Annotated in this window: 440 protein-coding genes, 13 tRNA genes, 6 rRNA genes, 1 other RNA gene, 33 pseudogenes and 1 riboswitch (2 of these 494 only partly in view); of the genes and pseudogenes, 383 read left to right on the forward strand and 110 right to left on the reverse strand. The window is 39.6% G+C overall.

Features of this window, described 5'->3' with window-relative positions; genetic code table 11:
- The 13 genes and pseudogenes from DYD17_RS00685 to cydC form a co-directional block, all read left to right on the forward strand.
- A tRNA-Tyr gene (locus DYD17_RS00685) sits at positions 1 to 13 on the forward strand (it extends 68 nt beyond the left edge of the window).
- A gap of 6 nt (positions 14 to 19) precedes the next feature.
- A tRNA-Trp gene (locus tag DYD17_RS00690) sits at positions 20 to 90 on the forward strand.
- Between the two features lie 10 nt (positions 91 to 100).
- A tRNA-His gene (locus DYD17_RS00695) sits at positions 101 to 173 on the forward strand.
- 8 nt (positions 174 to 181) lie between these two features.
- Positions 182 to 253: transfer RNA gene (locus DYD17_RS00700), tRNA-Gln, on the forward strand.
- A 19-nt stretch (positions 254 to 272) separates the two neighbouring features.
- Positions 273 to 356: transfer RNA gene (locus DYD17_RS00705), tRNA-Leu, on the forward strand.
- A gap of 232 nt (positions 357 to 588) precedes the next feature.
- Positions 589 to 1,173 carry an NUDIX hydrolase gene (locus DYD17_RS00710; RefSeq protein WP_115252499.1) on the forward strand — a complete coding sequence of 195 codons (585 nt, stop codon included), beginning with the start codon at positions 589 to 591 and terminating at the stop codon, positions 1,171 to 1,173.
- A gap of 85 nt (positions 1,174 to 1,258) precedes the next feature.
- A complete protein-coding gene (locus DYD17_RS00715; RefSeq protein ID WP_003049139.1) occupies positions 1,259 to 2,158 on the forward strand; it encodes a prenyltransferase in 900 nt (299 codons plus the stop codon).
- A gap of 14 nt (positions 2,159 to 2,172) precedes the next feature.
- Positions 2,173 to 3,381, forward strand: a pseudogene (locus DYD17_RS00720) (NAD(P)/FAD-dependent oxidoreductase).
- 114 nt (positions 3,382 to 3,495) lie between these two features.
- Positions 3,496 to 3,735: a cytochrome ubiquinol oxidase subunit I gene (locus DYD17_RS11015; protein ID WP_255312499.1), complete on the forward strand. Its 240-nt coding sequence runs from the start codon at positions 3,496 to 3,498 to the stop codon at positions 3,733 to 3,735.
- A gap of 59 nt (positions 3,736 to 3,794) precedes the next feature.
- Positions 3,795 to 4,922 (forward strand): annotated as a pseudogene (locus tag DYD17_RS00725) (cytochrome ubiquinol oxidase subunit I).
- Positions 4,923 to 5,753, forward strand: a pseudogene (cydB, locus tag DYD17_RS00730) (cytochrome d ubiquinol oxidase subunit II); the annotation flags it as partial.
- Positions 5,731 to 6,871: pseudogene (locus DYD17_RS00735) on the forward strand (ABC transporter ATP-binding protein/permease); the annotation flags it as partial. The pseudogenes cydB and DYD17_RS00735, both read left to right, overlap by 23 nt.
- A pseudogene (gene cydC, locus DYD17_RS00740) lies at positions 6,868 to 8,616 on the forward strand (thiol reductant ABC exporter subunit CydC). The pseudogenes DYD17_RS00735 and cydC, both read left to right, overlap by 4 nt.
- Positions 8,617 to 8,680: 64 nt before the next feature.
- Here the strand turns inward: cydC and DYD17_RS00745 are convergent.
- Positions 8,681 to 9,630, reverse strand: a pseudogene (locus tag DYD17_RS00745) (polyprenyl synthetase family protein).
- Positions 9,631 to 9,916: 286 nt separating this feature from the next.
- On the opposite strand from DYD17_RS00745, the gene ispE reads away from it, so the two are divergent.
- The 4 genes from ispE to DYD17_RS00765 all read left to right on the forward strand — a co-directional run bounded on the left by ispE (position 9,917) and on the right by DYD17_RS00765 (position 12,808).
- Positions 9,917 to 10,768 carry a 4-(cytidine 5'-diphospho)-2-C-methyl-D-erythritol kinase gene (gene ispE / locus DYD17_RS00750; protein ID WP_003049141.1) on the forward strand — a complete coding sequence of 284 codons (852 nt, stop codon included), beginning with the start codon at positions 9,917 to 9,919 and terminating at the stop codon, positions 10,766 to 10,768.
- Positions 10,769 to 10,836: 68 nt separating this feature from the next.
- Positions 10,837 to 11,280 (forward strand): zinc-dependent MarR family transcriptional regulator, encoded by a 444-nt coding sequence (locus tag DYD17_RS00755; RefSeq protein WP_003049143.1) that lies wholly within the window; start codon positions 10,837 to 10,839, stop codon positions 11,278 to 11,280.
- A gap of 3 nt (positions 11,281 to 11,283) precedes the next feature.
- A complete protein-coding gene (locus DYD17_RS00760; RefSeq protein WP_003049145.1) occupies positions 11,284 to 12,003 on the forward strand; it encodes a metal ABC transporter ATP-binding protein in 720 nt (239 codons plus the stop codon).
- Positions 11,996 to 12,808, forward strand: a complete 813-nt coding sequence (locus DYD17_RS00765) for a metal ABC transporter permease (protein ID WP_003049147.1) — start codon at positions 11,996 to 11,998, stop codon at positions 12,806 to 12,808. Before DYD17_RS00760 ends, DYD17_RS00765 begins: the two co-directional genes overlap by 8 nt.
- Before the next feature lie 48 nt (positions 12,809 to 12,856).
- Here the strand turns inward: DYD17_RS00765 and tyrS are convergent, their stop codons facing one another.
- Entirely contained in the window at positions 12,857 to 14,113 is a 1,257-nt protein-coding gene (gene tyrS / locus DYD17_RS00770) for a tyrosine--tRNA ligase (protein ID WP_115276306.1), read from the reverse strand.
- 106 nt (positions 14,114 to 14,219) lie between these two features.
- On the opposite strand from tyrS, the gene pbp1b reads away from it, so the two are divergent.
- From pbp1b to DYD17_RS11025, 16 genes are all read left to right on the forward strand, one after another.
- Positions 14,220 to 16,520: a penicillin-binding protein PBP1B gene (gene pbp1b / locus DYD17_RS00775; RefSeq protein WP_174221686.1), complete on the forward strand. Its 2,301-nt coding sequence runs from the start codon at positions 14,220 to 14,222 to the stop codon at positions 16,518 to 16,520.
- A gap of 263 nt (positions 16,521 to 16,783) precedes the next feature.
- On the forward strand, positions 16,784 to 20,350 hold the full coding sequence (gene rpoB, locus DYD17_RS00780) for a DNA-directed RNA polymerase subunit beta (RefSeq protein ID WP_115252502.1): 3,567 nt from the start codon (positions 16,784 to 16,786) through the stop codon (positions 20,348 to 20,350).
- Between the two features lie 95 nt (positions 20,351 to 20,445).
- Positions 20,446 to 24,087, forward strand: coding sequence for a DNA-directed RNA polymerase subunit beta' (rpoC, locus tag DYD17_RS00785; protein ID WP_115276307.1), 3,642 nt, complete (start codon positions 20,446 to 20,448; stop codon positions 24,085 to 24,087).
- A 203-nt stretch (positions 24,088 to 24,290) separates the two neighbouring features.
- Positions 24,291 to 24,656: a DUF1033 family protein gene (locus tag DYD17_RS00790; RefSeq protein WP_003049248.1), complete on the forward strand. Its 366-nt coding sequence runs from the start codon at positions 24,291 to 24,293 to the stop codon at positions 24,654 to 24,656.
- Between the two features lie 79 nt (positions 24,657 to 24,735).
- The gene (gene comGA, locus DYD17_RS00795) at positions 24,736 to 25,677 is read left to right on the forward strand and encodes a competence type IV pilus ATPase ComGA (protein WP_003049251.1); all 942 of its coding nucleotides are present in this window, start codon (positions 24,736 to 24,738) and stop codon (positions 25,675 to 25,677) included.
- Entirely contained in the window at positions 25,613 to 26,644 is a 1,032-nt protein-coding gene (gene comGB / locus DYD17_RS00800; RefSeq protein ID WP_003049254.1) for a competence type IV pilus assembly protein ComGB, read from the forward strand. The genes comGA and comGB overlap by 65 nt, the downstream gene beginning before the upstream one ends.
- Before the next feature lies 1 nt (position 26,645).
- Entirely contained in the window at positions 26,646 to 26,972 is a 327-nt protein-coding gene (gene comGC, locus DYD17_RS00805; protein WP_115246891.1) for a competence type IV pilus major pilin ComGC, read from the forward strand.
- Positions 26,947 to 27,375 carry a competence type IV pilus minor pilin ComGD gene (gene comGD / locus DYD17_RS00810; RefSeq protein ID WP_115252504.1) on the forward strand — a complete coding sequence of 143 codons (429 nt, stop codon included), beginning with the start codon at positions 26,947 to 26,949 and terminating at the stop codon, positions 27,373 to 27,375. The genes comGC and comGD overlap by 26 nt, the downstream gene beginning before the upstream one ends.
- Entirely contained in the window at positions 27,332 to 27,628 is a 297-nt protein-coding gene (gene comGE / locus DYD17_RS00815; RefSeq protein WP_003061797.1) for a competence type IV pilus minor pilin ComGE, read from the forward strand. Before comGD ends, comGE begins: the two co-directional genes overlap by 44 nt.
- A complete protein-coding gene (comGF, locus tag DYD17_RS00820) occupies positions 27,609 to 28,049 on the forward strand; it encodes a competence type IV pilus minor pilin ComGF (RefSeq protein WP_003049266.1) in 441 nt (146 codons plus the stop codon). The genes comGE and comGF overlap by 20 nt, the downstream gene beginning before the upstream one ends.
- A gap of 22 nt (positions 28,050 to 28,071) precedes the next feature.
- Positions 28,072 to 28,401, forward strand: coding sequence for a competence type IV pilus minor pilin ComGG (gene comGG, locus DYD17_RS00825; RefSeq protein ID WP_255312519.1), 330 nt, complete (start codon positions 28,072 to 28,074; stop codon positions 28,399 to 28,401).
- Positions 28,402 to 28,463: 62 nt separating this feature from the next.
- A complete protein-coding gene (locus DYD17_RS00830) occupies positions 28,464 to 29,417 on the forward strand; it encodes a class I SAM-dependent methyltransferase (protein WP_115246884.1) in 954 nt (317 codons plus the stop codon).
- A gap of 58 nt (positions 29,418 to 29,475) precedes the next feature.
- The gene (locus DYD17_RS00835) at positions 29,476 to 30,672 is read left to right on the forward strand and encodes an acetate kinase (protein ID WP_003049273.1); all 1,197 of its coding nucleotides are present in this window, start codon (positions 29,476 to 29,478) and stop codon (positions 30,670 to 30,672) included.
- A 309-nt stretch (positions 30,673 to 30,981) separates the two neighbouring features.
- Entirely contained in the window at positions 30,982 to 31,188 is a 207-nt protein-coding gene (locus DYD17_RS00840) for a helix-turn-helix transcriptional regulator (protein ID WP_003049274.1), read from the forward strand.
- Between the two features lie 155 nt (positions 31,189 to 31,343).
- Positions 31,344 to 31,949 carry a CPBP family intramembrane glutamic endopeptidase gene (locus DYD17_RS00845; RefSeq protein ID WP_236593264.1) on the forward strand — a complete coding sequence of 202 codons (606 nt, stop codon included), beginning with the start codon at positions 31,344 to 31,346 and terminating at the stop codon, positions 31,947 to 31,949.
- A 17-nt stretch (positions 31,950 to 31,966) separates the two neighbouring features.
- Entirely contained in the window at positions 31,967 to 32,404 is a 438-nt protein-coding gene (locus DYD17_RS11025) for a hypothetical protein (RefSeq protein WP_003049278.1), read from the forward strand.
- A 138-nt stretch (positions 32,405 to 32,542) separates the two neighbouring features.
- Here the strand turns inward: DYD17_RS11025 and proC are convergent, their stop codons facing one another.
- Together proC and pepA are read right to left on the reverse strand one after the other, a co-directional pair.
- Complete coding sequence (gene proC / locus DYD17_RS00855) at positions 32,543 to 33,319, reverse strand: pyrroline-5-carboxylate reductase (protein WP_003049280.1); 777 nt, start codon at positions 33,317 to 33,319, stop codon at positions 32,543 to 32,545.
- Positions 33,320 to 33,365: 46 nt separating this feature from the next.
- The gene (gene pepA / locus DYD17_RS00860; protein ID WP_003049281.1) at positions 33,366 to 34,433 is read right to left on the reverse strand and encodes a glutamyl aminopeptidase; all 1,068 of its coding nucleotides are present in this window, start codon (positions 34,431 to 34,433) and stop codon (positions 33,366 to 33,368) included.
- A 558-nt stretch (positions 34,434 to 34,991) separates the two neighbouring features.
- Between pepA and DYD17_RS00870 the strand changes: the two genes are divergently transcribed.
- Genes DYD17_RS00870 through ytpR form a run of 3 tightly spaced genes read left to right on the forward strand, consistent with a single transcriptional unit; the run spans position 34,992 to position 36,235 of the window.
- The gene (locus DYD17_RS00870; protein WP_277997749.1) at positions 34,992 to 35,276 is read left to right on the forward strand and encodes a DUF4651 domain-containing protein; all 285 of its coding nucleotides are present in this window, start codon (positions 34,992 to 34,994) and stop codon (positions 35,274 to 35,276) included.
- Positions 35,273 to 35,590 carry a thioredoxin family protein gene (locus DYD17_RS00875; protein ID WP_115252508.1) on the forward strand — a complete coding sequence of 106 codons (318 nt, stop codon included), beginning with the start codon at positions 35,273 to 35,275 and terminating at the stop codon, positions 35,588 to 35,590. The genes DYD17_RS00870 and DYD17_RS00875 overlap by 4 nt, the downstream gene beginning before the upstream one ends.
- A gap of 18 nt (positions 35,591 to 35,608) precedes the next feature.
- Entirely contained in the window at positions 35,609 to 36,235 is a 627-nt protein-coding gene (gene ytpR, locus DYD17_RS00880; RefSeq protein WP_115252509.1) for a YtpR family tRNA-binding protein, read from the forward strand.
- A gap of 139 nt (positions 36,236 to 36,374) precedes the next feature.
- Here the strand turns inward: ytpR and DYD17_RS00885 are convergent, their stop codons facing one another.
- Positions 36,375 to 37,103 carry a class I SAM-dependent methyltransferase gene (locus DYD17_RS00885; RefSeq protein ID WP_115252510.1) on the reverse strand — a complete coding sequence of 243 codons (729 nt, stop codon included), beginning with the start codon at positions 37,101 to 37,103 and terminating at the stop codon, positions 36,375 to 36,377.
- Positions 37,104 to 37,180: 77 nt separating this feature from the next.
- Here DYD17_RS00885 and DYD17_RS00890 point away from each other — a divergent pair, with 77 nt between their 5' ends.
- The 4 genes from DYD17_RS00890 (at position 37,181) to DYD17_RS00905 (ending at position 40,962) form a co-directional block, all read left to right on the forward strand.
- A complete protein-coding gene (locus DYD17_RS00890; protein ID WP_003060482.1) occupies positions 37,181 to 37,576 on the forward strand; it encodes a single-stranded DNA-binding protein in 396 nt (131 codons plus the stop codon).
- A gap of 509 nt (positions 37,577 to 38,085) precedes the next feature.
- A complete protein-coding gene (locus tag DYD17_RS00895) occupies positions 38,086 to 39,048 on the forward strand; it encodes an ABC transporter substrate-binding protein (RefSeq protein WP_115252511.1) in 963 nt (320 codons plus the stop codon).
- A 29-nt stretch (positions 39,049 to 39,077) separates the two neighbouring features.
- Complete coding sequence (locus DYD17_RS00900; RefSeq protein ID WP_115252512.1) at positions 39,078 to 40,037, forward strand: ABC transporter substrate-binding protein; 960 nt, start codon at positions 39,078 to 39,080, stop codon at positions 40,035 to 40,037.
- Positions 40,038 to 40,077: 40 nt separating this feature from the next.
- Positions 40,078 to 40,962, forward strand: coding sequence for an ABC transporter permease (locus tag DYD17_RS00905; RefSeq protein WP_003049302.1), 885 nt, complete (start codon positions 40,078 to 40,080; stop codon positions 40,960 to 40,962).
- Positions 40,963 to 41,054: 92 nt separating this feature from the next.
- On the opposite strand, the gene DYD17_RS00910 is transcribed toward DYD17_RS00905, so the two are convergent.
- Positions 41,055 to 42,284, reverse strand: a complete 1,230-nt coding sequence (locus tag DYD17_RS00910) for an IS110 family RNA-guided transposase (RefSeq protein ID WP_115252513.1) — start codon at positions 42,282 to 42,284, stop codon at positions 41,055 to 41,057.
- Positions 42,285 to 42,587: 303 nt separating this feature from the next.
- Here DYD17_RS00910 and DYD17_RS00915 point away from each other — a divergent pair, with 303 nt between their 5' ends.
- Entirely contained in the window at positions 42,588 to 43,391 is an 804-nt protein-coding gene (locus DYD17_RS00915; protein ID WP_003049305.1) for an ABC transporter ATP-binding protein, read from the forward strand.
- Between the two features lie 135 nt (positions 43,392 to 43,526).
- On the opposite strand, the gene DYD17_RS00920 is transcribed toward DYD17_RS00915, so the two are convergent.
- From DYD17_RS00920 to DYD17_RS00940, 5 genes are all read right to left on the reverse strand, one after another.
- On the reverse strand, positions 43,527 to 44,168 hold the full coding sequence (locus tag DYD17_RS00920) for a deoxynucleoside kinase (RefSeq protein ID WP_003049309.1): 642 nt from the start codon (positions 44,166 to 44,168) through the stop codon (positions 43,527 to 43,529).
- A 19-nt stretch (positions 44,169 to 44,187) separates the two neighbouring features.
- Positions 44,188 to 45,165 carry a tRNA dihydrouridine synthase DusB gene (gene dusB, locus DYD17_RS00925; protein ID WP_003049311.1) on the reverse strand — a complete coding sequence of 326 codons (978 nt, stop codon included), beginning with the start codon at positions 45,163 to 45,165 and terminating at the stop codon, positions 44,188 to 44,190.
- Entirely contained in the window at positions 45,152 to 46,024 is an 873-nt protein-coding gene (gene hslO, locus DYD17_RS00930; protein ID WP_115246856.1) for an Hsp33 family molecular chaperone HslO, read from the reverse strand. The genes dusB and hslO overlap by 14 nt, the downstream gene beginning before the upstream one ends.
- A gap of 692 nt (positions 46,025 to 46,716) precedes the next feature.
- Positions 46,717 to 47,412 (reverse strand): CPBP family intramembrane glutamic endopeptidase, encoded by a 696-nt coding sequence (locus DYD17_RS00935; RefSeq protein ID WP_003049317.1) that lies wholly within the window; start codon positions 47,410 to 47,412, stop codon positions 46,717 to 46,719.
- 431 nt (positions 47,413 to 47,843) lie between these two features.
- Entirely contained in the window at positions 47,844 to 49,364 is a 1,521-nt protein-coding gene (locus DYD17_RS00940; protein WP_160147942.1) for a helix-turn-helix domain-containing protein, read from the reverse strand.
- A gap of 434 nt (positions 49,365 to 49,798) precedes the next feature.
- Here DYD17_RS00940 and DYD17_RS11030 point away from each other — a divergent pair.
- Positions 49,799 to 50,758, forward strand: a pseudogene (locus tag DYD17_RS11030) (accessory Sec-dependent serine-rich glycoprotein adhesin); the annotation flags it as partial.
- Positions 50,759 to 51,084: 326 nt separating this feature from the next.
- Here DYD17_RS11030 and DYD17_RS11035 read toward each other — a convergent pair.
- Positions 51,085 to 53,208 (reverse strand): hypothetical protein, encoded by a 2,124-nt coding sequence (locus DYD17_RS11035; protein ID WP_236593263.1) that lies wholly within the window; start codon positions 53,206 to 53,208, stop codon positions 51,085 to 51,087.
- 22 nt (positions 53,209 to 53,230) lie between these two features.
- Between DYD17_RS11035 and DYD17_RS11040 the strand changes: the two genes are divergently transcribed.
- The 10 genes from DYD17_RS11040 to DYD17_RS10865 all read left to right on the forward strand — a co-directional run bounded on the left by DYD17_RS11040 (position 53,231) and on the right by DYD17_RS10865 (position 65,035).
- The gene (locus DYD17_RS11040) at positions 53,231 to 53,425 is read left to right on the forward strand and encodes an LPXTG cell wall anchor domain-containing protein (RefSeq protein WP_255312520.1); all 195 of its coding nucleotides are present in this window, start codon (positions 53,231 to 53,233) and stop codon (positions 53,423 to 53,425) included.
- Positions 53,426 to 53,663: 238 nt separating this feature from the next.
- Positions 53,664 to 54,902: an accessory Sec system protein translocase subunit SecY2 gene (secY2, locus tag DYD17_RS00950; protein WP_115252515.1), complete on the forward strand. Its 1,239-nt coding sequence runs from the start codon at positions 53,664 to 53,666 to the stop codon at positions 54,900 to 54,902.
- 9 nt (positions 54,903 to 54,911) lie between these two features.
- The gene (gene asp1, locus DYD17_RS00955; RefSeq protein ID WP_115252516.1) at positions 54,912 to 56,462 is read left to right on the forward strand and encodes an accessory Sec system protein Asp1; all 1,551 of its coding nucleotides are present in this window, start codon (positions 54,912 to 54,914) and stop codon (positions 56,460 to 56,462) included.
- 9 nt (positions 56,463 to 56,471) lie between these two features.
- The gene (gene asp2 / locus DYD17_RS00960; RefSeq protein WP_003049324.1) at positions 56,472 to 58,073 is read left to right on the forward strand and encodes an accessory Sec system protein Asp2; all 1,602 of its coding nucleotides are present in this window, start codon (positions 56,472 to 56,474) and stop codon (positions 58,071 to 58,073) included.
- The gene (gene asp3 / locus DYD17_RS00965) at positions 58,070 to 58,606 is read left to right on the forward strand and encodes an accessory Sec system protein Asp3 (protein WP_115252517.1); all 537 of its coding nucleotides are present in this window, start codon (positions 58,070 to 58,072) and stop codon (positions 58,604 to 58,606) included. Before asp2 ends, asp3 begins: the two co-directional genes overlap by 4 nt.
- Positions 58,607 to 58,616: 10 nt before the next feature.
- The gene (gene secA2, locus DYD17_RS00970) at positions 58,617 to 61,004 is read left to right on the forward strand and encodes an accessory Sec system translocase SecA2 (protein ID WP_115252518.1); all 2,388 of its coding nucleotides are present in this window, start codon (positions 58,617 to 58,619) and stop codon (positions 61,002 to 61,004) included.
- Between the two features lie 15 nt (positions 61,005 to 61,019).
- Positions 61,020 to 62,531, forward strand: coding sequence for an accessory Sec system glycosyltransferase GtfA (gtfA, locus tag DYD17_RS00975; protein WP_115252519.1), 1,512 nt, complete (start codon positions 61,020 to 61,022; stop codon positions 62,529 to 62,531).
- A complete protein-coding gene (gtfB, locus tag DYD17_RS00980; RefSeq protein WP_115252520.1) occupies positions 62,524 to 63,855 on the forward strand; it encodes an accessory Sec system glycosylation chaperone GtfB in 1,332 nt (443 codons plus the stop codon). The genes gtfA and gtfB overlap by 8 nt, the downstream gene beginning before the upstream one ends.
- A 6-nt stretch (positions 63,856 to 63,861) precedes the next feature.
- Positions 63,862 to 64,860, forward strand: coding sequence for a sugar transferase (locus DYD17_RS00985; protein ID WP_142758262.1), 999 nt, complete (start codon positions 63,862 to 63,864; stop codon positions 64,858 to 64,860).
- Positions 64,861 to 64,864: 4 nt separating this feature from the next.
- On the forward strand, positions 64,865 to 65,035 hold the full coding sequence (locus tag DYD17_RS10865; protein WP_160147943.1) for a hypothetical protein: 171 nt from the start codon (positions 64,865 to 64,867) through the stop codon (positions 65,033 to 65,035).
- Positions 65,036 to 65,931: 896 nt separating this feature from the next.
- Here DYD17_RS10865 and DYD17_RS00990 read toward each other — a convergent pair.
- Both DYD17_RS00990 and DYD17_RS00995 read right to left on the reverse strand, forming a co-directional pair.
- On the reverse strand, positions 65,932 to 67,194 hold the full coding sequence (locus DYD17_RS00990; RefSeq protein WP_115252522.1) for a toxic anion resistance protein: 1,263 nt from the start codon (positions 67,192 to 67,194) through the stop codon (positions 65,932 to 65,934).
- A 27-nt stretch (positions 67,195 to 67,221) separates the two neighbouring features.
- The gene (locus DYD17_RS00995) at positions 67,222 to 68,061 is read right to left on the reverse strand and encodes a hypothetical protein (RefSeq protein WP_115253233.1); all 840 of its coding nucleotides are present in this window, start codon (positions 68,059 to 68,061) and stop codon (positions 67,222 to 67,224) included.
- Positions 68,062 to 68,410: 349 nt separating this feature from the next.
- On the opposite strand from DYD17_RS00995, the gene DYD17_RS01005 reads away from it, so the two are divergent.
- Positions 68,411 to 69,703 carry an adenylosuccinate synthase gene (locus DYD17_RS01005; RefSeq protein WP_003049339.1) on the forward strand — a complete coding sequence of 431 codons (1,293 nt, stop codon included), beginning with the start codon at positions 68,411 to 68,413 and terminating at the stop codon, positions 69,701 to 69,703.
- A gap of 303 nt (positions 69,704 to 70,006) precedes the next feature.
- Positions 70,007 to 71,050: a BMP family lipoprotein gene (locus DYD17_RS01010; RefSeq protein WP_003049340.1), complete on the forward strand. Its 1,044-nt coding sequence runs from the start codon at positions 70,007 to 70,009 to the stop codon at positions 71,048 to 71,050.
- A 201-nt stretch (positions 71,051 to 71,251) separates the two neighbouring features.
- Here the strand turns inward: DYD17_RS01010 and DYD17_RS01015 are convergent, their stop codons facing one another.
- Positions 71,252 to 72,025: a glycyl-radical enzyme activating protein gene (locus DYD17_RS01015; protein ID WP_115252523.1), complete on the reverse strand. Its 774-nt coding sequence runs from the start codon at positions 72,023 to 72,025 to the stop codon at positions 71,252 to 71,254.
- A gap of 124 nt (positions 72,026 to 72,149) precedes the next feature.
- Here DYD17_RS01015 and DYD17_RS01020 point away from each other — a divergent pair, with 124 nt between their 5' ends.
- From DYD17_RS01020 to DYD17_RS01060, 9 genes are all read left to right on the forward strand, one after another.
- Positions 72,150 to 72,896, forward strand: coding sequence for a DeoR/GlpR family DNA-binding transcription regulator (locus DYD17_RS01020; protein WP_003049342.1), 747 nt, complete (start codon positions 72,150 to 72,152; stop codon positions 72,894 to 72,896).
- 15 nt (positions 72,897 to 72,911) lie between these two features.
- Entirely contained in the window at positions 72,912 to 73,892 is a 981-nt protein-coding gene (locus DYD17_RS01025) for a sugar-binding transcriptional regulator (RefSeq protein ID WP_115253235.1), read from the forward strand.
- Between the two features lie 278 nt (positions 73,893 to 74,170).
- Positions 74,171 to 74,491, forward strand: a complete 321-nt coding sequence (locus tag DYD17_RS01030) for a PTS lactose/cellobiose transporter subunit IIA (RefSeq protein ID WP_003049344.1) — start codon at positions 74,171 to 74,173, stop codon at positions 74,489 to 74,491.
- A 27-nt stretch (positions 74,492 to 74,518) separates the two neighbouring features.
- Positions 74,519 to 74,827 (forward strand): PTS sugar transporter subunit IIB, encoded by a 309-nt coding sequence (locus tag DYD17_RS01035; protein WP_115252524.1) that lies wholly within the window; start codon positions 74,519 to 74,521, stop codon positions 74,825 to 74,827.
- A gap of 9 nt (positions 74,828 to 74,836) precedes the next feature.
- Positions 74,837 to 76,141 (forward strand): PTS sugar transporter subunit IIC, encoded by a 1,305-nt coding sequence (locus DYD17_RS01040; RefSeq protein ID WP_115252525.1) that lies wholly within the window; start codon positions 74,837 to 74,839, stop codon positions 76,139 to 76,141.
- A gap of 275 nt (positions 76,142 to 76,416) precedes the next feature.
- Positions 76,417 to 78,834, forward strand: a complete 2,418-nt coding sequence (locus DYD17_RS01045; protein WP_003049349.1) for a glycyl radical protein — start codon at positions 76,417 to 76,419, stop codon at positions 78,832 to 78,834.
- 14 nt (positions 78,835 to 78,848) lie between these two features.
- Positions 78,849 to 79,517 carry a fructose-6-phosphate aldolase gene (locus tag DYD17_RS01050; protein WP_003049351.1) on the forward strand — a complete coding sequence of 223 codons (669 nt, stop codon included), beginning with the start codon at positions 78,849 to 78,851 and terminating at the stop codon, positions 79,515 to 79,517.
- A 41-nt stretch (positions 79,518 to 79,558) separates the two neighbouring features.
- Entirely contained in the window at positions 79,559 to 80,647 is a 1,089-nt protein-coding gene (locus DYD17_RS01055) for a glycerol dehydrogenase (RefSeq protein WP_115252526.1), read from the forward strand.
- Positions 80,648 to 80,846: 199 nt separating this feature from the next.
- Complete coding sequence (locus DYD17_RS01060; RefSeq protein ID WP_003049355.1) at positions 80,847 to 81,146, forward strand: hypothetical protein; 300 nt, start codon at positions 80,847 to 80,849, stop codon at positions 81,144 to 81,146.
- A 72-nt stretch (positions 81,147 to 81,218) separates the two neighbouring features.
- Here DYD17_RS01060 and DYD17_RS01065 read toward each other — a convergent pair whose 3' ends face one another.
- Positions 81,219 to 81,728, reverse strand: a complete 510-nt coding sequence (locus DYD17_RS01065; RefSeq protein WP_003049357.1) for a phosphatidylglycerophosphatase A family protein — start codon at positions 81,726 to 81,728, stop codon at positions 81,219 to 81,221.
- A gap of 365 nt (positions 81,729 to 82,093) precedes the next feature.
- Between DYD17_RS01065 and DYD17_RS01070 the strand changes: the two genes are divergently transcribed.
- The 4 genes and pseudogenes from DYD17_RS01070 to DYD17_RS01085 all read left to right on the forward strand — a co-directional run bounded on the left by DYD17_RS01070 (position 82,094) and on the right by DYD17_RS01085 (position 85,722).
- On the forward strand, positions 82,094 to 82,453 hold the full coding sequence (locus tag DYD17_RS01070) for a hypothetical protein (protein WP_226318830.1): 360 nt from the start codon (positions 82,094 to 82,096) through the stop codon (positions 82,451 to 82,453).
- Positions 82,454 to 82,559: 106 nt separating this feature from the next.
- On the forward strand, positions 82,560 to 83,585 hold the full coding sequence (locus DYD17_RS01075) for a S66 family peptidase (protein ID WP_115252527.1): 1,026 nt from the start codon (positions 82,560 to 82,562) through the stop codon (positions 83,583 to 83,585).
- Between the two features lie 464 nt (positions 83,586 to 84,049).
- Positions 84,050 to 84,371: pseudogene (locus DYD17_RS01080) on the forward strand (role in replication).
- Positions 84,372 to 84,906: 535 nt separating this feature from the next.
- Complete coding sequence (locus DYD17_RS01085; RefSeq protein WP_115252529.1) at positions 84,907 to 85,722, forward strand: DNA/RNA non-specific endonuclease; 816 nt, start codon at positions 84,907 to 84,909, stop codon at positions 85,720 to 85,722.
- 398 nt (positions 85,723 to 86,120) lie between these two features.
- Here DYD17_RS01085 and DYD17_RS01090 read toward each other — a convergent pair whose 3' ends face one another.
- Entirely contained in the window at positions 86,121 to 87,575 is a 1,455-nt protein-coding gene (locus DYD17_RS01090) for an FAD/NAD(P)-binding protein (protein ID WP_115252530.1), read from the reverse strand.
- A gap of 729 nt (positions 87,576 to 88,304) precedes the next feature.
- Positions 88,305 to 89,293, reverse strand: a pseudogene (locus tag DYD17_RS01100) (IS3 family transposase).
- A gap of 209 nt (positions 89,294 to 89,502) precedes the next feature.
- On the opposite strand from DYD17_RS01100, the gene DYD17_RS01105 reads away from it, so the two are divergent.
- Genes DYD17_RS01105 through DYD17_RS01130 form a run of 6 tightly spaced genes read left to right on the forward strand, consistent with a single transcriptional unit; the run spans position 89,503 to position 94,644 of the window.
- Positions 89,503 to 90,303, forward strand: coding sequence for an SDR family oxidoreductase (locus tag DYD17_RS01105; protein WP_115252531.1), 801 nt, complete (start codon positions 89,503 to 89,505; stop codon positions 90,301 to 90,303).
- A 22-nt stretch (positions 90,304 to 90,325) separates the two neighbouring features.
- A complete protein-coding gene (locus tag DYD17_RS01110) occupies positions 90,326 to 92,194 on the forward strand; it encodes a BglG family transcription antiterminator (RefSeq protein WP_115246801.1) in 1,869 nt (622 codons plus the stop codon).
- Complete coding sequence (locus DYD17_RS01115) at positions 92,194 to 92,670, forward strand: transcriptional regulator GutM (RefSeq protein ID WP_115246799.1); 477 nt, start codon at positions 92,194 to 92,196, stop codon at positions 92,668 to 92,670. Before DYD17_RS01110 ends, DYD17_RS01115 begins: the two co-directional genes overlap by 1 nt.
- 19 nt (positions 92,671 to 92,689) lie before the next feature.
- A complete protein-coding gene (gene srlA, locus DYD17_RS01120; RefSeq protein WP_115246798.1) occupies positions 92,690 to 93,238 on the forward strand; it encodes a PTS glucitol/sorbitol transporter subunit IIC in 549 nt (182 codons plus the stop codon).
- Positions 93,239 to 93,255: 17 nt separating this feature from the next.
- Positions 93,256 to 94,245, forward strand: a complete 990-nt coding sequence (gene srlE / locus DYD17_RS01125) for a PTS glucitol/sorbitol transporter subunit IIB (RefSeq protein ID WP_115246796.1) — start codon at positions 93,256 to 93,258, stop codon at positions 94,243 to 94,245.
- Between the two features lie 33 nt (positions 94,246 to 94,278).
- Entirely contained in the window at positions 94,279 to 94,644 is a 366-nt protein-coding gene (locus DYD17_RS01130) for a PTS glucitol/sorbitol transporter subunit IIA (protein ID WP_115246794.1), read from the forward strand.
- Positions 94,645 to 94,814: 170 nt separating this feature from the next.
- Here the strand turns inward: DYD17_RS01130 and DYD17_RS01135 are convergent.
- A pseudogene (locus DYD17_RS01135) lies at positions 94,815 to 95,576 on the reverse strand (IS256 family transposase); the annotation flags it as partial.
- A 324-nt stretch (positions 95,577 to 95,900) separates the two neighbouring features.
- Between DYD17_RS01135 and DYD17_RS01145 the strand changes: the two are divergent.
- Positions 95,901 to 97,007 (forward strand): annotated as a pseudogene (locus DYD17_RS01145) (IS3 family transposase).
- A 243-nt stretch (positions 97,008 to 97,250) separates the two neighbouring features.
- Here DYD17_RS01145 and DYD17_RS01155 read toward each other — a convergent pair.
- The 6 genes from DYD17_RS01155 to DYD17_RS01180 all read right to left on the reverse strand — a co-directional run bounded on the left by DYD17_RS01155 (position 97,251) and on the right by DYD17_RS01180 (position 103,426).
- Positions 97,251 to 97,323 (reverse strand) — tRNA-Lys (locus DYD17_RS01155).
- Positions 97,324 to 97,519: non-coding RNA, 6S RNA (ssrS, locus tag DYD17_RS01160), on the reverse strand.
- A 69-nt stretch (positions 97,520 to 97,588) separates the two neighbouring features.
- Positions 97,589 to 98,878, reverse strand: coding sequence for a replication-associated recombination protein A (locus tag DYD17_RS01165; protein WP_115252532.1), 1,290 nt, complete (start codon positions 98,876 to 98,878; stop codon positions 97,589 to 97,591).
- 32 nt (positions 98,879 to 98,910) lie between these two features.
- Complete coding sequence (locus tag DYD17_RS01170; RefSeq protein WP_003049418.1) at positions 98,911 to 99,477, reverse strand: aminodeoxychorismate/anthranilate synthase component II; 567 nt, start codon at positions 99,475 to 99,477, stop codon at positions 98,911 to 98,913.
- A gap of 32 nt (positions 99,478 to 99,509) precedes the next feature.
- The gene (pabB, locus tag DYD17_RS01175; RefSeq protein WP_037584900.1) at positions 99,510 to 101,267 is read right to left on the reverse strand and encodes an aminodeoxychorismate synthase component I; all 1,758 of its coding nucleotides are present in this window, start codon (positions 101,265 to 101,267) and stop codon (positions 99,510 to 99,512) included.
- Between the two features lie 146 nt (positions 101,268 to 101,413).
- Positions 101,414 to 103,426 carry an amidase family protein gene (locus DYD17_RS01180; RefSeq protein ID WP_115276309.1) on the reverse strand — a complete coding sequence of 671 codons (2,013 nt, stop codon included), beginning with the start codon at positions 103,424 to 103,426 and terminating at the stop codon, positions 101,414 to 101,416.
- A gap of 168 nt (positions 103,427 to 103,594) precedes the next feature.
- Between DYD17_RS01180 and DYD17_RS01185 the strand changes: the two genes are divergently transcribed.
- The 7 genes from DYD17_RS01185 (at position 103,595) to DYD17_RS01215 (ending at position 110,483) form a co-directional block, all read left to right on the forward strand.
- A complete protein-coding gene (locus DYD17_RS01185; protein ID WP_115252534.1) occupies positions 103,595 to 104,065 on the forward strand; it encodes a DUF3013 family protein in 471 nt (156 codons plus the stop codon).
- A gap of 1 nt (position 104,066) precedes the next feature.
- Positions 104,067 to 104,411: an ASCH domain-containing protein gene (locus DYD17_RS01190; protein WP_115252535.1), complete on the forward strand. Its 345-nt coding sequence runs from the start codon at positions 104,067 to 104,069 to the stop codon at positions 104,409 to 104,411.
- A gap of 11 nt (positions 104,412 to 104,422) precedes the next feature.
- Positions 104,423 to 104,863 (forward strand): NUDIX hydrolase, encoded by a 441-nt coding sequence (locus tag DYD17_RS01195; RefSeq protein ID WP_003049433.1) that lies wholly within the window; start codon positions 104,423 to 104,425, stop codon positions 104,861 to 104,863.
- 93 nt (positions 104,864 to 104,956) lie between these two features.
- Positions 104,957 to 105,910, forward strand: coding sequence for a 50S ribosomal protein L11 methyltransferase (gene prmA / locus DYD17_RS01200; protein WP_115276310.1), 954 nt, complete (start codon positions 104,957 to 104,959; stop codon positions 105,908 to 105,910).
- Positions 105,910 to 106,668, forward strand: coding sequence for a 16S rRNA (uracil(1498)-N(3))-methyltransferase (locus DYD17_RS01205; protein ID WP_115252536.1), 759 nt, complete (start codon positions 105,910 to 105,912; stop codon positions 106,666 to 106,668). The genes prmA and DYD17_RS01205 overlap by 1 nt, the downstream gene beginning before the upstream one ends.
- A gap of 719 nt (positions 106,669 to 107,387) precedes the next feature.
- Positions 107,388 to 109,571 (forward strand): PTS transporter subunit IIBC, encoded by a 2,184-nt coding sequence (locus DYD17_RS01210; protein ID WP_115276311.1) that lies wholly within the window; start codon positions 107,388 to 107,390, stop codon positions 109,569 to 109,571.
- A gap of 78 nt (positions 109,572 to 109,649) precedes the next feature.
- Positions 109,650 to 110,483 carry an endonuclease/exonuclease/phosphatase family protein gene (locus tag DYD17_RS01215; RefSeq protein ID WP_115252538.1) on the forward strand — a complete coding sequence of 278 codons (834 nt, stop codon included), beginning with the start codon at positions 109,650 to 109,652 and terminating at the stop codon, positions 110,481 to 110,483.
- A 164-nt stretch (positions 110,484 to 110,647) separates the two neighbouring features.
- Here DYD17_RS01215 and DYD17_RS10870 read toward each other — a convergent pair whose 3' ends face one another.
- Both DYD17_RS10870 and DYD17_RS01220 read right to left on the reverse strand, forming a co-directional pair.
- Entirely contained in the window at positions 110,648 to 110,791 is a 144-nt protein-coding gene (locus DYD17_RS10870) for a P-loop NTPase family protein (protein ID WP_160147944.1), read from the reverse strand.
- A 40-nt stretch (positions 110,792 to 110,831) separates the two neighbouring features.
- Entirely contained in the window at positions 110,832 to 111,869 is a 1,038-nt protein-coding gene (locus DYD17_RS01220) for a M42 family metallopeptidase (RefSeq protein ID WP_115252539.1), read from the reverse strand.
- 244 nt (positions 111,870 to 112,113) lie between these two features.
- Between DYD17_RS01220 and DYD17_RS01225 the strand changes: the two genes are divergently transcribed.
- Positions 112,114 to 112,833, forward strand: a complete 720-nt coding sequence (locus DYD17_RS01225) for a CPBP family glutamic-type intramembrane protease (protein ID WP_115252540.1) — start codon at positions 112,114 to 112,116, stop codon at positions 112,831 to 112,833.
- Between the two features lie 16 nt (positions 112,834 to 112,849).
- On the forward strand, positions 112,850 to 113,656 hold the full coding sequence (locus DYD17_RS01230) for a PrsW family glutamic-type intramembrane protease (RefSeq protein ID WP_115246764.1): 807 nt from the start codon (positions 112,850 to 112,852) through the stop codon (positions 113,654 to 113,656).
- A 369-nt stretch (positions 113,657 to 114,025) separates the two neighbouring features.
- Here the strand turns inward: DYD17_RS01230 and nrdI (DYD17_RS01235) are convergent, their stop codons facing one another.
- Positions 114,026 to 114,487: a class Ib ribonucleoside-diphosphate reductase assembly flavoprotein NrdI gene (gene nrdI / locus DYD17_RS01235; protein ID WP_003049453.1), complete on the reverse strand. Its 462-nt coding sequence runs from the start codon at positions 114,485 to 114,487 to the stop codon at positions 114,026 to 114,028.
- Between the two features lie 595 nt (positions 114,488 to 115,082).
- Between nrdI (DYD17_RS01235) and DYD17_RS01245 the strand changes: the two genes are divergently transcribed.
- The 3 genes and pseudogenes from DYD17_RS01245 (at position 115,083) to DYD17_RS01255 (ending at position 119,839) form a co-directional block, all read left to right on the forward strand.
- Positions 115,083 to 116,606 (forward strand): helix-turn-helix domain-containing protein, encoded by a 1,524-nt coding sequence (locus tag DYD17_RS01245; protein ID WP_115276313.1) that lies wholly within the window; start codon positions 115,083 to 115,085, stop codon positions 116,604 to 116,606.
- A gap of 189 nt (positions 116,607 to 116,795) precedes the next feature.
- Positions 116,796 to 118,097, forward strand: a pseudogene (locus DYD17_RS11320) (YSIRK-type signal peptide-containing protein); the annotation flags it as partial.
- A gap of 389 nt (positions 118,098 to 118,486) precedes the next feature.
- Positions 118,487 to 119,839 carry an LPXTG cell wall anchor domain-containing protein gene (locus DYD17_RS01255; protein ID WP_115252543.1) on the forward strand — a complete coding sequence of 451 codons (1,353 nt, stop codon included), beginning with the start codon at positions 118,487 to 118,489 and terminating at the stop codon, positions 119,837 to 119,839.
- 207 nt (positions 119,840 to 120,046) lie between these two features.
- Here DYD17_RS01255 and DYD17_RS01260 read toward each other — a convergent pair whose 3' ends face one another.
- Positions 120,047 to 122,425 (reverse strand): bifunctional 2',3'-cyclic-nucleotide 2'-phosphodiesterase/3'-nucleotidase, encoded by a 2,379-nt coding sequence (locus DYD17_RS01260; protein ID WP_115276315.1) that lies wholly within the window; start codon positions 122,423 to 122,425, stop codon positions 120,047 to 120,049.
- 252 nt (positions 122,426 to 122,677) lie between these two features.
- On the opposite strand from DYD17_RS01260, the gene DYD17_RS01265 reads away from it, so the two are divergent.
- The 6 genes and pseudogenes from DYD17_RS01265 (at position 122,678) to DYD17_RS01290 (ending at position 133,741) form a co-directional block, all read left to right on the forward strand.
- Entirely contained in the window at positions 122,678 to 124,897 is a 2,220-nt protein-coding gene (locus DYD17_RS01265) for a RelA/SpoT family protein (RefSeq protein ID WP_003049469.1), read from the forward strand.
- Positions 124,898 to 124,910: 13 nt separating this feature from the next.
- Positions 124,911 to 125,264: pseudogene (gene dtd, locus DYD17_RS01270) on the forward strand (D-aminoacyl-tRNA deacylase); the annotation flags it as partial.
- Positions 125,265 to 125,458: 194 nt separating this feature from the next.
- Positions 125,459 to 126,307, forward strand: a complete 849-nt coding sequence (locus DYD17_RS01275; protein WP_115276316.1) for a helix-turn-helix domain-containing protein — start codon at positions 125,459 to 125,461, stop codon at positions 126,305 to 126,307.
- A 297-nt stretch (positions 126,308 to 126,604) separates the two neighbouring features.
- Entirely contained in the window at positions 126,605 to 127,738 is a 1,134-nt protein-coding gene (locus DYD17_RS01280; protein ID WP_003049479.1) for an ABC transporter ATP-binding protein, read from the forward strand.
- An 87-nt stretch (positions 127,739 to 127,825) separates the two neighbouring features.
- A complete protein-coding gene (dexB, locus tag DYD17_RS01285; RefSeq protein ID WP_115253236.1) occupies positions 127,826 to 129,433 on the forward strand; it encodes a glucan 1,6-alpha-glucosidase DexB in 1,608 nt (535 codons plus the stop codon).
- Positions 129,434 to 130,117: 684 nt separating this feature from the next.
- Positions 130,118 to 133,741: a pullulanase gene (locus tag DYD17_RS01290; RefSeq protein WP_115252546.1), complete on the forward strand. Its 3,624-nt coding sequence runs from the start codon at positions 130,118 to 130,120 to the stop codon at positions 133,739 to 133,741.
- Between the two features lie 153 nt (positions 133,742 to 133,894).
- On the opposite strand, the gene DYD17_RS01295 is transcribed toward DYD17_RS01290, so the two are convergent.
- Complete coding sequence (locus tag DYD17_RS01295; RefSeq protein WP_003049487.1) at positions 133,895 to 134,185, reverse strand: hypothetical protein; 291 nt, start codon at positions 134,183 to 134,185, stop codon at positions 133,895 to 133,897.
- 155 nt (positions 134,186 to 134,340) lie between these two features.
- On the opposite strand from DYD17_RS01295, the gene traF reads away from it, so the two are divergent.
- The 10 genes from traF (at position 134,341) to DYD17_RS01345 (ending at position 146,701) form a co-directional block, all read left to right on the forward strand.
- Positions 134,341 to 134,691, forward strand: a complete 351-nt coding sequence (gene traF, locus DYD17_RS01300) for a conjugal transfer protein TraF (protein WP_003049490.1) — start codon at positions 134,341 to 134,343, stop codon at positions 134,689 to 134,691.
- A 106-nt stretch (positions 134,692 to 134,797) separates the two neighbouring features.
- A complete protein-coding gene (yajC, locus tag DYD17_RS01305) occupies positions 134,798 to 135,157 on the forward strand; it encodes a preprotein translocase subunit YajC (protein ID WP_003049492.1) in 360 nt (119 codons plus the stop codon).
- Positions 135,158 to 135,384: 227 nt separating this feature from the next.
- On the forward strand, positions 135,385 to 136,134 hold the full coding sequence (locus tag DYD17_RS01310; protein WP_003049494.1) for an isoprenyl transferase: 750 nt from the start codon (positions 135,385 to 135,387) through the stop codon (positions 136,132 to 136,134).
- A gap of 12 nt (positions 136,135 to 136,146) precedes the next feature.
- A complete protein-coding gene (locus tag DYD17_RS01315; protein WP_003049495.1) occupies positions 136,147 to 136,941 on the forward strand; it encodes a phosphatidate cytidylyltransferase in 795 nt (264 codons plus the stop codon).
- A 97-nt stretch (positions 136,942 to 137,038) separates the two neighbouring features.
- A complete protein-coding gene (gene rseP / locus DYD17_RS01320) occupies positions 137,039 to 138,298 on the forward strand; it encodes an RIP metalloprotease RseP (protein WP_115252547.1) in 1,260 nt (419 codons plus the stop codon).
- A 191-nt stretch (positions 138,299 to 138,489) separates the two neighbouring features.
- Entirely contained in the window at positions 138,490 to 140,346 is a 1,857-nt protein-coding gene (locus DYD17_RS01325; RefSeq protein WP_003049499.1) for a proline--tRNA ligase, read from the forward strand.
- Between the two features lie 52 nt (positions 140,347 to 140,398).
- Positions 140,399 to 140,956: a nucleotidyltransferase family protein gene (locus DYD17_RS01330; RefSeq protein ID WP_037584902.1), complete on the forward strand. Its 558-nt coding sequence runs from the start codon at positions 140,399 to 140,401 to the stop codon at positions 140,954 to 140,956.
- 116 nt (positions 140,957 to 141,072) lie between these two features.
- Positions 141,073 to 145,470 carry a PolC-type DNA polymerase III gene (locus DYD17_RS01335; RefSeq protein WP_115252548.1) on the forward strand — a complete coding sequence of 1,466 codons (4,398 nt, stop codon included), beginning with the start codon at positions 141,073 to 141,075 and terminating at the stop codon, positions 145,468 to 145,470.
- A 165-nt stretch (positions 145,471 to 145,635) separates the two neighbouring features.
- Positions 145,636 to 146,064: a MarR family winged helix-turn-helix transcriptional regulator gene (locus tag DYD17_RS01340; protein ID WP_003049505.1), complete on the forward strand. Its 429-nt coding sequence runs from the start codon at positions 145,636 to 145,638 to the stop codon at positions 146,062 to 146,064.
- Between the two features lie 85 nt (positions 146,065 to 146,149).
- Entirely contained in the window at positions 146,150 to 146,701 is a 552-nt protein-coding gene (locus DYD17_RS01345; protein ID WP_003049507.1) for an NADPH-dependent FMN reductase, read from the forward strand.
- A gap of 67 nt (positions 146,702 to 146,768) precedes the next feature.
- On the opposite strand, the gene def is transcribed toward DYD17_RS01345, so the two are convergent.
- Together def and DYD17_RS01355 are read right to left on the reverse strand one after the other, a co-directional pair.
- Positions 146,769 to 147,383, reverse strand: coding sequence for a peptide deformylase (def, locus tag DYD17_RS01350; RefSeq protein ID WP_003049509.1), 615 nt, complete (start codon positions 147,381 to 147,383; stop codon positions 146,769 to 146,771).
- Positions 147,384 to 147,682: 299 nt separating this feature from the next.
- On the reverse strand, positions 147,683 to 148,348 hold the full coding sequence (locus DYD17_RS01355) for a cyclic nucleotide-binding domain-containing protein (protein ID WP_115252550.1): 666 nt from the start codon (positions 148,346 to 148,348) through the stop codon (positions 147,683 to 147,685).
- Between the two features lie 90 nt (positions 148,349 to 148,438).
- Between DYD17_RS01355 and DYD17_RS01360 the strand changes: the two genes are divergently transcribed.
- From DYD17_RS01360 to DYD17_RS01435, 16 genes are all read left to right on the forward strand, one after another.
- On the forward strand, positions 148,439 to 149,620 hold the full coding sequence (locus DYD17_RS01360) for an MFS transporter (protein ID WP_174221704.1): 1,182 nt from the start codon (positions 148,439 to 148,441) through the stop codon (positions 149,618 to 149,620).
- Between the two features lie 147 nt (positions 149,621 to 149,767).
- Entirely contained in the window at positions 149,768 to 150,037 is a 270-nt protein-coding gene (gene rpsO, locus DYD17_RS01365) for a 30S ribosomal protein S15 (protein WP_003046456.1), read from the forward strand.
- A 351-nt stretch (positions 150,038 to 150,388) separates the two neighbouring features.
- Positions 150,389 to 152,449, forward strand: a complete 2,061-nt coding sequence (locus DYD17_RS01370; RefSeq protein ID WP_115276317.1) for a BglG family transcription antiterminator — start codon at positions 150,389 to 150,391, stop codon at positions 152,447 to 152,449.
- Positions 152,442 to 152,726 (forward strand): PTS sugar transporter subunit IIB, encoded by a 285-nt coding sequence (locus tag DYD17_RS01375; protein ID WP_002982644.1) that lies wholly within the window; start codon positions 152,442 to 152,444, stop codon positions 152,724 to 152,726. Before DYD17_RS01370 ends, DYD17_RS01375 begins: the two co-directional genes overlap by 8 nt.
- 26 nt (positions 152,727 to 152,752) lie before the next feature.
- On the forward strand, positions 152,753 to 154,132 hold the full coding sequence (locus tag DYD17_RS01380; RefSeq protein WP_115246743.1) for a PTS ascorbate transporter subunit IIC: 1,380 nt from the start codon (positions 152,753 to 152,755) through the stop codon (positions 154,130 to 154,132).
- 9 nt (positions 154,133 to 154,141) lie between these two features.
- Entirely contained in the window at positions 154,142 to 154,870 is a 729-nt protein-coding gene (locus DYD17_RS01385) for a transaldolase (protein WP_115252552.1), read from the forward strand.
- Between the two features lie 280 nt (positions 154,871 to 155,150).
- Positions 155,151 to 157,295, forward strand: coding sequence for a polyribonucleotide nucleotidyltransferase (gene pnp / locus DYD17_RS01390; protein ID WP_115276318.1), 2,145 nt, complete (start codon positions 155,151 to 155,153; stop codon positions 157,293 to 157,295).
- Positions 157,288 to 158,040: an SseB family protein gene (locus DYD17_RS01395; protein WP_115252554.1), complete on the forward strand. Its 753-nt coding sequence runs from the start codon at positions 157,288 to 157,290 to the stop codon at positions 158,038 to 158,040. The genes pnp and DYD17_RS01395 overlap by 8 nt, the downstream gene beginning before the upstream one ends.
- Positions 158,041 to 158,048: 8 nt before the next feature.
- On the forward strand, positions 158,049 to 158,633 hold the full coding sequence (gene cysE, locus DYD17_RS01400) for a serine O-acetyltransferase (RefSeq protein WP_115246739.1): 585 nt from the start codon (positions 158,049 to 158,051) through the stop codon (positions 158,631 to 158,633).
- Between the two features lie 249 nt (positions 158,634 to 158,882).
- A complete protein-coding gene (locus tag DYD17_RS01405) occupies positions 158,883 to 159,113 on the forward strand; it encodes a hypothetical protein (protein ID WP_115252555.1) in 231 nt (76 codons plus the stop codon).
- 27 nt (positions 159,114 to 159,140) lie between these two features.
- Positions 159,141 to 160,484: a cysteine--tRNA ligase gene (cysS, locus tag DYD17_RS01410; RefSeq protein ID WP_115252556.1), complete on the forward strand. Its 1,344-nt coding sequence runs from the start codon at positions 159,141 to 159,143 to the stop codon at positions 160,482 to 160,484.
- A complete protein-coding gene (locus tag DYD17_RS01415) occupies positions 160,477 to 160,878 on the forward strand; it encodes a Mini-ribonuclease 3 (RefSeq protein WP_115246736.1) in 402 nt (133 codons plus the stop codon). Before cysS ends, DYD17_RS01415 begins: the two co-directional genes overlap by 8 nt.
- A gap of 333 nt (positions 160,879 to 161,211) precedes the next feature.
- Positions 161,212 to 161,997: a hypothetical protein gene (locus DYD17_RS01420; protein WP_115252557.1), complete on the forward strand. Its 786-nt coding sequence runs from the start codon at positions 161,212 to 161,214 to the stop codon at positions 161,995 to 161,997.
- A gap of 47 nt (positions 161,998 to 162,044) precedes the next feature.
- Positions 162,045 to 162,791 carry a 23S rRNA (guanosine(2251)-2'-O)-methyltransferase RlmB gene (gene rlmB / locus DYD17_RS01425; RefSeq protein ID WP_115252558.1) on the forward strand — a complete coding sequence of 249 codons (747 nt, stop codon included), beginning with the start codon at positions 162,045 to 162,047 and terminating at the stop codon, positions 162,789 to 162,791.
- Between the two features lie 3 nt (positions 162,792 to 162,794).
- A complete protein-coding gene (locus DYD17_RS01430; protein ID WP_115252559.1) occupies positions 162,795 to 163,310 on the forward strand; it encodes an NYN domain-containing protein in 516 nt (171 codons plus the stop codon).
- A gap of 95 nt (positions 163,311 to 163,405) precedes the next feature.
- Positions 163,406 to 164,266 (forward strand): DegV family protein, encoded by an 861-nt coding sequence (locus DYD17_RS01435; RefSeq protein WP_115252560.1) that lies wholly within the window; start codon positions 163,406 to 163,408, stop codon positions 164,264 to 164,266.
- A gap of 58 nt (positions 164,267 to 164,324) precedes the next feature.
- Here DYD17_RS01435 and DYD17_RS01440 read toward each other — a convergent pair.
- A protein-coding gene (locus DYD17_RS01440) for an IS3 family transposase (RefSeq protein WP_115276319.1) occupies positions 164,325 to 165,673 on the reverse strand; the annotation gives its coding sequence in 2 pieces (ribosomal slippage) (positions 164,325 to 165,232 and positions 165,232 to 165,673; 1,350 coding nt in all).
- 164 nt (positions 165,674 to 165,837) lie between these two features.
- Between DYD17_RS01440 and DYD17_RS01445 the strand changes: the two genes are divergently transcribed.
- From DYD17_RS01445 to rpsI, 4 genes are all read left to right on the forward strand, one after another.
- Positions 165,838 to 166,536 carry a hypothetical protein gene (locus tag DYD17_RS01445; RefSeq protein ID WP_115252562.1) on the forward strand — a complete coding sequence of 233 codons (699 nt, stop codon included), beginning with the start codon at positions 165,838 to 165,840 and terminating at the stop codon, positions 166,534 to 166,536.
- Complete coding sequence (locus DYD17_RS01450; RefSeq protein WP_115252563.1) at positions 166,533 to 166,739, forward strand: helix-turn-helix transcriptional regulator; 207 nt, start codon at positions 166,533 to 166,535, stop codon at positions 166,737 to 166,739. The genes DYD17_RS01445 and DYD17_RS01450 overlap by 4 nt, the downstream gene beginning before the upstream one ends.
- Before the next feature lie 217 nt (positions 166,740 to 166,956).
- Positions 166,957 to 167,403: a 50S ribosomal protein L13 gene (gene rplM / locus DYD17_RS01455; RefSeq protein WP_002982710.1), complete on the forward strand. Its 447-nt coding sequence runs from the start codon at positions 166,957 to 166,959 to the stop codon at positions 167,401 to 167,403.
- A gap of 20 nt (positions 167,404 to 167,423) precedes the next feature.
- Positions 167,424 to 167,816: a 30S ribosomal protein S9 gene (rpsI, locus tag DYD17_RS01460; RefSeq protein ID WP_002982716.1), complete on the forward strand. Its 393-nt coding sequence runs from the start codon at positions 167,424 to 167,426 to the stop codon at positions 167,814 to 167,816.
- A 56-nt stretch (positions 167,817 to 167,872) separates the two neighbouring features.
- Here the strand turns inward: rpsI and DYD17_RS01465 are convergent, their stop codons facing one another.
- The 7 genes and pseudogenes from DYD17_RS01465 to DYD17_RS01495 all read right to left on the reverse strand — a co-directional run bounded on the left by DYD17_RS01465 (position 167,873) and on the right by DYD17_RS01495 (position 172,678).
- Complete coding sequence (locus tag DYD17_RS01465) at positions 167,873 to 168,919, reverse strand: site-specific integrase (RefSeq protein WP_115252564.1); 1,047 nt, start codon at positions 168,917 to 168,919, stop codon at positions 167,873 to 167,875.
- A gap of 90 nt (positions 168,920 to 169,009) precedes the next feature.
- Entirely contained in the window at positions 169,010 to 169,189 is a 180-nt protein-coding gene (locus DYD17_RS01470; protein WP_115252565.1) for a MerR family transcriptional regulator, read from the reverse strand.
- Positions 169,182 to 169,796, reverse strand: coding sequence for a replication protein (locus DYD17_RS01475; RefSeq protein ID WP_115252566.1), 615 nt, complete (start codon positions 169,794 to 169,796; stop codon positions 169,182 to 169,184). Before DYD17_RS01475 ends, DYD17_RS01470 begins: the two co-directional genes overlap by 8 nt.
- 209 nt (positions 169,797 to 170,005) lie before the next feature.
- Positions 170,006 to 170,611 carry a hypothetical protein gene (locus DYD17_RS01480; RefSeq protein ID WP_115252567.1) on the reverse strand — a complete coding sequence of 202 codons (606 nt, stop codon included), beginning with the start codon at positions 170,609 to 170,611 and terminating at the stop codon, positions 170,006 to 170,008.
- Positions 170,608 to 171,708, reverse strand: a complete 1,101-nt coding sequence (locus tag DYD17_RS01485; RefSeq protein ID WP_115252568.1) for a type IV secretion system DNA-binding domain-containing protein — start codon at positions 171,706 to 171,708, stop codon at positions 170,608 to 170,610. Before DYD17_RS01485 ends, DYD17_RS01480 begins: the two co-directional genes overlap by 4 nt.
- Positions 171,708 to 172,028, reverse strand: coding sequence for a hypothetical protein (locus DYD17_RS01490; RefSeq protein ID WP_115252569.1), 321 nt, complete (start codon positions 172,026 to 172,028; stop codon positions 171,708 to 171,710). The genes DYD17_RS01485 and DYD17_RS01490 overlap by 1 nt, the downstream gene beginning before the upstream one ends.
- Positions 172,029 to 172,229: 201 nt before the next feature.
- A pseudogene (locus tag DYD17_RS01495) lies at positions 172,230 to 172,678 on the reverse strand (RNA polymerase sigma factor).
- A gap of 300 nt (positions 172,679 to 172,978) precedes the next feature.
- On the opposite strand from DYD17_RS01495, the gene DYD17_RS11055 reads away from it, so the two are divergent.
- From DYD17_RS11055 to DYD17_RS01515, 4 genes are all read left to right on the forward strand, one after another.
- Positions 172,979 to 174,286 (forward strand): helix-turn-helix domain-containing protein, encoded by a 1,308-nt coding sequence (locus DYD17_RS11055; protein WP_236593260.1) that lies wholly within the window; start codon positions 172,979 to 172,981, stop codon positions 174,284 to 174,286.
- Between the two features lie 68 nt (positions 174,287 to 174,354).
- Positions 174,355 to 175,356 (forward strand): DNA cytosine methyltransferase, encoded by a 1,002-nt coding sequence (locus DYD17_RS01505; RefSeq protein WP_115252571.1) that lies wholly within the window; start codon positions 174,355 to 174,357, stop codon positions 175,354 to 175,356.
- The gene (locus DYD17_RS01510) at positions 175,357 to 176,166 is read left to right on the forward strand and encodes an Eco47II family restriction endonuclease (protein WP_115252572.1); all 810 of its coding nucleotides are present in this window, start codon (positions 175,357 to 175,359) and stop codon (positions 176,164 to 176,166) included.
- Between the two features lie 63 nt (positions 176,167 to 176,229).
- Complete coding sequence (locus DYD17_RS01515) at positions 176,230 to 177,012, forward strand: protein kinase domain-containing protein (protein WP_255312501.1); 783 nt, start codon at positions 176,230 to 176,232, stop codon at positions 177,010 to 177,012.
- A 266-nt stretch (positions 177,013 to 177,278) separates the two neighbouring features.
- Here the strand turns inward: DYD17_RS01515 and DYD17_RS01520 are convergent, their stop codons facing one another.
- The 14 genes and pseudogenes from DYD17_RS01520 to DYD17_RS01585 form a co-directional block, all read right to left on the reverse strand.
- Positions 177,279 to 177,626 (reverse strand): type II toxin-antitoxin system RelE/ParE family toxin, encoded by a 348-nt coding sequence (locus DYD17_RS01520; RefSeq protein ID WP_115252573.1) that lies wholly within the window; start codon positions 177,624 to 177,626, stop codon positions 177,279 to 177,281.
- A complete protein-coding gene (locus DYD17_RS01525; protein ID WP_003049231.1) occupies positions 177,616 to 177,903 on the reverse strand; it encodes a type II toxin-antitoxin system RelB/DinJ family antitoxin in 288 nt (95 codons plus the stop codon). Before DYD17_RS01525 ends, DYD17_RS01520 begins: the two co-directional genes overlap by 11 nt.
- Positions 177,904 to 177,971: 68 nt before the next feature.
- Complete coding sequence (locus DYD17_RS01530; protein ID WP_003049845.1) at positions 177,972 to 178,349, reverse strand: ArpU family phage packaging/lysis transcriptional regulator; 378 nt, start codon at positions 178,347 to 178,349, stop codon at positions 177,972 to 177,974.
- Positions 178,324 to 178,686, reverse strand: a complete 363-nt coding sequence (locus DYD17_RS01535; protein ID WP_115252574.1) for a DUF1492 domain-containing protein — start codon at positions 178,684 to 178,686, stop codon at positions 178,324 to 178,326. The genes DYD17_RS01530 and DYD17_RS01535 overlap by 26 nt, the downstream gene beginning before the upstream one ends.
- 388 nt (positions 178,687 to 179,074) lie before the next feature.
- Positions 179,075 to 179,563 (reverse strand): annotated as a pseudogene (locus DYD17_RS01540) (hypothetical protein).
- Between the two features lie 73 nt (positions 179,564 to 179,636).
- Positions 179,637 to 180,194 (reverse strand): hypothetical protein, encoded by a 558-nt coding sequence (locus DYD17_RS01545; protein ID WP_115252575.1) that lies wholly within the window; start codon positions 180,192 to 180,194, stop codon positions 179,637 to 179,639.
- A gap of 138 nt (positions 180,195 to 180,332) precedes the next feature.
- Complete coding sequence (locus DYD17_RS11060) at positions 180,333 to 180,794, reverse strand: DnaD domain protein (protein WP_243091825.1); 462 nt, start codon at positions 180,792 to 180,794, stop codon at positions 180,333 to 180,335.
- Positions 180,771 to 181,227: pseudogene (locus tag DYD17_RS01555) on the reverse strand (phage replisome organizer N-terminal domain-containing protein); the annotation flags it as partial. The pseudogene DYD17_RS01555 and the gene DYD17_RS11060, both read right to left, overlap by 24 nt.
- Positions 181,227 to 181,496, reverse strand: a complete 270-nt coding sequence (locus DYD17_RS01560) for a hypothetical protein (RefSeq protein ID WP_115252576.1) — start codon at positions 181,494 to 181,496, stop codon at positions 181,227 to 181,229. The pseudogene DYD17_RS01555 and the gene DYD17_RS01560, both read right to left, overlap by 1 nt.
- 2 nt (positions 181,497 to 181,498) lie before the next feature.
- A complete protein-coding gene (locus DYD17_RS01565; protein WP_115252577.1) occupies positions 181,499 to 181,828 on the reverse strand; it encodes a hypothetical protein in 330 nt (109 codons plus the stop codon).
- An 11-nt stretch (positions 181,829 to 181,839) separates the two neighbouring features.
- Entirely contained in the window at positions 181,840 to 182,034 is a 195-nt protein-coding gene (locus DYD17_RS01570; RefSeq protein ID WP_174221687.1) for a hypothetical protein, read from the reverse strand.
- Positions 182,024 to 182,311 (reverse strand): hypothetical protein, encoded by a 288-nt coding sequence (locus tag DYD17_RS01575; protein WP_115252578.1) that lies wholly within the window; start codon positions 182,309 to 182,311, stop codon positions 182,024 to 182,026. The genes DYD17_RS01570 and DYD17_RS01575 overlap by 11 nt, the downstream gene beginning before the upstream one ends.
- A 216-nt stretch (positions 182,312 to 182,527) precedes the next feature.
- A complete protein-coding gene (locus DYD17_RS01580; protein WP_115252579.1) occupies positions 182,528 to 183,160 on the reverse strand; it encodes a Rha family transcriptional regulator in 633 nt (210 codons plus the stop codon).
- Positions 183,161 to 183,171: 11 nt separating this feature from the next.
- Complete coding sequence (locus DYD17_RS01585) at positions 183,172 to 183,357, reverse strand: helix-turn-helix domain-containing protein (RefSeq protein ID WP_115252580.1); 186 nt, start codon at positions 183,355 to 183,357, stop codon at positions 183,172 to 183,174.
- A gap of 163 nt (positions 183,358 to 183,520) precedes the next feature.
- Here DYD17_RS01585 and DYD17_RS01590 point away from each other — a divergent pair, with 163 nt between their 5' ends.
- The 23 genes from DYD17_RS01590 to DYD17_RS01705 all read left to right on the forward strand — a co-directional run bounded on the left by DYD17_RS01590 (position 183,521) and on the right by DYD17_RS01705 (position 207,761).
- Positions 183,521 to 184,087, forward strand: coding sequence for a helix-turn-helix domain-containing protein (locus DYD17_RS01590; RefSeq protein WP_115252581.1), 567 nt, complete (start codon positions 183,521 to 183,523; stop codon positions 184,085 to 184,087).
- 390 nt (positions 184,088 to 184,477) lie between these two features.
- Positions 184,478 to 184,966, forward strand: coding sequence for a prolyl-tRNA synthetase associated domain-containing protein (locus DYD17_RS01595; RefSeq protein ID WP_115252582.1), 489 nt, complete (start codon positions 184,478 to 184,480; stop codon positions 184,964 to 184,966).
- Positions 184,967 to 185,389: 423 nt separating this feature from the next.
- Positions 185,390 to 186,535: a tyrosine-type recombinase/integrase gene (locus tag DYD17_RS01600; RefSeq protein WP_115253240.1), complete on the forward strand. Its 1,146-nt coding sequence runs from the start codon at positions 185,390 to 185,392 to the stop codon at positions 186,533 to 186,535.
- Positions 186,536 to 186,630: 95 nt separating this feature from the next.
- Positions 186,631 to 187,083: a protein kinase domain-containing protein gene (locus DYD17_RS01605; protein WP_236593258.1), complete on the forward strand. Its 453-nt coding sequence runs from the start codon at positions 186,631 to 186,633 to the stop codon at positions 187,081 to 187,083.
- Between the two features lie 665 nt (positions 187,084 to 187,748).
- Positions 187,749 to 190,721, forward strand: coding sequence for a type I restriction endonuclease subunit R (locus tag DYD17_RS01615; protein WP_174221705.1), 2,973 nt, complete (start codon positions 187,749 to 187,751; stop codon positions 190,719 to 190,721).
- 43 nt (positions 190,722 to 190,764) lie between these two features.
- Positions 190,765 to 191,373: a hypothetical protein gene (locus DYD17_RS01620; RefSeq protein WP_115252584.1), complete on the forward strand. Its 609-nt coding sequence runs from the start codon at positions 190,765 to 190,767 to the stop codon at positions 191,371 to 191,373.
- 108 nt (positions 191,374 to 191,481) lie between these two features.
- Positions 191,482 to 192,627 (forward strand): restriction endonuclease subunit S, encoded by a 1,146-nt coding sequence (locus DYD17_RS01625; protein WP_003049569.1) that lies wholly within the window; start codon positions 191,482 to 191,484, stop codon positions 192,625 to 192,627.
- Between the two features lie 20 nt (positions 192,628 to 192,647).
- Positions 192,648 to 194,243, forward strand: a complete 1,596-nt coding sequence (locus DYD17_RS01630; protein WP_115252585.1) for a type I restriction-modification system subunit M — start codon at positions 192,648 to 192,650, stop codon at positions 194,241 to 194,243.
- A 310-nt stretch (positions 194,244 to 194,553) separates the two neighbouring features.
- Complete coding sequence (locus tag DYD17_RS01635) at positions 194,554 to 196,503, forward strand: BglG family transcription antiterminator (RefSeq protein ID WP_003049572.1); 1,950 nt, start codon at positions 194,554 to 194,556, stop codon at positions 196,501 to 196,503.
- 1 nt (position 196,504) lies between these two features.
- Positions 196,505 to 196,963 (forward strand): PTS sugar transporter subunit IIA, encoded by a 459-nt coding sequence (locus DYD17_RS01640; protein WP_003049573.1) that lies wholly within the window; start codon positions 196,505 to 196,507, stop codon positions 196,961 to 196,963.
- Positions 196,964 to 196,972: 9 nt separating this feature from the next.
- Positions 196,973 to 198,313, forward strand: a complete 1,341-nt coding sequence (locus tag DYD17_RS01645; RefSeq protein WP_115252586.1) for a PTS galactitol transporter subunit IIC — start codon at positions 196,973 to 196,975, stop codon at positions 198,311 to 198,313.
- Entirely contained in the window at positions 198,310 to 198,594 is a 285-nt protein-coding gene (locus tag DYD17_RS01650) for a PTS sugar transporter subunit IIB (RefSeq protein ID WP_003049575.1), read from the forward strand. Before DYD17_RS01645 ends, DYD17_RS01650 begins: the two co-directional genes overlap by 4 nt.
- 1 nt (position 198,595) lies before the next feature.
- Positions 198,596 to 199,438, forward strand: a complete 843-nt coding sequence (locus DYD17_RS01655) for a class II fructose-bisphosphate aldolase (RefSeq protein ID WP_003049576.1) — start codon at positions 198,596 to 198,598, stop codon at positions 199,436 to 199,438.
- Positions 199,435 to 200,112, forward strand: a complete 678-nt coding sequence (locus tag DYD17_RS01660; RefSeq protein WP_115252587.1) for a triose-phosphate isomerase — start codon at positions 199,435 to 199,437, stop codon at positions 200,110 to 200,112. Before DYD17_RS01655 ends, DYD17_RS01660 begins: the two co-directional genes overlap by 4 nt.
- An 11-nt stretch (positions 200,113 to 200,123) precedes the next feature.
- Positions 200,124 to 200,645, forward strand: a complete 522-nt coding sequence (locus DYD17_RS01665) for a YjbQ family protein (protein WP_115252588.1) — start codon at positions 200,124 to 200,126, stop codon at positions 200,643 to 200,645.
- Positions 200,646 to 200,890: 245 nt separating this feature from the next.
- Complete coding sequence (locus DYD17_RS01670; protein ID WP_003049581.1) at positions 200,891 to 201,706, forward strand: Cof-type HAD-IIB family hydrolase; 816 nt, start codon at positions 200,891 to 200,893, stop codon at positions 201,704 to 201,706.
- A 299-nt stretch (positions 201,707 to 202,005) separates the two neighbouring features.
- Positions 202,006 to 203,554: ribosomal RNA gene (locus DYD17_RS01675) — 16S ribosomal RNA — on the forward strand.
- Between the two features lie 53 nt (positions 203,555 to 203,607).
- A tRNA-Ala gene (locus tag DYD17_RS01680) sits at positions 203,608 to 203,680 on the forward strand.
- A gap of 161 nt (positions 203,681 to 203,841) precedes the next feature.
- Positions 203,842 to 206,744 (forward strand): 23S ribosomal RNA (locus tag DYD17_RS01685).
- A 93-nt stretch (positions 206,745 to 206,837) separates the two neighbouring features.
- A 5S ribosomal RNA gene (gene rrf, locus DYD17_RS01690) occupies positions 206,838 to 206,953 on the forward strand.
- Together the 16S, 23S and 5S rRNA genes with 3 tRNA genes alongside form the textbook arrangement of a ribosomal RNA operon.
- A 5-nt stretch (positions 206,954 to 206,958) precedes the next feature.
- A tRNA-Asn gene (locus DYD17_RS01695) sits at positions 206,959 to 207,032 on the forward strand.
- A gap of 80 nt (positions 207,033 to 207,112) precedes the next feature.
- Positions 207,113 to 207,186: transfer RNA gene (locus tag DYD17_RS01700), tRNA-Arg, on the forward strand.
- Between the two features lie 92 nt (positions 207,187 to 207,278).
- Positions 207,279 to 207,761 (forward strand): sigma-70 family RNA polymerase sigma factor, encoded by a 483-nt coding sequence (locus DYD17_RS01705; RefSeq protein ID WP_003049584.1) that lies wholly within the window; start codon positions 207,279 to 207,281, stop codon positions 207,759 to 207,761.
- A gap of 222 nt (positions 207,762 to 207,983) precedes the next feature.
- Here the strand turns inward: DYD17_RS01705 and DYD17_RS01710 are convergent, their stop codons facing one another.
- Positions 207,984 to 209,333 (reverse strand): aspartate kinase, encoded by a 1,350-nt coding sequence (locus tag DYD17_RS01710; RefSeq protein ID WP_115252589.1) that lies wholly within the window; start codon positions 209,331 to 209,333, stop codon positions 207,984 to 207,986.
- A gap of 145 nt (positions 209,334 to 209,478) precedes the next feature.
- Here DYD17_RS01710 and truA point away from each other — a divergent pair, with 145 nt between their 5' ends.
- From truA to DYD17_RS01730, 4 genes are read left to right on the forward strand one after another with little or no spacing between them, the layout of a single operon-like run.
- Entirely contained in the window at positions 209,479 to 210,228 is a 750-nt protein-coding gene (gene truA, locus DYD17_RS01715) for a tRNA pseudouridine(38-40) synthase TruA (protein ID WP_115252590.1), read from the forward strand.
- Positions 210,218 to 210,985 carry a bifunctional hydroxymethylpyrimidine kinase/phosphomethylpyrimidine kinase gene (locus DYD17_RS01720; RefSeq protein ID WP_115252591.1) on the forward strand — a complete coding sequence of 256 codons (768 nt, stop codon included), beginning with the start codon at positions 210,218 to 210,220 and terminating at the stop codon, positions 210,983 to 210,985. Before truA ends, DYD17_RS01720 begins: the two co-directional genes overlap by 11 nt.
- The gene (locus DYD17_RS01725; RefSeq protein ID WP_003049598.1) at positions 210,972 to 211,445 is read left to right on the forward strand and encodes an ECF transporter S component; all 474 of its coding nucleotides are present in this window, start codon (positions 210,972 to 210,974) and stop codon (positions 211,443 to 211,445) included. The genes DYD17_RS01720 and DYD17_RS01725 overlap by 14 nt, the downstream gene beginning before the upstream one ends.
- Positions 211,446 to 211,455: 10 nt before the next feature.
- Positions 211,456 to 212,019, forward strand: coding sequence for a TIGR01440 family protein (locus DYD17_RS01730; protein WP_115246710.1), 564 nt, complete (start codon positions 211,456 to 211,458; stop codon positions 212,017 to 212,019).
- Between the two features lie 62 nt (positions 212,020 to 212,081).
- On the opposite strand, the gene DYD17_RS01735 is transcribed toward DYD17_RS01730, so the two are convergent.
- A complete protein-coding gene (locus DYD17_RS01735) occupies positions 212,082 to 212,927 on the reverse strand; it encodes a mechanosensitive ion channel family protein (protein ID WP_115246709.1) in 846 nt (281 codons plus the stop codon).
- A 391-nt stretch (positions 212,928 to 213,318) separates the two neighbouring features.
- Here DYD17_RS01735 and DYD17_RS01740 point away from each other — a divergent pair.
- From DYD17_RS01740 to DYD17_RS01795, 12 genes and pseudogenes are all read left to right on the forward strand, one after another.
- Positions 213,319 to 214,589 (forward strand): annotated as a pseudogene (locus DYD17_RS01740) (alpha-amylase family protein).
- Positions 214,590 to 214,891: 302 nt separating this feature from the next.
- On the forward strand, positions 214,892 to 216,265 hold the full coding sequence (locus DYD17_RS01745) for an alpha-amylase family glycosyl hydrolase (protein WP_115252592.1): 1,374 nt from the start codon (positions 214,892 to 214,894) through the stop codon (positions 216,263 to 216,265).
- 208 nt (positions 216,266 to 216,473) lie between these two features.
- The gene (tig, locus tag DYD17_RS01750) at positions 216,474 to 217,757 is read left to right on the forward strand and encodes a trigger factor (RefSeq protein ID WP_003049614.1); all 1,284 of its coding nucleotides are present in this window, start codon (positions 216,474 to 216,476) and stop codon (positions 217,755 to 217,757) included.
- A 213-nt stretch (positions 217,758 to 217,970) separates the two neighbouring features.
- Positions 217,971 to 218,549, forward strand: coding sequence for a DNA-directed RNA polymerase subunit delta (rpoE, locus tag DYD17_RS01755; RefSeq protein ID WP_115246706.1), 579 nt, complete (start codon positions 217,971 to 217,973; stop codon positions 218,547 to 218,549).
- Between the two features lie 282 nt (positions 218,550 to 218,831).
- The gene (locus DYD17_RS01760; RefSeq protein ID WP_003049621.1) at positions 218,832 to 220,436 is read left to right on the forward strand and encodes a CTP synthase; all 1,605 of its coding nucleotides are present in this window, start codon (positions 218,832 to 218,834) and stop codon (positions 220,434 to 220,436) included.
- A gap of 75 nt (positions 220,437 to 220,511) precedes the next feature.
- Positions 220,512 to 222,272 carry a sensor histidine kinase gene (locus DYD17_RS01765; RefSeq protein WP_115252593.1) on the forward strand — a complete coding sequence of 587 codons (1,761 nt, stop codon included), beginning with the start codon at positions 220,512 to 220,514 and terminating at the stop codon, positions 222,270 to 222,272.
- Positions 222,269 to 222,997, forward strand: coding sequence for a LytR/AlgR family response regulator transcription factor (locus DYD17_RS01770; RefSeq protein ID WP_003049627.1), 729 nt, complete (start codon positions 222,269 to 222,271; stop codon positions 222,995 to 222,997). The genes DYD17_RS01765 and DYD17_RS01770 overlap by 4 nt, the downstream gene beginning before the upstream one ends.
- Positions 222,998 to 223,128: 131 nt before the next feature.
- Positions 223,129 to 223,578, forward strand: coding sequence for an antiholin-like murein hydrolase modulator LrgA (gene lrgA, locus DYD17_RS01775; protein ID WP_003049630.1), 450 nt, complete (start codon positions 223,129 to 223,131; stop codon positions 223,576 to 223,578).
- A 17-nt stretch (positions 223,579 to 223,595) separates the two neighbouring features.
- Positions 223,596 to 224,304 (forward strand): annotated as a pseudogene (gene lrgB, locus DYD17_RS01780) (antiholin-like protein LrgB).
- 159 nt (positions 224,305 to 224,463) lie between these two features.
- Positions 224,464 to 225,390: an alpha/beta hydrolase gene (locus DYD17_RS01785; protein WP_115252594.1), complete on the forward strand. Its 927-nt coding sequence runs from the start codon at positions 224,464 to 224,466 to the stop codon at positions 225,388 to 225,390.
- 53 nt (positions 225,391 to 225,443) lie between these two features.
- A tRNA-Leu gene (locus DYD17_RS01790) sits at positions 225,444 to 225,529 on the forward strand.
- Positions 225,530 to 225,734: 205 nt separating this feature from the next.
- Positions 225,735 to 226,616 (forward strand): class II fructose-bisphosphate aldolase, encoded by an 882-nt coding sequence (locus DYD17_RS01795; RefSeq protein WP_003049640.1) that lies wholly within the window; start codon positions 225,735 to 225,737, stop codon positions 226,614 to 226,616.
- A 102-nt stretch (positions 226,617 to 226,718) separates the two neighbouring features.
- Here DYD17_RS01795 and DYD17_RS01800 read toward each other — a convergent pair.
- Positions 226,719 to 226,864, reverse strand: a pseudogene (locus tag DYD17_RS01800) (IS481 family transposase); the annotation flags it as partial.
- Positions 226,865 to 226,972: 108 nt separating this feature from the next.
- On the opposite strand from DYD17_RS01800, the pseudogene DYD17_RS01805 reads away from it, so the two are divergent.
- The 6 genes and pseudogenes from DYD17_RS01805 to DYD17_RS01835 form a co-directional block, all read left to right on the forward strand.
- Positions 226,973 to 227,530: pseudogene (locus DYD17_RS01805) on the forward strand (ISAs1-like element IS1548 family transposase); the annotation flags it as partial.
- 394 nt (positions 227,531 to 227,924) lie between these two features.
- Positions 227,925 to 228,113 (forward strand): 50S ribosomal protein L28, encoded by a 189-nt coding sequence (gene rpmB / locus DYD17_RS01815; protein WP_002982870.1) that lies wholly within the window; start codon positions 227,925 to 227,927, stop codon positions 228,111 to 228,113.
- A gap of 153 nt (positions 228,114 to 228,266) precedes the next feature.
- A complete protein-coding gene (locus DYD17_RS01820) occupies positions 228,267 to 228,632 on the forward strand; it encodes an Asp23/Gls24 family envelope stress response protein (protein ID WP_003049645.1) in 366 nt (121 codons plus the stop codon).
- Complete coding sequence (locus DYD17_RS01825) at positions 228,632 to 230,296, forward strand: DAK2 domain-containing protein (protein ID WP_003049647.1); 1,665 nt, start codon at positions 228,632 to 228,634, stop codon at positions 230,294 to 230,296. Before DYD17_RS01820 ends, DYD17_RS01825 begins: the two co-directional genes overlap by 1 nt.
- 236 nt (positions 230,297 to 230,532) lie before the next feature.
- Positions 230,533 to 231,423, forward strand: coding sequence for an SPFH domain-containing protein (locus tag DYD17_RS01830; RefSeq protein ID WP_115252595.1), 891 nt, complete (start codon positions 230,533 to 230,535; stop codon positions 231,421 to 231,423).
- A 640-nt stretch (positions 231,424 to 232,063) separates the two neighbouring features.
- Positions 232,064 to 232,924, forward strand: coding sequence for a CPBP family intramembrane glutamic endopeptidase (locus DYD17_RS01835; protein WP_115252596.1), 861 nt, complete (start codon positions 232,064 to 232,066; stop codon positions 232,922 to 232,924).
- Between the two features lie 483 nt (positions 232,925 to 233,407).
- Here DYD17_RS01835 and DYD17_RS01840 read toward each other — a convergent pair whose 3' ends face one another.
- Positions 233,408 to 233,524: a putative metal homeostasis protein gene (locus tag DYD17_RS01840; RefSeq protein ID WP_000818733.1), complete on the reverse strand. Its 117-nt coding sequence runs from the start codon at positions 233,522 to 233,524 to the stop codon at positions 233,408 to 233,410.
- A gap of 165 nt (positions 233,525 to 233,689) precedes the next feature.
- On the opposite strand from DYD17_RS01840, the pseudogene DYD17_RS01845 reads away from it, so the two are divergent.
- Positions 233,690 to 234,643: pseudogene (locus tag DYD17_RS01845) on the forward strand (IS30 family transposase).
- Positions 234,644 to 234,700: 57 nt separating this feature from the next.
- Here DYD17_RS01845 and DYD17_RS01850 read toward each other — a convergent pair.
- Both DYD17_RS01850 and DYD17_RS01855 read right to left on the reverse strand, forming a co-directional pair.
- A complete protein-coding gene (locus tag DYD17_RS01850; protein WP_115252597.1) occupies positions 234,701 to 235,441 on the reverse strand; it encodes an amino acid ABC transporter ATP-binding protein in 741 nt (246 codons plus the stop codon).
- Positions 235,434 to 237,002 carry an ABC transporter substrate-binding protein/permease gene (locus DYD17_RS01855; RefSeq protein WP_115252598.1) on the reverse strand — a complete coding sequence of 523 codons (1,569 nt, stop codon included), beginning with the start codon at positions 237,000 to 237,002 and terminating at the stop codon, positions 235,434 to 235,436. The genes DYD17_RS01850 and DYD17_RS01855 overlap by 8 nt, the downstream gene beginning before the upstream one ends.
- 198 nt (positions 237,003 to 237,200) lie before the next feature.
- Between DYD17_RS01855 and DYD17_RS01860 the strand changes: the two genes are divergently transcribed.
- The 9 genes from DYD17_RS01860 to sufB all read left to right on the forward strand — a co-directional run bounded on the left by DYD17_RS01860 (position 237,201) and on the right by sufB (position 247,508).
- Entirely contained in the window at positions 237,201 to 239,126 is a 1,926-nt protein-coding gene (locus tag DYD17_RS01860) for a DUF2207 domain-containing protein (protein ID WP_115252599.1), read from the forward strand.
- A 66-nt stretch (positions 239,127 to 239,192) separates the two neighbouring features.
- Complete coding sequence (locus DYD17_RS01865; RefSeq protein ID WP_003049661.1) at positions 239,193 to 240,032, forward strand: undecaprenyl-diphosphate phosphatase; 840 nt, start codon at positions 239,193 to 239,195, stop codon at positions 240,030 to 240,032.
- Between the two features lie 143 nt (positions 240,033 to 240,175).
- Positions 240,176 to 240,937, forward strand: coding sequence for an adaptor protein MecA (gene mecA, locus DYD17_RS01870; RefSeq protein ID WP_003049663.1), 762 nt, complete (start codon positions 240,176 to 240,178; stop codon positions 240,935 to 240,937).
- Positions 240,938 to 240,943: 6 nt separating this feature from the next.
- A complete protein-coding gene (locus tag DYD17_RS01875; RefSeq protein WP_115252600.1) occupies positions 240,944 to 242,113 on the forward strand; it encodes a glycosyltransferase family 4 protein in 1,170 nt (389 codons plus the stop codon).
- A gap of 112 nt (positions 242,114 to 242,225) precedes the next feature.
- A complete protein-coding gene (gene sufC / locus DYD17_RS01880; RefSeq protein WP_115252601.1) occupies positions 242,226 to 242,996 on the forward strand; it encodes a Fe-S cluster assembly ATPase SufC in 771 nt (256 codons plus the stop codon).
- 118 nt (positions 242,997 to 243,114) lie between these two features.
- The gene (gene sufD, locus DYD17_RS01885) at positions 243,115 to 244,377 is read left to right on the forward strand and encodes a Fe-S cluster assembly protein SufD (protein ID WP_115252602.1); all 1,263 of its coding nucleotides are present in this window, start codon (positions 243,115 to 243,117) and stop codon (positions 244,375 to 244,377) included.
- A 30-nt stretch (positions 244,378 to 244,407) separates the two neighbouring features.
- Complete coding sequence (locus DYD17_RS01890; RefSeq protein ID WP_003049671.1) at positions 244,408 to 245,634, forward strand: cysteine desulfurase; 1,227 nt, start codon at positions 244,408 to 244,410, stop codon at positions 245,632 to 245,634.
- Complete coding sequence (sufU, locus tag DYD17_RS01895; RefSeq protein WP_003049673.1) at positions 245,621 to 246,097, forward strand: Fe-S cluster assembly sulfur transfer protein SufU; 477 nt, start codon at positions 245,621 to 245,623, stop codon at positions 246,095 to 246,097. The genes DYD17_RS01890 and sufU overlap by 14 nt, the downstream gene beginning before the upstream one ends.
- The gene (gene sufB / locus DYD17_RS01900; protein WP_115252603.1) at positions 246,090 to 247,508 is read left to right on the forward strand and encodes a Fe-S cluster assembly protein SufB; all 1,419 of its coding nucleotides are present in this window, start codon (positions 246,090 to 246,092) and stop codon (positions 247,506 to 247,508) included. Before sufU ends, sufB begins: the two co-directional genes overlap by 8 nt.
- A 175-nt stretch (positions 247,509 to 247,683) precedes the next feature.
- Here the strand turns inward: sufB and DYD17_RS01905 are convergent, their stop codons facing one another.
- Positions 247,684 to 248,865: a D-alanyl-D-alanine carboxypeptidase family protein gene (locus tag DYD17_RS01905; RefSeq protein ID WP_115252604.1), complete on the reverse strand. Its 1,182-nt coding sequence runs from the start codon at positions 248,863 to 248,865 to the stop codon at positions 247,684 to 247,686.
- Between the two features lie 186 nt (positions 248,866 to 249,051).
- On the opposite strand from DYD17_RS01905, the pseudogene DYD17_RS01910 reads away from it, so the two are divergent.
- Positions 249,052 to 249,957: pseudogene (locus DYD17_RS01910) on the forward strand (DDE-type integrase/transposase/recombinase).
- Between the two features lie 145 nt (positions 249,958 to 250,102).
- On the opposite strand, the gene pbp3 reads toward DYD17_RS01910, so the two are convergent.
- Positions 250,103 to 251,341 (reverse strand): D-alanyl-D-alanine carboxypeptidase PBP3, encoded by a 1,239-nt coding sequence (gene pbp3, locus DYD17_RS01915; protein ID WP_115252605.1) that lies wholly within the window; start codon positions 251,339 to 251,341, stop codon positions 250,103 to 250,105.
- A gap of 328 nt (positions 251,342 to 251,669) precedes the next feature.
- Here pbp3 and DYD17_RS01920 point away from each other — a divergent pair, with 328 nt between their 5' ends.
- The 12 genes from DYD17_RS01920 to DYD17_RS01975 all read left to right on the forward strand — a co-directional run bounded on the left by DYD17_RS01920 (position 251,670) and on the right by DYD17_RS01975 (position 264,231).
- Positions 251,670 to 253,640 (forward strand): peptide ABC transporter substrate-binding protein, encoded by a 1,971-nt coding sequence (locus DYD17_RS01920; RefSeq protein ID WP_115246683.1) that lies wholly within the window; start codon positions 251,670 to 251,672, stop codon positions 253,638 to 253,640.
- A 65-nt stretch (positions 253,641 to 253,705) separates the two neighbouring features.
- Positions 253,706 to 255,208 carry an ABC transporter permease gene (locus tag DYD17_RS01925; protein WP_003049686.1) on the forward strand — a complete coding sequence of 501 codons (1,503 nt, stop codon included), beginning with the start codon at positions 253,706 to 253,708 and terminating at the stop codon, positions 255,206 to 255,208.
- On the forward strand, positions 255,208 to 256,134 hold the full coding sequence (oppC, locus tag DYD17_RS01930) for an oligopeptide ABC transporter permease OppC (protein ID WP_003049687.1): 927 nt from the start codon (positions 255,208 to 255,210) through the stop codon (positions 256,132 to 256,134). The genes DYD17_RS01925 and oppC overlap by 1 nt, the downstream gene beginning before the upstream one ends.
- An 8-nt stretch (positions 256,135 to 256,142) precedes the next feature.
- Positions 256,143 to 257,213, forward strand: a complete 1,071-nt coding sequence (locus tag DYD17_RS01935; RefSeq protein WP_003049688.1) for an ABC transporter ATP-binding protein — start codon at positions 256,143 to 256,145, stop codon at positions 257,211 to 257,213.
- Positions 257,206 to 258,129, forward strand: coding sequence for an ATP-binding cassette domain-containing protein (locus DYD17_RS01940; RefSeq protein ID WP_003049689.1), 924 nt, complete (start codon positions 257,206 to 257,208; stop codon positions 258,127 to 258,129). Before DYD17_RS01935 ends, DYD17_RS01940 begins: the two co-directional genes overlap by 8 nt.
- A gap of 346 nt (positions 258,130 to 258,475) precedes the next feature.
- A 16S ribosomal RNA gene (locus tag DYD17_RS01945) occupies positions 258,476 to 260,024 on the forward strand.
- 53 nt (positions 260,025 to 260,077) lie between these two features.
- Positions 260,078 to 260,150, forward strand: a tRNA-Ala gene (locus DYD17_RS01950).
- Positions 260,151 to 260,311: 161 nt separating this feature from the next.
- Positions 260,312 to 263,214: ribosomal RNA gene (locus tag DYD17_RS01955) — 23S ribosomal RNA — on the forward strand.
- 93 nt (positions 263,215 to 263,307) lie between these two features.
- Positions 263,308 to 263,423: ribosomal RNA gene (gene rrf, locus DYD17_RS01960) — 5S ribosomal RNA — on the forward strand.
- A gap of 5 nt (positions 263,424 to 263,428) precedes the next feature.
- Positions 263,429 to 263,502 (forward strand) — tRNA-Asn (locus DYD17_RS01965).
- Between the two features lie 80 nt (positions 263,503 to 263,582).
- Positions 263,583 to 263,656, forward strand: a tRNA-Arg gene (locus DYD17_RS01970).
- 92 nt (positions 263,657 to 263,748) lie between these two features.
- Positions 263,749 to 264,231, forward strand: a complete 483-nt coding sequence (locus DYD17_RS01975) for a sigma-70 family RNA polymerase sigma factor (protein WP_003049584.1) — start codon at positions 263,749 to 263,751, stop codon at positions 264,229 to 264,231.
- 145 nt (positions 264,232 to 264,376) lie between these two features.
- Here DYD17_RS01975 and DYD17_RS01980 read toward each other — a convergent pair.
- Positions 264,377 to 265,125: pseudogene (locus DYD17_RS01980) on the reverse strand (IS30 family transposase); the annotation flags it as partial.
- Positions 265,126 to 265,241: 116 nt separating this feature from the next.
- Here DYD17_RS01980 and DYD17_RS01985 point away from each other — a divergent pair.
- The 23 genes and pseudogenes from DYD17_RS01985 (at position 265,242) to DYD17_RS02090 (ending at position 283,400) form a co-directional block, all read left to right on the forward strand.
- Positions 265,242 to 265,769 carry a YqeG family HAD IIIA-type phosphatase gene (locus DYD17_RS01985; protein ID WP_003049691.1) on the forward strand — a complete coding sequence of 176 codons (528 nt, stop codon included), beginning with the start codon at positions 265,242 to 265,244 and terminating at the stop codon, positions 265,767 to 265,769.
- The gene (yqeH, locus tag DYD17_RS01990; RefSeq protein WP_003049692.1) at positions 265,769 to 266,887 is read left to right on the forward strand and encodes a ribosome biogenesis GTPase YqeH; all 1,119 of its coding nucleotides are present in this window, start codon (positions 265,769 to 265,771) and stop codon (positions 266,885 to 266,887) included. The genes DYD17_RS01985 and yqeH overlap by 1 nt, the downstream gene beginning before the upstream one ends.
- Positions 266,888 to 266,915: 28 nt before the next feature.
- Positions 266,916 to 267,224 carry a ribosome assembly RNA-binding protein YhbY gene (gene yhbY, locus DYD17_RS01995; RefSeq protein WP_002991094.1) on the forward strand — a complete coding sequence of 103 codons (309 nt, stop codon included), beginning with the start codon at positions 266,916 to 266,918 and terminating at the stop codon, positions 267,222 to 267,224.
- 68 nt (positions 267,225 to 267,292) lie between these two features.
- Entirely contained in the window at positions 267,293 to 267,925 is a 633-nt protein-coding gene (locus tag DYD17_RS02000) for a nicotinate-nucleotide adenylyltransferase (RefSeq protein WP_003049693.1), read from the forward strand.
- Entirely contained in the window at positions 267,922 to 268,515 is a 594-nt protein-coding gene (gene yqeK, locus DYD17_RS02005) for a bis(5'-nucleosyl)-tetraphosphatase (symmetrical) YqeK (protein WP_003049694.1), read from the forward strand. Before DYD17_RS02000 ends, yqeK begins: the two co-directional genes overlap by 4 nt.
- On the forward strand, positions 268,516 to 269,028 hold the full coding sequence (locus tag DYD17_RS02010) for a cysteine hydrolase family protein (RefSeq protein WP_003049697.1): 513 nt from the start codon (positions 268,516 to 268,518) through the stop codon (positions 269,026 to 269,028).
- A 1-nt stretch (position 269,029) separates the two neighbouring features.
- Positions 269,030 to 269,383: a ribosome silencing factor gene (gene rsfS, locus DYD17_RS02015; RefSeq protein WP_003049699.1), complete on the forward strand. Its 354-nt coding sequence runs from the start codon at positions 269,030 to 269,032 to the stop codon at positions 269,381 to 269,383.
- Between the two features lie 47 nt (positions 269,384 to 269,430).
- Positions 269,431 to 270,174: a class I SAM-dependent DNA methyltransferase gene (locus tag DYD17_RS02020; protein WP_003049701.1), complete on the forward strand. Its 744-nt coding sequence runs from the start codon at positions 269,431 to 269,433 to the stop codon at positions 270,172 to 270,174.
- Between the two features lie 74 nt (positions 270,175 to 270,248).
- Complete coding sequence (locus DYD17_RS02025) at positions 270,249 to 271,346, forward strand: nucleotidyltransferase (RefSeq protein ID WP_003049703.1); 1,098 nt, start codon at positions 270,249 to 270,251, stop codon at positions 271,344 to 271,346.
- Between the two features lie 102 nt (positions 271,347 to 271,448).
- Positions 271,449 to 272,162, forward strand: coding sequence for a MerR family transcriptional regulator (locus DYD17_RS02030; protein WP_115252608.1), 714 nt, complete (start codon positions 271,449 to 271,451; stop codon positions 272,160 to 272,162).
- A 612-nt stretch (positions 272,163 to 272,774) separates the two neighbouring features.
- Positions 272,775 to 273,017, forward strand: a pseudogene (locus tag DYD17_RS11070) (hypothetical protein); the annotation flags it as partial.
- A 29-nt stretch (positions 273,018 to 273,046) separates the two neighbouring features.
- The gene (locus tag DYD17_RS11075) at positions 273,047 to 273,415 is read left to right on the forward strand and encodes a pneumococcal-type histidine triad protein (RefSeq protein ID WP_236593297.1); all 369 of its coding nucleotides are present in this window, start codon (positions 273,047 to 273,049) and stop codon (positions 273,413 to 273,415) included.
- A 114-nt stretch (positions 273,416 to 273,529) separates the two neighbouring features.
- Complete coding sequence (locus tag DYD17_RS02045) at positions 273,530 to 273,898, forward strand: hypothetical protein (RefSeq protein WP_115252611.1); 369 nt, start codon at positions 273,530 to 273,532, stop codon at positions 273,896 to 273,898.
- 378 nt (positions 273,899 to 274,276) lie between these two features.
- Positions 274,277 to 274,822: a hypothetical protein gene (locus tag DYD17_RS02050; protein ID WP_236593257.1), complete on the forward strand. Its 546-nt coding sequence runs from the start codon at positions 274,277 to 274,279 to the stop codon at positions 274,820 to 274,822.
- Positions 274,823 to 274,864: 42 nt separating this feature from the next.
- Positions 274,865 to 275,089 carry a hypothetical protein gene (locus tag DYD17_RS11080; RefSeq protein ID WP_232009600.1) on the forward strand — a complete coding sequence of 75 codons (225 nt, stop codon included), beginning with the start codon at positions 274,865 to 274,867 and terminating at the stop codon, positions 275,087 to 275,089.
- Between the two features lie 289 nt (positions 275,090 to 275,378).
- Complete coding sequence (gene bioB, locus DYD17_RS02055; protein WP_236593292.1) at positions 275,379 to 276,236, forward strand: biotin synthase BioB; 858 nt, start codon at positions 275,379 to 275,381, stop codon at positions 276,234 to 276,236.
- Positions 276,237 to 276,404: 168 nt separating this feature from the next.
- On the forward strand, positions 276,405 to 277,121 hold the full coding sequence (locus DYD17_RS02060; protein WP_115252612.1) for a YebC/PmpR family DNA-binding transcriptional regulator: 717 nt from the start codon (positions 276,405 to 276,407) through the stop codon (positions 277,119 to 277,121).
- A gap of 207 nt (positions 277,122 to 277,328) precedes the next feature.
- Positions 277,329 to 278,171, forward strand: a complete 843-nt coding sequence (locus DYD17_RS02065; protein ID WP_003049715.1) for an amino acid ABC transporter substrate-binding protein — start codon at positions 277,329 to 277,331, stop codon at positions 278,169 to 278,171.
- A 154-nt stretch (positions 278,172 to 278,325) separates the two neighbouring features.
- On the forward strand, positions 278,326 to 279,180 hold the full coding sequence (locus tag DYD17_RS02070; RefSeq protein WP_115252613.1) for a MetQ/NlpA family ABC transporter substrate-binding protein: 855 nt from the start codon (positions 278,326 to 278,328) through the stop codon (positions 279,178 to 279,180).
- 176 nt (positions 279,181 to 279,356) lie between these two features.
- Positions 279,357 to 280,202, forward strand: coding sequence for a MetQ/NlpA family ABC transporter substrate-binding protein (locus DYD17_RS02075; RefSeq protein WP_115246669.1), 846 nt, complete (start codon positions 279,357 to 279,359; stop codon positions 280,200 to 280,202).
- A gap of 74 nt (positions 280,203 to 280,276) precedes the next feature.
- Positions 280,277 to 281,650, forward strand: coding sequence for a M20/M25/M40 family metallo-hydrolase (locus DYD17_RS02080; protein ID WP_115252614.1), 1,374 nt, complete (start codon positions 280,277 to 280,279; stop codon positions 281,648 to 281,650).
- Positions 281,643 to 282,707, forward strand: coding sequence for a methionine ABC transporter ATP-binding protein (locus tag DYD17_RS02085; RefSeq protein WP_003049724.1), 1,065 nt, complete (start codon positions 281,643 to 281,645; stop codon positions 282,705 to 282,707). Before DYD17_RS02080 ends, DYD17_RS02085 begins: the two co-directional genes overlap by 8 nt.
- Entirely contained in the window at positions 282,708 to 283,400 is a 693-nt protein-coding gene (locus DYD17_RS02090) for a methionine ABC transporter permease (protein WP_115252615.1), read from the forward strand.
- Positions 283,401 to 283,450: 50 nt separating this feature from the next.
- Here the strand turns inward: DYD17_RS02090 and brnQ (DYD17_RS02095) are convergent, their stop codons facing one another.
- Positions 283,451 to 284,830, reverse strand: a complete 1,380-nt coding sequence (gene brnQ, locus DYD17_RS02095; protein ID WP_115252616.1) for a branched-chain amino acid transport system II carrier protein — start codon at positions 284,828 to 284,830, stop codon at positions 283,451 to 283,453.
- Positions 284,831 to 285,068: 238 nt separating this feature from the next.
- Between brnQ (DYD17_RS02095) and sstT the strand changes: the two genes are divergently transcribed.
- The gene (gene sstT, locus DYD17_RS02100) at positions 285,069 to 286,283 is read left to right on the forward strand and encodes a serine/threonine transporter SstT (protein WP_003049728.1); all 1,215 of its coding nucleotides are present in this window, start codon (positions 285,069 to 285,071) and stop codon (positions 286,281 to 286,283) included.
- Positions 286,284 to 286,340: 57 nt separating this feature from the next.
- Here sstT and ktrA read toward each other — a convergent pair whose 3' ends face one another.
- From ktrA to rsmG, 3 genes are all read right to left on the reverse strand, one after another.
- Positions 286,341 to 287,015, reverse strand: coding sequence for a potassium uptake transporter gating subunit KtrA (gene ktrA / locus DYD17_RS02105; protein WP_002991064.1), 675 nt, complete (start codon positions 287,013 to 287,015; stop codon positions 286,341 to 286,343).
- Between the two features lie 9 nt (positions 287,016 to 287,024).
- Entirely contained in the window at positions 287,025 to 288,401 is a 1,377-nt protein-coding gene (ktrB, locus tag DYD17_RS02110; RefSeq protein WP_012766594.1) for a potassium uptake transporter channel subunit KtrB, read from the reverse strand.
- 83 nt (positions 288,402 to 288,484) lie between these two features.
- A complete protein-coding gene (gene rsmG, locus DYD17_RS02115) occupies positions 288,485 to 289,198 on the reverse strand; it encodes a 16S rRNA (guanine(527)-N(7))-methyltransferase RsmG (RefSeq protein ID WP_115246663.1) in 714 nt (237 codons plus the stop codon).
- A 152-nt stretch (positions 289,199 to 289,350) separates the two neighbouring features.
- Here rsmG and DYD17_RS02120 point away from each other — a divergent pair, with 152 nt between their 5' ends.
- The 16 genes and pseudogenes from DYD17_RS02120 (at position 289,351) to greA (ending at position 306,584) form a co-directional block, all read left to right on the forward strand.
- The gene (locus tag DYD17_RS02120) at positions 289,351 to 289,908 is read left to right on the forward strand and encodes a LemA family protein (protein ID WP_003049731.1); all 558 of its coding nucleotides are present in this window, start codon (positions 289,351 to 289,353) and stop codon (positions 289,906 to 289,908) included.
- A 44-nt stretch (positions 289,909 to 289,952) separates the two neighbouring features.
- Positions 289,953 to 290,846 (forward strand): zinc metalloprotease HtpX, encoded by an 894-nt coding sequence (htpX, locus tag DYD17_RS02125; protein ID WP_003049732.1) that lies wholly within the window; start codon positions 289,953 to 289,955, stop codon positions 290,844 to 290,846.
- 266 nt (positions 290,847 to 291,112) lie between these two features.
- Positions 291,113 to 291,646, forward strand: a complete 534-nt coding sequence (locus DYD17_RS02130; RefSeq protein ID WP_174221706.1) for a YceD family protein — start codon at positions 291,113 to 291,115, stop codon at positions 291,644 to 291,646.
- Between the two features lie 270 nt (positions 291,647 to 291,916).
- Positions 291,917 to 292,603 carry a two-component system response regulator CovR/CsrR gene (covR, locus tag DYD17_RS02135; protein WP_003049736.1) on the forward strand — a complete coding sequence of 229 codons (687 nt, stop codon included), beginning with the start codon at positions 291,917 to 291,919 and terminating at the stop codon, positions 292,601 to 292,603.
- 5 nt (positions 292,604 to 292,608) lie between these two features.
- Entirely contained in the window at positions 292,609 to 294,108 is a 1,500-nt protein-coding gene (locus DYD17_RS02140) for a HAMP domain-containing sensor histidine kinase (protein WP_115252617.1), read from the forward strand.
- A gap of 206 nt (positions 294,109 to 294,314) precedes the next feature.
- On the forward strand, positions 294,315 to 294,809 hold the full coding sequence (gene nrdR, locus DYD17_RS02145; protein ID WP_003049740.1) for a transcriptional regulator NrdR: 495 nt from the start codon (positions 294,315 to 294,317) through the stop codon (positions 294,807 to 294,809).
- A complete protein-coding gene (locus DYD17_RS02150; RefSeq protein ID WP_115252618.1) occupies positions 294,793 to 295,971 on the forward strand; it encodes a DnaD domain protein in 1,179 nt (392 codons plus the stop codon). The genes nrdR and DYD17_RS02150 overlap by 17 nt, the downstream gene beginning before the upstream one ends.
- Positions 295,972 to 296,874 carry a primosomal protein DnaI gene (gene dnaI / locus DYD17_RS02155; protein WP_115252619.1) on the forward strand — a complete coding sequence of 301 codons (903 nt, stop codon included), beginning with the start codon at positions 295,972 to 295,974 and terminating at the stop codon, positions 296,872 to 296,874.
- Positions 296,875 to 296,936: 62 nt separating this feature from the next.
- On the forward strand, positions 296,937 to 298,247 hold the full coding sequence (der, locus tag DYD17_RS02160; protein WP_115252620.1) for a ribosome biogenesis GTPase Der: 1,311 nt from the start codon (positions 296,937 to 296,939) through the stop codon (positions 298,245 to 298,247).
- 219 nt (positions 298,248 to 298,466) lie between these two features.
- Positions 298,467 to 301,559, forward strand: coding sequence for a DEAD/DEAH box helicase (locus DYD17_RS02165; RefSeq protein WP_115252621.1), 3,093 nt, complete (start codon positions 298,467 to 298,469; stop codon positions 301,557 to 301,559).
- A gap of 241 nt (positions 301,560 to 301,800) precedes the next feature.
- Positions 301,801 to 302,406, forward strand: coding sequence for a hypothetical protein (locus DYD17_RS02170; RefSeq protein ID WP_003049751.1), 606 nt, complete (start codon positions 301,801 to 301,803; stop codon positions 302,404 to 302,406).
- A 43-nt stretch (positions 302,407 to 302,449) separates the two neighbouring features.
- Positions 302,450 to 303,781, forward strand: coding sequence for a UDP-N-acetylmuramate--L-alanine ligase (murC, locus tag DYD17_RS02175; protein WP_115252622.1), 1,332 nt, complete (start codon positions 302,450 to 302,452; stop codon positions 303,779 to 303,781).
- Positions 303,782 to 303,827: 46 nt separating this feature from the next.
- A complete protein-coding gene (locus DYD17_RS02180) occupies positions 303,828 to 304,310 on the forward strand; it encodes a GNAT family N-acetyltransferase (RefSeq protein WP_003049755.1) in 483 nt (160 codons plus the stop codon).
- Positions 304,311 to 304,421: 111 nt separating this feature from the next.
- A pseudogene (locus DYD17_RS11370) lies at positions 304,422 to 304,623 on the forward strand (endolytic transglycosylase MltG); the annotation flags it as partial.
- A gap of 233 nt (positions 304,624 to 304,856) precedes the next feature.
- Positions 304,857 to 306,029 (forward strand): annotated as a pseudogene (gene mltG, locus DYD17_RS02185) (endolytic transglycosylase MltG); the annotation flags it as partial.
- Positions 306,030 to 306,101: 72 nt separating this feature from the next.
- Entirely contained in the window at positions 306,102 to 306,584 is a 483-nt protein-coding gene (gene greA / locus DYD17_RS02190) for a transcription elongation factor GreA (protein WP_003046783.1), read from the forward strand.
- Positions 306,585 to 306,753: 169 nt separating this feature from the next.
- On the opposite strand, the gene yidC is transcribed toward greA, so the two are convergent.
- Positions 306,754 to 307,677: a membrane protein insertase YidC gene (gene yidC / locus DYD17_RS02195; protein WP_115276320.1), complete on the reverse strand. Its 924-nt coding sequence runs from the start codon at positions 307,675 to 307,677 to the stop codon at positions 306,754 to 306,756.
- Positions 307,678 to 307,759: 82 nt separating this feature from the next.
- Positions 307,760 to 308,038, reverse strand: coding sequence for an acylphosphatase (locus DYD17_RS02200; RefSeq protein ID WP_003049761.1), 279 nt, complete (start codon positions 308,036 to 308,038; stop codon positions 307,760 to 307,762).
- A gap of 260 nt (positions 308,039 to 308,298) precedes the next feature.
- Between DYD17_RS02200 and DYD17_RS02205 the strand changes: the two genes are divergently transcribed.
- The 22 genes from DYD17_RS02205 to DYD17_RS02310 all read left to right on the forward strand — a co-directional run bounded on the left by DYD17_RS02205 (position 308,299) and on the right by DYD17_RS02310 (position 325,378).
- Positions 308,299 to 309,036 (forward strand): TrmH family RNA methyltransferase, encoded by a 738-nt coding sequence (locus tag DYD17_RS02205; protein WP_115252625.1) that lies wholly within the window; start codon positions 308,299 to 308,301, stop codon positions 309,034 to 309,036.
- Between the two features lie 38 nt (positions 309,037 to 309,074).
- Positions 309,075 to 309,575, forward strand: a complete 501-nt coding sequence (locus DYD17_RS02210; RefSeq protein WP_003049766.1) for an HD domain-containing protein — start codon at positions 309,075 to 309,077, stop codon at positions 309,573 to 309,575.
- A gap of 14 nt (positions 309,576 to 309,589) precedes the next feature.
- The gene (locus DYD17_RS02215) at positions 309,590 to 310,279 is read left to right on the forward strand and encodes a Bax inhibitor-1/YccA family protein (RefSeq protein WP_115276321.1); all 690 of its coding nucleotides are present in this window, start codon (positions 309,590 to 309,592) and stop codon (positions 310,277 to 310,279) included.
- Positions 310,280 to 310,792: 513 nt separating this feature from the next.
- Entirely contained in the window at positions 310,793 to 311,035 is a 243-nt protein-coding gene (locus DYD17_RS02220; protein WP_003049770.1) for a YneF family protein, read from the forward strand.
- Between the two features lie 180 nt (positions 311,036 to 311,215).
- Positions 311,216 to 312,010, forward strand: a complete 795-nt coding sequence (racE, locus tag DYD17_RS02225) for a glutamate racemase (protein WP_003049772.1) — start codon at positions 311,216 to 311,218, stop codon at positions 312,008 to 312,010.
- Entirely contained in the window at positions 312,007 to 312,993 is a 987-nt protein-coding gene (locus DYD17_RS02230) for a nucleoside-triphosphate diphosphatase (RefSeq protein ID WP_003049774.1), read from the forward strand. The genes racE and DYD17_RS02230 overlap by 4 nt, the downstream gene beginning before the upstream one ends.
- A complete protein-coding gene (locus tag DYD17_RS02235; RefSeq protein ID WP_003049775.1) occupies positions 312,972 to 313,493 on the forward strand; it encodes a metallophosphoesterase in 522 nt (173 codons plus the stop codon). The genes DYD17_RS02230 and DYD17_RS02235 overlap by 22 nt, the downstream gene beginning before the upstream one ends.
- Complete coding sequence (gene cbpB, locus DYD17_RS02240; protein ID WP_115276322.1) at positions 313,490 to 313,951, forward strand: cyclic-di-AMP-binding protein CbpB; 462 nt, start codon at positions 313,490 to 313,492, stop codon at positions 313,949 to 313,951. Before DYD17_RS02235 ends, cbpB begins: the two co-directional genes overlap by 4 nt.
- Positions 313,952 to 313,957: 6 nt before the next feature.
- A complete protein-coding gene (gene xerD, locus DYD17_RS02245) occupies positions 313,958 to 314,704 on the forward strand; it encodes a site-specific tyrosine recombinase XerD (RefSeq protein WP_003049777.1) in 747 nt (248 codons plus the stop codon).
- Positions 314,704 to 315,411 (forward strand): segregation/condensation protein A, encoded by a 708-nt coding sequence (locus tag DYD17_RS02250; RefSeq protein WP_003049778.1) that lies wholly within the window; start codon positions 314,704 to 314,706, stop codon positions 315,409 to 315,411. The genes xerD and DYD17_RS02250 overlap by 1 nt, the downstream gene beginning before the upstream one ends.
- Complete coding sequence (gene scpB, locus DYD17_RS02255; protein WP_115252626.1) at positions 315,408 to 315,971, forward strand: SMC-Scp complex subunit ScpB; 564 nt, start codon at positions 315,408 to 315,410, stop codon at positions 315,969 to 315,971. The genes DYD17_RS02250 and scpB overlap by 4 nt, the downstream gene beginning before the upstream one ends.
- A gap of 114 nt (positions 315,972 to 316,085) precedes the next feature.
- Positions 316,086 to 316,808, forward strand: a complete 723-nt coding sequence (locus DYD17_RS02260; RefSeq protein WP_115252627.1) for a pseudouridine synthase — start codon at positions 316,086 to 316,088, stop codon at positions 316,806 to 316,808.
- The gene (gene yidD / locus DYD17_RS02265) at positions 316,805 to 317,056 is read left to right on the forward strand and encodes a membrane protein insertion efficiency factor YidD (protein WP_080555671.1); all 252 of its coding nucleotides are present in this window, start codon (positions 316,805 to 316,807) and stop codon (positions 317,054 to 317,056) included. The genes DYD17_RS02260 and yidD overlap by 4 nt, the downstream gene beginning before the upstream one ends.
- Positions 317,057 to 317,248: 192 nt before the next feature.
- Entirely contained in the window at positions 317,249 to 317,794 is a 546-nt protein-coding gene (locus DYD17_RS02270; RefSeq protein ID WP_115252628.1) for a tRNA (cytidine(34)-2'-O)-methyltransferase, read from the forward strand.
- 351 nt (positions 317,795 to 318,145) lie between these two features.
- Positions 318,146 to 318,270: riboswitch (FMN riboswitch) on the forward strand.
- Between the two features lie 78 nt (positions 318,271 to 318,348).
- Positions 318,349 to 318,912, forward strand: coding sequence for an ECF transporter S component (locus DYD17_RS02275; RefSeq protein WP_115252629.1), 564 nt, complete (start codon positions 318,349 to 318,351; stop codon positions 318,910 to 318,912).
- Positions 318,913 to 318,916: 4 nt separating this feature from the next.
- Complete coding sequence (locus DYD17_RS02280; protein ID WP_115252630.1) at positions 318,917 to 319,567, forward strand: phosphatase PAP2 family protein; 651 nt, start codon at positions 318,917 to 318,919, stop codon at positions 319,565 to 319,567.
- Positions 319,568 to 319,743: 176 nt separating this feature from the next.
- Positions 319,744 to 320,685 carry a TIGR01212 family radical SAM protein gene (locus DYD17_RS02285; RefSeq protein ID WP_003049787.1) on the forward strand — a complete coding sequence of 314 codons (942 nt, stop codon included), beginning with the start codon at positions 319,744 to 319,746 and terminating at the stop codon, positions 320,683 to 320,685.
- A gap of 22 nt (positions 320,686 to 320,707) precedes the next feature.
- Entirely contained in the window at positions 320,708 to 321,262 is a 555-nt protein-coding gene (locus tag DYD17_RS02290; protein WP_115252631.1) for a tRNA (mnm(5)s(2)U34)-methyltransferase, read from the forward strand.
- A 119-nt stretch (positions 321,263 to 321,381) separates the two neighbouring features.
- Positions 321,382 to 322,716, forward strand: coding sequence for a hemolysin family protein (locus tag DYD17_RS02295; RefSeq protein ID WP_003049791.1), 1,335 nt, complete (start codon positions 321,382 to 321,384; stop codon positions 322,714 to 322,716).
- A gap of 77 nt (positions 322,717 to 322,793) precedes the next feature.
- The gene (pflA, locus tag DYD17_RS02300; protein ID WP_115276323.1) at positions 322,794 to 323,585 is read left to right on the forward strand and encodes a pyruvate formate-lyase-activating protein; all 792 of its coding nucleotides are present in this window, start codon (positions 322,794 to 322,796) and stop codon (positions 323,583 to 323,585) included.
- Positions 323,586 to 323,714: 129 nt separating this feature from the next.
- A complete protein-coding gene (locus DYD17_RS02305) occupies positions 323,715 to 324,650 on the forward strand; it encodes a manganese-dependent inorganic pyrophosphatase (RefSeq protein WP_115252632.1) in 936 nt (311 codons plus the stop codon).
- Between the two features lie 74 nt (positions 324,651 to 324,724).
- Positions 324,725 to 325,378, forward strand: coding sequence for a DUF1803 domain-containing protein (locus DYD17_RS02310; protein ID WP_115252633.1), 654 nt, complete (start codon positions 324,725 to 324,727; stop codon positions 325,376 to 325,378).
- Between the two features lie 44 nt (positions 325,379 to 325,422).
- Here DYD17_RS02310 and DYD17_RS02315 read toward each other — a convergent pair whose 3' ends face one another.
- From DYD17_RS02315 to DYD17_RS02335, 5 genes are all read right to left on the reverse strand, one after another.
- Positions 325,423 to 326,424 (reverse strand): FecCD family ABC transporter permease, encoded by a 1,002-nt coding sequence (locus DYD17_RS02315; RefSeq protein WP_115252634.1) that lies wholly within the window; start codon positions 326,422 to 326,424, stop codon positions 325,423 to 325,425.
- Entirely contained in the window at positions 326,421 to 327,464 is a 1,044-nt protein-coding gene (locus DYD17_RS02320) for an iron ABC transporter permease (protein ID WP_115252635.1), read from the reverse strand. The genes DYD17_RS02315 and DYD17_RS02320 overlap by 4 nt, the downstream gene beginning before the upstream one ends.
- Positions 327,457 to 328,395 (reverse strand): iron-hydroxamate ABC transporter substrate-binding protein, encoded by a 939-nt coding sequence (locus DYD17_RS02325; protein ID WP_003049797.1) that lies wholly within the window; start codon positions 328,393 to 328,395, stop codon positions 327,457 to 327,459. The genes DYD17_RS02320 and DYD17_RS02325 overlap by 8 nt, the downstream gene beginning before the upstream one ends.
- 24 nt (positions 328,396 to 328,419) lie before the next feature.
- A complete protein-coding gene (locus DYD17_RS02330; protein WP_003049798.1) occupies positions 328,420 to 329,202 on the reverse strand; it encodes an ABC transporter ATP-binding protein in 783 nt (260 codons plus the stop codon).
- 248 nt (positions 329,203 to 329,450) lie between these two features.
- On the reverse strand, positions 329,451 to 330,896 hold the full coding sequence (locus tag DYD17_RS02335; RefSeq protein WP_115252636.1) for a UDP-N-acetylmuramoyl-L-alanyl-D-glutamate--L-lysine ligase: 1,446 nt from the start codon (positions 330,894 to 330,896) through the stop codon (positions 329,451 to 329,453).
- Between the two features lie 87 nt (positions 330,897 to 330,983).
- Between DYD17_RS02335 and DYD17_RS02340 the strand changes: the two genes are divergently transcribed.
- From DYD17_RS02340 to DYD17_RS02430, 18 genes are all read left to right on the forward strand, one after another.
- A complete protein-coding gene (locus DYD17_RS02340) occupies positions 330,984 to 332,618 on the forward strand; it encodes a putative polysaccharide biosynthesis protein (RefSeq protein ID WP_003049800.1) in 1,635 nt (544 codons plus the stop codon).
- A 197-nt stretch (positions 332,619 to 332,815) separates the two neighbouring features.
- A complete protein-coding gene (upp, locus tag DYD17_RS02350) occupies positions 332,816 to 333,445 on the forward strand; it encodes a uracil phosphoribosyltransferase (RefSeq protein ID WP_003058279.1) in 630 nt (209 codons plus the stop codon).
- Between the two features lie 224 nt (positions 333,446 to 333,669).
- On the forward strand, positions 333,670 to 334,260 hold the full coding sequence (locus DYD17_RS02355; protein WP_002985850.1) for an ATP-dependent Clp protease proteolytic subunit: 591 nt from the start codon (positions 333,670 to 333,672) through the stop codon (positions 334,258 to 334,260).
- Between the two features lie 396 nt (positions 334,261 to 334,656).
- Positions 334,657 to 334,953 (forward strand): DUF4298 domain-containing protein, encoded by a 297-nt coding sequence (locus DYD17_RS02360; protein WP_003049802.1) that lies wholly within the window; start codon positions 334,657 to 334,659, stop codon positions 334,951 to 334,953.
- Positions 334,954 to 335,027: 74 nt separating this feature from the next.
- A complete protein-coding gene (locus DYD17_RS02365) occupies positions 335,028 to 335,498 on the forward strand; it encodes a YlbF family regulator (RefSeq protein ID WP_115276324.1) in 471 nt (156 codons plus the stop codon).
- Positions 335,474 to 335,764 (forward strand): YlbG family protein, encoded by a 291-nt coding sequence (locus tag DYD17_RS02370; RefSeq protein ID WP_003049804.1) that lies wholly within the window; start codon positions 335,474 to 335,476, stop codon positions 335,762 to 335,764. The genes DYD17_RS02365 and DYD17_RS02370 overlap by 25 nt, the downstream gene beginning before the upstream one ends.
- A gap of 248 nt (positions 335,765 to 336,012) precedes the next feature.
- Positions 336,013 to 337,185, forward strand: coding sequence for an ABC transporter substrate-binding protein (locus DYD17_RS02375; RefSeq protein ID WP_115252637.1), 1,173 nt, complete (start codon positions 336,013 to 336,015; stop codon positions 337,183 to 337,185).
- A 192-nt stretch (positions 337,186 to 337,377) separates the two neighbouring features.
- Positions 337,378 to 338,247, forward strand: a complete 870-nt coding sequence (locus tag DYD17_RS02380; RefSeq protein ID WP_115252638.1) for a branched-chain amino acid ABC transporter permease — start codon at positions 337,378 to 337,380, stop codon at positions 338,245 to 338,247.
- 3 nt (positions 338,248 to 338,250) lie between these two features.
- A complete protein-coding gene (locus tag DYD17_RS02385; protein WP_115252639.1) occupies positions 338,251 to 339,204 on the forward strand; it encodes a branched-chain amino acid ABC transporter permease in 954 nt (317 codons plus the stop codon).
- The gene (locus DYD17_RS02390; protein ID WP_115252640.1) at positions 339,205 to 339,969 is read left to right on the forward strand and encodes an ABC transporter ATP-binding protein; all 765 of its coding nucleotides are present in this window, start codon (positions 339,205 to 339,207) and stop codon (positions 339,967 to 339,969) included.
- Between the two features lie 5 nt (positions 339,970 to 339,974).
- Positions 339,975 to 340,679: an ABC transporter ATP-binding protein gene (locus DYD17_RS02395; protein ID WP_171841621.1), complete on the forward strand. Its 705-nt coding sequence runs from the start codon at positions 339,975 to 339,977 to the stop codon at positions 340,677 to 340,679.
- A 44-nt stretch (positions 340,680 to 340,723) separates the two neighbouring features.
- Positions 340,724 to 341,386 (forward strand): CBS domain-containing protein, encoded by a 663-nt coding sequence (locus tag DYD17_RS02400; RefSeq protein WP_115246625.1) that lies wholly within the window; start codon positions 340,724 to 340,726, stop codon positions 341,384 to 341,386.
- Positions 341,387 to 341,472: 86 nt separating this feature from the next.
- A complete protein-coding gene (gene tmk / locus DYD17_RS02405) occupies positions 341,473 to 342,108 on the forward strand; it encodes a dTMP kinase (RefSeq protein WP_003049811.1) in 636 nt (211 codons plus the stop codon).
- Between the two features lie 15 nt (positions 342,109 to 342,123).
- Positions 342,124 to 342,996: a DNA polymerase III subunit delta' gene (locus DYD17_RS02410; protein ID WP_115246624.1), complete on the forward strand. Its 873-nt coding sequence runs from the start codon at positions 342,124 to 342,126 to the stop codon at positions 342,994 to 342,996.
- Positions 342,993 to 343,793 carry a regulatory iron-sulfur-containing complex subunit RicT gene (gene ricT, locus DYD17_RS02415; protein ID WP_115252641.1) on the forward strand — a complete coding sequence of 267 codons (801 nt, stop codon included), beginning with the start codon at positions 342,993 to 342,995 and terminating at the stop codon, positions 343,791 to 343,793. The genes DYD17_RS02410 and ricT overlap by 4 nt, the downstream gene beginning before the upstream one ends.
- Positions 343,786 to 344,109 carry a DNA replication initiation control protein YabA gene (yabA, locus tag DYD17_RS02420; RefSeq protein ID WP_003058686.1) on the forward strand — a complete coding sequence of 108 codons (324 nt, stop codon included), beginning with the start codon at positions 343,786 to 343,788 and terminating at the stop codon, positions 344,107 to 344,109. The genes ricT and yabA overlap by 8 nt, the downstream gene beginning before the upstream one ends.
- Positions 344,110 to 344,113: 4 nt before the next feature.
- On the forward strand, positions 344,114 to 344,977 hold the full coding sequence (gene rsmI / locus DYD17_RS02425; RefSeq protein WP_115246622.1) for a 16S rRNA (cytidine(1402)-2'-O)-methyltransferase: 864 nt from the start codon (positions 344,114 to 344,116) through the stop codon (positions 344,975 to 344,977).
- A 26-nt stretch (positions 344,978 to 345,003) separates the two neighbouring features.
- Complete coding sequence (locus DYD17_RS02430; protein ID WP_115246621.1) at positions 345,004 to 345,396, forward strand: DUF5684 domain-containing protein; 393 nt, start codon at positions 345,004 to 345,006, stop codon at positions 345,394 to 345,396.
- Positions 345,397 to 345,442: 46 nt separating this feature from the next.
- Here DYD17_RS02430 and DYD17_RS02435 read toward each other — a convergent pair whose 3' ends face one another.
- Positions 345,443 to 346,072 (reverse strand): copper homeostasis protein CutC, encoded by a 630-nt coding sequence (locus DYD17_RS02435; RefSeq protein WP_115276325.1) that lies wholly within the window; start codon positions 346,070 to 346,072, stop codon positions 345,443 to 345,445.
- A gap of 116 nt (positions 346,073 to 346,188) precedes the next feature.
- Here DYD17_RS02435 and serC point away from each other — a divergent pair, with 116 nt between their 5' ends.
- From serC to DYD17_RS02455, 4 genes are all read left to right on the forward strand, one after another.
- On the forward strand, positions 346,189 to 347,280 hold the full coding sequence (gene serC, locus DYD17_RS02440) for a 3-phosphoserine/phosphohydroxythreonine transaminase (RefSeq protein WP_115246619.1): 1,092 nt from the start codon (positions 346,189 to 346,191) through the stop codon (positions 347,278 to 347,280).
- A 25-nt stretch (positions 347,281 to 347,305) separates the two neighbouring features.
- On the forward strand, positions 347,306 to 347,857 hold the full coding sequence (locus DYD17_RS02445) for a GNAT family N-acetyltransferase (protein ID WP_115246618.1): 552 nt from the start codon (positions 347,306 to 347,308) through the stop codon (positions 347,855 to 347,857).
- Positions 347,858 to 347,925: 68 nt separating this feature from the next.
- Positions 347,926 to 348,423, forward strand: a complete 498-nt coding sequence (locus DYD17_RS02450) for a methylated-DNA--[protein]-cysteine S-methyltransferase (RefSeq protein ID WP_003049820.1) — start codon at positions 347,926 to 347,928, stop codon at positions 348,421 to 348,423.
- On the forward strand, positions 348,420 to 348,776 hold the full coding sequence (locus DYD17_RS02455; protein ID WP_003049821.1) for an arsenate reductase family protein: 357 nt from the start codon (positions 348,420 to 348,422) through the stop codon (positions 348,774 to 348,776). Before DYD17_RS02450 ends, DYD17_RS02455 begins: the two co-directional genes overlap by 4 nt.
- Here the strand turns inward: DYD17_RS02455 and DYD17_RS02460 are convergent.
- The 3 genes from DYD17_RS02460 to DYD17_RS02470 form a co-directional block, all read right to left on the reverse strand.
- Positions 348,773 to 349,249, reverse strand: coding sequence for a VOC family protein (locus DYD17_RS02460; RefSeq protein ID WP_115246617.1), 477 nt, complete (start codon positions 349,247 to 349,249; stop codon positions 348,773 to 348,775). The two genes, DYD17_RS02455 and DYD17_RS02460, sit on opposite strands and share 4 nt — an antisense overlap.
- Position 349,250: 1 nt before the next feature.
- Positions 349,251 to 349,640, reverse strand: coding sequence for a glyoxalase/bleomycin resistance/extradiol dioxygenase family protein (locus DYD17_RS02465; protein WP_003049823.1), 390 nt, complete (start codon positions 349,638 to 349,640; stop codon positions 349,251 to 349,253).
- Positions 349,641 to 349,800: 160 nt separating this feature from the next.
- On the reverse strand, positions 349,801 to 350,628 hold the full coding sequence (locus DYD17_RS02470) for an exodeoxyribonuclease III (protein WP_003049824.1): 828 nt from the start codon (positions 350,626 to 350,628) through the stop codon (positions 349,801 to 349,803).
- Between the two features lie 289 nt (positions 350,629 to 350,917).
- Between DYD17_RS02470 and DYD17_RS02475 the strand changes: the two genes are divergently transcribed.
- From DYD17_RS02475 to brnQ (DYD17_RS02535), 12 genes and pseudogenes are all read left to right on the forward strand, one after another.
- The gene (locus DYD17_RS02475; RefSeq protein WP_115276326.1) at positions 350,918 to 351,550 is read left to right on the forward strand and encodes an SdpI family protein; all 633 of its coding nucleotides are present in this window, start codon (positions 350,918 to 350,920) and stop codon (positions 351,548 to 351,550) included.
- Positions 351,551 to 351,857: 307 nt separating this feature from the next.
- Positions 351,858 to 353,378 (forward strand): L-lactate permease, encoded by a 1,521-nt coding sequence (locus DYD17_RS02480; RefSeq protein WP_003049826.1) that lies wholly within the window; start codon positions 351,858 to 351,860, stop codon positions 353,376 to 353,378.
- 141 nt (positions 353,379 to 353,519) lie between these two features.
- A complete protein-coding gene (gene lctO, locus DYD17_RS02485) occupies positions 353,520 to 354,701 on the forward strand; it encodes an L-lactate oxidase (RefSeq protein WP_003049827.1) in 1,182 nt (393 codons plus the stop codon).
- Positions 354,702 to 354,976: 275 nt separating this feature from the next.
- A complete protein-coding gene (locus tag DYD17_RS02490; RefSeq protein WP_115252644.1) occupies positions 354,977 to 359,920 on the forward strand; it encodes a S8 family serine peptidase in 4,944 nt (1,647 codons plus the stop codon).
- A gap of 212 nt (positions 359,921 to 360,132) precedes the next feature.
- A complete protein-coding gene (locus tag DYD17_RS02495; RefSeq protein ID WP_115252645.1) occupies positions 360,133 to 361,803 on the forward strand; it encodes a hypothetical protein in 1,671 nt (556 codons plus the stop codon).
- A gap of 127 nt (positions 361,804 to 361,930) precedes the next feature.
- Positions 361,931 to 363,080: pseudogene (locus DYD17_RS02505) on the forward strand (IS3 family transposase).
- Positions 363,081 to 363,365: 285 nt separating this feature from the next.
- On the forward strand, positions 363,366 to 364,073 hold the full coding sequence (locus DYD17_RS02510) for a YoaK family protein (RefSeq protein ID WP_115252647.1): 708 nt from the start codon (positions 363,366 to 363,368) through the stop codon (positions 364,071 to 364,073).
- Positions 364,074 to 364,340: 267 nt separating this feature from the next.
- Entirely contained in the window at positions 364,341 to 366,338 is a 1,998-nt protein-coding gene (metG, locus tag DYD17_RS02515; RefSeq protein ID WP_174221688.1) for a methionine--tRNA ligase, read from the forward strand.
- 533 nt (positions 366,339 to 366,871) lie between these two features.
- Entirely contained in the window at positions 366,872 to 367,885 is a 1,014-nt protein-coding gene (gene nrdF, locus DYD17_RS02520) for a class 1b ribonucleoside-diphosphate reductase subunit beta (protein ID WP_115252649.1), read from the forward strand.
- 3 nt (positions 367,886 to 367,888) lie between these two features.
- Positions 367,889 to 368,362, forward strand: coding sequence for a class Ib ribonucleoside-diphosphate reductase assembly flavoprotein NrdI (gene nrdI, locus DYD17_RS02525; protein ID WP_115252650.1), 474 nt, complete (start codon positions 367,889 to 367,891; stop codon positions 368,360 to 368,362).
- Positions 368,346 to 370,532 (forward strand): class 1b ribonucleoside-diphosphate reductase subunit alpha, encoded by a 2,187-nt coding sequence (gene nrdE, locus DYD17_RS02530; protein WP_115252651.1) that lies wholly within the window; start codon positions 368,346 to 368,348, stop codon positions 370,530 to 370,532. Before nrdI (DYD17_RS02525) ends, nrdE begins: the two co-directional genes overlap by 17 nt.
- Before the next feature lie 299 nt (positions 370,533 to 370,831).
- Complete coding sequence (gene brnQ, locus DYD17_RS02535; protein ID WP_115276327.1) at positions 370,832 to 372,166, forward strand: branched-chain amino acid transport system II carrier protein; 1,335 nt, start codon at positions 370,832 to 370,834, stop codon at positions 372,164 to 372,166.
- Positions 372,167 to 372,648: 482 nt separating this feature from the next.
- Here brnQ (DYD17_RS02535) and DYD17_RS02540 read toward each other — a convergent pair.
- Together DYD17_RS02540 and DYD17_RS02545 are read right to left on the reverse strand one after the other, a co-directional pair.
- Positions 372,649 to 373,056, reverse strand: a pseudogene (locus DYD17_RS02540) (DDE-type integrase/transposase/recombinase); the annotation flags it as partial.
- 35 nt (positions 373,057 to 373,091) lie between these two features.
- Positions 373,092 to 374,242 (reverse strand): IS3 family transposase gene (locus DYD17_RS02545; RefSeq protein ID WP_115276329.1). Its coding sequence is split into 2 segments (ribosomal slippage): positions 373,092 to 373,990 and positions 373,990 to 374,242, totalling 1,152 coding nucleotides; the frame shifts between segments, so codons are not numbered across the junction.
- A 231-nt stretch (positions 374,243 to 374,473) separates the two neighbouring features.
- Here DYD17_RS02545 and DYD17_RS02555 point away from each other — a divergent pair.
- Positions 374,474 to 374,746: a hypothetical protein gene (locus DYD17_RS02555; protein ID WP_115252654.1), complete on the forward strand. Its 273-nt coding sequence runs from the start codon at positions 374,474 to 374,476 to the stop codon at positions 374,744 to 374,746.
- A 179-nt stretch (positions 374,747 to 374,925) separates the two neighbouring features.
- Here the strand turns inward: DYD17_RS02555 and DYD17_RS02560 are convergent.
- The 18 genes and pseudogenes from DYD17_RS02560 to DYD17_RS02640 form a co-directional block, all read right to left on the reverse strand.
- A pseudogene (locus DYD17_RS02560) lies at positions 374,926 to 375,432 on the reverse strand (transposase); the annotation flags it as partial.
- An 804-nt stretch (positions 375,433 to 376,236) separates the two neighbouring features.
- The gene (locus DYD17_RS02565) at positions 376,237 to 376,689 is read right to left on the reverse strand and encodes a type II toxin-antitoxin system HicB family antitoxin (RefSeq protein ID WP_115252655.1); all 453 of its coding nucleotides are present in this window, start codon (positions 376,687 to 376,689) and stop codon (positions 376,237 to 376,239) included.
- Positions 376,690 to 376,728: 39 nt separating this feature from the next.
- Positions 376,729 to 376,911: a type II toxin-antitoxin system HicA family toxin gene (locus tag DYD17_RS02570; protein ID WP_015647112.1), complete on the reverse strand. Its 183-nt coding sequence runs from the start codon at positions 376,909 to 376,911 to the stop codon at positions 376,729 to 376,731.
- A gap of 188 nt (positions 376,912 to 377,099) precedes the next feature.
- Complete coding sequence (locus DYD17_RS02575) at positions 377,100 to 377,483, reverse strand: DUF1492 domain-containing protein (protein WP_115252656.1); 384 nt, start codon at positions 377,481 to 377,483, stop codon at positions 377,100 to 377,102.
- A 126-nt stretch (positions 377,484 to 377,609) separates the two neighbouring features.
- A complete protein-coding gene (locus tag DYD17_RS02580; RefSeq protein ID WP_115252657.1) occupies positions 377,610 to 378,110 on the reverse strand; it encodes a hypothetical protein in 501 nt (166 codons plus the stop codon).
- 69 nt (positions 378,111 to 378,179) lie between these two features.
- Entirely contained in the window at positions 378,180 to 378,620 is a 441-nt protein-coding gene (locus tag DYD17_RS02585) for a hypothetical protein (protein ID WP_115252658.1), read from the reverse strand.
- Between the two features lie 328 nt (positions 378,621 to 378,948).
- Positions 378,949 to 380,466, reverse strand: a complete 1,518-nt coding sequence (locus DYD17_RS02590) for a DNA primase family protein (protein ID WP_174221689.1) — start codon at positions 380,464 to 380,466, stop codon at positions 378,949 to 378,951.
- Positions 380,463 to 380,708 (reverse strand): annotated as a pseudogene (locus DYD17_RS11375) (primase alpha helix C-terminal domain-containing protein); the annotation flags it as partial. The pseudogene DYD17_RS11375 and the gene DYD17_RS02590, both read right to left, overlap by 4 nt.
- 68 nt (positions 380,709 to 380,776) lie before the next feature.
- Positions 380,777 to 381,326, reverse strand: a pseudogene (locus DYD17_RS11380) (primase alpha helix C-terminal domain-containing protein); the annotation flags it as partial.
- Positions 381,323 to 381,595 (reverse strand): MerR family transcriptional regulator, encoded by a 273-nt coding sequence (locus DYD17_RS02600; RefSeq protein ID WP_017768772.1) that lies wholly within the window; start codon positions 381,593 to 381,595, stop codon positions 381,323 to 381,325. The pseudogene DYD17_RS11380 and the gene DYD17_RS02600, both read right to left, overlap by 4 nt.
- Positions 381,588 to 381,938, reverse strand: a complete 351-nt coding sequence (locus tag DYD17_RS02605) for a helix-turn-helix domain-containing protein (RefSeq protein WP_115252660.1) — start codon at positions 381,936 to 381,938, stop codon at positions 381,588 to 381,590. The genes DYD17_RS02600 and DYD17_RS02605 overlap by 8 nt, the downstream gene beginning before the upstream one ends.
- Entirely contained in the window at positions 381,935 to 382,213 is a 279-nt protein-coding gene (locus DYD17_RS02610) for a hypothetical protein (RefSeq protein ID WP_115252661.1), read from the reverse strand. Before DYD17_RS02610 ends, DYD17_RS02605 begins: the two co-directional genes overlap by 4 nt.
- A gap of 10 nt (positions 382,214 to 382,223) precedes the next feature.
- Complete coding sequence (locus DYD17_RS02615; RefSeq protein WP_115252662.1) at positions 382,224 to 382,427, reverse strand: hypothetical protein; 204 nt, start codon at positions 382,425 to 382,427, stop codon at positions 382,224 to 382,226.
- On the reverse strand, positions 382,420 to 382,623 hold the full coding sequence (locus DYD17_RS02620; RefSeq protein WP_018164433.1) for a hypothetical protein: 204 nt from the start codon (positions 382,621 to 382,623) through the stop codon (positions 382,420 to 382,422). The genes DYD17_RS02615 and DYD17_RS02620 overlap by 8 nt, the downstream gene beginning before the upstream one ends.
- Complete coding sequence (locus DYD17_RS02625) at positions 382,613 to 382,888, reverse strand: hypothetical protein (RefSeq protein WP_115252663.1); 276 nt, start codon at positions 382,886 to 382,888, stop codon at positions 382,613 to 382,615. Before DYD17_RS02625 ends, DYD17_RS02620 begins: the two co-directional genes overlap by 11 nt.
- A 521-nt stretch (positions 382,889 to 383,409) precedes the next feature.
- Entirely contained in the window at positions 383,410 to 384,015 is a 606-nt protein-coding gene (locus DYD17_RS02630; RefSeq protein ID WP_115252664.1) for a BRO-N domain-containing protein, read from the reverse strand.
- Positions 384,016 to 384,066: 51 nt separating this feature from the next.
- Positions 384,067 to 384,669 carry a BRO-N domain-containing protein gene (locus DYD17_RS02635; protein WP_115253242.1) on the reverse strand — a complete coding sequence of 201 codons (603 nt, stop codon included), beginning with the start codon at positions 384,667 to 384,669 and terminating at the stop codon, positions 384,067 to 384,069.
- A gap of 169 nt (positions 384,670 to 384,838) precedes the next feature.
- The gene (locus DYD17_RS02640; RefSeq protein ID WP_115252665.1) at positions 384,839 to 385,042 is read right to left on the reverse strand and encodes a helix-turn-helix transcriptional regulator; all 204 of its coding nucleotides are present in this window, start codon (positions 385,040 to 385,042) and stop codon (positions 384,839 to 384,841) included.
- A 224-nt stretch (positions 385,043 to 385,266) separates the two neighbouring features.
- Between DYD17_RS02640 and DYD17_RS11085 the strand changes: the two genes are divergently transcribed.
- The 13 genes from DYD17_RS11085 to DYD17_RS02705 all read left to right on the forward strand — a co-directional run bounded on the left by DYD17_RS11085 (position 385,267) and on the right by DYD17_RS02705 (position 394,731).
- Positions 385,267 to 385,809, forward strand: coding sequence for a helix-turn-helix domain-containing protein (locus tag DYD17_RS11085; protein WP_236593256.1), 543 nt, complete (start codon positions 385,267 to 385,269; stop codon positions 385,807 to 385,809).
- A 504-nt stretch (positions 385,810 to 386,313) separates the two neighbouring features.
- Entirely contained in the window at positions 386,314 to 387,459 is a 1,146-nt protein-coding gene (locus tag DYD17_RS02650) for a tyrosine-type recombinase/integrase (RefSeq protein ID WP_115252666.1), read from the forward strand.
- Between the two features lie 95 nt (positions 387,460 to 387,554).
- The gene (locus tag DYD17_RS02655; RefSeq protein ID WP_003049857.1) at positions 387,555 to 387,791 is read left to right on the forward strand and encodes a DUF2829 domain-containing protein; all 237 of its coding nucleotides are present in this window, start codon (positions 387,555 to 387,557) and stop codon (positions 387,789 to 387,791) included.
- The gene (locus tag DYD17_RS02660; RefSeq protein WP_003049858.1) at positions 387,784 to 388,482 is read left to right on the forward strand and encodes a 3-oxoacyl-ACP reductase; all 699 of its coding nucleotides are present in this window, start codon (positions 387,784 to 387,786) and stop codon (positions 388,480 to 388,482) included. The genes DYD17_RS02655 and DYD17_RS02660 overlap by 8 nt, the downstream gene beginning before the upstream one ends.
- Positions 388,479 to 388,721 carry a DUF3977 family protein gene (locus DYD17_RS02665; protein WP_003049859.1) on the forward strand — a complete coding sequence of 81 codons (243 nt, stop codon included), beginning with the start codon at positions 388,479 to 388,481 and terminating at the stop codon, positions 388,719 to 388,721. The genes DYD17_RS02660 and DYD17_RS02665 overlap by 4 nt, the downstream gene beginning before the upstream one ends.
- 17 nt (positions 388,722 to 388,738) lie before the next feature.
- Complete coding sequence (locus DYD17_RS02670; RefSeq protein WP_115276330.1) at positions 388,739 to 389,188, forward strand: ASCH domain-containing protein; 450 nt, start codon at positions 388,739 to 388,741, stop codon at positions 389,186 to 389,188.
- A gap of 1 nt (position 389,189) precedes the next feature.
- A complete protein-coding gene (locus DYD17_RS02675; protein WP_003049861.1) occupies positions 389,190 to 390,152 on the forward strand; it encodes a Gfo/Idh/MocA family protein in 963 nt (320 codons plus the stop codon).
- A gap of 158 nt (positions 390,153 to 390,310) precedes the next feature.
- Positions 390,311 to 391,693 (forward strand): bifunctional UDP-N-acetylglucosamine diphosphorylase/glucosamine-1-phosphate N-acetyltransferase GlmU, encoded by a 1,383-nt coding sequence (gene glmU, locus DYD17_RS02680; protein ID WP_003049862.1) that lies wholly within the window; start codon positions 390,311 to 390,313, stop codon positions 391,691 to 391,693.
- Positions 391,694 to 391,723: 30 nt separating this feature from the next.
- Positions 391,724 to 392,278 (forward strand): NUDIX hydrolase, encoded by a 555-nt coding sequence (locus DYD17_RS02685; protein ID WP_003049863.1) that lies wholly within the window; start codon positions 391,724 to 391,726, stop codon positions 392,276 to 392,278.
- Positions 392,279 to 392,530 (forward strand): cell wall synthase accessory phosphoprotein MacP, encoded by a 252-nt coding sequence (gene macP, locus DYD17_RS02690; protein ID WP_115246590.1) that lies wholly within the window; start codon positions 392,279 to 392,281, stop codon positions 392,528 to 392,530.
- Positions 392,531 to 392,547: 17 nt separating this feature from the next.
- Positions 392,548 to 393,243 carry a 5'-methylthioadenosine/adenosylhomocysteine nucleosidase gene (locus DYD17_RS02695; RefSeq protein WP_115252668.1) on the forward strand — a complete coding sequence of 232 codons (696 nt, stop codon included), beginning with the start codon at positions 392,548 to 392,550 and terminating at the stop codon, positions 393,241 to 393,243.
- A 92-nt stretch (positions 393,244 to 393,335) separates the two neighbouring features.
- Positions 393,336 to 393,878, forward strand: coding sequence for a helix-turn-helix domain-containing protein (locus tag DYD17_RS02700; RefSeq protein WP_226317386.1), 543 nt, complete (start codon positions 393,336 to 393,338; stop codon positions 393,876 to 393,878).
- A gap of 16 nt (positions 393,879 to 393,894) precedes the next feature.
- Positions 393,895 to 394,731: an IS3 family transposase gene (locus DYD17_RS02705; RefSeq protein WP_236593291.1), complete on the forward strand. Its 837-nt coding sequence runs from the start codon at positions 393,895 to 393,897 to the stop codon at positions 394,729 to 394,731.
- 76 nt (positions 394,732 to 394,807) lie between these two features.
- Here DYD17_RS02705 and DYD17_RS02710 read toward each other — a convergent pair whose 3' ends face one another.
- Positions 394,808 to 395,455, reverse strand: coding sequence for a metal-dependent transcriptional regulator (locus tag DYD17_RS02710; protein WP_115252670.1), 648 nt, complete (start codon positions 395,453 to 395,455; stop codon positions 394,808 to 394,810).
- Between the two features lie 145 nt (positions 395,456 to 395,600).
- Between DYD17_RS02710 and DYD17_RS02715 the strand changes: the two genes are divergently transcribed.
- From DYD17_RS02715 to DYD17_RS02725, 3 genes are all read left to right on the forward strand, one after another.
- Positions 395,601 to 396,533: a metal ABC transporter substrate-binding protein gene (locus DYD17_RS02715; protein ID WP_003049869.1), complete on the forward strand. Its 933-nt coding sequence runs from the start codon at positions 395,601 to 395,603 to the stop codon at positions 396,531 to 396,533.
- Positions 396,534 to 396,597: 64 nt separating this feature from the next.
- On the forward strand, positions 396,598 to 397,323 hold the full coding sequence (locus DYD17_RS02720) for a metal ABC transporter ATP-binding protein (protein ID WP_115252671.1): 726 nt from the start codon (positions 396,598 to 396,600) through the stop codon (positions 397,321 to 397,323).
- Positions 397,324 to 398,172: a metal ABC transporter permease gene (locus DYD17_RS02725; protein ID WP_003049871.1), complete on the forward strand. Its 849-nt coding sequence runs from the start codon at positions 397,324 to 397,326 to the stop codon at positions 398,170 to 398,172. It abuts the gene before it with no gap.
- Between the two features lie 130 nt (positions 398,173 to 398,302).
- Here the strand turns inward: DYD17_RS02725 and DYD17_RS02730 are convergent, their stop codons facing one another.
- The 4 genes from DYD17_RS02730 to DYD17_RS02745 all read right to left on the reverse strand — a co-directional run bounded on the left by DYD17_RS02730 (position 398,303) and on the right by DYD17_RS02745 (position 402,480).
- Positions 398,303 to 399,109, reverse strand: a complete 807-nt coding sequence (locus DYD17_RS02730; protein ID WP_003049872.1) for a peptidylprolyl isomerase — start codon at positions 399,107 to 399,109, stop codon at positions 398,303 to 398,305.
- Positions 399,110 to 399,460: 351 nt separating this feature from the next.
- Complete coding sequence (locus tag DYD17_RS02735; protein ID WP_115276331.1) at positions 399,461 to 400,627, reverse strand: tyrosine-type recombinase/integrase; 1,167 nt, start codon at positions 400,625 to 400,627, stop codon at positions 399,461 to 399,463.
- Between the two features lie 168 nt (positions 400,628 to 400,795).
- Positions 400,796 to 401,689 (reverse strand): P63C domain-containing protein, encoded by an 894-nt coding sequence (locus DYD17_RS02740; RefSeq protein WP_111715270.1) that lies wholly within the window; start codon positions 401,687 to 401,689, stop codon positions 400,796 to 400,798.
- Positions 401,690 to 401,724: 35 nt separating this feature from the next.
- Positions 401,725 to 402,480, reverse strand: coding sequence for an XRE family transcriptional regulator (locus tag DYD17_RS02745; protein ID WP_115276332.1), 756 nt, complete (start codon positions 402,478 to 402,480; stop codon positions 401,725 to 401,727).
- A gap of 362 nt (positions 402,481 to 402,842) precedes the next feature.
- Here DYD17_RS02745 and DYD17_RS10880 point away from each other — a divergent pair, with 362 nt between their 5' ends.
- The gene (locus DYD17_RS10880; RefSeq protein WP_023078399.1) at positions 402,843 to 402,980 is read left to right on the forward strand and encodes a hypothetical protein; all 138 of its coding nucleotides are present in this window, start codon (positions 402,843 to 402,845) and stop codon (positions 402,978 to 402,980) included.
- Here DYD17_RS10880 and DYD17_RS02750 read toward each other — a convergent pair.
- Positions 402,960 to 403,340 carry a DUF2513 domain-containing protein gene (locus DYD17_RS02750; protein ID WP_115276333.1) on the reverse strand — a complete coding sequence of 127 codons (381 nt, stop codon included), beginning with the start codon at positions 403,338 to 403,340 and terminating at the stop codon, positions 402,960 to 402,962. The genes DYD17_RS10880 and DYD17_RS02750 overlap by 21 nt on opposite strands.
- A 58-nt stretch (positions 403,341 to 403,398) precedes the next feature.
- Between DYD17_RS02750 and DYD17_RS02755 the strand changes: the two genes are divergently transcribed.
- Entirely contained in the window at positions 403,399 to 403,557 is a 159-nt protein-coding gene (locus tag DYD17_RS02755) for a hypothetical protein (RefSeq protein WP_075340262.1), read from the forward strand.
- A gap of 204 nt (positions 403,558 to 403,761) precedes the next feature.
- On the opposite strand, the gene DYD17_RS02765 is transcribed toward DYD17_RS02755, so the two are convergent.
- Positions 403,762 to 404,304, reverse strand: a complete 543-nt coding sequence (locus DYD17_RS02765; protein ID WP_094398259.1) for a hypothetical protein — start codon at positions 404,302 to 404,304, stop codon at positions 403,762 to 403,764.
- Between the two features lie 93 nt (positions 404,305 to 404,397).
- Between DYD17_RS02765 and DYD17_RS02770 the strand changes: the two genes are divergently transcribed.
- Genes DYD17_RS02770 through DYD17_RS02780 form a run of 3 tightly spaced genes read left to right on the forward strand, consistent with a single transcriptional unit; the run spans position 404,398 to position 405,577 of the window.
- Positions 404,398 to 404,619 carry a helix-turn-helix transcriptional regulator gene (locus tag DYD17_RS02770; protein WP_115276334.1) on the forward strand — a complete coding sequence of 74 codons (222 nt, stop codon included), beginning with the start codon at positions 404,398 to 404,400 and terminating at the stop codon, positions 404,617 to 404,619.
- A gap of 10 nt (positions 404,620 to 404,629) precedes the next feature.
- Complete coding sequence (locus DYD17_RS02775) at positions 404,630 to 405,358, forward strand: phage antirepressor KilAC domain-containing protein (protein ID WP_115276335.1); 729 nt, start codon at positions 404,630 to 404,632, stop codon at positions 405,356 to 405,358.
- Positions 405,359 to 405,370: 12 nt separating this feature from the next.
- Positions 405,371 to 405,577 carry a hypothetical protein gene (locus DYD17_RS02780; RefSeq protein ID WP_236593255.1) on the forward strand — a complete coding sequence of 69 codons (207 nt, stop codon included), beginning with the start codon at positions 405,371 to 405,373 and terminating at the stop codon, positions 405,575 to 405,577.
- Positions 405,578 to 405,586: 9 nt separating this feature from the next.
- On the opposite strand, the gene DYD17_RS10885 is transcribed toward DYD17_RS02780, so the two are convergent.
- Positions 405,587 to 405,745, reverse strand: coding sequence for a hypothetical protein (locus DYD17_RS10885; RefSeq protein WP_153276795.1), 159 nt, complete (start codon positions 405,743 to 405,745; stop codon positions 405,587 to 405,589).
- Between the two features lie 100 nt (positions 405,746 to 405,845).
- Here DYD17_RS10885 and DYD17_RS02785 point away from each other — a divergent pair, with 100 nt between their 5' ends.
- From DYD17_RS02785 to DYD17_RS03020, 51 genes are all read left to right on the forward strand, one after another.
- Complete coding sequence (locus DYD17_RS02785; protein ID WP_115252673.1) at positions 405,846 to 406,100, forward strand: helix-turn-helix transcriptional regulator; 255 nt, start codon at positions 405,846 to 405,848, stop codon at positions 406,098 to 406,100.
- Between the two features lie 30 nt (positions 406,101 to 406,130).
- Positions 406,131 to 406,316 (forward strand): hypothetical protein, encoded by a 186-nt coding sequence (locus tag DYD17_RS02790; protein WP_115252468.1) that lies wholly within the window; start codon positions 406,131 to 406,133, stop codon positions 406,314 to 406,316.
- Between the two features lie 93 nt (positions 406,317 to 406,409).
- Positions 406,410 to 406,679, forward strand: a complete 270-nt coding sequence (locus tag DYD17_RS11090) for a transcriptional regulator (RefSeq protein ID WP_331852325.1) — start codon at positions 406,410 to 406,412, stop codon at positions 406,677 to 406,679.
- 120 nt (positions 406,680 to 406,799) lie between these two features.
- Positions 406,800 to 407,204: a DnaD domain-containing protein gene (locus DYD17_RS02800; protein WP_255312521.1), complete on the forward strand. Its 405-nt coding sequence runs from the start codon at positions 406,800 to 406,802 to the stop codon at positions 407,202 to 407,204.
- The gene (locus DYD17_RS02805; RefSeq protein ID WP_115252675.1) at positions 407,185 to 407,418 is read left to right on the forward strand and encodes a hypothetical protein; all 234 of its coding nucleotides are present in this window, start codon (positions 407,185 to 407,187) and stop codon (positions 407,416 to 407,418) included. Before DYD17_RS02800 ends, DYD17_RS02805 begins: the two co-directional genes overlap by 20 nt.
- Entirely contained in the window at positions 407,415 to 407,555 is a 141-nt protein-coding gene (locus DYD17_RS02810; protein ID WP_000166038.1) for a hypothetical protein, read from the forward strand. Before DYD17_RS02805 ends, DYD17_RS02810 begins: the two co-directional genes overlap by 4 nt.
- A gap of 8 nt (positions 407,556 to 407,563) precedes the next feature.
- Positions 407,564 to 407,770 carry a hypothetical protein gene (locus DYD17_RS02815; protein ID WP_115252676.1) on the forward strand — a complete coding sequence of 69 codons (207 nt, stop codon included), beginning with the start codon at positions 407,564 to 407,566 and terminating at the stop codon, positions 407,768 to 407,770.
- 161 nt (positions 407,771 to 407,931) lie between these two features.
- A complete protein-coding gene (locus tag DYD17_RS02820; protein ID WP_115252677.1) occupies positions 407,932 to 408,261 on the forward strand; it encodes a hypothetical protein in 330 nt (109 codons plus the stop codon).
- 2 nt (positions 408,262 to 408,263) lie between these two features.
- Positions 408,264 to 409,244: a recombinase RecT gene (locus tag DYD17_RS02825; RefSeq protein WP_115252678.1), complete on the forward strand. Its 981-nt coding sequence runs from the start codon at positions 408,264 to 408,266 to the stop codon at positions 409,242 to 409,244.
- Positions 409,241 to 410,038, forward strand: coding sequence for a PD-(D/E)XK nuclease-like domain-containing protein (locus DYD17_RS02830; protein ID WP_115252679.1), 798 nt, complete (start codon positions 409,241 to 409,243; stop codon positions 410,036 to 410,038). Before DYD17_RS02825 ends, DYD17_RS02830 begins: the two co-directional genes overlap by 4 nt.
- A gap of 177 nt (positions 410,039 to 410,215) precedes the next feature.
- Positions 410,216 to 410,557, forward strand: a complete 342-nt coding sequence (locus DYD17_RS02835; protein WP_003051747.1) for a hypothetical protein — start codon at positions 410,216 to 410,218, stop codon at positions 410,555 to 410,557.
- Positions 410,554 to 411,066 (forward strand): RuvC family protein, encoded by a 513-nt coding sequence (locus tag DYD17_RS02840; RefSeq protein ID WP_003051745.1) that lies wholly within the window; start codon positions 410,554 to 410,556, stop codon positions 411,064 to 411,066. The genes DYD17_RS02835 and DYD17_RS02840 overlap by 4 nt, the downstream gene beginning before the upstream one ends.
- Positions 411,053 to 411,247, forward strand: coding sequence for a hypothetical protein (locus DYD17_RS02845; RefSeq protein ID WP_003051742.1), 195 nt, complete (start codon positions 411,053 to 411,055; stop codon positions 411,245 to 411,247). Before DYD17_RS02840 ends, DYD17_RS02845 begins: the two co-directional genes overlap by 14 nt.
- Positions 411,244 to 411,660: a YopX family protein gene (locus DYD17_RS02850; protein WP_003051739.1), complete on the forward strand. Its 417-nt coding sequence runs from the start codon at positions 411,244 to 411,246 to the stop codon at positions 411,658 to 411,660. The genes DYD17_RS02845 and DYD17_RS02850 overlap by 4 nt, the downstream gene beginning before the upstream one ends.
- Before the next feature lie 192 nt (positions 411,661 to 411,852).
- Complete coding sequence (locus tag DYD17_RS02855) at positions 411,853 to 412,029, forward strand: hypothetical protein (protein ID WP_003051736.1); 177 nt, start codon at positions 411,853 to 411,855, stop codon at positions 412,027 to 412,029.
- The gene (locus tag DYD17_RS02860; protein ID WP_115252681.1) at positions 412,026 to 412,295 is read left to right on the forward strand and encodes a hypothetical protein; all 270 of its coding nucleotides are present in this window, start codon (positions 412,026 to 412,028) and stop codon (positions 412,293 to 412,295) included. Before DYD17_RS02855 ends, DYD17_RS02860 begins: the two co-directional genes overlap by 4 nt.
- Before the next feature lie 92 nt (positions 412,296 to 412,387).
- Complete coding sequence (locus DYD17_RS02865) at positions 412,388 to 412,936, forward strand: DUF1642 domain-containing protein (protein ID WP_115252682.1); 549 nt, start codon at positions 412,388 to 412,390, stop codon at positions 412,934 to 412,936.
- The gene (locus DYD17_RS10925; protein ID WP_174221690.1) at positions 412,933 to 413,106 is read left to right on the forward strand and encodes a hypothetical protein; all 174 of its coding nucleotides are present in this window, start codon (positions 412,933 to 412,935) and stop codon (positions 413,104 to 413,106) included. The genes DYD17_RS02865 and DYD17_RS10925 overlap by 4 nt, the downstream gene beginning before the upstream one ends.
- 457 nt (positions 413,107 to 413,563) lie before the next feature.
- Positions 413,564 to 414,004 carry an ArpU family phage packaging/lysis transcriptional regulator gene (locus DYD17_RS02870; RefSeq protein ID WP_115252683.1) on the forward strand — a complete coding sequence of 147 codons (441 nt, stop codon included), beginning with the start codon at positions 413,564 to 413,566 and terminating at the stop codon, positions 414,002 to 414,004.
- Positions 414,005 to 414,585: 581 nt separating this feature from the next.
- Positions 414,586 to 414,966 carry a hypothetical protein gene (locus DYD17_RS02875; RefSeq protein WP_115252684.1) on the forward strand — a complete coding sequence of 127 codons (381 nt, stop codon included), beginning with the start codon at positions 414,586 to 414,588 and terminating at the stop codon, positions 414,964 to 414,966.
- Positions 414,956 to 416,230 carry a PBSX family phage terminase large subunit gene (locus DYD17_RS02880; protein WP_115252685.1) on the forward strand — a complete coding sequence of 425 codons (1,275 nt, stop codon included), beginning with the start codon at positions 414,956 to 414,958 and terminating at the stop codon, positions 416,228 to 416,230. Before DYD17_RS02875 ends, DYD17_RS02880 begins: the two co-directional genes overlap by 11 nt.
- Positions 416,230 to 417,555 carry a phage portal protein gene (locus tag DYD17_RS02885; RefSeq protein WP_115252686.1) on the forward strand — a complete coding sequence of 442 codons (1,326 nt, stop codon included), beginning with the start codon at positions 416,230 to 416,232 and terminating at the stop codon, positions 417,553 to 417,555. The genes DYD17_RS02880 and DYD17_RS02885 overlap by 1 nt, the downstream gene beginning before the upstream one ends.
- Positions 417,524 to 418,432, forward strand: coding sequence for a minor capsid protein (locus DYD17_RS02890; RefSeq protein WP_115252687.1), 909 nt, complete (start codon positions 417,524 to 417,526; stop codon positions 418,430 to 418,432). Before DYD17_RS02885 ends, DYD17_RS02890 begins: the two co-directional genes overlap by 32 nt.
- A 6-nt stretch (positions 418,433 to 418,438) precedes the next feature.
- Positions 418,439 to 418,639: a hypothetical protein gene (locus DYD17_RS02895; protein WP_048327819.1), complete on the forward strand. Its 201-nt coding sequence runs from the start codon at positions 418,439 to 418,441 to the stop codon at positions 418,637 to 418,639.
- Between the two features lie 108 nt (positions 418,640 to 418,747).
- On the forward strand, positions 418,748 to 419,317 hold the full coding sequence (locus DYD17_RS02900) for a DUF4355 domain-containing protein (protein WP_048327818.1): 570 nt from the start codon (positions 418,748 to 418,750) through the stop codon (positions 419,315 to 419,317).
- 18 nt (positions 419,318 to 419,335) lie between these two features.
- Positions 419,336 to 420,226 (forward strand): phage capsid protein, encoded by an 891-nt coding sequence (locus DYD17_RS02905; RefSeq protein ID WP_115252688.1) that lies wholly within the window; start codon positions 419,336 to 419,338, stop codon positions 420,224 to 420,226.
- An 11-nt stretch (positions 420,227 to 420,237) separates the two neighbouring features.
- Positions 420,238 to 420,531, forward strand: a complete 294-nt coding sequence (locus tag DYD17_RS02910) for a HeH/LEM domain-containing protein (RefSeq protein ID WP_115252689.1) — start codon at positions 420,238 to 420,240, stop codon at positions 420,529 to 420,531.
- Between the two features lie 13 nt (positions 420,532 to 420,544).
- Positions 420,545 to 420,889: a hypothetical protein gene (locus DYD17_RS02915; RefSeq protein ID WP_009880259.1), complete on the forward strand. Its 345-nt coding sequence runs from the start codon at positions 420,545 to 420,547 to the stop codon at positions 420,887 to 420,889.
- Positions 420,886 to 421,197 carry a hypothetical protein gene (locus DYD17_RS02920; RefSeq protein WP_115252690.1) on the forward strand — a complete coding sequence of 104 codons (312 nt, stop codon included), beginning with the start codon at positions 420,886 to 420,888 and terminating at the stop codon, positions 421,195 to 421,197. The genes DYD17_RS02915 and DYD17_RS02920 overlap by 4 nt, the downstream gene beginning before the upstream one ends.
- Positions 421,194 to 421,589, forward strand: coding sequence for an antigen C (locus DYD17_RS02925; RefSeq protein WP_048327815.1), 396 nt, complete (start codon positions 421,194 to 421,196; stop codon positions 421,587 to 421,589). The genes DYD17_RS02920 and DYD17_RS02925 overlap by 4 nt, the downstream gene beginning before the upstream one ends.
- 1 nt (position 421,590) lies before the next feature.
- A complete protein-coding gene (locus tag DYD17_RS02930) occupies positions 421,591 to 422,001 on the forward strand; it encodes a DUF5072 family protein (protein WP_115252691.1) in 411 nt (136 codons plus the stop codon).
- An 11-nt stretch (positions 422,002 to 422,012) separates the two neighbouring features.
- On the forward strand, positions 422,013 to 422,519 hold the full coding sequence (locus DYD17_RS02935; RefSeq protein ID WP_012767373.1) for a phage major tail protein, TP901-1 family: 507 nt from the start codon (positions 422,013 to 422,015) through the stop codon (positions 422,517 to 422,519).
- 11 nt (positions 422,520 to 422,530) lie between these two features.
- Positions 422,531 to 422,848, forward strand: a complete 318-nt coding sequence (locus DYD17_RS02940; RefSeq protein ID WP_012767372.1) for a hypothetical protein — start codon at positions 422,531 to 422,533, stop codon at positions 422,846 to 422,848.
- The gene (locus tag DYD17_RS02945; protein WP_115252692.1) at positions 422,821 to 423,279 is read left to right on the forward strand and encodes a hypothetical protein; all 459 of its coding nucleotides are present in this window, start codon (positions 422,821 to 422,823) and stop codon (positions 423,277 to 423,279) included. Before DYD17_RS02940 ends, DYD17_RS02945 begins: the two co-directional genes overlap by 28 nt.
- A complete protein-coding gene (locus DYD17_RS02950; RefSeq protein WP_115252478.1) occupies positions 423,272 to 425,470 on the forward strand; it encodes a phage tail protein in 2,199 nt (732 codons plus the stop codon). The genes DYD17_RS02945 and DYD17_RS02950 overlap by 8 nt, the downstream gene beginning before the upstream one ends.
- Positions 425,471 to 426,952 carry a distal tail protein Dit gene (locus DYD17_RS02955; protein ID WP_115252477.1) on the forward strand — a complete coding sequence of 494 codons (1,482 nt, stop codon included), beginning with the start codon at positions 425,471 to 425,473 and terminating at the stop codon, positions 426,950 to 426,952.
- Positions 426,953 to 430,402, forward strand: coding sequence for a glucosaminidase domain-containing protein (locus tag DYD17_RS02960; RefSeq protein ID WP_115252476.1), 3,450 nt, complete (start codon positions 426,953 to 426,955; stop codon positions 430,400 to 430,402). It abuts the gene before it with no gap.
- A 4-nt stretch (positions 430,403 to 430,406) separates the two neighbouring features.
- Positions 430,407 to 432,263: a DUF859 family phage minor structural protein gene (locus DYD17_RS02965; protein WP_115252475.1), complete on the forward strand. Its 1,857-nt coding sequence runs from the start codon at positions 430,407 to 430,409 to the stop codon at positions 432,261 to 432,263.
- A gap of 10 nt (positions 432,264 to 432,273) precedes the next feature.
- Positions 432,274 to 432,624 (forward strand): DUF1366 domain-containing protein, encoded by a 351-nt coding sequence (locus DYD17_RS02970; RefSeq protein WP_115252474.1) that lies wholly within the window; start codon positions 432,274 to 432,276, stop codon positions 432,622 to 432,624.
- A gap of 13 nt (positions 432,625 to 432,637) precedes the next feature.
- Positions 432,638 to 432,760, forward strand: coding sequence for a hypothetical protein (locus DYD17_RS11095; RefSeq protein ID WP_255312504.1), 123 nt, complete (start codon positions 432,638 to 432,640; stop codon positions 432,758 to 432,760).
- A gap of 12 nt (positions 432,761 to 432,772) precedes the next feature.
- Entirely contained in the window at positions 432,773 to 433,096 is a 324-nt protein-coding gene (locus DYD17_RS02975) for a hypothetical protein (protein WP_115252467.1), read from the forward strand.
- Entirely contained in the window at positions 433,096 to 433,428 is a 333-nt protein-coding gene (locus tag DYD17_RS02980) for a phage holin (protein ID WP_115252466.1), read from the forward strand. The genes DYD17_RS02975 and DYD17_RS02980 overlap by 1 nt, the downstream gene beginning before the upstream one ends.
- Position 433,429: 1 nt before the next feature.
- Positions 433,430 to 434,647 (forward strand): peptidoglycan amidohydrolase family protein, encoded by a 1,218-nt coding sequence (locus DYD17_RS02985; protein ID WP_115253245.1) that lies wholly within the window; start codon positions 433,430 to 433,432, stop codon positions 434,645 to 434,647.
- Positions 434,648 to 434,730: 83 nt separating this feature from the next.
- Positions 434,731 to 435,333: a hypothetical protein gene (locus DYD17_RS02990; RefSeq protein ID WP_115252473.1), complete on the forward strand. Its 603-nt coding sequence runs from the start codon at positions 434,731 to 434,733 to the stop codon at positions 435,331 to 435,333.
- 10 nt (positions 435,334 to 435,343) lie between these two features.
- The gene (locus tag DYD17_RS02995) at positions 435,344 to 436,117 is read left to right on the forward strand and encodes a hypothetical protein (protein WP_115252465.1); all 774 of its coding nucleotides are present in this window, start codon (positions 435,344 to 435,346) and stop codon (positions 436,115 to 436,117) included.
- A gap of 9 nt (positions 436,118 to 436,126) precedes the next feature.
- Positions 436,127 to 436,303 carry a hypothetical protein gene (locus DYD17_RS10890; protein ID WP_160147946.1) on the forward strand — a complete coding sequence of 59 codons (177 nt, stop codon included), beginning with the start codon at positions 436,127 to 436,129 and terminating at the stop codon, positions 436,301 to 436,303.
- 4 nt (positions 436,304 to 436,307) lie between these two features.
- Complete coding sequence (locus DYD17_RS03000; protein ID WP_115252464.1) at positions 436,308 to 437,234, forward strand: hypothetical protein; 927 nt, start codon at positions 436,308 to 436,310, stop codon at positions 437,232 to 437,234.
- Positions 437,235 to 437,368: 134 nt separating this feature from the next.
- Entirely contained in the window at positions 437,369 to 438,085 is a 717-nt protein-coding gene (spem, locus tag DYD17_RS03005; protein WP_115252463.1) for a streptococcal pyrogenic exotoxin SpeM, read from the forward strand.
- Between the two features lie 317 nt (positions 438,086 to 438,402).
- Complete coding sequence (gene spel / locus DYD17_RS03010; protein WP_115276481.1) at positions 438,403 to 439,152, forward strand: streptococcal pyrogenic exotoxin SpeL; 750 nt, start codon at positions 438,403 to 438,405, stop codon at positions 439,150 to 439,152.
- Between the two features lie 116 nt (positions 439,153 to 439,268).
- A complete protein-coding gene (locus tag DYD17_RS03015) occupies positions 439,269 to 439,451 on the forward strand; it encodes a competence regulator inhibitor paratox (protein ID WP_115252461.1) in 183 nt (60 codons plus the stop codon).
- A gap of 145 nt (positions 439,452 to 439,596) precedes the next feature.
- Entirely contained in the window at positions 439,597 to 441,945 is a 2,349-nt protein-coding gene (locus DYD17_RS03020; RefSeq protein ID WP_115276337.1) for a DNA translocase FtsK, read from the forward strand.
- A 68-nt stretch (positions 441,946 to 442,013) separates the two neighbouring features.
- On the opposite strand, the gene DYD17_RS03025 is transcribed toward DYD17_RS03020, so the two are convergent.
- On the reverse strand, positions 442,014 to 442,367 hold the full coding sequence (locus DYD17_RS03025) for a DUF3397 family protein (RefSeq protein ID WP_037584912.1): 354 nt from the start codon (positions 442,365 to 442,367) through the stop codon (positions 442,014 to 442,016).
- A gap of 242 nt (positions 442,368 to 442,609) precedes the next feature.
- Between DYD17_RS03025 and rplK the strand changes: the two genes are divergently transcribed.
- A complete protein-coding gene (rplK, locus tag DYD17_RS03030) occupies positions 442,610 to 443,035 on the forward strand; it encodes a 50S ribosomal protein L11 (protein WP_003049875.1) in 426 nt (141 codons plus the stop codon).
- Positions 443,036 to 443,140: 105 nt separating this feature from the next.
- Positions 443,141 to 443,830 (forward strand): 50S ribosomal protein L1, encoded by a 690-nt coding sequence (gene rplA, locus DYD17_RS03035; protein WP_003049876.1) that lies wholly within the window; start codon positions 443,141 to 443,143, stop codon positions 443,828 to 443,830.
- 274 nt (positions 443,831 to 444,104) lie between these two features.
- Here rplA and DYD17_RS03040 read toward each other — a convergent pair whose 3' ends face one another.
- Positions 444,105 to 444,725, reverse strand: a complete 621-nt coding sequence (locus DYD17_RS03040) for a collagen-like domain-containing protein (protein WP_201621273.1) — start codon at positions 444,723 to 444,725, stop codon at positions 444,105 to 444,107.
- Positions 444,726 to 445,006: 281 nt separating this feature from the next.
- On the opposite strand from DYD17_RS03040, the gene pyrH reads away from it, so the two are divergent.
- From pyrH to DYD17_RS10975, 13 genes are all read left to right on the forward strand, one after another.
- Complete coding sequence (gene pyrH / locus DYD17_RS03045) at positions 445,007 to 445,735, forward strand: UMP kinase (protein WP_003049878.1); 729 nt, start codon at positions 445,007 to 445,009, stop codon at positions 445,733 to 445,735.
- 28 nt (positions 445,736 to 445,763) lie between these two features.
- Complete coding sequence (frr, locus tag DYD17_RS03050) at positions 445,764 to 446,321, forward strand: ribosome recycling factor (RefSeq protein ID WP_111715585.1); 558 nt, start codon at positions 445,764 to 445,766, stop codon at positions 446,319 to 446,321.
- Between the two features lie 118 nt (positions 446,322 to 446,439).
- Entirely contained in the window at positions 446,440 to 447,297 is an 858-nt protein-coding gene (cvfB, locus tag DYD17_RS03055; protein WP_115252694.1) for an RNA-binding virulence regulatory protein CvfB, read from the forward strand.
- Positions 447,298 to 447,368: 71 nt separating this feature from the next.
- The gene (gene msrA, locus DYD17_RS03060) at positions 447,369 to 447,878 is read left to right on the forward strand and encodes a peptide-methionine (S)-S-oxide reductase MsrA (protein ID WP_115252695.1); all 510 of its coding nucleotides are present in this window, start codon (positions 447,369 to 447,371) and stop codon (positions 447,876 to 447,878) included.
- A complete protein-coding gene (locus DYD17_RS03065; protein ID WP_003049882.1) occupies positions 447,875 to 448,090 on the forward strand; it encodes a YozE family protein in 216 nt (71 codons plus the stop codon). Before msrA ends, DYD17_RS03065 begins: the two co-directional genes overlap by 4 nt.
- Positions 448,091 to 448,227: 137 nt before the next feature.
- Positions 448,228 to 449,403: a LysM peptidoglycan-binding domain-containing protein gene (locus tag DYD17_RS03070; protein ID WP_115246582.1), complete on the forward strand. Its 1,176-nt coding sequence runs from the start codon at positions 448,228 to 448,230 to the stop codon at positions 449,401 to 449,403.
- Positions 449,404 to 449,711: 308 nt separating this feature from the next.
- On the forward strand, positions 449,712 to 451,484 hold the full coding sequence (locus DYD17_RS03075) for an oleate hydratase (RefSeq protein WP_115252696.1): 1,773 nt from the start codon (positions 449,712 to 449,714) through the stop codon (positions 451,482 to 451,484).
- 160 nt (positions 451,485 to 451,644) lie between these two features.
- Entirely contained in the window at positions 451,645 to 452,706 is a 1,062-nt protein-coding gene (locus tag DYD17_RS03085) for a PhoH family protein (RefSeq protein ID WP_115252697.1), read from the forward strand.
- 46 nt (positions 452,707 to 452,752) lie between these two features.
- The gene (locus DYD17_RS03090; RefSeq protein WP_115252698.1) at positions 452,753 to 453,328 is read left to right on the forward strand and encodes a uracil-DNA glycosylase family protein; all 576 of its coding nucleotides are present in this window, start codon (positions 452,753 to 452,755) and stop codon (positions 453,326 to 453,328) included.
- Between the two features lie 158 nt (positions 453,329 to 453,486).
- Complete coding sequence (gene ybeY / locus DYD17_RS03095) at positions 453,487 to 453,984, forward strand: rRNA maturation RNase YbeY (RefSeq protein WP_115252699.1); 498 nt, start codon at positions 453,487 to 453,489, stop codon at positions 453,982 to 453,984.
- Positions 453,965 to 454,372 (forward strand): diacylglycerol kinase family protein, encoded by a 408-nt coding sequence (locus DYD17_RS03100; protein ID WP_003054389.1) that lies wholly within the window; start codon positions 453,965 to 453,967, stop codon positions 454,370 to 454,372. Before ybeY ends, DYD17_RS03100 begins: the two co-directional genes overlap by 20 nt.
- A gap of 120 nt (positions 454,373 to 454,492) precedes the next feature.
- On the forward strand, positions 454,493 to 455,389 hold the full coding sequence (gene era, locus DYD17_RS03105) for a GTPase Era (protein WP_003047080.1): 897 nt from the start codon (positions 454,493 to 454,495) through the stop codon (positions 455,387 to 455,389).
- Between the two features lie 243 nt (positions 455,390 to 455,632).
- Positions 455,633 to 455,929 (forward strand): NUDIX domain-containing protein, encoded by a 297-nt coding sequence (locus DYD17_RS10975; protein WP_309543644.1) that lies wholly within the window; start codon positions 455,633 to 455,635, stop codon positions 455,927 to 455,929.
- On the opposite strand, the pseudogene DYD17_RS03115 reads toward DYD17_RS10975, so the two are convergent.
- Positions 455,859 to 457,751 (reverse strand): annotated as a pseudogene (locus DYD17_RS03115) (peptide cleavage/export ABC transporter); the annotation flags it as partial. The gene DYD17_RS10975 and the pseudogene DYD17_RS03115 sit on opposite strands and share 71 nt — an antisense overlap.
- Before the next feature lie 301 nt (positions 457,752 to 458,052).
- Here DYD17_RS03115 and DYD17_RS03120 point away from each other — a divergent pair.
- The 4 genes from DYD17_RS03120 (at position 458,053) to DYD17_RS03135 (ending at position 459,492) form a co-directional block, all read left to right on the forward strand.
- Positions 458,053 to 458,280, forward strand: a complete 228-nt coding sequence (locus DYD17_RS03120) for a ComC/BlpC family peptide pheromone/bacteriocin (protein ID WP_115252700.1) — start codon at positions 458,053 to 458,055, stop codon at positions 458,278 to 458,280.
- A 48-nt stretch (positions 458,281 to 458,328) separates the two neighbouring features.
- Positions 458,329 to 458,646, forward strand: a complete 318-nt coding sequence (locus tag DYD17_RS03125; protein ID WP_115252701.1) for a role in replication — start codon at positions 458,329 to 458,331, stop codon at positions 458,644 to 458,646.
- 407 nt (positions 458,647 to 459,053) lie between these two features.
- Positions 459,054 to 459,293: a Blp family class II bacteriocin gene (locus DYD17_RS03130; RefSeq protein WP_081305787.1), complete on the forward strand. Its 240-nt coding sequence runs from the start codon at positions 459,054 to 459,056 to the stop codon at positions 459,291 to 459,293.
- 13 nt (positions 459,294 to 459,306) lie between these two features.
- Positions 459,307 to 459,492: a hypothetical protein gene (locus DYD17_RS03135; protein ID WP_003054392.1), complete on the forward strand. Its 186-nt coding sequence runs from the start codon at positions 459,307 to 459,309 to the stop codon at positions 459,490 to 459,492.
- Between the two features lie 271 nt (positions 459,493 to 459,763).
- Here the strand turns inward: DYD17_RS03135 and DYD17_RS03145 are convergent.
- Positions 459,764 to 460,869 (reverse strand): IS3 family transposase gene (locus tag DYD17_RS03145; RefSeq protein ID WP_115252702.1). Its coding sequence is split into 2 segments (ribosomal slippage): positions 459,764 to 460,593 and positions 460,593 to 460,869, totalling 1,107 coding nucleotides; the frame shifts between segments, so codons are not numbered across the junction.
- 71 nt (positions 460,870 to 460,940) lie between these two features.
- Here DYD17_RS03145 and DYD17_RS03150 point away from each other — a divergent pair.
- A pseudogene (locus tag DYD17_RS03150) lies at positions 460,941 to 461,373 on the forward strand (hypothetical protein); its annotated part runs 131 nt beyond the window's last position; the annotation flags it as partial.

The following is a 461,373-nucleotide window of genomic DNA, read 5'->3' on the forward strand; positions in this document are numbered from 1 at the left end:
CCCTCTCTTTCCATCCTAAACGGGCATAGTTTAAAGGTAGAACTAAGGTCTCCAAAACCTTCAGTGTGGGTTCGATTCCTACTGCCCGTGTTAGAATATGGCGGGTGTGGTGAAGTGGTTAACACATCAGATTGTGGCTCTGACATTCGTGGGTTCGATTCCCATCACTCGCCTATTTTATTGGGGTATAGCCAAGCGGTAAGGCAAGGGACTTTGACTCCCTCATGCGTTGGTTCGAATCCAGCTACCCCAGTTTAAATATTATATTTAAAGCCGGCGTGGCGGAATTGGCAGACGCGCTGGACTCAAAATCCAGTGTCCTCACGGACGTGCCGGTTCGACCCCGGCCGCCGGTATACTTGAAAAGACAAGGTTTAATGACCTTGTTTTTTGTTTTGTCTCAACTTCCACTTATATATTATGCCTTATCCTACTGATAGGGTCTGTTTAATGATTTAGCTTTGTGGTATGATAACTATGCATAAATATTTTTGGGGTTGCTACTGTTGTGTGTTGTTACTCTCTTTGGATTGGGAAACTAGTTGTTAATTTGTTTAGGGTATTTTGTGAGTTTTGTGGAGGCTTATGATGAGTGAATTGTGGGATATTTATACTGCTAATCGGGTGAAGACGGGCCGGGTGATGGAGCGTGGTTCTTTGTTTAAGCAAGGGGACTATCATTTGGTGGTGCATATTTGTTTGTTCAACGATAGGGGTGAGATGCTGATTCAGCAACGCCAAGCAGATAAAGCTGGATGGCCAGGACTTTGGGATGTAACTGTTGGTGGGAGTGCGCTTGCGGGTGAGACAGCACAACAGGCAGCTATGCGAGAGCTTGAGGAAGAATTGGGAATTTTTTTAGACTTGACTGGAGTCAGACCTCATTTCACTATTAATTTTGGCGAAGGATTTGATGATACGTTTTTAGTGACTGTTCCTTATCTTGGTGATTTGCAAAGTTTGGTTCTTCAGGAAGAAGAAGTTCAGGCAGTTCGTTGGGCTAATCGTCACGAAATTTTACGTATGATTGATGAAGGCTCATTTATCCCTTACCTGAAAAGCAAGATAGATTTGTGTTTTGATATGGTCGGTCAGTATGGCGCCCATCAGTCTCAAATGAAACGATTCTTTTCATCTTTAATTAAATATTTTATTATTTTTCTATTATTGTGAAATAATTTAATTCAATTTATTTGCAATTGCTTTCTTTTTCTCTATAATAGTAATGTTAGAGATTTGGTGTGACAAGGGGGTTCTCATGACGATTCCTGTTTTCTTGGAATTGGTTGAAATCAAAGCAAAAACGGCTAGTATTCTTCCCTTCCTTATTGGTATTTGTTTTAGTTACTACTATTATGGAAATATTCATCCTTGGTTGGTGTTCTTGTTTTTTATTTCCATGCTGTTATTCAACATGTTTGTGGATATTTGGGATAATTATAATGATTACTTGCATGCACATGATAGTCATTATCAACGGGACACTAATATTATTGGTAGGGAGAAGCTTTCTTTGACGGTTGTCAGGAGGCTGATGCTTGTTTTGTTTGTGGTTTCTGTTGTGATTGGTTTTGTACTAGCTTGGTTGGTGGGATGGCCTTTGCTACTGATGGGTGGTTTTTGTTATGCTGTAGGTATTTTGTATTCTGCAGGGCCAAGACCTCTGTATAGTTTACCTTTAGGTGAGGTTTTTTCAGGCTTTACTATGGGCTTCATGATTAGCTTAATCTGTGTTTATTTGAACACTTATCAACAATTTAGTTTGGATTGGCAGCGCTTAGCTAGTATTTTTTTGATTTCTCTTCCTAATACTTTATGGATTGCTAACTTGATGTTGGCTAATAACCTCTGTGATAAGGAAGAGGATGAACGTAATTATCGCTTTACTCTAGTCCACTACACGGGAACTAGAGGGGGCTTAATATTATTTTCTCTAAGCAATATTTTGGCTCTTTGTGCGATTGTGTTAGAATTTCTTTTTGGACTTGCTCCAGCTACTATTTTATTGACCTTGTTATTGATTCCTTTTATCTATAAACAGACCAAGCTATTGTGGTTGAAACAAATTAAAAAAGAGACATTTAGTTGTGCGATTCGTATTTTGGCTTTGGGTTCTACTTTACAAGCCTTTACTTACGTTATCGGTATTCTTTTATGAGGAGACATGTAACAATGCAAGAAGTCTTAGTTTTAGGCGCAGGCTATGCTGGCTTAAAAGCAGTACGACAATTACAAAAATAAAAAGATGATTTCCATATTACCTTGATTGATCGTAATAGTTATCATTATGAGGCGACAGAACTTTATGAGGTGGCGGCAGGATTCCATTCAAAGGAGAAAATTTCTTATCCGATTTTGGATGTTATTAATCCTGATAAGGTGACTTTTTTACAAGATGAAGTGATTCAAGTTAATCGTGAGGCTCAGACGGTAACTATGAAGGAAAATGGAACCTTAACTTATGACTATTTGATTGTGTCATTGGGCTTTACATCAGAAACGTTTGGTATTCCTGGGGCACAAGAAAATGCGCTTCAGATGGTTAATATTGAGACGGCTGAAGCTGTTCATGAGCATATTTTAAAAACGATGGCTAGTTACTGTGAGACTAAAGATGAGACATCTCTGCGTCTGTTGATTTGCGGAGCTGGGTTTACAGGAATTGAATTGGCGGGTGCCTTTGTGGATGAACGCCAACGCTATGCAAAACTTGCTGGTGTTGCTCCTGAGCAGATTGAGATTATTTGTGTGGAAGCAGCTAATCGTATTCTACCAATGTTTGATGACGCTCTTGCTCAGCATGGTGTTAATTTATTAAAGAAGCTCGGTGTGAAGTTGATGCTTGGCTGCACGATTAAAGAAATTCGACCCGGTCATGTCTTATATGCGGTTGATTCTGAAGATATGGCTTTACAGTCTCTTGCTGCTGGGACAATTGTTTGGACCACAGGTGTGAGTGGTAGTCCAGTAATGGGGTAGTCAGGGTTTAACCAGCGTCGCGGTCGTGTGGTTGTGGGAAATGATTTGCGTGATCCTGAACATGATAATGTTTATGTGATTGGAGATGTATCAGCCTTTATGGACACGTCTTGTAATCGTCCGTTCCCAACAACTGCACAAATTGCAACACGCATGGGAACACATGCAGCCAAAAATGTGCTTCACTAATTAAGAGGGGAAGCGACAGAAGACTTTAGCTATCAACCTTTGGGAACAGTGGCATCGGTAGGGAATACACGTGCCTTTGGTTTGGTCGGTAAATTGCCAGTTAAGTCTTATCTTGCTTCTGTTATCAAAAAGAGTATTATGAACAAATCCCTTTTAGATATTGGAGGCTTAAAGGAGCTATTGGCGAAGGGTCGTTTTGACTTGTACCATTAATAAGATAAGTTGCTCTGCAATTAGCGGTAATCGCAGTTGTTGGCGAGGTAGATAACAAATTGTTGTTGGGTTAAGGCATGTCGGTCTAAACCGATTTGAAACTGGAGGAAATTTATGACTATTGAGGCGTTGGCACGTTTTCAATTTGCAATGACAACTATTTTTCACTTTTTCTTTGTTCCTTTTTCTATTGGAATGTGTTTAATTGTTGCTATTTTAGAAACGTGTTATGTGGTCACTAAGAATGAAGACTACAAAAAGTTGACAAAATTTTGGGGTAACATGATGCTCTTGAGTTTTGCAGTTGGAGTTGTAACGGGGATTATTCAGGAATTTCAGTTTGGAATGAACTGATCAGACTACTCACGTTTTGTGGGGGATATTTTGGTGCTCCCCTTGCAGTCGAAGCATTATTGGCTTTCTTTATGGAATCAACCTTCTTAGGGTTATGGATGTTTACTTGGGATAATCAAAAAGTCAGTAAGAAAGTTCATTTGAGTTTTATCTGGTTGGTTATTTTTGGCTCTTTGATGTCTGCGATGTGGATTTTGATTGCCAATAGCTTTATGCAACATCCTGTTGGTTATACCATTGAAAATGGTCGTGCTCAAATGACAGACTTCTTTGCGTTGATTACCAATCCCCCAGTTTTTCTATGAGTACAGCCATGTGATTACTGGTGCTATTACCATGGGTGGTATCTTGGTTGCAGGGATGTCGGCTTTCAAATTATTGAAAAAGAGACGCTAAAAGAAACAACAGTTTCTCTTTACAAGAAATCTATTCGTATTGGGCTAGTTATTTCCCTTTTTGGCTCTTTGGCAGTTATGGGAGCAGGGGACTTGCAAATGAAAGCTTTATTCCATGAGCAACCCATGAAATTTGCTGCTATGGAAGGGGATTATGAAGATTCAGGTGATCCGGCTGCTTGGACAGTGGTTGCCTGGGCTAATGAAGCCGATAAAAAGCAAGTGTTTGGCATTAAAGTGCCTTACATGCTAAGTATTTTATCTTATGGCAAGCCATCAGGTGCAGTTCCTGGAATGAATACCGCTAATAAGGACTTGGTTAAGAAGTACGGGGAACGTAACTATTTCCCTATGGTTAATCTCCTGTTTTACAGCTTCCGATTGATGGCTGGTTTTGGGATGTTGATGCTTGGAGTATCTGTACTTGGTTTATTCTTGACACGAAAGAAAAAGCCAGTGCTTTATCAGCAGAAGTGGCTGTTACGCATTATGGCACTGACGACATTTGCGCCATTTATTGCTAATACACTTGGTTGGATTATTACTGAGCAAGGGCGTTATCCTTGGACTGTTTATGGCTTGTTTACGGTTAAAGATAGTGTGTCACCTAATGTTTCTGCGGCATCACTCTTAATATCAAATAGTGTTTATTTTGTATTATTTAGTGGACTTGGTGCGATGATGGTAAGTTTAGTGATTCGAGAATTGCATAAAGGTCCTGAACACGAAGAGGCGCACTTATCAGTAGCCAGTCAATCTTCTATTGATCCATTTGAGAAGGGGGCATATTAAATGATGGCGTTACAATTCTTTTGGTTCTTTCTTATCGGTCTCTTGTTTGCAGGATTTTTCTTCTTAGAAGGTTTTGATTTTGGCGTTGGGATGGCTGTGCAAACCTTAGCCCATAATGAGCATGAAAAAGATCAGATTGTCGAAACTATAGGCCCTGTATGGGATGGTAATGAGGTCTGGTTGTTAACGGCAGGTGGTGCTATGTTTGCCTCATTCCCTTATTGGTATGCCTCATTATTTAGTGGTTATTACCTGATTCTACTAACCATTTTGTGTGGTCTGATTATTCGCGGGGTTTCCTTTGAATTTAGACACAAGGTTCCAGCGGAGCAAAAAAACATTTGGAATTGAACCCTAACCATTGGTTCAGCCCTTGTTCCCTTCTTCTTTGGGGTTATGTTTATTAGTTTGATTCAGGGTGTACCTCTTGATGCTAAAGGAAATATGATGGCTCACTTTGGGGATTATATTAATTTCTTTTCACTTGTTGGTGGGGTGGCTGTGTTACTCTTATCTTACTTGCATGGTTTGAATTACATCAGCTTAAAAACGACTGATCCTGTTAGGGATTGGGCTCGTAATTATGCAGCCTTTTTATACTGGGTCTTGTACCTTGGCTTGCTTGTTTTTGCCATTCTTTTGTTCCTCAAAACAGATTTTTTTAGCCAACATGCTTTAGGAACACTAGTTTTATTGGTCGTGATTGTGGCTTTGTCCCTTTTTGCGCATGCTAGTGTCTTTAAGCAACATGAAATGTCTGCTTTTATAGCAAGTGGGCTGACCTTTGTTGCTTTGGTCGCGCTCTTATTCCAAGGACTTTTCCCAAGGGTTGCGAGGCATTGATACCTTGACATTTTTTGGTATTAGCAAGCGTTATGGCAAAAGCATTTATCGTAGCAGTGAAGCTTTTCGTAAGGCAACCATGAGTAGTTTAAGGATAGGGATTATATCTACTTTTGCCTTGGATTTTTTCTCAACCTTGTCGATTGCCGTTGTTGCTATTCTTTTGGGACTTCGTTTGATTAAAGGAGAAATCTTACTCTTTCCAGCCTTGACGGTGCTGATTTTGTCACCAGAATATTTTTTACCAGTGCGTGATTTTTCTAGTGATTACCATGCGACTTTGGATGGTAAAAATGCCTTTCAGGCTATTCAGAAGATTCTTAATCGTCCAAGTCATCGTAAGGCGCAACTAAAGCTTCCAAGATGGAGTACCGACAGTCAGTTGGTCTTAGATAATATTGCCATTCAGTATGGGGATAAAGATTTACTCGAAGGAACTCACTTTGCTGTCAGTGGTTTTCAAAAAGTTGGCATTATTGGGATGAGTGGTTCAGGGAAAACCAGTCTGATTAATCTCTTGAGTGGCTTTTTAGAAACGAGTGCTGGTCAAATTCGTTTGGGAGATCAAGTGCTTGATGAACTAAATCAGGAGGCTTGGCGTCAGCAGTTATTGTATATTCCTCAAAATCCATATGTTTTTGAAAGTAGTCTGAGAAACAACATAACCTTTTACACACCAGATGCCAGTGATCAGGAAGTTTGGGAAGCCATTCGTGTGGTTGGTTTGGAAGAATTGGTAACAGAATTGCCAGACGGTTTGGACACACGCATCGGAAATGGGGCAAGGCCCCTAAGTGGTGGTCAGGCACAACGGATTGCCCTAGCGCGCGCTTTTTTTAGATAAGAACCGTCGCGTTATGATTTTTGATGAACCAACTGCCCATCTTGATATTGAGACAGAACTAGAACTGAAAGAAAAAATGATTCCTTTAATGGAAAACCGTTTAGTCTTTTTTGCAACACATCGGTTGCACTGGCTTAATCAGATGGATGTGATTTTAGTGCTTGAAGACGGTCGCTTGGTTGAAATGGGAGATTATAGTAGCCTTATTGCTCAAAAAGGCAAGTTGTATCAGTCGACAGCAGCTATGGGAGGTGATGTGTGATGAAAATTCCTTTATGTGATTCCCTGAAGCATGATGACTGGGTAAAATCCTATTTGAAACAATACCGAATCCCACTGGTTTTAGCCCTGTTTTTAGGATTTTGTACCTTCTTTTCAGCTGCGGCTTTGATGTTTAACTCTGGCTTTTTAATTAGCAAATCGGCTTCTTTGCCGACTAATGTTTTGTTGGTTTACATTCCCATTGTTTTGACCCGTGCCTTTGGAATAGGACGTCCTGTCTTCAGGTATTTGGAACGTTTGACAAGCCATAACTGGGTGTTAAAAATGACCTCTAATCTTCGTTTAAAGCTTTATGAAGCTATTGAACAAGATGCTGTTTTTATGAAGCGTGATTATCGCTTGGGAGATGTGATGGGGTTACTGGCTGAAGATATTAATCATCTTCAGAACCTCTACTTACGAACAATTTTTCCAACCATTATTGCTTGGTTGCTCTATTTTTGCTATTATTATCGGACTTGGATTTTTCTCTCCTTTCTTTGCCATTATGATGGCGCTCTATTTTTTAATTATTTTAGTGCTATTTCCTTTGTGATCTGTGGTGGTTAATGGAGCTAGGCAAAAGCGGGAAAAGGCTTTGAAGAATGCACTGTATACAGACCTAACTGATAATGTGATGGGGATTTCTGATTGGATTTTTAGCCAACGGGGACAGGATTATGTGCAGTTGCATGAGGCTTCTCAAGCAGACTTACAAGCCGTGCAGCAACAAATGCGTCATTTTCATCATGTACGAAGTTTGTTATTTGAATTGGTATTTGGATTTCTAGTGGTCTTAACCATTATTTGGACCTCAATGACCTTTTCTGGGGATCATGGTGGTCAAGCCAATTGGATTGCGGCGTTTGTCTTATCTGTCTTTCCTTTGGTGGATGCCTTTGCTGGTTTATCGGTAGCAAGTCAAGAGACGAATGTCTACGCTGACTCAATTAGTCGTCTCAATGACCTACCTCACCCGAAAGAAAGCGAAACACAAGCTTTATCACCTCAGGTACCTCTTGATTTTCATATTGAGAATCTGACATTTCGTTATGGGCCAGAGGAGAAAAAAGTCTTGGATCAGTTTAGTCTGGACATTAAGACTGGTGAGAAATTAGCTATTCTAGGTCGTAGCGGCTCTGGGAAAAGCACTTTAGCGACTCTTTTACGTGGTGATTTACTTGCTGAAGAAGGCCAAATCTTGTTAGGAGGTGTTCCTGTGACCCAATTAGGTAATCAGGTTGCTGAATATATTGGTGTTATCCAACAGGCTCCTTATCTCTTCAACACAACACTGCTTAATAACTTGCGTTTGGGAAATGAAGATGCCAGCTTATCTCAGGTTTGGGAGGTTTTAGACCGTGTTGGCCTGCGTAAAATGGTAGAGCAGTTACCAGATGGCTTGAACACTATGGTTGATGAAGCAGGCTTGCGTTTTTCAGGCGGGGAAAGACATCGTTTAGCTTTGGCTCGTATTTTACTGCAAGAAAGCCCAATTGTTATATTGGATGAACCAACTGTTGGGCTAGATCCCATTACTGAAAAAACTTGTTAGTCACTTTTATGGAAGCTTTGGAAGGTAAGACCTTAATTTGGATTACCCATCATTTGAAAGGGATTGAACATGCTGATCGTGTGATTTTCTTAGAAGGTGGTAAACTTGAAATGGTAGGAACTCCAAAGCAACTCTATGCTACCAGTGACAGGTATCGTCACCTGAAAGCCATTGATGATGGCAAGTGGTAATACAATAACAAAGAAGCCTGAGACAGCGTGTTATGCTGTTTCAGGCTTCTTTGGGTTTTAAAACTTAGATATGACGTTTAAGCAGGTTATCTGTTAATTGCAGCAGTTGCTTTTGAGCTTTGATTTTTGGTAATTGTTTGATGTCAATGATAGCTTTTTCGGTAAAGCGTCTTGCGAGTTGCCGAGAAGCTTCAATACCACCAATGTCTATAACTTTTTGGGAGACTAATTGTCGCTCTGCTAGGGTGATTGCTCTGCCTTTATCAAGGAGAGGTTTGAAACTTGTTGGTTTTTTTGTAGGGCAAAAAGGAGAGGCAAACTATAAACACCTGTTGTTAGGTCTTCCAAGACAGGTTTGTTAAAGGTATTCTGATCTGCGGTATAGTCTAAAATATCGTCTAAAATCTGAAAGGCCATACCTATATTAAAGCCGATTCTACCAGCTAAAGCGACAATTTTGCCATCTGCTCCTCCAAAATACGCTCCTTCTTTACTTGCTAGTCTAAAAAGTTCTGCTGTTTTACCAGAAATAGAATAGAGATAGCTACGGATGGTTTGTTCTTGATTAAATTGTAGATGCATTTGGTTAAGCTCACCCATTAAAATTTTCTTCATGGTTTTGGCGTTTACCGTCATGTAAGGAGTATCTGCCATGCTTTCTAAAATTAACTCAAAAAAGACGGTGAAGAGTAAGTCCCCAGTATAAACAGCGACATCTTTCCCAAATTGACTTTGAATGGTTTCTTGCCCTCGTCTGAGAGGCGAATCATCGACAATGTCATCGTGGATGAGGGTTGCCATGTGTAGAATTTCAAGTGAAGTAGCAATTTTAAGCAGTTTGTCTTCATCCACAGATTCTTCTTGTCCAAATTCTGAGAAAAGATAGAAGAAAGCAGGACGGAGGTATTTTCCCCCTGCGGTGCTGAGGTCAACAATAGCAGTTTCGATAGCGGGGTTTCTAACTGCGACTCGTTTGTCAATTAAGGCACAGATTTTGTTAATTTTGGCCTGCATACGAGGGTTTTTGCTCTAAAACGAAGACATAGTGTGCTCCTTGGTTACTTTATTTCTTTATTTTACCGTATTTAAAGCACTATTACTAGGATTAGAATTAAGAAATCTTTTGCTTTTTAGAGGGGATTAAGAGAAGTCTATTTTTAGAAGCGATTTTACGAATGGATAGATAAGATCATTTCAAAATACGAGAAGGAGACTTGCTTTAGAAAGAATACATTTATTTGAATTTTTCTCGAGGTTTGTGTATATTTGTTAGTGTAACGACAATAGAGTAAGGAGTATTATGGTGACAATCATTGAGAGAGCTCCTGCAAAAATCAATTTAGGGCTGGATATTCAGGGAAAACGCTCAGATGGATATCATGATTTGTCCATGGTTATGGTTAGTATTGACTTATGCGACTATGTGACTGTTGATCATTTGGACGAGGACAGGATTGTTTTTTCATCCAATTGTCCTAAAATGCCTACTAATCACAACAATAATGTCTATAAGGCTGCTCAGTTAATGAAAGACCGCTTTCAGATTAAAACAGGAGTGTCACTTTTTTTAGAAAAACGCATTCCAGTTTGTGCTGGCATGGGTGGCGGATCGAGCGATGCAGCAGCAACCATCAGAGCATTGAATCAATTATGGCACTTAGATCTCAGTCAGAAAGATATGATTGAAATAGGAATGCAGATTGGTAGTGATGTTCCTTATTGTTTAGTTGCAGGATGTGCCCAAGTGACAGGTAAAGGAGAAGTGGTCAGCCAACTTGCTGGTCAGTTATCGTCTTGGGTGGTTTTGGTAAAACCAGAATTTGGCATTTCAACACGCACAGTATTTTCGGATATTAATTGTGACACCATTTCAAGAGTGTCTATTGCTAATTTGGTTGCTGCGATTGAAGCGGGTGACTATAATGGCATATTGGCTGAAATGGGCAATTCTTTAGAAGATATTTCCATTGCGAAGCATCCCTTTATTCAAAAAATAAAGGACAAAATGATACAATCTGGTGCTGACATTGCCTTGATGACAGGCAGTGGACCAACGGTTTTTGCCCTGTGTCAAACAGAAACGCAGGCTAACCGAGTGGTCAATAGTTTAAAAGGGTTTTGTAAGGAAGTTTATAAGGTGAGAACCCTGTAAATCCGTTCTGGGTTTGCTTCTTTAGGGGCTTCATGTTATAATTAACTGGTTAATGAAAGAGGGTAGTTATGGGGACTTTAGAAAAAAAACTGGATAGTTTAGTAAATGCGATTTTGATGAAGGCTGAAAATCAGCATGAATTATTGTTTGGGGCTTGTCAAAGCGATGTCAAGCTTACCAATACACAAGAACATATCCTAATGTTGTTATCGCAAGAACGTCTGACCAATACAGACTTGGCTAAAAAACTAAATATCAGTCAGGCAGCTGTTACCAAAGCTATTAAAAGTTTGGTGAAACAAGACATGTTAGCAGGGACTAAAGATACTGTCGATGCTAGGGTGACTTATTTTGAACTAACAGAATTAGCTAAACCGATTGCTAAAGAGCATACCCACCATCATGACGAAACCTTAAATGTTTACAGCCGCTTGTTGAAGAAATTCTCCGCAGAAGAACAAGAGGTGGTCGACAAGTTTTTAACAGTTTTCGCGGAGGAATTAGAAGGGTAGTCCATGAGATACATATCAGTGGAAAATCTCTCCTTTCAATATGAGAGTGAGCCTGTTTTAGAAGGCATCACTTACCATTTAGATAGTGGAGAATTTGTCACCATGACTGGCGAAAATGGTGCCGCAAAGTCAACCTTGATTAAGGCGACCTTAGGCATTCTCAAGCCAAAAGTTGGTCAAGTTACCATTGCCAAGAAAAATAAAGATGGTAAAAAATTAAGAATTGCTTATTTGCCACAACAAGTGGCTAGTTTTAATGCTGGTTTTCCCTCTACCGTTTATGAGTTTGTCAAGTCAGGTCGATACCCACGCAGTGGTTGGTTTAGACACTTAAACAAACATGATGAGGAACATGTTCAAGCAAGTCTTGAAGCTGTTGGCATGTGGGAAAGTCGCTATAAGAGAATTGGTAGTTTATCAGGTGGTCAAAAACAACGTGTGGTTATCGCTCGTATGTTTGCTTCTGACCCAGATATTTTTGTGCTAGATGAGCCAACGACAGGAATGGACAGTGGGACAACTGATACTTTCTATGAATTGATGCATCATAGTGCGCATAAACATGGCAAATCGGTATTGATGATTACTCATGATCCCGAAGAAGTAAACGCCTATGCTGATCGCAATATTCATTTGATTAGGAATCAAAAGCTTCCTTGGCGTTGTTTCAACATTCATGATGTTGAAGCGGACGATGATAAAGGAGGTCATGCGCATGCTTGATATTTTGTCTTATGACTTTATGCAACGGGCGGTAATGGCTGTTGTGGCAATCAGTATTTTTGCTCCAATTTTAGGGATTTTTCTCATTTTACGTCGTCAGAGTTTAATGAGTGATACTCTTAGTCACGTTTCTCTAGCTGGGGTAGCTTTTGGGGTGGTTCTTGGGATTTCACCAACTATCACCACTATTATCGTGGTAGTTTTGGCTGCGATTTTACTAGAATACCTGCGTGTTGTTTACAAGCACTATATGGAAATTTCGACGGCTATTTTGATGTCACTTGGTTTGGCCTTGTCCTTGATTATCATGAGTAAGTCTAACAGTTCTTCCAACATGAGTTTGGAACAGTATCTTTTTGGGTCTATTATCACAATTAGCATGGAGCAAGTCATTGCCTTATTTGCTATCGCGGTGATTATTTTGGTTTTGACCATTCTGTTCATTCGTCCAATGTATATTTTGACCTTTGATGAGGACACTGCTTTTGTAGATGGTCTACCTGTTCGCTTGATGTCTGTTCTGTTTAATATTGTGACAGGGGTAGCCATTGCCCTGACTATTCCGGCAGCAGGAGCACTCTTGGTTTCAACGATTATGGTTTTGCCAGCAAGTATTGCCATGAGATTGGGTAAAAATTTCAAATCTGTTATCTTTATTGGTATTGTTATCGGTTTTGTTGGTATGCTTTGTGGTATTTTCCTTTCTTACTATTGGGAAACGCCAGCCAGTGCAACTATTACGATGATTTTCATTAGTATCTTCCTTGTGGTGAACCTTTTGGCGTTGATTCGTAAAAAACTATAAAAAATAAGAGCTTAGAACGACTGTTCTGAGCTCTTTAGTTATTGCTGTTTAGTAAGTTAAGACAGCGTATTTTTTCTTACCACGGCGAACCACAGTTAGTTGGTTGTCGATTTTATCGGTGTCAGACAAGGTATAATCCAACTCTTGAACACGCTCGCCATTAATATAGATGGCACCATTTTGCACATCTTCACGCGCTTGGCGTTTTGATGGCGAAATACCTGCGGTGACAAGCATGTCAACAAGGTTAAGACTGTCTGCGGATTGAACGTGATAATTTGGTACGTTGCTCAATCCTTGTTTTAATTCATTTGCAGAAAGATTTTGGACGTTTCCAGCAAATAACTGCTCGGTAATGTTAAGGGCTTGTTTATAAGCTTCTTCGCCATGAACTAAGGTAACTACTTCACGGGCTAACGTTTTTTGAGCGAGACGTTCGTGACGGGCAGCGTTAAATTGATTTTCAATGTCTGCAATCTCATTTAAAGATAAGAAAGTGAAGATTTTCAAGAAACGCACCGCATCGTCATCCATGACATTTAACCAGAATTGGTACATCTCGTAAGGAGAAGTCTTATCGGCATCAAGCCAGACTGCATTGCCCTCTGATTTCCCGAATTTTTTCCCAGTTGAATCGGTGATGAGTGGTACAGTCATGACATGACAGGTTTTATCAGCTTTCCTGCGCAGCAATTCTGTTCCTGCGGTCATATTGCCCCATTGGTCTGAGCCGCCAATTTGTAAGGTGATGTTATGTTTATTATTGAGTTCGTAAAAGTCGTAACCTTGCATGATTTGGTAAGCAAACTCAGTGTAAGAAATGCCTGTTTCGATACGCTTTTTAACAGAGTCTTTGCTCATCATGTAGTTAACAGTGAAGTATTTACCAACATCGCGTAAGAAGTCGATGAAGCTAATCTGAGAGAACCAGTCGTAGTTATTCATGAGCTCTGCTTTATTATCTCCATTTTCGAAATCAAGGAAAGTAGACAACTGCCCTTTAATCTTGTCGCTCCATTCGAGGACAGTCTCTTTAGTTTGAAGGCTGCGCTCTGCATCTTTAAAGGAAGGGTCACCAATTAGCCCTGTTGCTCCACCAACCAATGCATAAGGTTTATGACCGGCTAATTGCAAGCGACGAGATGTTAAAATAGCAACCAAATGGCCAAGATGAAGGCTGTCGGCGGTTGGATCATAACCAGTGTAATAGGATACTTGCCCTTCTGTTAGTGCTTTAACAAGGGCTTCTTCATCGGTCGTTTGAAAGACCAAGCCACGTGCTTTGAGTTCTTCAAAAATATTCATAGGCTTTCTCCGTTTTCCGTTATAGTTTCGGAAATCATTATACCAAAAACTGTTGTGGCTATGCAACCTTTATCAAAGTTTGGTATAATAGAGGTTGAGGTATTTTATGGTGAAATGGAACACAAAACGAAAAAGAAAAGGTGAGCAAGGGTTAGGTCTCTTAGATTTGGGATCTGTTCTTTTGCGTACCTTGAAACTCATGTCTAACTTTTTTTACATTATCATCTTCCTTTTTGGAATGATGGGAGCTGGTATGGCTTTGGGCTATTTGGCTAGTCAAATTGACTCAGTCAAGATCCCAAGTAAAGCTAGTTTAGTCAAACAAGTTAAATCCTTAACCATGATTTCACAGATGAACTATTCTGATAATAGCGTGATTGCAACTCTAGATACAGATTTGCTCAGAACACCAGTAGGGAATGAGGCTATTTCAGATAATATTAAAAAGGCTATTGTCTCCACTGAGGATGAGAATTTCCAAGGACACCAAGGTGTTGTGCCAAAAGCTATTTTTCGAGCAACGTTAGCTTCAGTGCTAGGGTTTGGTGAATCAAGTGGTGGTTCAACCTTGACACAGCAGTTGGTCAAACAGCAGGTATTGGGTGATGATCCAACCTTTAAACGGAAATCTAAGGAAATTATCTATGCTCTTGCCTTGGAGCGTTATATGTCCAAGGATGATATTTTGTCTAACTATTTGAATGTTTCTCCTTTTGGGCGTAATAATAAGGGACAAAATATTGCTGGTGTGGAAGAAGCAGCGCGTGGCATTTTTGGAGTGTCAGCCAAGGACTTAACTGTTCCGCAGGCAGCTTTCCTAGCTGGACTTCCGCAGAGTCCTATTGTTTATTCCCCTTATATGTCAACGGGTCAAATGAAATCAGAAGAGGACATGTCTTATGGCATCAAGCGTCAGCAAAACGTGTTATACAATATGTATCGGACTGGTGTCCTAACGAAAAAGGAATACGACGATTACAAAGATTACCCAATTAGTAAGGACTTTATTCAGCCAGGAAGTGTTACTGTTACAAATCACGATTACCTCTATTACACGGTTTTGGCAGATGCTAAAAAGGCTATGTATAGCTATTTAATCAAACGAGACAAGGTCTCTAGTCGTGACTTGAAAAATGATGCAACCAAAGCAGCATATGAAGAAAGAGCATTGACAGAACTGCAACAAGGTGGCTACACGATTACCACAACGATTAACAAGCCGATTTACGACGCTATGCAGACAGCGGCAGCGCAATTTGGTGGCCTTTTAGATGATGGGACAGGCACTGTTCAAATGGGAAATGTCTTGACTGATAATGCAACCGGAGCTATCCTAGGTTTTGTTGGTGGTAGAGACTATGCCCTTAACCAAAACAATCATGCATTTGATACGGTTCGTTCTCCAGGATCTAGCATTAAACCAGTTATATCTTACGGCCCTGCTATCGACCAAGGGCTAATGGGAAGCGCTAGCGTTCTATCTAACTACCCAACGACCTATTCTAGTGGCCAAAAGATTATGCACGCTGATAGTGAGGGGACAGCCATGATGCCTCTTCAAGAAGCGATTAATACATCTTGGAATATTCCTGCCTTTTGGACACAGAAATTATTACGTGAAAAAGGTGTTGATGTTGAAGACTACATGACCAAGATGGGTTATAAGATTGCAGACTATTCTATTGAAAGTCTACCACTTGGTGGAGGAATCGAAGTGTCTGTTGCTCAACAAACCAATGCCTATCAAATGATTTCAAATAATGGAATGTATCAAAAGCAATACCTTGTGGACAAGATTACTGCCAGTGATGGAACAGTGGTTTACCAGCATGAAAGGAAGCCAGTTCGTGTCTTTTCTGCACCAACAGCCACTATTTTGCAAGATTTATTGCGAGGTCCAGTCTCTTCAGGAGCTACGACAACCTTCAAGAGTCGTTTGGGAGCAATCAATCCTAGTTTAGCTAATGCGGATTGGATTGGTAAGACAGGAACAACCGAGAATTACACTGATGTTTGGCTTGTTCTGGCGACGCCAAGGGCTACTTTAGGAGGTTGGGCAGGCCACGATGATAATACCTCACTGGCACCAATGACAGGTTATAACAATCACTCTAATTACCTTGCTCATTTAGCTAATGCTATTAATCAGGCTGATCCCAATGTTCTTGGTGGCGGGCAACGCTTTGCACTTGATCCAGGAGTTGTCAAAGCTTCAGTCTTGAAGTCAACGGGTCTGCAACCAGGAACGGTCACGGTCAATGGCCGAGCCTTCTCTGTCGGAGGAGAAATGACGACTAGCTTATGGGCTCAAAAGGGTCCGGGAGCGATGACTTACCGATTTGCCATCGGAGGAACAGATGCTGACTATCAAAAAGCTTGGGCAAGTTTTGGTGGTAAGAAAAATTAAGTTGCATTTTGTCGGAAAATAGTGTATAATATCTGTAACTATTTGTCGTCCAATCTAGCTGAAATATTGTCCAGCTAGGAAGAACAGCAGTTAAATCAAACTGATAAAGTCAGATTTAGCTGCTCTTTTTGTGCCTATTTTTAAGAAAAATAGGGTTTGTAACCCATATTTAAAGATTCTAAAAATTCACACTAGGGACAAATAATCATTTAGTTGCGATTTGCTGAAACAGCAAAGCTTAAAAAGAAGAAGGAGCTAAAAACTTGGCAGGACATGAAGTTCGATACGGAAAACACCGTACACGTCGTAGCTTTTCAAGAATCAAAGAAGTTCTTGATTTACCAAATTTAATTGAAATTCAAACTGACTCATTCCAAGATTTCCTTGATTCAGGCTTGAAAGAAGTATTTGAAGATGTACTTCCTATTTCAAACTTTACGGATACTATGGAACTTGAATTTGTTGGTTACGAATTCAAAGAACCAAAATACACCCTTGAAGAGGCTCGTATCCACGATGCAAGTTACTCTGCACCAATCTTTGTTACTTTCCGCTTGGTCAATAAAGAAACTGGTGAAATCAAGACACAAGAAGTTTTCTTCGGTGACTTCCCTATCATGACGGAAATGGGTACTTTTATCATCAATGGTGGTGAACGTATTATCGTTTCTCAGTTGGTTCGTTCTCCTGGTGTTTATTTCAACGATAAGGTTGATAAAAACGGTAAGGTTGGTTACGGATCAACAGTGATTCCTAACCGTGGTGCTTGGTTGGAGTTGGAAACTGACTCAAAAGACATTGCCTATACTCGTATTGACCGTACGCGTAAGATTCCATTCACAACCTTGGTTCGTGCACTTGGATTCTCAGGTGATGATGAAATTGTTGATATTTTTGGAGAAAGTGACCTCGTTCGCAATACCATTGAAAAAGATATCCACAAAAACCCAAGCGATTCTCGTACAGATGAAGCCCTTAAAGAAATTTATGAGCGTCTTCGTCCAGGTGAGCCAAAAACTGCAGATAGCTCTCGTAGCCTATTGATTGCACGTTTCTTTGATGCTCGCCGTTACGATTTGGCTGCGGTTGGTCGCTATAAAGTGAACAAAAAGCTTAACATCAAGACTCGTCTCTTGAACCAAATCATTGCTGAAAACCTTGTGGATGCTGAAACTGGTGAAATCTTGGTAGAAGCTGGAACTGAAATGACACGTAGCGTCATTGAATCTATCGAAGAACATCTTGATGGTGATTTGAACAAGTTTGTTTACACTCCAAATGATTATGCGGTGATTACAGAACCTGTTGTTCTTCAAAAATTCAAGGTTGTGTCACCAATTGACCCTGATCGCGTGGTAACTATTGTTGGTAATGCCAATCCAGATGACAAGGTACGTGCTTTGACACCTGCTGATATTTTGGCAGAAATGTCTTATTTCTTGAACCTTGCTGAAGGTCTTGGAAAAGTTGACGATATTGACCACTTGGGTAACCGTCGTATCCGTGCCGTTGGTGAGTTGCTTGCCAACCAATTCCGCATTGGTCTTGCTCGTATGGAGCGTAACGTGCGTGAGCGTATGTCTGTTCAAGACAACGATGTGTTAACACCACAACAAATCATCAATATCCGTCCTGTCACAGCAGCTGTTAAAGAATTCTTCGGTTCTTCTCAGTTATCACAATTCATGGACCAACACAACCCATTGTCAGAGTTGTCTCACAAACGTCGTTTATCTGCCTTAGGACCTGGTGGTTTGACACGTGACCGTGCTGGTTATGAGGTTCGTGACGTGCATTACACGCATTATGGCCGTATGTGTCCGATTGAAACGCCTGAAGGACCAAACATTGGTTTGATTAACAACTTGTCTTCATTTGGACATCTTAACAAATATGGTTTCATCCAAACACCTTACCGTAAGGTTGACCGTGCGACTGGTAGGGTAACTAACGAAATTGTTTGGTTGACTGCTGATGAAGAAGACGAGTACACAGTTGCACAGGCTAATTCTAAACTAAACGAAGATGGTACTTTTGCTGAAGAAATTGTTATGGGTCGTCACCAAGGTAATAACCAAGAATTTTCTGCAAGTGTTGTTGATTTCGTTGACGTTTCTCCAAAACAGGTAGTTGCTGTTGCGACGGCATGTATTCCTTTCTTGGAAAACGATGACTCCAACCGTGCCCTCATGGGTGCTAACATGCAACGTCAGGCTGTGCCATTGATTGATCCCAAAGCGCCATTTGTTGGTACTGGTATGGAATATCAAGCTGCCCATGACTCTGGAGCTGCGGTTATTGCTCAGCATAATGGTAAAGTTGTCTTTTCTGATGCTGAAAAAGTTGAAGTTCGTCGTGAAGATGGCTCACTTGATGTTTATCACATTACTAAATTCCGTCGTTCAAACTCAGGAACTGCCTATAACCAACGTACTCTTGTTAAAGTAGGAGATATTGTTGAAAAAGGTGACTTCATTGCTGATGGACCATCTATGGAAAATGGTGAAATGGCCCTTGGACAAAACCCAGTCGTTGCTTATATGACTTGGGAAGGTTACAACTTCGAGGATGCCGTTATCATGAGTGAGCGTCTTGTGAAAGAAGATGTCTACACATCTGTTCACTTGGAAGAATTTGAATCAGAGACACGTGACACAAAGCTTGGGCCTGAAGAAATCACCCGCGAAATTCCAAACGTTGGTGAAGAAGCGCTCAAAGACCTTGACGAAATGGGAATTATCCGTATCGGTGCTGAGGTTAAAGAAGGCGACATCTTAGTAGGTAAAGTCACACCTAAAGGTGAAAAAGACCTTTCTGCTGAAGAGCGTCTCTTGCATGCCATCTTTGGAGATAAATCACGTGAAGTTCGTGATACGTCCCTTCGTGTACCTCACGGTGGTGATGGTATCGTTCGTGATGTGAAAATCTTTACACGCGCTAACGGCGATGAATTGCAATCAGGTGTTAATATGCTTGTGCGTGTTTACATTGCTCAAAAACGTAAGATCAAAGTCGGAGATAAAATGGCTGGTCGTCACGGAAACAAGGGTGTCGTTTCACGTATTGTACCAGTTGAAGACATGCCATACCTTCCAGATGGAACACCAGTTGACATCATGTTGAACCCTCTTGGGGTGCCATCACGGATGAACATTGGTCAGGTTATGGAACTTCACCTTGGTATGGCTGCTCGTAATCTTGGTATTCACATTGCAACACCTGTCTTTGACGGGGCTTCATCAGAAGACCTTTGGGACACTGTTCGTGAAGCTGGTATGGATAGCGATGCTAAGACGGTCCTTTATGATGGACGTACTGGCGAACCATTTGACAACCGTGTATCCGTTGGTGTCATGTACATGATTAAACTCCACCACATGGTTGATGATAAACTCCATGCCCGCTCAGTAGGACCATACTCACTTGTTACCCAACAACCACTTGGAGGTAAAGCTCAATTTGGTGGACAACGTTTTGGTGAGATGGAGGTTTGGGCCCTTGAAGCTTATGGAGCATCAAATGTTCTTCAAGAAATCTTGACTTACAAGTCAGATGATGTGACTGGACGTTTGAAAGCTTATGAAGCCATTACTAAAGGTAAACCAATTCCAAAACCAGGTGTACCAGAATCCTTCCGCGTTCTTGTGAAAGAATTGCAATCTCTTGGTCTTGATATGCGTGTCCTTGATGAAGATGACAATGAAGTGGAACTTCGTGATCTTGATGAAGGTGAAGACGACGACGTGATGCACGTTGATGATCTTGAAAAAGCGCGTGAAAAACAAGTCCAAGAAACGCAAGAAGTTTCTGAAGCAATTGACGAAAAATAAGCAATCAACTCTTATAAACAATTATTTACTAGTTTAGGGCAGATGAGTCTTGCCCTTAGACTGGTAAAGTCATCAAAGGCAGAAAGGTAAAACTAGTGGTTGACGTAAATCGTTTTAAAAGTATGCAAATCACATTAGCTTCACCAAGTAAGGTCCGTTCATGGTCTTATGGTGAAGTTAAAAAACCTGAAACAATCAACTACCGTACACTGAAACCAGAACGTGAAGGACTCTTTGACGAAGTCATCTTTGGTCCAACAAAAGACTGGGAATGTGCGTGTGGGAAATACAAACGTATCCGTTATAAAGGAATCGTGTGTGACCGCTGTGGGGTTGAGGTAACTCGTGCCAAAGTACGTCGTGAACGTATGGGGCATATTGAACTAAAAGCTCCTGTATCACACATCTGGTACTTCAAAGGGATTCCATCACGTATGGGATTGACTCTTGACATGAGCCCTCGTGCCCTTGAAGAAGTTATTTATTTTGCGGCTTATGTGGTCATTGACCCAATGGATACTCCGCTTGAACCAAAATCATTATTAACAGAACGCGAATACCGTGAAAAACTTCAGGAGTATGGACACGGATCATTCATTGCTAAAATGGGTGCCGAAGCCATTCAAGATCTCTTGAAACGTGTTGATTTGGCAGCTGAAATCGCTGAATTAAAAGAAGAATTAAAATCTGCTTCTGGTCAAAAACGGATTAAGGCAGTTCGTCGTTTGGACGTGCTTGATGCCTTCCACAAATCTGGAAACAAACCAGAGTGGATGGTTCTGAACATCTTGCCAGTTATTCCGCCAGATCTTCGTCCGATGGTTCAATTGGATGGTGGCCGTTTTGCGGCATCAGATTTGAATGACTTGTACCGTCGTGTCATTAACCGTAACAACCGTTTGGCACGTTTGTTAGAACTTAATGCCCCAGGTATTATCGTTCAGAATGAAAAGCGGATGCTTCAAGAGGCGGTAGATGCGCTGATTGACAACGGTCGTCGTGGTCGTCCAATTACTGGACCAGGTAGTCGTCCATTGAAATCATTGAGCCACATGCTTAAAGGTAAACAAGGACGTTTCCGTCAAAACTTGCTTGGTAAACGTGTAGATTTCTCTGGACGTTCCGTTATCGCTGTTGGTCCAACTCTTAAAATGTACCAATGTGGTGTCCCACGTGAAATGGCTATCGAGCTCTTTAAACCATTTGTAATGCGCGAAATTGTTGCCAAAGAATATGCTGGTAACGTTAAAGCTGCTAAACGTATGGTTGAACGTGGCGACGAACGTATCTGGGATATCTTAGAAGAAGTTATCAAAGAACACCCAGTTCTTCTTAACCGCGCACCGACTCTTCACAGACTTGGTATTCAAGCTTTTGAACCCGTTCTTATTGACGGTAAGGCACTTCGTCTTCACCCACTTGTGTGTGAGGCCTATAATGCCGACTTCGATGGAGACCAAATGGCTATCCATGTGCCATTGTCTGAAGAAGCACAAGCTGAAGCTCGTCTCTTAATGCTTGCCGCAGAGCACATCTTGAACCCTAAAGACGGTAAACCTGTTGTTACCCCATCTCAGGATATGGTTTTGGGTAACTATTACCTTACGATGGAAGATGCTGGTCGCGAAGGCGAAGGCATGATTTTCAAGGATAAAGACGAAGCTGTGATGGCATATCGTAATGGTTATGCTCACTTGCATAGTCGGGTGGGTATCGCTGTTGACAGCATGCCCAACAAACCTTGGAAAGATAGCCAAAGACATAAAATCATGGTGACAACTGTTGGTAAGATTTTGTTTAACGACATCATGCCAGAGGACCTTCCTTACCTCCAAGAGCCAAACAATGCCAACTTGACAGAAGGAACACCTGATAAATACTTCCTTGAACCTGGTCAAGACATCCAAGAAGTCCTCGATTGCTTGGAAATCAATGTGCCCTTCAAGAAGAAAAACCTCGGTAACATCATTGCGGAAACCTTCAAACGTTTCCGTACAACAGAGACATCAGCCTTCCTTGACCGTTTGAAAGACCTTGGTTACTATCATTCAACCCTTGCTGGTTTGACAGTGGGTATCGCTGACATCCCAGTTATCGATAACAAAGCAGAAATCATTGATGCTGCTCACCATCGTGTTGAAGAAATCAACAAGGCTTTCCGTCGTGGTTTGATGACAGATGATGACCGTTATGTTGCCGTTACAACAACATGGCGTGAAGCTAAAGAAGCCCTTGAAAAACGTCTGATTGAAACACAAGATCCTAAGAACCCAATCGTTATGATGATGGACTCAGGAGCTCGTGGTAACATTTCTAACTTCTCACAGCTTGCGGGTATGCGTGGTTTGATGGCTGCTCCTAACGGACGCATCATGGAACTTCCTATCTTGTCAAACTTCCGTGAAGGTTTGAGCGTTTTGGAAATGTTCTTCTCAACCCACGGTGCACGTAAAGGGATGACCGATACGGCCCTTAAAACAGCCGACTCAGGTTACCTTACTCGTCGTTTGGTTTACGTTGCCCAAGATGTTATCATTCGTGAGGACGATTGTGGCACTGACCGTGGTCTTCTTATCCGTGCTATTACAGATGGTAAAGAGGTTACCGAAACCCTTGAAGAACGTCTTCAAGGTCGTTACACACGTAAATCAGTCAAACACCCTGAAACTGGTGAAGTCTTGATTGGTGCTGACCAATTAATCACTGAAGACATGGCACATAAGATTGTTGATGCGGGCGTTGAAGAAGTGACCATTCGTTCTGTCTTTACCTGTGCGACTCGTCATGGTGTCTGCCGTCACTGTTATGGTATCAACCTTGCAACTGGTGATGCTGTTGAAGTTGGTGAAGCAGTTGGTACTATCGCTGCCCAATCTATCGGTGAGCCTGGTACTCAGCTTACTATGCGTACCTTCCACACGGGTGGTGTAGCCTCAAATACCGATATCACACAGGGTCTTCCTCGTATTCAAGAAATCTTTGAAGCACGTAACCCTAAAGGGGAAGCGGTCATTACTGAAGTGAAAGGTAATGTCGTTGAGATTGAAGAAGATGCGTCAACTCGTACCAAGAAAGTCTACGTTCAAGGTAAAACTGGCATGGGCGAATACGTCGTACCATTTACAGCACGTATGAAAGTTGAAGTTGGCGACGAAGTTAATCGCGGAGCTGCTCTTACAGAAGGGTCAATCCAACCGAAACGCCTCCTTGAAGTGCGTGATACCTTGTCAGTTGAAACTTATCTTCTTGCAGAAGTACAAAAAGTTTACCGTAGCCAAGGGGTAGAAATCGGTGACAAACACGTTGAGGTAATGGTTCGCCAAATGCTTCGTAAAGTTCGTGTCATGGATCCAGGTGATACAGACCTCCTTCCAGGAACATTGATGGATATTTCTGATTTCACAGATGCTAATAAAGATATTGTTATCTCTGGTGGTATCCCTGCGACATCTCGTCCAGTCCTTATGGGAATTACGAAAGCTTCCCTTGAAACCAATTCCTTCTTATCAGCTGCATCCTTCCAAGAAACAACTCGTGTTCTTACAGATGCTGCCATCCGTGGTAAAAAAGATCATCTTCTTGGCCTTAAAGAAAATGTTATCATTGGTAAGATCATACCAGCTGGTACTGGTATGGCGCGCTACCGTAACATTGAACCACAAGCAATCAATGATGTTGAAGTTATTGACAAGCCAGAAGTTTCTGAAGAAACAGTTGCTGCAACTGAAACAGAATAATATTAAAAAGAGTCCTGAGGGGCTCTTTTTGTGATATTGAGAAGTAAGCGAGGAAGACTTGTAGTTATTGCGGTAACTATCACAATAACTGTCCTCTTAAGATATCATAGCCCGATGACAAAGTAATAGAAGTCCCCCAATGAGCAGATATTTTTCAAAAACCTTCTAATTTAGCTATAATAAGCATAAGAGGAATAGGTATTATGTATCAAGTGATAAAAATGTATGGTGATTGGGAACCCTGGTGGTTCATCGATGGGTGGCAAGATGATATTTTAGAAGAAAAGAAGTTTGATGAGTGGACAGAAGCTTTTTCCTATTTTGAGGAAGAATGGCAGAGCATGAGAAATCATTTTCCAAGTTACCACAGTCAAAAGAATCTCCTGGCTACGTTTTGGGAGAAAAAAGATACGAGATGGTGTGAGGATTGTGGTGAAGATTTACAGCAATATCATTCTATACTACTGTTGAAAAATAGGGATATTGTGCCCAATACACATTATATGCCTGATTTTGAACAGAGAAATGACTCACCTCAAAATGCATCATTCTGTAAGCTAAATTTATAAACGCGCTCAAAACAGAAGAAAATGTCATTAGTTTGGCATTTTCTTTTTTGTTTTACGAATAAATCAATGAGGGGGCATTATGGTACAAGCATTAGCAAAATCTATTTTGAAAGAAGCTGAGCAGGTTCAAGCTCAAGATATCTATATTTTGCCAAAGGAAGATCAGTATGAGTTATTGGTAAGGGTAGGAGACGAAAGGAGATTGGTGGATGTTTATCGGGGCGATCGGATGGCTCATCTTATTAGTCACTTTAAGTTCGTTGCAGGAATGACTGTCGGTGAGAAACGACGCTGTCAAGTCGGTTCTTGTGATTATGATATCGGTGAAGACACACTTTTGTCTCTACGCCTATCTAGTGTTGGAAATTACCGTGGACAAGAGAGTTTAGTGATTCGGTTACTGCATCATCGACAAAGAAGTTTACACTACTGGTTTGACGGACTGAAAACAGTCGCACGTCAGATTGGAGGCCGAGGGCTCTATCTTTTTGCAGGTCCAGTCGGATCAGGGAAAACAACTTTGATGCACCAATTGATTGCTGATTATTATCAGGGAGCACAGGTCATTAGCATAGAGGATCCGGTGGAAATCAAAAATCATCAAGCGCTCCAATTACAAGTTAATGATAGTATTGGCATGACTTACGACAACTTGATCAAACTATCTTTACGGCATCGCCCTGATATTTTAATCATTGGTGAAATTCGAGACAGCCAGACAGCTAGAGCGGTTATTAGAGCAAGTTTAACAGGTGCCTTAGTATTTTCAACAGTGCATGCCAAAAGCATTTCTGGTGTTTATGCCAGATTACTAGAACTAGGAGTGACAAGAGCAGAATTAGACAATTGTTTGGCTTTTGTTGCTTACCAACGATTGCTTAATGGAGGGGCATTAATTGACTCAACTCAAACAGAATTTGAACACTACTCACCAAACCAATGGAATCAACAAATTGATGACCTTCTTGCAGCGGGACATCTCAGTCCGAAGCAAGCAAGGATCGAAAAAATTATCCAGTAAGGAACGATACAAACTAATTCAGCTATTAGCTAACCTTTTGTTAACAGGATTTAACCTGACGGAGATAATAGCTTTCTTAACAAAAAGTCATCTGATTCCCGAGCCCTATGTTCTTCGTATGGAAGAAGCACTCTTAAAAGGTCGAGGGCTGGCAGATATGTTAGCTGGGATAGGTTTTTCGGATGCTATTTTAACTCAAATTAGTTTAGCAGATGGTCACGGGAACATTGAGACGACGCTTGTTAATATTCAGGGCTATCTCAACCAAATGGCTAAACTTAAACGAAAAACCATTGAAGTCGTCACCTATCCGATTATTCTTCTGGTATTTCTTTTTGTAATGATGTTAGGGTTAAGGCATTATGTTATGCCTCACTTAGAAGCTCAAAATCAGCTTACTATTTTTCTCACTCATTTTCCAGCTATTTTCTTTGGTATTATCCTTTTTATCGGTGTACTGTTAGGAGGAATTTGGCTGCATTGGCGATCGCAAAGTCACCTCAAGCTTTTTACTCACCTCAGTGCTTATCCTGTTTTAGGGAAACTCTTACAACAGTATCTGACGGCTTATTATGCTAGAGAATGGGGAACATTGATTGGACAGGGACTTGAATTACCAGTCATTCTGGATATTATGACCATGGAGAAATCTTTATTTATGCAAGAATTGGCTGAAGATATTCGAGTTAGTTTACTGGCAGGACAAGCTTTTCATGATAAGGTAGCTACCTATCCTTTCTTTAAAAAAGAGTTAAGTTTGATGATTACTTATGGAGAGATTAAATCCAAGTTAGGAAGTGAACTAGAGATTTATGCTCAAGAGAGTTGGGCTCAGTTTTTTAGCCAACTTCATCAAGCAACTCAGTTTATTCAACCGATTATCTTTTTAGTGATTGCTCTGACGATTGTCATGATTTATGCAGCAATTTTATTACCAATTTATCAAAATATGGGAGGCGTTTTATAAAATGAAAAACCAATGGAAACCATTACGGCAATACCAACTACAAGCTTTCACACTTCTAGAAATGTTGCTGGTGATTTTAGTCATCAGTGTCTTAATGCTCTTATTTGTACCTAATTTAAGCAAACAAAAAGATAGGGTTACCGAAACAGGAAATGCTGCTGTTGTCAAATTAGTGGAGAATCAAGCAGAGTTGTATGAATTATCGCAAGGATCAAAACCAAGTTTACAACAGTTGAAGAACGATGGCAGTATTACAGATAAACAGGTAAAAGCTTACACAGACTATTACGAAAAACATACCAATGAAAAGTCCAGTCTTAAACCTTAAAGCTTATACGCTGCTTGAAAGCTTATTAACGCTATCAGTAACAAGTTTTATTGTCTTGGGGTTATCTGTGCCTGTGACAAGTAGTTATCGAAGGGTTCAGGAACAGCTTTTTTTCACTCGTTTTGAGCACTTTTATCGTCACCAACAAAAGTTGGCTATTTTGGAACATGATCAACGAGTTTTGACAATTTCTTCGAAACAAATGCTAGCGGCAGAGGAGTGGTTAACAATACCTGAGTCGATAAGGGTTAAGAATAGTCAGCAATTGGTTATTGATCAAATGGGAGGAAATCATTCTTTAGCAAAGATAATATTCGAGACGACTGATCAACGGGTAACTTATCAATTTTATCTAGGGAGTGGAAATTATCAAAAAACAAGTCAAAGCTTACATCGCTCTTGAGAGTGTCATGGCAACAGGCCTCCTCGTGGCTATTGTCATACTGGTTCTAACAAGTTTGAAGCAAAGTCAGACAAGGTTGACATATTATCGCAGCCAACAAGAAAAGCTCAACCTAGCTCTGATGGCGGTACAAACTGGTCAAGCATCTCTCAATATGAATGATTGTCGTCTGACGGTTTCACGCACAGAAAAAACACTTATCGTTAGGGATCAGGAAGGAGAGGTTATTAGAATTGAAAAAAAGGACAGGTAGGGTCCAAGCATTTACTTTTTTAGAGGCTTTGATTGCCTTGCTGGTGATATCAGGTTCTCTTCTAGTGTATCAAGGGTTGACCAAAACACTCCTTAGCCACAGTCGCTACCTTACCAACCATGATCAAGACCATTGGCTTTTATTCTCCCAGCAGCTACGAGAAGAGTTAAGTGGAGTGCGATTTCACAAAGTAGAAAACAATAAATTATATATTGAAAAAGGCAAGAAAAAACTAGTTTTAGGACAATTTAAAAGCCATGACTTTCGAAAATCGGCAGGCAATGGACAAGGTTATCAACCCATGCTGTTTGGTCTGTCTCATAGTCATATACAAGCAGAACAGTCTCGTATTCGTATTACCCTTCACTGGAAAAGTGGACTAGAAAGGACCTTCTACTATGCGTTTCAAGACCAACCTTAAAGCAGGGATACTGTTGTATACCATGTTTATGGCTTGTGTTTTTATGTTGGTTTTGCAGGTCTATCTTTATCAAATCTCTTATTGTCATAAAGAATACCAAGCTCAGACAGCCTATGTGAGAGCAAGGTTAATGGCAGAAATGGTTTATCAGACGCAAAATCAAGACGTTGAGCGCGTTGTCTTTGAAGGAGGAGTGGTTACGTCACGTTTTAATAAGAATCAACACGTAATGACTGTCACTCTTGGTCGAAAAAAGCACTACCAATTTTACTACCCGAGAAATACTAAACAGCCATCCAAGGAGAATGCGAGTCGAGGCATCCTATTATCAGACGGGACTCTTTCTCCATAAACTTAGGGGATTTAAGATCAGGATTCCTTTTCATTTAAGGTGTAATCTGATATGATAGGTATATGAATTTTGAAAAAATTGAAGAAGCCTATCAGTTACTTTTAGAGAATAGTCAACTGATTGAAAACGATCTAAAAACACATATTTATGATGCCATCGTTGAGCAAAACTCTTTTTATTTAGGTGCTGAGGGAGCTAGTCCTCAAGTTGCCCAGAACATTAACAAACTGAAAGCCTTACACCTGACTAAAGAAGAATGGCGTAGAGCTTACCAGTTTATTTTTATTAAGGCAGCTCAGACTGAGCAGCTCCAAGCAAACCATCAGTTCACGCCAGATGCTATTGGTTTCATTCTGCTGTATCTTTTGGAACAATTGAGTGACAAAGATAGCCTAGAAGTCCTTGAAATTGGCAGTGGTACGGGAAATCTAGCACAAACTCTCCTCAATAATACGAGTAAGAAACTTGATTATGTAGGGATTGAACTTGATGACCTCTTAATTGATTTATCAGCAAGTATTGCTGAAGTAATGGACTCTTCAGCTCGTTTTATTCAAGAAGATGCGGTAAGACCGCAATTGTTAAAAGAAAGCGACGTTGTTATCAGTGACTTGCCAGTGGGTTATTATCCTAATGATGACATTGCTAAGCGCTATAAGGTAGCTAGTTCTGAGGAACACACCTATGCTCATCATTTACTCATGGAACAATCTTTAAAGTATTTGAAAAAAGATGGTTTTGCCATTTTCTTGGCACCTGTCAATTTGTTAACAAGCTCTCAGAGCCAATTGTTGAAAAATTGGTTAACTGGCTATGCCCAGGTAGTGGCCTTGATTACTCTACCAGATTCTATATTTGGTCATCCCTCAAATGCTAAGTCCATTATTGTCTTGCAAAAGCAGACAGACCATCCGACGGAAACCTTTGTTTATCCTATTCGAGACTTGAAACTTGCAGAGAATATTCATGACTTTATGCAAAATTTCAAAAAATGGAAACAGGATAATGTCAATTAACTGATTTTTTGTTATAATAAAATAGCATCACAGAAAACGATTTCAAGAGAGGTTAAAAATGTCAAAGACAATTGCAATTAATGCAGGTAGTTCTAGTTTAAAATGGCAACTTTATCAGATGCCAGAAGAAGAAGTGTTAGCACAAGGAATCATTGAGCGTATTGGTCTCAAAGACTCTATCTCAACTGTTAAGTACGATGGTAAAAAAGAAGAGCAAATTCTTGATATTCACGATCATACCGAAGCCGTTAAAATCTTGTTGAATGATTTGATTCATTTTGGTATTATCGCTGCTTATGATGAAATTACAGGTGTTGGTCACCGCATCGTCGCAGGTGGTGAATATTTTAAAGAATCAGTTGTTGTCGACGATACTGTTGTCGAACAAGTTGAAGAATTATCAGCCTTAGCTCCACTTCACAATCCTGGAGCGGCGGCAGGGATTCGTGCCTTCCGTGATATTTTGCCAGATATTACCAGTGTTTGTGTGTTTGACACATCATTCCACACCAGCATGGCAAAACATACTTACCTTTACCCAATCCCTCAAAAATATTATACGGATTATAAAGTTCGTAAATATGGAGCTCATGGGACAAGTCATAAATATGTGGCAGAAGAAGCTGCAAAAATGCTTGGTCGTCCATTAGAAGAATTAAAACTAATTACTGCTCATATTGGAAATGGTGTCTCAATTACAGCTAATTACCACGGTAAATCAGTTGATACCTCAATGGGATTCACTCCATTAGCTGGTCCTATGATGGGAACACGTTCTGGTGACATTGACCCAGCTATCATTCCTTATTTAATTGAGCAAGACCCAGAGTTAAAAGACGCTGCTGACGTTGTTAATATGTTAAACAAAAAATCAGGTCTTGGAGGAGTATCAGGTATTTCCAGCGATATGCGTGATATCGAGGCTGGCCTACAAGAAAACAATCCAGATGCTGTTTTAGCTTACAATATTTTCATTGATCGCATTAAAAAATTCATCGGTCAATACTTTGCTGTTTTGAATGGGGCAGATGCTTTGGTCTTTACAGCTGGTATGGGTGAGAATGCACCGTTGATGCGTCAAGATGTTATTGGTGGCTTAACGTGGTTCGGAATGGACATTGATCCTGAGAAAAATGTTTTCGGATACCGTGGTGACATTTCAACTCCTGAGTCAAAAGTGAAGGTGCTTGTTATCTCCACAGACGAAGAATTGTGTATTGCGCGTGACGTTGAACGTTTAAAAAATACAAAATAAAAGAGACTAAGTCTCAATAGATTAACCAAGTAAGGTAAAGTCATTGCTTTCCCTACTTGGTTTTTTGATAGTCTTCAAATGATTTCCCGTTGCTGTTATCATTACAGCCAAGTAGTGAGGAAAGATATCTAAGGTGGTACATTGAGAGGGAAATCTGATAAAAAGAACTACGGTTCCAGACAATTAGAAGTTGATTTTCAGTAACACTATTTTAAAATGACAAATAAGCGAGAAAAGTATTGACAAAAAATGTAAAGGAAACTATACTATAAATGTAAAGTTAACTTGACATAATTTTTGGAGGATGATATGGATAATCGTATTCAGGAACTCCGTAAAGCTAGACATATTAGCCAAGCAGAACTAGCGGATGCTATGAGTGTGACAAGGCAGACGATTATTTCTTTGGAAAAAGGTAGATATAATGCTTCTCTTGAGTTAGCTTATAAACTTGCTATTTTTTTTCAACTAAGCATAGAAGAAATTTTCTTGTTTGATCAAGAAGAGAGTGATTAGCGGTGGAGCGAAAAAACAAGGAGAGTTTTATTAGTTACTATATTTGGGGAATGTTTTCCAGTAGTCTAGCTATTTATTTTAGAAAATGCATAAGGAAATTAGGTTGACAACGGGATATGTTACTAAGTTAAAAACAATATTTGCTAGCTCTGATAGTGATAGTATTGGAACAGCTGCTAACCTTATGGATTAGGAAAGGACAGCCTTTTGGACAGGTTCTCATCATCACAGGTATTTTGTTACTAATCGCAACAGTTGTTTTTTATTTTGGGAAAAAGCTTGGTTTGTTAGGCAATAAAAGGGTTTCTGAGGATGAGTATCGTTGGCTATGGATTGGGTTAGGACTTGTTTCCTTATTTGCTGTTCAGATTATCGGTAAAATGATTTTAGTCATTGAGAAAGGCCAACAGGCTAATACAGTGAATCAATCGGCGATTCTTGGGGTGGGAATGCATCCGATTCTTCTGGTAACTTTGGTAGGACTTGTGGCTCCTATTGTTGAGGAAATTGTTTTTCGTGGTTTACTATATGATAAATCATTTGGACCTTCCTATATAGGTCTGATGTTTAGCAGTTTCATGTTTGGTCTTATTCATGTGCCCACTGATTTTGGAAGCTGGATTATTTATGTTGGTATGGGGCTTATTTTGGGGCTTGTGTATCGAAAAACACAAAAATTAGAACACGTCATGTTGATTCACTTTTTGAATAACGGCATAGCCCTGATATTGATTACTTTTGTGACAAAGATGATTTCTTAAAATAAGGAGATTGAGGTATGAAAAAGGAACCTTCACTTAAACAAAAATGCCAGTATTGGGAAAAGGTCTATACTCGAATTGGCCATGTATTGGTTGCTTTAGGCTTTTTATCCGCGACTTGGGGTCTTTGGTTAATGACACGTGGAAATATGAGACAGGGAACTCTGTTCTTCTTCTTTGCCCCTTTGTTTTTGATTGCTTCAACTTTTTTCTTTTATGTGTTTACAGAACCTACTGATTTAAAAAACTATTTGGTGGCTCTACATGATGAGCGTAACCGTGCCATTCGAAAACAGACACAGGTTTACTGCTTTTACGTAATCATTAATCTTTTTATTGCTTTATACTTTTTCTTCCCCCAATTAACTATTCGAGACCTTGTGTCGTATAAATTGCCTTTGATTTTGGCTTATCTTTATTTATTCCTTAGACATTGGGTTTCTAAAAAAATGTAACCCTATCTTGAACATTTTAAAGACGCGAAAACACCCCTGTTTGAGACTGCTTCAACTTCCTTGTTAGCTGTATTGTCTAACAAGAAGATGAGTTATCCTTGAACGGGGTATTTTGCTAAGTAGGGTGCTTGGTAGCACCTATTTTTGTAAATGTTTAGCCTTATCAATGGTTTTGTCAATGGCAGAGCTGACAGTGGCTGTGAGGCCGAGGCGTTCTAATTCCATCAGCCCAGCAATAGTCGTTCCTCCAGGACTGCAGATGGCGTCAATAAAGTCATTAGGACTTTGTTGACTGGCCAAAAGGTTATTGGCGCTCGCCAAAACAGTCTGGGTAATAATGTCAAGAGCTTTTGGTTTAGGAAGACCATTGTTAACCCCGGCTTTGGCCAAGGCCTCAATAAAGAGGTAAATGTAAGCTGGGCTTGATCCTGCTAGAGCAGTAAAGGTATCAAAGTCTTTTTCGTCAATGATAAAAGTGCTGCCAAAACTATCGGTTAGCTCCTGCACGCTTGCTTGTAATTCCTTGGAGACCAAAGCATTTCCAGTAAGGGCAGTGCTACTTTGGAGAATTTGAGCATTCATGTTTGGCATAATACGTAGTAAAGGGAGGTCTTCCCCTACTAAGGTTGCTAGGTCTTGGAGCGAAATACCAGCGGCCATAGAGATAATAGGCTGTCTAAAATGGAGTGGGTGGAGAACAGCGTTAAACAGCTGAGGTTTAATGCCTAAAATAACGAGATCTACTTGATCAATAAGCTCTTGATGAGATGAAGCGTAACTAAGTGATAACTGCTCTGCAATCTCTCTAGACCGTTCCAAGGAAGATCCAGAGATGATCAGTTCATGTGGTGTTTTTTTTAAGCCTGTAATCATAGCGCTAGCCATTTTGCCAACACCAATAATGCCAATTTTCATGTTGCAACTCCTTGTGAATAGTTGTGATACACCTGGTCTTCGACTGTTAATAACGTTTGATTAAGTCAACGGTTGAGCGATCAAGTTTTTTGACAATGGCTTGTAAGAAGGTTTGTGCTTCTACGAAATCATCCATAGCGTAGAGGGTTTGGTGAGAGTGAATGTAACGTGCACAGACCCCGATGGTAGTAGATGGAACGCCACTATTTTGAAGATGTGCTGCTCCTGCGTCGGTACCACCTTTACCACAATAGTATTGGAAACTTACGCCGGCTTCCTCAGCCGTTGTGAGTAAGAAGTCACGCATATCCTTGAGCATGACATGGCCTGGGTCGTAAAAGCGCAATAAGGTGCCCTCTCCGATTGTTCCAGGATTGCCATAAATATCGCCAGCAGGGGAGCAATCCACCGCAAAGAATAATTCAGGGTCGAACTTGGTGGTTGACACGTGGGCTCCGCGCAGGCCAACTTCTTCCTGAACATTTGCTCCTGCAATGAGGGTATTGTTAAGGTCTTGTCTTTTTAGAGCTTCAAGCATTTCTGTTACCATGAGGACGCCATAGCGATTATCCCAAGCTTTTGAAATGATGTTTTTTTGATTAGCTGTTAGGATAGTTTCAGATTGAGGGACGATGATATCTCCCGGTGTAATACCAAAGCTTTCAGCTTCTGCCTTATCTGTAAAACCACCATCAAACACAATATCTTCGATATTTGGTAGACTAGCAGAGCCATTTGCCCCACGTAAAAAATGAGGAGGTACTGATCCTGAGATCAGTGGGATAGCCTGTCCAGTACGGGTGTAGAGAGTAAACCGTTGTGAACTGACAACAAGTGGGTTCCAGCCACCGATACCAACCACGCGCAGTGTGCCGTCAGCTTTGATGTCACTCACCATAAACCCGACTTCATCCATATGAGCAGCCACTAAAATACGGGGTGCTTGGTCAGCTTTACTATCTCTAATACCAAAAATGCCCCCGAGGCCATCTGTTTCAACACGGTCAACCAGTGGGGTTATTTTTGTACGGAGATAATCGCGGACACTGTGCTCATAGCCGGCAATGCCATCTAATTCTGTCACTTCTTTGATTTTTGAAAATAAGTCTGTCATCTGTTACTCCATTAATAAGGGTTTAGACAAGTCTATGCTTGTCGTCTATCTTATATTCTACCACTTTTTAGGTAAGAATGGATGATCATTTCAAGGATGGAGACTGGAGAAAAAATAATCAGAAAGCTCACAGTAAGGGGAAATGATGTTAACACTAAGCAAAAATCCTAGAGATTAAAACTCTCTAGGATTTCTATGAAGGGGAGATACCTTTTTGCCATAAGCTGTTTTTTTAGGAAGCAAGGTAATTATCAAAATGATAAAGCAAAGGCTGGTCAGTAAGAATAGTAGGGCGCTTACGATGCGAAAAGACTCTCCACTGGCGAAAAGTAAGGATAATGGGGTCATAAAGTAACCTTCCATCTTCTATCAATTAATTTTTGCGGTATAGTTAATAAATAAATAAACTATACTTAATCATTATAAATTAAGTTTAATTGCTTTTGTATTCTTTGTCAAGTCTTAAAGAGATAAAAATATTATTTTTCCTTGTAGCTTAGCCTCTCTTTTTGAATTTGGGCTAGCCCATTTAAACTATTTTGTGATAAAATGAAAAGTATGAACAAAAAGCAAACAGGTATCATTTCAGGCCTCTTGGGGGCAGGGCTTGTCCTAGGTCTTGGATTAATGATAAATGACTATTATCAAGAAAAAGAACGTCAGCACATCACAAGGGACTTGCGTGCCTTTTTTTCAAACTTGGGACACATTGACGTTTTATATGTAACCCCTAAATTGCCTAGAGTAGCTCAGGTTTCAGGTGGCGTGGTCATGGCAGATGGTAGACACTACACGTACACTTATGATAGAGGACAGATTAGCGTTGAGGAGGAACGAATATGATTGTGCCAAGCACTTATGAGGAACTAGTAGGATTGATTGAAAATGAAGGTAAACTGGTTTTGTTTTTCACAGCTGATTGGTGTCCAGATTGCCAATTTATCTATCCTGTGATGCCAGATATTGAGGCAGAACATACCAATATGACCTTTGTGCGCGTTAACCGAGACCAGTTTATGGAAGTGGCACAAAAGTGGGATATTTTTGGTATTCCTAGTTTTGTCGTGATTGAAAAAGGTCAGGAAGTAGGGCGTCTGGTTAACAAAATGAGAAAAACCAAGGCTGAGATTACTCATTTTTTAGCGGCTTACGATTAATAGAAAAGGAAGAATGACATGATTTTTGCATACAATAAAGAGCAAGTTGGCGACGTGTTGATGGTAATCTCACAAGAGACAACAACTATGAAACGTCAAGTGGAACGTAGAGGGAAAGTGGCTCGTGTTTTTGCAGAGGAAAACGGCAAAACCCTTGCTTGGAATATCTTTGACGCGTCGAGTTTAGTTACCCTTACTGGTAATGGGCAAGTCTTTTTAACTGATGAAGATGTGGCTACTTTAAATGATGAATTGGCTAAAGAAGGATTTTCAGAAAGACTTGAACCGACTGCGGGACCTGTTTTTGTCGTTGGTCAAATCGTTGAGATGGTGGCTCATCCAGATAGCGACCATTTGAATATTTGCCAAGTGGCTATTGGTGAGAATCAAACGGTTCAAATCGTAGCGGGCGCACCAAATGCTGCACTTGGTTTAAAAACGATTGTTGCCCTACCAGGTGCTATGATGCCAAGTGGGAGTTTGATTTTCCCAGGGAAACTGCGCGGCGAAGAAAGTTATGGCATGATGTGCTCTCCTCGTGAGTTGGCCTTGCCAAATGCACCACAAAAACGTGGCATTATTGAACTTGATGAGTCAGCTGTAGTAGGGGAAGCTTTTGACCCAGCTAAACATTGGAAAGGTTAAATGAATCAGCTGAGCAATAATGACAGAAAGTCGTTGTCATCAATGATTAGTTTTAGAAGCACAAAAATAAGTCTAGGAAAACCAGCCTTATCATTAGTCTTTAATGATTAATGAGTAAGATTGGATTTTCTTAGACTTTTTAGTTAAAGCTAGTTTTGTTCTTTTTTAGGATTAAGTGTTGTAAAAAAGCAATGTCTTTATAGGGTTTTAGGTCACAAATAGCCAATTCCATCTCAAGCAAGTTTTCTCGCCATCCTTCAGTCGTTTTAAAAGCATTTGGTTGCAATTCGTAGACGGTTCTGATGCCGTAGTAATGCTGCAGGGGTAGTTGTGTTTTTGACAAGAGGTCTTCAATGCTAAAGGTTTGTCCATCAGAAAAAGATAGACTTTCAAAAGCATCTCCATTTAGCAACTGCATGGCTTTTTGGCAGTCATTTTCAAAGACAACAGAATGAAGAACCTTTCCAACGTGATTGTGCTTAATCAGGGACAATGTTCCACCTTGTTTTAAGATGCGTTCAAATTCCTTTAGGTAAACAGGATGGTCTTCGGGGCTAATATATTCTAGGACATTATGGCAAATAATCAGATCGAAGGTGTTATCAGCATAGTGGTGAAGACTTTCAAGAGAACCGTTTATTTTAGTAATAGTGTCCTGGGTATGTGCAAAAAGTAAATCAGAATTTGGTTCAATAGCGATGACCTGATTGTTGGCAGCTAGATGTTCGGCAGTCAGACAAAAACCTGCTCCAAAGTCCAATACGTGCTGATTCTGATGATGGCCTAGTTGCGCAAAAATAATATCGTACATTAACCGACTCCATGGTTGTTGTAACATGTCTTTATAAGCTTCAAGATTAGCAGTCATTAGCAGTTCTTTTCTTTAGTTTAAGATATTATTTATTTTACCATAGTTTTTACGAATAATAAGGTAAGGAGGTTGATATGTATAATAAAGTGATTATGATCGGTCGTTTGGTGGCTAAACCAGAATTGGTAAAAACAGCTACCGATAAGCATGTAGCACGTCTCTCTTTGGCTGTTAATCGAAGATTTAAAAATGCTTCAGGAGAGCGAGAAGCAGATTTTATTTCTGTTGTTGTTTGGGGAAAGTTAGCAGAAACCTTAGTTTCTTATGCTAGCAAAGGTAGTTTGATGTCTATTGACGGTGAACTTAGAACCCGCAAATATGATAAAGATGGGCAAGTGCATTATGTGACAGAAGTGCTATGCCAGTCTTTTCAGTTATTAGAAAGTCGTGCTCAGCGTGCGATGCGAGAAAATAATGTCGCCAATGACTTGGTAGATCTGGTTCTAGAAGAGGAGGAGTTGCCTTTTTAAGCAGGTGTAGTTAATCCTTTAGAGGTGTAATATTATTTGAAAAGGTCTCTTTTTTACGAGTTGAATGCTCTAAAAATATTTCTGAGTCAGCTCTTTTTATCAATTGTTAGAATATTACCAAGAAACCGAAAATTCCATAAATAACAAAAAATAAGTTAAAAAGTCTTGACAGTGTTTAAAAAAAGGGTTAGAATGTTAAACAATTAAGACGAAAGAAAACAGGAGGTGCTGATATGGTATCAAATAGCACAACTCATACGATGACTAAGCGTTATTACTATAGCTTCTTTAGATAGTGTTTGTAGACATGGGAAACATGGGTACAAACACGGTAAACGTTACGTTTGTATCTATGAGGCTATGGCTGTTTGAGTTGTTTGTCCGCATAGATGATATATCTAAGTGGACACCATACAGCGCGTATTTTGTTATACCATTGCACGTGTATAAGACCATTTAGGTAATTCTAAATGGTCTTATTTTTATGCAATAAAGAAAGAGGAAATAACATGGGATTTAAAAAAGCATCACTCATCGCCTTTATAAGCTTGGCAACTTTATCACTGGCTGCTTGTCGCAAGGAGGCAGGGCAGGCCCATCAATCAGCTAAGGTCGGCATTATTCAATATGCAGAACACTCTGCTTTAAATGCTGCGCGTGAAGGATTTATTGAAGCCTTGGCAGAAGGAGGTTTCAAGGAAGGCAAAACGCTGACAGTGACAACTCGAAATGCTCAAGGGGATCAAGCAAACCTCCAAACCATGGTAGAACAGTTAGCTGGTAAAAATGACTTGAATTTTGCCATTGCTACACCAGCTGCTCAGGCTTTGTTAAATAGCGATCAAGAGACGCCAGCTGTTTTCACGGCAGTAACGGATCCTGTTTCAGCAGGCCTAGTGGATTCTTTGGCTAAGCCAGGTGGGAATATGACAGGATCAATTGATGCCACAGATGTAGCTGGGCAAATTGATTTATTGACAAAGGCTTTGCCACAAGCTAAAACCGTTGGTATTTTTTACAATTCAAGCGAGGTGAATTCTGAAGTACAGGCCAAAGCAGCTAAGAAAGCTCTGGAGAAAAAGGGGCTCAAGGTTCTTGTTAAGACGGTTACCACAACTAATGATGTGCAACAAGTCATGACGAGCTTAGCTAATCAAGTAGATGCCGTTTACCTACCGACAGATAATACTGTAGCTTCTACAGCCAGCACTATCGGTGATATTCTGAAAGAAGCCAAGGTGCCTTCTATGGGAAGCGACGATTCTTACCTATCAGCTGTTCTGTTTACATCAGGAGTAGACTACAAAGCTATTGGGAAGCAAGCCGGCAAAGAAGCGGTAGCTATTCTAAAAGGGAAAAGTCCAGCAACTATTAAGGTAGCGAAACCTGAAAAGGCTAAAATTGCCGTTAATGACGACATGGCAAAAGCATTGGGGATGGATTCCCAAGCCATCAAAGCACTTGGGAAATAGAATCAGTTTTAAACAGATAGGAGAAGAGGATGAAAAAAGTTTATTATCTCGTCATCATGGCATTAGCGACGCTAACACTAGCTGCTTGCCGGTCTACTAAAGACCAAGTGGCTAACCAGAAGGATATTCACGTAGGTATTTTGCAGTATATGGAGCATGATTCCTTGTCTTCAGCCCGTAAGGGATTTGAGGCGGAGTTAGAGGCTGAGGGCTATAAAAAAGGTAAAAACCTGACGTTAGATTACCAAAATGCTCAAGGTGACCAGTCCAACCTACAGACTATTTCAGAACAATTGATTTCTAAAAATGATTTGATTTTGGCTATCGCAACCCCTGCTGCCCAGTCTTTGGCAACTGTATCAACAGAAACACCAGTTGTTTTTACGGCAGTAACAGATGCCCTATCAGCTGATTTAGTGGACAGTATTAAAAAACCTGGAGGCTTGATAACAGGAACAAGCGACCAGGCACCAATAGACAAGCAAATTGACTTGCTTGGTCAGGCCCTTCCCGAGGCTAAAAGAATTGGAATATTATACACTACTAGCGAACGTAACTCAGAAGTTCAGGTGAATGAAGCTGAAAAACTCATGACCAAGGCGGGCTATCAGGTTGTCAAAAAAGGCATTTCTAGTTCCAATGATGTGCAAGATGCGGCTAACAGCTTGATGAAAGATGTAGATGCTATTTTTGTTCCAACAGATAATACGGTTGCCTCAACCATGACCATGTTGGGAGAACTGTCTATTGCCAATCAAGTTCCCATTATCGGTGGGTCAACAGATATGGTAGATGCTGGAGGCTTGCTAACCTACGGTACTAACTACGAGAGTCTTGGAAAACAAGTTGGGAAAATGGCAGTCAAAATTTTAAAAGGGGAAAAGCCAGCTAATCTCGCCGTTGAACACCCTAAAACAGTTGAATTGCACATTAATCAAGAGATGGCTAAAGCCCTCAATATTGATGTGTCACAATTAACAGCAGATTAAGAAAGCTATTACCATTAGATAAATTTATAAAGGAGAAAACATGTCACTCGTTTTATCAAGCTTGTCTCAAGGTTTACTGTGGTCTATCATGGCTATTGGTGTTTACCTCACTTTCCGTATTTTGGATATTGCGGATTTGACGGCTGAGGGTTCTTATCCTCTGGGCGCAGCTATTTGTGCGACAGGTATCGTCTCAGGCTTAAACCCTCTGTTAGCAACCATGCTCGCTTTTGGAGGTGGCCTATTAGCAGGATTGGTGTCAGGACTTATTCATACCAAATTAAAAATTCCAGCTCTGTTAACAGGGATTGTCACTTTGACAGGACTTTATTCCATAAATCTCAAGGTTTTAGGCAAGGCCAATGTGGCCCTTCTTCGACAAAAAACCTTGGTAACGCAACTTTACGATATGGGATTTACTAAGATTGCGGCGGTGATGATTATTGGTGCTCTCTTTGCAGTAGTGGTGATTGCTCTCTTAACCCTTTTGATGAAAACCCAAATTGGTTTGGCGCTGCGCTCCACAGGGGATAATATTCCTATGAGTGAATCAAACGGCATTAAGACAGAACACATGAAAATGCTTGGCTACATGGTGTCCAATGGTTTAATTGCTTTGTGTGGTGCTCTTCTTTGTCAAAATAATGGCTACGCCGATTTAAATGCAGGGGTAGGAACGATTGTTATAGGTCTAGCTTCTATTATCATTGCCGAAGTCATGATTCGCAATTTGAGCATTGGTTGGCGCTTAGCTTCCATTGTCTTGGGATCAATCGTTTACCGTTTGATTATCTTGGCTATTCTAGCTATTCCAGGCATGGATGCCGATCTAGTAAAACTTTTCTCAGCTATTTTGCTAGCAACCGTGCTATTTGTCCCAGAATTGCAAAAGAAATTGAACATTCGTAAACCCAAATTAGGATAGGAGAAGTTTGAAAAAAATAAAAGCTAATTGATTTATTGTTTATCCTGATTTTGGGCGCACTAAAAAGAGGTGTTGAAACCTGATTTTTGAGATTAAGCGACATTGAATCCGTGCTGTTGTGCAAAACGAACAGCGTCTTGAACAGACATCGTTTTATCAGGATTTCGTATTTGGGTCAGTCCTTGTAAAACAGGATTGTAGTCTTCTTTTTTCCGTAGCACTTGGTACACAGAAACCAGTAATCTGCGACAGATAGCGATAATTGCTTTTCGGTGTCCACGGCGTTTCTTGAGTTTAAGATACTTGTTTCTCAATTCTGGATGCTTATCAGATTTGACAACAGCGTTTGCGACTTGAACAAGGAAAGGTTTCAGGTATTTTCCCCCTTTAGAAATGCGCGTAGAAAACTTTTTCCCAGCACTTTCATTGTTGGCAGGGACAAGTCCAGCCCAGGAACACAGTTTGGCAGCTGAATCAAAGACTGTCATATCGCAATCAATTTCTGAGATGATTCTGAGAGCAGATAAGTCTTCTTTGAAACCAGGTACGGTTTGAATTAGTTTTACTTGATGTTGATAGTCTTGTCCCAGTTCCCGAATCATCTGTTCCAAATCTTCTTTACAGATAGCTAAGGCATCATAATGAGCTTTGATAACTCTGATTTTCTCAGCTTGTTCAGGTGTTAAAGCACCTTCCATAGCGATTTCAAAGTCTTGGACTTTATTCTTCATTCTCTTGTGAACCAGTTGCTCAATACTGGGTTTATCTTGTGGATTGTCAAGGATGCTCTTAATAATAGCTTGAGCACTTTTTCCGAAAACATCGGAAACGACACTTGCAATTTGAAGATTAGACCAAGTGAGACAGTTCTGATACCGATTTTTCTCGCCAACCTGAAGTTGTGTTAGCTTCATGCGATATCTGAAAAGGTCACGGAGTTGTCTGATTTTGAGCTGGGGAATAAAGCTAGAAGCAACTAAATCATGCTTGAAAAGGTCGGCTATCCATTGCGCATCTTTCTTGTCGGTTTTCTTTCCTCGAATAGCTTTGACATATTTGGGATGAGCTAAGCAGACATTGGTCTGTTCTTCTAGGATATTGAAACCAGGAATCCAGTATTTACCAGTAGATTCCATACAGACATCGAAGCAGGAATAATATTCCAACCAATCACGTAGCTGAGTGAGTCCATTGGTAAAGGTGGAGAAGCGTTTACGATGGTACTCAGTAATTCCTTGATTATTGGTGATGGCAATAACTGCTACGACAAAAGTTTTATGCACATCAATTCCACAACAATTAGGATAAACGATTTTTAACATAGGAGGAAACTCCTTTCTCAAAAGTAGAGAAGCTCCTATCCCTTGACTGCTCTTCCCTTTCACAAACGAGTCGCTTATCCAAGTATAAGTTTACGTGCTCTTAGTCACAGTTAGTTGTGCTTGATAGGAAGAACCACACCTATAATTATTCGAGGTAGTAGCTGAACTACTCACTTACTCTCCTCCCCGTGATTTGTAGTAGTGATAGGGCATCTCACTGTTATTATAGACAAAAATAAAGAGCGTAACACCTTTTTATTCAGTGTTATGCCTTGAGTGAAACGAAAGGAATAAATTATAATTATGACGACGAGATTATCCATTCAAGCTATTCACAAAACCTTTGAAGCAGGAACCATTAATGAAAATCATGTTTTAAGAGGGTTATCTCTAGATGTGGCAGAAGGGGATTTTATTTCCATCATTGGAGGCAATGGGGCTGGTAAATCTACTCTCATGAATACTCTAGCTGGAACATTCCCTATTGACCAAGGCGATATTTTACTAGATGGTCAATCCATCAAGAAATTACCAGCCTCAAAACGTGCTAAGGATATTAGTCGAGTCTTTCAGGATCCTAAAATGGGAACAGCTTCACGTCTCACGATTGAAGAAAACATGGCTATTGCTCATCGTCGAGGCAAATCACGAGGGTTAAGTTGGGGAGTGAAAGACAAGGACCGTCAGTTATTTAAGGAAGCCTTGAAAGAATTAGGGTTACATTTAGAGAACCGTCTGAAAGTAGATACCCAATTCTTGTCAGGTGGTCAACGCCAAGCCTTGACTCTCTTGATGGCCTCATTGGAAAAGCCAAAAGTCTTACTCTTAGACGAACATACAGCTGCCCTTGACCCTAAAACTAGTGCGATGGTCATGGAATTGACTCAAAAAATCGTCGAGAACCATGGCCTAACGACCCTTATGATTACTCACAATATGGAAAATGCTATTGATTATGGCAATCGGCTGGTCATGCTCCATCAGGGGAAAATTGTAGTCGATGTGAAAGGGGACGAAAAGAAAAACTTAACAGTTGCCCAGTTGATGGAACTCTTCCATCAAAATAGTGGCCAAGTATTGACAGATGACGCCCTTGTTCTAGGTTAATCTGCTTTAGGAAAAGTTGGGAGTCTTGTCTAATAGCTAAAAACCCTCTGCTAACCTTAGAATTAGCAGAGGGTTTTAGTTATGTTTTGGTAGGATGGATGATTGTCTCTGGTCTCCACTCCTAGCAGAGGACGATTATAAGAGATCCAACTCTTTGAGTTTGTCATCAACCATTTGTAATACAGTTGCTAAGTCGTCTGGGTTCTTAACAAAATCAAGAGAGTTACCATCAATTTTCATCTTTGGAGATACCTTGTAGTCTTCATACCAAGTTGGGTATTCTTCGTGAACTTGGTGATAATATTGTTCGAGTTCAGGATTGTTCCTAACCTGCTCAAAACTTCGACCCCGATTTTCGATGCGTTCAAGCATTTTTTCAAAAGAGACATCGATGTAGATAAGGAGGTCAGGACGTTTCTTAGGCATGCCCTCTAGTTCTTCAAGCATGTTTTCAAGTAACTCTTGGTAGATTTCTAGTTCTGTCTTGGTAACATTGCCATTTTTATAGTTTAGTTTCAAGAAAAGTTCGTCTTCAAAAATAGAACGATCAAGAATATTATTATCAGATTGATAAGCCTCTTTAATTGATTTAAACCGTTTATTTAAAAAGAAAATTTGAAGCAAGAAGGCATATTTTTTAGGATTTTGGTAATAAAGATCAAGCACAGGATTGTTATCAACTGCTTCATAAAATACCTCAGTTCCCAAATGATTTCCTAGTGCAGCAGCAAGAGAACTCTTGCCTGCCCCAATTGTTCCTGCTAGTACAATCAACATGTGTCTCCTTCTAATATTTTTAGCGTACTTGTGCAAAAATCGCTTCAACCTCAGCTAAAGTCTCAGCGCGTGAAACAGCTCCCCGAACTTTGGCAGCACCAGCTGTTCCACGAAGATAGTGTGGTGCTAAACCACGAAATTCCCGAACAGCGATGGTTTCACCTTTTAGTTTAATTAGACGCCTAAGATGTTCTTCGGCGATGTCAAGTTTCTTGGTAAAGGGAAGATCTGGCAATTCTTGTCCGCACTCAAAGAAATGATTGATTTGAGTGAAAAGGTAAGGATTGTTCATGGCTGCGCGGCCAATCATCACAGCATCCACACCGATTTCTTCAATCATAAATTTGGCGTCTTGGACGGAACGGACATCCCCATTTCCAATAAATGGAATCTTAGTGATAGCCTTAGAAACTTGGGCCAATGTCTCATGGTCGCAGGTTCCTGTATACATTTGTTCACGGGTACGACCATGCATGGCAAGAGCAGATACGCCAGCAGACTCAGCGGCAAGGGCATTCTCAACGGCAAGCGAACTGTCAGCCCAGCCAGTACGCATCTTAACAGTCAGTGGAATATCTAAAACAGATGTGACTTCCTTGATGATGTGGTAAATCTTATCAGGGTCGCGGAGCCACTTAGCACCAGCCTCATTTTTGACGACCTTATTAACAGGGCAACCCATGTTAATATCAACAATGTCGGCCTTGGTGTTGGTTTGGATAAAGTCAGCTGCACGTTTCAGTCCTTCTGTGTCACCACCAAATAATTGAATGGACATAGGATGTTCATTCTCATCAATATGGAGCATATGAAGGGTTTTTTCATTGTTGTAAAGAAGTCCTTTTTCGGAAATCATTTCCATGACCACTAAGCCAGCACCAAATTCTTTAGCGATGGTACGGAAGGCAGAATTGGTCACACCAGCCATGGGAGCAAGTACGGTACGGTGAGGGATTTCCACATTACCGATTGTAAAGGAAGAATTAAGTTTTGTCATTGATGAGGGCCTCCAAATCATTTTCATTAAATTGGTACTTGGTGCCGCAGAATTGGCAGACAATTTCAGCACCCTTATCTTCGTCAATCATGGCCTGTAAGTCTGCTTTGGGTAAAGTCATTAAGGCTGCTTCAAAACGTTCTCTAGAACAGTCACATTGGAAGTTTAGCGGTTCTTCAGAAAGACGTTTGTAAGGTTCATCTCCATAGATGGCATCCAAAAGGGCATCCACATGATTTTCAGAAGCTAGTAGTTGAGAAATGGCAGGCATTTCTTGCAGGCGTTTTTCATAGCGAGCAATCTCTTCTTCGGAAGCCCCAGGTAACACTTGTAGCATGAATCCGCCAGCAACTTTGACCTTATCATTTTCATCGAGAAGCACATTAAGCCCAATAGCAGAGGGTGTTTGCTCTGATTCGGTTAAATAATAGGCAAAATCTTCGCCAATTTCCCCAGTAATAAGAGGCGTTGTAGAGGTGTAGGGATTACCTGTTCCATAGTCAATAATTGTTACAAAATGACCTTTGCCCATAAAAGGACCAACCAGCACTTCACCTGTTGCTGTTTTTTTTATGTCAACGCCAGTGTTTTGAATGTAACCCTTTACATGTCCCTTAGTATCTGCTACAGATATAACATGTCCAAAGGAAGAATCACCAATTACTTTAACCGTAATCTTGCTGTCGCCTTTTTGATTGGCTGCTAATATTTGATTGGCAATCAAGGTACGACCAAGAGCCACTGTTGACGACGATAGGGTATTATGTTTTTCCTGGGCCAATTTAACTGTTTCAGTGCTATCAAGAACATAAGCCCGAAAAGCACCTGATTGAGAAATTGATTTAATAATTTTATCCATAGCTTACATTATAGCATAAAGCTCTAGCTTCTTGAGTATGAATTAATTGAAAATTTGTTTGAGAACGATAATAGCGCTAGTTTTTGATAGATTAATAAGTCTCTCTCAAATGAGGTAAAAGCGGGCGTTGAAGCGTATTCTATGATATTAAGAGCATTAGACGTTAGAAAAAGTTTTACTCTTTTATTGTCACAGATGAGTTGGATAAGGATTAATGATTAACTTTAAAAACAATAGGTGTGTTTTTCCTCACCTATCAGAGCTATCAGCTATTGAGTTATATTTTGTAATGGATGAGTGTAAACATTGCTTATCCAAGAGAAAATGATTGGTTTTATTGTCTTGAAAATCAATCACAACTACTACAGGACATGTGTTGGCTAACCGTAAAGATTTTATGAGGGTTCCTCCTGACTTTAAAGATCATTATATTTATAAAATAGTGAAAAATTCTGCAAGGACAGTTATGTTCATGATGAAAATGAATAATAATCTTGATAAATTAGAAGTAGCTTCTTCTCAAAAAATGAGGAATTGACTTCAATTTTAGAGCAATTCCTCATGTTATGTTTCTATGAAATGGATTGAGACAACTTCGCAGTGGTCTCTAATATGGCTTCATGACTTTTATTTTCTACAAATGTTTATCTATACAATGATTGGTAGAAAAAGGTCTATATTGAAGCTTGTGATTATTCTGACTTATATCTTATTAAAAGGGTGATAGCAATTATCACTTCTAAAATAGTTAATAAGAGAAAACTATTTCCAATAAATGAAAACGATTGAGCTACATCAGTAAGAAGTATATAATCCCAAACAGCGTGATAAATGACTAATAACGTGATGCTTTTAGTATAGTTATAGACAGCTGCAAAGAAGATGCCTGCTAAAAAGGTACTAACTAGTTGCGCAATCATTGAAGAGATTGATAGGCCACCTAGGACATTAATACTGTGGAGTAAAGAAAAAATTAATGCTGATATTAGTATACCTTTAAATATGCCTTTTTCTTTTGCTATATTAGTGAAGACAATACCTCTAAAAACTAACTCTTCTGATATACCAACAAAAATACCATCTATTAAAGGTATCAAAAATACCATAGACAATTCAAATTTGTTAATGACTGTAAATATTCCAAGTAAAATGACTGGGATAAACATAGTCATAAACAAACGGTATCTGGGTTTATGATTGCCCAAGTTTTGCTTATACTTGAAATAAGTGAATATCGAAAATGGGACTAAAATAAAATATGTTGGTAAAAATGTATGAGAGAATCTAGGGTCACCGTAGCTGACTCCATAAATATGATAGGTGATATACATTGCTATCGCCATAATTAATATAAATGCAACAGGTATTTTGTATAGTTTCTTCATCATAAATTAACTCAGTATAGATTGAGTCTTGTTCACCACCTTTTTAAACATTTAAATATTGGTTTTCAGATATCTGAACCATTTCAATATTATTTTTTCATTTTATATTCATTTTGTCAAGATAATTCACAACATAATTAAGTTTTTTCTTAGAAAATTTTGGATTATAAATGGTGAGATAAGCTAAAACATGACAAAATAGCTATCGAGTCATATTAGTTAGGATGATTGATCCATCTAGTGAAGCATATTATTTTGATGACAAATAAAAAATTTTAACCCATAAGAAGTTTCAATGTCTCTAATGATTTCAGGTTTAAATGATCCAATATCCAATAATTGTAAGGGTCATATTAGTTTTGGTTTCAGTTCACTTTGTAGTTACTTTATTGAACTCATACTAGAGATATATCTTATCAGTGGAGAAGAGCTTTTTACTTTGCCGACGATGTCAATTGTTCAGCGATGATTTTCGCATATTTTTCCTCTTTAAGTAGCAAGATATGCTTCTGTAATTGGGTAGTAAAACGATTAACGTCAGCATAAGAGCAATCAAGGGTTAATGCATTGAAAGCTAGTTCTTTCTTGATAAACGGAAGAAGGCGTTGGTCACTAATAACGAGATCAGGATTCAGATTCTTCACTTTATAAATATCATCTGTTAAAAGATGAAAGGAGTGAAAAGCAACACTTTTAGTTGAAATTTGTGAGGAGATAATATTCTTGAGAAGATCAATATTGATATAATTAGTTGTAATAAGAACAATCGTAATAGGTGGTAAGGCATTTTTGAGCAACTGTTCTAAGTGATAACAGAGTAAAAAGAGATGCTGTTGATTAGATTCTTTAATCCCTATGCTAAGTAGCCATTGTGTAATCGTTTGATTGATGATTTGAAAAACTTCAATATTACCTGTGTAGTAATGAGAAGGAAAACGCACGTGTCCGGGTATGAGATGTTGTAAGTTAAGGATAAAGTATACAGAAAAATAAATTAAAATTCTAACTAACTCGGGGTGATTTTTGTCAAATAATGGTGAGAGCTTCTGAATAGATTGTAATAATTGTTGAAAGTTAGGATTGTTTTCAAAGATAGTACGTGTTTTTAAAGAGTGTTCAAGGGACCATTTTTTTGCGCCAAAGGAATTATTGGCAGTCAGGTAGATTAAAAAGAGATAATCTAAGTCATTTTGACCAAACGTCATTCCTGTGTGAGGCTGAATAATTTCCCGAATACTGGTAGCCAAATTATTGTAGATAAATATTTCTTTTAACTCGTTGAGAATTTGTGATTCGGGGATAAAAACGTCTTTGTCGTGACGTTTCCAGGACAGAGCTAAAAGAACATCATAAAAAATAAAGGTCTCAGATAATAAATGTGAGGCTCTAAGATTAGTCATACCATTAAAAAGAAAATGACGAATGATAAACTTATCTTTGTGACTTAATTGATAGACTTCAATACCAAATTTAGTCTGCAAAAAAGCGATCAGGTAACGAATACGGTACTCATCTCCGACAATACTATTTTTTTCGATGCTTAGTCCAATTTTTTCAATATAAGGTAATAAACTGTCTTTAAGACGGTAGGCAGAAGCAGTCGAGATAAATTGTGTTTTAGCAAATTGAGCCAGAGACATCCCATTCTGGATAGGATTCGTAACGAAAAATCGGAGTAATTGCAAAATTTTTGATTGATTATACAAAGGGTACAAAAAATCTTCAATCGGACATAGTGCCAAGACCTCAATCTGTATGCTGGTTTTGTTGAGATTAATCATCAGTTTATCTTCAAAGAGTTGATTCAGCTCTTTACAATACTGACGGACTTGTTGATCGGATAAACCAGTCGCGTCTCGAATATCCTGTATGGAAATGGATGGTGCATTAAAAAAAAGCGTTACTAATAATACTTTATCTCTGACGGTTTGTTCAATGTAATGATTCTCTAGCAAGACTCTCTCCCTCTCTTTTCTTACTAAGAAAAATACTATATTTATAAAGATTATAGTCGGCAAGCATTAAAAAATCAAAGAAATGGATTTGGAATCCTGTAATATTTAGAAACATTACTGACGTAGTAGAACTGTAAATTTCTCAAAACAACCTTTAAAAAACTTAAAAATTGAGAAAATAAATTATTTTCAATATGGAAATAGCTTTCTCTATGGGTTAGAATAGTCAAAATATATTCGTTCGACAAGGTAGCCAGTTTAAAGTTATATTATTAGGGCAAAATCCTTCGTTAGCTTTACTTCTCTATAGTGTCTTTGAAATGTTAGATAACTATGGAAAGCAGAGTTTTTTATTTTGCTTTGAAAATAACTAGCACCATGAGTAGACGGAAATATGATTATTGACTATTGGAATGTTTATGGAGAGAAACATGATGTTAAAGAAACACTATCATTTGGAAGAGTCTTCCCGAAAAACGCGCGTTAAGATGCATAAGTCGGGCAAGCAATGGGTACGTACTGTTATGTCCAGCATTGGACTATTGCGTCTTTTTAAAGGCATTTCGACGGAAGAAGTGAAGATTCAGGAGGGAAAAACTGAATTCCAAAACCATTCGCACGCTATTAACCTCTTAAAAGGGTTAGCTGCCACTGGGGCTATGCTTGGAGGCTCAGTGATTATGGCAGATCAGGTTATGGCTGAAGAAGTTACAACAGAGGGAGTCCAGCCTTTAGCAACTGCAAATACTGTTGTTATGACTGCTACTGAAGACAATCCAGTTACAGTGACAACTGTTGAAGCAAAAAGTCAAGAAAGCACCTCATTATCAGCTTCTGAGTCTACCTCAGTTAGTCAATCACAGTCTTTGTCCAGCAGTGAAAGTACTTCAGCATCGGAAGCTGCTCTATCCTCGGAAACTGAACTAACAAGAGCTATTCAACCAAGAGCAGTACGATCTGTGAGCGAAGAACCAGAGATGGAGCCCTTGCCGATGGAAGCTTTGGAGCTGCCAAAAGCTGAAGCGATGGTAGTTGGAAAAGATGTGACGAATGAGTTGCAGAATGTAACAATTTCTATTTTGCCAGAAAAAGAAAATCAAACACAGAGCGAACTATTAATTGATAAAGGAGAATCATTAAGGTTTACTTTAAATTTTAATATTAAAGACTTTAAAAAAGGTGATTTTTTTGAAATCGATTTGTCAAGTAATATTGATACTCAGGGAATAACTAAAGATAATTTTGAAGTTGATGAAATTGTAACTAATTATGGAACTATTGCTACAGGTCGTTATAATGCTGAAGAGCATAAGATTATTTATACATTTACTCAAAATCTTACCAATGTAAAAGCACATTTAGATTCTTCTATACATATTGATGATAGAGTTGTTAAAAATAGTAGCGACTTAGAAAGAGTTCTTATAAGAGTAGGTAAAACAGAACATGTGTATGAAACTAAAGTAACATATGCTAATCCTCTACGTCATTCTACTGTTGCGGGAATTCTAAATGAGAAATCAAGAGTAATATATGCGGGAGAAGATGGGACTACCTATGTTACGCAAATTAATCCTGATGGAGAAAACTTAGGAGGAGCGCTGTGGGATTTAACTACAGAAATACGAAATAATGATCAAAGTCAGGTAAATTTTAAAGACGCCGATATAAAGATATATAAAGCTCTATCTAATACTAGTCTTTCGCAAAGTGGAAACGATCAGTATGATGATCCCTCTAAATTTTTAGATGTTACACAGCAGTTTAATCTATTAGTAACACCAGAAAATATAAAAATTAATTGGGGATCGAGAATAGCTAACGATAAATATGTTATCAAGATAAAGTCAATTAACAAAAGTATAAATCTGGGAACGGTACTTGCGTATGGGAACAATGGTATAAAATATAACGCTTCATTTGTTACAAAGAGAGGATATGGGGATGGAACTGCTGAAGATCGTGCTTCAGAATCGGCTTCTACCTCAAGTAGCTTAAGTGCTTCAATGAGCACCAGCGTATCAAGTTCAGAATCTGCTTCAACGTCAAGTAGCTTAAGTGAATCGACAAGTACCAGCGTGTCCGCTTCAGAGTCTGCTTCTACCTCAATTAGCATGAGTGCTTCAATGAGCACTAGCATGTCAAGTTCAGAATCTGCTTCAACGTCAAGTAGTTTAAGTGAATCAACAAGTACCAGCGTGTCAAGTTCAGAATCGGCTTCAACGTCAAGTAGTTTAAGTGAATCGACAAGCGTTAGCGTATCAAGCTCAGAATCTGCTTCAACCTCAAGTAGCTTAAGTGCTTCAATGAGCACCAGCGTATCAAGTTCAGAGTCTGCTTCAACCTCAAGTAGCTTAAGTGCTTCAACAAGCGTTAGCGTGTCAAGCTCAGAATCGGCTTCAACGTCAAGTAGTTTAAGTGAATCGACAAGCGTTAGCGTATCAAGTTCAGAGTCTGCTTCTACCTCAATTAGCATGAGTGCTTCAATGAGCACTAGCATGTCAAGTTCAGAATCTGCTTCAACGTCAAGTAGTTTAAGTGAATCAACAAGTACCAGCGTGTCAAGTTCAGAATCGGCTTCAACGTCAAGTAGTTTAAGTGAATCGACAAGCGTTAGCGTATCAAGCTCAGAATCTGCTTCAACCTCAAGTAGCTTAAGTGCTTCAATGAGCACCAGCGTATCAAGTTCAGAGTCTGCTTCAACCTCAAGTAGCTTAAGTGCTTCAACAAGCGTTAGCGTGTCAAGCTCAGAATCTGCTTCAACGTCAAGTAGTTTAAGTGAATCGACAAGCGTTAGCGTATCAAGTTCAGAGTCTGCTTCTACCTCAATTAGCATGAGTGCTTCAATGAGCACTAGCATGTCAAGTTCAGAATCTGCTTCAACGTCAAGTAGTTTAAGTGAATCAACAAGTACCAGCGTGTCAAGTTCAGAATCGGCTTCAACGTCAAGTAGTTTAAGTGAATCGACAAGCGTTAGCGTATCAAGCTCAGAATCTGCTTCAACCTCAAGTAGCTTAAGTGCTTCAATGAGCACCAGCGTATCAAGTTCAGAGTCTGCTTCAACCTCAAGTAGTTTAAGTGCCTCAACAAGCGTTAGCGTGTCAAGCTCAGAATCTGCTTCAACGTCAAGTAGTTTAAGTGAATCGACAAGCGTTAGCGTATCAAGTTCAGAGTCTGCTTCTACCTCAATTAGCATGAGTGCTTCAATGAGCACTAGCATGTCAAGTTCAGAATCTGCTTCAACGTCAAGTAGTTTAAGTGAATCAACAAGTACCAGCGTGTCAAGTTCAGAGTCCGCTTCTACCTCAATTAGCATGAGTGCTTCAACAAGTACCAGCGTGTCAAGTTCAGAATCGGCTTCAACGTCAAGTAGCTTAAGTGCTTCAACAAGTACCAGCGTGTCAAGTTCAGAATCGGCTTCAACGTCAAGTAGCTTAAGTACTTCAATGAGCACCAGCGTGTCCGCTTCAACCTCAAGTAGCTTAAGTGCTTCAACAAGTACCAGCGTGTCAAGTTCAGAGTCCGCTTCAACCTCAAGTAGTTTAAGTGCCTCAACAAGCACCAGCGTGTCAAGTTCAGAATCTGCTTCAACCTCAAGTAGTTTAAGTGCCTCAACAAGCACTAGCGTGTCAAGCTCAGAATCTGCTTCAACCTCAAGTAGCTTAAGTGCTTCAATGAGCACCAGCGTATCAAGTTCAGAATCTGCTTCAACGTCAAGTAGCTTAAGTGCTTCAATGAGCACCAGCGTATCCAGTTCAGAGTCTGCTTCAATGTCAAGTAGCATGAGTGCTTCAACAAGTACCAGCGTATCCAGTTCAGAATCTGCTTCAACGTCAAGTAGCATGAGTGCTTCAACAAGCGTTAGCGTGTCAAGTTCAGAGTCCGCTTCAACGTCAAGTAGCTTGATGGCTTCTGATAGCCATACTCCTTCAGGCTCAGAGTCCGCTAAGGTGTCGCCGGCTCTTCCTAAGACTGGTGAGCGAGAGTCCTTAGCAGCCGTAATTGGTGTCGGGGCCTTGCTAAGTGGTGGTCTTCTTGGTAAGAAAAAGAAGTCACATTAACATAACTAGCTAGAGCATCTAAAACGATTTGTCCTTATTCTAACCATTGATAAAGAAATTCCCACAGATGATGGTCTTCGTGGGAATTTCTTTACTCTAAATGAGCTGATTGACATTGTTATGGTCTAATAACAACGGTTTTTTGGAGAAGAGAAGTCAGGTTTTTTGTGGGAAATTTGCTATAATAACCAGTAGGTAGTCTTTTAGTTAGTGATAAATAGGAAGCGAAGAGGACAAGATGAAAAACTCCTTATTAGGTAAAAAAATAGCATGGACATTTGGAATTGTTTTTCTTTATTTATTAGGTCGAACCATTCCCATTGGAACAGTTTCTTTAAATGCCGCTATGTTTCAATCACAAGTTTCCAAGAATCTCATGGCTGCCTTAGCCTCTGTGTCGGGAGGTCAGTTTGAGATGACAACTTTGTTTACACTAGGTATTGGTCCCTATATGACCATGATGATTCTTTGGCGAAGCTTAATGATTTTTAACGTTCCTGGCATTACTTCGTTAACTAAGAAAGTAAGTTGGTTTTGGCAAAACATCTTGGCTCTTACCATTGGAATTATTCAAGCTTTTGGATTAACGGCATCCTTAACCTATGTCAGTTTTGCACCAAGTTATCTGGACAATGCCTTATTAGGTCGACTAACAACCATGGTCGTTCTGATTTCAGGAAGTATGGTATTAACCTGGTTGACCCAGGTTAATACCAGGTATGGTTTAGGTGGACCGGTAATCATTATTTTAGTCAACATGTGTCTCAATCTACTAGAGAATGCAAGGTCATTATTTGCGGAATGTTATAACAGACATCTGATTGACTGGGTGCTCTTAGTAGGTTTTATAGCTTTGCTTTTGGGTTTGGTTTTTTGGACAGTACTTATTTATCGAGCAGAGTACCGTATCCCTTTAAGACGTATATCGATTTATAGTCGTTTTGCACAATCGACCTACCTTCCTATTCGTTTAATGCCAGCGGGAGGGATGCCTTTTATGTATAGTATGACGTTAATGACTATCCCTCCTCTTTTATTCCAAGGCTTGTTAAGCTTTTTTCCGGAGTCTGTACTCCTTCAGTATTGGCTAGAAAATAGCAGTCTTGACACCCTACCAGGAGCGATTATCTATTTGCTTATTCTTTATATCTTGTCTATAGGTTTTGCTTATTTTAATTATGACGCTCAGAAAATGACTAAACAGTTTCAATATCATGGTGACTATATAGATCAGATTCGTCCAGGAAAGGCTACTTATTGCTATATTCAGCGAACCATTCGTCTGTTTGCTCATTTTGGTGCTTTTTTAGTAACGCTGGTAGGGGGATTACCGATTTTGATCAATCTTTATGCGCACCAACCGATTCATTTTGCCATGATGGTGAGCAATAGTTTTATCATGATCAATCTTATGATGACTATTGCTGAACAAGTTGAAGCTTTAAGAATCTGGGAACAGTATGACCCATTAGTCTAAAGGAGTTTTATGTTTTATTTTATTCCTTCTTGGTATCCTGCCAATCGTCAGTGGTATCATCAAACGCCTGTCTGGTATCGATTTAATCAGGAGATGGCATTTGATGATACAATCAATCAGGTAAAACTTTTTCGAGAAGATATGACACAGGTGGCTTTGTTGGTGTTGAATTATCAGCCACAGCTGCGCTATTTTTTGCATCAACAAGATCTGTTAGGTCTTCAGTATTGGTCTTTTTTTGATGATATTCAAAATAGTCATGACAGACAGACCAAGGCTATCGACTTTAAGAAATTGAATTGGCCAAAAGGAGTTCGCTTTATCTATACGGCTTTTGCGGTGGTGGTAAGGATAGGAAAAATCGATTTAGCAACGGTTCATTTTGCTCACAATGGCAATTTACACAGTATTTGTTATAAAGACAAAGGGCAAATAAGCAAAGAGTATGTCTTTGATGACCGTGGCTTTTTATCGAGTTTATTGGTGTACAAAGAAGGACAGGTTCATCATCAGGATTACCTCAATCCTAACGGCGTTTGGCAAGTTCGAGAATATTTTGAAAAAAACCAAAGAGTCTTAGAAATCAATCCTCAGTCTGATAAGGTGTTTGGCAAACAGTTCTACGCTTCTTGGGAGGAATTGATTAGTGAAAGACTAGCGCTCTTAAAAGAACAACAGTTTCAAGCAAAAGATAAGCTGGTTATTGCTGCTCATCAGCAACATAATTATTTACTGACTAGTCTTTTTTCAGACCAAAAAAAGATTATCTCCTTTTTTGGTCAGCGGCTTACCTTTAAACATAGCCCTCAAATGGTAGGGATATTGTCCGAAGCTCAATTAATCATAGTAGACACTCAAGAAAAAGAAAACTCTTTGAAGGAAATGATGGCCAAACAATTGACTCAGGAGTGTCCAGTGCTTAGAATGACTCCTTTTGATACCCGTCTACGCCTAGGACACAGTCAAAATTACAGGGAGCTAGAAGTTTACTATTTCATTGATACTATTGATGAAATAGCTTATGAGGAAAGTCTTTTGATTTTACTGGAGCAAATGCAAAAGCATGAAAACATGACCTTGAAGATAGTCAGCTTTGATTCACGACGTCATCAAGAAGCAATGTTAGCCCATATAGAAGAGTTGATTAACACTCATTTTAATCAAGAAAACTTTTATCAAGAACAAACTATTGGTGAAAATCAACTGGAAGAAAGACTTGTTTTGGATCGCATTCAGCTGCAATGGATAACTAGCGAGCGTGAACTCATCGTAGCCCTTGATAAAGTACGTTTAGTACTTGATTTGGGAGATAAGCCTGATTTGTATACGCAGATTGCTAGTATCTCAGCCGGTATTCCACAGATTAATCGAGTAGCAAGTGAGTATGTGAGCCATCAGAAAAATGGGTGGATTTTGGCTTCTTTAGAGGAATTGAGCCTTGCTTTAGATTATTATTTGACAGGATTGTCTAATTGGAACAAGGCTTTGGTGCATACGGTTCAAAAAATGTCAAATTATAGCAGTGGCGAGTTGTTAGAACAGTGGAAAAAATATTTATAAGGAGAGGACATGTCTGAAATGATGCGTATCTTGCAAGTAGGTGGAAAAGACAAGTCACTTGATCTCAGCTTGCCAGATCAGATGGAATGGCACTATGTTTCTGCTGAAGGATTAGAAATTTACTTAAAGACTCTCTTAGAAAAAGAAATACCAGCTGAGAATAATAGACCTGGACTTCAAGAAGTTGGCAAATCAGTTGTTTTGACACCTAATTGGCAATTTGACGCTGTTTTACTGATGACTTATCTGGATGAAGCGAAACTTGAGCCCTTATCTGCATGGGTAGAGGCACATGCCGTTTTCTATGCTAAAACTCTATCGATGTCAGCCAGTCAAACGGGGTTTTTGAGACGCAAAATGGCTCGACCTTTGGATTTATTGACACAAGATGATTCTAGTGAGCTTGTTTCTTTTTTTCAACTAGCCTTGTTTAAGGGACAATACGGTGATAAGTTACACGTATCTGATAGTGATATTTTTTCTGATTTTCGTGGAGAGATTTCTTTTCAAGGGCATGCAAGCTTAACTTTTGAAGGTGACTTTGGAGAAGAGTTAACACCACTTTTTACGTTTAAGTATGGGATTCCTATGGAAAAAGTTGCGACGGCATTATGGTGGGAGTTTGAAAGAGAGGGAGTAGTGACGCTTGCCCTCTCCATAGACCATATTTATGCTGGAGCTATTGATGAAATCAAGAATAGTCAAATGGTTTCTGATGACGCTTTGAGCAGTCCTATTTTGCTTTACCCTGATGCGGAGGTCGGACAGTATAATGTCACGGTTTATGCCAAAGGGAAAGGAAAGCTCTTGTCTGGCCCTTTACACCGTCGATTATCACGTCTGGGGTTAGGAGAGCTTCTTGTTGGTGGACAGGTTTATCGGAATGATAAAAGGCAAGAAGTGTTGACTTATTTTCATCCTGGGGATATGAAACCTCCATTATCCGTTTACTTTTCTGGTTTTCGCAGTGCTGAAGGCTTTGAAGGCTTTCACATGATGAAAGCGATGGGAACTCCCTTTTTGCTAATATCTGATCCACGATTAGAAGGAGGATCCTTCTATATAGGGAACTCTGACTATCAGGAAATAATTGTGTCAGCAATCAAAGAAGCCTTAGATTATCTAGGTTTTGATAATTCTCAACTCATTCTTTCTGGTCTTTCGATGGGAACTTACGGCGCTCTTTATTATGCGGCTGATTTGGAACCATATGCTCTTATTGTAGGAAAACCGTTTACTAACATTGGCGATACAGCTATGAACATGTGTTTAAAGCGTCCAGATGATTTTGAAACTAGTGCCGATATCCTGTTAGGATTGGTTGGGGCTAATGACTCAGTTGCTGCTGAGCAGGTGGATGCTCAATTTTGGGAACATTTTAAGCAGGCTGATTTTTCTAAAACCCAGTTTGCGATTGCTTATATGTTAGATGATGACTACGACCAGAAGGCTTATGATCGTTTGCTGACCTATGCTTCTGATAAATCGTTTCATCTGTTTGGTAAAGGGTATACAGGCCGGCATAATGATAATAGTGAGGCTATCATCAAATGGTTCTTAGATCAGTATCGCATATTCCTAGAAGATGATTTTGGAAGGAGCAGGATATGAGCAAATCACTGATACTTAACTTAAAGTCAACTGAACTTTCTCGATGGGACACGTATTTGTATGGTACATACCTCTCAAAAGATACAGAAGGGCTGCTGTTTGATAATCCCTGTTTAGCACCTGGAAAGGCGCTCTTAGGTTGGTATTCTAAAAGGCATTATCAGATGCATCGTGTCTGTCCAGACTTACCTTTGATTATTCCTGGACATCACTATCAATTAAGTTATCACGTCCAAGTTCTATCGGAAGGGACTTGCTATCTTCAAGTGAGGTTCAAAAATCAGCAAGATGAGGTGATTGAGGTTTTAACCGTTCGTGAAAGAGAATGTCATTTTACTTGTCCAGCAGATACCTATCATTATGATATTTCTCTGATGACAGCAGGATGTCATCGTTTGCTATTTCAGGGGATTAAGTTATATGCTTGTGATACCTCTGAGAGTTGGCAGAAGGTTGAGGAAGCTAGTTCTTACAGGGAACAAGATTTACCAGAAGATTTAGATCTCATTCGCTTTCTTATTCCATTAACATAGAAGGAAAAACATGACAAGAAAGGTTTCATTAGCCTTGTCGGCTTTAAAGTTAAAACCGATTAAAGGTATTTTAAAGAGAGTTAACCAGCTCAGTCAGCAATGGGCTAGCATGTCTGATAAAGACTTGCGCTATCAAACGTATCTTTTGAGACAGCGACTAGCCGAGGGTGACAGTTTAGATATGATTTTGCCAGAAGCCTTTGCAACAGTACGAGAAGCTGCAAAGCGGGTTTTAGGTATGTATCCTTTTGATGTCCAAGTGATGGGAGCAATAGTGCTTCATCAGGGACGCATCGCTGAAATGAAAACAGGAGAAGGTAAGACTCTGACAGCAACTATGCCTCTCTATCTCAATGCTTTGGAAGGTAAAGGAGCCATCTTAGTTACTACTAACGAGTATTTAGCGGTGCGTGATGCTAAGGAGATGGAACCCTTATATCATTTTTTAGGCTTAAATGTTGGCATTGGTGTTACTGAGAACAAAGAGAATAATCTGACTGTGGACCAAAAAAGAGATATCTATCAATCTGATATTGTTTACACCACAAGTGCTGCATTGGGATTTGATTATTTAATAGAGAATTTAGCTAGTTCTAGTCATGAAAAATTTCTGAGAGGTTTTCACTATATCATTGTGGATGAAGCAGATGCAATTTTATTAGATATTGCTCAAACACCTTTGATTATCTCTGGATCGCCTCGAGTACAATCAAATCTGTATATGGTTTGCCAACGGTTTGTAGAAACGCTCAAGGAAAACCTCGAGTACAAATATGATAAGGATAAGCAAACAGTCTATCTCTTGGAAGAAGGAATGGATTGGGCGGAGACTTTCTTTAATGTAACAGATATTTACGATGGTGACTTTGCTGAGCTCAATCGTCACATTAATCTAGCATTACGTGCTAAGCACCTTTATCAAAAAGGGAGAGATTATGTGGTTCAAGATGAGGAAGTCAAGTTGTTAGACAATCGAACAGGACGGCTATTGGAAGGGACACGCCTTCAATCTGGAATTCACCAAGCTATTGAGACCAAAGAAGGGCTCAATAGAAGTCAAGAGAGTCGTGCTATGGCTTCAATCACTTATCAGAATTTGTTTAACCTGTTTCCTAAATTATCTGGCATGACAGGGACAGGTAAGTCAGTGGAAAGTGAGCTCTTAGAAACTTATGGTATGGATGTGGTTCTTATCCCGACACACCGTCCAGTTCAGCGGCAAGATTTGCCTGATCAGATCTTTGTCACTTTACCTGAGAAACTTTATGCGACACTAGGTGAAGTGAAAAGACGTCATAGTACTGGACAGCCTATTTTACTGATTTCTGGAACAGTTGAAGTGGCGGAAATTTATTCGAAAATGCTGTTGCAAGAAGGAATTGCTCACTCTCTCTTGACAGCTAATAATCTTGCTAAAGAAGCGATGATTATTAAAGAAGCTGGACAACTAGGAGCCGTTACAGTTGCAACTTCACTAGCAGGACGAGGGACCGATATCAAATTAGGAGTAGAAGTGGCATCTCTTGGTGGTCTCGCTGTTTTGGGGACAGAAAGGATGGCCAATAGTCGTATAGATTGGCAGCTGAGAGGTCGTGCAGGACGGCAAGGTGATCCTGGAATAAGTCAATTTTTTATCTCACTCGAAGATGACTTAATTCTTAAACAAGGACCAAAATGGTTAAAAGATTATTTTGAGAAAAATGATCACGCTAACCGTTCCAACTATGGTTTTCCTCTGAAAGCTAGGCGATTTAAGCGAGCTATTAATCAGGCTCAGTTAAAAAGTGAAGATGAAGCTGCAGATAGGCGATACCAAACGGTACAGTTTGATGAAGCTTTACGAATTCAAAGACAGTTAGTTTATGGTCTACGCGAAAAGCTTATCAATCAGCAAGGAAGTTTAGCTCAGGCTGTCGAAAAAATTGTTAACGAAATGATAGAGGACTTTGTAGAACAACGGGAAAATGACAGTGAAGCCACTTTAAAGCGTCATATTTTGGAGAACTATAGTTACCAGTTTAAGCAATTACCTGGTAGCGTTAACCCAGGTTCAGATAAAGAGGTCAAAGCACTACTTTGGAAATTATTTTCTGATGAAATGACCAAAAAGCAACAATTACTTAAGTCTCAAGAAAGTCAAGAAGAATTTTTTCGTTTGTGTGTCTTAAAAGCTATTGACAGTTGTTGGATTGAAGAAGTAGATCATTTGCAACAACTTAAAGCGGTTGTAATCAGTCGTTCTTTGGCTCAACGTAATAGTATGTATGAGTATTATCAAGAAGCCTTTCGTTCTTACGAAGATATGGCCCGTGCCGTTAAAGTAGAAGTGATTCGACATGCCATGCTCAGTACCATACGAATATCAAGAGATGGGGAAAAATCTATTTATTTCGCATAAGCTTAAGGAGAGAAGATGACAGTATATAATATTAATCTAGGCATTGGTTGGGCCAGCTCAGGGGTTGAATATGCTCAGGCATACCGTGCCACCCTCTTTAGAAAATTAGGTGTTACTGCTAAATTTATCTTTACAGATTTTATCGCAGGTGAAAATATTCAGCACCTGACCCAGAATATGGGCTTCAAAGATAACGAGGTTCTTTGGCTTTATAGCTTTTTCACAGATATTCCTATTGCTCCAACAAGTGTGACATTGACAGATTTGCAAGAGAGTATGACCTGTCCTATCCAACGAGAAGAGCGTCAAGGTAAGGTGGTTCGTTATTTTAACGATGATAGTGATTTTTTCATGACTGCCTACTGTAACGATGCGAACAGTCAATTGGTTCAGCGAGTGGAGTATGTTTCAAAAGGGATTTTGATTCGAAAGGATTATTTCACTTCGACTCGTTTGTTTTCGGAATACTATGCTCCTAAAGATGGGAGAGCTACGGTTTATTTGCGTCGCTTCTTTAACCAAGATGGTAGTGTGGCTTACGAGGAAAATGTGGATGGTACTCAGAGTGTTTTTCGTTTCAAACAAGAAATTTTTGATGACAAGTCCCAACTTCTTAAGGAGATGTTGCATCGACTTCAATTAAGTAAAGATGATCTGATTATCCTAGATAGATCAACTGGTATTGGACAAGCTGTTTTTCAAGAAAAAGGCGAAGCAAAGCTTGCAGTTGTCATTCATGCAGAACATTTCAGTCCTCATAATGTTACTCCAGATACTATTTTATGGAATAATTTTTACGACTATCAATTCACTAATGCTGATAAAGTGGATGCTTTTATTTGTGCGACCTCCGTTCAAAGCCAATTACTGGCAGATCACATGCAAGTTTATCAATCGTGTCAACCGCAAATTGTGACAATTCCTGTGGGGAGTCTGGTCACTTGTCGTCATCCAGAAAAAGATCGAAAACCTTTTTCCTTGGTGACTGTTTCTCGTCTAGCTTCTGAAAAACATGTGGATTGGTTGGTTAAAGCAGTTATTGAATCTAAGCAATGTTTACCAGGACTCAGTTTTGACATTTATGGAACAGGTGGTGAAGAGGCCAAACTAAGGGACTTGATTGCAAAGAATCACGCTCAGGATTACATTCGATTACTAGGGCATAGACAGATGGAAGAGCTTTACCAAGATTACGAAGTCTATCTTGCAGGCTCAACAAGTGAGGGATTTGGGTTAAGCTTAATGGAAGCAGTAGGGTCAGGCTTAGCTTTAATAGGACTTGATGTGCGATATGGTAATCAGACGTTTATTAAAGATGGACAAAATGGCTATTTGATTCCAAGACAAGAGCCTGATGACAGTAAACAAATGGTCAAAGCTTTCGCAGAAAAAATTATAGATCTGTACAGCAAAGCAGACTTGGATGCCTTTAGATATAAATCTTATCAGATAGCTGAATCTTTTTTAGAAGACGCTATCATGAAGAAATGGCGATATTTTCTTGAGGAGGTAGTAGGAAATGATTAGACTATATGACTGGCCAAATCAAGAAAGTTTTGATTTGGATAATTCCTTAAACCAAGCAGGTTTTTTTGGGTGGTCTATTGTGATTAATGACCATGGCTTCTTACCTTCAAACATGGAGTCACCCTATGGTTATTTCTGTGGTATGTTAGAGCAAGAAGGGAAACCCTTGTATTTTAATCAGGTGCCTGTACCAGAGTTTTGGCAAATTGTAGGAAATAATCATCAGGCCGAAGTCTTAGATGGGGAAGTTAAACGAGCTAATATCTTCTACATAGAACCCAAACAAAATCGTCATGTTAAAAATGTGGATTGGTTCGATCGACAAGGGAACGTACGATTTACCGATCATTTTAACCAATGGGGTTGGAAGTTTGCTCAAACAGCTTTTGATACTTCACAAACAGTTACACTTAAGACTTATTATAATGCTTCTGGGCATGAAATCATTGTTGAAAATTTTAAAACGGGAGACATTATCTTAAATTGGAAAGATTGTTCTTATTTCTTTAAAAATCGTGTCGAATTGCTAGCCTTTTATTTCAAAGAAAGGCAATTTGATACAGAAGTCATCTGGTATAATTCTTTGTCAACTCCCTTTTTTGTAAGTCGTTATCTATCACATCGTACTGTTCATCAGGATATTCTTTTTTGGCAGGAAGAAATTGGAGATGATATTCCTGGTAATATGCGTTTGATCTTTGAGCAAGATAGGGAATGTACGCAACAGGTGGTTGTCCAAAAATACAGTAGTTACCAAAGATTATTAAAACTGTTACCAGAAGTTTATCATGAGAAAGTCTATTATTTGGGTTACCTTTACTCGATAGCTCAAGAAGCTAAAGATCGCAGCAGGGTATTTATCTTGACTAATTCAGATCAGATTGAGAGTTTAGAAGATTTGGTTGATCAATTGCCTAAACTCCATTTTCATATTGCGGCTTATACAGAAATGTCCCCACGATTGATGGCTTTTGATGACAAAAACAATGTGTCCTTGTATCCGAATAGTTCAAGATCTTTTGTTTTGGAAAACTTTAAAAAATGTGGTATCTACTTGGATATTAATCATCAAAATGAGGTGGATAATAGCGTTCGTCAAGCCTTTGAGCAAGGTGCTTTGATATTGTCTTATGTTAAGACTGTTCATAATCGAGAACTTATCGCTCCTCAACATATTTTTGACCAGCAAGATCAACTGATTACTTGCCTAAAAAAAATACTGGTATCTCAAGAAACTTTTCAGAACATGTTGGTTGATCAACAGCAGGGGGCTAACCATTCAACCTTAGGTGACTACCAAAGGGTATTGAAAATGGAGGGATAAAAGGAGATGAAAGTTCATATAACCAATCTGCGAGGAATGGCAGCTTCTAGTACAGCGCAAGTAGCACAAAATAAAGTGGCAAAAATTGCGCGTGACCTAGGCTTTTATGAAATTGGTGTTTATTTTTTTGATACTAAATCAGATTCAACTTCTGAACTGGCTAGACGCATGGATGGTATGATTGCTAGTGTTAGTCAAGGAGACGTCTTAATTGCTCAATTTCCAACCTGGAACTCAATAGAATATGACGATGCCTTAATGACACGCTTATGTTTTTATGGCAACAAGGTAATCATCTTCGTCCATGATATTATCCCATTGATGTTTCCTTCTAACCGCTATTTATTGCCTAAAGTTATTGCCACTTTGAATCGAGCAGCTCTTCTAATACTACCCTCTCAAGCTATGTATAATCTTTTGGTATCGGAGGGTTTGACTGTCCAAAATTATTTAATTCAAGAGTTATGGGATTATGAAACGGAAATTCCTGTACAGTATCCTCGTTATCAGAATTTGATTCATTTTCCAGGGAATCCAAGTCGTTTTCCATTTGTTTTGGATTGGAATTATGGAGTAAAACTTCATCTTTACTCTAATGATATTATTCTTGAGAATAATCACTTAAGGAAATTTAGCTGGCGTCCAACAGAACAGTTAATTATGGAAATGTCCCAAGGTGGATTTGGGCTTATTTGGCACCTAGATGATGATTTAGAATACATGAGTATTTACTGTCCCTACAAATTATCCATTTTTATTGCAGCAGGGATTCCTGTTATTGTGAGACGAGGCATTGCTAATCAAGCTGAACTAGAGGAAAAAGGTGTGATTATAGTTGTAGATAGTTTAGAAGAAGCCGCAGCTATTGTTACTCATATGAGTTCAGAGCTTTACGATAGTTATTGTCAAAATGTTAGAAAGCTAGCTAAGGTTACTCGGAATGGCTGGGTAACAAGGCAGTTATTGACCAATGCGGTCTATTCTGTCATTAATGATAAGGAGTAAGTCGATGACCAAAAGAAACCATTTATTAGAAGCAGACATTGAACATCATATTAAAAAAGCTCGAAACGGAAAGTTACTTGAGGAAAAAGAGAAAAAATCTTTTTTTAATCTAACTATCGTATTCTTGATTACTATTGTTATCTTAATTTCTTTGTGGGCATCATTAAAGGGGTGATTTAATATAGTTATGAATGGCAAAAAATAATAGACACAGTGTTAAGATAGTTAGTCATTATTTTTTCTAAACCTGTTTTAGTTTGCTAGTGGGGAGCATTCTTACGCTTACCTTAACACTGTCTTTGACTTACTCTAGAAAATAGTCTTAGTTATTTGTTTTACGGCTGTATTCTTTGCCTATCTTTATGAAAAATCGAGTTTAAAATAAGTGTAGAAGTTGAACATGGTACAGGAAATACCAGGTTAGCATGATTACTATTCGAGTTAGTCTTAGTGTTTTAAACAACTGACGTTTTTTCTCCAATGTGCCTTCATGATGTTATAAGAATTCATTTCTACTGTAGCTCTTTATTTTCCATAAATGACGACGTGCGCTCCCACAAATAAAGGGGAGCGCACGTCGTCATTTATGGAGAAGTCAGAAACGAAACCATAATAGTAATAATTTTTATTGTGACTAGCCAGTTTTAGATAGCGGTAAACGCTTGGCTTCGAGATACAAAGTATATCAGTAACTTTTAATACCGCTCTTTTAGATTGGGAAATATCTTTTTAGATAGATATTGTGTCTCAACAAAGAGGGTTCAATGATTTCGCTTAGGTTGATGCACAGCATGCCTTCAAGATTACCCTCTTTATCTTTGATAGAGGAGGTGAATTTTCGGCTATCTCTGTGCGTGGGTTCTACCATAACTTTGTGGATGATCACAAAATATTTTCAGTAAATTGGTGTTTCTTTATCCATATTAAATAACCTGTATTTTTTTGTTTAGCAATATAGCGATACATTTTAATCTAAAAGACAGTTCACGGTAATAGTAGTTATTTTGGTCATCATACTTGATAAAACACCTTTTTAATGGATCGGGCTTCGGTAGTATTTAGCTGGGAGCTCTAATCAGAGGTTGTGTTCTCTACTATTTTTTGCATTTCTTTGCTTTCGTTGAGGAGAGCTTTTACGATTTGCTGATCACGGAGCTTAATTGAATCATTGATAGTTTCTGCTGACTTAACAATGACATTTTCGAGTTGAGCTCGTTTTTTTCGGCCTTGTTCGATAGCAGAGATAATACCATTGTTTTGTGCAACTAGACTTTCTACAAGTGTTGTTACTGATGTTATAGACATGGTAGGGTTTTGCACGGATCTCTCTAAGGCAGGTATAGCTTCTTTACTGGTTTCGGCCAGCATTTGTAAGGCAGCATTGTTAGCATTAATAATGGCATCAGCAGTTACTCCAGATTTTATTGATTGTTGCATCATTCCTATTTGAGCAATGGAAAGTTTCATGGTTGGAATGGTGTTACGGCGTAACATGCCTAGTTTTTGACGCATATCAGAAGATACTTTAACCAGGTTTCGCATCTGTGGTGTTGTTGCCCAAGCAACAAAAAGACGACTTAGATACTCAGTGTGTTGTTGTTCAAGTGTGTTGATTACTTCGGTTGTCCGAGCTAATAAATCAGTTTTTCTTTGGTGTTCAGGTGTTGCATTGTCGAGCGCTGCTAATTCTGTCTGTAACGCCTGAGCACGCTTAGTAGCCTCTTGTTGGCTGGCTTCGACAAAGGCAATAACCCCTACCAGGTTTTCGATAGATTTAGTATTATCCTCAATCAACAGCTCAGCTGAGACAATGTTACGGGCCAGGATATTTTCTTGTTTAACAACATCGGCAGCCATGTTGTCCATTTTTTGTTCGATACTTTGAGCATCAAAATAGAATTCTTGCAGGGTGTTTTTGCCTTGCTTAAATATTTTTTGAATAAGATTTGGCTTCTTATCTAATTCAGCAGGTCCAATGTCTTTATATTTTTTGACAAAGCCATTTAATTCTTGATTGGTGTTTTTGAGCAAATCATCTACTTGAGGGATTTGTAATTTCTTCTGTTCTTTCAAAATATGATGAACAGTTGTATTAACATCTTCAACAGCTGACTGGCCAAAATCTAACAGGCTATTTTGATTAACCATGAAAGAATCTACTAGAGTAGGTACCTTGTTGATAATGGCTGTTTGTTGTTCAGAACTCAACTTTTCAAAGAAAGAGATATTTTTTTCGTCGTCGTTTGATTGTTCGGTAATTATTTCCGTCGTTTTGTCACTTTTACTGATAGCCTTATCGGCAATTGCATCAATATCAAAATTAAATTCAGACATAGTAAACCCCTATTCTTCTAGTTCTTCTTACTTGCGTATTGGTTTTTGTTTTTGCATTATCCTTAGGCTGACATCGAAATCCTTTAGTTCACTTTCGTTCAATTTTCTCAAGGTTTCATCAAGATTTAGGTCAAATTCTTGCAAGGCTTGATATGCTAAAGCTAATCGTTCATCAGCATTGTAGTAGTCTTTTGGGGAGGTTTTAATTTTTATATAGCCGTTTAGGATATCATTAAAATGCTGCATACTGGATTCTTGAAGAGCTTCTAATTCAGCTTTATTATCAGCTGTGGCTATTTTTTCTAAAATATTTTTGTTATCTTGTTGCACATTTTGATAAATTTCTTGAATTTCCGGAGCCTTGTCACGAATGACTTTTTCAGTCAGAATGTCAGTACTAAGAGTATGATCTATTTGTAGTTGCTCTAATTGTAGAATAGTTTCAACTTTGACGTCATCAGCTTTGTGATTAATCCGATGATAGACTTGAGGGGGGATGTCATTTTTTAATTGGTAAGATTCTTCTTTGATGAATTGAATCTTTGATAATAACTGTTGGGCTACCAACTGAAAATTTTTAGTATCGTTTTCTAATAAATAGCGATTTAATAGTTGGCTCTGTTTGTCAGCAAGATGGACGGTGTCCTTAAGATTTTGGATTCTCTTGAGTCGTGCTTGACTTTGCAAAAGTTTTTGCTTTTTCTTGATTTTCCTGAAACCAATTCCTAAAGTTATAGCTGTCGGAATAAGTAAGAAATCTGGTATAAATTTACTGACGGAGCCGAGAGTCACAATATAAACTAATATCCATAACCAGCTCGAGAATAGCGGGAGTCCTTCGAGCAGCCTTTCAAGCCTGTGTTTCATTTGTTCATCATTCCATTTCATATCATTTTGAGAAGGAGGGAATTCCTAACCTTATTCTACCGTAAAAAATGTCTTACTTAAAGCATTTATCGTCTTATGAAGTGACAGTTAAGGGAAATAAGTTAAGAAAGGTAGGTACTGGTGAGGATGTTGTTCGTCTTTTAATGATTTCAAAAGTCATAAAAAGGTATAGAAATGAATTTTTCTTAATCTTTTGGTCGCGGTTAGCTATTTTTATCATTTTTTGCTATAATAAATTGTAAGATAAACTTGCAGGTGAGAGTCCTGCCATGTTGCTCAAGAAAGGTGAAGGCCGCTGCTGTTTTTGGCATGCCGATATCGAAAATATATGACATCAGTAGTAGTTGTTGGTACCCAATGGGGTGATGAAGGTAAAGGAAAAATCACGGACTTTTTATCTGCAGATGCAGAAGTGATTGCGCGTTACCAAGGTGGTGATAATGCTGGACATACTATCGTGATTGACGGTAAGAAGTTCAAATTACACTTGATTCCATCAGGTATTTTCTTCCCTGAAAAAGTTTCTGTTATTGGTAATGGGGTGGTTGTTAATCCAAAATCTTTAGTTAAGGAACTCGCGTACCTTCACGAAGAAGGTGTGACAACGCATAACCTTCGTATTTCTGATAGAGCGCATGTTATCTTGCCATATCATATTAAATTAGATCAGTTGCAAGAAGATGCCAAAGGTGATAATAAAATTGGAACTACTATCAAGGGTATTGGTCCAGCTTATATGGACAAGGCTGCACGTGTCGGAATTCGTATTGCTGATCTTTTAGACAAAGAGATTTTTGCTGAACGCTTAAGCATTAATTTAGCTGAAAAGAATCGTCTTTTTGAAAAAATGTATGATTCAGCAGTACTTGACTTTGATGATATCTTTGAAGAGTACTATGCATATGGTCAAGAAATAAAAAAATATGTGACAGATACTTCTGTGATTTTAAATGATGCGCTTGATGCAGGTAAACGTGTTCTTTTCGAGGGTGCACAAGGGGTTATGCTTGACATTGACCAAGGAACTTACCCATTTGTAACCTCATCTAACCCCGTTGCTGGTGGTGTCACTATTGGTTCTGGGGTTGGCCCAAGTAAAATCAACAAAGTTGTTGGTGTCTGCAAAGCCTACACTAGCCGTGTTGGTGATGGCCCATTCCCAACAGAGCTTTTTGATGAAGTGGGTGAACGTATCCGTGAAGTTGGTCATGAGTACGGTACGACAACAGGTCGTCCACGTCGTGTAGGTTGGTTTGACTCAGTTGTTATGCGCCATAGTCGTCGTGTGTCAGGGATTACTAACCTTTCCCTCAATTCCATTGACGTTCTTTCAGGACTTGATACCGTTAAAATTTGTGTTGCTTACGACTTAGATGGTGAACGTATTGATCACTACCCAGCAAGTCTCGAACAACTCAAACGTTGCAAACCTATCTACGAAGAATTGCCAGGCTGGCAAGAAGATATTACAGGTGTTCGTAGCCTTGATGATCTTCCTGAAAATGCCCGCAACTACGTTCGTCGCGTGGGAGAATTGGTTGGCGTTCGCATTTCAACCTTCTCAGTTGGTCCAGGACGTGAACAGACTAACATTCTGGAATCTGTTTGGGCGTCTATTTAATCATTGTGAGCGAAGAGGAGTTGGACAAGTCGTCCAGCTCCTTTTAGTGTCTTTCCTTTATGATATTTGTCTGTGTTGTTTATGATTTTCAGCTTAAAAATAACATCGTATTCTCTTAGCACGAGTACAAAAAAAGTTTAATGTTCGGTTTTTCTTTTGAAATTAATATTTTTTGATAAAAATAATAGGATAAAACTGATTTTTTTGATATACTAGGTTTTCGGTTCTTTAAAAAACTAAAGGACATCAAAAAAAGAAACTTTATATTTTAGAAGATTAAACATTTAGGAGGTTCATTTTCGTATGAACAAAAAGGTAATGTCACTTGGACTTGTTTCAACAGCTCTCTTAACACTAGGAGCTTGTGGTAATCGCTCTGCCCAAAAAGAGGTTGACCATTCGTTAAAGATTGCTATGATCACAAACCAGACAGGGATTGATGATAAATCATTCAACCAATCAGCTTGGGAAGGATTACAATCGTGGGGCAAGGAAAACAAGCTTGACAAAGGGAAAGGATATGATTATTTCCAATCAGCTAATGAGTCGGAATTTACCACAAATCTTGATTCAGCGGTATCAAGTGGCTATAACCTTATTTTTGGCATTGGTTTTCCTTTGCATGATGCCGTAGTAAAAGCGGCAACGGATAATCCGGAGAGTCAATTTGCTATTGTCGATGATGTCATCGAAGGTAAGAAAAATGTCGCCAGCATCACTTTTTCAGACCATGAAGCTGCTTATTTAGCAGGAGTTGCGGCAGCCAAAACCACAAAGACTAAACAAGTTGGTTTCGTTGGTGGCATGGAAGGTGTCGTGGTTAAACGCTTTGAAAAAGGTTTTGAAGCTGGGGTTAAATCTGTGGATGATACCATCAAGGTAAGAGTTTCTTATGCGGGTTCCTTTGCGGACGCGGCTAAAGGGAAAACGATTGCAGCTGCCCAATATGCTGAAGGTGCTGACGTTATTTATCAAGCAGCCGGCGGCACTGGAGCTGGTGTTTTCAATGAAGCCAAATCGCTCAATGAAAAAAGAGATGAAGCAGATAAAGTTTGGGTTATCGGTGTTGATCGCGACCAAAGTGAAGATGGCAAATACACCTCAAAAGATGGCAAATCATCTAATTTTGTTTTGACATCAAGTATTAAAGAAGTTGGTCAAGCACTTGCGAAAGTTGCTACAAAAACCGCTAAAGGCAAATTCCCAGGTGGTCAAGTGACGACGTTTGGGTTAAAAGAAGCTGGCGTGACGTTGACAACAGACGCTTTATCAGATGAGACGAAAGCTGCTGTTGAAGCGGCCAAAAAAGCTATTATTGAAGGGACCGTTACTGTTCCTGAAAAGTAACAGTCAGATAGCCGTTTAGACAAAAAAGTCACTCGTTTTTAGCGAGTGGCTTTTTGAGTAAAGAAAAGCTGATAGTAATGCGTTTTTAAGTGGTATTCAAAAGAAGCGCGATAGGTTTTTACATTGTCAGCTAGCCAGTAGAATGGGATTGTTCGGTACGCTTTGAGCAATAGTGATGTCAAAAAGCTATAGGCCCTTCTCTCAGAAGTAACAATGAATATTGTGGTTGAGAAAGACAGCTTGATAGTCTTCCAAGTCCTCAGGGTGATAGACCTTAACCTCAGCCATCTCGTACTCCCTGCCTAACAGTTTGTACTTATTTTCGCCGAATTGGTGGAAAGGTAATAGCTGTACTTGGTCGATGTCAAGTTGGTTGAAGAGTTCTGAGAAGGCTCTAGCATCATCTAGGGAATCATTGAATTGAGGAATAACTGGAATCCGTAGAACGATTTCTTTGCCGGCTTGAAAAGCGTAGTTAATGTTTTTGATGATTAAGTCGTTACGAACCCCGGTTACCTTGCGGTGTCTAAGTTGGTCATAATGTTTTAAATCGGTATAAATAAAGTCTACGTAATCAATAAGCGTTACAAATTGATCATGTTTGGCAAAAGCAGTGGTTTCAATTGCGGTGTGGAGACCTGCTGCCTTAGCAGCCTTTAACAGGGCTAAAGCAAAGTCAAACTGAGCAAAGATTTCCCCTCCTGATAGGGTCATGCCGCCGCCAGATTCTTCGTAGAAATCAATATCTTTGAGCACTTCCTCGAGGACCTCATCAACGGTTTTTTCTTGTCCAACGATTTCGGTTCTAAGGCTATCGCTTGTTAGCATTTCCTCAGGTGCTTTTTGCTGAGATTCGGGATTAGCACACCAAGGGCATCTTAAAGGACAGCCTTTCAGAAAAACGGTTGTTCGAATCCCCGGGCCGTCATGGATGCTAAAATGTTGGATATTAAAAACAATACCGCGATCAGTCATAGTGTCTCATCCTTTCGTTATAGGATCATCATAGCAGATAAACGTAAATAAATCAATTACGAATGAAATGAACATTGACTTTTCTTTTAAGAGGATAACTGATACAATGAAAAGGAGGTGAATTATGAATCGATTAGAACAGATTATTCAACTGGTGTCCCAGAAGAAAAAGATAGATGTGAATAGTTTATCGGAGCAGTTAAAGGTTTCGAAAGTAACCATCCGAAAAGACCTTGATAAGCTCGAGAGTAAAGGCTTATTGCGCCGTGAGCATGGCTATGCGGTTTTAAACAGTGGCGATGACCTTAATGTTCGTTTGTCTTACAATTACAACATTAAGCGACGAATTGCAGAAAAAGCAGCTGAATTGGTCCAAGATAATGACACGGTCATGATTGAATCGGGATCAACTTGTGCCCTTTTAGCAGAGGTTCTTTGCCAGACCAAACGCAACATTAAAATCATTACCAATTCTTGCTTTATTGCTAATTACATTCGTCAGTATAACAGTTGCCAGATTATTTTATTAGGTGGCTATTATCAACCTAATTCAGAAGTTACGGTGGGTCCATTATTGAAAGAGATGGTTTCTTTATTTCATGTCAATCATGTCTTTGTAGGGATAGATGGATTCAACTCAAATCTTGGTTTTATGGGCAAAGACATGATGCGTTCAGAAGGAGTTCGTTACATGGCAGAGATTGCTGAGGAAGTAGTTGTTCTGACTGACTCGAGTAAGTTTACTAAAAATAGTTTAGTACACCATTTATCGTTATCAGATGTTGACCGAGTCATTACAGATCGTGGACTTAACAAGCAAACACGGGACTTATTAAGTGCTAGTGGCCTAATTCTTGATTTTGTTTCTTAGAGAATGGGTGAACAGATGAAAGAAGAACGTAGACGGCTTCTTGCCAAGGTGGCTTACTTGCATTATGTTCAAGGAAAAAGCCAAACCTTGATTTCAAAGGAAATGAATATCTACCGAACAACGGTTTGTCGGATGTTAGCAAAAGCTAAGGAAGAAGGCATTGTTCGGATCGAAATTGCCGATTATGATGCCGATTTATTTGCTTTAGAAGAATACGTGCGAAAGCAGTATGGTTTGGAAAAATTAGACCTTGTTCCAAATCAGGTTGAAGATACCCCAGCGGATACCTTGACAAATGTTTCGAAAACAGCAGCAGAGGTTGTGCGACATACGGTTAAGGATGGCGATAAGATTGGTCTGTCCTGGGGAGCGACCCTGTCGAGTGTGATTGACGGGTTGGACCCTAAAGCCATGAAGGACATTCTTATTTATCCCTTAGCAGGCGGACCGAGCCACATCAACGCAAAATATCATGTGAATACCCTTATTTACCGTTTGGCCCGCATTTTTCATGGGAATAGTGCCTTTATCAATGCAATGGTGATTCAAGAAGATAAACAATTGACCAAGGGCATTATCCAGTCTAAATATTTTGAGAGTATTTTGGCGAGTTGGGACCAGTTGGACCTTGCTTTGGTTGGCATTGGAGGAGAGCCCAACAGCCGTGAGGAAAGTCAGTGGCGTGACTTGTTAACTGATGCAGATTATGCACAACTCAAACAGGAAGAAGCTGTTGGAGAAGTTTGCTGCCGCTTTTTTGATCAAGCAGGTCATCCTGTTTACAAAGATTTACAAGATCGGACGATAGGTATCTCGCTAGAACAATTAGGTCGAGTGCCAAAGACCATTGCCGTTGCGACAGGTAAATATAAGGCAAAGGCCATTTTAGCCGCTTTAAAGGCGGGAGTGATTAACTATCTGGTGACGGATAAAGAGACCATGCTAGCTGTTTTAGCGTTAGATGAAAATATTGACCTTAATAACGTTCTTCTTTAATCAAAATTCAAAGATACTATGATATTTATAGAGGCCCGATACCAAACGGTTAGGGCTTTTTTGTTGATTCATTTACTGATAAAACAGAGATTGCTCAACTGTGCAATAAATACATTAGCACAAAAGTGCATTAATCAAAATATAGCACAAAATATATTGACCCTAGAAACAAACGTGATAAAATGAAGCTATCAACGAAAAGAAAACGATTACAAACGTAATTGAATCGTTTTCGTAACAAAGTGATAGCATTTGATTAAGAGGAGAAGGAGTTATTTATGGAACTGATTGTACCAGACCAAATCATTATGGGGTTAATTTTAAATGCTGGCGATGCTAAGCAGCATATTTACCAGGCCTTGAAATGCGCCAAGGCTGAAGACTATGACACGAGTGAAAAAGAAATGGCATTAGCAGATGATGCCTTATTGGAAGCTCACAATTTACAGACCCAATTTCTTGCCCAAGAGGCTAGTGGCAATAAGTCAGAGATTACAGCTCTTTTTGTCCACTCACAAGACCATTTGATGACGACCATTACAGAAATTAATCTCATCAAGGAGATTATTGACCTTCGTAAAGAATTGGCAACCAAATAATATTTCATTCATAAAAAGGAGATTGACATGATTAAGGTTGGATTGTTTTGCGCAGCAGGGTTCTCAACAGGCATGTTGGTGAATAATATGAAAGTAGCTGCTGAAAAGAAAGGCATTGACTGCCAGATTGATGCCTATTCCCAAGGAAAGTTGGCTGAGTATGCCCCATTGATTGATGTGGCACTTTTAGGCCCACAGGTTGCTTATACTCTGGATAAATCAGAAACTATCTGTAAAGAGAATGGCATCCCGATTGCAGTTATCCCAATGGCTGATTATGGAATGTTAGACGGCAACAAGGTGCTTGATTTAGCCCTTAGTCTTGTTAAAGAATAGGAGTCAATCATGGCAAATATGAATATGCAAAAAATCATCATGCCAATCATGAAATTTGTGAATATGCGCGGTATCATCGCCTTAAAAGACGGGATGTTAGCCATTTTACCTTTGACAGTTGTGGGAAGTCTTTTCCTGATTGCTGGTCAGATTCCTTTTCAAGGGGTTAACGATGCCATTGCCGGTGTGTTTGGTGCCGACTGGACAGAACCCTTTATGCAGGTTTACCATGGAACGTTTGCTATTATGGGCTTGATTTCCTGCTTTGCGATTGGTTATTCTTTTGCTAAAAATTCAGGTGTTGAACCTCTCCCTTCAGGGGTTTTATCCTTATCAGCTTTCTTTATTCTATTGAGATCATCTTATGTTCCAGCAGAAGGCGAAGCTATTGGTGATGCCATTAGTAAGGTTTGGTTTGGTGGGCAAGGGATTATAGGTGCTATTTTAATTGGTTTAACGGTAGGTGCTATTTATACAGCATTTATCCGTCGCCACATTGTCATCAAAATGCCAGAGCAAGTGCCACAAGCCATTGCCAAACAGTTTGAAGCTATGATTCCAGCCTTTGTGATTTTTACTTTGTCAATGCTTGTGTACATTATTGCCAAGTCAGTGACAGGTGGTGGAACCTTTATTGAAATGATTTATGCTGTCATCCAGGTACCGCTGCAAGGGTTAACAGGTTCTCTTTATGGCGCTCTCGGCATTGCCTTCTTTATTTCCTTCCTTTGGTGGTTTGGTGTGCATGGACAATCCGTGGTCAATGGAATTGTAACAGCTCTTCTCCTGTCCAACTTAGATGCCAATAAGGCCTTGTTGGCAGCAGGTAATCTGTCTTTGGACAAGGGTGCCCATATTGTAACCCAACAATTTTTAGATTCTTTCTTGATTCTCTCAGGGTCAGGAATTACCTTTGGTTTGGTGGTAGCTATGATTTTTGCAGCTAAATCTAAACAATATAAGGCCTTGGGTAAGGTAGCTGCTTTTCCAGCCCTCTTTAATGTTAATGAACCAGTCGTCTTTGGTTTTCCAATTGTGATGAATCCGGTCATGTTCTTGCCATTTATCTTGGTTCCTGTTTTGGCAGCCCTCATGGTTTATGGCTCCATTGCCATTGGTTTCATGCAGCCCTTTGCAGGAGTAACGCTGCCGTGGTCAACACCAGCCATTATCTCAGGGTTCATGGTTGGCGGCTGGCAAGGTGTTGTTGTGCAAATCCTTGTGCTTGTTATGTCTACATTAATTTATTTCCCATTCTTTAAGATTCAAGATAGAATTGCTTGCCAAAATGAAGGGGCAGCTGAAAACGAATAGTTATCCCTTGTTTATGATGCCCCTAGCTACCTTTGAAAGCAGCTGTTGCAATGCTTTCTAGACTCTGTTTATCCTTGATATCGTTAAGACCATCTCACCTTCTGAGGTGGTTTTTTAGAAAAGAAAGCTGATTTCAAGCGTTAGTCATATGCACTATTGTGCAAATCGTGATGGTTTATAATTCTTTCAGGCAGCAGTATTAAAAAAGGACTAAATATGGTAAAATAATTACGAAAGAAACAATTATAATTACGAAAGAAAGATAGGAGGCGGCGATGACTGAAACAAAGATTCCTTATTTTGGCAACTTAACTGATAGGATGAATCAATATCGTGAGGCGGTGTTAGACAAGAAACCTTATATTGATGCTGAGCGCGCCATCTTGGTAACAGAAGCCTATCAAAAACATCAGAACAAACCGGCGAACCTGAAACGCGCTTACATGTTGCAAAATATTTTGGAAAACATGACCATCTATATTGAAGACGAAAGTCTCATTGCTGGTAACCAAGCCTCTTCAAACAAGGATGCGCCGATTTTCCCTGAATATACTCTGGAATTTGTCCTCAACGAACTCGATCTTTTTGAAAAACGAGATGGGGATGTGTTCTACATTACCGAAGAAACTAAGCAACAGCTGCGAAATATTGCCCCATTCTGGAAAAACAATAATCTACGTGCTCGCTGCGGTGTCTTGCTACCAGAAGAAGTTCAAGTGTACATGGAAACAGGTTTCTTTGGCATGGAAGGCAAGATGAATTCGGGAGATGCCCATTTAGCTGTCAATTACCAAAAACTCTTGGAATACGGATTGAAGGGATTTGAAGAACGGGCACGAGCTGCCAAAGCTGCGCTTGATTTGACCATTCCTGAAAACATTGACAAATATCATTTTTACAACTCTGTCTTTATTGTTATTGATGCGGTCAAAACTTATGCCAAACGCTATGCCCAATTGGCTAGAGAACTAGCAGAAACCGCTGGTCCAGAACGTCAAGTAGAATTGTTAGAAATCGCGCGCATTTGTGACAAAGTGCCTTATGAAAAAGCAGAAACGTTTGCAGAAGCTGTCCAATCCGTCTGGTTCATTCAATGTATCTTGCAAATTGAATCAAACGGGCATTCGCTATCTTATGGCCGCTTTGATCAGTACATGTATCCTTATGTCAAAGCTGATTTGGAGGCTGGCCGTGAAACAGAAGGTTCAATCGTTGAACGGTTGACCAATCTCTGGATTAAGACCTTGACCATTAACAAAGTGCGGAGCCAAGCCCACACCTTCTCATCAGCAGGTAGTCCACTTTACCAAAACGTGACGATTGGTGGTCAAACACGAGATAAAAAAGACGCGGTCAACCCACTGTCTTACCTTGTCCTACGGAGTGTGGCTCAAACCAAATTGCCACAACCTAACTTGACTGTTCGTTACCATAAAGGCCTAGACAACACCTTTATGAACGAATGCATTGAGGTCATGAAACTTGGTTTTGGCATGCCAGCGATGAACAACGATGAAATCATCATTCCATCCTTTATCAAAAAAGGTGTCTCAGAAGAAGACGCTTATGATTATTCAGCCATTGGTTGTGTGGAAACAGCAGTTCCTGGGAAATGGGGCTACCGTTGCACGGGGATGAGTTACATTAACTTCCCTAAAATCTTGCTGATTACCATGAATGACGGGATTGATCCAGCATCAGGGAAGCGCTTTGCAACAGGACATGGTCATTTCAAAGACATGACATCTTATCAAGAATTAAAAGCAGCCTGGGATGCCACCCTGCGCGAAATTACTCGCATGAGCGTCATTGTTGAAAATGCTATTGACCTCGGTCTCGAACGTGAAGTGCCAGATATTCTTTGCTCAGCCTTGACAGATGATTGTATCGGCAGAGGCAAGACCTTAAAAGAAGGCGGAGCTGTTTACGACTACATCTCAGGCCTTCAAGTTGGTATTGCTAACCTATCTGATTCCCTAGCAGCGCTGAAAAAATTAGTGTTTGAAGAAGGTCGATTAACTCCAGAAGAACTCTGGCAGGCCCTTGAAAGTGACTTTGCTGGAGAACGCGGAGAAGACATCCGCCAAATGCTAATCAATGACGCACCAAAATATGGTAACGATGATGACTACGCAGATAGTCTCGTGGTAGAAGCCTACGATACCTACATTGATGAAATCGCCAAATACCCAAATACCCGTTATGGCCGTGGCCCAATCGGAGGTATACGCTATTCTGGGACATCATCAATCTCAGCCAATGTCGGACAGGGAAAAGGAACCTTAGCGACACCAGACGGTCGTCATGCGGGAACCCCATTGGCAGAAGGTTGTTCACCAGAGCACAGCATGGACAAAAAAGGCCCAACATCTGTCCTTAAATCTGTTGCTAAATTACCAACAAATGAGATTGTGGGGGGTGTTCTCTTGAACCAAAAAGTTAATCCGCAAACCCTGGTCAAAGAAGAAGACAAACTGAAATTAATGGCCTTGCTTCGCACCTTCTTCAATCGTCTCCACGGTTACCATATTCAATACAATGTGGTGTCTCGTGATACCTTGATTGACGCCCAAAAGCATCCTGAAAAACACCGTGACCTCATTGTCCGTGTTGCTGGCTACTCTGCTTTCTTCAATGTTCTCTCAAAAGCAACCCAGGATGACATTATTGAACGTACGGAACACACGCTTTAGAAAGAAGAATATTTATGGAATACATGTTAGACACTCTAGACTTAGACGCTATTAAAAAATGGCATCATATTTTGCCGCTGGCAGGTGTGACCTCAAACCCTTCTATTGCCAAAAAAGAAGGTGACATTGATTTCTTTGAACGGATTCGAGAAGTTCGTGCCATTATCGGTGATCAGGCTTCTATTCATGTTCAAGTGATTGCCCAAGATTACGAAGGTATCTTAAAAGATGCTGCTGAAATTCGTCAGCAATGTGGGGACAGTGTTTATGTCAAAGTACCTGTAACCCCAGAAGGGCTAGCGGCCATTAAAACCTTGAAAGCTGAAGGCTATCATATTACCGCGACAGCTATTTACAGCACTTTCCAAGGGTTATTAGCCATTGAAGCTGGCGCTGATTATTTGGCTCCTTATTATAACCGTATGGAAAATCTTAATATTGATCCAGAGGCCGTGATTGGGCAATTGGCAGAAGCTATTGACCGTGAGTGTTCTGACAGTAAACTCTTAGCAGCAAGTTTTAAAAATGTGGCTCAGGTCAATAAATCCTTTGCTTTGGGAGCACAAGCCATCACTGCTGGTCCAGATGTTTTTGAAGCAGGATTTGCGATGCCATCTATTCAAAAAGCGGTTGATGATTTTGGTAAGGATTGGGAAGCCATTCATCACCGCAAGAGCATTTAAGGAATATCGTCAGTATTAATCACAGATAAAGGAGTTCAATGATGAAAGTATTTGCAAGTCCATCTCGTTACATTCAAGGTAAAAATGCCTTGTTTACCAATGCAGAAACCCTGAAACAACTAGGGGATAATCCTATTTTACTTTGTGATGACGTGGTTTATGGTATCGTCGGAAAAACATTTGAAGCTTATTTGGCAGATAACGGCATGCCCCCTGTTCACGTAGTCTTTAATGGGGAAGCATCTGATAACGAAATCAACCGTGTGGTTGCTATTGCCAAGGACAATGGTAGCAATATCATTATCGGTCTTGGTGGCGGAAAAACCATTGATAGCGCTAAGGCTATTGCGGATGTGTTAGCTGTTCCAGTGATTATTGCCCCAACCATTGCCTCAACAGATGCCCCAACCTCAGCCTTATCGGTTATTTACACCGATGAAGGAGCCTTTGAAAAGTACATTTTCTATTCAAAGAATCCAGATCTTGTTTTGGTTGATACACAAGTGATTTGTCAGGCACCCAAACGATTATTGGCATCAGGGATTGCAGATGGGTTAGCAACATGGGTAGAAGCGCGTGCGGTTATGCAAAAAAATGGAGACATCATGGCAGGTGGTAATCAAACGCTGGCAGGAGTTGCCATTGCGCAAGCCTGTGAACGAACCTTGTTTGCGGATGGTCTCAAGGCGATGGCTAGTTGTGACAGACAAGTCGTGACCCCAGCTTTGGAAAATGTCATCGAAGCCAATACGCTCCTTAGTGGGCTTGGTTTTGAAAGTGCGGGTCTGGCTGCTGCACACGCCATTCACAATGGCTTTACAGCGTTGACAGGAGATATTCACCATCTTACTCATGGTGAAAAAGTCGCCTATGGCACGTTGACACAACTCTTCTTGGAAAATCGTTCACGTGAAGAAATTGACCGCTACATCGACTTTTACCAAGCCATTGGCATGCCGACAACTCTCAAGGAAATGCATTTAGACACTGCTAGTCAAGATGATTTCTTAAAAGTTGGCCGTCAAGCAACTATGGCAGGCGAAACCATCCATCAGATGCCATTTGTTATCACCCCAGAAGATGTGGCTGCAGCTTTGGTTGCTGTTGATGCCTATGTCACTAGTCGATAAGGACGTGCTGCTTTAAAACGATTGATAAGTAGACTTTTCGAATCATCAAACAAACCGCAAGACTAGTGAGTCCTTGCGGTTTTTATAGGTCAATAAGTCTCTTACTTTGATTGCACAAGAGCTTTTATTTTGCTACTATTAATTTATTAGATAATAAAGAATAGACATTAGGACTCTTAGATAGAAAGTGATTCATGACATGTTTAAAAGACAACAAAAGAGGGCAGAGTTTATGGGCTGTCTTCAATCATTGTATAATGAGAAAGAGCTTAACTTAAGTCAATCTTTTAGAGAAAAGTTGATTTGGGCAGCTAAAGGGCTTGATTCTGGAGATAGGCTGAGTTACTTAGCTTACCAATTATATCCCTATCTTATGGAAGAAATGAAGAGAGAAGAGGCTAATCATAACCCTCAGTTCTTAAAAGCTAAAAAGTACCTCGAGAAGATCAGATGGCGATATAATGTGGGCTCTGTATGGGGTTGGCCTTTCTCTAGTTAAAGCTAGCAGTTATTTATAGGAGTTAAAAACCAGTCTAGGGATATATTCCTAGACTGGTTTTGATTATGGTGCTTACTGTTGGTTGGTAATAGCACTTTTAGCAGGGTCATTGTGGGCAATACGGCTGGCAGCTGCTGCCGCAATGGCGCTAACAATATCATCTAAAAAGGTATGGCAGGATTTGCCGTCTTTGTGGTTGAGTTTGTCAACAATCCTTGGTTTTGTCTTGTCCAGATAACCGTAATTGGTAAAGCCGATGGAACCATAGAGGTTAACAATGGATAAGGCCAAGATTTCATCAATCCCATACAGCCCTTGGTCGGTTTTTAAGATAGTAAGGAGCGGCTCAGACAGCTGATCGGCTTCAGCCAATTTATCCAATTCGACCCCAGTGATAATAGCGTTTTGTACTTCTCGTTTTTCAAGCACCGCTTCAACACTCTCTAAACATTCTGCCATGGTCAAGTTGGGGATATAATTATTCTGCAAAAAAAGTACCAGCTCTGCAATAGCTTCTAAAGAAACCCCTCGTTCAGCTAGTAATTGATAAGACACTTCTCGTAATTGATGGTCAGTTGTCATGTGAGACCTCCTTTTTCTTTATTGTAACATAAATGACCTGCCAAGTAACCCAAAGGAAGCCTTGCCAGCAATGTAATTTGAGAAACACTTGTAAAACGATTACAATAGGGTTGTATAACGGTCCACAATAACTAGTTGTTTGTCCAAATTTAGGGACTAGAAAAGAGATTGATATGACAAAACGACAGCTCCGCTGGCTTCTTTTAGTGATTTTTGGGTTAATAGTGTTGGTATTCTGATGGCATAGCAGAGCAGTCACCCCAGACAAGCCTCAGCCATCAGCTCTTTCAGCTTCTCAAGCAATTATTTACCCAAAAGAAATGAAAGATTTACCTCATCAAGCCTAGCTCAAATCAGGTCAATTAGTGAAAAAAGATGGAAAACAATATCGTACCTTGTCTGCGTCATTGCCTCAACAATCAGGGAAGATTTATTTTTATTATCAGGTATCAGAAACAGGAGAGAAAAAGGGCATCAAAAAGCTTTTGTCGGCAGGCTATCAAGCTGGAAAGAACCATGTGTTTGATGGGCAGTTGCAGTTCTATTTACCCAAAGAGAATCGGATTCATTTTACGGTGTCAGGAAGAGTTTTCAGCCAAACCAAGATAAAGAAGGTAACAGCTCAGTCAAAACCAACTGATGAGGTAGGTGTTTATGAGATTCAAGTTGTTGCTAAAAATGCTTTAATAGATTTCTTGCTAGACCACCAGGATTTGGTCTATTAGTTGGGTAACTGCTAACACCACTTGTGAGCAATTTTGGTTGCTCATCTTCAGTAAAGGGCTTTTGTGATATAATGGGGTAATCTATTATAAATAAGGAGGGCTTGTAATGATTCAAAAAGTTGGTATTGTCAGTTTATCAAGTGGCATTTTAGGTGAGGACATGGTCAAACATGAGTTAGACTTGGGCGTCAAACGGTTGAAAGCCTTAGGACTCGATCCTGTCTTTTTGCCAAATGCTTTAAAAGGTCTAGAGTATGTGAAAGACCATCCAGAAGCTAGGGCTGCTGATCTTCTTGAAGCTTTTGCAGACCCATCCATTGACATGATTTTATGTGCTATCGGCGGGGATGACACCCATCGTCTGTTGCCTTACCTTTTTAGTGATAGACAACTCGAAAAGGTTGCTCGGCAGAAGGTCTTTCTTGGCTTTTCAGACACAACCATGAACCATCTCATGCTCCACAAGCTAGGACTAAAAACCTTTTACGGTCAATCTTTCCTGGCAGATATTTGTGAACTGGAAGAGGAGATGTTGCCCTATTCCTTAGCCTATTTTAAGGAATTAATCGAGACAGGCAGTATTGCAGCTATTAGACCAAGTGACGTGTGGTACGACGAGCGGACAGATTTTAGCCAAGCAGCCTTGGGAACTAAACGAGTGGTCCACTCCAATCAAGGATTTAAATTATTGCGAGGTCCAGCCCAATTTAGCGGGGAGATTTTAGGGGGCTGTTTAGAATCCCTTTATCAGCTATTTGATGGGTCACGTTATGCAGACAGTGTGACCCTGTGCCAGCAATATGGTTTATTTCCTTCTTTGGCGGATTGGGAGGACAAAATTCTCTTACTTGAAACAAGTGAAGAAAAGCCAAGCCCAGAGCTCTATCGTCACATGCTTGAAACCTTAAAAGAAACAGGCATTTTCAGCGTCCTTTCAGGTGTTCTGGTCGGTAAACCTATGGATGAAACCTACGATGACGATTATCAAAACATTCTTTTAGAGGTCATTGATACCGATATTCCTATTTTGGCTAACCTTTCTATTGGGCATGCTACTCCAAGAGCTATTGTGCCATTTGGAGTGAAGGCTTTTGTGGATGCAGACCAGCAACTTATTCGTTTTGACTGTTAGAATGAGGGAACGTTTACTTATAACTTGACCAGTCATCAGTAATGTAAGCAGAAGTAGAGGCAAGTCTGCGGAAAGCTAGAGACCACTAGAGAAAGGAGCTATTAAAGGCATTTTTCTTGTGGTCACTGTTCACACCCAAAAGACTTCAACTGTTATTCAGGAAAGTTAAAGGGCTATTTAGGAAATCACTATATTATTTTTGTGAAAAAGGTATCATAAATTTGTCGAGGTTACAACGAGACAAAGATGAGAAGATATGGGTGTTCCTTATATATAAAAGTCGTGACTATTTTTAAGTGATATCTGCCACTAACCTTGTAAACATTGAGGAAAACATCTCCTATTTTAGAAGAATGACATGACAGCCAAACTAAGAATTTTTGCACGTGCACCTGTAGTCCTTGCAGAACAGATGGAGCACCTAACGCTTGTAACGTTTGTTAAGTGAAACTAAAGGAATAGTGATGACAGTTTGTTATCAAGGAAAGACAACTGGAGTTTGGAAATTTGGATGTCAAAACTCCACAACCCGGTTGGGTTAAGGAAGGGTTTCAGAAAAATTATATTGTTTGGCTAGATAATCATATCAGGGTTCTCATGGCGGATCTAAATCCTTTGACAATAACCAACTTAAAGATTGGTGCAACAGGAATAGTAGGCGGTGGTTTTGCAGGCTACGGGATGTATGTGCTCGGTTATCGAGGTGATTTTTTGGACATTACAAATCATCGTATTGTCTCAGCCAAAACCTTCCATAAACAATACGACAAGATAGAAGATAACTAAACATTGTGAATTGGCCAGTAATTGTTCACCTACCACAAAAAAGTTAGCATTCTTTTTAAGAAGAGGACTTAGTTCTGTACGGGGCAGAGCTAGGTCCTTTTCATGTTACCCTAATAGCTTACTATTAATAGTAGTCAGTGTTGCCTTTTCAGCTAATATAACCTTCCTTTTGATATAGGAAGACTCTCTATATCCTTTTTGGTAAATGATTGTTGATTCACTCCTGATGATACGGAGAGTAAAAGAAAAAAGTAGGTGCTATATCCTAATAGTGACAAATTAGGATAGTAATCAAGTACTAAGACGAAAAATAACGAAAAGATACAAAAAAATTATAAAATATTCGTAATCTTCTTATAAAAAGTATAAAACAAAACTAAAAAGAAACTATTATTACAAAATAAGGAGTAAAAAATATAGTTTTTCTATCATTATCTCTTTTAATTTTCATATTTTTTAAAAAAACTATTGCTAAACTGGTTATGTAAGCGTATACTATCTGTAGTGAGCGAAATTAAAAAAAGAGGACAAACACATGAATTTACTTGGATTACAACGGGTTTTTTCAAAAAAATGTCAGTTAGTTAAGTTGTCGATGGTGGCTTTATTATCAGCCACAGTTGCTATCACAACATTAACACCTGAAACCATTGCATCTGCACGTGAGACATATGTCTCTAACGAAGTTGTTCAGAATGATGAAGCGCATCAGTACTTGCAAGAATCTTTAGCGTGGACTTTCAGTGACAGTCCAAACTACTATAAGGTGTTAGGAGCTAGCCAAATCAATCCAGCACTTTTCCCTCAAGCAGGTGATATTTTATATAGTGGACTAGATGAGCTAGGGAGGAGTCGTACTGCCAGAGGAACACTGACTTACGAAAATGTTGCAGCAAGTTACGGCGTTAGACAGTCTTTTGCTAAAAATCAAAATCCTTCAGGATGGCTAGGAAATCCTAACCGTGTGAAATATAAAATTGACTGGTTAAATGGTATAGCTTATGTTGGAGATTTTTGGAATAGAAGTCACTTAATTGCAGATAGCCTTGGAGGAGATGCTCTTAGAGTTAACGCTGTCACAGGCACTCGTACTCAAAATGTAGGAGGTCGAGATCAAAAAGGAGGTATGCGTTATACCGAACAAAGAGCTCAAGAGTGGTTAGAAGCCAATCGAAATGGTCACCTCTATTATGAAGCGGCACCAGTTTATCAAGGTGATGAATTAGTTCCAAGAGCTGTAGTGGTATCAATGCAATCTTCTGATAAATCAATTGACGAAAAAGTTTTGGTTTATAACACAGCTAATGGCTACACCATTAACTATAACGACGGAACGTTTACTCAGAATTAATAACAAAAAGTCAGGCCTCTGCTCACTAGGCTTGACTTTTTTGTTGATTTACAAATGATTTGAAGCCCTATGGATATTTTGTAACTATTATTAAATCATAAAGCCTAATCTAAGGAGATTTGTTAAAATAATTCTAAAAGTTATTTTGATAAAAAAGTGTTATAAGAAACCTTCTGAAATGGGCAGTAGAGAAATCAGCTATAGGATTAATAGCCTTGTTCGTATTATTCAGCGCTAATCAAAATCGATTACCCTTGTTGAAATAATTCTGCTCAATAGTTAGTAAGTCAAAGCATCTTTAGGTTCTAAAATTATAACCATTATCAGCTTTTTTGTTCGAATCGTAAGCAAATAGAATAATACCATGAGCTTTAAAGATAAAAACCTTTCTTTACTCTCTATTCCCTACCTTTCAAAGCCCGCTTTGCCATGCGTTGGATTTTAATGGTGGAGTTATTCTGATAGATGACGCCGTTTACTAAGGCACCGTGTGCATATAAGTTGGGCATGACGCCGTATTTTGGTGATAGGACTTGCGCTGTTTCTGGTAAAATGGTAAGTCCGCCTTGAGTATCTAGTTGACCAAGGCGCTGATTGATGAGTGATTGGAGAAGAGGTGTTGCTGATGAGAGATTAGCTGGTGTCAAGTGATAACCCGTTGCATTGATGATGCGATTGACGAAAAACTTAGTCGACTTAGTAATGATGGTAAATCCCTGATCCGTCGATGTGATATCTGAAACATCATCAATCGTCGTTAGTCTATTTTGTTTGAAAGCTTCTAACAGTACTTTAGCAGAATCCTCTGGCATGGGATTGCGCAAGTTGACGATGGCCTTACCATAAGTGTCTTGATAAGCTTTGCGATCATCTAAGGACATGTAGGGCCACAAATCAGTCAACCAGACCGTTATTCTTGAGGCTAGTTGCTGTAAAAGATAAAGCTCTTTAGAATGTTCAAAGGCTAAAGCAATGCCCTCTTGCCCTGGGGCTAAAACTTGTTTTGTTGCCTCTTTCCAACTCTTAAAACCCATAGCTTGTAACTCGCTTGATAACAAGTTGTCAAAGGTATTCAAAGTAAAGGAATGCTCAGCTTGGTTGAGCAGTTGGTTGAGCGTTTCGTCTGTGAAAAACTGCCAATCGATGACAGGCCCTTCTAGAATACGCACTGTTGGAAAAACGTTTGACCGAGAAAAAGCTTGAATAGAAGCCTTGGTATCACTGACAAGCCATTTAATCACATCAATGGCAGCCAGTCCTGTCCCGACGACAGTAACCGTCTGCCCCTCAAACACATCTCTGGCAAATTGTTTCAGAGGGTAGGGATCAGCATGGTAGCCAAGAGCCCCCTCTAGTTCATAAGGGTCTAACACCGGTAAGGCTCCACAAGCAAGATGAATCTCGTCAAAAAAGACTGGCAAATCGCTGGGAGTTGATCCTTCTTCCAGCTCTACTTGCCACTGTTGCTGCTGAGGAAAATAATGGATGTCCTCAACTCTAGACGTCACGACCCTAACAGGAAGTCGGTCTAACAGGGATTTTGCTCTCTCAGATAAATACTTTCCGTAAAGAACTCTTGCGACATAAGATTGGTCAGTGTTGTAGCCATTTTCTCTTAGCCATATCATGAAATCATTCATGTTGCGATAATCAAACGAAATGTCGTCAATAGGAGAGTTTATCAAGGCCAATGCCACATCTTCTTGGAAAGGAATTCCTTTCCCAAAGTGGTGAGAATCATCAAAACAGAAAATCTCCATAGTCGCTAAAACGTCTTCTGACTGATGAGAAAGAGCTAGCAAAACAGCCAAACCACTCACTCCCATTCCCACAATACCAATCCTTTTCTTCACCGAATCATCCTCCTTTCTCCTATCATAGCACAAAAATAGAATTGCTAGCGGATAAAGCCTGATTTTTACTAAAAGTTGTCTCTGTTGCTCTCGCCACTAGAAGTTATAAAGGTGTTAACGAATGCGTCTTAAACCATCTTTTTCAAGCTGAAACACCTTTTGACAGATCTCATCTATAAACCATTGGCCATGCAACAGGCTGATAATGGCACGAGGTATTGACTCTGAGTTGTGAAATCATAACAGGCGATATGAATACCATCCTTGGTCTTCCGGTTGCAGAATTATCACAGAGACTTTTTGGAAAACAGGAGAAACTATCAAATAGTAGCAGCTAAAAACGCTAAGACCCTAGGGCCTTAACATTTGTCTTGGTAGCATGCTACTTGGTAATGAGGGATAAAGTTTCAGTTAGCTGTCTGATAAAGCGTCCGATCCCATCTTAAGAAAAAATGTTATCTGTGGATGAGAGAGAGGGCTAGCGACTGTAAAAAGGCTAGTTTTCCTCTTTCTTTATGAGGTTCCTTGGCTAGTTGCTGTGCAAAATCAATAACAGGTTGGGGTGCCTCGTACTTGTTCAGCACAAGATACCAGGAAATATCATTGCTTAACTTCGCGAGTGCATCTCGCTCCCCTTTTTCCATTGATGCTCTAGCTTTTAAAAAGATTTTTACTAGGGCATTATTATGAAGAGGCCACAGTTTTCTGTACAACATTTATAAATTGCTTTTATGCAGCCAGTCGTTTTGCCATTGGAGTTTGGTAGTTAAGACTACCATTAGTGCGATAGTGGTTCCACCAGTAGACATAATCTTTCGTTTTAAGGATTAATTCTTCCAGTGAATGGAAGGTTTCCTGGTTGACAAACTCCAGTTTGAAGGAACGATAGGTACTTTCAGCGACGACATTGTCATAGGGACAACCGGCTTGACTGAGGGAACGAATGATACCAAAAGCTTCAAGCATCTCATCAATCAGCTGATTGTCAAACTCTTTATTGAAGAGGTCAATGATGAGACAAACGTAAGCCCAGCACTTACCAACACGGATATAAGTCAAGTCGGTCACAGTCGCTTCAAGTGATCTTTCTTGATTGAATTGTCTGTGTAAGTAGTTAGGAATGGGTGCGTCATTCTTTCCTTTGGAAAGCGGTTTAAAGGCTACTTTCTGATAAATGGATACTAAGTTGAGTCTCTCTATGATGCGACGAATCCGCCGACGAGACAGTGAGATAGCATCATTCTCTAAACATTTCTTGATTTTCCTAGCCCCATATCTAGACTTACTCTCAAGAAAAATGCACGTAATCATCTCTTCAATCTCTACTTCAGATACTGGCTCTACAGCTTTGTAATAATAGCTAGAGCGTGGTATATTCAGCCAACGACACATGGCTGATATGCTACAGTTAACTTTGTTAGCAGTGATTACTTCTCTTTTCGTGCCATAATCACCGCCGCTTGCTTTAGGATATCTAGCTGTATTTCGAGTTCTTTATTGCGTTTTCGGAGTTCAATCAGTTCACGCTGTTCATCTGTAAGATTATCAATAGTTTTAAATGAGCCAGTTGTTTTTGCCTGACGAACCCACTTATCGAAGGCTGAGGGCGTTAACTCATATTCTTTGATAAGCTCACTTCGTTTCCTGCCAGCATTGTGGAGGTCAACGATTTGTTGCTTAAAGTTATCGGTGAAGTGGCGACGTATTTTTCTAGACATATCTGTTCTCCTATTTTCTTTAGTGTAGAACACTTTATAAATTCTGTCTAGCTTAGTGTAACCTATTCAGACAGTACTTTTTTTATCTCTTTACTCTTTTAACAAAATTAGTTTATGTATTTTTTTGAGTTATAAAAAAAGACTATCTTAATTAAAGTATGAAAGCGTTTTATAATATAGGTGTAAAAAAAGCAAAGGAGAAAAAAATTATGACTGACTGGTTAAATATTGCTGGTAAAACGGCAATCGTTACAGGTGCTTCCTCAGGTATAGGTAGAGCAATTGTTGAAGAACTTCTGGAATTAGATGTCAAAGTTGCTAACTTTGATATTGTAGACAATGGCTTAACTCATCCAAACTTAATATTTGTAAAGGTTGATGTTACTTCTCGTAAAGAAGTTGAAGATGGAGTATCGAAAGTAGTAAAACATTTTTGTAAAATTGATGCATTAATTAATAATGCTGGAATTAATATTCCTCGACTTCTAGTTGATTCAAATGATCCTCATGGGAAATATGAATTAGATGACGAGACATTTGATAAAATTACAGCAATTAACCAAAAAGGCCTATTTTTAGTAAGCCAAGCAGTTGGACGTATACTTGTTGAACAAAAGTCAGGTGTTATTATTAATATGGCTTCTGAAGCTGGGCTTGAAGGCTCTGAAGGGCAAAGTGCTTATGCAGCAACAAAAGCAGCATTGTATTCTTATACGCGTTCATGGTCAAAAGAATTAGGAAAATATGGTGTTCGTGTTGTAGGTATTGCACCAGGTATTATGGAAGCTACTGGGCTAAGAACACGGGCATATGAAGAGGCATTAGGATATACTAGAGGAAAAACTGTTGAAGAGATTCGTGCAGGATATTCATCTACGAGTACTACACCACTTGGACGTAGTGGGAAATTAAGGGAAGTTGCAGATCTTGTCGCTTATTATATTTCAGATCGTTCAAGCTATATTACTGGAATTACAACAAATGTAGCAGGTGGTAAAACAAGAGGATGACATCCAGCTAGAAAGGATAGTCATGGCATTAGTTAACCGTTGGTATGATATACTCGAAACTTTATTGATTCAAAACCAGTTGGCTTTTGATGATTTGAGAAAACATATGAAGATTAGCCCACAAACTTTAACAAAAAGTATAGAGCAATTAAATGATCTTTTAGATGGTGATATTGAAATTATTCAAACAAATAACCAACTAGAGTTGACTGTCTATGATTATGCTAGACTTGAAACAATTTTAGCCGGTAGCCTTAGAAAGACTAGTGATTTCAACTCAGCAAGTAAACGTGTTGCGTATTTACTTAAACGCCTGTTGGAATCTCCGACACCAATCGTAATAGATGATCTTGCAGAAGAAACAGGTGTAAGTAGAAGTACGATAAATAAAGATTTAAAAACAGCAAAAGAATTAGCAAGCCTTTATCACATTGAAATCAAAGGAATTCCTAATAGAGGAATTCAAGCTTTTGGATCAGAATTAAAAATTAGACTATTATTTATCCATCATGTTTATGCTTATTTCGATACTGATTATTTACAAAAAGAGAGTCTTGTTTTCTTAGAAAACCTTTATAAAGTTTACCGCTTACCTCGAAAAATTCAAGAGCTTCTGAATAAAACGATTGCAATAACAATAAAGCGTATTCATGAGAATAATCATTTAACAGATTATATTCCCTTTTATAGTAATGAGGTTAAATCAAACTCTTTTATGGAGGAACTTGTTTATCACCTAGAATTAGACTATCAAACTTCCTTGAGTCAATTTGAACGTGATTTTATTTCTTTCGCCTTGAACACCCAATATATAGATGGCTTGACTTATCATGAAGGTTTATTAAATCCCGATTTTCTTCAACTTTATCAAAAGATGATTCAAGAAGTGAAAGAAAGCCTGTTGATTAATTTTGATGAAGAAAAATTATTTGTTGAAATTCATACACATCTAAAATTTTTAATTAATCGATTAATTTTTCAGATTCAAGCTAATGATCTTTTTCATGGAGAAATTAAACATAAATACCCATTAGCATTTGAAATGGCAACATCGGCTGGGAAGGTATTAGAAGAAACCTTTTCAACACATTTGGAAATATCCGAATGTAGTTATTTAGCATTATACTTTGAACTGATTTTGCGAGATAAAGAACAAATTGTTGAAAAAGGATCAAAGCGTATTGCTGTTGTTTGTACTACTGGACGTGGAACGGCAAATATGATTTGTCGAAGGATAACTAAGGTTCTTGGTCCAGATATTGAAATTTTTCAATTTTCTGAAGAACAGTTTAACCCTGAAAGAGATGATAATTATTTTGCAATTTTTACAACCATACCATTAAAATTTGGCCAGTTAAAATCTCCATTGGTTCAAATCACTAATGTATTCAATGATCAATGGTTGCAAAATGAATGGCAAAAAGTTCATCTCTTTCATCAAAGAAACATTCAAGATAGTATTATTCGCTTTGTCCGTTTAAAACCTGAAAGTACATATTGTAGTTATTTGACAAATATGGTTAAGATATTAGCTAAGAAAAATATAGTCGATTTCGGTTTTTCTGAACGAATTATCCAAAGAGAAATGAAACAATCTACGATGTTTGGTAATCAGGTTGCCTTTCCTCATGCAATTAATTATCATTCTGATAAGCCAATCCTTCTAGTTGGGGTATTAGATCAAATATTTTGTGAAGGATATAATCAAGTTGCTATTATCTTTATGGTAGCAATCCCCAAAAAAGTTGAAACTCGGTTAGAAGCAGAAATGTTGGAACTTTATGATGATATTTTTAGGATTGCTAGTGATGAATTATTAAGAAGTGAATTGCGTTTAATAGAGTCAGAGGAAGCTTTTTATCAATTTACGGAGGAAAGAGGGATTTTTTAATGGATAGTATTATCGTACTAGCGATTATTGTGATATCTGCTTATATTTTTCAAATCTTTTTAGGCATGAAACAACTAAAACATTTCAATCAGGTTTACGCTGAATTACGGCAAAAAGGTCGCGTCACTATTGGTAGACGGTCAGGAAGGATCAGATCAGGGACTATTGTCATGTTTGCTATTAATAGTGAAGGCATTGTTTTAGATGCACGTAAAATGCAAGGTATTAGCGTTTTAGCAACCTTTAAAGCCATGCCACAATTTCTTGGTCAAGATATTCATTATGTTGACAGCTACAATCCTTTAGTAAGAAAAGAAAACCGTTTACTTCAAATAGCTATAGAGGACGCCAGAGAATTATTCTTAAGAGTAGAGGCTGGTTCTTATCAGGAAATTTCAAGATATAGCTCAGCTTTTGATTTTGATCTTCACATGAAGACCTTAATGACTCGCTTAAAATATCAATTTAAAAAATAAATAAACAAAGGAGTTTATAATGGATTACATTACAAAATTCGCAGAAGGCTTTATGAAGCTCTTTCAATTAGGCGGCGAAACTTTTATTAGTTGGATGACAGGAATTGTTCCTGTAGTATTGATGCTTTTGGTTGCAATGAATGCTTTTATTGCTATTCTTGGTGAAGAGCGTGTTAATAAACTTGCAGAGGTTTCTGCTAAAAACCCTATCAGCCGTTACATGATTTTACCTTTTATCTCAGCGTTTATGTTAGGTAATCCTATGGCTATTAGTATGGGACGTTTTATGCCAGAATATTATAAGCCTAGTTATGTTGCTTCACAAATGCAATTTTGTCATACCTCAAATGGTGTTTTCCCTCACATCAATCCTGGTGAACTATTTGTTTGGTTAGGCATAGCATCAGGAATTAAGACTTTAGGATTAAGTCAAATGGAATTGGCAATTCGTTATTTACTTGTTGGTTTAATTATGAACTTTGTAGGTGGTTGGGTAACTGATTTTACAACTGCATATGTTTCTAAACAACAAGGTATTACTTTAAGTAAAACAGTTGAATTAGACTAGTAAAAAGGAGTAGAAAAATGACTTATCAAAGTATTAAAGTAGTCAAAGGTAGTGGCGGATATGGCGGACCTCTTGTTATTACACCAACTGAAGAAAAACATAAATTCATTTATATTACAGGAGGTGGTGAAAAACCTGAAATTGTAGATAAGATTGTTGCTTTAACAGGTATGAAAGCTGTTAATGGCTTTAAAACATCTATTCCAGATGAAGAAATTGCTCTAGCGATTGTTGACTGTGGTGGTACATTGCGTTGTGGAATTTATCCTAAAAAAGGAATTCCAACAATTAATGTTGTAGCAACTGGTAAGAGTGGTCCATTGGCACAATATATTACAGAAGAAATATATGTTTCTGCCGTTGGGATTGATCAAATTATAGCCACAGACGAGTCTGCATCTCTTGAAAATCGTGTCCAAAATGATACAAATAAAGCAATTTATGATACAAGTAAAAAAATTACAGAACAACGTGCGGAATCAAGTTTTGTAGCACGTATTGGTATGGGTGCGGGTAAAGTTGTAGCGACCTTCAACCAGGCTGCCCGTGATGCGATTCAAACAATGCTTAATACTATTCTTCCGTTTATGGCATTTGTATCATTATTAATTGGTATTATCCAAGGGTCAGGTGTTGGGAACTGGCTAGCTAAATTAATGGTTCCTCTAGCAGGTAATATCTGGGGGTTAGTATTGATTGGATTTATTTGTTCTCTACCTTTCTTATCACCATTATTGGGACCTGGAGCAGTTATTTCTCAAATTATCGGAACACTTATCGGTGTTGAAATTGGTAAAGGTAATATTCCGCCACAAATGGCATTGCCTGCCCTATTTGCGATTAATACACAAAATGGTTGTGACTTTATTCCTGTTGCTCTTGGGTTGACTGAGGCAAATTCAGAAACAGTTGAAGTTGGGGTACCATCAGTCTTATATTCTCGTTTCTTAAATGGTGTTCCACGTGTAATTGTGGCTTGGATTGCAAGTATTGGACTTTATAAGTAAAAAGATTTAAAATCAATAAAAGGGGGAGTTTGAATGGTAAAAATATTTGAAACAAAAGTGACATCTGTTGGTGCAGAGGCCGATGGAATGATAGAAAGTGCTAATATGTTGATATTATTCGGTCAAGGAGCTCCAGCGGATCTTGCAGAATTTTGTTATACTATTGATAATAAAATTCTAGACGGTCATATTCAAGAAGGGAGTACACTATTAATTAATCAAAGTAATTATAAAGTCACTTCAATTGGAAATGTTGTCGAAAAGAATTTGATAAATCTTGGGCATATTACTATTTCATTTGATGGTTCAAGTGAAGGTTCATTACCAGGCACATTACATGTTATCGGTTCAGAAATTCCGAAAATTTCTGAAGGCACAACCATTGCATTTTTTCAGTAATTGAAAATAATCTTTTATCATTAACAATTTTCCCATGATATAGAATTTAAATCCATTATGCTAACTTTAATTGATATAAAAAGATATTGATTTTGAGAGAACCCAAGGAGTTCTCTCTTTTCAGTACTGTCAATAATTTTGTGTAAACCCAAGAGTAGAGTTGCTTAATATTAATCAAATAAACTATCAAGTGTGTCAAAACATGTTCCAAATCCTTTATGAATACGAGCTCCAAACTTAATATGATAGTCCTCAAAAATGCTTAAAAGTGACCGTTCTAAGGCTTCTTCATTTGGAAAAACCACCCGCTTCTTGTTTTGTTGCTGAATTTCTTTGTTGAGTGATTCAATCAAGTTTGTAGAGTAAATACTAGACCAAATGTGATGTGGAAATTGATAGAAAGTTAGGAGATTTTCAGTCATTTCAAGTGATGCCATGACCTTTTTGTAACGAGGCTTCCATTTAGAGACAAATTGCTCTAATAATTTAGTAGCCTCCTGTGAATTTGTGGCACGGTAAACCTGCTTGAACTGATTTAGAATAGATGCCCTATCTACTCGCTTAACCTTACTGGAGATATTACGACCAATGTGAACCAGACACCGTTGCTGTTTAGCCATTGGATAGGCTTGTTGGATGATTTTATTCACACCGTTAAATCCGTCCGTAACAACTAGAGAAACTTGCTTAAGTCCTTGATTTTTTAGCCTCTTAAGAAGATCTGACCAAGAGACATTATTTTTATTAGGGGCAATCTCATAATCAAGAACTGATTTATACCCTTCAGGCGTGATACCAAGTGCAATGTGAATACATTCTTCACTGACCGTACCTCGTCGCAAGGGTAAGCAACTTCCATCTAGATACAAGACTGAGTAGTTAGTTTGAAGTGAACTCTCATGAAAGGCAGAGACACTTTCTTGGGTCTCTTTTCAGATAATTAATTCATATTTAGGGATTAACTTTGGTTATGATTTATATACATTACACCTAAAATATTTGTTTGATGAGATGATTCTTATCATAAAAATTATAACCATGTTTAGGGTAAAAATTGTAGGATTCAAACCGTTGTTCTATATTTAGGAAATCTGCATTAATACTTGGAACTTTTCTTAAATTATCTTTTACTCTTAAAATCATAAAAATAAGGTCATCACGATATTTACTGTTGTATTCTATTATCTGAATAGGTTACACTAAACTAGACAGAATTTATAAAGTGTTCTACACTTAAGAAAAATGGGAGAAAAACCATGTCTAGAAAAATACGTCGCCACTTCACCGATGATTTTAAGCAACAAATTGTTGACCTTTACAATGCTGGTAGAAAGCGTAGCAGTCTCATCAAGGAATATGAGCTAACCCCTTCCACCTTCGATAAGTGGGTTAGACAAGCCAAAACAACAGGTTCATTCAAGTCTGTTGATAATCTGACAGATGAACAGCGGAAGCTGATTGAACTCAGGAAACGCAATAAAGAACTCGAAATGCAATTAGATATCCTAAAGCAAGCGGCGGTGATTATGGCACAAAAAGGGAAATAATCACTGCTAATAAGGATAACTATAGCATTTCAGCCATGTGTCGTTGGTTGAACATTCCTCGTTCTAGCTATTACTACAAGGCTGTTAAACCAGTCTCTGAAGCGGAAACTTGAAGAAAATATCAAAGCTATTTTTCTCGAAAGTAAGGCCAGATACGGATCCAGAAAAATCAAAATATGCTTGAATAACGAAGGTATCACACTTTCACGTCGTCGGATTCGACGCATTATGAAGCGACTCAATTTGGTTTCTGTTTATCAGAAAGCCACCTTCAAACCACATTCCAGAGGCAAGAATGAAGCCCCTATTCCCAACCATTTAGACAGGCAATTTAAGCAAGAAAGACCACTACAAGCCTTAGTCACTGACTTAACCTATGTTCGTGTAGGCAATCGTTGGGCTTATGTTTGCCTTATTATTGACCTATACAACCGTGAAATCAACGGCCTGTCTCTTGGTTGGCACAAGACCGCTGAATTCGTTAAGCAAGCCATACAAAGCATCCCTTACGCCCTGACCAAAGTCAAGATGTTCCATTCAGATCGTGGCAAAGAGTTTGATAATCAGTTAATTGATGAAATATTGGAAGCCTTTGGAATCACACGTTCGCTTAGTCAGGCTGGTTGTCCTTATGACAATGCCGTAGCCGAAAGTACGTATCGTGCTTTCAAAATTGAATTTGTTTATCAAGAAACCTTTCAATCGCTGGAAGAACTAGCTCTTAAGACTAAAGACTATGTTCATTGGTGGAATTACCACCGCATTCATGGTAGTCTCAACTACCAAACACCAATGACTAAAAGATTAATTGCCTAGAAAACACTTTATAAATGTTGTACAGAAAAGTGTTGCCTTTTCAGAATTCAATGGGGTTCAAGGTGATTAGAAATCAAGATTTGAATATAAAGGTTTATAAATAGACAGTAATATATATTAAGAATATTTTAATTCTAAGTTAGTATTGAAATTTTAAAAAATTTCGGGGACAAAAGATGGGACAAATCCCCTTCAGACAAGCAAAAAAGCCTTTAAACAAAGGCTTTTTTATGTATAGTTATATGCCCCCTACAGGGCTCGAACCTGTGACCCATAGATTAAGAGTCTACTGCTCTACCAACTGAGCTAAGGAGGCAAGAATGCTGTATTGGCACCGGTGATCCACTTTTTGTATTGAGCCCGCGCAATATAAGCAGGTGGGTAACGCGCTCTTTCTTGGAAGTTGCGTCCGCGTGAAACGGCTTGCAGACTAGAAAGAGTCTTTGTTTCCCGAGAATACAAAGAAATAGTCGGTCAACACTTAGATGTGGATTCGTATGCCACAGCAATGTTTCTGTATGTTTATGATACCACTTTCTCAGATTTTTTCAAGTCCCAACCCTAAAAAATGTAACCGTTTGCTATTTTGGGATTCCGGTTGAGTGACTAGAAAGCTTGTCAATACGCTCTTTATTGGCCCCCAGGGCACGTTCATATTTTCCTGTTTCGTTGGGGGAAAAATACTGTTTACCGATTAATTTATCTGGCAGGTACTGTTGTTTCACCCATTTTTCAGGGTAAGCGTGGGGGTAAAGATAATCTTTGGCATTACCCAGTTCTTTACTGCCGGCATAATGCCTATCTCTCAAATGCCTTGGAATAGGAAGGTTTCCTGATGTTCTCAAATCGCTTAAGGCAGCATCCATGGCCAGATAAGCTGAGTTAGATTTTGGGGATAAGGCCAAATCAATGACCACGTTAGCAATTAGAATACGTGCTTCTGGGAAACCGATTTTCTGAGCGGCATCAAGTGCGGTAACGGTATGGACTTGGGCGTCAGGATTAGCCAAACCAATATCTTCATAAGCAATCACAATCAATCGTCTGGCTAGGCTTGGTAAATCGCCCGCTTCCACTAATCGTGCCGCATAGTGAAGACTGGCATTGACATCGGAGCCGCGAATAGCTTTTTGGAGAGCAGATAGCACATCGTAATGCCCGTCGCCATCCTTATCCATAGTAATATAGCTGCGCTGCAAGGAATTTTCAACAGTGTCTAAGGTGATGTGTCGCTTCCCGTCGCTATCTGGCTTTGTGGACATGACTGCTAGATCCAGAGAGTGATAGGCTGAGCGTAAGTCACCATTGGTAGCCGTTGCGATAAAATCAAGAGCATTATCGTCAAGCATCACGTCAAAGGCAAAGCCTCTTTCTTTATCGGTAATGGCAGTTTGAAGGGCACGCTTGATATCCTCGTTGGAGAGAGGTTCCAGTTCAAAAATCTGGACCCGGCTTCTGATAGCGGGTGTCACTGAAAAGAAGGGATTCTCAGTGGTTGCGCCAATCATGATAATGGTGCCATTTTCCAGTAAGGGGAGCAGGAAGTCTTGTTTGGTTTTGTCCAGTCGATGAATCTCGTCTAGTAGCAATACCAATCCTCCTGAAAATTTGGCCTCCTCAGCAATTTCTTGGAGACGTTTTTTGCTATCGACGGTGGCATTAAAGGTTCGAAAGGCATACTTGGTGGTACCTGCAATAGCGCTAGCAATGGAAGTTTTACCGATTCCTGGAGGACCATAGAGAATCATGGACGATAGCATATTGGCTTCCACCATGCGATGGATGATTTTGCCTTCGCCAACAAGATGTTCTTGTCCGATGACCTCTGAAATGGTTTTGGGGCGCATGCGGAGCGCTAAATGATCGGGCATGTAATTGTCCTCCTTTCTTTTGGGGGGTGGGATTAATGGGGAATGGCTGCGATGAAGTTAGCAATCATGGTCATGCCATCAGGGGTTCCGATGCTTTCTGGGTGGAATTGTAGGCCAAAAAGTGGCAGGGAGCGATGTTCAAATGCCATGATTTCCTGATCGTCACAGTCTCTAGCGGTCACGATAAAGTCTTCGGGCAACTGATCCACAACGATAGAATGGTAGCGCATGACGGTGACTTGTTTTGGGAGGGAGCGGAAGAGACTGGCAGGACCTTGTGTTTCAATGGTACTTTGCCTGCCATGCATGACACGTTTAGCCAAGCGTAAGGTTCCCCCTAGGGTTTCAGCGATCGCTTGGTGTCCCAGACATACCCCTAAAATGGGTTTTGTTTGGTAAAAGTCTTGAATGAGTTTTGGCATTTGGTTGGCTTCTTTTGGCCAACCAGGGCCGGGTGAAAAGACTAGCGCGTCAGCCTTTTTGGCCATATCATATAAGTTTGGGTCTTGGTTATACAAGATAATAGTCTCGTCAAATTCATTTAAATATTGGGCGAGGTTGTAGGTAAATGAATCGTAATTATCAATTAAGAGTATCATAGGTTCCTTAATAACAAAAGATAAGTGTCAGTTTAGGCTTGAACGCTGGCTAAGAGGGCTTTAAGATGAGTAAGTTCAAGATTGAGAGGGTAGAGGCCACGGACAGCATTTCCTCCAAAAATAGCGCTCGCCTCTTTTAAATCAGCTAGTGTTAATTCTTTTTCCTGAACCTGACCGCTAGATAGCAATTCTTGGCGGAACAGGCCTGGTAAAATACCCGCAGCCACCGGTGGTGTGTAGAGGGTCCGACCCAGCTGAACAAAGAGATTGCCAATGGAAGTTTCCAATAATTGCCCCGCTTGGTTATAGAACACCTGTTCATAAGATTTTTGCTCAATATGAGGGCGATAGCTGGTCTTAAAGTAGGTAAAAGGCGACTCCGTCACGTCCTTCTTCTGTAAGCAGAGTTGAGCTGCTAGAAAATCGGTTGACAAAGGTTCCAAAGGTTGATCAGAGAGTCTCATCTTTCCATCTTTGGATAAACTAATCGTCAAGCGGTAGGCAGCATCGCTCTTGTCTTCCAAATAGGTTGATAGTTGTTTCTGACAAGCTTTCTCATCGTAAGGATAGGCAAAATAAGTAGCTGCTTCTTTAAGCCGATTGAGGTGTTGCTCAAGAAAGGTTATTTTTTTCTGTTCTACCTTGGCGGTTGTTTTGAGATCAAAGATTTGTTTGTGCCGATAGAGAAAGGCTGTTTTTTGCTGTACTTCCTCGTATTCGTCTTCCCACTTGCTTTGCCAAGTGATGCCGCCTCCGACACCATAGGTAGCTTGGCTGTGATTGAGCTGGATGGTTCTAATGGGAACATTGAAGAGACGACGACCGTCAGGTAAACAAATGCCAACAGTTCCACAATAAATGCCCCTTGGGTTTGGCTCCAGGGATTTGATAATCGCCATGGTGGAGACTTTTGGCGCCCCTGTGATAGAGCCACAAGGAAAGAGGGCTGTGAAAATGTCTATCAGGTCACAGTCCGATTTGAGGTCACCAACAATGGTTGAGGTCATTTGCCAGACGGTAGAGTATTGTTCCACCTCGCAGAGTTTATTAACACGAACACTGCCTGTTTGGCAAATTTTACCCATGTCATTGCGGAGCAAATCAACAATCATCATGTTTTCAGAGCGATTTTTTCCGTCAGCTTGGAGCCAATCATGTTCTTGTTGATCCAGCCAGCTAGTAACCCCGCGCTTAGTGGTTCCCTTCATCGGTCTGGTGATGAGTTGGTTCCCTTCCTGTTTAAAGAACAACTCAGGACTAGCTGAAATAACGGCAAGCTCATCATGGGCGATATAGGCATTGTAGCCAGCAGCTTGTTCAACGACAAGTTTATTGTAAATGGCTAAACTTTCAACTGCATTGAGTTCCTGAGTTAATTGAATAGTGTAATTAACCTGATAAGTATTGCCCTGCCTCATCTCATGGTGAATGGATTCAATGGCTTTTTGATAGGCTTCTTTTTGAGTGGCGCTGACCCATTGGTTAGGGATAGTAATGCTGTCATAATCGAGAGGGATGTCTTCTTTTTGACAGGTTTTGTGCACCGTAAAATAGGCAAGGTACTCGTTGCCTAATCGGTCATTATGGGTTTGTAAGGCGTTGTCAAAAAAAGCAGCTGCTTCGTAACTGAGGTAACCCACCACGTAGTACCCCAGTTCTTGGTAGTGCTGAACCTGGTGAATGATTGGGCCAACCTGATCTAAAGACTTGGCTATCAACTCTAGTAAGGGGGTTTCAAACAAGAAGCGGTATCCAAGCTCCTTGAAATCAATAATGGTTTTTCTATGCATACCCAAATTATATCATAAAAGCGTTTGCCAAGCTTAACGAGACCAAGTAGAAAATGTTTTTTGGACAAGGAAAAAGCCTGACCCTTTTCTCGAAAAAGGTCAGGCTTGCTTGATAGGGTCAGGCTTTTATAATAAGCCAAGGAGTACTAGAGGTTTAGGGTGGTGTGGGTTGAAAAATCAACCGATAATAGCCTAGTTTTTCCCTTGTTTCCCCTGGAATTATCTGCCAAGAGTAGGCTACTAAGGAATAAACTAACATAACTAGTCATTAATATCCTATCTTGTTTGTTGTCACCAGTCTGAGGCAAGGTCTTGTGACTGGTTTGAACTTTTGAGGGATTGGCAAAACTTTTGGTGTGATCATCAACAGAAACGATATGTTGCTTGTTTTCTTCTTTGCTGACTTGAGAGCCTTGCTTAACTGGGCCCGCCGGCAATCCTTTTTTGCCCGCCGTCAGGATATGGAAACGATTGGCTTTTTCAAAAAGCTGTCCCAGTTGTAACAGGAGACTGTCGTTATGAGCTCCGCTATTCACCAAAATGCCAAGAGGTAGACCGGTTGCGGTCACATGGGTTGGTAAGGACAAGGATGGTGTTCCCGTCAGGTTAGCAAGCTGGGTAAATGGTGTCAGCGTCCAAGCTGGTAGCCACTGGCGATAGATAAGGTCCAATTTTTCTTCTTTGCTCAAGCCTGACATGTCACTGAGCTGTGCCACTAGGTCTTTAGGAATGTGGTGGTAATCAGCAGTAGGGGCAGGATAGGCTGTTGTCGGTGTTAAGAAGATGGGGTATTTTTGGTAAAACTGGTTTAATTGCTCGGTCATGGCTGCGATACCCTCCCAGGCTTTGTTGACATCCTCTTTGGTCAAGTCCTTACCAGTTTGATAGAGGGCCCATGATAGGAGTTCGACATCATCTTTTTGAAGGGGGCGTTTCAAGGTTTGTTGTGCCATAAAATTGATAGATGGCGCTGCAGAAGCTGCAATGGTGTAATAGTATTGCATCATGAGCTTACCATTCACAGGATAAGGAACTTTTACGGTTTGATAACCTTGTTCCTGTAAGAAAGTCACAGCTTCCTTGACCGCAGCAATCGCTTCCTCGCTAATTGGGGTTCCAGCAGGTGTATGTGTGCTATAAGCAATGGGGATACTTGTGTCTAAACGCTGTGGGTTTTGTTGCGCTTTAGCCTTGTCTTTTAAGAGGAATTGGAAGAGCTTTTCAGAGTCTTCCATGCTCTTAGTTAGAGCAAAATGGCTAACATTGCTACGTTCAGAAGTCGGATTTCCTTCTAAAATACCACGTGTTGGGTGTAGGCCAATCAAGCCACTCCAAGAAGCTGGAATGCGGGTTGAGCCCCCACCATCAGAAGCACTGGCTAGACTGACTTGCCCTGAAGCCACAGCAGCTGCAGATCCACCAGAAGACCCGCCAGGATTTTGATCAAGCTGCCATGGGTTATGTGTGTTTCCGTAAAGATTGGAATTCGTCACATTAATCCATCCCATTTCAGGGAAAGAAGACTGCCCTACCACGATAAAACCAGCCTTTTGGAGTTGTTTGACAAAGGCGCTGGTAGATGAGCTGGTTTTGTCTTTCAAAAAGGCAAGTCCGTTGGTGTTGCTGCTTCCAGCAACGGTATGGCCTAATCCTTTAACTAAAATAGGAACCTTGTAAAAGGGTTGCCCTTCATCTGTCATTTGCTCGCTCTCTTGTCGAGCCGATGGTTCACGCAGAGAAATGACATTATTGAGCTCAGGGTTAGTTTCTTTGATGGTTTCCAAGGCAAAATCTAGCAGCTGTTGGCCTGTGACCCGTTGCTGGCGAGCCCACTCAGCTAATTGGCTCGCACTGGCTGCCTTATAGTCTTCTAAGGTAATCGGAGATTCTTGGGTGGCAGGAGTGGCTTCTGTTGTTAAATGGTGTAAAGGAGACGAAGTCTCTTGCGTTGAGACTGGAGGGGTCTGGTCTACAGGTGAAGTGACAGATTCCACGACTGTTGGCTTACTAGCTTCCACTTGGGCCGTTGGTGGTTGATGATTGGTATTAGCCTCATCCGCATAAGTAGCCATAGTTCCAGCTTGTAGGCTGGCAGCCATTAATAATAAGGCAAGAAGCATCTGTCTTGTCTGAGAAGGGTAGCGTCTAGAATATCTCATTCTTTTTCTCCTAACATCATAATCGCTTATTAGTTTAACATAATGAGAGAACAGTAAGGGGTAAAACGCTTACTAAAATACAGAAGGTCCATCAGTCAGCATTTGCCAGTGAAAGTTAGCTCAAATTATGCTACAATGGAAGCAACCGTTAGGAAAAAGGATAATTAGATGGCAAAATATGGCTTTTTATCAGTATTAGAAGAAGAAATGGACAAGCATTTTCAGTATGACTATGCCATGGATTGGGACAAGAAAAATCACGCGGTTGAAGTGACCTTTATTTTAGAAGCTCAAAATAAAGAGGCTATTGAAACCATTGACGACAGCGGCGAAGTGACTCAAGACGACATTGTCTTTGAGGACTATGTGCTCTTTTACAACCCTGCCAAGTCTCAATTTGAGGCAGAAGATTATTTGGTTACCATTCCTTTTGACGCCAAAAAGGGCTTCTCTCGTGAATTCTTAGCTTACTTTGCACAATTTCTCAACGATGTTGCTATTGAAGGGCACAGCGATTTAATGGATTTCTTAGCAGATGACAGTAAGGTTGATTTCGGCTTGGAATGGAGCGCGCAAGCTTTTGAAGAAGGTCAACAAGGATTAGAAGAGGGAGTAAGTTTTCCCTATCCAAGGTACTAAGATGACACATGAGATGATGCTAAGCCCTAAACCTTTTGAGATGATTGCCTCAGGTACAAAGACGATTGAATTGCGTCTGAATGACGAGAAGCGGCAAAAGGTTCAAGTTGATGATACCATCGTATTTGTGAGAACAGATGATAGTAGTCAGATGTTGTGGACAAAGGTGATTGAGCTTCATTATTTTGACGACTTCGCTCAGCTTTACCAGTCGTTACCCTTAGATAACTGTGGCTATCGGAAAGAAAAACTGGAGATGGCTCGTCCAGAAGACATGGAACGCTATTATAGTCAGGAACAGCAAGCCCAGTATGGGGTAGTCGGCATTGAGTTATCAGTGCTGTAGAGGAGACGGTTATGACATCATTAACACAGGCATGTGTTTTTTCTGGAGTGAAAATTGCTTTAATGCAAGACCAACACCTTGTGACCATTTTAAGAGATAATAAGTCTACCATTCCTTTTCCTGACACCTGGGATTTGCCTGGTGGGGGCCGAGAAGGTTTAGAAACACCCTTTGAATGTGTGCAACGTGAAGTGATGGAAGAACTAGGAATTGCGATTTCGCAAGATATGGTCGTCTGGGAAAAAGCTTATCAAGGGGTTATGAATCCGGAGATTTACTCTATTTTCATGGTGGCCATGATTAGTAAAGATCTTGTTAAAGCCATTCATTTTGGAGAAGAAGGTCAGGCTTACAAGTTGGTACCGGTGAAGGATTTTTTAGCGGATAAGAAGGCTGTGCCTCAATTACAAGAACGCTTGGCAGCTTATCTAGCTGAGAAAAGTGACCAGTGAGATGAGTGTTGGTATTTCAGTGTTTAAGGATTGTTAGAACGACACAAGTGTCATTGCATCAGAGAAATTGTTAAAAGTTGAAAGGACATAACTATGGAAACATGGCAAGAAGTGACGGTTCAGGTGCATCGTGATGCGCAAGAGGCTGTTTCAAATTTGTTAATTGAGACAGGCAGTCAAGGGGTTGCTATCGCGGATAGCGCAGACTATATTGGGCAGGAGGACCGCTTTGGGGAATTATACCCAGATGTGGAGCAGTCTGACATGATAGCTATCACAGCCTATTACCCAAGTAGCACTAATTTAGCGGATGTGACCGTGACCATTAATGAACAGTTAGCGGAGCTGGCTAGTTTTGGATTACAGGTTGGTCAGGTTACTGTGGACAGTCAGGAACTGGCTGAGGAAGACTGGGCAGACAACTGGAAAAAATACTATGAATCAGCTCGCATCACGCATGATTTAACCATTGTCCCTAGTTGGACGGATTATGAAGCTTCTGCTGGGGAAAAGGTCATTAAACTAGATCCTGGAATGGCATTTGGGACAGGGACACATCCCACAACTAAAATGAGCCTTTTTGCCTTGGAACAAGTCCTTCGTGGTGGTGAAACGGTTATCGATGTAGGGACCGGTTCAGGTGTCCTCTCGATTGCGAGTTCCTTGCTAGGTGCCAAAACCATTTATGCTTATGATTTAGATGATGTGGCTGTTCGAGTGGCTCAAGAAAACATTGATTTAAACCAAGGAACAGACAACATTCATGTGGCTGCCGGATATCTTTTAAAAGGGGTTGGTCAAGAAGCAGATGTGATTGTAGCCAATATCTTGGCGGATATCTTAGTCTTATTGACTGATGATGCTTATCGTTTGGTCAAGGACCAAGGCTATCTCATTTTATCTGGTATCATTTCTGAGAAACTGGATATGGTTCTGGAAGCTGCTTTTAGCGCAGGCTTCTTCCTTGAGACGCATATGGTTCAAGGCGAGTGGAACGCCTTAGTGTTCAAAAAAACAGATGATATCTCAGGAGTGATTGGCGGCTAATGCAACAGTATTTTATTAAAGGCAAAGCAGAAAAAGAGGTAATGATTACCGATAAAGATACCATCAAGCACATGTTTCAAGTGATGCGCTTGACTGACGAGGCAGAAGTTGTTTTGGTCTTTGATGACGGGATTAAGTATTTAGCCAAGGTGACTAATAGTGTCACTCACGAGTTAACCATTTTAGAGGCCTTGCCAGATCAGGTTGAGCTACCTGTTGAGGTGACCATCGCTTCGGGTTTTCCTAAAGGCGATAAGTTAGACACGATTGCCCAAAAAGTGACTGAATTGGGAGCCAGTGCGCTATGGGGTTATCCAGCAGACTGGTCAGTGGTCAAATGGGATGGCAAAAAATTAGCTAAAAAAGAAGATAAGCTGGCTAAAATTGTTTTAGGAGCTGCTGAGCAGAGCAAACGAAATAGAGTGCCAGAAGTGCGTCTTTTTGAACAGAAGGCAGCATTTCTAAAAAATCTTCCTAGCTTTGATCATATCTTCGTTGCTTATGAGGAAACAGCTAAGGCAGGTCAGCTAGCGACCTTGGCGCGTGAATTAAAAGAAGTTAAACCAGGGGCAAAAATTCTTTTTATCTTTGGACCCGAAGGTGGCATTTCCCCAGCTGAAATCACTCAGTTTAAGGCAGCAGGTGCCATTAAGGTAGGTTTGGGTCCTCGCATTATGCGAGCAGAGACCGCTCCGCTCTACGCCTTAAGTGCTATTAGTTATGCCTTGGAATTGCAGGCAACATCTGATGACAACTAAGCAAGTTCTTCACTTGCTTAGTTTTTTATTAGGTAAAGCTTCTTTAAGAAATCTAAAGTAGCCTAAAAAGAAGTATATTTAGAGCTCCCAAATCAAGGGTAATAATATGCTAGTAAAAAGATAGTTAGAAGAAAAAAGAATTAGTCACATTAAAGTTGTTACAACCTTAGCAATTGCATGGGAATCGATAGCTGTCGCTAACCACTAACAACGATTACATAATTAGTTAAACACCAAAAGATTATGCAAAAAGCCAGGTAGCTGGGAATGACCTGCCCAGTTATTCCGCGTACAGTCTAGTCTGCTCAAGTGACAATCAAAAGTTAATAGCTCAATGCAGGCTAGCTAGGAGGTTTTTGCTCACTCTCTTCTTATAAATTATGTAAGCTATTGCAAGTGTCTTTATAAACAAAGGACATCTAGTTAGTCTACATAGCTGTCGTGATGACACTGAGTTACCGAGATAGGTACGAAACATGGCCTACAGTGACATATTGGCAAACGATGCTTGTTTTTAGGGATTAAGCTTTTAGCTAGAGGGAACGACAACATTCTCTTATTCTTTTTTAAGAAAACGCTTTACAAAATTCCTAAAGACAAGTATAATGGACTTAAAGTTACGCAAACGCTTGCGTCAATCGTTTGTCACTTTAATCCGTCTTGGCGTGACATGTCATCACTGGTTTCTTATAATGAGGATGTTGAAAAGGAGAAGTAGGATGAAAACATCATTCAAACAACTGTTTAGTTTCGAGTTTTGGCAAAAATTCGGTAAATGTCTTATGGTCGTTATTGCTGTCATGCCAGCGGCTGGTTTAATGATCAGTATCGGAAACTCCATTCCAATGCTTAACCATGACTCAGCATTTTTGGCATCTCTAGGAAACATTATCGCTCAGATTGGTTGGGCTATCATTGTTAACCTTCACTTGCTATTTGCCTTGGCCATTGGTGGTAGTTGGGCTAAAGAACGTGCAGGAGGGGCCTTTGCCTCAGGTCTTGCCTTTGTTTTAATCAATCGAATTACAGGTGCTTTTTATGGAGTGTCTAGTGCTATGCTAGCTGATCCAGAAGCAAAAATCACAAGCCTCCTTGGCACTCAAATGATTGTTAAAGATTATTTCACCAGTGTCTTGGAATCTCCAGCCCTAAACACAGGGGTTTTCGTTGGGATTATCGCAGGGTTCGTGGGAGCAACAGCTTATAACAAATACTATAATTACCGTAAACTTCCTGAAGTTTTGACTTTCTTTAATGGGAAACGTTTTGTACCTTTTGTGGTCATCTTGCGTTCAATCCTTGTAGCGCTTGCTTTGGTTGTTGTTTGGCCCCTTATCCAGTCTGGAATCAATGGTTTTGGGATGTGGATTGCCTCCTCGCAAGATTCAGCTCCAATCCTAGCGCCGTTTTTATATGGGACCTTGGAACGTCTCTTGTTACCATTTGGTCTGCATCACATGTTAACCATTCCAATGAACTATACAGCTCTTGGGGGAACTTATGAAGTCATGACAGGTGCAGCAGCAGGAACAAAAGTATTTGGACAAGACCCTCTATGGTTAGCTTGGGTAACAGACCTTGTTCACCTTAAAGGAACAGATGCTTCAGCTTATCACCAGTTAATGGACGGAGTCACTCCAGCTCGTTTCAAAGTAGGACAAATGATTGGTGCTACCGGAACATTGATGGGCGTTGCCTTAGCGATGTTCCGTAATGTGGATGCCGATAAAAAACATAAATACAAAATGATGTTCATCTCAGCAGCGGCAGCGGTATTCTTGACAGGGGTAACTGAACCACTTGAATACATGTTTATGTTTGCAGCAATGCCACTTTACCTTGTTTATGCCCTTGTTCAGGGAGCTTCATTTGCTATGGCTGACCTTGTGAATCTCCGTGTCCACTCATTTGGGAACATTGAATTATTGACCCGTACACCGATGGCTCTTAAAGCTGGCCTAGGTATGGATTTGATTAACTTTGTTTGGGTCTCTGTTCTTTTTGCAATCATTATGTACTTTATTGCGGATATGATGATTAAGAAAATGAATCTTGCAACAGCTGGTCGATTAGGTAACTATGAAGCAGACATGCTTGATGATAAAGCCAAAACTGTTTCTGCACCGATGGCAGATAGTAACTCACCAATTGTACAAATTGTTAACCTTCTTGGAGGACGTGACAATATTGATGATGTCGATGCTTGCATGACCCGCCTCCGAGTAACTGTTAAAGATCCAGCTAAAGTTGGTTCTGAGGACGATTGGAAAAAAGTAGGTGCTATGGGTCTCATTACCAAAGGTAGTGGTGTCCAAGCAGTCTATGGACCAAAGGCAGATATTCTTAAATCAGATATTCAAGATTTGCTTGATTCAGGGGCTATTATTCCAGAAGTCAATATGGCAAAAGTAGCCGACAAACAAATGCCAGCCAAAGATTTTAGTCACGTGACAGAGGAAGTACTATCAGTGGCAGACGGAACCGTTTTACCAATCACAGGTGTGAAAGACCAGGTGTTTGCTGCTAAGATGATGGGTGATGGATTTGCGGTGGAGCCAACAAATGGCAATATCTATGCGCCAGTATCTGGCCTTGTGACCAGTGTCTTCCCAACCAAACATGCCTTTGGATTACTGACAGACAGTGGTCTTGAAGTATTGGTGCACGTGGGCCTTGATACCGTAGCCCTAAATGGTGTTCCTTTCTCAGTAAAAGTCACCGAAGGGCAACGTGTTGCAGCAGGAAATCTTTTAGTGATAGCAGATCTTGCTGCCATCCAATCAGCAGAGCGTGAAACAACCATTATTGTTGCTTTTACCAACACAGCAGAGATCCAAGATGTGACCTTGACAGCTTTAGGAGCTCAGCCTGCTAAAACTCCAGTAGCAACCGTAGAACTTTAAGAGAATAGAGCAAGAGAGTGATAGGTCCTAGCAGCAGCTGGTGAGCTATGGCTCTTCTTGTCTTATAAAGGAGAACTAATGACCAAGTTACTAACGCTGAATACCCATTCGTGGATGGAAGCCAATGCCCTTAAAAAATTAGTTGATTTGGCAGAGCATATCCTAGCTGAAAAATACGATATTATTTGCTTGCAAGAAATCAACCAACTGATTGAAAGTGAATTGGCCATGGAACTACCGAGTTATCAACCTATTGTCGGGACACCAGCCATTCATAAAGATCATTTTGCTCTTCTCTTGATTCATTACCTCAAAAAGCGGGGGCAGCACTATTATTGGTCTTGGGCTTATAACCATATTGGCTATGACATTTACCATGAAGGTGTGGCAATCTTATCAAAACAACCTATTCATGTTTCAGATATTCTCGTATCAGCCATGGATGATGAAACAGACTACCACACTAGACGCTCGCTCGTCGCCAAAACCAAGTTAGATGGTAAGGAAGTTACTATTGTAAATGTGCACTTGTCTTGGTTTGACAAGGGGTTCTTGGGCGAGTGGGAGAGGTTAGAGAAAGAACTGCTATCTCTAAACTGCCCTCTGATTTTAATGGGAGATTTTAATAATCCAACGGATCAAGACGGATATCAAGTGATTATGGGTAGCCCCTTAGACCTACAAGATAGCCATAAGATTGCTGACCGTATTTTTGGTGATCACAGTATTGTGGCTGATATTGATGGCTGGGAAGATAATAAAGAAGCCTTCAAGGTGGACCATGTGTTTACCAGCAAGGATTTTGAGATTAAGGCATCTCACATTACCTTTGAAGGTGGAGATGCACCGGTCGTCAGTGACCACTATGGTCTGGAAGTGACGTTAGACTGGGTCAAGGATGAGACCTTATAAGTTTTTTCCAAACAGAGTGCTAGACTTCTTATTATTCTTTCAGAATAAGCAAAAGTGTTAAAAAAACAAACTGATTTTGTAGCTTTTAGTGCTAATTAATCGGTTTGGTTTTTAGGATAAGAAAAATGTTTTAACTTTTCCCTAGTTTAGATTCGTAATAATCGCTAGTTGTTGAGAAGTACTATCTCCCTTCTCAACAGGTCTTGAGAGATGACTAGCGCTGAAGAATTAAGTTTGGCTTGTAACCGCTTGGTCAAGCTTGTTATTCTAGAAGCATCATTTCCACGGATAAGAATGAGTTTGGTCATGTGTTACTTCTAAGATTATCAAGGAACGATAGTTTTCTGTCTAATCAAACATGGTGCTTTTCAAGTAGACATCTACCAGTCGTTCAGTCGCTTCGATAGAGTCTGTATGAGTGCGTTCATAGGAGTGACTTGATTCAATACCAGCCCCAAGAAGCGCGTGACGCACCTCAGCGCCTGATCGCATAGCAGCAGAAGCATCACTACCGTAATAAGGGTAAATGTCTAGCTGATAAGGAATCTGATGGTCTTGGCAAAGGGCTACCAAATGTTGGCGAAGCTCGTAGTGGTAAGGACCAGAGCCGTCTTTGACGCAGATGGAAACAGTGTATTCGTCCGTTGCTTGGTCATCCCCCATAGCCCCCATGTCAACCGCTAAATACTCAATCACTTGTGCTGGTAGGCTGGAGTTAGCACCGTGTCCGACCTCTTCAAAGGCAGAGAAATAGAAATGGGTGGTGTATGGCAATTCCACTTGTTCTTCTTTGTAACGTTTTAGGAGTTCCATAAGAATAGCTGCGCTGACCTTGTCGTCAAGGTGACGCGACTTGATAAAGCCTGATTCGGTCACGATGACACGCGGATCAAAAGAAATGAAATCACCGACTTGGATGCCAAGAGCGCGTGTTTCATCAGCCGTTGTGACTTTTTCGTCCAAGCGAACTTCCATATTAGCTTGGTTGCGTTCAGCGCTGCCGGCGTCTTTGTAAACATGCACAGATGTCTGGTGCAGTAAGATGGTTCCAGAAATTTCCTTTCCAGACTTGGCAAGGTGTACGGTACAGTTCTCTCCCTCGATAGAATTGTAGACAAAACCGCCCACTAAGTCCATTTTCAAGCGACCGTCTGGCTTAATGGCACGAACCATAGCTCCTAGAGTATCTAAGTGAGCCGTCACCACACGGTGTTTGTCATCGTTTTTACCTTTGACAGACACCATAATGCCTCCCTTATGGGTACGGACAGGCTCATAGCCAAATTGGCTGAGTTCGTCATGCACATAGTCCATGATTTTCCGAGTAAAGCCGGTTGGAGAAGGGATGTTAGCAAGTTTAGTCAGGTAATCCACAGTTGTTTTCATAAGTACTCCATTCTTTGAAAAAATCCATATAGTCCTTCTATTATAGCATTTTTTAAGGGGACAAAGGTATGGGTTAGGCAGACAGACCTTATAATGATGACGAAAACCAAACTTTGTGGGATAGCACGAAGTTTTAGGGTTAGGCAGATGACCGTCTACCGTGATTAAGGAAACTTTTAGGAAAAAAGAGTATAATGTGAAAAAAATGATGTCTTTGTGACAATTATCGAAAGGAATAGAGGTTATGATAGAACCAAAGAATCGTGTGGCCTATCTCAAATGGTGGGATGTTGTTGTATTAAGCGTTATTTTGTTTGGCAAAGCCACGATAGATTCCACGTTAGTGTATTTATCGTCGGGAAGTGGAGAAGCTGCGCCCTTATCAGAGTTTACTAGTGAACTTAATTGGGCTGCTCTAGCCCAACAACTACCCTTACTAGGACTTGCTTTCTTATACTTGTGGTGGAGGCGTTTTGATTTTTCTAGGTGGTCAATGAAGGTGGCCCCAAAAGCTATTGGCTTTGGGATCTTGCTTTTTATAATAGCAGCCCTTACCTTTGATATCTACTTTATGGTGATTTACAAGATTTTTCCACCAGAAGGACTGGCTGACTCCTCTAGTCAAGTATCTGGCAATGCCTTTATTGGAGCCCTGGCTAATATTGATTTGTCCTTATTTCTCTATTCTTTAATGAATGGTTTTTATGAAGAAATCTTTTTTTTGGGAATCTGTTTAAGCACTGAGCCTAAATACAGATATTATATGCTTGGTTACTCTTTACTAGTGCGCTTTGCCTTTCATACCTATCAAGGTATGATTCCAGCATTGGCTATCGGTCTTTTGCTTGGAACTCTTTTTTATATCTGTTACAACTCTATGAAAAAAAAGAATTTGGTCCCTTTTTTTGTAGCCCATGCTATTGGTGATATGATTGGTGTAGGGATTTTGAGTTTTTTTAACTAAATGTTAGGAGAAAATAATGCTACGAAAAATAACATTGACTTCATTGTTGTTATTGTCTTTTTATCGACTTATTCAAGAAACGCTCATCATAACGTCGTTATCGTTATCTAAAGGAGAAGCTCATAATCTCCTATTCGCTATCGCTCTTTTATGGTTAGGGTATTGTCTACCTATTGCTGCAGTTGCATACTACATCTTTAAAAAACTAGGTGTTTCTTACTACTGGTTTATCTTAGCGTTTGTATTTGGAGGGCTTGTTGTTGGACATTTAACAGGCGTTTTGAATACCCGTCTGGCTGATTTGCTAAAATTCCTTTTCCCAAATGCTCGTCTATTAAAAGATTGGATCCCAAGCATTATACCTCCATTAGTTGAAGAAACGTTCAAACTAGGGATAGCTAGTATTGTGATTTATCTATCCAAAGAGCGAAACCTTTGGGCAGCCATGTTATTGGGAGTTGGAACTGGATTAGGATTTCAATTATCCGAGGACCACACTTATGTAGTAGCTGCAGCTGTAGAAAAACATCTTACTCCTCTTCACCAGTCAGTCCTAAGATTTGAGACAGCTTTTAGTGGTCACTGGTTATTAACAGCTATACTCACTGTAGTGATTTTTATGCTCTATAGGTATCAATCTTATCGCTCTTCTGCCGTAGCCTATCTTTATCTTTGTGCACCAATGATACTGCATATATTATGGAATAGTCCCTACATTGATGGCAGTGTTATGTTGAAGATTGTTTTGACATTGGCTAGTTGGCTAATTTTGCTATCGTTATGTTTTGAGATGAAAAAGAATAATTTTACTTTAGAACACTAACAAATCAGTCGTCATAATCTTAGGAGGAGAGTTCTTTTGCCCCTGTTCTGACCTTTGAGTAAGGGAAATGGGTAGAAGCTAGCAGAATATTAAAAGACGACATTAAGGTAAAGTCCTTCAATCAAAACCTTTTTAACCTTAGTACAGGAGATGTTGCAAGACTGTCTGCATTAGTGCTAGTTACCCAAGGAGCAATGATAAGTGCAGTATCCCTGTACAGTTGTTTTGGAATGTGATTAATAAAAACAGAGAGCCATGATCAAGCATGACTCTCTGTTTTTTTGTGTGACATAGTCTTTGGCCCTAGAGGGTAATCAATCGTCTAGCCTAGAACCTAAAATAGTGTTAAAAGTGAGCAAAGCTTGTTTCCTAGCTTTCTTTTTCAAAAGAGGCTTTGCGATCTAAAATAACAGCTGCTAAACGTTCAATATCGTCAGCTGTTCCTCGTAGTTCAAAATCCCCAAGCATAGGAAAGTTAAAGCGCTTGGCATATTGCTTAGCAGTCAAGCAGTATTGGTTGTTAAAATTTTTGTTACCAGATCCAATGATGCCCAGACATCGTTTATAGTTGTCATGAGCGGCAATAAAATCTCCAAGAGGATTTGTCAGGATTTCAACATCCCCAGAAGTAACACCATTTCCCCCTTCTAGATAAGTAGGTAGGACAGCCACAAAGGGTTGCTCAAGTAAAAAGGTCTCGTGCTTAAGTTGCTTGATATTAACGTGCTCGATATGTAAGCCATGTTTTTCTTCTAAATAGAGAGACATGCGCTTAACGAAACTAAGGGTATTTCCACTAAGACTGATAAAAACAATCGTTAAGTCTGACATCAAAGACTCCCATCTAAAAACTATAATATGTTATGACTAAGATTAGCATAAGTTACGGCAACAAACAAGTTGCAACCCTAAAATGAGACAGATAAGTCAATCGGAAAAAACTAACACTTGATGGCTCTGTTGAAATTGCATCTAAAGTTTGAAAGAAGTGGCAAACCTGTCATCATCTTCAATCTTTATGGCAATGGCATGAAAGAAAAAAGTAAGGATGAAACAGAAGATAGATGATCCAAGGAAAATCAAACGCTTTTCACCTCACTAAGGGCAGGTTGAGAGTTTGTAGTTTTCTTTGTTCAAAAAAAATAAAAAAAGCAAAAAACATGACCTGTTTAAAATCGAATGGCAATAATTTAATCGTTAAACGTCAAAGAAAGCCCTTTAAAAATAGAAGTTTAACCATTTTTTTGAAAAATAAAAAAAATGTGACCGAAAAATGCAAAAACCGGGTCTTCCCTTTGACCGTAAGTCAGTTTGATAGGTTACTAAAGGGTAAATGTGGTATAATTTAAGTCGTTTTGTAGTCAATAGAAAATGTTAAAAGATTATTGGTATAACAACTAAAAGATTAGAAAGGACGAGATGATAAATGACCGATGCTAGTAAACTTTTTACCAAGCAACAATGGAGAGAGCTTGAGTTAATCGCCTACTTAACGGAACATTCTGAAAGAATAGGGCATAAAGATAGTGACTTGTGTAAAGTGTTAGGCAGTTCATTATCAACCTTGCAAGCCTGTGTTGCCAACTTACAGTTTATAGATTCTGTGGGAAGTATCACCTATGAAGAAGGTTACCTGACCATCGAATATAATGATCATTGTGGTTTGCAAGAGGTCTATCAAAAGGCCATGAGAGAATCTCAATCATTACAGTTGTTATCAACCTTGTTTTTTAAAGAATTTGGATCTCTAGAGGAATTGGCGGAGGAGTTGTTTATCAGTTTATCAACCCTTAAGCGATTAATCACAAGAACCAACAGTTATCTCAAAAAAGAGTTTGGCATCAAAATTTCGACAAGACCCGTTATGGTGATTGGGGATGAACATCAAATTCGTTTATTTTACCTCAAATATTTTTCGGAAGCCTACACAATTTCTGAGTGGCCTTTTGAAGACATCGTGAATCAGAGCAATCTGGAGCGATTGATTACTTTGATGGGCAAGCAAACAGACGTGACCATCGATTTTGCTCTGTTTCAACACCTTAAGGTTTTAAGCAGTGTTAACTTGATTCGTTTTTATCAAGGATTTGCCATTAATCGAAAAGATAAAGGCTTGGGGCATCTCTTTGTAGAAGCCTTAAAAGATTCCTTAGAGATGAAGGATCTCTCCTCTTTGTTTGTCTTGAGATTTGATATCCCCTTGGAAGAAACAGCCCTCTCAGAAATCTTTTCCAACTACCTTAATGACGGCTTAGAGTTAGGACCCCTCATGCAATTAAAAGGTGAGAAAAAAGAGAAGGAAGCGCCTGTCCGTAATATAGTGTCTTGGATTTCACTGTTAGATGACATGGAAAGAACATTAACATTAAGCATTTCCAATAAATACGACCTTGCCAGACGTCTTCAGAACACGATTATCCTTGAGGAAGAAGTGATTAGCGCTAACTTTTTAATCTATAATTATAAAAAAGAATATCTCAAGTACTTTTACAAGCATTACCGCGTAATCTATGAAACTTTTGTCGCCTATTCAAGTGACCTGTTGGTATCAGAAGATCAAGAGATCAGTGAGAGAACCATGGAACATCTCCTGTATTGCTTGTTCATCACCTGGGAAAATATTTTTTTAGAAATCAGTCAATCAAGGCATAAATTGAAACTACTAGTCATTGAGAAAAGCTACAGTAATGTTGCCAACTTTTTAAAACGCTATTTCGGGGAGTTCTTTGACATCACAAGTTTTAACGAACTTGGAGAACTAAAGATTGACCAGACCTACCTGACTCAGGAGTATCATGTGATAGTCACAGACATCATCCTTAATCAGCAGGAGGACTCAGAAGTGCTCTTCTTTAGCCAGATGATTCCTAGTGTCATCGCTCATAAATTAAATGCTTTTTTGAGAGTGAGAATCAATGAAGAGAAACAATTTAGTCATTTAAAAGTTTGATGCATAAAAAGATGACTTTATTAATATTAAATGTTTTGAAAATTAGAGATAAAGTCGACAACTATTAAATACTAAAAAAAGTGACCTTGCTTTGGGAAGGTTGTTTTTTTTATAATTATCTTGTTAGAAATAATCTTAGATAAGACTTTTCTAAACTTCTAGACAACAAATGAAGAATAAGGAGAAAAAATGGCTAGAAATAACACAAACAAACAGTATTCACTGAGAAAACTGAAAAAAGGAACTGCCTCAGTAGCTGTTGCTTTGAGTGTCTTGGGAGGAGGGTTGGTTGTTAACACAACTGAGGTTAGTGCACAACCTGTTACTCGTAGAATGCTTGCAGATACAGATTCAATGTTAGAAAGGGTTAACGGCTTAGAAACTGAAAATCATCGCTTAAAAAATGAAAGTGAAAAATTAACCACTGAAAATGAAAAGTTGAAAGCAAATCTTGAAGATGCAATGGATGTTGCAGGAAGAGATTTTAAAAGGGCTGAAGAACTTGAAAAAGAAAAAGTTACATTAAATGCCCAACTTGAAGAGTTAACAAATCAAAATGTTAAATTAGAAAAAGACCTAAAAGAGGCTGAGTTAAATTACTTTGATCTTGCTGATGTTCAAAATCAAATTCGTAAGAATCTAGAAGAAGAGAAAGCCAGACTTACAGAAGAGAAAGGCAGACTTACAGAAGAGAATAAAATCTTAGACATTAGCCGTAAGGGCACACGCCGTGACCTTGAGGCAGCACGCAAAGCTAATGAAGCAGCCAAAGAGGAGATTGCTAAAGCTAACGAAGAAAAAGCAATCCTTAAACTTAGCCACAAAGGTGTAAGTCGTGACCTTGAGGCGGCACGTAAAGCTAATGAAGCTTCTAAAGAAGAACTTGCTAAAGCTAACGAAGAAAAAGCGATTCTAAAACTCAGCCATAAAGGTGTCAGCCGTGATCTTGAAGCTCTAAGAAAAGCTAAGAAAGAAACCGAAGCAGCCCTAGCAGAAGCTACCGCTAAAGCTGAAAAACTTGCAGAAGACAACAAGATCTTAGACATTAGCCGTAAAGGCACACGCCGTGACCTTGAAGCAGCACGTAAAGCTAACGAAGCAGCGAAAGCTGAAATCGAAAGCTTGAAAGCCCAATTAGCAAAACAAGCTGAAGAAATTGCTAAATTGAAAGAAGCTAAACCAGAAGTTAAACCAGAAGCTAAGCCAGAAGTTAAACCAGAAGTTAAACCAGAAGCTAAGCCAGAAGTTAAACCAGAAGTTAAACCAGAAGCTAAACCAGAAGCTAAGCCAGAAGCTAAACCAGAAGCTAAGCCAGAAGCTAAACCAGGTACTGTTGCAAAAGCAGCCCAAGCAGGTAAAGCAGCGGTCGCTAAACCTGAAATGAAGAAAGCTAATAACCAATTGCCATCAACTGGCGAAGTTGTTAACCCATTCTTCACAGCAGCAGCGCTTGCGGTTATGGCAACAGCTGGTGTAGCAGTAGTCGCAAAACGTAAAGAAGACTAAGTCTTCTTATAGCGTAAAACAGGTTTTTATCACCTGTAGTGAGGAAGATAAAAGCTAAACCTAAGAGAGAATCAAGATTGATTCTCTCTTTTTTGTGATTTGTGGTGTGCAAAGTCAGGAAACGTATCTTTTAAAACGGTCAAAGTGTCAAAGCTAAAAATAGTTTTGTTCAATAACTGTCACAAAGCTTTGAGTGAGAGTCTCCTTTGGTATTTAAGGGCATAGTAGATGTTTGGTGTGATTATTTGAAAAACTATTGATATTGATGACATGTCAATAGCTTTAAACAGTTGACAGTGGGTATTTCTTTTGCTATTATGGGTATATGGTTAACCAGTTAATTATATAAAATGCTATAATATAAGGAGTTATTAATGAAAAAGAAACATGCTGCTCAATACTCTCTACTCATTCCAGCTGCTTTAATGGCCGCTGGTTTAGCGATGTCAGCTAACGGATCAGTTGCCTTTGCTGAAGAATCAGCACCAGTGGATAGCCACGCTGTGGTGCAACCCAAAGCTGAAGCGACTAAAGATGTTGCAGATAAAGCGAGTCAACCGTTACCTAAGGCTGCTGAAGCTGTTGCAAAAGAAGCAGAAGCTGCAAAACCTGCTGCAACAACTGCACAGCCTGCTCCTGAGGCTAAACCAGCAGCAGAAGCTGACGTTGCCGCTAAAAAAGCGCATATTGCTAAATATGCAGGTGTATCAGTAGATAAGATTCAACTATTGGATACTTCAGAAGGTAAGGCGTTGATGTACCCACACGGCGACCATAATCACGTTGTTTTATTAGATAAGATTGATCTTTCTAAACCATTTGATGATGGACATGGTGATTCTCATCACCATCATCATGACCATGTGATCAAGGGAGATTTTACCTTTACAGCTACAGTAACAGATCCTGCAGGTAAGGTATTGTCTGGTAAAGACGTTCAAGTGGTAGATACAACAGGTGAACGCAAAACGCTTGCAACTGTGAAGACTGATGCAAAGGGACAAGCTGTTTTTGAGAAGCTTCCTTTAGGTCGCAGCTTAACAGTTCTTGTAGATGGCGTTGCTCAGGGGTATACTTTACGAACTGGTGTTGATGGCGACAAGCGCTCATCTAGTTTTACAGTTGATGGTAAAGGAACAGTTGAACCAGAATATAGTAAGACACCGTTAGTTGTTGTTGCTCTTGATGAGTCAGCAGAACCTCTAGCTGGACAAGAAGTTGTTTTGAAACATAGAACAGGTCGCTTGGTAGAGACAGTAGTGACAGGAGCTGACGGAAAAGCTGTATTTTCTAAAGGTCTTTTAGATGGCACTTTGTATGACATTTTTGTTAATGGTAAAAAATTATCTGAAGCAATGACAGGGGCAGAACGTAGTGTTTACCTAGATGCTAAAGACATCAAAAAACCAGGTTCAGAAACAAAACCAGAAGCGCCTAAAGTTCCATCTAAGCCAGACGTTAAACCAGAAGCGCCTAAAGTTCCATCTAAACCAGAAGTTAATTCAGAAACAAAACCAGAAGCACCTAAAGCTCCATCTAAGTCAGGTACTGTTGTAAAAGCTGATCAAGCAGGTAAAGCAGTAGTCGCTAAACCTGAAGTGAAGAAAGCTGACAACCAATTGCCATCAACTGGCGAAGTTGTTAACCCATTCTTCACAGCAGCAGCGCTTGCGGTTATGGCAACAGCTGGTGTAGCAGCAGTTGTAAAACGCAAAGAAGAAAACTAAGAATTGGTCTTATTCCAAAACCAAACAAACTAGCTTTTATGAGCTAGTTTGTTTTTTGTTATCAAAGAAGGGCTTAACCATGAGCTGACAATAGCAAGTCCTCAAAAAAATGCTCTCGCTCTAAGTATTTATCAACATAGAGTGAGAGCATCCGCTAGTCATGTTTAAGATGAGGTTTTGGCACTAAAGTTCTGGTAATCAGAAGTCTTAGTTGCCTTCCTTTTTCAGACCAAATAGAGCTGCTAAACCTGCCAAGCTAATACCGAAAACGATGAAATTGTTTGAAGCTCCATCACCTGCTGCAGGAAGTTGGTTGTCCTTTTTGCTAGCTGTTTGATGAGTTTCTTGGTAAACTCGGGCTGCTAGTTGGTGGATAGCTTGACGATCTTGGTCACTAAAGGATTGGCCAGGGAGGGTTTGGCTTGTTGTGCTTTTGCTTTGGCTAGGAGCGACATAAGTAAAGCTGTGATCGCCAAAACCTTCTGCTGATGAAGGACCAAGATAGCGAATATCTTTGTAGTGACTAACCAATCCTTTTGCTTTGTCAGCGTTGAGGAAACGTAGGTTGAGACCTTTGATGGTGTCGGCAAAATACCAGTTATGATCAGCACTTGGATTGATATGCTTTTCAGCAATGATGTAGTTGATGATAGCTTGACGGTTTTCAAGATTAAGTAGACGGTTCATTGTAGCATTTTTGACTCCAGGGAAATTACCACTAGCGCGGTAGTTATTGGTTACTACCATAAACTCTTGTTTCGGATCGATGGCCTTGCCCACGTATGTCAAGTTGCGGACACGACTTGCTTTTGGGTTCACAAGAGTGCCTTTGCTATCGTATTTGTTCTTTTGGGTCACATCGAACTCGTAGGTAATTCCGTCGATAACATCAAAGTTATAAGTGCGGTAAGAAGTGTTAACCAAGTCTTGAGGTTCCGATTTGGTCGGATCAATGGTGTTGAACTGTCCAGCAGACATTTCTAACCACTCTTTCAAGTCAGCACCAGTCACTTTCAAGATAGCGGTGACATTGTCGTAAAGGTAAAGATCAGCAACATTTTTGATAGCGATGGGACCAGCAGGAATATCGGTGTAGGCTGAGGCGTCATTACGAGTTCCTGCTTTAAATGGGGCAGCAGCTGATAATAAAGGAAGGTTGGCTTCAGGTGTTCCAGCCAATTCTTTTTCAGCATACCAGCGTTGAGCGTTATTAACGATTTGAATCGATGGATCGTCCTTGACCAAAGCAAAGTAACTGTTGATGGGAGCTGTGGTGGTTCCTACGTGTTGACGAACGTAGGCAATAGTGCCGTCATGAGCTTCTTTGGCAATCGCGATAATAGCAGGGTCAACTTGGCTTGATTTGTGATCGATTTGACGCGTTTCAGCACGGCTTTGATCTTTGTTAACCTTCCATTGCCCATTCGTATAGGTGAGGTTCACATCGATCACTCCAAGGTGGTCGCCGTATTTGCCTCCCATGGTAACGGGAACGCCATTGATCAACCCTTTTTTACCATCAACGCCTTTGAACTTATCGTAAAAGCTACCATCTGGTAAAGCTGGAAAATCAGCGTGGGAATGACCTGTAACAACTGCGTCAACCCCTTCAAGGCTAGCAATCTGATAGCCAACATTTTCTTCACCAACTTCATAGACATCATCACCGATACCAGTGTGGGCAAGCACAAGAACAAGGTCTGCGCCTGCGGCACGAATAGTAGGGATTACTTCTTTGACGGCTTCAACAGCATCTTTGACGGTAACTTTTCCAGTTAGATTAGCTTTATCCCAGCTCATGATTTGAGGAGGAACGATACCTGTGATACCGATTTTCAAAGAAACAGCTTTGCCCTCTTTATCGGTAAAAGTTTTGGTTAGAATATCAAAGGGTTTAAATTTAGGGGCACCCGTTTTGGCATCAAGGACATTAGTGTTAACAATGGGGAGGCCAGCAGTTGCCATTACTCGGTCTAGATAATCCAAACCATAGTTAAATTCATGGTTGCCAAGAGTGGAAGCATCGAAGTTCAGAGCCTTTAAGGCAGCATACATGGGATGCACTTCACCAATTTCCACAGGATCAACGATAGCCTTGTAAGTAGCTAGTGGAGTTCCTTGGAGAATATCACCATTGTCAACGAGCACCACATTTAGGTTTTCTTTTTTAGCTGTATCAATAAGCACAGCTGTTTTTGCTAAGTCAAGAGACTGAGCTTCTTTATCTTGATAGTAGTCATAGTTAACCAAGTTAGAGTGGAGGTCCCTTGTTGATAAAATACGAACATCAACGGATTGCCCTTCCACAGGCGCTGTCACAGTAGCATTGTCTGCTGATGCAGTTACTAGTTCAGGACTAGCAGGATTTATCAGGTTTGAAATGGGGGTTGTTTTAGCAGGTGTTGGCGTATTGTCTACTTTTAGAGGCGTTGTTTCTGCGGGAATGATAGTGCTCGATGCAGGATTGGTGGCTGTTAGCGGTTCAACAGCACTAACATCTTCTGCTTGAGTGAGCTGGGCAGCTCCAGCAGTAACTAACATGGCCAAGAAAATGGCACTTTTAGACAGGTATCCTTTTGTCTTCATAAAATCTCCTCATTTTCCTAAAAATGACATTACCTCTTCATTACAGCTTATAAAAGCGATTGCATCAATCAAAAACGCGAACTATTTTTAGACTTTTAAATGAAAATATTTGGTTAATAAAAAATGAGATTATCCAAACAGACACTATTGGTGAAGAAGGCCGATTCTAACCGCTTTCTTTAAGGATTCCTTCTTTTGCTTTTGAGGTGAAAGTGTTAAAATAGGGACAAGAAATTTTAGACGAGGGAACGAATGGCAAAAGAAATCAATTTAACAGGAGAAGAAGTTGTTGCCTTAGCAGCCAAATACATGAACAGGGCCGATGTAGCCTTCGTAAAAAAAGCTTTGGATTATGCAACTGCTGCTCATTTTTATCAAGTGAGGAAATCAGGTGAGCCATACATTGTTCATCCTATTCAGGTGGCAGGGATTTTAGCAGATTTGCACTTAGATGCTGTGACGGTGGCTTGTGGCTTTTTACATGATGTGGTAGAAGATACGGACATTACATTAGATAATATTGAGTTTGACTTTGGTAAAGATGTTCGTGATATTGTCGATGGGGTAACCAAATTAGGTAAAGTAGAATATAAATCACATGAAGAACAATTAGCGGAAAATCACCGCAAAATGTTAATGGCTATGTCAAAGGATATTCGAGTGATTTTGGTTAAATTATCTGACCGATTACACAATATGCGGACTCTGAAACATCTGCGTAAGGATAAGCAAGAACGTATATCACGTGAAACGATGGAAATTTATGCTCCCCTGGCGCACCGTTTGGGGATTAGTCGTATCAAATGGGAATTAGAAGATTTGTCTTTCCGTTACCTGAACGAAACGGAATTTTACAAGATCTCTCATATGATGAAAGAAAAACGTCGTGAGCGTGAAGCCTTGGTCGATGATATTGTTACTAAAATTAAGTCTTATACCACCGAGCAAGGGTTGTTTGGAGATGTTTATGGTCGACCAAAACACATTTACTCGGTTTATCGAAAAATGCGTGACAAGAAAAAACGTTTTGATCAAATTTTTGATTTGATTGCTATCCGATGTGTCATGGAAACGCAGAGCGATGTGTATGCTATGGTTGGATACATTCATGAGTTGTGGCGTCCAATGCCGGGCCGTTTCAAAGACTACATTGCTGCGCCGAAGGCTAATGGTTACCAGTCCATTCATACCACAGTGTATGGTCCTAAGGGTCCGATTGAGATTCAAATCCGCACCAAGGAGATGCACCAGGTAGCTGAGTATGGGGTGGCTGCTCACTGGGCATATAAAAAAGGTCTAAGAGGAAAAGTCAATCAGGCAGAACAAAAAGTTGGTATGAACTGGATTAAAGAGTTAGTGGAGTTACAAGATGCTTCAAATGGTGATGCCGTGGATTTTGTTGACTCCGTAAAAGAAGATATTTTCTCGGAGCGTATTTATGTTTTTACACCGACAGGTGCGGTACAGGAACTGCCAAAAGACTCAGGGCCTATTGATTTTGCTTACGCTATTCATACCGAAGTGGGTGAAAAAGCAACGGGTGCTAAAGTTAATGGTCGCATGGTACCTCTTACCGCTAAATTAAAAACTGGAGATGTGGTGGAAATCGTTACTAACCCTAACTCTTTTGGGCCGAGTCGTGACTGGATTAAGTTGGTAAAAACCAATAAGGCTCGCAACAAGATTCGTCAGTTCTTTAAGAATCAAGATAAGGAGTTGTCGATTAATAAGGGACGTGATATGCTGGTTTCCTACTTTCAAGAGCAAGGATATATAGCTAACAAGTATCTTGATAAAAAACGTATTGAAGCTATTTTGCCAAAAGTCAGCGTTAAAAGTGAAGAGTCCCTTTATGCAGCGGTTGGTTTTGGGGACATCAGTCCTGTCAGCGTCTTTAATAAATTAACTGAAAAAGAGCGTCGCGAAGAAGAAAGAGCCAAGGCCAAAGCAGAAGCAGAAGAATTGGTCAACGGTGGCGAAATCAAGCACGAAAACAAGGATGTTCTCAAGGTTCGCAGTGAAAATGGTGTGATTATTCAAGGAGCATCAGGACTCTTAATGCGAATCGCCAAGTGTTGTAACCCTGTACCTGGGGATCCCATTGAAGGCTATATTACCAAGGGACGTGGCATTGCCATCCACCGTGCGGATTGTAATAATATCAAGAGTCAAGATGGCTACCAAGAGCGTCTCATCGAAGTGGAATGGGATTTGGATAACTCCAGTAAAGATTACCAAGCTGAAATTGACATTTATGGGCTCAATCGTAGTGGCCTTCTCAATGACGTCCTCCAGATTTTATCTAATTCTACCAAGAGTATTTCCACCGTTAATGCCCAGCCAACCAAGGACATGAAGTTTGCGAATATTCATGTGAGCTTTGGCATTCCAAATCTGACGCATCTGACCACAGTGGTGGAAAAAATCAAGGCAGTTCCAGATGTTTACAGTGTGAAGCGGACCAACGGTTAACAAAGGAGACAAGATGAAAATTGTGATGCAACGGGTCAAAGAAGCTTCTGTTTCCATTGATGGGAAAATTGCTGGCGCTATTAATCAAGGGTTGTTGCTGTTAGTAGGCTTAGGCCCAGATGATGATGCAGAAGATTTGGCTTACGCTGTGCGAAAAATAGTCAACATGCGTGTTTTTTCAGATGCCGATGACAAGATGAATTTGTCTATTCAAGATATTAAAGGTAGTATCTTATCGATTTCGCAATTTACCCTCTATGCCGATACTAAAAAGGGGAACCGTCCCGCCTTTACAGGAGCTGCAAAGCCCGATATGGCTAGCCAGTTTTATGATCGCTTTAATGAGCAATTGGCAGAATTTGTGCCCACTACAGTCATAGGCAGAATGCCCTAAACAACCCCCTCTCCTAGTAAGCTTACTAAGGGGTGGGAGTGAGCTAGCAGATTAACAAGAAGGTTGACAGGGTTGTCAGCCTTTTTGTTAATCTGCTTTAAAAATCAGGGCAAATGGGTAGTCCTATGGTATAATTTGTCTAAAGCATCTTGTTAGAGAGGGGAATTATGAGGCTGAAAGACTATTTTCCAGACATGGAGTTGGGAGCTTTTCCTTTAACAGATCCTGATTGGATTAGTATTGAAGAAGGTGATCATTATGTGCATTTGCCCAAGGCTAGTTTGTCAGAGAGGGAACGCCTCTTGCTTGGTTTGGGACGAGATCAACACCAAACATCTAGTCATTCGCTGTCGCCTTGGTACCATTACTTGGTGGACCGTCAAGGGAACCCGCCTGATATGTTGAAAGATTGTCAGTTGCTTTACCTAAACCATCATCAGCCTTTGTCAGCGGATTTGATTGATTTGTTGCAAAGCATGATTGAGCAGTTTGAAGCCATTCTGCCTATCAGCCAGACTCGGACAGCTTTTCTTTGTGGACAAGGCAGTTCAGCTGACCTCTTGCAATTACTTCGGGACCTCCTGCCAACCATTGAGAGTGATTTTGGTTTGGCTTTGACAGTATTTGTGGGCAATGCCTGGCATCAGTTGGCAGCTAGTAGTTTCAGAGATTGTTTTGAGGAGGAAAATCAGCTGCTCACGGCCTATTTGGCTCAAAAATCTGGAGGAAAGCTATTAACGTTTTCAGAAGTGATGCTTTGGTCTCTGCTATCTCACCAAACTTTCCCAGCCTTAACGCGGCAATTTCATCATGTTTTAACTCAACAAAAAGATATGGCAGAAGTGGTTCAAGCCCTGTGGTTAGAACATGGAAATCTGGTTCAAACTGCTCAGCGCCTCTATATTCATCGCAATTCATTGCAGTACAAACTTGACAAATTTGCTCAGCAATCGGGCCTTCGTCTAAAGCAATTGGATGATTTGGCTTTTGCTTATCTTTTTCTCTTGAAATATTAGGGAGGCCACAGGCTTCCTTTTCTCTTGCTCTGAATTCCATTGATAAGAGCAAGTAGTCAATATTTAGAGAGGGTTGATTTATTTCAACTGCTTGATGTTAGATAAGGGAATCTATTTTGTTAACCGTAAAACTTGGATTTGCTTAACTATTGTGCAAGGTGCCCAAAGAAATTTGGATGTTTTGCCTGTGTTTTGAAATCGCTATCTTTGTTATAATAACATCATCAAATAAAAGATGTTAGCGGTTTCTAGGCTTACAGTCAACTAGAACATTTACTAACAAAATAGGAGTTACATATGGTTGAATTAAATTTAAATCACATCTATAAAAAATACCCGAACACGACTCACTATGCTGTTGAGGATTTTGATTTGGATATTAAAGATAAAGAGTTCATCGTCTTTGTTGGTCCATCAGGATGTGGGAAATCAACAACACTTCGTATGATTGCTGGTCTTGAGGACATTTCAGAAGGAGAGTTGAAGATTGATGGCGAAGTAGTCAATGACAAATCTCCTAAAGACCGTGACATTGCTATGGTTTTCCAAAACTATGCTCTTTATCCTCATATGACTGTTTATGACAATATGGCCTTCGGTCTTAAATTACGTAAATACAAAAAAGATGATATTGATCGTCGCGTGAAAGAAGCTGCAGAAATTCTCGGTTTAACTGAGTTCTTGGAACGTAAACCTGCTGATCTTTCTGGAGGTCAACGCCAACGTGTTGCCATGGGTCGTGCCATTGTCCGTGATGCTAAAGTTTTCTTAATGGATGAACCTCTGTCAAACTTGGATGCCAAGCTTCGTGTGTCTATGCGTGCTGAAATTGCTAAAATACACCGTCGTATCGGCTCAACAACTATTTATGTTACCCATGATCAAACGGAAGCTATGACTTTAGCAGACCGCATTGTTATCATGAGTGCTACGAAAAACCCTCAAGGAAATGGGACGATTGGTAAGATTGAGCAAGTGGGCTCACCGCAAGAATTGTACAACCTTCCGGCTAATAAATTCGTTGCTGGCTTTATCGGGAGTCCTGCCATGAACTTCTTTGAAGTAGAAGTTAAAGACGGCCGCATCGTGAGTGAGGATGGCCTTGACATTGCTATTCCAGAAGGACAAGCAAAAATGCTTGAAGCGGCTGGCTACAAAGGTAAAAAAGTCACTTTTGGTATTCGTCCAGAAGACATTTCAAGCAACCAAATCGTGCATGACACTTATCCAAATGCGAATGTGAGTGCAGAAGTTTTGGTATCTGAACTGCTTGGTTCGGAGACGATGCTTTATGTGAAACTTGGTCAAACAGAGTTTGCTTCTCGTGTAGATGCGCGTGATTTCCATAGTCCAGGTGAACAAGTCAGTTTGACTTTCAATGTAGCAAAAGGTCATTTCTTTGATATTGATACAGCACAAGCTATTCGTTAAATAGACCTCCTAGAATATAACGAAGCCCTCAAAGGTGTTTGAGGACTTCGTTTTCTTACTGAAAGGACAGAGAAGAAGAAAATGAGTATACAAAAAAAATGGTGGCATCAGGCAACAATCTATCAAATTTATCCAAGATCTTTTAAAGACACAAGTGGTAATGGGATTGGCGATTTGAAGGGGATTACTAGTCAGTTGGATTATTTGCAAAAACTTGGTATTACAGCCATTTGGTTGTCACCAGTTTATCAGTCACCTATGGATGACAACGGCTACGATATCTCTGATTATGAAGCGATTGCAGAAGTTTTCGGAAATATGGATGACATGGATGACCTCTTAGCAGCAGCTAACGAGCGAGGCATTAAGATTATCATGGACTTGGTGGTCAACCACACCTCTGACGAACATGCCTGGTTTGTCGAAGCTAGAGAAAATCCCAACAGTCCTGAGCGTGATTACTATATTTGGCGTGACCAGCCTAATAATCTCATGTCTATCTTTTCAGGTTCTGCTTGGGAATTGGACGACGCATCAGGCCAATATTACCTGCATTTGTTTAGCAAGAAACAGCCTGACTTGAACTGGGAAAATGCTCAGCTGCGCCAAAAAATTTACGACATGATGAATTTCTGGATTGCCAAAGGCATCGGTGGTTTTCGTATGGACGTGATTGACCTGATTGGAAAGATACCAGATTCTGAAATTACAGGTAACGGACCTCGATTACACGATTACCTTAAAGAAATGAATCAAGCAACTTTTGGGAATCATGACTTGATGACTGTTGGTGAAACTTGGGGAGCAACGCCTGAAATCGCACGTCAATATTCTCGACCTGAGAATAAAGAATTGTCAATGGTATTCCAATTTGAGCATGTGGGATTGCAACACAAACCCAATGCTTCTAAATGGGATTATGCAGAAGAATTGGATGTCCCCGCTCTTAAAGCCATTTTTAGCAAGTGGCAGACCGAACTGAAGTTAGAAGAAGGTTGGAACTCTCTTTTTTGGAACAATCATGATCTTCCACGAGTATTGTCTATTTGGGGCAATGACAGTGAATACAGAGAAAAATCAGCTAAGGCACTGGCAATTTTGCTTCATTTGATGCGAGGCACTCCTTATATTTACCAAGGGGAAGAGATTGGCATGACTAATTATCCCTTCAAAGACTTAAAGGAGGTTGACGATATTGAATCCCTCAACTATGCTAAAGAGGCTATGGGAAATGGTGTGTCAGCTACTAGTGTTATGGATAGTATTCGTAAAGTAGGTCGAGATAATGCTAGAACACCGATGCAATGGTCCAATGAAAAACATGCTGGTTTTTCTGAAGCCCAAAAGACTTGGTTACCAGTTAATCCTAATTATCAGGAGATTAATGTGGCAGATGCTCTTGCTAATCCGGATTCAATCTTTTATACTTATCAAAAATTAATTGCTTTACGTAAGGAGCAAGACTGGTTAGTGGAAGCAGATTATAACCTTTTATCAACGGCTGATAAAGTATTTGCTTATCAGCGTCAATTTGGAGAAGACTCTTACGTGATTGTGGTCAATGTATCTAATGAAGAGCAAGTATTTGCCAAAGATTTGGCCGGTGCAGAAGTGATTATCACTAATACAGATGTGGATAAGGTCTTAGAAACCCAAATCCTAAAACCTTGGGATGCTTTTTGTGTTAAATGTTAAAAAATGTTAAAAAATGTTAATCGTTTCATTGAGTTAGTCTGTAACTGTTAGAGAAGTGATTAGAGAAAGGACTGAGTTCTGTATTGGACAGAGCTCAGTTCTTCTACGTTTAGGCCAGTTTATCAGTTGTGAGTGAAGGGAGCAGATATTTAATCAGAAGACTGTCATGAATGAAGATCGCCATCAGAGTTTTTCTAACAGGTATTTACTCAAAAGAATACACAAATGTACTTTACAGTACATCATGATGAAACAGATTCAAGATAAGTTGCAAAGATTTATGAAGGTAAATCAATAGTATGAAATAGCAATGTCACTTATTAGAAAATTTAGCAAGAGCTATGATGAGTAGTAAAAGAAATTACGAAAGGCAAACGACCAGTATTTAAATCTAAAAAATCAATAATGATATGTAAGCATCTATTTGGATTGAGTAGATGCTTGTCTATGTCCCAAAATAAAAAGTGTCATTGTATCAAAGATGGTATAAACTAGATGATCGTTAGCTGCCCTCGTTGTCAATGATCACATGTCTTGTTCAACAAATCGGAAATAATGTCTAACTGGATTAACGCGGTTTTGTGGTCTTTTGAAAATAGGAAAGAAGATAGGATTCTATATTGCAAGCGTTTGCATAATATGTTAAGATAAGCTTGTTAGAATCTTTTATCAATAGGAGGTCTTATGACAACGAGAGTCACACAAGGGTCTAAACACTACAAATATGCTATCAAAAAATTGAGCATAGGTGTTGTATCTGTAGCAACTGGGGCAAGTATTTTGCTCTATAGTCCGCAAGTTTTGGCACAAGAAAGCAGCCCAGAAACTGAGCTTACACTAACTCAGGCAGAGTCTGAGAAGAGGATAGTAGAACACCCCACTACTGTTGTTGATGAGGATATTAATGCAAACGCTGGCGTATCTTTAGAAAGTTCTGAGACCATAGCAGCAGTAGCCAACGCTTCAAGTCAAACGACTGAGAATCAGCTGTCGGCTAACCAAGCTAGTTCTTCTCAGATTGATCAAGTTAGTGAACCAACTAAGCCTCTTGCGACTGATGCGGCAGCAACAACTCCAGCGATTGCGGATAATCATTTGCGGCTGCATTTAAAAGCATTGCCAAAAGACCAGTCGCTTGAAAGTCTAGGCCTTTGGGTGTGGGATGATGTGGATCAGCCTTCAAAAGATTGGCCAAATGGTGCCATTCCATTGACTACAGCTAAAAAAGATGATTATGGTTATTACCTTGATGTCAAATTAGCAGAGAAACAACGCAAGCAGATTTCTTACCTTATCAACAACAAGGCTGGGGAAAACCTTTCAAAAGACCAGCACTTCCAGTTGCTGACGCCAGAAATGAATGAAGCTTGGGCAGATGAATCCTATAAGATTCATGCCTATGAGCCGCTTCAAAAAGGCTACATTCGGATTAACTATCACAATGAAACAGGTAACTACGATCATTTAGCCGTTTGGTTATTTAAAGATGTTCAACAGCCGTCAACCGATTGGCCAAACGGACTTGATTTGGTCAATAAAGGGCCTTATGGGGCTTATGTGGATGTGCCTCTAAAAGAAGGTGCCAAGGAAATTGGTTTCTTAATTTTAGATAAGAGCAAGTCAGGCGATGCCATCAAAGTTCAACCTAAGGACTACCTTTTCAAAGACCTAGACAATCATACACAGATTTTTATCAAAGACACCGATCCTAAGGTTTACAACAATCCTTATTATATTGATCAGGTTAGTCTCAAAGGGGCTGAGCAAACTGAATTGAGGGAGCTAAGAGCAACTTTTACCACCCTAGAAGGACTGGATCAGTCAGATGTGCTAAAAGCCATCAAAGTGACCGATAAAGATGGTAAAGCAGTTACCGTTGATGACCTTACCTTTGACAAGGACAATCCTGTGGTGATTCTCAAAGGGGACTTTAACGTAGCTGGAGCAAACTACACCGTTACGTACGGAGAGGTTAGCCAAGCTGCTCGCCAATCTTGGCAATTAAAAGATAAACTCTATGCTTACGATGGTGAACTTGGGGCTAGTCTAGCTGAAGATGGTTCAGTTAACTTGGCTTTATGGTCTCCGAGTGCTGACAGTGTTAAGGTTGTCGTTTACGATAAACAAGACCAGACAAAAGTGGTTGGTCAGGCTGATTTGACCAAGTCGGACAAGGGTGTTTGGAGAGCTCATCTGACCTCTGACAGTATCAAGGGCATTAGTGATTACACAGGCTACTATTACCTTTATGAAATCACGCGCGGTCAGGAAAAAGTCATGGTTTTGGATCCTTACGCCAAATCTCTAGCCGCGTGGAACAATGCGACCGCCACTGACCAGATTAAAACCGCTAAGGCTGCCTTTGTCAATCCAAGTCTCATTGGCCCTAAAGACCTTGACTTTGCTAAGATTGATCATTTTACCAAACGCGAAGATGCCATTATCTATGAAGCTCATGTACGAGATTTCACCTCAGACCCAAGCCTTGATGGCAAATTAAGGAATGAGTTTGGCACATTTGCTGCTTTTGTAGAGAAACTGGATTACCTCAAAGAGTTAGGAGTTACTCACGTTCAGCTACTGCCAGTTTTGAGTTATTTTTATGTGAACGAATTGGACAAGAGCCGCTCAACAGCTTATACGTCTTCAGATAATAATTACAACTGGGGGTATGACCCACAACACTACTTTGCCCTTTCTGGCATGTATTCGGCAAATCCTAACGACCCTGCTTTACGTATTGCAGAGCTTAAAAACCTTGTCAATGAGATTCATAAACGTGGCATGGGGATTATTTTAGATGTGGTTTATAACCATACCGCTAGAACTTATCTATTTGAAGATTTGGAACCTCACTATTATCACTTTATGAACGCTGACGGCACAGCAAGAGAAAGCTTTGGTGGAGGTCGTCTAGGAACGACACATGCTATGAGCCGTCGTATCTTGGTGGATTCGATCACTTATTTGACTCGTGAATTCAAGGTAGACGGTTTCCGTTTTGACATGATGGGTGACCATGATGCGGCAGCCATTGAACAAGCTTTCAAAGCAGCTAAGGCCATTAATCCTAATACTATTATGATTGGTGAAGGCTGGCGCACTTACCAAGGCGATGAGGGGAAAAAAGAAACAGCAGCCGACCAAGACTGGATGAAGGCAACTAATACGGTTGGGGTCTTCTCAGATGATATTCGAAACACCCTCAAATCAGGTTTTCCTAATGAAGGCACAGCGGCCTTTATTACCGGTGGCGCAAAAAATCTAGAAGGTTTGTTCAAAACAATCAAAGCACAACCTGGTAATTTTGAAGCGGATGCCCCAGGAGATGTGGTTCAGTATATTGCAGCCCATGACAATCTGACCTTGCATGATGTTATTGCCAAATCCATTAATAAGGATCCTAAAGTTGCCGAAGAAGAGATTCACAAGCGTATACGTTTAGGAAACACCTTGATTTTAACCGCTCAAGGGACTGCCTTTATTCATTCTGGTCAGGAATATGGACGGACCAAACACCTTTTAAATCCTGATTACAAGACAAAGGTTGCTGATGATAAGGTACCCAATAAGGCAACCCTGATTGAAGCCGTAGCAGAATATCCTTATTTCATCCATGATTCTTATGATTCGTCTGATGCGGTCAATCATTTTGACTGGTCAAAGGCAACAGATGGTCAAGCCAATCCAATTAGCTACCAAACACAGGCTTACACCAAGGGCTTGATTGCCCTTCGTCGCTCAAGCGATGCTTTCAGAAAAGCAAGTATGGCAGATGTCAACCGTGATGTGACCTTAATTACCCAAGCTGGTCAAGGAGATATTCAAAAAGATGACTTGATTATTGGTTACCAAACCATTGCTTCCAATGGGGATCGCTACGCTGTTTTTGTCAATGCGGATAGTAAAGCGCGCACCGTGGTCTTACCAGATAAGTACCGTCATTTGCTAAAAGCACAGGTGCTTGTGGATGCGCAGCAGGCTGGAACTAGTGTTATTGCTAACCCTAAAGGCATTCAGTTTATCAAAGATGGCTTGACTATCGATGGACTGACTGCTATTGTCTTGAAAGTGGCAGCAGGCGCAGTGGAGGCACCAAGTCAAACGCAGCAAGCAACGTCTGGACAGTCAGTAAGGCCAGTGTCAACGGCTGTTCCTAAGGCAAGTCCTTTGATGACACCAGACCAGAAACCTCAACAAGCTACCCTTCCTCAAACAGGCGAAATGACCTCAAAAGGGTTATTGGCAACTGGGATGACGATGTTAGTAGCAGCTTTTGGCCTCTTTACTAAGCGTCAAAAAGATTAAAAACCATGTCTAACAGAATCTGATACTTCTCAGGTTCTGTTTTTTTGGAGCATTTTAATAAAACCGCTGTGCTGTGATGATTTTTTGAGCGTCAAAAAAGAGCTGGGTCAACTTTCCTATGAGAGGAGTTGATTTAGCTCTAGCCTAATGATATTAATTGCCAAATACGGGTAAGATGCCAAAGAGAATAAAAAGATTGATCCAAAACGCCCCACAAAAGAGTAAGCCAAATAGGATGAGCCCCCAACGCTTGCTGATAGCTCCCATCAGAATAGTCAGGATACCGAGGATGAGAAACCCTTTTTGCATCACTAAAAAGTAAAGGTTATAATCCAAAACCATTGTGTCCCATCGAACAAAAAACATGGCCAGCCATAGCAGGCAAACTAAGACAAGGTAGGGTTTGGCATAGCGATTGATAAGGGGTCTAAACTGTGCTAACATTTGGCTAGGTTCCTTTCTATGAGGGCGCAAAGAGACTCATATTACCTTAGTTTTATTATAAAATAAAATGGTAACCCTTTCAAGACGGAATTAGTTGAGAAAGCCACTGCTTTGGTGTATGATAAGGGACAAGACCAAGACAAAGGAGATTAGCAATGACTTTTGAAGAAACCATAGCTCAGTTTACAACGATGGAAATCGGTGAGATAAAACAAGCCATCGAGAGTGGCAAAGATATGATTGTGTTTTTAGGGCGTTCAACCTGTCCTTTTTGCCGCCTTTTTGCTCCAAAACTGGCTCAAGTTGCTGAGGCCAACCATCTGGATGTTTTCTTTGTCGCTAGTGATAATCTTGCTGATGCGCAGCAACTTCAAGCCTTTCGCCAAGAGTATCACTTAGCGACTGTTCCAGCCTTGTTGGTGATTCACAGTGGTCAAGTGAGAGCGGTTTGTGATTCCAGTTTGACAGAAAGTGAGATTCTGACTTTTTTGACGACGAAAGAGTAGGGTTCTGGCCTGACTTTCTCTGTCAGAAAATAAGGTCTTGCCTTGCTATACGCTTCTATTTTTGTTATAGTAAGACATGACTTTTATAGAATAAAAAGGAGACATTATGGGATTTCCAACAATTTTAATGTTTGTGGTGATGCTTGCCTTGATTTGGTTTATGCAACGCCAACAAAAGAAACAAGCACAAGAGCGCCAAAATCAATTGAACGCAATTGAAAAAGGTGATGAAGTTGTCACAATCGGTGGCATGTTTGCCATCGTTGACGAAGTTGATTCAGCGGCTAAAAAAATCGTTCTAGATGTGGATGGGGTTTTCCTAACCTTTGAATTGTCTGCTATCAAACGTATTGTAACCAAAGCAACTACCGACCTTACACCTGTTGAGGCAGATGAGGTAGTAGTGGTTGATGAGCCTGCAGTTGAAGCGACAGATGACACTGAAAGTGCTATTGAAAGCAACTAAAAAGACTAAAAGTTTGGAGGGAAATTTCCAAGCTTTTTCTTTTGCATCGCTTTTTTGAGGAAATAGGATAGCTACCGTTATCATCTTTTTTGACAAAGGTAGCAAAAAAATGTCAGTTATTAGTCAGATGCTTGAAAGGCAGATGACACCTAGTAATAAAAAGCGAGCCAAACGGGGCGAAATATGATAGAATATGAGATAAGTATGCTTATCAATAAGGAAAAAACATGTTTGGATTAAAAGCGAAATCAAAAAAAGTTGTTTTGGATAAAATCCCAAAACACATTGGAATTATTATGGATGGCAATGGGCGCTGGGCAAAAAAACGGTTAAAGCCTAGAGTTTTTGGTCATAAAGCGGGAATGGATGCTTTGCAGGACGTGACGATTGCAGCTTCAGATTTAGGTGTCAAGGTCTTGACGGTCTATGCCTTCTCGACAGAAAACTGGTCTCGTCCTCAGGACGAAGTCTCTTTTATTATGAATTTACCAGTAGAGTTCTTTGACAAATACGTGCCAACCTTACATAAAAATAATGTTAAGGTGCAAATGATCGGAGAAACTCATCGTCTGCCTGTAGACACCTTGACAGCGCTAAATGCTGCCATTGATAAAACCAAGCGTAATACTGGCTTGATTTTGAATTTTGCCCTCAATTATGGTGGCCGTGCAGAAATTACCAGTGCTGTTCGTTTGATTGCCCAAGACGTCTTGGATGCTAAGTTAAATCCTGGTGACATTACAGAAGATTTGATTGCTAATTACCTGATGACGGATCATTTGCCATATCTTTATCGTGACCCTGATTTGATTATTCGCACAAGTGGGGAGTTGCGATTGAGCAATTTCTTGCCTTGGCAGTCAGCTTACAGTGAATTTTATTTCACACCAGTCTTGTGGCCTGATTTTAAAAAGGCAGAGTTACTAAAGGCCATTGCGGATTATAACCGCCGTCAACGTCGTTTTGGCAAGGTCTAAAAGGAGATAGTTATGAAAAAACGTGTTATCTGGGGAGGAGTAGCAGCAGCTATTTTTCTACCTTTTCTCATTATGGGAAGTTTACCATTCCAATTATTTGTGGGGATTTTAGCCATGATTGGCGTGTCAGAATTATTGAAGATGAGAAGGCTTGAAGTCTTTTCGTTTGAAGGGGTATTTGCTATGTTGGCAGCCTTTGTTTTGACAGTTCCGATGGACCATTACCTCACCTTCTTGCCGATTGACGCTAGTTTTGCAGGGTATGGGCTTCTAGTCTTTTTCCTCTTAGCAGGAACAGTCTTAAATAACAGAGCTTATTCTTTTGAAGATGCGACCTTTCCTATTGGGGCCAGCCTCTATGTTGGGATTGGTTTCCAAAACTTAGTCAATGCACGCATGTCAGGAATTGATAAAGTCTTGTTAGCTTTATTTATCGTTTGGGGGACAGATATCGGTGCCTATATGATTGGTCGCCAGTTTGGCAAACGCAAACTATTGCCTAGCGTATCTCCTAATAAAACGATTGAGGGGAGTTTAGGAGGAATTGCCTGCGCAGTCCTTATTTCCTTTGTTTTTATGCTAGTTGATCGTACCGTTTATGCGCCTCATCACTTTTTGGCCATGTTGCTTTTAGTTGCGCTCTTTTCGATTTTTGCCCAATTTGGAGATTTGGTTGAAAGTGCCATTAAACGACATTTTGGTGTGAAGGATTCTGGCAAACTGATCCCGGGACATGGTGGTATTTTGGACCGCTTTGACTCCATGATTTTTGTTTTTCCCATCATGCATCTATTTGGACTGTTTTAAGCAATAGCCAACAGTGTTTTTGCACGTTTAAGGGTGACTTATGCAAAGCCTGAGAACAACAAGCACTCAATAGAAATAATAGACTGAAAGGAACTCTATGTTAGGAATAATAACCTTTATTATTATTTTTGGGATTTTAGTCATTGTCCATGAATTTGGGCATTTCTATTTTGCCAAAAAATCTGGGATTCTTGTCAGAGAATTTGCCATTGGTATGGGCCCCAAAATCTTTTCGCATGTTGACCAAGAAGGGACTCTCTACACTTTGAGGATTTTGCCTTTGGGTGGTTACGTGCGTATGGCTGGTTGGGGAGATGACAAGACAGAAATCAAGACTGGGACACCGGCTAGCTTGACACTAAATGAGCAAGGGTCGGTCAAGCGCATCAACTTGTCTCAAAGTAAGATTGATCCCACTAGCCTGCCCATGAATGTCACTTCCTATGATTTGGAAGATGACCTTAGTATCACCGGTTTGGTTTTGGATGAGACTAAGACCTATGCTGTTGACCATAATGCGACCATTGTTGAAGAAGATGGTACTGAGATTCGAATCGCTCCGCTTGATGTGCAGTACCAAAATGCTAGCATTGGTGGCCGCTTAATCACCAACTTTGCTGGTCCTATGAATAACTTTATTCTAGGGATTGTGGTCTTTATCCTTCTTGTCTTTTTACAAGGTGGCATGCCAGATTTTAGTAGTAATCAAGTCCGTGTGCAAGAAAATGGTGCCGCTGCTAAAGCTGGTATCCGCGACAATGACCGGATTGTCACTATCAATGGTCATAAGGTCAAGGATTGGGCAGATTTGACCGAAGCTGTCCAAGCGTCTACTCGCAACCTAGGTGCTTCCGAAACGGTTAAGGTGACTTACAAATCAGGTCAAACCCTAAAAACCGTCGCTGTTAAGCCTCAAAAACAAGGCAAGCAATATGCTCTAGGTGTGAAGGCAAGGTTGAAAACAGGTTTTGTTGATAAGCTCCTAGGCGGTTTAGAATTGGCTTGGAATGGTGCTTTTGCTATTTTGAATACCTTGAAAGGTCTGATCACTGCCTTTAGCTTAAATAAGCTAGGTGGTCCAGTTGCCATGTACCAAATGTCTAATCAGGCTGCCCAAAATGGCTTAGATTCTGTCTTATATCTCATGGCAATGCTCTCTATCAACTTGGGAATTTTCAACTTAATTCCCATCCCTGCCCTTGATGGTGGGAAAATCTTGATGAATATTATTGAAGCCATTCGTCGCAAACCTTTGAAACAAGAAACAGAAACCTATATCACTCTTGTTGGGGTTGCCATCATGGTTGTTCTGATGATTGCCGTGACGTGGAATGATATTATGCGAGCTTTCTTCTAAAGAGACTCGCTTCAATAAAAGTAATCTGTTACAAGAAAACTCAAAGCCGACCGAAAATATGGCTTAATGACTTACCACAGAATGAAAGGAATACACATTCAATTCTCTATTGAATAGCCCGATTGGCAAGCAATCCCAAACTTTTGGGAATAGCAGTTGTCTCTGGCCTTGTATCAAAACGTAACTATCTTATGAAACAAAGTAAAATGCTTATCCCAACCTTGCGCGAAATGCCAAGTGACGCCCAAGTAATTAGCCACGCGCTTATGGTGCGTGCAGGCTATGTGCGCCAAGTTTCCGCTGGTATCTATGCTTATTTACCACTGGCAAACCGTACCATTGAGAAATTCAAGACCATCATGCGCGAAGAATTTGAGAAAATTGGTGCTGTAGAAATGTTAGCACCAGCCCTTTTGACAGCTGACCTTTGGCGTGAGTCCGGTCGTTATGAGACCTACGGCGACGACCTTTACAAGCTTAAAAACCGTGACAAATCAGACTTTATCTTGGGTCCGACTCATGAAGAAACCTTTACAACCTTGGTGCGTGACGCGGTTAAATCTTACAAACAATTACCACTAAACCTTTACCAAATCCAAGCCAAATACCGTGACGAAAAACGCCCTCGTAATGGCTTGCTTCGCACCCGTGAATTCATCATGAAAGACGGTTATAGTTTCCATCCAAATTACGACGACTTGGATGTGACTTATGAAGATTATCGTCAAGCTTATGAAGCTATTTTTACCAGAGCAGGTCTAGACTTCAAAGGGATTATTGGAGATGGTGGTGCTATGGGTGGTAAGGATTCTCAAGAATTCATGGCCATTACACCAGAACGTACAGACCTTGACCGTTGGGTGGTCTTGGATAAATCTATCCCAAGCCTTGCAGATATTCCAGAAGAGGTTCTAGAAGAGATCAAAGCAGAATTGACAGCTTGGATGATTTCTGGTGAGGATACTATCGCTTACTCTAGTGAATCAAGCTATGCTGCCAACCTCGAGATGGCAACTAATGAATACAAACCATCATCAAAAGTTGCTGCTGAAGATGCCTTGACAGAAGTGGAAACACCAAATTGTAAGACCATTGATGAGGTGGCAGACTTCCTTTCAGTAGATGAAACGAAAACCATCAAAACCTTGCTCTTCATGGCCGACAATGAGCCTGTTGTTGCTTTGTTAGTGGGTAATGACCAAGTTAACGATGTTAAATTGAAAAATTACCTTGGAGCAAACTTCTTAGAGCCAGCTAGCGAAGATGACGCACGTGCCTTCTTTGGTGCAGGTTTTGGCTCACTTGGTCCTGTCCACTTGGCAGAAGGTAGCCGCATCGTGGCTGACCGCAAAGTCCAAGACCTTGCTAATGCCGTTGCAGGAGCCAATAAGGATGGTTTCCATTTGACAGGAGTTAATCCAGGACGTGATTTCCAAGCTGAATATGTTGATATTCGTGAAGTCAAAGAAGGAGAAATGTCTCCGGATGGTCACGGGGTTCTCCAGTTTGCGCGTGGTATTGAAGTTGGCCATATTTTCAAGCTGGGCACTCGCTACTCAGATAGCATGGGAGCAACTATTCTTGATGACAATGGCAGAGCCGTTCCAATTGTCATGGGATGCTATGGTATCGGTGTTAGCCGTATCCTGTCTGCTGTCATTGAACAGCATGCCCGTCTCTTTGTGAACAAGACACCAAAAGGTGATTACCGTTATGCTTGGGGCATTAACTTCCCTAAAGAATTGGCCCCGTTTGATGTGCATTTGATTACGGTTAACGTCAAAGATCAAGCAGCACAAGACCTAACGGCGACATTAGAAGCAGACTTAATGGCTAAAGGCTATGATGTCTTGACAGACGACCGTAACGAACGCGTTGGTTCAAAATTCTCTGATAGTGATTTGATTGGCTTGCCAATTCGTGTCACTGTTGGTAAAAAAGCCGCTGATGGGATCGTGGAAATTAAAATCAAGGCAACTGGAGACAGCGTCGAAGTAACTGCTGATAACCTTATTGAAACCCTTGAAATTTTGACAAAAGAACAATAAAAAATGAAGAGGTTACCTGTTTAGTGTAGCCTCTTTTTGATATACTACACCTATGACAGATAATCGTTTCAAAGAATTAATAGCAGCAGATAAGGATATGATGACCATTTTAACCATTATTGCAACTCTGCCCTTGGCAGACGCTTGGTTAGCAGCAGGAGCTATTCGGAATTTCATATGGAACCAGTTGGCCTATGGTATTGGTTTTGATGCAGATACTGATATGGATGTGGTGTTTTTTGACCCTAGTTTGCCTTACGAAGCGAATCAGGTTGTCGAAGATTTCCTTAATAAAGAATTTCCAAATTATCGTTGGGAAGTCCGAAATCAAGCTTATATGCACAACCATTGTCCTAATACCGAACCGTACTTATCAACGTGTGATGCCATTTCAAAGTACCCTGAGCGATGCACAGCTATTGCTATTAGGCGGATTGATGACCAGCTGGAATTGTTTGCCCCTTATGGGTTAGCTGATATTCTAGCTTTTGAATGTCACCCGACCCCTCATTTTCTATCAGATAAGGAGCGGCTTTCGCTTTATCAAAAGCGTTTAGTAGCAAAAAACTGGAAAGAGAAGTGGCCACAACTCCGCTATTTTCTTGATTAGGTTAACAGAGAAGATAGGGGAGGATACCAAGTTTCCTTCCTTTTCTTTCTCTTTTAAAACTCGAAAATAATCCTTAATTGTGATAAAATAGAGCCTAGGAAAATCGGGAGTAAACTATGTCAGACTTATTCGTTAAATTGATGGAACAGATAGAAATGCCGCTTGACATGAGACGCTCAAGTGCTTTTTCGTCTGCTGATATTATCGAGGTGAAGGTGCATTCGGTATCACGCTTGTGGGAATTTCATTTTGCTTTCGCGGAGATTTTACCGATTGCGACCTATCGTGAACTGCACGAACGTTTGATACGAACCTTTGAGGCGGCTGACATCAAGGTAACTTTTGATATTCAGGCTGCTCAGGTGGATTATTCAGATGATGTGCTTCAAGCTTATTACCAAGAAGCTTTTGAACATGCACCTTGTAATGGGGCTAGTTTTAAGTCCTCTTTCTCAAAACTCAAGGTAAGGTATGAAGGTGATCAACTCATTATTGCAGCCCCGCGTTTTGTTAATAATGATCATTTCAGGAAAAACCACCTGCCTAATTTGGTCAAACAATTTGAAGCCTTTGGTTTTGGCACCTTAACCATTGATATGATATCCGATCAAGAAATGACAGACCATTTAACTAAGGATTTTGTTTCTAGTCGTCAGGCTCTTGTGGAAAAGGCTGTACAGGATAATTTGGAAGCCCAAAAATCCCTTGAGGCCATGATGCCACCGGCTGAAGAAGCGGTACCTTCTCATAAATTTGATTATAAAGAGCGCGTGGCGCAGCGTCAGGCAGGGTTTGAAAAAGCAGTCATCACACCAATGATAGAGATTGAGACCGAAGAAAACCGAATTGTCTTTGAGGGGATGGTTTTTGATGTGGAGCGCAAGACCACTAGGACAGGTCGCCATATCATCAACTTTAAAATGACAGACTATACCTCCTCGTTTGCTCTGCAAAAATGGGCCAAAGACGATGAGGAGCTCCGCAAATTTGATATGATTGCTAAGGGGGCTTGGTTACGGGTACAAGGTAATATTGAGACCAATCCTTTTACGAAGAGTCTCACCATGAATGTCCAACAAGTCAAAGAAATTGTACATCATGAGCGCAAAGACCTGATGCCAGAAGGGCAAAAGCGGGTTGAGTTTCATGCCCACACCAATATGTCTACTATGGATGCTTTGCCAACAGTAGAAAGCTTGATTGATACGGCAGCCAAGTGGGGACACAAGGCGGTTGCCATTACCGACCATGCTAATGTGCAAAGTTTTCCTCATGGCTACCATAGGGCTCGCAAAGCTGGGATTAAGGCTATTTTTGGCCTAGAAGCCAATGTTGTTGAGGACAAGGTGCCTATTTCTTATGATCCTGTTGATATGGATTTGCACGAAGCTACTTATGTGGTCTTTGACGTGGAAACCACAGGTCTATCTGCCATGAATAATGACCTGATTCAGATTGCGGCTTCCAAAATGTTTAAAGGAAATATTGTAGAGCAGTTTGATGAGTTCATTGATCCTGGACATCCTCTTTCTGCCTTTACCACCGAATTGACAGGCATTACCGACAAGCATTTGCAAGGCGCCAAGCCATTGGTTACCGTCCTAAAAGCTTTTCAGGACTTTTGCAAAGATAGTATTTTGGTTGCCCATAACGCCAGTTTTGACGTGGGCTTTATGAACGCCAATTATGAACGCCATGACTTGCCCAAAATCACACAGCCTGTAATTGATACCTTAGAATTCGCAAGAAATTTGTATCCTGAATACAAACGTCACGGTTTGGGACCGCTCACCAAGCGTTTCCAAGTGAGTCTAGACCACCATCATATGGCTAATTACGACGCGGAAGCCACAGGACGTCTTTTGTTTATTTTTCTAAAAGATGCCAGAGAAAAGCATGGCATCAAAAATCTTTTGCAACTCAATACAGATTTGGTAGCTGAGGATTCTTACAAAAAAGCGCGGATTAAGCATGCGACTATCTATGTGCAAAATCAGGTTGGTCTTAAAAACATGTTTAAGCTGGTCAGCCTTTCCAATATCAAATATTTTGAAGGGGTTCCTCGTATTCCAAGAACCGTCTTAGATGCTCACAGAGAGGGGTTGTTACTAGGAACAGCTTGTTCGGATGGGGAAGTTTTTGATGCCGTTCTGACTAAAGGAATTGATGCGGCGGTTGATTTAGCTAAGTATTATGATTTTATCGAAATCATGCCACCAGCCATTTACCAGCCACTGGTTGTCCGTGAATTAATCAAAGATCAAGCAGGTATTGAGCAGGTGATTCGTGATCTTATTGAAGTAGGGAAACGAGCTAATAAACCTGTGCTTGCCACTGGAAATGTGCATTATCTGGAGCCTGAAGAAGAGATTTACCGTGAAATTATTGTGCGTAGTCTCGGTCAGGGTGCCATGATTAACAGAACAATCGGCCGTGGGGAAGGGGCCCAACCTGCTCCTCTACCTAAAGTGCACTTTAGAACAACTAATGAAATGCTGGATGAGTTTACCTTTCTTGGAAAAGACCTCGCTTATCAAGTGGTTGTGCAAAATACTCAGGATATGGCGGATCGCATTGAGGAAGTGGAAGTGGTTAAGGGAGACCTCTATACCCCGTATATCGACAAGGCTGAAGAGACGGTTGCCGAATTAACCTATCAAAAAGCGTTTGAAATTTATGGTAATCCTCTACCAGATATTATCGATTTGCGAATTGAAAAAGAGCTAACCTCTATCTTGGGGAACGGCTTTGCCGTGATTTACCTAGCGTCGCAAATGTTGGTTAACCGCTCAAATGAGCGAGGCTATCTGGTTGGTTCTAGGGGATCTGTTGGGTCTAGCTTTGTGGCAACCATGATTGGGATTACTGAGGTTAATCCTATGCCGCCTCACTACGTTTGCCCGTCTTGCCAACATTCTGAGTTTATCACAGATGGATCAGTTGGATCGGGTTATGATTTGCCTAATAAGCCTTGTCCAAAATGTGGCACCCCTTATCAAAAAGACGGCCAAGATATTCCCTTTGAGACCTTCCTTGGATTTGACGGGGATAAGGTACCGGATATTGATTTGAACTTTTCCGGTGATGATCAGCCGAGTGCCCATTTAGATGTTCGAGATATTTTTGGTGCTGAGTATGCTTTTCGTGCTGGAACCGTAGGTACCGTAGCAGAAAAAACAGCCTATGGGTTTGTTAAAGGCTATGAACGAGACTATGGCAAGTTCTATCGTGATGCTGAAGTGGATCGTCTAGCAGCAGGGGCTGCCGGAGTAAAGCGAACAACTGGGCAGCATCCCGGAGGGATTGTTGTTATTCCTAATTACATGGACGTTTATGACTTTACCCCAGTACAATATCCGGCTGACGATGTAACGGCTTCTTGGCAGACGACTCACTTTAACTTCCACGATATTGATGAGAACGTCTTGAAGCTTGATATTCTGGGGCATGATGATCCGACCATGATTCGTAAACTTCAAGACTTGTCAGGTATTGATCCTATTACTATTCCCGCTGATGATCCAGGTGTTATGGCTCTCTTTTCTGGGACAGAGGTTTTAGGAGTCACTCCAGAACAAATTGGAACACCAACTGGCATGCTCGGCATTCCGGAATTTGGGACCAACTTTGTTCGCGGCATGGTTAACGAAACGCATCCGACCACTTTTTCAGAATTGTTGCAGTTGTCTGGACTATCTCATGGAACCGATGTTTGGCTTGGTAATGCACAAGATTTGATTAAAGAAGGCATTGCGACCCTAAAAACCGTTATCGGTTGTCGTGACGACATCATGGTTTACCTTATGCATGCTGGCTTGCAACCGAAAATGGCCTTTACCATTATGGAGCGTGTGCGTAAGGGCCTATGGCTGAAAATTTCTGAGGAAGAACGTAATGGCTATATTGATGCCATGCGGGAAAATAATGTGCCTGACTGGTACATTGAATCCTGTGGAAAAATCAAGTACATGTTCCCTAAAGCTCATGCGGCAGCTTATGTTTTGATGGCCCTTCGGGTAGCTTACTTCAAGGTGCATCATCCTCTTATGTATTATTGTGCTTACTTCTCTATTCGTGCTAAAGCCTTTGAATTAAAAACCATGAGTGGTGGCTTAGAAGCCGTCAAGGCTCGGATGGAAGATATCAGTATCAAGCGTAAAAATAATGAAGCCACCAATGTGGAAAATGATCTTTTTACCACCCTGGAGATTGTGAATGAGATGCTGGAACGTGGTTTTAAATTTGGGAAACTGGACCTTTATAAGAGTAAAGCAACAGAGTTTCAAATCGAAGGGGACACGCTGATCCCGCCATTTGTTGCCTTAGAAGGTTTGGGTGAAAACGTGGCGAAGCAAATCGTGAAAGCTCGTCAAGAAGGAGAATTCCTGTCTAAAATGGAACTGCGTAAACGAGGCGGTGCATCGTCAACGCTCGTTGAGAAAATGGATGACATGGGTATTTTAGGCAATATGCCTGATGACAATCAGTTAAGCCTATTTGATGATTTCTTCTGAACCTTTTCTTTTAGAAGATTCTGTGATAGAATAGGAAAAAATGTGTGAATAGGGGCTGGGATGCAAAACCAAGAGAGTTAATTTCTTGAATCATATCCCACTCCCTATTTTTATCAGAAATTGTTAATACTAATCAGTGATATATAACTGAGTGAGGAGTGAGAAATGAGTAACCTAGATAAGAATAGTGCCTTAAAAGCCATGGTGGTTTTTCGCAAGGCTCAGCGCACCTTAGATGCCTTTGGATCAGATGTGTTTAAGAATGCTAATTTGACCCCTACCCAGTTTAGTGTGTTAGAGGTTTTACATACCAAAGGGAGTATGCGCATTAATAACCTCATTGACTCCTTGCTGGCAACCTCAGGAAACATGACAGTGGTTTTGCGTAATATGGAGCGAAATGGGTGGATTAGCCGTTGCAAAGATGACAAGGATAAAAGGGCTTATCTTGTGGGGTTGACAGATCAAGGCAGAGCCTTAATTGAAGACGCCCTTCCTAAACACATCAAGCGAGTGGAGCAAGCCTTCTCTGTTTTAACCGAAGTGGAACAGAAAGAATTAATCACTTTATTGAAAAAATTTAAAAACCTATAAACAAAGGTCTTTACAGTTTTTCCGTTTCACGTTATAATGACTACATAGTAATATTAGTCACTAACTAGTATAAAAGGAGAAACACATGTCTAAAAAAATTCTGTTTATTGTCGGATCATTACGCCAAAACTCATTTAATAAGCAAATGGCGCAAATCGCTGAAGAAATGATTGGCGATCGTGCAGAAGTTTCTTATCTGGATTATGCAGATCTTCCATTGTTTAACGAAGAATTGGAAGCTCAAGGTGTTCCAGCTATGGATCGCATCCGTAAAGAGCTTGAAGCAGCAGACCTTGTCTGGATCTTCTCCCCTGTTTATAACTGGTCAATTCCTGGAACAGTGAAAAACTTATTGGACTGGGCAAGCCGTTCTCTTGATCCAAGCGATCATGCAGCAGCTTCATCAATCCAAGATAAATTCTTTACAGTATCTTCCCTTGCAAATGGGGAATCACCAAAAGCTGTTTTCAAACATTATCGCGAATTGTTGCCGTTTATTCGTACCAATGTTATTGGTGAGTTTGCAGGAGGTCCAATTAATCCTGAAGCATGGGAAACTGGTAAAATTACCTTGTCAGAAAGCCTTCATGAAAAATTGGCTAACCAAGTTGAAGAAGTCCTCCAAGAGCTTCACTAAGAACACTTATCCTCAATTCACAATTTAAAAGAGACTGGCTACAGAGCCAGTCTCTTTTAAGTAGGGTTTAGTCAAGAAGTAATAGATTATCATTAGCTTTGAAAGGAGCTGTTGGATTGATACGATCGTAAAACATGACTCCGTTGATATGATCGATTTCATGTTGAACGACAATAGCGTTATAACCTTTTAACTTGATTTTATGTTTTTCGCCAGTCTTGTCAAAATACTCAACGGTGACACGGGCGTGACGCACGACGTAACCTTCAACCACTCGGTCAACAGAGAGGCAACCTTCACCGTCAGCTAAAGCAGCATCTTGAACTGAGTGAGAAACAATTTTAGGATTGTACAGGACTTCTTGCAAACTATAAGCTTCTTTTGGAGGGTTTCCTTCTTGATCAGGAAGGTTAGGGACTAGCACAGCGATGATGCGTTTTGACACATCAATCTGAGGTGCGGCCAAACCAACACCCGCTCGAAGGCCTAGCTTCTCTCCCATAACAGGGTCTTGAGAATGCTTCAAGAATTGCATCATTTTTTCTCCTAGGAGAATATCCTCGTCACTTAGGGGAAGAGTCACTTCTTTAGCGACAGCCCTTAAGGTGGGATTCCCTTCACGAATAATGTCATCCATGGTAATGAGATGACTTGGTTTAATTATTTTATCTTGTGCAGACATGTCTACTCCTTTAATTTTTTAACTGGATTTACTATATCACAAATTGCTTCTTTTTAAAAGAAGTCACAAAAGGAAGTGGCAACAGTAGGGTTCAGCCGACAGTTGCTGAGAAATCAGCCACCTATGTCAGTTTTAAAGAAAAATGAGCAATTGGAGTTAAATCAGTTGCCATCTTGTTACTTTCCTTGTATAATCATCAATGATATCCAAACATGGAATCTTTAGAGAGAAAGATGACACTGTTTCTAAAAACCGGGAATCCCTAGTGGATTCCCTTTATTTTTGTCAGGAAAATGCAATCAGTCATTAGCGCTTAATTGAAGCAGGCCCTGCTGATTAATAATCCGATAGGTTTTGAAAAAGGTTCGCTCAATCATGCCTTGAAGGATGAGCTGATGAACCACTCGATGAAGGTGGCGATAGCTGGTCCCGAAACGGTCAGCCAGTAAGGTCAGGTTTAAATGAACTTCTTGCTGGTTCTCATGTGCAATGAGGTAAGAGGCTAGACGTTCTTTGACGGTATAGGTGATGTTAGTAGTGGAGGTGATATTTTGCTTGTAAAAGTTTTGAGCCAATCTTCGACCAATATGATAGAGGAAGTCTGCATCCGTCAGTAGGCTTTCTTTATAGGTGAGTGGTAGTTGGACAACATAAGCTTCATCAAGAACAATGACCGAGGTCACTGCTTTTTGATCGGTCATTAATTCAATATCGCCGATAAGAATGGGTCCGTTATGGGTTTCTAAAATGTGTTCTTTACCATTAAACAAGCGTCGCACAATTTTGATGTTGCCTTGCACCAAGTAATAAAGAGCCTTGAGTTCCTGGTCTTGCACACAAATGGCTTCTCCTTTAAGGTAGTGGGTTAGCTGCAGGTATGGGTGGCTATTTTTTTGGAAAAATTCCTCCAGCCGATGCTTTGTTAAGTAGTGTGCCAACAATTTAGTATCTGAAATCGTCTTCATGGGCTTTTTATGACCCAGGTCCTATTTTTATCGTTTTCTTTTGATTATACTGAAGGTAGCTAAAATATTCAAGGAAAGAGAGTCTCTTTGATGGTATCCCAAAAATCCCTTATTGAAAAAATAAGCCTCCTCAGTTTGTCCCTGATGATGGTTTCACCTTTTGCAGTGTCACCCGCCCTTCCTAAAATGATTGCTTATTATCAAGCGCAGGGCTATCAGGCGCAGTCTGTGGGAATCCTATTTTCCCTGGCCTCTTTTGCCATTTTAGGGGTTCTTCTCATTATGCCTTTCCTGAATCGTTTTTTGTCTGAACGTACAACAGTTGTAGTGGGGCTCCTTCTTTTGGCAGGTGGTGGAAGTTTTCCTGTTCTCAATCAAGCTTACCCACTTGTGTTTGGCTCACGGATTTTATTAGGGTTAGGTATTGGTCTGATTAACGCTCGCGCGATTAATATTATTAGTGAACGCTTTTCTGGTAAGGAAAGGATAGCCATGTTAGGTTATCGAGGGTCAGCAGAAGTCTTAGGGTCAGCCTTCCTTACTTTTTTGGCGGGTTATATGATTCCTTTTGGCTGGTCTTTGGCTTATTTGATCTATGGCTTTGGGTTTGTTGTTTTAGCACTTTACCTCCTTTTTGTACCTCCTATGATTTCTCATCAAGCTCCAGTAGCGTCACAGGAGCGTCAGAATTTATCACTAAAGCAATTGTGGCAGATTTTAGGGTTGGCCGGTTATGCTGGATTTGTCATTTTAGTCAATACTTCTAATACCTTGCGAATTCCTCAGGTGATCGATCAAGGTCAGATGGGGAGCGCCACACAAGCCAGTTTGATTTTAAGTTTGATGATGTTTATGGGCATTTTGGCTGGCATCAGTTTTAGTCCCCTTCTTATGTTATTAAAAGATATGGTGATGGCTTGGGTTGCTTTTGTTTTAGGTTTGGGCATGTTAGTGTTATGGCAGGGAGACAATCTCTTTTTAGTAGCAATTGGTGCCCTATCAACTGGTTTTGTTTACAGTATCGGAGTGACCTATGTTTTTCATGCTCTCTCGGAAAGAATTCCTAGTCATCAATTGACATCAGCCACGACTCTTGTCTTGATAGGGTGTAATCTGGGCGGCGGTGGTGCTGCTTTGGTTTTGCAGCTTCTATCTCACCTAAGTTCTGATTTAAAAGCCGTCTATCTAATATTTGCACTAGCAAGCCTTGGTTTAGCAACAGGACTTGCAGGTTATATCTGGTTTTTCAAGAAGCTTAATAAGACCACTTAGTGACTCGAGGGCGAAATAAACGAATAACAGTTGACCTAGCTTTTCGAATCTGCTAGAATAGAGTGGTCGAAAGACAAACCAACTTTTTCTTGGTTTTAGGAGTGCCAATCCTAGGACTCGGATTAAGCAAAAAAAGGAGATATTATTATGGCAATCTCAAAAGAGAAAAAAAATGAAATCATCGCTCAATATGCACGTCATGAAGGCGATACTGGTTCAGTAGAAGTTCAAGTTGCAGTTCTTACATGGGAAATCAACCACTTGAACAACCACATCAAAGAACACAAAAAAGACCACGCTACTTACCGTGGATTGATGAAGAAAATCGGTCACCGTCGTAACTTGTTGGCATACCTACGTCGTACAGATGTTAACCGTTACCGTGAGTTGATCCAATCTCTTGGACTTCGTCGTTAATTTCAAGTTTAAAAAGTCCTCTGCTTATGCAGTGGGCTTTTTAATTTTTGACATGTTGTTTGTTAACTTACACATTTGGCTAGAATGGTCTAAGGTTGTTTCGTTAGCAGTTGATGATTTTATCTAGCAATAAAAGGTATCTCAGTGATGAGGTATCTTTTGTTATATCATGAAGAAAAAGGAAATCAATTCCCAGATTTGCCTAATTTTTGCTACCTTTTGAGGAACTTGTTACAATGATATCACCTGTTGAGTCCAATTGCAGTCAAAAATGACGTGAGACAATTGGACTCAATTTATCTTGAAAATGAAAACGCTTCATTTTATACTAGCATTATAGGAGGAGATGACATGCTATCTCATGAGCTCATCAGAAAATATCAACTCTTTTCTAAATATAAAGGACATTCACTGGAGGCATTTGAATCCATATTAAAGACAAGCAAACGTCATATACTGGCAGATATTGCTAAAATCAATGACAGTCTGTCGCTGTATCAGTTACCCCTTATTGTTCTGGACAGGCAGCTGGTTTATCCGCCAGACCTTACTGAAAAGAACTTGTTGAATCGCATGCTACCTACCTTAGACGACTATCTTTTTCAAGATGAGCGTCTGGACATGATTATCATTTACATCATGATGGCTAAAGAATTTATCTCCATTAACCACTTGGAAAGCTTGTTACGGCTAAGCAGAAATTCCGTTATTGCTGATTTAAACTTGGTGCGTGATCGGGTACAAGCCTTTCAGGTAACTTTAGCTTACAATCGCCAGGATGGTTATTTTTTTGAAGGAGAACCCTTAGCTTTGCGGCGTCTCTTAGAATCAGCGGTCAGTTCTCTTTTGCAAGTCACACCAGGACCTTGTGTGTTCAGTTACTTATTGCATGAACTTGGTTTGCCCGACCAGACAAAGGTGATGGCAGCAACGTTGGAGGAACTGAGCAGAGAGAACCACTTGACTTTTATTTCGGAGAAATTGAGGGATTTGATTTATTTTTTCTGCCTTCTCGCTCATCGACCATTTTCACGAGATGTAAGGGCTGAAGCAGTGGACACTTTTCCTTTAGCTTCGCCAGCTGTTGAAACGATGGTGGACCAGTTATTGGTCAACTTCCCCAGTCTAACCCAAGAAAAATATTTGGTTCAATCTAGGTTACTTGGTTGTATTCAAGGTGACTTAGCCTTAGTCTTTCAGCAACCTATCTATGACATTATGGAGGAAATCATCAATTCGGTGGCGGTTAACACGGGCTTGTCTATCACCGATACCCCAGAACTTCGTCAGAACCTATACAGTCACCTTTTGCCGGCTTATTACCGACTTTACTACGACATTAACTTGACCAATCCTTTGAAGGAACAAATCAAACAAGATTATGAATCTCTCTTTTACTTGGTCAAGCGTAGTCTTTCTCCTCTAGAAAAACAATTGGGGAAACCAGTTAATGAAGATGAGGTTGCTTATTTTACCATTCATTTTGGGAGATGGTTGCAGGCCTCTAAGAAGAGGCCAAGCAATCAGCTGGTAGCCTTATCTGTTTGCCCTAATGGCATTAGTTCGTCTCTGATGTTGGAGGCAACCTTGAAGGAACTTTTTCCACAACTACAGTTTATTAGGATTCACCAGCTGGACAAAATAAAGTTGTTAGATCCAGCATCCTTTGATTTGATTTTTTCAACAGTAGCTTTTGACTGTGCTAAACCTGTTTATGTGACGCAAGCTTTGATGGGACCTGTTGAGAAAATGATGTTGAAAAAGATGGTCTGTGATGACTTTCATCTTCCCTTGTCAGAGCAATTCGCTTTGGATGACCTGTTGAGTATTATTCATAAACACACCACGATTACTAATAAAGAAGGACTTGTTAGTGATTTATCCCGTTACCTGATTGGTAACCATTTAACGATTGAAAAAGGAGGTCTAGGACTATTGGACTTGTTAACAGCAGATTTTATTAGGCAGGCTGATGCTGTTTCGGATTGGCAGGAAGCGATTTGTTTGGCTGCTCAGCCTTTACTAGAACACCAGATGATTGAAACATCTTATATCGACGGTATGATTGATTCGGTCAATGAGCTAGGGGCCTATATTGTTTTAGCCCCTAAGGTGGCTGTTCCTCATGCGGCGCCTGAAAAAGGAGCACGGCAGTTAGGCATGTCTCTCTTACAACTAAAAGAACCTGTCAGCTTTGATTTGAAGCAAGAAGGTGATCCAGACAAGCAAGTGCAATTGATTGTTGTTTTGTCTGCTGTGGATTCTAGTTCACATTTGAAGGCTTTGCAGGAACTGTCGTTGATTTTAGATGACGATGAACATATTGAGCAATTAATTGAGGCTGAGAATACTGATAAAATAGTGAGTCTGATTAGCCATATGATTGAAAAAGGAGATGAATCACATGATTAAAATTGTAACAGTTTGTGGAAACGGTATTGGTAGTAGCTTGTTACTTCGCATGAAAGTCGAAGCTATCGCATCTAGTTTGGGTATTGATGTGGATGCAGAATCCTGTGATTCCAATGCGGCTGTTGGAAAGGGTGCAGATTTATTTGTTACCGTTAAAGAATTTAAAGATATTTTTCCAGAGGATGCCAAGGTTTGTATCGTTAAGAGCTATACTAATCGTAAAAAAATTGAAGAAGATTTGGTTCCAGTTCTCAAGGAAATGAGTGGCAAGGAATAAGCCTTTAAAGGAGATAGGGAGATACTATGGAAGCATTATTATCATTTATTCGAGATATTTTAAAAGAACCTGCATTTTTAATGGGCTTGATTGCCTTTGCAGGGTTGGTGGCTTTGAAAACACCTGCTCATAAGGTGTTGACAGGAACCTTGGGACCGATTTTGGGATACCTTATGCTTGCTGCAGGGGCAGGTGTTATTGTGACCAATTTGGACCCTCTTGCCAAACTCATTGAGCACGGTTTTAGTATCACTGGGGTAGTGCCGAATAACGAAGCCGTCACTTCTGTCGCTCAAAAGATTCTGGGTGTGGAAACCATGTCCATCTTGGTGGTTGGGTTATTGCTCAATTTGGCTTTTGCTCGCTTTACACGCTTCAAATACATTTTCTTAACAGGACATCACAGCTTCTTTATGGCTTGTCTCTTGTCCGCGGTGCTTGGAGCTGTTGGTTTCAAAGGGAGTCTTTTGATTATCTTAGGTGGGTTCCTTTTGGGAGCTTGGTCAGCTATTTCGCCAGCCATTGGTCAACAGTATACTCTGAAAGTGACTGACGGAGATGAAATCGCCATGGGACACTTTGGTAGTTTGGGCTATTATCTTTCTGCCTGGGTTGGTAGCAAGGTTGGCAAAGACAGTAAAGATACAGAGGACCTTCAGATTTCTGAAAAATGGAGCTTCTTGCGCAATACCACCATTTCGACAGGACTTATTATGGTGATTTTCTACTTGGTGGCAACAGTGGCTTCTGTTTTGAGGGATGTTTCAGTAGCAGAAGAATTAGCAGCAGGTCAAAATCCATTTATCTTTGCCATTAAAAGTGGTCTTACCTTTGCGGTTGGTGTGGCAATTGTCTACGCTGGTGTTCGCATGATTTTGGCTGACTTGATTCCAGCCTTCCAAGGTATTGCTAACAAATTGATCCCAAATGCTATTCCAGCCGTAGACTGTGCGGTATTCTTCCCTTATGCGCCAACCGCTGTTATCATCGGTTTTGCGTCAAGTTTTGTTGGTGGCTTGCTTGGGATGTTGATTTTAGGAGTTGCAGGTGGTGTCCTGATTATCCCAGGTATGGTGCCTCATTTCTTCTGCGGCGCAACAGCAGGGATTTTTGGAAATTCAACAGGTGGTCGTCGCGGCGCGATGATTGGTGCTTTCGCTAATGGCTTATTACTAGCCTTCTTGCCTGCCATGCTTCTACCTGTACTTGGTAAACTTGGTTTTTCAAACACAACCTTTGGAGATGTGGATTTCGGTGTTTTAGGGATTTTATTGGGCCGCTTAGGAACGTCGATTGGTCAAATCGGTATTTACTTGGTGGTTGCTTTACTTGCTATTGTATTGGTGCTTCCAAGCTTTCTGTCAAAATCTCAAGAGGCCATTAATAATGTTTCAGAAGAAATCTAAAAGGAGGATATGATGACAAAAAAATTAAGCGTTAAAGTCTTTTCAGACGGTGCGGTCCTAGAGACCATGTTAAAGGATTTGCAAACAGGTTTGGTCACAGGCTTTACAACCAATCCAAGCTTGATGAAAAAAGCAGGCATCTCTTCTTATATTGGCTTTGCCAAAGAAGTGCTTGCCCATATTACAGACTACCCAGTGTCCTTTGAAGTCTTTGCAGATGATTTACCAAGTATGGAAAACGAAGCTGAGAAAATTGCTAGTCTAGGTGACAATGTCTATGTGAAAATTCCAGTCACCACTTCTACAGGCGAATCAACGTGTCCCCTCATTCAAAAGTTGTCAGCCAAAGGCATTAAGTTAAACGTCACAGCCATTTTTACAATTGAACAAACTCAAGCTGTGGTTGATCATTTAACCGCTGGAGTGCCAGCTATTGTATCTGTTTTTGCTGGTCGTATTGCAGATACCGGCGTTGATCCAATGCCGATCATGGAAGAAGCTCTGCGCATTTGTCGTCAAAAAGAAGGGGTCGAATTGTTGTGGGCTAGTCCACGGGAAACTTATAATATCTATCAAGCTGATCAGCTAGGTGTTGACATTATTACTTGTACCACTGATTTGATTGCCAAGTTGCCTCTTCGAGGAAAAGATTTAGAAGACTATTCCCTTGAAACCGTGCAAATGTTTCTGAAAGACAGTACCAGCCTTGGCTTTAAAATTTTAGAGGATGACAATTAGTAACGTTAGAAGACAAAAGCAGGTAGAAAAGCCTGCTTTTTGACTTTTTTCAAAGGTAATGAGACCTGCTTCGGATTTTTTAAGGGCATTTCAAGAGATTGCGATCTGACAGTGAAATTTCTGCTATTTTATGGTAAAATGTAGCAGATACGTCGTTTGATACAAAGAGGAGCTTGTGACAAGCCTGACAGGTTGCTTTTTGTAGCAAAACAACGTATAACAATTGAATTTAAGCAGAAGTCAATGACATATTGACTTTCTGAGACTAAAAGGAGAATATATGTCAAAACAAACCTTTACAACAACATTTGCAGGGAAACCCCTTGTTGTTGAAGTTGGTCAAGTCGCTAAGCAAGCCAACGGGGCAACCGTTGTTCGTTACGGAGAATCAACCGTTCTGACCGCAGCTGTTATGTCTAAGAAAATGGCAACGGGTGATTTCTTCCCTCTTCAAGTAAATTACGAAGAAAAAATGTATGCCGCTGGTAAATTTCCAGGAGGTTTCATGAAACGTGAGGGACGCCCTTCAACAGATGCGACCTTGACAGCTCGTTTGATTGACCGCCCGATTCGTCCAATGTTTGCCGAAGGTTTCCGTAACGAAGTACAAGTGATTAACACTGTCCTTTCTTATGATGAAAATGCTAGCGCTCCAATGGCAGCGATGTTTGGCTCATCTCTGGCCTTGTCAATCTCAGATATTCCATTTAATGGACCGATTGCAGGTGTTCAAGTTGGCTATATTGATGGCGAGTTCATCATTAACCCAGATAAAGAACAGATGGAAGCATCGCTCTTAGAATTAACCGTTGCGGGTAGTAAAGAAGCTATCAACATGGTTGAATCTGGTGCCAAAGAATTATCAGAAGACATCATGCTTGAGGCTCTTTTAAAAGGTCACCAAGCTATTCAAGAATTAATCATCTTCCAAGAACAAATCGTAGCCGCTGTTGGTAAAGAAAAAGCCGAAGTTGAACTGTTACAGGTGGATGCAGACTTACAAGCTGATATTGTAGCTAAATACAATGCCCAGTTGCAAAAAGCTGTTCAAGTTGAAGAGAAAAAAGCGCGTGAAGCAGCCACAGAAGCCGTTAAAGAAATGGTTAAGGCTGAGTACGAGGAGCGTTACGCAGAAGACGAAAACCTAGCAACCATTATGCGTGATGTGGCAGAAATCCTTGAACAAATGGAACATGCTGAAGTACGTCGCCTCATTACAGAGGACAAGATTCGTCCTGACGGTCGTAAGATTGACGAAATTCGTCCGCTTGATGCTATGGTTGACTTCTTGCCAAAAGTACATGGATCAGGTCTCTTTACACGTGGTCAAACTCAGGCGCTATCTGTTTTGACTTTGGCACCAATGGGAGAAACTCAAATCATTGATGGTCTGGCCCCAGAGTACAAAAAACGCTTTTTGCATCACTACAATTTCCCACAATATTCAGTTGGTGAAACTGGTCGTTACGGAGCCGCAGGTCGTCGTGAAATTGGACACGGTGCCTTAGGTGAACGCGCTCTCGAACAAGTCTTGCCAAGCTTAGAAGAATTTCCTTATGCTATTCGTTTAGTTGCCGAAGTTCTGGAATCTAACGGTTCGTCTTCTCAGGCTTCTATCTGTGCTGGTACCCTTGCCTTAATGGCGGGTGGTGTGCCGATTAAGGCGCCTGTGGCAGGGATTGCCATGGGTCTCATTTCCGATGGGACAAATTATACTGTCTTGACTGACATTCAGGGTCTTGAAGACCATTTTGGAGATATGGACTTTAAAGTGGCAGGAACCCGTGAAGGGATTACAGCCCTTCAAATGGATATTAAGATTGCAGGGATTACGCCTCAAATCCTAGAAGAAGCTCTTGCACAAGCTAAAAAAGCTCGCTTTGAAATCCTTGATGTGATTGAAGCAACTATCGCTGAACCACGTCCTGAGTTAGCACCAACTGCACCGAAGATTGACACCATCAAGATTGACGTGGATAAAATCAAAGTGGTTATTGGTAAAGGTGGTGAAACCATTGATAAGATTATTGCCGAAACGGGTGTCAAAATTGATATTGATGATGAAGGAAATGTCTCTATCTACTCAAGTGACCAAGCTGCCATTAACCGCACTAAAGAAATCATCGCTGATCTGGTTCGTGAAGCTAAGGTAGGCGAAGTTTACCATGCTAAGGTTGTCCGTATTGAGAAATTTGGTGCCTTTGTCAACCTCTTTGACAAGACAGATGCTCTTGTTCACATTTCTGAAATTGCTTGGACGAGAACAACCAACGTGTCAGATGTTCTCGAAGTGGGTGAAGAAGTTGATGTTAAGGTCATTAAGATTGATGAGAAAGGTCGTGTGGATGCCTCAATGAAGGCCTTGATTCCACGCCCACCAAAACCAGAGAAAAAAGAAGTGAAAAAAGAAGAAAATCATGACTAAACTCAATGAATTAGATGTTCGGTTAAGAGCCTTTATCAATGCGCCTGATAATTTTTTGGATAGTGTTGCCCTTGTCAACGCCTTCCACAATTTCCCCGTCTGGGCTGCTAAAGAACCCTACGTGATAGAGGTCGAAGGTGTCAAGGTTACCCCTGTTTTTACCGATAAGGAAGATATGGCCCTCTTTAAAGAGGAACAAAAGAGTGCTCAAAGTCAGTATTGGTTGGAGCGCTCTGCACTTGCAGTGCTAGAAGAGGTCATTACATCTGGTGCAGCTGGATTGGCTTTTAACCTTAAGAAAAAGGGAGATTTTGGGAACTCCACCATTTTCAAAAGCAGTGACATGATTCAATTTATGAACCATTACACTACGGTGTTAAATGCACTTATGAGTGATGACAATGTGGCGGCAGATACGATGGACAAGGTCTACCTTGTTCCTGCCTTTGTCTATCCTAAAGATGATAACCATTACGATCGCCTTTTTCCTACCATGTCAACTCCTGAAGGGAAAAGCTATGTTCCTGCCTTTTCGAATCTTCAAAGCTTTGCGAAATGGTACAACCAAGATGACTTTGGCGGTCTCTTTAGAAAAGCTGAAGGGGTTATTCTTACCTGGACAATTGAGGATATTTACCAACCGAGAAATGGTGAGAATGACCTTGATGAGACTTTCGGAGTTGCTATCAACCCCTTTGATGACCAGCAAATACTTGTTGATTGGTCAGATTTAGATCAAGCATAGGAGTCGCTATGGGTTGGTGGAAAGAAAGTATTGCTATCATTAAGGCTCTGGACCCAGCTGCTCGTAGCAGCCTTGAAGTCATCCTTACTTACCCAGGCATCAAAGCTTTGGCTGCCCACCGCCTATCGCACTTTTTGTGGCGGCACCATTTTAAATTATTAGCCAGGATGCACAGTCAATTCTGGCGGTTTTGGACACAGATTGAAATTCATCCCGGGGCCCAGATTGCCCCTGGTGTTTTCATTGACCATGGTGCAGGACTTGTCATTGGTGAGACAGCTATTGTTGAAAAAGGCGTGATGCTTTATCATGGGGTGACCCTAGGTGGAACCGGAAAAGACCGTGGGAAACGCCACCCGACTGTCCGTCAAGGAGCCTTGGTTTCGGCTCATGCCCAGGTTATTGGGCCTATTGAAATTGGAGCTAATGCTAAAGTTGGAGCAGCAGCTGTGGTGTTGTCAGACGTCCCTGAAGATGTCACAGTTGTAGGTGTGCCAGCTAAAATTGTTCGTGTCCACGGTCAAAAAGATAGTCTCAAAATCCAGAGTTTACAAGAACAACGAGAAGCCTCTTACTACTCGTCAAAGTTATAGGTCAATTAAAAAAGACAGCTGATGACTGATGTGAAGAAGAATTTTTTAAATTTGCTAATGCTCTTGGCAAGCTTTAAAATTTTTGGGACTCCTTGCTGAGTGAGAGTTGGGTTTGGCTAATGCTACCAGTCTGGGGATTTATTCTCACTGTCTGGGAACTTTACAAAAATAGCAAAGTAGTCCGTTAAGCTTAGTTAGCTGGACTGACCTTCACAGCTTGTGAAGGTTTTTCGTTAATAAAGGAGCATCATGAAAAAAGTAACAGTTGGCATCTATGTCATCATTGGTTTATCTATACTTGTGGCTAGTATTACGCTAATAGCCGGACTTGTCTTTTTGTTGAGACAAGAAATGGTTAAAGCAGTTGGTTACTTTATTTTGACTTTGTTCTGGCTCATCGGTCTTGCCATTAATATGAAACTATTAAAAAAGTGGAATACCATTTCAGAAAAGGATTCAAATCACCAAGATGAGGACTAACGACACACCATTGAATAAGGAGTTTACATGATTAAAATTTATGATACCATGACCCGTTCGCTCCGCGAGTTTGTGCCCTTGACTGAAAATACAGTCAATATGTACGTTTGTGGACCAACAGTCTATAATTATATTCATATTGGAAATGCCAGATCTGCGGTCGCTTTTGATACGATTCGACGTTATTTTGAGTATGCTGGCTATAAGGTCAACTATGTTTCCAATTTTACCGATGTTGATGATAAAATCATCAAGGCAGCTGCACAAGCAGGGGTGTCTCCAAAAGAGCTGTCAGATCGCTTTATTGCAGCTTTTATGGAAGATACCAAGGCGCTCGGTGTTAAACCAGCTACGCAAAATCCTCGTGTTATGGATTACATGGCTGAAATCATCTCATTTGTTCAAGTTTTAATCAGCAAAGGTTTTGCTTACGAGGTAGCTGGTGATGTGTATTTTCGAGTGGAAAAGTCAGAGCATTATGCCCAACTAGCTAATAAAACCATATCAGAACTGGAAGTTGGAGCCAGTGGTCGGACAGATGCTGAGACAAGTTTGAAAGAAAACCCATTAGATTTTGCCCTCTGGAAATCAGCCAAGACAGGTGAGGTTTCATGGGATAGCCCTTGGGGGCCTGGTCGTCCAGGCTGGCATATTGAATGTTCTGTGATGGCTACTGAAATTCTTGGTGACACCATCGATATTCATGGTGGCGGCGCTGATTTGGAATTTCCTCATCATACCAATGAAATTGCTCAATCTGAGGCCAAAACAGGCAAGACTTTTGCAAACTATTGGATGCATAACGGGTTTGTCAATGTCGATAATGAAAAAATGTCCAAGTCACTAGGTAATTTTGTGACCGTTCATAACATGTTACAAACCGTTGATGGTCAAGTTTTACGCTTTTTCCTTGCCACACAACAGTACCGAAAACCAATTAATTTCACAGATAAGGCTATTCGTGATGCGGAAGTCAATCTCAAATACCTCAAAAACACTTTCCAACAGCCTCTGACAGAAAAGGCAGATGAGCAAGAGCTAAAACGTTTTGTCACAGCTTTCCAAGACGCTATGGACGATGATTTTAACACAGCAAATGGGATTACCGTAGTGTTTGACATGGCTAAGTGGATTAATTCTGGTTCTTACACTGGAATGGTTAAAGAAGCCTTTGAGAAAATCTTAGCTGTTTTTGGAATCATTTTTGAAGAAGAGGTACTTAATGCGGATATTGAAGCTTTGATTGCCAAGCGACAAGAAGCACGCACAAACCGTGATTTTGCCACAGCTGATGCTATCCGAGATCAGTTAGCAGCTCAAGGCATCAAGTTGCTAGATACCAAAGATGGTGTGAGGTGGACACGTGACTAATCCAGTTGATGTGAATTTGATCAATGGCATTGCCCTAGCCTTCGAAGGTGATGCGGTTTATTCCTACTATATTCGCCGCCATCTGATTTTTCAAGGCAAAACGAAACCTAGCCAGCTACACCATTTAGCAACGAGATACGTTTCTGCTAGGGCACAAGCTAATCTGATTCAGGCTATGCTAGAAGCGCAGCTATTGACCGAAAAAGAAGAAGACATTTACAGACGTGGTCGCAACACCAACAGTCACACCAAAGCTAAAAATGCGGACGTGGTGACTTATCGGATGTCAACAGGATTTGAAGCCGTCATGGGCTATCTTGATATGACTGACCAAAAGGCTCGTTTAGAAGAATTGATTACATGGTGTATCACCTATGTGGAAAAGAATGCATAACCATGCGCGAGAGTTCTCCTAGGAGGCTCTCTTTCATTGTTTCAAAATGATTGCGTATACCATTTTGGTAATGGCTTAGAATTGCTGGTTACTAGGTGGCATTTAGGAAGATTTCAAACTAATAGAATTAGCTCTGCCAGCAGGGATGATTATCATGATTGTTGTTATGATACATCATTTAACATAAGGAGTACTAGAGGCATGACTTCTTAAAGAAACAATTGTAATATATTTGAAATAATTTTAACAAAAAAGACACAAAACTATTGCAAAAATTTTCGAATAGATTATAATGAAAGAGTAAAAAAACGAAACACAGAGGAGACCCCTGTTATGACATCTATAAAAAAATCACTTGGATTAATCTCAACCACTTTACTTATAGCTTCTGTTTTATCTGTGAGCTCACCTTATGCTGTCTATGCAGAGGACAGTCAACCAGACAAGATGACTGCAGAAACCAAAACTAATCAGGTTAATGTAGACGCAAGTATGCGTGGAAATGAACCGTATATTGACGCAACTATTGCGACCGAGCAACCGGTTAGTCAATCTGCTCAAGCAACTGTTATGCTTCAAGATGCCAATGGCAATACCATTACCAGCTGGGTTTATACCATGACACCAGGACAACGTCGATTTACAGCCTGGTTTGATTTAACTGGTCTAAAAAGCAATGATTACCGTGTTGCGGTGAGTGTTCAGGACAAGGAAGCGTTGGCTAGTGGTCAATCGACAGCTGTTCATTTTGATCAGACTAAAGCTAAAAAATCCCCAGCAAGCAATGACAAAAAGACCACAACACCCAACCAAAATAACCAGTCTACTGCTAGCACCATAACTGGTGGGCAGCAGTCAAACTTGGCTTCAGGAACAAATGGCAATGCTAACCAGCAAATAACAAGAACAACCCAAGGGAATACTTCTCAAAAAACAGCATCTGCTAAGGTTACTTCAGGTACTCAAGAAGATAAAAACCAAGATACTAAAATGTTAGCTGACCGAGAAGAAGAGAAGACGGAACCTAAAAAAGGCTTTCCTTGGCTTTTATCAGGTTTAGTGGCAGTCGTTGCTTTGAGCTTGTTTCTTGTTATCCAAAAAGTCGCTAAGCGAAAATAAGTGAGCTGACACATCTATTTTGAGGCATCCGTGGTATAATAAGAACTATGAAAGATAAAGATACTATTGAAACAAACGACATCGTTTATGGTGTCCATGCTGTGACGGAAAGTCTCCACGCCAACACAGGAAACAAACTCTATATCCAAGAGGATTTAAGAGGAAAAAACGTTGATAACATCAAGCGTTTAGCCACTGAGAAGAAGGTGTCTATTTCCTGGACACCTAAGAAAACCTTATCAGAAATGACAGAAGGAGCAGTTCATCAAGGTTTTGTCCTTAGAGTATCAGCCTTTGCTTATACCGAGTTGGATGTGATTTTAGAAAAAGCAGAGCAAGAAGAGAACCCTTTGATTTTGATTTTAGATGGTTTGACAGACCCTCATAATTTAGGGTCTATTCTGCGAACAGCTGACGCGACCAATGTGTGTGGGGTGATTATACCTAAACATCGTGCCGTCGGCGTTACATCGGTTGTTTCAAAAACATCAACAGGAGCTGTGGAGCATGTTCCGATTGCCCGTGTAACTAATCTCAGTCAAACGCTGGATAAGCTGAAAGCAAAAGGATTCTGGACATTTGGTACAGACATGAATGGAACCCCCTCGCATCGTTGGAATACCAGCGGGAAGTTAGCCCTGATTATTGGAAATGAAGGGAAAGGTATTTCGGCCAACATTAAAAAACAGGTTGATGAGATGATTACGATTCCGATGAACGGTCATGTACAAAGCCTAAATGCTAGTGTCGCGGCAGCTATTTTGATGTATGAAGTTTTCCGTAATAGACTATAACTAATGAAAAAACGTATTTTGTTAGTTGATGGTTATAATATGATTGCTTTTTGGCAATCCACACGTCAACTATTTAAAACCAATCAGCTAGATCAGGCACGTAACATACTTTTAACAAAACTTAACCATTATGCCCATTTTGAGAATATTAACATTATTTGTGTTTTTGATGCTCAATATGTGCCAGGATTGAGACAGCGTTACGACCAATACAAAATCTCCGTTGTGTTTACCGAAGAAGAAACGGCAGATGCTTATATTGAACGCATGGCTGCAGAGTTAAACACTGCGATTCACTTAGTAGAAGTGGCAACCAGTGATTTGAATGAACAGTGGACCATTTTCTCCCAAGGTGCCCTGCGGGTAACTGCTAGAGAGTTAGAGCAAAGGGTTAATACTGTCAAAGCTGATTTAGATAAAATGGCTCAGGCAATTGACTTAAAAACACCCAAACTGAGACCATTTGATCAAAGTCAAATGAATCAATTAAAAGACTTCATGACGCATTTAGAGGATTGATAGTTTTATACTCGCTAAGTGCGAGTTTTGATAGAATAAGGCGATAATAATTTGATGTTCAAACTAAATAAAAACATCTAATGAGTAGAGACGCTATGACTTTTACTTTAATGACAGATTCCACTGCGGATTTGTGCCCTTCTTGGGCGGACGACCATAATATAGTTCTTATGGGATTAATTATTACATGTGATGGTAAGGTCTATGAAACGGTAGGGCCAGATCGCCTTAGGAGTGATTCTCTCTTGGAAAAAATGAAAGCAGGCAGTCATCCTCAAACTAGTCAAATTAATGTGGGAGAGTTTGAGGCAGTTTTCAGAGAGCATGCGAAGCATCAAAAACCTCTTTTGTATTTAGCATTTTCATCAGTCCTTTCAGGAACCTATCACAGTGCTATGATGGCTCGTGATATGGTGTTAGAAGATTATCCAGATGCCGTGATAGAAGTTGTTGACACTTTGGCTGCTTCAGGCGGTGAAGGTTATTTAACGATTCTAGCTGCGGAAGCTAGAGATAGTGGCAAAACGATTAGCGAAACCAAAGTGCTCATTGAAAATATCTTACCCCGACTACGCACTTATTTCTTGGTAGATGATCTCTTTCATTTGATGCGCGGTGGACGGTTATCAAAAAGTTCTGCTTTTCTAGGTAGCTTGGCCAGTATCAAGCCTCTTTTGTGGATTGATGCAGAAGGGAAATTAGTTCCTATCGCAAAGATTCGAGGCCGTCAAAAAGCCATCAAAGAAATGGTAGCACAAGTGGAAAAAGATATTGCGGATTCGACGGTGATTGTGTCTTACACCAGTGACCAAGAGGGTGCTGAGAAGTTACGAGAGCAACTTCTAGCACGTGAGGCTGTTAGCGACGTTCTTATGATGCCACTTGGACCAGTTATCTCAGCTCACGTTGGACCTAACACCTTGGCAGTTTTTGTTATTGGGCAGAATCCCCGTTAATCAGTTATAAGGATTGAAGAGAAATCTGAAGTGACCCCCAAAAGTTGGACATTATATTTTAAGTTAAGGATTGAGTTCTGTATTGCACAGGACTTAGTCCTTTTAATGTAAGTTTGATTCGTTTAGTGTTGTAGTAGTTGATATATTCTGAAATAGCTGTTTTTAATGTTTCGAGGGAAGTAAATTCCTTCTCAAACCCATAAAACATTTCTGTCTTCAATGTTCCAAAAAAAGATTCCATCATGCCGTTATCTAAGCTATTTCCTTTACGCGACATGGACGGTCTCATTCCATGCACCTCAAGAAAATGATGGTAGTAAGTGTGTTGATATTGCCATCCTTGGTCACTATGTAAAATAGTGCCCTGGTAAGTTTGTTCAGGAAAAGCCTCGGAAAGCATCGTTTTAAGTTGTTGTAAGTTTGGCGAGGTAGATAAATGATATGCAATAATCTCACTGTTAAAGCCATCAAGAACTGGTGATAGATACAATTTTTGATCACTAGCAGGAATTGAAAACTCTGTGACATCGGTATAACACTTCTTAAGTGGTTGGGTAGCTTTAAATTGACGCTTAATGAGATTATCAGCTTTCTTGCCAACCTCACCTTTATAAGAGTTATAGCGACGTTTCGCACGGATTCTAGCTTTCAAACCAAGTTCTGTCATCAAACGTTGAACTTTCTTATGATTAACTTTATAGCCTCGATTTTTAAGTTCGAGGTGAATTCTACGGTAACCATATCTCCCTTTGTTCTCAGAATAAATATCTTGAATAGCTTCTTTTAATTCTTTGTTGTTATCTCCCTGAGTTAGACGTTTAACCTGATAATAGTAGGTTGATCGAGACAGCTTCAAAATATTAAGTAGGATTCTTAAATCAAATACATTGATTAGTCCTTGAATGATTTCTGTTGCTCTTTGAGCCTTGCTTCGTCCCTCAATCGGAGTTCTCTCAACTTTTTTAGTACGGCATTCTCCGCTCTAAGGTACTCATTATCATATTGAAGACGCTCTAATTCAGTCATTTCTTCAAGTTTTTTCTTTGGTTTGCGTCCCATCTTTACAGGTCTCCCTCTTGATTTCTCAAGAATAGTATACCCGTTTTTCTTGTATTGCGCTATCCAATTAGGAAGCATTCCCTTGTTTGGTAATCCATAATCTAGAGAAACCTCTAGCTGAGACCTACCTTTCATCAGAACTTCGTTTATGATTTCCTGCTTTAGTTCAGGAGAATAATACCTATTTTTCCTTTTACAAACACTTTCCAATCCGTGTATATCAATAAGGCGGACCATGTATTGAAGGTTATACTTACTCATATTAAATGTTTGACTGATTTTAGGCCATGTCCAACCAGATTGTCGTAAGCGATAGATTTCAATTTTATCTTCATAACTTAATTTCATAGAAAAACACCCCAAAAGTTAGATTTGTTGTCTAACTTTTGGGGTGCAGTTCAATCTTCAATTCTTTTTTGATACTTAAATCAATCAAAATGTAAAATATAGTCGACAAAATATCCAAAATAATTTATATTATGTCATATAAAAGGTCGAAGGAGAAATAAATCATGCTTGATAGCAAACAAAATCTCGTTAAGTCGCAATGGAGTTTCATTGTCATAACAGCAGTGATGGATCTAGTTGTGATAGTAGCAACACTGCTGGCTACAATCAGTTTTCAACGTTATTTATTTGGAGGCGCAGCTGTTATATTGACTAGCTGTCTCATATTGTTGGTATGGGGACTAAAGACAGCGAAAAAGCTCCAAACGAGACTAGACAGCAAGGAAGTACTGGATTCTAAGGTAAGGGACAATCAGAAGCTGCCCAAATATGATGAACGCCAAAAACAGATTCTTCTCAAAGGATACACTATTGGGTTTTGGTTTATGATTGTGGTTGTCTGGCTGTCACTCTTTATTAGCCGATTCACAGAGGGACTGGTATCTGCAAGCTTCCTCTTTACGTTGGCTTTATGGGGAGGGTTGGCAGTTCAAACGACATATTGTAACCTCAACGGAGCTTCCCCATTTGTGGATAGGCGCTTTGGAAAACAAGGAGTACTGATGGGGATGATAGCAACAGGAATGAGCTTAGTCGTTATAGGCTTGGCAGTAAGAGAGATGATGACAGGACCGCTTAAAATGGGAAATTTTTTCAAGGTTGGCGGCAGTGGGTCTTTGATGGTGTTAGGAATAACGCTTCTTAGTATGGGAGCTAGTATTCTCTATCGTCATTATCTGGATGCTAAAGAGGCAGATGAATGAAGAACCTCAAATTAAAAGCAGCGCGTGCAGGCAAGGATTTGTCTCAACAAGCTCTAGCAGATTTAGTAGGCGTCTCCAGACAAACGATTGCCGCTGTTGAAAAAGGTGATTACAACCCAACGATTAATCTTTGCATTGCCATTTGTCGAGTGGTTGATAAGACCTTAGACGATCTTTTTTGGGAGGCTGATGATTCCCAATAACATCAGCAGAGCAGCTCTGCCATTCCCCAAAAACGAAAGAAAAAATAATCCAATAAAAATGGCTAAAGCACTTGACTAGAGCCTGTTAAGTTTGATATTATAGTAGGCGGTATTGTTTACCCCATTTGAAAGGCCCCGGAACCTTCCAAATACCTTCGATGGGACGGAACACCCATCACCCTGTAAACAAATATTACGAATTCGTATAGGAGAAATCATGAACAAAACAACTTTCATGGCTAAACCAGGCCAAGTTGAACGCAAATGGTACGTTGTTGACGCAACTGATGTGCCACTTGGACGTCTTTCTGCAGTAGTTGCTAGCGTACTTCGCGGAAAAAACAAACCAACTTTCACACCACACACTGATACAGGTGACTTCGTTATCGTTATCAACGCTGAAAAAGTTAAATTAACTGGTAAAAAAGCGACTGATAAAGTTTACTACACTCACTCAATGTACCCAGGTGGTTTGAAATCAATCACTGCTGGTGAACTTCGCTCTAAAAACGCAGTTCGCTTGATTGAAAAATCAGTTAAAGGCATGCTTCCACATAACACTCTTGGACGTGCACAAGGTATGAAATTGAAAGTCTTCGTTGGGGGTGAGCACACTCACGCAGCACAACAACCAGAAGTACTTGACATCTCAGGACTTATCTAAGAGGAAAGGAGCATTAAATAATGGCACAAGCACAATATGCAGGTACTGGCCGTCGTAAAAACGCTGTTGCACGCGTTCGTTTGGTTCCAGGTACTGGTAAAATCACTGTTAACAAAAAAGATGTAGAAGAATACATCCCACATGCTGACCTACGTTTGATCATCAACCAACCTTTTGCAGTTACATCAACTGAAGGTTCATACGACGTTTTCGTAAACGTTGTTGGTGGTGGTTACGGTGGACAATCAGGTGCGATTCGTCATGGTATCGCTCGTGCGCTTCTTCAAGTAGACCCAGACTTCCGCGATTCATTGAAACGCGCTGGCCTTCTTACACGTGACGCACGTATGGTTGAACGTAAAAAACCAGGTCTTAAGAAAGCTCGTAAAGCTTCACAATTCTCAAAACGTTAATCAAAACCTTATTATACCAACGTTTACAGGCACTTTTTGGTGTCAGTTGGTGTTAATTATAGTGATAAGTCGTTTAAGAGACTTAAAGCATCGGCATCCTGCTGGTGCTTTTTTTCTGGCATTAATTCAAGATAATATTGCTGAGTTGTCAAAATTGAATTGTGCCCCAAACGTCTTGAAATATAATCCAGACTAATATCTTTTGAAAATAGAAAAGAAGCGTGGGTATCACGTAAGCCGTGAAATGTTGTCTTAGTTAGGTCAAGTTGTTTCAGTAAGCGTTGAAGTTGCCCAGCTTGTCTAAATCCATTCCAATCAAAAACGTAATCTGTTTTAGTATTAGCTAGATTTACTAGTATTTGATAAATGTCTTTATTGATAGAAATATCACGTTTAGAATGTTTAGTTTTGAGTTGTGTGTCATCATTCGTAGGACTAATAGAGCGTTTAATTTTGACGCCATACTCAAAAACATCTTCTTTTTTAATCCCTAGAAGCTCCCCACGCCTTGCACCTGTTTCAAGTGCGAGGGCAACAAGAATGTTAAATTCATCTTCTTTGTTGCTTAGGCAATATTGTCTGAGTTTTTTGAACTCTGTTATAGAGAGTGGAACATTACGTTTAGGCTGTTCTTGTCCCTTTGCTTTTAGAAAGTGTCCAAAGTCATTGCTAATCAATCCACGAGCATAAGCATATTTCAGCGAACCACGGATTTTAAGGACAAGTTCTTTGACCGTCTTTTTTGAATGAGTTTCTGCATACTGGTCAATTTTCTTTTGCATGATGAGGTCATCAAGATGTTTCAGTTGAATACCATTAAAAAGGCTATCAATTACTACGAGTGTGCGCTTATAGTTAATAAAGGTCGCCTCACGGACATCATTTTTCTTGACCGTATGAACCCAATTTCGGTAGAAATCGGTAAATAGGGTAGAGCGTTCCGCTATATTCTTACCTCGTCCTTTTTCAAGCTCCATTTCTAGTGTCCAGAGTTCCGCATCTTTTTTGTTGCTGAATGTTTTGGTTTCTCTTTTGTATTGTCCTTTCTTATAGAGTGATACAGTTGCACGGAAAGAATTTCCACGTTTTGTTATGGTTGCCATTTTATCAGCCTTTCTATAAAAAATGATTGATAAAATAGACTAGTCACATATAGGATATATGAAAAATCGGATTTTATCAATCGTTGATGGTTATACGCAGTGATTTTCAATAAATGTGATTAAATTGGTTCTCAAGTAACGTTCTTGTTTACCAACCATAAAACATTGAAAATCAGGATGGCTTCTGATGTATTTATCAAATGACTTAGGGTCGATTCCTAGAAAATCAGAGGCTTGCTGGCGTGTCAGTAGTAGGGGCATATTATTCATTGTCTTCAGCCTCCGTTTCATACGGTTCTTTTTGCTGTTGATAGCGGTTTGGATTATGCCGACGTGAATCCAGAAACTTAGCGAAGAAATAGGTGCGTTCGATGATGAGACCTAATAGATTAGTATTGTTTGCTCGTGCATACCAGACTAACTCTTCAAATTCGGTAAAGTCGTTTTCTTCGATAATGTCGACTACTTCATGAATAAAATCTGAGGAGTTCATTTCCATCAAGAATTTTTCCAAATTAAAGCCACAACCGACTTCAATATCCTCAATGTTGTAAGGAGTTTTATCTGGATTTTCCGCATGGGTAAAGTAGTTAAATAAACCAGTAGGAGACATAACTGCTTCTACATGTGCTGGTCCATTCAGCTTATCGCTGATGATGTTTGACACTTGGGAATAGCTTTTTAGTGAGTCAAAGAAGAATGCACCGTGCTTGTGCGACTTTTTGAACTCTCCTGTTTGTCTATTGACATCCTTATCATGCCAAGGGCTAAGAATAAAGGGAATATGAAGTTCCTCTAAAATATTCAAGTAGTCCTCTGGTGCGCTTTCCTTGTAGAAGAGAAATGTCCATTTGGTTGAGCGTTGTTCTTTTGCCATAGGCGTGTACCTCATTTCTTTTGGTTCTATTACTAAGGAGAATTGACAAGTCAAACGCAAAGTTTTTTGGAGGAAATTTTCATATTTTCTGTGATTATTGATTATTGACCTATTGGGGGTCGTAGTAACCCCAATAGGTCACGGTAAAAAAGAACATAGAAAAGGGGCTGTTTGGCTTTTGCTTAACGCAAGCCACAGCCCCCAAGGGATTAACGTTTTTGTCCAGTGAACCAAAATTGATTACGAACTCGAATAGGAGAAGAGAAATAATAATCGGTGTGTTGGCTGGCAATCTCTTCTTTTAGTTGTGCTTCCATCTCTTTTAGGATTTTTTGTCCCTGTTGGTCTCTAGGGACTTTTAGAAAGATAGTGATGGTATCTTTTCGTATATCCACAATGCACTTGCGAACAGCTCGGTTAAATCCGTTATGGATTGGATTGCTAGTGGTAACGGTCTGGTTTTCAAGGTTGCTTATCTTCTGTACTCGTTCACGTTGGAAAAGGAAGTGTCTTAATAAAAAGGTACGATAGACAGATTGGCAGTAATTCCAAAGACTGTCTGTTTTCAATCGTTGTATCATCTCTATCCCAGCCAATAATAAGGCTAGTAGTAGAGAAACAAGAGCGAATCCGTGACAAACAGAACTAATGGTATCAGTAACGTTTATAACTTTATCTAGATTTACAAATGAGATATTGGTTAATTGAACGGAAAGAAAATTGGACAGCCAACCGAACATAGAACAGATTGGAGCAATAAGTAGTAAGTATAGGATGAGATTGAAACTTCTCATGAAGTAGGTTTTAGTGGTCATAGGATACCTCGCTTTGTGTAATAGGTTGGACATAGTAAGGGGAGGACTTGATACGGGTGTTCATTGTCAATAACTTGAATGATTCCCGTCCCATGTCCTGTTGGAATCACAATCCCCTCTGGGTCTAGGTCTGGAAACAAGAATTGAGTGGTCTTCTGATTGATATTTCCGATTTGTAATAATACGTTTAGCTGTTCCCTTACTGAAATGGGAATGGTATTGTGGTCAAAACGCTGGCTTACTAAAAAGAGATGGATTTTAGTAGCACGTCCCAACAAGGCAATCTGTGAGAGCAAGGAGAAAAAGGCATCTTTGATGTTCTTATTGACTCCCTCTGATAGGGCTAGGACTTCATCAATGACAATGGTTAGATGAGTAAATTGATGGTTGGGGTTATCATATAAGATAGCTTGTCGTTTCTGAATGAGAGTTGCACACTGGCTTAATTGTTCATTGACTTGTGAAACAAAATCAGATTTTGAACGGTTTTCGACAGGGTGGATAACTGCAATGTGATTTTCTCTTGCCCAACGACTTGGGGTATCGAATTTAGGGTCAATGATAATCAAATCAGACATATGTTTCAAAATACTCAAGAAGTAAGTTAGAGCATACGATTTCCCAGACCCTGAATTTCCAGCGATAGCCCAGTGATTTACCTTTTCAAGATTGAGTTCAAAGTGCTTCATGATAGGGATTTTTCCTTGCGGTAAGCTGGCTGAAAACTTATCTAAATCAGGAATCGCCAAACGTTCTGAAATTCCTTTTTTCCAAGGAAAGAATAGTCCACGTTGTATGTGTAAGTCATCTGTTTCTAACGGGACAAAATAGGTGGCATTTTGTTTTAGAAGCGTATACTGTGGATATAATGAAGCATTGGCAATCAGAAAGATTTTCTTGTACAAGTCATCATCAAGGATATAGGCGCAAGGCAGGCGAGGGACGAAGACAAAGCCGTCTTCTTGGATAATGATATTAAAGGAGTTAGTATAGCTGGTTTCTCCCTGCATTAAAGCCCCAAGAGCCATGTTCAGGCTCTGGAGCAAGTAAGATTGCAGGAAAGATTGGTTCAGCACATCACGAGATTGTGAAGCCATTACCGAACCTCCTTGATACCATCTGCTTTGAAGTAAATGTTATACTTCACTTCGCAGGCTTGTAGGGTGTCAAATTGAACCATAGATTGAAAAGCTGGGAGCTTAATTTCATCTTTAAATTTCACTTGGAAAGGATCTTGTCCTTCCTGTACAAACCATGCTTTGTAGGCAACGATTTCCCCAGTTGGTTTTCCATCTTCAAACCGTTGCTGAGGTTCAAGTTCGGTGCTAAGTGAGTGAATCGGTTGTTTTCGGCTGATGATTTTGTCAGCTAGTGTAGTTGTGTAACCACCTTTAGTGGTTTTCATTTTGAATGCCATAGAGCAGTTCCTCCTGTGTTATAGAAAAAATTGTGAATTCGACATGCTCGGTTTTGGTCATGAGCTGGACTTGGTTGTTTAGGTTGTATGACCACCTCCTTATTACTAAGGAGAAATAGAAGCTCGAACGCAAAGTTTTTTTGAAAAAATTTTATTTTTTCAAAAAAAAATCCAGTGCCAAAAAACACTGAATTTTAGGTATTAGCGATAGTCTTCCAATAGGGAAGCTAATTTTTTAAGAGCTTTTAGATAATGAGATTTGACAGTCACATCACTCATTTTTTTATAGTGTTCATTGATATAGCGAGCTGTCTCTTTATAACTACAACCTTGTTCAGCGACCATTTCAACAATTTCACGGTCAATAGGCTCTAAAATTTCTTTAGCTTTATTGACTGCTTGCTCGATTTCTTTTTTCTCAAGAACCTCTTGAGGATTCAAATCAGAACTTGCAACTATTTCATGGCGTTCACGTTGTTTACCGTAGTTTCGAGAAATATTCTCTTCAAGGCTTTTTTATGGTGGTATCGGTCACGACGCTCAGCATTGCTTTGTTCTTGTTGGAGGAGACGGTCAACCTCTTTCCAATTTCCAGTTTCGACAGCTTTTTCAATCTTACGCTCACGGCGTTCGGTAACTTTGTTACTCATAATAGTACTTCCTTTCTTGTCCTTAGACAGAAAGAAACGATATGAGCGAGCATTGAACACCGATTATGGCAAAAGGCACACCAAACAAACGGTGAAACAATTCTATGCAAGATATGACCTTTATCGCCATATCATCATATTTGTTTCAATCCGTCCGTTTGATGGCCATCAATTAGGACTATTAAAAATTTTTATCAAGAGTTTTTCTTGATAGGTCTATTAAACCAATTTTTTAGTTTGTTGTAGTTAGTAAAAAATGGTAGAATATTTAATAAAAATCTACCAATTTTTGAGGTTTATATGAATTTTGAAAAAATGATTGATGGAATGATTGCTGAAAGAATTATAAATGCCAGAAAATCACGGAAGCTAACGCAAGAAGCTTTTTGTGATAAATTTTCGGAAAAGGTGAGTTTAGATAAATTTCGATTATCAAATTTGGAAAATGGAAAACGAAATAAAAAGAAAAACCCCCATTTTTTAACGGAGGCTTACATAGAGTTTTATTCCGAGCTGTTAGGTGTTTCAAACGAGGAATTTCTTTTTGGAAATTTAGAAGAGAAGAAAAGTTTAATCAAATTGATTTTGTTGAATATTTTTATGAATGCCGACTCACAGGCATATAGGTCAGACATACCTCAAGTTGAACAGACACCTATATTTGACATTGATATAGCTTCTGACAAAGAATTTTTTAGATTAGCGTTTTTGAACTTATCAGAAGAAAAATATGGAGACTATTACACCAAATCACAAAAGTACTTTATAGATTTAGCAAGTGGCACAGACATAAAGATTTCGGATATGAAAACGTACCGAAAAAAGGTGGCTGGTGTTTTGAAAGAAATAGATTCCTTCTTTTATAGTGAAAGGTTTGCTTCGTCCTATACTTCTTTAATGGACGGCAGGAGTATATTTTCAGAGCAATCCTCTATCTTATTAAGAATATTATTGGGGAATTTTGATTTTGCTTGTGATTTTCTCAATAGAAAAAGCAATTCTGAAACAATTAGGTGTAACGGGGTAGACTTAAGACAACCTAGTGTAGAGTATTTTTATATTGACAACTATCTGAATTCTGTAGGTAACTTTTCAGCTAGTGTTACTAACTGGAAAGAGGTATCATTTGTTTTATTTATAAATGCATTTAATGAGTTTTTAGAATTGTATTTAGAATTATTTGTGGATTTTTTCTCAAAAAATATTTTTAATAAGAGCTTGAAACAACTCTCTAATGATTATATCAACACCTTATTTGCTGGGAAAGAATTTACGGAGTTGTTAAATAATATTTATCTAAAAGACCAATTCTTAATGGAGCGTATGATTGGTCATAATTTCTCTAGAGCCATGATTCAAAAATTTTCATTAGTCAAAGAAAATTCAATCAAATTAAAAAAAATAGGTAGAACTTATCCAACAACTGTGAATAGGTTAGAAGATTTCTATGAGTTAGACCGTGTAAAAAGTCAACGAGGAGTATATGATTTAGATAAATATCTATATGACTTTGAAAACATGACAGTATTGTATGCGAATAGCGGACAAAAATATGCTAGTGGAGGATTATTTCTACCTTCGTATTTTGATATAACTTCACTGAAATAGTGATATAATAAGACGAGTGTTGATTTTTTTGATAGATAGCTATCATTATTATAATTAAGGAGTAAAATTTGAAAGCGATAGAATTATTTGCTGGTGCAGGAGGTTTAGCACTTGGTATTGAAAAAGCAGGATTTGATACAATTGGATTGATAGAGTTTGACAGTGCTGCGGCTGCAACGTTAAAATACAACCGTCCAAGTTGGAATGTTATACATGATGATATAGCAAATATTTCAAAACTAGATTTGGAAGAGTATTTTTCAATAAAAAAAGGTGAGTTAGATTTACTAAGTGGTGGAGCTCCTTGTCAATCTTTTTCTTATGCAGGAAAAAGATTAGGCTTAGAGGATACGCGAGGGACATTATTCTATCACTACGCTGTTTTTTTGGAAAAATTACAACCTAAAATGTTTCTTTTTGAAAATGTCAAAGGCTTGACTAGTCATGACAAGGGAAAAACTTACGAAACAATTTTGAATGTTTTTGAATCGGAAGGTTATACTGTGCAGTCAAAAGTTTTGAATGCTTGGGATTATGGTGTTGCTCAAAAGCGAGAACGAATGATTATGGTTGGAATCCGTAATGATTTAGCAAGTAAAACTTCTTTTGAATATCCAGAGGCACATAAATATAAACCTGTATTACGAGATATTTTGATGGATTGTCCACCAGGTCAAGGAATGCAATATTCAGAGCAAAAGAGAAAAATATTTGAATTAGTGCCTCCAGGAGGATATTGGAGAGATATTCCAGAGGATATTGCAAAAGAATATATGAAATCGACTTGGGATATGGGAGGAGGTCGTACGGGAATTTTACGACGAATGAGTCTTGATGAACCGTCATTGACTGTCTTGACATCTCCAACTCAAAAACAGACGGAACGTTGCCATCCTTTGGAAGCACGTCCGTTTACTGTTCGTGAGAATGCTCGAATTCAAAGTTTTCCAGATTCTTGGGGATTTCAAGGTAGTATAGGAAATCAATACAAGCAAGTCGGAAATGCTGTTCCTGTAAATCTAGCTTATGAAGTAGGAGTGAAAATAAAAGAAAGTTTGGAGGCGTTATAAATGTGGAATTTATCATTTATTAGTGAAGAAGATTTTTATAATCATGTTCAATTGACCATTGATAAATACGGGGAGAAATTACAATCTTTTGATTTGAAACGGTTTAATAAGAATATTGTTGATCCAATAAAATTGATTTTTGATAAATCTGTTTACAGAAGCTCTTGGGAGCAGATTATTAGTAATGAGATTTTTAGACAACGTGATAAATCAAATAATAACGACATTGGTTATTTTCATCAAACAATTTTCAAGTATATTGAACATTGTCGTGTTCCAAACAATGGTGAAGAAGGTGGTTGGGATGTCATTTTTGAAAATCCAAATGGTATAACAATGCCAGATGGTTCTCGAGTCAGTCGTGTATATGTTGAAATGAAAAATAAGCATAATACAATGAATTCAGCTTCTTCTGGTAAAACTTTTATTAAAATGCAAAACCAATTATTACAAGATGACGATTGTGCGTGCTTTTTAGTTGAGGCAATTGCGAAAAATTCTCAAAATATCAAATGGGAGCCCAAAGTTGATGGTCAAAAAATGGGTCATAAATATATAAGACGTGTTAGTTTAGACCAATTTTATTCACTTGTGACGGGACAGAAAGATGCCTTCTATAATATGTGCATGGTTTTGCCAGAAGTTATCAATAAGGCTGTATCAGAACTAGATTCTTCAACTATTCCAAATGATACAGTATTTGATGAAATTAGAGACATTGCTGCTCAGCAAAACTATGATTCCGAAGATTTATCCATTGCAATGGCTTTCTATTTACTGGGTTTTTCTAGTTATTTAGGCTTTGAATGATATAATCTGAATGAATATTTATATTATAGTAATATAAATAATGATAGTGAGGAATAAATAGAGTTGATTTCTGTAAATAACAATGCAAAACTATTGAATGGTATAGTGAGTATTGAAAGAGATTATATTAGTTACTTTGGGAAAGAGTTTGCTATTGATTATGAACATCTTTATAAAGAGAGTTTTGATGACAGGCTGAGTCAGTTATGTTCTAGTTTACACCATCAGTTAGTGGAGGCATTAAGAATATTAAATGATAGTATAAATGGAGGGAAACATTTCTGGGCTGACCCAAGTAGAGATTTGATAAAAGCTATTTCGTTATCCAACAGATTTGTTAATAATCTTAAAAATTCTGGGGAGAATATCGTTATAGTCGAATACTATGATAAAGTACTGAAAAAATGCAATGACTTTCTATCATCATCTGGTGGAAGTTCAGTACCGGACAATATGATGGAAGTTGAAATATATTATGAGCTCCCTATTTTTGAAACATCTGCTGTAGTTCAATTACCTAATAATTCCTTACAAAAGTTTCAATTGAAACCAGTTGGTAATGGGTCTTATGCATCTGTTTTTAGTTATTTTGATGAAAACTATAATAAATTTTTTGCATTAAAACGAGCTAGTAAAACTATTGCGCCTAAAGACTTAGAAAGATTCTATTTAGAATTTGATACGATGAAAAAGTTAAATTCGCCGTATATACTAGAAGTCTATTCTATTGATAAAAAGAAAAATGAGTATGTAATGGAATATGCCGATGCTACTCTTTTAAAATACATTACCACTCACAATCAAAAACTGACTTTTGAAGAGATTTTGAAGTTTGGTTATTTTTAGTTGTCTTTAAATCGCCTTAACTACTGATATGACAACGTTTCTAGGGATTTCCTATAACTTTAATTATCCTTAGATATTCCTTCAAAGTCCACAAAAAAGTCCACAAATTTTGACACTAAAAAAAGCTATCAACTTAGCGTTTGATAGCCTAAAACAGTAGTAAAAGGTGAACAAATTGTTAATGAGTTCAGCAGGCAAGAACTAGCACCCGATGAAGGTGCTTTTTAGTTTGCTGTAAATCTATTGTAACATGTTATTATGCGCTTTTATTTTTTCTTAAACAGTCTGATATAGTCTTGTTTGCTATGGATAATGTCAGATACAAAAACGACTTTTCTGTCTTCTAAAATGTGATAAAAAGCTAGGTAGTCCCCTAAAACAATGCAACGGGTATTATGTGGCGGGTAAATAGTTTCTCCTACTCTGTCATCTGCGTTAAATCCTGCTTCTGGGAAAAATTCAAGACGTTCTAGCCCGTAAAGAATATTGTTGACGGTGTTAGCCCCTGCCTGCTCCGAAAAGTAAGTAGTTTCAACATAGCTTTTTATCTCCTGTAATTGTTCTTGTACGGTTTCGGGGATAATAAGGCTATGGGTTTTATTATCAGATACCAAGGTTAGCCCTCACTTCACTAGCGTTGTATACCCGCCCATGCTCTAAATCGTCAAAACTTTTAGCAATTTCAGCACGTAAACCTGCAAGTAGTTCAGTTCGTTCTCTATCGGTGTCAGTCTCAAAAGGTAAGGCTTTATTTTGTACAATGTTTTCTAAAAACAAATTAAAGCTAGCTGTCATGTCAAGGTTTTGGGCTGCGATAATAGCTTTAGCTTTCTCTAATAATTCGCTATTGGTTTTAAAATTGACTTGTGTATTTTTTTCTAAAACGTGCATAGTAGCACCTCCTTCATGATATTATATCACTTTTAACTATACTTGTATAGTTGCATATATCCAAAGGCCTATGCTGTTGTTATTAACACACCATTTCTATAACTCTGGGCGAATTCAAGCAAGGCTCTTTTCTTAATCTCGTAGTACCAGCTTTGACTTCTGTTAAGTTCTGCTATGATGTCTTGCTGAGGTTTTTTCTCACTGATTAAGTAACACTCAATCAGTATTTGTCTGTATTCTATTTTAGACAGTTGGTTAATGGCAAACTTGATAGCGTCTAGTTCCTCTAGAGCGCATTCTCGGCTTATTTCAAGGTGTTTTCTGCGCGTGGGATGATATTCTATATCAAACTGGTAACGCTCGTTATAGCTTAAACCAAGGCTATTGGCTATACGTTGCCATCTATGAAACTCTTTTAGTTTACGAATAGCGTTCTTCTTGCTCATCTAATACCTCTAAAGCTTCTCTATGTAATTTAAAAACGGTATTCCTTGAATAACCTAGTTTATCAGGTATCTCATCCCATGATATACCATCCACGTATCTAGCCTTAACAACCGCTATCTGTCTCTCATCTTGCAATGCGGCAATCATGGCTAGTCTCTTATCACGTTCATTAGCTAAATATAAGAGTTGTTTAGCTGTACCTTTTTCAATGCCATTTAGTAACTCAGGATTACGAAAAGCATTCATCAGCTTGATGTCCTTGTCTCGTTGTTCCTCAAATAAGGTTATTAAAGCGAAAAGTGGTTTCAATTCTTTAAGTTGTTCTTTAGCACCCATGAAAGCCTCCAGTGTGGTATAATTGTGTTAACAGATATAATCAAGGAGGCGTTCGCATGGACGTCTTTTTGTTTTGTTCGTTTTGTAAACTAGATATTTTTTGTAGTACTTCGCTTTTCGCTTCTAAAATCGTTTCTAAGCGCTTTTCAGAGAAATCATCAACTTAGCAGACAGAAGCGCTAAAACCATGCTTTATTTTAGTCTGAGAGTGTCATTCTGTGTGGTAGGTTTCCTAGCTGAAACTAGAGGTTAAACCCTTTCCTATCAAGTTTTTTTATCTTCGTCAAAAATTTCAAAAAGGGAATTTTTTGCACAGAAAAGGGCGCGTTCTGAAGTTCCCGAACAATATAGCCCCGTCCAAAAACAAGCGGGGGGTATTTCCCGAATGTTATAGCCAGTACCTGTCCCCCTTATCCATATAGTAATGGAATCTCTTCCAATGATACAAGTATTTAGCTATTCTCATGTACTTTGGACGCTTAGGAAAGTCATCATGACTATGATAACCATGTTTGTGTTTAGCTTTTGGATCTACTTTCAAACACTCTTTAAAGGCTAAGCGCTAGTAATAGCAACAGTCTGTCTTGCTTCGATTGAGTGTTGCTTGATGAACCTTTTGACATGAACCGCAGGCAAAGGTGTGTGAAGCTTTAAATAACTTCCGACAACGTCGCTCGCAGTCAGGACATAAGAAGAAGTAACGCTTACCACCATAAGTTCCTGGTATCGTTTCAAGTAATAAGTCTTGATTATGATAATGAATGACCAGATTATTTAGGTCTATGCGGATAGGTTGGTTATCCATTGTTCCGACGATTGTTGTCTTACCGTTTGTTTTCATTGGTTTAATGATACTCTCAATAGCTAGTTCTAACATCCTTTCTCCTTAACACTCAAATAACCCAAAACTATTGATAAAACGACAAAAAGAGGGAAAACCCTCTGATTGTTTATTTAACGACTAACTGACCTTCAACAACCATATCATACAAATGGTTAAAGGCTTGACTGATAGTTTCAAGGATAGCTCCTAAATCGTCTTGGTTCATCTCCTGATAATTCATAGAGAGATGTTCAGCCAGTTGGTCGTGGTATGAGATGAAAGCCATGAGTGTGTCTTGTTCATTAGCTTTCTCTTGGGTACTTTTAGATAAAGAAACCACGCGCTGATGATCAGGTTCTTCGACTTCCTTGATTAATTCGTTTTCTTGAGCCAGGTCGTCAAGTTCTTCATCCGTCATATCTTCAGATTGGTTGTAATAGTCCTTGAAACTGTCACAGATACGCTTGAAGACCTTGCTTAACTTTCTGTCCTCGGCATATTCTAATACTAACTGATTAGCATGACCCCCTTGGTCATCATTGTGATAAGTGGCATCAATCACTGGTTGCTCATAAGTACCAGTCATATACCCTAGAATGGCATGGCAAGCTACCTGAGCGGTGTCAAAGTCTTTAAAAGTGTAGTGGAAAGTGAATGTTTTTGGTGTGTCTGAAAATGTTCTCATATTATTTCTCTTTTCTAGGTTTTCTAACCATTCTGCACGACATTCTAGCAAACCTTTATATCTGCCAGTTAGTCGGGTAGTGAATATGTCTATATTAGTTTGTTTCATTATGGGAACCACTCACAATGATAGTTAATTTTAAAAAGGTAGAATGTTATCATCATCGGTTAAATTCTCTCTTTCTTTTTCGTGGTTTTCCCAATCCTCTAATTTTTTAATACCTAGTTTTTCCCAACTGTTTAAAATAGCAACAATATATCCTAAATCATTAGCATTGTTTGACTCTGCTTGTTGGTAGGCAATATGTATGAGTTCTCTATCGGTAGCAGTTAGTCTTTTCTTAATAGTATTTATTTCATAGGGGTCTGGTTGTCTCTTAAAATAATATTGAGTAAGTCCTTTGATAAAAGTTTCAGCATCAGAGTTAATCAGAAAGTCATCGCTTAAGTAATCAGAATAATTTTCAGATTTTTCTAGTTTTTGAGAAATGTCAAAATTGTCAATATATATTTCTTTCTTTTGTTTTGACTCTATCTCTATCTCTTTTTCTTTCTTTGACTCTATCTCTTTTTCTTTTTTTGACTCTATCTCTATCTCTATCTCTGTTGGACATCGGTTGGACATTTTCCAATTTAGTTGGACTTTGTCCAATTTTACGGGTGCCTCTTTTGTAACTTGCCCAATTAGTTTCCTGCTCTACCATTGCTTCAGCCTGTGCCATATAAGCGTTATTATCGTTATCAAATTGAATTAGACCGCATTTAGTAAAATATGCTAGTGTTTGATTGATATCATCTTCAGATACGTCTAATTTTAAGGCTAGTTCTTCAGCAAGGTTTTCAAAATATCCCTCATAATAGAGAACGCAATCATCAGCCAAGCTTTCTAACATTAATCTGATGTAAATAACTGTCATGGCATAACCGCCTTGGATTGACTTTAGGCGTTTAATAAAGATGTTGTCAAAGAATTTTTTATCAACTTTTAGCCAAAAGTAGATTTTAGTTTTTTTAGTTTTGTTTTTTTCTGTCACTATTTTACCCCCAAAAAGATAAGAATATCACTGACTTTATAGTAATGCTTCCTCGTATCTTCTAGTGGTGGTTGGTATCGTCTTAGACCAGCTTTTTCCCACCGATTTAGAGTTTTGCCTTTGATATTTAATTCCTCTTTGACCTGTTCAGCCGTGATCAACCCTAAAACTCTTGGTTTAGGTTTCTGGTAGTCTTCCAAAAAGCGATTAAACGCGGCCAGGTTTTGTTCTAAGAGTTTGGCTTCATAATCTTGACTAAATAAGCCCATGTCTAACCTCCTTTGAGTAATTCCTTATAATTGGTTAAATCGGCATTCAATAAGACACTTAGGCGTTCTTGTTCCTTTTGTACTTGGTTGTAAAAGGCTTTAGCACCATCTAGTAATTCTTCTTTGTTAGCTGGAATAAAGTAACCACGATTGAATCCGTGCCTAATGCCGATAATAGGGACGTTATAGCGCGTGATTAAGCTACTGATGATACTTTGGACGGAACGCTCTTCAAGTTTCAGTATTAAGCTAATCTCTGCCCCTGTAATGGGGTTGTCTGCCCCAACCTTAATCAGTTTAAGGACACGTCTATAATTCTCTGGTAGTGTCATTCAGTTCCTCCCTAATTGTAATAATGGTTCTGTGATTGAATATAAGCCCCATAGTTTGCGTTCTGACGTGGCTTAGGTACTTGGGTATCTTCTGGTAAGTCAATGTCTATTAATGGCTTAGAAAGGCTAAGAAGAAGCCCTAAGAGACCTAGAACAAACAGCAGAACAAGCGACTGTGTCGGTGTGAGGTTAAGTTCATTTATCATTTCTAAACCCCTCTAATTCTTTCTCATTGTCAGCATTTAGCAACATGCAAGCTATTTCATCAATCCTGCGGGACAACTTTTCATTAATCCTGTAAGTAGTTTCAAGGTATTTTGAGATAATAAACATAAAGCTTTCAGGGTCTTTGCGTTTAATAACTTCTAAACTCTCGATAGTAATATTTGCTGAGTCAATTCCATCGGTAAGCTCGTTAAGCTCTGCGCCAAATGATAGTAGTTCCTTAACGGTTAGTTTTACTTCGTTCTTTTCTTGTTTCATTGTTTTTCTCTCTTCTTTTTTGTTGTGGTTTCTACTATACTAGATTCATACCAGTTTTAAGGGGTAGCTCCCTACTTATGGTCAAAATAGCTTTAATATGCTATAATTTAAGACATAAAACCCCTTTAATAATAGTTTGCCTGCTTTATTAATTGAGTTTATTTATACTAGTTAAAGGCTCTGCTGATTGGTCTCGGTAAGCCTTTTTTGTTGTTTTTACGCACCTTGTGGTGCGTTCTTTTTATTTACCATGTTCTTAATGTCATGATAGTCAAAGCCAAGCTGGATCATGGCAATAACCATATCTTCTAGGGCTTGGTATTCTTTTAACTCGCCACTATAAAGACTGTTTAGGGCTATTTCCTCGCCTCTCAATGCACGCAACTGCTTAGCATTAAATCCTGTTACCGCCTTTAGTAATAGGTTTGTAACGGTGCTGTGCGCGTGTTTTGGTGCGCTTTGCCATTCACTGATAGCCTTAACCAACTTTTTGCGTTTTGGCTTTTCTATTGCCCTCTGATAGCGAAACTCTGCCACTTCGTTACGTAGTTCAAAGAATGCCTTGACTAGGTTCTTTTTGAACTCTCTGACCGGTTCGGTATTTCCTAGATAGGTAACTAATAAAGTCGCCTGTTGTTCGTTTAAGTGATAAATTCTTCTAGGTCGTCCGCCTAGTGAACCTTTTTCAGGTTTATGGATTTCAAATGACAAAACCCCAAACGCTTCTAAATCCTTTTTATGCTTATCAATCAGCTTTCTAACTGAAATAATGTCAATTTCAGCATGTTCAGCTATGATGTCGTGCGTTGTGTAAGGCTCTTTTGCGCCGTCCATGTAAACTAAATTCATGTATAGTCCTCCTAGTCTTCAATTAAGAAATTCATAACGCTAGCAAAGATTTTTTTAGGTGCGTCATAATCGCCCTGCTCAATCTTTTTGAGAGTTCTAGAAGTTACGTTTAAACGGTTAGCCGTTTCGGTTTTAGTTAGATTTAACCGCCCACGTTTTACTCTGACTTTTTCAGCGTGTTCAATAGTAATAAGCATTATTTCTCCCTTCTGTATTGCAAAAAAGTTGCAACATATCGCTTCATGGGTGTATTATATGGCAAAAAAATTGCAAAGTCAACAGTTAATTGCAAAAAAATTGCATTCATAATTTGCTGTTACGGTTTAACCGTGTTACAATATAAGACGAAAGGTGCTTATCATGAATAGAATTAAAGAATTACGAGAAAGAAAAAATCTTACTCAACAAGAGTTAGCAGATAATTTAGGTATTTCAAAAAGAACCTTGGGGTATTGGGAAAAAGGCGAAGTGCAAATAAAGCCTGATAAAGCTGAAAAAATGGCAAATTACTTTGGTGTACCATTGGGGTATTTATTAGGTTATAGTAACTATGAAGATAATGATAAGTTGTTTGATGATTTATATTTTGCTGAGGAATTAAAAAATAGGAAAAAGGAAAAAGAAGTCACAAAAGAACAAGATCATTTTTTTCAAAAATATATTGATCAATATCCAGATTTAAATTTTACTTTTCAAAAAAGGTTAACTAACGCAATGTATAAAGAGTATATAAAGGCTCACAATGAGTTAACAAGTATGCTGTGTGCGTTGGTTATGTCGGAAGGTTTAACTGAAAATAGTCAAAAAGAAATTGACTCCATAAAGAAAATAACAGAGTTTCACTATAAGAAATTACATGATAAAAATCTTATGATTTCCGAAATTATTTCTCAGATACTAGTTGAAAGAGATAATTACAAAAAGTAAACAATTATATATTGTTCAAATCATAACCCACGCGCCAAATTCCACGATTTTCCACTAATTTTGCTCACTATACCTTTAAGGACTCGCATTTCTTGCATTTTGCCCTTTAAGGAGGCCGAATACTATACGCCAAAAAGGCCAACATACCTTAGCATTATGCGCGTGGAACAAATTTAGCTACCTTACAGTTACCGCTCATTTTATGACCTGTTAAATTTCCATGTATAAATGCCAACTTTACCATCTCTGTACACACGCAAATACCTTGATACGCCTTTGATTTTCTTTAATTACAAGACCCTCAAAACTTGGCAAAAATTGAGGTATAATCGGAACTTTTCGGAACTTTTTGTTGGCGGTAATTAAAAAAATATAATAAGGAGTTTTATTATGAATACTTTTGAAAATATTATTACTGAATTAAAGAAATTGAATATCCCTTATGAACTAGTCGAACATGAACCAGCTTTGACCACAGAACAAGCTGACAGTTTTATTGAAGGTATTGAGGGAGTAAGAACAAAAACAATGTTCTTGACCAACAAGAAGAAGACGCAATATTATTTACTAATAATGGATGATCAAAAATTGTTGGACATGGAACGTTTTAAAGAATTGGTTGGCGCTAATCGTATTCGAATGGCTTCTGCGGACAGTCTATATCAGAAAATGCTTTTACCTCCTGGCGTGGTTTCGCCCTTTGGGTTAATCAATAATCAAGATAAAGATATTCTTGTTTATTTTGACCAAGAAATCGTCACAGAAGAAAGAATGAGTTTTCACCCTAATACTAACGATAGGACTATCTTTATCAATACCAAAGACCTGTTTTCTTTCTTAAAACACCTCGGATATGAGGTTAATATCATTGAGTTATAGATGGTATAACGTTGTTACTTTTTATCAACGAGAGTGTTACAGGTAAAATCTATTAGACTATTTATTGAGTGGTTGCATAAAGTATTATGAATTCTTGTATAAAATTATTTTTATTCATTTCGGTAATCCTAAGGAACGCCAAGAGCGCTAAAGACTGTACTTTCTAACTATACCCTTTTGACTTCTTTGACCTAATTTTAGACATGCAAAATTTGCTCTGAAATACTCTATATCTTACAAAATCAAATAAAAAAGACCCTGCAAGTTTTCCACGCTCGCAAGGTCTTAAAAGCCTAATATTATACCATGATTTTCTTTTATAATATTTCGGATATTTACCCGATACCATTATTATACCATGATACGAACTAATCTAAAACCCTTTTAATAATAGCTTGCCTGCTGATGGAAAGGTTTATGATCATGAAAATAACAGAACATAAAAAGAAAAATGGTACAATCGTTTACCGTGCCAGTATCTATCTGGGAATTGACCAAATAACAGGTAAGAGGGTAAAAACAAGCATCACAGGAAGAACACAAACAGAGGTCAAGCAAAAAGCCAAACACACGCAGCTTGATTTCCTGTCTAATGGGTCTACAATACATAAAGAAGCACAGATTAGCAACTATCAGGAGTTGGCAGAACTATGGCTAAAGAGTTATCAACTCACCGTTAAGCCACAGACATTTGTAGCGACTAAGAGAATGCTTCACAATCATCTAATACCTATCTTTGGGTCTCTGAAGGTTGAAAAATTAACTGTCAGCTATATCCAACGCTTTATAAATGACTTATCTAACCAATTAATGCATTATGGTGTAGTACATTCAATAAATAGGCGTGTTCTACAATATGGTGTTTCACTTCAACTTATCCCATTTAATCCCGCTAGAGATGTTATTTTACCCAAAGTACCCAAGCGTGAGAACAAGGTAATTAAGTTTATAGCTTCAGAAGACTTAAAGGAATTGCTTTCTTACATGGAAAGGCTAGCTAACAAAAAATATATCTATTATTTTGATTATGTTTTGTATAGTGTACTACTAGCTACTGGTTGTCGTTTCGGTGAAGCAGTAGCTCTTGAGTGGTCAGATATTGATTTAGAAGAGGGGACTATCGATATCAATAAAAACTATAGTAGGTTATTAAAAATATTAGATACGCCGAAAAGTAAAGCAGGGTTTCGGGTAATAAGTATAGACAAGAAAACAGTTAACATGCTAAAGCTTTACAAGAATAGACAGCGACAACTATTTTTAGAAGTCAGTGATTGTGCTCCCAAGGTGGTGTTTGCTACTCCAAACAAAGAATATCAAAACATGGGGACAAGACAAGATAGTTTAGACAGACGGTGTGCTGAAATTGCTATCCCTCGCTTTACGTTTCATGCTTTCCGCCATACTCACGCTAGTTTATTGCTAAATGCTGGTATCAGTTATAAAGAATTACAATATAGATTAGGTCATGCTACTTTGGCTATGACAATGGATATATATAGTCACTTATCAAAGGACAAAGAAAAAGAAGCTGTTTCATTTTATGAAAAAGCTATGAATAACTTGTGAGTCCACAAAAAAGTCCACAAATTTATCTTCAGGAATATATAGGCTGACTGAAAAGCCTATCAAATCAATATTTATAGACAACAAAGGAGAAAACCATGACATTTGAAGAGAGAAAGTCATTGTGTAATCAAATTATTAAAGGGTTTGAGTACTTAGCTGAAAAAAATATATTACATAGAGATATTTCTCCAAATAATATTTTAATAAAACAATATGAGGATGCCAAAATTATTAAGATTGCCGATTTAGGTAATGTAAAGCTAAGCGATAGCATATTAACATCTCTTGATACAGAAATACGGGGAGCATTTAATGATTATTCGGGACTTCAGCGAGTAGGATATAGTAATTATAATTTTTATTTTGAAGGTTTTGCCTTATCCAAGTTATTGTATTTTGTTTTGACAGGGAGATATAAAGATTTTACTAAATTTGAATTTAGTAATTTAGAGAAATTTATCAATAAGGGAACAAATCTCAATATTAATCAAAGGTTTAGCAATATTCATGAGCTGAAGATAGCATTTTCTTTGATTAAACCAAAATAAAACCACCTCAAATGTGAGGTAGTTGACTAGTCTATTTTATGGTGTTAATTGGTGTCAATTTTATCCAATTTCTTGGATTCTAGTCCATTTTCATGGAAGTTTCATTTTTGGAAACGTTGATATAAAGGGATTTAGAAGTATTGAGTAGTTATAGTTTTCAATAGAGAAATTCTCAAAACGTTAATCAGTACGATTATATCAACGTTTCAAGACATTCAAGATTTTATCTTGGGTGTCTTTTTTGCTTAAAATCCAAAAATTTCCCTAAAAATTTCCTTTATTGCTTGTTGAAGCTCCTGTTTTTGCTGTGTTTTCTATGCAGAAAGAAGAGTTACAAGGTAATTAGGGATTGGAAAAATTGTTTTCTTAAGCTTTTTTTGGACTTCACATTCTTGTACTTATCCAGTACATGCCTTAAGTCAATTTGAGTTTTTACCAAATCAATGTTTTTCCAGTGCAGAGTATAGACTCCGGTTTTCTATCGCTCAGAATAAAGAAAGTAAGAAATCGGATATATCTTTCGAAGAAATTTTATAAAAAACATTAAACCTAATGATAAATTGGAGAGGAATTTATAAAATGTATTAATTGTGATAAAATAAGGTGTTGCAATCAGAGTAGAAATGATATAAATAGAGGCATGGAAGAGTATGATAGACATAAAAATTAAGAGACGGTCATCCCAGGAATTACAAATTGAAAATGATTTAATCAGACAACTGACTACTGGTCAAAGCCAGTGGGTTTATCGTGCTGATTTAAACTCCGAAGACAAACTTTGGGATAATTTTTTTGAAAAACTAGCTCAAAATAATACAAAACTGTTATCAGAATATCCATTGACAAAATCTGAAAAATTCCAGATCAAAAACCAACTTAACTTTGTGAATTTTTATGAAGCGGCTAAGTGGATTGCTGGAGAAAATGGTATTGCCAAAGTGCAAGTACAACGTGAAGATGTCAGCCTTGGAACCATCAGACTTGAGGTGCTTTGGCGCTCTAATGTTGCAGGTGGTAAATCATCTTATGAGGTTGTCCATCAGGTTATGACTGGTAGCGATTCACTTCGTCAACGTAGAGGTGATGTTACCTTGTTGATCAATGGCTTACCCATGATTCAGGTGGAACTTAAATCCCCTTCTCATCCCTATATGGATGCTTTTCGACAAATTAAAAAATATGAACAAGAAGGTCAGTTTCGTGGGATTTACTCAAGTTTGCAGATGTTTGTTGTGTCAAATGTCACAGAGACACGCTATATTGCTGCAGCAAAAGAATCTAAACTAAATGAGCGCTTCCTAACCAAGTGGGTCGATGTCCATAATCAACCTCAACCTGATCTTTTTGACTTTGCCCGAGAAGTTCTATCCATTCCTCGAGCTCACGAAATGGTCATGCAGTATTCCGTTATCGATGATGACAACAAAGCTTTGATTTTACTTCGCCCATATCAGGTACATGCCATTGAGGCTATTCGTGAGGCAAGCATGCGCAGACAATCAGGCTATATCTGGCACACAACTGGTTCAGGGAAAACCTTGACATCGTATAAGGTCTCCAGAAATCTCCTCATGATTCCATCTATTGAAAAGACTATATTCGTCATCGATAGAAGAGACCTGGATCAGCAAACCAGCTCTGCTTTTTTATCATACGCGCAAAATGACATGATTGATATTGATGAAACGGATGATACTAGAGAATTGGTCAAAAATCTGTCATCGGAAGACCGACGTGTTGTCGTAACAACAATTCAAAAACTTAATGCCATGATTCGCCAATTTGATGAAGGCCGTCATGCAAAAGTTTACAAACGTATCAAAGAGTTAAACCTAGCCTTTGTAGTTGATGAATGCCACAGGGCAGTAACACCTGAGCGTCAACGCTATCTATCAAACTTCTTTACAAACTCTCTCTGGTATGGCTTTACTGGGACACCAATTTTCTCAGAAAATAAAAGGGAGCAAAAAGGTGATTTGGCACAAACCACCAAAGAACAGTATGGGGATTGCCTCCACCAATACACGGTAAAAGAAGCTATTCATGACAAGGCGGTTCTCGGATTTCAAGTGGAATACCAAACTACCATGCCCTTCACAGCCAAAGAGGAGATTGACGAGTCGGCTTATGAAGATGAAAGACACATGTTAACAGTGCTAGATAGTATCTTGAACAAGTCAAGACGCAAACTTGGTTTTCAAAATGGGGTCGGAAAAACTTATGTTGGACTCCTAACGGTCAAAAGTATTGCTCAAGCGCAGGCCTATTACCGCTTAATCAAGGCCGTTAAAGCTGGAGAGAAATCCTTGACCATTTCAGAAGGTGTCAAAAAAGTATTACCAGATTTTCCAAAGGTTGCAATTACTTATTCAGTAACAGAAAATGATGAAGGTTCTCAAGTCAATCAAGCAGAGATGACAGCCAGTCTTGATGATTACAATAACATGTTTGGCACGCATTTTAATTTAGCGACCATTCAAGCCTATAACACGGATCTCAATGACCGCCTAGCTCGCAAAAAAGAACGTTTTTCTTTCCGTGAAGAACAACTAGACTTGGTCATCGTGGTAGACAGGCTTTTGACCGGATTTGATGCGCCATGCCTATCGACCATCTTCATCGATCGTCAGCCTATGAAGCCTCAACACTTAATTCAAACCTTTTCACGAACCAATCGTCTTTTTGATGAGGGTAAAAAGTATGGTCAGATTGTGACCTACCAAACGCCAGAACGGTTTAAAGAAAAAGTTGATGAAGCGCTCAGCCTTTATTCCAATGGTGGTGAAAACGAAGTCCTAGCCCCTGGTTGGCAAGAATCAAAAACAAATTTTAGTCAAAAATTGACCACTTTCAAAGAACTTGCACCCACACCTGAATTGGTTCCAGACTTAGATGCCTCCACAGATGCGGAATTAAAACGCTTTGCCAAGGCTTTCCAAGAGTTTGACAAAAGCTTCGCTGCCCTGCAAGTTTATAATGAATATGATGAAGAAGAACTGTTTGCAGAGACGGGCTTAACAGCAGAGCAAATCGAATCCTATGCCGGTGCTTATCACAATATCATCGATGAATTGCGCCGACGTCGTGGTGAAGATGACGGTGAGGCGGAGCTAATTGATATCGAGTATGAGTTGGAATCCATTCATAAGGACGATATCAATTATCACTACATCTTGTCTCTCATGCAGCAATTGATTGATCAAGACAGGGCCATTCCTGCGCGTGAAAAGGAATTAGTAGACAACTACATCGAAGACTTGGACAAGTCCAATCCGAAATTATCGCAAATTGTTTCTAAACTCTGGCAAGAAGCACAAAACAACAAAGCAGACTTTGAAGGCAAATCTGTTTCTTATCAACTTGAAGAAATGATAGCCAAAACCATCTCTGACAAGGTCAGAGAAGTGGCAAAAAACTGGTATGTGGAAGAAGAAGCACTGCAATTTGTCGCAGACCACTACCGCCCAGGACGAGACAAACAAATCGGTGAAAAAGCCGTCGCTGACAGCCAAGATTATGCTGCCTACAAAGCCCAACATGGGGACAAAGCTCTCAATAAACTCAAATACAAAAAAGCCCTCAAAGAGGACTATATGACCATGATTGAAGAAGAAATCTTGCCGCTGAGGGCGAGGTAGGAAGAGTATATAACTCAAAATCAACTTGAGGGAGTATAAGTGTATGATGGAAAATTATTATCATTATTGTGAATATATTATGCACTCAGGAAATGAGGAAGTTGCTTATCTGACACTAGATCTAGACAAAAAGGAAATGACCTACCAAGAATGTGGAAGCACTGGAATGATGGTTTGTGATTTTACTTTCCAGCTAGATTCTCAGAATATGTTCAATTTCACAGAACTTTTAAATCGGGAAAATTTTAAAGGTTTACCAGATGATCGCTTTTTTCTAAATGATCCAGAAATTCTTGGAGAAGCTCGATTTGAATGGACATTTAAGGCTAGCCTATCAAAAGAAATCTTTGACGATGAGTTTCCTAAGTTGTCTCCGCTGTCCCTGCCTCTTTCGGATTACTTTAAAGAGTCTGAGAAGAAGAAGGAAAAGAAACTTCAAAATGAGCGTAAGGGAATCATAGCTGAGGTAGGAGAAAAGGGTGGAGTATCTTATGACTTTCGACTGCTACACAAGGATTGGCAGAACTGGCCAGTAGAAAAACTGTATCGCTTCATCTCTCGAAACTACTTTCAAGAAGAAATTTATGAGAGAGCAGCCATAAAATTTGGTATTGAGGATGGTGCAAGACTGAAAAACAATGATTCGTGTTGAAATCCTGATAGAAATCCATTAGGGATCTTTAAAAATAAGTTCTGAAAATGCTGTTATAAAAAATAAGATCAAATGGAAAGTAGTTTATGGCAATAGAAGGAATAAAAAATGACAAAAGAAAAAATACCTGATTTTCGTTTCTCCGGCTATACAGACGCTTGGGAAGAGCGGAAGTTGGGGGAAGTGGCTGAAGTAACAATGGGTCAGTCCCCGAGTTCTACAAATTATACAGCTAATCCTTCAGATTATATTCTAGTCCAAGGAAATGCAGATTTAAAGAATGGCTATGTTTTTCCGAGAGTTTGGACGACACAGATCACAAAAACAGCAGATGCTGGTGATTTAATCATTTCTGTTAGAGCTCCTGTTGGTGATGTTGCAAAGACTGCATTTGATGTTGTTTTAGGACGAGGAGTAGCGGGTATAAAAGGTAATGAATTTTTATTTCAAACACTAAGTAAACTGAAAAAAGATGGATATTGGAAGAGGCTAAGTACTGGTTCAACATTTGAATCCATAAATTCCGAAGATATTAAATCAACAATAATTCAAATCCCCTCCCTCCCCGAACAAGAATCCATCGGCAACTTTTTCCGTCAACTAGACGACCTTCTTACCCTTCATGAGCGTAAGTTGGATTTGTTGAAAGAGCACAAGAAGACATACTTGAGATTACTCTTTCCTGCAAAAGGTCAAAAAGTGCCTGCCCTTCGTTTTGATAGCTTTGAAGGGGACTGGGAAGAGAAGAAAGTTGGAGAAATCTTTAAAGTAACACGAGGTCAAGTGCTTTCAGCTACAAAAGTTAGTAAAATTAAAGATAATAAGAATCAATATCCCGTCTATTCTTCACAAACACAAAATAACGGTTTGTTGGGTTATTATAGTGAATGTCTATTTAGTGATGCAATTACTTGGACGACTGACGGCGCGAATGCTGGAACTGTCAATTTCAGAAAAGGAAAATTTTATAGTACAAACGTGAATGGAGTACTGCTCTCAGAATCTGGTTATGCTAATAAGATGGTTGCCGAGATTTTAAATTCAGTCGCATGGAAATTTGTATCAAAAGTGGGTAATCCAAAGTTAATGAATAATGTTATGAGTGAGATTACACTTTCCCTCCCCTCCCTCCCCGAACAAGAAGCCATTGGTAACTTTTTCTCAACCTTAGATGAGGAAATCACTCAGGTGGAATCTAAGTTAGCTTCTCTAAATGCTATGAAGGCTACGCTTTTGCGCAAGATCTTTGTTTAAGTTGTAAAGGATAAAAAGAAATGACAGATACAAACAATTCTCGTAGCCTTTATCAGGCGCTTTGGAACTCAGCGGATATCCTACGCAGCAAGATGGATGCCAGTGATTATAAGTCTTACCTTTTGGGTTTGATTTTCTACAAATATTTATCAGATAAGCTCTTACTGGCTGTCTGTGACAATCTGGATGAACCTTTTGTCTCATTCAGCCAAGCGCAAGCCCTTTATCAAGAAAACTTCTCAGATGAAGATGTCCATGATGATCTCGTGGAGGTTCTTATGGATGAGCTGGGCTATGTGATTGAGCCTGGTTTGACCTTTAGTTTTTTGGTGAGTGAGATTTACGAGGGGTGCTTCCAGTTAGAAGCCTTAGCACAGGCTTTTCGTGATATCGAGCAGTCCAATGAAGCTTTTGAAAACCTTTTTGAAGATATTGATCTTTATTCTAAAAAGTTAGGCGCAACACCGCAGAAACAAAACACAACCGTTTCTGATATCATGAAGGAACTGAATACGCTGGACTTAACGGTACATGCGGGCGATATTCTGGGCGATGCCTATGAGTACCTTATCGGACAATTTGCTTCTGATTCTGGGAAAAAAGCCGGTGAGTTTTACACCCCTCAAGCCGTCTCCCATCTTATGACGCAGATTGTCTTTGCAGGGCGTGAGGATAAAAAAGGGATGACACTTTATGACCCAACCATGGGGTCAGGGTCGCTTCTTTTGAATGCTAAACGATACAGCAATCAAGCTTCTACTGTGTCCTACTTTGGGCAAGAAGTGATTACGTCAACCTATAATCTAGCGCGTATGAACATGATGTTGCATGGTGTTCCGATTGAAAACCAGCACTTGCGAAATGGTGACACCTTGGATGCAGACTGGCCAACGACTGAGCCGACAGACTTTGATGGGGTGTTGATGAATCCGCCCTACTCCATGAAGTGGTCTGGGGCAGCTGGTTTCTTGCAAGATCCTCGTTTTTCAGCTTTTGGTGTTTTAGCACCCAAGTCAAAAGCTGACTTTGCCTTTTTATTACACGGCTATTATCATCTCAAGCACAGTGGCGTTATGGCTATCGTCCTGCCACATGGTGTGCTTTTCCGTGGCGCAGCTGAGAAAAAGATCCGTCAGCACTTGTTGGAAGAAGGGGCTATCGATACCGTGATTGGGCTCCCAAGCAACATTTTCTATAATACCTCTATTCCAACGACCATTATCATCCTTAAGAAAAATCGCACCAATAAGGATGTTTTCTTCATTGATGCGTCTAAGGAATTTATCAAAAATAAAAACCAGAACAATATGACGGACGCGCATATTGAGAAGATTCTCAAGACTTATGAGGCGCGTGAGGATGTGGATAAGTTTGCGCATTTGGCATCATTTGAGGAAATTGTGGAAAATGATTACAACCTTAATATTCCACGTTATGTTGACACGTTTGAAGAAGAACCTGTCGTGCCGTTGACAGAAATAGCGGCGCAACTTCAAGAAACAGAAAAGAGTATTGCTGAAACGACTGCTAGCTTAGAGGTTATGTTGGCGAACTTGGTTGGTACCACACCAGAAGCTCAAAAAGAGTTGGATGAGTTTAGAGGTAAATTAGGATAGCTTTCTATGATGTGAACTTGCTGACAGTAATGAGGTCTTTTGCTTAAGCCTGTTATAAAAGGTTAAAACTTCATCGCTCTAACCTTTCAGACTTGACAGAGAGTCCCTTTAGCATAACAATAGAAGATGAGAGAGTACGTTAGAATGGTTCTAGTGCTCTTTTTTCGTGTTTGATAGTGGTGTGGTTGCTAGTTGGGGTACTGTTTATTGGCGCAATCGTCAATAGGTTAAGATTAATGTGGAAGTAAGTTGGTTTCATAAAAGTAAGCGCTTACTATAAAATGGAGTTAGGTTAAGAAAAGGAGTAAGAATGAATCATCGTCAGATTGGTGTGCTAAGACTGTTGCTTCGCTCACAAGACTACCAAAGCGGTCAGGTTTTAGCAGATCGTTTTGAAGTGTCGGTAAAAACGATTTACAGTGATTTGCTGGTTTTGCAAGAGTTTTTGACGCCCTATGATCTTGTCTTGAAAAAAGTTCCTAGGCATGGGGTTTGCATTCTCGGGCCAGATAGTGTGAAGGAATCCCTTTGTCAGGCTTTGGACCATCAGGTTCAAGCGACGGATAAGGAGCATTCATTTTTGGAGCGTGAGGATGTTTACCTTAAATCTCTCTTTTTGCTTGGGCATTCCCTCTCGATTTTGGATCTTTCGTTGGACTTATTTGTCAGTGAGACCTCTATTCGACGTGACCTTGAAAAGCTTGATATGCAGCTAGCAGATTATAACTGTCAGTTGATTAGGCACAATGGTTTCGTTTCTTTGGAAGGTGATGAGTTAGCCTGCCGTCATTTTTTCCGTAATCGGCTCATTGAGAAATATGCAGAGCGGCTAAACAATCATCCATCTGACGGCGTGTTGGCTTTCTTTTTTGACCAAGAAAACGTTGAAGGCATCATCAAGGCAGTGCAGGAAGCATCTGATTTATATGCTTATACGATTTCAGAACAGTACCAGATTTACCTTATCTTGGACTTGTTAATTGCGACAAAAAGATGTCAGCAGGGCTATTTGTTAAGGCCTCAGCCCTTACCAATTGGTCAAGATATGGCCTTGTTTGGCGTTTACCCTTTTGCTGGTGATTTGCTCTGCTATTCCCTCAATCGACCTGTGGATACATTATTACCGGAAGAAGTAAAGCAACTATCTTTAACGATTTTATCGGTGGGTTATGAGAGTTTTCCTTCGGAAAATCAGCAGTTTGTGCAATTGACTAAGCAACTGATTGAAAGAGTGGGACAGTTATCTGGCCTTGATTTGAGTCATGATACAGATTTGGTCAAGATGATTAGCAACCATTTGAGACCCATGATTTACCGCTTGAAAAATGGGATTAATATTGCCAATCAAACCACAGAAGAGATTAAAAAACGTTACTCGATCTTATTTCATGTGGTTTGGCTAGCCTCGAAAGTGTTGTCTGATCAGTACCAGTTAGAATTGTTGGATGCTGAAATTGCCTTTTTAACCATTTATTTTGAGATAGCGGTTGAAAAGTTAGAAAAACCCCTGACGATTGTTATTGTGTGTCCTCATGGTTTGGCAACGTCAGAATTAATCATTAGTTCTTTGAGGCGATTGATTTCGCACTATGATCATCTGGTGACGGTCGATTTATCTGAATTGGACTCATCAGTGGCTAGGAAAGCGGATATCTTAATCAGCTCTATTCAGCTAAAAGAGTTTCCGCTGCCTTATGTCTTGGTTAGTCCTGTTCTAACTAATGACGAGTTGGATAATATCCAAAAGCTCTATTTGGATTTGACCAAGGGTAATCGTAAGGTACTATCTATTGTTCATGATGATTACGATGCCAAACAAGCCCTACTAAAGGATTTGATTCAACACGAGGTTTATTTACATCAATCGCTGACAAGCCAAGAAGACTGTTTACGTTTTTTAGCGCAGCATGCTTTTTCTGAAAATCGTGACAATCCTGCCTACCTCACGTCTATTCTCCAGAGAGAAAAGATGGGCAGCACCAGTATTTATACTGGAATTGCTCTGCCACATGCAAATCCAGAGATGGTGGGACGTTCGCAGCTCTCGTTGCTAACCTTGAAAGAGCCAGTGATTTGGGGCAAGAATCGTGTCAAGGTGGTCATGTTGATTTCCATTAAAGAAGGGGAAGAGGAATTGTATAAGGAGGCCCTAGTGCACCTTTATAGCAAAATTGATAATGAAGCCTTCATTGACAGTTTATCTCAAACGGCAGATGAAAAAGCATTTATCGAATTATTACTAAAGAAAGAAGAGGACTAAGATGCAAGAAGAAGTCATTTGTCTTCAAGTAGACAACATTAAGAGTGCTGAGCAAGTTCTAGATTATCTGAGCAATCAATTGGTCGCGACAGGAGCAGTCAAAGACAGTTATGTCAAAGCGGTGATAGATAGGGAAGCTATTTTCCCGACAGGCCTTCAGTTTGAGGGTTATGGGGTGGCTATTCCGCATACGGATAGTGAGCATGTGAATCATACCCAGCTGGCCCTCATGACTTTGACTGAGCCAGTAAGCTTTACTCAGATGGCTACTAATGACCAGCCTGTCTCTGTTCGCTTAATCATCATGTTAGCCATCAAAGACCCGCATGAGCAGGTCGATATGTTACAAAAGCTAATTGCGCTATTGCAAAATCCTGATGTGGTGCATGACCTATTCGCTTATGGACCAGATCAAAAAGAAAGTGTTTTACAGTTACTGTCACGTCATCATATCATATAGGAGGTTATTATGTTTGACTTGTTGCAACATTTTATTGACTTAGGCGCCATTGTGGTCTTGCCTATCTTGATTTTTATCTTCGGGATGCTTTTGGGGACCCCAGCACGCAAGGCGTTTAACGCTGGTTTAACCGTCGGGATTGGATTTGTTGGCTTGAATCTGGTTGTCGAGTTATTGTCGGGAAGTTTGGGAAAAGCAGCGCAAGCTATGGTAGAACATTTTGGCTTGCAATTAACCACACTAGATGTTGGCTGGCCAGCGGCGGCAGCTATTTCTTACGGAACTCTTCTAGGAAGCTTAGCTATTCCTATTGGAATTGCCATCAATATCTTCTTGCTGTTCATCGGGTGGACGAAAACGTTAATGGTTGACATGTGGAATTTTTGGCACGCAGCCTTTGTGGCTTCGCTTGTTTACGCGGTGACACAACATTTTGCCCTAGGGCAAAATGCTATGTTGGCCTACCAAGTGATGATTTATCTGCTGGCAGACATTATTGCACCAGCGATTAAGAGATTCTATGGTTTTCCTAACATCACGTTTCCTCATGGAACGTCAGCACCAGGATTTTTAGTCGCTATTCCTTTAAATTGGCTTTTTGATCGCATTCCTGGTTTCAACAAGATTGAAGCGGATCCTGAAAGCATTCAAAAGAAATTTGGTATTTTTGGAGAAAGTACCGTTATGGGGCTAATCATTGGGATTGTTATCGGTATTTTAGCTGGCTATGATGTTCAAGGCATCTTGCAATTGGGGGTTAAGACAGCAGCAGTCATGCTTCTTATGCCGCGCATGGTTTCTATTTTAATGGAAGGTTTAGCTCCTATTTCGGAAGCGGCAAACAGTTTTGTGCAAAAACGCTTCCCAGGACGCGAGGTTAATATCGGTATGGATTCCGCTCTTTCAGTAGGGCATCCAGCTGTTTTATCAAGTTCTTTATTGCTTGTTCCTATTACGATTTTACTAGCTGTTATCTTACCAGGAAATACGACTTTGCCATTCGGAGACTTAGCGACCATTCCTTTTGTAGTGTGTCTGATGGCAGCTGTCTTTAGAGGAAATATTGTTCGGACGGTAATAGGCGGTGCGATTTACATGGTGTCAATCTTATACATCACCTCTTGGGCGGCCCCCCTTGTAACAGCTTCGGCTAAGGCTGCCAAATTTAATTTGGATGGTCATTCAAGTATCACAGCTATGGCAGAAGGTGGCCTATGGCCAACAGGCCTCTTCATCTTTGCAGCCAACCATCTCCCTTGGTTGGTGATTACGCTAGTCTTAGTCGTCTCATTAGCAGGCCTCTTCTATGTCAATAAAGGGTCAAATTCAAAAAGTGAGGTTATCAAATGAAAAAATTATTAGTCATGTGTGGTTCAGGAATTGCCACATCAACAGTTGTTATGGGAAAAGTCAAAGCTTGGGTTGCTGAGAATGGTCACACTGATAAAGTCCAACTGTTCCAATCAAAAATCGCCGAAGAAATCAATCATATTGATGATTATGACGTGGTTATTTCCACAACCGTTGTTCCAGATAGCGTGAAAGACAAGGTTATTATGGGGCTGCCTTTACTAACAGGTATTGGAACAGATCAGCTATGGGAAGAGGTCAAAAAAGAAATCGAGGCTTAGAATGAAAGCAGATATGTCTCAGGTATTGCAAACAGCAAAAGCATGTCATTATGCTGTGCCTGCTATGAACTATATTGATTTTGCTAGTGCCAAAGCCTATGCCAAGATCAGTGAGAAGCGCAAGCTCCCCTTGATTTTAGCTTTTGCCCAGTCTCACAGCCAGTGGTTACCCTTGGAAGAAGCAGCGCTCATTGGCTATTATTTCCAACAAACCTTATCAACTCCAGTGGTTCTTCATTTGGATCACGGACAAGATAGTGGTTTTATTAAAAAAGCCATTGACTTAGGGTTTAATTCGGTCATGATAGATGCTTCATTGGATAGCTTTGATGAGAATGTCAAAAAGACCAGAGAGATTGTTGATTATGCTAGAGCGCGTGGTGTTGCCGTTGAAGCAGAAATAGGCTTTGTTGGTGCCAATGCTAATCAGGAAAACCATCGGGTGACAGACTCGATTTATACCAGCTTAGAAGATGCCAAACTTTTTTACGAACAAACACTGGTTGATGCCTTGGCAATCTCAATCGGAACGGCACACGGTATTTATCGAGGACAACCCAAGCTCAACTTTGAGCGCTTGACAGAAATTGCAGCAGCTTTGCCCATTCCTTTAGTCTTACACGGTGGTTCATCATCAGGTGACGACAATTTAGCTAGATGTGCTCGAGAGGGTATCTCCAAAATTAATATTTTTTCAGATGTGATTGTAGCTGCCTACCAACATCGCCTTGACTCAAAGATTACTGATTATCCGAGTTTGATGTCTACCATGCAAGTTGCCATGGAAAAAGTTCTAGACCATTACTATGATGTTTTTGGAACAAGAAGGGGAGGCAGTCAATGAAGGCAAACCTTAATCGCCATTTCTTTGTTTTTAATCCCAAGTCTTACCTATGTGGGGAACAGCTTTACCAATTAGCAGAGTTGGCCGATAGCCTAGTTACTGATGATATCAGTATCTTTATGACAGCGCCTTACGCCGAATTAGCAGAGCTTAGCAAACGCACTAAGCATATCATTGTAACTGCTCAACACATGGATGGCATCTTGCCTGGCCGTGGTATGGGGAAGGTTTTGCCAGAATCTTTAGTGGTAAATGGTGTCAGAGCAGTTTTTTTAAACCATGCCGAAAATCCGATGACCTTGACAGAGTTAGTTCAAGCCCTTGAAAGGGCTAAGGCTTTGGAATTAATAACGATTGTTTGTGCAGATTCTGTTGCAGAAGCCAGAGCTATTGCCGTCTTAAACCCAAATATTATTTTATGCGAACCCACCGCGCTTATTGGCACTGGCCAAACCAGCGATTTATCCTATGTTCAAGAGACCAATGCTGCCGTTAAAGCCATCAATCCAGATATTTTGATGATGCAGGCTGCAGGAGTAAGTCAAGCCGATGATGTTTACCAAGTGATCAAGGCAGGTGCAGATGGCACAGGCTGTACTAGTGGTATCATGAAAGCAACATCACCAAAACAAATGTTTCAGGACATGATAGCAGCCTTACAAAAGGCTCTCTGAAAGGAGTTCCAATGATAGTTTATCAAAAAGAATTTTCAGTGGAGACAGTGGCTAATCGAGATAGTTATCATGACATCTCAGAAGTAGTCAGACAAGTTATTGCAGCTAGTTCTATTCAAACAGGAATTTGTGTGGTGGCTACCCCACATACGACTTGTTCGGTTTTCTTTGAAGAATACACTCATGATAAAGATGCTGAGGGAGATGACTTTCTCAATTTAGATTTATCAGAGCAATTAGAAAGAATTATTCCAAGACATCTTGCTAAAGAGTCTTACCATCATCCAGGGCCAGCTCACTACCAAGCTGTTTTAGCTTGGGAAAACCCTGAGGATTGGCTACCAAATGGTGATAAAACAGCTCTTTGGAATGCTGATGCCCACCTTAAAGCAACTTTATTAGGATCTAGTCAAACGATTGCTATTACCTCAGGCAAATGGAATGTGGGGAAAACGGGTTACCTTTACTTGGTTGATTTTGACAGAACAAGAGAGCGTAAGCGCCGCTATCACATCACGGTTATAGGGGACTAGAAGTACGAAATACATTATCTCAGAGTTAAAATGCTTAAGGCAGAACTGCCTTAAGCATTTTTTAGACCAGTAGAGTTTAAAGAGCGTGCTATAATAAATAGAAAAGAAGGGGAATAATAGGGAAGAAATCATGACAATTCTAGTAACCATAGATTCTTTGTAAAAGTTCCGCAACTTTAGAGGAACTCAATGTTATCGTCGCTCAAGCCCCATTCAACACGCGTGCCTAACAGAAAGGAGATAACATGTATCATTTAATTGCTTTTGATATGGATGGAACTCTATTAACAAGCGAACAAACAATCTCAACAGTCAGTCTAAAAGCTATTAACCAGGCTATCCAGGCAAAAAAACAAGTGGTGTTAGCTACCGGACGTCCGCTCTCAGAAATAAAACCCTACCGTCAAGACTTAGCTTCCTTACAATATGCTATTTTAGAAAGTGGAGCAGTGATTTATGATTTGCAAGAAGAAAGAATTATTCATCAGGCAAGTTTACCGCTAATTTTTTTGCAACAGCTACTCCAGAGTACAGAAGGATTAGATGTGATGGTAGTTGTGATGTCAGAAAGCCAAGGCTATATCCAAGAAAGTCACTTTCTTTCCATTGAAAACTATCATATGGATCAATATCAAAAGTTATATCAAGAAACTGCCGTTTTTGTAGAGGATATTCATTCACTCTTAGCTGACAAAAAAGAAAAAATTGAAAAGGTCAACCTTTATTTTAAAACAGTAAAGGCAAGAGACCACTATCTTGAAGCTATGGATTATCTCCAGGTGGCGGCGATTAAAGCAGAAAAAACCGGTATCGAAATCACAGCAAGGGGTGCCAATAAGGGTCGATCTTTAATATTTCTAGTAAACCACCTTCAGTTGAAAATCGAACAGACCATTGCAGTAGGAGATGGTGATAATGATTGTCAAATGATAGCCGAAGCAGGTTTAGGTATTGCGATGGGAAATGCAAACACAAGCATAAAAGCTTTAGCCAAAGCTGAAGTAGCCAGTAATGATAAGGATGGTTGTGCACAAGCCATCTATCAATTTTTATTAAAATAAATGCAATATTAAAACTGCGAAAAAGCTGTTGACATCAAGGGGTTAAATATCGTATACTAATAAAGCTGTCAGCTGATCAGGCGTTGGCGACTGAAATTATTCGGAAAAAAGAGTAAAAAAGCTGTTGACAAAGTTAGTAAAAGTTGATAGAATAAAATAGTTGTCTCGAAAGAGGACAAGACCTTTGAGAACTGAATAAGACGAACCAAATGTGAGGGTGATATGGAGACATATTACCCGTCAAAGAAACGAGAAATAAATCTGTCAGCGACAGAAAGAACGAGTAAGTTCAAACACATCTTAATGAGAGTTTGATCCTGGCTCAGGACGAACGCTGGCGGCGTGCCTAATACATGCAAGTAGAACGCTGAGGACTGGTGCTTGCACCGGTTCAAGGAGTTGCGAACGGGTGAGTAACGCGTAGGTAACCTACCTCATAGCGGGGGATAACTATTGGAAACGATAGCTAATACCGCATGACAATGGAGGACCCATGTCTTTCATTTAAAAGGTGCAACTGCATCACTATGAGATGGACCTGCGTTGTATTAGCTAGTTGGTGAGGTAACGGCTCACCAAGGCGACGATACATAGCCGACCTGAGAGGGTGAACGGCCACACTGGGACTGAGACACGGCCCAGACTCCTACGGGAGGCAGCAGTAGGGAATCTTCGGCAATGGACGGAAGTCTGACCGAGCAACGCCGCGTGAGTGAAGAAGGTTTTCGGATCGTAAAGCTCTGTTGTTAGAGAAGAATGATGGTGGGAGTGGAAAATCCACCATGTGACGGTAACTAACCAGAAAGGGACGGCTAACTACGTGCCAGCAGCCGCGGTAATACGTAGGTCCCGAGCGTTGTCCGGATTTATTGGGCGTAAAGCGAGCGCAGGCGGTTCTTTAAGTCTGAAGTTAAAGGCAGTGGCTCAACCACTGTACGCTTTGGAAACTGGAGAACTTGAGTGCAGAAGGGGAGAGTGGAATTCCATGTGTAGCGGTGAAATGCGTAGATATATGGAGGAACACCGGTGGCGAAAGCGGCTCTCTGGTCTGTAACTGACGCTGAGGCTCGAAAGCGTGGGGAGCAAACAGGATTAGATACCCTGGTAGTCCACGCCGTAAACGATGAGTGCTAGGTGTTAGGCCCTTTCCGGGGCTTAGTGCCGGAGCTAACGCATTAAGCACTCCGCCTGGGGAGTACGACCGCAAGGTTGAAACTCAAAGGAATTGACGGGGGCCCGCACAAGCGGTGGAGCATGTGGTTTAATTCGAAGCAACGCGAAGAACCTTACCAGGTCTTGACATCCTCCTGACCGGTCTAGAGATAGACTTTCCCTTCGGGGCAGGAGTGACAGGTGGTGCATGGTTGTCGTCAGCTCGTGTCGTGAGATGTTGGGTTAAGTCCCGCAACGAGCGCAACCCCTATTGTTAGTTGCCATCATTAAGTTGGGCACTCTAGCGAGACTGCCGGTAATAAACCGGAGGAAGGTGGGGATGACGTCAAATCATCATGCCCCTTATGACCTGGGCTACACACGTGCTACAATGGTTGGTACAACGAGTCGCAAGCCGGTGACGGCAAGCTAATCTCTTAAAGCCAATCTCAGTTCGGATTGTAGGCTGCAACTCGCCTACATGAAGTCGGAATCGCTAGTAATCGCGGATCAGCACGCCGCGGTGAATACGTTCCCGGGCCTTGTACACACCGCCCGTCACACCACGAGAGTTTGTAACACCCGAAGTCGGTGAGGTAACCTATTAGGAGCCAGCCGCCTAAGGTGGGATAGATGATTGGGGTGAAGTCGTAACAAGGTAGCCGTATCGGAAGGTGCGGCTGGATCACCTCCTTTCTAAGGAAATGGAACACGTTAGGGTCGTCTTATTTAGTTTTGAGAGGTCTTGTGGGGCCTTAGCTCAGCTGGGAGAGCGCCTGCTTTGCACGCAGGAGGTCAGCGGTTCGATCCCGCTAGGCTCCATTAGGATAGAGATATCCTAAAAACTGTCCATTGAAAATTGAATATCTATATCAAATTCCACGATCAAGAAATTGATTGTACGAATAGTAACAAGAAAATAAACCGAAAACGCTGTGAATAATCAAGAGTTTTTCTAGTTAAGATATACTAGTAAAAGATAAGGTTAAGTTAATAAGGGCGCACGGTGGATGCCTTGGCACTAGAAGCCGAAGAAGGACGTGACTAACGACGAAATGCTTTGGGGAGCTGTAAGTAAGCGCTGATCCAGAGATGTCCGAATGGGGGAACCCACTAGCTACTGGCTAGTATCCATAACTGTTAAGGTTATGAGAAGGAAGACGCAGTGAACTGAAACATCTAAGTAGCTGCAGGAAGAGAAAGCAAACGCGATTGCCTTAGTAGCGGCGAGCGAAACGGCAGGAGGGCAAACCGAGAAGTTTACTTCTCGGGGTTGTAGGACTGCGACATGGGACTTTAAAAGGATAGAAGAATTACCTGGGAAGGTAAGCCAAAGAGAGTAATAGCCTCGTATTTAAAATTCTTTTGAGCCCTAGCAGTATCCTGAGTACGGCGAGACACGCGAAATCTCGTCGGAATCTGGGAGGACCATCTCCCAACCCTAAATACTCTCTAGTGACCGATAGTGAACCAGTACCGTGAGGGAAAGGTGAAAAGCACCCCGGGAGGGGAGTGAAATAGAACCTGAAACCGTGTGCCTACAACAAGTTCGAGCCCGTTAATGGGTGAGAGCGTGCCTTTTGTAGAATGAACCGGCGAGTTACGATATGATGCGAGGTTAAGTTGAAGAGACGGAGCCGCAGGGAAACCGAGTCTTAATAGGGCGTTTTAGTATCATGTTGTAGACCCGAAACCATGTGACCTACCCATGAGCAGGTTGAAGGTGCGGTAAGACGCACTGGAGGACCGAACCAGGGCACGTTGAAAAGTGCTTGGATGACTTGTGGGTAGCGGAGAAATTCCAAACGAACTTGGAGATAGCTGGTTCTCTCCGAAATAGCTTTAGGGCTAGCGTCGATGTTAAGTCTCTTGGAGGTAGAGCACTGTTTGGGTGAGGGGTCCATCTCGGATTACCAATCTCAGATAAACTCCGAATGCCAACGAGATATAATCGGCAGTCAGACTGCGAGTGCTAAGATCCGTAGTCGAAAGGGAAACAGCCCAGACCACCAGCTAAGGTCCCAAAATATATGTTAAGTGGAAAAGGATGTGGGGTTGCACAGACAACTAGGATGTTAGCTTAGAAGCAGCTATTCATTCAAAGAGTGCGTAATAGCTCACTAGTCGAGTGACCCTGCGCCGAAAATGTACCGGGGCTAAAACATATTACCGAAGCTGTGGATGACACATTAGTGTCATGGTAGGAGAGCGTTCTATGTGTGAAGAAGGTGTACCGTGAGGAGCGCTGGAACGCATAGAAGTGAGAATGCCGGTATGAGTAGCGAAAGACAGGTGAGAATCCTGTCCACCGTAAGACTAAGGTTTCCAGGGGAAGGCTCGTCCGCCCTGGGTTAGTCGGGACCTAAGGAGAGACCGAAAGGTGTATCCGATGGCCAACAGGTTGATATTCCTGTACTAGAGTATAAAGTGATGGAGGGACGCAGTAGGCTAACTAAAGCAGGCGATTGGAAGAGCCTGTCTAAGCAGTGAGGTGTAAGATGAGTCAAATGCTTATCTTTATAACATTGAGCTGTGATGGGGAGCGAAGTTAAGTAGCGAAGTTAGTGACGTCACACTGCCAAGAAAAGCTTCTAGCGTTTAATTATACTCTACCCGTACCGCAAACCGACACAGGTAGTCGAGGCGAGTAGCCTCAGGTGATCGAGAGAACTCTCGTTAAGGAACTCGGCAAAATGACCCCGTAACTTCGGGAGAAGGGGTGCTGACTTAGGTCAGCCGCAGTGAATAGGCCCAAGCAACTGTTTATCAAAAACACAGCTCTCTGCTAAATCGTAAGATGATGTATAGGGGGTGACGCCTGCCCGGTGCTGGAAGGTTAAGAGGAGGGTTTAGCGTAAGCGAAGATCTGAATTGAAGCCCCAGTAAACGGCGGCCGTAACTATAACGGTCCTAAGGTAGCGAAATTCCTTGTCGGGTAAGTTCCGACCCGCACGAAAGGCGTAATGATTTGGGCACTGTCTCAACGAGAGACTCGGTGAAATTTTAGTACCTGTGAAGATGCAGGTTACCCGCGACAGGACGGAAAGACCCCATGGAGCTTTACTGCAGTTTGATATTGAGTATCTGTACCACATGTACAGGATAGGTAGGAGCCATTGAAGTCGGGACGCCAGTTTCGACGGAGGCGTTGTTGGGATACTACCCTTGTGTTATGGCTACTCTAACCCAGATAGGTTATCCCTATCGGAGACAGTGTCTGACGGGCAGTTTGACTGGGGCGGTCGCCTCCTAAAAGGTAACGGAGGCGCCCAAAGGTTCCCTCAGATTGGTTGGAAATCAATCGCAGAGTGTAAAGGTATAAGGGAGCTTGACTGCGAGAGCTACAACTCGAGCAGGGACGAAAGTCGGGCTTAGTGATCCGGTGGTTCCGTATGGAAGGGCCATCGCTCAACGGATAAAAGCTACCCTGGGGATAACAGGCTTATCTCCCCCAAGAGTTCACATCGACGGGGAGGTTTGGCACCTCGATGTCGGCTCGTCGCATCCTGGGGCTGTAGTCGGTCCCAAGGGTTGGGCTGTTCGCCCATTAAAGCGGCACGCGAGCTGGGTTCAGAACGTCGTGAGACAGTTCGGTCCCTATCCGTCGCGGGCGTAGGAAATTTGAGAGGATCTGCTCCTAGTACGAGAGGACCAGAGTGGACTTACCGCTGGTGTACCAGTTGTCTTGCCAAAGGCATCGCTGGGTAGCTATGTAGGGAAGGGATAAGCGCTGAAAGCATCTAAGTGCGAAGCCCCCCTCAAGATGAGATTTCCCATGATTTTATATCAGTAAGAGCCCTGAGAGATGATCAGGTAGATAGGTTAGAAGTGGAAGTGTAGTGATACATGAAGCGGACTAATACTAATAGCTCGAGGACTTATCCGAAGAAAGAGATTGACAAGCGTAGAAGGTTCTTGTTAGAATATAGGTATTCAATTTTGAGTGGACAGTCCTTATGCGAATAAGGAGGTTCAAAAGTTAAGTGACGATAGCCTAGGAGATACACCTGTACCCATGCCGAACACAGTAGTTAAGCCCTAGAACGCCTGAAGTAGTTGGGGGTTGCCCCCTGTTAGATACGGTAGTCGCTTAGCGTTTATCCGCCATAGCTCAGTTGGTAGTAGCGCATGACTGTTAATCATGATGTCGTAGGTTCGAGTCCTACTGGCGGAGTAGATAGAGGTAGGAAGAGTCCTATCTTTTTTTGCATTTTAGAGAAGAGTGTGGTAAGATAGAGATAAGGTATGAGTTTGGCACCCTTAGCTCAACTGGATAGAGTACCTGACTACGAATCAGGCGGTTAGAGGTTCGACTCCTCTAGGGTGCATGATGAGAAAAAACAACAGGACAAAAATGTCCTGTTGTTTTTTTGTGGTTCTCTTTATACTAGGGATAGTTTAAAAGAAAAGGAGAATCATGATGTCGTTAGAGACAAGGGAGGTTTTTGAGAAGGTCAAACCTATTATTTTAAAGCTGAAGCGTCATTATTACCTACAGTTGTGGGAGACGGATGACTGGTTACAAGAGGGGCATTTGGTTTTAGTGAGGTTGTTGGAACGTCACCCAGAATTAGTAGGAGATGAGGCTCGCTTGTATCGGTATTTTAAAACCAAGTTTTCGTCGTATTTGAAAGATGTCTTGCGTCGGCAAGAAAGTCAGAAACGCCAGTTTGATAAGATGGCTTATGAGGAGATAGGGGATGTGGCGCATGCGATTCCAGCTGGTGGGTTATGGTTGGATGATTATGTGGCTTATCGGGAGGTTTTGGTTCAGGTGGAGGAGGCCTTAAGTGAAGCGGATCGGAAGCAGTTTCAGGCTTTGGTGAGAGGGGAACGGTTTAAGGGGCGTCAGGCTTTACTTAGGAAGGTTCGTCCTTACTTTAGTGGGTTTGACCAAGGGTGAGGTTTTGGTTAGATTGGTTGTGGCTAGAGGGGACGTCTCTGGCCTTTTTCTCTGGATGTTGAGTGGGGGTGATAGTCTCAAACTTTTAGAGAAATGAGGAAGGGACCACAAAGAAAATGCTAAATACTTTTTAGCGATAGTTCACTCTTTGATGTCCTTTCGAGAACTTAAAATCCCTCACCTGATTTGAATTTAGTGGGGATAGTGATAATAGTCTTCTGGTTAGAAAAAGGTATTGTACAGTGCTTTAATAGCTTTGTGTTCGTCTTGACTGTCGATAACAAACATGACAGAAACTTCGCTTGATCCCTGAGAAATCATAGCTAGGTTGATGTGACTATCAGATAGTGCCTTTGTTGCAGTAGCTGTTACTCCAATATGGCTCTTCATATTTTCACCCACGATCATAATAATAGATAGGTTTTTGGTAATACTTGCGTGGTCTACTTCCAATTCATGGATAAGTCGGTGAAGAATTTCATCTTCTTTAATAGGCGTTAGCTCTTTTTGACGAATGACGATTGAAAGGTCATCAATTCCGGTAGGCATATGTTCCCAACGGATATTAAGGTCTTCTAAGATTTGGAGCACTTGACGTCCAAACCCTACTTCCCTGTTCATCAAATATTTTGACATGTTGATGCTGACAAATTTATCATCAGCAGAGATACCCACAACGACTGAAGGATTATCAGTTTCATGTTTCGATACAATTTTGGTCCCAGGATGAGAAGGGTTATTAGTATTTTTGATGACAATGGGAATTTTTGCTCTATAGGCTGGTAATAAGGCTTCGTCATGTAAAACTGAGAAACCTGCATAAGCTAGTTCTCGCATTTCTCTATAAGTGAGTTCTTTAATAGAATGAGGGTTATGAACAATCCCGGGATGAGCAGCGAATATACCATCAACATCAGTGAAATTTTCGTAAAATTCCGCTGCCATCCCTGCTGCGATAAGAGATCCTGTGATGTCAGACCCCCCCCGAGAGAATGTGCAGATTTGCCCGTCTTGAGTGACTCCAAAAAATCCCGGAATGACTAAAATCCCCTCTAATTGGTTAAGCTTTTCAATGTGATCATAGCTGCCAGGTAATACTCTTGCGTTTTGAGGTTCCTGACTAACGAAAAGACCGACATCTTTTGGGTGGAGATAGGTAGCGGTTAAGCCGCTAGCTTGAAAATAAGCTGCAATCAGTTTAGCATTGTTATCTTCTCCAGCAGCAAGGAATGTATCATATAAAAAAGGATTATGATCAATAGGAAGTTTTGCCAGCGCTTCTAGTGACTGTTTAATATCAATACCTACTTGACTGTCCATCCCCAGGTCTTGGCAGATGGTTTGATAGCGTTGACTAATCCAATTAAGTGGCTCTTGAAAATTTTTTCCAGACTTGTATGCCTTATAGTAGGCAATTAAAGCATCCGTTACTTTGGTGTCATCAGGAGTACGTTTTCCAGGAGCTGAGACAACAACCACTTTTCGGTTTTTATCTTCTTTTATAATAGCTAATACTTTTTTGAGCTGTTGGGCTGAAGCTAGGGAACTGCCTCCAAATTTGACGACTTTCATAAGTGAATCTCCATAATGTTTTAATATTAGAAAAATTATAACAGAAAAGAGGAGGCTTGTCAGTAACTTTTGAAAACTAAACTGTACGGGGACAGTATAGCTAAAAATGATTTCTCTTGTTTTTAAGAAATGATAGAATAGTAACATGACAAGATATAAAGCAACAATTTCCTATGATGGAACTCTTTTTTCAGGTTTTCAAAGGCAGAGCCATGAGCGTACAGTACAAGAAGAAATTGAAAAGACTCTCCAGAAGTTGGCCGGTGGCCAACCAGTTCCTATTCATGGAGCAGGGCGCACAGATGCTGGTGTTCATGCTTATGGTCAGGTGATTCATTTTGATTTACCTCAAAAACGGGATTTGGAGAAATTACGTTTTGCCTTGGACACGCAAACGCCAGATGATATTGATGTAGTTGATTTAGCGATAGTTGCAGATGACTTTCACTGCCGTTACCAAAAGCATTCAAAAACTTATGAATTCTTAGTAGATAATGGTCGGCCTAAGAATCCCATGATGCGTCATTATGCAACGCACTATCCCTATCCTCTCGATATGAATAAGATGCAAGAGGCAATTAAGGCTTTGGTGGGAACACATGATTTCACAGGTTTTACAGCAGCGGGGACATCTGTCAAAAATAAAGTTAGAACAATTACAGAAGCAACCTTAGTTCAAGATGATAAAACGGGTTTTTTAGTCTTTACGTTTTCTGGCAATGGTTTTCTGTATAAACAAGTAAGGAATATGGTAGGAACTTTATTGAAAATCGGAAATGGTCGTATGCCAGTCGAACAGATTAAAGTGATTTTAGATTCAAAAAATCGTCAACTAGCAGGACCAACACCAGCTGGTAATGGACTTTATTTAAAGGAGATTCACTATGAAGACTAATTATGTTTTAGCTATGTCTGGTAATGATATTTTTAGTGGGGGTGGCTTATATGCCGATTTGGCAACTTATACTCGGCACGATTTACATGGTTTTGTGGCAGTAACTTGTTTGACAGCTATGACTGATAAGGGATTTAAAGTTTTTCCGACGTCTGCTGACCAATTTCGCTATCAGTTGAATAGTCTAAAGGATGTCCCTTTTGCTGCGATAAAAATCGGGCTATTACCTAATGCAGCTATTTGTCAGTTGGTATTAGATTTTATCAAGTCTCACCCCAATATTCAAGTGGTCTTAGATCCTGTACTTGTCTGTAAAGAAACCCATGATGTAGAGGTGGCTACTTTACGTGAAGAACTAGTGTCATTTTTCCCTTATGTGACGATCATAACTCCAAATTTGTTAGAAGCTCAGCTATTATCTCAAAAAACCATTAACTCTTTGGAAGATATGAAAGAGGTCGCTAATGACCTTTATCAATTGGGAGCAAAGCACGTGGTCATCAAAGGGGGGAATCGTTTTAGCCAAGAGAAGGCAATTGATCTTTTTTATGATGGTCAATCCTTTGAGGTATTGGATAATCCTGTGCTTGAGCAAAATAATATTGGTGCGGGTTGTACATTTGCCTCAAGTATTGTGAGTCAACTAGTTGAGGGTCGAACAGTACTAGAGGCTGTGCAGGCTGCAAAAGAGTTTGTCTATCAAGCTATTTTAAAATCAGATAGATACGGAGTGAAACAAGGTGATGAAAAAAAGTAAAACAAGACAAATGAGTTTGTTGGCGGTATTGACAGCTTTAACGATTGTATTAGGGCGATTTGTGATGGTTCCGACACCGACAGGATTTTTAACTCTTTTGGATGCTGGTATTTACTTTACTAGTTTCTATTTGGGAGCTACTCAAGGAGCTATTGTTGGCGGTTTGTCAGGCTTTCTCATTGATTTAATAGCAGGATATCCTCAGTGGATGATTCACAGTTTGATTGCGCATGGTGCTCAAGGTTATTTTGCTGGTTGGACAGGTTATAAACGTTGGTTAGGTATCCTTTTGGGGTCTGCCATCATGGTTATCTGGTATTTCCTTGGATCTTTGATGTTAGGTTATGGCTTAACAGGTTCTTTAGCTGGCATTTGGGGAAATGTGATGCAAAATACTTTTGGACTTTTGGTAGGTTACCTTATTTTTAGAGCGATAATCGCTTTTCAAAAAAATAAGTAGGGAGAATGGGATGAATTTACAGGATTTAGAAGAACAAACTAGAGCGATTGTTAGTGATATCATTGAGCGCTCTGCGATTAAACCAGGACAGTTATTTGTGCTAGGTCTCTCTTCAAGTGAAGTCATTGGGGGTCGGATTGGCCAGCAATCTAGCCTAGAAGTAGGTCAAGTTGTCGTTAAGTCAGTTTTAGAAGAGTTACATAAGCGAGGTATTCATTTGGCAGTTCAAGGTTGTGAACATGTCAATCGTGCTTTGGTGGTAGAAAGTCAAGTAGCTGAAGAGAAACAGTTAGAAATTATTAATGTGATTCCAAACCTCCATGCTGGCGGTAGTGGACAAATGGCAGCCTTTCGTTACATGTCGGACCCTGTAGAGGTGGAAACTATTGTAGCCCATGCTGGGTTAGACATCGGGGATACCTCGATTGGGATGCATGTTAAGCGAGTTCAAGTCCCTTTAATTCCTTGTCAACGTGAACTAGGCGCTGCTCACGTAACAGCCTTAGCCAGCCGTCCTAAATTAATTGGAGGAGGGAGGGCTGATTATTATCAAGATCCCATTCGGAAATACTAAAACCCATTTCTCTAAGTGGAGCATAGCTCTTTCTTGGAGAAATGGGTTTTTAGGAACTGACGTTATGATTGCGGAGCGGTAGGATAGCTAATAGCGGTTGGTAAAGAAATGCCTTCTTTGATTAGGGCTTCTTGATACAATCGATAGAAAGTGTGGTAAATCATAAATTGCTGCCCATTCTCAGTAAAAATAGTCACGCGAAACGTGAATTGCCCGTTAGGATTTGTTTGAGGCCCTAGGATATTAGGTTTTCCGACAATTTGAGGGTAATTGGGCAATTCTCTCTCGTTCACCGCTTCAATGATTTTAGTCACCTGACTCAAATCAACGGTGGAGTAGAGTGGAATTTCTATTAAAGCCCGCATGTTACCGCGCGATTTGTTGCTTACAACAGTGATGCTACGATTAGGAATATAATGTAGAGTGCCGTCAAATCCTCGAACTTGAGTGGTTCGGATACCAACACCAGAAATCGTCCCTTCGATACCGGAAATGGCGACATAATCTCCAACCTCAAATTGATTTTCAAAGAGGATAAAAAAACCATTCACAACATCAGACAAGAACCCCTGAGCTCCAAGGCCAATGGCTACCCCAGCGATTCCAGCACCAGCGAGGAGGCTTGAAACGGGAATGCCAAACAGGCTGAGGAGCCAGTAAATGAGAAGGAAATACAACATATAATTTAAGATGTTGTGAGTTAACTTGGATAAGGTTTTTTGTCGCGCCTCACTTTGTCTAGAATAGGAAAATGATTTAGCGATAGTCTTCTCAAAAAGGTAGTTACTGACGCGTTTGAGAATAGCAAAAAAGATTAACAGGAGGATAAGAGAAACTAGTTTTGAAAAAATAGCTAGGCTAATATCCTCAATATGAAATTGCTCTAAGTAACGGAATATAACTGTCATGGGTCATCCTTTCTTCTAGATAGTTTACCAAAAATAAGGCAACATTGAAAAGCAATAAGTGATTACTCTACTAGAAAATAGCTTTTTAATTCTTAAAAATCGAATCAGTTGCTCTGGGTTAATGGAAACTGACTAACAAAAGGTATACCATGTGATTTTGAGGAGTTGCAAGCGTGAAGAATATTATTGCTATCACTTCTTGAAATGATAAAATGATTAACTGATAAAATATTAAAAAACAATATCATTTATAAAAAAAATGTGATTTTTAAAAAAACTAGGTTATAATTTTCTCATATAACCTATTCTTGTTTGCAAACAGATGCAGTTAATTGCTCAAATTTTTTAAGCACTTATGGAAGCGCTTGTGTAAATAGAACGGAGATACTCAATGGTGGCACAAAAGACAAAAGGATTGTTTACTAAATTATCAATAGCAGGGTTAATCTTTGGTTTATCTAATACTAGTTTGGTTCCATTAATATCAACACAGGTTGTCAGCGCTGAATCAAACCAAATTGCCATGAAAGATGGTGCTATCTTCATGCATGGTGTTGGTCTTTTAACACCATAAAATAAAACATGAAAGCTATCAAGGGTGCTGGCTATATAAGTATCCAAACGTCACCGATTAACGCAGTGATACCTGGGGATAACGGTAGCAAAGATTTGAAAAAATGGTATTTTCATTACCACCCCACTGATTACACAATTGGCAATTATCAGTTGGAAACCGAAGATGAGTTTAAAGCCATGGCAGCAGAAGCTGATAAATATGGTATTAATATTATTGTGGATGCGGCTTAAAGTCATACAACTACAGATATCAAAGCCGTGAGTAAAAAAATTAAGGCCATCCCAGATTGGGCTCACGGGAATCAAGGAATAACTAACGACTACGACCGATATCAAGTGACTCAATATGCTTTATTGGGTCTTTATGATTTAAATACGCAGAATAAAGCTGTCCAAGAATACCTTCTCAATTATTTAAAACAAGCTGTAGCAGATGGGGCAGATGGTTTTAGGTTTGACGCTGCGAAGCATATTGAACTGCCGGGAGAGTTTAACAGTGATTTTTGGACTAATATCTTAGCTAACAGTGGCGCTAAATTCCAATATGGTGAATTTATTCGGAAGGTTATAGGACAAGGTTATGTAAAAGACGGAGATTTAGTGAACTATCAAGTATCTGGGGTTTCGGAAGACAATTTGATTACATGGATAGAATCACATGATAATTACGCGAATGATAGTGAAGAATCAACAAAGTTGACTGACCAAAATATTATCTTAGTATGGAGTATTATTGGAGTTAGAAAAAAAGGCGCGCCACTCTTCTTCTCACGGCCAGTGGGTGGAGGTGGTCAACATGAACGTTTCCCAGGAACAACTAAAATTGGTGATGCTGGAAGCAATCTCTTTAAAGATCCAATGATTGTTGCGATCAATAACTTCTGTAATGCTATAAATGGTCAATCTGAATACATCCGAAATCCTAATATGGATCAAGGATTTGTGATGATTTAACGTGGTGGTAAAGGAGCTGTTATAACTAATTTAACCAGCGAAGAAAAGGGAATTCATTCCGAAACAACGTTAGCGGATGGTCAATACAAAGACGATATCACAGGCCATATTTTTGAAGTATCTAATAAGTAGATAACTGGTAAAATGGCATCTAGAACAGCTGCGGTTTTATATCCTCTTGCGTAATAAAATCATTCATTGTTTCAATCACGTTAAAAAGTCTTATCCTGGGATCAGGATTTTTAAAAAGGGTTAAGATGTTAATAATGAGTTGTTATCCTGTGATGAAAGAGGCGGGCTCGTTTTAGAAAAATATTGTCAAATAAGGAAGGCTATATTATACTTTTTGATAGGAGCTTTGGTGTCGCTATAAGATAGAAGCTACATCAGAGCTCATTTTTATGCAAACGTTTACGCTTAAAGGAGAAGATAGTATGGTTAACTCAAAACGAAGGAAAATAACCGTTGCCTCGTTAGTAACAGGCGTGATGTTGGGGGTAGCTGGTTTAGGTTGGCTTTGGTCGCAGCGCACCCAACAGGTTGAAATGAAAGATGGAGCCATTTTGCACGCATGGTGTTGGTCTTTTAATACCATTAAAGATAACTTACCAGCTATTAAGAAAGCTGGCTATACCAGCATCCAAACTTCTCCTATTAATCAAGTTATCGAGGGAGAACATGGTAGTAAGGTATTAACGAATTGGTATTATCATTATCAACCGACAGATTATACAATCGGCAATTATCAGTTGGGAACGGAGGCAGAATTTAAAGCTTTGACCAAAGAGGCTGATAAGTATGGTCTTCATATTATTGTGGATGCGGTGGTTAACCATACAACTTCAGAAGTAGCAGCTGTTAGCCCTAAGATAAAATCTTTAGGGGAATGGACCCATGGAAATGAAGGCATTAAAGATTTTGGAGATCGCTATCAGCTGACTCAAAAGTCTCTGTTGGGCCTATATGATCTTAATACTCAAAATAAAGCTGTTCAAGAATATCTCCTTGCTTATCTCAAACGTGCAGTAGCAGATGGGGCGGACGGGTTTAGGTATGATGCAGCAAAACACATCGAATTGCCTAAAGAGTATGGTAGTGATTTTTGGTCAGTTATCTTAAACAATGGTGCTCAATTCCAGTATGGGGAAATTTTACAAGGCTCTACTTCTAAAGAAGCTGACTATGCTAAGTTAATGGGAGTTACAGCATCAGATTATGGTGAATTTATTCGAAACAGTTTACGGCAGGAAGAAGCCTACGCGGAAGACCTGATGGATTTTCAGGCACCAGGAGTTCCAGAAGACCGACTCGTCACATGGGTGGAAACACATGACACCTATGCCAATGATAATGGGGAATCAACTAATTTGACAGACCAAGACATCACTTTAGGTTGGAGTTTGATTGCCTCTCGAAAAGAGGGAGCACCTCTCTTTTATTCTCGTCCGGTAGGGGGTGGTGGTCAAAATGATCGTTTCCCAGGCCAATCTGAAATTGGAGATGCAGGCAGTGACCTATTTAAAAATAAAAGCATTGTGGCCATCAATCATTTTAGGAATACGATGAATGGGCGTGAAGAATACCTTCATAATATTGGTGACGATCAAGGGCTTGTAATGATAGAGAGAGGTGGTAAAGGAGCTATTATTACCAATTTAGCAAGTGAGAATAAAACCTTTTCAACGTCAACAAAATTGGCTGACGGTAGTTACAAAGATGCAGTAAGCGGAAAAATTTACAAGGTATCAGGAAAAACTCTCAAAGGCAAGCTGCCTAAAAAATCAGTCTTGGTGTTGCTTCCGGTATAAGTAAAGTCGGTGCTAAATCAGGTATCCTAATGAAGAAGCAATTGGAAAATCTGTTAAAATCTGACGTTTCTTGGCTCATGAGCAGATTTTGTTTAGAAAAGTTTTTTAACAGACTACTGATGTGATTTCACGCATAAAAAACTTTAAAAACGCTTTAAATTATGATAGAATGAACTGTATCGAAATTATTTTAAGGAGAAATGACTTAATGTCTACATCATTTGAAAACAAAGCTACAAACCGTGGCGTGATTACATTTACAATTGGTCAAGATAAAATCAAACCAGCTCTTGATCAAGCTTTTAATAAAATCAAAAAAGACTTGAATGCACCAGGTTTCCGTAAAGGACATATGCCTCGTCCAGTCTTCAACCAAAAATTTGGTGAAGAAGTTCTTTATGAAGATGCTTTGAATATTGTATTGCCAGAAGCTTATGAAGCAGCTGTGACAGAACTTGGTCTTGATGTGGTTGCACAACCAAAAATCGATGTTGTGTCAATGGAAAAAGGTCAAGAATGGACACTTACTGCTGAAGTGGTAACTAAACCTGAAGTAAAACTTGGCGACTACAAAAACCTTGCTGTAGAAGTTGAGGCATCTAAAGAAGTAACTGACGAAGAAGTAGATGCAAAAGTTGAACGTGAGCGCGCTAACCTTGCTGAACTAGTGGTAAAAGAAGATGCTGCGGTTCTTGGGGATACTGTTGTGATTGACTTTGTTGGATCAGTTGACGGTGTTGAATTTGACGGTGGAAAAGGTGATAACTTCTCGCTTGAACTTGGTTCAGGACAATTTATCCCAGGTTTTGAAGACCAATTAGTTGGTGCTAAAGCTGGCGATGAAGTAGAAGTTAATGTCACTTTCCCAGAAGCATACCAAGCAGAAGATCTTGCTGGTAAAGACGCTAAGTTTGTGACAACTGTTCATGAAGTTAAAACAAAAGAAGTTCCTGAACTTGACGATGAACTTGCTAAAGACATCGACGAAGAAGTTGAAACACTTGCTGATTTAAAAGCAAAATACCGTAAAGAACTTGAAGCAGCTAAAGAAATTGCTTACGATGATGCGGTTGAAGGTGCTGCGATCGAATTGGCAGTTGCTAATGCTGAAATCGTTGAATTACCAGAAGAAATGGTACATGACGAAGTGCATCGTTCAATGAACGAGTTCATGGGGAACATGCAACGTCAAGGTATCTCATCTGAAATGTACTTCCAGTTGACTGGTACAAGCCAAGAAGATCTTCACAACCAATACCAAGCAGATGCTGACAAACGTGTGAAAACAAACCTTGTTATCGAAGCGATTGCTAAAGCAGAAGGTTTTGAAGCAACAGAAGAAGAAATCGAGCAAGAAATTAATGACCTTGCTACTGAATACAACATGCCAGTTGAGCAAGTACGTTCTCTTCTTTCAGCTGATATGTTGAAACACGACATCACAATGAAAAAAGCAGTTGAAGCTATTACAAGCTCAGCAACTGTTAAATAATAGTGTGAGTTAATTATCATGACAAAAACAGATAGGAGTAATACTCCTGTCTGTTTTTTCTCTCGGAAACTGGAAGGTCTGAAAGTGGTAATTGGTACGGTTATCTAAAATGAAAAGAGTGCCGACAGGTTAGCAAATAGAGTAATAAAAGCTTTGACGAATCCCTTTTTTTAGCGTAAAATAGTAAAGAATGATAAAATAAGGAGAACTGCCTTGAAATTAGACGTATTTGCAGGACAAGAAAAAAGCGAACTTTCCATGATTGAAGTGGCGCGTGCCATTTTGGAAGAGCGTGGTCGCGATCATGAGATGTACTTTAGCGACTTAGTGAATGAGATTCAAAACTACTTAGGAAAATCTGATGCAGATATTCGTCATGCATTGCCATTTTTCTACACTGACTTAAATACGGATGGCTCATTTATTCCTCTTGGTGATAACAAATGGGGCCTTCGCTCATGGTATGCCATTGATGAAATCGATGAAGAAATCATTACCTTGGAAGATGATGAAGATGGCGCACAGAAACGTAAGAAAAAACGAGTTAATGCCTTTATGGATGGGGACGAAGACGCTATTGATTATAGTGATGACGACCCAGAAGATGAAGATTTTACAGAAGAATCAGCTGATATTGAGTACGATGAAGAAGATCCTGATGATGAAAAATCAGAAGTGGAATCTTACGACTCAGAGTTAAACGAAATTATTCCCGAAGATGATTTTGAGGAAGTTGATATCAACGAAGAAGATGAGGAAGAAGAAGAGGATGAGGAAGAAGACGAGGAATAAACGTCTACTCATCCTATAAGTAGTTGTCAAAAAAGAAATATGATTTGACAAAGTGCTGGTTATAGTTTATATTACTATTTGGGCACCTCTTTAAGAGGTCAGGTAAAGCTCCCTAGTCGATAGGGGGCTATTTTTGTTTTTCAATAATGATTAAAGCTTGAATGATAGCTTATTTGACTCTAATGAACCAGAGTTGCCCCCTAGTTTATCATTTCAAGTGATGTAATGTTTAGTTAATTAAAGTGAGTGTCATTGACTCACTTAATATAATGAAGGAGTGTTATGACAAAATACATTTTTGTAACTGGTGGTGTGGTATCGTCAATTGGTAAAGGGATTGTAGCAGCAAGCCTTGGCCGCTTGCTTAAAAATCGTGGGTTAAAGGTAACGATTCAAAAATTTGATCCCTATATTAATATTGACCCGGGAACAATGAGTCCTTATCAACACGGAGAAGTCTACGTAACCGATGATGGCGCTGAAACCGACTTGGACTTGGGTCACTATGAACGTTTTATCGATATCAATTTGAACAAGTATTCAAACGTCACAACCGGTAAAATCTACAGCGAGGTCCTTCGTAAAGAACGTAAAGGTGAATATCTTGGTGCGACTGTTCAGGTTATTCCTCATATCACAGATGCCCTTAAAGAAAAAATCAAACGCGCAGCTTCAACAATGGATTCTGATGTGATTATTACTGAGGTTGGGGGCACCGTTGGAGATATTGAAAGTTTGCCATTCTTAGAAGCTCTCCGTCAAATGAAAGCAGATGTTGGTTCTGAAAACGTCATGTATATTCATACAACCCTGTTGCCATACCTCAAAGCTGCAGGTGAAATGAAAACTAAACCAACGCAACATTCCGTTAAAGAATTACGTGGACTTGGGATTCAACCTAATATGTTGGTTATTCGTACCGAGGAGCCAGTGGAGCAGGGCATAAAAAATAAATTGGCTCAATTCTGTGATGTGAATCCAGAAGCTGTTATCGAGTCACGTGATGTGGAACACCTTTACCAAATTCCTTTGAATTTGCAAGCTCAGTCGATGGATCAGATTGTTTGTGATCATTTAAAATTAAATGTACCAAAAGCTGATATGACCGATTGGTCAGCTATGGTCGACAAGGTGATGAATTTAAGAAAAACAACCAAAATTGCCTTGGTTGGTAAATATGTGGAATTGCCAGATGCTTACTTATCTGTTGTGGAAGCGTTGAAACATTCTGGTTATGCCAATGATACCGCAATTGACCTAAAATGGGTTAATGCCAATGATGTGACGGCTGATAATGCAGCTGATCTGTTAGGAGATGCTGATGGGATTATTGTACCAGGTGGTTTTGGTCAACGTGGGACAGAAGGTAAGATTCAAGCGATTCGCTATGCCCGTGAAAATGATGTGCCAATGCTTGGTATCTGTCTTGGCATGCAATTGACCTGTGTTGAATTTGCCCGTCATGTCCTCAATATGGAAGGTGCAAACTCTTTTGAATTAGAGCCAAGTACTAAATACCCAATCATTGATACCATGCGCGATCAAATTGATATTGAAGATATGGGAGGTACGCTTCGTCTTGGATTGTACCCATGTAAATTGAAGCCGGCTTCCAAAGCAGCAGCAGCTTACAATCACCAAGAAGTGGTGCAACGCCGTCATCGTCACCGTTATGAGTTCAACAACAAATTCCGTCCAGAATTTGAAGCAGCTGGTTTTGTTTTCTCAGGGGTATCACCTGACAACCGCTTAGTTGAAATTGTAGAATTGCCAGAGAAAAAATTCTTTGTGGCAGCCCAATACCACCCAGAATTGCAAAGTCGTCCAAATCGTCCAGAAGAATTATACACGGCATTTGTGACAGCTGCTGTTCAAAACAGCAAATAATGGTTAAGATGGTTTGAGGAATTCTATTCGGATGACTGCTATGGTGCTCATGGCTGTCATTGAAAGAGGTCTAATATGATGTCATTGTTGTTGCCCTTACTTGAACGGATAGGTTTGATTATTTTGCTGGCTAATCTATTAATGATTAGCCCTTTTTATAAACGATTGATGCATGACCGTCAATCCATCAAAGTGAGATGGATTCTGATTATGACGTTCAGTGTTTTTGCAATCATTAGTAATTTTACAGGTGTTCTGATTTCCCAACAAGTTGGGGTAGATAATGGTGGATTAGTTAATCTGTCTTCCCACAATTCGATCGCTAATACGAGAACATTGACGATTGGGATGTCAGGGTTAATTGGTGGTCCTTTTGTCGGTTTTTTTGTCGGTTTGATTTCAGGAGCTGTGCGTTGGCTTCAGGGTGGTAGCGCTCCTTATACCTATTTTATTTCATCTTTATTGATTGGTGGATTATCAGGATTAGTGGGGCGTGTGAGCTTGACTCATAAACGTTATCCTCAAGTATGGCAAGGAAGCCTCTGTGGTGCTTTGATGGAAGTGATTCAGATGCTTTGCATCTTGATTTTCTTACCAGATAAGGAACAAGCTTGGACCTTGATTCAAACCATTGCACTCCCTATGGTTTTTGTGAATGCTTTGGGGACAGGGATTTTTCTATCTATTATTCTTGGCACCTTACGTCAAGAAGAAAGCATGAAAGCTGTTCAAACGCACGATGTCTTGGAGTTGGCCAATAAAACCTTGCTTTATTTTCGGCAAGGGTTAACGGAAGCTTCAGCTCAGAAAGCAGCTTTAGAAATTAAAAAGTTTATGCGCGTGTCAGCTGTGAGTGTTACTAATCGTCACGCTATATTGGCCCATGTGGGGGCTGGCAGTGACCATCATATTCCGACTCGAGAAATCATTACTGATTTGTCTCGAGAAGCTATTGAGACGGGACGTATTCAGGTGGTTCGTCAAAAAGCCCAAATTGGTTGTAGTCACCCAGACTGTCCTTTGGAAGCAGCTGTGGTGGTTCCCCTTTTTGTCAAGAAAGGTGTTGTAGGCAGTTTTAAGTTATACTTTACTGATGCTTCTAACTTAACCTATGTGGATGAACAACTTGCTAGCGGTTTAGGGCATATTTTTTCATCACAATTGGAATTAGGACAGATGGCCTTAGAACAAGGGTTGCTCAAGGATGCTGAAATTAAGTCCTTGCAAGCACAAGTTAATCCGCATTTTCTTTTCAATGCGATTAACACAATTTCTGCCTTGATAAGGGTGGATAGTGAAAAGGCAAGGCATCTTCTGTTACAACTGGGCCATTATTTTAGAGCTAATCTTAATAGTACACGGCAGAATGTCATTTCCGTTGACTCTGAATTAAAACATTTGGAAGCTTATCTAACCATTGAACAGGCTAGGTTTCCTAACCGCTATGAGGTCATTATTGATATTCCTGAGGCCCTCAAAAGTGCAGCTATTCCTCCTTTTATGATTCAAATATTAGTTGAAAATGCTTTGAAACATGCCTTTACAGGACGTAAGAAGGATAATAAGGTTTGGGTGATGGCAAGGCAAAAGGCATCAGGTTATCTCAGGCTAACGGTCAAAGATAACGGTCAAGGAATTGCACCAGAAAAATTGGCTTTGCTAGGGAAAACGGTAGTTACCTCTGAAAAAGGAACAGGATCGGCCTTGGAAAATTTGAACAAGCGTTTAATGAGCTTATACGGTAATAAGGCTATATTCGAGGTAACCTCAGATCAGTCGGGGACCAGTTTTGTGTTACAAATCCCCTTTAATCAACTAAAGGAGAGAACCACATGAAAGTTGTAATTATTGATGATGAACCATTGGCTAGAATGGAACTGGCTTATCTTATTGAAGAAACCCAAATGGTTAGTGCTATTTATCAAGGGGAGTCCATCGAAGATGCCTTTCAACTGATATTAACGCATCAGCCTGATTTATTATTTTTAGATATTCATTTAACAGATGAAAGCGGGCTAGATCTAGCTAAGCGTCTAAGCCAAATTCCAAATGCTCCCTTAATTATTTTTGCAACGGCCTATGATAATCACGCCGTAGAAGCTTTTGAAGTTAATGCGATTGATTATGTTTTGAAACCTTTTGAACAAGCCCGCATCCAAAAAGCTATTGTAAAGGCGAAAATGACATTAGACAGGCAGCAAACGAACAACTCTAAAGAAGCAGAAGTGCCACAAACCAAACGCCTAACCCTTGAAGTAGATGAGCGCATATACTTATTACCCTTTTCAGATATTCTCTATTGTGAAGTCCAAGGCAAGGAAACGACGGTCTATACAAAAACAGCCCACTATACCAGTCACACAAGCTTATCAGCTATTGAAAAAGTTTTAACCACAGAATCTTTTTTGAAAGTGCATCGCAGTTATCTCATTAATACACAAGCTATAAAAGAAATTCAGCCGTGGTTTAATCAAACCTACCAAGTGACCATGATCAATGGTGGAAAGGTTCCTGTGAGTAGATCATATTTGAAAACATTCCGCCAGCGGTTAGGACTTTGAAGCTGTATTTTGAGTCGCTCTCACTGCATTTGGTACCAAACAGAAAGCGTTTTATTCCGAAAAGAGCCCAACAGGCTCTTTTTTAGCTATACTAAATGTATCAAAAGCGAGAAAACAAGGAGATGATTCACATGACTAAAACTTATTCTATGATTTATCAAAGCGTTGTGATTGGAACAATTGTTCTCATTTCAAAGGTATTGGAGACCTTATCCCCAATAAAATTACCAGCTTCTGTTATTGGACTTGTCTTATTATTTATAGCTTTAACGACTAAAGTGATTAGTCTTAGTCAAGTGGAAAAAGTAGCAGATCTTTTGGTTGGCAATATCGGTCTCTTCTTTGTTCCTGCTGGTATTTCAGTGATTAATTGTTTAGGGATTTTGAAAGAACATTTTATTTTAAACATGCTTCTGATTTTTATTTCAACACTCTTGTTGCTTGTTGGAACTGGTTGGATGACACAATTATTAATGGGAGCAGGTGTCAAGAAACCAGCTTTGGGAAAACCAGGTCTCTTGGTCAAAGGGTCATTTCAGGATGAGCGTCATCTGGTAGCTAGTAAAGTCTTGGCTAAATAAGAAGAAAGGAGCTAGTTATGGCAGCATTTATTGATATTTTACGGGTTTCTCCTATTTTCGGTGTTCTTTTATCTGTAGGGACCTTCTTTATTGGCCAGATTTTGTTTAAAAAATCAAAAGGTTTCTTCCTCTTTGCGCCCCTCTTTGTTGCCATGATTCTTGGGATTGCTACCTTGAGCGCAACCGGTATTAGTTTTGCCGAGTACAATAAGGGTGGCCAAATCATTAGTTTCTTTTTGGAACCTGCTACCATTTGCTTTGCTATTCCCCTCTACCGTAAACGAGATGTTTTGAAACAATATTGGCTTCAGATTATTGGTGGAATTACGTTAGGCAGTGTTGTCGCAGTCTATGGAATTTATCTCGTATCAAGTTTATTCCATCTTGGTAGAGTAGTGGTTGCGTCGATGTTACCTCAGGCGGCAACAACAGCCATTGCTATGCCAACATCAGTTTCCATGAGGGGGATCAGCAGAATTAACTTCGCTAGCTTGTATTTTAAATGGTGTGATTATTTATGCCTTAGCAAAACCGTTGATTCAATTGTTTAAGATAAAAGATCCCATTGCACGTGGTTTAGCCTTAGGAACAGCAGGCCATGCGCTTGGGGTTTCGGCAGCCAAAGATTTTGGTCAAGTCGAAGAGTCAATGGTTTCCATTGCCCTAGTTGTGGTTGGCATTATTGTTACTGTGGTGGTACCCATTATGGGAAGTATCTTTCTTTAAAAATTGTTATCTCCTACCTCTAAGTCCTTCTAGCGAATGTTCTCGTCTTTAGGAGGATTTTTGGTGATAAGAACTCATTTTTTAAAACTTGAGCAGGAAAACGATTTATTTGTAGAGTAAAGCTTTCTTTTTTTCTGATTTTCCTGTAGAATATTTGATATGAAAACCATTCGATTATCAAAGTATTTAGGAATCCTATTCCTATTAGTAACTCTTGCTAGCGTTGGCTCTAGTTTTTATTTCTTCCATGTTGCCCAAGTACGGGATGAGAAAACATTCATTAACAATAAAAAACGCAGTACGGATAACCCGCTATACCCAGCTGAGCAAGCTTTTGATGCTTTACCACGTGAAAAGCGTTACATGACCCATCGTGGGTTTAATCAAGTAGCATGGTATTTACCAGCTGCGAAAGAAACCCAAAAGACAGCTGTCGTGGTTCATGGTTTTGCTAACAATAAGTCAAACATGAAACCTTATGCCATGCTTTTTCACGATTTGGGTTATAATGTCCTGATGCCAGACAATGAAGCTCATGGAGAAAGCCAAGGAAACTTAATCGGCTATGGCTGGAATGATCGGTTGAATGTCATAGCTTGGACAAATCAGTTGATTAAGAAAAAACCAGACAGTCAAATCACCCTTTTTGGACTTTCTATGGGAGCTGCCACAGTCATGATGGCAAGTGGGGAAAAATTACCTGAGCAGGTTACCTCTATTATTGAAGATTGTGGTTATACTAGCGTTTGGGATGAATTGAAGTTTCAGGCTAAGGCTATGTACAACTTGCCTGCCTTCCCATTGCTCTATGAAGTTTCTGCCTTATCTAAGATTCGAGCGGGTTTTAGTTACGCAGAGGCAAGTTCAGTGAGACAACTGGCTAAAAATAAGCGGCCCACTTTATTTATTCATGGGGACAAAGATGATTTTGTTCCTACAAAAATGGTTTACGACAATTACAAGGCTACTAAAGGTCCTAAGGAAATCTTGATTGTTAAAGGGGCAAAACATGCCAGATCCTTTGAAACAAACCCAGTACAATACCAGAAAAAAATTGCTGCATTTTTGCAAAAAATTGATAAATAAGTATTGACAGCCATCCTCATAGTTGCTATAATAATTTATGTTGCTGATGAGCAGCGGGGATGGCGGAATTGGCAGACGCGCAGGACTAAGGATCCTGTGACCGCTTTAGGTCGTGTGGGTTCAAGTCCCACTCTCCGCATAGTAAGAGATGAATCGTTGATTCATCTCTTTTCGTTTGCTTCAAATAAAGCTGATTAGGTAGCATTGATTTCGAGAAAAGTTTGGATAATCTGCGTTGGGAAAACGCTTTAAGCTTGTGAAAGACTAGAAATTTATGGGAAATTGTGCTAGAATGAACAGTGTAAACGGGGAGTTATCCCGAAAAATAAGAGGAGGCCTTACAAATGGCAATCGTTTCAGCAGAAAAATTTGTCCAAGCAGCTCGTGAAAACGGATATGCTGTTGGTGGATTCAACACAAACAACTTAGAGTGGACTCAAGCAATCTTGCGTGCAGCAGAAGCTAAACAAGCTCCAGTTCTTATCCAAACATCAATGGGTGCAGCAAAATACATGGGTGGTTACAAAGTATGTCAATCTCTTATCGCTAACCTTGTTGAATCAATGGGTATCACAGTTCCTGTTGCTATTCACCTTGACCACGGTCACTACGAAGATGCTCTTGAGTGTATCGAAGTAGGTTACACTTCTATCATGTTTGATGGTTCACACCTTCCAGTTGAAGAAAACCTTGCTAAGACTGCAGAAGTTGTTAAAATTGCACATGCTAAAGGCGTTTCAGTTGAAGCTGAAGTTGGTACAATCGGTGGTGAAGAAGACGGAATCATCGGTAAAGGTGAGCTTGCTCCAATCGAAGATGCTAAAGCAATGGTTGAAACTGGAATTGACTTCTTGGCAGCTGGTATCGGTAACATCCACGGTCCATACCCAGAAAACTGGGAAGGTCTTGCTCTTGACCACTTAGAAAAATTAACAGCAGCTGTACCAGGCTTCCCAATCGTATTGCACGGTGGTTCTGGTATTCCTGACGATCAAATCAAAGAAGCAATCCGTCTTGGTGTTGCTAAAATTAACGTTAACACTGAAAGCCAAATTGCTTTCTCTAACGCAACTCGTGAATTTGCTCGTAACTACGAAGCTAACGAAGCAGAATACGATGGTAAAAAATTATTTGACCCACGTAAATTCTTGGCTCCAGGTATGAAAGCTGTTCAAGGCGCTGTTGAAGAACGTATCGACGTTTTCGGATCAGCGAATAAAGCATAATTTAGAGTATTAAATTTATGAAAGCCCTCTTGAGGGCTCAGACCGAAGACAAAGTCTCTGGAAACTCATTTTCCAGAGGCTTTTCTTGTGCTTTAGGAGTATAATAAAAGAAAACGGTTGCGAGGGATGAGCCTTTGGATGTGGTGTTAGAGGTCGGTGAGAACGGTCTTTCAGCGCATGAGAGAGGCTTTTGAGACCTTGTAGCGTCGACAGATGAAGGCAACTGAGGTACCATTTCGGCAGGTTTTAGTGTTTCCCACGCCAAACGCATGAAGAAACTTTTGTTTTCAGAAAACTAGATTCATAATGACAAAATCAATCAAACAAAGTAGTACACTATAGATGAGGTGACTACGATGATTGATTTTATTATTTCTATTGATGATTGCGCAGTTGAATTGGATAGTCGTCAATCTTGGAAAATTCGCTACTCCTTATCAACCCTTCTATTTCTTGTCTTCGTTTGTCAGTTAGCTGGCATTGAAACCTGGAAGGAGATGGAAGATTTTATTGAAATGAATGAACCATTGTTTGCGACCTACGTTGATTTGAGTGAAGGTTGTCCGTCTCATGATACCTTAGAGCGTGTGATTAGTCTTGTTAATTCAGACCGTTTAAAAGAGCTTAAAGTTCAATTTGAGCAATCATTGACAAGCTTAGATGCCGTTCATCAACTGATTTCAGTGGACGGTAAAACGATTCGAGGCAATCGAGGTAAAAATCAGAAGCCTGTTCATATTGTAACGGCTTATGATGGGGGTCATCATCTTAGTTTGGGACAGGTAGCGGTTGAGGAGAAAAGTAATGAAATTGTTGCCATTCCTCAGTTATTGCGGACGATTGATATCCGTAAAAGCATTGTAACGATAGACGCAATGGGCACGCAGACGGCTATCGTTGATACGATTATTAGAAGATTATTTAGTCCAATTATTTGGAGAAAGAGGCTAAGCAGATGATTGATTTAAAAAGGAATCTTTTCAAAATTGATGTTCGGGCACAAAAGGATGAAGAGAAAGTTTTCATGCGTACGGCGTGTAGTGTTTCCAGAGTGTGTGGAAAATAGCGAAGGTTTTATGATATACTAGTCATGAGAAGACTCCTTTTTTGGTGGGCGATGGTACTCTTATCATACCAAGGAATCTTCTTTTTGACTTCTAGAAGTCTCACATTAATTGTAATGCTACAGCGGGGCAAAAAAGAAAATCAAAAATAACTTGCCAAACACCACCCCCTATGATAAAATAGATAAGTATGTGGTGCTAGCACATCCGTAAACATATTCTACGTAGGAGGAAACAGATCAAAATGGCTAAAGTATGTTATTTTACAGGACGTAAAACCGTTTCTGGAAACAACCGTTCACACGCGATGAACCAAACAAAACGTACAGTTAAACCAAATCTTCAAAAAGTAACTATCCTTGTTGATGGTAAACCTAAAAAAGTTTGGGCTTCTGCTCGTGCGCTTAAATCTGGTAAAGTAGAACGCATCTAATAGAAATAAGCCTTAGGGCTTTTTTTCTTAGTCTCTTTTCGGAAATGGGGAGAGTTGAAGAAGGGCTATCTCTTATGATTCACCCTATCTCTTTTACATTAGCTGTAGATTATGGTAAAATAACATGAACAATAACTTTTTGAGGTAGTAAATATGACTGTAAAAATCAATACAAAAGATGGTCTAATCGAACTATCCGACGATGTTATCGCAACTGTCGTGGGTGGGTCAGCAACGGAAATTTTTGGCGTTGTTGGAATGGCTAGTAAAAGTGCAATCAAGGACAATTTCCAATCGCTACTTCGCAAAGAAAACTATGCAAAAGGTGTTGTAGTGAAATCAACAGATATGGGTATTTCTGTTGATGTATACACTGTGATGAGTTATGGTGTGAAGATCAGTGAAGTCTCTAAAAATATCCAAGAACGCGTGAAATTTAACCTTGAGAGTCAGCTTGGTCTTGCTGCTGATATGGTTAATGTTTACGTTCAAAATATTAAGGTTGTAGGAGAAAATTAGTGTCAAATATTACAACAAGCTTATTCCAAGAAATGGTCCAAGCGGCAGCGACTCGTCTTGGTAAACAAGCAGAATATGTTAATTCCTTAAACGTTTTCCCTGTCCCAGATGGAGACACAGGGACAAATATGGGCATGACGATGGACAACGGTGCCAAAGAAGTGGCGGATAAACCGGCTTCAACTGTTGGTGAAGTTGGTCAAATTTTGTCAAAAGGTCTTTTAATGGGAGCGCGTGGAAACTCTGGGGTTATCACCTCACAACTCTTCCGTGGTTTTGGACAAAGTGTAAAAGGAAAAGACGAGCTCACGGGTAAAGATTTGGCACAAGCCTTTCAAATGGGAGTAGAAGTTGCTTACAAGGCAGTGATGAAGCCTGTTGAAGGAACAATCTTGACAGTATCTCGTGGAGCAGCAACTGCAGCCTTGAAAAAAGCAGACCTTACAGATGATGCAGTGGAAGTTATGCAAGCTGCTTTAGATGGTGCAAAAGGTGCCCTTGCTAAGACTCCTGATTTACTTCCTGTTCTTAAAGAAGTTGGTGTGGTTGACTCAGGTGGTCAAGGACTGGTTTTCATCTATGAAGGATTCCTATCTGCTTTAAATGGTGACTATGTAGCTTCAGAAGATTTTAAAGCGACTCCTGCTAACATGTCTGAAATGATTAATGCAGAGCATCACAAATCTGTTGTCGGTCATGTGGCTACTGAAGATATTACTTACGGTTATTGTACTGAAATCATGGTTGCTCTTAAACAAGGACCAACTTATGTGAAAGAATTCAACTACGATGAATTTCAAGGATATCTTAGCGGCCTAGGAGACTCATTATTAGTAGTTAACGATGACGAGATTGTTAAAGTTCACGTCCATACTGAAGATCCAGGACTCGTGATGCAAGAAGGTCTTAAATATGGTTCGCTTATTAAGATTAAAGTGGACAATATGCGTAATCAGCATGAAGCACAGGTTCAAAGGACTGATACCGAAGAAAGCAAAGCTGAGGCAAAAGACTTTGGCTTGATTGCAGTGGTTGCTGGAGAAGGTTTATCTGAAATCTTCAAGGCACAAGGTGTTGATTATGTGATTTCTGGTGGTCAAACCATGAACCCATCAACAGAAGATATTGTAAAAGCTATTGAAGCAGTTAATGCCAAGCAAGTCATTATCTTACCAAATAATAAAAATATCTTTATGGCTGCCCAATCTGCTGCAGAAGTGGTTGATATTCCGGCTGCTGTTGTTGAAACACGTACTGTTCCGCAAGGATTTACTAGCCTGTTAGCCTTTGACCCTTCCAAATCTTTAGAAGACAATGTAGCAGATATGTCAGCTAGTCTTTCTGACGTAGTTAGCGGTAGCGTCACTTTGGCAGTCCGTGACACTACTATTGATGGTTTAGAAATCCATGAAAATGATTTCTTGGGAATGGTTGATGGTAAAATCGTCGTTTCGAACCCAGATATGGAAGCAACTCTAAAAGCTGCCTTTGAAAAAATGATTGACGAAGATAGCGAGATTGTGACTATTTTTGTTGGTGAAGAAGGTGATCAAGACTTGGCAGAAGACCTTGCTGAGTATTTAGAAGATACTTATGAAGATGTAGAAGTTGAGATCCATCAAGGAGATCAGCCTGTTTATCCATATCTCATGAGTGTAGAATAATAGAATACAATAAAAAAGAGGAGTTAGGCAGAGGTCTAACCCTTTTTGTCTATATTGATGTCGTAATGAGTGGTTTTAGTGATGGTAAGCCCCCTGAAAAATAAGGGCAATCCATCAGAAAGCTAATGGTTACGATTTAATTTGACAAAGCCTAGAAAAACATTATAATTGTCTTATAACAATAAGTCAAGAGCTGAAAATGGTTCAGCTCTAAGATATAACAAGAAGGAGATTTTATGTTAGGACCAGTTATCTTTATTGCTTTTGGGGTTATTATTATCCTAGCTATTGTTGCCAGCACCCTTTATGTGGTTCGCCAACAATCTGTTGCCATTGTGGAACGTTTTGGTAGGTACCAAAAAACAGCAACTAGTGGTATTCATATCCGACTTCCGTTTGGGATTGATAAAATTGCTGCGCGTGTGCAGTTGCGCCTTTTACAGTCAGAAATCATCGTTGAAACTAAAACCAAAGATAATGTGTTTGTGACCTTGAATGTGGCCACTCAGTACCGTGTTAACGAGCAAAATGTAACGGATGCTTACTATAAATTAATGAAGCCTGAATCTCAAATCAAGTCTTATATTGAAGATGCCTTGCGATCATCAGTACCTAAATTAACTTTAGATGAATTGTTTGAGAAAAAAGATGAAATTGCCTTGGAAGTACAACATCAAGTGGCAGAAGAAATGTCAACTTATGGTTACATTATTGTCAAAACCTTGATTACCAAGGTGGAGCCTGATGCTGAAGTGAAACAGTCAATGAATGAAATCAATGCGGCTCAACGAAAACGTGTAGCTGCTCAAGAGTTGGCAAATGCAGATAAAATTAAAATTGTGACAGCAGCAGAAGCTGAAGCTGAAAAAGATCGCTTGCACGGGGTAGGGATTGCCCAACAGCGTAAGGCCATTGTAGATGGTTTGGCCGAGTCTATTCAAGAGCTTAAAGAGGCGAATATTTCCTTAAACGAAGAACAAATCATGTCCATCTTGTTGACCAACCAATACCTGGATACTCTCAATACCTTTGCAGCAAAAGGAAACCAAACCCTTTTCCTACCAAATACACCAAATGGAGTAGATGATATCCGTACACAAGTATTATCTGCCCTTAAAACGAGGTAGTAAACTAAAAGTATTTTAAAAGGGATTCTTTATTTATAACCAATATGTTAATGAAAGTATTTTAATAGGAATACTTTTTATTCAATGATATGGTTAACTTATCGATAAAAGTTATGCATATTAAACTCAGGTCAACCGTTGCATTAACTAATATACTAGATATCCGCTCCCATAATTGTGGCAAACGATAAAAAAATCAAGAATAAGCATTGTGCTTATCATTAAGAAAAACGATAAAACAGCTTATCCCATCTCAACCAGGTAGTAACTCATTATTGAAGTGGTTATAGGAATTACCGTAATAAACTTTTTATTAAATTAGAAGAACCCTAAGCTAATAGCTGAGCCTAGGATATTAAGTTAATGCGTTTTTACTTGAGATAAAGAATTAGTAATAGTAATATTTATATTTTCTATGTGGTTTCTGGTTATTTGTGGAATAGATGACTAAATAAGCGCTCTAACAAATTAATGTGGTATTATGAGTACCTAAATAACAGGATGTCAATGATATTTCTAAACCTTTTTTAATTATAGGTAATAAATAAAAGGTGTAGAAACTCTTAAACTATCAAGCACTTATCAGTTTATCTAACTTAATTCAATAAGTAGTATTCTAAATAAGAAGAAGAAAGAAATAATGAAATATTTTTTTAGAGATATCAACTGGTATCGGATCGGTTGGATTTTAATCCTTGGCTTTTTAACTATGACGGCTAGTGATGTCTTAAAATTTTTATTGATACCAGAAGTTAGCAAAAGCAATCCCTATTGGTATACTTTTATGTCGTATTTCAATTTTATTAGTTTATGGATTGTTGTTCTTTTGGTAGTTTATTATTTTCCAAATAATCGCTATATTAAAGAAGCTATTTTAAAAACTACCAAAGGAAATACTTATGGGTTATTATCTTGGGGACTATTTTTAGGTTTTTTGTTAAATAGTTTTTGTGCTTTAATTGCATTTTGGAATGGTGATATTCATTTAGACTTTAAAGGGTTTGAATTATTACCAGTGATAGGCTTGTTTGTAGCTGTCTTTATTCAATCTTCAGCGGAAGAAGTATTTTGTAGAGGCTTTCTTTATCAGAAGCTATTAAAAGCAGATGCTAGACCAATTTTTGCTATCGTTATTAATTCATTGTTTTTTTCTTTGCTTCACTTTTTTAATGATGGAGTATCCCTTCTAGCATTTTATGATTTATTAATAACAGGTGTATTCTTTTCACTTGTGGTTTATTATTTTGATAGTTTATGGATGGCAATGGGGTTACATGCTACATGGAATTTCACTCAGAGTATACTACTAGGATTACCTAATAGTGGGGAGTCATTCCCTTATTCAGTGTTTCATCTAGATTTAAATAGAGTTCATGATAGTTTTGCTTATAATAGTGCTTTTGGACTAGAAGGAACATTTTTATCTTCTTTCATCATGACTGTTGCTTGCATTGTGCTTTACATTTATAAAAGAAAAGATAAAAATCTTTTTTGGAAATAGCACTGGATTGTAAGCTGGCTATAAATTGCTGATAAGGGGATATCAATCTAAATAAAATTTATAAACTATTCTAAAGTAGCTAAAATAAAGCAGAACTTTACAATATCTCGAAAGTTTCATGATTACTATCCTTTATGATGTTAACAGAAATAGCCCATCATTAAGCAAGTGAAACACGGTTTTAACCTATCTCGAGTTTTAACCATGGTTGTGACGGTTTTGTTATCTCTGTCCTCTGCTAAGCGACTAGTCTATACTTGATTGGTTATTGAGTCCTATTATCAAAAAAATTTTTTCTAGCAACCAATAATTGTAATCTGGAATAGTATCTTTCATGTTTTGTATGATTTTGATAACTTTAGGGTGTTCTAAACGTTTCTTTTTGGTAATCGGTATTATAGAATCAAAAAATGACTAAGACGGAGGGAAGTGTCTTAGTCATTTTTTTGTCTGACTTATATTTGGAGAGATAAAAATAGAATCCTATTTTTTACCGTAACGTTTGTACTCATGAATAATTTTCAGAGCACGTTTTCTGGTTTTAATATTGGGACTTTTCAGTCTTCTGTAAGCTGACGACAAGTCAGTTTTTTCTGCCATATTATCCTCCTAAATATAAATTGTTAACGTTAACGAGAATAAGTATAACACAAAATAATTAACCAGTAAAGTATTTTGCGCAAATTATTTAGTAATTTTATATAAAAGCCCAGCTTGGAAGTTCTAAAATGAAGACAGCCAGTTGAGAGTATGAAAGACTCCGAGATGCAAAACTATTATACACCCAAAGGGAAACAATTGACACTAGCTGATCGCAGAAACATTGAGCGTTAGTTCCACGAAGACTATTCAAATCGTGACATTGCTGGAAGATTGGTTAAAGCTCCTCAAACCATTATCAATGAAGTTAAACGTGGACAAGTGAGACAACAAGTGTGTAAAGGGAAATTTGAAGTACTCTACTTAGCTGATTTCCCTCAAGAAGCTTATTAAAACAATCGCAAACGTTCTGTTAAACAGGTCTCCCTAACCAAGGGACTCAAAGAAAAGATAACTCACTACATCATACACAGATACTCTCCTGAAATGATGGTCAAAACAAAAGGGATTAAGGTCCCTATTGCAACCATCTATTACTGGATTCTTCATGGGCACTTAAGATTTACCGAATCTGACACGCTCTATTCTCGCAAAGTGAAAGCTAATAAAAAACAAGCCAGTCTTGACTTTAAGCCTGCTGGAAAATCTATCGAGGTGCGATCAGAGAGCATTAATAAGCGTGAGCATTTTGGAGACTTTGAGATTGATACTGTTATTCAGCCATGAGCTAAAAATGAGTGTCTACTGACACTAACCGACACAAAGAGTCGCTATCAACTCATTCGCCTCATTCTTGATAAGTCGGATTCTTCTGTGAACCAAGCGCTAAAAGCTATTCTTAAAGAGTGTCAGATTAACTCTATCAAAGCAGACAACGGGGATGAATTCAGTCCATTAGCTGAAGTTTTTAATCCCGAGCACATTTACTATGCTTATCCTTATGCATCGTGGAAACGTGGGACTAATAAAAATCATAACAGGCTGATACCCCGTTGGTGGCCTAAGAGAAGTAAAAATGCGACCCAGCAACAAGTCGCATGCATTGAAAATTGGATAAATAACTATCCAAAGAAAATACTAGGTTACAAATCACCCAGAGAATTTGGGCAAAGTAGCTAACTTAATTTTAGAACTTTCATAAAAGCCCAGCTTTCTTTTATTAGCTGAGCTTTTGGGTTATTTTAAGAAACGTTGTAAAAATTCTTTGGTACGATCTTGTGTGGGATTCTCAAAAATTTGTTGAGGTGAACCTTCTTCAGCAATCAAGCCCTTATCCATGAAAATGATACGGTCGGAGACATCACGAGCAAATTCCATTTCATGGGTAACGATAATCATGGTCAACCCTGATTTTGCCAAGTCCTGCATGGTTTTGAGGACCTCACCAACCATTTCAGGATCAAGTGCTGATGTTGGTTCATCAAAGAGCATGGCTTCTGGATTAACAGATAAGGCTCTGGCAATGGCTACCCGTTGTTTTTGACCACCGGATAATTGTTTTGGTTTGGCTTGCCAGTATTGTTCTGTCATACCAACCGCATTGAGGTTTTCCTTGGCAATTTGTTCTGCTTTTGCACGGTCTCTTTTGAGAACAGTGGTTTGAGCAACAATGGCATTTTCCAATACATTTAGGTTTTCAAACAAGTTAAAGGACTGGAAAACCATACCTAATTTTTCGCGATAGTGGGTTAAGTTATAGTGTTCAGCAAGAACATCTCCACCGTGAAAGAGAATCTGACCGGCGCTTGGTTCCTCTAAAAGATTGATTGAGCGTAGTAGGGTTGATTTTCCAGAACCAGAAGAACCGATAATGGAAATCACTTCTCCTTTGTTAACAGAAAGGGAAATATCCTTGAGTACTTCATTGCTGCCGTAAGATTTTTTGAGGTTTTTGATTTCAATAATTGGGTTAGACATTTGGGACCTCCGCAACCTGCATTTGGTTTGCTCCAGTGGTGTAAGTATCGGCATCGAAACGACGTTCAATATAACGAAGGATACGTGTCACCGTGAAGGTAAGGACAAAGTAGATGATGGCGATAATCGTAAAGGTTTGGAAATATTGGTAGGTTTGTGTGGCTACGGTATTACCTGAGAAGTAAAGTTCCACAACAGAGATAACATTCAAGACGGAAGTATCTTTGATATTGATGACAAACTCATTACCTGTTGCTGGTAAAATGTTGCGAACAACTTGTGGCAGCACAATTTTACGCATGGTTTGTCCGTGAGTAAAGCCAAGAGCAGTTGCTGCTTCGAATTGACCTTTGTCGACAGCGAAAATACCACCGCGGACAATTTCACTCATATAGGCACCTGTATTGATGGAAACGATAAAAATAGCCGCTAGGGTACGGTCAATGGAAATACCAAAGGCTTGCGCTGTTCCGTAGTAGATAACCATAGATTGAACAATCATCGGTGTGCCACGGAAGATTTCGATATAAATATTGAGTAACCAACCAAAGAGTTTTTGTCCTAAAGCAGCTACTTTATGCTTAGCTTTAGGAGCTGTACGGAAAATACCGATTAATAATCCAATGAAGAGACCTGTGATCGTCCCCACCATAGAGATTAATAAAGTCATACCTGTACCGCGTAAGAATTGCTTCCAGTTATTTTTAAAGATAGCCCACATTTGACCTAGGAATGATGGTTTAGCATCTTCGGCTTTCTTTTCCATAGGTTGCTTGGTAATCATATCATCCATCAGGGCCATACGATCAGTTTGAGAAAACCCTTCGAGCACTTGGTTGACAGTGGCAATACGATTATCATTCTTTTTCATCCCGACAGCGATAGCGGCATCTGATTCAGAAACAGTAAACCCTTTTTTAAGAGTGATCATTTTGAAGTGGCTATCAGCAGATTCAGCAGTCATGGCTTCAGGTCGTTCAGAAATATAAGCATCAATGACGCCTGAAGAAAGAGCTTGACGCATTTGAGAGAAATCCCCCATTGGGGTCTGCAATTTAGCATCTTTTAGCTGTGTTAAGAGGTTGACATGCCAAACGCCTTGTTGTGCAGTCACTTTGGCATTAGCAAAATCGTCAAGGCTAGTCGCACTAGCGTACTTACCATCTGCAGCTACAACCAAAACGGGTTCGCTAGTGTAGTAACTATTTGAGAAAGTAATTTCCTTTCGACGTTCATCAGTTGGGCTCATGCCGGCTGCTATCATATCGATTTTTCCGGAAGTTAAAGCTGGAATCAAGCCTGTCCAAGAAGTTTTTACGACTAAAAGTTCTTTGTTCATAGCCTTAGCGATTTTTTTAGCGACTTGGACATCGTAACCGTTGGCATATTGGCTAGTTCCTTCAATTGGAACAGCCCCATTTGAAGCATCATCTTGAGTCCAGTTAAAGGGAGCATAGGCTGCCTCCATTCCGACTCTTAAATATTGGTCTGCTTGAGCCTGGCTCATTCCTCCAAAAAGAAGGGCCAAGGCGACCAAACAGCTAAGGATTAGCTTTTTCATATAGGTCTCCTGTTTCAAAAATAGTATTCAGACCTATTTTACAGCAATTTGCATCCTATTTCAATATATTCTCAGAAAAATAGGGTAAAACATGAAAAAATATTCAAAAAAGTGAGTAAAAATAAGGTGAAAAGTTTGGCTTAGGTTTTGTCATCTCTCTAAAATATGGTAAAATGAGGGCAGAAAGAGGATGTTGCCATGAAAAAAATTCTGATGATGTTTGTGCTTTGCTTCAGTTTTTTAGGGATGCGAGTAACAGCAGCTGATGTAGACTATAGCATCACCAACTATGAAGGGCTGTTAGTCTTATCAAAGGAAAATACGGCTCGGTTTGAGCAGAAAGTTACCTATCAATTTGATACTTCTTATAACGGCCAGTATATTTCGCTGGGTCGGGCAGGTAATTTGCCAGATGAATTTTCTATTGACCAAAATCCTAAAGTTGAGGTATATCACAATGGTCAACAAGTACCCGTTAACCAAGAGTTTAGTGACCTTGGAGATGGCTACCGTTTAAAACTTTATAATGCTGGTCAAGCTGGAGATAAGGTTGACGTCAAGGTTATCTGGCAACTGCATCACCTCCTAACAGCTTATCAGGATGTGGCAGAACTAAATTGGACACCGATTAGTGACTGGGACAAAACATTAGAAAAGGTGAGTTTGACCGTCACGACCCCAGCTGATATTAAGGATTCTGGTCTATGGGCTCACAGAGGATATTACCAAAAGAACCCTCAAGTGTTAAAAGAAGGCAATGGTGAATATCAGATTAATGCCCAAAATGTTTCAGGGCGATTGGAATTACATGCTTATTGGGATAGAAAAGCATTATTGGGAGCAAAACCGGTTGATGTTGCAACGAGTAAAAAGGATAAGATTATAGCGTTAGAAACTAAGATTTTCAGACGAAGGGCTTTGTTAAAGCTACTATTTGGCAAGGTCATTCCTCTGGTGGAAATAGGTTTTCTTCTTTGGCAGTTAATACAGTTTACAAGATTAAAGAAACAGTTCAATCGTTATCATTTGGCCAACCATACAGATCACAGTTATGAAGTCCCTGAAGATCTTTCCCCTCTTGTTCTAACGCAGTATTTGTACAAGCAGAGTTTTACAGATTTATCACCTACAACACCAGAAACTCAGAGGTTCTGGGGACCTAAAGTGGTGACCTTTGAAACACTTGTTCAAGCTACCTTGTTGGATTTAATTGATCGAAAAGTATTACTCTTATCAAAAGAAGAAGGGAAAGCCTATCTTGAAATTGATCAGTTAAATCGGGTAACAGATGAGGAAGCTTCCTTCTTAGAAATGGCCTTTGGAAATAATGTGACATTACCAGTGGATCAATTGTTTAGCCAATACCATTATGATGCTGATACCATTAAACAGCTAAAGAAAACATACAATGGTAAAAAGTTAGAGCAAGAAGTTCGTCAATCGTCTGAGCAGGTGATTAAGGCGATGAAAAAAGCGTCGGCTGCTATTACAAGCAGTGTCCTAGAGGCCATCAAGAAGTTAGGTTTACCAGATAGTTATCGTCAAATGTCCTCATCAGAGAAACGAAAAAGTCATAGTGTGCAGGGGTTAGGCTGCTTGTTGGTTGTTCTGAATAGTAGTTTATTGATTTATCTGACTATGAAAGGAAGTGGGTTGGCCCCCATTTACCTTGCTTTACTTGGGTTGACCACGTGTCTCAGCTTTTACATTAACCTGCAATTAAGTCCATACCGTAAACTGGGCATTGAAACGCCTGAGGGAGCTGTTCGCTTGCACCAATGGCAGAGCTTTAAAAACATGATGCGAGACATTAATAAATTTGATGATGTGCCCATTGATGGTCTTGTGGTTTGGAATCGTATCTTGGTCTATGCGACCTTATTTGGCTATGCGAAGCAAATTGAACGCTATTTGAAGGTTCATCGCATTGCCTTACCTGAAGTTTACCAAGCCGTTCAACCAGGTGAGTTGTCAACGATAATGTATGCCACAACACCAGCCTTTGTGTCTAGTCTGTCTTCAGCTACTACTTCTTCAAACTTTTCGGTTTCTTCAGGAAGTGGTGTAAGCGGAGGCGGTGGCTTCTCTGGCGGAGGCGGCGGAGGAGGCGGGGGTGCCTTCTAAAAAAAGTCGCTTGGCCTCAGTCTCAGTTTAGAAAATCACGATAAGAGTTGTTAATAAGGAGAAAACATGTTAATAATCGAATTGCTAAAAGCCATTTTCTTTGGCATCATTGAGGGGATTACCGAATGGCTCCCTGTTTCTAGCACAGGGCATCTCATTTTAGTTCAGGAATTTATCCGACTAAATCAGGATAAGGCTTTTATAGAAATGTTTAATATCGTTATTCAACTAGGGGCGATTATCGCTGTTATGCTGATTTATTTTGAACGTCTCAATCCCTTTCAACCTGGAAAAACAGCAAGAGAAGTACAGCTTACTTGGCAATTATGGCTAAAAGTGGTGATTGCTTGTATTCCTTCTATTTTAATAGCGGTTCCTCTTGATAATTGGTTTGAAGCACATTTTTATTTTATGGTTCCGATTGCCATAGCTTTAATCGTCTACGGGATTGCCTTTATCTGGATTGAAAAACGAAATGCTCAACAAGAACCTGCCGTTACTGACTTAGCTAGAATGTCTTACAAAACAGCTTTCTTCATTGGATGTTTTCAAGTGTTGAGTATTGTACCCGGTACTAGTCGATCAGGGGCTACAATCTTAGGAGCTATTATTTTAGGAACTAGTCGTACAGTAGCTGCTGACTTTACTTTCTTTTTAGCGATTCCGACGATGTTTGGCTACAGTGGATTAAAAGCTGTTAAATTTTTCCTTGATGGCCATCAACTTGATTTTGCACAAGTCCTTATTCTATTAGTTGCGAGCTTGACAGCCTTTGTTGTCAGTTTGTTGGCTATTAGATTCTTGACTGACTATGTGAAGAAGCACGATTTTACTATTTTTGGGAAATACCGTATTGTGTTGGGAAGTCTTTTGTTGATTTATAGTTTTTTTAAATTTGTTTTTTAACAGTAAGATTCTTTTTAAATGTGACAACAGACCTACTCGGTTTGTTGTTTTTTACTATTCTTTGAGAATGGAAACTAGTCATAAATTGCTAAAACATCGCATTTCTAGTATAATGAAATGACTACGCGTGCGAGGTATTGATAATGGAAATGAAACAAATTAGTGAGACAACGCTAAAAATAACAATTAGTATGGATGATTTAGAAGAAAGAGGGATGGAATTAAAAGATTTTCTCATTCCTCAAGAAAAAACGGAAGAGTTCTTCTACTCTGTCATGGATGAGTTGGATCTACCAGACAATTTCAAAGATAGTGGCATGCTTAGCTTTCGTGTGACCCCTAGAAAAGATCGTTTGGATGTCTTTGTAACCAAGTCTGAACTCAATAAGGACCTTAATCTTGAAGATTTAGCTGATTTGGGAGACATCTCTCAAATGACTCCTGAAGACTTTTTCAAGAGCTTAGAACAATCTATGCGAGAAAAAGGGGATGTAAATGCCCATGAGAAACTGGAAAAAATTGAAGAAATGATGGAAGACGTTGTTGAAGCAACTCTAGTTAGTCAAACGGAAGAGACCGCTGAGGAAGCGGAACAAGAACCAGAGCCGTTAGATTACGTGCATTATGTTTTGGACTTTGCAACACTTTCAGAGGCCGTCGCTTTTTCTCGGACAATTGATTTTCCTGTTGAAGCTTCAGAATTGTATAAAGGTGACAGCCGTTATCATATGACGATTTTATTAGATGTTCAGCAACAACCATCTTATTTTGCCAATGTGATGTATGCAAGACTGATTGAGCATGCTAGTCCTGGAACAAAAACAAGAGCTTACTTACAAGAGCATGGCGTACAATTAATTCTGGATGGAGCTGTTGAGCAATTACGAAAGATTGAGTTGGGATAAGGTATCATGTTTTCTTTTACAATAGATTATGTCCTCGTGCTAATTGGTGCTTTACTGATTTCCTTAGTGTTAACTCCTATTGTTCGCTTCCTAGCTTTTCGGGTAGGCGCTGTGGACAACCCTAATGCTAGAAGAGTTAATAAGGTGCCCATGCCTACAAGTGGGGGCCTTGCTATTTTTACTTCCTTCATGGTTGCCAGTCTCATATTTATGCCATTGGCTTCCAAAGGAGTCTTACTTGGAGGTCAGAGTTATTTTGCTTATATTCTGCCTGTTGTGATAGGAGCTCTGGTGATTACTCTGACAGGTTTTTTAGATGACTTGTATGAGTTAAGTCCTAAGCTAAAAATGTTGGGAATTGTTGCAGGAGCTATTATTATCTGGGCTTTTACTGACTTTAAATTTGACAGCTTTAAAATCCCGTTTGGAGGCCCGCTCCTAGCATTTGGACCTTTCTTGACTTTCTTTTTGACAGTCTTGTGGATTATTTCAATTACCAATGCGATTAATCTGATTGATGGTTTGGATGGTTTGGTTAGTGGGGTCTCCATTATTAGTTTGGTGACGATGGCTATTGTATCCTATTTCTTTTTACCTCAGACTGACTTCTTTTTAACCCTTACTATTTTGGTATTGATTGCTTCTATTGCAGGGTTCTTTCCCTATAATTACCATCCAGCGATTATTTATTTAGGAGATACAGGAGCTCTTTTTATCGGTTTTATGATTGGGATCTTGTCTCTTCAGGGATTGAAAAATTCAACGGCAGTTGCTGTTGTGACACCTGTAATTATCCTTGGTGTACCAATTATGGATACTATTGTAGCCATTATTCGTCGTAGTTTATCTGGGAAAAAATTCTATGAACCTGATAAGATGCACCTTCACCATCGTCTGCTGTCTATGGGCTTTACTCATCGCGGAGCGGTTTTGGTTGTCTACGGCATCGCCATGCTCTTTTCATTAATCTCCCTGCTATTAAATGTATCTAGCCGTATTGGGGGAATCTTATTGCTTTTGGGACTCTTATTTGGTTTAGAAGTCTTTATTGAAGGCTTAGAAATCTGGGGTGAAAAGCGAACTCCACTTTTTAATGTCTTAAAATTTATCGGGAATAGTGACTATCGTCAAGCTACCCTTCTCAAGTGCAAGGAAAAAAATGATTTGAAACACTAAAAAGCCTCGTAGGGCTTTTTTTTGTTATAATAGACGTAATGGTTATTAAAGCGAGAGATCATTATTCTATGCTGGAGATAGCTCTAAATGACAGAAAAATAAGAGGTATATCATGTCAGTTCTTGAAATTAACAATTTACATGTTTCGATAGAAGATAAAGAGATTTTAAAAGGGGTTAATTTAACCCTTAAGACAGATGAGATTGCTGCCATTATGGGGCCTAATGGGACAGGGAAATCCACCCTTTCAGCCGCTATTATGGGAAATCCTAATTACGAAGTTACCCAAGGGGAAATCTTGTTAGACGGTGTCAACATTCTGGAGTTGGAAGTGGATGAGCGTTCTAGAATGGGACTTTTTCTCGCTATGCAATACCCATCAGAAATTCCTGGAATTACCAATGCTGAGTTTATGCGTGCAGCGATGAATGCTGGTAAAGCTGATGAAGATAAGATTTCCGTGCGAGATTTCATCACCAAACTTGATGATAAAATGGCTTTATTGGGCATGAAAGAAGAGATGGCAGAGCGTTACCTTAATGAAGGTTTCTCTGGTGGGGAGAAAAAACGCAATGAAATTCTCCAACTGTTGATGTTAGAACCTAAATTTGCTCTACTAGATGAAATTGATTCTGGTCTTGATATTGATGCCCTAAAAGTAGTCTCTAAAGGGGTTAATGAGATGCGTGGGAAAGACTTTGGAGCTATGATTATCACCCACTATCAACGTTTGTTGAATTACATTACCCCAGACCTAGTTCATGTTATGATGGATGGTCGTATTGTCTTATCTGGTGATGCTGCTTTGGCGACTCGTCTCGAAAAAGAAGGTTATGCGGGTATCGCGCAAGAATTAGGTATCGATTACAAAGAAGAAAATTAAGGATTTCTCAGAACAACTTGATCTAGCTTTCTATTAAAGAGCTAGATGATGTCCTATAAAGAGCTAGATGATGTCCTATACCCAGTTAATGTAAAAAACAGAGACAAAGGATTAAGAGATGACAAAAGAAAAACTAGTGGCTTTTTCGCAAGCCCATGCTGAACCTGCATGGTTGCAAGAACGGCGTTTAGAGGCACTGAAAGCCATGCCAAATTTGGAATTACCAGCCATTGAAAGGATTAAATTTCATCGTTGGAATCTAGGTGATGGAACCCTAACAGAAAATGACGAATTAGCCAATGTGCCAGATTTTATGGCTATTGGAGATAACCCAACCCTTGTTCAGGTAGGAACGCAAACTGTTTTGGAGCAGTTGCCAATGGAGTTAATCAATCAAGGGGTTGTATTTACCGATTTTTACACAGCGCTTGAAGAAATTCCAGAGGTGATTGCCGCTCATTTTGGACAAGCAATCGCCTTTGATGAGGATAAATTAGCAGCTTACCACACCGCGTATTTTAATAGTGCAGCAATCCTCTATGTTCCAGATCACTTAGAAATCACAGCACCTATTGAAGCCATTTTCTTACAAGATAGTGACAGTGATGTTCCTTTTAATAAACACGTCCTTGTGATTGCTGGAAAAGAAAGTAAGTTTACTTATTTAGAACGTTTTGAGTCAATAGGGAACGCAAGTCAAAAAGCCAGCGCTAATATTAGCGTGGAAGTTATCGCCCAAGCGGGTAGCCAAATCAAATTTTCAGCTATCGATCGCTTAGGGTCATCAGTGACTACCTACATTAGCCGCCGTGGACGTTTAGATAAGGATGCCAGCATTGATTGGGCCTTGTCTATTATGAATGAAGGCAATGTGGTAGCGGATTTTGACAGTGATTTAGTTGGTCAAGGTTCACAAGCAGACTTGAAAGTAGTTGCTGTCTCCAGTGGTCGACAAGTGCAAGGTATTGACACGCGTGTGACCAACTACGGCCAGCATACTATTGGTCATATTTTACAACATGGTGTAATTTTAGAACGTGGTACATTAACGTTTAACGGAATCGGTCATATCTTAAAAGGTGCTAAAGGAGCAGATGCTCAACAAGAAAGTCGGGTCTTGATGTTATCAGATCAGGCACGATCAGATGCTAATCCAATCTTGTTGATCGATGAAAATGAAGTGACAGCAGGCCATGCAGCGTCTATCGGTCAGGTTGATCCAGAAGACATGTATTACCTAATGAGTCGTGGTCTGGATCAGGACACTGCGGAACGTTTAGTTATTCGAGGCTTCTTAGGAGCAGTCATTGCTGAAATTCCTATTCCGTCTGTCCGCCAAGAAATTATCAAGGGTTTAGATGGAAAATTACGTAACCGTTAAGCCCATTGTGAAAAAAGAAAGAGGTTAGAATTGCTAGATGCAAATCACATCAAACAGGACTTTAACATTCTAGACCAATTGGTTAACGACGAGCCTCTTGTTTATTTGGATAATGCTGCCACCACACAGAAACCGACCGTTGTCCTAGAGGCTTTGCGTTCCTATTATGAAACAGATAATGCCAATGTTCACCGCGGGATTCACACCTTAGCGGAACATGCAACAAGTCAGTATGAGGCCAGTCGGCAACTTGTTGCAGATTTTATTAAGGCTAAGTCAAGCAAAGAAGTAATCTTCACTAGAGGCACAACAACCAGTCTCAACTGGGTGGCTCGCTTTGCTGAACAGGTTTTGACGGCAGGAGATGAGGTTTTGGTTTCAGTCATGGAACACCATGCCAATATTATTCCTTGGCAGCAAGTTTGTCAAAAAACAGGTGCTAAACTGGTTTATGCTTATTTAAAACATGGGCAGCTTGATATGACTGACTTGACACAGAAGTTAACCTCTAAAACAAAATTTGTTAGCCTAGCACATGTCTCAAATGTCCTGGGATGTGTTAACCCGATTAAGGAAATTGCAGAACTGGTCCATGCTAATGGAGCCTACTTGGTTGTGGACGGTGCTCAGTCAATCCCTCATATGCCAATTGACGTTGGAGAGCTGGATTGTGATTTCTTTGCTTTTTCAGCTCACAAAATGTACGGACCAACTGGCTTAGGCATTCTTTACGGCAAAGAAGAGCTTTTACATCAGATGGAGCCAATTGAATTTGGCGGCGAAATGATTGATTTTGTTTATGAGCAAAGTGCTACATGGAAAGGGTTGCCTTGGAAATTTGAAGCTGGCACTCCCCACATTGCAGGTGTAATTGGTTTAGCTGCAGCTGTCTCTTACTTACAAGACATTGGGATGATAGAAGTTCAGGCACATGAGGCAGACCTTGTCTCTTATATTTTACCTAAATTGCGCGCTATCGAAGGGCTCACGTTATATGGGCCAGAACAACCTGAGAATAGGGCAGGCGTAATTGCTTTTAATTTAGATGGCTTACATCCGCATGATTTAGCAACAGCCTTGGATTATGAAGGTATCGCGGTACGAGCTGGTCATCATTGTGCACAACCTTTACTGTCTTACTTAAATGTTTCAGCTACCGTGAGAGCTAGTTTCTCGCTTTATAATACCAGAGAAGATTGTGATCGCTTGGTTGATGCAATTCTAAAAGCAAAGGAGTTTTTCAATGGCACTCTCTAAATTGAACCACCTTTATATGGCTGTTGTAGCGGACCATTCTAAACACCCGCATCACTATGGTCAACTAGAGGGCGTGGAGGCTGTTCAACTGAATAATCCTACTTGTGGGGATGTGATTTCTTTAACGGTTACCTTTAACGATGATAAGATTGAAGATATTGCTTTTGCAGGGAATGGATGCACCATTTCAACGGCATCGTCAAGCATGATGACCGATGCTGTTATTGGTAAAAGTAAGTCCGAAGCTCTAGCTCTAGCCGATATCTTTTCAGAGATGGTTCAGGGGAAAGAAGATCACTCTCAAAAAGAGTTAGGAGAAGCAGTATTATTGGCAGGAGTTGCGAAATTTCCACAGCGAATCAAATGTTCAACCCTAGCTTGGAATGCGCTCAAAGAAGCTATTCAGCGTAGTGATGTCGAAAAAATCAGTGATAAAAATATAAAGGAAGAGAAAGATGTCTGATATAAATGAAAAAGTAGAAGCGCAGCCAATTGATCTAGGGGACTACCAATTTGGATTTCACGATGATGTTGAGCCTATTTATTCTACAGGAAAAGGTTTGAGTGAAGCAGTTGTCCGTGAGCTATCAGCTGCTAAAAATGAACCCGAATGGATGTTGGAATTTCGCTTAAAATCACTAGAAACCTTTAATAAAATGCCAATGCAAACATGGGGAGCAGATTTGTCAGATATTAATTTTGATGACATTATTTACTACCAAAAAGCATCTGATAAACCAGCTCGCTCATGGGATGATGTTCCTGATAAAATCAAAGAAACGTTCGAACGTATTGGTATTCCAGAAGCAGAGCGTGCCTATCTTGCAGGAGCATCTGCCCAATACGAATCTGAAGTGGTTTACCACAACATGAAGGATGAATTTGAAAAACTGGGGATTATCTTCACAGATACGGATTCTGCCCTTAAAGAATACCCGGATTTGTTTAAACAATACTTTGCCAAACTGGTTCCACCAACAGATAACAAATTAGCAGCCCTTAACTCAGCCGTTTGGTCTGGAGGAACCTTTATTTACGTTCCTAAAGGGGTTAAAGTTGATATTCCTTTACAGACCTATTTTCGTATTAACAATGAAAACACAGGCCAGTTTGAACGAACCTTAATCATTGTTGATAAAGGGGCAAGTGTTCACTATGTCGAAGGCTGTACGGCGCCAACCTATTCTAGTAATAGTTTGCATGCGGCCATTGTGGAAATTTTTGCTCTTGATGGCGCTTATATGCGTTACACCACGATTCAAAACTGGTCAGACAATGTTTATAATCTTGTGACCAAACGCGCGCGTGCTCTGGCAGATGCCACGGTTGAATGGATTGATGGTAACCTAGGTGCCAAAACTACCATGAAATACCCATCTGTCTACCTTGATGGACCTGGAGCGCGTGGGACGATGCTATCAATCGCCTTTGCTAATGCCGGGCAGCATCAAGATACTGGGGCTAAGATGATTCATAACGCTCCGCATACATCTTCATCAATTGTGTCAAAATCAATTGCTAAAGGTGGAGGCAAAGTGGACTATCGTGGTCAGGTGACCTTTAATAAACAATCCAAAAAATCAGTCTCTCATATTGAGTGTGACACGATTTTGATGGATGACATTTCCAAATCAGATACCATTCCATTCAATGAAATTCATAATTCACAAGTGGCCTTAGAGCACGAAGCTAAAGTGTCTAAGATTTCTGAAGAGCAACTGTATTATCTGATGAGTCGTGGCTTATCAGAAAGTGAAGCAACAGAGATGATCGTGATGGGATTCGTAGAACCCTTTACCAAAGAATTACCAATGGAATACGCAGTTGAGTTAAATCGTCTCATTTCTTATGAAATGGAAGGTTCAGTTGGTTAAATTTATTTTTCCCTATCCATTAGAGTTCCCAAACTTTTTGGATAGGCTTTCTTTCCATCGAAGTACTAACCCAGAGCGGTTAGTTTTTTTAGTTAGTATTAAGAGAAGTATTCGACAAATGACGGCAAAAAAGCCTTTGTTTATTGGGGTAAACAAAGGCTTTTGATATTAATTTTTATTGACGTCCCATTGTATAGGCGATGATAGCGAGTAAGAGGATAACAACCATAAAGATTCCTAAGCAAATGAGGAAGAAAGTGTGGTTGTGATTGATAAACTGTTCGACCTTTTCTAGAGTCGAATAGTTTTTAGCTGGTTTAGTCCGATGTTGTTTGGGTAGATTCTCTTTCTTTTTTTGCGATACTAATTTTTCCAATTTCTTGCGAGCGGCTTTAGTCAGAGATTTACTGTCGCTAAAGCCTTTTTCAGTTAAAGCATTCACAAAAGGATGACGATAAAACTCTCCATTTTGATCCGACCAGTCCCCTACTCCCATAACAATGGTAATGAGCCGAGTATTACCTCGCTTAGCTGTTACCATAGCATTGAAAGCAGCACTAGGACTAGACCCTGTTTTTAAACCATCAACACCTTCCATGCCAAATTGATTATTAGGGAGTGAATAGTTATAGGTGTGAAATTCTTCCTCGTAAGGCGTTCCTACCATCGTATGCACTACAGATTGATTGGTAAAGTCAATGATTTGTGGGTATTTCTTTAAAAAGGCATATAGTAATTTTGCTAAATCACGTGCAGTTGTGATATTAGCAGCTGACAAGTCATATTTAGTTGGATTATAGTAACCCTGAAAAGCTTGAGCTGCAGCCCCACTCGCGTTTGAAAAATGCGTATTGGTCATGCCCAGTTTTTTAGCGGTAGCATTGATACGGTCAATAAAAGCAGAAGCATCGTTATTTGATAGGTAGTTGGCGATCATCACAGTTGCAGCATTCGAAGAAGGAACAGCAGTCATGGTAATGAGGTCACGGATAGGATAGGCTACTCCAGCAACGATATTATTATTGCTAATTTCATAAATTTTGGCAATGGCTTGATCAGTTTCAGTAGCTGTTACCGTTGTGTCCATGGTAATTTTCCCTTTAGCAAGTTCTTCGAATAAGACATAAAGAGTAAACATTTTAGACATGCTGGCAGGATCTCTAGGAATATCAATGTTATCTTGCCAAAGAATATCAGAAGTATTTGCATCGACAACAATAGAAGCTTTGGGACGATTAACCTCACTAATGGTATAACCTGCTTGCCTTGTAATATCCATGATATCTTCCGCGTGACTGACAGGCATTATTAAAAAACACATCACGGTAAATATAACTAATCCAATTCTTTTGATCAATTTTTAGCTCCTTAAAATATAGTATCATCTTATTATATCATTCCACTAATACAATGTGAAGTTTTTTTGAAAAATAGCTTATAGAAGGATGTAGCGTTACAATTGATATGAGACTTCTAGAAGTCAAAAAGAAGATTACTTGATATGATAAGAGTACCACCACTCCCCCAAAAAAGGAAACTTCTCATGACTAGTATATCACAAAACCGTCGCTATTTTCCACACACTCTGGAAACACGCTAGCACGCTGTTAAAACCTACCGAAATGGTGCCTCAGTTGCTTTCATCTGTCGACGCTACAAGGTCTCAAAACCCTCTCTCATGCGCTGAAACAAGCAATTCGACGGCACAAAAGAATCGCTGAAAGACCGTTCTCACCGATCTCTAACCCCACATCCAAAGGCTCATACCGAGCAAGAGATGATATGGATTAAAAATAGCATCCGCAGAAATTCAATTCACAGGCATCCCTGCTTATTCTTTCGAGTCTTGAGAAAGCTGGACTTCTTCAAATCCCCTAAAACAAAGCAAAAAACTTATGTACCGAAACCATATGACACTCCAACTAAACTCGGCATCAAGTGGCAGGTGAATGTCAAATACGTATCGACTCACTGCTATACAGGCAAACTACCTGACAAATTCTACCACTATACCATCATTGATGAGGCCAGTCGATAACGTTTTATATTCCCTTTCAAAGAGCAGTCGTCCTACTCAACTGTTCAATTTCTCAAAATGGCTATTAAACACTTTGGCTATAAACCAAAAATCGTTCAAACAGATAATGCAGTCGAGTTCACCCATTTCAAAGAGACCAAACAAGGACACCCACTTGACCTACTTTGTCAGGAACTTGGCATTGAGCATAAACTGATTCGACCACGGACTCCCAGACATAATGGCAAAGTTGAACGCAGTCATCGCAATGACAATCAACGTTTCTACCAGCATTTGACATTCTATTCTTATGATGATTTTATCAAGCAGATGAAAAATTATCTTTATCTTTCCAATCGACTTGCTATGCAGACTTTAGGCTGGAAATCTCCTATCGATATCAGAAAAGCTTTACTAGGAGCTAGCTCCTAGTAAAGCTTTACAAATAGTTATCTTCAAAATAACATTTATGGTCTCACATCATTGACAAAGGTATATTTTGAAAAATAGCTTATAAAAGGAAAAAGATTGAAGAAAAAATGAAGCTTCAGTCGATAGTAGCAATGATATCGGAAAGTTATAGGGAATTATTGACATAACGGACAAAATGATTCCACCAAACTCTTAAAAAGGAGCTTCGAGGAGTGTCCTTTTGAGCAACAAGATTAACAGAGGGTGCTTCACCCAGATAGCCTTTTCCGATAAGGTGTTGGTCCTGAAGAGTAGCTTTTGCTAAGACTTGTCCTTTTTTAATAGGAGCGCTGATGATTGAAGAGTCTTTAGTGATATGAAGTGACTTTTTGATTTTGCTATTAGCGGGTTTAATGAGTGATAAGTTTTTTTCTGCTACCAAGGGAACAGTTTTATTAGGGCTATCTAAGATAGGAAAAGCTTTGATTTGACCACTTTTTGATTTATTAAAGACCTGAACTTTTTGGAAGTTGGTTAAAAGGTATTGGAGTAATTGGTTAGTTGCGCTAAAAACAGCAAACTCATCTTCTTGAGCTTGATCAGCGTTTAAGACAACAGTAATAATCCGCATGCGATTTTCCACGCTAGTTGCTACAAAAGAAGCACCACCTTTTTCGGAATAACCAACAAAGAGTCCATCAACCCCATCGCGATAGTAAGGCATGTCTTTGAGCATATAGTTGTAGCTATAAATGGTTTGCCCTGCGAAATTAGCAGATGGCTTGCTGGTTATTTTTAAGACTTCTGGGAATTCTGTAAGAAGGTGTCTAGCGATAATGGCTAAATCTCTAGCACTAAAGAGGTTTTCATCCTCATCTTCTGTTTTAGGGTACTTATTTTTTCCTAAAAAGTGATTGGTCAGACCGGTTGCATTGACTAGTTTAGCATCAGAAATTCCCCACTCTTTCAATTGTTGTGACATCTTGTCGACAAATTTTGGTTCAGTACCTCCCATTTTTTCGGCTAAGGCGATAGCAGGACTATTGGCATTCGTCACGATTAAAGCTTTTAGCAATTCTTTGACGGTATATTTTCGTGCATCGAGAGGAACATTGCTAATGCTGTAATTTGTGGTCAATTCATATGGGTAATTAGAAATCGTTACGGAACTTCCCCACTCTAATTTACCATTGGCAATCTCTTTATAAACCAAATAGGTCGTTAACAGCTTGGTGATTGATGCCACAGGAACAGCTTTATCAGCCTCTTTTTCATATAAAATTTTGCCGCTATCAACTTCCACAGCAATAGCATGTTTAGCAGCTACTGAAAAATCGTCGCTGTTGATAGGAGTAGCTCTAAAAGCTAGAGTTATGAGTAGTAAAAAAAACAATCGTTTTATCATAGTAATCTATCCTTATTAAGTGTCATTTTTTTATTATATCATATCTTACTTCCAAGTCAGAGGAGACCATTGGAAGAAAAATGAAACAATAAAACGCTATCATGAGAGAAAAGTAGCTACATTAAAATAATCAACAATCCAATCTTAAAAAGGATTTAACAGAATTCCGTTTCTTAGAGTGAATAAAATAGAGAAAATTCTACGAAATATTCAGATAATTTTTCATCACATTATTTTCTTTAAGAAATTTTTATGATATAATGTTTTCAATTAACCAATTTCATTTATTAGTTTTAAAAATGAAAAATAAAGTTTAGGGGTGACTTTTATGAAGAAAAGTAGATGGTTAGCAACTTTAGGTGTTGCTGTATTATCAGTATCCGTTTTAGCAGCCTGTGGTGGCAAAAATGCCTCAGGCGGTTCAGATGCAACTAAAGCTTACAAATATGTGTTTGTTAACGATCCAAAATCGTTGGATTACATTTTAACAAATGGTGGCGGAACAACTGATGTGGCAACGCAAATGGTAGATGGTCTTTTGGAAAATGACGAGTATGGTAACTTGGTACCATCGCTTGCTAAAGATTGGAAAGTTTCAAAAGATGGCCTAACCTATACTTATACTCTTCGTGATGGTGTTTCTTGGTACACGGCTGATGGTGAAGAATACGCACCTGTAACAGCAGAAGACTTTGTAACTGGTCTAAAACATGCGGTTGATGCTAAATCTGAAGCTTTATATGTTGTTGAAGATTCCATCAAAAATTTGAAAGCTTACCAAAATGGTGAGGTTGATTTCAAAGAAGTCGGTATTAAAGCGCTTGATGAAAAAACGGTTCAATACACTTTAAACAAACCTGAAAGTTACTGGAATTCGAAAACAACATATAGTGTACTTTTCCCAGTTAATGCGAAATTCTTGAAGTCAAAAGGTAAAGATTTTGGAACAACTGACCCATCATCAATCCTTGTTAACGGAGCTTATTTCTTAAGTGCCTTCACTTCAAAATCATCCATGGAATTTCATAAAAATGAAAATTACTGGGATGCTAAGAATGTTGGACTAGAATCTGTTAAATTGACTTACTCAGACGGTTCAGACCCAGGTTCTTTCTACAAGAACTTTGACAAGGGTGAGTTCAGTGTTGCACGACTTTACCCAAATGATCCAACTTATAAATCAGCTAAGAAAAATTACGCTGATAACATTACTTACGGTATGCAAGACGGTTATATTCGTCACTTATCTTGGAATTTAAATCGTACATCATTTAACAATACTAAAAAAGATGCAGCTCAACAGGAGGATGGCAAAAAAGCCCTTAATAACAAAGACTTCCGTCAAGCTATCCAATTTGGATTTGATCGTGGTTCGTTCCAAGCTCAGACAGTCGGTGAAGATGCTAAAACAAAAGCTCTACGTAATATGCTAGTTCCACCAACATTTGTGACTATTGGAAAAAATGACTTTGGTTCAGAAGTTGAAAAGGAAATTGCAAAACTTGGCGATGAATGGAAAAACATCAACTTAGCTGACGCTCAAGATGGTCTCTACAATCCAGAAAAGGCTAAAGTTGAGTTTGCTAAAGCCAAAGAAGCTCTGACAGCTGAAGGAGTAACCTTCCCGGTTCAATTAGATTATCCTGTTGACCAAGCAAACGCAGCAACTGTTCAAGAGGCACAATCCTTTAAACAATCTGTCGAAGCATCACTTGGTAAAGAAAACGTTGTTGTTAACGTTCTTGAAACAGAGACCTCTACTCATGAGTCTCAAGGTTTCTACGCGAAAACACCAGAGCAGCAAGACTATGATATTATTGCATCGTGGTGGGGACCAGACTACCAAGATCCACGTACCTACCTTGATATTATGAGTCCAGTAGATGGTGGATCTGTTATCCAAAAACTGGGAGTTAAAGCAGGTGAAAGCAAGGATATTGTAGCAGCTGCAGGTCTTGATACCTACCAAACTCTTCTTGATGAAGCAGCAGCAATTACAGACGATAATGATGCTCGTTACACAGCTTACGCGAAAGCTCAAGCTTACTTGTTAGATGATGCTGTTGATATTCCTGTTGTATCTACAGGTGGTTCACCACGTGTATCTAAAGTTGTACCTTTTAGTGGTGCCTTTGCATGGGCGGGGGCTAAAGGTTCGCTCTCATATAAAGGAATGAAACTTCAAGACAAACCTGTTACGACAAAACAATACGAAAAAGCAAAAGAAAAATGGTTGAAAGCAAAGGCTAAATCAAACGCAGACTATGCTGAGAAATTAGCTGATCACGTTGAAAAATAAAACGATGTTCAAACAGAACTTTCTCGTTTAATTGAGAAAGTTCTTTTGAACTGTTGAGGATAACTATGAAAAAATACATCTTAAACCGTATCTTACGATCATTAGTATCGGTTGTTCTGGTAACGGCTTTAACATACACCATCGTATATACCCTCGTCCCTGTCGGTCTTATCTTTAAGCAAGACCCTAACTACAATAAGATGACGACGACGCCAGATAAAAAGGCTGCTTACGAAAGTTTAACCTTCCAACGTATGGGTTATATTAATTACTTTTCAAGTAAAGAGTTAAAAGATCATGCTTCTAAAGTAGATAGTAGTGTAACGACTGAAGCGACTAGTGCTAACAAAGTTATTTATGAGAAATATATTGATACCCTCGGTAATGGCTGGCAGCTAAAACGTTTCCCGGTTAGCAAAAAATTCTATGCTACTCGTCAGATTCCTATTTACGAACGTGTTTGGAACTTTTTCTCAAACTTAGTTGTTATCGACCATCCTTGGAAGATTCAAGACAAGGATAACCCTAACCTAGCTAGATATGTTCGCCTTGAAAATGATAAATCTATTGGCTGGTCCCTTGTTGGGTCAGGAACACAACACAAATACCTTGTCTATGTCAATGGTAAGTTCCCTTTCCTTCATCAAAACCTTGTCACACTAAACTTAGGAACATCTTATCCAACTTATAGTAACATTCCTGTTCTGCAGGTTATTTCCCAAGGTCAAGGACGAACAGCACTTCAAGATATCACTTTCCCAACAGGTGTGACTAAAAAATCATCGGTAGATATTTATAGTCGTACTTATAAAAACCCAAAATCAATGGATGATATTACCAAAGCAAACTATGGTAAAGGTGATTCTTATACTAAGACCATTAATAACTATGTTGACCCATCAATGATTCACAATTCCTTTGTTATTGGGTTCTTTGGTGTCCTAATTGCTTATGTTATTGGACTACCTCTCGGTCTATTTATGGCACGCTTCAAAAATACTTACTTTGATCGCTTTTCAACAGCAACCATGACCTTCATGCTTGCCTTACCAAGTATTGCTATTATCTATGTGGTCCGTTTCTTAGGAAGTATGGTTGGTTTGCCAGATAGTTTCCCTATGCTAGGAGCGTCTAGCCCTAAATCTTACGTATTACCAGCTCTTATTTTGGGAATTTTAAGTATCCCAAGTACAGTTATCTGGTTCCGTCGTTACCTTGTTGACCTTCAGGCTAGTGATTGGGTACGGTTTGCTCGGTCAAAAGGGTTATCAGAATCTGAAATTTATAAAGACCACCTTTTCAAAAATGCTATGGTTCCTATTGTATCAGGTATTCCGGCAAGTATTATTCTTGCGATTGGTGGAGCAACATTAACAGAGACGGTTTTTGCCTTCCCAGGTATGGGGAAAATGTTGATTGATTCTATCAAATCAGCTAACAACTCTATGATTGTTGGGCTAACCTTTATTTTCACTGTCTTGTCAATTGTATCTCTACTGTTAGGAGATATTGCTATGACAATTGTCGATCCACGTATTAAATTGTCAACTAAAAAAGGAGGTAAGTAATGGAAACGATTGATAAATCAAAATTTCGATTTGTTGAGCGCGATAGCAGAGCCTCCGAAGTGATTGATACCCCTGCTTATTCTTATTGGAAATCCGTATTCCGTCAATTTTTCTCTAAAAAGTCTACTATCTTCATGCTAATGATTTTAGTAACAATCTTATTGATGAGTTTCATTTACCCAATGTTTGCGAATTATGACTTTGGTGATGTGAGTAATATCAACGATTTCTCGAAACGTTATATTTGGCCCAACGCCGAATACTGGTTTGGAACAGATAAAAATGGACAATCTTTGTTTGATGGTGTCTGGTATGGAGCGCGTAATTCTATCTTAATTTCTGTTATAGCAACATTGATTAATGTGACTATCGGAGTTATTTTAGGAGCTATTTGGGGAGTTTCTAAAGCATTTGATAAAGTTATGATTGAGATTTATAATGTCATCTCAAACATTCCTTCAATGTTAATCATCATTGTTTTGACCTATTCATTAGGGGCTGGTTTTTGGAATTTAATTTTAGCTTTCTGTATTACTGGATGGATCGGTGTAGCTTATTCTATCCGTGTGCAAATCTTACGTTACCGTGATTTGGAGTACAACCTTGCTAGCCAAACCCTAGGAACACCAATGTACAAAATTGCCATTAAAAACCTCTTACCTCAATTGGTTTCAGTTATCATGACCATGTTGTCACAAATGTTACCAGTGTACGTGTCTTCTGAGGCTTTCTTATCCTTCTTTGGGATTGGTTTACCAACCACAACTCCAAGCTTAGGGCGTTTGATTGCTAATTATTCAAGCAACTTAACAACAAATGCTTACCTCTTCTGGATTCCCTTAGTCACGTTGATTTTAGTATCATTACCATTGTATATTGTCGGACAAAACCTGGCAGATGCTAGCGACCCACGTTCACATAGATAGGAGTTAAAATGACAAAAGAAAATAATGTAATCTTAACTGCCAAAGATGTGGTGGTGGAATTCGACGTGCGCGACCGTGTTTTAACGGCTATTCGGAACGTTTCTTTAGAGCTTATTGAAGGAGAAGTCCTTGCTTTTGTAGGAGAATCAGGTTCAGGTAAATCTGTTTTAACCAAGACCTTTACAGGGATGTTGGAGTCTAATGGACGTATTGCTAACGGCTCAATTGTCTACCGTGGTCAAGAATTAACAGAACTAAAAACGAATAAGGAATGGGCTAAGATTCGTGGTTCAAAAATTGCTACTATTTTCCAAGACCCGATGACCAGTCTTAGTCCTATCAAAACCATTGGTAGCCAGATCACAGAGGTCATTATCAAACATCAAAAAGTTAGCCATTCTAAAGCCAAAGAATTGGCGCTTGATTATATGAATAAAGTTGGTATTCCAAATGCGACAAAGCGTTTTGACGACTATCCATTTGAATATTCAGGTGGTATGCGCCAACGTATTGTTATTGCCATTGCGTTAGCTTGTCGCCCAGATATCCTGATTTGTGATGAGCCAACAACAGCTCTCGACGTTACAATACAAGCCCAAATTATTGAATTGTTGAAATCACTCCAAAAAGAGTACCATTTTACGATTATTTTTATCACTCATGATTTAGGTGTTGTGGCAAGTATTGCTGATAAGGTTGCTGTCATGTATGCTGGTGAAATTGTTGAGTTTGGAACTGTTGAAGAAATTTTCTATGATCCACGTCATCCTTACACATGGAGTTTATTGTCAAGTTTACCGCAATTAGCCAATGAGTCAGGAGAACTTTATTCAATTCCAGGGACACCACCGTCACTTTATTCGCCAATCGTTGGAGATGCGTTTGCGCTTCGCTCAGAATATGCGATGGTTTTGGATTTTGAAGAGACACCACCTGCTATTAGTGTATCTGATACTCATTGGGCAAAAACATGGCTTTTGCACCCAGAAGCGCCAAAAGTTCAGAAACCATCAGTTATTCAAGATTTACATCAAAAAATCTTGAAAAAAATGTCACGACAGGAGGAAGGAAATGTCTGAGAAATTAGTCGAAGTTAAAGACCTAGAAATTTCCTTCGGAGAGGGAAAGAAAAAATTTGTTGCGGTTAAAAATGCCAATTTCTTTATCAAAAAAGGTGAAACCTTCTCTTTAGTTGGAGAATCTGGAAGTGGTAAAACAACAATTGGTCGTGCTATTATTGGTTTGAATGATACCAGTTCTGGTGACATCCTTTATGATGGAAAAGTTATCAATCGAAAAAAGTCAAAATCAGAATCAAATGAGCTCATTCGTAAGATTCAGATGATTTTCCAAGATCCTGCAGCTAGTTTGAATGAGCGTGCAACTGTTGACTATATCATTTCAGAAGGTCTTTATAATTTTAATCTGTTCAAAACAGAAGAAGAACGTAAAGAAAAAATTAAGAACATGATGGCCGAAGTTGGTTTGTTATCAGAACATTTGACCCGCTATCCTCACGAATTTTCAGGAGGCCAACGTCAGCGGATTGGTATCGCGAGAGCCCTGGTGATGAATCCCGAATTTGTCATTGCTGATGAGCCTATATCCGCTCTAGATGTTTCTGTTCGAGCACAGGTCTTGAATCTTCTTAAAAGAATGCAAGCAGAAAAAGGACTCACTTACCTTTTCATTGCCCACGACCTATCAGTTGTTCGCTTCATTTCAGATCGTATTGCGGTTATCCATAAAGGAGTTATTGTGGAGGTTGCCGAAACAGAAGAATTATTTAATAATCCCATCCACCCTTACACAAAATCTCTTTTATCAGCTGTTCCTATTCCAGATCCAATATTGGAACGTCAAAAAGAGCTTATTGTCTATAATCCAGAGCAACATGACTATACAGAAGATAAACCAACGATGGTTGAAATTAAGCCAAATCACTTTGTGTGGGCTAACCAAGCAGAAGTTGAAAAGTATAAAGCAGAACAATAGAAAGAGGAATTTCCTCTTTTTTTCTTTTTATTCAAGCTCATCGGGAAAAACTTTGATAAAACTGCGAAAAAGCTGTTGACATCAAGGGGTTAAATATCGTATACTAATAAAGCTGTCAGCTGATCAGGCGTTGGCGACTGAAATTATTCGGAAAAAAGAGTAAAAAAGCTGTTGACAAAGTTAGTAAAAGTTGATAGAATAAAATAGTTGTCTCGAAAGAGGACAAGACCTTTGAGAACTGAATAAGACGAACCAAATGTGAGGGTGATATGGAGACATATTACCCGTCAAAGAAACGAGAAATAAATCTGTCAGCGACAGAAAGAACGAGTAAGTTCAAACACATCTTAATGAGAGTTTGATCCTGGCTCAGGACGAACGCTGGCGGCGTGCCTAATACATGCAAGTAGAACGCTGAGGACTGGTGCTTGCACCGGTTCAAGGAGTTGCGAACGGGTGAGTAACGCGTAGGTAACCTACCTCATAGCGGGGGATAACTATTGGAAACGATAGCTAATACCGCATGACAATGGAGGACCCATGTCTTTCATTTAAAAGGTGCAACTGCATCACTATGAGATGGACCTGCGTTGTATTAGCTAGTTGGTGAGGTAACGGCTCACCAAGGCGACGATACATAGCCGACCTGAGAGGGTGAACGGCCACACTGGGACTGAGACACGGCCCAGACTCCTACGGGAGGCAGCAGTAGGGAATCTTCGGCAATGGACGGAAGTCTGACCGAGCAACGCCGCGTGAGTGAAGAAGGTTTTCGGATCGTAAAGCTCTGTTGTTAGAGAAGAATGATGGTGGGAGTGGAAAATCCACCATGTGACGGTAACTAACCAGAAAGGGACGGCTAACTACGTGCCAGCAGCCGCGGTAATACGTAGGTCCCGAGCGTTGTCCGGATTTATTGGGCGTAAAGCGAGCGCAGGCGGTTCTTTAAGTCTGAAGTTAAAGGCAGTGGCTCAACCACTGTACGCTTTGGAAACTGGAGAACTTGAGTGCAGAAGGGGAGAGTGGAATTCCATGTGTAGCGGTGAAATGCGTAGATATATGGAGGAACACCGGTGGCGAAAGCGGCTCTCTGGTCTGTAACTGACGCTGAGGCTCGAAAGCGTGGGGAGCAAACAGGATTAGATACCCTGGTAGTCCACGCCGTAAACGATGAGTGCTAGGTGTTAGGCCCTTTCCGGGGCTTAGTGCCGGAGCTAACGCATTAAGCACTCCGCCTGGGGAGTACGACCGCAAGGTTGAAACTCAAAGGAATTGACGGGGGCCCGCACAAGCGGTGGAGCATGTGGTTTAATTCGAAGCAACGCGAAGAACCTTACCAGGTCTTGACATCCTCCTGACCGGTCTAGAGATAGACTTTCCCTTCGGGGCAGGAGTGACAGGTGGTGCATGGTTGTCGTCAGCTCGTGTCGTGAGATGTTGGGTTAAGTCCCGCAACGAGCGCAACCCCTATTGTTAGTTGCCATCATTAAGTTGGGCACTCTAGCGAGACTGCCGGTAATAAACCGGAGGAAGGTGGGGATGACGTCAAATCATCATGCCCCTTATGACCTGGGCTACACACGTGCTACAATGGTTGGTACAACGAGTCGCAAGCCGGTGACGGCAAGCTAATCTCTTAAAGCCAATCTCAGTTCGGATTGTAGGCTGCAACTCGCCTACATGAAGTCGGAATCGCTAGTAATCGCGGATCAGCACGCCGCGGTGAATACGTTCCCGGGCCTTGTACACACCGCCCGTCACACCACGAGAGTTTGTAACACCCGAAGTCGGTGAGGTAACCTATTAGGAGCCAGCCGCCTAAGGTGGGATAGATGATTGGGGTGAAGTCGTAACAAGGTAGCCGTATCGGAAGGTGCGGCTGGATCACCTCCTTTCTAAGGAAATGGAACACGTTAGGGTCGTCTTATTTAGTTTTGAGAGGTCTTGTGGGGCCTTAGCTCAGCTGGGAGAGCGCCTGCTTTGCACGCAGGAGGTCAGCGGTTCGATCCCGCTAGGCTCCATTAGGATAGAGATATCCTAAAAACTGTCCATTGAAAATTGAATATCTATATCAAATTCCACGATCAAGAAATTGATTGTACGAATAGTAACAAGAAAATAAACCGAAAACGCTGTGAATAATCAAGAGTTTTTCTAGTTAAGATATACTAGTAAAAGATAAGGTTAAGTTAATAAGGGCGCACGGTGGATGCCTTGGCACTAGAAGCCGAAGAAGGACGTGACTAACGACGAAATGCTTTGGGGAGCTGTAAGTAAGCGCTGATCCAGAGATGTCCGAATGGGGGAACCCACTAGCTACTGGCTAGTATCCATAACTGTTAAGGTTATGAGAAGGAAGACGCAGTGAACTGAAACATCTAAGTAGCTGCAGGAAGAGAAAGCAAACGCGATTGCCTTAGTAGCGGCGAGCGAAACGGCAGGAGGGCAAACCGAGAAGTTTACTTCTCGGGGTTGTAGGACTGCGACATGGGACTTTAAAAGGATAGAAGAATTACCTGGGAAGGTAAGCCAAAGAGAGTAATAGCCTCGTATTTAAAATTCTTTTGAGCCCTAGCAGTATCCTGAGTACGGCGAGACACGCGAAATCTCGTCGGAATCTGGGAGGACCATCTCCCAACCCTAAATACTCTCTAGTGACCGATAGTGAACCAGTACCGTGAGGGAAAGGTGAAAAGCACCCCGGGAGGGGAGTGAAATAGAACCTGAAACCGTGTGCCTACAACAAGTTCGAGCCCGTTAATGGGTGAGAGCGTGCCTTTTGTAGAATGAACCGGCGAGTTACGATATGATGCGAGGTTAAGTTGAAGAGACGGAGCCGCAGGGAAACCGAGTCTTAATAGGGCGTTTTAGTATCATGTTGTAGACCCGAAACCATGTGACCTACCCATGAGCAGGTTGAAGGTGCGGTAAGACGCACTGGAGGACCGAACCAGGGCACGTTGAAAAGTGCTTGGATGACTTGTGGGTAGCGGAGAAATTCCAAACGAACTTGGAGATAGCTGGTTCTCTCCGAAATAGCTTTAGGGCTAGCGTCGATGTTAAGTCTCTTGGAGGTAGAGCACTGTTTGGGTGAGGGGTCCATCTCGGATTACCAATCTCAGATAAACTCCGAATGCCAACGAGATATAATCGGCAGTCAGACTGCGAGTGCTAAGATCCGTAGTCGAAAGGGAAACAGCCCAGACCACCAGCTAAGGTCCCAAAATATATGTTAAGTGGAAAAGGATGTGGGGTTGCACAGACAACTAGGATGTTAGCTTAGAAGCAGCTATTCATTCAAAGAGTGCGTAATAGCTCACTAGTCGAGTGACCCTGCGCCGAAAATGTACCGGGGCTAAAACATATTACCGAAGCTGTGGATGACACATTAGTGTCATGGTAGGAGAGCGTTCTATGTGTGAAGAAGGTGTACCGTGAGGAGCGCTGGAACGCATAGAAGTGAGAATGCCGGTATGAGTAGCGAAAGACAGGTGAGAATCCTGTCCACCGTAAGACTAAGGTTTCCAGGGGAAGGCTCGTCCGCCCTGGGTTAGTCGGGATCTAAGGAGAGACCGAAAGGTGTATCCGATGGCCAACAGGTTGATATTCCTGTACTAGAGTATAAAGTGATGGAGGGACGCAGTAGGCTAACTAAAGCAGGCGATTGGAAGAGCCTGTCTAAGCAGTGAGGTGTAAGATGAGTCAAATGCTTATCTTTATAACATTGAGCTGTGATGGGGAGCGAAGTTAAGTAGCGAAGTTAGTGACGTCACACTGCCAAGAAAAGCTTCTAGCGTTTAATTATACTCTACCCGTACCGCAAACCGACACAGGTAGTCGAGGCGAGTAGCCTCAGGTGATCGAGAGAACTCTCGTTAAGGAACTCGGCAAAATGACCCCGTAACTTCGGGAGAAGGGGTGCTGACTTAGGTCAGCCGCAGTGAATAGGCCCAAGCAACTGTTTATCAAAAACACAGCTCTCTGCTAAATCGTAAGATGATGTATAGGGGGTGACGCCTGCCCGGTGCTGGAAGGTTAAGAGGAGGGTTTAGCGTAAGCGAAGATCTGAATTGAAGCCCCAGTAAACGGCGGCCGTAACTATAACGGTCCTAAGGTAGCGAAATTCCTTGTCGGGTAAGTTCCGACCCGCACGAAAGGCGTAATGATTTGGGCACTGTCTCAACGAGAGACTCGGTGAAATTTTAGTACCTGTGAAGATGCAGGTTACCCGCGACAGGACGGAAAGACCCCATGGAGCTTTACTGCAGTTTGATATTGAGTATCTGTACCACATGTACAGGATAGGTAGGAGCCATTGAAGTCGGGACGCCAGTTTCGACGGAGGCGTTGTTGGGATACTACCCTTGTGTTATGGCTACTCTAACCCAGATAGGTTATCCCTATCGGAGACAGTGTCTGACGGGCAGTTTGACTGGGGCGGTCGCCTCCTAAAAGGTAACGGAGGCGCCCAAAGGTTCCCTCAGATTGGTTGGAAATCAATCGCAGAGTGTAAAGGTATAAGGGAGCTTGACTGCGAGAGCTACAACTCGAGCAGGGACGAAAGTCGGGCTTAGTGATCCGGTGGTTCCGTATGGAAGGGCCATCGCTCAACGGATAAAAGCTACCCTGGGGATAACAGGCTTATCTCCCCCAAGAGTTCACATCGACGGGGAGGTTTGGCACCTCGATGTCGGCTCGTCGCATCCTGGGGCTGTAGTCGGTCCCAAGGGTTGGGCTGTTCGCCCATTAAAGCGGCACGCGAGCTGGGTTCAGAACGTCGTGAGACAGTTCGGTCCCTATCCGTCGCGGGCGTAGGAAATTTGAGAGGATCTGCTCCTAGTACGAGAGGACCAGAGTGGACTTACCGCTGGTGTACCAGTTGTCTTGCCAAAGGCATCGCTGGGTAGCTATGTAGGGAAGGGATAAGCGCTGAAAGCATCTAAGTGCGAAGCCCCCCTCAAGATGAGATTTCCCATGATTTTATATCAGTAAGAGCCCTGAGAGATGATCAGGTAGATAGGTTAGAAGTGGAAGTGTAGTGATACATGAAGCGGACTAATACTAATAGCTCGAGGACTTATCCGAAGAAAGAGATTGACAAGCGTAGAAGGTTCTTGTTAGAATATAGGTATTCAATTTTGAGTGGACAGTCCTTATGCGAATAAGGAGGTTCAAAAGTTAAGTGACGATAGCCTAGGAGATACACCTGTACCCATGCCGAACACAGTAGTTAAGCCCTAGAACGCCTGAAGTAGTTGGGGGTTGCCCCCTGTTAGATACGGTAGTCGCTTAGCGTTTATCCGCCATAGCTCAGTTGGTAGTAGCGCATGACTGTTAATCATGATGTCGTAGGTTCGAGTCCTACTGGCGGAGTAGATAGAGGTAGGAAGAGTCCTATCTTTTTTTGCATTTTAGAGAAGAGTGTGGTAAGATAGAGATAAGGTATGAGTTTGGCACCCTTAGCTCAACTGGATAGAGTACCTGACTACGAATCAGGCGGTTAGAGGTTCGACTCCTCTAGGGTGCATGATGAGAAAAAACAACAGGACAAAAATGTCCTGTTGTTTTTTTGTGGTTCTCTTTATACTAGGGATAGTTTAAAAGAAAAGGAGAATCATGATGTCGTTAGAGACAAGGGAGGTTTTTGAGAAGGTCAAACCTATTATTTTAAAGCTGAAGCGTCATTATTACCTACAGTTGTGGGAGACGGATGACTGGTTACAAGAGGGGCATTTGGTTTTAGTGAGGTTGTTGGAACGTCACCCAGAATTAGTAGGAGATGAGGCTCGCTTGTATCGGTATTTTAAAACCAAGTTTTCGTCGTATTTGAAAGATGTCTTGCGTCGGCAAGAAAGTCAGAAACGCCAGTTTGATAAGATGGCTTATGAGGAGATAGGGGATGTGGCGCATGCGATTCCAGCTGGTGGGTTATGGTTGGATGATTATGTGGCTTATCGGGAGGTTTTGGTTCAGGTGGAGGAGGCCTTAAGTGAAGCGGATCGGAAGCAGTTTCAGGCTTTGGTGAGAGGGGAACGGTTTAAGGGGCGTCAGGCTTTACTTAGGAAGGTTCGTCCTTACTTTAGTGGGTTTGACCAAGGGTGAGGTTTTGGTTAGATTGGTTGTGGCTAGAGGGGACGTCTCTGGCCTTTTTCTCTGGATGTTGAGTGGGGGTGATAGTCTCAAACTTTTAGAGAAATGAGGAAGTGAGGAAGTTGCTGAAAGAATTTTTGGATTAGTTGATAGTTTTTCAGAGCTTAGCAAATTTCAAGTCCAAGTTAGCTACTTTGGCCAAATTCTCTGGGTGATTTGTAACCTAGTATTTTCTTTGGATAGTTATTTATCCAATTTTCAATGCATGCGACTTGTTGCTGGGTCGCATTTTTACTTCCCTTAGACCACCAACGAGGTATCAGTCTGTTATGATTTTCATTAGTCCCACGTTCCCTCTATGCATAAGGATAAGCATAGTAAATGTGCTCGGGATTAAAAACTTCAGCTAATGGACTGAATTCATTCCCGTTGTCTGCTTTGATAGAGTTAATCTGATACTCTTTAAGAATAGCTTTTAGCCCTTGTCAGAATGACTGTATCAATTTCATAATGCCGAGCTTCAAGACGCTGGTTAATGCTATATGGGCGTTGTTCAATACTTTTTCCTGCGTGTTTAAAATAAGGACTGGCTTGTTTTCTAGCCTGCTTAGCCTTTCTCGGATAAAGCATAGCCTCCTTACCAAGGCTTAATTTCCCGTGAAGAATCCAGTAATAGATGGTTGAAATAGGTACCTTAATCCCTTTTGTTTTGACCATCATTTCAGGAGAGTATCTGTGTATGATGTAGTGAATTATCTTTTCTTTGAGTCCCTTGGTTAGGGAGACCTGTTTAACAGAACGTTTGCGATTGTTTTGATAAGCTTCTTGAGCGAAATCAGCTGAGTAGAGTACTTCAAATGTCCCTTTACGCACTTGTTGTCTCACTTGTCCACATTTAACTTCATTTTAGAACTTTCAGCTTTTGAGAGCTTGAGTTAGTTCGTATGATTTTAGTGCGATTTTGAATGCTATTTGAATTGAAATATGGTAAAATAGAAAGTACTAATTATTTTGGAGATGACATGAGTATCGATGATTATAGGCCGACCTATACGGTAGAGGCTGTTTATGATTTAAGGGCAAATGATTTGTTGCGTCAGGGAATTTCAGCTGTTTTAGTGGATTTGGATAATACTTTGATTGCTTGGAATAATCCGGATGGCACGCCAGAGGTTCGTGCCTGGCTGGATGAGATGACAATTGCTGACATTAGTGTTGTAGTGGTGTCAAATAATAATCATACCCGAGTTGAGCGTGCCGTTTCGCGATTTGGTGTTGATTTTATCAGTCGTGCGATGAAGCCATTTGCTTATGGCATTGATAAGGCGATTGAGCGTTATGGTTTTAATCGTGAAGAAGTAATCATGGTTGGTGATCAGTTGATGACTGATATCCGAGCTAGTCATAGAGCAGGTATTAAATCAGTATTGGTGAAGCCTCTTGTTCAGTCCGATGCTTGGAATACAAAGATTAATCGCTGGCGAGAACGTCGTGTTTTAGCGAAGTTAGAAGAAAAATATGGTAAATTATCATATCAAAAAGGAATTTAATGGAAGAATTATTTTGTATAGGCTGTGGTATCCAGATTCAAACTAAGGATAAAGAAAAAGCTGGTTTTACGCCAGCTGCTGCTTTGAAAAAGGGTATGGGAACAGGAGAACTCTATTGCCAGCGCTGCTTTAGATTGCGGCATTATAACGAGATTACGGATGTTCATATTACCGATGATGAATTCTTAAGACTTCTTCACGAAGTGGGTAATAGTGATGCTCTTGTGGTTAATGTGATTGATATTTTTGACTTTAATGGTTCTATTATCCCTGGTTTGTCTCGCTTTATTTCTGGTAATGATGTCTTACTAGTTGGGAATAAAAAAGATATTTTGCCAAAGTCTGTTAAGAATGGTAAAGTTACTCAATGGTTGACCGAACGTGCGCACGAAGAAGGTCTTCGCCCTTTAGACGTTATGTTAACGAGTGCTCAAAATAAATATGCGATTAAAGACTTGATTGAGCGTATCAATGAGTTACGTAATGGTCGAGATGTTTATGTTGTGGGGGTCACTAATGTTGGTAAATCGACCTTAATTAATGCCATTATTCAAGAAATTACAGGGGATAAAGATGTGATTACGACGTCCCGCTTCCCTGGAACGACCCTTGATAAAATTGAAATCCCACTGGATGACGGTAGCTTCATATTTGATACGCCAGGTATTATTCATCGCCATCAAATGGCTCATTATTTATCCCCTAAAGAGCTAAAAATAGTGAGTCCTAAGAAGGAAATCAAGCCTAAGACGTATCAATTAAACCCAGAACAAACTCTCTTTTTAGGTGGTTTGGCTCGCTTTGACTTTATCAATGGTGAGCGTCAAGGGTTTACGGCTTTTTTTGACAATCAATTAGAATTACATCGTACAAAATTAGCTGGAGCAGATGCTTTTTATGATAAGCATGTTGGAACTTTGTTAACTCCGCCAGGTAAGAAAGAGTTGACAGCACTTCCTAAATTAGTTCGTCATGAATTTACAATTGATCAGAAAATGGATATTGTTTTTTCTGGTCTAGGATGGATTCGTGTTAATGGTCAAAAAGACTCAAAAGCAATAGTTGCTGCATGGGCTCCTGAAGGTGTCGCTGTCATTGTTCGTAAAGCAATTATTTAAAAATAAATAAAAAAAGAAGTTGGAAAAAATGCTTACAAGTAAACAAAGAGCTTTCTTAAAATCTGAAGCTCATAGCTTAAAACCGATTGTACAAATTGGTAAAAATGGATTAAATGACCACATTAAGACTAGTATTCGTCAAGCTTTGGATGCTAGAGAATTGATAAAGGTCACTTTGTTGCAAAATACTGATGAAGATATTCATGAAGTCGCAGAGATTTTAGAAGAAGAAATTGGGTGTGATACGGTTTTGAAAATTGGTCGTATCTTGATTCTCTATAAGGTTTCTGCTAAGAAAGAAAACCGCAAGTTGTCCCCTAAAGTTAAAGCAATCTAGTCCTTTTATTTATATAAGGGCTGGTCTTGTGAGACGAGGACTATTGTCGCGAGAATTTTGGAGAAAATATGGCATTAGAATTGTTGACACCTTTTACGAAGGTGGAATTAGAGGAAGAAACAAAACAAAGTAACCGCAAACAGATTGGGATTTTAGGAGGGAATTTTAATCCTATTCATAATGCACACCTTGTGGTTGCAGATCAAGTTCGCCAGCAATTAGGATTAGATCAGGTGCTATTGATGCCTGAATTTAAACCACCGCATGTGGATGCCAAAGAGACTATTGATGAGAAGCACCGTCTTCGAATGTTGGAATTGGCTATTGAAGATGTTGAAGGGCTAGCTATTGAAACCTGTGAACTTGAACGTCAGGGAATCAGCTATACCTATGATACGATGCTTTATTTGACTGAGCAGCATCCTGATGTTGATTATTATTTTATCATCGGAGCTGATATGGTTGATTATTTGCCAAAGTGGCACCGTATTGATGAATTGGTCAAACTCGTTCAATTTGTTGGGGTTCAACGTCCAAAATATAAAGCTGGAACCTCTTACCCAGTGATTTGGGTAGATCTTCCTTTGATGGATATTTCTTCTAGTATGATTAGGGATTTTATTAAAAAAGGTCGCCAACCCAATTATCTCTTACCTAATCGGGTTTTAGATTACATTACTCAAGAAGGTTTATATCAATGACATATGAAGATTATCTTCCTTATAGCAGGACTGAACTGTTAGCAAAAATTGCAGAACAGATGAGACCTAAACGTTTTAAACATGTACTTGGCGTGGAAAAAGCTGCCTTGAGTTTGGCAGAGCGGTATGGTTGTGATCCTAACAAAGCAAGCTTAGCAGCTCTTTTGCACGATTATGCTAAGGAATGTCCTGATCAGGTATTTTTAGACTTGATTGACAAGTACCAATTATCTCCAGAATTAGCTAAATGGAATAATAATGTCTGGCATGGTATGGTTGGTATTTATAAGATTCAAGAAGACCTAGGGTTGCAAGATAAAGATATTTTGCGAGCTATTGAAATTCACACCGTTGGTGCTGCTGAGATGACCTTGCTGGATAAGGTCTTATACGTTGCTGATTATATTGAAGAAGGTCGCATTTTTCCTTTGGTTGATGACGCTAGAAAAATCGCGCAGCTTGATTTGGATAAGGCTGTTGCCTATGAAACAGTGAACACTGTCGCTTATTTAGCCTCAAAAGCGCAGCCTATTTTCCCACAGACCTTAGATACATATAATGCGTTTTGCAGTTATTTAAAGGAGAAGTAATTGAAAAAGGCATTGTTAGTTATTGACTGTCAAAAGGCTTTGGTAGAGGCAAAACCATACGCCATTGATGCTTGTTCGAAAACTTGGCAGAGAGCTATCCAAAAGGCACGTAGTCAAGGTATGGAAGTGATTTATGTGCGCCATCAGGATGATGATTTAGTTTTTGGCAGTGGCGGTTGGGAAATCCATGAATCTTTAACCCCCCAATCCTCAGAAAAGATAGTTGATAAGTTTTATAACTCAGCCTTTAAAGCTACGGGACTAGCAGCTTATTTAAACCAAAAAGGCATTGATAACTTGGTAATGATAGGAATGCTCACTAACTATTGTATGGATACGACAGTGAGGGTTGCTTTTGAACTGGGCTATGAGGTGTCAGTGATAGAACATGGTTCAACAACTTTTGACGATGAGGACATTCAGGCTTCACTCCTGATTGACTACCATGAGAGTTTGTGGGATGGTAATTTTGCTCGAGTAGAGCCTTTAGATGTGATTTTAAATGAGGAATAAAATGAAAAAAGAAGAATTATTAGAGATTGTGGTTAAGGCTGCAGATGAAAAGCGGGCTGAAGATATGTTAGCCCTCGATTTAGAAGGTTTAACCAGTTTGACTGATTATTTTGTGATTGCGAGTGCAACAAATAGTCGTCAATTAGAGGCTATTGCGGATAATATTCGGGAAAAGGTAAAAGAGGCTGGTGGAGATGCTAGCCATATTGAAGGTGATAGTCAAGCAGGCTGGGTCTTGCTTGATTTGACCGATGTGGTGGTGCATATTTTTTCTGAAGATGAGCGTTATCACTATAATCTTGAAAAATTGTGGCATGAAGCGCCTGCTGTGGCTCTAGATGCCTATTTAGCTTAATGTTACAAAGAGACCTTGTCAATACGACAGGGTTTTTGAGGATGATAATGGAACATAATTATGAAAAATTTGCATCAGTTTATGATGCCGTGATGGACGATTCTCTATATGACTTGTGGACAGATTTTTCACTTCGACATTTACCAAAGTCTAAGGGCCGAAATCGTTTGTTAGAATTGGCCTGTGGAACTGGTATTCAGTCAGTTCGTTTTGCTCAAGCAGGTTTTGATGTGACTGGCTTAGATTTGAGTCAAGACATGTTGACTATTGCTGAAAAACGGGCTCAGTCTGCTAAAAAGAAAATTGATTTTATTCAAGGTAATATGCTGGATTTGTCACAGGTGGGGCAGTTTGATTTTGTCACTTGCTATTCGGATTCCATTTGTTATATGCAAGATGAGCCTGAGGTAGGTGATGTTTTTAAAGAAGTCTATGATGTTTTAGCGGATGATGGCATCTTTATTTTTGATGTGCATTCAACCTATCAAACAGATGAACTTTTCCCAGGTTACTCCTATCATGAGAACGCAGATGATTTTGCAATGGTTTGGGATACGTATGCTGATGAAGCACCTCATTCTGTTGTTCATGAATTGACATTCTTTCTTCAAGATGAAGATGGGCGTTTTTCTCGCTTTGACGAAGTCCATGAGGAGCGAACGTATGAGTTGTTGACCTATGATATTTTGTTGGAGCAAGCTGGTTTCAAGTTATTTAAGGTCTATGCGGATTTTGAGGATAAGGAGCCGACTGAGACTAGCAAGCGTTGGTTTTTTGTGGCGCAAAAGTGAAGATAGATCTATTTTCTTAGACTGGTCATTGACATGCTTTTAAATCGGTAAATAATCAAGAAGATGAGGATCTTATGACGGTTACAGGTATTATTGCGGAATTTAATCCTTTTCATAATGGGCACAAATACCTCTTGGAGCAAGCGCAAGGCTTAACGCTTGTTGCCATGTCTGGTAATTTTATGCAACGGGGAGAGCCAGCACTTGTGGATAAGTGGACAAGAGCTCAAATGGCATTAGCAAATGGAGCTGACCTAGTGGTTGAGCTCCCTTTTCTGGTTTCTGTGCAATCTGCCGATTATTTTGCTCAAGGGGCTGTGGCTATTTTGGAAAAACTAGGCATTGATCAGTTAATGTTTGGTACAGAAGACTATTTAGATTATCAAAGCTTGGCGACTATTTATGAGGAAAAAGCAGAGCAGATGGCAGCCTATGTGGCTGACTTACCCGAGTATCTGTCTTATCCACAAAAAACACAACACATGTGGCAGGCATTTGCAGACGTGTCGTTTACGGGTGACAAACCTAATCATATTTTAGGCCTGGCTTATACGAAGGCTTGTGCAGGTAAAGGCATTGCTCTGACTCCAATTAAGCGTCAAGGTGCGGGTTATCATTCGAAAAATAAGTCACATCAGTTTGCTTCTGCTACAGCTATTCGTAAACACCTTTCGGACAAAGCATTTGTGGATAAGTCTGTTCCTGACGCTAGCTTATTATTAACTTCTCCACAGGTTTCTTGGGATAACTATTTCCAATTGTTGACTTATCAAATTCTTACTCATGCGGACTTAACACAAATTGTTCAGGTTAATGAAGAGTTGGCAAATAGAATCAGCGCAGCAATTCGGACTGTAAAGACAATAGACGAACTGATTAATCAAGTAGCGACCAAACGTTATACAAAAGCGCGTGTACGGCGCGTGCTGACTTATATTTTGGTCAATGCCATGGAAACTTCACTACCTGAAGCAGTACATGTTTTGGGATTCTCTGATAAGGGGCGTGTCTATCTGAAGTCACTCAAACAACGTGTCTCTATCGTTTCTCGGATTGGATCAGAGCCTTGGGATGCTTTAACCCAACAAGCGGATGCGATTTACCAGTTAGGCAATCCAACTATGGCAGAACAAACTTGGGGACGCTGGCCAATAATGCGAACAGAAAAATAAAATCATTCTTGACCCTCACGTTAGGTCATAGCTTATACTGTTTGTTAAGGTGAGACTGAGAATACTAGTAACTTAGTATCACCTTGCTGAGGAGGAAGTGGTTTGAAGACGGTAAAAGAAGTTAGTCAGTTAGTTGGGCTGAGTGTGCGTACCTTGCATTATTATGATGAGATTGATTTGTTAAAACCAACCTTAGTTGGGGATAATGGCTATCGCTTTTATGATGATTATGCGCTAGTACAGCTTCAAGATATTCTACTGTTTCGCGAATTGGACTTTCCTTTGAAGACCATAAAAACATTACTGGATAGTCCTGCTTATGTTCAAGGGGCAACTCTTGCTGATCAGATTAGATTACTGGAAATGCGTCAACAGCATTTGCAAGAACTTATCCAGCATGCTAGGGCTTTACAAGAAGGAGGAAAACAAATGGGATTTAAGGCTTACGACCATTCTCATATTCAAGTCTTTGAAGAAGAGGTGAAGGAACGTTGGGGAAAAACAGATGCTTATGTGGCTTATGCCACTAAAACTGCTATGAGGCCAGAGCAATTATGGCAAGACATGCGAGAAATCTTTAGGGGCTTTGGAGATATAAAGAATCAAGCTGTATCTAGTCAGGCCGCTCAAAAACAGGTAGCCAAATTACAAGACTATATTAGCCAGAATCTTTATCCTTGTGAAATGGAGATATTAGAAAGTCTAGGGCTTATGTACGTTAGTGATCAGCGTTTCAAAGAGACAATAGATCAGATGGCAGGTATTGGGACAGCTACGTTTGTTAGTCGTGCCATTAGTCACTATTGTCAATCCTAAAAACTGGTTCTTTATTTGTTAGGTAAAAGGTCTATGACCAATCTTGCTATGAATCATTATTACCAAAGGAGACATCTTAATACTCCTTTGTTTTTTTGTTTAGCCATAATGGGACTAATCATTGAAAAAGAATTTCTATGAAATTCTACGAACTTGAGGAAGCTCCCTAATGTAAATGGGCAGTATTGTTATCGAAACTAAAAAGGAAAGATGATATCGTTTGTTATTATATTTAACAGGAATTAAGGTGAGAAAAAAGAAAAACTTGGTATTCCTGAGATTTCCCTGATAAACTAGTGAAAAGTTTTTACATCAGCGGCATACTTAACCGATAAAAAATTAACTAGTTAATAGTTTAAATATGATCTTTTAAAGGAGTATAAACAGTAACCATGAAACCAAAGAACATTTATTATGTTTAATGGGACTTGTCTTGGCCTGCCAATTAAGTTTGGCCGCTTGTTAGTCACAGGTTAAAACGGATAAGATAGCAGAACCTAAAAAGCATCAAACTCATAACAAACTAAGAAAACAAGTGCTTTTAGGAGCAAGAAGAGTGATAAAAAAGCCGGTGTTACTGGGATCGATAAGCCAACCGACGATGGTTTTTTATTGATAGATGAATCACAGATTGAAAGTAAAACGGCAACAGGAATTATCGTGAAACATGATGGTTATAGCCATTTTTTCTTCTATTCTGATTTAAAAGGAAGTAAGTGGGATTATTCAATTCCTAAAGGCTATAAAGATACTTTGCGCCAAGAAACGAGCTCAGCGGCGACATCAAAAGCAAGCACAACAGGTCATCACGGGAATGCACATGCTTCAGATGGTTATGTCTTTAATCCTAATGATATTGTGTCAGAAGATGCTAATGGTTCGTCATGGAAATCACTATCACTATATCTGGAAAAAAGGTTTGGGTGGAGACTGTTCGTCCAACAGTCCAGCAAGGGCCTCAACAAGCCTCCCCAACAAATAGTTCTCCTGCTCATCATAAGGATAACAAGCAACCAAATGGTTCTGAGAATGGTAACTATCATAATAATACTGGTTCTCAGCATAACCATGTGGATCAATTAGGGGCCTATAGGGTTAATGCGGAAGGAAAGAAAGAATTTTCTGGAATTCACTATGCAACAAGTGATGGTTTCTTATTTGATGGTAAGCACATTATCGGAAACACAGAGGATGGTCTGCTAGTGACTCATAATGGTCATAAAGAGGATGTTCATCTTGTTCCTTATTCGTAGTTAGTTGACAGTAAATGAGCGCATTTGATTCCAGAAGACAAGTGTCAATAGGCTGAAAAACATTATCATGGGGAAGCTTATGAAACTCCTAAAACACCTGAAAAAGAACAGGTGATGACAGGTGAAGATTTTGTCAATCAGGCTAAAGACCTTGATACAAAGTTACAACGGATTATTTTAGACAAAATAGAACGTGTTATCCGTACCAATGCTGGGCGTTCAAAAGAAGAATTGTTGCCATTAATTAAGATTGACTTGGAAAATAATATTTTTACCTATCCGCACGATGATCACAGTCATATGGAACCCATTGATGCTTATAAGCCATTCGGTAACAGGGATAAGATTTATGATTTTTTTGATTACAGTCTTTCAGGTAAACCAGAATTGGAAAAACACGATGTAATTGGACCAATTTTCACGAATACCAATAGTTCTCGTGAATTAGATAAGAAAAACTCTCAGAAACTCATCCAGAATTAAAAGAGTAAATTCTAGATATTAATAATTTTTTACGCCTTCAGTTTCTTAGCACAAGATAGCGGTGGTCAGAAAGGTTACGTCAAACAACCAGGCTCTCTTCGTGTTGGAAGTCAAGAGACCTAAGCTGTCACCTATCTCATCAAAAAAGAGCAAACGATTAACAACTTGAAAATAGAAGTGCTAACTCCTCTGGCTAAGGAGCAGTATTTCTTTTAAAAATGGTCAAGTCAGTTGCCGACACATGGTAAATTTGACAAAGGTTTGGTTCTCACAGCAGCCTTCCGTCATGATAAGCATAAAAATACCTAAGCTTTCTTTACAAGAGATCCTAAAAATTTAGACGTGAATATTGGGGGGTATTCCGTGGTGAATTTCACAATGCTAAATTATGGGAAATTAAACTATAAAGGTAACTCGCTTGCCGGCTTCAGTTTCCGGGTAGGTAATGATTTAACATGGAAGAGTGTTCTAGATAGTGGTTTCATTTTTCCGACACCTGTTCCAAATAATGTTAGTATTGAATTTATTCATTGGGGAAGATCAGTAGCTTCTCCAGAAGGAGAAGCTGTCAATAATAAAGTCGAGGCAAGTATTTTCTTGGCTAAATTTGGTCTAAAACGTAATCTTGGGGCGTATGTTCCAAGTGATGCTAAGAATCCGACTAAGGCTGATGATCCAAAACACTTGTACCCGAATAGTGTGACAGATCCTTATGATGAGTCAAAATACATGACCATTATAATCGATGCAGGTGAACACGCAACATTGCGGACACATCCTAAGGAGAGTCGTCAATTAGCGTTTGTAATGCGCCAAGGAACAACATGGAATGAATTTGCCAAAACCTTGGTAAATATAGCAGTGATTCCTGAAAAAGGCTCTGACAAGGTTCAGCCTGGCTGTTTACAAGGAAATAGTGGTTGAACAGACGTCTGATAAGGACAAAAAACGTCTCAAGACAACTGGTTGGATGGATTCATAGAAGCTGATGATAAAGATACTCAAGTAAAAGCAGATGGTGCTAAACCAAGGAAGGAAGCAGAGGCTGAAAAACCAGTAGGACCAAAATCAGAAACCAATAGTCCAGAAAAGGCTGATAAAGAACCTCAAAATGCGACTCCTATTAGTCCATTAACTGATTGGGAAAAACCTAACAAATGGGACTTAGGGGGTGACGAGCCAGTATCTTGAGAACTTGCATCATTACCTCCTGTATCTGAAGATGACGGAGATGATTTATTACCTTAATTCCTAAGAAATGGTTATGTTAACAGATCCTTAAAAAGAAAACTCTGCCAGAACATTGATCGTTCTGAGCGAGGTTTCTTTTGTGTTTTTCCTTGAAAGTTCTTTCTTTTTGAAAGGTAAACCTATATAATGAATATAGGTAACAATTAAAAGGAGACTAAAAGTGAATAAAACAGCAGCTTTAGCTATTTTGACAAGTGGAGCAGATTGATGGCAATATTACGCCCAAGCTATCTTAGTAAAGCAGCAGAAGTCAGGCAACCGTATTCGATTAAATACGTTTTTAAATGCCAAAAGTGGTCTTTGTTCAGAAGATTGTGGGTATTGTGCCCAATCAAAGAAGAGTAAAGCACCTGTTAATCGCTATGGGCTTTTGCCAAAAGATGAGATTATTCGTAAGGCCCTAATTGCTAAGAAAAATAAATCAAGCGTTTTTTGCATTGCTTTGAGTGGTACACGACCTACAACGAGAGAAATTGCCCTTTTATGTGATGCGATTCAAGAAATCAAACACGCTATGGACATGGAAATTTGTCTCTCCATTGGTCTGGTGACTAAAGAACAGATTCAACTCCTAAAAGAGGCTGGGGTTGACCGATTGAACCATAACATTAATACCCCTCGTGAGAATTATGATAAGATTACCACGACACATACCTATCAAGACCGCGTGGATATCCTTGAAATGCTTAATGAAATAGGGGTAGACACTTGTTCAGGTTTTATTTGTGGTATGGGTGAAACGGACCAGCAATTGGTAGATATGGCCTTTGAGCTAAAGGCTTTAGGACCTTATTCTGTTCCAGTTAATTTTTTACTGCCTATCGATGGGACAAAATTAGAGGGGCATCACCAACTAACACCAACAAAATGCCTAAAAATCCTAGTCATGCTCCGCTTATTATTTCCTGAAACAGAGTTGCGAGTTAGTGCAGGTCGTGAATACCATCTGGGGGAACTCCAACAAATGGCCTTGTTAATTGTAGATTCTATCTTTTTAGGGAATTACCTGACTGAAAAGGGAGCAGACATTTCAGACGATCAAAAGATGATTGATCAGTTAGGTTTAGCTGTTGAGGGAGTTTGTTAGGTCTAGCAATTGACTTGTTAGTTACAACCTATTACGGTGTATTGCCTGCCTTGGAATTCTTAATTTACTATCTTTTTTGAAAGTGCTATAATAAGAGAGTTAAGATTCCTTTCGACTGAGTAGGTTGGAAAAGAAGACTATTAAATTTGTTATTAAGAGGAGACTAAAATGGGACGTAAGTGGGCAAATATTGTTGCTAAGAAAACGGCTAAAGATGGAGCAACTTCAAAAGTTTATGCTAAGTTTGGTGTGGAAATTTATGTGGCTGCCAAACAAGGTGATCCAGATCCAGAGCTAAACACAGCCCTTAAATTTGTTATTGATCGTGCGAAACAGGCACAAGTTCCAAAACACGTTATCGATAAAGCTATTGAGAAAGCAAAAGGTAATACAGATGAAACCTTCGTTGAGGGTCGCTACGAAGGCTTTGGACCAAATGGTTCAATGATCATTGTGGATACCCTAACGTCAAATGTTAACCGTACGGCTGCCAATGTCCGCACAGCTTATGGTAAAAACGGAGGGAACATGGGGGCTGCTGGTTCAGTATCTTACATGTTTGATAAAAAAGGGGTTATCGTTTTTGCAGGAGACGATGCTGACAGTATCTTTGAACTGTTACTAGAAGCAGATGTTGAAGTTGATGATGTTGAGGCAGAAGAAGGAACAATCACTGTTTACACTGCTCCAACAGATCTTCATAAGGCTATCTTGGCTCTTCGTGAATCAGGTATTGCTGAATTCCAAGTCACAGAGCTTGAAATGATTCCTCAATCAGAAGTAACGCTTGAAGGTGATGATTTTGCGACTTTTGAAAAATTAGTAGACGCTTTGGAATCTGACGATGATGTTCAAAAAGTTTACCATAACGTTGCAGATTTTTAATCTAAACAAGCAAAGGAAGAGCTGAAAATGGATTTCGGCTCTTTTTGAAACGTTATCTAAGAAACTGTTGCTAAAAAGATGTTAGGTTATTTGCTTTATTCATAAAAAAGGTAATAGCAAAAGTGTATCAGCTTGATAGGAATTAATTATTAGTTAACTCTAATTAAAAATGGTAAACTAGATACAAGAACAAAAAGGAGAGATAGGATGATTAAAAAACAATATTTAGGAATGGCAACAATTGCCCTAGCATCAACCCTTGTGCTAGCAGCTTGTGGGTCATCAAAAACAGCTGAGTCAGGAAATCAGGGGAGTTCTAAAGAAGTCCTATTTGCAACGGTTGGAACAACAGCTCCCTTTTCTTATGAAAAAGATGGTCAACTAACTGGTTACGATATTGAGGTGGCTAAAGCAGTCTTTAAAGGATCGGATGATTACAAGGTGTCCTTTAAGAAAACAGAATGGTCTTCTATCTTTACAGGTTTGGACTCAGGAAAATACCAAATGGGTGGTAACAATATTTCCTTTACCAAAGAGCGTTCAGCTAAATACCTCTTTTCCTATCCAATCGGCTCAACACCGTCTGTTTTAGTTGTTCCAAAAGATAGTGATATCAAATCTTATGATGATATTGAGGGGCATTCTACTCAAGTCGTTCAAGGAACAACCAGTGTTGCCCAGCTAGAAGCCTTTAATAAGGAACACAGTGACAAACCGGTTACTCTAAAATTCACCAATGAGAACATTACCCAGATATTAACCAATTTAAGTGAAGGCAAGGCAGACTTCAAGATTTTTGACGCCCCAACCGTTAATACCATTATTAATAATCAAGGGTTAGATAATCTCAAAACAATTGAACTTACCTCAATAGAGCAACCATTTATTTATTTTATCTTCAGTCAAGATCAAGAGAAATTGCAAAGCTTTGTTAACAAGCGTATTAAAGAATTGACTGCTGACGGAACTCTTAGCAAGCTTGCCAAAGAGCACCTTGGCGGTGATTATGTGCCATCAGATAAAGAATTAAAACTTCCTAAAGCTAACTAAACCATCTATTAACCAGTTGTCCATCTAGGAGACTGGTTTTTTTGTCAATCGATATATAGTTTTTAACTATATATTTTCCTAAAAAATGTCAATTTGAAAACTATAACAACTTAAGCTAAACTAAAACACATAGAAAGCAGAAAGGAATTAAGAAATGACAATAAAACGATTTGTAACCATTTTAGGAGTGACTGCCTGTGCTGGGTTAGTCTTGACAGCTTGTTCTGGTAAAAAAGAAGACGCTACAACCGTCACTGTTGGTTTAATGACAAAAACAGCTTCAGATGAGGCGCGTTGGGACAAAATTGAGGAGACCTTGAAGAAAGATGGGATCAAACTAGTCTATAAAGAATTCACGGATTATTCGCAACCCAATAAGGCTGTCGCCTCTGGCGAAGTAGATATCAATGCCTTCCAAACTTATAATTACCAAGATAACTGGAACAAAGAAAATAAGGGCAACCTGGTGACTATTGCTGAAACTTATATTAGTCCTCTTAACCTCTTTTCTGGAACAGATCAGGCTGGCAACGTCAAATATCAGTCAGTAGATGATTTGCCCAAAGGAGCTCAAATTGCTATTCAAAATGATGCCACAAATGCTAGCCGTGCCCTCTTTGTGTTACAAGGTGCGGGGTTGATTACCTTAAATGTTTCCAGTGATAAGTTAGCCAGTCAAGCTAATATTTTGGAGAATAAAAAAGACATCACTATTAAAGAGTTGGATACCAGTCAAACAGCGCGTGCGCTCAAATCTGTCGATGCAGCTATCGTCAACAATAACTATGCCGTCCCGGCTAAATTAGACTATAGGTCATCGCTATATAAAGAAAAGGCGGACGAAAATGCCAAGCAGTGGTTTAATATCTTAACAGGAAAGAAAGGTTGGGAAAAGTCACCTAAAGCTAAAGCCATTAAAGCCCTCGTCAAGGCATACCAAACCGATGAGGTCAAAAAGATTATTATTAAGACATCCAACGGAGTTGATTTGCCGGTTTGGGACAATTAAGACTAAAGAAGCGATTCTCAACCTCTAAAAAGTCTAAGCTTTTTTAAAATCTTGGGCTTTTTAAAATATCAATATATAGTTTTAAACTATATATAATCCTAACTATTTCCAATTTGAAAACTATATCTGAATAAGATAGAATAGACACAGTTATTAAATGAATTGAGGATAGATGAATGACATTAAAAAAAGTTATTGGATTAGTTGGGATTGCTCTTGCATCAACAGTATTGGTGGCGTGTTCAGGACAACAAGATGATAAAAATACCTTAACGATTGGGGTCATGACAAAAACATCATCAGACCAAGCCAGATGGGACAAAGTTGAAGAACTGTTGAAAAAAGACAAGATTACCTTGAAGTACAAAGAATTCACAGATTATTCCCAACCTAACAAAGCTGTTGCCAATGGTGAGGTTGATATTAATGCCTTCCAACACTATAATTTCTTGAACAACTGGAACAAGGAAAATAAGGAACATTTGGTGGCTATTGCTGATACCTACATCAGTCCAATTAACCTTTTCTCTGGAACTAGTCAAGATGGGAAAGCTAAATACAAGTCAGTGGCTGATCTGCCAAATGGTGCTCAAATTGCAGTACCAAATGATGCGACCAATGAAAGCCGTGCCCTCTATGTTCTGCAATCAGCTGGTCTCATTAAATTGAATGTTTCTGGTGATCAATTAGCAACCATTGCTAATATTTCAGAAAACAAAAAGAAATTAGATATCAAGGAATTAGATGCTAGCCAAACTGCACGCGCCTTGGTATCGTCTGATGCGGCTATTGTCAATAATAGTTACGCTGTTCCTGCAAAAATTGACTACAAAACCTCTCTTTTCAAAGAAAAAGCAGATGACAATTCAAAACAGTGGATTAACATTATTGCAGGTCAAAAAGATTGGGAAAAATCAGAGAAGGCTGATGCTATTAAAAAACTCATCAAGGCCTACCAAACTGATGACGTGAAGAAGGTAGTTGATAAGACTTCAAATGGTGTTGATGTGCCCGTATGGTAAAGCTTTAACAATTGTTATAACAGGAGGATAGAGGCGTGTCTAGCACGCCCTTTCTTGCATTAAGGAGGAAAAGTATGGAGATGTCCACAATAGAGGAACAGTTAAAAAATTGTTGGGAGCACCCTATAACTAAAGATTATCTAGTCGTGTTGCGTCAGTTAATTGCTCACCGCTCTATTTTTGCACAACAACTAGGGCTTGAAGAAACTGCTCAGTTTTTAAAAGAGATTTTTAGTGCTGCAGGAGCTCAAGTTATTGTGGATCAGTCCTATGCGGCTCCTTTTGTATTAGCCACCTTTAAGAGCCCTCGACCAGATGCTAAGACAGTCATTTTTTACCAGCACTATGATACGGTACCTGCTGATTCTGACCAAAAATGGTCTAGTGATCCCTTTACCTTAACAGAACGAGAAGGTCATTTGTATGCAAGAGGCGTAGATGATGATAAGGGGCATATCATTGCTAGGTTAACAGCTCTTGTGAAATACCTTTCTCAAGCACAGATTCTGCCTGTTACCATTGTGTTTATGATGGAAGGCGCAGAAGAATCTGCCTCAGTAGACTTAGAAAAATATCTGAAAAAGTATGCAAGGAACTTGCAGGAAGCAGACCTCTTGATTTGGGAACAAGGTATTTGCAATGAACAAGACCAATTGGAATTAACTGGCGGCAATAAAGGAATTTTAACCTTTGATATGACTGTTGAGAGTGCTAAGCTTGATATCCATTCTAAATACGGTGGGGTAATTGATTCAGCAACCTGGTATTTGCTAGAAGCCATCGCTTCTTTACGAGATAGGAAAGGCCGTCTTTTGGTGCCAGCCATTTATGAGCAGGTGCAGGAACCAACTAAGCGAGAACTAGATTTGATTGAGACCTATGCTATCGAACAGTTGGATGATTTAAAAAAGCTTTACGGACTAGAGCTTCCTATGTTACAATCAGAACGGTGTGATTTTTTGAAAACCTATTATTACCAACCGTCCATAGGTATTCAAGGAATACAGTCGGGTTATCAGGGACAGGGCGTCAAAACCATTATTCCTGCACAGGCTTCCGCTAAGATGGAGGTTCGCTTAGTGCCTGGACTTGATCCCAAAATCGTGTTTGAGCAGATTCAAGCTCATTTGTTGGACAAAGGTTTTGATAAGATCAATGTGACCTATACGTTGGGAGAAAAAAGTTATCGTAGTGATTTGTCTGCACCAGCTATTCAACAAGTGATAAATGTGGCGAAGCCCCTTTACCCCAAAGGGTTATCCCTTTTACCAACTTCAGCTGGAACAGGGCCTATGCACACTGTCTTTGAAGCACTTGGGGTTCCAATTGTAGCATTTGGATTGGGTCATGCTAATAGTCGGGATCATGCAGGCGATGAAAATATTGCTATCGCGGATTACTGTCGCCATATCGTACTAATAGAGGAGTTATTAAAATCTTATGAATGAAGCGATTATTCAATTAGATCATATTGATATTACCTTTCATCAAAAAAAACGGGTTATTGAGGCCGTTAAAGATGTCACGGTTCATATTAATCAGGGAGATATTTATGGCATTGTTGGGTATTCAGGTGCTGGGAAATCAACTCTTGTGCGTGTGATTAACCTGCTACAAGCACCAACAAATGGGAAAATCACCGTAGATGGAGACGTAACCTTTGACCAAGGGAAAATTCAATTGTCAGCTGAGGTCCTTCGCCAAAAACGTCGTGATATTGGCATGATTTTTCAACATTTCAATTTAATGGCTCAAAAAACAGCCAAAGAAAATGTTGCCTTCGCTCTCCGCCATTCGTCGTTAAGTAAGACTGAGAAAGAACAGAAAGTTATCGAACTACTAGAACTTGTAGGTTTATCAGAGAGAGCAGATAACTACCCTGCCCAGTTATCGGGTGGGCAAAAACAAAGGGTGGCTATTGCGCGTGCCTTAGCCAATGATCCTAAAATTTTAATTTCAGATGAGGCCACATCAGCACTAGATCCAAAGACTACCAAACAAATCTTGGCTCTCTTGCAGGAATTAAACCGCAAATTTGGCCTCACCATTGTCATGATTACCCATGAAATGCAAATTGTCAAGGATATTTGTAATCGTGTTGCTGTTATGCAGAATGGTGTTTTGATTGAAGAAGGTTCTGTTCTTGATATCTTTTCAAATCCAAAAGAGGCATTGACACAGGAATTTATTACCACTGCAACGGGGATTGATGAGGCTTTAGAAAAAATTAACCAACAAGACATTGTCAAACACTTGCCTGCAGATGCCCTTCTAGTTCAGTTGAAATATGCAGGAACGTCTACTGATGAGCCTTTGCTGAATAGTATTTATCGTCAATTTGAAGTGACAGCTAATATTTTGTATGGGAACATTGAAATTTTAGATTATGTCCCAGTTGGTGAAATGATTGTTGTACTGGAAGGTAATTCAGCGAATATTGCTGCGGCTGAAAAAGCTTTGCATGAAGCTGGTATTGATGTTAGCATTTTGAAGAGAGGAACCTAGATGACACAGTTAATTCAAACCTATTTACCAAATGTTTATGAGCTTGGCTGGTCAGGTGACGCGGGTTGGGGACTGGCTATTTGGAACACTTTATACATGACCATCGTGCCTTTTATTGTTGGTGGGGCCATTGGTCTGTTTGTGGGCTTATTACTTGTACTAATGGGGCCAGGTGGTGTGATTGAAAACAAGTTAGCTTGCTGGATTATTGATAAAATCACTTCTATTTTCCGTGCAATTCCTTTTATCATTTTAATTGCTATTTTAGCTAGCTTTACTTACCTGATTATGGGAACTATTTTGGGAGCAACTGCTGCCTTGGTACCATTGACCTTTGCGACTTTTCCTTTCTTTGCTCGTCAAGTACAGCTTGTTTTTTCAGAACTTGATAAAGGAGTTATTGAAGCAGCACAGGCTTCGGGAGCTACCTTCTGGGATATTGTCAAAGTATATTTGAGCGAGGGTCTCCCTGACTTGATCCGTGTGTCAACTGTAACCTTGATTTCCTTGGTTGGTGAAACAGCGATGGCGGGAGCTATCGGAGCTGGAGGTCTAGGAAATGTGGCCATTTCTTACGGTTACAATCGTTTTAATAATGATGTAACTTGGGTGGCGACTATTATTATTCTTTTAATTATTTTTGCTATCCAATTTATTGGTGATAGCTTGACCAGACGGTTTAGTCACAAATAAACGAAACAACACCCTAAGTTTTTACTTAGGGTGTTGTTGTTTAGACATCATTAGCTTTTTTTCGTTTTACTTAGAATGAGTCCGAGTAGGAATCCAATAATGGCAAAGATAATCCAACCCATTGAAAATTGTCCAAGTGGAACTGTTTCTTGGAAGAAAGTTGTTATTGGCTCTGGCAAGTTGAAGAGACCAGTCATTTGAGAAAGTGTGGATAAGGCATCAAAAATAGCAGGAATAATAGTGAGTCCAATAGTTGTTCGATAAACGATAGGATCATTGTTAAAGTATTTTTGTGCCAAGACAAGGAAAATTAAACCGACTGTTAATGGGTATAAAAGAAATAAAACAGGAGCCGACCAGTTGATGATAACAGATAAACCACCAAAGTAGAAGAAGGCAGAAACCAGAGTAAAAATAGTTGACCAGACAATATGAGATAGAGCAGGAATTAATTTATGGAAATATTCAGCACTTGAGGTGATTAATCCTGTGGAGGTGGTTAGGCAAGCCAAAAAAATGACAATAGCAAGAAAGGCTTGACCGATACTGCCTAGATAGAAACGAGAGGCATGACTTAAAATCTGACCACCATTGACAGGACTACCATTAAGGGTAAAACTGCCATCAATAAAAGGAAACAGGGATTGTGAGGTTGCTCCAATACGGCCAACAAAGATATAGACAAAAGCTAATAAGAAAATAGCAATGGTTCCAGAGATAAAGGTAACTTTGGTAACGTCTTTGTCAGTTTTAGCTCCAAATTGTTTGGTCGCTTCAATGACGAGAATGGCAAAAACAAGTGATGCCAAGGCATCCATGGTGCCATACCCTTGAATCAGTCCTGCAATAAAAGGAAGATCTTTAAAGGCATTGTTAACACCAATCCCTGCGTTGAAGGCATTACCATAACCCCCTGCTGGGTGAACATAAGAAGCAATTACCAAGATAGCAATCACAACTAACAAGGTTGGTGTCAAGAATTTACCGATGTTTTCAGCCAATTTACTAGGTCTAATGGCCAGAAAATAAGATAGCCCAAAGAAAAGAACAGCATAGATAGCTTTATTGGTAAAGTTATCTCCAAAAATCGGTGCAATCCCCACTGAAAAAGAAGTAGCACCTGTTCTTGGGATAGCAAAGAAAGGCCCGATAGAGAGGTATAGAACAGAGGAGTAAAAGATAGCGTACCATTTGGAAATAGGACGTGCTAAGCTTTCCACATCATCTGAACCAGACTTAGCAACAGCAATCACTCCTAAGAGGGGTAAGGAAACACCGGTTAAACAAAAACCAATAATGGACCATAAAATGTTATGACCTGAGTAGATACCTAGAAATGCTGGATAAATGAGGTTGGCAGCTCCGAAAAAGAGGGCAAATAACATAAATCCGATAACAATATATACATTATATACATTTTTTTGTTTCATTTATGAATAGTCTTTCTATTAATACTAATTTGAAGATTCTAACAATTTTAACGATATACATTAAAATGACAACAGAAGCTATTATATCGAAGATTAGTCTTCTCGTCAATAGAGGATCAGTGCAGAAAAAGCGTACTACACTCTTTTTTTCTCTCCTACTCACTCGATTTGACGAATAGCTAGAATTATAGTATTATGAAAAACATGTAACTTTATAACTTTAGTAAGGATGTGACGAATGAAAAAAGTATGTGAACTATGGATTAGGGTCAGCCTAATCAAAAAAATTGGTATTGGTGTGGTCATTGGTGTTATTTTAGGACTTCTTGTTCCTGATTTTACGGGATTAAGCATTCTAGGAAAATTATTTGTAGGTGGTTTAAAATCTATTGCTCCTCTCGTTGTTTTTGCTTTGGTTTCTCAAGCTATTTCTCATCAGAAAAAAGGGAAAGAGACCAATATGACCCTAATCATTGTTCTCTATTTATTTGGGACTTTTGCAGCAGCTTTTGTAGCTGTTTTGACGACCTATTTATTCCCGCTGACCTTGATTTTAAATACGCCAGTCAATACTGAATTTTCAGCACCTCAAGGGGTGGCCGAAGTCTTTCAAACACTCTTACTAAAACTGGTTGATAATCCTATCAATGCCTTGGCGACAGCTAATTATATTGGTGTTTTATCATGGGCTTTAGTCTTTGGACTAGCCTTAAAAGTAGCAAGCAAAGAAACAAAGCATCTTATCAAAACAGCAGCCGATGTAACCTCACAAATTGTGGTTTGGATTATTAATTTGGCGCCAATCGGAATCATGAGTCTAGTTTTTGCGACTATTTCAGAGAATGGCATTGGGATTTTATCTGACTATGCCTTGTTAATTCTTGTTTTAGTGGGGACTATGGCGTTTGTTGCTCTAGTCATTAACCCTCTCATTGGGTTTGTGGTGATGAGACAAAATCCTTATCCTTTGGTGTTAAGATGCTTACGTGAATCAGGTATAACTGCTTTCTTTACAAGAAGTTCAGCCGCTAATATTCCAGTTAACATGCAACTTTGTGAAGATCTTGGTCTAAGTAAAGATACTTATTCGGTGTCAATCCCTCTTGGGGCAACCATCAATATGGGTGGTGCAGCCATTACGATTAATGTTTTGACACTTGCAGCGGTTCACACATTCGGTATTCAAATTGATTTTCTAACGGCTCTCTTATTGAGTGTTGTTGCAGCAGTATCTGCCTGTGGTGCTTCAGGTGTCGCAGGAGGATCATTACTCCTTATCCCAGTAGCATGTAGTTTATTTGGTATCTCAAATGATCTTGCGATGCAGGTTGTTGGTGTTGGCTTTATTGTTGGGGTGATTCAAGACTCATGCGAAACAGCTCTCAATTCATCAACCGACGTCCTTTTCACAGCTATCTCTGAAAATGCCTTTTGGAAACGTAAGCAAGCCTAATGAAGGTAACAAAAATATCTAAAAACGATTCTTGGAGTTCTCCAAGAATCGTTTTTGTTATTTAAGATAGCCAAGATAATCAAATTTTTCAAACGTGTGGTCATTAGCGATGGCCACAATGATAGTATTGGGTTCTAAAGGTTCGAAAGGTTTGACATTGGTATCCAAGGTTTTAACTTCTTTTTGACGCATGCCAATCACATTTAACTCATATTTACGACGAACATCTAGTTCGGAAAGAGATTGCCCTTCCCAACTTTTAGGAATGACAAATTCAATCATCGAAATACCATGTTCCAAGTAGATGATGCTTTCAATATGTCGTCTGAGAAGGTTTGAAGCAACACGTTTTCCGGAATCACGCTCAGGAGTGATGACTTTAGTTGCTCCGATACCATATAGAACTTCTTCAAAAATTTTATTTTTAGCTTTTGCAATAATGGTTGGAACACCCAATTTTTTACAGTGCATGACAGCAAGAACTGAGGATTCCAAGTTATTTCCTGAAGCGATAACTACGGTGTCACAATGTTCAATCCCGACAGCTAGTAAAAATTCTTTGTCAGTAATGTCTCCCACAGCAGCCTTAGTCACTAAATCAGCAACTTCTTTGACATGGCTTTCTCGAATATCAATGGCAATAACATCTTGATCGAAATTACTTAATTCTCTAGCAACAGTACGGCCAAAGATACCAAGACCAAGAACACCGACAGTTTTACGTTTTAACATGTTTTCTCCTTAACCCACTAGAATATCGGTAGTGGCATATTGAATGGTTTTTTCTTTTCGTTGAATTAAACTGATGAGGACAGTGATTGGACCAACACGGCCAACAAACATAAGGACAATAATAATCAGACGTCCTGCTGTTGATAGTTGTGGTGTTAAATCCATGGACACACCAACAGTAGCGATGGCTGAAATGGATTCGAATAAAAGGGGAATCGGAGCAATATTTGGCTCCACACTAAGCAAAAGGATATAGCCTGTCATCAAGACAGCAAAGAAGAAAATGAGTACCGTCATGGTCTGCTTAATAGTTTTATTAGCAATAATGCGATTTCGGAAGGTAACTTCTGATTGTCCAGATAGTTCTGCTTTGAAGAGTAAAAAGGTGATGGCAGCTGTTGTTACTTTGATACCACCAGCAGTTCCTCCAGGAGCACCGCCGATAACCATTTGAATCATATAAAGAATATTGGTGGGTGCCAGAGTATCGTTATAGGAAATTGTTGCAAAACCAGCAGTCCTCATGGTAACTGTTTGGAAGAAAGAGACCATGAATTGTTGAAACAGATTGTAATTGGCAATGGTTTTACTGTTGTCTTTTTCTAAAAACCAAGATAAGAAAGTTCCAAGAACCAGAATGACAGTAGTTGTTTGAATAACTAATCTAGATTGATTGGATAACTTACGAAAGGTTGCACCATAGCAGTGGGGCCGCTCGAAAAAGAATTTTTTGACAGCGAGTCCAAGATCTACCCAAACAGCAAACCCTAAGCCTCCTGAAATAATTAAGAAGGTAACAATAAGATTGAGTGTGGGATTCAAAACAAAGTCTTTGAGACTAGAATTTCCCAAGTTATCAAAGCCGGCATTACAAAAGGCAGAGATGGCTAAAAAGATACTGTTAAAAATGCCATTTTTCCATCCAAAACGAGGAATGAAGTCCGTCATAATGACAAGCGCAGCGATTGCTTCAAGCCCAAAGGTCACTTTATAAGCAAAGAAAAGATAGTGCTTTAAATCCTTACTATCCCCACGATTCAAGGCTGATTGGAGCAAAGTTTGATCGCTCAGCCGCATTTTACGTTTCAAGGCAAAGGTACTCATGGCAATCAGAGTGACCAAACCAAGTCCGCCAATTTGCATGAGCATCATGGTAATGGTTTGTCCGATGCCATTATAGACCTCAGCAACGGGAACAACGGAGAGCCCTGTCACACATACCATTGAAACCACATTAAAGAAATGGTCAAGATAGACAGTTTCAGGTCCGTTTTGATAATGGGTAAAAGGCATGGATAACAAGAGAGTCCCAATCAAAATCACAATCGCAAAACTAAAGGTTAAACGCTGTGTGACCGATAAAGATTTGATAAATGAGCGTTTCATGTTTCCTCCATAATAATATCTCATACTATGATAACAAAAATAAGCTAAAAAAGCTAAGTTTGCTCTTAGCTTTTAACTAGTCTTTATAAAGGTTTCTTGTTGGGGAATCCTGCTTTGCGGGGATATTTATTAGGGGTTTCCTTTTTTTTCTCAACAACGGTGATATAGCGAGCATCCCCGTTTGGTAATTGATAATGATGGTTAGTCGTTACCTTACCAAAGAGAAGGGAGAGGGCTGTTTTGGCATCTTCTAATTCTTGGTCAGCGGCTTGTGCTTTTAAAGCAATCAGCCTTCCGCCAATTTTTAGAAAAGGAATCGTTAATTCAGCTAAAACTTGCATCCGAGCGACTGCTCTAGCGGTGACGACATCAAATTGTGCACGGAAGTCCTTATCCTGACCAAAATCTTCTGCTCTACCATGGAAAAAATGCACCTTGTCTAATGCTAAGGCTTCCGCCAAATGCGTTAGAAAAGCAATGCGTTTGTTGAGAGAGTCGATGATAGTAACTTCGAGATTTGGAAAGAGAATCTTCATAGGTAGGCTAGGAAAGCCAGCTCCTGCTCCAATATCTAATAAACGAATCGGTTCATTGGCTAAAAAGCCCTGTAAGATAGGAGCGATAGAGTCATAGAAATGCTTGAGATAAACGTCGTTTTCTTCCGTTATGGCGGTTAAATTAATCTTGTTATTCCACTCCACTAGCAATTTGAAATAAGTATCAAATTGCTCTTTTTGTTTCATGGTTAAAGGAAAACCATCTTCCTCTAAGGTGTGGTAAAATTCTTGGGGTGTCATTTGTATCCTCTGTTTTTGATTATTGCTATTATTTTACCATAAAATACAGGAATAAAAAAATCTCATAAAAATCATTAGAAATAGGTCCTCAATACTTGCTATTAACTTGAAAATTGCTATAATTGAGACACAAAGATTAAAGGAGACATACTATGCCAACAGTTTTGATTATCTTAGTCGTTTTAGGGTTGCTTGCTCTATGGTTGGTGATAAGTTACAATAGCCTAGTCAAATCTCGAATGCATACCAAAGAAGCTTGGAGTCAAATTGATGTGCAGTTGAAACGTCGTAATGACTTGATTCCAAATCTTATTGAGACTGTTAAAGGTTATGCTAATTACGAGCAAAAAACATTTGAAAAAATCACTGATTTGCGTGCGCGTGTTGCTAATGCCTTAACCCCTCAAGAAACCATGGCAGCTTCTAATGAATTGAGTAAACAGGTGACCCATTTATTTGCGGTCGCTGAGAATTACCCAGACTTAAAAGCCAATGAAAACTTTTTGAAATTGCAAGAAGAGTTGACTAATACGGAAAATAAAATCTCATATTCTCGTCAACTATACAATTCAACAACTTCTAATTATAACTTGAAATTAGAATCTTTCCCAAGCAACATCGCAGGTAAACTATTCGGCTTTAAACCAAGTGAATTCTTGCAAACACCTGAAGCTGAAAAAGAGGTGCCTAAAGTAGACTTTACCTTTTAATCTTCAGCAAGAAACGACAAATCATCGTAAGAGAAGGGAGTAGCATGCTTTACCAACAGATTTCACAAAATAAACAACGTACCGTTTTGTTGTTAGTTGTCTTCTTCCTTCTGCTAGCTCTTATTGGAGCTTCCGCAGGTTATCTCCTAGTGGACAATTATGTGATAGGCGTGACTCTGGCCCTTATTATAGGTGTGATTTATGCGGTTAGCATGATTTTTCAGTCTACAACTCTTGTGATGAGCATGAATTCTGCTAGAGAAATTAGCGAGTCAGAAGCTCCAGATTTTTATCATATCGTAGAAGACATGGCCATGGTAGCACAGATTCCTATGCCAAGAGTCTTTATTATTGAAGACCCTTCTTTAAATGCTTTTGCCACAGGGTCTAGTCCTAAAAATGCAGCCGTAGCAGCAACCACAGGCTTACTTCAAGTGATGAACCGTGAAGAACTTGAAGGGGTTATTGGACACGAAGTTAGTCATATCCGTAATTATGATATTCGTATTTCAACGATTGCTGTTGCATTAGCCAGTGCGGTAACGCTCATTTCAAGTATTGGGGGACGGGCACTTTGGTATGGGGGTGGTTCTCGTAAACGTAGTAATAATAACGATGAAGGCTTAGGTATCATTTTGTTGCTCCTGTCGTTGTTGTCTCTCGTTTTAGCACCGTTAGTAGCGAGTTTGGTTCAGTTAGCGATTTCTCGTCAAAGAGAATATTTGGCAGATGCGAGTTCAGTTGAACTGACTAGAAATCCCCAAGGGATGATAAGGGCTCTTGAAAAATTGAAACAATCTCAGCCGGTAAAATACCCTGTTGATGATGCTAGCGCGGCCTTGTATATTAACGAGCCCCGCAAAAAAGGTAGTTTCAGTTCATTATTTAGTACTCATCCTCCCATTGAAGAGAGGATTGAGCGATTACAACACATGTGAGGGCTTGAGGTTAGCTCAAGCCTTATTTTCTTTTATTTTTACTTTTTAATATTCAGAAAAAAGATAGATGTCCTAAGAAAACGGAACTTCCTTAACCTGTCTTTGATCCAAATAATTGAGGAAAAGCTTTAGAAGGAGAGGAGAATCCCTTAATCTGAGGATTATCAGATGTTAAGGTTAAAAAATGTAAGAAAATTGTCATATAACTATTGACAAATACCTGATATAATAGTAAAAATAGATTAGAATTTTATTAGGAGAAGATGATGTTAATTCTTTCTGAAATCAGAAAACATCCAGACGGTCTTCGTTTTGACCAAGTGTGCGATGTTAAAGAAAAATTATTGGAACGCGACCCACAAATTCTGGATATTAAAGACGTTAGAGTTGTGGGAGATGTGCACTATGATGCTGGTTTGTACTTGTTACATTATCAGCTAAGCTATGAGGTAACCTTGCCTTCAAGTCGATCGATGACTCCTGTCAGTTTAAAAGAAGTTCAAGACGTTCAGGAATTATTTATTGAAGCCACAGATGTAGCAGGTAAACAAGATATGGTTGATGATCAGTTAGTTTTGGTTTTAGAGGAAGACAACATCGACCTTGACGAAAGTGTTGTGGACAATATCTTGCTCGCGATTCCTTTACAGGTATTGACTGAGGAAGAAAAACAATCTCAAGAGTTACCAACAGGTCAGGATTGGACCGTGCTGACTGAAGATCAATATCAATCTCTAAAAGAGGAAAAACAAAAAGAAAATAATCCTTTTGCAAGCCTCCAAGGGTTGTTTGATAAATAAAGCTGAATATTAAAGATGTCTGTAATTTTTATTTGAAAAAAGAATTATTCTTTGATATACTCTTTAGAGAATGTAGTTGCTCGTTTATAAAGGCCTTTTATCGGCCGCACAGGAGTGAAGAAGGTGATATTATCAGAAACTTTCGTACTCATTAAGTGATAATAAGTAACCATTGGAGACTTGGCTCTCAAATATGAAAAAAATTAGATTGACCTCGTGACCTTCTTTCTGGGAGAGAAAGAAAGTTTGAGAGGGTAAGGGTTGGTGTAAATGACAAAGAAAATTTTAATTATTGAAGATGAAAAGAACCTTGCACGGTTCGTTTCACTCGAATTGCAACATGAAGGTTACGAAGTAACTGTTGAAGTAAATGGTCGCGAAGGTTTAGAAACTGCCTTAGAAAAGGATTTTGACTTAATCCTCCTTGACCTAATGCTTCCTGAAATGGATGGTTTTGAAGTGACTCGTCGCTTACAAACTGAAAAAACAACTTACATTATGATGATGACTGCGCGTGATTCGATTATGGATGTGGTTGCGGGGTTAGACCGTGGAGCGGATGATTACATTGTGAAGCCATTTGCAATTGAAGAGTTATTGGCTCGTATCCGTGCCATTTTCCGTCGCCAAGATATCGAATCTGAGAAGAAAACCCCTAGTCAAGGGATTTACCGTGATTTGGTCTTGAACCCACAAAACCGTTCAGTTAACAGAGGAGATGATGAAATCTCTTTGACGAAACGTGAATATGATTTGCTTAGCATTTTGATGACTAATATGAATCGTGTCATGACACGTGAAGAGTTATTGTCAAATGTTTGGAAATACGATGAAGCTGTTGAAACAAATGTAGTGGATGTTTATATTCGGTACCTTCGCGGCAAAATCGATATTCCAGGTAAGGAGTCTTATATCCAAACCGTTCGCGGTATGGGCTATGTTATTCGTGAGAAATAAGTAAGATGGTAAAGCAGAAACAGAAGAAATATAAAAAATCGTTACCAAAACGTTTATCGAATATCTTTTTTGTTCTCTTTTTCTGCATTTTCTCTATTTTTACACTGATTGCCTACAGTTCAACTAATTATTTCTTGTTGAAAAAGGAAAGGCAATCGGTTTTTCAAGCCGTAAATATTGTTAGAGTTCGTCTTTCTGAGGTGGACTCTAATTTTACATTAGAGAACTTAGCAGAAGTTTTGTATAAAAATGATAAGACACACCTTAGAATTGATGACCGAAATGGGAGTCGCGTGATTCGAAGTGAGCGGGATATTACCAATACTCTTGATGCCAATCAGGACATTTACGTCTATAATGTGGACAAGCAGATGATTTTTACCACAGACAATGAGGAAGCTTCTCCTGGTTTGAGAGGTCCTATCGGTAAAGTTTTTCATAATCACATTGAAGATCAGTACCGTGGCTTTTCCATGACACAAAAGGTTTATTCCAATCGAACAGGAAAATTTGTAGGGTATGTTCAAGTTTTTCATGATTTGGGAAATTACTACGTGATTAGGGCCCGCTTACTCTTTTGGTTGCTTGTGGTGGAACTATTTGGCACTAGTCTGGCTTATTTGATTATTTTAATTGCCACTCAACGTTTTTTGAAACCTTTGCATAATTTGCATGAAGTGATGCGCAATATTTCCGAAAATCCTAACAATTTAAACTTACGTTCTGACATTTCGTCAGGGGATGAAATTGAAGAACTATCGGTTATTTTTGATAACATGCTGGATAAGGTCGAAACGCATACCAAGCTGCAATCTCGCTTTATTAGTGATGTTAGTCATGAGTTACGGACGCCGGTTGCTATTATTAAGGGGCACATTGGTCTCTTGCAACGCTGGGGCAAAGATGACAGTGATATTCTCGAAGAAAGTTTGACGGCTACTGCGCACGAGGCGGATCGGATGGCAATTATGATTAACGATATGCTGGATATGATTCGGGTGCAGGGGTCCTTTGAAGGGCATCAAAATGACACCACGGTTTTAGAAAATTCTATTGAGACAGTCATTGGAAACTTCCGTGTGTTGAGGGAAGATTTTGAATTTACATGGCACTCAGAAAATAAAGAAACTGTGGCGCGTATTTATAAAAATCATTTTGAACAGGCCTTGATGATTCTGATTGACAATGCGGTTAAATATTCTCGTCAAGATAAGAAAATCTCGATTGATCTTAAGGTGAACGATAAGCAAGAAGCTATTGTTAGAGTCCAAGATAAGGGAGAAGGGATTTCTAAAGAAGATATTAAACACATTTTTGAACGCTTTTATCGGACGGATAAATCTCGTAATCGAACCAGTACTCAGGCTGGTTTAGGGATAGGCTTGTCTATCCTTAAACAGATTGTGGATGGTTACCATTTACAGATGGAAGTTGAAAGTAAATTGAATCAGGGATCCGTCTTTATTTTACACATTCCACTAGCGGTTTCGAAAGATAGCCAGTGAATTGATGATCAATTATAATGAAAGAAAGAATGGCAGTGGACGTTACCGCAAGATGGTATGGTTCAAGGGCTGTTCTTTTTTCTGGATTTTGCCACCTCATTTGAAACAATTTCCCTTAGCCAGATTCCCTGACATATCCTTTTGTTATCCTTGAAAATATGATAGAATAGAGTACTAGATTAATTTGATAGAATTGGGGTGTTTGCGTGCGTTGTCCAAAATGTAATTATAATAAATCAAGTGTTGTTGATAGTAGGCAAGCTGAAGATGGCAATACCATCCGCCGTCGACGAGAATGTGAAAAATGCCATACTCGTTTTACAACATTTGAACGTGTGGAAGAACTCCCTTTATTAGTCATAAAAAAGGATGGCACAAGAGAGCAATTTTCACGAGATAAGATTTTGAATGGCGTTGTTCAAAGCGCCCAGAAACGCCCAGTCTCAAGTACGGATATTGAGAACTTAATCTCGCGTATCGAGCGAACTGTTCGTACAACTTATGAAAATGAAGTGTCAAGTACTATTATCGGTAATTTAGTGATGGATGAATTGGCAGAACTTGATGAAATCACCTACGTTCGTTTTGCCAGTGTCTATAAGAGTTTTAAAGATGTTGATGAAATTGAAGAATTGTTGCAACAAATTACCACTCGTGTGCGAGGAAAAAAGAAAAGTAGTTTAAATGATGAAACCCATTGATACCTTTACCTATCTTAAACGCAACAAAGTTTCCTGTGATGCGACAAGCCTAATTCAGTTGTATTTCCCTATTATTGGAAGTGACGCGGCTGCGGTTTACCAATATTTTCTTCATTTTTTTGATGATGGGGCTAGAGCCCACAAATTTAGCGATGTTTTAAACCATTTACAGTTTGGTATGAAGCGTTTCGAAGATGCCATGGGTATGCTGACGGCAATGGACTTGGTGGTTTTATATCAGCTTCCGGACGCCTATTTGGTCAAATTACAGCAGCCCTTAGGGCATGAAGCATTTTTAAAAGAACCTGTCTACTCTCGCTTACTCGAACAAAAAATTGGAGAATCAGCAGTGTCTGAATTACAACTAGCTATTCCTACCCAGGCTAGAAATATTTCTAAACGGTTTTCGGATGTTTTTGGCACCGATGGCCTATCTCCTAAAACCTCTCAAAGTGCTCGAAAAACGTTTGATCTAGATAGTTTCCAACAATTGATGACTAGGGATGGGCTCCAATTTGAAGATAATCAAAAAGATGTGATTAGCCTTTATAGCATTTCAGAACAATACGAAATGAATTGGTTTGATACCTACCAACTGGCTAAGGCGACGGCTGTTAATGGGAAAATTCAACCTAAGCGTTTGCTAGCCAAGAAACAACAGGCTGCTAAAGAGCCAAGTAATGACACTTTTTCTCAAGCAGAGCAGGTTATTCTACGGGAGGCCAAGCAAGACAGTTCGCTTATTTTCTTGGAGAAGATTAAAAAAGCGAGACGAGCAACGGTTACTAAAGATGAAAAAAACTTGTTGCAGACTTTGGCTAAAATGTCTTTTCTTGATGATGTGATTAATGTCATGGTCCTCTATACCTTTAATAAGACCAAGTCAGCTAATTTACAGAAAAGCTATCTGATGAAGATTGCCAATGATTTTTCGTATCAGCAGGTATCAACAGCTGAAGAGGCTATGTTAGTCTTACGAGCATTTACAGATCGTCAAGGCAGTCGGCAGGAAAAAACAAAAACAAATCAACAAACAAATGTTCCTAAGTGGAGCAATCCTAATTATCAGGAAACGACAAGCCAAGAAGAACAAGCTAAACTAGATGAATTCAAGCAGGCAGCTTTGAAGCGACTAGAAAACCTTAGAAAGGGTGGTGACTAGATGGAAAAGATTGGAGATACCATGGCAAAATTGGGTCAAAACAGTCGTGTTAATAGCGACCAATTGATTCAGACCATTTTGGCAGATCCTGAAGTGGCTGATTTTATCAGCCGACACCGTCTGTCACAAGAACAAATTAATCTGAGTTTGTCTAAATTTAATCAATTTTTGGTAGAACGTCAGAAATATCAGCTCAAGGATGATTCTTATATTGCTAAGGGATACCAACCTATTCTAGCCATGAATGAAGGTTATGCTGATGTCTCTTATTTGGAAACTAAAGAATTGGTAGAGGCTCAAAAACAGGCCGCTATCTCAGAACGGATTCAACTGGTCAGTTTGCCAAAGTCCTATCGCTATATTCATTTGTCGGATATTGACGTTAATAACGCCAGTCGTATGGAAGCCTTCTCGGCTATTTTGGATTTTGTGGAACAATACCCATCAGTAGAGCAAAAAGGATTGTACCTATATGGGGACATGGGGATTGGCAAGTCTTACTTGTTGGCTGCTATGGCTCATGAATTGTCTGAGAAAAAAGGTGTCTCAACCACTCTTTTGCATTTTCCAAGCTTTGCTATTGATGTAAAAAATGCCATTTCAAATGGCTCTGTTAAAGAAGAAATTGATGCGGTAAAGAATGTGTCGGTGCTCATTTTAGATGATATTGGTGCAGAGCAAGCCACTTCTTGGGTCCGTGATGAGGTGTTGCAGGTGATTTTGCAGTACCGCATGTTAGAAGATTTACCGACTTTCTTTACGTCCAATTATAGCTTTGCAGATTTGGAGCGTAAATGGGCGACTATTAAAGGAAACGACGAGACTTGGCAAGCTAAACGGGTGATGGAGCGTGTCCGCTATTTAGCTAGGGAGTTTCATTTAGAAGGAGTTAATCGCCGTTAAGTTTGGGATAACAATCAAGAATAATAGACAAGTGTATTAGTGAGAGAAAGAAAAGGAGAATCATGGTTTTACCTACCGTTGCCATTGTGGGCCGTCCAAATGTGGGCAAGTCCACCTTATTTAACCGAATTGCTGGAGAGCGTATTTCAATTGTGGAAAATGTCGAAGGCGTTACTCGAGATCGTATTTATGCTACTGGAGAATGGCTTAATCGCCAGTTCTCATTGATTGATACAGGTGGTATTGATGACGTTGATGCCCCGTTTATGGAACAAATCAAGAACCAGGCTCAAATTGCTATGGAGGAAGCGGACGTTATTGTCTTTGTCGTTTCTGGTAAAGAAGGGGTGACCGACGCTGACGAATATGTGTCTAAAATTCTGTATCGAACCAATACCCCAGTCATTTTAGCAGTTAATAAGGTTGATAATCCTGAAATGCGCAATGATATTTATGATTTTTATTCACTTGGTTTGGGTGATCCTTATCCAGTTTCTTCTGTTCACGGGATTGGAACAGGGGATATCTTGGATGCCATCGTTGAAAACTTACCAGTAGAAGAAGTCGAAGAAAATGATGATATTATCCGCTTCAGTTTAATCGGTCGTCCTAATGTTGGGAAATCTAGCTTGATTAACGCTATTTTAGGTGAAGATCGCGTTATTGCTAGCCCTGTCGCAGGGACAACACGTGATGCCATTGACACGCATTTCACTGATGCTGACGGTCAAGAATTCACCATGATTGATACAGCTGGAATGCGTAAATCTGGCAAGATTTATGAAAATACAGAGAAATATTCTGTCATGCGGGCGATGCGTGCCATTGATCGCTCTGATGTGGTCTTGATGGTTATCAATGCTGAAGAGGGAATCCGTGAATACGATAAGCGAATTGCTGGTTTTGCACACGAAGCTGGTAAAGGAATGATCATTGTCGTTAACAAATGGGATACCATTGACAAAGATAACCACACGGTTGCTCAATGGGAAGCGGATATTCGTGACCAATTCCAATTCTTGGCTTATGCTCCAATCATTTTTGTGTCAGCTTTAACAAAGCAGCGCCTCAACAAATTGCCTGAATTGATTAAGCGTATTAGTGACAGTCAGATTAAACGTATCCCATCTGCTGTCCTTAATGACGTTATTATGGACGCTATTGCTATTAACCCAACCCCAACTGATAAAGGGAAACGCTTGAAGATTTTCTATGCGACACAAGTTGCGGTCAAGCCGCCAACATTTGTGATTTTTGTTAATGAGGAAGAATTGATGCACTTCTCTTACTTACGTTTCTTGGAAAATCAAATTCGTGCAGCCTTTTCCTTTGAAGGAACACCGATTCATCTGATTGCACGCAAACGGAAATAAGGAACGGTCCTCTGTTAAAATAGTAATTTTAAAAAGACATTATCGGTCACTGATAAGGATTGTCTTCTGTATGTCACAGGAGGCAGTCTTTTTATGATGATTTTTGGAGGTAGGGAGAGAGTCTTTGGCATCAAACAAAGAAAACAAAAAAGGATTTTTCCAAGAAATCTCATTTGATTTTTGTTATAATAACAGGATAAGCAAAAAGGTGGGATGGATATGGCTAGATTAATTCCAGGACGGATACGGAATGAAGGTATAGAGCTCTATGAACAAGGTTTAGTCAGAATACTAGACGATCATGAGGGACTTCTACAAGCTGAAGTAGGACCCTATCACGTTCAATATGGGGCTGACGATGAGGACGTAACTTGCCAATGTGATGTGTTTGAGGCGAGACAGTATTGTAAACATATTGCAGCAGTGGAGTACTTTTTAAAAAATGATGAGGAAGGTAAACGATTTTCAGAGCAACTGAGTGATCAAACCGAACATAAGGCAGAGACGCAAAAAATGACCTCTTTTGGAAGTCTCTTTTTGGATAGTCTAGCAATGAACGACGATGATACCATTAAATACCGCTTATCAGCCTTAGGAAGTCGTAGTCCTTTTTCGTCAGATTACTGGTGGAGTTTGAAAATTAACCGTTTGCCAGATGACCGTTCTTATGTGATTCGAGACATCAAAGGCTTTTTGCAATTGGTCAAAAAGGAAGGGTTTTATCAGATTGGTAAAAACTATTTTGAACAGCTGTCTTGGTTACAATTTGATAAGCCGAGTCAAGAATTAATCGACCTTTTATGGCGGTTGTCTTCTGATACAGATAAAGGGGAGCAAGATAACGTCTTTCCTAACCATGGAAGGCATTTACGCCTACCTAGTGGCTTTTTTGAGGAAGGTATCCACTTACTAACAGGTCTTTACGATTTCAGTTTTGAGGGACCGTCTCAAACCTATCATCATCTGTTTGTTCGTCCTTTAGATGCAGAAGCAGGGCTTTACCACTTTAAGGTAGAAGTGCATCGAAAATCGATTGAGTTGCAAATTACCGAAAAAAATGTGCAATATTTTTTCGACAATACTTATCTGCTTTACCAAGATATTTTCTATCACCTATCTTTAAAACAAGCTAAAATGGTTCAAGCTATTCGTAGTCTACCAATTGATGCTGATTTGGCAAAACACATTCATTTTGACTTAGATGACCAGGCTAAACTGGCAGCTAGTTTATTAGAGTTTAAGCAAATTGGAAGTGTAGAGGCTCCTAAGAGTTTTACCATTCGTGACTTTGACGTGACTTTCCAGTTTGACTTAGTTGGACAGGATGAAATAAGTTGTCAACTGCTCTTCGACTACGGGTATTATCAGGTGGCTGATAAGGCAACTTTGGATCAGCTTCCCTTTGCTGGTAACTACAAAAAAGAAGAGAAAATCAATCGTTGTTTGAAGACCTTTGGCTTTTCCCCGCAGTTTTATTCTAAAAAACGGTTATCTAGTAAAGCAGAACTTTATGCCTTTTTCACGGAAATGGTTCCATATGTTGAACGTATAGGGACAGTAGTGTTAAGTTCATCATTAGAAGGACTAAGGTCTAAGGAAAGGCCTCAGATTGCTATTGAGCGCAAGGGAGGATTATTGGATATTTCCTTTGATTTTTCGACAATCGTGGAAGATGATATCGATGATGCCCTGACTGCCCTTTTTCAAAATAATTCTTATTTCGTGAGCCAATCGGGGCAGCTCGTTGTTTTTGACGAGGAGACGCAAAAGGTTAGTCATAGTTTACAAGAATTAAGAGCAAAACATCTCAAAAACGGGCATATGCAACTGGATGGCATTGCTGCTTTACAAGTGTCACAACTTTTTGAAGGAATGTCTTCAGTACACCTTTCGAAAGAGTTAGCAGAATTGGTGCATCATTTGCAACATCCGGAAACGTTTGCTATCAAACCGCTGGCGGTACAAGCTCAGGTAAGAGATTACCAAAGACAAGGGATTCAGTGGTTATCGATGTTAGACCATTATGGATTTGGCGGCATCTTAGCAGATGATATGGGACTTGGAAAAACCTTACAAACAATAGCTTTCATATCTAGTCAGCTGAGACCAGATAGTAAAGTATTGATTCTATCGCCTTCAAGTCTTATTTATAATTGGTTGGATGAATGCCAAAAATTCACTCCTCAGTTAGACGTTGTGGTTTCCTATGGCTTGAAGCAAGTCAGAGATCACCTTATTGAAGAAGGCCACCAGATTACGATTACAAGCTATTCTTCTTTTAGACAAGACTTTGAGACTTATCAAGCCTTCGAGTACGATTATTTGATTTTGGATGAAGCGCAAGTGATTAAGAATGGTCAGACAAAAATTGCGCAATGTTTGCGTGCTTTTAATGCCAAAAATTGCTTTGCTTTATCAGGGACACCGATTGAAAATAAATTGCTGGAAATTTGGTCCATTTTTCAAATTGTTTTACCAGGTCTTCTTCCTGCCAAAAAAGAGTTTTTAAAAATGACGGCCAAGCAGGTATCGCGATATATCAAGCCCTTTATTATGCGTCGTAAAAAAGAAGATGTCTTACCAGAATTGCCTAACCTCATTGAAATGACTTATCCAAATGAAATGACGGATAGCCAAAAAGCAATCTACTTAGCACAGCTAAGGCAAATGCATGATCAGATTCGAACTGCCAGTGATGCAGATATTAACCGTCGTAAAATTGAAATTTTGTCAGGGATTACGCGATTGAGGCAGATTTGTGATACTCCAAGTCTCTTTATGGACTACGATGGGGAAAGTGGTAAGTTAGAGAGCTTGCGAACTTTGTTACTACAAATCAAGGAAAACGGACACCGCGCCTTGATTTTCTCTCAATTTAGGGGAATGTTGGACTTAGCTAAGCAGGAGATGGATGCTTTAGGTCTCACTGCCTACCAAATGACAGGATCAACCCCTGCTAATGAGCGCCAAGAAATGACAAGAGCCTTTAATAACGGTTCTAAAGATGTCTTTTTGATTTCTCTTAAAGCAGGAGGGGTTGGACTCAATTTAACAGGAGCAGACACAGTGGTGTTAATTGACCTATGGTGGAATCCTGCCGTTGAAATGCAAGCTATCAGTCGCGCACATCGGATTGGGCAAGAAGATAACGTAGAAGTTTATCGCCTAATCACTCGAGGAACCATTGAAGAAAAGATTTTAGAACTACAAGAAAGCAAACGCAATCTGGTAACAACTGTCTTGGATGGGAATGAAAGCCGTGCAAGCATGTCTATTGAAGAAATTAAAGAGATTCTAGGTTTAGAAATCTAGAGATATTGGTCAGTTTCGATAAAGAAACTGACTTTTTCGATGTCGATAGTAAAAATTGATGAGAAGAACTACTTTTGTCTAGTGAAACTAGTAACAAGTAAGGGAGAAAAGCACGTGAGGTCGTCTCTTGACGTACGATCCAAGTGTTTTATTCAAGCAGAATTCTATAGGAATACTTTGAAAAATAAGAGTAATTACGCTATAATAAGGAATGCTACATGAAGGGAGAAGCAGAAAAAGGATGACAAATACTCAATTTCCTCTGGTTGCAGATGGTGTTCCGATTATTGACACAGCCAAGCAGATGGCTTTATACGAGAACGAAGACCTCATCACTAATATCCATGGCTATTATCAAGACAAGGATTATGATGATGTCACAAAAAATTACCAATTTGCAGACCAAGTCATGTCTCATCAAAGCTCTTCTTCTCATCAGCGTCTTCAAACCATCAACGAAGGTCGTAGCTATGCCAAAGAGGCACGTAAAAAGGCAAAACAAGATCTTAAAGAAAAAAGACAGGCTTATCTTGCCAAAGAGATGACTTATGTTCCTAAGCAAGTGCCAAAGACAAAACGTTCTGCTGAAACAGTTCTCCCTAAACAGAGACCTGAAACTGAGATGAGTCGCTTTACCGAAAAACTGCATCAAGAAGATTATATTTTAGCAGAGCTTCCTCGAGAGTATAAAGAGCCTGACAATCCATCACATCAAGGTTCAGCAAAGAAGAATAATTATGATTTTTTGAAGCGTAGCCAAATTTACAATAACAAAGAAACTAGAGAACAACGTGAAAAAACAATTGCGCAAGAGCTTAACCTAAGCCGATTCGAAGACCTTGAATAAGAGTATTTTTATCCGGCACAAGTAGGATTACAAAGGAGTTAAGATGTCAAAAATCTATCATTTTATCGGAATTAAGGGATCTGGGATGAGTGCCCTAGCTCTTATGTTGCATCAAATGGGACATAAGGTTCAAGGGAGTGATGTTGAAAAATATTATTTTACCCAGCGAGGCTTAGAACAAGCTGGAATCACGATTCTTCCTTTTAGCGGAGATAACATTACCAAAGATATGGAACTTATCGCGGGAAATGCCTTCCGTGAGGATAATAACAATGAAGTTGCCTATGCTATTCACCATGAGATTCCATTCAAACGCTATCATGAGTTTTTAGGAGACTTTATGAAGCAGTTTATTAGTTTTGGTGTGGCAGGTGCTCATGGGAAAACGTCAACCACAGGGTTATTGTCTCATGTCTTAAAGAATATTACGGATACTTCCTACTTGATTGGAGATGGCACTGGCCGTGGTTCAGCCAATGCTCAATATTTCGTTTTCGAATCAGATGAATATGAGCGTCATTTCATGCCTTATCACCCAGAATATTCCATTATTACCAATATTGATTTTGATCATCCTGACTATTTTACAGGGATTGATGATGTGCGAAGCGCCTTTAACGATTATGCCAAACAGGTTAAGAAAGCCTTGTTTGTCTACGGTGAAGATCAAGAATTAAAGAAAATCACAGCTAACGCTCCGATTTATTACTACGGTTTTGAAGAGGAGAATGACTTTGTGGCATCTGATGTTATTCGCACCACCCATGGCTCCGATTTTACAGTGAAACATGATGGTCAAATTATTGGTCGGTTCCATGTGCCGGCTTATGGTCGTCATAATATCTTGAATGCAACGGCAGTGATTGCCAATCTATTTGTTGCTGGTATCGATATGGAACTTGTGGCTGAACACCTGAAAACTTTCTCAGGGGTCAAACGTCGCTTTACTGAAAAATTAATTAATGAGACGATTATCATTGATGATTTTGCTCACCATCCGACAGAAATTGTTGCGACCATTGATGCTGCGAGACAAAAATACCCAAATAAAGAAATTGTAGCCATTTTTCAGCCGCATACCTTTACGCGAACTATTGCTCTCCTAGATGACTTTGCCTTGGCCTTGAACGAGGCGGATAGTGTCTACCTGGCACAGATTTACGGCTCTGCTCGTGAAGTGGATAAAGGAGAGGTTAAGGTCGAAGATTTAGCTGCTAAGCTGACTAAGCCTTCTAAGGTCGTTACTGTGGATAATGTATCGCCTCTTCTTGACCATGACAATGCGGTTTATGTCTTTATGGGAGCTGGAGATATCCAGTTGTACGAACGGTCTTTCGAAGAATTATTGGCAAATTTAACCAAAAATAATCAATAAACAATTCCTGCCCCAAGCAGGTTTTATCGTCCTAAAGGAGGTTTTGATGCTTATTAGACAGGTCCAAGAAGCTGATTGGGAGACTATTGCTGCTATTGAACGTGATAATTTTTCACCACAAGAAGCGGCGACAAAAGAAGCTATTAGAGAACGTATTCGCCTTATTCCCGATACTTTTTTAGTGGCTCTTATTGATCAAAAAATTGTTGGTTACATCGAAGGACCGGTGATGGCTAAACCTATTTTGGAAGATCATCTATTTCATCACGTTAAAAGCAATCCTGTAAGTGGTGGCTATATTACTATCACTAGTCTCTCGATTGTTAAGGCTTTTCAACAACAAGGAATTGGAATTGCTCTTTTGGCAGCAATGAAAGATCTCGCAGTAGCTCAGCGTAGAGATGGTATTATTTTGACTTGTCATGATTACCTTATCCCTTACTACGAGATGAATGGGTTCCATAATCAAGGTCTCTCAGAATCAGAGCATGGTGGAGCTATTTGGTATCAAATGTTTTGGCACCCTTAAAAGTCATGTCATCATCGGTCATTATTTGTTAAGAATAAGTAACAAACGCGTGATCTAATTGCATTTATAAGGCTTTTAAGTTATAATGGCGGTTGATTATATTTAGGAGGATTGGCTTTGACCGATTTTAAGGATGATGACTACAAAAACCAGCAACGAAGCTTTAAAGAGCAGATTCTTGCTGAGTTGGAAAAAGCAAATCAAATCAGAAAAGAAAAAGAAGAAGAGCTTTTTCAAAAAGAACAAGAGGCAAAAGAAGCTGCTCGGCGCACAGCCCAGCTTTATGCTGAGTATAAGAGACAGGATTATTTGAAAAAAGCGACAGCGACAGGGAATCCCCAATCAGATGATCAGTTAGCTGGTAACCCCTCTCTCACATACCTTGAGCATCAAAGTATACCAGAATCAACAGAGGCTAATAATGAAACTGTTGATAAGAATCTGGAAACAGAGAATTCACCTGCGTCTGCAGCAGAGATGGACACAAGTCGAGAAGAAGTCGGTAGACAAGAGGCTTTTTCTGATATGACTCAGGAGGAAGTAAGAACTGAGAAAGGCGAAGCAGTGAGACGAACAGTAAATAAACGCCAACAGACAGATCGCATGGCGAAAAAGATTTCAACCATTTTGATTAGTTCCATTGTCATTGCTCTTTTAGCTGTCGGTTTAGCAGGAACGGTGTATGTTTATAGCGCCCTTAACCCTGTTGATAAAAACAGTAAGGAGTTTGTTCAAGTTGAGATTCCTTCAGGATCTGGTAATAAATTAATTGGACAGATTCTCCAAAAAGAAGGCTTGATTAAAAATAGTACCGTCTTTAGTTTTTACACGAAATTCAAAAACTTTACCAATTTCCAAAGCGGTTATTATAATTTGCAAAAAAACATGAGTTTAGAAGAAATTGCTAAAGCTTTACAAGAAGGTGGAACAGCAGAGCCAACCAAACCCGCGCTAGGCAAAATCCTTATCCCAGAAGGATATACCATCAAGCAAATTGCCAAAGCTGTTGAACACAATAGCAAAGGAAAAGACCAAAAAGCTAAAACACCATTTCATGAAAAAGATTTCTTGAATTTAGTGGCAGATGAGACTTTTATTCAAAAAATGGTCAAGAAATACCCAAGATTATTGGGAAGTATTCCAACAAAGGAAGCAGCTGTTTACCGCTTGGAAGGATACCTTTTCCCTGCAACTTATAATTATTATGAAGAAACCACATTAGAGAGTCTTATTGATGACATGTTAGCAGCTACAGATGCTACTTTAGCACCTTATTACGATCAAATCGCTGCAAGTGGCAAGTCAGTTAATGATGTTTTAACCTTGGCGTCTTTAGTTGAAAAAGAAGGTTCCACCGACGATGATCGACGTCAAATTGCAAGTGTCTTTTACAATCGACTTAATAATGGGATGGCCTTGCAGTCAAATATTGCAATCTTATATGCTATGGGAAAACTTGGTCAAAAAACAACTTTAGCTGAAGACGCTGCTATTGACACAACCATCAATTCTCCTTATAATATTTATACCAATACAGGATTGATGCCTGGTCCGGTTGATAGTTCAGGCCTTTCTGCTATTGAAGCAACGATGAATCCCGCTTCAACGGATTATCTATACTTTGTGGCCAATGTCCATACTGGTGAAGTCTACTACGCAAAAACATTTGAAGAGCATTCCGCAAATGTTGAGAAATATGTAAATAGTCAAATTCAGTAAATACAAACATGATGCCTAGGCATCATGTTTGTATTTCTGATTAGTTAAAAAGAAAAAGAAAAGAGAACGATTATGGCTGAAAAAACCTATCCAATGACCCTAACTGAAAAAGAACAACTTGAAAAAGAATTAGAAGAATTAAAACTCGTTCGTCGCCCAGAAGTTGTGGAACGCATTAAAATTGCTCGTTCATATGGAGATCTTTCTGAAAACTCTGAGTATGATGCTGCTAAAGATGAGCAAGCCTTTGTGGAAGGTCAAATTTCAACTTTGGAAACAAAAATCCGTTACGCTGAAATCATTGATAGCGACGCTGTTGCTAAGGATGAAGTTGCCATTGGTAAAACAGTTGTAGTTCAAGAAGTTGGTACGACAGATAAAGATACTTACCACATCGTTGGTGCTGCAGGAGCAGATATTTTCTCAGGTAAAATTTCCAATGAGAGTCCGATTGCGCAAGCCTTAATTGGTAAAAAAACAGGTGATAAGGTTAGAATTGAATCACCAGCTGCTACTTATGATGTTGAAATCATCAGCGTTGAAAAAACAAATTAATCAGATGAAGTCATTATTTGCCCAATCACTAAGTGTTTTGGTCGCTAATGGCTTTTTTGTATAGTCCCATCAGGCAAACTAGCGATTTCCTAATGTCTTCCTGAGATTAACGAATAGCAAATCAAAAGGCCACTACCATTTAGGTACTAGCCTTTTTCAGTTATTCTAATTAACGTTTTCGTTGTGTTCCAGCGTTACGGTTTGATTTTGTTTTTTTAGGCAAGATAGCTTGTTCCATGTTTTGTGAAGGAGTAACATCCTTACGAGAAGAAGTTGATTGGTATACCTTAGGCGGATTTTTAGCGTATTCTTCTTCAAATTGCTTATGCAATTGAGGTTTTAAGATGTAAGTGGTGATTAACTGTTGAATGATACTAAAGAAACCACCAACTAGCCAGTAAAGACCAACACCTGCAGGAAGTGAGAAGGACATGACTATCATCATGATAGGCATGGTGTACATCATCGTCTTCATTTGCTCACGTTGTTCTTCTGAAACGGCCATCATTGATAACCATGATTGGAAGAAGTAAAGAGCGGCGATAATTGCTGTTAACACTAAACTACGGCTACCAAGGTCAATACCCATAAAGGTACTTGTTGATACCCCTTTAGTGTATTGAGCGGCAAAATACATGGCAGAGAAGAATGGCATCTGGATGAGAAGAGGTAAACAGCCGATACCTCCAAGAGGATTAATCCCATGGGCACGCTGAGCAGCCATTAATTCTGTTTGGGCAGCCATTTTTTCCTCTTGACTACTTGCCTGTTTGATACGCTTATTGATTGGTTCAAAAACAGGTTTCAAGAAGGCCATTTTCTCAGATTGATAACTTGCTTTCCAAGATTGGTAAAGTCCCAGAGGTAAGATAAGCGTTCTCACAACAATGGTAACAATGATAATAGCAAGTCCATAACCTAGTCCGGCATTGTTTGCAAAGTAATCAATAAAATATGACATGGGTTTTCCAAGAAATTCCCAAATCATACCTTTCGGATTTCCGTGAGCGTCTCTTCCAACACAACCTGTCAAAGTGAATAGAATTGACAGAGCCAGTCCTGAAAAGAGGATGCGATTTAATTTTAGTTTCAATGTGTTTATCCTTTAAATTTTAATATACTTATCTATTTTACTGTTTTTTTCAGAAATTCACAATAGTTCTGAAGTCCGATTTTTAATTGCTCATTCGAAAGTCCTGAAAGTCTTCAAAATTAGCCATGGTAACATCTACATAACTGACTTTTGCCCATTTGGATGGACCTTTGCGGACTTCTTGAATAAATTTGGCTATTTTATCGGAATCTTTTGATTGGGCCAGAATTTCAACGGTCCCATCGCTATTGTTCCAAACACGGCCATAAATATCTCCTATGTCTAGAGCTAAAGCATAGGTAGCGTATCGAAAACCAACACCTTGTACACGTCCAGAGACCAGTAAGCGAACTTTTTTCATCAGCAGTCCCTCCTTGGCTTTATTATACCACATGCTTAACAGGAAATCCCTTCAGCCAATTGCCTACTTTCTGTCACTTTTACTAAAGACAAGAAGACATAAACGAGATAGTCGGCAGGGCTAACCGTAAATGAGACTGGCCTATTTTAAACATCGTATCAGAAGATAGTCTTTTAAGTCTAAAACATTGAACTGACCAAAGCTTGATCATCTAAGAAGTTAGTGCTTTAAAATGTTGACGTGTATGGTATAATAGGCGCATGGTTATTACATCAAAAGCAAATCAACTGATTAAACAAACGAAAAAATTACTGCAGAAAAAGCATCGCCAGCAATCCTATTTAATTGAAGGATGGCACCTTTTTGAAGAAGCTCAACAATCTGGTCAAGGTTTTCGACATATTTTTGTTCTAGAAGAATTGGCTGAGCGTGTCGCTGATCAAGAAAAAGTGGTTCTTGTTAGTGCAGACGTATTAAAAGAATTAACAGACTCCCCCAGTCCTCAAGGGATTATCGCTGAGGTCGACATGCCCCAGTTAGCCTTTCCAACAGATTACCAAGGGAAATACTTGATTTTAGAAGATGTTCAGGACCCAGGTAATCTAGGTACCATCATTCGTACAGCAGACGCTGCTGGATTTGATGGGGTGTTTCTTTCGGAAAAATCAGCAGATGTTTACAATTCAAAGACTCTACGTTCTATGCAAGGAAGTCATTTTCATCTTTCCATTTGGCGGACAGATATCTACAAAATTTGTCGGGAAATGCAAGAACATAATACCCCGGTTTTAGCGACGACACTCTCAAAAGTCTCTGTTGACTACAAAACAGTTCCACACCAAGAGAGTTTTGCATTGGTCATGGGGAATGAAGGACAAGGCATTAGTGCTGAAATGACAGCCTTAGCTGATCAATTGGTTCACATCACAATGCCAGGTCAGGCAGAAAGTTTAAATGTTGCTGTAGCGGCAGGAATCCTCATTTTCAGCTTCATTTAAGCTAATATGCTATAATGGAAGTGTGAGGTGATTAAAATATGCATTATACAGAAGATAAAGAATACATGGAACATGTTGGTCATTTGATTGCTCATCCTCGCTTCCAAAAATTAGATGGTATTGTTCAGCACCACCATTCGACACGTCTAGAACATTCTATAAACGTTTCTTATTCAAGTTATAAGTTGGCTAAACGATTTGGCTGGGATGCTAAAAGCACTGCCAGAGGAGGATTACTCCATGACTTCTTTTATTATGATTGGCGCGTGACCAAGTTCAACAAAGGTCATGCCTGGGTTCATCCGCGTATTGCTGTACGAAACGCGAAAAAATTGACAGAACTTAATAAAAAAGAAGAAGATATTATTTTAAAACACATGTGGGGAGCAACAGTCGCTTTTCCACGCTATAAAGAAAGTTATATTGTGACTCTAGTCGATAAATATTGGGCTGTTAAGGAGGCTGCAACCCCCTTGAGGCAAAAATGGACGAATCGACGATTTTTACGTCGTAAGACACTTCAAAGTCACAATCGCTAAGTAAAGGAGATTTTATGAACGATCATGTCATTTACACGCAATCCGATACAGGACTAAATCAATTTTTTGCAAAGATTTATAGTCTGGTAGGGATGGGAATTGGCTTGTCAGCCTTCGTTTCTTATTTGATGCTCTACCCTTTTAGAGACAACCTCGTATCTATCATTGCTAATCAACCCATGGTCTACTATGGGGCTGTGATTATTGAGTTAATTTTGGTTTCTGTGGCAAGTGGTGCTGCTCGTAAAAATACACCAGCTGCCTTGCCTCTTTTTCTCATTTATTCTGCCTTAAACGGTTTCACGCTTAGTTTTATTATTGCTATTTACACACAAACAACTGTATTTCAAGCTTTTGTTTCCTCTGCTGTTGTTTTCTTTGCAATGTCAGTGCTTGGTGTGAAAACCAAACGTGATATGACCGGTCTAAGGAAGGCTATGTTTGCTGCTTTGATTGGGATTATTGTAGCTAGTCTGATTAATCTCTTTATTGGCAGTGGGATGATGAGTTATGTCATTAGTATTATTTCCGTGCTAATTTTCTCAGGTCTCATCGCATCAGACAATCAAATGATTAAGCGTGTTTATCAAGCGACAAATGGTCAGGTTGGAGATGGCTGGGCGGTAGCTATGGCCCTTAGTCTATACCTAGACTTTATTAACTTATTTATTAGTCTTCTTCGTCTTTTTGGACGAAATGACTAAGGTTGAAAAAGAAAGTGTTTAACACTCTCTTTTCAGACTGAAGAAAAAGTCTGCTTGCTTCAAAGTTATTATTTTTCATAATGCTTTACTTAGATAACACGGGCGATAGCAACTCCCTACGGAATTTCATACCTAGATGTTGAGCCCAGGTCTCAAAATATCTGAACGCCAGAAACGTCATGTTTCTGGCGCTTTTGCTACGTTGTAAAGTATAGAGTTTGAGCTCATTTCGCTTGCCTAAGACTAATACAATGTTATTTTTGATGACATGGTAAACAAATCCTCTTAGAGGTTCTTTGTCTACAACCTGAAGAGAGTGTTCAACGCTCCCTTTTTTCTATCTTCTATATGAGTCATTAGATAACAGGAGTTCTGTGAAAAAGGTTGTGTTAGTCGAGATGATGCTTGTAAAAAAGCAAGAGAAAGTCGTGAAAAGCCTATGTCTTAGTTTGTAAACTCTTCCTTTTTTTGGTATACTATAAAAGATTAAAAACGAGGAGAATATAGATAGATATGTCAACAACTATTTGGATTTTATTACTTATTGTTGCCCTTGGGGTAGGTGTTTTTGGTGGGATTTTTATTGCCCGTAAACAGATTGAAAAAGAAATTGGTGAACACCCACGTTTAACACCAGAGGCTATTCGTGAAATGATGAGCCAGATGGGGCAAAAACCAAGCGAAGCAAAAATCCAACAAACTTACCGTAATATTGTGAAACAATCAAAAGCAGCCGTTGCTAAGGGTAAAAAATAAGGAATAGTTGCTATAGAAGGAACCTTGTTAGTATCGTTAAGAGTGAACAGTCTTTGATTTTCAATGTTCGTTAGAACATGTCTTGTCAGTTAGGGTTGTCAACTGTTCAGGGTTTAAAAAGGAACTCAGTTGGCTATTACCAACTGAGTTTTTCATGTTGTCAATAAGAAAGTAGTAGTGATGGATACAAGACCAATTGGTTTTTTAGATTCTGGTGTGGGAGGTTTGACCGTAGTTCGTGAGTTGATGCGGCAACTTCCTCATGAAAAAGTGGTATATATTGGTGATTCAGCTAGGGCCCCTTATGGTCCAAGGCCTGCTGAGCAGATTAGAGAATACACATGGGATCTTGTCCGTTTTTTGCTGACCAAAAATGTGAAAATGATTGTTTTTGCTTGTAATACAGCAACAGCAGTAGCTTGGGAAGAGGTCAAAGAAGCTTTGGACATCCCTGTTTTAGGTGTGATTTTACCTGGATCGAGTGCAGCAATAAAATCGACAACCAAAGGTCAGGTTGGTGTGATTGGAACACCGATGACAATAGCCTCGGACATTTACCGTCAAAAAATTCAATTACTAGCACCAACAGTAGAGGTGACTAGTCTAGCTTGTCCTAAATTTGTCCCCATTGTCGAGTCTAATGAAATACGTTCTAGCGTCGCTAAAAAAGTCGTCTATGAAAGTTTGACGCCCTTGGTGGGTAAAATTGACACGCTTGTTCTAGGCTGTACGCATTATCCTCTGCTTCGTCCGATTATTCAAAACGTTATGGGGCCGTCGGTCAAGTTGATCGATAGCGGGGCAGAATGTGTTCGGGATATTTCTGTTCTTTTAAACTACTTTGAAATTAATGGTAGTCGCTGTCAAGAAAAGGTAAAACACCATTTTTATACAACGGCAAGTCCTGAAATCTTTCAAGAGATTGCCTCAGTATGGTTAAACCAAAAAATAGATGTGGAGCATGTGACCTTATGAGTGAGAAAATTTATGAATATAAAGATGAGACCAATTGGTTTATCGGGAAGATGACCGGTCATAATATGATTACGGGGTGGGGAATAGATCGTGAGATCATTAAAAGAATAGATGATCTTTTAGATGGTATTGCCGCAACGTTAGACTGGGAAAATCCTAAAGGTTATGATGTTTCAGTGGTGCGGTACCAGTCTCCTTTGTCTCTCATCGCCTTTATTATCGATATGATTAACCAAGAAACCCAGCGTGAGATTAAGGTGATTCCCCATGCAGGTACGATTCTGTTAACGGAAAATGGGCAACTACTTGCTGTTTATCTCCCAGAGGGTGGTGTGTCAACAGATGCATTTTTTGCCTCCAGTACGGATGGTTTTGGGGACACTCTTTTAATTGCCACCAGAAATGAGGGGAAAACCAAAGAATTTCGTCGTTTGTTTGGAGACCTCGGGTATCGTGTGGAAAATCTCAACGATTATCCTGAATTGCCAGATGTGGCAGAAACGGGTGTCACTTTTGAAGAAAATGCCCGCTTGAAGGCGGAAACCATTTCACGCTTAACAGGGAAGATGGTTTTGGCAGATGATTCGGGATTAAAAGTAGATGCTTTGGGTGGCTTACCTGGGGTTTGGTCTGCGCGTTTCTCAGGACCAGATGCCACTGATGATAGCAACAATGCTAAATTATTACACGAGTTAGCAATGGTCTTTGATCAAAAGGACCGTTCAGCACAGTTCCATACAACGTTGGTAGTAGCTGCTCCTGATAAAGATAGCTTGGTTGTTGAAGCTGAATGGCCAGGCCACATTGCTACACAACCTAAGGGAGACAACGGCTTTGGCTATGATCCTCTCTTTATTGTAGGAGAGACAGGACGTCATGCAGCAGAATTAGAGGCTGATGAAAAGAATCATCTGTCTCATCGAGGTCAAGCTGTTCGAAAATTAATGGAGGTCTTTCCAATATGGCAAGCAAAACAATCATAGTAATGAGTGATTCTCACGGCGATCGAGACATCGTTCAAGTCATTAAAGATAAGTATCTTGGTCAAGTTGATGCTATTTTCCATAATGGGGATTCTGAATTGAAAAGTTCGGATCCTATTTGGGATGGGATTTATGTGGTTGGAGGAAACTGTGATTACGACGCTGGTTACCCAGATGATCTCGTGACACAACTAGATAGTCTTACCATTGCTCAGACACACGGACATTTCTACCACATTAATTTTACGTGGGATAAATTGGACTATTTTGCTCAGGAAGCAGAAGCAGACCTCTGCTTATATGGTCACCTGCACCGTCCCGCAGCTTGGCAAGTTGGGAAAACGATTTTTGTTAACCCTGGGTCTGTCTCACAACCTCGTGGTGAGGTCAATGAAAAACTCTATGCCCGTATTGACGTGACAGATACTACTATTAGGGTCAACTATTTTACCCGACAACATGAGCTTTACCCATTACTATCTAAGGAATTTAAACGATGATTGCAAAAGAATTTGAAACGTTTTTAATGAGTCATTTGGATAGCTACCTCATTCCAGCGGAAGATTTAGCCATTTTTATTAACACGCATAATGCAGACCATGTGATGCTACTCTTAGTTAGCAACGGGTTTTCAAGAGTTCCGGTGATTACGCGGGAGAAAAAATATGTGGGAACCATCAGCATCTCTGATATCATGACTTATCAAGCTCAAGGACAGTTGACTGACTGGGAGATGCGTCAAACGGATATCGGAGAGATAGTTAATACCAAAATCGAAACCATTAGTATTACTTCCAGTTTAACAGAAATCATGCATAAGTTAGTTGATTATCCTTTCTTGCCAGTTGTGGATCAAGAAGAGCGCTTTGTCGGTATTATCACTCGAAAATCGATTTTAAAAGCAGTCAACAGCCTTCTGCATGATTTTACAGACGATTATACCATTACTAAAAAATGATAACCTATGATAACCTATATTGAAGCTTTTATTGCGAGTAAAACCTTATCTTTAAATAGTCAAAAGGCTTACCAATACGATTTGCAGCAATTTTCTCAAGTTGTTGGGGAACGTATTAGTCAGGATAAATTGTCCCTTTATCAAAACAGTTTATCGGCAATTAGCCCATCTGCTAAAAAACGAAAGATATCTACGGTTAATCAGTTTCTGTATTACTTGTATCAGGAAAATTACTTGGACCATTATTTTAGGATAACGGATCGAACAAAGCTTCCGACAGCTAACAAACAAGACCTTGCTCTAATTGATTGGGACTGTTTTTACCGAGATACTTCTTTGGCGGTGGGGCAGCTAATCGCTTTGTTGATGTTAGAACTAGGATTGACGCCAAGTGATTTAGCCTGTATTGAGGTAGCGAATCTCGATTTAACTTTCCAAGTGTTGAGTTTACAGACAGCAAAAGGTGTTCGTGTATTGCCGTTATCTCGCCAGCTTATCCCGTTCTTAGAAAGACAACGAAATGGTAAAGAGAGATACCTTTTTGAACACCAAGGTCAAGCTTTTTCAAGGCAATGGTTTTTTAACCAACTAAAAGGATTTCTCGAAAGCATAGGGTATAAGGAATTAACCGCACAAAAATTACGGGAGCAGTTTATTTTGAAGGAAAAGTCGAGAGGAACATCAATCATGGAGCTTAGTCAGTTTCTAGGATTGAAAAGCCCAGCGACTTTAGAAAAATATTACAAATCATAATGGATATAAAAGTTAAAGATTTTGAAGGACCTCTAGATTTACTGCTGCATTTGGTGTCCAAGTACAAGGTTGATATTTACGAGGTACCGATTGTAGAAGTCATTGAACAGTACCTTGCCTACATTGAAACCTTGCAGGCCATGAAATTAGAGGTTGCTGGCGAATACATGCTGATGGCAAGCCAATTAATGCTCATTAAAAGCAGACGTCTTCTTCCCAAAATTGTCGAAGAACCTCAAGACGATGACAATCTAGAGCAAGACTTGCTGGATAAAATTGAAGAATATAGTCGTTTTAAAGCTCTTAGCCAGGAATTAGCTGAGCAGCACAATCGTCGGGCCAAATATTATTCAAAGCCCAAGCAAGAATTGATTTTTGAAGATGCTGTTTTGCAAGAAGACAAAACCGTGATGGATTTATTTCTTGCTTTTTCCAAAATCATGACGGCTAAACGAGAAGCCTTTAAAAATAACCATACGGTGATTGAACGTGATGATTATCGAATTGAGGACATGATGGTGTCGATTGAAAAGCGACTGGAGAAGGATAAGGTGGTTAGCCTATCTGCTATCTTTGACGATTGCCAGTCCCTAAATGAAGTGATTACCTTATTTCTAGCCAGCTTGGAATTAATCAAGATGCACTTAGTTATTGTAGAACAAGCCACAAATTTTGGTCAGATTATTTTGAGAAAGGAGATGCCATGAAGAGCTATTTGTCACAGATAGAAGCATTGCTATTTGTTGCAGGTGAAGAAGGATTGAGCCTAAGGCAGTTAGCAACCATGCTCTCCTTGACTCCAGCAGCTTTACAACAACAATTGAAAAAGCTCTCTCAAAAATATGAATCTGATTCAGACTCTAGCCTTTGCTTAATGGAATCATCAAATACTTATAAATTGGTGACCAAGGAAATTTTTTCTGACCTTTTACGAGATTATGCTAAGGCCCCTATCAATCAAAGTTTATCTCGTGCCAGTTTAGAAGTATTATCTATCATTGCTTACAAGCAACCTATTACTCGGATAGAAATTGATGATATTCGAGGGGTCAATTCAAGTGGTGCCTTAACCAAATTATTAGCTTTTGAACTCATAAAAGAAGCTGGAAAGAAAGAAGTGATTGGCCGTCCTCGCTTGTATGCCACGACAGATTATTTTCTTGATTATATGGGAATTAATCATCTGGACCAGTTAGTGGATGTATCAGCTATCGAATTAGCCGATGAAGAAAGTGCTCTTTTCAAACAGGAGACTGAGAATGACTGAACAGGTATATCACTCGAGTTCCTTGGTATTTAAAAAGAGGGACATGACTTTGGCTTATCCAAGCTTACTGGTAATATCGTGACGACCAGTTGCCCAAAAGAAAGAAGAAAAAGAATGAGAATTAATAAATACATTGCCCATGCGGGTGTTGCCAGTCGTCGTAAGGCTGAAGAATTGATTAAGCAAGGCCTAGTCACCTTAAATGGTCAGGTCATTACAGATTTAGCAACCACTGTTAAATCGGGAGACGTGGTTGAAATAGAAGGAAGTCCTATTTACAACGAGGAAAAGGTTTACTATTTGCTTAATAAGCCACGCGGTGTTATTTCCAGTGTGTCAGATGACAAAGGTCGTAAAACGGTACTGGATTTACTGCCTCAGGTTAAAGAACGGATTTACCCTGTTGGACGTTTAGACTGGGATACATCAGGTGTTCTTATTCTAACCAATGATGGTGATTTTACTGATACCATGATTCACCCAAGAAATGAGATTGATAAGGTTTATTTAGCGCGTGTCAAAGGTATTGCAACGAAAGAGAATCTTCGTCCGCTAACGCGAGGAGTGGTGATTGATGGGAAGAAAACGAAGCCGGCTCGTTATAATATTATCCGCGTAGAAGCTGATAAGAATCGTTCCATTGTCAAACTGACAATTCATGAGGGACGAAATCATCAGGTAAAAAAAATGTTTGAATCTGTGGGGCTATTGGTGGATAAATTGTCTCGTACACGTTTTGGAACTCTTGAGTTGACTGGTTTAAGACCAGGTGAATCAAGACAATTAAATAAGAAAGAAATTAGCCAACTGCATAATTTGGCCAATACCAAAAAATGATTACAAAATTATTAGTAGCACCTGTTAAAGCTTATCAACGTTACATTTCCCCTTTATTTCCGCCAACATGTCGTTATCGACCAACGTGTTCAGCTTATATGATCACTGCTATTGAAAAGCATGGAGCTAAAGGGGTGTTAATGGGATTAGCGAGAATATTGAGGTGCCATCCCTTTGTTGCTGGTGGTGACGACCCTGTTCCTGATCATTTCAGTTTAAAAAGAAATAATAAGGCTCTGAAAAAATGAAAAAAAGACGGGACTTTGGCAAAAATAGATTGACATTCATTGTTAAAGTGTTATAATAGCAGATAAGTATTCGTTGGTTTAAATCAAACCTGTTATGATTTAAGTTAGCGAGTCACCATCAACCACATTGTTTGCTGAGCATGACTCCGGGCAGTGTGGTTTTTTTAATGAAAAGAATTAAGTGAGATTGTCATGAGAAAAGAAATCCTTAACCCAACCTATAAAGAAGAAAATAGTCGTAACCATGTCGTTTTATTTCAACCACAAATCCCCCAAAATACAGGAAATATTGCGAGAACTTGTGCAGCGACCAACGCTCCTCTTCACATTATTAAGCCTATGGGCTTCCCTATTGACGATCGTAAAATGAAACGGGCTGGTCTGGATTACTGGGATAAGCTAGATGTGCGTTTTTATGATAGCTTAGAAGATTTTATTACTCAATGTCAGGGGAAACTACATCTGATTAGCAAGTTTGCAGACAAGGTTTATTCTGAGGAAACCTATGCTGATGATCAGCCTCATTATTTCTTGTTTGGCCGTGAAGACACGGGTTTGCCGGAAGCATTTATGCGAGAACATACAGAGAAGGCATTGCGTATTCCTATGAATGATGACCACGTTCGTAGTTTGAATGTCTCCAATACGGTCTGCATGATTGTTTATGAAGCATTGAGACAACAGGAATTCAAAGGTCTTGACTTGAGCCATACTTATCAGCGTGATAAGTTAAAATAGAGCAGATTGCGGTGTGAAAAATAGGTTAATCCTAGAGAAAACTGTGTTTGGGAGAAGGCTTTGCCAGCTAGTAGAAATAGCGTTGTATTGTCTCATGTAGACGGTGTTGTCATGTCTGTTAGTCTGTAAATCGGTTATGGCGTGACTTCTTGACGAGTATTGGTACCATAGCTCACCTTGTCATACCTTTATTGTTACCACCTCATAAAGATGACGGAATAGTTAGCATGGTAAAATGGTCACATATCCGAAAATACTGAAACACAAAGAGAGTAGGTTAAGAAGCTGCTCTTTTTTTGTTTAAAAAATAGTCAAACCTATTGCTATCTAGTGATAAATTTGCTATGCTATAAGTGTCTTCAGGGCAGGGTGTGATTCCCGACCGGCGGTAACTAGGTAACTAGAAGTCCGCGAGCGCAAGCTGATGTGGTGCGATTCCACAACCGACAGTATAGTCTGGATGAGAGAAGACCGGGTTTTTTGCGTAGGCTTTTTTGAGCTACACAATTACGAAGGAACTTCTTTCAATTTGAAAAAATTGGAGGAATTTTTTAATGTCAAAGACACATAAAATGGTTATGGTTGCCATCCTTTCAGCCATCTCGTTTGTTCTGATGCTATTTAGCTTTGCCATCATTCCTGGCGCTGACTTCTTAAAAATAGAGTTTAGTGTCATACCAGTGTTACTTGGCTTGGTTTTAATGGATTTAAAGAGTGCTTACTTGATTTTGTTCTTGAGATCCTTGTTGAAACTCTTTTTGAACAATCGTGGGGTTAATGATTTTATTGGTCTCCCAATGAATATTATCGCCATCGCTTTATTTGTGACGGCTTTTGCCTTAGTTTGGAACCGTAAAAAAATGCTTAGTCAATATGTATTTGCTAGCTTACTAGGCACAGGTTTATTAACGTTTGGCATGGTTGTTCTCAATTATATTTTTGCGATTCCCCTCTATGCTAAATTTGCTAATTTTGATATTGGTGCCTATATTGGGATTGCTAAGTATATGGTGGCTATGGTGATTCCATTTAACCTTGTTGAGGGGTTGATATTTGCAATTGCTTTCTATTTCGTGTATATTGCAAGTAAGTCTATTTTAGAAAGATATCAACACTAATATTATGAAAAATAAACAAAACCACTTTTTAATAGCTTCTTTTGCCCTACTGATTTTTGTCATGATTGGCTATACGGTTAAATTTTTCCCTGAGAGTTTGACGTCGCTTGATAGCAGTATTCAAACTGCTATAAGGGGGACGCTTCCTCAGAGCGTGACCCGTTTTTTTAGGCTCATCACAGTATTTGGAAATGTAACGACACAACTTCTTGTAGTGACTGTATCAGTGATTGCTTTCCTCTTCATAAAGTGGAAAATGGAAGCCCTTTTAGTTTTGTCAAACGGTTTTGTGGCTGCTTTATTGATTTCAAGTTTTAAATTATTGTATCAACGACCAAGGCCAAGCATTGAACACCTGGTTTATGCGGGTGGTTTCTCTTTCCCAAGTGGTCATGCTATGGGGAGCATGTTGATTTTCGGAAGTCTGTTAATTGTTTGCCATCAGCGCATCAAATCAAGACCCCTACAAGTAGCAGTAGCTGCTTTGTTTGTGACCTTGATCTTATTGATAGGCCTGTCTCGTGTTTATTTGGGTGTCCATTATCCAAGCGATGTCTTAGCAGGATTTATTTTAGGGTTTGGGATTCTTCATTTCCTCTATCCTTGTTATGATCAAAAACGCTTTGAATGGCGGTTCCTCTTAAAACAGGACTAGGGAACTTAGAAAACAGAAAAGATATTCATCTGGAGATATCATTATTAAGAATGTGTCTGGTAGTCAAAAGGGTACGCTTTTGAATGCTAGTCATATTCTTTTTTTGATACCGTCTTAGCAGTTTTTTCTGCAAGATGGTGATCTTGCTGCTTGTCTTTTATGCTACAATAGGAGTTATGAAGAAACGATACCAGACTTTGAACGATTACTATCGCACCCTTTTCGGGGCAAAAATTTTTAAAGTACCTATTGATGCGGGATTTGATTGCCCTAACCGTGATGGAACGGTGGCTCATGGTGGTTGTACTTTTTGCACAGTTTCAGGTTCTGGAGATGCTATTGTAGCACCAGATGCTCCGATTCGGGAACAATTTTACAAAGAAATTGACTTTATGCACCGAAAATGGCCAGAAGTTAAGCAGTACTTGGTTTACTTCCAAAATTTTACGAATACCCATGATAAAGTTGAGGTGATTCGAGAACGTTACGAGCAAGCCATCAATGAACCGGGAGTCGTTGGTATTAACATTGGGACAAGGCCTGACTGTCTACCGGATGAGACCATTGCTTACTTAGCAGAATTAGCAGAGCGCATGCACGTCACGGTGGAATTGGGATTACAAACGACCTATGAAAAGACATCTGAAGTGATTAACAGAGCTCATTCCTACGATCTCTACAAAGAGACGGTGAAGCGGCTAAGGCAATACCCTAAGATTGAGATTGTGTCTCATTTGATTAATGGATTGCCAGGTGAGACACATGAGATGATGCTAGACAACGTCAGACGTTGTGTGACAGATAATGATATTCAGGGAATCAAACTTCATTTGTTGCACTTGATGACCAATACTAGAATGCAAAGGGATTACCATGAGGGACGCTTGCAGTTGCTGAGTCAAGAGGACTATGTTTCCATTATTTGTGACCAATTAGAAATTATTCCTAAGCACATTGTGATTCATCGTATTACAGGAGATGCCCCACGTGACATGTTGATTGGCCCTATGTGGAGCCTAAATAAGTGGGAAGTACTGAATGCCATTGACAAAGAAATGGAGAGACGTGGCAGTTGGCAGGGATGTAAGGCTGACCGACAGCTATATGCCCAAGGATGACAGATTTGGATAGGAGAAGAAAATGATAAAACGCCCTATTCACCTCTCGCATGACTTTTTAGCGGAGGTTATGGATAAGTCTAGTGTGGTTGTGGATGCCACGATGGGCAATGGGAATGATACTGCCTTTTTGGCACAATCAGCGAAAAAAGTTTATGCTTTTGATGTGCAAGAACAAGCTATTAGAAAAACCAGTGAGCGGTTAGCGCAGCTAGGCTTATCAAATGCTGAGCTTATTTTAGCGGGTCATGAAGCGGTTGATGAGTATGTGACAGAGCCGGTGCGTGCAGCTATTTTCAACCTTGGTTATTTACCCAGTGCGGATAAGTCTGTGATTACCTTACCAGCTACCACATTATTAGCTTTATCAAAAATCCTAAAGCTTTTGGAAGTTGGTGGTCGGGTTGCTATCATGGTTTATTATGGGCATGAGGGTGGCGATATGGAAAAAGATGCCTTGCTCGATTTTGTGCGGCAGTTGGATCAGCGTTTGGTTTCTGCCATGCTCTACCAGCCTCTCAATCAAGTCAATACACCACCTTTTTTAGTGATGTTAGAGAAATTAGCAGATTTCTAGGTTTAAGACCGCTTGGAAACCAGGGGATTATTTGTGTGGAAAAAGAAGAAATCCCTAGGCTTTGCCCATAAATGTGATATAATGAAGTCACTATATTATTTTCTAGGAGTTATATTAACATGGAAGACCCTGTGAGTCAGCCTTTAGTCATTCAATTTTTAGTATTATTTATTTTAACCTTGTTGAATGCCTTCTTCTCAGCTAGCGAGATGGCATTAGTCTCTTTGAACCGCTCTCGTGTAGAGCAAAAAGCTGCTGATGGTGATAAGAAATATGCTCGTTTATTACGAGTATTAGAAGAACCTAACCACTTTTTGTCAACCATCCAGGTTGGCATTACCTTTATTAGTCTCCTATCAGGGGCTAGTTTATCAGCTTCCCTTGGAAAGGTAATTTCAGGTTGGTTAGGAGGTTCAGCGACTGCCCAAACAGCAGGTGGAATCATCTCTTTGATTTTCTTAACTTACGTTTCGATTGTTTTGGGAGAATTATATCCAAAACGGATTGCCATGAACCTTAAAGACAAGCTGGCAATTGTCTCGGCTCCTATCATCATTGGACTGGGTAAGGTGGTAAGCCCCTTCGTTTGGCTCCTGTCAGCATCAACGAACTTGTTGAGCCGCATTACTCCAATGACCTTTGATGACGCGGATGAGCAAATGACGCGTGATGAAATTGAATACATGTTATCAAACAGTGAGGCAACTCTGGATGCTGAAGAAATTGAAATGTTACAGGGGATTTTCTCGCTAGATGAAATGATGGCGCGTGAAGTCATGGTTCCAAGAACAGATGCCTTCATGATTGACATTAATGATGACCCGCTTGAGAATATTCAAGAAATTTTAAAACAAAGTTTTTCGCGTATTCCTGTCTATGATGTGGACAAGGACAAGATTATTGGCTTGATTCACACCAAGCGCTTGTTAGAATCAGGTTTCCGTCAGGGCTTTGAAAACATTGATATGCGAAAGATTTTACAGGAACCTCTGTTTGTTCCTGAGACGATTTTTGTGGATGACCTTTTACGTCAGCTGCGCAACACCCAAAATCAAATGGCCATCTTGCTGGATGAATATGGGGGTGTGGCTGGTTTAGTTACTTTAGAAGACCTGCTTGAAGAAATTGTTGGTGAAATTGATGATGAAACCGATAAGGCTGAACAATTTGTGCATGAAATTGGGGAAAACACCTATATTGTTGTTGGTACCATGACGCTAAATGAATTCAATGAGTATTTTGATACGGAATTGGAGTCAGATGATGTGGATACCATCGCTGGTTTTTATTTGACTGGTATCGGAACCATTCCAAGCCAGGAACAAAAAGAAGCCTACGAAATAGATAGCCAAGACAAACACTTGGTCCTTATCAATGATAAGGTCAAAGATGGGCGTATCACGAAATTAAAATTAATCCTGTCTAATATAGAACAGATTATTGAGGAAGACTAGGCTTCATGCCTAGTCTTTTTTATGAAAAGTGTTATAATGAAAATGTAAAAACGTTTACAAGAAATGAAGGAGATGCAATGACTGAGATAGATTATGGACAAGTAACAGGAATGATGCATTCGACAGAAAGCTTTGGTTCTGTGGATGGCCCAGGAATCCGTTTTATCATTTTCTTGCAAGGTTGTAAAATGCGTTGCCAGTATTGCCATAATCCGGACACTTGGGAGATGGAAACCAATAACTCAAAACTTAGAACCGTTAATGACGTTTTAAAAGAAGCCCTTCAGTATAAACATTTTTGGGGGAAAAAAGGTGGTATTACAGTTTCAGGTGGTGAAGCTATGCTCCAAATTGACTTTATCACTGCCTTGTTCACTGAGGCAAAAAAACTAGGCATCCATACGACACTGGATACCTGTGGTTTTGCTTATAGACCTACACCTGAATACCATGAGGTTCTGGACAAATTACTGGCAGTGACAGATTTAATCCTATTAGACCTGAAAGAAATTGATGAAGAGCAGCATAAGATTGTGACGCGTCAGCCTAATCAAAATATTTTGGAATTTGCTAGGTATTTATCCGACAAGCAGATTCCTGTCTGGATTCGCCATGTTTTAGTGCCGGGATTGACCGATATTGACGATCATTTGGTACGATTGGGTGAGTTTGTAAAGACCTTGAAAAATGTCGATAAATTTGAAGTTTTGCCCTATCATACTATGGGAGAATTCAAATGGCGTGAACTAGGCATTCCTTACCAGCTGGAAGGGGTTAAACCACCGACCAAGGAAAGGGTTCAAAATGCCAAAAACTTGATGCAAACCGAGTCTTATACAGAATACATGAATCGGATTCATCAGTCATAAGCTTTTCTTGAAGTTGGGAAATATCCCAGCTTTTTGTGTTTACAAGGTGAGTGCTCGGCAATCCCCCTTTGATTTTAGGGGGCAATTTTGCTAAAATAAGATGAATAAAGAGAATGAGGTAGAATTATTATGTCAAAAATTTTAGTTTTTGGTCACCAAAATCCTGATACGGATGCCATCGCATCGTCATATGGCTTTGATTACTTGTCACAAAAAGCCTTCGGCTTGGATACTGAAGTGGTAGCTTTAGGAACTCCTAACGAAGAAACAGCTTTTGCCCTTGATTATTTTGGTGTTGAAGCACCGCGTGTGGTTGAATCTGCTAAAGCAGAAGGGGCTGAACAAGTGATTTTGACAGACCACAATGAGTTTCAACAATCTATTGCAGATATCCGTGAGGTTGAAGTCTATGGTGTGGTAGACCATCACCGTGTGGCAAACTTTGAGACTGGTAATCCATTGTATATGCGAGTGGAACCTGTCGGTTCTGCCTCATCTATTGTTTACCGTATGTTTAAAGAAAATGGTATTGATGTCCCTAAAGCGATTGCTGGAATGCTCTTGTCTGGTTTGATTTCAGATACCTTGTTATTGAAATCTCCAACGACTCATGTGTCTGACCATCGTGTCGCTGAAGAATTGGCAGAGCTAGCAGAAGTCAACTTGGAAACTTACGGCATGTCTCTTCTAAAAGCTGGTACAAACCTTGCAAGCAAATCAGAAGCAGAATTGATTGATATTGATGCTAAAACATTTGAATTAAATGGGAATGCTGTACGCGTGGCACAAGTAAACACTGTTGACATTTCAGAAGTTTTAGAACGTCAAGAAGCTATTGAAGCAGCGATGAAAGATGCTATGGCTGCAGAAGGTTATTCAGATTTTGTCTTAATGGTAACTGATATTGTTAACTCAAACTCTGAAATCTTAGCTCTTGGTGCTAACATGGATAAGGTGGAAGCAGCCTTTAACTTCACTCTTGACAACAATCATGCCTTCTTAGCAGGTGCCGTTTCTCGTAAGAAACAAGTGGTTCCACAATTGACAGAAAGTTTTGGAGCTTAATCAAAAGACTCTTTAAAAGGGATTGGTTTTTTGACCAAGCCCTTTTTTCACTCTTCTATGCTATAATAGAAGGTATGATAACAGTATTTCATTCAGATAAGCTCACCAGACAATCTTTTTTTCAAGACCTTATCAATTATCTCGACCAGCATGATCACGTTATTCTACGTGATATCAAAAAAGCCTTTCCTAATATCACAGGTATTGACAAGGCTATTGAAAGTTACGTTCAAGCTGGCTATATTCGCCGTGAAAATAAGCGTTACGGCACCAATCTTCCCATGGTGACTTCTGATCAGCAACTAGCCTTAGACACCATGCTTTTTGTGGACACCTGTTCAGTTAAGTATGAGGATTTTTTAGCGGTCACCTTTGAGACTCAGTTAGCTAACCAGACCAATCAAGTGATCATCAAGGAAAAGACCAACATCACGAGAAATCAGTTGACTCTAGCTAATTATTTTTATCGTCTCAAAAGAGGTGAAAAACCATCAGCTGAGCAGATGGATCTGTACAAACTCTTGGGAGATGTGAATCAGGAATACGCCCTTAAATACATGACCACCTTCTTACTTAAATTCACGCGTAAAGACCTTGTGATGCAAAAACGGCCGGATATTTTTGTGGAAGCCTTAGTCAAGCTTGGGTATTTGGTACAGGTAGAGCCTACAAAATACCAGCTGCTAATGACCTTGGATAAAGAAAATTTAACCTTTACAGCACCATAGAAAAACGCTAAGAATATACTTTGTTCTTAGCGTTTTGATTATCTTTATTTTGTTTTTGCCATTAAGTAAAGGAAGTATGGTGCTCCAATTAGCGATACTAAGATGCCTGTTTGGATATTACTGCCAACGAGATAGACTCGTCCTACTGTATCTGCAATCAGAAGGATTAGCATACCGATGAATAAGCTAGTAGGTATGGTTAAGCGGTGGTCGTTTCCAACAAGACGTTTGCTGATATGGCCTGCCATTAGGCCGATAAAACTAATATTGCCAACCAAAAGTACGCTCAAGGAGGCAAGAGCAGTAGCTAATGCCAATGTTACTAACCGTTGAGCATTTAAGGCTAGACCAAGTCCAATAGCGGTATCGTCGGATAAGTTCATGATGTTAAGGTGGTGTGCTTGATAAAAAACCACTAGCCAAAGCAGAATGAGCAGTGGAGCAATGAGTGTCAGGGTTGGCCAATTGTCGCCCGTAATTTGACCACTCAACCAGTTAATCACCAAATCAACTTTGTAGCGATTGACATTGCCGACTAAAGCGACCATTAAGCTGGACAACATGGTGGTGACCCCAACACCCGTAATCATCAAGCGGGTAGGGTTGATTTTTCCTTGCTTGGTTAGTGAGAGCTGGTAGACACTCAAAATCGTTAGGCTAGCGCCAAACATGGCAAATAAAGGGAGGAACTGACTAAGGATAGTCTGATTAAGGGAAGAAAAAGAAACAAAGATAGCAAGTGTAACCCCTGCTCCCGTATTAATCCCTAAAATACCAGAATCAGCTAAAGGATTTCGTGTCAAGCTTTGTAGCAAAAGTCCTGATAGAGAAAGTGAGCCCCCTCCAACACAAGCTGCTAGAATTCTCGGTAGACGAATCTTAGTGATGATTAAGGTCATGGCACTGTTGGATTCTCTTAGTAAAATCTTGATCACACTAAGGAGAGACATATTGGACTCTCCTATAGACAAGGATATCAAGATAAGTCCTAAAAGAAGAAGGAACAATCCCAAGTAAAAAGGAGCTACTTGTTTAAACGATTTCAATGAGTACCTCCTTTTCTAAGCAACCATAAGAAACACGGAAAACCAACCAGACTAACGAGGGCAGATAGGGGTGTTTCATAAGGAGGATTGAGATTGCGGCATGCAAAATCAACCCATAGCATGAAACTAGCTCCTAATAAGGCAGATAGGGGGATAATCTGGCGATAATTTTTGGCAGCAAAGACCTTGATGAGATGAGGAACCATCAGACCAACAAAGGAAATACTTCCAGCGATAGCCACAGCTGCCGAAGATAATAGAAGAACCAAGAGCATAAAGATGACACTCATCAACTTGGTCCTTTGGCCAAGAGCCTTTGACTGATAGTCGCTCAAACTAAGAATAGTGAGGTGATAAGATAAGAGCTGTGCAAGGACAAGGCCGGCCACGACAAGAGGTGCTATGTAGGCCACCATCTGCCAGTTAACGCCGACTAATCCTCCTGCTTGCCAACCGATAATGGCATTAGCCAGATGATAGTAATTAGTGATACCTTGACCTAGTGCTGATAGCAGTATGGAAACCATAGCTCCTGCCAGAACAAGGCGAAGCTGATGATAGCCTTTTCTAGCTTGGTAAGAAAGTCCAAATACTAAAGCAGCTGCAAGGCAAGAACCCAACAAAGACAGCAGAATAATGAGAGAGTAGTGCAGATGGGGCACAAAAGCGTACGCCAAAACCAAGGCTAATCCAGCGCCAGAATTAATACCCAAGAGGCCAGGCTCAGCAATAGGGTTGCGCGTGATGCCCTGCATAATTGCACCAGAAACAGCGAGGGCAGCCCCAACTAAAGCAGCAGCCATTAGTCGAGGGATACGAATATCAAGAAGGACATTGGCCTCATGGCCTCCTTGCTTTCCGAGAAAAATACGGCTGATATCCTGATGAGATAGATGAATGGCTCCGAAGCGAAGATTGCAATAGATGGCAAGGACTAAGCTTAGGCTGATAAGAGCAAAAAGAAGCCAAAAAGTCTGTGACTTAGTGACTCTTTTAGTTTTTTGAGTAGGTAAATAGATGTAATCAGGTGACTTATGCATTACTTTCACTTGAGAGAATTGCCTTTCGTAAGGTCTTCAATTGGTATTCCAAAGACAGTGGGTCTGTAAAATAAAAGACATTAGCATTGACTTTAATGACGTGATTTTTCTGAACGGCTGGAAGAGATTTCCAAAGATCGCTTTCATATAAGGCGGAGCCAGTCTTGTCGTCTTCAGCAGCAACCACTACATAATCTCCAATGTAGTCTGGAAGGACTTCTTGGGATAGAGACAGGTAGCCTTGTTTAAAGACATCCTGTTTGACTTTTTCAGGAGCATCATAGTGGAAAGCTTGGTGGATAATCTCCCCACCGCGTCCCCAGTCTTTACCGAAGAGGTAAATCTCTTTTTCGTAAAGTCCCATAATGGTAAATGTTGCTTTGTCACCTGTAACAGCCTTGACCTCTTTTTCATAAGCTGCTGTTTTTGTTTCCCAGTCTTTTTGCCATTTGGCTGTTTCTTTTTCTTTGTTAAAGACACGTCCAAAGTCCGAGAAGACTTGGAGATAATCCCGTTTACGGTATTCAATCAAAATAACAGGAGCGATTTCTGCCAATTGTTTGATATTTTCTTCTGTAGAGCCCACCACAATAACATCAGGTTCTAATGCAGTGATAGCTTCTAAATCAGTCGCAGCCACTTGTTTAGCTTTTTTAATCGTCTTAGCAAGGACAGGGTTTTTCTTGTCGTAAGAAGTGACACCGACTAAGTTTAAATCTAATTTTTTGAGGTAACCAGTATAAGTGGAAGCCAGACTAACCACTCGCTTTGGTTGGCTAGGAATATCTCCATAGTAGGTCATGCCAGCAATTTTTGGCATACTTGATAGGCTATTTGAACTGGAATTTGGCTTACTGCTTGTTTGATTACCACAGGCAACTAAGGTAATGGTTGTCAAACAAAGTGTTAATAGTAGGGCTAATTTTTTCATGTATTCTATTCTCCTAGAATAAATTTATTGAAGCTGATAGGTCAGCAATATTGGGCAGTTGTGGATAGGATCATCAATAAGTTGTGCCTTGATGTGGAAAAGATCTTGGATAACGGCTGGCGTCATCACTTCTCTGACAGAGCCAACGTATTTGATTTGTCCCTCTTTCATGGCAATCAGATGATCAGAGTAACGTGCTGAAAGATTAAGGTCGTGAAGGACCATCACCATCGTCTTACTTGATGTTTGATTCAAGCTTTTGAGTAAGTCTAAGATTTCTAGTTGATGGTTCATATCGAGATAGGTTGTTGGTTCATCTAAAAAAATGGTATCAGTATCTTGAGCCAATGCCATAGCAATCCAGACTCGTTGTCGTTGTCCACCAGATAGGGTATCGACAGGTTGGTTAGCATAGGCTGTTATCTTAGTAGCTTCCATGGCCCAATGAATGGTATCTTTATCAGTTTGGCTGAGTTTTCCCAGGTAGGATTGGTGAGGAAATCGACCGTAGGAGACTAATTCGTAAACCGTTGTGCCATCAGTTGTCTCTTGGACTTGAGGAAGTAGAGCAATCTTTTTAGCCACTTCTTTGGTCGCAAGCTTCGCAATACTTTGTCCATCTAAATAAACGGCCCCTTTGTTGAGTGGCAATAGTCTGGTTAATCCTTTTAGCAAAGTTGATTTACCAGAACCATTGGCGCCAATAATAGTTGTTATTTCTCCTTTAGGAATGCGAAGGGACAAATCGTCTATAATAGTAATCTTATCATAAGCAATGGCAATTGCTTCAGCACTGATTTGTGTCATAGGTTACATCCTTTCTAAACATCATTAAAATGATCGATTAAGATGTCAAGAGAACTCATCTTACCGACTCTTTTGGAATCATCTGAGAAAAATAATGTTTTCTCAAAATCTCCATCATTATAGCATAGAAAAAAGGCCTAAAAAAGCCTTTTTCTTATGTGAGATTTGATTTTACTAAAAAAGTTTTCCTCATTAGAATGGTTAAAAAGAGTAGCAATAATCATTCTTGTTAAGTGCATTTGGGCTTATTAAAGATAACGTTGGGCAACAGCCAAATCACCTGCATAGGGTGCTTTTTCCCCTTTGACAATCTGGTAGGCATCCGCCCCTTTACCAGCAATAATGACAGCATCTTCTGGCCCTTGGCAAAGAGACATGGCTTTTTGAATGGCTTGCTCACGATCACTAACAATGTCAATCGGGCGTGTGATATGGCTAGCAATTTCCTGCGAAATATCTTCTGGATCTTCGAAATTAGGGTCATCAGCAGTGAGAATAACGGTGAGATTAGGATGCTGGTTAATCACTGTTCCAAAATCTGCTCGTCGGCTTTCTCCTTTATTTCCTGGGGCTCCTAAGATTAATACTAGGTTACCAGTTTGATGTTCCTCCACGACGCTGAGTAATTTTTCTAAGCTGTCACCATTATGGGCATAATCGACGAAAACTTTGGCATGATTAGTCATGGTAAGAACTTCCATGCGGCCTGGCACGCGAGTCTTAGCGATGCCCTTTTGAATATCAGCTAAGCTAGCCCCTAAGCGAAAACAAGCCAACCCAGCAGCCATAGCATTTTCTTGATTGAAGTGCCCGATTAATTGGATATCATAGTGCCCAGCCAATTGTCCATTGGCCTCAAATGAAAAGGCTTGGCTAGTGGTGATCTGGTTGTCAGATAAGGCACCATAAAAAGCGTGCTCTTGATGAGCTACCTGATCAGCTAGAAATAGGAAATGATCCATACCGCTATTGATCACAACAGCTCTGCTATTCTCCATTAAAAGACGTTTGTGGTAAAAATAGTCTTCAAACGTTGGGTGCTCAATAGGACCAATGTGGTCAGGACTGATGTTGAGGAATACTCCGACATCAAATGTAAGCCCATAGACGCGGCCAACAAGATAAGCCTGACTGGATACTTCCATAATCAAGTGGGTCATGCCATTTTTAACACATTCGGCCATCATAGCAAAAAGGTCTAGACTTTCAGGAGTTGTCAATTGTGATTTGAAGAAAGTTTTACCGTCCAAGGTAGTGTTCATCGTAGACAACAAGGCAGGTTTATAGGATTCTTTCAAAATATGGTAGGCAAAATAAGCAGCTGTTGTTTTGCCTTTTGTTCCAGTAAACCCTAAGAGCTTGAGCTGATCCTGAGGATTATCATAGAAAGCCATAGCGATTAAACTCATGGCCTTTTTAATATCAGTGACCAAAACAACAGGAATATTAAGCTCATAATCTACTTCTGAGACATAAAGAGGGAGTCCCTTAGCGATTGCTTCTTTAAGGTACTCAGCCTTGAATGTAGCTCCCTTAGCAAAAAAGAGGGTTTTGTCATCTACTTGACGGCTGTCATAACTAAGTCGTTCAAATTGTAACCCTCGGTAGTGGTAGTGGTAGCCTTGTGCATCAAGGACTTCTCGAAAATTATGGTCTTTTTTTAAAATGTTTAATACGTGTTCAATGCTTATCATACCCTTATTTTATCTTTAAAGTTCCTGTTTTACAAGTCACAAGCAAAAGTTTATAATAAAGCTAATAGAAACTAGGAAAGAATAGATATGTCGACAGAAAAAAAACAACTGACACAAGAAGAATTGATGGTTCAGGGAGCAGCCTGGTCCACAGCTGGTAATTTTATTAGCCGACTTTTAGGAGTATTATACATTATTCCCTGGTACATTTGGATGGGGCAATACGCGATTCAAGCCAATGCTCTTTTCAATATGGGGTATAATGTTTATGCTTATTTTTTATTGATTTCAACCACAGGACTTAATGTTGCGATTGCTAAGCAAGTCGCCAAATACAATTCTATGGGGCAGACGGAGCATAGCTACCAATTGATTCGGAGCACGTTAAAACTCATGCTTGGTTTGGGTGTTGTGTTTTCGGCGATTATGTACCTAGGTTCTCCCTTATTTACCAGTTTATCTGGTGGGGATGCTAAGCTTATTCCAATTATGCATAGTCTTTCCTTGGCTGTTCTTGTCTTTCCAGTCATGAGTGTCATTCGAGGCATTTTTCAGGGGCACAATAACATTAAACCCTATGCCATTAGTCAGATTGCTGAGCAATTGATTCGAGTCATTTGGATGCTTCTGACCACCTTCCTTATCATGAAATTAGGTTCTGGTGATTACGCTTCAGCAGTGACTCAGTCAACTTTTGCAGCCTTTATCGGGATGGTGGCTAGTATGGGTGTTCTGGGTTACTATCTTTGGAAACAGGGACTTCTAGCAGCTATTTTTAGTAAGCCAGATCATACCGTTTCTATTGATATCAAGGGCTTGTTGCTTGAAACCTTAAAAGAATCCATCCCCTTTATCGTGACAGGAAGCGCTATTCAAGCCTTTCAGTTGATTGACCAGTGGTCCTTTGTAAACACCATGAGTCTGTTTACAGATTATAGCCGCTCTCAATTATTGGTTTTATTTGGTTATTTTAACGCTAATCCTGCTAAAATTACCATGGTTTTAATCGCTGTAGCAGCTTCTATCGGAGGGGTTGGTATTGCCCTGTTGACGGAAAATTATGTCAAAAAAGACATGAGAGCAGCGGCACGCCTGATTATCAATAATATTGAAATGTTGATGATGTTCTTATTGCCAGCTTTGACAGGGGCCATTATTCTAGCTAGACCACTTTATTCTGTTTTTTATGGAGCTAGTGAAGACCGTGCCATTCATCTTTTTGTGGCTGTCTTATTCCAAACCCTGCTACTAGCTCTTTATACCCTTTTTTCACCCATGCTTCAGGCTCTTTTTGAAAATCGCAAAGCTATTTATTATTTTGCTTATGGGATTCTCATCAAGCTCGTCTTACAAGTACCGTTAATTTACCTTATGCATGCCTATGGGCCACTGTTAGCAACAACCATTGCTCTTTTAGTCCCTATTTACCTCATGTATCGTCGCTTGCATCAGGTTACTCGATTTAATCGCAAACTGTTACAAAAACGTCTCTTATTGACCCTGATTGAAACGATAATCATGGGCTTGGTTGTTTTTATTGCTAATTGGCTTTTAGGCTATACCTTTAAACCAACAGGTCGTCTAACCAGTCTTCTCTACCTCTTGATTGTTGGAGGTTTGGGAATGGCAGTTTACACGGCTCTCACCTTGCTGACACATCAACTTGACAAGTTAATCGGTAGCAAGGCTAGTCGTCTTCGTCAGAAATTAGGTTGGCACTAATGAGTTATCAAGAGAAACGATTTCACGATGAAATGATTGTGAAGTGGTTTCTTTTTTGCCATTTATTGGTAAGGAAATCAGGAGTATAAAGAAAAGGAGAAAAGATAATCAATAAAAATCAGGATTTCCCGAGCAAAGTGACCAGTTTTTTGGTATAATGGTAAAAGTGTAAAAAATATAGAAGGAAGTATATCAACATGGGAAAATGTCAAGTTATTTCGCATCCGCTCATTCAGCATAAACTCTCAATCTTACGCCGTCAAACAACATCGACAAAGGATTTCCGTGAATTGGTTAATGAAATTGCCATGCTTATGGGATACGAAGTGTCTCGTGACCTTCCATTGGAAGATGTGGAAATTCAGACACCAGTTTCTAAGACTGTGCAAAAACAACTAGCTGGTAAAAAACTTGCTATCGTTCCTATTCTCCGTGCCGGTATTGGAATGGTTGATGGTTTCTTGAGCCTTGTTCCAGCAGCAAAAGTTGGCCATATCGGTATGTACCGCGATGAAGAGACCTTAGAACCTGTTGAGTACTTGGTGAAATTACCAGAAGACATTGACCAACGTCAAATTTTCCTTGTTGACCCAATGTTGGCAACAGGTGGTTCGGCTATCTTAGCGGTTGATTCGTTGAAAAAACGTGGAGCAACCAACATCAAGTTTGTCTGCTTGGTAGCAGCCCCAGAAGGGGTTAAAAAACTTCAAGAGGCTCATCCAGATGTTGATATTTTCACTGCTGCCCTTGATGAGCGTCTCAATGAACATGGTTACATTGTTCCAGGTTTGGGAGATGCTGGCGACCGTCTTTTCGGGACTAAATAGTCAACTAGAAGCTTACTAAACTAAGGATATGGGGTGGAAACCTGATTTGATTTCCTAGAAATCAGATAGGATCCCCCCTCTTTTTTTTAAAAGTAAGTTTATTATTTGACCTTTCTTGACCAAAAGATTATAATAGGGTCAATCATTATAAAAGAGGGCATTTATAGTAGGACTCCCTCTAGGTTAGGGACTACTTTGGAACCTTTGTAGATTGGAGATTTTTTATGATTCCTGTTGTTATTGAACAAACTAGTCGTGGTGAACGTTCTTATGACATTTACTCACGCTTATTAAAAGACCGTATTATCATGTTGACAGGGCCTGTTGAGGACAACATGGCAAACTCTGTCATTGCGCAGCTTTTATTCCTTGATGCTCAGGACAATACGAAAGACATTTATTTGTATGTCAACACACCTGGTGGTTCTGTTTCAGCGGGTTTGGCTATTGTCGACACCATGAACTTTATCAAAGCTGATGTCCAAACCATTGTTATGGGGATGGCCGCTTCTATGGGGACTGTCATTGCTTCATCAGGTACTAAGGGTAAACGCTTCATGTTACCAAATGCAGAATACATGATTCACCAACCAATGGGTGGTACAGGTGGTGGTACCCAACAAACAGATATGGCCATTGCTGCAGAGCACCTCTTAAAAACTCGTCACCGTTTAGAAAAAATCTTAGCACAAAATGCTGGAAAGACCATTAAACAAATTCATAAAGATGCTGAACGTGATTATTGGATGAGTGCTGAAGAAACCTTGGCTTACGGTTTCATTGATGAAATCATGGAAAATAACGAATTAAAATAAAAGGTTTTCCTGAACAAACGCTTTAAATGACCAGTTTCTTCTGACTAGAGGACTGGTCATTTTGCTTTTCTTGGAAGGGGAATGAGTCCTGTGAGCTGTTGTGAGACTAAGGAGAAAAAAATTTTACTTATCTGATGAGCTTTTGATGAGCCCTTCCTATGGTTAAGAGTTCCTTAGTTATTTGCTAGTGAATGGTAATCCTATCAGTGTGAGAAAACAGGAAAAAATCATTTCATGATGATTATGAGACCTTTAAGGATTTGAGTGACGGTGTGGCCTTGACTATGTTATCCTAAAGTGATGGTATTGCCATATAATAAAATGAATTTATTGTGCTGACTTTCCCATCCTGTTTGGACTTATCTCACCCATTTTATAGTGAAAAGGAGATTATTGATGACACCACATGATGTTCAAAAACTTCAAGAACTTGAAGAAAAATATGAGGCTTTTTTTCCTAAATTAGAGGAATTAATTATCAGTCTTGCTCAAGTTGAGGCAGCTTATGACGATTATAGGGCCTTGAGGGCCTTTTATGGTAGCGAGGACTGGTTTCACTTCAGAACCCAAGAAACTGAAGGACTCAAAGCAGGTATCCTCAGTGAAGATCAACTCTATGAGCTCATTTGTGAGCATAATGACTTGCTAGGAAGGTTGCTGCGTCTTTCGTCAACCATGTACCGACATCTGTAAGCTATTGTACTGACATTTTTCGATCCTTATCGCTTCCCCCTTACCTTTTGATTAAAGTATGGTATAATCAAGTTATGTTAGTCATAAGTGAAGAATTCATTGCCATTGAAGAAGCTATTGATCAGCTTGTGCCATGTCTAAAAAAAGTGCCTCAATACCAGGCTTATGCTGAGGCTAAAGCAGCTGTTGAAGCAGATGGCAACTTGCAAGTTGAGATGAGCCGGTTTCAAGATATCAAAAAACGTTATGACGCAAGTAAAGCCTTACAGGAGTTTAGACCCGAAGTAAGACAGTTGCGTCGGGAAATGTTACTGCAAAAGCGTACCTTGGATTGTCATCCTTTGGTCGTTTCCATGCGCTTGGCCCAAATGGATTTGCAAGAAATTTTGGCTAACATTTCTGAAGAAATTGCTGGTGCGGTGTCTGACAGTATTTTTGTAGATACAGGACTTCCTTTGGCACCCACACGGCCGAAACACCCATCAGGATCATACCAAAATATTAAAGAAAAGGGCTTATCATGTTTCAAAAACAAGAACGTATAGGGCTTGTGATTTACCTTTATTATAATCGCGATGCTAGAAAGTTATTAAAGTTTGGGGATTTGTATTACCATTCCAAACGCTCACGTTATTTAGTCATTTACATTAATAAAAATGATTTGGAAACGAAAGTAGACGAAATCAGTTGTTTAAAATTTGTCAAAGAAGTAAAACCATCAGCTTTTGATGACATTGATCGTCAGTTTGTGGGTAACCTTCATCGGGAGGAAAACGCTATGACGTTGACCGAAGGAGCAAGTCAAGCCTAGAGATGCCTTTCGTTGGACTGATTAACCAGTACGATTAGTTTTATTCAAGAATCCAAAAAAGAGATGCCACTCACCAGAAATAATGGCTGAGTGGCATCTCTTTTTTATAGATTAACGTCGTTTTTTGCATCCAACTTTTGTTATTTTGCCATTTTTCAAAATATTTCAAAAATAATTATTGACAATTTTCTGATAATTCTGTATTCTTGTTTACATATTATTTTTTAAGGGTTAAATAAGGAGTAGTTATGAAGAAGAAATTATTATTTTCAAGTGTAGTATTATTATCAATGGCAAGCCTCGCAGCTTGTAGTGCAGCACCAGGTGCTAGTTCTCAAGCAGCTAGTGGAACTGAGATTGGTAAGTCGCTTAAAATTGGATTGAATTTGGAGTTAACCGGAAACGTTTCTGCTTATGGTAGCGCTGAAGAAAAAGGTGCTAAATTAGCTGTTGATGAGATTAATAAGGCTGGCGGAGTTGATGGTAAAACGATAGAAGTCATCACTAAAGATAATAAGTCAGATAATTCTGAAGCTGCGACGGTAACGACTAATTTAGCAACTGAGAGCAAAGTCAATGTCGTGGTCGGACCGGCAACTTCTGGAGCAACGGCAGCTGCTTCACCAAATGCTAACAAAGTAGCAGTACCTTTAATTACTCCATCTGGGACAACAGATAATTTAACCCTTACCAGTGACGGTAAAACCAATCCTTATGTTTTTAGAACAACCTTTGTGGATAGTTACCAGGGGGATGTGTTAGCCAAATACGCTAGTGATCATTTGAAAGCTAAAAAAGTGGTACTCTTCTATGACAATTCCAGTGACTATTCTAAAGGGATTGCGAAACGTTTCAAGAAAGTATACACAGATACCATTGTAGCAGAAGCTACTTTCCAATCAGGGGATACCGATTTTCAATCAGCTTTGACCAAACTAAAAGATAAGGAATATGATGCTATCGTCATGCCAGGGTATTACCAAGAAACAGGGACCATTATCAAGCAAGCGCGTGAAATGGGAATTGCCAGTCCAATCCTTGGTCCTGACGGGTTTGCGGATGATAAGTTAGTTGAATTGGTAGGGGCTTCAAACGTTAATAAGGTTTATCACATTTCGGGCTTTTCTGCTTCTACTTCAGACAAGGCGGTTCAGTTTGTCAAGGCCTACCAAGACAAATACGGTACTAGCCCATCTATGTTTGCTGCGCTAGCCTATGATTCTATTTACATGGCGGCCGATGCTGCTAAAGATAGCAAGACATCTGTTGACCTTGCTAAACGTCTAGCTAAATTAAAAGATTTTGAAGGGGTAACAGGCACCATGACCATCGACAAACAACACAACCCCATCAAGCCTGTTTCGGTTGTTGAACTGACTAACGGGAAAGAATCGTCAGCAACAACAGTAACTGCTGATTAAACACATGCATGTAGGTAGGAAGTTGAGGAACAGTTACTTTCCTCAATTTCTTTTGGGTTAAGGAGAAGAGCAGTGTGATTGCAGAATCATTATAGACAATTTTTTGTCAACAATTGAGAGTTTTCAGCTTATTATCTGTCGCTGTTCTCTTACCTTATTTTTGATGACTCTTATTAGAAAGTTTGGTATCTTATGCTCCAACAACTTGTTAATGGACTTATTCTAGGAAGCGTTTATGCTTTACTAGCTTTAGGTTATACCATGGTGTACGGTATTATTAAGTTAATCAATTTTGCCCATGGGGACCTTTACATGATGGGAGCCTTTATCGGTTATTACTTGATTAATGCTCTGCAGTTGAACTTTTTCTTAGCCTTGATATTGACCATGGTTTTCACAGCCTGTCTCGGTGTTTTGATTGAGTTCTTGGCTTATCGCCCTTTACGGCAATCGACAAGAATCGCTGCGCTGATTACAGCGATTGGAGTGTCTTTTTTACTGGAATACGGCATGGTCTATTTTGTCGGAGCAGAAGCACGCGCTTTTCCGCAAGCTTTAAAAGTTGTGAAATATCACTTGGGACCTATCAGTGTCACTAATGTCCAACTGATTATTTTACTGGTCTCCTTGACCTTGATGTTAGCCCTGCAATTTATCATCAAACAAACCGAAATGGGGAAGGCCATGCGGGCCGTTTCGGTAGATAGTGATACCGCTCAACTTATGGGGATTAACATTAACTCAACCATTAGTTTTACCTTCGCCTTAGGCTCTGCGCTTGCGGGAGCAGCAGGAGTGTTAATTGGACTTTACTACAATTCGATTAATCCTCTGATGGGAATGACACCGGGGCTGAAAGCCTTTGTAGCTGCTGTTCTAGGAGGCATTGGGATTATTCCTGGGGCAGCCTTTGGTGGATTTATTATTGGTCTGCTTGAAACCTTCTCGACAGCTATTGGGTTATCTAGTTACCGTGATGCGGTGGTTTATGTTGTTTTGATTATGATTCTATTGGTCAGACCAGCTGGTCTTTTAGGAAAAAATGTAAAGGAGAAGGTGTAGGTCATGAAAAAAGAAAATAAAGCCCTGTTGGCTTGGATTCTTATCCTTGCTCTTGTTTATCTCATATTGAACCTGCTGATTGGCACAGGTATCTTAGGTCCCTACTATGTTCAAATTTTGATGGGGATTGGCATTGCTATTATCATGGCTATGGGGACCAATTTGGTGCTAGGCTTTTCAGGGCAGTTTCCTCTAGGTCAAGCCGGTTTTATGGCAGTTGGTGCCTATGCCACAGCGATTTTGACCAAATATATGCCAACCTATCTGGGATTTTACTTATCTATGCTGGTAGGTGTTTTGGTAGCTGGTTTGATAGCGGTAATTGTTGGTTTTCCTACACTTCGTTTAAAAGGAGACTATTTGGCTATTGCAACCTTGGGTGTTGCTGAAATTATTCGGATTGCTATTATCAATGGTGGTGAGCTGACGAATGGCGCAGCCGGTTTAACAGGGGTCTTACAATATACCTCTTGGCCAGTTGTTTATGCTTTTGTGATCGTTATCGCGATTGTCATGTTGAATTTTATTCGAAGCGCCACGGGGCGAAAAGTGATTGCGGTGCGTGAAGACGAGATTGCTGCCGAATCCATGGGGGTTAATACGACGAAAATTAAGGTTATCACCTTTGCTTTAGCAGCTATGACTGCTAGTATGGCAGGATCCTTATATGTTGGTTATATTGGAACGGTTGTTCCCAAAGATTTTACCATTATGCGTTCTATTGATTACCTTATCATTGCAGTTTTGGGTGGTCTCGGTTCGATGACGGGAACCATTGTCGCCGCTATTGTGTTAGGCCTATTGAACATGTACCTTCAAAATTTCTCTGATGTGCGCATGATTATTTATTCCTTGGCCTTGATTTTAGTAATGGTTTTTAGACCAGGTGGTCTACTAGGCACTAGAGAATTCCGCCTGTCAACTCTATTGTCAAAAAAGGAAAAAGGAGGCAACTAGATGGCATTACTTGAAGTTAAACAGCTGAGTAAACACTTTGGTGGTCTAACTGCTGTTGGAGATGTCACCATGGCTTTGGAAATGGGTGAATTAGTAGGGCTGATTGGACCTAATGGAGCTGGAAAAACCACCCTCTTTAATCTCTTAACTGGGGTGTATGAACCTAGCGAGGGAACGATTACCCTAAATGGTCAACTGTTGAATGGTAAGTCTCCTGATAAAATTGCCTCACTAGGCCTATCACGAACCTTTCAAAATATCCGCTTGTTTAAAAACATGACCGTTTTGGAAAATGTTTTGATTGGTTTGGCCAACCAGGGCAAATCCCATTTTGGGACAAGTCTCCTGCGTTTGCCTAAATTTTATCAGACAGAAGCAGCCTTAAAGGAAGAAGCGCTATCCTTATTGGCTAGATTTCAGTTAGAGGGAGAGGCAGAAAGCTTGGCCAAAAACTTACCCTATGGGCAACAACGTCGTCTGGAAATTGTGCGCGCTTTGGCAACCAAACCTAAGATCCTCTTTTTAGATGAGCCAGCTGCAGGCATGAACCCTCAAGAAACGGCTGAATTGACGGCTCTTATTCGCCAGTTGAAAACAGATTTTGGCATAACCATTATTTTGATTGAACACGATATGAGTCTGGTTATGGAAGTGACCGAACGAATTTATGTGTTAGAGTATGGTCGCTTGATTGCCCATGGTAGTCCACAAGACATCAAAAACAATCCACGTGTTATTGAAGCGTATTTAGGAGGTGACCTTTGATGGCTATGTTATCAGTGAAACAGTTATCGGTGAATTATGGAGCCATTGAGGCTGTTAAAGACGTTTCTTTTGAGGTTCACGAGGGAGAAGTTGTCACCTTAATAGGGGCTAATGGAGCCGGAAAAACCTCCATTTTAAGAACCATTTCAGGTTTGGTTAAGCCAAAATCAGGTAGTATTTCCTTTTTAGGACAAGACCTCTTAAAGCAACCAGCCCGCAAAATTGTAGCTGCTGGGCTCTCACAAGTTCCTGAAGGCCGTCACGTCTTTGCTGGTTTAACTGTTATGGAAAATCTAGAAATGGGGGCTTTTCTTAGTCGGAATCGTGAGCAAAATCAGAAGAACCTCCGCCTCATTTTTGATCGTTTTCCAAGACTAGAAGAACGCAAGCATCAAGATGCGGCGACCTTGTCAGGTGGTGAGCAACAGATGCTAGCGATGGGGCGAGCTTTAATGAGTCAACCCAAGTTGCTTTTACTAGATGAGCCATCTATGGGTCTTGCCCCCTTATTTATCAAGGAAATCTTTGATATTATCCAGGCGATTCAAAGACAAGGGACAACGGTACTACTTATTGAGCAAAATGCTAACAAGGCCTTAGCCATTGCGAATCGTGCCTATGTCTTAGAAACTGGTCAACTCGTTCTTTCAGGGACTGGTCAGGAATTATTAACTTCTGAAGCAGTTAAAAAAGCTTATCTTGGTGGTTAAACCATTTACTCAGGACATTTGAAATCAAAGAAAAAGGAGAAGTCATGTCAGTTAAAGATTATATGACGAAGGAAGTCATCAGTATTTCACCCGAGGAAAGTGTTGCCCATGCAGCTGATCTGATGCGCGACAAGGGGTTGAGACGTTTGCCTGTTATCGAAAAGGGGCAGCTAGTTGGTCTTGTGACCGAGGGGACTATGGCAGATGCAAGCCCGTCAAAGGCAACCAGTTTATCTATCTATGAGATGAATTATTTGCTTAATAAAACTAAAATCCGAGACATCATGATTCGGCAGGTCGTGACCGTAGAACCAGACGCTAGCTTGGAAGATGCCATTTATGAAATGATGACCTACAAAGTAGGTGTCTTACCTGTTGTCCAAAACAATCAAGTGGTTGGTATTATTACAGACCGTGATGTCTTTAAAGCTTTTTTAGAGGTCTCTGGATATGGAGTGGAAGGCATTCGTGTGGTTTTGTTAGCGGATAATGCCGTTGGCGTTCTGGCTAAAATTGCGGACTGCTTGTCACAAGAAAACCTGAACATCCGGCGTATCGTTGTTGCCAATCGTTCCAATGGCAAAACAGTTATTGAGATGCAATTAGATGGAACGACAGCTCCACAATGGTTATCTGAACGGTTAGTAGCAGCAGGAATTACCGTGGAATCTGTTCTTAAAACACTTGCTAAGCCTGATCTATCCTAAAAATTGAACGCTGCCAAGAGAATTGGCAGTGTTTTTTTGAGCAATTTTTTGGTAAAATAGAACTAATATAGAACGAAGGAAGTCAAATGATTACAGGAAAACTTATCACAGTCGAAGGGCCAGATGGCGCAGGAAAAACTACTGTTTTGGAACAAGTCGTTCCTTTGTTAAAAGAGCGTCTTAGCCAAGAGATTGTGACCACAAGAGAACCGGGTGGTGTTGCCATTTCAGAGCACATTCGGGAGCTTATTTTGGATGTCAATCACACGACGATGGATCCCAAAACCGAACTCTTACTTTACATTGCAGCTCGCCGGCAGCATTTGGTGGAAAAGGTGCTACCAGCTCTTGAAGCAGGCCAGTTGGTTTTTATTGATCGTTTCATTGATAGTTCGGTAGCTTATCAAGGTGCGGGACGAGGGTTGTCAAAGACTGACATTCAATGGCTCAACAGATTTGCGACGGATGGTCTAGAACCTGATTTGACCCTTTATTTTGATGTACCTTCCGAAATTGGTTTGGCTCGTATTGCTGCCAATAAAAATCGTGAAGTGAATCGTTTGGACCTTGAAGCAGTTGATATGCATCAGCGAGTACGCGAAGGGTATTTGGCTTTGGCTCAAGAACAACCTAATCGCATTGTAACCATTGATGCCTCAAAACCTTTAGAAGATGTCGTTGGTGTTGCTTTAGCACATATTTTGGCTCTCATGGAAGCCTAGAAAAGGAGGATGGGAATGGATTTAGCACAGAAGGCGCCTAAAGTCTATCAAGCATTTCAGGATATTTTAAAGAAGAACCGTCTAAACCATGCCTATCTTTTTTCTGGTGATTTTGCCAATGCCGAGATGGCTCTTTTTTTAGCTAAGGTCATCTTTTGTGAACAGAAAAAGGATCAGACGCCTTGCGGGCACTGTCGATCTTGTCAATTGATTGAACAGGGTGATTTTGCTGATGTGACGGTATTGGAACCAACAGGGCAAGTGATCAAAACGGACGTTGTCAAAGAAATGATGGCTAATTTTTCACAGACAGGATACGAAGGAAAACGACAAGTTTTTATTATCAAAGATTGTGAAAAAATGCATGTCAATGCCGCTAATAGCTTGCTAAAATACATTGAGGAGCCTCAAGGGCAAGCTTACATGTTTTTGCTGACCAATGATGATAACAAAGTGCTTCCGACCATTAAAAGTCGCACACAGGTGTTTCAATTTCCGAAAAATGAAGCCTATCTCTTCCAGTTAGCCCAAGAGCGAGGTTTATTAAGAAGTCAAGCTGATTTAGTGGCCAAACTGGCTAAAAATGTTGACCAATTAGAAGATTTGGCACAAAATAGTCATTTTTTAGAAGTGATGGCTCAGGTTGAACGTTTTGTTTCAATCTGGTTAAAAGACCAGCTGCAAGCTTATTTAGCCTTGAATCGCCTGGTACTGTTGGCAACCGAAAAAGAGGAGCAAGAGTTAATTTTGACCCTTTTGACACTACTCTTGGCAAGAGAGCAATCAAAAACGCCCTTTAAACAATTGGAGGCTGTCTATCAGGCTAGGCTCATGTGGCAGAGCAATGTCAATTTTCAAAACACATTAGAATATATGGTGATGTCATGATAAGTGCAATTGGAATTCGTTATGGGGAAACGGATCTTGTCAAATACGCTCAGACAGATCAGGAGTTTCCTAAAGGGACCTTGTTAGTGGTCAAAGATGAAAAAGGAAGCCATCTGGCAAAGGTCTGCCAAGTGAAAAAGGCCTTTTCTGAGAGTAGTCTCCCAAAGGGCTTGCCAACCGTTGTAAGACTTGCTACGGCAATGGATAAAAAGGCTTTTGAGGATAATACCAAGTTTGCAGCAGCATCAAAGTCAGAAGTAGTGGCTTTGATTGCCAAAAATGGGCTAGACATGAAACTTATCGATATTGTCTTTCCTTTAGATCGGCATTATGTCCTAATTACCTTTTCAGCAGAAGAGCGCGTGGATTTTCGGCAACTGTTAAAAGATTTAGCGGCTTATTTTAAGACTAGAATCGAACTGCACCAGATTAACAGTCGAGAAGAAGCCAAGATTTATGGGGGCTTAGGACCTTGTGGACGTCCTCTATGCTGCTCGAGCTTTTTAGGGGAATTTCCAGCTGTCTCTATCAAGATGTTGAAAAATCAAGGTTTGTCTTTGAATTCTGGGAAGTCAACGGGCTACTGTGGACGTTTGCTCTGTTGTCTCCAGTATGAAGAAAGCTTTTATCAGGAAAGCAAGAAAAAATTCCCTGATTATGGTACCATAGTAGAGACAAGTGATGGTCCTGCGACGGTAGCGGCTATTGATATTTTTACAGATACCGTTAAGGTACGGTTGAAAGACCAGTTGACCTTGGTCACTTATGCTTTAGAGGAGGTTAAAGTAAGTGAATAAGAAAGAATTATTCGATGCTTTTGATGGGTTTTCACAAAATTTAATGGTTACTTTAGCTGAAATTGAAGCCATGAAAAAACAAGTGCAATCACTAGTAGAAGAAAACACTATTCTTCGCCTTGAAAATACAAAATTACGAGAACGTTTGAGCCAGTTGGAACATGAAACGGTAGCTAAAAATCCTTCCAAACAAGGAAAGGACCATTTAGAAGGTATTTACGAAGAAGGGTTTCATATCTGTAATTTTTTCTACGGTCAGCGTCGTGAGAATGATGAAGAATGTATGTTTTGTAGGGAATTATTAGATAGAAAGTAAGGGCATGCAGGTTCAAAAAAGTTTTAAAGACAAGAAAACAAGCGGGACCCTGTATTTGGTTCCAACTCCGATTGGCAATCTGCAGGACATGACCTTCAGAGCAGTGGCAACGCTAAAAGAAGTTGACTTTATTTGTGCCGAAGACACTCGAAACACGGGTCTTTTGCTGAAACATTTTGAGATAGATACCAAGCAAATCAGCTTTCATGAACACAACGCCTATGAAAAGATTCCTGATTTAATTGATCTATTAACATCGGGACGTTCACTGGCTCAGGTTTCTGATGCAGGAATGCCATCTATTTCTGATCCTGGGCATGATTTGGTCAAGGCCGCTATTGATAACGATATCGCAGTGGTTGCTTTACCGGGAGCATCAGCAGGGATTACAGCCTTAATTGCCAGTGGGCTTGCTCCTCAACCTCATATTTTTTATGGGTTTTTACCTCGAAAAGCGGGGCAACAAAAATCTTTTTTCGAGAGTAAGTCACCTTACCCAGAAACGCAAATTTTTTATGAATCGCCATATCGTGTCAAGGATACCCTGGCCAATATGTTGACTTGCTACGGTGACCGTCAAGTAGTGCTTGTCAGAGAATTAACCAAGTTATTTGAGGAATACCAACGGGGGTCTATTTCAGAAATCTTATCCTACCTTGAGGAAACACCACTCAAAGGGGAATGTCTGCTAATTGTGTCTGGATCCCAAGTAGACAGTGAGGTTGAGTTGACAGCTGAAGTTGACCTAGTTTCTCTAGTGCAAAAAGAAATCCAAGCAGGTGCCAAACCAAACCAAGCCATTAAAGCCATTGCTAAAGCTTATCAGGTTAATCGCCAAGAGCTTTACCAACAATTTCATGACTTATAAGTCATCATACAATAGGAGAAAAACTAATGACAGAAGATCAAACAGCAGTTCTTATTTTAGGGATATACGGAATTATATTGGCTATATTCTTATTATCAGCCTTACTATGCCTTATCGCTAACTGGCGACTCTTTAAAAGAGCGGGTTACAAAGGATGGTATAGCCTCATTCCTTTCTATGCAGGTTTTGTTAAACACAAAATCACTTTTGGAGAAGATAATAAATGGTTTTACTTTATTGGTTGGGTGATTGCTATTTATTATTACTATGTTCACTTTTGTTATGTTCGTGCTTTTGGTGGATCAAAGGGGCTAGCAGTATTTAGCTTGTTTTTCCCAGGCATTGCTACCTTGATTATCGCTTTTGGAAAAGCTTATACCGCAAAAGAACATCACCTTGTGCCACATCTTTTAAACTAAGAGAGAAAAGACCATCAATTGAATTTATTGATGGTCTTTTAGCTGTTTAGATGATTTTAGTGCCGTGAACAATGGCGGTTCCAGTGAGTTGACTCAAGCTTTGGCAATTCTCAGCAGTGACGCCTCCTCCGATCATGATTTCAATGCGTTTATTGGCATAGGTAATGAGGTCTTTCAGTTGTTCCACATTGTCTGTAATAGGAGTAGCTTCAGGTGAGCCATGAGTTAGTACACGCACAAAGCCATAATCAATCAGTTGATCAAGCGCTTGGTGCTGGTGGTCAGTCGGAATTCGGTCAAAGGCCATATGAAAGACCAAAGGCAGTCCTTGTGTGGCTGGCAATAACTGCTCGATAGCATCCGTATCGAGTTGATTTTCCGAAGTCAGCAGGCCTAACACAAGCGCATCAGAGCCAGCCTCAATGGCTTTGAGAATGTCTTCTTCCATAGCCTTTAGTTCGAGGTCGTTATAGACAAAATCACCACCGCGGGGACGAATCATGGTTGCTACTCTGATGTTTTTATCGTGTAAAAGCTGGCAGGCTTCTTTGATGACACCGTAAGATGGCGTGGTCCCTCCGACAGCTAGGTTATCACAGAGTTCCACACGGGTAACTTGACCAGCATCAAGGGTTGGAAGTAGTGTTAGGTTCTCAGCACAAAATTCTTTAATCATTTTTAAATCTCCTTTATCACTAGTATTATAGCACGAATTAGGCTAGTCATCAGGAAACATTTTTGTCAAATTAAGGACAATATGCTATACTCACTAGTATTATAGGGAGGTACTCTATGAGCCAGTATTATTTTTCTGCCGGTCCAGCAGTGTTGCCAAGATCTGTCTTGAAACAAGCACAAGCAAGCTTGTTGGATATTGATGGAAGAGGGACGAGCATACTAGAATTATCTCACCGGTCCCAGACGTTTGAAGATATTATCCGAACAGCAGAAGAGTTGCTGAGAGAACTTATGGCTATTCCAGATCACTACCGGGTACTCTTCTTACAAGGCGGTGCTTCTACCCAGTTTAGCATGCTACCTTTAAATGTAGCAAGAGGAAAAACAGCTTACTATCAGGTGGCAGGCCACTGGGGGAAAAAAGCTTATTTGGAAGCCTTAACTTTAGCTAGAGAGATTGAAGTTAAGCCTATTTTACTGGCCAGTTCGGAAGCTGATGCTTTTGAGTATATCCCGACCTTTGACCCTAAAATTCTCGATGCTGAAGCTGCCTATGTGCATATTACCACCAATAATACCATTGAAGGCACAGCCCTTTACGACTTGCCTCAAACAAATGGCATTCCCTTAGTGGCGGACATGTCCTCAAATATTTTGACCTATCCTTACCAGGTAGAAGACTTTGCTATGATTTATGCTAGCGCCCAGAAAAATATGGGTCCAGCAGGGGTGACAGTGGTTATTATTGATGAGGATTTTTTGAATCAGGAACCCACCTTATCAAGCATGTGGGACTACCGTGTTCAAGCAGAAGCACATTCTCTTTACAATACCCCACCAACCTTTAGTATTTATGTTCTTTCCTTGGTTCTTGACTGGCTGAAAGGTATGGGAGGTGTGGCAAAAATGGCAAAGCGTAACCAGGAAAAAGCACAGCTTCTTTATGATTACCTAGATCAGTCAAGGTTTTACCATAACCCTGTTCGCTATGCCAATCAACGCTCCGTAGTTAATGTTCCCTTTACTAGCCCAAATCCGGCTTTGGATGCCTTGTTTATTCAAAAAGCGGAGGCATGGGGTCTCTATGGGTTACAGGGGCATAGCAGTGTGGGAGGCATGCGAGCCAGTCTGTACAACGCTTTTCCCAAAGAAGGTATACTAGCCTTGATTGAGGTGATGGCAGCATTTGAAGCGAAATATCAGTAATCAAATCATGAAAAGAGGAATAACAATGGAAATTAGACTAGCCTTTCCAAATGAAGTGGCTCAAGTGATGACCGTAATTGAAGATGCTAAGGCGGTGATTGCTGCTTATGGGAGTGACCAGTGGCAAAACGGCTACCCCAATGAAGAGGTGATTATTGATGATATTTTAAAAGGTCACGCTTATGTAGCTCTAAATGACGAGGGGACGATTGTAGCCTACGCAGCAGCCATTTATGGTAATGAAGAAGCTTACAATGCTATTTACGATGGCCAGTGGAGAACGCCAAATCAAGATTATGTGACCTTTCATCGCATTGCTGTATCGAAAGACCATCAAGGCCAAGGTGTTGCCCAAACTTTTTTACAGGGCTTAATCGAGGGCTTTGACCAAAAGGATTTTCGTTGTGATACCCATGAAAAGAACAATGTCATGCAGCACCTCTTGACCAAATTAGGCTATGTCTATTGTGGTAAAGTTCCCTTGGATGGGGTTCGCTTGGCCTATCAAAAACTTAAAGAGCGTCACGAGCAAGCTGATTATCAGGAGATAGACGAAGATAGTCGCTATGGTTTATAGAGAAGGATTGCGGAATCCTGTTTAGCCACTGTCTTTGCTAAACGTTTAAAACGAAGAAAGTAAAACCCATGACCTTAACAGAATCTTATTATGATAGTCCATTAGGAAAGATATCTTTAGTGGCAACAGACCACGCTTTGGTGGGGGCTTGGTTTTCAGGACAGGCTTATTTCCAAGCAGGTCTTGACCGCCTCCCTCAAAGAGGAACCAACGCTATCTTGCAAGCGGCTGCAAGTTGGTTAGATACTTATTTTGAAGGAAATCCAACTGCTATTTCCATTGATCTAGCCCCCAAAGGGACCCCTTTTCAACAGAACGTTTGGGAAGCCTTACGCCAGATTCCCTATGGAGAAACGATAACCTATGGTCAACTCGCAACACAAGTTGCCTGTCAATCGGCCCAAGCTGTTGGCGCAGCTATTGGTCGTAATCCCCTAAGTCTCTTTATTCCCTGCCACCGTGTGATAGCAGCAGATGGACAGCTTAGAGGTTATGCCGGCGGCCTAGATAAAAAAGCTTGGTTACTCAAGCATGAAAGATCACTGATCACAAAGGAGAAAAAATGATTACCATCTACCAATACCCAAAATGCAGTACCTGTCAAAGAGCCATGGCTGAACTAAAGCAACTGGTTAGTGACTTTGAAGTCATTGATATCAAAGCTAATCCACCCAAAGCTCAGGACCTCAAACATTGGATGGAAACATCTGATTATACTATCAAGAATTTCTTTAATACCAGTGGTAACAGCTATCGTGACTTGGGACTTAAAGATAAGATAGACCAGCTTAGCCTTGACGAAGCTGCTGAACTCTTAGCCACAGATGGTATGTTGATTAAACGGCCTATTCTGATTAAGGACGGTAACGTCTTACAAGTTGGATATCGCAAGCCATATCAAGACTTGAACCTCTCCTAAAAGGAATATAAAAAAGAGACACCTCTTAAAGAAGGAGGATTGTCTCTTTTTGAATGTTCTGCTTTTAATTCGGTATTTAATTGCCACATCATTCCAAATTGGTCGGTAATATTAGCATAGGCAGGGCTCCAGAAAGTTTCTTGGAGGGGAAGGTTGATTGCCTTAGCATTGGTGATTAACTTGTCGTAAATACGCTGGGCTTCTTCGATGCTATCTACCATAATAGAAGCTGTCATATTGACACCAGCTCGATAACCAACATCAGGGTTTTCATCTGAGAGATCCAAACGAATACCATCAATATCTAGTTGAGCGTTGAGGATAAGGTGTTCATGAGTTTTTGGGCAATCAGGAACACCATCTTTCCACAAGAGCAGATTAACCACTTTTGCTTGAAAAACCTCTTGGTAGAATGCGACAGCCTCTTGACCGTTACCATCAGTAACGAGATAAACATTAATGGCAGTAACCATATTAAGCTCCTTTAGGTAATTTTGATTGACGAACAGCGATGTAATGACCCTCATTATCAGAGAAGGTGAAATGAATCATGCCTTGGTATTCCATAATAGGATTGGTCGTTACACCAGCAGCCGTTAGACGTTCGTATTCTGCCTGAAGATGATCCGTTTCAAATAAAAGAGATGGAAAACTTAGATCCATACCAGGATTAGCAGCAGCTACGATTTCCTTGTTGTGTAGGCCAAAGCTTACAGCTGATTCCTTATTTGGGGCAATCTCATAGGAGGAAGTCCCTTCTTGTTGCGCTTGAACAAGTAAGACAAAGCCTACTTGTTCAGTCCAGAATCGTAGAGCGGCCTCGGTGTCTGCGACGTAAAGCATTGTTGTTGATTTTGTAATCATTTCTGTCTCCATTATTAATATTTAGTGGTAAATAATTATACCTTTCCTATTGTCAAAGAGCAATTTAAAAGTATTCGAAATGGGTTGTATATGCTATTGAGACATAAAAAAGAAGGGTTCCCTTCTTTTTCTTTAGTCGAGTTGTCAGGCTACTTGGACATTATAAGTCAATATCCAAGAGGATTGGCGTATGGTCTTGGCGTTCCCCGGAAGAAATCATTTCAGAACGGTTAATCTTATCCACAAGTCGGTTTGACGTTAACCAATAATCAATTCTCCAACCGGTATTGTTGATTTTGCTGGTTTTGCTACGTTGTGCCCACCAGGTATAAACATTAGGAATATCTCCGTGCAAGTGACGGAAGGTATCTGTAAAGCCTTTTGCCAATAGGTTAGTAAAGCCCTGACGCTCTTCGTCGGTAAAACCGGGTGAACGACGATTGCTGCCTGGATTTGCCAAATCAATTTCTTTGTGGGCAACGTTGTAATCTCCCGTAGCCAAAACAGGTTTTTGAGCATCAAGTTCAGCCAAGTAATCAGCGTATTTTTGGTCCCAAATTTGACGATCTTCTAAACGTCTAAGGCCATCGCCTGCATTAGGAGTGTAAACCTGCGTGACGAAAAAGTCTTCAAATTCTAGGGTAATCATACGCCCCTCGGCATCCATTGTGGTTGGGGCACCAATTTCTGGAAAAGTAATGACAGGATTTAGCGTGTTTTTGTAAAGGAACATGGTTCCCGCGTAGCCTTTTCGAGCAGGCTCTACTGAAGAACGCCAAACATGCAAATAGTCCGGAAAATAACTAAGCAGGGACTCAACATGTTTCTTGGTAGGGCCCTTAGCCGATAATTTGGTTTCTTGAATGGCAATAATATCCGCATCTTGAGCGACTAAAGTGTCTAAAACAGTGCGTGATAGAAGGGCACGAGGAGATTCTCCTGTGAGGGCAGCATTTAAGGAATCGATGTTCCATGAGATAAGTTTCATTAGGTTTCTCTTTCTAACAGATAATCTTACTTTTATTGTAACAAAAAAATAAGCGAGCAGCGACCTTTGGAGCCTGGATCATTATTTTCAAAAAATGAAAATAGTGTATCCTTAGGGTTAAGAGTGCTATGATAAAGGGAAATAGCAAAGACTATTGTGCTCTATTGTAGGAGAAATTCAGCGATCATTAAAGAAGGTGTTTTTTGTATCCAGAAGTGCTATAATAGTGACAAGTTGAAAAAGAAGAAGTAGAGGATATTGCTCCCATGTTCAAGGAGGTTTGAGAATAATGTTTTCAAAAAAACTAATAGTGCTGAGCAGTCTTGTCACGCTAAGTCCCATTATTCTTGGTCTAATATTGTATCAGTACCTTCCTGAGAAAATCCCCACTCACTTTGATCTGACAGGGCAGGCAGATGGCTTTTCAACGAAGTTGGAAGGTGTTATGGCTTTACCGCTTATCATACTAGGAATCCATCTCATCACCTTATTTATTGGAACTAAGAAACCCATAATTACCCAGAAAGGTTCTGCTTTATATCTCTTCTATTGGCTGTTGCCTAGTTTGTGTCTGGGGGTTCAGACAGGTATTCTATTAACCTCGGTTGGTTTTGTCAATCGTAATTTATTCAATCCAATAGCAGGACTCGCCTGTCTTTTGATAGTATTGGGTCTTCTCATACCCTATCTTAAGCAAAATCCTATCATGGGCATTCGCCTTCCTTGGACCTTAGCAGATGAGGATAATTGGGCCAAAACCCATCGTTTTACAGGACGTATATGGCTTGTTGGCGGTAGTTTCCTCTTTGGTCTCAGCTATTTCAAGGCTGATGTTCAGAATGTTGTTATGGTAGTCTTAGGTGCTATGTTGGTCGTTCCTATTGTTTATTCTTACTTATTGAACCGAGCTGAGAAGAGGTAGTTCTCTAACAGTAAATATATGAATAGCAAGTATAAGACACACACGTTAGTCATAACTAGCGTGTTTTTATGTTGAAAAAAGAAAAAGAAGCGAGCGATTCTAAAATTGTGAAAAAATAATTTGAAAGCTAAGAATCTTATAACAGCAGGGTTAGAGGAATATCTCACTTTAAAATCATTAAATGGTGTGAGCATTAGAGTTGACGGAAAGACTAAGGTTTATTAAAATAAAAGAGAATTTGTAAGCGCTAACAAATTACGATAACATTACTTTCATATTTTAGTTATAGAGAGGTCCTTTGATAACCATGATTCAAACATTATTTGCAATCATTCCTATTGCTTGGCTGATTCTGTCCCTAGCCGTTTTTCGGATTCGCGGCGATTTGGCCTGTTTGATAGGACTAGTGATTACCATTGTAACCAGTATCTTTGCTTTCGATTTTAAGGTCACTGATAGTCTGACTGCTGCATTAGAAGGTGCCATGATGGGATTTTGGCCGATTGTCTATATTATTGTAGCAGCGGTCTTTACCTACAATCTCACAACGGCTTCAGGTGGTATGTCTGTGATCAAGCAATTACTGACAAGTATTTCAAACGATAGGCGCATCTTAGTGCTTATTCTTGCCTGGGGATTTGGAGGATTTCTTGAAGCCATTGCAGGCTTTGGTACAGCAGTTGCCATTCCCGCTAGTATTTTAGTGGCCTTAGGCATGAAACCTTTAAGAGCAGCCTTGATTTGTTTAATCGCAAATACAACACCAACAGCTTTTGGAGCTATTGGATTGCCTGTAACGACTTTAGCTCAAGTAACAGGGCTAGAAGTTAAACAACTCTCTGTTATAGTTTCTATCCAGTTATTTCTGTTAATCGTTGCTATTCCTTTTGTCCTTGTTTTTCTAGCAGAAGAGGGAGATCGTTCGTTTAAAGGAATTTTTGGGTTAACCTTAGCTTCTGGACTTTCCTTTGCCTTACCACAAATCGTTATTTCTCACTATTTGGGAGCTGAGTTACCATCTATTATTGGGTCACTCCTTTGTATTTTGGTAACTGTTTTATTTGTTAAACTCAAAGAAAAAGGAAATGTTAGCTCAGAAACTGCTGAACCAGTATCCTTAAAAGAGGGTGTTATGGCATCCCTACCTTTTCTTCTTGTTTTCATCTTTATCATGTTGACCTCGTCTTTATTCCCTGCTATTAATCAATTATTGTCAAAAGTATCGACTACTTTTTCCATTTATACAGGCGATCATGCTAAGCCTTATACGATTAATTGGCTAACATCACCGGGAACCATGATTATCTTAGCGACTGTTTTGGCAGGATTAGGTCAAGGCATGAGCATTGGTCAAATTGGTCAGATTCTCGCGAGAAGCATCAAACAACTGACTAAAACAATGGTAACGGTGGCTTCCATTGTTGCCCTCTCTAAGGTGATGAGTTATAGTGGAATGATTGGAACAATCGCTGTTAGTTTAGTAGCAGTGACAGGTGGTTTTTATCCCTTTATCGCACCAATCATTGGTTCATTGGGAACATTCATCACAGGAAGTGATACTTCTGCCAATGTCTTATTTGGAGAATTACAAGTCAAAGCAGCAAGCAATCTTAACATGAATCCTTACTGGTTAGCAGCGGCTAATATGTCAGGTGCTACCGCTGGTAAAATGATTTCACCACAAAGTATCGCGGTTGCTGCGGTCGCAATTGGGTTAGAAGGTCAAGAAGGACGCTTGTTGAAAGAGGTCATGAAATTCTGTTTCCTCTACATCCTACTCACTTGCTTGGTTGTCTTTATTATGGGTAAAGCATTAGGTTATCTATAGATAGAAAAGATAGAACTGAAGAAGACATTAAAAAATAAAAGATGTGTGAGCACATACTTTGACAGCTACAAATCAATCTAATATAATTTAGGTATAATTTGTAAGCGCTCACAAATAATTTAATAACATAGGAGAATATAAATGGCACAAAAAACAGTCGTTACAGAAGAAACTACTGACTTCGTTATGGATTTTAAAACGAGTAGCGCTGAAGGAAACGTTGATTTTATTAACGTTTTCGATTTAGAAAAGATGGCTCAGCAGGTCATCCCTAAAGGAGCTTTTGGATATATTGCAAGTGGTGCTGGTGATACCTTTACCCTCCACGAAAATATTCGTTCTTTTAACCACAAATTAATTGTCCCTCATGGTTTGAAAGGTGTGGATAACCCAAGCACTGAGATTACATTTGATGGTGATCGTTTAAGTTCTCCAATTATTATGGCACCAGTAGCTGCCCATAAATTAGCTAATGAACAAGGAGAGGTGGCTTCAGCTAAAGGTGTGAGTGAGTTTGGAACGATTTATACAACCAGTTCATACTCAACCACTGACTTGCCTGAAATCACAACTGCTCTGAACGGAGCGCCTCACTGGTTCCAATTCTATTACAGTAAAGACGACGGCATTAACCGCCATATTATGGATCGTCTAAAAGAACAAGGGGTTAAATCAATTGTTTTAACGGTGGATGCGACAGTTGGAGGAAACCGAGAAGTTGATAAACGTAATGGTTTTGTCTTCCCAGTTGGTATGCCGATTGTTCAAGAATACCTTCCTGACGGAGCTGGTAAGACGATGGACTATGTTTACAAATCAGCTAAACAAGCCCTCTCTCCAAAGGATGTGGAATATATTGCCCAATATTCAGGGTTACCAGTGTATGTGAAAGGTCCTCAATGTGCCGAAGATACCTTGCGTGCCTTGGATGCTGGAGCTTCTGGTATTTGGGTAACTAACCATGGTGGTCGACAGTTAGATGGTGGACCAGCTGCCTTTGATTCTTTACAAGAAGTGGCAGAAACTGTTGATAAACGTGTTCCAATTGTCTTTGACTCTGGTGTTCGTCGTGGTCAGCATGTCTTTAAAGCGATCGCTTCAGGAGCGGATCTTGTTGCCCTTGGTCGTCCAATTATCTATGGTTTAGCAATGGGCGGAAGCATCGGCACACGCCAAGTCTTCGAAAAATTAAATGATGAATTGAAGATGGTTATGCAGCTTGCTGGAACTCAAACTGTTGAAGACATCAGAAACTTCACTTTACGTCACAATCCATACGATTCTTCTATTCCGTTCGATCAGAATGCCCTTCGCTTAGACTAAGCAATAGATTAGCAAACAAGGAATAACCTTTGTTACCCTGAGATAGGGAGCAAAGGTTTTTTATGTTTGACTTATCACTGTGACTTTTTCTCGTTAAGCTTCTTGACTTTTCTTTTTTATTAAAATATTAAAAAGCAAAACTTCTTACATTATTACTATTTGGGATTGATTTTATTGGAAAAATATGGTTAAATACTCAAATATTATTAATATAAAATGAGTTATTGATTAATTTAAAAATAGCTTCATTTTAGTCCAATTTAGGAGGAAGTTAAGTGGAGAAGAAACAATGTTTTTCCCTTCGAAAACACAAATTAGGAACGGTTTCAGTTTTAATTGGAAGTCTGTTATTCCTTGCAACAAGTAGCGTATCAGCAGAGGAGGTAACAACTAGCAGCCTAACGGATAATGTAGGTGTCACTCAGTTGCCAGCGCAAGAGCATCAGGCTAAAGAATCGCCAGTTTTAGCCGTACCTATAACAAAGGATTCAGACATGGCAGGGGAGGTTGGAGTTGAAGTTGGTAAAGGTGCCCAACCACCAATAGAATCAGCCACACAAGAAGATAATAGAACCAATAAGGGCGGTGAGGCAACAGATACTCAACAGACCTCGGAGTTGCCTCCAGTCAATAGGGATGTTCATGACTGGGTTAAGACAAAAGGAGCCTGGGATAGAGGATTCAAAGGTCAAGGCAAGGTGATTGCGATTATTGATACTGGCATTGATGCTAATCATCAAGCTATGCGTTTAACCGATGTGTCTGCGGCAAAAGTAACTTCCAAGGAAGCTATGGAAGAGCGTAAAAAAGCAGCGGGCATACAGTATGGCGTGTGGTTAACCGATAAAGTGATCTTTGCTCATAATTATGTGGAAAATAATGACAAGGTCAAAGAAGTTAAGTTTGATTTGTTTGGAGAGGAAGATTTGGAAGGCCTTGATATAAAGGTTGATGTTCAAAAGGTTAAGTCATCCAAGTATTATCTTCCACAAGCGGTTGAGTCCCCAAAAGAAACGGTTATTAAGATAGAGGATATCCAGGGATCACTTGAAATTGACTGGCCAGAAATAGATGATGATACCAAATGCGAATCACACGGTATGCACGTTACGGGGATTGCCGCAGGAAATGGCATCGAAGCAGCAGCTACTGGAGAGCGCTTTTTAGGAATTGCTCCAGAAGCACAGGTCATGTTCATGCGTGTTTTTGCAAATGATGTCATGGGAACAGGGGACTCTCTCTTTATTAAGGCTATTGAAGACGCAGTGGCTTTAGGAGCTGATGTCATTAACCTTAGCCTTGGATCTGCCAACGGTTCCCAACTTAGTGGTAACCGAGCTCTTATGGAGGCTATTGAAAAGGCAAAACAAGCAGGTGTATCTGTGGTAGTTGCGGCAGGAAATGAGCGCGTGTTTGGTTCTGATCACGATGATCCGTTTGTGACTAATCCTGATTATGGCTTAGTGGGCTCTCCGTCGACAGGTCGTACGCCAACGTCTGTAGCGGCCATTAATAACAAATGGGTCATTGAACGCTTAATGACCGTTGAAGGGTTACAGGATCGAGCTGATCTTAACAATGGTAAAGCGATTTATGCAGAATCTGTTGATTTTAAAGATATCAAAAATAGCCTTGGTTATGACTTGTCCTATCCGTTTGTGTATATTGAGCAATTAACAGAAGCGGGTTACACAGCTAAGGATGTTAAAGATAAAATCGTTTTAATTGAACGTAATCCAGAGAAAACCTATGATGACATGATTGCACAAGCCAAAGCCCATGGCGCTATTGGTGTTGTCATGTTTAATAATGTCCCTGGTCAAGCCAATCGTTTAGTACGTTTGAGCTCGGCTGGAATGGTACTTCCACTTGCCTTTATTTCTCATGAATTTGGTAAGGCTATGTCAACCTTAAATGGTAATGGGACAGGAAATTTAATGTTTGATAGCAGCCTATCAAAAGCGCCTAGTCAAAAGGGAAATGAGATGAATCATTTTTCAAACTGGGGACTGACTTCGGATGGTTATTTGAAACCTGATGTAACAGCACCTGGTGGGGATATTTACTCAACTTATAATGATAATCACTATGGTAGCCAAACGGGGACTAGTATGGCTGCTCCTCAAATTGCAGGAGCTAGCCTATTGATTAAACAATATCTTGAGCAAATCAAGCCTGATCTGCCAAAAGACCAAGTAGCAGATTTGGTTAAAAATATCATGATGAGTAATGCTCAGGTCCATGTGAACCCAGCGACAAATGTTACAACCTCCCCACGTCAGCAAGGAGCTGGGTTACTAAACCTTGAAGCGGCAGTAAGCAGTGGCCTTTATCTAACAGGAAAAAATAACTATGGCAGCATTTCTTTGGGAAATGTCACAGATAGTTTTTCATTTGAGGTAACTGTTCATAATTTATCTCAAGAAGCTAAAAGCTTGCGTTATGAGACAGAGCTGTTAACAGATAAGGTTAATCCTGAAGAAGGGCGATTTACCTTGACCTCTCGCTTGCTAAAAACCTATCCGGGTGAAGTCATTGAAGTTCCTGCTAATGGTCAAAAAACAATCACTATCACTCTGGATGCGTCAGCTTTCACGGAAGAGCTAAGTCAGCAAATGCCAAACGGTTATTATTTAGAAGGATTTGTGCGTTTTGTGGATAGTAACAATCAACAAAACAACCAGGTTACGATTCCTTTTGTAGGATTTAAAGGCAAGTTTGAAAACCTTGCGGTCGTCGAAGAATCAATTTACCAACTAAAAGCTAAAGGAGAAAAAGGCTTTTATTTTGATGAGTCAGGCCCTAAAGATGATATCTATGTTGGCAAACATTTCACCGGCTTAGTGACATTAGGAACAGATACTAATGTCTCGATAGCGACTATCTCAGATAATGGCTTGCATACTCTTGGAACATTTAGAAATCAAGATGGTAAATTCATCTTAGGTCGAAACAATCAAGGACAGCCTGTCTTAGCGATTTCACCAAATGGAGATAATCATCAAGATTTTGCTGCTTTTACAGCAGTCTTTTTACGGAAATACCAAGGTCTAAGAGTCAGTGTTTATCAAGCCAGTGACAAGGAACATCAATCTCCTCTTTGGGTTAGCTTGAAAAGTTTTAAAGGGGACAAAAATTTTAATAGTGATATTCGTTTTGCGAAATCAACGACCCTATTAGAAACAGAATTTTCTGGCAAATCTTCAACAGGTGCTGATTTACCGGATGGTCATTACCATTATGTGGTATCTTATTACCCAGACGTAGTTGGTGCCAAGCGTCAGGAAATGACGTTTGAGTTAATTTTAGATCGTCAAAAACCTCTTTTAAATCAGGCAACATTTGATCCGAGGACCAATCAATTCAGTCCAACGGCCATAGAAGATCTTGGTCCGTCAGGTGTTCTAAGAGATAGTGTCTTTTACCTGGAAACTAAAGATAACAAACCTTACACCATTAGCATTAATAATGGTTACAAATATGTTTCTGTAGCAGACAATAAACAATTTGTGGCTCGTCAAGCAGATGGTAGTTTCATCTTGCCGCTTGATAAGGCAGAGCTAGGTAACTTTTATTATATGGTGGAAGACTTTGCAGGTAACATTGCCATTGCTAAATTAGGGGATCATTTGCCAAAAACTATCGGCAATGACTTGGTGCCTCTGACACTGACAGATGGCAATTATCAGAAAAAAGTTGGTTACGAGGATAATCTTGACATGGTAGCAACTGATACCGGATTGGTTACCAACCAAGCTCAGCTAGCCGTCAGCCACCGCAATCGTCCTCACAGTCAATTGGTGACATTAAATCAAGACTTCTTTATTTCACCAAATGACGATGGTAATAAAGACTTTGTAGCTTTCAAAGGATTGCCAAACAAGACCTATAATAACTTACAGGTCACGGTTTTTGCTGCAGAAGATCAACAACGTTTAACGCCTATTTGGTTCAGTCAACCAGGTGGAGACCTATCAGATATTGAAAGTACTGCTTGGCGTGGAATCACTGCTGGAGGTGAGAAAATTCTATCAGGCAGTTACCAATACGTTATCACCTATCATGATGACAATAATCATGCGCAGGAGGAGATCTTCAAAGTATCAGTGAATCATAACAAACCAATCCTGACGCAAGGGAGTTTCTGTAAGGATGATGATGTTGAATTCTTCACTCCAGGGCAGCCACAGGCGATTAGTAGCACAGGAATCGCTCGTGTCGAGGTGTTCTATCTCACTAAGAAAAATGGTCGACCATTTGATGTGACCGAGTCTCAACATTCTGTTACTGTTAGTGATAACAAGGTTCAGATTCCTCAAAATGAAGATGGTTCTTATACCATTTCAACAGTAGAGGGCGTATCTCTAGGAGATTATTATTACCTTGTGGAAGATAAGTCTGGTAATATTGCTTTTACGACGCTGCAGAATCTAAGAGCGGTTGGTCAAGGAAAAGGGGTCTTAAGTTTAGCGCTAGATGTAAATGCTCTAGAAGGAAAATACCCGATTAGTTTTACCTACCTTGTCCGTGATGCAGCCGGTAAACCGATTGAGACTTTGGATTATTTCAACCACTCAGCTAACAGCCTGATATTACCATTTGGACAATATACGGTTGAACTGTTGACTTATGACACTAATCTTGTTGAGCTGCAATCTGACAAGGTAGTTAGCTTTACCTTAACGGAAGATAACCCTTTCCAACACATTGCCTTTGCAATGGCCAAAATGGATTCTTCTCAAGTGACGGTTCATTTTGATCGCTTGTTACCAGAAGGCAGTCAGGTTAGTCTTAAAACGCCTCAAGGCCATTTGATTCCTCTCAACCAATCTCTATATGTTCCAAAGGCTTATGGAAAAACAGTTAGAGATGGCAGTTACCAACTTGTGGTAACCCTGCCAAAAGGTTATCGTATTGAGGGAGAGACATGGGTGCAGGTTAAACAAAATGAAGTTTATGAGTTAGTCTTACGCCTAGTGAAGGATGCAAGTGAGCAGTTGCTTGTCTCAGATAATCATCAACAGGGGCTTACCTCAGTTGAGACGAACACAGAGAGTTCTGCGGTACCGACGATGGTAAGCTCTTCACAAAATCAGAAAAAGTCAGAAGCGGTAGTTCAATTACCAACAACAGGTGATAAGGCACTGGTGAAATGGAGTATACTTGGCTTCTTACTGATTATCTTAGCCGCTCTGTCTAGCCGTAAAAAGATAGATTAACATTTTCTGAAGGTTTAAAACTAAAAAACCAGTACTTTTGTTTAAATTGAAGGCAAGTATCTAACAGACGAAGAAAAGTTGAAGAGGGAGTGGTAAAAAGCCATTCCTTCTTTGATTTTTAAGGTTTCTTAACATTTTTTAAGGTGAAATATGATAAAATACAATAAAGAAAAGCTTTTAGATTAAGGGTTTTATTTGGTTAGGAGATTATTATGATGAAAAAAAGGCTATCGCTGATATTATTTGGGCTAGACTTTCTCTTGCTAGCAGCATGTTACTGGATTTACTTGCCAGCTTTAAATATATGGAGTTTAGCTTTCTGGTCTTTTGTGATTTTTGGTCTGATTTTATTATTAATTACTTTGGTTATCCTATCAGCCTTTGACATAACAAAGACGGTAACCCGTTCCTTTAAACAAAGGCTTGGTCGTAAAGATGTCACGGGCAGTTTTTCCAAGCATTCCTTAACGGGTTCGGTGAAGTGGCTGACCTTAGTCATTGTAACGCTTGTAGGGCTTCTCTCATTGATTACAGTGTTTAACACAAAACTCTTTCGTGCCAAGTCTTATGCCCAGGTTATTGAGGTTAAAAACGCCGACTTCAACAAGGATTTTCCAGAAACGGATTTATCAGCGCTAGCTTTATTGGACCGTGATTCTGCCGAAAAAATTGGCGATACTTATTTAGGAACCATTGATAAAGTTTCTCAGTTTGGTATTTCAGACGAATACCGTCAGATCACTATCGGTAAGCGCCCTTACCGCGTCTCACCTCTGGAATACAAGTCTTTTTGGAAATGGGTGACCAACCGTCAAGAGGGAATTGATTACTATGTCAAGGTTAATCAGACTACAGGTAAAGCAGAGCTAGTCAAATTAAACAAGGCCATGAAGTATTCTCGTTCAGAATATCTCTTGCGTGACACCATGAGGCATTTGCGTTTCCAATACCCAATGACCATTTTTGCTGATCCATCTTTTGAGGTAGACGATAACGGCAATCCTTATTATGTCGCAACAACTTATGCACCAAAATTTGGCTTATCCTCACAAGACCCAACAGGAGTCATCTTATTGGATGCTGTTAGTGGGAAGTCTAAATACTATCACTTGAAATCAGTACCTAGATGGGTAGACCGTGTTTACTCTTCTGACAATGTGTTAGAAAGGGTCAATGATTATTACACCTATCAAAATGGCTACTGGAATACCGTCTTTAGTCAAACAGGCGTCAAACAAACGACTGATAGTTACAATTACATAACCATTGGTTCTGACATTTACCTCTACACAGGTATTACATCCGCAACGGCCGATTCGTCAAATCTTGGCTTTATCTTGGTTAATATGCGGACAAGAGAAATTGCCAATTACAAGTTGGCTTCGGCCACTGAACGCTCTGCCATGAAATCTGCAGAAGGAGAAGTGCAAGAGAAAAACTATTCGGCAACTGCACCGACGCTTGTTAAACTGAACGACAAAGCCTATTATTTGATTTCATTAAAAGACGAGGCAGGTCTCGTTAAGTCCTATGCCCTTGTAGATGCTGAAGATTACCAGCAAGTTACCGTCAATAATGACATTCAGACCCTCATCGCTCAGTTTACGGATCGTGATACTAGCTCCTTGTCCTCAGCCACTGTCTCTAAGAAAAAAGCTAAGATGGTTTCGGGACAGGTTGAACAATTAGCCAGCCAAATCATTTCAGGAACAACCGTTTATTACCTTGCTTCTGATGGCAGTGTGTATAAAGTCAAAGCAAGTAGTGAGACGACAGATCTTTTGCCCTTCTTAAAAGTTGGCGATTACTTCGAAGCAGAATTGATAGATGATCATTTTCTTAAAGGATTTACCATAGTGGAACCAAATGAACACCAACCATAGGAGAGACAATCAAAAAAGCAGATGATTGAACTGCACCCCAAAAGTTAGACAACAAATCTAACTTTTAGGGGTGGACTTGGTATAATAAAGTAGACACAAAATTAAGTGGAAACGAGGAAAAGTCATTATGCCAAGAAAAACCTTTGATAAAGCCTTCAAACTCTCTGCTGTCAAACTCATCCTTGAGGAAGAGCAGTCTGTAAAAATGGTTAGTTCAACTTTAGAAATTCATCCCAATAGTCTTTATCGATGGGTTCAAGAATATGAAAAATATGGAGAAAGTGCGTTCCCAGGATACGGGAGCGCACTTCATCATGCTCAATTTGAGATAAAAAAACTTGAAAAAGAGAATAAACTGCTACAGAAGGAATTAGCTCTTCTAAAAAAGTTCCAGGTCTTCTTGAAGCCAAACCGGAAATAAAATTTCGGTTTCTGAAGGAAAATAGTGTTAGCTTGACTATTCATCACGCCTATCAAACTCTTCAAGTTTCCCGTTCAGGTTTCTATGCTTATTTAAAACGTCGTCCATCTTCAAGGCATGTTGAGAATGAAGCTTTGAAGGAAATGATTAAAGCCATTTTCTATGAACATAAAGAGCGTTACGGAAGTGTACGAATTACCCAAGAACTTTGTAGACGTGGCATGCATGTCAATCATAAACGTGTTGGTAGACTCCTTCATCAGTTAGGTCTCTATGCTAAAGGAAGTCATATAACTATAAATACTATAACCGTCGATGTTCTTCATTAACTCGTCCCAATCTTGTTAATCAATGTTTCCAAGCGACTGGTAAGAATAAATTATGGCTAGGAGACTTAACCTATATCCCTACACAAGAAAGAATACTTTATTTATCTGTCTTTATAGACGTTTATAGTAGAAAGATTGTTGGTTGGGCAATTGGCCGACGTAAGCAAGACAAGTTGGTAACAGAGGCTTTCAATCAAGCTTATGATAGAGAAAAGCCTAAAGAAGGGGTAATCGTCCATACAGATCAGGGGTCTCAATATACCGGGGCACGATTTCAGGCCCTACTTAGACGGAAAAAATGTAAGTCCAGTATGAGTCGAAAAGGTAATCCATACGATAATGCACTCATGGAAGCCTTTTATAGAACATTAAAAAGAGAGCTTGTCAATAATGCTCATTTCGCAACTATTGAGCAAGCTCAGCTTGAGATTTTTAAATATATTGAGACTTACTATAACCCTAAACGTCTGCATTCAGCTTTAGGGTATCTCTCACCTGTAGAATTTGAAAAAATAGTTACTAATTAGCTTAACTTTAGGTCTATTTTTTCTTGACAAGTCCAGGGGTGTTTTTTATGTCAGAATAGGGAAGTAAAGGTGATGAGGAAGTAGTCGATAAGCTTGATTTAACAAGCTTTATGTGCTATACTAAGCTTATCATTTGGAGGGTCATCACCTTTGTTAAGAATTGAGTACCTAGTGATGTGTTTACCGAGAAAGGTAGTAAACTCTCCTTAAAGCGAGCAAAATACTGTTCTTCAGTATTTTTTCTTTTGCAATGTGAGGTTAGAAAAGGAGATTAAAAGGGCAATTATGTCGAGAAAGAAACGAAAAAAATATCAAGTTTATGAGGGGTTGCGATGTGCCATGATGCTCTGTTTTATCAGTGGCTATGTCAATGCCTTTACCTATATGACCCAAGGCAAACGTTTTGCTGGTGTGCAAACAGGGAATCTGTTATCTTTTGCTATCCGTTTGTCAGAAAAGCAACTGGAAGAGGCGCTACAATTTTTACTTCCGATGCTCGTTTTTATGCTTGGGCAGTCTTTTACCTACTTCATGCATCGTTGGGCACAACAAAAAGAATTGCACTGGTACTTGTTATCAAGCTTTATCTTAACAGGGATTGCTTTTGGAACAGCCTTATTCACGCCTTTTCTCCCTTCCAATTTTACGGTGGCAGCCTTGGCTTTTTTTGCCTCTATTCAAGTGGACACCTTTAGGACTTTACGAGGGGCTAGCTATGCTAATGTCATGATGACAGGAAATATCAAAAATGCCGCCTATTTATTGACCAAGGGAATTTATGAAAAGAATCAAGAGATTACCCATATTGGCCGCAACACCTTGATTGTGATTTTAGCCTTTACCTGCGGAGTGGTTTGCTCCACCATCTTGTCCCTAACTTATGATGAATATGCTCTCACACCTATCTTGATTCCGCTGCTATATGTCAATTATTTATTGGCTCAGGAATTCTACCATATTCAAACGAAAATCAAACCCATTAAAAGGGCTTAAGCCTAGGTCATATCAATTGATCTAAAGCCTCTATCTTTGGAGAGATGACAGCTTTTCCTTAGAAAGGTAGGTTTTGCTCGTCTCTAAAATATGATATAATAAACCATTAATGGCTGTTTGTTTTCAGCTAACCTTTTCTTAACAGGAGACTGATAAAGAAGGTTTCATTTGCCTTGATAAACGGTGTTTCAACAGAAAACCACGAGGTCTGATACGATATATCTCAATTCTACTTTCATTTGAGTATGATTTTGAAAGGAAACTATGATGAAAAAACCATTTTACATTACGACCCCCATCTATTACCCATCTGGTAAATTACACATCGGTTCTGCCTACACCACCATTGCCTGTGATGTTTTGGCGCGCTACAAGCGCCTGATGGGACATGAAGTCTTCTATCTTACAGGACTTGATGAACATGGGCAAAAGATTCAAACCAAGGCAGCAGAAGCAGGCATTAGCTCTCAAACCTATGTTGATAACATGGCAAAGGATGTCAAAGACCTTTGGCAATTGCTAGATATTTCTTATGATAAATTTATCCGGACAACTGACGATTACCACGAAGAGGTCGTTGCTGCTGTTTTTGAAAAATTACTGGCGCAAGATGACATTTACCTTGGTCAATACTCTGGTTGGTATTCTGTCTCTGATGAAGAATTCTTCACTGAAAGCCAACTAGAAGAAGTTTTTAGAGATGAAGACGGTAAGGTTATTGGAGGGATTGCTCCTTCGGGTCACCAAGTAGAGTGGGTATCAGAAGAATCTTACTTCCTACGCCTTAGCAAATACGCTGACCGTCTCGTAGCCTTCTTTAAAGAGCAACCTGACTTTATCCAACCAGATGGTCGTATGAATGAAATGTTGAAAAACTTTATTGAGCCAGGTCTAGAAGATCTAGCAGTCAGTCGTACTACCTTCACTTGGGGTGTACCTGTTCCATCAAACCCAAAACATGTGGTTTATGTGTGGATTGATGCCCTCCTAAACTATGCGACAGCCCTTGGTTATGGTCAAATGGACCATGCTAACTTTGACAAATTCTGGAATGGAACGGTTTTCCATATGGTTGGAAAAGATATCTTGCGTTTCCACAGTATCTACTGGCCAATCTTGCTGATGATGCTTGATCTACCAATGCCAGAACGCTTAATTGCCCATGGTTGGTTTGTTATGAAAGACGGTAAAATGTCTAAATCAAAAGGCAATGTGGTTTACCCAGAAATGTTAGTTGAGCGATTTGGACTTGATTCTCTTCGTTATTACCTCATGCGTTCTTTGCCAGTGGGTTCAGATGGTACCTTTACCCCTGAAGATTATGTGGGACGTATCAACTATGAATTGGCCAACGATCTTGGTAATTTATTGAATCGTACCGTTGCGATGATTAACAAGTATTTTGATGGCACGGTGCCAGCTTATGTTGACAACGGGACTGCCTTTGATACTGAGTTAAGTCAGTTGATCGATGCTCAGTTGGCCGACTATCATAAGTACATGGAAGCGGTGGATTACCCACGCGCCTTAGAAGCCATTTGGACTATCATTGCTCGTACCAACAAATACATTGATGAGACAGCTCCTTGGGTGCTAGCTAAAGAAGATGGAGACAAAGCTCAATTGGCCAGTGTCATGGCACACTTGGCAGCCAGCTTGCGTGTGGTTGCTCATTTGATTCAACCATTTATGATGGAAACATCAACTGCTATCATGGCACAACTTGGTTTGGAACCTGTTTCTGATTTATCAACACTTACTCTAGCAGCTTTTCCTGCCAACACAAAGGTTATTGCCAAAGGGACACCGATTTTCCCACGTCTTGACATGGAAGCTGAAATCGACTATATCAAAGCTCAAATGGGTGGCAGCTCAGCTATTTTCCAAGAAAAAGAATGGGTACCTGAAGATGTCGAGCTCAAATCTGAAAAAGACGACATCAAATTTGAAACGTTTGACGCTGTGGAAATCCGTGTGGCAGAAGTTAAGGAAGTATCAAAAGTGGAAGGTTCTGATAAATTGCTTCGCTTTAGATTAGATGCAGGGGACGGGCAAGACCGTCAAATCTTGTCAGGTATTGCCAAATTCTATCCCAACGAACAAGAATTAGTTGGCAAAAAACTACAAATTGTTGCTAACCTTAAACCTCGTAAAATGATGAAAAAATATATCAGTCAAGGGATGATTCTATCAGCAGAGCATGGGAATCAGCTAACGGTTTTAACCGTTGATCCATCTGTCCCAAATGGAAGTGTGATTGGTTAAATTCCAGAAGTTGCTAACTGAAACTATTTTAAGCATTCCAAAACATGAAAAAGGTCGTGGACGATTGTCCCGGCCTTTTTGTCTTGCATACATACAGACATATAAAAACCTTGGTTTTGTCACTCTAGAATTACCTTTTGTCCCTTAAAAAATGATTCTGTTCGTTTGTTTGTTATTTTTTACATAAGCTTTACAACTACAGTATGACGGTATTGGAGAAGTTGTGCTACTATATATTGTCATAAAAATATTGCAAAGCACTATATCTTGTGGTATCATGGTTTTATAAAAAATTAAGTATGCTTAATTTTTCGAGAAAAAAACGAACAGTGATAGTTGTTCAATAAGACAGTTGATAACATTCTAAATAGGAATGATCAAGCACCTAACATTTACCAATAGAAAAGCGCTGCTTAAATGCAAGTCTTTTTGTGCTACTTAAAACTCAGTGACGTTCTTTCTCTCACCTAGTGACATCTTAGGCTTAATGGCACTAGTTTCTCTTGTGAAAATATAAGCCTTGAAGGAGACGAATGACTCAACATTACTATGAGCGATCTCAATCGCCAATTGATTACGCCCTATCTAAGACCAAAAAGCAGTTGCGTTCGGTCAACTGGAACCACCTCAATGACGACAAGGATTTGGAGGTTTGGAACCGTGTTACCCAGAATTTTTGGTTACCTGAAAAAGTCCCTGTTTCTAATGACCTAACCTCTTGGCGGTCTCTAGGTGAGGACTGGCAGCAATTAATCACCAGAACTTATACTGGCTTAACGCTGCTAGATACGGTGCAAGCAACTGTTGGAGATGTGGCACAAATTCAGCATTCACAAACAGACCATGAGCAAGTCATCTACACGAATTTTGCCTTTATGGTTGCCATTCACGCACGGTCTTACGGGACAATTTTTTCGACTCTTTGCAGCAGCGAACAAATTGAAGAAGCTCATGAATGGGTGGTTTCCACTCAAAGTCTACAAGAACGAGCGCGTGTCTTAATCCCCTACTATACTGGCAATGATCCGTTAAAGTCAAAAGTGGCAGCAGCTATGATGCCAGGTTTCTTATTGTACGGCGGTTTTTACCTTCCATTTTACTTATCAGCCCGCGGGAAAATGCCAAACACCTCTGACATCATTCGCCTTATTCTGCGGGATAAGGTGATTCACAATTATTACAGTGGCTATAAATACCAACAAAAAGTAGCAGATCTTAGTCCAGAAAAACAGACTGAGATGAAGACATTTGTGTTTGACTTGCTCTATGAATTGATTGATTTGGAAAAAGCTTATTTAAAAGAATTGTACGATGGTTTTGATTTGGCAGAAGACGCTATTCGTTTCAGCCTCTATAACGCTGGAAAGTTTCTTCAAAATTTGGGATACGAGTCGCCATTTACAGAAGAAGAAACACGCGTTTCACCAGAAGTTTTTGCCCAGCTATCCGCGCGTGCAGATGAAAATCATGACTTTTTCTCAGGAAATGGTTCTTCTTATGTCATGGGCATAACAGAAGAAACCACCGATGACGATTGGGAGTTTTAAGGGATGGCAGAGCTGATTATTGTTTATTTTTCATCTAAGTCCAATAACACCCATCGCTTCGTGCAAAAATTAGGGTTGCCCGCCCAACGTATCCCGATAGATGATAGCCCAGTTGAGGTAGGTGTTGATTACCTACTGATTGTACCAACCTATGCTGCGGGCGGTTCAGATGCTAAAGGAGCAGTACCTAAACAAGTCATTCATTTTCTCAATAACCCTACTAATCGTAAGCATTGTAAGGGAGTGATTTCTTCTGGAAATACCAATTTTGGAGATACCTTTGCCATTGCAGGACCTATCATTTCTCAAAAATTACAAGTGCCTCTTTTACACCAATTTGAGCTATTAGGGACCGCTACAGATGTCAAAAAGGTGCAGTCGATTTTTGCCCGCTATCGACATCAGAAACACTCGAAACTTAAAAACAGACCGATGAACACAATACAGAAAGGACAACCTCATGTCACACCCCAATGAGTCATATCTCTCATTCAATGCCTTAACCCGATTTAAAAAAGCAGACGGAAGTTACCATTTTGATAGCGATACCATTGCTGTTGAACGCTACCTAGATGAACATATTTCTCCCAATCGAATGATGTTTCCATCTTTAGAAGAGAAACTAGCTTATCTCATTAAGGAAGGTTATTATGAGCAAGCTATCTTTGATCCCTATCCTGATGACGTTATCAAGGAAGCCTTTCAATATGCCTACCAACAAGACTATCGCTTTTTAAACTTGATGGGAGCCATGAAATTTTACCAATCTTATGCCTTAAAAACTTTAGATGGCAAGTATTATCTAGAAACAGTTGAAGACCGTGTGGTCATGAATGCTCTCTTTTTAGCAAATGGGGATCAAACGTTACTATTTAATTTGATAAAGGACATGTTACACAGGCGATTTCAACCAGCAACACCAACTTTTTTAAATGCTGGTAAAAAACGACGGGGAGAATATATCTCTTGCTACCTTCTGCGTATTGAAGATAATATGGAATCCATTTCACGGGCAATAGGGACCAGTCTTCAACTGTCCAAGAGAGGAGGAGGGGTGGCCTTATGCTTGACCAACCTTCGAGAAATTGGGGCACCAATAAAAGGAATTGAAAATCAGGCAACGGGTATCGTTCCTGTCATGAAATTATTAGAAGATTCCTTTTCCTACGCCAACCAATTAGGACAGCGTCAAGGTGCAGGTGCCGTTTACCTACATGCCCATCACCCAGAAGTTCTTACCTTTTTGGATACTAAAAGAGAAAATGCCGATGAGAAAATTCGTATCAAGTCACTAGCCTTAGGGTTAGTTATTCCAGATATTACCTTTCAATTGGCAAAAGAAAACAAAGAAATGGCCCTCTTTTCGCCATACGATATTAAACGCGTTTATGGTAAGGACATGTCAGACATTTCCATCACAGAGGAATATAACAAATTGCTAGCTAATCCAGCCATTAAAAAGACCTATATCAGCGCTAGAAAACTTTTCCAATTGATTGCAGAATTGCATTTTGAGTCTGGATACCCTTACCTCTTGTTTGATGATACGGTCAATCAGCGTAATCCTCATGCTCAAAAAGGACGGATTGTCATGTCAAATTTATGTTCTGAAATTGCTCAAGTGAGTACAGAAAGTACCTACAACGATGATTTGAGCTTCAAAGACATTGGAGAAGACATTTGTTGTAATCTGGGGTCAATCAATATCGCTGAAGCCATGGCTGATGCCAAACACTTTAGCCAGCTAATCACGACAAGTATCAGAGCTTTAGATCAAGTATCAAGAGCTTCTGATTTGTCTTGCGCCCCTTCTATTGAAAAAGGCAATGCAGCTAATCACGCTGTTGGCCTAGGAGCAATGAATTTACATGGCTTTTTGGCAACCAATCATCTTTACTATGATTCAGAAGAAGCTGTTGACTTTACAGATTTGTTTTTCCATACTATGGCCTATCACGCTTTTAAAGCCTCTTGTCAATTGGCTAAAGAAAAGGGGGCTTTTGCCGATTTTGAACAATCGACCTATGCCGATGGTTCTTACTTTAAGCAGTATGTGATAGAAGATGCCAAACCTAAAACAAAACGGATTGCTGCCTTGTTAAAAAGTTATGGCTTCCAATTACCAACTGTTGCTGATTGGAAGGCATTGGTAAGGGATATTCAAACCTATGGCTTAGCCAATGCACATTTATTGGCCGTTGCTCCGACAGGGTCAATCAGTTACTTATCTTCTTGCACTCCAAGTTTACAGCCAGTTGTTGCTCCTGTTGAAGTGCGTAAAGAGGGGAATTTAGGTAGAATTTATGTCCCGGCTTATCAGATTAATCAAGAAAATTATGCTTATTATGAACGTGGGGCTTATGAAATGGGTCCAGAACCCATTATTAAGATTGTAGCAGCAGCTCAAAAACATGTGGATCAGGCCATTTCATTGACTTTATTTATGACTGATCAGGCTACCACACGTGATCTTAACCGTTCTTATATTCAAGCTTTTAAACTAAAATGTGCTTCAATTTATTATGTTCGAGTGAGACAAGAAGTTTTAGCAGGCAGTGAACAATACGACGAGGATAGCCAGTTGGATATGGTAGATAAAAATGGACTTACAGACACAAACAATGAGTGTCAAAGTTGTATGATTTAGAGGAGCTGCATTGAAAAGTAAGTAAAGGAGTTTGAGAGCGATCTCAGCTCCTTTTAGCCTTTTTTTAAATCGCATTAGAACAGAAGTTACTCTCACTGATTATCCTTAAACAAACAACTGTCGAAATAGTTAGAAAATTTTGAAAAAACTATGGTATTTCTTCTAAATTTTGTTATAATAAAAACCAACTATTCAAATGAAGAGCGTTAATAACTGATCATTAGGGTTACTACACTCATTTGAAAGAGTATGATTTATGGAAAGGATGCTAGTCACGGGATTAGCATAAGTGGTCGCCTATGGTAAAAAAAGGCTTTTTAACAGGATTGCTTTTATTTGGCATTTTTTTCGGAGCAGGGAATCTCATTTTTCCACCAGCTTTGGGAGTGGCATCAGGTCAAGACTTTTGGCCAGCTATTCTAGGGTTTTGTTTATCAGGTGTTGGTTTAGCTATTTTGACCTTGCTTTTAGGTACTGTGACGAATGGTGGCTACAAGACAGAAATGGCTCAAAAGTTTAGTCCCTGGTTTTCGCTCACATTCCTTGTTATCCTTTATTTAACTATTGGACCCTTGTTTGCTATTCCGAGAACGGCAACTGTTTCTTTCGAGGTTGGATTGAGCCCAATTGTAGGGCACAGTCCTATCGCTTTATTGCTCTTTTCCGCTTGTTTTTTTGTGGCCGCCTATTTGCTTGCTATTCGACCAAATGGTATTTTAGATAGTGTAGGTAAACTCTTGACACCAGCATTTGCCCTGCTCATTTTATTACTTGTCCTAGTAGGAGCTGCTGTTTATGGCCATAACGATAGTGCAAAAACAAGTGTTGAGTATGCAGGAAAAGCTTTTGGTACTGGTATTCTTGCTGGTTATAATACTCTCGATGCCCTGGCGGCTGTTGCCTTTTGTTTGGTGGCTACAGAAACCCTTAAGAAATTTGGGTTTCAAAGTAAAAAAGAATACCTCTCGCCTATTTGGGTAGTAGGCATTGTCACCAGCGTCGCTTTTAGTATCTTGTATATCGGTCTGGGCTTTTTGGGAAATAAGTTTCCTGTCCCAGCAGATGTCTTGGCTGATCCTAATATTAATAAGGGAGCTTACGTGCTATCACAAGCTTCTTACCATTTATTTGGTTCCTTTGGCCGCTTCTTCTTAAGTGTTATGGTCACTCTGACTTGTTTTACCACAACGGTTGGATTGATTGTGTCGGTCTCTGAATTCTTTGCTAAAAGCTTCCGTTTTGGTAGATACACGTTTTTTGCTAGTGTTTTTACTTTTATTGGCTTTTTGATTGCTAATTTAGGTTTGAATGCTGTGATTACTTTTTCTATTCCAGTGCTGACTCTCCTTTACCCAATTGTTATCGTGATGGTACTGATTATTTTGATGAACAAATGGGTTCCCTTATCTAAAAAAGGAATGTCTCTGACCATTGGTTTGGTGACCTTAGTCTCCTTTATTGAGGTCTTAGCTAGCCAATTTCACCAAGACACCTTAACACATTTAGTGGAACTACTGCCTTTTCACGCTGTTTCAATGGGATGGTTGTTACCCACGCTTCTTGGCTTAGTTGTCGCTTTGCTATTACCAGATAAACAAAAGGGCACATCATTTGATTTAAGTCAATTCGATTGACCAGATAAGGGAAAAATATCTAAACAATGAAAATCACTCTGAACGTTAGACCTATTCTCTAAGATTCAGGGTGTTTTAACATGTCTGATGGTCAGAGAAGAAGTTACTAGTATCTGCGAGCTACCTATTACTGATAATGATGAAAAGGAAGACATTAATCTGCTTGACATGAAATGAAGGGTGTTTTTTGCTAATAATATGTCATACAAACTAGAGGGCAATCTAAAAAACATCTTATGGATAGTAGCCAAGGTAATTGTTTTCACAGTAGTTATGGCTGAAATTAGTAGGTTTGTGGAAATTTAGTCAATTAAGCTTTTACAAATAGAGCTTAGTATTTTACGTTTAACAGTGCTAAAACTTCCTATTCTCCAAATCTGGAGCGGTCAATTATATGAGATAAGAAAATGGAGAAATACGAATTTAAAACCCTTTGATATAGCGACACTGCACTCCATTAATGGGACAGAAGAAAAACACTTTTAGGCGACCAGTTTTCTATAGTCTACAGGCGACTGGTCGTTTAATCTCTGTTGAAGTCTAGTTTCATTATAAAATGTGATGTCATTTTTGACAATATCTGTTACACTATCTTTGGTTAAGTGTCTCCAGTTATGGAGATAGCAGGTTTCAGTCTTTAGAACAGAATGAAACCTTTCGATACAGGCATTATCTGCTGGTGTCCCCTTACGAGACATTGAGCGGATGATGCCTTTTTTGTTACAAACTTGATAGTAAGCCTTTGAGGTATATACCGAGCCTTGGTCGCTGTGTAAAAGTATTCCCTCAGGCCAAGATAGCTGATTGACCGTGTCCAGGATGAAGTCTGTATCCTGACAATCCGAGATAGTATCAGCCACAATTTCACGGTTGCAGAGGTCCATGACGGATGGACTTGTCAAGAAAAAATAGACCTAAAGTTAAGCTAATTAGTAACTATTTTTTCAAATTCTACAGGTGAGAGATACCCTAAAGCTGAATGCAGACGTTTAGGGTTATAGTAAGTCTCAATATATTTAAAAATCTCAAGCTGAGCTTGCTCAATAGTTGCGAAATGAGCATTATTGACAAGCTCTCTTTTTAATGTTCTATAAAAGGCTTCCATGAGTGCATTATCGTATGGATTACCTTTTCGACTCATACTGGACTTACATTTTTTCCGTCTAAGTAGGGCCTGAAATCGTGCCCCGGTATATTGAGACCCCTGATCTGTATGGACGATTACCCCTTCTTTAGGCTTTTCTCTATCATAAGCTTGATTGAAAGCCTCTGTTACCAACTTGTCTTGCTTACGTCGGCCAATTGCCCAACCAACAATCTTTCTACTATAAACGTCTATAAAGACAGATAAATAAAGTATTCCTTCTTGTGTAGGGATATAGGTTAAGTCTCCTAGCCATAATTTATTCTTACCAGTCGCTTGGAAACATTGATTAACAAGATTGGGACGAGTTAATGAAGAACATCGACGGTTATAGTATTTATAGTTATATCGACTTTCTTTAGCATAGAAACCTAACTGATGAAGGAGTCTACCAACACGTTTATGATTGACATGCATGCCACGTCTACAAAGTTCTTGGGTAATTCGTACACTTCCGTAACGCTCTTTATGTTCATAGAAAATGGCTTTAATCATTTCCTTCAAGGCTTCATTCTCAACATGCCTTGAAGATGGAAGACGTTTTAAATAAGCATAGAAACCTGAACGGGAAACTTGAAAAGTTTGACAGGCGTGATGACTATTCAAGCTAACACTATTTTCCTTCAGAAACCGAAATTTTATTTCCGGTTTGGCTTCAAGAAGACCTGGAACTTTTTTAGAAGAGCTAATTCCTCCTGTAGCAGTTTGTTCTCTTTTTCAAGTTTTTTTATCTCAAATTGAGCATGATGAAGTGCGCTCCCGTGTCCTGGGAACGCACTTTCTCCATATTTTTCATATTCTTGAACCCATCGATAAAGACTATTGGGATGAATTTCTAAAGTTGAACTAACCATTTTTACAGACTGCTCTTCCTCAAGGATGAGTTTGACAGCAGAGAGTTTGAAGGCTTTATCAAAGGTTTTTCTTGGCATAATGACTTTTCCTCGTTTCCACTTAATTTTGTGTCTACTTTATTATACCAAGCCCATTCTTGTGTTTCATTTTATGGGTGCAGTGCCAGCTATTATAAGTTATAATATTTTTAGGTGTGACTTAAATGATATTTTTATTGTTTTTTTATAAAAAAAGATACATTTAATTAAAAAATTTGGTATACTACAGAGGTACGAAGCAGTACAAAAATTTTAAGGAAGGACATCATAATGTCAAAACATAAAATAATAGGTTTAGCGGTAATGGTTATCATGACCTTCTTATTAACAAACAGGGAAGTGAATGCTCATGAAGTGACAGCTACCTTTGTACCCCCGACAACTCCACGGGTATCAGATCCCTGTACTATTGAACCAATAGGAAATAAAAACTTCATTAATTACATGCCGCCAGGCGGTAGAGGATCAGAAGGTAAATTGACTGAAATCCTAAGTAAACAATTAGAAAGTGGATTGTCTGAAGGTATATTAATCTCCCGATAGCTGACAAGATGCTAATAGATAAGACTAATAAAGATCAAGCCTTGTTGCTTGGTCTTTTCATTGTTTATCAAAAATAGCTAAGATACAGCAGTATTCATGGTTATAGTAAATTTAATCCCATACTAAAAAAGTGTACTGTCAATAATTTTGTGTAAACCCAAGAGTAGAGTTGCTTAATATTAATCAAATAAGCTATCAAGTGTGTCAAAACATGTTCCAAATCCTTTATGAATACGAGCTCCAAACTTAATATGATAGTCCTCAAAAATGCTTAAAAGTGACCGTTCTAAGGCTTCTTCATTTGGAAAAACCACCCGCTTCTTGTTTTGTTGCTGAATTTCTTTGTTGAGTGATTCAATCAAGTTTGTAGAGTAAATACTAGACCAAATGTGATGTGGAAATTGATAGAAAGTTAGGAGATTTTCAGTCATTTCAAGTGATGCCATGACCTTTTTGTAACGAGGCCTCCATTCAGAGACAAATTGCTCTAATAATTTAGTAGCCTCCTGTGAATTTGTGGCACGGTAAACCTGCTTGAACTGATTCAGAATAGGTGCCTTATCTACTCGCTTAACCTTACTGGAGATATTACGACCAATGTGAACCAGACACCGTTGCTATTTAGCTATTGGATAGGCTTGTTGGATGATTTGATCCACACCGTTAAATCCGTCCGTAACAATTAGTACTTACCTATAAAACACTTATTTCAGGTTTAACTAGCCTCATGAGTAATGTAATAATAAATTATTACATGATTCGATGTGTTAAAACCTACTTGTTGCAAAGCGAGGAACACTTAATGGCTAATCATACTAATTTTCTCTCCAATGGTAAAAATGAGAGCCTTATGCTATAATTGTCGCAATAACTCCTCTTTTGTGGCAAAATATCATGAAAGAGGTCAAGCAGTTTCCTGTGATCATTGGGACTGACAAAATTACTTAACCTGACAATCGTTAACAAAGACAAAGGAGAAAACCATGACATTTGAAGAGATTTTGGAAAATGTCTAGGAATGGCTTGAAATAGGCGTTTATAGCCTTTAAAATTGTGGACTTTTTGAAAAATTATAGTCATAAATTTCCCTTGACAGTCTCCCAAAGTCCACAAAAAGGTGAACAAAAAAAGACCTAAAATAGGTCAATAAATCATGAGTTCAGCAGGCAAGAACTAGCGTAGTCATCAGCTACGCTTTTTTAGTTGCTTTTGCTTATCTGATAGGCTTATTATACCAAAAAAGGGAGGGTATGACCTCACGGGCTGACTCTCCCTAATCGGCTAGACTATGCAAGCCTCCAGCTGTGATTATAATTATACCATGTTATCACTCGAATAGATAAACGCTGCGAAGCGCGTGGTTGACAATTTTGTTGACCTTAACAAGTCAGTTTCAAGCTATTGTCACGCGCAAACCTACTGTATTTTACTGTTTCATACTGTAGCCAATAACGCAAAAACAGACCGAAAACGGTGTCGGTCTGCTAATATTAAGCATGAATTTTTTTATCTGCAATAGCGTCTGTTAAGGTCTGTGAGAAATTTAGCCCCAACTCACGCCCTAAAGTATCCGCCCAACGTGGGATAGTTAGAGTTTTCTTTATAGGTTCTTGACTGCCTAAATAATCGGCGACATCTACCATAACCATAGAAATAAAAGACTTACTAGGGTCATAGATAAGCTCTATATCCTCATCATCACGGAAAGGGTTATTATCTGCTAAAGATAAGGTGTTAATAGGGGTAGGAGTGGGAATATCTCGCCCATTCTCAATATAATCAGCTAGATGTATACCTAACCAATCACTAGCCATTGCCATAGCGTCTGCCATATCTTCGCCCTGAGTTGCTGAATGTTCAAAATCTGGGAAAGTGACAAAGTAAGGGGCGTTAGCTCCGTCTGTATCGTCAAAATAAAATAAAGCTGGATAAGTGACAAGCATAGTTTACCTCCAAAATGAAAGACAAGCGGGGGACTGCCTTTATAACAGCCCTGCTTGCTTTTTGATACCCCTTTCGGTGTATTTGTTAATTTCACCGTGGGGAATGGTTATAGGTCGCTCGCCTGCTTTTTCAAGTTTAACGTGTGACCCTTTACCCCCTTTGGTCTTTGTCCAACCGTTGGCGGTAAGAAGTTTAACCATTTCTTTTTGTGTCATAGGCATAGCGCTTTTACCTCCTGACAATATCATTATATCATACGTGTAATACGTATTCAAGTAAAGATTGTTATATTTCTAATCAATAGTTGGTAAATCAAAAATAGCCCCTAAAATCGTTTCTAAGGGCTTTTGATTAGTCTGTGGTTAATTTATCGGACAAGGTAAAACACGCGCCAAAATAGCGCTAATTTTTAAGTCTCTGACTGTTTTAGTTGATTTTGTAACTGTTCTAAACTCTTAATAGCTTTTCTGCGTATATTTTGTAACTCCCTATCATTCATACCTAATACATTAGCTAGATTTTTAGTTTTTATGCCTTTGATATATTGTGCCGTTAATACATCACGTTGCCTTTTATCTGATAACTGATTGATTAAGTCAGCCATATGTTGCCGTCTAGCTGTGATTTCTCTAATGGCTGTTAGTATTTCAGTTTCTTGGGGTTCTAGTAGTGCTGGCTGTGATTTGAATTGTTCCCTTACCTGTACTAACTCGATTTCTAGGTTTTCAATGAATGGCTTTAAGTCTCTAGCGTTTCTTAGTTGCTCGTTAATTGTCATATTGATTTCAAACATAATTTAATACCTCAATATGACTATGATTATATCAAAAATACTATTTAACGCCTTTGTTAAGTCAGTTTATTTGTTTGGGAAATAGCGGAACGCTCTTTATTTGTTCGTTTTGTAAATGTACCCTGTTTATTTAAGTCCACCTAACCAATAACTTACCCCTTTATCTAAATAGCTAGTAAACTTTCTGTAATGCCTCCTGTATGTTTTAGCTCTCATTCTTTTTGGACGGCTAGGAAAATTATCATAATCAACGTACCCTTTTTCTGGATAGTAACTGGGGTCTATTTTCCTAGCCTCTTTGAAAGCTAGTTCAAAATAATACTGGCAGTCTGTTTTACTTCGGTTCAAAGTTGCCCTATGCCTATCTTGACAAGTACCGCAAGCAAAGATAAGGCTATTTTTGAATAGTTTTCTACACCTCCTACCACAAATAGGGCAAAGGAAGAAGTAGCGGACACCTCCATAAGTTCCTGGTATGCTGGCTAGGTTTATCTCTTGGCTATCGTAGTTAACAGTTAGGTTATTAAGGTCAATAGTGATACCTACTCCCTTTAACTTACCAGATATTTTTGATAAGCCTTTTTGTTTCAGTGGTTTGGTTATGCTTTCTATGGTCAATTCAATCATTTCACCCCTCCTTATAGAGAAAACCCAAATTTATTGATTAAAAAACAAAAGAGGCTATCACCTCTCTGTTCAATCTTTGGCTAGTATCCCACTGACTGCCATATCTCGGATAAATTGTTTTTCAGTTTCTTCTGGTAGCTCTAACAAATCTAGCAATTCACCTAGTGCTTGTTTATCTGTGCTGGCAATCATTTTCTTTAGGATTGTTTTATATTGCTGTTCTAGATAGTCGCAAAATGCCAATCTTTGGGCTTGTGTTGGTGTTGCATTCAAAGCCATATAATAAGCTTCAGCTATCTGTGAGAATAGTTTAGCACGCGCCTCTGGGTGCTTGTACAGTTCATAGATATTTAGACTTGTATCCTCCGCCTGTAACTTTTGGGCTATTTCCATTAGTTTAGGAATATCGCTAGGCTCAATAGGTGTATCATCAGCCATATAATTTAGGCGGTGTTTCTCAAGTTCTAATCTATCCTTTTCAGCTTGTTCTAGGTAGTCGTTTTCTATCATTTTTTAGTCTCCATTTCTTATTTTAAGAAAAATTATGTAAAATTCCGGCAAATGTTACCAACTTTCAAAAATCTTGGTAACACGTTTTAACCTAGTATTATCAAGGGTTTAGAGGGTGTCGTTTTCATGTTACCGTCTTTTGAAAAATTATTCCTATAGAAAAGATGAAATGATTTCCAACTCCTATATATATAAATAAAAATCTTGGTAACATGGTAACATTTTGATAATTTAGAGGTAAAAATTCAGTATTATCAAGGGTTTAAGCCACGTTACCAAGTTTTACAATCTTGGTAACATCTTGGTAACATGGTAACAAATTAACTGGTTAAGTTTCTTTATGGATACCTTTAGGTGTTCCTGTCAGCTTTCTTCTGTAAAATCCATTAGGGTCTAATGTTTTGTGGTCGTTTAATGGCACTCTACCATTTTTTATAGTGTAAGTTTTTTCAGTCTCCTTATTCAGTACCGCAAGCATCTTTTTACCGTAACCGTATAAATTAGCGTTCTTTATCCCCTCATCTTCTGTAAATTCTTCTAGCCATTGTTTGATAATTGGTAAGGGGACATGTTGCAACTCATGGTAGCCATTGGGGATATAAGTTCCGACCACAAAAGAATAATAAAAATCGTTGTCCTCTTTGTACTCGTCTAACATGTCTTTGACTGCTTTAGGTTCAATGAATTTATCAAATTCCGCCATATTTAGGATTTGATAAAGTACCCACTCTAAAAGCTCTTTATTTTTGATAAAGTCGTCTTTGATTTCTGGGCGCTCCACTGTGCCATTAAAATCAGCGTTAAATGGCACGATACACAGCCGCCTATACCAGCCTTGTGACTTGTTGCGACTTCTAGGGATACCATTACCAGAAAAGATACATAATAGGCGATAGGTAGCCTCATAGGGCTGTAAATGTTTAGGGTTTACTTGAATAGTATCGCCTGTGACGATACTCATTAGGTCGGAAACACTATCAAGGTATTTATCAGAAATATCATCACCAATATTACAAACTTTTCCATTAAGAGCTGAAAGTAGGTGCTGTTCTTGAAATTGGTCTGGTTTAATGTTGCTAATGTTTTCCTTGCCTATCAGATTTTCTAATAGAGCTTGAAATGTCCCTTTTCCGTTGTTCCCATCTCCAGTTAAAATGACCATCTTTTTGCGCGTGCGGTTGGGATTGATAGCCTCGTTCATGACTTGCCAAAGTAGTGTAATGATTTCCTTATCGTCACAAGCAAGAGTACCTAGCCACTTATCAAAATCGAACCAACCGCCTAAAAGGGTTTTTTTAGCCTCTGGATTGTATGTTGTGGTTATCTTGGTTGTGATAATATGCTTAGGGGTAAATGCTTCTAATTGTTTAGTATGTAAGTTAAAAATGCCATTTCTGACTGGTATTAAATAACTTTCCTGCATAGGGGGCTTGATTTTTGTTTCTGTCCTTAGAAAAATAATCACTTCTTCGGTAAATCGCTTAGATGTCAGCCTGCTATCAAATTTTAGAATTAGCTTATTGACTATATCACGGCTGGCAATATAATAGCCTAAATCTAAATGATAGATATATAGCTGGCTACTGTCTGTTAGTTTACTGTAGCCAATAAAGGTAAAATAGCAATTTTTGAGTAAAATATTAGCTACCTCAGCAACACTAGGGCGTGGTATTTTGGTTTCTACCTCGCCTTTTCTGTTACCTTTAGTGATTTCTTTTTCTTCTTTATGTTCATCGCGCCAAGCCTCGCCTAATGATTGTAAAAGTTGGTACAGCTCTTTCATAGTTTGGGGCTTTTTAACCTGTTTGGTGCTATCCAATTCTTGTTGTAATTCCTTGATATTCACATTCTTGACCTCTTTCTAATTTCAGATTTTACGATACTTTCAAAAGTTCTATCTAATTCCCTTTGTGGGATTGGCTTATTAGTTACGCTATTAGCTATTTGTGCAAGCTCGTAGGCTGTTTCTACGTCACAATCAACCCATTTATTAAGGAGTAGCCCCACAAAGCGCGTGAGTGCCACGTTACGCCCTCCCTCGTTACCAAAACCATGTAATAAGGTATCTATCACGCGCATAGTCATAGATTTTCTTTTAGGTTGTCGGTTATCTGTATAGAGTGGTGCAGTAGTGGGATAATCAGATAATGGCTGACTAGGTACGATATAATCATACCCCCTGTTCACAATTATTTGATAATCTGCTGGGTTTCCTGTTGTCACTGGTAAGCCTTGTAATTGTGACCATGTAAGGCTTGCTGTATCATAAGGTAAGCCTATTTTTTCAGCTATTTCCGTTACAATTTTCTTATAGGTTACCTCATTCATCACATTACTAGGTTTGACAACAAGCCTAAAACGCTGTTTTTCGGTTGTGTGCTTAATAGTTGGGTAAATGATATAGGAAAAGGCACTAAGTGCCTCAGAAACGATTTTAGGGAGGTCTACGCCTGTTTCTATCTCATCATAATCAAGGAAAATCAAATCACGATAGACAAGGCTAGCATTATTACGCTTATAACTCCCATTGGTATCTGGTTTCACTTTACCACTCAAACAGTAAGGGGCTTGGGTTTGTTTGTATTCTTCAATATTAGCCCCTTTGGGAACTATTTGAGGTTTGAACCGTGCAATATATTCAAAAGGTTCTAACTTATCGAAAGGGTGCAAGGTATTGCTGAAACCTCTAGCCTCGTATATTGTCATTTTTCAGCTCCTAGAAATATTAAAAGGTCGTCAATTTTATAAAAGACTTTGCGCGTGTCCTCGATAGGAGGGGTAAGCCTTTTTAAGCCTGCACGCTCCCAACGTTGCAAAGTTTTATAATCTACATCCAGTTCATCTTTTATCTGTTTGGGAGTGATCAAGCCTGTTATCCGTGGTTTGGGTTTTAGATATTCTTTTAGAAACCCAGATATTAGTGATAATATGCCGCGTTTTAGACTGTTTTCACTCTCTTTGCTTAAACTAAACATTCATATCAGCCCCTTTCAGTAACTCCTTATAGCTATCAAGGTCAGCATTTAACAAAACACTTAGGCGCTTTTGTTCTTCCTGTACTTGATTGTAAAAGGCTTTAGCACCATCTAATAGCTCAGCCTTATCTGCTGGGATAAAGTACCCACGATTAAAACCATGCCTTACGCCAATGATAGGAACGCCGTAGCGCGTGATTAAACGGCTAATGATACTTTGTACTGTCCTTTCCTCTAACTTTAAAATAAGGGCTATCTCTGCCCCTGTGGTAGGGTTGTCAGCTCCTACCTTGATAAGATTAAGGACACGTCTATAATTCTCTGGTAGCGGTGGTAGTATCATTCTGTTACCTCCGTTTGCCTGTCTGGGTTAGTAAAGGTTATTTGATTTGTTTTAACCCCATAAATCATGTTATCTAGTAGCATTGATTGCCCTTTTAGAACTCCTATGACAGCCTCTTTAGTCCGCTGGTCGATAATAATATCGCCTAACAAGTCTTGGATTTTATCAAGGTTTTCTTTCCCACGTTGGCAACTATTTGAAAAAATCGCTTTAGTAAAATACGGTTTGTCTGGTGCATTTTCTGGGTTTGGGTAAATGTCTATTGTGTATGTCATGTAATGGCTCCTAGTTATAACGTTTGCCTGCAAGCTGAATATAACGCCCATAGCGCTCTTTTACGTGGTCTGTGGTGTTTTCCTCTACTTCATCAATTTGTGGGCTAATATCAAGCTCTATATAGCTCTCATAACGCCATAACAAGACGAGAATAACCAAACATACGACAATCAAGATAATACTTTCAGTTGGTGTTAAATTTAACTCATTCATTGTCATACTCCTTGAAAAATCTATCTGATAATTCTGTGTGTTCTGAAACAAGATGCTTTAGCCCATTGGTTGCTACTGCTACAAGAGCTGTTGCTTTGTCTTGGTCAATATCACTAATAGCCATCTCTAAGGTGCTGATAACATTTTCCAGCTCTGCACATAGCAATTCATAGTTGCTTAAAATCTTATCGTTCATGTTGTCTAATAGCCTCCAATTCTTGATCATCATCACAATTTATCAACTTACAAGCAATTAAATCTAGGTCTTGATATAGCTGTCCAGTTATTTCAAAAATAACGCTAAATGCTTGTTTCATTTGATGATGCAAAATTGTGTTATCTGCTCCAGCATTATCAGCAAGCAATAAAGCATTGCCTAGCTGTTGGATAATTTCAATACGTGGGAGCAACTCAGCGATTTGGTTGCCTTGTTGCTTGATGTTTCGTGTGCTTAATGCCATATTTTGATACCTCGTTATCATATTTTCTGGGTAATTGCCTCATGCTCTCGGTCGCCCAACTTGTAAGCATAGGCTGTAATAGGTTCTTTTCAAATTGGTTTCTTGCGTTATGTCATTTTTAAGAGTTATGTCTCTCCGTATGGTCAAGATACCTAAATCATGGTATAATCTAAGTATCAATAAATGACTAAAATCCCTTTAATAACGGCTTGCCTGCCATATTATTGTGATTTAGTTGATAGTGAAAGGCTTGGAAGTTTGGTCGCTCTCAAAGCCTTTTTTGTTGCTCTCACGCGCCTACTAGGTGCGTTTTTTCTTTGCCTTCAGAACGTTCATTGTGTTCGATATACAAATGGTTCAAGTCTCGAACTGCTAGCTCTAACATGATCCGAGTTGATGGCTCAACCTCGGCTAAGTCATCTAAATCATCAGCAACTATATCTAACGCTTATATTATTGTTAGTAAATTAGCGACTAACGTTTGATATTCTAACTTCTCTTTATTCACGATTCACCCCTTTTTATTGTCTGCTGTAAATGGTATCTGCAACGCTGAAATCAAGCCCAAATTTATCTCTCATCACCATAAGTTCAACGGTATCATCTAGGATTTCTTCACGGTCTTTTAGCATTGATTCGGTCATATCTGACTTACCGACCATCTTAGAAAAACCGTATTTATTTGATACTGCCTTATTAGCAATAGTATTAGCCTTGATAAGGTCACGTTTAGAAACTGATTTTAAACCTATTTCTAACTTTGCCATAGCTTGTTTTTGGTGTTCCTTATCCAATATCCTGAATACTTGGAAACCTTCAAGCCCTGTCACTTGGCGTAGTTGCTTAATCGTTTCAAATACCCACTTTTTAAACTGCTTAGCTTCCTTTTTGCGACTTGAAAAAATAGCTTCGTAGATACCGAACTCGTTAACAATAAGAGTTTCTTGCGTTCTGCCCATTCTATCTTTTATGCCCACCCTTGAAAGGTGGTCACCTTCTAAACGCGACCGAACTTTATCAGTCCTTAAATTTAAAGCGCGTGTAATATCGGACAGCACTGCCCACCACTCGCCATTATGTTCTACAAAACGGATACTGTTGCCATTCCAATTTTCTACTTTTTGCATAGGCTTTTCCCTTTCTTGCCGTCTAAATATACTAGGTTCATGGTTTGCCTCCTATTGTCCTGTTAACTGATGCCATTTCTCACTGCTTGCGTCTTCATGGCTCAAAGTCAGAATGATACGATTGATAACTACCATGCCTTTATTGATGTCACTGATATTATCTAGTTTCTGTAAGTCAGCAAGTTTACCTTTGATATAAGACAAGTCGTCTGTTGCTGGTGTCGGTGTTGGTTCTACCAACTCGCCTGCCATGTAATAACCTTTTAGTCGGATTTCTTTTAGAATTTCCTTAACGGCTTTTTTAAACTCTTTGGCTAGCGGTTTGCGTGATTGAAAAAGCACTTCATATAGTCCTTGCTCGGTTAAAAACCAAACTTTTTGACCTCTACGGAAATTATCCGTAGTGCCTTCTAAAGGCGTAGCCTTCACTTTTTCATCTTCGTCTACTTTTCTTAACATAGTCTGTACGTCATAGTAACCTTGGCTAGTCTTTCCGTAGTCAATCATTTCAGCTACTGCCCTAGCCATAAATAATGGATTTTCAAAATCTCCATAAACGTCCAAAGCGTGACCATTGAAATTATCGGTATAGATAACTTGTAAATGTTGCCCTTGGTCGTTTGTCTCTTCAAAAATACTTACTTGTGTTGTCATAGTTTCTTTTACCTCTCTATATACTACTAACTTGGTTCGGTTTGTGTTTGCCATGCGCCCACTTTGTCCAACCGTTGGACAATCTCTACCAAGTTCATGTTATAGAAAGTTCTCAGCTCGTCTATGAATTTGCTATAATTCCTTTTCATACTTGCTTGCTCCTTTGGTCTTATGAATAAAATAGTTCATCAATGGTAATATCTGGCTTGATTTCTTTAGCAACCATAGCTTTGATTAACAATCGCTCTTTATCATTGAACGGTGTTTTTCCAAGTTCCTTGTTATTGTATGACTGTAAAGAAATATCTAGCTTTTTAGCCATTGCTTGTTGTGTCAGACCAAGCATGACACGGTATCCTTTGAGTTTGCTCATTGTTGTCCTCCTTTCTGTGATAATCCCCCGTAGATTGAAAGCGAAAAAGTTGTTTTTGGGGGATGAGTTTTGCGTAAACGTCATTTTGTGGCGTACCAAAAAACTATGTTTATGATTATAATGTCATTTTATAGCGTTGTCAATAGTTTTTTTAATTTTTTTACGTCATTTTTTGACTTTTTTAAAAAACTTAATTATAATCAACTTTGAAAGGTTGTTATATTATGAATAGATTGAAAGAATTACGACAAGAAAAAAAGCTATCTCAAAAAGAGATGGCTCTTGAATTACAAACCCCTCTTAGAACTTATCAACGCTGGGAAAACGGAGAAAGCCAAATCAAACCAGACAAAGCCCAAGCCTTAGCAGATTATTTCGGTGTATCGGTTGGTTATCTGTTGGGGTATAGTGAATATGAAAAAACAACGGATATTAAAAACCTTGTGTATGATACACCTTATGGAGGTGCTGCTGGAATAGTGTACGATGAGATAGCAAAAAAAATCGGAGAAAAACGTATGAAACGTTTTTTAGAAAATACAGCTTCAAATACATTCATACAATTTTCAATGTTTGACAACGATAACGACTTAATGCACACAAAGGAAGCAGAAATGATACTATTATTCGAGCTCCTCGATAATTCAGATAAACAACTTGTTTTCGATTTAATTAAAAGTCTTTCTGACAAAATAGTCGGAGAAGATTTCGAAGGCTATCCATTAAATAAATGGTTAGAACTTGAAGAGAAGAAAAATAACCACTAACCCACGCGCCAAAATATCTGGACAAAACTCAACTTTGCCCAACATTAGCTCTAAAAAATGTTAGGGTTTTATAGGCTGAAACATGCACATACTTTTCCACACCTTAAGCAAGTAGGAACTTTTCAGACCTCGACAAAAAGTCACTATTAGTCACTATGACAATGCTGACTCAGGGACGTGTAAAAAATCAACATTCCAAAATCTGAAAGATAGGTTTTTCTAGGTTTTTCACTCAAAAATTTTGAAGTACTTTCTCTATTTGTCCGTTTCGTAAACACTCCATAACTTACGACACCTTGCTAAAACCTTTACATTTTTCATTTATCAAATAAACGCCATATAAAGCCCGTAGCGCTATTTTATGATTTGGCTATATAAATTATCATCTTACCCCAAACAAACGAAAATAGGGGCTTTCTCGTAAGCCTCAGCATGATATAAACCTAATAACTCAAAATCTTTTTAATAACGGCTTGCCTGCTGATGTTTAGAAAGGTTTTTATCATGAAAATCAAACCAATTACAAAGAAAAACGGTACTATCGTGTACCGTGCTAATGTTTACTTAGGTACTGACCAGGTAACAGGTAAGAAAGCTAAAACAAGCGTAACAGGTAGGACAAGAAAAGAGGTTAAGCAAAAAGCAAAGCACGCGCAAGATGAATTCATTTCTAATGGCTACACGGTTACTAAAGTTGTGCCAATAAAGAATTATCAAGAATTGGCTGAGTTATGGCTAGAAAGTTACCAGCTTACGGTAAAGCCTCAGACATTCATAGCAACTAAGAGAATGCTCTATAATCACTTAATACCAGTCTTTGGCGCTTTGAAATTAAATAAGCTATCTGTTAGCTATATTCAAGGTTTTATTAATGATTTATCTAGAGAGTTGGTACATTATAGCGTTGTTCACTCTATCAATAGGCGTGTTTTACAATATGGGGTATCTCTCCAGTTATTGCCATTCAACCCTGCGCGTGATGTCATGTTGCCCAAAGTACCAAAAAAGGAAAATAAGGCTATTAAGTTCATAGCTCCAGAAGATTTAAAAGCGTTAATGGCTTACATGGAAAAGCTAGCCAATAAGAAATTTAGCTATTTCTTTGATTATGTTCTGTACAGCGTTTTACTTGCTACTGGTTGCCGTTTTGGGGAAGTAGTAGCCCTAGAATGGTCTGATATTGACCTAGAGAATGGAACTATCAGCATAACCAAGAATTACAGTAGGTTATTAAAGTTAATTGGTACGCCAAAAAGCAAAGCAGGGGTAAGGGTCATCAGCATAGACAAGAAAACAATCAATCTGCTACGCCTTTACAAGAATAGGCAACGACAATTATTTATAGAGACTGGGGCGTATGTTTCTGCTGTGGTGTTTGCGACACCTACGAAAGAATATCAAAACATGGCAACTAGACAGGAAAGTCTAGATAGGCGGATTGCTGAAATTGCTATCCCTAGATTTACCTTTCACGCTTTCCGACACACTCACGCTAGTTTATTGCTTAATGCTGGTATCAGCTATAAAGAATTACAATACCGTCTAGGTCATGCTACGTTAGCTATGACCATGGATATTTATAGTCACCTTTCCATGGACAAAGAAAAAGAGGCTGTTTCCTATTACGAAAAAGCCATAAATTCTTTATAAGTCCACAAAAAGGTGAACAAATTTATATTTTAGAACTCATAGGCTAATTGAAAAGCCTATTAAATCAACGATTACAGACGATAAAGGAGACAATCATGACATTTGAAGAGATTTTACCAGGCCTCAAAGCGAAAAAAAAATACGTTAGAACAGGTTGGGCAGGTGCTGAAAACTATGTTCAACTCTTTGATAGCATCGAACAAAATGGCCAAGCTCTTGAAGTAACGCCTTACTTCTTGATTAATGTGTCTGGCGAGGGAGAAGGCTTTTCTATGTGGGCGCCAACCCCATGTGATGTGCTAGCCACCGATTGGGTAGAAGTTCATGACTAAACGCGTCCTTATCACAGGAGTATCATCAGGCATCGGACTAGCGCAGGCCCGTCTTTTTTTGGAAAATGGCTACGCAGTCTATGGCGTTGACAAGTCAGAAAGACCTGACTTGCCCGGAGACTTTCAGTTTTTACAACTGGACGTTAGCGGCGATTTAGCTGCGCTTCACGACTTTGCACCGCATGTGGACATCATATGCCACACCGCAGGAATCCTCGACGACTATAAGCCCTTACTTGATATTAGTGATGCCGATATTGACAAAATTTTTCAGGTCAACCTTTTTGCAACTATCCGAATCACTCGCTATTACTTACCCCAAATGGTTGCTAATGGTTCTGGCATTATCATCAATATGTGTTCTATTGCTAGTTTTTTAGCAGGTGGTGGCGGAGCAGCTTATACAGCTAGCAAGCACGCCTTGGCAGGTTTTACCCGTCAGCTAGCTCTTGATTATGCCAAGTCTGGTATTCAGGTTTTTGGCATTGCACCAGGCGCCGTTAAAACGGCCATGACACAAGCAGATTTTGAACCTGGAGGCTTGGCTCAATGGGTGGCCGATGAAACTCCGATTGGGCGCTGGTTAGACCCAGCAGAAATTGCTGAGCTTACCCTCTACTTAGCTTCAGGAAAAGCAGGAGCGATGCAGGGAGAAATCCTTAAAGTTGATGGTGGCTGGAGTTTGAAATGACCAAGTATATTGAGATTGGCTTGGGCAATTCCTGGTTGGTTCGCACAGAATACGAAAAAGATGATGGAACGGAAGTTGAGGTTAGAGGTATTTCAGGAGCTGTTCATCCGAGGTCTATTTACCTTAGAATTTGGCTGGGTTATACCGTTTGGATTTTGGATTTCAAAGAAGGGTTTAAACAGCAAACCAAGTCTCGTAAGTCATTCAAATGTGTTGTTGGCATTGTATCAGAGCTTTGATAGATAAAGGAGAAAAAATGACAGTAGAAGAATTATGGCAGACCTATCAAAAGATTAATCCTGGTATTGGTGATGAGTTTGATGCTTGGGCCTTTGGGGTTCAACCGGATTTATTAGCAAAGCTCGTCTTAGAAGGAACTAAAACAGCAACAGCCTCTGCTTATGATTTATATAGTTTAGATCAGGAACCCCTTCCACAGGTTGGAACTTATGATGTGGTGCTAGATGGTCAAGGGCAGGCAGTTTGTATCATTCAAATTACTAAGGTTGAGGTTCTTCCTTTTAATCAGGTATCAGCAGAACATGCTTACAAAGAAGGAGAAGGGGATAGGAGCTTGGATTGGTGGCGACAGGCCCATCAGGACTTTTTTCAACCTTATTTTGAAGAGGCAGGGCTTGTTTTTTCTGAACAAAGTCCCATTGTTTTAGAAGAATTTCAAGTGGTTTACCCACAGTTAGGAGATTAAGATGAAATTAGCAATTTTAGGGACTGGAATGATTGTCAAAGATGTTTTGCCTGTCCTACAAGAAATTAACGGTATTGACCTTAAAGTTATTGTTTCCACGCCTCGTAGTATAGATGTGGCTAGAGAATTAGCAAAAAGCTTTGCTATTTCAACGGCTACAAGTGATTTTGACAGTGTTCTTGCCTCAGAAGATGTGGACACCGTTTATATCGCAACCCCTAATCATTTGCATTATGATGGGGCAAAAAAGGCTCTTCTAGCCGGCAAACATGTTATCTGTGAAAAACCTTTTACCCTAACAGCAGGGGAATTAGATGAATTAGTGGTGATCGCTAAAGAACGAAAGCTCATTTTGTTAGAAGCGATTACCAATCAGTATCTGAGCAATATGACCTTTATTAAAGAGCACCTTGATCGACTGGGGGATATCAAAATTGTAGAGTGCAACTATTCTCAATATTCGTCTCGTTATGACGCCTTTAAGCAAGGTGATATAGCACCAGCCTTTGACCCTCAAAAAGGTGGTGGAGCCTTGCGCGATTTAAATATCTATAATATTCATTTTGTGGTAGGCCTATTTGGCAGTCCCAAAAAGGTTCAATATTTAGCTAATATGGACAAGGGAATTGATACGTCAGGCATGCTTGTCATGGACTATGAGCAGTTTAAAGTGGTTTGTATTGGGGCGAAGGATTGCACGGCAGAAATCAAGTCCACTATTCAAGGCAACAAAGGCTCACTTGCAGTGCTTGGAGCAACGAATACCCTCCCTCAAGTTCAGTTAAGTTTATACGGTCACGAAGCAGAAGTGGTTAATCTTAACAAACATGAACACCGCATGTATGAAGAATTCCTTGCTTTTAGGGATATGATTGACCAAAGAGACTTTGAGAAAGTGAATCAGGCTTTGGAACACAGCAGAGCGGTCATGGCTGTATTGGAGCGTGCTGTTAATTCTCAATGAGACATAGCAAAACAGATAAGTCGTGCGTGACTTGTCTGTTTTTTACAGTTTAAAGGTCAAAAAGTGGTTGATCTAGGGAAAAGAGAGGAAGAATCGAGAAAAAGAGAGAAAATATGCTATAATGGGATGGTATTTATCACATTATTAAGGAAAAACGTATGACAAATTATGCAATTATTCTAGCTGCGGGTAAGGGCACCCGCATGAAATCAGATCTTCCTAAAGTGCTTCACCATGTTTCTGGCTTAACCATGTTAGAACACGTTTTTCGCAGCGTAGCAGCGATTGAACCTGAGCAAAATGTGACCGTTATTGGCCACAAAGCAGATATGGTACGTGACGTATTAGCAGACCAATCCGAGTTTGTGTTACAAACAGAACAGCTAGGCACAGGACATGCTGTTATGATGGCCGAAGAAAAGTTAGCAGGACTAGAAGGTCATACCTTGGTGATTGCAGGCGACACCCCTTTAATCACCGGTCAAAGCCTCAAGAGTCTGATTGATTTTCACGTTAACCATAAAAATGTTGCTACGATTTTGACTGCCACAGCGCAGGATCCTTTTGGCTATGGTCGTATTATCCGTAACAAGGATGGTGAAGTGATTAAAATTGTTGAGCAAAAAGATGCCAGCGATTTTGAACAACAAATCAAAGAGATTAACACAGGAACTTATGTCTTTGACAATAAGCGTTTGTTTGAAGCCCTTAAAAACATTACAACAAACAATGCCCAAGGGGAATATTACCTAACAGATGTGATCTCCATTTTTAGAGATCATAAAGAAAAAGTCGGCGCTTACACCCTCAGAGACTTCAATGAAAGTCTTGGTGTTAATGATCGTGTGGCCTTAGCAACAGCTGAAGCAGTGATGCGCCAACGCATCACCAAAAAACATATGGTCAATGGAGTGACTTTCCAAAACCCTGAAACAGTCTATATTGAAACTGATGTTGAGATTGCACCGGATGTTTTAATTGAAGGAAATGTGACCTTGAAAGGGAAAACACGCATCGCAGCCGAATGTGTCTTGACGAATGGTACTTATATTTTGGATTCTGAAATTGGTCAAGGAAGTATCATCACCAACTCAATGATTGAATCTTCAAGTTTAGCTTCTGGTGTCACTGTTGGGCCTTATGCCCATATTCGCCCAGGAACAAGTTTGGCTAAAGATGTGCATATCGGTAATTTTGTAGAAGTAAAAGGATCCCATATCGGAGAAAAAACCAAAGCGGGACACTTGACCTATATCGGAAATGCTCAAGTAGGTTCTAAAGTGAATGTTGGAGCAGGAACCATTACCGTCAACTACGATGGTCAAAATAAATATCAGACAGTTATTGGAGATTACGCTTTTATTGGTAGCAATTCAACTCTTATTGCTCCCTTGGAAGTTGGGGACAATGCTTTAACTGCAGCTGGCTCAACTATTTCTAAGACAGTACCAGCTGATAGCATTGCTATTGGGCGCAGCCGCCAAGTGACCAAGGAAGATTACGCTAAGCGTCTTCCTCATCACCCAAGTCGAAGCAAATAACTCAAGATCTATTTAGTAAGGAGGTCAGGCATGGAATTTGAAGAAAAAACGCTGAAAAGACAAGACATTTTTGATGGTCATATTTTTAAAGTTGTTGTGGATGATGTTGAACTTCCCAACAATCTGGGACAATCCAAGCGAGAATTGATTTTTCATCGTGGTGCCGTTGCTGTATTAGCGGTTACACCTGATAAGAAAATTGTGATTGTCAAACAATACCGCAAAGCTATTGAAGCTGTTTCTTATGAAATTCCAGCCGGTAAGTTGGAAGTGGGTGAATCGGGATCCGAGTTAGAAGCTGCTGCACGGGAATTAGAAGAAGAGACAGCCTATACTGGTCATTTATCCCTTCTTTATGAGTTTTACACAGCCATTGGTTTTTGTAATGAAAAAATCAAACTTTACTTAGCAACTGATCTTAAAAAGGTACCCCATCCTAAACCTCAAGATGAGGATGAAGTGATTGAGGTATTAGAACTGACTTATGAAGACTGTATGGAGCTCGTTTCCAAAGGGAAATTAGCAGATGCTAAAACCTTGATAGCTTTGCAATATTATGCCTTACATTTTGGAGGTGATCGGTAAATGGGGAAGCCGTTATTAACTGATGAGGTGATTGAAAAAGCCAAACGTGGAGAGTCGTTTGAAGCTGATGAGTATGCGGATTTTGACACCAAAATCATGCTCCTGCCAGACCATGAGGAATTAGAACGTATCTATAAGAGTCGGCGCATCGAAAATGCTAGACGGAGTCAGTTGCAATCTAAATTGAACTTGATTCTTATTGCAGTGATTATTCTTATCGCTCTTTTAGTCTATGCTGTCTTTTACCTATAACTAGATAAGGAACTATTATGAAAATCGGAATTATCGCTGCTATGGAGGAAGAATTACGCCTCCTTTTGGAAAATGTTTTAGATTGTCAAGCTCATCAAGTGTTATCCAACACTTACTATACGGGTCGATTGGGTCAGCATGACTTAGTACTAGTGCAGTCAGGTATTGGTAAGGTCATGTCTGCGATGACAGTTGCTATCTTGGGAGATCACTTCGATGTGGATGCCATTATCAACACTGGGTCAGCAGGAGCTGTAGCACCAGGTCTAGCCATTGGTGATGTGGTGGTTGCTGATCAGTTGGTTTATCATGATGTTGATGTGACTGCTTTTGGCTATGCTTATGGTCAAATGGCATCGCAGCCTTTGTGCTTTAACTGTGACCCCCAATTTGTGAACACTTTTAAAGAAGTTTTAGCTCAGGAATCAACAGGCAGTCAAGTTGGTTTGATTGCAACTGGAGATAGTTTTATTGCGGGGCAAGATAAGATTGATAACATTAAAACGGTTTTTCCCACAGTTCTAGCAGTTGAAATGGAAGGAGCGGCAATTGCACAAGCTGCCCATGCCACAGGTAAACCATTTATCGTGGTAAGAGCTATGAGTGATACCGCAGCCCATGACGCCAATATTACCTTTGACCAATTTATCATTGAAGCTGGCAAAAAATCTGCCCAAACATTGATGGCATTTTTAGAAAAGTTAGCTGTCTAAAAATATTTCTCAAAAAAACAAAACCCTCTATACTCTGATTAAATTGATATGTACCCCTTTTACTGGACTAATCCAGTGAAAGGGGTTTTTGTATGAAATATAATTATAATTTTAAATTAAATGCAGTAAACATGTATCGTTCAGGTCAGTGGATAGAGACTCCAGTTGGTATCGGGCAAAAAAACTTTAGAAAAAGAATTGTCCGATGGTCAAAAACTGCGGAAATACATGGTTTTGATTTTCTAAAACATTCAAAATCATCTAAAAATCGTACAGTTGAAGAAAGATATGAGCTAGTTGCACGTGTCTTCTCTGGAGAATCTCAAAGTAGTGTTGCAATTAACGCGGGTATTGATACTGGACTATTGTCTAAATGGGTTCAAATATATAAAATAAAAGGGTATGAAGGATTGAACCTTAAAAGAGGTCGCCGAAGGAAAAAGGAACCGCCTATGACTAAAAAATATAAGCCAGTTGATTTAACGCCTACAGAGAGAGAAGAATTAATAAGATTAAGAGCTGAAACAGCCTATTTAAAAACAGAAAATGAAGCAATAAAAAAATTAATCGCCTTGAGACACAAAAAGGAACTGCGCTACTCAAGGCGAAAAAGCGGCAATCGTCAAAGAACTTAAAGAAAAAGGATATCACATAAAATATCTTCTCAAAGCAGTAAACCTAGCCAAATCAACTTATTATTTCGAGATTGGCAAGATAGATGCTGTTGCTTTAAGAAACGAAGAGTTACTTAACGAAATCAAAAGTATTTTTGACTCAAATAAAAGTAGATATGGCGTTAGACGAGTCTATCAAGAACTGATTAATCGTGGATACAAGGTGAACCATAAGAGAGTTCAACGTCTCATGCATAAAGAAGGTTTATTAGGCAAACGTCCAAAGGAAAAATACCATTCCTATAAAGGTGAGGTAGGAAAGATTGCCGACAATATTATTGCTAGAAACTTTAGCACAACTGCGCCTTTACAAAAGTGGACAACAGATGTCTCTCAGTTTAATTTTTCATGGGGAAAGTGTTATATATCTCCAGTTTTAGACATGAACACAAATGAAATCATATCATATGATTTATCTATGAGTCCTAATCTTGAACAGATAAGTAGAATGCTCGATAGAGCTTTCAATAAATTTCCATCAGTAGAAGGTCTTATATTTCATTCTGATCAAGGTTGGCAGTACCAACATCCTTATTTTAGAAATACATTACACCAACATGGTATTGTCCAGTCTATGTCACGGAAAGGGAACTGCTATGATAATTGTATAATGGAGACATTTTTTGGAAGGTTAAAAAATGAGATGTATTATGGCTATGAGAAAGACTATTCTTCATTTGAAGAATTCTCAAGTGAAGAATTCTCAAGAGCTGTTGAGGAATATATTGATTATTACAATAACAAAAGAATTCAGGCAAAAACAAAATGGATGCCTCCTGTACAATACAGGATGACATCCATGGGTTCCGCCTAGTTTATAAGTATGTGTCCAGGATTCTGGGTACATATCATAAATAATCGGAAGTAGAGGGTTTTGTTTTATCTGTCATTTAAAGAGCGGTCACATATAACTGTTTGGCAATATTCTCAGGAATAATCAATTCTTTGTCCAAATACTGAATAGTATAGGTTTTTGCAAACGTGTCAATTTGAGTTAACTCCAGCTCAGTATTGATTTTAAGTCCATGAGATTCTAAATATTGAATTAAATCAAATTGGTCATGGATGCGACTCAGGCGGAAGCGTCCCAGGTCTGTAATAGTGTTAAGGGTTGTATGGTTGATTTCCACAAGAGGCTGTCCGTTTCGCGGGATGGTGCCACCATGAGGACAGAAAGTTGGAAAACCGAGGGTTTCATCCAAACGGTCAATAAACGTATCTGAAACAGTGTGTTCCAAGACCTCAGCTTCTTGGTGAACTTCTTGCGCATTGTATCCCAATTGGTGGATGAGAAAAACCTCAATCAAACGGTGTTTACGATAAAGATTAGCAACAAGCACCTGTCCTTTGACAGTTAACAGATAGCCTTTTCCTTTTTCTTTGACAATCCAATCTTGTGAAATCATTTTTTTAATCATCTCAGAAACAGCTGGCGCAGAGACCTGCATTTTTTCAGCCACCATCTTGTTTGAAATTTTAGATTCTTGCTCCCCAATTTCGTAAATACATTTCAAGTAATCTTCTTTGTTAGGCGTCATAGCAATATGCCTTTCTCTTATTTATAATCATTATTATATCAGATTTTTAGGAAAAAATCTTGACAAAAAACCAATAATAATATATCCTTATATTGTATTTAACTATACTTAATTAAATAAATAATATATCCTAAGGAGATATGCGATGAAAAAGAAAATTAGCCTCATTTTGAGTGCCTTTTTAGCTGCTTTTCTATTAGTAGCCTGTTCCTCAACAGGAAGCCAAGCTGATAAGAGTGATAAACTTAAAGTGGTGGTAACCAATTCTATTCTTGCAGACATGACAAAAATGATTGCAGGAGATAAGATTGATTTGCACAGTATCGTGCCAATCGGGCAGGACCCGCATGAGTATGAGCCATTACCAGAGGATGTCGAAAAAACGAATAATGCAGATGTGATTTTCTACAACGGCATTAATCTTGAAGATGGTGGACAAGCCTGGTTTACAAAACTTGTTAAAAACGCTCAAAAGAAAAAGAACAAAGATTACTTTGCTGCTTCAGATGGCGTTGATGTGATTTACCTAGAAGGTGAAAGCGAGAAGGGCAAAGAAGACCCTCACGCTTGGTTAAATCTAGAAAATGGCATTATTTATTCTAAAAACATTGCCAAACAATTGATGGCCAAAGATCCTAAAAACAAAGAAACTTACGAAAAAAATCTTAAGGCTTATGTTGCTAAATTAGAAAAACTTGATAAAGAAGCCAAATCAAAATTTGACGCTATTCCAGCTAACAAAAAACTGATTGTGACAAGTGAAGGATGCTTCAAGTACTTCTCAAAAGCCTATGGTGTACCATCAGCTTACATTTGGGAGATTAACACCGAAGAAGAAGGAACTCCTGAGCAAATGTCATCATTGATTGAGAAATTGAAAGTGGTCAAACCAGCTGCTCTTTTTGTAGAATCAAGCGTTGACAGACGTCCAATGGAAACTGTTTCTAAAGATAGTGGTATTCCAATCTATGCTGAAATCTTTACCGATTCAGTTGCCAAAAAAGGCGAGGATGGGGACAGCTACTATGCGATGATGAAATGGAACCTTGATAAGATTTCTGAAGGTCTAGCAAAATAAGATAAGAATAAAGCACAGCGTCTTCAGTGTTGTGCTTTGTTTTATTTCTAAGAAGGAGAGCAATATGATTACAACTACTAATCTTTCTGTCAGCTATGATGGAGATAGCAATGCCCTAGACAATATCAGTTTAACCATTGAAGGTCCTGCGATTGTGGGCATTATTGGTCCAAACGGAGCAGGTAAGTCAACCTTTATGAAGTCTATCCTCAATTTGATTGATTATAGGGGTCAAGTGAGGGTTGATGACAAGGATGGTCGTAAACTTGGGCATACGGTCGCGTATGTTGAACAACGAAGCATGATTGATTATCATTTTCCCATTACAGTAAAGGAGTGTGTTGCACTCGGGACCTATCGTAAATTGGGGCTTTTTCGTCGTGTGGGCAAAAAAGAATTTGACCAGGTTGAAGACTTGTTGGAGCAGGTTGGCTTAGCAGGTTTTGGCAATCGCCCCATTAAATCCTTATCCGGCGGACAATTTCAACGTATGCTAGTGGCCCGCTGCTTGATTCAAGAATCTGATTATATCTTTTTGGATGAGCCATTTGTTGGCATCGATTCGGTCAGCGAAAAAATCATTGTAGATCTTCTCAAAGAACTAAAAGCAGCTGGGAAAACCATCTTGATTGTGCACCATGATTTAAGCAAGGTTGAACATTATTTTGACAAACTCTTGATTTTAAACAAAACCTTGGTGGCCTATGGTAAAGTTGACGATGTTTTTACCGTCGATACCTTGTCAAAAGCCTATGGTAACCATTTGATTTTAGGAAAGGAGATGGTGTAAATGTCTCTGAAATTTTTTGAAGGCTTGATGTCTTATCATTTTTTACAGAATGCTTTGGTAACAGCCATTGTCATTGGTGTTGTCTCTGGTGCCGTAGGATGCTTCATTATTCTCAGATCCATGTCTCTCATGGGAGATGCAATCTCGCATGCTGTTTTGCCAGGCGTTGCTCTTTCTTTTATCTTAGGCATTAACTTCTTTATTGGGGCTATTATTTTTGGCTTATTAGCCTCTGTCATTATTACTTACATTAAGGAAAATTCTGTTATCAAAGGGGATACTGCTATTGGTATAACCTTTAGTTCTTTTTTAGCTTTGGGAATTATTCTAATCGGTGTGGCTAATAGTTCGACTGACCTGTTTCACATCTTATTTGGTAATATCTTAGCAGTGCAAGATAGTGATAAATGGATTACTATTGGGGTTTCTGTTTTTGTGTTAGGCATTATTATTCTCTTCTTTAAAGAGTTGTTAATCACGTCCTTTGACCCAATATTAGCCAAATCAATGGGTATGAATGTCAATGCTTATCATTACATGCTGATGATATTATTGACATTGGTGTCAGTGACAGCAATGCAAAGTGTTGGTACCATTCTGATTGTGGCACTCCTTATCACACCAGCCGCGACAGCTTATCTTTATGCTAATAGTTTAAAAGTCATGCTAGTGATGTCATCTGCTATCGGAGCTTTGAGTTCTGTATTAGGGCTCTATCTAGGATACACCTTCAATGTTGCCGCAGGGTCAAGTATTGTGTTGACATCAGCAGCTATTTTCCTAATTAGTTTTTTTATCTCACCTAAGCAAGGTTATATCAAAAAAGTGATGATGCCAAAATCAAAATAGATAAATAAGCAATCATTACTTTTAACACCTCATATGGTATGCTGACTCCAATCAGAATATCATCGAGGTGCTTTTTTAACGACAAAAGAACCATCGAATCACTCGATGGTTCTTGAAAAGTAGTTGCCTGTTATTTGTTAAAGCGGTAGTCTTTAATAACCTCAATGGAATGAATGGTAATGTCATCCACCGGTTTATCGTTTTGACCAACAGCAACCGCAGCAATGTTATCAACAATATCCATGCCTTCGATGACCTGGCCAAAAACAGTATAGCCTCCGTCTAAACTTGGATTGCCTCCCTGCTCATAGGCTGAAATGATAGGTTTTGGATAATTAGCGCTAGACAATGCCTTACTTTGGTTTTTCTTATTTTGGTTAATGAAGAATTGGCTGCCGTTAGTATCAGCGCCAGCATTTGCCATGGCCAGAGCACCTCGGATATTATATAAAAATGGAGAAATTTCATTAGCAAAACCATTGCCAGCATCTTTTTTGGCATCTTTGCCTTTCCAAATGGACTCGCCACCAGTACCATTTCCTTTAGGGTCGCCCGCTTGAATCATGAAATCGTTAATCACACGATGGAAGGTTACCTTATCATAATAACCGTTTTTAGCGTGGGTGAGGAAGTTTTCTACGGCTAGTGGAGCATATTTAGGGAACAGTTTTAGCGTGATATCACCCTGACTAGTTTTCATTACTACCTTGGCTTCATCTTTGCCAACTTCTTTATTTAATTGAGGGAATTGGCTAGCGTCGGCTTTAAGAGCTTTTTGAATATTTTCTTCATAGGCTTTTGAAGCTGCTTCACTTTCTTCCTTCGCAATTTTTCCATCCACGTACTTATCACCTTTTATGGCTCTGTCGACGGATTCGCAAGCACTTAAACTAAGTAAACTAACAGTTAATAGGCTGAGGGATAGTAATTTTTTCATGTCTACTCCTAGGAAATATTTTCTTTAATTTTACCATAAATGAAAAGGAAAACAGCAGTTAAGGAATTAAAAAGAAGCGTTTTCCACCTCATCATCTGACATTCTTAAAAAGGATGTTATGACAGTTATTATAGCACAAGATAAGGAGTATACCCTTAAAATAGCCAGCTTTTTTAAGTTCTATTTCCTAATGTCCAAAAAATGGTATAATGATATTATAATATTTTAAAATTTATACGCAAGCACGTTAGCCCAAAACGTTGATATTATAGTGTTTTAGATTTTTTATTTTGTCCGAAAAAGCAATAAAAATCACTAAAAGTAATATTTAGTCGGGGAGTAGGTCGGGGACTATTTGATACTGCGCATGAACGTTTCTGTAACGCTACTAACAACTTCATCCTTGATATGTGTGTATTTATTCGTCATATAATTTGTAGAATGACCAAGTGCTGCCGCCATATGCTCAACGGGTACACCAGCTATCTGTCCTTGTGTGGCAAAAAAGTGTCTCATCATATGTGGAGTAAAACGAACCTTGCATTTTTCGTTTACTTTACCAAAAAGATTGTAAATGTAATTATTGTGAATTGGTTTGCCGGCAAAAGACGAGTTTACTTTTTTATCATCCCCAAGAAATAAAAAATCTGTTTTATTTAAAATGCGATTGTGACTTAAAGCTATGTTTATTGATGTATCAACTGCTTTTTTGAGCAAGCGTGATGTTTTGCTATCCAATTGTACATATCTTTCTGACGATGCAGTCTTTAGTCCTCCGCCGTTCTGTCTAGCCCTTGTTCTTGACTCGTCTATTTTTAAAACCGCGCGATCATTAGTGTTATAAGTTATGTTGCCTAATTTTATGCCAGCCACCTCGCTCCTGCGTAATCCAAGATAGGTTATTCTTACCATCACATAATCATAGTCGTCAAGCACTCGTCTAGCGACCTTATCCCAAGTTTTAAATTCCTCGATAGACCTACGCTTATCAACAGGCTTTACCTTGCTAGCACCAACATCAATAAATTCAACGATATTATCGTCAAGCATTTTATTTTTAACGGCATGATTTAACATAATACTAAAAATGTTGTGTAAGTGCTTTACTGTGCTTCTTGCATGTGTATCGAGTAATTCATTGATGTAATTTTCATAGTCTATTCGACTAATAGCATTCATCTTTTTCTTGCCGAATTTGGGGCTAATATGATTATTAAAGTTTTTAATACGCTCTTCATAAGTATCGGGAGACCACGCTCCAGCTTTTAATCTATTATCAACGTATATATCCCAGTATTCATCAACAGTCAAGTTTTTATTATAAGCAAATTCATTGTTTTCTATTTTTCGCTCAATTTCAGCTAGCAACAAACGAGCTTCTTGTATCGTTTTTATGCCACTTTCCGTAGCCTCCTTTTTTTCTCCGTTTAAGTAATAACCTCTACGGATATAGTATCGTTTACCTTTTAAGGTAACGTACCAAAATATGTTTGGGTATTTTGTTTTATTATATTTCATTTTTAAATCCTTTCTTTTTGACTTTTGGACGAGGTCGGTTGAAAGGATATTGGCATCACCTCCTAAAAATGGTATAATTGGGTACAAGAAAACGAGCCATTTAATGCTTTTTTCTTATACGATTTTGCCTCACGCTCTCCTCGACCAAAATTTGAGCGTGGGGCTTTTTTATTTGTCTTCATCAAATTCTAAATCTAATTCAATTATACCGTCTTCTCTAGATGTCATAACATTAAATTTCTCTTTGAAATCTTTCCAGTTAGATGAAATTCTCATAATCCCAAGAACTTTATAAATTTGAGCGTTTAAATCAGGATGTCCTATATCTGGTGTTAAAGTTTGGAAAAATCTAGCTTTATATTGACCTTTCTTTGTTTTTGGAGTTCTTCTTTTTAATTCTTCTAACACTCCATCAGGCAGTCTTTTATAAATCAATTCGTTTGTCCATTTACCAACAACACCTGGACGCCTTTTAATTGATTGAACATCGTAGCTCCACCCGTTCAATCTAAAAATTTCCATATAAAAATCATCTGGAAACATCTTTTGCCATTTTAGCAATTCTTCACTAATATATGCTTTAAATATTTTTTGAAGCTCAAAACGTTCTCTCTCATATTGATAACCAGTAGCTTCATCTACTAAAGCAGTAACACCAACTTTCGCAAGTGAGCGAACTAACATTTCCGCTTTTTGTGCAGTTCTCATCTGAGCTTCTGATTTGATAGCTCCAATTTCTCTAGCTTTTAAATATAAATCTGATACTAGCGGTAAAATGTTAGCATCAAAACCTAATTGAATCCTACCATTTAAATCCATATATTCAATTTTGTTGATCACACCCCTTAAATCCTTTGATATCAATGGTTGAAGGTTTTTTGCATCCATAAAAGTAGGTATTCCGATCACACGGGTATTGCCTCTACTAGGTCTGTCCAATGCTTTAAAAACACCAGCTTGGGTGATGATTCGCTGACCGTTATTTAAAACTGCTACATCAAGAGTTGTATTATCTAAGACTAATTTACCCTCGTGAGTTGCATGTAAAACTTCATTTTCCATATTTTCTCCTAAACTCATTCACAACCGTAGCTTCGTTAGCTATGATTTCCCGAATAACTCCCCACAACTTCACCAATAATCCTAAAATCACTATCTGCGTCTATCGGTATATCTGGATAGTCACCGCATTGATTTAAACTGTGTAAAAACGCCCCTTCGGTGTTTATAAACAGCTGCTTGACATAAGCGTCACCGTAATATTCAAACACTCCTATATCGCCGTCTGATAGGTTTATTGATAACTTGACAAATACATAATCACCAGAGTGATATTTTGGCTCCATGGAATTACCATAGACTGGGATAACAAAATCAGCGTCATAATCGACTGGCAACTCAATTGTTTCTACTTGTACATCATTTAGATACTGCCCTGTACCGGCTGAAGCAGCATGGTCGTAGTAGTTATAAGAGAATAATTCTACTACTGTATCTTCGTTATTCTTAATTTCTTTCTGTTGTTCCAATAAAGTTTCAGCTGTATCTAAAACAATTATCTGTCTACTGTGTTCTAGTTGAGAAGAAGTAGCATTTATTTTTTGTAGAGTAGATGGGATGAGTTCTGGTGATTCGGTTTCTTGGATTTTATATATTTCGTCACCTAAAAGCTTCGATTTTGGTATTCCGAAAATAGAAGCCATTTGTTCTATATTATCCATTAGAGGTTTGTTTCTACCCACCTCCCAAGCTGAAATGGCTGTTGGAGCTATTTTTAACTTTCTAGCTAGCTCTTTTTGGGTTAGCTTATTTTGTTTTCTGAAATATTTGATATTATCCGATAAGTTAGCCATCTTTTGCTCCTTTACTATTATATGTCTAACAACATTGTACACTTCAAGTGGAATAAATGCAATATTTTTTTAGCAAAATGCAAAAAAATACTTGCAAGTACACTTCAAGTGTAGTATACTATAATCAAGCTTAAGGAATTAAGCAAAACAAAAGGAGGTACAGCTAATGAAATCTAGGCTAAACAAAAAGCCTAAACACAAAGAAATTGAGCTCGAAATCAAGATTCTTTGGTTTAAGCTTAAGATTCACTACTCAATAGAGTGGTGAGGATAATTAGAGGGCTAAGAAGCCCTCTCCCCCTAACGGGGTAAGTTTAGTTTAGCACATTGGCTGTATCTCCGCAAGAATGAAAGGAGAGTAAATGGATGAAATAAAAATTAGAAATGATGGCATTTATTTAAATGATAAAAAAATAAAATCCGCACAGGCTTACAGAGTCAAAAGTGACAAGAATGGCTATGCGGAAGTGTTCATCAAGCTATTTGTTAAATTGACCTGAAATTAAATTTGAAATAACCTGAGCTGAGATATCTTTCAGGACATCAAGAGAAGTAGAACCGACGTTTTTGGCAATATCTTTAGTCTTGCTCCAGTTACTATCTTGCCGGATATTCGCTAAAAATTCATGGCCTAGAGGCGATAAATCTTTTACGATACAACCTTCAGAAAAATAAGATACCTTTCCGAGAAAGAAACCGCTATTGTCACATTGTCGGATGTGATACATGATTTCATTGGCTGAATATTCTGGTAACTGTGCAAATTCTTCTTTAGAGGCAAATAAAGCGTAATTACCATAGTCAGCGCGTTCCTCTATATTAAGTAAGATGTCACGAATGCAATCGGGATTTAATTTCATCAACTTATCCTCCTTTCTGCTAGGATAAGTTGATTATAACATTTTTAGGAGGCACAAAATGAATTGGAAAAAACTAATGCTTGGCGATTTAGAACACACGTTTACTAGTCGTGATGGCAAAGAAAAAACAAGTATTGAATTTGAAGGCGGAGTTTTACCAGCTCTGTTAGTGTTGGGCGGTATCGCTTGGATGATTGCTTGGTTTATTACAAAATAAAAACTCCCAAGAGGGAGTGGAAGGAGGGACGATATGGTGAAGGAAGTTAAAAAGCTTGCCGACGATATGGCTTGTTTGGTTATTTGGGCTATCATATTGCTGTTATTATACCTTTTAACCTCAGGCTGGATATGGCTAGCTGTCAAATTTGTAATGACTGTCATGCTTATCTTCGGCGTACGAGATTGGTTTGTTGATTGGACGTTATTTTCCCTTAAACAAAAATATTATAAAACGGATGAGTAACTCCTTTAATTCAGGGAGGATAAGTGTTACCACCCAAGCAATAGCTTTGGTAGATTTACTATCGGGATCACTGTTGATACCCAAACAATTCGATAATCGTATCGGGAGAGAAATGGCATAAGTAACAAGACTCTTAACAGATTTCATTTTACGATATTCTAGCTCAAAGTAGTCAACAAGATTATCTAATATGCTTAACTCATCTAGCACTAGCTGCGGGTGGGTAGTGGGAAAACTAGATACAATGTCTGCTTGTTCGGACATTAATAAGGCTCTGTTTCCTTTATGTACTGTCTTAGCATGATGTCTCTTTTGATAACATTTCTGATACAGATCTGAAAAAAGGGCATTACTAGGTCGCTTGCTGTTATCACTATCAATTATCCAGCTTTCGAATTCTTTTCGAAGAGATAACGAATCTTTAAAATTATCGCGTCGCTCAGCGAATTCAAGCCAAGTAAAGATGATGATAAAAATTAGAATAGCAAGATAATAATACATATTTCTCTCCAATCATTTTATTTAAATTATACCACAGAAAATTTTAAAGCTATGTTGCTTTGGATAATTCCAAATTAGAAAGGGGGTGGGGGAATGACTAAAATGACGCTAGAGATGGCAAGAGCCAAAGTGTCAATGACGCAAGAAGAAATAGCTAGAAAAATCGGTGTAGATAGGAATACATATGCTAGCTACGAGAATTATAAAACTCCAATGCGTATCGATAAAGCTATTAGTTTTTGTAAAGTTGTTAACGTATCAATTGACGATATTATTTTTTTAAACCAAAACTACACTTCAAGTGTACAACGCTAGAAAGGACAATATGAATCAACTAATTAACGTAACACTAAACGAAAATCAAGAACCAGTAGTAAATGCAAGAGATTTGCACAAAGGTTTGAAAGTTAAAACTCGTTTTAGTGAATGGGTAAAACAAAACTTTAAAATACTTGAAGAAGGATATGATTTTAGCTCCGTAGTTACAACTACACAGCTAAATCAATATGGAGGCACTAAAGAAATCCAAGACTACGCTCTCTCACTTGATGCTGCCAAAAATTTGGCAATGGTATCCAAGACTGACAAAGGCAAAGAAGTCCGCAAATACTTTATCCAAGTTGAGAAGGATTTCAACAGTCCTGAGAAAATCATGGCAAGAGCCTTGCTGATGGCAGATAAGAAAGTCCACAAGCTAGAGGCACAGATTGAGGCTGACCGTCCAAAGGTATTGTTTGCAGACGCCGTGAGTGCTAGCAAATCATCTTGTCTGATTGGTGAGTTAGCTAAAATCCTGAAACAGAATGGGATCAATATTGGTCAAAACAAGCTATTTCAGTGGCTTAGAACAAATGGTTATCTAATTAGTCGCCGCGGTGAGTCTTGGAATCAGCCAACGCAAAAAAGTATGCAACTTGGATTGTTTGAACTCAAAAAAACAGCCATCAATCACTCTGACGGCCATACTACAACAAATGTAACCCCAAAAGTTACTGGTAAGGGGCAACAATACTTTATCAACAAATTCCTTAATCAGGAATATCTACCAGTTTAAAAAGGAAACATTATGAAAATTACAGATGAACAATTAAACAAATATTTAGAAATCAGGACTGAGCTAGGAGAAGAAAACTTTGGATATCTTGGATTCGTGTTTGACAATATCATTCTGAAAAAGAAAGAAGAGTTAACCAAAGATGTAAAAATGGAAATTACTGACTTCTCTAAGTTTAGAGAGTACGCAAAAAAAACAACCCTATCGAATAAACGATAGGGCAATCAACTAGATGTCTCCACGCAAACGATTCATTCTAGTTTTGTGTGTGTCAATAATTTCAGATAAATTTTCAGGACTAAGAATTTCAGCAAGGGCATTCGCTAAATTTTCGGAATCTTGAACGTTGTTTTTATCTAAAATCGACTCAATTTTTGACTTAAGCATATAATCACCTCCCTTCGAGATGATTATAACAAAAAAAGTCCGACGGGAATCGGACTCTAAACAAACTTAATTTACTTAATTATACCACAAGGAGATAACTATGGACAATATCTTATTGAGCTTGTCCGACTGGATAAAAGAAACTATAGAAAAAACAGTTGATAGGTTAGTCCAAATGAAATTAGACGAACTCAGCGCTGAATTATGGACCAGAGAAAAAGTAGCAGAGAGGCTTGGCATGAGCCCCGGAACTTTTGACAAATACTACAGACACGACAAAAATTTTCCAAAGGAATTGCCAGCTGTCCGTTGGAAAAAAGCTGAAATTATTGCCTGGTTAAACAACAAATATTAAGACTTTTGGACGAGGTCGAGGAGAAACAACATGAACAAATTAGAATTATTTTTATTAGTAACAACTGTTGCTTTAGCAATTGTTGCAAGGATACAATATGAAGTCATCAAAAAACATAATTCGCCCGAAAATAAACGCAGAATTTTTAGGGAAGTGGCTGTGGAAAACAGTAAAGGATGGAGCGAGAAGCGTGCAAGAGAAGAGGTGGTCAGCTGATGCAGTACATTTTTCAGAACATTAACGGGTAGTTACACAGCTGTTAGCAATGAATTTATTCAAGATAAAGAACTTTTTAATAAGGAAAAAGGACTGCTGCTAACCATTTTGAGTAATGCAGACGAGTGGAGAGTCTATCCTGAAGAACTCGCTAGACGTTGTAAGGATAGCGAATCTGCAATCAGAAGCCAGTTGAAAGCGTTAGAGAATGCCAAGTATATCAGAACTTATAGAAAATCGTTTGGCGGGCGATATGGGACCGAAACCTACAGATTCTGTTCTGACAGAAAAATAAGCGACGAGGCGTTTAATGCTTTGAAGGCAGAACAGGACTTAGAACTAGAAAAAATTGCTAATACCTAATTTGCTAATGTGCAATTTGCTAATGTGCAATTTGCTAATCAACAAATTAGCCGACTAATAAATACTAACATTAAATAAATACTAAATAACAATAAATACTAACAGACAATAAGCATCATCATCAACAGCAGGAGGAGCTATGGACGAAAAAAGCTTTTTGAAAATTTCCAATTAACTTTTGGACGGATGATATCGCCATTTGAAATCGAAGATATTCAAAAGTGGATTCACGAAGATAACATGCCAATTGAAGTTGTCAACCTTGCCTTAAGAGAAGCGGTAGAAAACAACAAAATCAGCTGGAAGTATATCAACAAAATTTTAGTTGATTGGTATAAATCTGGAGATACGACAGTAGAAAAGGTCAAAGACAGGTTGCAACGGTTTGAAGATAGTAAAAAACAACGGAGTGTACCGACCTCGAACGTCCCTAGCTGGTCGAATCCAGACTACAAAGAACCAGATTTAAAAGAATTTGCACTAGGAAGCATAGACGGTATAGAAGATGGATCAGGAGATTTTTAATTTTTTTAACAAACAAATCAAAAAAGATTTTGGTAAAACGGCGAGTAAAGAGACTTTTGCTAAGTTTGCTAGTTACTGCGCCGAAGGAATCGAAAAAAATGGAGTTAAGCCAATTTTTAATTGGATAAACCTATACGCATTCGGCCTTGGAATAACAACGGCAGAAGCAGACCAATTGAGAATAGAGCGATATAAACAGGAGAATGCGTTATGACAAAACAACATAGAGAGACGCTTATCTGGTACCGAGCAAGTCATCAAGAGCGTGAGAAGCTGCTTGATTTTGGGCTAGTTGATAAATCACAGTACGTGACACTATTGCGGCAATTACGCAAGAAATATGCGATTTAGGAGGAAATATGACACCAGAAGAAGTAGAAAAAGTAAAATTAAGAGCTAAACAAGAACTTGAAACGTTCAGCATATACCTTGATCAGGCAGTTGATGAACTCGGTGGAATATTAACTTCGCAAGAAGTCTTTTTGGCAGCGGGTTTTACCTATCTTGGCGCAGGTCAAACAGACATACATGCGGCCGTCGAGGGGTTGTATGAGCAAGTTCGATGACTTTAAATTTAGCGAAGACTGGGAGAGTAACTACTTTGAGGTCCAAGTTTTGCTCGGTCAAGAGATAGACAAGTTACAAAATAGGGTCATAGCGCTAAGCCAGGAAAACAATAGATTAAAAGCCGAAAATTGGCAACTGAAACACAGAAAGAGGAAATGATATGAACATCAAAGAAAAAATTGTAGTGCTAAGAAAAACTAAAGACGGAAGTTTTTTAAAGAGTTTTAAAAATAGAGATGTAGTGCTTGCTTATAATGTGGAGTTTACAAATATCATTCAGGCGGCATCGTTCCTACCAGAAGAATCTTACAACATGCAAAAAGACGAAATTGATAACTTAGCCGAAACGTTTGGATGTGATGTTGTAGTTGTCGAAGCATCTTATGACCTAAAATTTATTGATGGTGAGGATGTTCCAGAGTTAACAAAAGAGCAAAAAGTTAAAAGCATGGTAAACGGAATGTTTGAGCAGGTTTTTGGAGGTGAATAGAGATGGCAAGTGAAATTGTAACAATTCAAAAAGATATCACTGATATCGTTAATTCAAAAATTAGTTCTTTACAAGATGAAGGTTTGGTAATTGCTCCAAACTATGCTCCAGCAAATGCTTTAAAATCAGCATTCTTTAAAATTTTAAAGACCAAAGACAGAAACAAGCGCCCCGCCCTTGAAGTTTGTACAAAGGATTCGATCGCTAATGCACTATTAGAAATGGTAACGCAAGGGTTATCACCAGCAAAAAACCAATGCTATTTCATAGTTTATGGGAACGAACTTCAACTCCAAAGATCTTACTTTGGGACAATGGCTGTTCTTCTCCAACAACAAAAAATTAAATCAATTAAACCAGAAGTTATCTACGAAGGTGATGAATTTGAACTTGAAATCGTAGATGGCGAAAAGAAATTTAAAAAACATTCAACACATTGGAAAAATCAAGATAATCCGATTGAAGGAGCTTATTGCATTATTGAAGATATTGATGGCAATAAAAAGCTAACGTTGATGACAAAAAAAGAAATCGATAAGTCCTGGTCGAAAACAAAAACAGGCGGCGGAACACAAAAAGAATTCCCTCAAGAGATGGCTAAGAAAACAGTTATCAATAGGGCTGCCAAGTTCTTTATCAACATCAGTGATGATAGTGACATTCTTGCGGATTCTATTAATAAGACTACTGCTGATGAATTTGTTGATGAACGCCAAGTCAAAGATGTCACCCCGCAAGAAACAAACAGTATAGACGACCTACTTGGTCACCAGAACGAAAATAAGGATGCTCCTAACAATTTAAAAGACGTAAGTGAAGATTTATATTCAGAGCCAGAAAAAACGCTCACAAACGAAAATAAGACGGTTTTAGAAGATACGTCTTATCCAGCTGATGAAATCCCTGATTTTGACCAAGAAACAGGGGAAATTAAAGCTAGCGAAGGCAACCTCTTTGATAACCTTGGGGACTTAATGCCATGACAGAACTAGATTTACTCGGAAAGGACTATTACAGCCGTGAATCAGCTATCAGGTACTGGTCTATTAGTCAGTACAAGCGCTTTAAAGAGTGCGAAGCAAGGGCGCTTGCTGAGTTACGAGGTGATTGGACAGATACCAGAGATAACACTGCGCTGCTCAATGGCAATTTGGTTCACTCTTACTTCGAGAGCAAAGAAGCTTATTCCGAATTTATTGAAGCCAATAAATCTTCGATGATTTCGACCAGAGGAACAACCAAAGGTCAGCTCAAAAAAGACTATTTAGTCGCAGAACAGATGATTGACGCTCTTAAAAATGACAGTAACTTCATGGCCATATACCAAGGAGAGAAGGAAGCAGCCATCACAGGATTTCTTGGCGAGGTTGAATTCAAGGGTAAAATCGACTGCCTGAATGTTGAACGTGGCTATTTTGTAGACATCAAAACAACAAAAGGGCCGATTGACGACACAATCTGGAATGGAGAAGAGCGTGTCAGATGGTTTGAGGCTTACGGATATATCTTGCAGATGGCTGCTTACAGAACCATGCTAGAAGCTAAATATAATAAACCGTTCGAGCCGATTATTTACGCGGTAACCAAGGAAACACCGCCAGATACAAGAGCCATCAGAATCCAAAATGTAGATGCTATGCAGATGGAATTAGATAGCCTAGCACAAAGTATTAAGCGATTAGATGACGTTAAAAAAGGCCTAGAAAAGCCTAAGCCTTGCGGAAAATGCGAATATTGCAGACAAAATAAATTGTCTGTAAGAGTAGAGATTTTTTAATAACCTATTGCAAAGTGAAGCTCGGCCTTTGCAGTACCAATATTTTCCGAGCGAGAAAGGAAAGTTGAAATATCGTCAAATTAACAGGATTGATGATATGAAGAATTGCTACACTCGTCCTTGCCAATGCTCACACACAATTTTAGGGCGAGTGTGGATTTTAAAAAGGTGAAAAATATGGAACAAATCAAAATTACAGGAACAGGAACAGCACTAATTTTAGATAGAGTAAACCGAATCTTTGCCATCTCTGGCGGTTTGACTATGCAATGGGATTTTATTAGTGATTTTAAAAAGATTGACGACGAACCGTCACTTGACGAAGATGGAGAACTATTCGAAGTAGCTTACGACCTTGTGCTCGAAGCTAAACCCAAAACTAAAATCAATCTAACATCATCATATTTTGCTAAAGAGCATAAGAAAGACACAGATGAAATCATAAAAGTATTCTCGTTTATCGAAGATAATAAGAAAAATATCTTTGAAACCCTTGGCATTCGTGGGGTGCTTGAATGAGCAATCTAGTATTATCGCTAGACATTTCAACATCTGGAACGGGTTGGGCCTTATTTAAAGGCTCAGACCTTATCCAGAGCGGTGTCTTAAAACACAAAAGTGACTCTTATTTCGAACGTGGTCGATATATGGCTAGCCAATTAAGGTTGATCCAGTCACGAGCACTAAAAAAATACGACTGTAGTTTTAGCACAATCGCAGTTGAAAAAAACTCAGTTATGGGACCTAACCAGCAATCCATGCTTAAAATCGGTATTGTAACTGGTATCATCTTAGGACGATTAATAGCTGATAATGTTGTGTTTGTCAATGTATCAACGTGGCGCAAGCACTGGAAATTTAGTTATAAGGATCGAAGCAAGAAGTCCATGAAATTACAGTCAAAAACAAAAGTGGAGCAAGAATTTAATAAATCGGTCAAAGATGACGAAGCGGATGCTATTTTGATTGGGTCATACTATGTCAATCAAGGTTATCTTGATGGATTGGAGACACATGACTACTACTAAAAAGCGTGTTGTGAGAGTTTACAACAAAGGCATTACAGCTACATACATGGTTTATGACAAAAATCTGTTTAAGGAGCATGAGTTTGTAACAAAAGTTGAAGCGAGGCAGTTTATTAGACGGCTAGAGTTAGCTAATGATAAGCGAGTGACAGAATATTATTTGAGAGAGGTAAAAGAATGATACCAAAATTTAGGGCATTTAATAAAAAGACCAAAAAGATGTATAGCATTGATGGCTTTAAAGCAAGTGAACGCAAAATATACAGATGCAGCTTCGCTGATGATGAGTTTCGCTCTGGTCGCTTAGAGACGTTTCATTTTGTCGAGGATAACCTTGACGATTATATTCTCATGCAATCCACAGGACTCAAAGACAAAAACGGTGTTGAGATTTTCGATGGAGATGTTGTCAATTTTATGGTGCCAAATCAAATGATTTCAGGAACTTATCAGATTAGACAAGCAAAATCAGGAGAGTGGAGACTTGATAACAGAGTCCAAGGAAGACCACTTTATATCTCTGGAAGTTACCACTGTGAAGTCGTCGGGAACGTATGGGAGGATGGCGATTTACTAGAAAGTGTGGAAGAATGAATAAGCGACAACGTAAAAAGAAAATATTGAATGGATTAGACAAAGAAGAAAGATATCATAGAACACACTGTCCTGTATGTGACGAAAAAATAGGAGTATTTGATAATTATTTCAATAGCTACGGTTTTTGTTCAGTTTCTTGCGGGTATGAATACTATGGACTTTAGTACATGTGAAAGATGAGGTGGAAGAATGACAAAAGAAGAATTAATTGAAGAAATAGAAGGTGAAATCAATGACATTGATCTTTTGATTGACGATTATCAATATGAAATTGACGAATTACAACGAGATATAGATGAATTAGATACTCGAAAAGATATTTTGGTTCGTAAATTACAGAACCTACTAGAAAGCGTGGAAGAATGACAGAAGAACAGATGATTGATTGCTTGCTTTATGAGTTAGCAAAAAAAGACAAAGCAATCGAGAAGAAAGACATCATTATCGCTGTACTGAAAGTCATGCTGTGTCTCGTGTTTGTTTTTGGCATCGCACTACAAAACCACCACAAACCGCAAATCACTGGTTTGCAGTCGCAATTACGCAGGACACAAAAGCAGCTTAAACGTGCTAGCGAGGATAGGGCTAGACAGACAAAGAGAATTGCGGAACTTACTGGGAATGGGGGATAAGGATGGACGATAACACAGCAGTTGTTTTGACACTGCTAATATTATTTTTACCGATTATTATTAGTAGTTTTAGAGATTAAGCGAGGAAATAAATGAACATTGAAGAAGCTATAGAGTATATTGAAGAAGCGATAAAGTATTTTGAAGATAAGAGAAAAGATTATATTGTACCGCCAAGTGTAATCCATGTATCAACAGCTGAGGTCATAAATATTTTAAAACAAATCAAGTTCGATAAACTAATGCCAGAAATTCCGCAGTTTGTGGCTGATTGGTATGAGGAACATAAAGATAATTTGGAATACAATTTATATTTATATCAAATGACAATCTATGATGAAAAAGTTGAAAAAGACGATTTCTATTATTGGATTCAAAAATCAAATAGTCCAATTCGTACTCTTATCAACATGCATCAATTCGGCTACACAGTAGAAAAAGAAAAGCTATACACTGTTGAAATTCCGAATCCAAACGACAAACAAATAGCTTTGAGACTTGAAAAATGGGTTGAAGGAAAAGTAAGAATTGTTACAACTCACTCATCTAATAATTTTACAGATGACATGCGTTTAACAGAACAAGAAATCCGCAAGGACTTTGATTGGGCGTTTAGATGGGCGGAAGAGGTGACGGAATGACTGAAGAATTAGGAGTGTTGGTTGACTATGATAAAACATCCTACTTTTTTAAGATGAACGACGATGGAAAACCATTGTATTGTAAAAGTTTCTTTAACGCCTACCAATGCACACGCAAAGAAGCAGAACAATTTCCACAGTTTGAGTGGGTGCCACTGACGGATTTATAACCCACGCAAGCGCTCAAGAGCCTGCAATGGCTCTGTGGGTTTACGTGCCAGGAACCACGTTAAAAGCGACTTAGAGACCTTTTATTTTTATCAGCCTTGCGAATTGTCAAAGGTTCGTAAGGTGTAGACCGAAATTAATTAAAAAAAGGATGTGATAAGAATCTCCTTAACCAAAAAACCAAATCTAACGCTGGTTATCGGTCACTAGCTATTATTCAAGGCGCTAATACTGACATCGTACGCCTGTGTCAAATAATTTTATCCATAAATCTAAAGCGATAATAGTCGTGATTCTGCAAGGCACTTAAAAACTGTTTCGAAGACAATGGCTCCGTGTGCCTGAGCTGGCTTATAAAAAAGGAAGAGAGGGCTTTTCTCCACAAAACAAAAAGACGTCCATGCAGAACGCCTCCAGAAATATTATCAACACTAATATTATACCACATCGGGGGCTTTCATGACGTTTTTTCCAGAGATTGATATCCAAAAAACAAAATCTAATGCCAAGCGTAAATTGAGAGAGTATCCACGCTGGCGGAGGATAGCTAATGACGTAGATACTCAAAAAGTTACAGCTACATACTCATTTGAGCCAAGGCAACCGCATGGAGTCCCTAGCAAGCCTGTTGAGAGACTAGCGCTTAATCGTGTATCGGCAGAACAGGAGCTGGATGCGATTGAGAGAGCGGTCAACGGGATATTCGACCCAGAGTATAGATTGATACTGATTGACAAGTATTTGCTCACATATCCAAAGACTGATTGTGATATTTATACAAAACTTGGTTACGAGAAAAGTCAGTACTACAACATGCTAGATAATGCTTTAATGTCTTTTTCTGAACTATACAAAGAGGGGATGTTGCTTGTCGAAAAAATGGAAAAAAGCTGGAATTAATATGGAATAATTATGTACATTCTATATAAATATTCATGTTATTATAGTACTATCAAAATAACAAGAAGAGATAACCATTTTACCAACTGACTATTTATTTAGTCGCCAACTTTAACTACGATCGAACTTGTTATTTTGTAGCCTGGTGGCGGTACAGCGAGTTGAGACGACAAATGGGTATGCAGGTTCGAATCCTGCCGTCTCAATACCAGCTATTTCCAAATTGGAAACAGTTGGAAAAGACAATCCCCCCATTCCTTTAAAGGCAGATACGTTCTGATATGGGGCTTTTTTAAGACTTAGCGGCGCCTCTTTACAATGCGTACCAGTGCTAAGTCGATTGATTAACCGCAAGTAAAACAAGGGTCGCAACCTTGCTTGTGGTTAGTAGGGACAACGGTTGTAAGTCGGTTCGATTCCGACTGTTCCTATAAAAGCGTGCCATGGCAATAAGGTTCGATTCCTTATTATGTTGATAGCTCAACATTGAGGCGTGGTGGTTCGAGTCCGCTCGCACGCTTACTTAGTCACTCATTGAGTGGCTTTTTATTTCCGAAAATTTCCGAAAGGAGGAACATATTTTGGCAAGAGCAAATAAGGCAAAAATGCTTGATGCTATTGAGTTTAAACTATTAAATCCAACAGCTAATCAAGCACAAGTCGCGGAAATAATCGGTATCACAGACAGGCAGCTACGAAATTGGGAAAATGACCCAGAAGATAAATCGGGTTGGAATAAATTAAACGATGAAATCGCAGAAAAAGCTTTTGGCAAATATGCTCTTTCTGCGATTGGAACGCTTGTTAATCTAAGCAAAAACGCAAAATCAGAAATAGTAAGACTACAAGCTTCTCAAGATATCCTTGACAGAGCAGGTTATAAACCGACAGACAAGCAAGAAATCAGTATAGACGAACCTATCGTGCTAGCGAATTCATGGGTGCAAGATAATGGTAGTTGATTTAGCTGATATTATCCCAATCGGCTTTAAACCTGTTGTTCAAGCAACGTGGAATCCTAAAATACTAAATATTGCATGTAAAGGCGGCCGCGGTTCTGGCAAATCATCTAACATCGCTTTTATTATCTCAAGACTAATAATACAGTATCCAGTCAATGCGGTTTGTATTCGTAAGACAGATAATACTCTGGAGCAGTCTGTTTATGAGCAAATCAAGTGGGCTATATCTGAGCAAGGGTTAGAGCGCTATTTTAAATTTAATAAGTCACCGTTAAGGATCACATATATCCCGAGAGGTAATTACATTGTATTCCGTGGCGCTCAAAATCCAGAGCGTATCAAATCACTTAAAGACAGTCGCTTCCCGTTTGCAATAGGGTGGATTGAGGAATTGGCGGAATTTAAAACAGAGGATGAAGTCAAGACTATCACCAACTCGCTTTTACGTGGAGAGTTAGGCGATGGTCTTTTTTATAAGTTTTTTTATACATACAATCCCCCGAAACGCAAGCAGTCTTGGGTTAACAAGAAATATGAGACACAATTTCAGCCGTCTAATACGTTCGTACACGCTTCGACGTATAAAGATAACCCTTTTATTGCCAAAGAGTTTATAGCCGAGGCGGAAGCCACGAGAGAGCGTTCGGAACGTCGTTATCGTTGGGAGTATTTAGGAGAGGCAATTGGTTCTGGTGTTGTGCCGTTTGATAACCTACGATTTGAGACAATACCAGACGAATTATACAGGTCGTTTGATAATATCCGTAACGCTGTCGACTTTGGTTACGCTACTGATCCATTAGCTTTCGTGCGTTGGCATTACGATAAAAAGCATAATGGGATTTATGCGATTGATGAGCTATACGGGCAAAAGATTAGTAACAGACAGTTAGCAAACTGGTTAAAAGATAAAGGGTACTCAAACGATGAGATATTTGCAGATGCAGCCGAACCTAAATCTATCGCAGAGTTGCGAAATGAATTTGGGATTAAGCGTATCAGAGGTGCCAAAAAAGGCCCTGACTCTGTAGAGTTTGGGGAGCGTTGGTTAGATGACCTAGATTTTATCTGCATCGACCCAAAACGGACACCAAATATCGCTCGAGAATTTGAAAACATCGACTATCAAGTCGATAGAGATGGCAACCCTAAACCTCGTTTAGAAGACAAGGATAACCATGCGATAGATGCGACAAGGTATGCTATGTCAGACGACATGAGAGCGACTAAAACCATCGTCAAAACATTTAAAGGAGGTATCTAGTGCCAGAATTATTTATTGTGCCATCGGATACAGAGATGACAAAAGATTTGTTAAACGAGCTAATCCAAAAACACAAGTCGTTTAACGCTGATTATTTAGTTTATAAGCAGCTGTACGAGGGTTCTCACGCTATTTTGCGACAAAAACCAAAAGAGCAATACAAACCTGATAATCGCTTGGTTGTTAATTTTGCAAAATACATCGTTGATACATTTAATGGCTATTTTATCGGCGTTCCAGTCCAAACGAGCCACGAGAATAAACAAGTCAGTAATTATTTAGAGTTGCTAGACGGATATAATGACCAAGACGACAACAATGCAGAGTTATCAAAGATTTGTAGTATTTACGGACACGGTTATGAGTTGGTTTTTAATGACGAGAATGCGGAGGTCGGAATTACTTATCTGACACCCCTTGAAGCATTTATTGTTTATGACGATTCCATTAGGCAAAAGCCGTTATTTGCTGTGCGATATTTTTATAATAAGGACGGCGTTTTGGAGGGGTCTTACTCAGATGCCAACAACATTACTTATTTTAAAGATGGCGAAAAAGGACTCGAAATTGGAGAGAGTGAACCTCATCCGTTTGATGGCGTGCCGATGATTGAGTACGTTGAAAACGAAGAGCGACAAAGCTTGCTAGCTAGTGTTGTGACATTGATTAATGCGTTTAATAAAGCTATCTCCGAAAAAGCCAATGACGTTGAGTATTTCGCAGACGCTTATCTTAAAATTTTGGGTGCTGAGCTAGATGACGAGACATTGAAGTCTCTTAGAGACACCCGCATTATCAATCTAAAAGATACTGATGCGCAGCAGTTAATTGTTGAGTTTTTACAAAAGCCAGATGCTGATGCAACGCAAGAGCATTTGCTCGACAGATTGGAAGACTTAATTTTTAGGACTGCTATGGTCGCCAATATCAGCGACGAATCGTTCGGTACAGCTAGCGGCATCGCTTTACGTTATCGTTTGCAAGCTATGGATAACTTAGCTAAGACAAAAGAGCGTAAGTTTATGAGCGGGATGAACCGCAGATATAAGCTTATTGCAAGCTATCCTACGTCTAAGATAGGACCTAAAGATTGGATTGGCATTAAGTATAAATTTACTCGCAATCTACCAGCAAATCTCTTAGAGGAGTCTCAAATTGCAGGCAATTTAGCGGGGATTGTCTCGGAAGAAACACAGGTCGGTGTGCTATCTATTGTGGAAAACCCGCAAAAAGAAATTGAAAAGAAAAACGGTGATAAGCCAACGTTAATCAGCCGACAAGCAGGAGGTCTAAATGGCCAAAACACCACAACAGTATTGGAATGAACGCCAGAAGCAGCTCTGGGCGAATTTAGAGACGTCAGAGCGTTCTTTACAGACTAAGCTTAGCAAATATTATGTTGATGAAGCAAAGGTCTTAGAAAAGGAAATAGGGGCTTATTTTAGTAAGTACGGAAAAGATAACGTTATTGAGTATCGAAATCTTTTGCAACAGCTATCTAAAGCTGACAAAGACTTGCTTTATCGAGATTGCGAGCGATTTGCTGAAAAATATCCACAACATGCTGATTTAATGCCTGTCAGAACATCTATTTATAAACTAGATAGATTACAAGGACTAGAATTAAGCATTAAAATGCAGCAGTTGGAAATAGGGGCTATTGAAGAAGCGGAATTAACCAAGCATTTGACGACAGTCTTTAAAAAAGGTTATCAAGAAACCGCTAAAACAATTGGTTTCCAAACTGACAAAGTATCCGCAGAGTTGTTTGTTAACAATGATTGGACTGGTAAAGGTAATTTTAGTTCTAGTATCTGGACTAACAAAGATAAACTTGTCAACTATCTAACAAACGACTTTAAGACAGCGATTATCAGAGGAGATAGTTTTGATAAAGTCGTCAAACAGATGTCTGAGCGTTTTACTGTAAGGTCGCAGTCGGACATTACACGATTGATTATGACTGAGGGTACTTATGTCAACAATCAAGCGATGATTGCGCCGTTTGAGGATAGCAAAGACTTTGATGAGTACGAGTTTGTCTCTGTTTTGGATGGGGCCACCAGCTCGATTTGTAGGGGCTTAGACGGTCATAAATTTAAACTTAAAGATAAACAGGTTGGAGTTAACTTCCCGCCCATGCACGCAAACTGCCGTAGCACGTTTGCTATGGTTATTCCAGATGATTATTTAGAGAGGTAAAAACGGATGAATAAACGCATTAAGAAAAAACGTAGATTAGAGACATTATTAGGCTTAGCAATCGGTCAAATTACAGCGTTGCGATTGGAGCTAGACGCTGTTAAATCAGCGACGTTAGATAACCAAGCAGCCATCAAGTCAATCGGCGATGATGTCGACTACATCAAGCAAAATTACAAACGGAAATGGGGGAAAAACAAGTCGTAGCAATACGGCTTTTTATTATGTCCTGTCGCATGACAAAAAACTAGGCAAATAAAAATCTAAAGCAATGCGCTGGGGCTTTTGAGCAATGGCGTGGGGCAGGAGGAAAAAATGGAAAACGAAGAAATCCTAGAACGATCTGGTGCACAAGAAGAAGCTAAGGAACAAACGTTTGACGATATTTTGTCAGACCCTAAAAAGCAAGCTGAATTTGACAAGCGTGTGGCTAAGGCTATTGATACTGCACGAAATAAATGGGTGGCTGAGACTGAAGAAAAAGAAAACGAAGCTAAGAGACTTGCAAAAATGAATGCTGAACAAAAAGCACAACATGAAAAAGCAAAACTTGAAGCACGTATTGCCGAACTCGAAGCCGAACGTACACTGTCAGAAATGAAGAGTACCGCTCGCACAATGCTATCAGAAGCTAATATCAGCGTATCTGACGCACTTTTATCTCAATTGGTATCTACTGATGCAGATAAGACTAAAAATGCAGTAGAAGCGTTTTCTGAAGCTTTTACGGAAGCAGTCGAAAAGGAAGTCAAAGAACGCCTTAAATCACCAGCGCCTAAAAAGTCAAATGGTAATAGCGGACTGACAAAAGAACAAATTTTAGCAGTCAAAGATACTGCGGAACGACAAAAACTCATTGCCGAAAACATCGGCCTATTCCAATAAAACAGGAGAAATTAACATATGGTAACATCACGTACTTATCCAGAAGAAAATCTAATCAAATCAACAGATCTTAAATACCCTATCACAATCGACGTCACAAACAAATTCCAAGAAAATATCTCGAAATTGCTTGAAATGCTTGGGGTTACTCGTAAAATCTCAGTATCTGAGGGAATGACTCTTAAGACATACGCTGGTTATGATGTCACATTAGCTGATGGCACAGTTCCGGAAGGGGAAGTTATTCCGTTGTCTAAAGTCGCTCGCAAAACACACTCTGAGAAAAAAATCGAACTTAAAAAATATCGTAAAGCAACAACCGGCGAAGACATCCAAATGTATGGCTCTAACGAAGCTGTAACAAATACTGACAACGCACTTGTTCGTCAGTTGCAAAAGAAAATCCGCACAGACTTTGTGACTGCTCTTAAAACAGGTACAGGAACACAAGATGCTCTTGGTGCAGGATTGCAAGGGGCTTTAGCTTCTGCTTGGGGTAAACTGCAAGTGCTCTTTGAAGATTATGGTTCAGAGCGTGCGATTGTGTTTGCTAATAGCCTTGATGTCGCTGAATACATCGCTAAAGCCGGCATCACTACTCAAACCGCATTCGGATTGACTTACCTTGTCGATTTTACAGGGACGGTCATTATCTCGACAAACGATGTCACAAAAGGGGAAATCTGGGCGACAGTACCAGAAAATATCATCTTTGCTTACATCAATCCAAATAATTCTGAATTAGCTAAAGAATTTAATCTTTACGGTGATCCAACCGGCTACATTGGAATGAATCACTTCCAAGAAAATACAACGCTTACTATCCAAACGTTGCTTGTATCTGGTATGGTGATGTATCCAGAACGCATTGACGGAATTGTTAAAGTAACTCTTACACCAGGCGTCTAAGGGGGTAATCTATGGCTTACACAGTAAAAGCACGTTTTTTTGACTTGCTTGACAATAGCTTTTTGTACGAGGTTGGCGACAGCTTTCCTCGCAAAGGCTATGAGCCAAGCAAAGAGCGCTTAGAAAGCTTGTTATCTAGCAACAATACAGAACATAAACCATTTATTGAGGTGTCAGGTAATGGCAATAGCTTAGATGGTTTAAAAGTGGATGAGTTAAAAGCTAAAGCCGAGGAATTAGGAATCGAAATTCCAAGCAATGCTAAAAAAGCTGAAATCATCGAATTACTGCAAGCACACATCTAGAAAGTAGGTTGACATGGACGAAACAAAACAAGCAATTATTGATCGTGTCCGTGTCCGTTTAGCAGACGAAACGTCTTTAAAAGAGGAGTTATTAGAGGAGTTAACGCAAACGGCTATCGACCGTATTAATTTAAAAGTCGGCGATGTCGTTTTTAACCCTCTTTTTAATTCCATCGCTGTTGATGTTGTTGTCAAAATGTATCGTCGTATGTATTTTGAAGGAATTGACACGGAAAAAGCAGACACAATATCAACTAAATTTATTGAAAACGTTTTGGCAGAATATGGCGAGGAGTTAGCGTCATATAAAAAGGACCGTCTAGCCATCTTGAATAAAAAGGTGGTGCGGTTTTTATGATGTTTGTTAATTTTGACTTAGTAACATCGCAAAAAACGGGAGAAAAAGACAGACTCGGCAACGACATCACGAAAGATGTTGTCAAAAGAGTTGCTAAAGGTCGTTTTACTGAATGGTCGGCTGATGACGTGTCCTTATACGGTCGAGATTTAACGTCTAGCGCACGCAAATTGCTGACTAATCAAGTTAGCAAGGCGGAAGCCAAACAAGCGTCACACGTTGTAATAGACGGCTCAAAATACAAAGTTGAATCCGTTAAACATCTTGGTAGATGGAGACTACTCGTCATCAAAGGATATCGCTTATGAGAATGTCAATGACAGGTATGCCAGCCTTAGAGGTAAAACTAAGGTCAATGAGCGAGAAGCGTTGGGATAGGGTTGTCAACAAAAACCTCACAGAGATGTTTAACAGATCAGCAAGACCGCCTGGTACACCGATTGGTAAAAACACTAAAAGGCATAAGTCTGGCGAGTTGTTGCGCTCTAGACGTCTCAAAAAGGTAAACTCATCAAAAGGTGTTATCACAGGTAATTTTGGATATATCAAGGACTATGCACCTCATGTTGAATACGGTCATAGACTTGTCCGTAACGGCAAACAGATTGGCTATGTTAACGGGACAAAATACCTGTTTAATAACGTCAAAAAACAGCGTGAAATTTATAGGCAAGACATGCTAAACGAATTAAGGAGATGACATGTTAAAAAAACTGGGACTGGTTGATTTACATGCCTCAATTAAACAAAAAATTGAAGATAAGACAGGGTTGATGGCTTATGATCACGTCCCAGAAGACGTGCCATCGCCTTTTTATTTTATTGAGGTTGTGGATAAACGACCAGAAGACACAAAAGTCATGTGGTGTGAAGTGTTTACGGTTTGGATACATGCCATAGCGGAAGCTGGGAAAAGCAAAATAGCTATTTATGACATGATTGAAAAACTCGAAGAAGCGCTCACAGAAGAATTAGTTTTGCCAGAAGAAATCGACATTTTGAGACAATCAGAAGTTGGTATGCAATCCTTACAAGAGGACGAAACTGGCGAAATGCATGCAATTGTAGCCTACGAAATAAAAGTTTCGTACGGTTTTAAAGTAAAAATTTAAAAGGAGAAATAATGGTGGCATTTGACCAAAATGTTTATTGTAATTTTGATGCATCGGCAACAAAAGCCATTGCTGGTAAAGACATTATCTTAGCAATCTTTGATAAAACTGGTGCAAAATTACTTGCTATTAGTGGTCAGCAAGGGTTAACAATTAACCGTACAGCTGACTCAATTGAGGTATCATCTAAAGATACCAAAGGCGGTTGGAAATCAAAAATTCCAGGAATGAAAGAATGGTCCATTGACAACGATGGTCTTTATGTACCGTCAGACGAGACTCACAAACAATTGGGCGAAGCTTTTGAAAAGAGCGAGTTTGTTTGTATTAAAGTTATTAACGGTAAAACCAAAAAAGGTATGTTTGGCGGACTTGCTTCGGTAAGTGATTATAGCTTGGAGGCACCTTATGATGACGGCATGACATATTCAATCAGTCTCGAAGGGAATGGAGCATTGATTGATTTATCAACATTATCACCAGAAGACGCTGAAAAAGTAACAGCTATGCCTAGCTAACAGGGGGACAAATGGAAAAAGAATTGATTATTATTGACGAAAAACAATACGAACTAAAATACAACGAAAAAACCATTGAAACGGTAGAAGCTTTGACAGGTAAAGCGTTTATGGATGTTGTTGTAAATAACAAAGGTATGTTGTCGCTATCTATGCTACGTCAGTATTTTGCTAACGCTCTTTATGCGGTAGAAGGCGGTCGTGTGTCTAGCGAGCAAGGCTCTAACGTTTTTACTAAAGTGTTAAATACAAAAGGTTATGCGTATGTAAATATGCTGGTGATCAACACAATCCAGCGTGATTGCCCTTTTTTCTTCCTCGGCGCTTAGTTGACTTTGAGTACCTCGGCGGGTCTAGTGATAGCATAGATGCAGAATACGACAGATTAGCAAGTCAGTATCACAAAGATATTGACTTTGCTTTTTATTTTGTCAATTTTGGGACTACAAAGTCCGAATTCTTGGAATTAACCAGACGGGAAAAAGCCTTTATCAGAAAAGCTTGGGAAGATAAGCAAGTGAGAGAAGGTGAGCTTATGCGCAATGCTGTGCTAAATGCGGTCAGTAATGCTATGCGCAAAAAAAGCGCTAAATTTGTTGATTTGTGGAAGCGTCAGCAACAGCCTGCGAACATGGAAATCGTTGAAGCGCATTTGGAAATCATTAACAAAAACATCGCTGATGAAGGTAAATCTTGGGTTGATTTAGTCTATCAAGCTAATAATATGACAAAACCGAGCGAGGGGGTGGACAATGGCTGATTATACTTTAGCAATACAGGTAACCGGTGACTCCTCCGAAATGCTAAAAGAATTTGAAAAAGCGATAAAAGCAGCAGAAAAACTCAAAGAAAAAGTCAAAAAGACAAATCAGGAGATGACCTCTGAATTTGATTTAGCTGCTAAAAGCTTAACTGATTTTTCGGGCAAAATGAAAGACATCAGTCAAAGCATGTCTGAATTTGGCTCAAAAATTAGCGACGTTGGGTCGTCATTAACCCAAAAAATAACCTTACCTCTTGCAGCAGGTGTCGGGTATGCTGTCAAACAATTCGCTGATTTAGAACAAGCGGTAGGCGGTGTTGAGACGCTATTTAAGCAATCAGCAAAAGAGGTAATAAAAAACTCCGAAAAAGCTTATAAAACAGCTGGTATCTCTGGAACAAAATACATGGAGCAGGTGACTTCATTCTCTGCAAGTTTATTACAAGGGTTAGGTGGAGATACTGCGAAAGCCGCTAAGGTAGCTGATAAGGCTATCATTGACATGTCTGACAACGCTAACAAATTTGGTACTAGCATTGAGTCAATCCAAAATGCCTATCAAGGCTTTGCTAAAGGTAATTACACGATGCTGGACAACCTTAAATTAGGTTTTGGCGGGACAAAAGAGGAAATGAAAAGGCTCCTTGAAGAAGCCGAAAAATTATCTGGTGTGCATTATGACATTGAAAATTTTGCGGACATTATCGAAGCTATCCACGTTATCCAAAACGAATTGGAAATAACTGGAACTACTGCTAAAGAAGGAAGTACAACAGTCAGTGGTTCGTTCCAAGCTATGCTTGCATCTGCTAATAACTTAGCAGCTGGGCTAGGTGACAAAAACGCTGACGTTAAGCGTTTGATGGCAGAGTTAGAGGAAACCACAAAACAGTTTGTCACAAATGTAAGTAACGTTTTAAAAACCATATGGGACAATTTGCCATTAGAACCTTGGCAAAGGTGGACATTGTCTATTGTAGCTCTAGCAGGTCCTGTCTTGCTTGTATTTGGTAAATTAACAGTAGGAATAGCATCTTTGGTAGAATCCTTCGGAATCATAAGCGAGGCGATCGCCCCGTTTTTCACATGGATGAGCGGAATTGTTTCGCAAGGTGGTGCAGTTTCAAGCGTTATTTCATCGCTTGGCGGTGGGTTATCAGGATTTGCCGCTTTAGCAAGCGCTGTAATAGCTGTAATAGCTCTTATTGTTTATACAATTCAAGACTTGTGGAAAACTTCAGAAAAATTTAGAAACGCAGTAACTGGCATCTTTACCACTTTAGGTAATATTGTTCAAAGTGCGTGGACTGGTTTTTTACAACCTGTTTTTACAGCACTTAAAGCTATCATTGATGCTATTGTGGATGAGGCTTTGACACCTCTATACGATAGTTTTAAAGGTATGGTTGAGATGATTGTTGTTTCGCTTTCGGATCTTTTAGCTAAATTCGAACCCGTTATCCAATTTATCATGAATGTTTTTGGCACTATATTACCTCCCGTTTTAATCGCTTTAGGCAGTATTTTTATTGGTGTTTTTACAACCATAACCAACGTTGTAGGCACAGCGTTTACATTATTCGGAGAACTCATAAAAAACCTTATGAAAATTATGGGCGGACTGACTGATTTTATCACTGGTGTTTTCACAGGCAACTGGGAAAAGGCTTGGAATGGTGTTGTTGATATATTTAGCGGTATTTTTAATGGTATTGTTGCTATTGGAAAAGGTGTGCTAAATGCCTTGATTGACATGATTAATGGGGCCATCAGTGGTATTAACTTTTTAATTAAATCAGCTAACAAAATACCTGGAGTAAATGTTGGTTTAATTGATAAAATCCCATATCTCGCCAGAGGGACATCCAATTGGCAGGGTGGATTTGCTCGTATTAACGAGGGTGGACGCGGTGAATTGGTACACTTGCCAAACGACACAACCGTTGTCCCACACGATGTCAGTATGAAATACGCTCGAGAATCTGCTAAAGCCAATTCTGGTGTTGCTTATATGGATAGTAATGATGAGATTGCCAAAAGTGCTTTGAAACTAGCTAACGATGCTGTTAAACGCCCTGTTGTGTTAAATATCAACGGCCGTGAGGTCGCTAGAACGACAGGTGGAGATATGAGAGATTATCTAAATAGTCGAGATATGACATTAAAACGATTGAGAGGTGAGGTTTAGATGGCTACAATGACTTTTAATGATGTGGACTTATCTAGCCTCATCACTATCATGTCTATTAATCGCGATATCGGTAACGAGAGACAAGCCGAAACCAACGATGCTCCATTTATTGGTTTGCATGTTAAAAAAATCAATACTAGCGCAAAAATCATTACAGTTGACTTTTATTTAAAAGACAGGACAAACGAGTACGCATTAAACCAGCTAAAACATAAACTAGCTGGTATTTTTAATGTTAACGAGCAAGTCAAAGTAACTTTTAGCGACGAACCTGACAAATATTATCTAGCTATACCAATAAATAAAATATCTGCTAGCGACCCGATCGCATGGTTAAGCCTAGTAACTTTGGAACTGCTTGTTCCAGACGGTGTGGCCCACTCAGTGTCATACAAAAAAATCACGAATTACAGACAAGATGGCAAGAAGCTACTGATTGACATTACAAACAACGGTAATGTCGACGCGCATCCAATCATCACAGTCAAGCACAATGCAGAAAATGGCTATTTAGCTTTTGTTAATAAATCATCTGTTTTTGAAGTCGGAGACAGAGAAATAGCAGATGCTGAAATTCGTGAGAAGTCGGTTGTTGCTTACGATTTTAAAGACGAAAGAATCGTCAATGCCTTAACAACAGGCAAAAAGAATGTTGCTATTTTAAACGATAAAGGACAGATTTTAGATAAAAACTTGCAATGGAATCAGGTTTGGGATAGAAAACACCTTGAAATTGAAGGCAGTATTTCTCCTGGTTACCATGCTGGTTCTTTAACATTTGACATCCCTGATGGCGGTGGGCTTTACGACTATATCTGGTGGCGGCAAGTCTTTATTTGTGGGTTGATGAATCAATATGGTTTTATCAAAGTAGCAGTATCAGACGAAAATGACCAATTTTTATACGGTGTCGAAACCTACAAAAGGCAAGCTGGTACTAAGACAGAGTATAATTTTATGATCACCGATGGTAAAGGCGGTTTTAAAAATACTGATTTAAAATGGACGTTTGATGCAACAACAGCAAACGAACATAATCCGTTCAATGAGCCGAGAGGCTGGTCTGATATGACGAGGGCTGATGACACTGTGTCTGTATTTTGGTGGGGTTCTCAAAACAAGCGAGTGTTCCCCGAATTAAAGGGAAAAAAATCTAAACAGGTACACATTGCAATTGGAACTATTCAAGGCAATCCTTTAGTAACACACATGTATATTGACGGATTTTATTATCGCAAGGACAAAGTGCCGTACGAATTTAATGTTCCGAATGCTTTCGGGACAGGGACGGAAGTTGTCATTAATGCCGAAAATGACACGGTTTTAGTCGATAACATTCCAAAAGCCAACATCATCGTTGATGGCTTTTTTAGTTTTCCTAAAATTCCTCCAGGTTCATCGACATTAGAGGTTTACTCGTCAAGTTGGTCGACTGCTAACCCAGATATAACATTAAGTTTTGAAGAAAGGTGGCTATAATTGCTTATAACAATTCACAACGCAAATTTAGAAAAAGTTGCTTATATTGATAACGATAAGCAAGACACCTTAAATTATTATGATGATAAATTTTCGCAGTATTTAAAGACGGCTAATTCAACGTTTGAATTTACGGTTTATAAGCGAGGAATTAAGTCTGACACAGTCAAAGAAAAGGCCTATCTGACATTAACAGAGAGGTCTTTTGTGTCGTTTAAATACAACGGCAAGTCTTATTTGTTTAACGTGATGTCAACAGACGAGACAGACATTGAAATACGTTGTTACTGCGAGAATCTCAATCTCGAGCTACTTAATGAGTATGCAGGACCTTATAAAGCAGCGACTCAAATGTCTTTTGTGGATTATTGTAATTTATTTGGCATCCTTAAAAACGGTGCTATTACCATTGGCGCCAATGAGGTATCAGGCCAAAAACGAACAATCGAATGGACTGGTCAAGATACCAATCTCAAACGCTTGTTATCAATCGCTAATAATTTTGATGCTGAAATTGAATTTGTGACAAATTTAAGAAACGATTCAAGTTTGAAGTCGTTTGTTATGAATGTCTACAAGAAGAACGATGCTACACATCAAGGTGTCGGTCGTAGACGAGATGATATTATTTTGCAATATGGCAAAAATATCGAGAGTGTCAGACGTAAGATTGATAAAACAGGCATTTACAACGCTATAAGACCAAGCGGTAAAACAACAACGACGACAACTACAACGACTGCTAAACAAGGCTCTGTGCAAACAGTTTCTGTTTTGTGGTCGGGCGGTAATTTGACTTATGCAGGTCATGTAATGCAATCATCTGTTGTTAACACCATTTTAAGTTTATGCAGTAAATACAAGCTGTTACCATCTGGTGTCTTTAGTCAGCTTTACCTTGAATCGTTTTGGGGAGATACTCCAGTCGGAAGAGCTGACAATAACTGGGGTGGTATTACTTGGACAGGTGCAACAACTAGACCAAGCGGAATAAATGTCTCCAAAGGGCAGCCTCGTGCTGAAGGTGGTTATTACAACCACTACGCAAGTGTTGATGACTACTTAAAAGATTATACTTACCTCTTGGCTGAGCAAGGTATTTATGCCGTAAAAGGTAAGCTAACCATTGACGAGTATACAAAAGGCCTATTTAGAGTCGGTGGTGCAACATATGACTATGCAGCCGCTGGTTATGCTCATTATGCACCTCTCATGCGAGACATCCGAGCAGGTGTTAACCGTAATAATAATGGCGCTATGGATAACGTCGATAACCAATTTAAAAATGGTGGTTCGACTAGTCAAAACACTACTCAGATAGCTTCTAAAACAAAAGCAGTGCTTGCGGAAGCGAACAGACTGAAAGGTCAACGAGTAGGCTCTGGTCAATGTTATGCGTTAGCTGCTTGGTACGCTATGAAGTTAGATGGTCCAGGCCTAAACGGTGGTGTAACTAGTTTTAGAGGACTTATTGGTGCTGGCGCTGCCGCTGCTCAGATTGGTACGGATTACAACTGGGGTCAATTTGGTTGGAAAGTTGTACAACCAAATAAAGTCGCAGACTTAATCACAGGCTCGATTGTTAACATCAGAGCAAACGCTGGCAGTCCTGTTTTTACAGGTGGTTGGGGGCATACTGTTGTCGTTAAATCTCTATCTGGAGACACGCTCACAGTATTAGAGCAAAACTATAACAACGTGCAAACTGTCCAAGAGCATACATATAGCGCTAGCGCTTATTTATCAGTTGTACAGACAGTCTGTTATCCGCCAGAAATCGTTCAAGGAAAACGTGTCGAAGGTACTGCACAAGCAGAACAACCGCAATCTGAAACAACCACGGCATCTGAAGAAAAAGAGGTCTTAATTAATCCATCGCTTTATCGTGAGTGGAAAAACGAAGCGGGACAAGTTGAGTTTTACGTTAAAAACAGTATGCTCTACGCCCCTCTATCTAAATCTCTTTATCCGTCAGCGTTTACTGGCATCGAGACAGACGACAACTGGATACGAAAAGATTTAGATGTTGACACAGAGAGCGAGGAAAAGCTTATCTCTGTTGCTCTCGCAGACCTGAGAAAACATTGTTATCCAGCGGTAACCTATGAAGTATCTGGGTTTATTGGTGATTTAGATATTGGTGACACCATCAAAATCAATGACCCAGAATACACCCCAAGCTTAATTTTAGAAGCAAGGGTTAGCGAGCAACACATTTCGTTTACAGAGCCTAATCAAAATAAGACAGTATTTGATAATTACAGAGCTTTAGAGAGCAAAGTCTCACAAGGTTTAATTGACCGCATGAACGAATTAGCAGAAGCTGCTAAACCTTACGACTTGCGGTTAATGACAGACAATGGAAATGTGTTTTTAAACGGCGAAGGCCGCACGATTTTAACTGCTGAACTTTGGAAAGGTAACAAAAAGTTTGATGCAAGCTATCAATTTAAACGAGATGGTCAATTAGCCGGCGCTGGATTGCAATTGGCAGTTGACGCTAAGGATGTACCGTCTGATAAACCTCTAATCATTACTGTTGAGGCTTATTTAAATAATGAGTTGATTGCAAGTAAACAGATTACTTTTACTAACTCGCTTGGAGAACAAGGACCAGCTGGACGTGGGATTGTCTCTACAGAGGACTATTACTTAGCGTCACCAAATCGTACAGGTGTCACATCTGCAACATCTGGTTGGACTAAGACGCCTCAGGAAATTACTGAGACTAATAAATATCATTGGTATTATCATGTTGATGTTTATTCAGATGGCACTCGAAAAGAGACGACACCGGCTATTATTGGTGTTTACGGCGATAAAGGTTCAGATGGCAAGCAAGGAGAAAAAGGGAACGATGGTCCAATGGGTCCGCAAGGTCCTGCCGGAGCGCTAGATGAAAAGCAACTACAAGACATCAATAATAAAATTGATGGCAAAGCAGACCAAGGTTTAACGATTGAGCAAATCAATAAACTTGCTGAATTACAGGCTATTGCCAATGCTGAATTACAAGCCAAAGCAAGTGTTGATGCACTAGCTAGCTTACAAAAACAAATACAGTCTGCAATAGCAGCAATGAATGCTAGCCAAAAGTTATCTGAGCAAGACCTTATCACTGCTAGTCAACGTGCTATCAAAGCTTCTAATGACATTTTAGACTTAAAAGAGCAATGGAATTTTATTGACAATTATATGTCAGCGTCTGAAGAGGGACTTATTATCGGGTCTAAAGATGGTACAAGTTCCGTGCGTGTTGCTAAAGACCGCATTGCCTTTTACTCAGCTGGTGCAGAAGTTGCTTCAATTACTGGTGGTATGCTCAAGATTGATAATGGTATGTTTGTGGCTACTTTGCAAGTTGGACATTTTAGGGAAGAAATGTACAAAGTTAACGGTGTTGATAAACATATCAACGTTGTTAAATATTATGACACGATTGTGGGGTGATTGAGTGGCAGAATTTTATAGTAATAAAGATAGTAAAGGTTACTACTTGCGAGTAGTCGCAACAGAGGAACCTATCACACAATCAGATATTACCTCTAACAGCAGCCGTGTCAGGTTGCAGATCTACCTACACAACACGCTTACAACGTTTACTCAGTACACGTTAAGCATGAGCGTTACTGTCCACGAAGAATCGTGGCAGTGGAACGGCAGCCCATCGATGTTATCTAACAACAGTAGCATCTTACTTAACGATAAGACTGTTACTGTTAAACATGATGTTGACGGTAGTCGCTCAGCAGGTATTTTGGTTAGATTTAACGGCAGCGGTGGTTATAGCCCAGATTCTTTGCTCATCAATTGGGCCTCGTTTAAATTAACCAATTTGTCTCGCTCTAGTGGCGTTGCAGTTTCTAACGCTGTTATCGGTAGCAGCGCAACAATAACAATCGACAGGCAATCAACGTCTTATAAGCATACGCTTAGATACGATTGGTTTGGCAAATCAGGAACTATCGCGACAAATGTTGATACAAGTTATAGATGGCTAATCCCCTTAGATTTTGCTAATGATATTCCTGACAGCGTTAGCGGAAATGGAACAATTTACGTAGATACTTATAATGGCTCTACCCTAACAGGTACACAACCAGTTACCTTTACTGCAACAGTACCAGATAGTATTAAGCCAACGCTTAGCAGTATATCCCTGTCGGATGCTAACACAGTCGCAAATAACGTTGTGTCAAGCCCTGACTATTATGTTCAGATTTATTCTAATATTAAGGTAAATTTTGGTTCTGCAAGCGGTGCTTACGGCTCGACGATCAAAGGATATTATGCTGAGGTTGTCGGGAAAGGTCAGTCTACTGATCAAAATGGCGGTACGCTAGGCAGCATGCTCTATGATGGACAAATCACTATCAGAGCAAAAGTTATTGATAGTCGAGGACGTGAATCTCAAATAGTTGATAAAACAGTCACGGTGCTTAAATATTCGCCGCCAGCCCTGTCATTTGACGTCGCAAGGTCTGGTTATGGTTCTGACACGCTAACGGTTACAAGACGAGCGTCTATTGCTCCATTAAGTGTTTTTGGTACGCAAAAAAATACTATGACACTTAATTTCAGCGTTGCGCCGCTTGGCTCAACAAATTTCGTGTCAAACAATGGTTCTGTTAGCGGAACTTGGGCTAATATATCAAATCTAACAAACTCTGCCGCTAATCTCTATGGCACATTCTCGCCAACAACATCATATACCGTTAAAGGTGTCTTGTCAGATAAATTTAGTCGCACAGAATTTCTCTTTGATGTCGGGACAGAAGCGGTTGTGATGTCAATTGCCAAAAACGGTATCGGATTCCAAAAAGTTTGGGAGAAGGGTGCTATTGATGCTAAAGGAGATGCTTACATTAGCGGCAAGTTGTATGTCAATAATACAGAGGTTAAACCGTCATTTGACAAGACAGAGATTTTAAACATGGTTTATCCAGTTGGCTCTGTTTACATGAGCACATCATCCGCAAATCCATCAACATTTATCGGTGGCACATGGCAAAGATATGCTCAAGGTAGGACCATTGTCGGAGTTTCCGAAAGTGAAGCAGAATTTAGCTATGTTGGGAAAACAGGCGGTGAGAAGTCGCACCGTTTGACTAACCAAGAAATGCCTAGCCATTCCCATGGTTTTAATGGGAATAAAATGGTCGGAAATGGTTACGGAGACGGCCCAGCCAACGTTACTGCGAGCGGCGCTTGGTTCCAGTTGCACTCAAAAACTGGCTCTGAGGGTGGAGATCAACCACATAATAACTTGCAACCTTACATAACAACTTATATATGGCTGAGAACGGCCTAGAGGGAGATTTATGTTAGTTATCACATCAAATTACCCAGAGCAGATGCCTGACGGCTCTGTATCTGGTGCTAAGGTGATGCTTGACGGGATTGATGATCATGCAGGTTGGCACATCCCGTTATCATTGCCAAAAGAATATTTAAAAAAACCTCAAAGCGAGGTTATGGCACTTTGCGAGAAGATGATTTACCAACAATTACAACCACAAAAAGCATTAAACGAACAGTTTGCGAAGCTAGACACAGATGTCGAAAAAGTGGAAAACATGCTTAAATTTGCGACTGGCATTTTAAATTTACTTATCGCAACGCAAGAAAAAGAGGAAACAACAGATGATGAAACTGTTGAAAAAGTGGATTAAAAGGAGACGTATCATGATGATTAATTATTTCGCAATGCAAATCGAATTAGGCTGGATTACTTTGGAAGATGTCCCTAAAAAATATCGTGAAAAAGTAAAACAGCTTGTTGAATCGGGCAATATTGGAGCAGAATAGCGAGGGTCTTATATGACGATAGATGTTACGCTGTTTGCGCAGTGGTGCGTAGCACTTACTGCTATAATAGTATTTTTAAAATGGGTGTCTGCACCTGTCAAACACGTTTTAGACAATAATAAAAAGGCTATGGAAGCCTTGGAAAGTGCTATCGTCAAAATATCTGACGACTTAAAAGACAACAATTTTAAATGGACAGAATCCAAAAACCATCGTGACCGATTGCAAAAAGTACAGGAACAGCACGAAATTAGGATTGGCACAGCAGAAGACAGGCTGATTGCCCACGAAGAGCAGTTAAAAACGCTATGGAAAGTTAAAGAGGAGAAAAAATAATGGAAGAATTACTACAAGTTATTACTGGCTCAGCCTTATCAATTTTAACTATTTTAGCAGGTATTGCGGTTAAAGTTATTAAAGACTATTTGCTTAAAAAAGGCGGTGAGAAAGCCGTTAAAATTGCTGAAATTGTGGCTCAGAATGCGGTTGAAGCCGTTGAACAAATTGCTTATGATAAAGACGTCAAAGGCATTGAAAAGCTCACAGAAGCAAAAGTTGCTGTTCGTGATGAATTGTCAAAACACAATGTCTATTTGTCAGACAAGCAAATGGAAGTCTTTATTGAAGCGGCCGTGAAACGCATGAATGACAGTTGGAAAGGTCAATGATATGACAGTAGATACCGAAAAAGCCATAGCTTGGATGGGCTTAAAAGAGGGTCGTGTCAGCTATTCTATGGATTATCGCAATGGCCCTGATAGCTATGACTGTTCAAGTGCTATTTGTAGTGCTTTAATCTATGCAGGAGCTAGTAATCCTGGTTGGCTACTCAATACTGAGTACATGCACGACTGGCTAGTCCAAAATGGCTACGAGCTGATCGCCGAAAATGAGGGCTGGGAGAGTCAACGGGCTGACATTGCTATTTGGGGCTTGCGTGGTCAGTCTGATGGTGCTGGTGGTCATGTCGTCATGTTTATTGACGCAGATAACATTATCCATTGCAATTACGCACGCAATAACATCACGATTGATAACTACAATCAGACGGCTGCTGCTAGCGGTTGGATGTACTCTTATGCTTATCGCTACAATGGAGAGCAATCTCAACCAATTACAAATAAAAGTATTGACGAGTTGGCTCAGGAGGTGCTCGCTGGCAAACATGGTAGTGGCGAGCAGCGCAAGCTATCTCTTGGTAGTAATTATGACGCTGTGCAAGCAAAAGTCAACGAGATGCTCAAACAGCCACAAGTAGCGGAGCAAAGCCCAGCAGTAAAGCAAGATGGAGATCTATTGTTTAATGGTGCTGTGCTTAAAAAGACCGTCTTGGATAAAATCCTAGCTAAGTGCAAAGAGCATGACATCTTGCCAAGCTATGCTATTACAGTCCTACATTTTGAGGGTCTATGGGGTCGATCTGCCGTAGGTCGCTCAGACAACAACTGGGGCGGCATGACGTGGACAGGTAAAGGAGAGCGTCCAAGCGGCATCACAGTTACCAAAGGTACAGCAAGACCAGTCTCCGAGGGTGGTCATTATATGCACTATTCAAGTGTTGATGACTTTTTGACAGATTGGTTCTATCTGTTAAGAGCTGGTGGCTCTTACAAGGTTTCAGGAGCTAAGACTTTTAGTGAGGCTGTAAAGGGCATGTTTATCGTTGGTGGCGCTAAATATGACTATGCAGCTAGTGGTTATAATAATTATATTGTAGGCATGTCTAGCAGATTAAAAGCAATCGAGCAGGAAAATGGACCAATTAACAAGTATGACCAACAGGCCGACATCAGTGCCGAGCAGTCTGACAAGATTGATGTGGTTATTGATAGCCTAGAGATAACCATTAATGGTGTTACTTACACTGCAACTAAAAAACCAATTTAGCAGGTAAAGCTCTAAGATAAGACAAACGCCTTCAGCAATCGCTTGGGGTTGTTTTTTATTATATTTTATTAAAAGGGGGTTATATGGGATATAACTCAACCAACCTAAAACAGGTTGACGGTGGCGATGTTATCAAACAAGGTGATACATCGTCACTTTTTAGTTTTAATTTGTTGGACGAAAACAACAACATTATTGATTTAAATGGCAAACAAGCGACGATTTACTTTACACGTAATCGCAAAACCTATCTAACCAAAACAACTGACGTCATTGATAACAAAGTTGATTTTACGATTGATAAAATTTTGGAGATTGGGACGTACTACATTGAGGTACATTGCGCTGGTTATGTATTTCCGTCTGACGACAGCGTAACGCTTGAAGTTAGACGGTCTGGGCAAAAATATGTCGTTAGCACTGATTTAATCACAGACACAACTATCCAAAAATTATCATCAGATATTGAGTATTTAAAGTCAAAAATGAATCAAAATCAGTATTTATTTGAGCAAGTGTCCCCGCAAACAGAATGGACTATTACACATAATTTGATTAAGTATCCGTCTGTGACGATTGTTGATAGTGCAGCTAATGAGGTTTTTGGAAGTGTCGAATACATTAGCACATCAAAAATCATCGTTAGGTTCTCAGCGCCATTTGCTGGCAAAGCCATTTTAAATTAAAGGAGATCACATGAGTACATTTTTAACAAATATTAACCTTAATAAAAACGAGTTGCAAAATGCAGTCGTGCAAAATTTAGGGTCAGAACCGCAAGAGCCAAAATCTGGTCAATTTTATTACGACAGTGTCGCTAATAAGCTTAAAATCTATAACGGGTCGTCTTGGATTGTTTTAGATCAACAAACAGCTGATAATATTGTTAATCTCATTAATGCTGGTGGCTCTAAAATTGACAAATCAAAAGTAGATGGACTTGAAGAGGCAATCAATCAAGCATCAATGACAGGGCAAGCTATTGCTGCGGCTTTAAATGGCGATACAGGTGGCATTACTGTTAACCAAGACAAAATTACAGGGCTTACAGACAAATTGGCTGAAATTGCGACTAATAAAGCCTCAGCGACACAAGAATCGCAAGACGCTCTTAGGCAAGCCAAAGAATTTGTAACTCAACAAATTGCAGCGCTTGTCGATAGCGCATCTGAAGAGTATAACACTTTTAAAGAGTTAGAGACCTTTATTAAACAAAATGCGGGAGGTCTTGCAGCAATCTCAAATGTAGCCAAAAAAATTAGTAAAACGTTTGGCGATGCACAAGCCAAAGAATTTACAATCACACATAGCCTCAACACTCGTGACGTCAACGTTACTATCCGTGAAACTAATTCTCCTTATGCAATTGTGTATGCGGATATTAAAGTTACAGACGAAAACAACATCTTAATCGCAACAGGTGCAGAAGTGCCTACGCTAAATCAGTATACTGTGACAATTACTGGGTAGGAGGTCGCTATGAAATATATTGGCAACTCACAACTCGCAAAAGACCTTGTAACAAAAGATTATGTCGACGATAAAACTGCTGACTTTATTACCAAGGGCGATTTTACAGGTATTGCGGTAGCCAAAATCATTACAGATGCTAGTCAAGCGACTGACAGTAATGTGCTCTATTTGGTCAAGGAGTGATTAAATGGTGCAAAAATCTTTATATACGTCGTCTTATACGTCGGTTAGCGTCAAAGAGGTTACAAAAACCCTATCTTTTGGCTCAAATACAACCCTTGCAAAAATGCAAGAAGGAGAGCTTTACATAAAGCAATATAGCGATACTGCTTATGACAGCAATGACTTACTAGATTTTTATTATACCGACGGTGATAATATCTGGTATTTTAAATCGCGAAAATCTCAGGCTTGGGATGATTATGGCTTATTGACAGGGAAAAGCTCATCATCTTCGGACACCTCATTAGGCCTAAAACTTTCCAAAAACGGCGAAAAGGCAGAGGGTCGGTTACAGAGCAGATGGACAGTCTGGCACATTAATAGCGACGGCTCGACGGATGACAGTAGAATTTCAGCGTCGGAAATGATAACTTTTGAGCCTTATGTCAAAAATACTGATATTAGCGACTACCAAAATGGCAATGTTGTCAGTATTTTTTATAAGGATATGGATGGCGCTGTTTGGACGTTTAATGCGAATAAAAAATACGTCATAAAAAAAATGAGTTACTTTGTACCAGAGCAGGAAAAAGATAACGTTGTTGATTTTAGAGGTGTGGCGGCTGTTATATACAATAGTCAACACATCAAGCAGATTATTTATAATCACGAAGTTGTCTGGTCAAAACTAATTAAACCAATTACTGTTAACGAGCTATCTATTCAGGTACAAAACAACAGTGCATCCATAATCATTTACGAGCGTAATTATAGCCTTGGCTTTTTCAAAGAAAATTACGGGGATATATCAAGTTTTGTGATAGATGGTAATAACTACAAAGTAACAGAGCAGCTTCAAATGTCTGACAGAGGAACATTTTTAATTATCTATGGCCCAGTTGACGGACAGTCTTTTGACAGAGCAAGCAAAACTGTCACTTTTAACTTTTAACAATAAAAAACCAACCGCTCTCTTGATTGAGGGCGGTTTTTTTGTGTTTTTTTAAAATTATAGTTGAATTATTATTTAAATATAGTATACTTGCTAAGTAAATTGATTAAATTTAAAAAATATTAGGAGAAAAAATGAAAAAAAATACCTTGGCTTTGCTATTCCTTGTGTGTGTATCGCTTACCCTATGCACTACTGAGAGTGTCTTTTCAGATGCTGTGTTGGTTAATAGCGAATTAAAAAATATCTATATGAAAGATGTAATTAATAAAACCAATATGAAGATAACAAAGAAAATTGGCACCCAGCTAATATTTAATACGAATGAAAAAACTAGAGTCTGGGATGATGATAATTATAATAAAGTTATATCTAGCAATGTTTCTCCAGCGCAAGAAAGACGTTTTAAGGAAGAAGAAGAAGTTGATATTTATGCTCTAATAAAATCCTACAGTGTGATATGTAAGGAACAATATAATTATGTTGATGGAGGTTTGATAAAAACAAGTGACAGAGAAAAACTTGATTCAACAATATATATGAATATTTTTGGGGAACAGATACCGCTAAAAGAGCAATCAAAATATAAAATCACATTTCAGAATAAGTTTGTAACTTTTCAAGAAATTGATGTTAGACTTAGGAAAAGTTTGATGAGCGATAATAGAATAAAGTTATATGAACATAACTCAATTTGTAAAAAAGGGTATTGGGGAATTCATTACAAAGATAATACAACAAAGTTTACCGATTTATTCACCCATCCTAACTATACAGATAACGAAACAATTGATATGAGTAAAGTTAGTCACTTTGATGTTTACTTAAACGAAGAATTTTCTAAAAATTAACGGTCGAATGCTATTTTAATTTAATTTTTAGTCTATTTAAACAGATTTTGATGAATTAGGCGGTTTTAGTAGACTTCGAGGCATCACTATCGGTCAAAAGTCAGTCAACCGAGGAATATGATAAAACCGCTCAGACTGATTTCTGTGCGTTATAGAATCAGTTTATTATCTTTTAAGAAGTCTGCTCAAGTACTTCTGATTTAAGCACTTTGAGGTTCAAGTTCAAAAAACATAGTTTCATGGCTATATTGATTTATTAAGGAGAATAATAAGATAAATGAGAATTTTTTTTACGTCAGAATTGTCGTTTGGTTAATATGTCAACTACTTTTTTTATAGTAGTATTGTCATTGGTGGTATTTTCTGTTAGGATGGTTTCTGCGGAGGGGACTATTAATATTAAGGATATATACTCTCCAAGGTGGGATGTAGATAAAACATTATCCCCTACTACCTTAAGAGAAATTTATAATAGAGATACTATAAAAAAAGAGAATAAACCCGTTACTGGAAAAAGAGGGACGCAAGTTATTATAGATGCTCAGCATAAAACTAAAGTATGGGAATTTGATGATTATAATTTTATAATATCAAGTAACCTATACCCATCTGTAGAAGGTAAATTTAATGTTGGAGATAATGTCGATATTTTTGGTCTTGCATTATCGGCTGAAGTATTTTCAAAAGATCAAATACATTCAATCAATGGTGGTCTCGTTAAAGTTAATGAGAGAAAAGGAGCTGGAAAAACGATTTACATGAACGTTTTTATTGATGGGCATAAGAAAGATGAGACCTCGAAATATAAAATAACTTTTGAAAAATCTCCCGTTACCTTCCAGGAGGTTGATGTTAGATTGAGAAAATCATTTATGCAGAACGATGAAATAAAACTTTATCAGTATGGTTCCAAAGTTCTATCTGGAAACTGGGAATTTCACGGCTCAGGCGAGAACGAGGAAGGTGCTGACTTATTTAAATACCCAGATTATAGATATAATAATTTGATAGATATAGACAAAAAGAGTCATATTGATGTCTATCTATTCACAAACAAAGAAAATTAGTTAGTATCAAGAAACCAAGGAATACCCTCTTAATTGAGGGCGTTTTTTTGTTCGGTACATATAAATGTGTCCAATATACCAGATTTTTACGAATAATAAGATAAGGAGGATAAAAAATGCTAACATACGATGAATTTAAGCAGGCAATTGATGACGGATATATCACAGGAGGCACAGTTATGATCGTGCGCAAAAACGGACAGATTTTTGATTATGTGTTGCCGAATGAGGAGATAAGAGATTGGGAGGTTGTGACAGAGGAGAGGGTGAAAGAGGTGATGTGGGAATTAGACAAATAAAAAAAGACCTCGTCCAGAAGTCGGGGAATAGTCGGGGAGCGGTGTGTAGATATACTGATTTAAAGGTATTATGATATAATGATATTATGGCTAAAAGAACACAAAGGAAAAAAGCGCACCTAAAAAGCGCTTAACGAAGGCAGAAATTGAAAGGCAACGTGCTATTAAAAGGATGGTTTCATCTATTTTAATTGCTCTCTTGCTTGTTTTTGCGATGATTCGACTAGGCGTTTTTGGGATTACCGCTTATAATGTCATTCGTTTTATGGTAGGTAGCCTAGCTTATCCGTTTATGCTAGCAATTTTGGTTTACCTCTTTTTCTTTAAGTGGTTACGCCAGAAAGATGGTGTTATTGCTGGATTTATCATTGTTTTTATCGGGTTGTTAATTGAATGGCATGCCTACCTGTTTGCCATGCCCAAAATGCTTAACCAGGATGTTTTTAGAGGGACAGCTAGTCTTATCACTAGAGATTTAATGGCTTTTCGTGTGACGGAATTCGTAGGTGGGGGGATGTTTGGTGCTCTTCTCTACAAACCAGTGGCTTTTCTTTTTTCAAACATTGGTTCTTACTTTATTGGCTTCCTGTTTATTCTGCTAGGTCTATTTTTAATGACACCTTGGGACATCTATGATGTGAGTCATTTTGTGAAAGAGGCTGTTAACAAACTAGCAATGGCTTATCAGGAAAATAAAGAAAAGTGTTTTATCAAGCGAGAAGAGCGTCGGTTACTAGCTGAGCAAGAGGCTCTAGAGAAGCGAGCACAAGAGGAAGAAAAACGTCTGGCAGAATTGACGGTTGATCCTGAGACGGGAGAGATTGTTGAGAATAGTCAGTCTCAAGCCATCTATAACTTGGCTGATGATATGATAACAGAGCCAGAAATTCTTTCTTATGATAGTCACCTTAAAGACGATGAGACAAGCTTGTTTGATCAAGAAGACTTTGCTTACGCTGAAGAGGAAATTGAGGCTGAGGACAACCAGTTAACTGCTTTAGGATCTTTTGAAGATGAGATGGATATTGATGAACCTGTTGAAGTTGATTTCACACCGAAAACCAATCTTTTTTATAAACTCCCAACGATTGATTTATTTGCAGCGGATAAGCCAAAAAATCAGTCCAAAGAGAAAAACTTAGTCCGTAAAAACATCAAGGTGCTTGAAGATACCTTCCAAAGTTTTGGGATTGATGTCAAGGTAGAGCGAGCAGAAATCGGGCCTTCCGTCACCAAATATGAAATCAAACTAGCTGTCGGGGTCCGAGTTAATCGTATTTCAAATCTTGCTGATGATTTGGCGCTTGCTCTGGCTGCTAAAGATGTTCGTATTGAAGCCCCTATTCCTGGGAAGTCTCTCGTTGGGATTGAGGTGCCAAATTCCGAAATTGCCACCGTTTCTTTCCGTGAGCTCTGGGAACAGTCCAACACATCAGACGATAAACTTTTAGAAGTTCCTCTAGGAAAGGCTGTTAATGGCAGTGCTAGAAGTTTTGATTTGACACGCATGCCTCATCTACTTGTAGCTGGTTCTACGGGTTCGGGTAAATCGGTTGCTGTTAATGGCATTATTTCAAGTATTCTGATGAAGGCTAGACCAGACCAAGTGAAATTTTTGATGGTCGACCCTAAGATGGTTGAGTTGTCTGTTTATAATGATATTCCCCATTTGCTGATTCCAGTAGTGACCAATCCTCGTAAAGCCAGCAAGGCGTTGCAAAAAGTCGTTGACGAAATGGAAAACCGCTATGAACTCTTTAGTAAGGTTGGGGTTCGAAATATTGCTGGTTACAATGCAAAAGTTGAGGATTACAATAGGCAATCTGAGCAAAAACAAATACCTTTACCATTGATTGTGGTTATTGTGGATGAGTTAGCTGATTTGATGATGGTGGCTAGTAAAGAAGTAGAAGACGCTATTATCCGTCTGGGACAAAAGGCGCGTGCGGCAGGTATTCATATGATTCTTGCAACCCAAAGACCATCTGTGGATGTTATTTCTGGACTGATTAAGGCCAATGTGCCATCCCGTATTGCATTTGCCGTATCTTCAGGAACAGATAGTCGAACGATTCTGGATGAAAATGGCGCTGAAAAGCTCTTAGGACGTGGAGACATGCTCTTTAAGCCGATTGATGAAAATCACCCTGTTCGTCTGCAAGGCTCTTTCATCTCAGATGATGATGTGGAACGAATTGTAAACTTTATCAAAGACCAAGCTGAAGCTGATTATGACGATAGTTTTGATCCTGGTGAAGTTAGCGACAATGATCCTGGTTTTTCTGGAAATGGCGGAGCTGCTGAAGGCGATCCTCTTTTTGAAGAAGCAAAAGTTTTAGTGTTAGAGACACAAAAGGCCAGTGCCTCAATGATTCAAAGGCGTTTATCGGTCGGATTCAATCGTGCCACGCGCTTGATGGATGAATTGGAAGAAGCAGGTGTTATCGGCCCAGCAGAAGGAACTAAACCTCGTAAAGTATTGCAAACAAACTAAAAGAACCTGACGTCTCATCATGAGATGTCAGGTTCTTTTTTGTGATGTCAGGTCAACTGATGAGATGCCTAGGCTAGTGTAAAAATAAAGATAACTAAAACAAGGTAGAAAATAAAGGTGACTAAAAAGCCAACTCGCCAAAATAACTTCAAGAAGCGATGGTAAGAGAACAACTGAGTTCGAACGATCAGCAGTAGTGAAATGATGATGGCTAGCAGGGACATGATAATAAGATAATAAGGCAGTAAATTATGGGTAAAAAATTTTCCTGAGACAAGTACAATTTCTATTGCAAAGAGAAAAAGTGCGACATCTGGAAATTTAAGTCCCTTTTTATTAAGTTTCAAAAGAGAGGTCACAATTATAGCAAAAAGAGGCGTCAATATCAGGAAAGCTAAGGCAGTTAATTTATAGATCATCATAGGTCTATTTTATACTCAAATAGATCTCTTGTAAACTAATACTTGCCTGTTGGGATAGAAAATCATCTCTGATAGGAGAAGAGCCTGCTCCAATTTAAAAATGAAAAGAGACGTCAGGTATTTTGAAGAAAAGACTTGATTTATTTTGACAATAAGCTATAATGGTAAGGTATGCGATTTGCATATCTGTGGGAGGTAAAAATCTTAATTACCGCCAAAACCACAACAGGAGGATTTTTAAAATGGCTAAAAAAGTCGAAAAACTTGTAAAACTTCAAATCCCTGCTGGTAAAGCTACACCAGCTCCACCAGTTGGACCAGCTCTGGGTCAAGCAGGTATCAACATCATGGGCTTCACTAAAGAATTTAATGCTCGTACAGCTGATCAAGCAGGTATGATCATCCCAGTTGTTATCTCAGTTTACGAAGACAAATCATTTGATTTCATCACTAAAACACCACCAGCTGCTGTTCTTCTGAAAAAAGCTGCAGGTGTTGAAAAAGGATCAGGTACACCTAACAAAACTAAAGTTGCGACAGTTACTCGTGCACAAGTACAAGAAATTGCTGAAACTAAGATGCCAGATTTAAACGCTGCAAACATTGAAGCTGCAATGCGTATGATCGAAGGTACTGCTCGTTCTATGGGATTCACTGTTACTGACTAATCAGTAAAGAACCCCAATTACCCGCACGACTTCATCATAAGAGATGAGTGACGTGGGAGATTTTAAATCAAATCGATATGACCACATTACAAGGAGAATTTTAAAATGGCTAAAAAAAGCAAACAAATGCGTGCTGCACTTGAAAAAGTAGATAGCACCAAAGCGTACAGTGTAGAAGAAGCTGTAGCATTAGTAAAAGAAACTAACTTCGCAAAATTTGATGCGTCTGTAGAAGTTGCTTACAACTTGAACATCGACGTTCGTAAAGCAGACCAACAAATCCGTGGCGCAATGGTATTGCCAAACGGAACTGGTAAAACACAACGCGTTCTTGTTTTTGCACGTGGTGCAAAAGCTGAAGAAGCAAAAGCAGCTGGTGCAGACTTCGTTGGTGAAGACGACCTTGTTGCAAAAATCAATGGTGGATGGCTTGACTTTGACGTTGTTATCGCAACGCCAGATATGATGGCTATCGTAGGTCGCCTTGGACGTGTCCTTGGACCTCGTAACTTGATGCCAAACCCTAAAACTGGTACAGTAACAATGGATGTTGCTAAAGCAGTTGAAGAGTCTAAAGGTGGTAAAATCACTTACCGTGCTGATAAAGCAGGTAACGTACAAGCTCTTATTGGTAAAGTATCATTTGATGCAGACAAATTGGTTGAAAACTTCAAAGCGTTCCACGATGTTATGGCTAAAGCTAAACCAGCAACAGCTAAGGGAACTTATATGACAAACGTCTCAATCACATCAACACAAGGTGTTGGTATCAAGGTTGATCCTAACTCGCTTTAAGAGATGATGAAAACTAGGACTTGTCCTAGTTTTTTTGATGAGTACAGCTACGGTATGCTGTAAATAGAGCCTATTTCGTTGTGTCTTAGTAAGAGGGAAGCAAACAGATAAGTAGAACCTTAGTCAATTATATTCAGGTGACGGATAAGAGAGTGAGAGGATAACTAATCTAGCATCCTATCAGAGTTTCTGTAGTTGAGGACAGTGACGTAATAATATTAAAAAACTGACCTTAAGCTCTTAAGGTCAGTAAATCGTGTTCGGAAGTAGACTTCTAAGGAAGGCTAGGGTCTTCGTTTTGGGCATCTTTTCCAGGCACAGCCCAAAGGCTAGGGTCTTCGTTTTGGGCATCTTTACCTGGTATAGCCCAAAGGCTAGGGTCTTCGTTTTGGGCATCTTTACCTGGTACAGCCCAAAGGCTAGGGTCTTCATTTTGGGCATCTTTTCCAGGCACAGCCCAAAGGCTAGGGTCTTCGTTTTGGGCATCTTTACCTGGTATAGCCCAAAGGCTAGGGTCTTCATTTTGGGCATCTTTACCTGGTATAGCCCAAAGGCTAGGGTCTTCGTTTTGGGCATCTTTTCCAGGCACAGCCCAAAGGCTAGGGTCTTCATTTTGGGCATCTTTTCCAGGCACAGCCCAAAGGCTAGGGTCTTCATTTTGGGCATCTTTTCCAGGCACAGCCCAAAGGCTAGGGTCTTCGTTTTGGGCATCTTTTCCAGGCACAGCCCAAAGGTTTGGGTCTTCGTTTTGAGTATCTTTTCCAGATGTTACTTCTTTAGGCTGAGATATTGGTGAGTGCCAGCTATCTGCTTTGACGTTAGTTGATAAGTAGTTTCCGATAGCTAATGTAGAAGCGCTTAAACAACCAAGGATAAAAAGACGATTAAGTTTCATAATGATACCTCCTAATAGGTTAAAAGTTAGACAAAGATTCTGATATTTTAAGTATAACATTTTAGGAATGATAGTCAAATTAAAAGTTGTAAGCGCCTCCTTTTGGTAAAACACTGACGAGGGCTATGATGATGACTAAGGACTGTTCCTATTCTTCACTCGTTGTTATCTGTTAGAGACAAGCCATCGTAATAAAAATTCTTTTTCTGAACTGGCCTTGCCCTATCAAAAATGGAGTGTTTATGGTAGAATAGTAAGGACAAATTAAGGAGATAATAATAGTGGAACCTAAATATCAACGCATTTTAATTAAACTATCTGGCGAAGCCTTAGCTGGTGACAAGGGAGTTGGCATTGACATCCCAACTGTTCAATCAATAGCAAAAGAAATTGCTGAAGTTCATGCTTCGGGTGTGGAGATTGCTCTTGTCATTGGTGGTGGTAATCTTTGGCGTGGAGAACCTGCGGCAGAAGCTGGAATGGACCGTGTTCAAGCAGACTATACTGGAATGCTTGGAACCGTGATGAATGCTTTGGTAATGGCTGATAGTCTTCAACATTATGGGGTTGATACTCGTGTTCAGACAGCTATTCCAATGCAAAATGTAGCTGAGCCCTACATTCGTGGCCGTGCCCTACGTCATTTAGAAAAAGGGCGTATCGTTGTATTTGGAGCTGGTATTGGCTCACCTTATTTTTCAACGGATACAACAGCTGCTCTTCGTGCTGCAGAAATCGAAGCGGATGCTATTTTAATGGCTAAAAATGGTGTTGATGGGGTTTACAATGCTGATCCGAGAAAAGATGCTAACGCTGTTAAGTTTGACGAATTGACACACGGTGAAGTGATTAAGCGCGGACTCAAAATCATGGATGCTACAGCATCGACCTTATCAATGGATAATGACATTGATTTAGTTGTTTTCAACATGAACGAAGCTGGCAACATTAAACGTGTTGTTTTTGGAGAGCATATTGGGACAACAGTATCAAATAAAGCCTGTGAGTAACAGTAAAAAAGAAAGAGAGTAAAAAAACATGGCAAATGCAATCATTGAAACTGCAAAAGAACGTTTTGCACAGTCTCACCATTCCCTATCACGCGAGTACGCTAGCATTCGTGCTGGTCGTGCCAATGCTAGTCTTTTGGATCGTATCCAAGTTGACTATTATGGGGCGCCCACTCCGTTGAATCAATTAGCCTCAATCACAGTGCCAGAAGCACGTGTCTTATTGATTTCCCCTTTTGATAAATCATCTATCAAGGATATTGAACGTGCGCTTAATGCATCAGACCTAGGCATCACACCAGCTAATGATGGTTCAGTGATTCGCTTGGTTATTCCAGCTTTAACAGAAGAAACACGTAAAGAGTTGGCCAAAGAAGTGAAAAAAGTTGGTGAAAATGCAAAAATTTCAATCCGTAACATTCGTCGCGATGCTATGGATGATGCTAAAAAGCAAGAAAAAGCAAAAGAAATCACTGAAGATGAGCTTAAAACATTGGAAAAAGATATCCAAAAAGCAACCGATGATGCTATCAAAGAAATCGACCGCATGACGGCTGAGAAAGAAAAAGAGTTACTTTCAGTTTAATGCTTAAAGCTACCCAACACGACGTGTAGTAGCCTCATACAGATAAAGAAAGGTAGGCGACAATTCCAGAAGCGTTTGTTTTTGACTTGTCCCTATTTTTTAAAGAAAGATAAAAGATATGAATGATTTACTAGCAACAGTAATTACTGGGCTTATTAGAGAAGAAAACGCTAATGACTATTTTATCCAAAAGGAAGGATTAACCTTTGCCTTGTCTAAAGGAGAAGGTGAACGCCAGATTGGTGATATGGTCACAGGGTTTGTCTACAAAGACATGAAGCAAAAGGCACGCCTCACAACCAAGGAAATCAGTTCAACTAGAACAAGCTATGGTTGGGGAGAGGTGACAGAAGTCCGCCGAGATTTAGGTGTCTTTGTCGACACAGGAATCCCAAATAAGGAAATTGTGGTCTCTTTGGACGTGTTGCCTGAAATGAAAGAACTATGGCCTAAAAAAGGGGACAAACTCTACATTCGCTTAGAAGTGGATAAAAAAGATCGTATTTGGGGAATTCCAGCAGAGCCTGAGGTCTTTCAAAAAATGGCCAGTCCTGCATACAATAATATGCAAAATCAACATTGGCCAGCAATTGTTTACCGCCTAAAATTAACAGGAACTTTTGTTTACCTGCCTGAAAACAATATGTTAGGATTTATTCACCCAAGTGAACGCTACGCAGAACCGCGCCTAGGTCAGGTTTTAGATGCCCGTGTGATTGGGTTTAGGGAGGTCGATCGTACCTTGAATTTATCGTTGAAACCACGTTCTTTTGAGATGTTGGAGAATGACGCTCAGATGATTCTCACCTATCTTGAATCGAATGGAGGCTTCATGACCTTAAATGATAAATCAAGTCCGGAGGATATTAAAGCAACCTTTGGTATTTCAAAAGGCCAGTTTAAAAAAGCCTTGGGTGGATTGATGAAAGCTAAACGCATTAAACAAGATGCTACAGGAACTGAATTAATAGGATAAAAATGCTTTGCCACTGGCAAAGTTTTTTGTTACAATGAAATCCATTAACGGAAGAAAAGGGGACATAGAGAATGGAAAGAGCTATTTTTGCAGGAGGTTGTTTCTGGTGTATGGTGCAACCTTTTGAGGAACAAGCAGGAATTTTGTCAGTCAGAAGTGGTTATACGGGTGGTCATCTCCCAAATCCTAGCTATGAACAAGTTTGTACCAAAACAACAGGCCACACAGAAGCAGTTGAAATTATTTTTGACCCTGAAGAGATCAGCTATGAGGAATTAGTTGAATTGTATTGGGCCCAGACGGACCCAACAGATGCCTTTGGGCAATTTGAAGATCGAGGGGACAACTACCGTCCTGTCATTTACTATACAACAGAAAAACAAAAAGAAATTGCAGAGCAATCCAAAGCCAACTTGCAAGCTTCAGGACGTTTTGACCAACCAATTGTTACCACTATTGAACCAGCTGAGCCATTTTACTTAGCTGAAGATTACCATCAAGGTTTCTATAAGAAGAATCCTCAGCGATATGCACAAAGCAGTGCTATTCGTCATCAGTTTTTAGAGGAGAACTGGTCATGAGAAAATCATTTTACAGTTGGTTGATGACACAACGTAACCCTAAATCAAATGAACCGTTAGCGATTTTAGCAGATTTGGTGTTTGACGACACCACTTTTCCCAAGCATACAAACGATTTTGAAACTATTAGTCGCTACCTAGAAGATCAAGCTGGCTTTTCCTTTAATTTAGGAGAATTTGACCATATTTGGGAAGTTTATTTGGCTCACTAATATTGCCGTAGTAGCAGGATAAAAAAGAAATGTTACAAAATGACATCACTTTCTTTCAAAAAAATGACAAGCTACTTTTTTTCTTAAAAATATGCTATGATGTAAGATAGAAAAAAAGAAAAGGGAAGTCTACCTAGATGATTATTAATAAAAAAAGCTTATTTGTGACAACCGTAGCTTTGTCCTTGGTGCCTTTTGCAACGACTGAAGCGCAAGAGTGGACACCACGTTCTGTTGCAGAGATTAAGTCAGAACTTATTTTGACAGACAATGTGCTGACATATACCGTAAAATATGGAGATACATTAAGCACTATTGCTGAAGCAATGAACATTGATGTTAACGTTCTAGGAAGAATTAATAATATTGCTAATATTGATTTAATCTTCCCGGATACTATTCTAACAGCAACTTACAATTACCAAAAACAAGCGACTACCTTAACTGTTCAAGCTCCATCAAGCCAAGCATATCTTGGGGATGCCAACGCGAACTTGGCGACTGACCAAGTAACCGTTCAAGATCAAACTACTGGTGCAACAGCTTCTGTAACAGCTCCTTCAGCAATGACAGGTGCAGTGGCAGCAACTCCAGTAGTTCCAACAGTTCCGTCAGCACCAGCAGCACCTACGGTAGTGGCACCAGCAGCTGAAGCGCCAGCGCCAGTTCCAACTGAAGTCATCGCTGAAGCGCCAGTTGCTCCGGCAGTGCCAGAAGCTCAACCGGCAGAAGTTGTTGCTGAGCCTGTAACTGAAGAGCCTACAGTTGTAACAAATCCAAAAGTGACAGTTGAAGAGAAAGTCCCAGCTACTCCTGAAACAGTTGTTGAGCCTGTAACACCAGTTGTTCCTGTTGAAGAAACACCAGCAGCAGAAGTAGCTGCTCCAGCTGAACCTGTAGCTGACCCAACAACGATTGCGACTTCAAATGGCCTTTCATATGCACCAAATCATGCTTACAATCCAATGAATGCAGGTCTTCAACCAAAGACAGCTGCCTTCAAAGAAGAAGTTGCCTCAGCTTATGGAATCACATCATTTAGTGGGTACCGTCCAGGTGATCCAGGGGATCATGGTAAAGGATTAGCCATTGACTTTATGGTACCTGAAAGCTCTACGCTTGGTGATCAAGTTGCGCAACATGCTATCAACAACATGGCAAGTCGAGACATTTCTTATGTAATTTGGAAGCAACAATTTTATGCTCCATTCAATAGCATTTATGGACCAGCGAATACTTGGAACCCAATGCCAGACCGTGGTAGCGTGACAGAAAATCACTATGACCATGTCCACGTTTCTTTTAACGGTTAAAAAGACATTACTGAAACCTTACGTCTAGACGTGAGGTTTTCTTTTTTAGAAAATAATAGCCTGAGTTGTTTCTTTTAACATGTGAAAAGATTTTTGTATCCGCTTTCTTTTTTTAGACAGTTTTCTGATAGTGTCCAAATGCCTACCTTTTTATTAGCAGAAGTTGTTAATAAGGAGTAAAATAAACATTATTAATCCTATATGATGATAAAAGTAAGGAAAACCGAGCAAGTTGGTAACAAGGCTATAGGTTTTTTAACTGTTTGAGAATTCATATATGTCTAGTTGAGATAAAAGGAGGTCTTGAAATGTATTATACTAGTGGTAATTATGAAGCTTTTGCGACACCTCGAAAACCGGAAGGTGTGGATCAGAAGTCGGCTTATATTGTTGGTACTGGCTTAGCTGGTTTAGCAGCAGCTGTTTTCCTTATTCGCGATGGGCATATGGCTGGGGAACGCATTCATCTCTTTGAAGAATTGCCGTTAGCAGGTGGATCGCTAGACGGTATAGAAAAACCTCACCTTGGCTTTGTGACTCGGGGTGGTCGTGAGATGGAAAATCATTTTGAGTGTATGTGGGATATGTATCGGTCTATTCCCTCGCTGGAAATTCCTGGTGCTTCCTATTTAGATGAATTTTATTGGCTGGATAAGGATGATCCTAACTCATCCAATTGTCGCCTCATTCATAAGAGAGGTAATCGTGTGGATGATGACGGCCAGTATACGCTCGGTAAGCAGTCGAAAGAATTAATCAATTTAATCATGAAGACAGAAGAATCTCTAGGAGACCAAACCATTGAAGAGTTCTTCTCAGAAGATTTCTTTAAGAGTAATTTTTGGATCTATTGGGCAACCATGTTCGCTTTTGAAAAATGGCATTCTGCTGTAGAAATGCGGCGCTATGCTATGAGGTTTATCCACCATATTGATGGTTTGCCAGATTTCACCTCCCTCAAGTTCAACAAATATAACCAATATGATTCTATGGTCAAACCGATTATTGCTTACCTAGAATCACACGGTGTTGATATCCAATTTGATACTAAAGTCACCGATATTCAGGTGGAACAAACAGCTGGTAAAAAGGTAGCGAAAACCATTCACATGACTGTTGCTGGAGAAGCTAAAACCGTTCCCCTCACCCAAAATGATTTGGTTTTTGTGACCAATGGTTCCATTACAGAAAGCACTACCTATGGTAGCCACCAAGAAGTCGCTAAACCAACCAAAGCTTTAGGTGGTTCTTGGAATTTATGGGAAAATCTAGCTGCTCAATCAAACGATTTTGGACATCCGAAAGTATTTTACAAGGACTTACCTGCTGAAAGCTGGTTTGTATCTGCCACAGCAACCATAAAACACCCAGCTATCGAGCCTTATATTGAACGTTTGACTCACCGTGATTTGCACGATGGTAAAGTGAACACTGGTGGGATTATCACTATTACAGATTCCAACTGGATGATGAGCTTTGCTATTCACCGTCAACCTCATTTTAAAGAACAAAAAGATAATGAAACCACTGTCTGGATTTATGGTCTTTATTCCAATATTGAGGGAGATTACATTCACAAGAAAATTGAGGACTGTACGGGTCAGGAAATCACAGAAGAATGGTTGTACCATCTTGGGGTACCTGTGGATAAAATCAAGGATTTAGCTAGTCAGGACTATATCAATACAGTTCCTGTTTACATGCCTTATATTACGAGTTACTTTATGCCTCGTGTTAAGGGAGATCGCCCGAAAGTTATCCCAGATGGTTCAGTCAACTTGGCCTTTATTGGTAACTTTGCAGAATCTCCATCTCGAGATACCGTCTTTACGACTGAATATTCTATTCGTACTGCCATGGAAGCGGTGTATAGCCTCTTGAATGTGGAACGCGGGGTTCCAGAAGTCTTTAATTCAGCCTATGACATTCGTGAATTGCTCAAAGCTTTCTATTACCTTAACGATAAAAAAGCAATCAAGGATATGGATTTACCAATTCCAGGATTGATTGAAAAAATCGGTCGTAAGAAACTTAAAGGCACTTTTATCGAAGAATTGCTTCAAGAGGCTCATCTGATGTAAGAATGACCACAACCTCAACAGCTGATAAGGGAATCTTATCAGCTGTTTTTTTGATGGGGAGTTTAGAAGTTGACAAGGAGAAATCTATTTTAAAACCAACATTGGTCCCTAAAATTTGTTATAATGTAAGCAATAAAGACGAAAGAAAGAGGGACTCTATTTGCAAGAGTATTCTGTTGATATTACGTTAACGCATCCTGATGATGTTTTGGCATTATTTGGGAGTAATGAACGCCATTTGAAATTGATTGAAGATCACTTGGGTGTTATTATTCATGCCAGAACTGAGCGCATCCAAATCATTAGCGATGATGAGGAGGCTGTAGCATTAGCTCAGCTAACCATTCAAGCCTTATTAATCTTAGTTGCGCGTGGTATGGTGGTTAACACGTCAGATGTTGTGACAGCTTTGTCTATGGCGGAATCAGATAAAATTGACCAATTTGTGGCCTTATACGAAGAAGAAATCATTAAAGATAACTATGGTAAGCCAATACGAGTTAAAACATTAGGACAAAAAGCCTATGTGGATAGTGTTAAACGTCATGATGTGGTTTTTGGTATAGGGCCAGCAGGAACAGGAAAAACCTTCCTAGCTGTTACGCTAGCAGTCACTGCTCTGAAAAGAGGGCAAGTCAAACGCATTATTTTGACACGACCGGCGGTAGAAGCTGGTGAAAGTCTAGGTTTTTTACCAGGAGACTTGAAAGAGAAAGTAGATCCTTATCTTAGACCTGTTTACGATGCTCTTTACCAAATTTTAGGTAAGGAACAAACCACACGCTTAATGGAACGAGAAGTGATTGAGATTGCTCCGTTAGCTTATATGCGGGGTCGTACTCTGGATGATGCATTTGTTATCTTAGATGAGGCTCAAAACACGACTATTATGCAAATGAAGATGTTTTTGACCCGTCTTGGTTTTAATTCAAAAATGATTGTCAATGGTGACACGAGTCAGATTGACCTCCCTCGGAATGTCAAGTCTGGCTTGATTGATGCCACACAGAAATTACAAAGCATTAAACAGATTGATTTTGTCTATTTCTCTGCTAAAGATGTTGTGCGTCACCCTGTTGTCGCTGATATTATCAAAGCTTATGAAACATCTTCAGAGGAAACGAAGGACTTAGCAGAGCCTAAGGCTAACAATATCGATGATGACCATCAGTCAGGCCTGACTCAGTATCCAGTGATTGGACAAAATACGAACGATAATTAAAGAGGATACAACACGTTTATTTTGGTATATTCCCGGGGAGGACTCTATGGATGATCTCACAACAGCCATTATAGCAGATGAGGACAATTGTTACTACACCGAAAGAGGCATTGAACCTTTGTACGCTGCTCCTAAAACGGCCAGAATTATTATTGTTGGTCAGGCCCCAGGAATAGTGGCTCAAGAAACCAAGCTGTATTGGAATGATCGTAGTGGCATACGCTTACGAGACTGGCTAGGCGTAGACAATGATACCTTTTATCATTCAGGATTGTTTGGCATTATCCCTATGGATTTTTATTATCCTGGGAAAGGAAAATCAGGTGATTTACCACCAAGGAATGGTTTTGCAGCGAAGTGGCATCCACCGTTGAGAGAATTGATGCCAGAAGTTGAATTGACGATTTTGGTTGGTCGCTATGCTCAGGACTTTTACCTTGGTAACAAGTCTTACAAAACCTTAACTGAAACAGTCCGTCACTTTTCGGATTACTTGCCAGACTATTTTCCACTTGTTCATCCTTCTCCAAGAAACCAATTATGGTTAGCTAAGAATCCCTGGTTTGAGCAGGACTTATTACCTATCTTGCAAAAACGTGTGGAGGCAATTCTAGCCAAATAAGCCTTGATTAACCTAGCGTTCCCATTTTAAGAAGGCTTGTGGTATAATGGGTAAATAACAAATGCTGATTGAAAGGATAAGGGAATTTATCTGTCAGATAATAACGGGTGCCCATAATATCAAGTGAGGTGGGTAGCCTTCCCCTAACAATTAACCTTATGTATATCGAGATGATTGACGAAACGGGACAAGTTTCTCAAGAGATTATGGAGCAAACAATTGATTTGCTCAATTTTGCTGCTCAAAAGACTGGTAAAGAAGAAAAGGAAATGTCTGTCACCTTCGTGACCAACGCCAGAAGTCATGAGCTAAATTTGGAGTATCGAGATACTGATCGTCCAACAGATGTGATTTCTCTTGAGTACAAGCCAGAGACACCTATCTTATTTAGTCAAGATGATTTGGCTGCTGACCCTAGTTTGGCTGAGATGATGGCAGAATTTGATGCTTATATTGGCGAACTGTTTATTTCTATTGACAAGGCGCGTGAGCAGGCTCAAGACTATGGCCACTCTTTTGAGCGTGAAATGGGATTCTTGGCTGTTCACGGTTTCTTACATATTAATGGGTATGATCATTACACCCCTGAAGACGAAAAAGAAATGTTTACCTTACAGGAAGAGATTTTGACTGCTTATGGCCTTACACGACAATAACACCACCAAACGGAAATGGAAAAACAGAACCATTACCTCAAGCTTGGAGTTTGCCTTGACAGGAGTCTTCACGGCTTTTAAAGAAGAACGCAATCTCAGGAGTCACCTGTTTTCAGCTTTTTTAGCTTGTGTTGCCGGTTTGGTGTTTAGTATTTCAGCCATCGAATGGCTCTTCTTGCTCCTAGCTATTTTTTTAGTTATTACTTTAGAAATTGTCAATTCTGCTATTGAGAACGTTGTTGATTTAGCTAGTGATTATCACTTTTCCATGTTGGCTAAAAACGCCAAGGACATGGCAGCAGGTGCTGTCTTGATGATTTCTGGTTATGCTGTCTTGACAGGACTTATTATTTTTATTCCTAAACTCTGGAATATTCTTGTTCATTAATTAAAGGAAAGGAATGGGCTATCCTGTGTGATGATACGATAGGATAGCGATAGAGGCAAAGTGCTTGACCACACTGGTCAGTTTAGCCTAGCTATCTATTGTTGATGCCCGTAATTATCTATGTTTAAATCAGGCTTTGTAGCCATTCTTGGTCGTCCAAATGTGGGGAAATCTACTTTTCTAAATCACGTCATGGGGCAAAAAATTGCCATTATGAGTGACAAGGCTCAGACCACCCGTAATAAAATTATGGGGATATACACCACAGAAACAGAACAAATTGTCTTTATTGACACCCCAGGCATCCATAAGCCGAAAACGGCTTTGGGAGATTTCATGGTTGAATCTGCTTACAGTACCCTTCGTGAAGTGGAAACTGTTCTCTTCATGGTACCAGCAGATGAAAAACGTGGTAAGGGTGACGACATGATTATCGAGCGGCTAAAAGCAGCTAAGATTCCTGTTATCTTAGTCATCAATAAAATTGACAAGGTGCACCCTGACCAACTTTTGGCACAAATCGATGATTTCCGTAGTCAAATGGAGTTCAAAGAAGTAGTACCGATTTCTGCCCTAGAAGGTAATAATGTGCCAACTTTGATCAAGTTATTAACTGATAATCTTGAAGAAGGTTTCCAATATTTCCCAGAAGATCAGATTACCGATCACCCAGAACGTTTTCTTGTGTCAGAAATGATCCGTGAAAAAGTGTTACACCTCACCCAGCAAGAGGTTCCACATTCCGTAGCGGTTGTGGTCGAATCCATGAAGCGAGATGAGGAAACCGACAAAGTGCATATCCGTGCAACCATTATGGTGGAGCGCGATAGCCAAAAAGGTATTATCATCGGTAAACAAGGAGCCATGCTCAAAAAAATCGGAAAAATGGCACGTCGTGATATTGAACTCATGCTGGGAGACAAGGTTTACCTTGAAACGTGGGTCAAAGTGAAGAAAAACTGGCGGGATAAAAAGCTTGACCTTGCTGACTTTGGCTATAATGAAAAAGAGTATTAATAAGTTTAGTTTTGAACCCGTAAGTTCATGGAGACTAGTTAGACAAGTTCACTGTACGACTTGACTTGCCCAGTGAAAGCAACCCGCGGGGACAAAACCAGCTAGTTATCACTTTCTGATTAGATTAACAAATCAATTGAAGGAGCCAAACATGCCTGTTGGTTCCTTTTTAATAAAGGAGAACCAATGACTCAAGATTATGTTTCCTATATCCGCTCCAAAGTGGGGCATGCGACAATCATCATGACTTTCGCGGGCGGTATCTTATCTGACGAAGAAGGGCGCGTGCTCTTACAATTACGGGGGGATAAAAAAACCTGGGCCATCCCAGGAGGCGCCCAAGAACTTTACGAATCAACCTATGAGACCTGCCGTCGGGAATTCTTGGAAGAAACAGGAGTTGCTGTGACACCTGTACGACTGTTAAATACCTACACGAATTTTCAAGAAACTTACCCCAACGGAGACCAAGTGCAGACCGTTGTTTTTGTCCTCCAGAAAGTCCAGCACCATCAGAAAGTTCCGTATGATAGCCCATAGGCATCTGTTCAATGTCTTTTCTAATCTGTGCGATTTCACAGGCTTTCATAATGTCCTCTTGGCTAGTGGAGTGATTGGCACCTAGGGTTAAGTTTTCTAAGATAGATCCACTAAAGATATAAGCTTGTTGGGGGAGATAGTTGATATGCTGACGAAGTACTTTTTTATCAATCATTTTAAGATTTTGATGATTAATAGAAATCTGTCCCTTGTAAGGTTCAAAGAAATTAACAATCATTTTAGCTAATGTTGTCTTGCCAGAACCATTAATACCAACTATACTGACTTTTTCACCCTCCTTAATGGTCAAACTGATATCAGATAAGGTATCACGACCAAAGCCGTATTTATAAGACAAGTCTGCAAATTGGATATCTCCATATAGACAATAGGTATCTGTTAATGCCTGTTCTTTTTGGAACTCAGATTTAACCAGGTAAACTTCATTAAGCCGATTATTGGCAACCTTAGCGGATTCCAGTTTAGTTTGAAGATTAATGATATTTTCCAAAGGATTAGTAAAGTAGAATAATAGTGTATTAAAAGTGATGAGTTGACCAACAGATATTTTACCATTCATAACTAGTCGTGCACCTACCCATAAGATAGTAATATTTAAAATGAGTTGTGCTCCTTGCTTTAGACTACTTTGTAGAATAGAATACTTACTTAACTTAAAAGATTTATCCAAATAGTCTACAAATTCACTATCGATTTTCTGATAACGAATTTCCTCGCTAGTCAATGATTTGATTGTTTCAATGCCATTAATATCTTCGATAATAGCAGAGCTGACCATGGAATTACTCTGCATGATATTGTTATTCATCTTTTCAAAAGGTTTCATAAAAGTAAAAATGATGATAATGTAGATTGGGATAGAAATTAATGATAGAAGAAATAGTTTAGTGTTTTGTACGAGTAACACACCACCTACAATACTTAAAATAGAGACATCTAAAAATAGAGATAGAATTGTAGAAGCAAGTGCATCAGTAATAGAATTAGCATCTGTAAACCGTGAAATGATTTCTCCTGTTCTGTGAGTTGCAAAAAAAGACATGGGTAATTCAAAAATATGGCGAATGTAAGATAAAATGACGTCAATGTTCAATCGCTGACTGAGTACAGTCAAGAGGTAGTCACGTGAAAAACTCATCGTTTGTTGTAGGATATAGGTAACGATAAGTCCAATTGAGATTATACCGAGTGTTGACTTCATCTGATTTGGAATATATTCATCCAAAATACCTTGTAGATAGTAGGAACCACCAATGTTTATCAAGGTAACTAAGAGGCTCGCTAAAACGATAAAGAAGATTAATGACCCTTGTTTAAAAATTAGAGGTAGAAAACTCATTAAGCCATTCTTTTTATCCTTGTGAGGCTTATAGCCAGGTTCAGGTGCTAAAAAGATAGCAACCCCTGTCCATTCAGAAGCAAATTTTTCTTTGCTCATTTTGCTTACTTTAACGGAGGGATCTGGATCTCCAATGATGAGATGTTCTTTCTTAGCTTGATATATAACATAGTAGTGTTGGAGTTTTCCTTCTTTATTGACATGGACGATAAAAGGGTAAGGGACATCACTCATATCAAATAGGGGCATATCTGCTTGTATAGCTCTCGTTTCAAAGCCCATCTCCTTGGCCGCTTTTACGATTCCAAGGGCTGTTGTTCCTTCTTTATTAGTCTTTGCCAATTCTCTCAGATGTGCCAGAGAATAGTCAGACCCGTAGAATTTTGCAATCGAAGCTAGAGCAGCAATTCCACAATCTCTTGCATCAATTTGTGGTACAAACGTACGTTTACATGATGTCATTAATATATTTCCTTTCAGTAAATTACAAATTCATTATTGCAAAACTACTGATAAGAAATTCGAAAATTCTTAAATGGTATCTAGTATATTATATCCTGAATGGTATTTTAAAATTAAAAGTAATAAGTTTCTAGTGATTATTTTCTAATTCGAAACGATTAAAAAACTATGAAAAAATCATTTCGTGATGAAAAAAGAACATTTAAAGATTTTACGGGGCACAGATTTCTAAAGATGCTATACTGAACATGTCAAGGTTGCAACAAGACATAATAAAAAATTATATAAGGAGATATTCGTTATGAATACAAAAACTTTGAAACAATTTGAAGTGATGAACTCTGAAATGCTTGCTGGTGTTGAAGGAGGCTGGGGCGGTTGGGGAGAAGCAATTGCCGATCTATTAGGAGGCTTTACTCCTTCACCAACATTAGATCAATTAAATGGCAAATGGCCAATTAGAAAACCTTCCAAACCTTGTAGTCCTTACGGAACTGGTGGGACACCTAATGCGTATAATGGTTTATAAATTAGGACATATTTAAGTGTTTATACAATAAAGGAAGTGGAGGTAGATATGCTGACTCTATACAAAAGACAAATCGCAGAAGTTTGGGAGATTGGGAGAGAAACACCTCAGCCAGAGTGGTTACGTGATGCTTTTCGCAAGAATTACATCTGTTGGTTGGATGAGCATGTTCGTATTCTCATGACTGGACTAAATCCTTCGCTGACAACAAATTTAAAGATTGGTGCAACAGGAACAGTAGGTGGAGGATTTGCTGGATATGGTATGTATGTCCTTGGTTATCCAGGTGATTTCTTAGATGTGACCAACCATCGAGTTATTTCTGCCAAAAAATTCCATAAAGAATATCAGATTATTGATGGATAGAAAGAGCAGACTATGAACTTTTATGACTGGTTTAATTTCGAGGGTTTACAACAAAAAGGAACTCTTCGGAAAATTGTAAGAAGTATTTTCTTTGTCGGTTTTCATTTATTCATCATCTATTTGGTACAAAGATAATATGAAAATTCTAAACTGTCACATGTTCAAGTAGAATGTATGGCAGTTTTTTAACCTTAAATGGTCAATATTTTTTCATAAAAAGTATCTATCTCGAATGGTTATGATTAACCGTTCAGGAAGAATTTGATGCATTTCATGATAAAAAATCGTACATTTGAGGATTTTTATGAAGGATGAATTTAAAAATTGTTATACTAAACTCGTCAAGGTTGCAACTGGACAAAATATAAAAATTATATAAGGAGATATTCGTTAGGAATAAAAAAATTTTGGAACAATTTGAAGTGATGAACTCTGAAATGCTTGCTGGTGTTGAAGGAGGAAAAAACAATTGGCAAACTAATGTTTGGGAATGTGGATTATCTGCTGTTGCTGGTTGGGGATTCGGTGTATCAATTTGTGCAGCGAGTGGTGTTGGGGCACCGTTAATGGGAGCTTGTGGTTATCTTGGAGCTAAATCTGCTGTAACTTTATGGGCAGCAATGACTGAAGCAACAGGTGGAGTTTAGGAGAATGGAATAGATGAATATTTTTTATAACATAGAGGAATATCACTTGAGCAATACTAGTGGGGTAATGCAGCTTGAGCAGCTGTTTGCGGATATTTTGCCTATAAAGCTTCAGGTGGCTGAGTATAGAGAATTTTTTGCTAATCGTCATTTCGATTTTTCAAATTTATTTGATTTATTTATCACTAAAAGGTTCTGATAAACATAATAGAATTATTGAAATTACTGGAATAAACACTTTCTTTATTCTTTTTTTAATTTATCATCACATCAATTTCTTCTGTATGGGATATATCATTTTTGTTATTTTCATATTAGGATTATATAGAAAATCGTAAGAGTTCTTGTGGTGACTGAAGTGACCCCCAAAAGTTGGACATTATATTTTAAGTTAAGGATTGAGTTCTGTATTGCACAGGACTTAGTCTGAAAAGGCAACACTTTTCTGTACAACATTTATAAAGTGTTTTCTAGGCAATTAATCTTTTAGTCATTGGTGTTTGGTAGTTGAGACTACCATGAATGCGGTGGTAATTCCACCAATGAACATAGTCTTTAGTCTTAAGAGCTAGTTCTTCCAGCGATTGAAAGGTTTCTTGATAAACAAATTCAATTTTGAAAGCACGATACGTACTTTCAGCTACGGCATTGTCATAAGGACAACCAGCCTGACTAAGCGAACGTGTGATTCCAAAGGCTTCCAATATTTCATCAATTAACTGATTATCAAACTCTTTGCCACGATCTGAATGGAACATCTTGACTTTGGTCAGGGCGTAAGGAATGCTTTGAATGGCTTGCTTAACGAGTTCAGCGGTCTTGTGCCAACCAAGAGACAGGCCGATGATTTCACGGTTGTATAGGTCAATAATAAGGCAAACATAAGCCCAACGATTGCCTACACGAACATAGGTTAAGTCAGTGACTAAGGCTTGTAGTGGTCTTTCTTGCTTAAATTGCCTGTCTAAATGGTTGGGAATAGGGGCTTCATTCTTGCCTCTGGAATGTGGTTTGAAGGTGGCTTTCTGATAAACAGAAACCAAATTGAGTCGCTTCATAATGCGTCGAATCCGACGACGAGATAGCGTTATACCATCTTTTTCCAAACACTTCTTGATTTTTCTAACCCCATATCTGGACTTGCTTTCATGGAAAATCGTTTTAATAGTTTCCTCGAAAACCGCCTCGGCCCCTTGTTCTACAGCTTGGTAGTAATAACTTGAACGAGGAATGTTCAACCAACGACACATGGCTGAAATGCTATAGTTATCCTTATTAGCAGTGATTATTTCCCTTTTTGTGCCATAATCACCGCCGCTTGCTTTAGGATATCTAATTGCATTTCGAGTTCTTTATTGCGTTTCCTGAGTTCAATCAGCTCCCGCTGTTCATCTGTCAGATTATCAACAGACTTGAATGAACCTGTTGTTTTGGCTTGTCTAACCCACTTATCGAAGGTGGAAGGGGTTAGCTCATATTCCTTGATGAGACTGCTACGCTTTCTACCAGCATTGTAAAGGTCAACAATTTGTTGCTTAAAATCATCGGTGAAGTGGCGACGTATTTTTCTAGACATATCTGTTCTCCTATTTTCTTTAGTGTAGAACACTTTATAAATTCTGTCTAGTTTAGTGTAACCTATTCACTGGTATGGGTCATGTTTATGAGGGCTTTCAAACTTCTGCTAGAGGGATTTTTACGATGTCAGGAGTTCCTGAAAGCACTATTCCCGTTGCTAACCCTAATGCACAAACCAAATATACAAGGTATTTCAAAGTCATTGATGATATGCATAACACAATGTATAAAGGAACTGTTTTTCTTGTTCAGCCGCAAGCTTGGAAATACACCATGAAATCCATTGATCAGTTAGTTGTAGATGATTTGAATCACATCGGTGCTGATGATATTGAGCGAATGACAACTCTGATTAAGACTGCGGGTGCCCTTTTAACCACAGGAGGTAGTGGGTCTTTACCAGACAATATTAAGGTATCTATTAATCCAAGAGGTGGTCAGGCCATGATTATTTACGGAGATGGCTCTACGGATATCATTCCACCAGCGGTGTTATGGAAAA

It is taken from the genome of Streptococcus dysgalactiae subsp. dysgalactiae, from assembly GCF_900459225.1.
GTDB classification, from domain to species: Bacteria; Bacillota; Bacilli; order Lactobacillales; family Streptococcaceae; genus Streptococcus; species Streptococcus dysgalactiae.

Coding starts and splice junctions, on each gene's coding strand:
- DYD17_RS01605 (WP_236593258.1), top strand. CDS start 186,631: ATGACATTTGAAGAGAGAAAGTCATTGTGTAATCAAATTATTAAAGGG.
- DYD17_RS02085 (WP_003049724.1), top strand. CDS start 281,643: ATGAATGAAGCGATTATTCAATTAGATCATATTGATATTACCTTTCAT.
- cysS (WP_115252556.1), top strand. CDS start 159,141: ATGATTAAAATTTATGATACCATGACCCGTTCGCTCCGCGAGTTTGTG.
- DYD17_RS02750 (WP_115276333.1), bottom strand. CDS start 403,340: ATGAAATTAAATCCCGATTGCATTCGTGACATCTTACTTAATATAGAG.
- ispE (WP_003049141.1), top strand. CDS start 9,917: ATGGTGACAATCATTGAGAGAGCTCCTGCAAAAATCAATTTAGGGCTG.
- frr (WP_111715585.1), top strand. CDS start 445,764: ATGGCAAATGCAATCATTGAAACTGCAAAAGAACGTTTTGCACAGTCT.
- DYD17_RS03015 (WP_115252461.1), top strand. CDS start 439,269: ATGCTAACATACGATGAATTTAAGCAGGCAATTGATGACGGATATATC.
- DYD17_RS01015 (WP_115252523.1), bottom strand. CDS start 72,025: ATGACTGATCGCGGTATTGTTTTTAATATCCAACATTTTAGCATCCAT.
- DYD17_RS01370 (WP_115276317.1), top strand. CDS start 150,389: ATGCTATCTCATGAGCTCATCAGAAAATATCAACTCTTTTCTAAATAT.
- rplM (WP_002982710.1), top strand. CDS start 166,957: ATGAACAAAACAACTTTCATGGCTAAACCAGGCCAAGTTGAACGCAAA.
- DYD17_RS02725 (WP_003049871.1), top strand. CDS start 397,324: ATGTCTCTGAAATTTTTTGAAGGCTTGATGTCTTATCATTTTTTACAG.
- DYD17_RS02890 (WP_115252687.1), top strand. CDS start 417,524: ATGGCCAAAACACCACAACAGTATTGGAATGAACGCCAGAAGCAGCTC.
- DYD17_RS02710 (WP_115252670.1), bottom strand. CDS start 395,455: ATGACGCCTAACAAAGAAGATTACTTGAAATGTATTTACGAAATTGGG.
- DYD17_RS01030 (WP_003049344.1), top strand. CDS start 74,171: ATGGAACTGATTGTACCAGACCAAATCATTATGGGGTTAATTTTAAAT.
- DYD17_RS02980 (WP_115252466.1), top strand. CDS start 433,096: ATGGAAGAATTACTACAAGTTATTACTGGCTCAGCCTTATCAATTTTA.
- DYD17_RS01035 (WP_115252524.1), top strand. CDS start 74,519: ATGATTAAGGTTGGATTGTTTTGCGCAGCAGGGTTCTCAACAGGCATG.
- DYD17_RS00715 (WP_003049139.1), top strand. CDS start 1,259: ATGACGATTCCTGTTTTCTTGGAATTGGTTGAAATCAAAGCAAAAACG.
- DYD17_RS02475 (WP_115276326.1), top strand. CDS start 350,918: ATGTTTTCAAAAAAACTAATAGTGCTGAGCAGTCTTGTCACGCTAAGT.
- DYD17_RS01650 (WP_003049575.1), top strand. CDS start 198,310: ATGAAAAAATTATTAGTCATGTGTGGTTCAGGAATTGCCACATCAACA.
- DYD17_RS02570 (WP_015647112.1), bottom strand. CDS start 376,911: ATGCCTATGACACAAAAAGAAATGGTTAAACTTCTTACCGCCAACGGT.
- DYD17_RS01335 (WP_115252548.1), top strand. CDS start 141,073: ATGTCAGACTTATTCGTTAAATTGATGGAACAGATAGAAATGCCGCTT.
- DYD17_RS02835 (WP_003051747.1), top strand. CDS start 410,216: ATGGAACAAATCAAAATTACAGGAACAGGAACAGCACTAATTTTAGAT.
- DYD17_RS01115 (WP_115246799.1), top strand. CDS start 92,194: ATGGATAGTATTATCGTACTAGCGATTATTGTGATATCTGCTTATATT.
- covR (WP_003049736.1), top strand. CDS start 291,917: ATGACAAAGAAAATTTTAATTATTGAAGATGAAAAGAACCTTGCACGG.
- macP (WP_115246590.1), top strand. CDS start 392,279: ATGGGGAAGCCGTTATTAACTGATGAGGTGATTGAAAAAGCCAAACGT.
- srlA (WP_115246798.1), top strand. CDS start 92,690: ATGGATTACATTACAAAATTCGCAGAAGGCTTTATGAAGCTCTTTCAA.
- DYD17_RS02820 (WP_115252677.1), top strand. CDS start 407,932: ATGAACATCAAAGAAAAAATTGTAGTGCTAAGAAAAACTAAAGACGGA.
- metG (WP_174221688.1), top strand. CDS start 364,341: ATGAAAAAACCATTTTACATTACGACCCCCATCTATTACCCATCTGGT.
- rsmG (WP_115246663.1), bottom strand. CDS start 289,198: ATGACACCCCAAGAATTTTACCACACCTTAGAGGAAGATGGTTTTCCT.
- DYD17_RS02985 (WP_115253245.1), top strand. CDS start 433,430: ATGACAGTAGATACCGAAAAAGCCATAGCTTGGATGGGCTTAAAAGAG.
- proC (WP_003049280.1), bottom strand. CDS start 33,319: ATGAAAATTGGCATTATTGGTGTTGGCAAAATGGCTAGCGCTATGATT.
- DYD17_RS11095 (WP_255312504.1), top strand. CDS start 432,638: ATGATGATTAATTATTTCGCAATGCAAATCGAATTAGGCTGGATTACT.
- DYD17_RS02235 (WP_003049775.1), top strand. CDS start 312,972: ATGGCAAGCAAAACAATCATAGTAATGAGTGATTCTCACGGCGATCGA.
- DYD17_RS01210 (WP_115276311.1), top strand. CDS start 107,388: ATGAAAACATCATTCAAACAACTGTTTAGTTTCGAGTTTTGGCAAAAA.
- DYD17_RS01005 (WP_003049339.1), top strand. CDS start 68,411: ATGACATCAGTAGTAGTTGTTGGTACCCAATGGGGTGATGAAGGTAAA.
- comGA (WP_003049251.1), top strand. CDS start 24,736: ATGGTACAAGCATTAGCAAAATCTATTTTGAAAGAAGCTGAGCAGGTT.
- DYD17_RS01360 (WP_174221704.1), top strand. CDS start 148,439: ATGGTATCCCAAAAATCCCTTATTGAAAAAATAAGCCTCCTCAGTTTG.
- DYD17_RS02020 (WP_003049701.1), top strand. CDS start 269,431: ATGGAACATAATTATGAAAAATTTGCATCAGTTTATGATGCCGTGATG.
- DYD17_RS00830 (WP_115246884.1), top strand. CDS start 28,464: ATGAATTTTGAAAAAATTGAAGAAGCCTATCAGTTACTTTTAGAGAAT.
- DYD17_RS01190 (WP_115252535.1), top strand. CDS start 104,067: ATGACACATGAGATGATGCTAAGCCCTAAACCTTTTGAGATGATTGCC.
- DYD17_RS02905 (WP_115252688.1), top strand. CDS start 419,336: ATGGTAACATCACGTACTTATCCAGAAGAAAATCTAATCAAATCAACA.
- DYD17_RS01585 (WP_115252580.1), bottom strand. CDS start 183,357: ATGCTTATTACTATTGAACACGCTGAAAAAGTCAGAGTAAAACGTGGG.
- DYD17_RS02780 (WP_236593255.1), top strand. CDS start 405,371: ATGAAAATTACAGATGAACAATTAAACAAATATTTAGAAATCAGGACT.
- DYD17_RS01600 (WP_115253240.1), top strand. CDS start 185,390: ATGAAAATAACAGAACATAAAAAGAAAAATGGTACAATCGTTTACCGT.
- DYD17_RS02375 (WP_115252637.1), top strand. CDS start 336,013: ATGAAGAAGAAATTATTATTTTCAAGTGTAGTATTATTATCAATGGCA.
- DYD17_RS01245 (WP_115276313.1), top strand. CDS start 115,083: ATGACCGATGCTAGTAAACTTTTTACCAAGCAACAATGGAGAGAGCTT.
- upp (WP_003058279.1), top strand. CDS start 332,816: ATGGGAAAATGTCAAGTTATTTCGCATCCGCTCATTCAGCATAAACTC.
- racE (WP_003049772.1), top strand. CDS start 311,216: ATGGATACAAGACCAATTGGTTTTTTAGATTCTGGTGTGGGAGGTTTG.
- DYD17_RS02740 (WP_111715270.1), bottom strand. CDS start 401,689: ATGGAAAATGAAGTTTTACATGCAACTCACGAGGGTAAATTAGTCTTA.
- DYD17_RS02165 (WP_115252621.1), top strand. CDS start 298,467: ATGGCTAGATTAATTCCAGGACGGATACGGAATGAAGGTATAGAGCTC.
- asp1 (WP_115252516.1), top strand. CDS start 54,912: ATGTTTTATTTTATTCCTTCTTGGTATCCTGCCAATCGTCAGTGGTAT.
- pbp3 (WP_115252605.1), bottom strand. CDS start 251,341: ATGATAAAACGATTGTTTTTTTTACTACTCATAACTCTAGCTTTTAGA.
- DYD17_RS01470 (WP_115252565.1), bottom strand. CDS start 169,189: ATGAATAATATGCCCCTACTACTGACACGCCAGCAAGCCTCTGATTTT.
- DYD17_RS02150 (WP_115252618.1), top strand. CDS start 294,793: ATGATGAAACCCATTGATACCTTTACCTATCTTAAACGCAACAAAGTT.
- rplA (WP_003049876.1), top strand. CDS start 443,141: ATGGCTAAAAAAAGCAAACAAATGCGTGCTGCACTTGAAAAAGTAGAT.
- brnQ (WP_115276327.1), top strand. CDS start 370,832: ATGGTAAAAAAAGGCTTTTTAACAGGATTGCTTTTATTTGGCATTTTT.
- serC (WP_115246619.1), top strand. CDS start 346,189: ATGAGCCAGTATTATTTTTCTGCCGGTCCAGCAGTGTTGCCAAGATCT.
- DYD17_RS02845 (WP_003051742.1), top strand. CDS start 411,053: ATGACTACTACTAAAAAGCGTGTTGTGAGAGTTTACAACAAAGGCATT.
- DYD17_RS02900 (WP_048327818.1), top strand. CDS start 418,748: ATGGAAAACGAAGAAATCCTAGAACGATCTGGTGCACAAGAAGAAGCT.
- DYD17_RS01835 (WP_115252596.1), top strand. CDS start 232,064: ATGAAATATTTTTTTAGAGATATCAACTGGTATCGGATCGGTTGGATT.
- DYD17_RS01560 (WP_115252576.1), bottom strand. CDS start 181,496: ATGGGCTTATTTAGTCAAGATTATGAAGCCAAACTCTTAGAACAAAAC.
- DYD17_RS10890 (WP_160147946.1), top strand. CDS start 436,127: ATGAAATATATTGGCAACTCACAACTCGCAAAAGACCTTGTAACAAAA.
- rlmB (WP_115252558.1), top strand. CDS start 162,045: ATGAAAGATAAAGATACTATTGAAACAAACGACATCGTTTATGGTGTC.
- DYD17_RS01465 (WP_115252564.1), bottom strand. CDS start 168,919: ATGGCAACCATAACAAAACGTGGAAATTCTTTCCGTGCAACTGTATCA.
- DYD17_RS01595 (WP_115252582.1), top strand. CDS start 184,478: ATGAATACTTTTGAAAATATTATTACTGAATTAAAGAAATTGAATATC.
- DYD17_RS02650 (WP_115252666.1), top strand. CDS start 386,314: ATGAAAATCAAACCAATTACAAAGAAAAACGGTACTATCGTGTACCGT.
- DYD17_RS02390 (WP_115252640.1), top strand. CDS start 339,205: ATGGCATTACTTGAAGTTAAACAGCTGAGTAAACACTTTGGTGGTCTA.
- DYD17_RS02675 (WP_003049861.1), top strand. CDS start 389,190: ATGAAATTAGCAATTTTAGGGACTGGAATGATTGTCAAAGATGTTTTG.
- DYD17_RS02465 (WP_003049823.1), bottom strand. CDS start 349,640: ATGATTACAAAATCAACAACAATGCTTTACGTCGCAGACACCGAGGCC.
- DYD17_RS01645 (WP_115252586.1), top strand. CDS start 196,973: ATGTTTGACTTGTTGCAACATTTTATTGACTTAGGCGCCATTGTGGTC.
- lrgA (WP_003049630.1), top strand. CDS start 223,129: ATGACTAAAACTTATTCTATGATTTATCAAAGCGTTGTGATTGGAACA.
- DYD17_RS02090 (WP_115252615.1), top strand. CDS start 282,708: ATGACACAGTTAATTCAAACCTATTTACCAAATGTTTATGAGCTTGGC.
- DYD17_RS03075 (WP_115252696.1), top strand. CDS start 449,712: ATGTATTATACTAGTGGTAATTATGAAGCTTTTGCGACACCTCGAAAA.
- DYD17_RS02170 (WP_003049751.1), top strand. CDS start 301,801: ATGACAAATACTCAATTTCCTCTGGTTGCAGATGGTGTTCCGATTATT.
- srlE (WP_115246796.1), top strand. CDS start 93,256: ATGACTTATCAAAGTATTAAAGTAGTCAAAGGTAGTGGCGGATATGGC.
- comGC (WP_115246891.1), top strand. CDS start 26,646: ATGAAAAACCAATGGAAACCATTACGGCAATACCAACTACAAGCTTTC.
- DYD17_RS02340 (WP_003049800.1), top strand. CDS start 330,984: ATGTCGACAGAAAAAAAACAACTGACACAAGAAGAATTGATGGTTCAG.
- DYD17_RS00995 (WP_115253233.1), bottom strand. CDS start 68,061: ATGAAACACAGGCTTGAAAGGCTGCTCGAAGGACTCCCGCTATTCTCG.
- sufC (WP_115252601.1), top strand. CDS start 242,226: ATGTCAGTTCTTGAAATTAACAATTTACATGTTTCGATAGAAGATAAA.
- DYD17_RS10925 (WP_174221690.1), top strand. CDS start 412,933: ATGACTGAAGAATTAGGAGTGTTGGTTGACTATGATAAAACATCCTAC.
- DYD17_RS01765 (WP_115252593.1), top strand. CDS start 220,512: ATGATGTCATTGTTGTTGCCCTTACTTGAACGGATAGGTTTGATTATT.
- DYD17_RS02310 (WP_115252633.1), top strand. CDS start 324,725: ATGATAACAGTATTTCATTCAGATAAGCTCACCAGACAATCTTTTTTT.
- DYD17_RS01710 (WP_115252589.1), bottom strand. CDS start 209,333: ATGAAAGTCGTCAAATTTGGAGGCAGTTCCCTAGCTTCAGCCCAACAG.
- nrdI (WP_115252650.1), top strand. CDS start 367,889: ATGGCAGAGCTGATTATTGTTTATTTTTCATCTAAGTCCAATAACACC.
- DYD17_RS00755 (WP_003049143.1), top strand. CDS start 10,837: ATGGGGACTTTAGAAAAAAAACTGGATAGTTTAGTAAATGCGATTTTG.
- DYD17_RS02930 (WP_115252691.1), top strand. CDS start 421,591: ATGTTAAAAAAACTGGGACTGGTTGATTTACATGCCTCAATTAAACAA.
- DYD17_RS01855 (WP_115252598.1), bottom strand. CDS start 237,002: ATGAAAAAGCTAATCCTTAGCTGTTTGGTCGCCTTGGCCCTTCTTTTT.
- DYD17_RS02925 (WP_048327815.1), top strand. CDS start 421,194: ATGAGAATGTCAATGACAGGTATGCCAGCCTTAGAGGTAAAACTAAGG.
- asp3 (WP_115252517.1), top strand. CDS start 58,070: ATGAGCAAATCACTGATACTTAACTTAAAGTCAACTGAACTTTCTCGA.
- DYD17_RS00765 (WP_003049147.1), top strand. CDS start 11,996: ATGCTTGATATTTTGTCTTATGACTTTATGCAACGGGCGGTAATGGCT.
- dusB (WP_003049311.1), bottom strand. CDS start 45,165: ATGACAAAACTTAATTCTTCCTTTACAATCGGTAATGTGGAAATCCCT.
- DYD17_RS02685 (WP_003049863.1), top strand. CDS start 391,724: ATGGAATTTGAAGAAAAAACGCTGAAAAGACAAGACATTTTTGATGGT.
- DYD17_RS01290 (WP_115252546.1), top strand. CDS start 130,118: ATGACAACGAGAGTCACACAAGGGTCTAAACACTACAAATATGCTATC.
- DYD17_RS03120 (WP_115252700.1), top strand. CDS start 458,053: ATGAATACAAAAACTTTGAAACAATTTGAAGTGATGAACTCTGAAATG.
- DYD17_RS02275 (WP_115252629.1), top strand. CDS start 318,349: ATGTCAAAGACACATAAAATGGTTATGGTTGCCATCCTTTCAGCCATC.
- DYD17_RS02855 (WP_003051736.1), top strand. CDS start 411,853: ATGACAAAAGAAGAATTAATTGAAGAAATAGAAGGTGAAATCAATGAC.
- DYD17_RS01395 (WP_115252554.1), top strand. CDS start 157,288: ATGACTAAACTCAATGAATTAGATGTTCGGTTAAGAGCCTTTATCAAT.
- yajC (WP_003049492.1), top strand. CDS start 134,798: ATGGGATTTCCAACAATTTTAATGTTTGTGGTGATGCTTGCCTTGATT.
- DYD17_RS01480 (WP_115252567.1), bottom strand. CDS start 170,611: ATGACCACTAAAACCTACTTCATGAGAAGTTTCAATCTCATCCTATAC.
- DYD17_RS02615 (WP_115252662.1), bottom strand. CDS start 382,427: ATGAATGAGTTAAATTTAACACCAACTGAAAGTATTATCTTGATTGTC.
- DYD17_RS10865 (WP_160147943.1), top strand. CDS start 64,865: ATGACCAAAAGAAACCATTTATTAGAAGCAGACATTGAACATCATATT.
- nrdI (WP_003049453.1), bottom strand. CDS start 114,487: ATGTCAGACTTAACGATTGTTTTTATCAGTCTTAGTGGAAATACCCTT.
- DYD17_RS01660 (WP_115252587.1), top strand. CDS start 199,435: ATGAAGGCAAACCTTAATCGCCATTTCTTTGTTTTTAATCCCAAGTCT.
- DYD17_RS03025 (WP_037584912.1), bottom strand. CDS start 442,367: ATGATGATCTATAAATTAACTGCCTTAGCTTTCCTGATATTGACGCCT.
- DYD17_RS02230 (WP_003049774.1), top strand. CDS start 312,007: ATGAGTGAGAAAATTTATGAATATAAAGATGAGACCAATTGGTTTATC.
- DYD17_RS01060 (WP_003049355.1), top strand. CDS start 80,847: ATGTTTAAAAGACAACAAAAGAGGGCAGAGTTTATGGGCTGTCTTCAA.
- truA (WP_115252590.1), top strand. CDS start 209,479: ATGACAAGATATAAAGCAACAATTTCCTATGATGGAACTCTTTTTTCA.
- DYD17_RS02605 (WP_115252660.1), bottom strand. CDS start 381,938: ATGATACTACCACCGCTACCAGAGAATTATAGACGTGTCCTTAATCTT.
- DYD17_RS00895 (WP_115252511.1), top strand. CDS start 38,086: ATGGGATTTAAAAAAGCATCACTCATCGCCTTTATAAGCTTGGCAACT.
- DYD17_RS01275 (WP_115276316.1), top strand. CDS start 125,459: ATGAGGCTGAAAGACTATTTTCCAGACATGGAGTTGGGAGCTTTTCCT.
- DYD17_RS00890 (WP_003060482.1), top strand. CDS start 37,181: ATGTATAATAAAGTGATTATGATCGGTCGTTTGGTGGCTAAACCAGAA.
- DYD17_RS01430 (WP_115252559.1), top strand. CDS start 162,795: ATGAAAAAACGTATTTTGTTAGTTGATGGTTATAATATGATTGCTTTT.
- DYD17_RS01920 (WP_115246683.1), top strand. CDS start 251,670: ATGAAGAAAAGTAGATGGTTAGCAACTTTAGGTGTTGCTGTATTATCA.
- DYD17_RS02860 (WP_115252681.1), top strand. CDS start 412,026: ATGACAGAAGAACAGATGATTGATTGCTTGCTTTATGAGTTAGCAAAA.
- DYD17_RS11055 (WP_236593260.1), top strand. CDS start 172,979: ATGAATTTTGAAAAAATGATTGATGGAATGATTGCTGAAAGAATTATA.
- DYD17_RS01230 (WP_115246764.1), top strand. CDS start 112,850: ATGCTACGAAAAATAACATTGACTTCATTGTTGTTATTGTCTTTTTAT.
- DYD17_RS01830 (WP_115252595.1), top strand. CDS start 230,533: ATGTTAGGACCAGTTATCTTTATTGCTTTTGGGGTTATTATTATCCTA.
- tmk (WP_003049811.1), top strand. CDS start 341,473: ATGATTACAGGAAAACTTATCACAGTCGAAGGGCCAGATGGCGCAGGA.
- ktrA (WP_002991064.1), bottom strand. CDS start 287,015: ATGTTAAAACGTAAAACTGTCGGTGTTCTTGGTCTTGGTATCTTTGGC.
- yqeK (WP_003049694.1), top strand. CDS start 267,922: ATGACATATGAAGATTATCTTCCTTATAGCAGGACTGAACTGTTAGCA.
- DYD17_RS01355 (WP_115252550.1), bottom strand. CDS start 148,348: ATGAAGACGATTTCAGATACTAAATTGTTGGCACACTACTTAACAAAG.
- DYD17_RS02715 (WP_003049869.1), top strand. CDS start 395,601: ATGAAAAAGAAAATTAGCCTCATTTTGAGTGCCTTTTTAGCTGCTTTT.
- DYD17_RS02365 (WP_115276324.1), top strand. CDS start 335,028: ATGTTAGTCATAAGTGAAGAATTCATTGCCATTGAAGAAGCTATTGAT.
- DYD17_RS01935 (WP_003049688.1), top strand. CDS start 256,143: ATGACAAAAGAAAATAATGTAATCTTAACTGCCAAAGATGTGGTGGTG.
- DYD17_RS01940 (WP_003049689.1), top strand. CDS start 257,206: ATGTCTGAGAAATTAGTCGAAGTTAAAGACCTAGAAATTTCCTTCGGA.
- tyrS (WP_115276306.1), bottom strand. CDS start 14,113: ATGAATATTTTTGAAGAACTCAAAGCACGTGGCTTGGTCTTTCAAACG.
- ktrB (WP_012766594.1), bottom strand. CDS start 288,401: ATGAAACGCTCATTTATCAAATCTTTATCGGTCACACAGCGTTTAACC.
- DYD17_RS02200 (WP_003049761.1), bottom strand. CDS start 308,038: ATGAAAAAAGTTCGCTTACTGGTCTCTGGACGTGTACAAGGTGTTGGT.
- DYD17_RS02940 (WP_012767372.1), top strand. CDS start 422,531: ATGGAAAAAGAATTGATTATTATTGACGAAAAACAATACGAACTAAAA.
- DYD17_RS02305 (WP_115252632.1), top strand. CDS start 323,715: ATGTCAAAAATTTTAGTTTTTGGTCACCAAAATCCTGATACGGATGCC.
- DYD17_RS02920 (WP_115252690.1), top strand. CDS start 420,886: ATGATGTTTGTTAATTTTGACTTAGTAACATCGCAAAAAACGGGAGAA.
- cvfB (WP_115252694.1), top strand. CDS start 446,440: ATGAATGATTTACTAGCAACAGTAATTACTGGGCTTATTAGAGAAGAA.
- DYD17_RS01050 (WP_003049351.1), top strand. CDS start 78,849: ATGGAATACATGTTAGACACTCTAGACTTAGACGCTATTAAAAAATGG.
- DYD17_RS01025 (WP_115253235.1), top strand. CDS start 72,912: ATGAAAGAAGAACGTAGACGGCTTCTTGCCAAGGTGGCTTACTTGCAT.
- DYD17_RS03065 (WP_003049882.1), top strand. CDS start 447,875: ATGAGAAAATCATTTTACAGTTGGTTGATGACACAACGTAACCCTAAA.
- DYD17_RS01770 (WP_003049627.1), top strand. CDS start 222,269: ATGAAAGTTGTAATTATTGATGATGAACCATTGGCTAGAATGGAACTG.
- DYD17_RS02575 (WP_115252656.1), bottom strand. CDS start 377,483: ATGTTTGAAATCAATATGACAATTAACGAGCAACTAAGAAACGCTAGA.
- DYD17_RS02395 (WP_171841621.1), top strand. CDS start 339,975: ATGTTATCAGTGAAACAGTTATCGGTGAATTATGGAGCCATTGAGGCT.
- DYD17_RS02495 (WP_115252645.1), top strand. CDS start 360,133: ATGATGAAAAAAAGGCTATCGCTGATATTATTTGGGCTAGACTTTCTC.
- cysE (WP_115246739.1), top strand. CDS start 158,049: ATGGGTTGGTGGAAAGAAAGTATTGCTATCATTAAGGCTCTGGACCCA.
- DYD17_RS02060 (WP_115252612.1), top strand. CDS start 276,405: ATGGGACGTAAGTGGGCAAATATTGTTGCTAAGAAAACGGCTAAAGAT.
- DYD17_RS01850 (WP_115252597.1), bottom strand. CDS start 235,441: ATGTCTAACCCAATTATTGAAATCAAAAACCTCAAAAAATCTTACGGC.
- DYD17_RS01075 (WP_115252527.1), top strand. CDS start 82,560: ATGATTCAAAAAGTTGGTATTGTCAGTTTATCAAGTGGCATTTTAGGT.
- ricT (WP_115252641.1), top strand. CDS start 342,993: ATGATAAGTGCAATTGGAATTCGTTATGGGGAAACGGATCTTGTCAAA.
- DYD17_RS01785 (WP_115252594.1), top strand. CDS start 224,464: ATGAAAACCATTCGATTATCAAAGTATTTAGGAATCCTATTCCTATTA.
- DYD17_RS01525 (WP_003049231.1), bottom strand. CDS start 177,903: ATGCACGTTTTAGAAAAAAATACACAAGTCAATTTTAAAACCAATAGC.
- DYD17_RS01450 (WP_115252563.1), top strand. CDS start 166,533: ATGAAGAACCTCAAATTAAAAGCAGCGCGTGCAGGCAAGGATTTGTCT.
- DYD17_RS02730 (WP_003049872.1), bottom strand. CDS start 399,109: ATGAAAAAATTACTATCCCTCAGCCTATTAACTGTTAGTTTACTTAGT.
- DYD17_RS01165 (WP_115252532.1), bottom strand. CDS start 98,878: ATGCCCGATCATTTAGCGCTCCGCATGCGCCCCAAAACCATTTCAGAG.
- sstT (WP_003049728.1), top strand. CDS start 285,069: ATGAAAAAAGTATGTGAACTATGGATTAGGGTCAGCCTAATCAAAAAA.
- mecA (WP_003049663.1), top strand. CDS start 240,176: ATGGAAATGAAACAAATTAGTGAGACAACGCTAAAAATAACAATTAGT.
- DYD17_RS01225 (WP_115252540.1), top strand. CDS start 112,114: ATGATAGAACCAAAGAATCGTGTGGCCTATCTCAAATGGTGGGATGTT.
- nrdF (WP_115252649.1), top strand. CDS start 366,872: ATGACTCAACATTACTATGAGCGATCTCAATCGCCAATTGATTACGCC.
- DYD17_RS10885 (WP_153276795.1), bottom strand. CDS start 405,745: ATGCTTAAGTCAAAAATTGAGTCGATTTTAGATAAAAACAACGTTCAA.
- DYD17_RS02330 (WP_003049798.1), bottom strand. CDS start 329,202: ATGACACAAATCAGTGCTGAAGCAATTGCCATTGCTTATGATAAGATT.
- DYD17_RS01625 (WP_003049569.1), top strand. CDS start 191,482: ATGACAAAAGAAAAAATACCTGATTTTCGTTTCTCCGGCTATACAGAC.
- DYD17_RS01670 (WP_003049581.1), top strand. CDS start 200,891: ATGTATCATTTAATTGCTTTTGATATGGATGGAACTCTATTAACAAGC.
- xerD (WP_003049777.1), top strand. CDS start 313,958: ATGATAACCTATATTGAAGCTTTTATTGCGAGTAAAACCTTATCTTTA.
- DYD17_RS01590 (WP_115252581.1), top strand. CDS start 183,521: ATGAATAGAATTAAAGAATTACGAGAAAGAAAAAATCTTACTCAACAA.
- DYD17_RS01255 (WP_115252543.1), top strand. CDS start 118,487: ATGAAAAAGAAACATGCTGCTCAATACTCTCTACTCATTCCAGCTGCT.
- DYD17_RS01380 (WP_115246743.1), top strand. CDS start 152,753: ATGGAAGCATTATTATCATTTATTCGAGATATTTTAAAAGAACCTGCA.
- DYD17_RS02080 (WP_115252614.1), top strand. CDS start 280,277: ATGGAGATGTCCACAATAGAGGAACAGTTAAAAAATTGTTGGGAGCAC.
- lctO (WP_003049827.1), top strand. CDS start 353,520: ATGGCACAAAAAACAGTCGTTACAGAAGAAACTACTGACTTCGTTATG.
- pflA (WP_115276323.1), top strand. CDS start 322,794: ATGACTGAGATAGATTATGGACAAGTAACAGGAATGATGCATTCGACA.
- DYD17_RS11025 (WP_003049278.1), top strand. CDS start 31,967: ATGAAAAAGGAACCTTCACTTAAACAAAAATGCCAGTATTGGGAAAAG.
- DYD17_RS01260 (WP_115276315.1), bottom strand. CDS start 122,425: ATGAAGACAAAAGGATACCTGTCTAAAAGTGCCATTTTCTTGGCCATG.
- DYD17_RS01535 (WP_115252574.1), bottom strand. CDS start 178,686: ATGGGTGCTAAAGAACAACTTAAAGAATTGAAACCACTTTTCGCTTTA.
- DYD17_RS00920 (WP_003049309.1), bottom strand. CDS start 44,168: ATGTTGATTGTACTAGCAGGAACAATTGGGGCAGGCAAGAGTTCTCTT.
- DYD17_RS01620 (WP_115252584.1), top strand. CDS start 190,765: ATGATGGAAAATTATTATCATTATTGTGAATATATTATGCACTCAGGA.
- DYD17_RS01840 (WP_000818733.1), bottom strand. CDS start 233,524: ATGGCAGAAAAAACTGACTTGTCGTCAGCTTACAGAAGACTGAAAAGT.
- DYD17_RS02915 (WP_009880259.1), top strand. CDS start 420,545: ATGGACGAAACAAAACAAGCAATTATTGATCGTGTCCGTGTCCGTTTA.
- ybeY (WP_115252699.1), top strand. CDS start 453,487: ATGTATATCGAGATGATTGACGAAACGGGACAAGTTTCTCAAGAGATT.
- DYD17_RS01170 (WP_003049418.1), bottom strand. CDS start 99,477: ATGATACTCTTAATTGATAATTACGATTCATTTACCTACAACCTCGCC.
- DYD17_RS00900 (WP_115252512.1), top strand. CDS start 39,078: ATGAAAAAAGTTTATTATCTCGTCATCATGGCATTAGCGACGCTAACA.
- DYD17_RS01375 (WP_002982644.1), top strand. CDS start 152,442: ATGATTAAAATTGTAACAGTTTGTGGAAACGGTATTGGTAGTAGCTTG.
- sufD (WP_115252602.1), top strand. CDS start 243,115: ATGACAAAAGAAAAACTAGTGGCTTTTTCGCAAGCCCATGCTGAACCT.
- DYD17_RS02075 (WP_115246669.1), top strand. CDS start 279,357: ATGACATTAAAAAAAGTTATTGGATTAGTTGGGATTGCTCTTGCATCA.
- DYD17_RS02320 (WP_115252635.1), bottom strand. CDS start 327,464: ATGCATAAGTCACCTGATTACATCTATTTACCTACTCAAAAAACTAAA.
- prmA (WP_115276310.1), top strand. CDS start 104,957: ATGGAAACATGGCAAGAAGTGACGGTTCAGGTGCATCGTGATGCGCAA.
- def (WP_003049509.1), bottom strand. CDS start 147,383: ATGTCTGCACAAGATAAAATAATTAAACCAAGTCATCTCATTACCATG.
- spem (WP_115252463.1), top strand. CDS start 437,369: ATGAAAAAAAATACCTTGGCTTTGCTATTCCTTGTGTGTGTATCGCTT.
- DYD17_RS02600 (WP_017768772.1), bottom strand. CDS start 381,595: ATGTTTAGTTTAAGCAAAGAGAGTGAAAACAGTCTAAAACGCGGCATA.
- glmU (WP_003049862.1), top strand. CDS start 390,311: ATGACAAATTATGCAATTATTCTAGCTGCGGGTAAGGGCACCCGCATG.
- DYD17_RS00870 (WP_277997749.1), top strand. CDS start 34,992: ATGAACAAAAAGCAAACAGGTATCATTTCAGGCCTCTTGGGGGCAGGG.
- DYD17_RS02790 (WP_115252468.1), top strand. CDS start 406,131: ATGAACAAATTAGAATTATTTTTATTAGTAACAACTGTTGCTTTAGCA.
- DYD17_RS10870 (WP_160147944.1), bottom strand. CDS start 110,791: ATGACCAAACTCATTCTTATCCGTGGAAATGATGCTTCTAGAATAACA.
- DYD17_RS00710 (WP_115252499.1), top strand. CDS start 589: ATGAGTGAATTGTGGGATATTTATACTGCTAATCGGGTGAAGACGGGC.
- DYD17_RS02825 (WP_115252678.1), top strand. CDS start 408,264: ATGGCAAGTGAAATTGTAACAATTCAAAAAGATATCACTGATATCGTT.
- hslO (WP_115246856.1), bottom strand. CDS start 46,024: ATGGATAAAATTATTAAATCAATTTCTCAATCAGGTGCTTTTCGGGCT.
- yqeH (WP_003049692.1), top strand. CDS start 265,769: ATGGAAGAATTATTTTGTATAGGCTGTGGTATCCAGATTCAAACTAAG.
- DYD17_RS02990 (WP_115252473.1), top strand. CDS start 434,731: ATGGGATATAACTCAACCAACCTAAAACAGGTTGACGGTGGCGATGTT.
- DYD17_RS01045 (WP_003049349.1), top strand. CDS start 76,417: ATGACTGAAACAAAGATTCCTTATTTTGGCAACTTAACTGATAGGATG.
- DYD17_RS01180 (WP_115276309.1), bottom strand. CDS start 103,426: ATGAGATATTCTAGACGCTACCCTTCTCAGACAAGACAGATGCTTCTT.
- DYD17_RS02430 (WP_115246621.1), top strand. CDS start 345,004: ATGACAGAAGATCAAACAGCAGTTCTTATTTTAGGGATATACGGAATT.
- DYD17_RS02865 (WP_115252682.1), top strand. CDS start 412,388: ATGAACATTGAAGAAGCTATAGAGTATATTGAAGAAGCGATAAAGTAT.
- DYD17_RS02735 (WP_115276331.1), bottom strand. CDS start 400,627: ATGAAATATAATAAAACAAAATACCCAAACATATTTTGGTACGTTACC.
- DYD17_RS02620 (WP_018164433.1), bottom strand. CDS start 382,623: ATGAACGATAAGATTTTAAGCAACTATGAATTGCTATGTGCAGAGCTG.
- DYD17_RS02380 (WP_115252638.1), top strand. CDS start 337,378: ATGCTCCAACAACTTGTTAATGGACTTATTCTAGGAAGCGTTTATGCT.
- DYD17_RS00910 (WP_115252513.1), bottom strand. CDS start 42,284: ATGTTAAAAATCGTTTATCCTAATTGTTGTGGAATTGATGTGCATAAA.
- DYD17_RS02815 (WP_115252676.1), top strand. CDS start 407,564: ATGACACCAGAAGAAGTAGAAAAAGTAAAATTAAGAGCTAAACAAGAA.
- DYD17_RS01040 (WP_115252525.1), top strand. CDS start 74,837: ATGGCAAATATGAATATGCAAAAAATCATCATGCCAATCATGAAATTT.
- DYD17_RS01220 (WP_115252539.1), bottom strand. CDS start 111,869: ATGAAAACAACTGTGGATTACCTGACTAAACTTGCTAACATCCCTTCT.
- DYD17_RS02770 (WP_115276334.1), top strand. CDS start 404,398: ATGACTAAAATGACGCTAGAGATGGCAAGAGCCAAAGTGTCAATGACG.
- DYD17_RS02955 (WP_115252477.1), top strand. CDS start 425,471: ATGGCTACAATGACTTTTAATGATGTGGACTTATCTAGCCTCATCACT.
- DYD17_RS02775 (WP_115276335.1), top strand. CDS start 404,630: ATGAATCAACTAATTAACGTAACACTAAACGAAAATCAAGAACCAGTA.
- DYD17_RS01265 (WP_003049469.1), top strand. CDS start 122,678: ATGGCAAAAGAAATCAATTTAACAGGAGAAGAAGTTGTTGCCTTAGCA.
- DYD17_RS02660 (WP_003049858.1), top strand. CDS start 387,784: ATGACTAAACGCGTCCTTATCACAGGAGTATCATCAGGCATCGGACTA.
- comGB (WP_003049254.1), top strand. CDS start 25,613: ATGACCTTCTTGCAGCGGGACATCTCAGTCCGAAGCAAGCAAGGATCG.
- DYD17_RS01820 (WP_003049645.1), top strand. CDS start 228,267: ATGACTGTAAAAATCAATACAAAAGATGGTCTAATCGAACTATCCGAC.
- DYD17_RS01490 (WP_115252569.1), bottom strand. CDS start 172,028: ATGGCATTCAAAATGAAAACCACTAAAGGTGGTTACACAACTACACTA.
- DYD17_RS01545 (WP_115252575.1), bottom strand. CDS start 180,194: ATGAGAACATTTTCAGACACACCAAAAACATTCACTTTCCACTACACT.
- DYD17_RS02870 (WP_115252683.1), top strand. CDS start 413,564: ATGACGTTTTTTCCAGAGATTGATATCCAAAAAACAAAATCTAATGCC.
- DYD17_RS02805 (WP_115252675.1), top strand. CDS start 407,185: ATGGATCAGGAGATTTTTAATTTTTTTAACAAACAAATCAAAAAAGAT.
- DYD17_RS11015 (WP_255312499.1), top strand. CDS start 3,496: ATGACTATTGAGGCGTTGGCACGTTTTCAATTTGCAATGACAACTATT.
- DYD17_RS02555 (WP_115252654.1), top strand. CDS start 374,474: ATGTCAAAACATAAAATAATAGGTTTAGCGGTAATGGTTATCATGACC.
- DYD17_RS02370 (WP_003049804.1), top strand. CDS start 335,474: ATGTTTCAAAAACAAGAACGTATAGGGCTTGTGATTTACCTTTATTAT.
- cbpB (WP_115276322.1), top strand. CDS start 313,490: ATGATTGCAAAAGAATTTGAAACGTTTTTAATGAGTCATTTGGATAGC.
- DYD17_RS00915 (WP_003049305.1), top strand. CDS start 42,588: ATGACGACGAGATTATCCATTCAAGCTATTCACAAAACCTTTGAAGCA.
- DYD17_RS11075 (WP_236593297.1), top strand. CDS start 273,047: ATGGAAATCACTATCACTATATCTGGAAAAAAGGTTTGGGTGGAGACT.
- DYD17_RS01020 (WP_003049342.1), top strand. CDS start 72,150: ATGAATCGATTAGAACAGATTATTCAACTGGTGTCCCAGAAGAAAAAG.
- ytpR (WP_115252509.1), top strand. CDS start 35,609: ATGATTTTTGCATACAATAAAGAGCAAGTTGGCGACGTGTTGATGGTA.
- DYD17_RS02880 (WP_115252685.1), top strand. CDS start 414,956: ATGGTAGTTGATTTAGCTGATATTATCCCAATCGGCTTTAAACCTGTT.
- DYD17_RS02050 (WP_236593257.1), top strand. CDS start 274,277: ATGCTAAATTATGGGAAATTAAACTATAAAGGTAACTCGCTTGCCGGC.
- DYD17_RS01055 (WP_115252526.1), top strand. CDS start 79,559: ATGAAAGTATTTGCAAGTCCATCTCGTTACATTCAAGGTAAAAATGCC.
- DYD17_RS00840 (WP_003049274.1), top strand. CDS start 30,982: ATGGATAATCGTATTCAGGAACTCCGTAAAGCTAGACATATTAGCCAA.
- DYD17_RS00885 (WP_115252510.1), bottom strand. CDS start 37,103: ATGACTGCTAATCTTGAAGCTTATAAAGACATGTTACAACAACCATGG.
- DYD17_RS01630 (WP_115252585.1), top strand. CDS start 192,648: ATGACAGATACAAACAATTCTCGTAGCCTTTATCAGGCGCTTTGGAAC.
- DYD17_RS01795 (WP_003049640.1), top strand. CDS start 225,735: ATGGCAATCGTTTCAGCAGAAAAATTTGTCCAAGCAGCTCGTGAAAAC.
- DYD17_RS01420 (WP_115252557.1), top strand. CDS start 161,212: ATGACATCTATAAAAAAATCACTTGGATTAATCTCAACCACTTTACTT.
- secY2 (WP_115252515.1), top strand. CDS start 53,664: ATGAAAAACTCCTTATTAGGTAAAAAAATAGCATGGACATTTGGAATT.
- rsfS (WP_003049699.1), top strand. CDS start 269,030: ATGAAAAAAGAAGAATTATTAGAGATTGTGGTTAAGGCTGCAGATGAA.
- DYD17_RS01435 (WP_115252560.1), top strand. CDS start 163,406: ATGACTTTTACTTTAATGACAGATTCCACTGCGGATTTGTGCCCTTCT.
- DYD17_RS01655 (WP_003049576.1), top strand. CDS start 198,596: ATGAAAGCAGATATGTCTCAGGTATTGCAAACAGCAAAAGCATGTCAT.
- DYD17_RS02130 (WP_174221706.1), top strand. CDS start 291,113: ATGTTAATTCTTTCTGAAATCAGAAAACATCCAGACGGTCTTCGTTTT.
- DYD17_RS01875 (WP_115252600.1), top strand. CDS start 240,944: ATGTTTTCTTTTACAATAGATTATGTCCTCGTGCTAATTGGTGCTTTA.
- DYD17_RS02400 (WP_115246625.1), top strand. CDS start 340,724: ATGTCAGTTAAAGATTATATGACGAAGGAAGTCATCAGTATTTCACCC.
- oppC (WP_003049687.1), top strand. CDS start 255,208: ATGGAAACGATTGATAAATCAAAATTTCGATTTGTTGAGCGCGATAGC.
- DYD17_RS01570 (WP_174221687.1), bottom strand. CDS start 182,034: ATGATAAATGAACTTAACCTCACACCGACACAGTCGCTTGTTCTGCTG.
- DYD17_RS02120 (WP_003049731.1), top strand. CDS start 289,351: ATGCCAACAGTTTTGATTATCTTAGTCGTTTTAGGGTTGCTTGCTCTA.
- DYD17_RS01065 (WP_003049357.1), bottom strand. CDS start 81,728: ATGACAACTGACCATCAATTACGAGAAGTGTCTTATCAATTACTAGCT.
- DYD17_RS01445 (WP_115252562.1), top strand. CDS start 165,838: ATGCTTGATAGCAAACAAAATCTCGTTAAGTCGCAATGGAGTTTCATT.
- pabB (WP_037584900.1), bottom strand. CDS start 101,267: ATGCATAGAAAAACCATTATTGATTTCAAGGAGCTTGGATACCGCTTC.
- DYD17_RS10975 (WP_309543644.1), top strand. CDS start 455,633: ATGACTTTCGCGGGCGGTATCTTATCTGACGAAGAAGGGCGCGTGCTC.
- DYD17_RS02895 (WP_048327819.1), top strand. CDS start 418,439: ATGAATAAACGCATTAAGAAAAAACGTAGATTAGAGACATTATTAGGC.
- DYD17_RS02435 (WP_115276325.1), bottom strand. CDS start 346,072: ATGATTAAAGAATTTTGTGCTGAGAACCTAACACTACTTCCAACCCTT.
- DYD17_RS01330 (WP_037584902.1), top strand. CDS start 140,399: ATGACAGATAATCGTTTCAAAGAATTAATAGCAGCAGATAAGGATATG.
- DYD17_RS02045 (WP_115252611.1), top strand. CDS start 273,530: ATGACAGGTGAAGATTTTGTCAATCAGGCTAAAGACCTTGATACAAAG.
- DYD17_RS02445 (WP_115246618.1), top strand. CDS start 347,306: ATGGAAATTAGACTAGCCTTTCCAAATGAAGTGGCTCAAGTGATGACC.
- DYD17_RS01325 (WP_003049499.1), top strand. CDS start 138,490: ATGAAACAAAGTAAAATGCTTATCCCAACCTTGCGCGAAATGCCAAGT.
- DYD17_RS03125 (WP_115252701.1), top strand. CDS start 458,329: ATGCTGACTCTATACAAAAGACAAATCGCAGAAGTTTGGGAGATTGGG.
- DYD17_RS02450 (WP_003049820.1), top strand. CDS start 347,926: ATGACCTTAACAGAATCTTATTATGATAGTCCATTAGGAAAGATATCT.
- DYD17_RS01730 (WP_115246710.1), top strand. CDS start 211,456: ATGAATTTACAGGATTTAGAAGAACAAACTAGAGCGATTGTTAGTGAT.
- DYD17_RS01735 (WP_115246709.1), bottom strand. CDS start 212,927: ATGACAGTTATATTCCGTTACTTAGAGCAATTTCATATTGAGGATATT.
- sufU (WP_003049673.1), top strand. CDS start 245,621: ATGGCACTCTCTAAATTGAACCACCTTTATATGGCTGTTGTAGCGGAC.
- pepA (WP_003049281.1), bottom strand. CDS start 34,433: ATGACAGACTTATTTTCAAAAATCAAAGAAGTGACAGAATTAGATGGC.
- rpsI (WP_002982716.1), top strand. CDS start 167,424: ATGGCACAAGCACAATATGCAGGTACTGGCCGTCGTAAAAACGCTGTT.
- greA (WP_003046783.1), top strand. CDS start 306,102: ATGGCTGAAAAAACCTATCCAATGACCCTAACTGAAAAAGAACAACTT.
- DYD17_RS01925 (WP_003049686.1), top strand. CDS start 253,706: ATGAAAAAATACATCTTAAACCGTATCTTACGATCATTAGTATCGGTT.
- DYD17_RS01580 (WP_115252579.1), bottom strand. CDS start 183,160: ATGAATTTAGTTTACATGGACGGCGCAAAAGAGCCTTACACAACGCAC.
- gtfB (WP_115252520.1), top strand. CDS start 62,524: ATGATTAGACTATATGACTGGCCAAATCAAGAAAGTTTTGATTTGGAT.
- DYD17_RS01565 (WP_115252577.1), bottom strand. CDS start 181,828: ATGACACTACCAGAGAATTATAGACGTGTCCTTAAACTGATTAAGGTT.
- DYD17_RS01105 (WP_115252531.1), top strand. CDS start 89,503: ATGACTGACTGGTTAAATATTGCTGGTAAAACGGCAATCGTTACAGGT.
- rsmI (WP_115246622.1), top strand. CDS start 344,114: ATGCAGGTTCAAAAAAGTTTTAAAGACAAGAAAACAAGCGGGACCCTG.
- DYD17_RS02025 (WP_003049703.1), top strand. CDS start 270,249: ATGACGGTTACAGGTATTATTGCGGAATTTAATCCTTTTCATAATGGG.
- DYD17_RS01315 (WP_003049495.1), top strand. CDS start 136,147: ATGAAAAAACGTGTTATCTGGGGAGGAGTAGCAGCAGCTATTTTTCTA.
- DYD17_RS01640 (WP_003049573.1), top strand. CDS start 196,505: ATGCAAGAAGAAGTCATTTGTCTTCAAGTAGACAACATTAAGAGTGCT.
- DYD17_RS00790 (WP_003049248.1), top strand. CDS start 24,291: ATGTATCAAGTGATAAAAATGTATGGTGATTGGGAACCCTGGTGGTTC.
- DYD17_RS01530 (WP_003049845.1), bottom strand. CDS start 178,349: ATGAGCAAGAAGAACGCTATTCGTAAACTAAAAGAGTTTCATAGATGG.
- DYD17_RS02630 (WP_115252664.1), bottom strand. CDS start 384,015: ATGCAAAAAGTAGAAAATTGGAATGGCAACAGTATCCGTTTTGTAGAA.
- DYD17_RS01705 (WP_003049584.1), top strand. CDS start 207,279: ATGTCGTTAGAGACAAGGGAGGTTTTTGAGAAGGTCAAACCTATTATT.
- DYD17_RS00905 (WP_003049302.1), top strand. CDS start 40,078: ATGTCACTCGTTTTATCAAGCTTGTCTCAAGGTTTACTGTGGTCTATC.
- DYD17_RS00835 (WP_003049273.1), top strand. CDS start 29,476: ATGTCAAAGACAATTGCAATTAATGCAGGTAGTTCTAGTTTAAAATGG.
- gtfA (WP_115252519.1), top strand. CDS start 61,020: ATGACAGTATATAATATTAATCTAGGCATTGGTTGGGCCAGCTCAGGG.
- DYD17_RS02935 (WP_012767373.1), top strand. CDS start 422,013: ATGGTGGCATTTGACCAAAATGTTTATTGTAATTTTGATGCATCGGCA.
- brnQ (WP_115252616.1), bottom strand. CDS start 284,830: ATGAAACAAAAAAATGTATATAATGTATATATTGTTATCGGATTTATG.
- scpB (WP_115252626.1), top strand. CDS start 315,408: ATGAAGAGCTATTTGTCACAGATAGAAGCATTGCTATTTGTTGCAGGT.
- DYD17_RS02640 (WP_115252665.1), bottom strand. CDS start 385,042: ATGAGCAAACTCAAAGGATACCGTGTCATGCTTGGTCTGACACAACAA.
- DYD17_RS01725 (WP_003049598.1), top strand. CDS start 210,972: ATGAAAAAAAGTAAAACAAGACAAATGAGTTTGTTGGCGGTATTGACA.
- DYD17_RS01385 (WP_115252552.1), top strand. CDS start 154,142: ATGATGACAAAAAAATTAAGCGTTAAAGTCTTTTCAGACGGTGCGGTC.
- DYD17_RS03000 (WP_115252464.1), top strand. CDS start 436,308: ATGGTGCAAAAATCTTTATATACGTCGTCTTATACGTCGGTTAGCGTC.
- DYD17_RS02280 (WP_115252630.1), top strand. CDS start 318,917: ATGAAAAATAAACAAAACCACTTTTTAATAGCTTCTTTTGCCCTACTG.
- DYD17_RS01010 (WP_003049340.1), top strand. CDS start 70,007: ATGAACAAAAAGGTAATGTCACTTGGACTTGTTTCAACAGCTCTCTTA.
- traF (WP_003049490.1), top strand. CDS start 134,341: ATGACTTTTGAAGAAACCATAGCTCAGTTTACAACGATGGAAATCGGT.
- spel (WP_115276481.1), top strand. CDS start 438,403: ATGTCAACTACTTTTTTTATAGTAGTATTGTCATTGGTGGTATTTTCT.
- comGG (WP_255312519.1), top strand. CDS start 28,072: ATGTTTATGGCTTGTGTTTTTATGTTGGTTTTGCAGGTCTATCTTTAT.
- DYD17_RS02260 (WP_115252627.1), top strand. CDS start 316,086: ATGAGAATTAATAAATACATTGCCCATGCGGGTGTTGCCAGTCGTCGT.
- DYD17_RS02205 (WP_115252625.1), top strand. CDS start 308,299: ATGGTTATTACATCAAAAGCAAATCAACTGATTAAACAAACGAAAAAA.
- rpsO (WP_003046456.1), top strand. CDS start 149,768: ATGGCAATCTCAAAAGAGAAAAAAAATGAAATCATCGCTCAATATGCA.
- rpmB (WP_002982870.1), top strand. CDS start 227,925: ATGGCTAAAGTATGTTATTTTACAGGACGTAAAACCGTTTCTGGAAAC.
- DYD17_RS01085 (WP_115252529.1), top strand. CDS start 84,907: ATGAATTTACTTGGATTACAACGGGTTTTTTCAAAAAAATGTCAGTTA.
- DYD17_RS02700 (WP_226317386.1), top strand. CDS start 393,336: ATGAAATATAATTATAATTTTAAATTAAATGCAGTAAACATGTATCGT.
- yhbY (WP_002991094.1), top strand. CDS start 266,916: ATGCTTACAAGTAAACAAAGAGCTTTCTTAAAATCTGAAGCTCATAGC.
- DYD17_RS01195 (WP_003049433.1), top strand. CDS start 104,423: ATGACATCATTAACACAGGCATGTGTTTTTTCTGGAGTGAAAATTGCT.
- DYD17_RS00985 (WP_142758262.1), top strand. CDS start 63,862: ATGAAAGTTCATATAACCAATCTGCGAGGAATGGCAGCTTCTAGTACA.
- DYD17_RS01745 (WP_115252592.1), top strand. CDS start 214,892: ATGGTTAACTCAAAACGAAGGAAAATAACCGTTGCCTCGTTAGTAACA.
- htpX (WP_003049732.1), top strand. CDS start 289,953: ATGCTTTACCAACAGATTTCACAAAATAAACAACGTACCGTTTTGTTG.
- DYD17_RS02635 (WP_115253242.1), bottom strand. CDS start 384,669: ATGACAACACAAGTAAGTATTTTTGAAGAGACAAACGACCAAGGGCAA.
- DYD17_RS02180 (WP_003049755.1), top strand. CDS start 303,828: ATGCTTATTAGACAGGTCCAAGAAGCTGATTGGGAGACTATTGCTGCT.
- DYD17_RS11035 (WP_236593263.1), bottom strand. CDS start 53,208: ATGCTACTTGACGTTGAAGCAGATTCTGAACTGGATACGCTGGTACTT.
- DYD17_RS10880 (WP_023078399.1), top strand. CDS start 402,843: ATGGATGAAATAAAAATTAGAAATGATGGCATTTATTTAAATGATAAA.
- DYD17_RS00760 (WP_003049145.1), top strand. CDS start 11,284: ATGAGATACATATCAGTGGAAAATCTCTCCTTTCAATATGAGAGTGAG.
- DYD17_RS02480 (WP_003049826.1), top strand. CDS start 351,858: ATGATTCAAACATTATTTGCAATCATTCCTATTGCTTGGCTGATTCTG.
- DYD17_RS01665 (WP_115252588.1), top strand. CDS start 200,124: ATGATAGTTTATCAAAAAGAATTTTCAGTGGAGACAGTGGCTAATCGA.
- DYD17_RS02995 (WP_115252465.1), top strand. CDS start 435,344: ATGAGTACATTTTTAACAAATATTAACCTTAATAAAAACGAGTTGCAA.
- DYD17_RS02755 (WP_075340262.1), top strand. CDS start 403,399: ATGAATTGGAAAAAACTAATGCTTGGCGATTTAGAACACACGTTTACT.
- DYD17_RS02610 (WP_115252661.1), bottom strand. CDS start 382,213: ATGACATACACAATAGACATTTACCCAAACCCAGAAAATGCACCAGAC.
- DYD17_RS01865 (WP_003049661.1), top strand. CDS start 239,193: ATGTTAATAATCGAATTGCTAAAAGCCATTTTCTTTGGCATCATTGAG.
- DYD17_RS03090 (WP_115252698.1), top strand. CDS start 452,753: ATGGATGATCTCACAACAGCCATTATAGCAGATGAGGACAATTGTTAC.
- DYD17_RS02470 (WP_003049824.1), bottom strand. CDS start 350,628: ATGAAACTTATCTCATGGAACATCGATTCCTTAAATGCTGCCCTCACA.
- DYD17_RS01485 (WP_115252568.1), bottom strand. CDS start 171,708: ATGGCTTCACAATCTCGTGATGTGCTGAACCAATCTTTCCTGCAATCT.
- DYD17_RS02910 (WP_115252689.1), top strand. CDS start 420,238: ATGGCTTACACAGTAAAAGCACGTTTTTTTGACTTGCTTGACAATAGC.
- DYD17_RS03070 (WP_115246582.1), top strand. CDS start 448,228: ATGATTATTAATAAAAAAAGCTTATTTGTGACAACCGTAGCTTTGTCC.
- era (WP_003047080.1), top strand. CDS start 454,493: ATGTTTAAATCAGGCTTTGTAGCCATTCTTGGTCGTCCAAATGTGGGG.
- rplK (WP_003049875.1), top strand. CDS start 442,610: ATGGCTAAAAAAGTCGAAAAACTTGTAAAACTTCAAATCCCTGCTGGT.
- DYD17_RS01475 (WP_115252566.1), bottom strand. CDS start 169,796: ATGGCAAAAGAACAACGCTCAACCAAATGGACATTTCTCTTCTACAAG.
- DYD17_RS02670 (WP_115276330.1), top strand. CDS start 388,739: ATGACAGTAGAAGAATTATGGCAGACCTATCAAAAGATTAATCCTGGT.
- DYD17_RS02000 (WP_003049693.1), top strand. CDS start 267,293: ATGGCATTAGAATTGTTGACACCTTTTACGAAGGTGGAATTAGAGGAA.
- DYD17_RS02410 (WP_115246624.1), top strand. CDS start 342,124: ATGGATTTAGCACAGAAGGCGCCTAAAGTCTATCAAGCATTTCAGGAT.
- DYD17_RS01985 (WP_003049691.1), top strand. CDS start 265,242: ATGAGTATCGATGATTATAGGCCGACCTATACGGTAGAGGCTGTTTAT.
- DYD17_RS01345 (WP_003049507.1), top strand. CDS start 146,150: ATGTCTAAAAAAATTCTGTTTATTGTCGGATCATTACGCCAAAACTCA.
- DYD17_RS01510 (WP_115252572.1), top strand. CDS start 175,357: ATGTGGAATTTATCATTTATTAGTGAAGAAGATTTTTATAATCATGTT.
- DYD17_RS01295 (WP_003049487.1), bottom strand. CDS start 134,185: ATGTTAGCACAGTTTAGACCCCTTATCAATCGCTATGCCAAACCCTAC.
- DYD17_RS02580 (WP_115252657.1), bottom strand. CDS start 378,110: ATGATTGAATTGACCATAGAAAGCATAACCAAACCACTGAAACAAAAA.
- DYD17_RS00875 (WP_115252508.1), top strand. CDS start 35,273: ATGATTGTGCCAAGCACTTATGAGGAACTAGTAGGATTGATTGAAAAT.
- DYD17_RS01130 (WP_115246794.1), top strand. CDS start 94,279: ATGGTAAAAATATTTGAAACAAAAGTGACATCTGTTGGTGCAGAGGCC.
- DYD17_RS01340 (WP_003049505.1), top strand. CDS start 145,636: ATGAGTAACCTAGATAAGAATAGTGCCTTAAAAGCCATGGTGGTTTTT.
- yidD (WP_080555671.1), top strand. CDS start 316,805: ATGATTACAAAATTATTAGTAGCACCTGTTAAAGCTTATCAACGTTAC.
- DYD17_RS02355 (WP_002985850.1), top strand. CDS start 333,670: ATGATTCCTGTTGTTATTGAACAAACTAGTCGTGGTGAACGTTCTTAT.
- DYD17_RS02585 (WP_115252658.1), bottom strand. CDS start 378,620: ATGATAGAAAACGACTACCTAGAACAAGCTGAAAAGGATAGATTAGAA.
- DYD17_RS02270 (WP_115252628.1), top strand. CDS start 317,249: ATGAGAAAAGAAATCCTTAACCCAACCTATAAAGAAGAAAATAGTCGT.
- DYD17_RS00935 (WP_003049317.1), bottom strand. CDS start 47,412: ATGATGAAGAAACTATACAAAATACCTGTTGCATTTATATTAATTATG.
- DYD17_RS02785 (WP_115252673.1), top strand. CDS start 405,846: ATGGACAATATCTTATTGAGCTTGTCCGACTGGATAAAAGAAACTATA.
- DYD17_RS01575 (WP_115252578.1), bottom strand. CDS start 182,311: ATGAAACAAGAAAAGAACGAAGTAAAACTAACCGTTAAGGAACTACTA.
- DYD17_RS02455 (WP_003049821.1), top strand. CDS start 348,420: ATGATTACCATCTACCAATACCCAAAATGCAGTACCTGTCAAAGAGCC.
- comGD (WP_115252504.1), top strand. CDS start 26,947: ATGAAAAGTCCAGTCTTAAACCTTAAAGCTTATACGCTGCTTGAAAGC.
- DYD17_RS01215 (WP_115252538.1), top strand. CDS start 109,650: ATGACCAAGTTACTAACGCTGAATACCCATTCGTGGATGGAAGCCAAT.
- DYD17_RS02765 (WP_094398259.1), bottom strand. CDS start 404,304: ATGTATTATTATCTTGCTATTCTAATTTTTATCATCATCTTTACTTGG.
- DYD17_RS02250 (WP_003049778.1), top strand. CDS start 314,704: ATGGATATAAAAGTTAAAGATTTTGAAGGACCTCTAGATTTACTGCTG.
- DYD17_RS02810 (WP_000166038.1), top strand. CDS start 407,415: ATGACAAAACAACATAGAGAGACGCTTATCTGGTACCGAGCAAGTCAT.
- DYD17_RS03135 (WP_003054392.1), top strand. CDS start 459,307: ATGAATATTTTTTATAACATAGAGGAATATCACTTGAGCAATACTAGT.
- DYD17_RS02745 (WP_115276332.1), bottom strand. CDS start 402,480: ATGGCTAACTTATCGGATAATATCAAATATTTCAGAAAACAAAATAAG.
- DYD17_RS02720 (WP_115252671.1), top strand. CDS start 396,598: ATGATTACAACTACTAATCTTTCTGTCAGCTATGATGGAGATAGCAAT.
- DYD17_RS01185 (WP_115252534.1), top strand. CDS start 103,595: ATGGCAAAATATGGCTTTTTATCAGTATTAGAAGAAGAAATGGACAAG.
- DYD17_RS02215 (WP_115276321.1), top strand. CDS start 309,590: ATGAACGATCATGTCATTTACACGCAATCCGATACAGGACTAAATCAA.
- secA2 (WP_115252518.1), top strand. CDS start 58,617: ATGACAAGAAAGGTTTCATTAGCCTTGTCGGCTTTAAAGTTAAAACCG.
- DYD17_RS01205 (WP_115252536.1), top strand. CDS start 105,910: ATGCAACAGTATTTTATTAAAGGCAAAGCAGAAAAAGAGGTAATGATT.
- DYD17_RS02975 (WP_115252467.1), top strand. CDS start 432,773: ATGACGATAGATGTTACGCTGTTTGCGCAGTGGTGCGTAGCACTTACT.
- DYD17_RS02385 (WP_115252639.1), top strand. CDS start 338,251: ATGAAAAAAGAAAATAAAGCCCTGTTGGCTTGGATTCTTATCCTTGCT.
- DYD17_RS02510 (WP_115252647.1), top strand. CDS start 363,366: ATGTCGAGAAAGAAACGAAAAAAATATCAAGTTTATGAGGGGTTGCGA.
- DYD17_RS02830 (WP_115252679.1), top strand. CDS start 409,241: ATGACAGAACTAGATTTACTCGGAAAGGACTATTACAGCCGTGAATCA.
- pnp (WP_115276318.1), top strand. CDS start 155,151: ATGTCAAAACAAACCTTTACAACAACATTTGCAGGGAAACCCCTTGTT.
- DYD17_RS02325 (WP_003049797.1), bottom strand. CDS start 328,395: ATGAAAAAATTAGCCCTACTATTAACACTTTGTTTGACAACCATTACC.
- DYD17_RS02460 (WP_115246617.1), bottom strand. CDS start 349,249: ATGGTTACTGCCATTAATGTTTATCTCGTTACTGATGGTAACGGTCAA.
- DYD17_RS03100 (WP_003054389.1), top strand. CDS start 453,965: ATGGCCTTACACGACAATAACACCACCAAACGGAAATGGAAAAACAGA.
- DYD17_RS02070 (WP_115252613.1), top strand. CDS start 278,326: ATGACAATAAAACGATTTGTAACCATTTTAGGAGTGACTGCCTGTGCT.
- nrdE (WP_115252651.1), top strand. CDS start 368,346: ATGTCACACCCCAATGAGTCATATCTCTCATTCAATGCCTTAACCCGA.
- tig (WP_003049614.1), top strand. CDS start 216,474: ATGTCTACATCATTTGAAAACAAAGCTACAAACCGTGGCGTGATTACA.
- DYD17_RS01405 (WP_115252555.1), top strand. CDS start 158,883: ATGAAAAAAGTAACAGTTGGCATCTATGTCATCATTGGTTTATCTATA.
- dnaI (WP_115252619.1), top strand. CDS start 295,972: ATGGAAAAGATTGGAGATACCATGGCAAAATTGGGTCAAAACAGTCGT.
- msrA (WP_115252695.1), top strand. CDS start 447,369: ATGGAAAGAGCTATTTTTGCAGGAGGTTGTTTCTGGTGTATGGTGCAA.
- DYD17_RS02210 (WP_003049766.1), top strand. CDS start 309,075: ATGCATTATACAGAAGATAAAGAATACATGGAACATGTTGGTCATTTG.
- DYD17_RS02140 (WP_115252617.1), top strand. CDS start 292,609: ATGGTAAAGCAGAAACAGAAGAAATATAAAAAATCGTTACCAAAACGT.
- DYD17_RS01110 (WP_115246801.1), top strand. CDS start 90,326: ATGGCATTAGTTAACCGTTGGTATGATATACTCGAAACTTTATTGATT.
- pbp1b (WP_174221686.1), top strand. CDS start 14,220: ATGGTGAAATGGAACACAAAACGAAAAAGAAAAGGTGAGCAAGGGTTA.
- DYD17_RS02065 (WP_003049715.1), top strand. CDS start 277,329: ATGATTAAAAAACAATATTTAGGAATGGCAACAATTGCCCTAGCATCA.
- der (WP_115252620.1), top strand. CDS start 296,937: ATGGTTTTACCTACCGTTGCCATTGTGGGCCGTCCAAATGTGGGCAAG.
- DYD17_RS01760 (WP_003049621.1), top strand. CDS start 218,832: ATGACAAAATACATTTTTGTAACTGGTGGTGTGGTATCGTCAATTGGT.
- asp2 (WP_003049324.1), top strand. CDS start 56,472: ATGTCTGAAATGATGCGTATCTTGCAAGTAGGTGGAAAAGACAAGTCA.
- DYD17_RS00990 (WP_115252522.1), bottom strand. CDS start 67,194: ATGTCTGAATTTAATTTTGATATTGATGCAATTGCCGATAAGGCTATC.
- DYD17_RS02335 (WP_115252636.1), bottom strand. CDS start 330,896: ATGATAAGCATTGAACACGTATTAAACATTTTAAAAAAAGACCATAAT.
- DYD17_RS02290 (WP_115252631.1), top strand. CDS start 320,708: ATGATAAAACGCCCTATTCACCTCTCGCATGACTTTTTAGCGGAGGTT.
- DYD17_RS02840 (WP_003051745.1), top strand. CDS start 410,554: ATGAGCAATCTAGTATTATCGCTAGACATTTCAACATCTGGAACGGGT.
- DYD17_RS02285 (WP_003049787.1), top strand. CDS start 319,744: ATGAAGAAACGATACCAGACTTTGAACGATTACTATCGCACCCTTTTC.
- DYD17_RS02625 (WP_115252663.1), bottom strand. CDS start 382,888: ATGGCATTAAGCACACGAAACATCAAGCAACAAGGCAACCAAATCGCT.
- DYD17_RS11085 (WP_236593256.1), top strand. CDS start 385,267: ATGAATAGATTGAAAGAATTACGACAAGAAAAAAAGCTATCTCAAAAA.
- sufB (WP_115252603.1), top strand. CDS start 246,090: ATGTCTGATATAAATGAAAAAGTAGAAGCGCAGCCAATTGATCTAGGG.
- DYD17_RS02360 (WP_003049802.1), top strand. CDS start 334,657: ATGACACCACATGATGTTCAAAAACTTCAAGAACTTGAAGAAAAATAT.
- rseP (WP_115252547.1), top strand. CDS start 137,039: ATGTTAGGAATAATAACCTTTATTATTATTTTTGGGATTTTAGTCATT.
- DYD17_RS01860 (WP_115252599.1), top strand. CDS start 237,201: ATGAAAAAAATTCTGATGATGTTTGTGCTTTGCTTCAGTTTTTTAGGG.
- DYD17_RS02850 (WP_003051739.1), top strand. CDS start 411,244: ATGATACCAAAATTTAGGGCATTTAATAAAAAGACCAAAAAGATGTAT.
- DYD17_RS01720 (WP_115252591.1), top strand. CDS start 210,218: ATGAAGACTAATTATGTTTTAGCTATGTCTGGTAATGATATTTTTAGT.
- DYD17_RS02220 (WP_003049770.1), top strand. CDS start 310,793: ATGTCAACAACTATTTGGATTTTATTACTTATTGTTGCCCTTGGGGTA.
- DYD17_RS01975 (WP_003049584.1), top strand. CDS start 263,749: ATGTCGTTAGAGACAAGGGAGGTTTTTGAGAAGGTCAAACCTATTATT.
- murC (WP_115252622.1), top strand. CDS start 302,450: ATGTCAAAAATCTATCATTTTATCGGAATTAAGGGATCTGGGATGAGT.
- DYD17_RS02665 (WP_003049859.1), top strand. CDS start 388,479: ATGACCAAGTATATTGAGATTGGCTTGGGCAATTCCTGGTTGGTTCGC.
- DYD17_RS02695 (WP_115252668.1), top strand. CDS start 392,548: ATGAAAATCGGAATTATCGCTGCTATGGAGGAAGAATTACGCCTCCTT.
- DYD17_RS02565 (WP_115252655.1), bottom strand. CDS start 376,689: ATGCTTGTCACTTATCCAGCTTTATTTTATTTTGACGATACAGACGGA.
- DYD17_RS02655 (WP_003049857.1), top strand. CDS start 387,555: ATGACATTTGAAGAGATTTTACCAGGCCTCAAAGCGAAAAAAAAATAC.
- DYD17_RS02970 (WP_115252474.1), top strand. CDS start 432,274: ATGTTAGTTATCACATCAAATTACCCAGAGCAGATGCCTGACGGCTCT.
- DYD17_RS01280 (WP_003049479.1), top strand. CDS start 126,605: ATGGTTGAATTAAATTTAAATCACATCTATAAAAAATACCCGAACACG.
- DYD17_RS02295 (WP_003049791.1), top strand. CDS start 321,382: ATGGAAGACCCTGTGAGTCAGCCTTTAGTCATTCAATTTTTAGTATTA.
- DYD17_RS01310 (WP_003049494.1), top strand. CDS start 135,385: ATGTTTGGATTAAAAGCGAAATCAAAAAAAGTTGTTTTGGATAAAATC.
- DYD17_RS03040 (WP_201621273.1), bottom strand. CDS start 444,725: ATGAAACTTAATCGTCTTTTTATCCTTGGTTGTTTAAGCGCTTCTACA.
- DYD17_RS01635 (WP_003049572.1), top strand. CDS start 194,554: ATGAATCATCGTCAGATTGGTGTGCTAAGACTGTTGCTTCGCTCACAA.
- DYD17_RS02950 (WP_115252478.1), top strand. CDS start 423,272: ATGGCTGATTATACTTTAGCAATACAGGTAACCGGTGACTCCTCCGAA.